Raw genomic sequence first — 454,925 nt, 5'->3', positions numbered from 1 at the left:
GTCGAGCACCCGCCTGCGGCCGACCAAGGTGACCTCCGCGCCCGCCACGCCGAGTTTGCCGCCGACGAAGTTGCCGACGCTGCCCGCGCCTACCACCAGCACACGACTGTTCATGCCGGTAGGGCCTCTTCGTCTCTCATCGAGCCCCCAAGAATCCGGCTTCCTCGTAGGCGGCCAGCGCGGCGTTGGACCGCTCGCGCACCGCCGCGACCAGCTCCGGTGGCCCGAGGACGGTGACGCCCGCCCCGAAACCGAGCAGCAGGCGGGCCATCCAGTCCAGCGTGGCGAACCGCATGGTCGCCTCCGAGCTGCCGTCGGGATGCACCGCCAGCCGGTGCATCGGGTACTGATCGAGCACCCAGGCGTAGTCGGCGTGGATTCGTAAACGCGCTGAGGGAACCGCCGGATCGTCCTGGAACAGGTCCAGCCCGGCCGTCGCCTCGGTGGCATGCTTCGGCGGCCTGGCGAGTTCGTCCAACTCGGTCGCGGCCTCGATCCGGTCGAAGCGGAACAGCCGCACTCCCTCGGCCTGCCTGCACCAGGCTTGCAGGTAGCTGTTGTCGTCCACGAGAACGATGCGAATCGGGTCGACGACGCGTTCGGACACCACGTCCCGGCTGGCGGAGTAGTACACCAGCCGCAGCGCCCGGCCGAGCGCCAGCGCCGATCGCACGGCCGCCACCGTGGGCGCCTCCTGCGGCGGCGTCGGGAATCGCCCGTCGGCGTCGGTGGACGCGCCACCCGCGATCGCCGATTCGATCTTCGCGATGGCCGCGTGCGCCGCGGTGGGGTCCACCATGCCGGGCATGTCGACGATCGAGCGCAGCGCGACCAGCAGCGCGGTCGCTTCGGTGGAGGTCAGCCGCAACGGCCGATCGATACCTGCGGAGAAGGTGACCTCGATGCTCTCCTCGGAGAACGACAGGTCGATCAGGTCACCCGGACCGTAGCCGGGCAGGCCGCACATCCAGAGCTGGTTGAGGTCGCTCATCAGTTGCTTGGTGGTGACGCCCAGGTCGGCGGCGGCCTCGGCGGCGCTGATGCCGGGGTGGGCGATGAAGTACGGGATCATGTTCAGCAGCCGGGAAAGCCGCACCGAGAGCCGCGAGCTCATGCCCGCACCTCCGTCCGGTCGAACACCGAACGCAACCGCGCGATGACATCGGCGCGGAGCGACTCGGGAGCCAGCACCACCGCGTCCGGGCCAAGGCCGGTGATGAGCCGGGCCAGCCAGTCGCGCGATCGCACCGGCAGCTCCACCACCGAACCCGCGCGGCCGCCCACGGTGCGCTCGCCGACGACCTGCCCGATCCTGCGCAGCTCACGTCCCCGGCCCTCGGCGACCCATACCGTGGCCGACCCGCTGACCGGCGAGGTGCTGGTGACCTGGTCGACGATGGCCCGCAGATCCACGCCCGCGGGCTTGCGGACCACATTGCGCGCACCGTACGCGGTCACCTCGTCGCCGATGCGCGAGAGCCGGAAACTGCGCACCGCGTCCCGATCGCGGTCGTGCCCGACCAAGTACCAGCGGCCGCGATGGGTGACGACGCCCCACGGCTCCACATCGCGCATCAGATAGGGAGCGTTGATCGCGCCGCGGTGCTCGAACCGCACCGCCTGACCGGCATCGATCGCGGCCAGGAGTTTCCCGAGCACCGGTTCCGAGCCTCGGGTGCGAGCGGGAACGGCGGGCACCGAGGCCACCGCGACGTCGGTCTCCACGTGAATGCCCGCGGCGCGCAGCTTGAGCAGCGCGCCCTCCGCGGCGGCGGCCAGCTCGGGCGATTCCCACATCTGCACGGCCACAGCGACCGCGGCGGCCTCCTGGTCGGTCAGGTCGATGTCGGGTAGCTCGTAGGCGTCCCGATTGATCCGGTAGCCCTCGATCGTCGAGTACCGGCTCACCGGGCCGACTTCCAGCGGAATGCCCAGATCGCGCAGTTCGTTCTTGTCCCGCTCGAACATCCGGCTGAACGCTTCGTCACTGGCGGAGTCCTCGTATCCGGCCACACTGTCCCGGATCCGCTCAGCGGTCAGGAACTGCCGGGTCGACAGCAGCGCGATGACCAGATTCATCAGCCGCTCGACCTTGGATATCGCCACCCGATAGAGGGTAATCTGCGCACCCGCGCCACCGCGCGGCGGCGCGCGATTCGGCGTTGTTTCGGCCGCGACGTCGACAGTTCGCAGCGTCAGGGACAGTGTGCCGGCCGAAAACGCTGCCAGCCCTCGGCCAGGTATCGCTCGACCTTCTCCACCTTGGCGCTGATCGCATCGGTCACGCCGGGCCGGATATCGCCCTTCAGCACCAGGCTGCATCGTGGCGCTACGGCGAGGATGGCATCGGTCGCCTGTTTCACCACGGCCATCACCTCGTCCCACTCGCCCTCGACGGTGGTGAACATGGCATCGGTGTGGTTGGGCAGTCCGCTGGCGCGCACCACGCGGACCGCTTCCGCGACCGCGCGCCCGACATCGACGCCGGTCCCGTGCGGTGTGACGGAGAAGGCGATGATCATGCTTCGATCATGCCCGCCCGGTCACATGGACGCGATCAGGCGATCGACGCGCTCGTCCACCGAGCGGAACGGGTCCTTGCACAGCACGGTGCGCTGCGCCTGGTCGTTCAGCTTGAGGTGCACCCAGTCGACGGTGAAGTCGCGGCCCGCCTCCTGCGCGGCGGTGATGAAGTCACCGCGCAACTTGGCCCTCGTGGTCTGCGGCGGGGTGTCCACCGCCGCGTCCACGGCCTCGTCCTCGGTGACGCGCTTGGCCAGACCCTTGCGCTGCAGCAGGTCGAAGACGCCGCGCCCGCGCTTGATGTCGTGGTAGGCCAGATCCAGCTGGGCGATCTTGGGATCGGACAGCTCCATGCCATACCGGTCCTGGTAGCGCTGGAACAGCTTGCGCTTGATCACCCAATCGATCTCGGTGTCCACCTTCGCGAAGTCCTGCGCCTCGACCGCGTCCAGGGTGCGGCCCCACAGGTCGACCACCTGGTCGATCTGTGGATCGCGGTCCCGATTGCGCAGATGCTCCACGGCGCGGGCGTAGTACTCGCGCTGGATGTCCAGGGCGCTGGCCTGCCGTCCACCGGCCAGGCGCACCGGACGGCGACCGGTCAGGTCGTGGCTGACCTCGCGGATCGCGCGGATCGGATTGTCCAGGGCGAAGTCGCGGAACGAGACGCCCGCCTCGATCATCTCCAGCACCAGGGCGGCCGTGCCGACCTTGAGCATGGTGGTGGTCTCGGACATGTTGGAGTCGCCCACGATCACGTGCAGGCGGCGGTACTTCTCCGCGTCGGCATGCGGCTCGTCGCGGGTGTTGATGATCGGCCGCGAGCGGGTGGTCGCCGAGGAGACGCCCTCCCAGATGTGCTCGGCGCGCTGCGACAGGCAGAACGTCGCCGCCTTCGGCGTCTGCAGCACCTTGCCCGCGCCGCAGATCAGCTGGCGGGTGACCAGGAACGGCAGCAGCACGTCCGAGATCCGGGAGAATTCGCCGGCGCGAACCACCAGGAAGTTCTCGTGGCAGCCGTAGGAGTTGCCCGCGGAGTCGGTGTTGTTCTTGAACAAGTAGATGTCGCCGCCGATGCCTTCTTCGGCCAGCCGTTGCTCGGCGTCGATCAGCAACTCTTCGAGGACCCGCTCGCCCGCACGGTCGTGGGTCACCAGTTGCGCCAGGTTGTCGCACTCCGCGGTCGCGTACTCCGGGTGGGACCCGACATCGAGGTAGAGCCGAGCACCGTTGCGGAGGAACACGTTCGAGCTACGGCCCCAGGACACCACCCGGCGGAACAGATACCGGGCCACCTCGTCGGGGGACAGTCGACGGTGACCGTGGAAGGTGCATGTCACACCGAACTCGGTCTCGATCCCCATAATTCGTCGCTGCACACCATCGACACTACAGCCATGTGCGGGACTTGCGGGGTGCACCGAACAACCCGTATGCATACGTCTTCACAACGATTTGGCCCGCTTTGTCGGAATTTGCCCGGACGAAACGCCGCTTCGACCGAAGGATGCCCACCTCGACACCGGCTGCGGACATGCCGACGCGGCCCGCGAACGAGGTGTCGTTCGCGGGCCGCCGAGCTCGTCGGCCCGGGCGGATCACTCCGCCGGCGGGGTGTCCTTCGCCGAGGGCTCCGCTTCCTTCTCGGACGCATCGGTTGCCTCGGCCGGGCTGAGCAGCCGCTCCAGCGCGGCATCCGCGACCCGCCGGAACGCCCGGCGCGGACGCGCCTGCTCCAGGGTCGCGACCTCGAGCGTGTTCACGCCCAGGACCCGCTTCTCCTTCTCCGTGCCCTCCGGCACGCCCGCCTGCAGCGCGCGCACCGCGACGCCGACCGCGGAGGCCAGGTCCAGACCCGGCTGGTAGGACGACTTCAAGGCGGTGACGATCGGCTCGGTCGTGCCGCCCATCACCACGAACTCCCGCTCGTCCACGATCGACCCGTCGAAGGTGATCCGGTACAGCACCGAATGGGGGGCCTGCTCCGGGTAGCCCACCTCCGCCACACAGATCTCCACCTCGTAGGGCTTGAGCTGATCGGTGAAGATCGTGCCGAGGGTCTGCGCGTAGGCGTTGGCCAGTGCCCGGCCGGTGACATCGCGCCGGTCGTACTGATACCCGCGGATGTCGGCCTGCAAGATGCCGCCCCGGCGCAGATTCTCGAATTCGTTGTACTTGCCGACCGCGGCGAACCCGATCCGGTCGTAGAGCTCACTCACCTTGTGCAGCGTCGCGGACGGATTCTCCGCGACGAACAGCACACCCTTGTCATACGTCAGCACCACGACGCTGCGCCCCCGACCGATGCCCTTGCGGGCGAGTTCGGTCTTGTCGCGCATGATCTGCTCGGCCGACGCGTAGTACGGCAACGTCATGCTCAGGCGATCCCTTCTTCGGCGGCCTCGCGGTCGGCGACGATTCCGCGAGTGATCTCCGCGAGCCGCGACTCGGTCACCTCGACCGCACCCTCCTCATCGATCACGATCGCCGTCGGGAAGATGCCGCGCACCAGATCCGGACCGCCCGTCGCGGTGTCGTCGTCGGCCGCGTCGAACAGCGACTCGACGGCGATGCGCAGCGCGCGTTCCTGATCGATTCCCTTGGCGTACAACTTCTTCAGCGCGGACTTCGCGAACACCGAGCCGGAACCGACCGCGGCATACCCGAAACGCTCCTCGCTGCGTCCACCCACCACATCGAACGACACGATGCGACCCGCCTTGTCCGGATCGGTGGCGTCCAGGTCGTAGCCGACCAGCATCGGCACCACCGCCAGACCCTGCAGGGCCGCGGGCAAATTCTCGCGCACCATCTTCGACAGCTTGTTGGCCTTGCCGTCGAAGGTCAGCGATACACCCTCCAACTTCTCGTAGTGCTCCAGCTCCACCGCGAAGATTCGCACCATCTCCACCGCCATGCCCGCCGTACCCGCGATGCCTGCCGCGGAATAGCTGTCGGTGATGAAGACCTTTTCGATATCCCGGCTGGCCAGCAGATTCCCCTGCGTGGCACGCCGGTCACCGGCGATCAGCACTCCGCCGCGGTAACTCACCGCGACGATGGTGGTGCCGTGCGGGGCGATCTCCTTCGCGGAAGTGCCGCCGGAGAATCCGGCGGCACCCTGTCCGAACCTGGTGGAAGGCAACAGATCCGGAGCATGCATGCGGAGATATTCGGAGAAGGAAGAGAGGGCGTACCCCAGGTGGAGACGCGAGGGGTCACCGACTGTCACTGGCCACCTTTCTGCACATACGCACGGACGAAGTCCTCGGCGTTCTCCTCGAGTACGTCATCGATCTCGTCGAGCAGGTCGTCGGTTTCCTCCGCCAGCTTCTCGCGGCGCTCCTGACCGGCGGCATCCACACCGTCCGGGCCCTCGTCCTCGTCGCCACCCCCGGCGCGCTTGGTCTGCTCTTGTGCCATGGCAGCCGACCTCCTCTGTCCTCACCATGACCGGGACCCATCCTGAGCACGATCCCGATCATGAGCATTGTCCGTGCTCGTTCCTCAACACTACCTACCAGCACCGACAGTGTGCCTATTTTGCTGTCTCCTCAGCCGCGCGGGCGCGGCGGGTTCACGGCCTGTATTCGTTTTGCAGCACCTGCGGCGCTGCGTGTTCACGGCGCCCTCATGGCGCGCCCGAGCGACCACCGCTTGCTCCTTCGTCGCCTACGCGGCGGCCACTCGGACCCCGGGACTTCACCTGGCTGTTCCGGCCGATCGAGTCCGATACGGCCGGGAAACGTGCGCTGCCGGAAGCTACGTCGTGAGCTGTTCGACCAGGTCGGCGGCCGTGGTCACGCCGTCGAGGAGCTTGCCGACGTGGGCTTTGGTGCCGCGGCGGGGTTCCAGGGTGGGGATGCGGACCAGGGAGTCGCCGCCCAGGTCGAAGATCACCGAGTCCCAGCTGGCCGCCGCGATGTCGGCGCCGAAGCGGCGCAGGCATTCGCCGCGGAAGTAGGCGCGGGTGTCGGTGGGCGGGTTGGTCATGGCGTCGAGGACCTGTTGCTCGTTGATCAGGCGCTTCATCGAGCCGCGGGCGACCAGACGGTTGTAGAGACCCTTGTCCAGGCGCACGTCGGAGTACTGCAGGTCCATCAGGTGCAGCTTGGGGGCCGCCCAGCCGAGACCCTCCCGGCTGCGCATGCCCTCGAGCAGGCGCAGCTTGGCGGGCCAGTCGAGCAGGTTGGCGCACTCCATCGGATCGCGTTCGAGCAGGTCGAGCACCATCGCCCAGTTCTCGATAATGTCCTGGACGCGCTTGTCGTCGTTGCCGGTGCGATCGACGAATTTCACCACCCGGTCCAGGTAGACGCGCTGCAACGCGAGGCCGGTCAGCTCGCGGCCGTCGGCGAGCGCGACGGTCGCCCGCAGCGTGGGGTCGTGACTGATCGTGTGCACCGCGGTGACCGGGCGCGCCAATTGCAGGTCCGACAGGTCCTCGCCCGCCTCGATCAGGTCGAGGACCAGGGCGGTGGTGCCGACCTTGAGGTAGGTCGACATCTCGGCCAGGTTGGCGTCCCCGATGATGACGTGCAGTCTGCGGTACTTGTCGGCATCGGCGTGTGGTTCGTCGCGGGTGTTGATGATGCCCCGCTTGAGCGTGGTCTCCAGGCCGACCTCGACCTCGATGTAGTCCGAGCGCTGGGACAGCTGAAAGCCCGCGTGGTCGCCGGATTGGCCGATGCCGACCCGGCCGGAGCCGCACACCACCTGCCGGGACACGAAGAACGGGGTGAGCCCGACGATGATCTGGTTGAACGGGGTGTCCCGGCTCATCAGGTAGTTCTCGTGGGTGCCGTAGGAGGCGCCCTTGCCGTCGACGTTGTTCTTGTACAGCTGCAGCCGTGGGGCCCCCGGTACGCTCGAGGCGTGCCGCGCGGCGGCCTCCATCACCCGCTCGCCCGCCTTGTCCCAGATCACCGCGTCGAGCGGGTCGGTGACCTCGGGCGCGGAGTATTCCGGGTGGGCGTGGTCGACGTAGAGCCGGGCGCCGTTGGTGAGGATCATGTTGGCGGCGCCCACCTCGTCGGCGTCGATCACCGGCGCGGGCCCGTTCATCCGGCTCAGGTCGAATCCGCGCGCGTCGCGCAGCGGCGACTCCACCTCGTAGTCCCAGCGGGTGCGCTTCGCGCGCGGCACGCCCTCCGCCGCGGCGTAGGCCAAGACCGCCTGGGTCGAGGTGAGGATCGGGTTGGCCGACGGCTCGGTCGGGGTCGAGATGCCGTATTCGACCTCTATTCCGATGATGCGCTGCATGCTGTCGAGCCTATGCGACGCAACCGGCGCAACCGGTCGCGACCGGCGGAGTCCAATGTCATACCGCAGGTGGTACTTCCGGAGGACTCGTCCCGGTGCAGGTCGGCGCGATAGTCGGAACATGCCCGAATCGATCGCCGACCGCCGCGCGGAGGCCACCGAACAGCGCCGATCGGCGCCCGCGCGCACCCGGCTCGTCGCATTGGACGTGCTCCGCGGGATCGCGATTCTGGGCACCCTCGGCACCAACATCTGGATCATGACCAACCCGCAGGGGTTGGTCGGCTACCTGCACGACCTGGGCGGGCAGGCCGGCGGATGGACGTGGACCGAGCGCGTGCTCCAACAGGCGGCGCAGGGCAAGTTCCTCGGGCTGCTCACCGTCATGTTCGGCGTCGGCCTGGCCATCCAGCAGCGCTCCGCGACGACGGCCGGGCGCCGCTGGCCGGGCAAGTACCCCTGGCGCGCGGGACTACTGCTGCTGGACGGTCTGCTCAATTTCGTCTTCGTCGCCGAGTTCGACGTCCTGACGGGTTACGCGGTGACCGGCCTCGTCGTCGCGTTCGTGCTCGCCACCGGCGAGCGTGCGCAGCGGCGCTGGCTGGTCGGCGCGGCGGCCGTGCACGCGTCGCTGTTGACGCTGATCGCGCTCGCTCTGGTGTTCGCACCGCGCCGGGATGCGGCCGCACGTCCCACGCTGGACCCGAATCCATACGCGGAGGGCTCGTTCTGGGATCTCGCGATGTTCCGGCTCGGCCACGCCGGGCTGTTCCGGGTGGAGGCGGTCTTCGTCTTCGCGATGTCGGTCGCGCTGTTCCTGACCGGCGCCCGGCTGTTTCGGGCCGGGGTGTTCGGCCCGGAAGGCGGGCGGATCCGGAAGCGGCTGATGATCCTCGGGTTCGGCGTGGCGGCGCCGATCGACTCGGCCGTCGGCCTCATCGCCGGCGGCGACCTCATCCTGTTCACTCGTTACGGCAGCGCCCCGTTCGTCGGTCTCGGCATTCTGGCGGCGGTCGCCGAGTGGTACCTGCGGCGTCCCGCGGCCGGGTTCGCCGGGCGGCGCCTCACCGAGATCGGCCGCACCGCGCTCAGTTGCTACATCCTGCAGAACCTGGTGGCATCGATGATCTGCTACGGCTGGGGCTTCGGACTCGCCGCCCGCGTCTCACCCGGCGACCGCGTCCCGTTCACCATCGGTGTCTACCTGCTGGTGGCGGTGATCATCGCGAGTGGAGCGCACCTGTGGTTACGCCACTTCGAGCGAGGGCCGGTGGAGTGGTTCTGGAACGTGAGCTACCGGACGCTGGCCCGGGAACGCCGAGTTCGCCGCGAACGCCCGCGAGCCTGACCAGGCCGACCGGCTCGACGCCGAACTCGGCTGCGCCGCTGGGCTTGTCGCACCGAGGCCGCGGACGAAAGGGCCGGACACGGCGCTCGGCTGTCGTTACCGTCTTACTGTGACGCTCGCCGATCGCTACCCCTTGCTGCACACCCCGGCCCACTGGGCATGGGGTGATCTGGATGTGCGGTTCTCCACCACGCTCCCGTCCGACGAACTGGTCACCAACATCCACGTGGTCTGCTTTGTCGGCGACGAGATCGTCCTGTGCCGCGACGATCGCGACGTCTGGCTGATTCCCGGCGGTACCAGGGAACGCGGCGAGTCGGTCGACGCGTGTGTACGCCGCGAACTGCTCGAGGAGGCGGGAGCGCGGCCGGTCGGACCGATCGAATGGTTCGGCGCCCACCACGCGACGAGCAACAGCGCCGCGCCGCATCGCGAGTGGCAGCCCCATCCGCACAAGGCGTGGCTCTGGTGCGCCGCCGACGTGGTGCTCGATTCCGCGCCGACCAATCCCGACGACGCCGAGCAGATCCTCGAGGTGCGCACTTTCCCGGTCGCCGAGGCGATGCGGCGGGCCGAATCCGACGGCGAGCACCTGAGCGAACTCGTGGCGCTGGCCGTCGAGCTGCACCGGCCCGCGTTGCGGCCAGATCGTCCGGTGTGACCGCCCGGAAGCGGCCCGGCCTGTTCGGACGCCGCACCACACACGGGATCGGGGCAGAATCGAAGGATGGCAACGGCAACTTGGCACGGCCGCGTCCTGGCGACCAGCAACGACACCATCCTCATCGAGGGAAACCACTACTTCCCGCCGGACTCCATCCGGCCGGAGTTCTTCCAGCCCTCCGATACGCACACCTACTGCCCGTGGAAGGGCACCGCCAGCTACTACACGGTGGTGGTCGACGGAGACTCCAATACCGATGCCGCCTGGTACTACGCGGAGCCGAAGACCAAGGCGGCGCAGATCAAGGACTATGTCGCGTTCTGGCGCGGCGTCGAGGTGACCGAGAACTGACCGGCGGACTTTCGCTGCGAGCAATCGAGTAGCGAACTCATGATCGATGCCGGAATCCGGTCGTGCGGCCGTCCGGGCGGTGATCGATGGGCCGGGTCGGCGGCACCGCAGGCCCCATCCCGGCGACGGGCGGTAATCGGAGGAATCGGGAATACCGCCCGCGCGAAACCGATACGCTCATCCCAGGATTCAGCGCGAGTGTCTCAGCCGGGAGCATCCCATGATGAAGGCTCTGGTCACCAACGGCTTCTCGATGTCGCCTGTGGGCGCAGCGGACGAACCACCGCAGGCGGGTGTCGCGCTGCTGCGGCCCGGGGTCCTGGCTTTCGCCGGATCGATCGGTCCGACGGAGTTGCACGCGCACCACGCGGTGCAGATTGTCGCCGCGAGCACTCCGATCGTAGTGGTTGACGGCAGCGGCGTCCGCAGGCAGGGCACCCACGTCATCGTGCCGACCGACGCACCCCACCGCATCGACGTGGGCGCCGCACACGGCACGGCCGTCTACCTCGATCCCGAGACCGCCGCCGGTGCGGCGGCGGACCGCAGGGCCCATCTCAACGGCTGGGCCGACAGCACCGACACCCTGGGCATCACGGCCGGTAGCGGCGATCTGACCGCGCAGGTCACCGCCGTCGTCGACGAACTGCTGCCGCAGGACGGAGCGTCCGGCGCGGGCGAGCGGCACGCGGTGATCACGGCGGCCCTGCAACTGCTGCCCGCTCTGGTGCGCACGGGCTCGGTGCGCGGCGCGGACGTCGCTCGCCAACTCGGCATTCCGGCGCCCCGGCTCTCCCATCTGTTCACCGAGCAGATGGGAATCCCGTTGCGCCGCTACATCGTCTGGCTGCGACTGCACATCGCGCGGACCCGCGCACTGGCCGGGGACGACCTCACGACCGCCGCGCACGCCGCGGGTTTCTCCGACGGCGCGGACCTCACCCGCACCTGCCGCCGGACTTTCGGGCTGCCGCCCTCGGTACTGAGCCGCATCGACGAACCGGCCCCGGACGCGTAACTCTTCCGCCCGGCGATCGGCTCGCGCTCGCCCTACTCGCCTATCGTTCTTCCCCGTTGCGTCGGCCGATGCGACGATCCAGCAGCCGCCGCCTCGACACCGGCCCCCGACCAGCTGCTGCCGTCACCGGAGATGAGGCGGAGTGGCCCCCCGTGGGGTGCCGCCGGCGTGGTGCTGCGACGTGGCCGAGGGCAACAGGCTCGCAATAGGGGATGCCCGAGGTGGCCGGGCCGGTCGCGGGCAGGCCGCCGGTGCGTGAGGTCGGCGCGCATATCTGATCCAGGTCCTGGCAGATCACCGTCGAGCGTCTTACGAGAACCCGGATCGATCGAGGAACGGTATCGGTTGTGCGGCGGATCGGTGGAGATGCTGGGCGTCGGTGTCCCTGGCGACGCTCAGCTGCCGCATGCTGGCGGACAGAGGTCGGCCCAGCACCCCGGAGAAGGGAGATAGACGGTGGCATTGGGACGTCGTCGGCTGCTGATCGGCTTCGCCGGTGCGGGTGGCCTCGCCTTGGCCGGATGGGGGTGGACGCGAGAACTCGCGCCACCTCCCGTACCCGCCACAATCCGGTTCGATCCCGCACCCGGTGCCCACGATGTCGAAGCACGCAGTCCCGGCACGATCACCGTCACCGACGGGACGCTGCGGTCGGTCGAATGGATCGATGAAACGGGCAGATCGCTGCCGGGCGTACCGGCACCCGATCATCGCTCGTGGAGTACCGCCGAACCACTCGGCTACGGACACACCTACACCGCGAAAGCCGTGGCTCACGGTGAAACCGGCGACGTCACCGCGACCGCAACCTGCACCACGGTGGCACCGCGACAGCTCATCGATGTCTCCCTGCGCTCTGCCAATCTCGTCGATCTGGCCGAAGACGACAGCTACGGAGTAGGTTTCGTGCTCGTCGCCCACTTCGACGAACCCGTGGACCGAGCCGCCGTGGAACGCCACCTGAAGGTCATCACCCAGCCGGCCGTCGCCGGTGCGTGGTACTGGCTCGACGATCAGAACGCACACTGGCGGCCGGAGCACTATCACGCACCGGGCACCAGGATCACGATCGCGGCCGAACTCTTCGGCCGCGCGCTGGGCGATGGCCGCTACGGCGCGCGCGATCAAAGGGTTTCGGTGAATATCGGGCCCGCGCACGTCGCGATCGCCGACGACGACACCAAACAGATCGAGGTCTTCGACAACGGAAACCTGGTGCGCACCATGCCCACCTCGATGGGCATGGGCGGCACCGCGGTCGTCGGCGGCAGAGTCATGTCGTTCTGGACTCGTCCGGGCGTCTACACCGTGCTGGACCAGAATGATCCGGTGATCATGGACTCCGCCAGCTACGGCCTGCCCACCGGCTCCGCGCTCGGCTACCGCACGAGCATCAACCACGCGGTCCGCATCAGCCACGACGGAATCTTCGTGCACGAATTGGCCGCGAGCATGTGGGCCCAAGGCAACACCAACGTCTCACACGGCTGCCTGAACATCTCCCCTGCCGACGCCGCGTGGTTCTACGACTTCGTCATCCCGGGCGATGTCGTCGAGGTCCGCAACACCGGCGGCGACCCCCTCGACATCTGGCACAACGGCGATTGGAGCATCCCGTGGACCGACTGGCTCCGCGGTGGCGCCCCCGCCTGACGGCGGCCTTCACGCCACCGGACGGGACTCGACGTAATAGTCCGCCGAGATCGTCTTCAGCACCTGCCGGACCCCCACCGGCGCCCATGCCGCGGAGGGGTCGCGCCGCACCACCGGATCGGTCAGTTCGACAACGTGACCGCGGGTTTCCAGCGCGAATGTGCCCGCCGCGCTGATGTTCTTGACCCAGTCGACATTCCGGCCGTACGTCAGCGCGATCCGGTACGCGCCGTCCTGCTCGAAAACCATGACCGGGGTGCGATAGGACCGTCCCGATTTCCGGCCCTTGTGCAGCACGATGCCGAAGCCGGGGGCGCGGCCCGCGACCAGGCCCGCGGTCGGATTGGTGACATGCCGGTTGAAATTCGCCAGTGCGTGCGGAAGCACCATGGGCGGCGATCCTCTCTCCCTGTGGCGTGCGGTGTTCACGTTACCCTCGACCCCATGTCCGCTCCGCCGCATCCTGCGTCGCCCCACGCCGGAGATCCGAGGGCCGAGTCGATCGCGATCTACGACCGGGCGGGTAACCCGGTCGGCGAGGCCGAGCGGGCCACGGTCTATCGCGAGGGATTGTGGCACGCCAGCGCCGGTGTACTCCTGCGGTCCGGTGACGGCGCGCGCGTCTACGTGCACCGTCGCACCGACACCAAGCTCGTTTTCGCGGGCATGCACGATTGCCTGGCCGGTGGTGTGGTCGCGCCGGGCGAAGCGCCGCGCGAGACCGCCCTGCGCGAATTGGCCGAGGAATTGGGTGTGACGCCGGACCCCGCCGAGCTGTCCCCGGAGCCGCTGACGCGGGTCTCCTGGGACGGCGAATGGGACGGCCGGCCGATGCGATGCCACCTGTACGCGTACGAACTGCGCTACGACGGCCCCGTCCGTCACCAACCCGACGAGATCGCCGATGGATGGTGGTGGACCGACGCCGAGTTGCGCGCGCGTCTGGCCGATCCGGACTGGCCGTTCGTCCCCGACACCCGCCTGCTGATCGAGGACCTGCTGGTGAGCGCCGGGTAGCGGCAGCACGACGCCGTGATCAGCTGGGCGACGCGGCCGACCCGGCCCAAGCGGCGAACGCGCCGGGATTACGTGTCTGCAGCAGCACCCGGCCGGGGCCGGTGAAGTCGAAGACGAAGCCCTCGCCGGACTTCAACGACTGGATCGATCGACCCGAAACCGCCCGCCGGATGGTGAAGTTCATCGCCAGGTCGTAGGCGACCACATGCCCGGTGTCGATCGTGATCGGCTCGCCCGGCTGCAAGTCGATCACATCGATCGCACCGAACACGCCCACCACGATCTCGCCTTCGCCGTGCGCGCGCAGGCCGAACCCGCCTTCGCCGCCGAACAGGTTGGCGAAACCGCCCCACTTGCTCTCCACCTGCACGCCGTGCGAGTTGGCGATCCAGCCCCCGCGGCTGATGAAGAACGGCCGGTCCGGAGCGATCTGCAGATTGAGCACGTCACCGGGAAGCGCGGGCGCCACGTCGACCCAGCCGCCCTGCGGCGGCGCGGTGAACGTCGAGACGAAGAACGATTCCCCGGCCAGCACCGACCGCTTCAACCCGGCCAGGATGCCGCCCTCGGCCTTGGCCTGCAACGTGACTCCCGCCGAATGGGCCACCATGGCGCCGCTCTCGACCCGCATCGGCTCGCCACCCGCGAGGAAGCAGCGCGCGATGGCGGCGGCCGGGCTGTGGCGCAGTTGTACCTTCATGCCCGCCGACCCTACCGCTGGGGCCTGCCCCGCCGGCACGGCCGTCAGAGCAGGTCGCGCAGCGCGGCGTCGTCGCGGGCCACGGCCGCCCCGCCGTCGGCGGTCAGCACGATCGGTCGCTGGATCAGGCCCGGGTGTTCCACCAGTGCTTCGATCCAGCGGTCGCGGTCGGCCGCGGTCCGCGCCCAGCTCGCCATGCCGAGATCCTTGGCTGTCTGCTCGCCGGTGCGGGTGATGTCCCACGGCTCGGCGTCCAGCCGCCGCAGCACCTCACGCAACTCGGCGGCAGTCGGCGGCTGGTCCAGATACTTCCGCACGGTGTAGTCGACACCGGCCTCGTCCAGGAACGCGGTGGCGTTGCGGCTCTTGCTGCACCGCGGGTTGTGCCAGATCTCTGTTTGCCCGGAAGTCATACACGGAGGGTACCGAGCGCGCCCACCGCCGCCATCCGGTGCCCATTCGCGGATCTCGGACGTCGTCCCGCGAAGTGCGGCGCGTACTCCGATACTTGGAGCATGAGTGAGCACGCATCGTCCGAAAACCCTTATGGCACACCGACCACGTCCGGTCCCGAACCCATCCCGTCGTACCAGGTCCTGATGAATCGGGTCGTGCGGACGCTGCTGCGTGTGCCGGGCATATCCGGCGTCGTCGGCAAACGGCTGATGGTCCTGCACGTCGTCGGACGCAAGTCCGGGAAGGTCTACGATGTGCCGCTGGCCTACACCCGGCACGGTGACAACCTGCTGATCGGCACCGCCCTGCGTCCGTGGGTGAAGAACCTGCGGGCGGGTGATCCCGTGCGGGGTTCCTTCGGCGGCGAACCGCGCACCTTCGTCCCGGTCGTCCACACCGCCGAGGCCGACGTGCTCCGGCTCTACGAGATCGTCGCACGGGACAACAAGCAGAACGCGAAATACAACGGCATCGGCTTCAACGCCGACGGTTCCCCCTCCAAGGCCGACATCTACCAGACCTGGCAGCACGGCGGCGTGGTGGTGGAACTGACGCCGCACTGAGCGGGCGGGTCAGTTCCGGACGTAGCCGTCGGCGACGTCGAGCACTTCGTCGACGATCTCCAGGCCGGTGCGCAGTTCGTCGGCCGTCGTGGTGAGCGGCGGCGCGATCTGGAAACGGTTGCCCGCGTTGAACGGCCACAGCCCACGCGCCTTGGCCGCCGCGGTGACCGCGAGCATCGGTTCGGCGTCCGCACCCGTCGCCGCGAACGGGATCAGCGGTTCCCCACTGCGCTGATCCCGAACCAGCTCGAGCGCCCAGAAGAACCCCAGTCCACGGACCTCGCCGACGCTCGGATGGCGAGCCGCCAGCTCACGCAGGCCTTTTCCGAGCACATCGGCGCCCACCGAACGCACGTGATCCAGAATTCCCTCACGCTCGAACACCGCGATCGAAGCGACGCCGGCCGCGCAGGCCAAGGGGTGCCCCGCGTAGGTGAGGCCGCCCGGATACGTCACATGGTCGTAGCGCTGCGCGATGCGTTCGGCCATGAGTACGCCCCCGAGCGGGACATAGCCGGAGTTCACCCCTTTGGCGAAGGTGATGATGTCCGGCTCGACACCGAACGCCTGCACCGCGAACCATTCACCCACCCGGCCGAACCCGACCATCACCTCGTCGGCGATGTAGACGATGCCGAACTCGTCGCACAGTGCTCGCACGCCCGCGAGGTAACCGGGCGGCGGGACGAGTACACCGTTGGTGCCCACCACCGTCTCCAGGATCAGCCCGGCGATGTGCTGCGGACCCTCCAGCTCGATCACCTGCCGCAGGTGCGCCAGCGCGGCGGCCGTCTCCTCCTCGGGACCGGCCGTGCCCCAGGGCGATCGGTACGGGTAGGGCCCGAAGAATCGCACCACGTCGACGTTGGTCGGCTCCGCGCCCCAGCGCCGCGGTTCCCCGGTGAGGCCGATCGCCACCCCCGTACCGCCGTGGTAGGAGCGGTAGGCCGCGAGCATCTTCGTGCGCCCGGTGTAGCTTCGCGCCAGGCGCACCGCGTGTTCGACGGCCTCCGCGCCGCCCGTGGTGAACAGGATCCGGTTCAGCTCACCCGGAGCCCGCTCGACGATCAGCCGGGCCAGTTCACTGCGTACGTCGTTGGCGACGGTCGGCGAGATGGTCGCCAACCGCTGTGCCTGGGCGACGATCGCGGCGACGATGTCCGGGTGCTGGTGACCGATGTTCACGTTGACCAGCTGTGAGGAGAAGTCCAGGTAGCGCTTGCCCGTGTCGTCCCAGAAGTAGGAGCCGAACGCCCCGGTGATGGGGGCCGGGTTCAACTCGGCCTGTGCGCTCCAGGGATAGAAGACGTGATCTGACACGCTCATGGGGCGAATTCCCCCTTCGAACCTGGATAGAACAGCACATTGGCACCATAGCCCTATCGGGGCGCCTGCGCGGCTGGAGGCGCGGCATATGACGAGAACTGTCCCGCCTGTGATTCCCCACGGGTCAGGAAGCCTTCGGCCACGCCGTCCCGCATCCCGGAGCGACGGCAGGAGACATGGTCGAGCTGCCGCTCGCCCCTATGCGCCGCCATCGCCCGAACGCGGCCGGGTACTCGTTGCGTCCGGCCGAGGTTTCAGGCACACGGGAGGCGGGGCGTCTACGCTGCGGCGGTCCAAATACCTGGGCGGGTGCGATTGTTCGGCCACCTCCGGTGGCCGGTGCCCTGTCTCGGATAGGCGCGCTGCCGCCGAACCCAGCACACGAATTCCCCTTGCCTGCGGCGGCGCCACCGGCCGCGCCTGCCACCTCCGCGAGGCGGGTTCGCCGAGGATGGGACCCGGTTCCACGAGGACCTCGACGAGCTCGCCGCCGGTCCGCAGGCGCTGTGCCTGCGTGATCGCAGCGCCATCACCGCTCCCGCCGCCACCGCGTCCCCGAATACCCGCTGGCCTGCGCCGTGAGCCGGTCTTCGACCGGATGCCAGGCGCTGAGCCGGGCAGGGTCGGTGCCGGAAAACCCAGCGACACGGTAGGCGTGTCTGCTGGGGTATCGCAAGGCGGGCTGCGAGCATGAGCGCCCATGTCCGGTGCGAAGAAACCAGCCCGCCGCCGCGCCGGGCGATCTGGCGGTGACGCGGCCTGGAGCTCCCCGCGCGGTGAGGCGGCGTGGGTCGCGGCGATGCGCGCGCACATCTGGCATCGCCGATACCCCCCGTCCTCGGTGATGCAGGCGCTGGGCACACCCTGCGGTCACCCGGTACCCGCGGCGGACCTGCGGGTGTTCGCCGGGCTGGATGTCATGATGCGAGTACGCGGCTGGACCTTCCTCGGGGAATGCTCCGGCCCGGAACTCCTCACCTGGATCTACGGACCGTCCGACACCGACGAAGGCTATCTCGACCGCGGCCTGGAACCGGTCACAACGATCGCGGCCACCCTCGACCGCTCACTACCGACCGACACCGTGCACGACTGCGAAGTCGAAGTCCTGCTCGTCGGCACCCACTACAGCCAAGCCCGCCTCACCGGCCTGACCGGCCTCACCCCCCATCTCACACTCATCGAGGCCCACCGCCCCGGCGACCCCATCACCCTCCCGTTCCCCCTCGGCCGCGCCCGCACCACCGACCGCGCCGACCAACCACCTCCCATCAGTGTCGATCGATGATGCGGCAAGGCTGTGACCAGCGATAAAATCATCTACAGGTCGGGGAACCGCAGAAGATTCGATCTCGGAAGGAGATGAGATCGATGGACTACTTCGGCCTCGATCTCGGCGTCGGCCTCCACGCATTCCTCAGATGGCTGGCCGTCACGTTCGGACTCGGATACGGCCTCAGCTGAGCGATGCGCCCGCATCCTCCCCACCGGCGGCAGCAGCAGCGCTACTCCTCACCGGCGGTGGCTGCGCGTCGCCAGACACCACAAGCCCCCTCCCCGACCGCGCCCGCCACCACCAACGCGGTCGTCTTCGTGGCCGCGGCGGCGCCACAGGATTGGCCACCCGCTGTCACAACAGCCTCGTAGCCGCACCGCGCGGGTGTTGAGAATCGTTCAGTTCTCCGACACTCCCGCGTCTCGGCGCGGTGTGGTCTGTGGTCCCAGATCACCCGAGTCGGCCGTGTGCGATGAAACGTATCGAAAAGTATTGGTGTCCAACAATTCTCGTCGGATCTTTCTCCCACGGTCCACGGCATGGCCACGCCGACACACGATCTCGACAGCCCCGCACCGCTCACCCTCGACGGCAACGCCCTCGATCCGATCCCGCTCCACGATCTACAAGTACCTGCCGGAACACTCCGGCAACGCTGCCGCGGCTGAATCCGCCCTGCTGCCCAGCGCGGGTCGAGGCATGGAAACCGGCGGGACACACGCGCGAGAGGCCCCGCACTTCACAGTATGGAAATTCGGTTCGGAATGCGTTAGCGGCTCGGATGACGAGACTTGCGGACCGGGGCCCAGCCTGTCTGCGAGGGCCTCGGTTCGCCTCGACGGCCGGCTGGTCGAGAGGATCTTATGCAACGCCGAGGACTCGGCGGCATGGACTACCGCGTATGAGACTTGCCCTACGCGAGGAGATCATGAAGTGGATTCGGTTCGTTGGGGTGAATCCGTGATCGGCGTGTTCTGGGCCCCCGCAAGCCACCATCTGCCATCCTTCTCGACCAGTACGTACATGGCAATCTCGGAGAATCCGCCCGCTTCGGCGGCGAGCCTGCGGATCTGGGTCAGCACGACCCCTGGCGCGGGCGAAGTCGCGCCAACAACTTCGAAGTGTGACGGCGGCGCAACCCGGGCGTTCATCAACCGACGGTGAATGGCGTTCAATTCGGAGTAGCCGGTTACTGACGCACCATATGGACTACCCCACACCACATCTGCCGCGAAGGCAGCGTCGTAGCCGTCCGCGTCGCCTGCTGCGCCTGACTGTTGCAGCCCTTCGGCGAACCGTGAGGCCACCTCGTGAGCCGTGGTTGCTCGCGAGGAATCACCGAGAGTAGGTCGGGTTTGCATTCTGCCTTGCTCCAATCCTTCGATTATCGTCACCAAAAGATCGGTGGATCCGCGCTCAGCGGAGACTGCTGAGGAGGCCACCGTGGAAGGGGGTGAGTTCGTCGATGCGGCCGGTGAGGACCTTCGCCAGCCACTCAGGATCTCCCAGCAGGGCTCTGCCGACCGCCACGAGGTCGAACTCGTCGCGCTCCATGCGGTCGAGCAGCTCGCCGATGTTCGTGGCTTCGCCTGGTGACATCTGGGGGAACTCGTTGCTGAGGCCCACCGAGCCGACGCTGATGGCGGGTTTTCCGGAAAGCTTCTTGGCCCAGCCCGCCAAGTTCAGGTCGGAGCCCTCGAACTCGGGAAGTGGCAACCGCCGGGTGGAGCAGTGGAAGGCGTCGGCGCCGGCGTCGACCAGCAGGCCGAGCATGGTCTCCAGTTCCTGCGGCGTGTGGGCTATCCGCGCCTGGTAGTGGTTCACCTTCCACTGAGACAAACGGAAGGAGATCGGGAAGTCGCCGGAGACGCTGTCCCGGCAGGCGGCCACGATCCGGGCGGCGAAACGGGTACGGCCCACGATGTCGCCCCCGTAGGCGTCGGCGCGCCGGTTGGTGTGGGCCCACAGGAACTGGTCGATCAGATAGCCGTGGCCACCGTGGATCTCGACGCCGTCGAAGCCCAGTGCCTCGGCGGTCGCCGCTGCCGTGGCGTACGCGGCGACCACATTGTCGATATCCGCCTGGGTCATTTCTCGGCCGGAGTTCGTGCCGTCCAGGGCGATGCCGGAGGGGCCGATCCGCGGGGCGTCGGGGATCGGCGGATTGCCGACGGTGCGATCCATTCCGACGTGCCACAACTGCGGCATTATCCGGCCTCCCGCCTGATGGACCTTCTCGGCCACGGTTGACCAGCCCGCCAGAGCCTCGTCGCCGTAGAAGTGCGGGACCCGGGCGCTGTCGCCCGCCGAGTCGTGGCCGATATAGGTGCCCTCGGTGATGATCAGACCGATACCGGCGGCCGCCCGTCGGGCGTAGTACTGCGCCACGTCGTGGCCCGGCACACCTCCGGGGGAAAACTCGCGCGTCATCGGCGCCATCACGACGCGGTTGGGCAGCGTGAGGCTGCCCAAGGAGAAAGGACGGACCAGGATGTCCCTGGCACGTTCGAGGGGATTCGTGGGCATCGGTGTTCGCTTTCGATAGAGGCCGACCGTGCTGCGACGAGGGATTCCGGCCATGCGGTCGGCGGCTTGGGCGTATGGGCCGGAGTTCCGCCTCGGTCGCTGATAGGAGTCCGGGGCAGTAGTGCTCGAGGTCGCCCCAGGTCGGGGAAACCTACTGTGAGGATCTGTCGTCCGTCTTGCGCCGCGAAAGGAGCGCGGGAGTGACGGTCGTTCATCGCTGACGCGATGTCAGACGGCGTACGGGCGGACGCGTCTGGCCTCGCGCAGGGACTGCCCCCACCAGCTGAGCTGATCGAGCATTGCTTCGGCTGCGACGTCACACCCGGGGTCGGACGGCTTGCCGTCGACACCGAAGACCTCACCGTAGTTGTGGAAGCTGACGGTGTTGCGGATCGTGACCGCGTGGAGTTCGGCGAGCACGACACGAAGATGCTCAACGGCGCGCAGCCCGCCGGCTAAGCCGCCATAGGAGACGAAGCCGACGGGCTTGGCGTGCCACTGCTCGTTGTGCCAGTCGAGGGCGTTCTTGAGCGATGCGGGGAAGCTGTGGTTGTACTCGGGCGTGACGATCACGAAGGCATCAGCCTGGGCCAGCCGCGGCGACACGGCGCCCAACTGTGCCATGACCTCGTCGGAAGGAGCTTGCCCGAACGCCGGGAAAACAGTCGGCAGGGGCGTCTCGACGAGGTCGATGAGGTCGGCCGTCACGTCCTCGCGCTGGGCGATATGTCCGGCGATCCAGTCGGCGGCGACCGGACCGAACCGTCCGTCCCGGGTGCTGCCGATGATCACTGCGATGCGCAGGATTCCGGTAGTCGATTCAGCCACGAAAACCCCTCAACCATGTGTACGTTGTATCCATGAAATACAACGTACACATCGGCGTGTACCGTGTCCACACCAGTTACGATGTACACGACATCATCCGGCGGAAGGAACCCAAGCGATGGCCTCCCAGGAAAGACGGTCGGCGAGCGAGGAGAAGAACCCCGTCTCGGTGTGGGAGCGCATCGAACGGCCGACGCCTGCTCCCCGCGTGACCCTCACTCCCCCACGGATCGCCGAGGTCGCTGTCGCCATCGCAGACGCTGAGGGACTCGACGCAGTCACCATGCGCCGCCTGGCCACCGAACTCGGTGTCGCCCCCATGGCCGCCTACCGTTACGTCACCGGCAAGGACGAGCTACTCGAGCTGATGGTCGACTTCGTCTACGGGGAGCTGGCTCTGCCCGACAACAAGGACGGCTGGCGCGCGACCATACGGTCCGTCGCCCTGCGCATAAGGGAGGTCCTGCTGGCACACTCCTGGGTGACGCGGGTGGCGTGCGGCGCGCCGACCCCGAACCAGTTGGCCGTGACGGAGGCGGCCCTCGTCGCGCTCGACGGCCTGGGGTTCGATGTGGACACCGCCATGGCGGTCTACAGCACCGTCACCGCCTATGTACACGGCGCGGTCGACTCGGAGGTCAGGCTGAGTCAGATGCTCCACGTGCGCGGATGGTCCACCCGTGAGGAGGCCCGCGCGGGATTGGCCACACAGATGACCTGGCTCCTGAACACGGGCCGTTACCCGATGTACGCACGCTATATCCACGACGCCGACCGCAAGGACGACGTGCAGTGGCAGTTCGAGATCGGTCTGGACTCTGTCCTCGATGGCATCGCAGCGCGCCTGGCCATCTGAGGACCACCCGAGGATCGGTCGGCGCAGAATAGACCGAAGGCCCGCTACAGAGACACCCCCGCGGCGCCCGCAGCGCACTGGTCGGGATTTGCGGCCGGCGAAGCCAGCCACTGATAAGAAACCGACTGCCGCACATGGCATCTCAGATTGGGACGGTGCGCTGAGGGGCCAAGCGCGACTTTCGCGCCACTGGCCCAGTCTCATGGGCCGTAATACTCTGCGGTCCCCAGCGATCACCGCGTCTCGTGACCGGGGTCAGGCACCGCGCCTGTTCGATCCGGGTCTCGCGGCGCAGGCGCGGGATCATGCCTTCGCGCATGGGTCGCGCGGCGCGAGTGGTGGGTCACGTCTGAGCCTCGGCGGGCAGCGCCGCTCCTGGGTTTTCGGACACCGGGGAGGGCCCAAGCCCGAGGTGGCTTGCGAGGATGGCTATCTGGTCGGCGAATCGTTCGAGGAATTCGGGTGAGCGCGGGTCGGTGTTGCAGACGCCTTCGATGATATGCGGCAGCGTGGTGGGTGCCATCGCCGCGGCCATCAGCATGATCACCAGGCAAGCGGGGTCGACATCGCCGGGCAGACGACCGGCATGCTGCAGGTTGCGCAGCTCGTCGATGCTGTCGGCGAACAGTCCGGCGTCCGAGGGTGATTCGGCTCCGGTATCGCGGTTCCCGCGGTATTCGAGCCCGTTCCAGGCCAACAGGCGCACCCCGTCCGGATTGTGCAACGCCTCCAGCGCATAGCGGCGCAACTGCTCGGGCAACGGCGCATCCGGCGCGACCAGCACCCCGCGACGCTGCTGCCACCGTTGCGAAATCGCTTGATACAGGCCCTGTTTGCCGTCGAAGTAGTACGAGATCAGCTGCACGTTCACCCCGGCGCGAGCGGCGATCGCTCCGATCCGGGCACCGGCATACCCGTGTGCACCGAACTCGGCCATCGCCGCGTCCAGAATCAGCGCGCGCGTGCGTTCGGGATCGCGCTGCCGCTCCTGCGGCGCGGGCGACCGGCGGGGCTTGGACGCAGACATGCCACCGATCATACAACCATCGAGCACTATCAAATAACTCCTTGTCAGTTTCAAATGAATGATTGACAACAGCGGGACGCCCGGCACAATATGAAGCCACGATCCCGGTCGACAGGCGGCCGCACTCAACTAGGGAGATCGAAATGTCGGACAGCACAAGAGTTCTCATCGCAGGCGGTGGTGTCGGAGGCCTGACGCTGGCGCAGGCGCTGCACCACGGCGGAGTCGACGTGGCCGTCTACGAGCAGGACCCGACGCCGCATACGCGTAACCAGGGCTATCGCATCCACATCGACCCGTCCGGCAATGCCGCCCTGGTCGACTGCCTCACACCGCAGGTGCTGGATCTGCTGCGCCGCACCAGTGGACGCAACGGCGACCTGGTGACCTCGTTCACCACCGGGCTGCAGCGAGTGTTCGCGCAGGAATTCCCCGACATCTCCGACGCTCAGCTCACCGCGGTCGATCGCAACACCTTCCGCCGGGGGCTGCTCACCGGCCTCGACGAGATCATCGAGTTCGGGCGCACGGTATCGGGCTATCAGGTGCTCGACACCGGCCGGGTGAGGGTCGAGTTCGCCGATGGCAGCAGCGACGAGGGCGATCTACTGATCGGCGCCGACGGTGCCGGATCAGCCATCCGCCACCAACTGCTGCCCGACGCCGTGGTCGACGACTTCGGGCTGCGCTGCATCTACGGCCGGATGACCCTCACCGGCCGGTTGTCGCCCGAGGAATTCGAGCGCGGACTGTGCTGGGTATCCGCCGACAGCACCTGCGGTGCCGGATTCGGCACCGTCCGGTTCCGCACCCCCACCGACGAACGGCCCGACTACCTGATGGTCACCCTCATCGCGACCCCGCACCGTCTCGGCGTCACCGACGATGTGTTGTTCGGCATGTCGTCGGAACAGCTGTGGAAACTCTCGGCCGACACCATCGCCGACTGGCACCCCGTGATCGGCGAGATCTACGCCCGCTCCGATACCGATACGTTCTTCCCGATCACCTTCCGCATCAGCGGGCGGATACCGGCCTGGGAGCCCGGCCCGGTCACCCTGCTCGGCGACGCGATCCACACCATGCCGCCGACCGCTGGCGCGGGCGCGAACACCGCCCTGGCCGACGCCGCCACTCTGGCCGGCGAAATCCTCTCCGCCGCACGGGGTGAAAAAACACTGATCGAAGCCGTCGCCGCATACCAGGCGGTCATGCTGCCCCGCGGCCGCCAGGCCATCGACAACTCCCGGCACATGGCCGCCCGCATGTTCACCGACTGACCACAATCACGGCCAGCCGGTGAGCGTCTGTACGGCGCTCCCCTGCCCGCCGCGGTCCGGATCGCGCCGGGGATTCGACTGCGGGGTCAGAACAGGGTGGCGCGGACGCGTAGGCGAAGGAAGGGCCGGCCCCTATGACATCAGTCCCGCCCGCCACTTACGCTGAGCTGTAGTTCAGTCCGAACATGGGACCGGAAGCAGCGGTAGAGCGGCGGCGATCCCGGGTCGAAAGGCGCGGGGGGACCAAGAGCTCGCCTCGGATCACCGGCGGCCGAGTTCGGATGGCGTCGCGTACCGCCGAAGTCGGAACCCCAGCGGAGGACAACTCGCTAGTTTAATTAGCGCTAATGTATTCTCGGCCTGTGATCGTGAGACCCACGCCCGGACTCGGTGAACTCTTGCGCTACGTCGGCGAATTGGTCGATAAGGGTGCCGGGGAAGCGTATGACTCGCTGGGGATGTCGTATCGGCCCCGGTACACCCCGGTCTTGCGGGCAATGAGCCTCGGCGCGAAGACAGTTACGGAGATCACCGCGTTCAGCCATGTCACACAGGGGGCTATCAGTCAGACCATCGGACTGATGGTCGCCGACGGGCTGGTAGCACGCGAGCAACTCGCCGACGCCCGCAAGAGTGGCATACAGCTGACCCCCGGTGGTCGCGAGCTGGTGGAACTGCTGAAGCCGCACTGGGAGAACACTTTTGCCGCGATCGCCGAACTGGAGTCCGAAATCGGATTCCCGCTGCGGCAGGTCCTCGGGGACGCCGCGGCCGCGCTCGAACGCACAGGTTTCGCGACCAGGCTCGAGCGGGCGCGGCGGCGGCGCACCGAGCGGGACGATCCGCTCTCGACGGGTGCGACGCCGGAACGGAATTGGTTCGATCGCGACGGCCGGGCCTACGCGCGGTTTCGCCCCGAGTACCCCGCTCGGCTGCCGATGTTTCTCGCCTCGATGGCGCCGTCCACAGACCTCGCCGTCGACGTCGGTTGCGGCAGTGGACAATTGACCTCGCAACTCGCCGCCTACTTCGCCACCACGATCGGGGTCGACCCCAGCGCCGAACAAATCGAGCACGCACCGCCGCGGGAACGAGTTCGCTATCTCCACGCACCCGCGGAGCGCCTACCGATCCCCGGTCGCAGCGCGTCCCTGATCACCGCAGCCCAAGCGGCGCACTGGTTCGACCGGCCGGCGTTCTACGCCGAAGTCCGGCGCATCGCGATCGAAGGTGCGGTGATCGCGTTGATCAGCTACGGGGTGGTGCGACTCGAGCCCGAGCTCGAGGAACGGTTCACGCGCTTCTACCACAAGGAAATCGGGCCATTCTGGCCACCGGAACGCGCACTCGTCGACAGCGGGTACGCCGATATCGACTTCCCCTTCGACGAGTATCCCGCGCCGGCCATGCGGATCGAAAAGCATTGGACCCTCGATGAGTTCATGGGCTACCTGTCGACGTGGTCCGCGGTCCGCCGGGCACAGGACGCCGATAGAACCGAAGTCCTGCACGCGTTCGCGGCCGATCTGACCGAACTGTGGGGCGAACCCACGACAACGCGACGAATCACCTGGCCGCTCAACATGCGAGTAGGAATCCTATGACAACATCACAGCGGCAACCTTGTTGCAGCCTGGGCTGACCACCGCGAAAGCATGGTCGTCACCACAAGGCACACCGTCCCCGGCGTAGCGCCCGACTGGCCCGGCTTCGCCGATTTTCGCCACCGCGATGATGATCGGATTCATCGAGCAGACGTGTATCACGCGGTCCGGCCGCGCCGGTGGAGGACAGACTCGGCCTGCAGGCGCTGATAATTCCGACACCGCGTCGGGTTCGTGCGAAGTGAGTCGTGACGGTGAAATTCGACATCACAGGCGCACGGTCACGGACGGCCGCAGATCGTCGTGAGCCACGATCTAAGCTCCGATCATGCTCGGTGATCTCGGATTCCTCTGCTCGTGCTGTTCGGCCTGCGCTATCGGCTCATGAGGGACGCGCGAGCGCCGTTGCCGCCTCGAACGCCGGAAGGACTGAGCCGCCGGGCCCAGTGCTTCGTCGAAACGCACGGAATGCGTCTTCCCTGCCTGGATATCCGCCCCTATCGGGATGTGTGGCTCGAGCACGGGATACCTGCTGCCGAGATCGACCGGGCCGTGGCCTTCCAAGAGATGTGGGGCGGCCTCGTCCTGCCCCCTGCTCCCGCATACGAGGGCGGCCCGCGTGTTCTCGAAGCCGACGTCCCGGAGGGCCCGGCCGCGGACGGGTGGCGCTTTCCAGCCGGCGACTGCCGCGTATCCATGGCCTACGGATTCATGATCGGGCCCCGAGGTGAATTCGGAATCGACGCCGACCATTGGGTACCTCTGCACGCCGGCACGCAGGGATGGGTAGAAGCCCTGGCACTGGCCCACCACGCCGGCCGCTGGGCCCGGACCGTCACGAGAATCAAGGGCGACGCTGTCGAAGAGGTGGATCTCGACGGATTCGAGCCCGTACCCGAGGTCCAGGGACTCACCGACACCTGGTGGCGGGGCAAGGACTCACTCGTCGCCATCTACCGCGGTGAAGCCGTCGGCTACACCGCCCCCCGCTGCCAGGAGGCCCATATCTACAGCGGACTCGACGCATGGGGCCTCTGCGGCCAGTAGCCGTTTTGCGGGGGACCTGGAACCCCGACGCCGGAATTCGCCGATACAAAGATCTCCCGTCGCCGAGCGACGTCGATATTCACCGATGAGTGACGCCACAGATGACCGATAGAACCACTTCACTGATGGCGGTGCCCCGCCGTAGATGTGCGGTGATCCGGCGCTCGGTGACGACCTGTCGGAGGTAGTCGAGAATCTGCGGCTGCCCGGGATAGCGAGCGTGTCGGTTGCGGCCCGCGCTCTCCGCCGAATCCACCGCCACGCTTCCGACCTCTCTCTCCCTTTCCGAGGCCCACACCGAAATAGCCCGACAAGATGTCGAGCTCCTCGTGTGCTATTTCACCCCGTGGGGCCGACTACCGCGGCACCGATCTCAGGTGTTGGCGGCTCGACGGTGGCAATAACTTGGTTATATTTGTGGTAGCTTAACAGTGGCATGACGCGGGCTTACCCGCTGCTACAAGGACACATTTCCGCGCAGTGCCGTCGGCAACGCGCAATGCCATCGGCAAGTGGCCAAGGCGCTCCGAGGCCACCACGCTGCGCATCATCACCCGAGAGAAGAAGAAGGCAGGTGACATGAAGGCGTTCATTGTCGAGTCCTACGGCAAGGACGGACTCCGAGCCGCGGACGTTCCCGAGCCCAGCGTGGGCCGTCGTGACGTTCTGGTCCAGGTCCGCGGGGCCAGCATCAACCCGCTGGACAAGATGGTTCGCAACGGCGAGTTCAAGCAGCTGCTGAAGTACAAGCGGCCGTTCATTCTGGGGCACGACGTCTCTGGTGTCGTGACGGAGGTCGGCGCGGACGTGCGTGCCTTCAGGGTCGGCGATGAGGTATATGCCAGGCCGCGAGACCTTCGGATCGGCACCTTCGCCGAGTTCATCGCGATCGACGAGGGTGATGTGGCGCTCAAGCCTCGGTCCTTGTCGTTCGATGAGGCCGCAGCCGTACCTCTCGTCGCACTGGCGGCTTGGCAGACGCTGGTCGACGTCGCCCACCTCGAGCCAGGCCAAAAGGTCCTCATCCACGCCGGTGCAGGCGGCCTCGGCTCGACCGTCATCCAGGTCGCCAAACATCTGGGCGCCTACGTCGCCACCACAGCCCACACCAACGACGTCGAGAAGGTCCGCGCCTTGGGCGCCGACGAAGTCGTCGACTTCACCAAGAAGGATTTCTCCGAGGTACTCGCCGGATATGACGTCGTGCTGGACTCACTCGGGGGCACCAATCTGGAGAAGTCGTTGACCGTACTCAGGCCGGGCGGACTCGCCATCAGCGTAGTCGGCCCGCCCGACCCCTCCTTCGCAGCACAAGTCGGTCAACCGCTCCTCGCGCCGGTCATGGCACTGTTGAGCCGCAAGATCCGCAAGCAGGCCAAGAAACACGGAGTGCGGTATTCGTTCTTCTTCATGAAGGCCAATGGCGCACAACTCAACGAACTGGCTGCGCTATATGACAACGGCACCCTGCGTCCGGTGCTCGATCGCACCTTCCCCTTCGATCAGACACTCGAGGCGATGGCGTACGTCGAACAGGGCCGCGCCAGCGGCAAGATCGTCGTAACGCGATGAGCGAGGCCACAACCCCCGAGGTGCAAGCACTGCCCCGACGTTGAGCATCGATGTCGCTGGGACATGGTTCGCCGACCGCAAGTTCGGGACGGGCGCCGGAGTGCTCGTTGTGTTCCGCATCACTTCACCGCATCTATCGATTCGTGTGCGCTGGCAGCGGAAACGCCTGTGGTCGAAGGGATTCCGTTCGCACGGAGATCACCTGATCTTCGATCCGTTCTTGCTGCGGTCGACAGGGCTGAGCCCGGTCAGCTGTGGTGAGTGCCGTCTCCATCCTCGATTTCCAGAAGGTTGCCGGCGGCCATCAATCGCAGGTCGCAGGCCCACGAGATCTCGGCGCCCACACCGAGCACCGACCCGTTGAGTGCCGCGACGAAGATCGTGGAGCTCGTGCTCATCCGGAGCAGGGTCTCGTGCATGAGGTCGAGCTGGACCGCCCCGGTCAGCGGTGTCTTGCGCGCCACCCATCGGGTGAGCTTGTTCCGGCCGAACTGATGGGCGATCCGCGCCACCGCATTGGTGACACCACGGCCGACCTGTGGGATGACCGAACCGTCTTCCCGCAGCCACGCCAGATCGGCATGGCTGATGAATCGGCCCGGATGCGAACCGGTGAACACCACCACGCGAACGTCGGGATCACGGTCGGCACGCTCGACGAGATCGAACAGTCCGGGAGCATCCGCGCGGCCGAACAAACCCAGCTGATCGCCGATGAAACGCGCGACGAGCACGCCGCCGTCGAGTCACAGCAGCTCGAACCTGGAGGTACGCGGCTCCGATGCCGAAACCGAGCAAGGAAGCCGCCGCTCGATTGACGCCCGATCAGATCGTCGAACGGCTGGTCGAGGCGGCCACGAGACTGCTAGCCGAGAAGGGACCGTCGCAGATCAAGGCACGGTCGGTGGCCGAGGCCGCGCAGGTATCGACGATGGCGGTGTACTACCACCTCGGTGGCGTGCCCGAGCTACTCCGAGCCGTCATCGAGCAAGGATCCCGCGACCGCGGCCGAACCCTAGTCGCCGTACCACCGAGTGAGGATCCGGTCACCGATCTGTTTGCGATGGCGCTGGCCTACCGTGGGTTCGCCCAAGACAATCCCCACCTCTACGACGCGATGTTCGGCCTGTCGACCCGTGGCAGCTATCGGCCACGGGAAACCTCGAACTCCGGCGCCATCAGACGCTCCAAGGAATTCCAGGCCGACTACGCACATCTGGTCGAGACATGCGCTCGACTCGTACGCAGCGGCCGCGTACGCAGCGACGAGGACCCCGACGCCATCGCCACCCAACTCTGGAGCTGCGTCCACGGATTCATCACGCTGGAACTGGGAGGTTCCTTCACCCACGTCCCCGACACCGTCCGCCAGATACTGCAACCGATGACAGTGAACCTGCTGGTCGGCTTGGGCGACACCGCCGAATCGGCGAACGCCTCCGAGACCGCCGCATCGCGCTCGCCGAGCGCCGGCTCGAAGTAGGCGGATAGCCACCGGACGACGGCGGCACCGACATCGAACCGGCACGGCAATCCCCATGGCTATTGCCTTCTATCTATAACGAAGTTATTCTCCGCTGATGCAACGAAGCTTGGCAGGTCGACGACTGGTAGTTACCGGGGCAGCACGTGGCATCGGGGAAAAGGTGGCACGTCTGGCCGCCGCCCGAGGCGCGCGAGTGGCCCTGATCGGACTCGAGCCCGATAAATTGCGCGCGCTAGCCGCAGATCTGGGTCCCACCGCATGTTGGCGGGAGGCCGACGTGCGCGATGGCGCCGCGCTGCGGTCGGCGATCGATGACTGCGCGGAGATCATGGGTGGCGTCGACTTCCTTGTCGCCAATGCCGGAGTCGCGGCCTACGGGACCGTGCGGCAGATGGACGAGGCATCGTTCGATCGAGTTCTGGACATCAACCTCAACGGCGTCTTCCGCACCCTCAAGCACGCGACACCGCATCTCGAGCGCACCCGAGGTCACGTGCTGGTCATCGCGTCCGCGCTGTCGTTCATGCCCCTGGCCGGATTGGCCTCCTACGGTGCGAGCAAAGCCGGAGTCGAAATGCTCACCCTGGCCTACCGCCAGGAGGTGGCGCACCTCGGTATCACAGTCGGTGTGGTCCATCCCTCATGGATCGACACCGATCTCGTCCGGGGCGCGGAAGCGGACCTGCCCTCATTCCAGGGCATGCGCGAAAGGCTGCCCTATCCGGGCAATGTCACCACGAGCGTCGACGAGGCGGCTGCCGCGATCGTCGATGGAACCGCGCGCCGACGTGCCCGCGTGTACGTACCGCGCGCGGTCTCCGTGGCCAACTGGACGAAAGGTGCCGTGAACTCGCCGCTGACCTGGCGTTGGGCGAGGCGCTTCGCGGCCCAACTGGTTCCCACCCTGGAGCGTGAGGTCGAGGCACTGGGGCGACATGACCAGCTCACGCCTGGCGCCGACAAAAAGCCTTCCGCCACAACACCCGTGACGATCAGGAGACAGCCATGAGCCAGACGATGCAGGCCATCAGCCAGAACGAGCTCGGCGGACCGGAGGTTCTCCAGCGCGTCACCCTGCCGGTCCCCGCGCTCGGCGAGGTTGTCGTCCGGGTACACACCGCCGCCGTCGATCCGGTCGACGCGCCTGCTCGGCAGAGCGGCCTGTTCGTCAGCGAACTGCCGCCGATGTCGGCAGCGCCGCCCGGCTCGTCGCAGGAGGATCGAGGAGTCGTGAGGCGGTCTGGATCCATTCGCAGAAAGGCTACGGCGATACCGGCGCTACACCGCGGCATTCGAAGCGGCGGTGCTCGCCGAAAGCGCGCGGCTCGGGCTGACAGTGCCGGTGACAGTGCGGATCAGCACCGATCCCGAGATGGCACCGCGGGCCGCTGCCGGCGCCATTGCCGCCCCACCATGGGACTATGCGATCGAGGCCACGCCAATGACCCGGCTCACCGAGGATGGACCGGCCGTGGATTGATCGAGTCGTAAAAGCGCAGGGCCGCCTCGTGCGAAGCCTGAGCCCGTTCCCGCTCGTCACCGAGTCCGACCGAGAAGTTGACCCCCATGGGCAGCATCACCTGCACAACCGCGTCGCTGAAATCGACGAAGTGCTCGGCCAGCTCGAGGGTGATATAACCGTGCACCTGGCTCCACAACTGGGCGGCGACCACCTCGGGTTCCTGCTGCTCGATCCGGCCGGAGTCGACGAGCCGTTGGCACGCTTCGACCATGTGCGCGTAAGCGTCCCGGAAGGCCGGCGAACGCCCGCTGAAACGAATGTCGGAATCCCCCATCGGCCGGTATGTCGCGCGCGTGGACAGACCGAACATCAGGTCATAGAGGTGAGGGTTGTCCCGGGCGACGCGCCGACACATCAGCGCCATCGTGAACAGATCCGCGATCGGATCGGCGGTCACCGGCATACGGGAGAACGCTTGGCCGAGTTCCTTGAAACCCTGATCGACGACGGCACGAACGAGCTCGGGGATCCCACCGAAGTGGCTGTAGACCACCATCGTCGACAGCCCGGTCGCCGAGGCCACCGTCCGCGCCTTGATGGCCGAAGGCCCCTGCTCGGCCAGCAGACCGATGGTCGCCTTGACCAGCCGCTCCGGCACGCTTTCGGTGGTCGAATCCTCTGACACGTTCCTCATATTTCCACCTGACTCCACAACCCGCCCCGGCCCGCGTCGGTCCGGCTATTGCCACACGTCCTGTAACCTCGTTATATTAACTCTGTAACTTCGTTATTTGCAGCGTGGCCAGGCACCCGCTCGGCTCGCCGATCCCTATCAACTTTCATCACGGAGGCAGAGTCGATGAGACAACACAGCAAAGGGCACCTCGATATCGAGGACCGCGGCGCAGTTTTGATCGTGCGCGTCGACGGCGGTCCGCACGGATTGTTCGGCCTCGAGATCGCCAACCAGCTCGAGGCGTTGGTGGATCGCGTCGACCGCGACCCGAGCGTGCACGCGGTCGTCTTCACCGGGGCACATCCCGAGCGGTTCGTCAGCCATGCCGATGTCCGCTGGCTGCAGGAGGGTGGCGCCGCGGTGCCCCCGGTCAACCGACTCGGCGCCTCCGTCCTCGCACGTACCGCCAAGAATGTGGACCGGGCCCGTCTGGGCCCGTTGGTGAACCGCACCCCGATGGGGCCCGCGGTAGAGCTCGAGCGCCTGCACACGACATTTCTGAAGATGAACCGCAGCGGCGTCATCTTCATCGCCGCGCTCAACGGTTCGGCCCTCGGCCTCGGAGCGGAGTTCGCCTGGGCAAACGATCTTCGGGTGATGGCCGACGGCGACTTCTTCATCGGCCAACCGGAGGTCCTGCTCGGCATCATGCCGGGCGGTGGCGGCAGCCAGCGACTGACTCGCCTGATCGGCACCCACAAGTCCTTGGTCGCGATCCTCGAAGGCAAGCCGTTCACACCCGCGCAGGCACTCGCCAACGGGGCCGTCGACGCCGTGGTCCCGCAGGACGAAGTCGTCACGAGGGCAGTCGAACTCGCAGCACACTTCGGCGCACGAACGAAGGGATCGGTCGAGGCCATCAAGCGAGCGGTGTATTTCGGGGGCTCGATGTCGCTGACGGACGGCCTGCACGTCGAGCGCACCGAGTTCCTCGGCACCGCGCTGTCGAAACAAGGCCAGGAACTGATGCTCGACTACGTGCAGAGCACTGAATCCACCGGTGAACTCCCCCTCTACAACCCGGACATCTACAAGCAAGCGCTCGAACTGGGCACTGTGCCCAGGCGTCGCTCGACGAACGGACGATGAGACAAGCCATGGCCGCTGGAAAGCCCTTCACCCGCCAAGACGTCTATTTCTCTTCCGGCACCAGCACCTGCTCCGCGTGGCTCTACCTGCCCACCGGTGTCACCTCGCCGCCCGTCGTTGTGCTCGGGCACGGCCTCGGCGCGACCCGCGAGATGCGCCTGGACGCCTTCGCCGAGCGTTTCGCGAAGGCCGGGCTCGCCTGCTTGGCCTTCACCTATCGGCACTTCGGCGACAGCGGCGGCCAACCTCGCCAGCTGCTGTCGATCAAGAGGCAACTGGCCGACTGGGATGCCGCCATCGACTACGTGCGTGCCCGTCGAGACGTCGACGGCGCACGCATCGCGGTATGGGGCAGCTCCTTCGGCGGTGGCCACGCGATCACCGTCGCTTCCCGCCATCCCGAACTCAGAGCGGCCGTGGCCCAGTGCCCATTCACCGACGGTTTGGCCTCCGCGCTCGCGCTGGGCCCGGTCGCGTCACTCAAACTTGCTCCGGTACTGGCCCGGGACCTGACGGCCATGGTTCTCGGCCGCGCGCCGGTGACGATTCCGCTCGCCGCACCCCCCGGTTCATTGGCTCTGATGAACGCCCCCGACGCGCTGCCCGGCTACGAGGCGCTGATCCCCGAGAGGTCGACGTTCGTGAACGAGGCGGCGGCGCGGGTCATTCCGACCATTGCCGCATACCGGCCCGGGCGGGTGGCGAAAGACGTCACCGTCCCGATCCTCTTCTGCGTCAGCAACACCGACACCGTCACGCCTCCCGCACAGACCCTCCGATACGCGCGCACTGCGCCCCGAGGGGAGATCAAAACGTATGCCGCGGGCCACTTCGACTTCTATCTCGGCGATGCCTTCGAGGCGTTGGTCCGTGACCAGGTCGAGTTTCTGACCCGCCAGTTCGCCCCGGCGCCCGCCCCCTCGATTCCGGAACCAGATCGCGTCACATCAAGATAGGTACGCTCGCGATGAATTTTGCTTCTCTGCCAGACCGCCGCGCCGAGCTGGACCCGCATGGGCCCGCGGTCACCGACGGGTCTCAGTCGCTCACCAATGTCCAGCTGCTGGATCGTGTCCGAGCGGCATCTCATCACCTTCGAGAACTCGGGATCGGCCCCGGTGATGTCGTGGCTCTCCAGTTGACGAACCGCGTCGAATTCGTGCTGCTGTTGTTCGGAGCCTGGCGGCTGGGTGCCACCATCACGCCGGTCAATCCGAGCCTGACCGACAACGAAGTCATTCGACAACTCGACGACTCCGGCGCCCGCGTGCTGGTGGTCGAGAACGACGTGGCTCCGGTAGACGGCATCACCACCCTCGCAGTGGGCGATCTGCACACCGAAGCGGCGAATTCGCGTCTCGCACCGGAGCAGTCGTCTGCATTGGACCTCCTGCATCGAACGGCGGTGGAGCGGATTCGACAGCCGCGGGTGGACTCGTCGGCGCTGGCCCTGCTCATCTACACCAGCGGCACCACCGGCGTGCCGAAGGGCGTAATGCTCGACCACGCCAATATCGACGCCATGGCGGCCATGGGAGTCGAATCGCTGGGAGTAGGCCCAACCGACCGGTGTTTGTTGGTCCTGCCGCTGTTCCACGTCAACGGCATCGTGGTCAGCATCCTCACCCCGCTGCTGGCCGGTGCGAGTGTCGTCATCGCGGGCCGGTTCGATCCCCGATCCTTCTTCGACCTCGTCGAATCCGAGCGCCCCACCTTCTTCAGCGGGGTGCCGACGATCTACAGCATCCTTGCCGCGCTCCCGGACAGCGTCCGGCCCGACACGTCGTCATTGCGTTTCGGAATCTGCGGTGCGGCACCGGCCTCGGCCGAGTTGCTGACCCGGTTCGAGGACAGGTATGGGTTCCCCCTCATCGAGGGCTACGGACTGTCCGAAGGAACATGCGGCACCACCATCAACCCTGTCGCGGGTCCCCGACGCGTCGGGACAGTGGGACTCCCCTTCCCGGGGCAGGAGATTCGGATCGTCGACGACTCCGGCACCGAGGTAGCTCCTGGTGTCGACGGTGAGCTCGTTGTGCGCGGGCCCAACGTCATGCGGGGCTACCTCGGCCGTCCGGGCGAAACAGCGCGCGTCATCGTCGATGGCTGGTTGCACACCGGCGACATCGGCCATATCGACGCCGAGGGTTATCTGACATTGGTCGGGCGATCGAAAGACATGATCATTCGCGGCGGCGAGAACATCTACCCCAAGGAGATCGAGGACGTCCTGGTCGGCGACCCGTCCGTCCTCGAGGCCGCCGTGATCGGGGTCCCCGACGAGAAATGGGGGGAGATCGTCGTCGCCTATGTGCAACCACGGCCGGACTCGGCGATCGATTCCGCCGCGCTGAAAGCACTGTGCGCCGAGCAACTCACGCCCTACAAGCGGCCGACCTCGTTCATCGTGGTGGAGGCCATTCCGAAGAACGCGGTCGGCAAGATCGACAAGGTCTCGCTACGAACAGCCCATGCTCGAGCCGCGGGGTCGTGACGCCGTCGCGCACGAATTGCTGCGACGATGACCCGCCACAGTATCCTGCGGCGGGTCATTCCTTTTGCGCGATGGCCAACAGCGCGAGGACATTCCTGATGCCCTCATCCAGAATGTCGTCGGCGAGCTTTCGGTCGGAGAGGGCACGGGAAAGCTGCAAGGTCCCGGTCATCATGGCAAAAACACTGAGCACCCGCGCACGCGCCGATTGCGGATCATCCGGCCACAGCAGGGCGGCGATGTCGTCGATGACCCTCAACACACCGTCGGTATACGCCCGCCTCGTCGCATCCGGACAACGCCCGATCTCATCGAGGAGCGCCGCCGAGGGACATCCGTCCTCGCGGCTGTCACGATGTTCCGCCGACAGATACCAACGCACGAACTGTTCCAGTCCGACAAGGTCTCGCACCTGCGCGCCGACGCTGTCACCCTGCGCACGCAGCTGATCGGCGACCGCGTTCGCGACCAGATCCTCTTTGGACCCGAAGTGGGCATAGAAGGCGCCGTTGGTGAGCCCCGCATCCTTCATCAACGTGGCGACCCCCGAGCCATCGATGCCGCTGCGCTTGAACCGACGACCGGCCGCCTCGATGATCCGGCGCCTCGTCGCGTCCTTGTGCTCACTCTTGTAACGCATCCCATACTCCTTCGACACCAGAACAGCCATTTTGCCCCTGGTCGCTCGCGCTCGATTATATTATGATCGTAATTCAATGCAGCTCGAATCGGCGCCGGCCAGGCCTCAGCGCTTATCCGCAACAGAGGCCATGTGGCCGCGCCTCTCCGCACACACGAATCCGGCTCGAGGCCGACCAGTCGAAAGGACTATCTCTTGACCTCCCTGCACGACCCGCTGACACTGCCCTGTGGCCAGGTGCTCCCCAACCGGATCATGAAGGCCGCGTTGAGCGAAGCGCTGGGCAACAAGACGAACTCCCCTGACGGCCGCCTGGAACAGCTCTACACAACCTGGAGCCGAGGCGGCTACGGCCTGCTCATCACCGGCAACGTCATGATCGATCGCACACAACTCGGCGAGCCGGGCAATATCGTCATCGAGGATGAGCGTGACCTCGACGCGCTGACCCGGTGGGCCAAGACGACGAAGGATGCGGGCGTCCCGATCTGGGTTCAGCTCAACCATCCCGGACGCCAGTCGAATCCGCTCGCGCTCGGGCACACCCCGGTCGCCCCCAGCCCCATCGCCCTGAATATGCCCGGCGCGACCACGCCTCGTGAGCTGACACCCGCCGAGATCGAGGACATCATCGAACGCTTCGCGGCCGCGGCAGCCGTGTGCGAGACCGCGGGTTTCGACGGCGTCCAGGTGCACGGCGCGCACGGATACCTTGTGGCGCAGTTTCTTTCGCCGTTGTCGAACCAGCGCGACGATGACTGGGGCGGCGATCCCGAACGACGCATGCGCTTCGCGCTCGAGGTCGTCCGCCGCATCCGCGCCCGGGTGTCACCCGGCTTCGCGGTGGGCATCAAGCTCAACTCGGCCGACTTCCAGCGCGGCGGGTTCACCGAGGAAGAGTCCCGCGGTGTCGTGGCCGCATTGGCGCGCGAGGGCCTCGACCTGATCGAGGTCAGCGGCGGAAGCTACGAGTCGCCGGCCATGATGGGCACGGCCGCGTCCAGTACGCGGGCACGGGAGGCCTACTTCCTGGAATACGCCCGTACAGTCCGCGCCCAAGTCGGCGACATTCCGCTGGCGGTCACGGGCGGTTTCCGGTCCCGCGCCGCGATGGACGATGCCGTCCGTTCCGGTGAGTGCGATGTCGTCGGCATCGGCCGACCAACCGCGACGACGACAGACGCCGCCGACGTGATCCTCGCCGGACGCGCGCAGGCCCTCACCGCGCACCAGGTGCGAGCCGGCATGCGCGGCGTCCTGGGCAGGGTCACCGACCTCAAGGGGCTCGACGGGGTACTCGACCTCGGCTGGCACACCGACCAATTGCACCGTGTAAGCGCCGGTCTCGAGCCGGACCTGAATCGGGGTCGCGTCGCCACGGTCCTCGCGCTGCTGCGCCGCAACGGCCGGACATCTTTCGCACCCAAGCGTGGCCTGTAGGTATCGCGCACACCAACGGAGTTAGGAGTCAGCGATGACTGCGATCAAAAACGCCGTCGTCTTCGTCACCGGCGGCAGCCGTGGCATCGGCAAGGCGATGGTCGAGGAGCTGTACGCCCGCGGCGCCGGCAAGGTATACGCCACGGCCCGCAACCCGCGCAATGTCACACACCCGGACGCTGTACCGGTGGCATTGGAGGTCACCGACCTCGATGCCGTCTCGTCCGCCGCCGAACTTGCCGGTGACGTCACGATCCTGATCAATAACGCGGGTGCCGCGGTCGGCGCGCCCTTCCTCGGCTCCCCGCTCGACGACGTGCGCCGGGAGTTCGAGACGAACTTCTACGGACCGCTGTTCCTCACCCGCGCCTTCGCACCGATCATCGAAGGCAACGGCGGCGGACACATCCTCAATGTCCACTCCGTACTTTCCTGGCTGGGCATCGCCGGGTCCTACAGCGCGTCCAAGGCCGCCCTGTGGTCACAGACCAACTCCCTGCGACTGGAACTGCGACCACGCGGTATCGCGGTTACCGGACTGCATGTCGGCTACGTGGACACCGACCTGACCGCTGGCGTCACCGCGCCCAAGTCCAGCGCCGACGACGTCGCCGCGCTCGCGCTCGACGGCATCGAGTCCGGAGCATACGAAGTACTGGCCGATGACATCTCGCGGCAGGTCAAGGCAGGGCTGGCCGCGGATATCGCGGCGCAGTACCCGCAGCTGGCGAGCTGAACCACCGAACGAGTCAAACCCTGGCTGCGACAAGGGAGTTGCCGTGCTCGGTATGGAGAGCAAGTCGTCACTGGTCGGGAAAGTCGCCGTCATCACCGGCGGCGCGAAGGGCGTGGGCGCCGCGACCGCGCAGCGCTTGATCGACGACGGCGCGAACTCGAGCCAGCGCTGCCGGATCTCGTGGCGTGCCGCGTCTGCTTGCGACCATCCCGGTGCACAAGAGCAAAAGTGGACTCCCCATCGGTCTCCAGGCAATGGGCCCTAGCGGTGGCGACCTCACCACCATCGAGTTCGCCGCACTTCTGGGCCTGGAGCTGGAAGGGTACGTGCCGCTACCCGCATTCGTCTAACCTGCCCCGCACTGTCGACCCATTTCCTCGGAGGACCGGCTGAACTCGACCGATTTCGCGCGCAGATTCAGCGCAAGCCGCGGCCACCCGCCGAACACCACCACGAGCCAGTCCTTGATCCACCACAGCGGCGCCGCACCGAACTTTCGACGAAACCGCTGTGCACCAGTAGATTTCGTCGCACGGTCAGACCTGCGCCGCTCCATCGCAGGTTACTCGCATCCGCGTCGGCCAACCGAATCTCACCTTCTCGATCGGTGACGCGGACAGCCACAGCGGGATATCACACACCCGGTGCGGCTGACCGAACCTGGGCCGTGCGGTCGAGCGCCCCCGACGCGGAGGTAAACCCTTGGCCCACACAGAAGTCGACTACTCGCAGCCTGAACACCCGGGTACTGGCGAAGGGCGGTGGCCCTCGTGCTGATCGCACCGATCATCCCACCACAGACTCCACTGCACGAACTCATCCAAGCCATCACCGCCGATAAGTGGGCGAAACCGGCGGGATAGGGGTTCCGGTAGTACCCGCCGGAAATCCAACGAAGTTCGTGTCGGCGAGCGCGACCTACAGATCGGCTTTCGCGACGTCCACGTAGGACGTGGCCACCCGATCCGAACTGCTGTAGCGCACGGCGGTCCGGGGCGCCCATCCCAACCCGTTGTGGACGACGGCCAATGCCTCGATCCGCACGTCGTCGATCAGGTGCCAGACGGCGATCCTTCTGTAGTACCCCGTGCGGTTGTTGGACAGTTGGATAGTCGTCTCGACCTCCCGGCTTTGCTCGAGCCTGGTGGCGCTGCCGAGCTTGCGGGTCAACTCAGGACCAAGAGAGGAGATCTGGGGTAGGCACAAGTTCACCGTCAGCTCCCGGGATTGCTCCTCTGTGACTCCCATCCGGATGCGCGAGGTCCGGACCGAACTGGTGCCGGGAGCAAGCTGTTCGATGTGCGCCTCACGTTCCCAGAACTGGCTGACCTGCACCCGGCGGATCTCCCTCGGGGAGTCGGAAGCCTTGTGATGTTTGTTTCCCCAGTTGCCCTGGCGGTGGGAGACGTCGAGCACATGGACGGCTAGGGCGATCAGAGCCACGCCACAAGTCAGGACGATGGCGCAAACCCACGCGACGGCGCGCACCGCCCCCTGCTTGCCGCGGAACATATCATCCCAGCTCCCCGACGACTCGCGGTCGCCGGCGGGGACCTCGAGCGAGTAGTCCCTACGCAGCATGTCGATCTGCCGGCGTAGGCCGGGATCCTGACCGGCCAGGTCCAGCGCCGCCTGACAGCTCGCCGGGAGGCCGAGGATCACACGGGCGTCGGACTCCGCCGCCGCCGCCGGCGAGACGAAAAAATCGCGATGAACCAGGGCCACGGGGGAGCGCAACGGCGGGTCCTCCCCCTGGGATCCGAACTCCGGTGGCGTTGACAAACCGGGCACAGATCAAACATACGATCACCCTTCGCGTGACGGAAGGGGGCGCGAGCAGGGACCGCGCTCGGCTCACCGGGGGTTCCGGTAGTAGCGGCGCAGACAACGGAAAAATGCTGGTCAGCGGCCTACTTGCGGCGCCGTCAGAATCGGTGTTCGGGTCTATTGTTCCGCAACCGATCGGTCACCAGAGCACCGATCCACCGACTGTGTCAGCGATGTTCTGGTGGGATGTGACCCGAATACGCCAGAAAGGGGCGAGGGTGTCCTGTAGTCGCTGGTCACGGGCATCGGTCGCGGTGGTCGGCCAACCCCACCCTTTGGCCCGCATTGTGCGCCACCCCCTCGCGCCCAGATGCCCCGACAGATGATGTACCCCCTGACCCCATGAACACGCACCCGAGGCGAGTTCACCCCGATCAGCGAGTCAGAAGACGTGATCGACCACGCTAGTCGCTCCCTTCGGTGGACCGGGTAGCGGTCACGAGGGGAGCGAGACGGGGCAGCACCGATTCACCGTACGCCTGGAGGGTCGCGTTCTTCGCGTCGTGCTGGAGATAGACGGCGAATTGGTCCACGCCGAGCTCCGCGAGGCCGCGCAACCGGGACAGCTGGTCGTCGGGCGTGCCCAGCAGGCAGAAGCGGTCCACAATGGCGTCGGGGACGAACTCGGCGTGCACGTTGTCCGCGCGTCCGTGCTGGTTGTAGTCATAGCCTCGCCTGCCTTCGACGTAGTCGGTGAGGGCGGCCGGAATATCGCCCGTCGTCCCGTATCTCGCGACGATCTCCGCTACGTGGTTGCCGACCATCCCCCCGAACCATCGGCACTGTCGGCGCGCGTGCGCCAGCGCCGCGTCCGTCCCGTCGGTGACGTAAGCCGGCGCGGCGACGCAGATCCGCACCGTCGCCGGGTCCCGGCCCGCGCGCTCGGCCGCCGCGCGCACCCGCGCGATGGTCCAGGCGGTGATGTCCGGGTCGGCCAGTTGCAGGATGAATCCGTCCGCGACCGCGCCGGTCAAGTCGAGAGCACGTGGCCCGTAGCCCGCTATCCATACCTCCAGCCGCGAGTCGGCCGCCCACGGCAGCCGGACCACCGTGTCATCGATTCGCGCGCTGCGCCCGTTGCCCAGCTCCCGGATCACCTCCACCGCTTGCCGCAGCGTTGCCAGGGTGGCGGGTTTCCCGCCTTGCGTGCGCACCGCCGAGTCGCCGCGGCCGATCCCGCACAGTGTGCGGTTGCCGAACATCTCGTTGAGCGTGGCGAAGGTCGACGCGGTCACCGTCCAATCCCGGGTGGCCGGGTTGGTCACCATCGGACCGACCATCACCTTGCGGGTGGCGGCCAAGATCTGGCTGTAGATGACGTACGGCTCCTGCCAGAGCAGATGCGAGTCGAAGGTCCAGACGTGGGAGAACCCGTAGGTCTCCGCGAGCCTGGCCAGTTCGATCACCCGCGAGGCCGGGGGCGTGCATTGCAGCACCAGACCGATGTCCATGCGGCACTCTCCGTTTCGAGGATCGAAAGGCGCGTCAGATCAGGTTCTGCGAGAGTTCACGCTTGACGAACCGGCCGTGTCCCGCGCGACCGAGATAGCCGCCGCCGTCCACGACCACCCGGCCCCGGGACAGCACCGTGTCGACGTGACCGTCGATCTCGAATCCCTCGTAGGCCGAGTAGTCCATGTTCATGTGGTGGGTCTTGCCGAGACCGATGCTGGTGTGGCCGTCCGGGTCGTAGATGACGATGTCGGCGTCCGCCCCCGGGCTGATCACTCCTTTGCGCGGATACATGCCGAACATCCGGGCCGGCGCGGTGCAGCAGACCTCGACCCAGCGTTCCAGCGAGATCCGCCCGCTCCGGACGCCCTGGAACATCAGGTCCATCCGATGCTCGACGCCGCCGATGCCGTTGGGGATCTTGCTGAAGTCGCCGAGACCCAGCTGCTTCTGGTCCTTCATGCAGAACGGGCAGTGGTCGGTGCCCACGGTGGTGACGTCACCGGTGCGCAGATAGCGCCACAGCTCGTCCTGATGCCCCTCGGCCTTCGATCGCAGCGGTGTCGAGCACACCCACTTCGCGCCCTCGAAACCCGCTGCGCCCAGCTGGTCTTCGAGCGAGAGGTACAGGTACTGCGGGCAGGTCTCGCCGAAGACATTGCATCCGGCGTCGCGGGCGGCGGCGATCCGGGCCAGCGCCTGCTTGGCCGACACATGCACCACATACAGCGGCACGCCCGTCAGCTCGGCCAGCATGATCGCGCGGTGGGTGGCCTCCTCCTCCAGCTGCCACGGTCTGGTCGTGCCGTGGAAGTACGGCGCGGTCTGCCCGCGCGCGAGCGCCTGCTCGACCAGCACATCGATGGCGATCCCGTTCTCGGCGTGCATCATCAGCAGCGCACCCAACTCGGCGGCGGACTGCATCGCGCGCAGTATCTGGCCGTCGGTGGAGTAGAAGACACCCGGGTAGGCCATGAAGAGTTTGAAGCTGGTGACACCCTCGGCCACCAATTCGCTCATCCCCTTCAAGGACTCGTCGTCGACCTGACCGATGATCTGATGGAAGCCGTAGTCGATCGCGCACTGTCCGGCGGCCTTCGCATGCCAGGCGGCCAAGGTGTCCTGCACCCGCTCCCCCGGCTTCTGCACGACGAAGTCGACGATGGTGGTGGTGCCGCCCCACGCGGCGGCGCGGGTGCCGGTCTCGAAGGTGTCGGAGGCTTGGGTCCCGCCGAAAGGCATCTGCATGTGGGTGTGGCCGTCCACACCGCCGGGGATGACGTATCTGCCGGTCGCGTCGAGCACCCGATCGGCGGAGGCGGCCAGGTCCGCGCCCAGCGCGGCGGAGCCCGGCTGCAGGACGGCGACGATGGTCTCGCCCTCTACGAGCACGTCGAGCGGCTGCGATCCGGTGGCGGAGACGACCGTGCCGCCGTGGATGAAAGTGCGCGCCATGTCGTTCCCCGGTCTCAGGGGGCCACCAGCGGCCCGTAGGCGTCGGGGCGGCGGTCGCGGTAGAAGGCCCAGCGATCGCGCACCACCTTGATCAGGTCCATGTCCAGATCGCGGACGACCAGTTCGGGGTCGGTGTCGGAGGCGACCTCACCGACGAACTTGCCTTCCGGGTCGACGAAGTAGCTGGTTCCGTAGAAGTCGTCGTCGCCGTACTCCTCGACGCCGACGCGGTTGATGGCGCCGATGAAATACTCGTTGGCCACCGCTGCCGCCGGTTGTTCCAGTTTCCAGAGGTAGCCGGACAGACCCCGCGAGGTGGCCGACGGGTTGAACACGATCTCCGCCCCGGACAGGGCCAGGGCGCGCCAGCCCTCCGGGAAGTGCCGGTCGTAGCAGATGTACACGCCGACTCTGCCGACCGCGGTGTCGAACACCGGCCAGCCGAGGTTGCCCGGGCGGAAGTAGAACTTCTCCCAGAACCCGTGCACGTGCGGCAGGTGGTGTTTGCGGTACTTACCGAGATAGCTGCCGTCGGCGTCGAGCACCGCGGCCGTGTTGTACAGCAGGCCCGGCTGTTCCTGCTCGTACACCGGCAGGATCATCACCAGGCGCAATTCCTTCGCCAGCGCGGCGAATCGCTCCGTGGTCGGCCCCGGGACGGATTCGGCGTAGTCGTAGAACCCCGTGTCCTGCCGCTGGCAGAAATAAGGCCCGTAGAACAGCTCTTGGAAGCAGATCACCGCGGCCCCCTCCGCGGCCGCGCGGCGCGCGTACGCCTCGTGCGCCTTCAGCATCGACTCTTTGTCGCCGGTCCAGTTCGTTTGGACCAGCGCCGCTCGAACGATTCCCATGCTTTGTTATACGTCACCGGGAACTAATTCTGTTGTCCAACAAGTTGCCGGAAACATTTTGTGGCCGATCTGCGGCCATCGCAGGCCCTGTCATCGGACCGCGCGGGCGGAAATCGAGCCGTACTCCCCCACCACTGCGGGGGAGATGGAATGATTCGCGCTGCATCGTCCGGTGCGCAACCCCGAGTGAAGGAGCTTTTCAGCGGTGAGCAGCGAAGTGCAAGCGCGAGAACTCGTCAACGGCAGGCGCGCGGGGCGCCGGAGCCTACCGTGGCGATCGCTGCGGATCCTCGGGGTACTCGCCGTCGGCGTGACGCTGGTGGCGTCCGCGACGGGTGTCGTCTCGGCGACCCCCGCGCCGGCTCGGGAGCAGGGCCCGGCCGGCTGCCGCGCACCGGCCGCCGGTCAGCCGAACGGCAAGCAGTGGCCCGCCGAACCCGGCATGACCATCGATGCCAACGCCGGGTACACGGCGACGCTGACCACCAGCTGTGGCACCGTGACCATCGCCCTGGACGCGGCACACGCGCCGCGCACGGTCAACTCGTTCGTGTTCCTGGCCGGTGAGCAGTTCTTCGACCACACGAAGTGCCACCGGATGACCACCGAAGGCATCTACGTCCTGCAGTGCGGCGACCCGACCGCGACCGGCATGGGCGGCCCCGGTTACTTCTTCCCCGACGAGAACCTGGCGGGGGCCACCTACCCGGCCGGTACGGTTGCCATGGCGAACGCCGGACCCGGTACCAACGGCAGCCAGTTCTTCCTGGTCTACCGTGACGCGCCGCTGCCGCCGAGCTACACCCCGTTCGGGCGGGTCACCGCGGGCATGGAGGTTCTGTCGTCCATCGCCGCCGCGGGCGTCAAGGACGGCTCCTCCGACGGCGAGCCTGCCGTCGAGGTCGTGCTGAATTCCGTCGCCGCCGGACGGAACTGAATCCCGCCGCGGTGGCGGTGCGCTCCGGCGTCCCCACCGCGGGTTCAGCCCGCTGTCGGTCAGGACACGCCGGCACGCCGCCGCAGCACCAGCGCCATGACCGGCTCGACGAAGCGGCTGGCGATCGGACCTAGAACGGCCATCAGCAGCACGTAGGTGGTGGCCAGGGCGGCGAATTCGGCGGGGACCGCGCCCGCGGCGACGGCGAGTCCCGCGATGACGATGGAGAACTCGCCGTGGGCGACCAGCGCGGTGCCCGCGCGCGCCCGGCCCAGGCGGCCCGCACCGGCCCGCTTGGCCGCCCACCAGCCGGTGGCGATCTTGCTGGCCGTGGTGACGAGCGCCAGCAGGCAAGCCCAGCCCAGCACCGGCGGAATGCTCGCCGGGTCGGTGCTCAAGCCGAACAGCACGAAGAACAGCGCGGCGAACAGATCGCGCAGGGGTTCCAGCAGTTTGGTCGCGTTGTGCGCGGTCGAGTCCGAGATCGCGATGCCCAGCAGGAAGGCGCCCACCGCCGCGGATACCTGGACCGCGGAGGCCGCTCCCGCCACCAGAAGCGCGGATCCGAGCAGCTTCAACAGGAAGATCTCGCGGTCGGCGCTGTCGACGATCGCGGAGACGTAGCGGCCGTAGCGCAGCGCGACGATCAGCACGACGGTGACCGCCGCCAAGGCGATGCCCAGCGTCTTCAGTCCGGCGACGAAGCCCACACCGGCCAGTACCGCCGTCAGCACCGGCAGGTATCCGGCCATCACCAGGTCCTCGAACACCAGGATGGACAGGACCACCGGCGTTTCGCGGTTACCGAGCCTGCCCAGATCGTTGAGCACCTTCGCGACGATGCCCGAGGACGAGATGTAGGTGACGCCGGCCATGGCGATGGCGCCGGTGAACCCCCAGCCCAGTCCGAACGCGACGAGCACACCCGGCGTCGCGTTGAGCACGAGGTCCAGCACGCCCGCGGCCCACGATCGGCGCATGCCGGTGACCAGTTCGGGCGCGCTGTATTCCAGGCCGAGCAGCAACAGCAGCAGGACGACGCCGATCTCACTGGCGAGGTGGATGAAGTCGTCCACCTGCCGCAGCTCGACCAGGCCGCCGGTGCCGAACACCAACCCGCCGATCAGGTACAGCGGGATGGGCGACATGCCGATGCGCGCGGCGATCCGCCCGAGCAGGCCGAGGCCGAAAAATACCGCGCCCAGCTGGATCAGCGCGAGCGCGGTCTCGTGTGCCACCATGCGCTCAGCCGTCTAACAGGATCTTGGCGGCGGCCTCCAGGCCCTCCGCGGTGCCGACGACGACCAGCACGTCCCCCGCGGTGAAGGTGAAGTCCGGTCCCGGGGAGGGAATGGGCTGCCCGCTGCGCACCACCGCGACGATGGACGCCTTGGTCCGGGTACGTATCTGGGTCTCGCCCAGCCTGCGACCGTCGAAGCGGGACCGGTCCGGGATGGACAGCTGGCGGGTGGTCAGCCCGGTGAACTCCCGGTGTTCCTCGCGCAGCTGCTCGACCAGTTGCGGCGCACCGAGCAGGCTCGCCAGCACCGCCGCCTCCTTCGCCGTCAGCGGTACCTGTTCGGTCTCATCGGGGTCGTCCGGCTTGCTCACGATGAGGTCCATCGTGCCGTCGCGATGGTCGATCACTCCTATCCGGCGTCGTGTATCGGCCAGCGGAAAATCCTTACGCACACCGATACCCGGCAGGGGTGTCACCTCAACGTTCACGACTCCACCCTAACGACCAGCCGAGGGCGGCCGGTCGACGGGTGACCGAATTGTCCGGATTCAGCGACTGTTTCCGCACCATAGGCCGGCCCCGCGAGTTGGACCGTGGTTCACCGGCCGTGGTAAGAGAGATGACGTGTCCCGTACATCGTCCCGTTGCCGAGCCGTCGCATTCCGTTGCCGCGGCGACCGCGCCGTGCGAGTCCGGTGACGGTCGCCCGAGCGGTGAACCGGCTCCTCCGGCCGGGTGCGGTCGCCCCGGCGGGGCCGCACGGGGGCGCCGGCGGATACCGGCACGATCTGGACGGGTTGCGCGGCGTGGCGATAGCGCTGGTCGTGGCGTTCCACATCTGGTTCGGGCGGGTCTCGGGCGGCGTGGACGTGTTCTTGGTGCTGTCCGGCTTCTTCTTCACCGGTTCGCTGTTGCGCGGGGCGGAATCCACCGGCACCGTTCGCGTCCTCCACACCGCGGGCAGGCTCGCCCGTAGATTGCTGCCGGCGCTGGTGACGCTTCTGGCAGCCGTGGTCGCGGCGACCGTGCTGCTGCGTCCCTTCACTCAGTGGGGCGAGATGGCGGCGCAGACGCTGGCGTCGCTGCTGTACTACCAGAATTGGTATCTGGCGCTGTCCTGGTCGGACTATCTGGCCGCCGATCCGTCGGTGAGCCCGCTCCAGCACCTGTGGTCGATGGCCGTGCAAATGCAGTTCTACCTGCTCGCCATCCTCGTCGTGGCGTCGGCGGCGGCCCTGTGCCTGCGTTTCGCCCGCCCCGGGGCGCTGCGCCCCGTCTTGGCCGTCCTGCTCGCCGCGGGCACGGTGGCCTCGTTCGCCTATGCCGCGCATGGCACCGCGGTGCAACAGGGCTGGAATTATTACGACAGCTTCGCCCGGGCCTGGGAGTTGTCGGCCGGCGGCCTGCTGGCGACCGTGGCGCCCCGGCTGGCACCACCGCGCCTGGTGCGGGTCGCGGCGGCCGTCCTCGGCGCGGTCACGGTGCTCGCCTGCGGATGGCTGATCGACGGCGCCGATCGGTTTCCCGGTCCCGCCGCGCTGGTGCCGGTCGGCGCCACGCTGGCGCTCATCCTCGCGGGCGGCGGCCTGACCGCCGCCGAGCAACCGCTGCCCAACCGGCTGCTCGGCGCGGCTGCCGCGGTCCGTCTCGGCGAACTGTCCTACGCGCTGTACCTGTGGCATTGGCCGATCCTGATCTTCGTGCTGGCACGGACCGGAGCCGCGACCGCGGGACTCGGCGTCGGCCTGGGGGTCATCGGCGCGTCGCTGGTGCTCGCCTACCTGACGAACCGGTTCGTCGAGGAGCCGCTACGGATGCGGTCCGGCCGCTCGGCGCGCGAGACACCCGTCCGCCCCCGCCACACCGGCCGGCTGGTCGCGGCGCTGGGCATCGCGGTGCTCGCGGTGTCGGTCGGCGAACAGGTGGCGACCAGAGCCAATCCGCCGCGGGCGGTGACGGCGCTGGAACCGGTGCACTATCCCGGCGCGGAGGCGCTGGTCGACGGCGCGAGCACACCCGAGGCCCCGATGCGTCCGACCATGTACGAAGCGCCGGCGGACGCCGCCTACCCGTCTCGCGACGGCTGCATCGCGGACTGGGACACCCGCGACGTCATCACCTGCACCTACGGGGATGCCCACGCGGAGCGGACCCTCGCGGTGGTGGGCAGCTCGCACGCCGAGCACTGGGTGCCGGCCCTCGATCTGCTCGCTCGCGAGCACGCCTTCCGGGTCGAGGTGTATCTGAAGATGGGCTGCCCGCTGACGGTGGCGGCGGAACCGATGTACAAGGGCGAAGCGAATCCGGATTGCCGCGACTGGTCGGTCGAGGTGATCGACCGCTTGGCCGTCGAACGCCCGGAGTGGGTCTTCACGACGGCGACCCGGCCGCGAGACGGCGACGGCGACGAGACTCCGGGCGACTACCTGGACGTCTGGGCCCGGCTGGCCGACCGTGGACTCAACGTGCTCGCCATCCGCGACACACCATGGCTGCGCCGCGACGGGGTGCGGTATCGAGCCATCGACTGCCTCGCCCAGCAGGGCGACCGGATCAGCTGCGGCATGCCGCGCGCGGCCGCGCTGAATGCCGTCAACCCGGCGCTGGAGTTCGCCGCCTCGTTCCCCAACGTGTTCCCGGTGGATCTGTCCGACGCGCTGTGTGAACGCGACGTCTGCGCGGTCGCCGAGGGCAACATCCTCATCTATCACGACGAGCACCACCTCACCGCGAGCTATTCGCGCTCGCTCGCACCGGAACTCGGCAGGCGCTTGTCGCCGATCCTCGGCTGGTGGTGAACCGCGGCGATCAGTTCAGCCGCAACATGTCCGGCCAGGCACGCGACCACGGCGCACGCGGTTGCGCACAGTGCCAGATGGTGACGCCCCGGGTGACACCGGGATACCCGAGCCGGGCCTCGATCTGCCCCGCGGCGGTGACCTCGGCACAGTGCGCGCGCACGTCGGCCTCGGCGCCGCCCACCCACAGCACTGTCGTGGCCGTGTCCGGCGGGGTGCCGAAGTAACCGAAGCCACGATTCGGGCTGTAGACGGCGGGCAGGCCGTACACGGCGCGATCGATGTCCAAAGCGCTTGCCTGCCAATACGAATCGGTGATCACCACGGCCGACGCTCGTTCCGGCTCGGGCAGCGCGCGGTAGGCCGCCGCGGTCCCGGCTGCGAGTTCCGACCAGCCGAATCGTCCGTAGAGCGCGATTTCCAGGCCCGCCTGGGCTTGCGTGTCGACCGGTTCGATATCGCTCTCCGCTCGCAGCGGAAGGGAGAACACCACCAGGGCGACGGACAGTGCGAGCAACGGCACGGTGACGATCGTGCGCGCGCGGCGCCGGTTCTCGGTCCACCGCACCGCCCCCGCCGCGATCAGCACTCCATAGCAGCCCGCCGCGTAATACGGACGGCCGTTCGTCGCGACGAAGGCCACGCTCAGCACTATCGACAGCAGTCCGAGGAACCGATAGGGACGCCAGGCCTCCGTCCGCAGCAGCGTCCACATTCCGTAGACCAGCAACAGGCCGCCGAGCAGACCGGCGGCGGCGAGTGCCACCGGCAGCCAGGCGTAGCGCCCGCCGATCGTGGCCTGCTCCGCGGCGACCGCCCCACCCATACGCAACTGCGGCCACCCGTGCGCCGCCTGCCACACCAGGCTCGGCGCCGCGGTCAGCACGACGACGACGGCGCCGCACCACAGCGCGGGGCGGCGCAGCAGCTCACGTGGTCCGTAGATCACCACCCCGGTCGCGAGTGCGATCCAGAAGAACGGAATCAGCCACTTGACCTGCATGTCCACCGCGGTGACCAGTGCCGCGGCGACCAGCAGGCCGTCGCGGCGGGTGCGGACCCAACGGACCACCAGCCAGCTCACCACCACCCACAGCGCCGTGTCGATCGTGTTGGTGGCCAGTTGATCTCCCTGTACCAGCAGGAACGGCGAGGTGGCGTAGGCGGCCGCGGCCAGCACCTGCGCAGCGCGGCCGCCTCCGAACTCCCTGGCGATCTGGGCCGTGACCACCACCGCTGCCACGGTGACGAATACGGCCGGAAGACGCAGCGCCGTCAGGGAATCCGGGGCGAGCAGATCCATCGTCCGAGCGATCGCGGGCAGCAAGGGCCCCTGATCGGCATAGCTGACTACGAGCCTGCGGCCCGCGGCGACGAAATACAGCTCGTCGCCGAAGAATCCATACCGTCCGATCGAGGCCAGCAGTGCCAGTGTGCCGAGCGCCGTCACAGCGCCCACTCCGCCGAAGGCGAACGGTGGCAGCGGTTCGCCGGAATCCGCCTGTCGCCGTGGCAGATCCAGCACTTCAGTCATGCCCGCCCGCCTTCCGCGTCGCCGTGTCGAACAACCTGCACAGATGCGCCGAGTAGGGGTCCATCGCGAAATCCGGCTCTCGCACGGCGCGCCCGGCCGCACCGTCGATGGCGTCGCGGATCGACTTGGCCATCAACAGCGGATCGAACTCGCCGAACTCTCCGGTGCGCTGCCCTTCGGTCATGATGTCGACCAGCGGTGCGATGATGTCGCGTTCCCCGTCGGCGGAGGCGAACTTCGGTCTGCCCTCCGCGTCGCGCAAATTCGTCACGACCTCCACCAGCGCGGCCACGTAGGTCGTGTTCGCTTCGATGAAGCCGAGGTTCGCCGCGAGGTAGGCCAGCAGGCTCTCGCGCGCGCCCGTCGCCGCGCCCACCCGTGGCGCGATGTACTCCGCGGCCGAGACGTACAGCTGGATCACCAGCTGCGTCATCAGCTCATCCTTGCCCGCGAAGTGGTAGGAGATGACGCCTTTGGAGATGCCCGCGTGCTCGGCGATCCGCGCCAGCGAGGCGTTGGCGTACCCGAGGTCGGAGATCACCTCCACCGCCGCGGCGATGATCTGCCTGCGCCGCGCCTCCTCGATGAACGACTTGCGTTGGCCGCCCGTATCAATTTCTGGCCGCATGGCCAAATTTTAGCACGAGCGGCCTACCCCCTCCGGGCTAGCGCGCGGCGGCCCGAACCGCGTCGAACGGCGCCCGGTCGAAGATGATCCGGACATAGGTGATCCGTCCATCGACCACCGTGTGCCACTCCGCGCCGGGCGCGTTCGGAACCGGAACGGTCACGGTGTCGTACATCAGCAGCGCGGTGCGGTCATCGCCGAACGACGCGAGCAAGGTCGAGTCGGTGAGGATCCGGCTGAACGGTTCGAGGAAATCGCGGAACGCCGCGGCGCCCGCGATCCGCCCGGCCGGTGCGTCACAGATGATGTCGTCGGCGACGTAGGTCATGGCGTTGCCGAAATCGTGTCCGGTCCAGGCGCGATAGAACGCCAGCGAGGTCCGCAGAGCGATGGGTTCCGACATTGTGTCTCCTTCCGGTGAGCATCGGCGCTTCGCCGTGCTGTAGGTAGTGACACCGGAAACCGGCCCGATGGAACGTCCGACGACGAACTGGCACCATCGACGGCGTGCAGCAGACGACCCTGGAGCGGGCATGCGCGGGCGACGAGTCGGCGTTTCGGATCCTCACCGACCCGTACCGGCGCGAACTGGAACTGCACTGCTACCGCCTGCTCGGCTCGTTGACCGATGCCGAGGACATGGTGCAAGAGACCTTATTGGCGGCTTGGCGCGGCCTGCCGGGGTTCCAGCAGCGGTCATCGCTGCGCTCGTGGCTGTATCGCATCGCCACCAACCGGTGCCTCAACGCGCTGCGCGACGCCCGTCGCCGAGTGCCGCCCGAGCCGGTGCCACCGTTCTCGCCGCCCGAACCCACGCGCCGGGACGAGGTGCGCTGGTTGCAGCCGTACCCCGACAGCAAGCTGGACATCGCCGACCCCGCGCCCGGTCCGGAGGCCCGCTACACGGCCACCGAAGCGGTCGAGCTGGCCTTCGTCATGGGGTTGCAGCGACTCTCGCCGCGCCAAGCCGCGATCCTGGTGCTGCGCGATGTTCTCGGCTTCCCCGTCGCCGAGGTAGCCGACCTCCTCGGCGTCACGCCTACCGTGGTCAAGGGACAGCTGCAACGCGCACGGGCGTCGCTCGACCGGCATCGGGGTCGAACAATTCCGCGCCGAGCCGCTCCCGACGAACACGATCTCGCACGCCGCTTCGCCTCGGCATACCTCTCGGGCGACGTCGACGGCGTGATCGCGCTGCTCACCGACGACGCGTGGCTTTCGATGCCGCCCGCGCCGCACGAGTATCACGGCACGGCCGCTATCGCGGAATTCCTGTCCGCTTCCTTCGCCTACAGTGGCGAGCGCCGCGTCCACCTGGTGTCGACGGGCGCCAACGGCCTGCCCGCGTTCGGCGCATACCTCGACGACGCACTGCGACCGGTCGCGACTCCGGCCGGCCTGATCGTGCTCACCCCCGCGGGCAACCGCATCGGCAGGATCACCCGTTTCCACCTCGACGCTCTCTATCCGCGGTTCGGCCTGCCCGACCACTTGCCCGCGGGCCCGCCGCCCGCGTGACCGGCGCGATTGCGCTCCGGCACGAACGGCGAAAGGACCGCGCCTCCGGAGAGACGCGGCCCTTCGTGGTCCGGCGGAACCCTTACAAGTACTGACCGGTGTTCGACTCGGTGTCGATGGCGCGGCTGGCGCTGGCGTTCTTGCCGGTGACCAGCGTGCGGATGTAGACGATCCGCTCACCCTTCTTGCCCGAGATGCGGGCCCAGTCATCCGGATTCGTGGTGTTGGGCAGGTCCTCGTTCTCGGAGAACTCGTCCACGATCGAATCGTAGAGATGCTGGATGCGCAGGCCGGGGTTGCCGGTGTCGAGCACCGCCTTGATGGCGTACTTCTTGGAGCGGTCCACGATGTTCTGGATCATGGCGCCGGAGTTGAAGTCCTTGAAGTACAGGACCTCTTTGTCACCGTTGGCGTAGGTGACCTCCAAGAAGCGGTTGTCCTCGCTTTCGGCGTACATCCGGTCGACGACCCGTTCGATCATCGCGCGGATGCACAGGTTCTTGTCGCCGCCGAACTCGGCCAAGTCGTCGTCGTGCAGCGGCAGGTGCTCGGTGAGGTACTTCGAGAAGATGTCCTGCGCCGACTCCGCGTCGGGACGCTCGATCTTGATCTTCACGTCCAGGCGGCCCGGCCGCAAGATCGCCGGATCGATCATGTCCTCACGGTTGGAGGCGCCGATCACGATGACGTTCTCCAAGCCCTCGACACCATCGATCTCCGACAGCAGCTGAGGCACCACCGTGGTCTCGACGTCCGAGGAGACGCCCGAGCCGCGGGTGCGGAAGATCGAGTCCATCTCGTCGAAGAACACGATCACCGGCGTGCCCTCGGACGCCTTCTCGCGAGCCCGCTGGAAGATGATCCGGATGTGGCGCTCGGTCTCGCCCACGAACTTGTTCAGCAGCTCGGGGCCCTTGATGTTCAGGAAGTAGGACTTGGCTTCCTTGGCATCCTCACCGCGCGCCTCGGCGATCTTCTTGGCCAGCGAGTTGGCCACCGCCTTGGCGATGAGCGTCTTGCCGCAACCGGGGGGACCGTAGAGCAGCACGCCCTTCGGCGGACGCAGCGCGTACTCGCGGAAGAGGTCCTTGTGCAGGAAGGGCAGCTCCACCGCGTCGCGGATCTGCTCGATCTGCCTGCCGAGACCACCGATGTCGCCGTAGTCGACGTCGGGCACCTCTTCCAGCACGAGGTCCTCGACCTCGGCCTTGGGGATGCGCTCGAAGGCGAATCCGGCTTTCGTGTCCACCAGGAGCGAGTCGCCCGGCCGCAGCTTGCGAATGGGGGAATCGGGGTCGTCCAGGTCGTCCATCTCGGCGACCTTCGCCAGCGGGCCGGCCAGCCACACCACGCGCTCCTCGTCGGCATGGCCGACGACCAAGGCGCGACGTCCGTCGTCGAGGATCTCCCGGAGGGTGCCGATCTCGCCGACCGCGTCGTAGTGCCCGGCCTCGACGACCGTGAGCGCCTCGTTGAGGCGGACGGTCTGACCGTATTCGAGCGTCGAGGTCTCGATGTTCGGTGAACACGTCAACCGCATCTTGCGACCCGAAGTGAACACGTCGACCGTCTGATCGTCGTACACGCCGATCAGAATGCCGTATCCGCTCGGCGGCTGACCCAGCCGATCGACCTCCTCGCGAAGCGCCACCAACTGCTGGCGTGCTTCCTTGAGGGTGTCCATCAGCTTCGTGTTGCGAATGGTCAGCGAATCGATGCGGGCTTCCAATTCCCGTGTGCGATCCGGCGAGTCGGCGAGTTGCCTTCGGAGTGCAGCCGCTTCGGCGCGTACCGCCTCGAGCTCTCTCCAGGCCGCCGAATCCGAATTCTCGATGGGGCTCATGTGCTGCTCCTCCCAGTCCCGGTCTATCAACGCTACCGGGCGCGACCCGTTCTCGCTTTCCGACATGGTTTCGTGGTGATCACATCTGGGCCGCGATCGGCGGCCGAACCACCATGTTAGCCTGCCCTAACCCGACCCTGGCGAGCCTGCTCGCCGCCCGAGCCGAAAGGTTGCCACCATGCTCCTTCCCGCGAGAACCCTGCGTGTTTCCCTTGCCACCGCCGCCGCGGCGCTGGCGATCTCCGGCGCGTTGACGGCGTGCGGCTCCGACGACGACTCTTCCACCAGCGCGGCGACCTCCGCCACCATCAGCGCCGCCGCGTCGGGTACCCATGATCACGGCGACCATGCGACCGGCGCGCCGACCGCCGAGACCTTGCAGGCGATGCTGGTCAGGCTCGCCGATCCGAATGTACCCACCGCGGAGAAGTCCAAGCTGATCGTCAACGGTGACAAGCGCACCGCGAACATCGACCAGATGAACGCCGGCCTGCAGGGCTACACGCTGACCTTCGCCGTCGCCGACCTCACCACCCAGGGCAGCACCGCGAACGCGCAGGTGACCATCAGCTCGCCGCACGGCGCCGCCCCGGCCGTACCGCTGACCTGGGAAAACGTCGACGGCACCTGGAAGCTGTCGGACGCGAGCGGCTGTCTGCTGCTCGGCTTCGCGCAGGCGCCCTGCGTCCCGGCCTGAGGCCGGCGCGCCGGTCACCGCCGTCGCCGCCCTGCCGCGCTCAGCCCTTCGACGGCCTGCGCTGCGGCTTGGGCGTGACGGTGCCCTCGGCGAGCCTGCGGGCGCTGACCAGGAAGGCGGTGTGACCCTGCATGCGATGTTCGGGCCGCACGGCCAGGCCGACCACGTGCCACGGGCGCACCAGCGACTCCCAGGAGCGCGGCTCGGTCCAGCACTCCTGCTCGCGCAGCGCTTCGACCACCTTGGACAACTGCGTCACGGTGGCCACGTAGACGATCAGCACGCCGCCGGGCACCAGCGCCTTCGACACCGCCGGTAGCGCGTCCCACGGCGCGAGCATGTCCAGCACGGCGCGGTCGACCGGCTCTCCGGTGTAGTCGGCCACGTCGCCGACGGTCAGCGACCAGTTCGCCGGGCGCTCGCCGAAGAACGTCTCCACGTTGCGGACCGCGTGCTCGGCGTGGTCGGCGCGGATCTCGTAGGACACCACCTGCCCCTGCGGCCCGACCGCCCGCAGCAGCGAGCAGGTCAGCGCACCGGACCCCGCGCCTGCCTCGAGCACGCGGGCCCCGGGGAACACGTCGCCCTCGTGCACGATCTGCGCGGCATCCTTGGGGTAGATCACCGCGGCCCCGCGCGGCATGGACAGCACGTAGTCGATCAGCAGCGGACGCAGCGCGAGGTAGGGCGTGCCGTTGGTGGAGTGCACCACGCTGCCCTCGTCGGCGCCGATCAGGCTGTCGTGCTTGATCCCGCCGCGATGGGTGTGGAACTCCTTGCCCGGCTCCAAGACCACCGTGTACAGGCGCCCCTTGGCATCGGTCAGCTGCACCCGGTCACCGATGGTGAATGGCCCGGTCCGTCTGGCCGTCATGAATCTCCGTTTCGCTGGTTGGAATCCGTGCTGTCCGGCACCGGCGTGTCGGTACCGCCGGATAGCCTGCCAGGTATGTGCTCGCCCGTGTCCACGCCCCCTGCCGACGACGCGCGGACCTCCGAGCCCGACGCGACGGCGAGCCGCGCCCGGCCCGCGCTGTCGCCTTCCCGGGCAATGGATTTCAAGCAGTGTCCGCTGAAATACCGGTTCCGGGCGATCGATCGGATACCGGAGCAGCCGTCGGTGCACGCGGTGCGCGGCACGGTGGTCCACGCGGTGCTGGAGGATCTCTACGGACTGCCCGCGACCGAGCGCGTGCCCGAGCGCGCCGAGGCCCTGGTCCCCGCGGCGTGGGCGCGGGTGCTCGCCGAGCAGCCGGAGGTCGCGGAGCTGATCGCCGGCGAGCGGCTCGACGTCTTCCTCGGCGAGGTGCGCGCACTGGTGCGCCGCTACTACCGGCTGGAGGATCCGACGCGTTTCGACCCGGAATCGCGTGAGGCGCGGGTGGAGGTCGAACTCGCCGACGGCGCGCTGCTGCGCGGCTTCGTCGACCGGATCGACATCGCGCCGAGCGGCGCCCTGCGCGTCGTCGATTACAAGACCGGTCGCGTACCGGGGCCGACGCACGAGACCAAGGCGCTGTTCCAGCTGAAGTTCTACGCGCTGGTGGTCCTGCGCACCCGCGGCGTGGTGCCCGCCCAGCTACGGCTGATCTACCTGGCCGACGAGCAGATCCTCACCTACGCCCCCGATGAGCAGGAGTTGCTGCGCTTCGAGCGCACGCTCTCCGCGCTGTGGGCGGCCATCCTGGAGGCGGGCCGCACCGGAGACTTCCCGCCGAACACCGGCCGGATGTGCTCGTACTGCGACTACAAGCCCTTGTGCCCGGCGTTCGGCGGCACGCCACCCCCCTACCCCGGCTGGCCGAGCGGCGGCGCGACCGAGTCCCCGGACGAGACCCTCGCCGAAGCCGTCTCGGACTGATCCCGCGGCGCGGCCCGGGGCCGGGCACGCGGCGGCGGCTCGGATACCTGCGAGTCGCCTCAGGCGGTGAAGTCGTGGAACAACAGCACCGAAAGGCCCAGCCCCACCGCGAGATTCACGACCGCCGCCGATCCGAACACCACGACCGGCCGCCAGCCCGCTTCGCGCAGTCCGCGCAGCGAGAACTCCAAGCCGATGGAGACGAACGCGAAGATCAGGAACCAGGTGCGCAGATCGTTGACGATCGCGATGTGCGCCGCGCCCGACTTCTTGTCCGCCGATTGCAGGTACAGCGTGCCGATGATCGAGGCGGCGATGAAGCCGAGGACGAACTTCGGGAACCGCTCCCAGAACTGGCTCGCCGAGGGCCGCACCGCGCCGGGCACGCGCTCGACGCGCAGCGTGAAGTACGCGGTCAGCGCGATCGCGACGACGCCGATCAATGCGTTCTGCGTGGTCTTGACGATCGTGGCGATCTGCAGTGCCTGCTCCCCCGCGATCGCGCCCGAGGCCGCGACCGCCGCGGTGGTGTCGATGTTGCCGCCGATCCAGGCGCCCGCGACCGCGTCCGGCAACCCGAGCACTTCCGCCAGCCAGGGCAGCAGGAAGATCGAGGGCAGGGCGAAGACGATCACCAGCGACGCCGCGTAGGCGATCTGCTCACGCCGCGCCTGCACCGCGCCCGCCGCGGCGATGGCCGCACTGACACCACAGATCGACACCGCCGAGGACAGCAGCGCGCGCAGTTTGTCGTCCAGGCCGAGCCGCCCGCCCAGCCACCATGTGAACCCGAACACGGCCGTGATCAGCAGCAGCGCTTGCACGATCGACGGGCCCGCGGCGGTGACGAGGATCTTCAGGTTGATCGACGCGCCGAGCAGCACCACGCCGGTCTTGATGAAGAACTCGGTGCGGAAGCCCGCCGAAAGCCGACCGCGCAGGGCGAGTTTCGTCAATACGAGGTTGCCGATCAGGCCGAGTGCGATGGCGTACACCGGGTATTCGATCGACTTGGCGACCCGCTGGAACGGAGTGTTTACCGCCCACGGCGGAACGTGCGTCTCGAAGTATCGGGTGAGGGCACCCAACCCGACGACAACCGCGACACCGGCCGCGATGGCCGCGGCCGACGGACGGGACACCTCCTGCACCGCTTCGGTTTCCGAGGACGGGACCTCGGCCCGCGCCGGGTCCGGGCCGGGCCCGGCGCCGGTCGGGGCTTTCGGATCCTTCGCCGCTTCGGCGCCGGTCGCGGCCATCACGGCACCAACCGATCCGGAATCACGCCGAGCAGGACCAGTGCGATCAGCACCAGCCCGGCGATGGCCGCCAGCCAATCCTCGTTCCAGGTGAAGGTGCTGCCCGACTGCTCCTCGGGTGGTGACTGTGACACGGGGACTCCTTGCGTTTCCTCATCGAGAGGCCGCACGGTAGCAACACGCGGTCACAGCGCACACCGATTGCGCTCAGGCTGAGCGGATCAGGCGTATCGACGCATCCGACGTTCAGAATGCGCGGCAGGAGCGAATGTCGGTGGCCAGGATGGCTTTGGCGCCCAGATCGGCCAGCTGGTCCATCAACTCGTTGCTCTGTTTGCGCGGAACGAGCGCCCGCACGGCCATCCAGCCGGTATCGGCCAGCGGCGCGACGGTGGGCGACTCCAACCCGGGGGTGATGACGAACGCCTCGTCGAGCAGTTCCTTCGGGCAGTCGTAGTCCAGCATGACGTACTGCTGGGCGAAGACCACGCCCTGGATCCGGGCGACGAGCTGGTTGCGCGCCCGGTCGCCCTGGTCGGCGTCCTTGCGTTCGACCAGCACACCCTCCGAATCGCACAGCGATTCACCGAAGGCCACCAGATTGTGCTGGCGCAGCGTGCGCCCCGAGCCGACGACATCGGCGATCGCGTCGGCGACGCCGAGCTGGATGGAGATCTCCACCGCGCCGTCGAGGCGGATCACCTCGGCCTCGATGCCCCGGCGGCGCAGATCGCTCAGCACCAGGTTCGGGTAGGAGGTGGCGATCCGCTTGTCGTAGAGGTCCTCGACCTTCCACTCCCGCCCGGCGGGGGCGGCGTAGCGGAAGGTGGAGCGGCCGAACCCGAGGGCGAGTCGTTCCTGCACCGGCGCGCCGGAATCCAGCGCGAGGTCACGTCCGGTGATCCCGAGATCGAGTTCTCCGGACCCGACGTAGATGGCGATGTCCTTGGGCCGCAGGAAGAAGAACTCGACCTGGTTGGCCGGGTCGAGAACGGTCAGATCACGCGAATCGGTGCGCTTGCGGTAGCCCGCTTCCGCGAGGATCGAGACGGCGGATTCGGACAGGGCGCCTTTGTTGGGAACTGCGACGCGCAGCATGGGAGGAGTCCTTTCGGGAGGAGAAACGGGGGTGTCGGACGGCCGTCACAGATGTCGGTACACGTCCTCGAGCTTCAGCCCGCGGCCCACCATCAGCACCTGCACCCAATACAGCAGCTGGGAGATCTCCTCGGCGAGCGACTCGTCGCTCTCGTGTTCGGCGGCCAGCCATACCTCACCGGCCTCCTCGAGCACCTTCTTACCCTGGGTATGCACGCCGGCGTCCAGCGCGGCAACGGTTCCGGACCCCTCGGGGCGGTTGACCGCACGATCCTGCAGCTCGGCGAACAGGGATTCGAAGTTCTTCACGATGAGCCATTGTTTCAGACCCGGATGCGGGCCCGTTGCTCCGGCCCACGATGGCCGGGAACTGCGACCGCCCGGCTCCTCCGCACCCCGCGCGGGGTGCGGAGGAGCCGGGCGGAGGGCGCCTAGTTCGCGGCGAGCAACGCCCGCAGATCGGCGACCGCAGTGCGGAGGTGGTCGGCGAAGGCGTACATCTGGTCGGCGACCGGCTTCGGGGTGGCCAGATAGAGATTCCAGCGGTCCGGCAGCAGGACGTACGCGATGCCGATGCACCGGGAGCTGGTGGAGCCGAAACCGAAGTAGCGGATGTTGACCGACGGCGCCGAGCTGGTGCTCAGGTAGTCGTCGCGCATGATCGTCCAGCCCGGGCTGTCGTAGAGCGGGATCGGGTCGGTGACGCCCAGCTCCGCGCCGCGACGGCGCTGGATCCATTGCAGCTCCCACAGGTGCTGCTCGGGGGCGGCCCCGGTCTGGCACTGCTTGGCCCGTTCCACGTGCGCGGCCGCCGCCGTCCGCGCCGCGGCGAGCCGGGCCTCGGCGCCCGCGTCCGGGTCCTGCATCGCGTCCACGAAGGCGATCATCTCCGGGGTGACCACCCGCATGGCCTCGGTGCGGCCGTTGCGGTACTGCCTGGTCGCGATGGACTCGTAGGTGGCGCCGGTGAGCCCCTTGCTGCGCCGATGGGCCAGCTGGTAGCTCAGTTGCGCGAACGCGTCCGGTGAGATGCCCAACGCTTTGGCCGCGGTGGTGCCGAAGTCCGGGAACGACAGCGTCTGGGTGGCGTTCTCCGCGGCGTACCGGGCGAAGGCGGCGCCCGCGGCCGCGATATCGCCGCGCTGCGCCTCGTCCAGCACGAACTCGATCGGCTCCACCGCGGGCAGTCCCTGCGCTTGCGCGCCGGAGCGCGTGGCGTGTTCCTGCACCGGAGTCTCCAGCAGGGCGTCCACGAACGAGAGGATCGTGGTGCCGTCGAGTCCGCAGTGTTCGACGTTGATGCCCGCCTGGCCGTCATCGAAGACGATGAAGGACACCGATTTGTCGAACCACCGGTTCGCACTGTCACCGTGCAGCAGCTCGTCGCAGGCGTGCAGTTCGTCGCGCGGGGCGAAGTCCTCGAGGCAGACGGCGAACAGCGCGGTCTCGATGGTGTCCAGTGCCGCGGCGTTCGCCGGTTCGGCCAGCAGCCGCTGCCTGCTCTGCGCCCACTCCGCGCGGGCCTTGGTGGTGAGCTGCCCGACGGCGGTGTCGGTGCGGGCCGGGCGGGCGCCCGCTTTCAGCACCGCGCGCAACCCGTCGGCGAGATCCTCCGGCGAGTACGGCGCTCCGTCCGGTCCGATCACGTCCATCCGGAACGGGCTGCCGTGGAAGAACACCACGATGTGCCGGGCCTGGGAGGGGCCCGGCCATTCCTCGCTGTAGGGGACCCGCACGGTGTCCTGCTCGACGCCGGGGATCCTGGTCTCGGAGAACAGGTACTTGTTCTGCCACATGGACAGCTGCTGTCCGCGCTGGGTCACCGGAGGGACGGTCTCCTGGTCCAGCGCCAGCTTGTAGTCCACGGCGGCGGAGATGATGCCCGCCGCGCGGTCCACCTGGGTGGCTGCGGTGGAGGCGGCCAGGGCGGTGTCGTCCCGGAACAGGAAGAAGAAGTTCGCGTTGAGGGCGATCCGGTCCCGCCTGCCCAGGTACCGCGACGGCCAGAACAGGTCCAGCCAGCTGCCGACCCCGGGCGTCGCGTCGTACTCCGCGAGCGCCGCGTGCAGCGTGCGCCCCGGCCCGTCGGATCGCAGCAGGTCGTCGACCGCCGCCCGGGTGGCGGCGAGTTCGTCGGCGGTCAGCAGCGGTTCGCACCACTGCAGGAACCGCCCACAGCTGTCCTCCAGCGTCGGCAGGGGCACCCGGGGCAGGTGGTCGTCGGCGGCGAAGGTGCGTTCGGTCAATGCGAGTCCTCGGTGTCGGCGTGATGTTTCGGCAGCGGCCTGGACACGTACAGGTTGGCATACAACCATCCCTGGTCTTCCCGGCCGGTGGTGTCGATTCCGTTGGCGGACAGGGTGTTCAGCACCTGCGCCTGCTCGGCCGGTGAGGCGAACCTGCGTTGCTCGTACAACCCCGGCGCCTGCTCGGTCCGGTAGCCGAGCGCGGCGAGTTCCGCCTCGATCGGTCCGAAGTCGAACATGCGCAATACGAAGTGTGCCATCCACGGCCGCCTGCGCGGATGCGCGGTGGCCACGCGAGTCAAGGTCTTCTCGGTGACGTAGCCGATACAGCCGGTGGAGACGACCAGATCGGCGGTCGCCAGCAGGACGCGCTGTTGGTCGGTCGGTTCGCCGGACTCCAGGTCGGCGTGCACCACGTCGTGCAGGAGCCCGGCCTCCCGCGCGTAGTCGAGGGCGGGGCGGGAGGCGTCCATGCCGAGGAAACGCACGTCGTCCGCCACGGCCCGCGCCGCGACGCGGGCCAGGTCGCGCCGGATCAGACCGGCCCGATCGATGTCGGCCACGGCGTAGTGCTCGGCCAGTTCGCCGATCGTGGTGTCGAAACGCAACAGCGCCGCGTTCACGCCGTAGGAGCAGCCGATGTCGAGCACGGTCGGCACGGCGACCCGCGCGGAGGCGCGAAACTCTCGAATCTGCTGCTGGAAGAACGGTTTCGCCAGTTCCGGAATGCGGTAGTCCAGATCGGACATACGCGCGTAGTACGCGCGCGGATCGGGGCGGTCGTAGATGTCGTCGAAAGACGCTTTCCCGGTCGTGTGTAACGGCACTGGCACTGTCGGTCCTCTCGGGTCGAGCTCGGTCAGTCGAGCCGTTCGGCTCAGTCGAGCAGTCGATCGCCCCGCACGGCAGCGGCCGCGGCGGCTAGGTGGTCGGGAAGCACGCGGCCGAACAACTGCCGGGTACGTTCCACCGTGCCGACCATTCCGGGACGATCGGTGTAGGCGAAAATGGCCGAATGGCGCTGGCGCGCACCGCCCACGGGTGAGACGCGGTGCAACGAGAAGCGACCCTGGAACAGCTGCAGGTCGCCCGGGCGCAGTTCGAGCCGCTGGACGAAACGCTCGCCGTCGCCGGTCAGCACGGCGCGTACGTCGTCGAGGTTTTCCGCCTCGGGTGTGCGGATATCGGGGCAGTACTCGAAGACGCCACCGTCCTCGGCGGGCTGGGTCAGCATCGAGACGGTGAATTCGTTCGTGTCGAAATGCCAGGGATGCGACATACCCGGCGCGACGACGTTGAGGCACAGTCCGGCGAGCGGATCGGCGAACTCGTGCAATTCGGCCAATCCGAAGCAGTCGGCGACGAACCGCTGGAACAGCTCGTCGGTGTAGAGCCGGTGGATCAGCGCGTCGGCGGGGATGCGGTCGCGCGGTACGAACGCGTTACCCCGCTCCAGCACGATCCGGCCCGGATGATTCTCCGGCAGTTCGGTGTCCAGGGGAATGTTGTAGGCGTTGACCCGCTCGACCTCGTAGTGCGCGTGCGGAGCCATCAGCTCACCCTGCGTCCGCAGGGTCTCGGTGAGTTCAGGGCGGACGAACCCGCGCAACACGGTGCAGCCGGTGTCGGCCAGTTCCGCACGGGCGCGCCGGACCGCTTCCCGCAGCGTGGGCCCGTCCGGATCCGCCAGGGGATACTGTGCGATATCTACGATCTCGTCGAGTACGCCCAACGCTGCCATGGCGTCATTTTGGTGGACCCGTCGCCGACACGCCCGGGATTCGGCGAGATTGCCGGTGATCACGGTCACACCTACTATCTGCGCGCACTCCCGTTGCGGCACAGTAACTCTCGGTCCACGTCGGCCCGCGGCGGCGCGGCGGGCGATCGCGGGAACAGCTCAACGGCGTACGCGCAGAGCGTGTTCGAGATCCGCGACGGTCAGCCCGATCAGCGATTCCCGGAACACCCGCCCCGGCGTGTGCGGCACCGGGATCTCGCACGGGACCACCATCAGCGCACAGCCCGCGGCCTGTGCCGCACGGGCGCCGGTGGGCGAGTCCTCCACCGCCACACAGTGTTCCGGATCGAGTCCGAGCAGTTCGGCGGCGCGCAGGTAGACATCGGGCTCCGGCTTGCCGTGCGCCACCTCGTCGCCGCAGACCGAGACGTCGAAGAAGTCGCGCCCCAGGGTGTCGAGACCGAATTCCGTGAGCGACCGCTTGGTATTGGTGACGAGCGCACTGGACAACCCCGCCGCGCGAACCATGGCCAGTGCGTCCTTCGCACCCGGCCGCCACGGGATGGGGCCGGTCATCAATTCGGTCACCCGCCGTTCCAGGAACTCCCCCGCCGCCCGCAGTGAGTCGGGCGTGGGCGCGATGCCGAGGCCGGTGAACATGATCCGCAGAGCGTTCGGGCCCGACGCCCCGATCAGCGCGTGCCGGATCGCGTCGGTCATCTCGCGCCCGTGCTCGCGCGCCAGTTCACGCACCGCGACGTCCCAGAGTTTCTCCGAGTCCAGCAGCGTGCCGTCCATGTCCCAGAGCACTCCGGCCAGTCGCGCTGTCACGTTCGGTCCTTCTCCTAGATCTCGTCCATGTCATCGGCACGGCTCGGCGGCCGCCCCCACCCCATCGCCAAGTGGGCCCACGAACCGTACCGTCGGGCCAAGCCCCGCACCCGTGCAGCTATGGACCGGGTACTGCCCAGCGTTCGTCCATCGTGCCGCGCGGCGGAGGCAGCCGCCCGAAGCGCACCGTCGGGCGCACCTCCACACCGAGCCCGAGCAAGGGCCGCGGCAGCGCCCGATCGGCGCGGTCACGCCGAAGTCGCACACAGCGGGCGCCGACGCGCAGAGGAACCGGTCTAGGTGCCCGACGCGGCGATCTGCAGCTTGGCACTGTCCCCGACGACCTCGATCCATCGGTTCTCGGAGGTCGTCGTGCCGTTCTTCAGGGTATAGGTCAGCGCGACCACCGCCCGGTTCGCACCGTTCTGCGTGACCGAGCCCACGCTCACCGAGCGGATGGAGCCCCAGAAGTTCACGTAGGAGTCGTAACCGGTCTTCGACTGGTATCCAGGGGCGAGCTGTGTCCAGGCGCCGGACACGTTGGCGGGCAGCATGCCGTAATAGCCCTGGATGAACGAGGCGATCCGGTCGGGCGTCGGCGGCCCGGACGGGGCGGTCGTCGCGGTGGCGGTCGGGCCGGTGGTGGTCGGGGCAGGGCTCGACGTGGTGGGCTGGGGTGTGGTGCCGGGCGGCGGGGTGGTGCTCGGTGCGGGATTCGTCGTCTGCGCGGGCGGGGGGGTTCCCGGTGCGGGCGGGGGCGGCGGCGCTCCCGCGGAAGTGGGCGCCGGCCCGGGCACGGGGGCGGGCGCCGGGGAGGAGGACGCCTGAGCCGGTGGTTGGGCGGGAGCTTGCGCCGGGGCCTGTCGCGGCTCCGGTCCGGCCGCGTCGGCCGTCGACGGCGCGTTCTCGGGCGCCCCGGCGGCCGGAGGCACTGCCGACGACGTCGCCGCGTCGCCGCCCTCGCTGTCGACGGTGGTCAGCGTCGCGATGATGGCGACCAGGATCAGCACCCCGACCACTGCGGCGACTTCCACGGCGATCAGCCGGCCGCGCTGCCTGCCCCGCAGAACGCCCGGCAACGTCGCCGCCCGCCCGGGCCGCCTCGGCGCCGGCGGCGGCGTGACCGATTGCGGCGGGAACGGACTCGGCCCGGCGAAGGGCACGACAGCGGTGACCCCGTTGTCCACCGGCTGCTCCGGCGATACGGCAGCGGCTTGGCCGGGCAGGACGGTCGTCGCCGTGGCGGGGGCGGGAATCACCTTGGTCGCCGGGGCGGGCAATTGCGGATCCCGGCCCGCCGCAACGGCTTCGAGGACCGCTTTCGCCTCCCGCATGGTCGGGCGGTCGGCGACGGACGGAGCGAGCAGATACATCAGCACCGGCCCCAGCGGGCCCGCGGACTCGGGTGGCGGGATCTCCGCCCGCGCGACCGCGTGCAGCAGGGCGAGCGGGTTGTCACCCTCGCCGAAGGGCGGGGTGCCCTGCACCGCCGCGTACAGCGTCGAACCGAGGGCGAAGACGTCGGAAGCCGGTTCCGGATCCTCGCCGCGCGCCACCTCCGGCGACAGATAGGCCGGCGTCCCGGCGAGGAAGCCGGTGGCCGTGACCGTCACGTCGCCGACCGCGCGGGATATGCCGAAATCGGTGATCTTGACCGTGCCGTTGTCGGCGACCAGCAGGTTCGCCGGCTTCACGTCCCGATGCATGATCCCCGCGTCGTGCGCGGCGGCCAGGGCGCTCGCCGCTTGCGCGCCGATCTCGGCGACCTCGATCGGCGGCAGCGTGCGATTGCCCGACAGTTTGGTCGCCAGGCTCGGCGCGTCCATGTACTCCATGACCAACCAGGGCTGGCCGTCCTCCTCGGCCACGTCGAACACGGTGATGGCATTCGGATGGTGCAGCCGGGCGGCGATCCGCCCCTCCCGCATGGCACGTCGCTTCGCCTCCAGCGCCGCCGACCCGGACAGCCCGGGCCCGAGCAACACCTGTTTGACCGCGACGGCGCGCTGCAACCGGATATCGGTCGCTCGCCAGACCACACCCATGGCGCCGGTGCCGATCGGATCCGTGAGCCGGTACCGTCCCGCGATCAATCGATCCGCCGTCATGGTGGTGTGCCTCTCCTACTCACGCGCCTAGCCGTTTCGCACTCCGCGCGTGAGCCCGCCAAGAACTCCGAAGGCGTACGCGCCGAGGTGCTTCGCACCACTGAGCAGGGAAGCGAACGCATCCGCCGACTGCTCCGGATGCAGTTACAACGCCTTCGACAATGGCACATCCACCCGACAGACATCCACCTCCCGGCGCGGGCCTGGGCGATCGCCCAGGTCAACACCGCGCGCCCGCGCGCCATGACGCGCCGACGTGCACCCGATTCGCGCGAGAATCGACATCCGGCCAGGTAACAAAGGCCCTTGGCGCGAGAGCATTTCGCTATGACTCGCGGTGCGTCGCACGCCTACGCGTTGAAGTACTTCGCCTCCGGATGCAGCAGCACGAACGCGTCGGTGGACTGCTCCGGATGCAGCTGCAGCTCCTCCGACAGCACCACGCCGATACGATCGGCCTCGAGCAGGTCGACCAGCTTGGCGCGGTCCTCCAGGTCGGGGCAGGCGCCGTAGCCGAAGGAGTAACGCGCGCCGCGGTAACCGAGCTTGAAGTACTCCAGCACGTCCGCCGGGTCGGACTCGGCGACCGCGTGGCCGTCGAGCACCAGTTCCTCGCGGATGCGCCGGTGCCAGTACTCGGCGAGCGCCTCGGTGAGCTGGACGCCGATGCCGTGCACCTCCAGGTAGTCGCGGTAACTGTCGCCCGCGAACAGCTCGTTGGCGAAGTCGGCGATCGGCTGACCCATGGTGACCAGCTGGAACGGCAGGACGTCGACCTGACCGGTCGTGCGGGCGTAGTCCCGGGAACGGATGAAGTCGGCGATGCACAGGAAACGGTCGCGCTGCTGACGCGGGAAGGTGAACCGGTACCGTTCCGGCGCGTCGGGCTCCGGTTCGGTGAGCACGATGACGTCGTCGCCTTCGGACACCGCGGGGAAGTAGCCGTACACCACCGCGGCGTGCTGCAACACACCTTCGGTGCTCAACCGGTCCAGCCAGGCGCGCAGGCGCGGCCTGCCCTCGGTTTCCACCAGTTCCTCGTAGCTCGGTCCGTCGCCGCTCCGCTGCCCGCGCAGGCCCCATTGGCCCAGGAACAGCGCCCGCTCGTCCAGCAGACCCGAGTACTCGTGCAGGGCAAGACCTTTCACCAGCCGCGTGCCCCAGAACGGCGGCACCGGCACCGGCAGGTCGGCCGCGACGTCGGAGCGTTCGGGCACCACGACGGGCGCCTCGGCCGCCCGGCGCTCCGCGGCGATCCGCTTGGAGCGCTCGTGGCGCGCTTTGCGCTCGGCGGCCCGCTCGCGCTCGGCGACGGCTTCCGGGCTGTCCGGGTCCGCTTCGCCGCCGCGCTTGCGGGTCATGATGTCGTCCATCAGCCGCAGGCCCTCGAACGCGTCGCGCGCGTAGTGCACGTCGCCCTCGTACACCGCGGTGAGATCGTTCTCCACGTACGACCGGGTGAGGGCCGCGCCGCCGAGCAGCACGGGGAACTGCTCGGCCACGCCCTTGGCGTTGAGTTCCTCGAGGTTCTCCTTCATCACCACCGTCGACTTCACCAGCAGGCCGGACATGCCGATGACGTCGGCCTTCTTGTCCACCGCCGCGTCCAGGATGGTGGCGATCGGCTGCTTGATGCCGAGATTGACCACCTCGTAGCCGTTGTTCGACAGGATGATGTCCACCAGGTTCTTGCCGATGTCGTGCACGTCGCCCTTGACGGTGGCCAGCACGATGCGGCCCTTGCCGCTGTCGTCGGTGGCCTCCATATGCGGCTCCAGGTACGCGACGGCGGCCTTCATCACCTCGGCGGACTGCAACACGAACGGCAGCTGCATCTGACCGGAGCCGAACAGCTCACCGACCGTCTTCATCCCGGCGAGCAGGGTCTCGTTGATGATCTGCAGCGGCGGCACCTCGGTCATGGCCGCGTCGAGGTCGGCCTCCATCCCCGCTCGTTCACCGTCGACGATCCGCCGCTCCAGCCGCTCGAACAGCGGCAGCGCGGCCAGTTCCTCCGCCCGCGACGCCTTCGACGAGGAGGTGGAGACGCCTTCGAACAGCGCCATCAGTTTCTGTAGCGGGTCGTAGTCCTCGGCGCGGCGGTCGTACACCAGATCCAGCGCGGTTTCGCGCTGCTCGTCCGGGATCCGGCTGATCGGGATGATCTTCGAGGCGTGCACGATCGCGGAGTCCAGACCGGCCTCGACGCATTCGTGCATGAAGACCGAGTTGAGCACCTGCCGGGCCGCCGGGTTGAGACCGAAGGAGATATTGGACAGACCCAGGGTGGTCTGCACCCGGGGATGGCGGCGCTTGAGCTCGCGGATGGCCTCGATGGTCTCCAGCCCGTCGCGGCGCGACTCCTCCTGGCCGGTGCCGAGGGTGAAGGTGAGCGTGTCGATGATGATGTCGCTCTCCGACAGCCCCCAGTTGCCGGTGATGTCGGCGATCAACCGCTCGGCGATTTCCACCTTCTTCGCCGCGGTGCGGGCCTGGCCCTCCTCGTCGATGGTCAGCGCCACCACCGCGGCGCCGTGCTCGGCGACCAGTCGCATGGTCTGCTGGAAACGCGAATCGGGGCCGGCGCCGTCCTCGTAGTTCACCGAGTTGACCGCGCAACGGCCGCCGAGATGTTCCAGCCCGGCCTGCAAAACGGGGGCCTCGGTGGAATCGAGCATGATCGGCAGCGTCGAGGCGGTGGCCAGCCGGGCGGCCAGCTCCCTCATGTCGCGGGTGCCGTCCCTGCCGACGTAGTCGACGCACAGATCGAGCATGTGCGCGCCGTCGCGGGTCTGATCCTTGGCGATGTCCAGGCACTTCTGCCAGTCCTCGGCAAGCATGGCGTCGCGGAAGGCCTTGGAGCCGTTGGCGTTCGTGCGCTCGCCGATCATCAGGACCGAGGCGTCCTGTTCGAACGGCACCGCGGTGTACATGCTGGACACGCTCGGCTCGTGCACCGGCGCGCGCCGCTCGGCGATCGGCGGCAGGGCCTGCTCGACCTCGCGCACCGCGGCGGTGACCTGACGGATGTGCTCGGGCGTCGTCCCGCAGCAGCCGCCGACCAGGGCAAGCCCGAACTCGGTGACGAACCCGCGCAGCGCGACCGCGAGCTCCTCGGGCGTGAGCGGATACTCCGCCCCGTGGGCGCCGAGCACCGGCAGCCCGGCGTTCGGCATCACCGAGACCGGCACCTGCGCGTGGCGGGAAAGGTGGCGCAGATGTTCGCTCATCTCGTCCGGGCCGGTCGCGCAGTTCAGGCCGATCATGTCGATGCCGAGCGGCTCCAGCGCCGTCAGCGCCGCGCCGATCTCGCTGCCCACCAGCATCGTGCCGGTGGTCTCCACCGTGACGTGGGTGATGATCGGGATCCGGCGGCCCAGCTTCGCCATCGCGCGCCTGCTGCCGGTCACCGCCGCCTTCACCTGGAGCAGGTCCTGGCAGGTCTCGATGAGGATGGCGTCGGCGCCGCCGTCCAGCATGCCGAGGGCTGCCTCGGTGTAGGCGTCGCGCAGCGCGGCGAACGGGGCGTGACCGAGGGTGGGCAGCTTGGTGCCCGGCCCCATCGAACCGAGCACGTACCGTGGCGTACCGTCGGCGGACGGACCCATCTCGTCGGCGACCTCGCGGGCCAGCCTGGTGCCGCGCTCGGACAGGTCGCGGATCCGGTCGGCGATGTCGTAGTCGGCGAGGTTGGGCAGATTGCAGCCGAAGGTGTTGGTCTCGACCGCGTCGGCGCCCGCCTCGAAATAGGCGCGGTGGATGTCGCGCAGGACGTCGGGGCGGGTGTCGTTGAGGATCTCGTTACAGCCCTCCAACCCGCGGAAATCGTCCAGGGTCAGATCAGCCGCTTGCAGCATGGTGCCCATCGCACCGTCGCCGATGACGACACGGCGGCGCAGCGTGTCGAGTAGCGTGGTGTCGAACTCGGCGGGGATGGACGCAGACATGCGCTCCAGCGTAGTGGGCAGGGGGGACGTTCCAGGCCACCGCGTCGAGGCTCGGTGGCCTGGACCACACGCCCGGCGCGACGCCGCCGCATCCGCTCGCGGAAACACGCCACCCGGTCCGGCCGTCATACGACACGCCATATCGCCGCACGCCGTAGGCTGACCGAGTGAACGCCAGTGAAACTCCCGATCCGGAACTGCCGACGTTGCGGGATCCGGTACTGGTCGCCGCCTTCGAGGGGTGGAACGACGCCGGTGACGCGGCCAGCGGCGCCGTCGAGCATCTGGAACTGATCTGGGACGCCGAACCGTTGGCCGAACTCGACTCCGAGGACTACTACGACTATCAGGTCAACCGGCCGACCGTGCGTCAAGTGGACGGGGTGACCAGGGAAATCCAGTGGCCGTCGACGATGCTGTCGGTCTGCTCGCCGCCCGGAAGCGACCGCGACGTGGTGCTGCTGCGCGGCATCGAACCGAACATGCGCTGGCGCAGCTTCTGCGGCGACCTGCTGGAGTTCATCGAGCAGCTCGGGGTGCAGACGGTGGTCATTCTCGGCGCGTTGCTGGCGGACACTCCGCATACCAGACCGGTGCCGGTGACCGGCTCGGCCTACAGCAAGGAGGCGGCCGAGCGGTTCAACCTGGAACAGACCCGCTACGAGGGCCCCACCGGGATCACCGGCGTGCTGCAGGACCAGTGCGTGAAGGCGGGCGTCCCGGCGGTGTCGTTCTGGGCCGCCGTACCGCACTACGTCTCCCAGCCGCCCAATCCGAAGGCGACCATCGCGCTGCTGCACCGGGTGGAGGACGTGCTCGACATCGAGGTGCCCCTGGGTGAGCTGCCCAAGCAGGCGGAGGACTGGGAGACCGCGGTCAACGAGATGACCGTGGGCGACGAGGAGATCAGCGAGTACGTGCGCTCGCTGGAGGAGCGCGGGGACGCGGCGGTCGACGTGAACGAGGCGATGGCCAAGATCGACGGCGACGCCATCGCGGCGGAATTCGAGAAGTACCTGCGCAGACGAGGTCCGGGCAGCTTCGGTCTCTGATCGGCGGCGCGGCGGCGCGTTTGGGACGGACGACCGTTCACCGGAAGTTCGCCAGGGGGCCACCTTCGGGCCGGGGAACGGCCGCCTCCTACACTTTCGCCGGTGACCGTCCATCCGATCGTCGAGCGTCTGCGCACCTTCGACGAGCGGATCGCCGTCCGGTGCCCCGAACGCGCGGACACGGACGGCGCCATGCCCGAATCCGAGCGGCAGGTCACTTACGCTCGGCTTGCGGCGCTGGTCGAGGGTTACGCGGCCGAGCTGGGCCCGGCCCGCCGCCTCGTCGCGCTCGCCGCGCGCAATGACCTCGCCTCGCTGGTCGCGTATCTCGGAGCGCTCAGCGCCGGCTGCGTCGTATTGCTCACCGAGCAGATCACTGCGGAGTTGCGGGACGCCTACGATCCGGACGTCCTCATCGAAGGAGGCCGCGCCCGCGTGGTGCGGGAGCGCTCGGCGCATCGACTGCATCCGGATCTCGCGCTGCTGCTGAGCACCTCGGGGTCCACCGGGTCACCCAAGCTCGTCCGGCTCTCGGCGAGAAACCTGCGCGCCAACGCCGCGGCCATCGCCGAGTACCTGGCCATCGGCCCGGAGGACTGCGCGGCCACCACCCTGCCGATGTTCTACTGCTACGGCCTGTCGGTGGTGCACAGTCATCTGTTACGCGGGGCGAGCCTCCTACTCACCGACCGGTCGGTACTGGATACGGAATTCTGGCGCGCGTTCGGGGAGTGTCGCGCAACGTCTTTCGCGGCGGTTCCCTACACCATCGATCTACTCGACCGCATCGGTTTCGCTCGCATGACCCTGCCGCACCTGCGCTACGTCACCCAGGCGGGCGGCAGGCTGGCGCCGCGGCGAGTGCGCGAATACGCCGAACTCGGCCGGGCGAACGGCTGGGACTTCGTCGTCATGTACGGCCAGACCGAGGCCACCGCCCGAATGGCGTACCTGCCCGCGCCTCTGGCGAGCGCGCATCCCGACTGCATCGGGATCCCGATCCCCGGCGGCGAGTTCACCCTCGAGCCGATCGAGGAAGCCGACGAGGGGGACGAACCGCGCGAACTGGTCTATCACGGCGCCAATGTGATGATGGGCTACGCGAAGTCGGCCGCAGACCTCGCACTCGGCCGCACGCTCGACGCCCTGCGCACCGGCGACCTGGCCCGGCGCACACCGGAGGGCTTGTATCAGGTGGTCGGCAGGCGCAGCCGCTTCGCCAAGATCTTCGGATTGCGCATCGATCTGGAACGGCTCGAATCCGGGCTGGCGGCGGCCGGTTTCACGGCGTGTTGCGCCGACGACGACACGGTTTTGGTCGTCGCGGTGGAGACTCCTCGGTCCGATCCGACCGAAATCGCCGCGCGCCTGTCCGGCCTGCCCGCCGCCGCCATCCGGATCCGCCCGGTCGAGCGAATGCCACGGCTACCGAATGGCAAACCCGACTATCCCGCGATCCGGCGGCTGGCCGGATCCGTGCCGCAGGTGCGTGACATCCGCACCCTCTACGCCACCACCCTGGGCATCGACCCCGCGCTGATCCACGCGGACAGCACGTTCGTCGATCTCGGCGGAAATTCGCTGACCTACGTGACCACCGCGGCACGACTGGAGCGAACACTCGGCAGCCTGCCGACCGACTGGCCGAACACCTCCGTGGCGGACTTGGAGCGGATACCGGAGGGCCGCAGCAGGTTCGGACGGGCGCTCGACACCGGAACGCTGCTGCGCGCGATCGGCATCGTGCTGATCGTGAGCGCGCACGCCGGAGTGTTCGTGCGATGGGGCGCGGCGCACGTGCTGCTCGGTGTTGCCGGATTCAACTTCGCACGGTTCGCCGCGACCGCGGCGCCACCCGCCACCCGCTTGCGGCACACGCTGCGCGCCGCGGTCTCCATCGCGGCGCCCACGGCGCTCTGGGTCGCGCTGACGCTGCCCTTCAGTGACTATTACGGGTGGCAGAATGTCCTGTTGCTGAACAAGATTCTCGGCCCGCACGACAGCGCCACCGCCGGGCACCTGTGGTTTCTCGAGGTGCTCGTGTACTTCATGCTGGCCGCCGCGCTGCTGATCCGGATTCCCGTGGCTGACCGATGGCAACGCGCCGAGCCGTTCTGGTTCGCGATGGCGCTGGTCGCGATATGTCTCGTGTTCCGATACCAGGCGTTCGGTCTGTATTCGCCGGAGGACATCCCGTTCTCCCCGCTGGCGGTGTGGCTCTTCGCGCTCGGCTGGGCGGCGGCGAAGGCGACGTCGATGTGGCAGCGGATGACGGTGAGTGCCGTCGTACTGATGGCGGTGCCCGGATATTTCGGCGTTCCTGAGCGAGAGCGACTGATCATGGCGGGCTTGCTCGCACTGGTGTGGTTGTCCGCGGTCCGGGTTCCCGCCGTCGTCGCCGTCTGCGCGGCGGTGCTGGCCGACGGATCGCTGTTCGTCTATCTGCTGCACTGGCAGGTGTACCCGCTGTTCGAACAGCACCGGCTCGCGGGGCTGCTCGCTTCCCTGGCAGCGGGTGTGGTAGCGACGGGGACGGTTACCTGGCTGCGACGCTGGGGATCGGTGCGGTATCGGTCAATTCGGTCGCGGCGGTCAGCTCTCCACGGTCCACACCCGCGCCGCCGCCTCCTGGGCCAGTTTGGCGATCAGGATGTCGCGCGGAATCGTCTGACCGGCAAAGTGATCGAGTGAGGGAACCACCACATGATGCGCGTCCGCGCGCTTGAGTTCCGCCGTGAGTTCGGCGAAAGCCGTCCCGTCGCCGCCGGTCGATTCATGGAATGTTGCGGCGAAGCACAGCCCTTCCTCGCGGGCGAGGCTGCTCATCGCGGCCTCGAGCTCCTTGCTATGGCCATCGGCCAGATCGTCACGCAAGTATCCATAGATCAACGCTTCCACCCGAACCTCCGTTGGATTGGGATCGCTGTTCTCTTATGTGGATCCACCCGTTTTACGGGGTATTTGCGCTTCGTGCAAGAGCAGATGTACTTGCAGTTGCTCTTACAGGAGGGGCTGGCTAACTTCTGGCGCCATGACCAGCATGCACAATGCGGCGGCGCGAATGTAGCTGTCAACACACGGACATCTGCCTGCCCTCTTGGGGCCACCAAACGTTAACTGGTGCGATACTACAGACGTGGCCGCTACCGACGATCGACCCGTCTGGGCTGTCCGAATGCGCTCCGAGCGTGACGCGAGGGGGTGGTCGCAAGCCGACGCTGTTCGCGTAATGCGTGGAAAGTCTTCGCACAACCTGCCGACCGACAGTACTCTCCTACGCAATTGGCGCCGTTGGGAATCGGGCGAATCACGCCCCGACGACTTCTACGCGCCCATCATCGCCGCCACCTTCGACACGGTGCCGGCGGCGTTCTTCCCCAAGACCAGACCGAACCGGGACGACGAATTGCTCTCGGCGACGGGCATGGACACGCTCGAGTTCATCGGACGACTGCGCATGTCCGATGTGTCCTCGGTGACGCTGGAGGCCATCCGCATCACCGCCGAACGCCTGTGCTGCGAATACTCCTACGCCGACCCGCACGACCTGCACGCCGAGGGCACGGCGTGGCTGCGCAGGATCACCTCGTTGCTGGACGGTCGCCTGACCCTGGCCCAGCACCGCGAAATCCTCGTTCTCGCCGGATGGGTCGCGCTGCTGGTCGGCTGCGTGGACTACGACCTCGGCCGGCGCACCGCCGCCGAGGCGACCCGCCGCGCCGCTCAATCGCTGGCGCAGGAGGCGGAGAACGTCGAGATCGCCGCGTGGACGGCGGAAATGACCGCGTGGTTCGCGCTGACCCAGGGTAACTACCGCGGCGTCATCGAGGCCGTTCAGCCGACGCTGGAAGTAAGCCAGCACCTGCGCGTCGGCGTCCAGCTCGCCGCCCAGCGCGCCAAAGCCTGGGCCAGGCTCGGCAATACGCGCGAGGTGGAGACCGCGCTGGACGAGGGCCGAGCTATCTTGGAGCGACTGGAACATCCGGCGAATCTGGACAACCACTTCGTGATCGATGCGAACAAGTTCGATTTCTACGCGATGGACTGCTGCCGCGTCGCAGGCGAGGATCGGCTCGCCGAAAGCTACGCGCGCGAAGTGATTCGCAACGCCACCCGTCCCGACGGCACGGTGCGCAACCCGATGCGGGTCTCCGAGGCACACCTGACGCTGGCCGTGGTCGCGGTGCGCGACCGCGACCTGGAGCTGGCGGTGGCCGAGGGCATGCGCGCGTTCACAGGCAGCAGGCGCTCCCTGCCCTCGCTGATGTGGATCGCGGGCGAAGTCGCGCGCGAGATCATCGAGCGTTTCCCCGGCGACCCGCGCACGCGCGCGTATCTGGACCAGATGCGTTCGATGTCCGTCGAATGAGCCGGCCCGCTCCGCGACCGCGGCGAACGGTGCCGAACCGGACGCGGCCACGCCGGACACCGGAACGTCGTGCGGGCGGCGATCGGCCCGCTACTACCCTGTTCCCGGTGACCGACTCCGCTGACAGCTGTGCCGATACCCGCTGGGACGACCGGCTGCGGCTGTTCTCCTTCGCCACCGCCGAGCGGCGCGCCGACTACCTGCGGGTGCTGCGCGCGTTCGACAGTGCGCGCGCGGCGTACGTGGTGCTGCTGCATGCCGACGACGTCGCGGAGTGGATCGGACGCAACGGAAATTCGCTGCGCACGCCCGATCTGGTGGCTACGAACCAACCGGTCGCGACGGCCGGTGCCGAGGAGCACGCCGGGGAATCGCGCAGGTCCGCAGGCCCGCGCGAAGGTCGCCGGCCGGAACCGGAGAGCGACGCGCCGGACCGATCCCCGGAGACCAGCGGCCCGGCGCGCCAACGCCTGACGGCCACCGAGATCGGTCCGCTGCTCGACCAGCTGCACCAGTGGGGCGTGCTGGAGCGCAGTTACGACGGAACCCGCGCCGCGACACTGGCCGAATACCGCAACCGGCACTACGTATACCAGTTCTCCCAGGCGGGATTCCAGGCATACCGGGCGGTCGCCGGTGTGCTCAGCGCGCGCCTCGACGAGGCCTCGCTGTCGCGCTTGGTCCTGCCGGAATTGCTGGCCGATCTGCACACCTTGGCCGAGGCCAACCGGGCGGGCGACGCCGAACGCGTGTACCGCACGCTGCGCCGCCTCGACACCGCGCTGTCCGACCTGGCCGCCCGCGCGGCGCACTTCTATCTGGGGCTCGGCGACCTGGTGCGCACCACCGAGATCACCCCCGAATCGTTTCTCGCGCACAAGGACGCGCTGCTGGCGCACATGCGTGAGTTCAGCCTCGACCTGGCCCGGTTCACCCCGCGGCTGGCGGCCGCGATCGCCGAGATCGAGGAGACCGGCGTCGAGGACCTGATCGGCCGCGCGGCCCGTTGCGACGAACGAGTGCTGCTGGGCATCGAGGAACGCCGGTCGGATTGGCAGGCCAGGTGGGACGGACTGCGGACCTGGTTCGTCGCGTCCGGCGGCGCAGAGCCTGCGGGCACCACGGAGGCCGAGCGGCTGCGCGAGGCCACCATGAGCGCCATCGCCGCGGTGCTGTCGTTGCTGCGCCGGGTCACCGAGACGCGGCGCGGCGGGGTCAGCCGGGAGTCGGCGCTACGGCATCTGGCGGGCTGGTTCACCGCGGCGCCGAGCGCGGACAGCGCCCACGCGCTGTTCGACGCGGTGTTCGGGCTGGGCAAGCCGCGGCACCTGGCGATGGAACACCCGGACGCCGACGTGATTCCGGCGATCCGGTCCTGGTGGGACGCACCGCCGTTGGAGATCTCACGCACGCTCGCCGAGACCGGGCGCCCGCCCTCGGCGGGTGCGCCCGCCCGCATCCACCGCAACGACGCCGGTATCCGGCGCCTGCGCGAGGCGCAATTGGACGCGCAGCGGGCCCGCGCCGAGGCCGCCCGGTCACTGGCTTCCGGCGACGTGCACGAACGGGTGCTGGACGAACGGGAAACCGAAGTGCTGCTGCGGCTACTGGACGCCGCGTCGACCGCGTGGGTTCCGGTGCGCGGCCGGGTGGCGGGCACCACCGGTTCCGACAGCGGCGTCACCCTGACGGTGTCCGAGCACGACGGCCCGACCGTCGTGCGCACCACCCGCGGGCTGCTGCGGTTGAACAACCGGGCGCTGAGGATCGAGCAGACGACCGGAGCACGGTCGCGCCCGCGCGGGGAGCGCCGCTGATGCACGGACGCACCATCGATGCACTCGCGCTGGACAATTATCAACGCGCGGCCCGGGTCATCCTGGCCAACCACCTGGTCACCCGCACCTATCCGGACCGGATCGCGCTGCCGCTGATCCGGCGCTGGGCCACCGAGCTGCGCGAGGACCTCGCCGAATTGTTCGGCTATCGGCTCGAAGTCACCGAGACGACGGCACGCGTCTTCCCGATACTGGACCGCCTCGACGCGGGCAGGCCCGCGCGCACGCCCGCCGAGCGCGTCTTCGACCGCCGCCGATACGCCTACCTGGCGCTCGCGCTCGCCGCACTGGGGCGGGCCGGGGACCAGATCACGTTGTCGGAGCTGGCCGATCAGGTCGCGGCCTACGCGAGCCGGGTGGACGGCCTGGAGCTGGCCACCGACAGGGCCGCCGACCGCGACGCGTTCGTCGACGCGGCGGGCTGGCTGACCGCGCGCGGCGCGCTCGCCTTGGCCGACGGTGACGCGGGCGGGTGGGCCAGCGATCCGGATGCCGGTGAGGCGCTCTACGACATCGACCGGCCGGTGGTCTTCGCGTTGTTCCGGCCGCCGCGGGCATTGCAGCATCTGCACAGCGTGCGTGGGCTGCTCGGCGAGGAGGCTACGGGCACCACCGTTTCCGCCCCCGGGACGGCCGGCGCCGAGATCGCGCGCCGGGTACGCAGGGCGCTGGTCGAACAGCCGGTGGTGTACGCCGAGGACCTCGCGCCCGAAGAGCGCCCCGCCCTCGCCCAGGAGCGGCTGGTCGCGGAGGTCGAGCTGTTCACCGGGCTGCGTGCCGAACGCCGCGCCGAGGGGGTCGCGCTGATCGACACCTCGGGGCGACTGTCGGATGTCCGTTTCCCGGGGACCGGTACGCTCGCGCAGGTCGCTTTGCTGCTGGCCGGTGAGATCGCCGACCGGGTATTGGATATCGACCACCCGTTGCCGCGACGCCACGCCGTCGCGGAGCCGGATGCGGCCCTGGCCGACCAGCTCGATGAAGCCATCCCCGAATCCACGGTGTTCGCACCGCTGGCCGAGACCCGTGCACCGGCGGCGCCCGCCGACGATCTCGATCCCCCGGATGACTTCCAGGGAGAGGACCGGCCCACGCCCGGCTATCCGCTGATCGAGCGGACCTGGTTGCGCGAGACGGTGCAGGCACTGGCCGACCGGTACGGCACGACCTTCGCAGCGCAGTGGCAGGCCGACGTCGGGCGCCTCACCACCGAGGTGGTGGCCCTGCTGGAACGACTACGGCTGGTCCGGATGATCGAGGAGGGACTGCTCGTGCTGCCTGCCCTGGCCCGCTACCGTGGCGCGGTCGTGACGGTCCGCACCAAGCGGGCCGCGGAACTGTTCGTCACCGCGGCCGACACCTACGGGCCCGACGGTACCGGCACGGAAGGGAACTGAGGGATGTCGCTCATTCACGGCGGAGTGCGGTTCACCCCGACCCGCGCCGGGATCGTCAACCTGTGGGACTACCGCGACCAGGAGTTCTGTTTCGCCGACGGCAGATTGGTGCTGCGCGGGCCGAACGGGTCGGGCAAGACCAAAGCGCTGGAGGTGCTGTTCCCGTTCGTGCTGGACGGCCGGATCGAGCCGCGCAGGCTCAATCCGTTCGCCGGCGAGGAACGCACGATGAAGTCGAATCTGCTCTACCGCAAGCAGGACTCGGCCTATTCCTATGTCTGGATGGAATTCGCGCGCGGTCGCTGGGAGGACCCCGAGGCGGTCACCGTCGGCATCGGCATGCGCGCCACCCGTTCCTCGGACAAGGTGACCCGCTGGTATTTCGTCGCCGACGGCCGGGTCGGCGTCGATTTCTCCCTGATCGGCCCGGACGACCGGCCGTTCACCCGTAAACAACTCGCCGAGCAGATCGGCACCGACTCGATCGTCGACCGGCCGGTGGACTATCGCAACGCCATCGACGCGCGCATGTTCGGTCTCGGCACGCAGCGCTACGACCAGCTGATCAATCTGATCCTCACACTCCGCCGCCCGCAACTGGCCAAGAACCTGGACCCGCGGGGGCTGTCGCAGGCGCTCACCGACGGCCTGCGCCCGCTCGACGAGCAACTGATCCTGGACGCCGCCCGGTCGTTCAGCGATATGGAGGAGGTCGGGCGCACCCTGGAGGGGTTGGTGCACGCCGACACCGCGACGCGGGCCTTCGTCGAGGTGTACCGCAAATATCTTGCCGTCCAAGCGAAGACCGACGTCGACCAGGTACGCGTGCGGCTGGACGCGGTGACCCACGCCAGTACGGCGCTGTTCGCCGCCACGGCCCTGCGTGAGCGCAGGGACACCGAGCGCGCCGCCGCCGAGGCCCGCGCCGAGGATGCCGACCGCGCCTACGAGCAGGCCCTCGCCGATCGGGAGAACCTCCAGCGCTCCAGCGCCTACGAGGGCAAACAGCAGCTCGACGACCTGGCCGACGCGGTGCGGCGCCTGGAGACCTCGGCGGGTGTGCACGCCGACAAGGCGCTCAAGGCCAGCCAGACCCTGGACCAGCGGACCGTGGAGGCCGAGCGCGCGCGAACCGCGGTGCGCACCGCCGCGGCCGCGCTCGCCCGCGGCGAGGACGACTTGCGCGCCGCCGCCCAGGAGGCGGGGATCGCGTGGGCGTCGCTGCCGGAATCGATCCGGGCCGAGCAGCTCACCGCGGCGGTGCGCGGGCACGCCGAGGAACGCGACGCCGACGTGCGTGCGGTCCGCAAGGCGGTGGGGGCGATGGAGACCGCCGCCGCCGAACGCGCCAGGGCCGAGCGGCTGTCCGAGCGCGCGAACGAGCTGCGTGACGCGGCCGCGGCGGAGGTCGCGCACGCCGAAGCGAAGGTCGCGTTGACCCGCTCCGAGGCCGCGGCCGCGTTGCGCGCCTGGTGGGACGAGCACAACGAGGTCTACACCCCGGTGCGCGCCGGCCTTTTCGAGGCGCTGAACTCGGCTCTGGCCGAGGCCGGTTCGGATGCGCCGACCATCGGCGAGGTGCTGACCGAGCGCACCGAGCCGCTGCTCGAGGAGATTCGCGGCCGCCGCCAGGACGCACGCGCCCGCGTGGCCGCGGCGGCGGCGCGCGGCAGTGAGCTGAGCGCCGAACACGAACGGGTGACGGCCCGGCGAGACGACGCGCCACCGGCATTCGCGGGCCGCCGCGGCCGGACCGGCGACCGGCCCGGCGCCCCGCTGTGGCGGCTGGTGCGCTTCGCGGAGGGCATGACGCCCGAGTCCGCGGCGGGCATCGAGGCCGCACTGCACGCCGCGAATCTGCTGGACGCCTGGGTCTGCCCGGAGGGCGAGCTGCCGCCGGACTACGACTCCGATCAGTTCCTGGTACCGCTGCCCGAGCCGGAGCGCCCGAACGGTCGCACACTCGCCGACGTGCTGGTCATAGAGGACGATTCCGACACCCTGGCGGTGCCGCGGCAGGTCGTCGCCGACGTGCTCGCCTCCATCGCCCTGCACGAGGGCGCGGTCGAGCCGAGCGGGCCGGTGACGATCGGAGCGGACGGCGCGTTCCGACAAGGCGTGCAGATCGGCAGGCACCGCAAGACCGACGCCGAATTCATCGGCGCCACCGCGCGGGCCAGGCGCCGCGAGCTCCGCTCGGCCGAGTTGGCCGCGGCTGTCACGGCCGCGGACGAGGACCGGCTCGCCGCCGAACAGCAGGAGGCCGCCGCCACCGCCGAACTCGCGCGAATCTCCGCCGCCGCCAAGACGCTTCCGCGCCCGACCACGGTAACCACGGCCTTGCGCGCGGTGTCCGAGGCCGCAGGCGTGCTGCGATCGCGGGCGGAGGCCGCCGCCCACGCCGAGCGCGATCTCGACCGAGCGGTCGCGGAATTGTCCGCCGCGGACAAGAAGCTGCGCGCCGCCGCCACCACCCACCGCACGCCGCGCACGGCCCAGGAGATCGACGCCCTCGCCGCCGCCATCCGGCACTTCGAGAACACCGGCACGGCACTGCTGCGGCTGCGCGGCGACCACGAACGGGAACGGGAGCGCGAACGCGAGGCCGCCGACCGCTTGACCGAGGCCGCCGACCTGGCAGAGGCGTTCACCGAAGAGGCCGAGGCCGCGCGCACCGGCTACCAGGAACAACTGCGCAAGCTGGAGACCCTGCGCGATGCCCTCGGCGCGGGCGCGGCCGATATCGACCGCGAACTGGAACAGGCCCGGCAGCGGATCGAGGCGACCAAGTCCGAGCAGAAAGCCGCCCGTAAGGCCGCCAACCAGGCCATCGAGGCGGTCGGCGACGCCGAGGCCGCCTACCGGACCGCGCACGAGTCCCTCGCCACCGCGCTCACCGAGGTGCTGGCGGAGGTTCGGGCTCTCGCGCCCTACGCTCAGCCGGATCTGCTGAGGTTGCTCGGCGCGGCGCCCGAGGGCCGCTGGCCCAGCAGCGACGCGGCGTGGTCGACGCCCGAACAACTGCTGTACCGGATCTCGACGGCAGGACCGGAGGCGGCACCGCGCATCCTGCCCGACGAAGTCCACGCGCTGTTCGACAGTCTCACCGCGGCGACGGCCTCGGTGCGCGTGGGCGAGGCGACGCGCAAGTCCACGCGCACGGCGGTGACCGCGGCGTTGCAGGAATTCGACGCCGCGCTGGCCGGTTCGGGCCGCGATTACCGGCTGCAATGGGACGCCGCCGACGGCCTCACCGTCGTCCAGGTGCACGACGAGCACGGGGTCTCCGCGCTGGCCGACTTCGCCACCCGTATCGACGCCGCGCGCCGTGACCAGGAACTTCTGCTGACCGACGCCGAGCGCCGCATCCTGGAGGATGCTCTGCTGACCGGCCTGGCCCAGCAGATTCACGAACGCACGAGCGACGCACGCGATCTCATCGCCCGAATGGGCGCGGAGATGAAGCAGCGGCGGATGTCCTCGGGCAACACCATAGGCGTGCACTGGGTGCTCGCCGACAGCCTGTCCGACGCGGCGCGGGCGATGTGCAAGCTGCTGGACCGGGATGCCTCGGCGCTGACGGCGGAGGACCTGGCGGCGATCCGGGCGCACTTCGCCGCCGAGATCCGGGCCGCACGGGCCGCGCACCCGGAACGCTCCTATCCCGAGATCTTGGCCGCGACGCTGGATTACCGCACCTGGCGGGTGTTCTCGTTCACGTTGATCTCCGCCGACGGCAGCGAGGACAAGCTCACCGTGGCCAGGCACAGCGCGCTCTCGGGCGGGGAGCAGTCGGTGTCGCTGCACCTGCCGCTGTTCGCCGCGGCGCACGTCATGCTCGATTCGGCCGACCCGCAGGCCCCGCGCCTACTGGCGCTGGACGAGGCGTTCGCGGGCGTCGACGACAACGGCCGCAGTGAATTGCTCGGGTTGAGCGTGCAATTCGACCTCGACCTCTTCATGACCGGCTACGACCTGTGGATCACCTATCCGCACGTCCCGGCGTGCGCGCACTACGACTTGGCGCACGCGGCGGCCGAGAACACCGTCAGCGCGACCTTGCTGGTATGGGACAGCGGCGACCTGCTCGCCGAACACGACGGAACCGACCTCACCGCCGCGCTCGGCTCGCCCGATCGCCGCCGGGTGCCCACCACGATCGAAGGCGGCCTGGAACTCACGCCGGTGACTTAGCCGTCCGGGATCACCGAGCGGCGGCGATCAGGCCGTAGTTTCGCGGCGCGCGGCGTCGAGCAAGGTGTCCAGCAGGCCGGGAAAGCGGGCGTCCAGGTCATCGCGACGCAGGGACAGCAGCAGTTCCCGGCCGGAGGGCCGCTGCCAGATCACTCCGGCATCGCGCAGCACCCGCCAGTGGTGGGTCAGGTTCGACTTGGCGACGTCCGGCAGTACCGAGCCGCAGGTGTGCTCGCCGCCGTCGGCCAGTATCCCCACCACCCGCAGCCGCAGCGGGTTGCCCAGGGCGGTGAGCACATTCGTCAGCTGGATCTGCGCTCGCTCGGGATGTGCCGCGATCACGCGAACCAGGTTAGCGCGACAGTTGACATACAGTCGAACTGTACGTAAGTATTCGTACAATTAGATGATCTCTGGGAGGTTCTCATGGGCGCCGGTATCGATCGCTTCGACGGCAAGATCGCCTTGATCACCGGTGGATCGAGCGGCATGGGCCTGGCCACCGCACGACGCCTGCTCACCGAAGGCGCGCACGTGGTCATCACCGGCCGCGACAAGGGCCGCCTCGACGGCGCGGCCGCGGAGCTCGGTGGCGCCGACCGCGTTCTCGCGGTGGCCGGCGACGCGGCCGACCTCGGCGATCTCGACACGCTCGTCTCGGCCGTGGCGCAACGGTACGGACGGCTGGACGTCGTCTTCGCGAACGCGGGCATCGCGGCGTTCCAGCCGACCGAGACCATCACCGAAGCCGAGTTCGACCGCGTGGTGGACACCAACTTCAAAGGGGTGTTCTTCACCATCCAGAAGACCCTCCCCCTGGTGGCGGAGCACGGGGCGATCGTCGTCAACGCCTCCTGGGCGCTACATCGCGGGGTACCGGGCGCGTCCCTCTACTCGGCGACCAAGGCTGCCGTACACAATTTGGCGCGCAGCCTCGCCGCCGAACTGGCGCCCCGAGGCATCCGGGTGAACTCCGTCAGTCCCGGCTACATCGCGACGCCGTCGTTTCGCGCGAACGTCTCCGCCGAGGCGCAGGCCGCGATCAGCGCCACGGTGGCGGCGGGGCGCGTCGGCACCGCCGAGAACGTGGCCGACGCCGTCGCCTTCCTGGCGTCGGGCGAGGCGTCGTATATCAACGGGCAGGACCTGCTCGTCGACGGAGGCCTGATCACCGCCGCTCCCGACCCGATGGTCTAGCGCGCTCGGCCGGCCGGGCGGTGTCGGCGCGCCCTCGCGTCCGGCGTCATCGGCGGGCAGCCCAGGCCGGCACGGTGCCGACGTGACCCTCGCCGGTTACCGCACGCTGGCGTCGGGCAGCATGGGCGGGCACGGCGCGCCGGGCACCGTCTGCAACTCGAAGTGCCAATACTCGTTCTCGAACGTTCGGCACAGCCCCCATCGGTAGCCGTTCGCCTCGAGCCAGCGCGCGCCCTGCTGCGGACCGACATCGATCGCCTGTCCGGAGACGTGGGTGGACTCCTCCGGCGGCAGCACCCACCGGCGCGCGGCGTCCGGACCATAGGTCGCCACACCGTCCTCCCACAGTGCCTGCTGCTCGGCGGGCGTCCGGTATCCGGACGTGATGGACAGGGGCACACCCTGCGCGTGCGCCTCGCGTTCGGCGAGGGTGTACGCGAGCGCCAGCGGGGGATCGAGCCCGTCGGTCCCGGCCGCCGACCCGACCGACCCCCGCTGCTCGATGACCGCGGCGGCGTCGGCCTGCGCCTGCCCCGCCTGCGCACCGGTCACGACCAGCGCGGGTAGCGCCACCGATAGACCGACCAACATCCGACTCCGACCAGCGATCCCAAGCACCATGCGCCGATGCTATCGCCTGCGGTCGCCTATGCCGGGTATGCCCTGATCGCCAGGACGGCTTCGTGCGGCACGGGCGAGGACCGCATCGAGCGCCGCGACTCGAAGGTGGGTCAGCGGTATTTCCCGCGGCGGGCAAGGACGTCTCTTCGCGGCGGTCAGCGTGCGTCTGCGAGTACGCGGCCCAACGTGACGCGCCCCCGCGAGTCCGCTCCACAGGACGCGGCCACCATGTGGACAACTCTCAGCGAATTCCACAGATAACTCCACACCTTGGGATAATAGGGATCTGGTATGTCCGTTATGCGCCCAATTCCCCTCGGTGAGCAAACATTTCGCCCGGCTTGGAAGACGCACTGTCCACAATCTATTCCAGTGCTGTGGATCACATCCGCTCCAGCAGGGCTACCACACCCGAAATGCCGGAATCCGTGGGAGTTTCGAGTGATTTGCGCCGTCTCGTGGTCGGCGGGTCGTCGAGTTCCTGCCGTTGAAAGGAACTTTCGCGAAGCGATGTGTCCCTTTCGGCCCGTATGTCGCGCCTCCCCCCGGCGCTGAACTCGGCCACACGACAACGCACTCCGCGCGGTCGCCGACAGCCCCGCGCGCGGCGAACACCACTGCGTTGCAAACACAGTGCGGGCGGCTGTCGACTCCTGTCGTCAGCCGCCCGCGAATCGGTGGGTTATATCCAGATGTCGGGAATTTCACATTCCATCCCCAGCTATGTGGAGACCGAGTGCCTCGGACAATCCGGCCGAATCACGCGTATGGCGGACTGTTCAGCGCGCTCGAACGCCACGGCGGCGCGCCCATCCACACTCGTTCTCGGCGAATCGATTCCGCCGCTTGCTTGTTGCGCGCGATCCGTTCCAGGATCTCGCCGTCGTGCGCCCTGGCGTACGCGAGCGCGAGCCTGATCTTGCTCGTGTTCAGGTTGGACTTCGCGCTGAGCACGGCGATCCGGCGTTCCGCGGGGCCGCCCAATTCGCGCAGGCGCGCAACGACTTCCCAGATCTCCGGGCCGGCGGCGAGCGCGGCGCGGCGATCGTCGAGCGGACCGCGGAAGACGATCCCGGGGTGTTCGAGTTGGTCGACGCCCTCACGGATCAGCCGGTCGAGCAGTGCGGTACAGCTGGTTCCCTCTCGGGCAGCGCGATCGGCCAACCGGAGGGCGGCCGACTCGGTGATACACAACGCCGTCGGTACTGGTCTGGACGTGCTCATAGCTCTCCTCGACCTGCATCGGTGCCGGAATCAACGGTGTACTTCGCTAAGCGTGCCCGCTGCGGCGATGCCGAGAACCCGGTGATCGGCAGGACATCGGCGTGTCCGCGGCCTGCCGCATGCGGGTCGAGGGAGAAGTCAGACGCGCTCTTTCGAGCGGGTACGCACGCGCAGCGCGATCGGCTTCTGCGTCTCGGCGAAGAAGTCGTTGCCCTTGTCGTCGACGACGATGAACGCCGGGAAGTCTTCGACCTCGATCTTCCAGACGGCTTCCATGCCCAGTTCGGGGTACTCGAGCACCTCGACCGACTTGATGCAGTCCAGTGCCAGCCGGGCGGCCGGCCCGCCGATCGAACCGAGGTAGAAGCCGCCGTGCTCCTTGCACGCCTTGGTGACCTGCGCGGACCGGTTGCCTTTGGCCAGCATGACGAACGAGCCGCCCGCGGCCTGGAACTGGTCGACGTAGGAGTCCATCCGGCCCGCGGTGGTCGGGCCGAAGGAACCGGACGCGTAACCCTCCGGCGTCTTGGCCGGGCCCGCGTAGTAGACGGCCATGTCGCGCAGGTAGTCCGGCATCCGCTCGCCCGCGTCGAGCCGCTCCTTGATCTTGGCATGCGCGATGTCGCGGGCGACGACCAGCGGACCACTCAGCGAAAGCCGGGTCTTGACCGGGTATTTGGACAATTCGGCGCGGATCTCGTCCATCGGCCGGTTCAGGTCGATGCGCACCACGTCGCCGCCCAGGATGGCATCGGTCTGTTCGGGCAGGTACTGCGCGGGCTCGCGCTCGAGCTGTTCCAGGAACACGCCCTCGGCGGTGATCTTGGCCAGCGCCTGCCGGTCCGCCGAGCAGGACACCGCGATGGCGACCGGGCAGCTGGCGCCGTGCCGGGGCAGGCGAACGACGCGCACGTCGTGGCAGAAGTACTTGCCGCCGAACTGCGCGCCGATCCCGAAGGACTGGGTCAGCTTGAAGACCTCCTCCTCCAGTTCCAGATCGCGGAAGGCGTGCGCGGACAGCGACCCCTCGGTGGGCAGGCTGTCCAGGTAGTGCGCGGAGGCGTATTTCGCGGTCTTCAAGGCGAACTCGGCGCTGGTGCCGCCGATCACGACCGCGAGGTGGTACGGCGGGCAGGCCGCGGTGCCCAACGAGCGGATCTTCTCGTCCAGGAACTCCAGCATCCGCGTGGGGTTCAGGATGGCCTTGGTCTCCTGGTACAGGAACGACTTGTTCGCCGACCCGCCGCCCTTGGCCATGAACAGGAACTTGTAGGCCGGGTTCGCCGGATCGCCCGCGGTGGAGTACAGCTCGACCTGCGCGGGCAGGTTGGAACCGGTGTTCTTCTCGTCCCACATGGTGATCGGCGCCAGCTGCGAGTAACGCAGGTTCAGCTTGGTGTAGGCGTCGAAGACGCCCCGGCTGATCCATTCCGCGTCGTCGGCGCCGGTCAGCACGCCCTCGGACTTCTTGCCCATCACGATCGCGGTGCCGGTGTCCTGGCACATGGGCAGGATGCCGCCCGCGGAGATGTTGACGTTCTTGAGCAGATCGAGCGCGACGAAGCGGTCGTTGCCGCTCGACTCGGGATCGTCGATGATCTTGCGCAACTGACCCAGATGCGCCGGGCGCAGGAAATGACTGATGTCGTGCATCGCGGTCTCGGTGAGCAGCCGCAGCGCCTCCGGTTCCACTTGCAGGAAGGTGCGCCCGTTGTGCTCGAACGTGCTGACGCCTTCGGTGGTGAGCAGCCGGTAGGGGGTGTCGTCCGCGCCGATGGGCAGCAGGTCTGAATAACGGAAGTCCGGCGCGGTCACCAGTCGCACTCCTTTGCATGGGCCCGGATGCCATGAACGGCCGGGCTGGTCACGAGCACAGCGAGCCTAGCCACCACCACGCACCCCACTGCTGGTTAGGCAACCCTATCTCGGACAGTTGCCCGAAAAGGTTGCACGTTCAACCCCGGTGATGCTACCTCTCGTCTGGTGAGAAAGCGCCCGGGCGCCCGAGTCCGGACGCGCGCAGACCGTTCGCGCGCCGCATGTCGCGACGCGCCACGATCTCGGGACACAGCAGAGTTTGGAGCGCTATCGTGACCGATCCCCATTGGCTCGATGACGTCGAGATGCGCGCCTGGTTGGGTTTCGTGCGCACCCGCGACCTCATCGCCGCGGCGGTCGGGCGGGATTCCACCAAGGAGTCCGACCTCACCTACGTCGAGTACTCGGTACTGGCCTATCTGGCCGAGTCGCCGGACCATCGGCTCACCTTCGCCGACCTCGCGGCCGCACTCGAATGGTCGCAGAGCAGGCTCTCCCACCAGATCACCCGGATGGAGAAGCGGGAGCTGGTCGTGCGCGAGCCGATCCCCGACGACGCCCGCCGCACCGCCGCCAAGCTCACTCCGCGCGGCGCCGAAGTGCTGACCGGCGCGGCGCCCGCGCACGTACAGAGCGTGCGCAGGCACATGATCGACATCCTCGACCGCCAGCAGCTGACCGCCTTGGCCGATATCTACGACACCTTGCTCGCGCATCACCGCCGATCGGCGGCAGAGAGCTGACCGCTCAGGCGGGTGTGCCCGCCGTCTCCGCGTGATCGGCCGGAGCGCTTGCCGCGGCGGTGGTTTCGGGCAGCCCGAGCGCGCGCTCGAAACCGGCGGGCACCACCACGTCGGAGCGATCCAGTTCGGTGACGCGCGTCTTGCGCAGACCCAGCAGCGCCGAATCGATGCCGCCGCGCAGGATGTCCAGCACGTTCTCCACACCGGCCTGCCCGTTGGCGGCCAGCCCCCACAGGTAGGCGCGCCCGATCAGCACCGCCCGCGCACCCAGCGCAACGGCCTTCACCACGTCGCTGCCCCGCCGGATGCCGCCGTCGAGCAGCACCTCGACCTGCGAGCCCACCGCGTCCGCCAGCACCGGCAGCGCGCGGATCGCGGCCGGGGTGCCGTCGAGATTGTTGCCGCCGTGGTTGGACACCGAGATCGCCGCCACACCCGCGTCGACCGCGCGCAGCGCGTCGTCGACCCGCATGACGCCCTTGAGCAGCACCGGGCCCTCCCACTGCTCGCAGATCCACCGCACATCGGACCAATCCGGCGCGGGTGTGCCCATCCACTCACCGTAGGCGCCGAAGAAGCCCGGCGCCGCGGCGCCACCGATGGCCATGTTCGGCGCGGTCAGGTCCGGAATGCTGCCCGACCGCGCATAGGTCGCCAGCCAGCGGGGACGCGCCAGGGTCTGCGGCGCGAACTTCAGCATCGTGCGCAAATCCAGCTTCTCCGGGATGACCGGGCTGCCCCAGTCCCGCCCGTGCGAGAACGACCAGTCCAGCGTCAGGATCAACCCGACCGCCCCGGCCCGCTTCGCCCGGTCCATCCGCTGCAGGATCTCGTCCTTGCCGCCGCACCAGTACAACTGGAAGAACGTGGCCGGATTGGCCGCGATCACCTCTTCGATCGGCTTGCTGGCGAACGAGCTCAAGCCCATCGCGATGCCCCGCGCCGCGGCCGCCCTGGCGACGGCGACCTCACCGTCGGGGTGCACCGCCTGCACGCCCGTCGGCGAGATCAGCACCGGCATCGAAATCTGCTGCCCAAGCACCGTCGTCGACTGATCGCGCTCGCCGATCGGCCCGGCCACGTGCGGCGCGAAACCCAGTTCGGCGAAGGCCCGCTGATTGTCCTCGATGGTCTGGCCGCGCTCGGAGCCTGCGATCAACGCGCCGTACACCGACTTCGGCAGGCGCTTCTTCGCCCGCCGCTGCGCTTCGGCGACGGTCTCGAACCACGGATTCATGTTCCGGTCCTTTCCGGGGAGTTCTCCGGCCACCAGAGCCGGGTTCGATCGAGCAGATCGGTGCTCAGGTGCTCGAGCAGGGCCGCGCCCTCGGCGGCGGTCGCACCCGCCGGGTCACCGAGCACACCGTTGGCGCTCACCGCGCGCACTCCGCCGGTGCGCAGCAGCGGCAGCAGTTCGGTCAGCGGACGGGTGTCCCCCGCCACAGCGCGGTCACCGCGCACGCGCTCGGGCGCCAGGGCCAGTTGCAGCGCCGTCTCCGACCGGCCCGCGTGCGGGTCGCCGTCGAAGCGCGGCAAATATACGCGCACGTCGCGGGACTCGGTGCGCAGCAAATCCTTCGCCCGGTGCAGCGGTTCGATGTTGCCGCCGTGCCAATTGACCAGCAGGATCCGGTCGAAGGTGTCGGTCGCCGAGCGGCACAGCTCGACGACCAGCAGTTCCAGTGCCGCCTGCCCGATCGACAGCGTGCCGGGAAAACCCGCGTGCTCGCCGCTGGCGCCGTACGGGATCGCCGGTCCGACGAGCACGTCGGTCCGCGCCGCGGCCAGCCGCGCGCACAACGCGGCGGCGACGTCGGTGTCGGTGGACAGCGGCAGATGCGGGCCGTGCTGCTCGGTCGCGCCGACCGCGACGGCCAGGATCGCACCCGCCGAGGCGCGCGCGCCCGCCTCGGGCCAAGTGAGATCCGCCAACATGCCGCGAGATTATCGTCAGTCACTGACATAATCAAGGGGCCGAGGCGGCCGAGCACAATCAGACGATGCTGGAGAACCGGGCCGCGCGCGGCCGCCCACGGGGCACCACCAAACGCGAACTCGAAGTGATCGCCATGCGGCTGTTCACCGAACAGGGCTTCGACGAGACCACCGTCGAACAGATCGCCGCAGCGGCGGGCATCAGCGGACGCACCTTCTTCCGCTACTTCCCCACCAAGGCGGAGGTGCTCTGGTGGCAGTTCGACGACGAGGTCGCCGCGCTGCGCGCCGCCTTCGCGACGGTGCCGGACGACATTCCGATGATGACCGCCGTGCGCCGAGTCGTGGTGAGCGCCAACCAATATCGCGCCGAGGACGTCCCCGAACTGCGCACCCGCATGCATCTGGCGGCCACCGTCCCCGCTCTGTCGGCCACCGCCGGAGCGCACTACGACACCTGGGAGCGCACCGTCAGCGCCTTCGCCGCTCGGCGACTGGGCGAACCGGAGGACGGGCTCATCCCGCTCGCCGTGGGACGCACCACACTCGCGGCGGCGCGCGCCGCCTTCGACGCGTGGCTCGCCCGCGCGGACGCCGACCTCACGGTGTATTTGGACGAGGCGCTCGCAGCGCTGGAACGCGGATTCGCTACGGTGCCGTAAGGTCCGCCGCGCTCGAACATCAGGCGAACAACCGGCAGGTTTCGCGGGTGACTCGGGTGGGGTATGACTAGGCTCGGAATCGGCTAGCGCCGAACGCACGAACTTCCCGACTCAACCGTCGAAAGGGGCAGGAGTTTCCATGTCCGAGGTGTCAATGAGCCTTTCGGCGGATTCCCTGACCGCGGGACCGATCGACCAATTGCTGCCGCAGCTCGTCGAGCACCTGCGACAGAACCGCACCGCGCTGCGTGAAGAGTGGGCCCGCCGCATCGCCGACGCCCAGCTGCTCACCGCCATGACCCCGGAGGAGATCTTCTCCGAGGCGACATCGATCTACGACGGCTACGTCGACGTGCTCGAGACCGGTAGCGTGGAAGCGCTGCAGGCCTACGCGCGCGACCTGTCCGAACGCATCATCCCGAGAGGCGTCGAGACCGACGAGGTCATCGGCATCGTGCTGCTGCTGCGCGACGTGCTCGCACGCAGCCTGTTCGAGAAGTACCAGTCGGACTTCGAACTGCTGAACAAGGTGCTCGACGCCTACGAACCGGCCGCCAACCGCATCGCCAACACCGTGACCGTGTCCTTCGTGCAGGAGCGCGAGCGCGTCATCCGTCAGCAGCAGGAAGCCATCCGCGAGCTGTCGACGCCGGTGCTGCAGGTGCGTGAGCAGCTGTTGATCCTTCCCATCATCGGCGTGCTGGACAGCCAGCGAGCCCGCCAGCTCACCGAGCAGCTGCTGCGCGCCATCCGCGCCAACCGGGCGAAAGTGGTCGTCATCGATATCACCGGTGTGCCCCAGATCGACTCCACCGTGGCCAACCACTTGGTGCAGACCGTCGACGCGTCCGGCCTGATGGGCGCGAACGTGATCATCACCGGTTTGTCCTCGGAGATCGCGCTCACCCTGGTCACCATCGGTCTGGACCTGTCGAAGATGAACGCGGTCGGCGACCTGCAGGGAGGCATCGAAGAAGCGGAACGGCTGCTGGGCTACGAGGTTTCCCGCGTCACCGAACGGGTTACCGAACGCGACGGCCGCTGATCAGGCGCCCCCATGCCGGTTCCGATTCTCAAACAGGGTACGTACCTCATCGCGTCGGTTCAGTCCGCACTGACCGATGCCGATACCGAGCGCCTGCAGGACGACCTGATGAAACAGGTCAGCAAATATCGGGCACACGGCATCATCGTCGACGTCACCGCCATCGACGTCATGGATTCGTTCGCCGCGAGATCGTTGCGTACCATCGCGCACATGACGCAGCTGCGCGGCGCCGAAACGGTGATCGTCGGTCTGCAACCCGAAGTCGCGTTCGCCATGGTGCAACTCGGCCTCACCTTCGAGGACATGCACACCGCCCTCGATCTGGAAGAGGGACTCGCCTGGTTGGACCGAAAGATCCCAGCCCGTCGCCAGCGAGACGGTCGTGACAGTGGCCGCTGAGAACGTGGTGATCGCGGTCAGGGTGTCCGGGGACATCGTGACCGCACGTCAAGCCGGACGCGAACTGGCAGCAAAGCTCGGATTCACCCTGACCGACCGCACGATGATCTCCACGGCGATCTCCGAGATCGCCCGCAACATCACCAGTTACGCGGGCAGCGGGGAGATCCGCTTGCTCGTCGACGACCGGGAGGGACGTCAAGCCCTCGTGGTGCAGGCCGAGGATCAGGGGCCCGGAATCATCGACATCGCCCGGGCTCTGGAGGACGGCTACTCCACCGGACGCGGGCTCGGGCTCGGCCTTCCCGGCGCCCGGCGGTTGATGGACCGGCTGACCGTGGATTCGGCGCCGGGTCGCGGCACGCTGGTGGAAATGTGGAAGTGGGTACCGAACGGTGCATGACGACGGGTTCATCGGCCGGATCGAGTGGGCGGTGGCCGGTCGCGCACTGCCCGGTCAACAGGTCTCCGGTGACCGCGGCGTCGTCCTCGACACCGGCGGCGGCACCGTCCTGTTCGCGGTCCTCGACGGACTCGGGCACGGCGCCGCCGCGGCGGACGCGGCCGATCGCGCCATCCGAGTGCTGTCGGAGAACCGCGCCGAACCGTTGGACGTGCTGATGGTGCTGTGCCACCGGGCGATGGCCGACACTCGGGGGGCGGCGATCTCGCTGGCCCTGTTCGACGAGGGTGACCGGGTGCGCTGGCTCGGCGTCGGCAATGTCGAATCCCAGGTGCTGACCGCGGGTCCGGCGGGTCTGCGGGTGCACGCGACCGTCCTGCTGACCGCGGGCATCGTCGGCTATCGCCTTCCGGCGACCCTCCAACCGCAGACCGTCGCGGTCCGCCCCGGTGACCTGCTGCTGATGTCCACCGACGGCATCGTCACCGAAGCCGCCGACATCGACCTTTCCAAGTCCACCGCCGACATCACCGCCGACATGCTCGCCCGGCACGCCAAGGACACCGACGACGCGCTGGTCCTCGCGGCGCGGCACCGCGGTGCGGCAGGGGCGGCCAGATGAGCGCCCTGCTGGCCGACTTTCTGGACGCCTACGCCGACGCGCTACGGCGGCACATGGATTCGCAAACCCAAGCCGGCCTCGCCGAGGGGTACGAACTGGGCAGGCGCGCCCTGGTCGAAGGCATCAGCCTGCTCGATCTCACCGAGAACCACTTCCGGGTGGTCCAGGACGTGGAGGAACAGCGGCAGAAGGACAGTTCCGCCCAGGGGGGCGAATCCGGGGCCCGCCTGCCGGAGACCGCACTGGAATTCCTCTTGCAGACCCTCGTTCCGCTGGACATCGCCACCCGCGGCTACCTCGACGGCACCCGCCGCTACGAGCAGCAGCGTTCCCGCGCCGACGATCTCGCCGGACGCGACGCGTTCCGCACCGCCTTGGTGGAATCGCTGCAGGACGGCTTCTTCGTCGCCGACGCGCAGGGCACCATCATCGAGGTCAACACCGCTTTCGGCGCCTTGACCGGCTACGGCGCCGCGGGCCTCCCCTACGCGCTGCCGCATCCGTGGTCGAGCCCGGAAGGCCCGCGCTACCCCGACCTCGGTACCGAGGCGCAGCGCTTTGTCATCCCGATCCGCCACCGCGACGGCCGGAATGTGTGGCTCGCGGTGAGCACCAGCGCGCTGATCAAGCCGGAGGACCACGAACGGATCTTCGTCGGCACGTTGCGCGACATCACCGCCGAACACGATGCGCAGGCGCGCGACCAGGCCGCATCCCGGCTCGCCACCGCCGTCGGCGCGGCCACCAGTGTGGTCGAGGTGCTCGCCGTCGGGCTCGACGAGGTGCGCCGGACGGTGGGCGCGGAGACCGCCGTGGTGGCCGTGTGGCCGAGCCGCAACGCCGTGCCGGAGGTGTACGTCTCCGGGGTGGGCGCCGACGGCGCGTCGCACGACGGCGCCGCCTCCCTCGACGACCGGTCGCGCGCACTGCTGGATCGGGCCAGGCGCAGGCCGCCGCGCAGCCTGCTGGCCATTCCGGAAGGGGCGGAGAGTTCCGAGGGCATCGTCGCGCCGCTGGGCGAGACCGGCGACGCGGCGATGTGGTTGCGCTTCGCCGCGCCCCGGGCGATCAGCGCCGCGGACTGGACGCTGTTCTCGCTGTTGATCGGCCATCTCAGTCTCGCGGTCCAGCGGGCGCGCAACTTCGACCAGGCCCGTGCCACCTCGCTGACCCTGCAGCGCGCCATGCTCGGCCCGATCGATCTGCCGCCGCGGTTCTCGGTGCACTACGAGCCCGCTCTGCCGCCGCTGGAGATCGGCGGCGACTGGTACGACGTGGTGCCGCTGCGCGACGGCACCATCGGCGTGGTGGTCGGCGACTGCGTCGGGCGTGGCCTGTCGGCCGCGGTCGTGATGGGCCAATTGCGGACCGCTGCCCGTGCGCTGCTGCTGCGCGGCGCGGGACCGGCGCAGTTGCTCGCCGAACTCGACACCGTCGCCGCGCGCATCCCCGGCGCCATGTGCACCACGGTGTGCGCCGCCGTGCTGGACCCGGTGCGCGGACTGGTCCGCTACAGTAACGCCGGTCACATGCCACCGATCCTCGCCGACGTGGGCAAGACCGGCCGGATGCTGGAAGGCGGGCGCGCGGTGCCGCTGGCGACGTTCGATACGCCGCGCAGGCCGGAGGCCACCACGGCGCTGACGCCCGGTTCCACCTTGGTGTTGTTCACCGATGGCTTGGTCGAACAGCGCGGCGTGGACATCGACGAGGGATTCGCCAAGATCGCCGCGGTGCTCGCCGACACCTCGGGACGCCTACCCCGTGAGGTGGCCGACGCCGTGCTCTCTCGCCTGCGGCCCGCCGCGGGTTACGACGACGACGTCGCCATGGTGGTCTACCGCCAGCCCCCCGCGCCGCTGCGGCTGGACGTGCCCGCGCGCGCGGACGAACTCGCTGTGCTGCGGCGCACACTGAAGGGGTGGCTTGCCGCCGCGGCGGTGCCGCACGACCTGGCCGCCGACCTGGTCGCCGCGGCGAACGAGGCGTGCAGCAACAGCATCGAGCACGCCTATCGCAACAACAACGACGCCGGTCGGGTACGGATGTCGGCCACCTGCGATATCGACACCGTCGTCATCGTGGTCACCGACACCGGCAGTTGGAAGCCGCGGGCGTCCGATCCCGGCTATCGTGGCCGCGGCATCGACATGATGCGCGCGCTCACCGAGGAACTCGATATCGACCATTCGGAATCGGGCACGACCGTGCGGATGTCGGTGACGCTGCCCGCGATCACGTTCCCGGTGGCCAATCCGCTGCGCGGGACGAACCGCCGAGTTCCCGGCTGACGGTGCGCGCCACGAATTGGATGGGAACGGCGGGCCGCACTCCGTATATCCGGTATTGCATGCCCCGGTACGGGATACCGGATTCCGCCCATTCGCTCACGATCATCCCGAACGCGCCGTCGAATCTGCTGTCCGGATGGACATAGCATCCGTAGAGACGCGGCACGATATCCGGCCCGCCCGGCGCCCAGAAGGACCCTTTCACCGGACGATAGGTCAAGGCGGTGCGCCAATTGTCGGTGATCCTCGCGGCGACCTTGACGAACGCGCCGTAGGCCCCGGCGTCGAACCCGGACATCACCCAATTCCCCTGGATGCGCCGTAATCCGATCTCGCCGAGCTTCGTGCCGTCGGCCAGGATCCCGAAACGCGGGTCGCTGCCCGGATCCCGGCCCCAGCCCCAGTCCTGCCCGTTCCAGCCCCATCCCTGCCAGGCCGCCGGGTCGACCAGCGCGGCATGGGTTTCGCGAACTCGCCACAACAGCATGTTCTTGTTCCGCGCGAGCCCACCGGTGGAGATGATGTAGACGTAGCCGTCGCCGCCGCGTTCCCAGGAGATCATGGTGCGTTTGCCGCCGTAGGCGCTGGTCGACCACCGGACCCCGGTATCGGTCCAGCTCTCCGCGTTGTCGTCGGAATAACGGATCTCGCACCATCGCTCGTTCGCCAATCCCTGGGTGACCATCACCCACAGATAGATTCGGCCGCCGATCGTTATCGCGTCGCAGGGCAGGATCGTGGAGTATTGCGGATTGTCGTGCACGTAATCCCAGAGTTGCCGGGCGTCCCGCGCCGCCGACCGGAATTCGATCGGCCAGGACATATCGTGCGTATCGCTGCGCAACAGCATCGGTGAACGCCAATTCGGGCCTCCGACTCGCGGTTCGGTGCCGGAGAAGGTGTCGCCGAGGACGTATCCGATCTCGCCACTCGGCATGCGGAAGGGGATGAAGAGATCCGAGCCGCCGATATCTGCCATCGGGAGCGGATTCAAATTCTTGATCTTGGGCATCGCCGGATCCTGTCGATTCTCGGAGCGTCGCTTACCAGATCGGCTCGTAGGAATCACCACGAGGTGTGGAGGGGCTACCTCCCCAGTATCGGCCGTTGATGGCTGCGAGGTTGCTGCTCCGATAGGTTGAGGCCGAAAGGAAATGGGGAAACCGACTGCGCAGCTTGTGTTTCGGCAGTTCCACCCCTCATCGCGCCTGGTGCCGCCGTGGCACGAGATCCGTTGGCGATCGCGGCATCGGAGATGCACGGTGTTCGCCGGTTACGCCGACCGTTACCCCGTCATCCAAAACCCTCGCCGAGCGAGTCCACCTGCGACAGCGGGTGTGACCAACGCTCGAACCGGACTCCTCCGGATCGGTCACCGGGGTGCTGGACGCGGGGCCCGCGGTGTACGAGCCGCGCCTGCGCGATTCTGATCGGGCGACAAGATCTTCGACGAGGTCGGCGGCTACCGGGCTCGGTGTCACCGCATCCGACGGAGCATGCGAATGACGGCGCTGTCGATGATCGCCCGCTGCGCATCGGCGGAATCGGCGCGGTTCGCGCGCCGCAGTGCCGCGGCGACTGTCGTGCCGTTCTCGAAGGCAGTCACGACCCGTGGATCGACATAGGACGCCTGGGCCACCGCGGGCGTGTTACCGAGCGCGGCGGCCACCTCGTCCATGACCTCCCGTACCGCGCGTTTGCGCGCCCGGCCGCCGTCCGGCGGGTCGATCGAACCGAACGCTGCCGCGGCCAGCACGGTGGCTTGCCAGGTGCGCAGGTCTTTGACGCTGCATTCGCACGCGGCGAGTTCCCGGAAACGCGCGTTGATGTCGTCGGCGCGCAATTCGCCGTATCGGCCGCCCTCCCGATACACCAACAGCCGGTCGGAGTCCGACCCGCTGCGCAGCAGGGACCGAACGGCCTTGGCGAGCAGCGGATCCCGGACACTCACTCGTCGCCGGATTCCCCCCTTGGCGACGTAATCGAAAAGCATCCGCTCTCCGGATACCCGGACCTGTTCACGTAGTAGCGTCGCGACTCCCCGGGTGCCGTTCTCTTCGGCGTACTCCTCGCCGCCGACCCGGAACACTCCGCGATCCACCAGATCGATGGCCACCGCCTCGACCCGCCGCCGGACCGTGCCACGCAGCGCGAGATCCTCCCCTACCTGTGCGCGGATCTCCGGCAACCGCCCGGCCAGCGCCAAAACCCGGTCGAACTTCTCCTCGTCGCGCTCTTTGCGCCACTGCTCGTGGTAGAGGTACTGGCGCCGGCCCGCCGCATCGACACCGACGGCCTGGATGTGCCCGTTCTCGTGCGGGCAGATCCACACCTTCCGCCAGGCCGGCGGGATCACCAGCCCGCGAATGCGCTCCAGTGTCGCGTCGTCGACGGGTTCACCTTGCGCGGTGCGGTAGCCGAACCCGCGTCCGCGCCGGACACGTTCGACTCCGCCGTCATACGGTCGGCTACGGCGCAATCGCATTCAGTCACCGTGGTGCTCGGGGCCGCGTGTAGCGCGTTGTGTGCTCATATCTCATAGCTGCCCTGTCTCCGGGCGGCGAAACAGCCCGAGGCGCCAGGTCCCGGCAGTTCGACCTGGCACGGCACGATATTCAAGGGGTGCGTCCAGCCGGAGACCTACTTGGCCGGGGGGACGAAGGGCTGGTTGACCGTGGTGAAGTACTGGACGAGGGCGGCGACGGCGACGGGCGCGGTGATGAACAGTTGTCCGGCGAGCGTGCCCAGGGCGCCGACTGCCAGGATGCCGCCCAAGCAGCCGACGGCGGCGGCCGGAATGAACGGACCGAACATACCCACGATCGTCGCGGCCGCGACCGTGGCACCCGCGATGCCACCGAGCACACATCCGACGAGGCCGCCGCCCAGGCCGCCGACGACGGTGCCGACCGCGGCACCCGTCGCGATGGTGTCCTTCAGCCGGGTGAAGGCCGCGACTTCGCGCTCGTACGGCGTCCTCCAGTGTGCCGAGTCCTCGAATGGAAGGGCGACGGGCCGGTATTTCGCGTGCTCGAGGTCGAACAGTGGTGTGAGCGTTGCGGTCCGGCCGCTGATGTCGGCCGCGATCGGGAAGACGAAATCGTCGACACGGAACTCCAGGGGCGTGCCCGCCAATAGTGTGCCGTCGGTAGCCTCGATCGCGAAGACCCCGTTCTCGGCCTGCAAGGAGCCCGAGTCGATCTGGACGACCACGCCATCGGCGGAGGTGGTGGCGGTGTAGTTGACGACTTCCGAACCGGCATCCGGAGCCGCGGCGACGGCATGTCCGGCCGAGACGCTCGCAATCGCGACTGCGAGCGTCGATACCGTGGCGATCTTGCGCAAAACCATGTCTGGGGATCCTCGTCCTTCGCTGTGCTGCCGTCAGTCCTGTTTCACCGTGCCGAGGACGGCACCGCTGGTCGCGTCGATCGTCACCTCGTGCTCGATGCCGTCGGCCGTGCGGAGCTCGACCTCCCACACCGTCGTCGGCCCCTCGGCGTCGAGTTCGGCGGAAACCACGGTGCTACCGGGCACCGCTTGGAGCGCCTTGTCGACGGCTTGCTGCCTGCCGATCGCGGGAGCCGCGGTGAGTTCCCAGTCGTGATCGGACAGATAGGCGGCGACGCGGTGCCCGCCGGGCGCCTGATCATCGGTGGCGGCGTACAGCGCCACGGGCCCACCGACGAGGACAGCGGCGACAATGGCGCCTGTGAGGAGTCCGCGCCGACCGGACAGTGCCCGGCGAACAGTGGCCTTCATCCTGAAACCTCCTATGCGAGTTGTGATCCGAAGATGTGGATCACCTTCGCAGGCAGCGGCTTAAGGCAGCCTGAAGTCACCTGAAATCCGTTTCAGGAACGGCGAATTGCGGTTTTTCACGCCATTGCCGGACCGGCGGCGTTAAGGTCGGTCTCGGGTCGGGGTTTCCGGGGGTTTTCGCATTCGTCTCCGTCGGTCAGTCCCGGCGCAGCCCGCGTCGGCCGTGCCCGCTGCTCAGCCGACGCCGAGGCGCGAGGGTGGGTGCGCTCGATCCCCTCCGACTGCACCCACCTTCCCGAGTCGCCTTCGCGCGAGGTACCGGGCGGCCGCAACATCGTGTTCCGCGTGGTGACAGCCCCGGATTCAGGTGGCGTCGAGCCCGATATGCCGGGCGCGTGTTCGGCGATGCCGACTGAGCGGGCCGCCGAACCGTCCCCGGGGACGCGGTCCGGCACTCATTCGGCGACGAACTCCGCCTCCCGCTCGACCGCTTCGATGGTCCGGCGCGGCACCTGGATCGGGCCCGGGATGTACGTGATCGCGCGCAATGCGCCGGTGTAGCGGAAGGTGCCGCGACGTTCGCGCAGATCCCAGGCGACCGGTCCGCGCGCGTCGACGCCGACGGAGATTCCGGTCCACGGCGACATGCCGACCAACTGGACCTGATCGAGCAGCCGTGCGACCTGGACACCGTCGATCTCGACGGTGAAATCCCACCGCAGCCGTGGTCGCACCGTGGCGCGCACCGTGATGTGCCGCGCCCCGGCGGCGAGAGGTCGCGTGGTGACGCTGTCGTAACGGCCGTAGCTGTTGAGCCCGAACGTCACCCGGCCGTCCTCGAGGTAGAGCACATAACCGCCCAGCGGATCACCGTGCGCGACGAGGACCCCTTCGTCACCGGACGCGTAGCCGGCGAGTTCCGCCTCGATGACGAAGTCTCGGTAGGCGATCAGTCGCTGTGCGCGATACCGTTCCAGGGTCGGCGTGCCCGGCAGCAGCCGGACGGGGGCCGAGAAGCTCTCCTCCTCCGGCCGCCGCCGGGCCAGATCCTGGCGCGTGACCAGCGGGAACACCGTATTCGCCCAGGCGGATTCGTCCCATGCGGCGGCCAGCTCCGCGACCTTCTCCGGGAATCGCCCGGACAGATCATGCAGTTCCGTCGGATCGGTGCGGACGTCGAACAGCTGCCACTGCGGCTCGTCGATATCGGTTCCCGGCTCGTACAGCGACAGCAGTTTCCACCCGTCCCGATAGAACCCGCGGTTCCCGACCATCTCCGAGTACTGCTCGGTGTGTTCGGACACTGCCCGTGGGTCACGCAGCGTCGCCACGGCCGACACGCCGTCGAACTGTTTCGCGGGCAGACCGTTGCGCACGCTCGGCCGCCGCAACCCGGCCAGCGCCAGCAATGTCGGCGCGAGGTCGGTGACGTAGGTGTACTCGTGCCGGATACCGTTGTCGTCGTCGCCGCGCGGCAGTCCCTTCGGCCAGGAGATCAGGAACGGCACGCGCACACCGCCCGCGAAGGTCTGGCCCTTGTAGAAGCGGAACGGCGTATTGGACGCCTGCCCCCAGCCACGCGGGTAGTGGACGCCCAGCTTCGCGGTGCCGATCAGCTCCTCGTCGTGCGGCACATCGCCGACCCAGTCCGGATCGGTGATGTGGGCGAACTCCGCGAAGTAGGTCCGGGTGCCCTCCGGCCCGCCCTCGGCGGTGCCGCCGTTGTCCGAGGTGAAGACCACGATGGTGTTGTCGAGTTCGCCGAGTTCCTCGAGCGTGCCGACGATGCGCCCGAGGCTCTGATCGATGCTGTCGACCATGCCCGCGTACACCTCCATGTACCGGGCGAATCGCCGCTGCTGCGCGGGAGTCAGCGAATCCCATTCCGCCGCCTCGTATCCCGGTTCGGTGTTGCGCGGTTTCTGCTGCGTCCCGGCGGGGAAGAGGCCCTGGGCGAGTTGTGCGGCGAACCGGCTCCGGCGTAGTTCGTCCCATCCCTTCGCGTAGCGGCCGCGATATTTGGCCAGATCCGCGGGCTTGGCCTGGAGCGGACCATGCATGGCGACGTGGGCGAAGTACAGGAAGAACGGTTTGGCGGCGTCGTGCGCGCGCAGGTCCTTGATGTAGGCGATGGCCTTCTCGGTCAGGTCGTCGGTGAGGTAATACCCCTTCGGGTACTCCTCGATATCGACGACCGAGGAGTCCGAGACCAGCTGATTCGGGTAGTAGAAGGAGTTGAGCCCCTCGAGCGAGCCGTAGTACCGGTCGAAGCCGCGCTGCGTCGGCCAGGAATCCCGGTGGGCGGCGGGATTCATCGTGGCGTCGCGCACCAGATGCCATTTGCCGACCGCGTAGGTGGCGTAGCCGTTGCTACGCAGGATCTCCGGCAGCGTCGGTACGTCGTCCGCCAGTTCCAGGCGAAGACCCGGGTAGCCGGGGTCGGCATTGGCGACGAAGCCGAACCCGGCGCGGTGGGCGTTGATGCCGGTGAGCAGCGACGCGCGCGACGGCGAGCACAGCGGGGTGGTGTGATAGTTGGTCAACCGAAGACCGTTCGCCGCCAACCGGTCCAGTGTCGGCGTCTCGATCTCGGAGCCGAACGGGCCGATATCGCTGTATCCCATGTCATCGATCAGCACCACGACGATGTTCGGAGCGCCCTCGGGGGCGGTGGGCGGATAGCGCCAATCCGGCGTCGAATCGGTCGTGGTGCGACCGACCGAGCCGCCGAAGTCTTCGTAGCCGCGAGCATGGGGTGGAACAGGCATCTGTGCAGTCAAAGCGACCCGGCGCCCGGCTCACCACGCTTTCGCGCACCGTGCGCCGAACAGGTGACCGCGATGGTCCGGTGTTGCTAACTTCGCTCCTCGACCCTTACGGGCGCGCGTCAGTCCTCCCGGTCGTGCAAGGCTTCGACCAGATCGGCCACGTCCGCCGCGTTCGGCGCGTATCCCGGGAAATAGCAGCACACCTCCTCGATTTCGGCGCCGAAGCGGGTGCGGATCTGCGCGGCGCACTCTTCCGGTGTGCCCGCCACCCCGATCGTGCGCACCATCTCTTCGGTCACCAGCGCCCGCATCTCGGCGAAACCGCCTGTCTTGGACAGTGCGTTGAGCGTGAAGTGCAACTGTTCCCAGCCCTCGACCTCGAGCACGGGACGATAGGCGGGGGTGGAACCGTAGAACGCGATCAGGGAGCTCACCCCGCCCATCGCGGCGGTCAGCGCCTCCTCCGTACGTCCGAGTGCGACCATCACCTGCGCGATCACCGGGAACCCGTCCGGCGTCCGACCGGACCGGCGCAGGCCCTCGGCGACGGCGGGCAGGGTGCGCTCGGTGAAGTGCCGTTCACTGTTGAACGGCATCACCAGCAGTCCGTCGGCGACCTCGGCGGCCTTGCGGGTCATCACCGGTCCGAGCGCGCCCATCAGCACCGGCGGAGGACCGAAGGGGTTCGGTCCGGGATCGAACGTGGGCGGCAGCAAAGTGTGCGTGTAGTACTTGCCGCGGAAGTTCAACCGCGCCCGGCCTTCCCACGCGTCGAAGATGGCCCGCACCGCCGCCACGCTCTCCGCGGTACGTTCCGCGGGCGCGCCCCACGTGCTGCCGTAGCGCTTTTCGATGTGGGCGCGGATCTGTGAGCCCAACCCCAGCCGGAACCGTCCCTCGCTGTAGACCTGAAGGTCGTAGGCCGCGTGCGCCAGGTGCATCGGGCTGCGCGGCCCGGCGATCGCCACGTTCGTCATCAATTCCAGCGACGTCGCGCCGGCCGCGACGACGAGGGGGAAGAACACGTCGTGTGGGCCCTCGAAGGTGAACAGGCCGTCGGCCCCGGTCTCGGCCAGCTCCCGCGCGTCGGTCGTGATCTGCCGTGGCGCTCCGGTGACCTGTAGATGGACCTTCACTTCGACCTCCGTCGGTCATCGGCGCGCCACGCCTTCCGCGACACGACGACCCCATCGTATGGACAGCACTCCGTGCATGTGTCCAGTCCGACGGGAATCTGCCGCGCGGGCGCCACGGACCGGGCTACGGACCGACCGGCGCCGTGCTCCCGGGACTCCCCTGCCGCGGAGTCCTCGCCGCCCTCGGCGGTGGTGATCCAGCGCCGAGGGCGAGCCCGGTATACCGCGATGCCACGGCGGGTTCGAGCGCGGTCACAGACCGGGGAGCCGGTTCTCGCGCGGCGTGACCACGACCACGATGTCTCCGTAGGGAGCCGCGCCCATGGCCAGTCTGTGCGCGAGGCGCGCCAAGCCGACCCGTCTTCCGTATTTGGTGTCCATGCCGGTCCGCACCTGGTCGACCAGCGGTCCGAGCCGCAGCAGTTCGGCCATACCTTGGTGCTGGCGCGACCCGAGAGCCGGCCCGCCGTGCCAGTCCCCCGCCTGCACGATGACCCGGCGGTCGCGTGCCAGGTGCTCGGCCTCGCTCGAATGCGAGGAGATCCGGAAGGCCAGACGTCCGTGGTCGACCGGTAACACCAGGTGCGGCACGGTATTCCAGTGTCCGGATGCCTCCGGCCGCGGGTAGGTCACCAGCACTGTGCTCGCATCCCACCAGAGCATTCCCGGCTGCCATTCGCTGGGACGGTCCGGTGCGGCGAGAACGCGATGCGCCGCCGGGACCGGGTTGTCTCGCCGTGTGGTGTATCCGTGGACTCCGCTGCCGAGCAAGGAGCCGCCGTGCGCTGAAGGGGTCATGCGTGGGAACCTCCGGGATGGGTGCGGGTGGGGATTTCCGATCAGATCTCCGTACTGCGATCGGCGCCCACGGCGCCGTGGCGATGGCGTCCAGGCCCTACGCCTGGCCACCGATGGTGATGGTAAGAAAATCTACCTAGGTACTCACAGATTTTGTGTACCACCGGCCTCATGGAGCGTGCAAGGACACGGCCGTGTCGCCGCGAATCATCATGCTCCGCGCGGGGCCGGGAAGGCCTCACGACCATCCGGTTCGGAGCGGCGGGCCCGGATCGCGTTCACGGCCGCGAAGAGCACTCCGATACCGATCAGGAGGCAACCGCGCAACCACACCTCCCCGTCGATCCGGGTGAACAGGAACAGACATGAGGCCAACCCGAGCCAAGGCACGACGACGGGCACCCGAAAGTGCTCTGCTTCGTCGCCTTCGCGCCGCAGGATCAGCACCGACACGTTGACCGCCGCGAAAACGACGAGCAGCAACAACACCAGCGTCTCCGCGAGCGAGGCCACCTCCCCGGTCAGCGCGAGCAGCAACGACACCGCCGCCGTGACGCCGATCGCCACCCACGGCGTCCGGCGGCCCGGCAGGATCCGGCCCAGCGCCCGCGGAAGCAGGCCCTCGCGAGCCATGCCGTAGGCCAGTCGTGAGGACATGATCCCGGTCAGCAGGGCGCCGTTCGCCACGGCCACCAAGGCGACCACCGCGAACACCTTGTCCGGTACGCCTCCGGCCAGGCGCACCACCTCGAGCAGCGGACCGCTCGAGTTCGCCAGCCGGTCGGTGGGCACCGCGGCACCGGCCACCACCCCGATCAGCAAGTACACGCCACCGGCGGTGAGCAACGCCCCGAAGAGCGCGCGCGGATAGGATCTGCGCGGGTCGGCGACTTCCTCCGCCAGATTCACCGACGTCTCGAACCCGACGAACGAGTAGAAGGCCAGGACGGCGCCCGCGAGAGTCGCGCCGACAGCACCCTGCTCCGCTGTCCCCACCTCGGTGAGCCGGCCCGGATCGGCGTCGCCCCGAACCATCACCCACGCGCCGAGCCCGATGACCAGCACGAGGCCGCCGAGTTCGACCAGCGTAGCGGCGACGTTGGCGCCGAGTGACTCTTTGATCCCGGAGATGTTGAGCAGCGCCAACGCGGTGAGGAACACCACCACGACGAGCGCGGTGGGCAGGCTCACCAAGGCGCGCAGATAATCTGCGGCAAACGCCCTGCTCAGCGCCGCCACCGACACGACACCAGCCGCGAGCATGCAGAACCCGACGAGCGACCCGGCCGCCGGCCCGAGGGCACGGCCCGCGTAATGGGCCGAGCCGCCCGCCTTCGGATACTTGGTCGCCAACTCGGCATAGGAACCGGCGGTGAGGCAGGCGAGACCGAGCGCCACCAGCAGCGGCAACCAGATCGCGCCGCCGGACTCCTGTGCGATTGCCCCGACCAGCACATAGACCCCCGCACCCAGGATGTCACCGAGGATGAAGAAGAACAGCAGGCGCGTGCTGACCGCCCGTCGCAAAGAATCCACCACAGAGCGGCGGATACCCGCGTTACCGGTGCTGAAGCTCCCGGCGGCGGCGCCCTGTCGCGATGATGCTCACACCGGCGTCGCGCCGGGGCAGATCGAACAGGCCCCTCCCGCCGCTACACCGCGACCGCCGTGGTGAGCGCCACCGCACTCGACCCGTCCACGCCGGCATCGACCGCGCCTGTGCCCGCGATGCCTGGCTGCGCCAGAACACCGCACGATCCGAATCGGGGAGCGCCGCCCGCGGCCTGCGCGAGGAGCGCGGGGTATCGGCGATTTGCCGCGCGACACCGCGTTACGCGGTCGCTCCGCCGAAGAGCAGTGTCGCCGCCGCAATCGAATCGGCATGGCTCCACCATGATTCCGCGACGAGCACCATGCCGGATGCGCGTGATCGACGCGCGAGTGTGGCTCGTGAGGCGGTTCACGCGCTGCCGTGCCGGTCGTGGCGCATACCGATTCCGCAGCGGGGAAAACTGGTTCGGTGACGAACAACGCGCCATCGGGATCGGCGCCGACGGTCCCGATCTCGAAGAGAACGGGCAGTTTCCAATTCTGGTTCGCCGACCAACGCTGGACTTGGTCGGACGAGGTCGCGGCCCTGCATGGTTACGCGCCCGGTGAGGTGACGCCGACCACGGAGCTGCTCTTGGCACACAAACATCCCGACGATCGAGCCGAGGTCGCCGACACCCTGGCGACCGCGGTGCAAACCGGGCTGCCGTTCAGCGGCCGCCACCGCATCATCGATACCGCGGGAATCGTGCACCACGTGCTGGTGGTGGGAGATCAGATGCGTGATTCCACCGGTGCGGTGGTCGGTACGGCGGGGTTCTATATCGATGTCACCGACACCGTCGACGAGGAACGCCAGGAAGTCATCGACGGGACCCTGCCGGAAATGGTGGCCGCTCGTGATGTGATCGAGCAGGCCAAGGGCGCCTTGATGCTGGTGTACGGCATCTCGGCCGATCAGGCGTTCCGCGTGCTGACCTGGCGATCGCAGGAGACGAATACGAAATTGCGTGTGGTGGCCGAACAACTGGTTGCCGCGCTGATCGAATTCGGTGGCGCCGGGGTGCAGACGCGTACCCGCTTCGACCACGTCCTGCTCACCGTGCATGAGCGCCCGATCCGAGACCACCGTCGACATGATCGCGCCGGTCATAACCACCCCGACCGATTGAAGCGAACCGGGGCGGGTAGATCGAAGCAACACGGAAAGGGATTTGTCATGGCACGCGAGAAAGACAAGGACGACCAGAACAGCGGCGAGCCCAAAGGAGGCAGGCCGGGCCCGACCGATCAGGACCGCCACGGTGGAATGGCGACCCGGGAGATAGCCCCGGAACTGACCACCGATGAGGCGCAAGAACCGCCGGACTGATTTGCTCGACCTCGGACAGCGGTACCGGAGCAGGCCGGTACGAAAGCGTGCGCCGACCCGAATTACCCGAAGCCTGTGTGACCAACAGTCCGCGTCGACCAACCGAGCCCCGCACCGGTCTGCATCGGTTCGGGGCTCGCTCGGGGGTATTCGTGCCTATCCACCGATCGCTCGGTAGCTTGACCACACGAATGTACCGGGTAGCACGCGATATCGCCAAATCCGAGTCCCGCAGCGGCCGAATGGTTTAGCTACACGATCTCAGATGAGGTTCTTCTGCTTGCGGATGCGCCGTCGCAGGTCGACCATCAGCCCGTGCGATCCGCCGTGGCGGATGAAGCGCGGAATGAAGCGGTTGACGAAGGACACGAACACGAACAAGTTCTCGAAGCGCCGCTGGTCGGCGGCGGTCCATTCCACCCGCAGTTGTTCCCGGAAGATCGGGGCCAGGAATCCGATGGTGAGAAACCGGAGCAGGTTGCGGAAAGGCAGCCGTAGATACCAGTGGATCATGCGCAGCTCGAGCAAGTTCCCGAGGTAGTCCCGGACATAGTCGTCCAGCGCGACCTGCTCGCACGCGGTGTTCCAGTATTCGTCGAATTCGGCTCTGGTGGCGGGCCACATGTCCTCCGTCACCTGCAGGGTGGTGCCAAGGGCGGAGGATGAGGCATAGAACGCTTCGGCCTGCTCGTCGTTCATTCTTCCGTGCAACAGCTGGTAGGTGTCCTCGAAGCCGATGTAAAGACAAGCGGCCACCCACAATTGAAGGTTGCGGTCGAAGGCGTTGTACTTGACCGGCGCTCCCGGCGCCGATTGCACTTGCCGGTGCGCCACATTCACCGCTTCGCGATAGGCCCTACGCTCTTCCTCGGTGCCGAGGATGGCGACCGCGAGATATTGCGTCGTCGTACGCGCGCGTTTCCACGGATGCTTCATCAGCGATCCGGATTCCACTTTGCTCTCGGCCACACCGTAACCCACACCCGGCCGGGCCATCTGCATGACGACGTTCGCCGCGGCGCCAGCGAAGGACCAGAAGTCCAGAGCGTCGGTGAGTTCGAGCGGCCGCTTGGTGAACGGTCGATGCGTGACGCTGATACCGATCCGGGTGCGATCCTTGGTCAGCGGTACACCGTGGTCGCGATCGGATCGAGAAGCCACTGCGGTCATCGGGATGTCCTTCCATCTGCGTTGACACGTCGCGCGACCAGGTGAATCAGTCGCACCGATCCCCGTCGAACATCGGACCTTGCATTTATGTTACTGATCATTCTACTGATTCAGTGGCAAGTATCAACAGTAAAGAGCCAGGTTGTACGGCTATTTGCCTGGCGTATCCCTGAATGCATGTAGTTGATCATTCTTTTGCAGTCGGATCGAGCGACGGTCCGGGTCCCTTCTGCGGTCACATCATGAAGCCGGGTTCCCCGCGGTCAGGGCTGCGGCGGCAAGGCCAACGGCGAGTTGACCTTGTTCACCAACCACCGGTCACCGACCTTCTCCAGGCGCATCACCATCGACAGCTGTCCCGGGGCGGGCTTGCCCTTGGTGCCGAGACTGGTGATGGTCTGGCCGATGATCACGATCGCTTCCGCGGAGTGCTCGTCACCGGCGCGGATCGCGCACTGCACGTCGCGCGTGGCCGAGGTGACCTGGCCTTGGCCGAGTACCTCACGTAGTTCGGCGCTGGTGGACTCGAACTGTTTCTTCCAGTCACCGGTGGCGCCGTCACCGACAGCGGCGAAGTAGGCGTCGAGGTTCTTCGAGTCGTAGTTGGCCAGGATGGGCGCGTAACGGCAGGCCGCGGCGCGCGCGTCCTCCTGCGCCGCCAGCAGGTCCTTGCTGTTGTCGTTCTGGATGTACCAATAGCAGGCGCAGGCCACCGACACGCCCACGAGGATCGCGGCAGCCGAGCGCAGCGCGATCGGCCCCGGACGCCCGAGCGGTAGACGGCGCAGTCGATTCCAGCGACCGGCGGATGCCACGGCGCCCGTGTCGGACTCCACGCCGCCGTCCACCCGCTCAGCGGTCGTGTCCTCGGAGCCGGCTTTCACCGGCTCGACAGCGCGCTCCTCCGATCGGCTCGGGCGCGACTCGGCTTCGGTGGTCGGCTCGGCGTCTTCACTCTTCATCGGAATCTCCTAGTTGCCGGGGACGGGGCGGGACAGCTCGTCGCCGGTGACGCCGGGCGGTCGGGTCGACCCGTTGTCCGGGATGTCGGGACGTGGCGCATTCGCCGAACCGCGTACCTGCAGGGCGGGATCGCTGGTGACGCAGTAGTTGTAGAGCCGGATCCGGGTGTCGGTCATCTTGTCCGTGGGCACGACGGGGATGGTGTCGTACTCGCAGGTGGGGCGCGGCCAGATGTCGACCAGCGTGTAGAAGGCGTTGTCGTGGGCGGGTATGCCCAGCGCCTCCGAGCCGACCCGCAACGCCGGGAACAGGGCCGAGATGGCCGGTGCGCGCAGCTTGGCGGCCTTGGTGATCGCGACGAAGTTCGTGACCAGGTCGGTGAGGGGGTCCTGGGTGCGGGAGACGAAACCGCCGAGGGTACGGAGCTGGACCGGCCCTTCGTCCAGGAGGTGACGCACTTCCTGGTCGGCCGCGGTCAGCTGCTCGAACAGCACACCACCCGTGCGAGTGAGTGTCGCGAGGTCCGGCTGCGCATGCGAGGTCGTCTCCGCGATCACCTCGAGGTTCTCGATCAACTGCCGTGTCTGCGGAAGCAGCTCGGTCAACCCGGCCATGGCACGGCTGATGCCCGACACCATGTTCCGCAACTGGTCGGGACCGCCGGCCAAGGCCTTGTCGAGTTCATCGACGATGATGTTCAGCCGGTCCGGGTTCATGCCGCCGATGAGGCCGCTGAGGTTGGTGAGCACCGACTGCACCGTCACCGGGACGGTGGTCTGGGAGCGTTCCACCAACGCCCCGTCGGTGAGATAGGGACCGGTATCGGAGTCCGGGCGGAAGTCCAGGTACTGCTCGCCCGCCGCCGACAACCGGCCGACGGCGACCGTGCCGCCCACCGGAATCTTCGCTGAAGAGTCGATCTCGGCGACGGCCGCGACGCCGCTACCCGCGACTTTCACCTCGCGGACCTTTCCCACCCTGGTGCCGCGGAAGGTGACATCGTTGCCTGCCGACAATCCGCCCGAGGACTGGAGTTCCACCGTCACCGAATAGTTGCTCGGCAGCGGATTGATCCGCAGGACTTCCGCGCCGAGATAGACCGCGCCGAGAACAAGCACCACGACCAATCCCAGGTTGGCGAGCGCGACGCGGTGCCGTACGAGCCACTGCCACAGAGGAGGATTCATCGTTCTCCCCCTTGCCGCGGCTGTTGCGGAGGACTGGTGACCCGCCCGATCACCTTCTCGATGACCTGCGCCAAGCTGCCGATGAACGCGGGCACGTCGCCGATCTCGGGCAACCTGCTTCCGCTGGGATCGGTCAAGGCGCCGACACTGAGATAGGACACCGTCGCGGCGACAGCCAACGCGGGGCCGTCCAGGCTCGCCATCAACGACGGGTACAGGGTGTGCAGGCCGTCCAAGGTTCCACCCAAGTCGTCACCCATCTGGGTGAAGCCCGACATCAATCGCTGGATGCTGTCGAAGAGGCTGACCGCTTGCGGCCCGGTGGTCTCGGTGAAATCGCCGAGCGCGGTCATCGTCGTCGACACTTTGTCGAGCAGGTCGACGATGGACTGGTTGTTCTCGGCGAACAGCGCCAACAACGCCGGAAACGTGTCGGCGGCGGCGCCCAGTTCGGCTTTCCGACCGGCCAACTCCCCGGTCAGCACGTTGAGGCCGGTCAGGGTGTTGTCGATGTCCCCGGTTCGCTGGTTCAGCGCGGCGATGACGGCGGTCATCTCGCTGATCAGGTGCGCCAGCTGCGTGGCGCGACCGGCGAACATCGAATCCATCTCGGAGGTGATCTTCGCGGCCTGATTGATGCCGCCGCCGTTGATGAGCATCGAGACCGACATCATCAGCTGCTCGACGGACGCGGCAGCCGAGGTGTGCTCCGTGCCGATGACGTCACCGGCGCGCAGATTCGCGCCATCCGCCGCCGCGGGCAAGGTCATCGCGACGAAGATGTCGCCGAGCGGCGTCGCCTGACGCAGTTCGGCGGTGGTGCCCCGTGGGAGCTCGATATCCTCCCTGATCAGCATTTCCACCTCCGCGATGAAGTTGGTCGTGCTGATCGCGGTGACGACTCCGATGTCGGTCCCGCCGATCTTCACGTGCGCGTGATCGGGCAGGTTGAGCGCGTCACGGAATGCCGCGCGAATCGTGTAGCCCGGGGCGCCGATACCGGGTTTGGGCATCGGCAGACTGGACACCGTCACGGTGCAGCCGGTCACCGTGCTCACCGCCGCGACCAGCGCTGCCGCCATCGCGGTGCGTCGAAGCCCATGCGTACCGATCATTTCGTGATCCCCAGAAGTGCCGCGGTGAGGCCGAAGTCGGGCCCGAAGTCCTGGATCTTCCCGGTACGGCAGCCGTCGAGGCGCATCTGGATCCGCTCGCAGAACTGCGACACGACTTCGTTGTCGAGCAGGACCTTGTCGGTCAGCGCGTGCAGGCGCAGCGCTTGGTGCTCCCGGCTGACGGAGTTGGACAGGTTCTCGAACAGCAGTGGTCCGATGTCGACGATCTCGGTGAGTCCGCGGGCGTTGGCGCGCATCTGCTCGGTGATCGTCGTGAATCGCTCCAGCGCACCGGCGAGCTGATCGGAGTTCTCGCCCACCAGGCTGCCGGTGTTGGTGACGAACTGGTCCAGCTGTTGCAGTACCGCCTGCAGGCCGGGCGCCTGGTCACCCATCAGCTGCACCAGCTCGGTGATCCGGCCGCTGAAATCGCGCACGGTCTGGTCGTTCTGGGCGATGATCTGGGTGATCTCGTTGAGTTTGATGATGGTGTTCGAAATCTGGTCCTTGTTGGCGAAGGTCACCTCGAAGGCCGAGGACAGCGCGTCCAATGTCTCGCGCAGTCGGTCGCCGCTGCCGTCCAGGAGCGGGAACAGGACCCGGCTTGCCATGGGTCCGTTCTCGTTGTCACCCCTCAGGGCCGCGCCGAGCTGGTCGAAGTTCTGCAGGATGCGGTCGAGTTCGACCGGTGTCCGCGTCCTGGCCAGCGGGATGTGCGCGCCGTCGGCCAGGATCGGTCCGTCGCCGCCGTAGGCGGGCGCGAGCTCGACATGGCGGTTGGTGATCAGCTGCGGCGACACCAGGGCGGCGATGGCATCGGCCGGGATCTTCGTTCCCTTCTCCAAGCTCATGGTGACCTGGACGTAGCTGCCCTTGGCCGCCACGGTGTCGACCCGGCCGACCGGAACGCCCAGCACCGCGACCTCGTTGCCCGCGTAGAGCCCGGCGACATTCTCGAAGTCGGCGCTGATGCGCACGTGCTCGCCGAGGTACTGCCTGGGCAGCGAGGTCAGGCTGTCCGGTACCAGCGCGCAACTCGCGGTGACCAGCGCGGCCACGATCAGCCCACCGATCTGGGCGAATCGTCGTGTTCTCATCAGTTGCACCCCTGTACGGCTCGAGCGAAACACAGCCAGTTGTCCGGGAAGAACCATGGCGCCCACACGTCGCCGTACGGGCCGTTGCCGACGGCGTTGTTGAACTGCCGCAGGGCGATGGGCATGTTCTCGTAGAGGCGGTCCAGGTTGTCGCGGTTCTTCTCCAGGCCCTCCGACATGGTGTTCAGATCGTGGATCAGTGGCGCGAGCTGTCCGTTGTTCTCCAGACCCATCTGCTGCAGCAATCTCGACAGGGCCGCGACATTGTCGAGCAATTGCCTCAGTAGATCCTGCCGTTGCCGCACGGCATTGCCGATCGCTTCTCCGCGGGTCAGCAACAGCAGCACGCTGTTCTGGTTGTCGGAGACGAGCTGGGACACCTGGTCCATGCTCTTCAGCAGGGAATCCACCTCGTCCCGGCGATCGGTGACGACCTTGGCGAGCGCACCGATACTGTCGAGCGCCTGGACTGCCAGCTGCGGGGAATCCCCCATCTGCTGGTCGACCAGATCCAGCGCCTGACGGAGCTTCTGCGGATCGATGCGCTCGATGCGCTCGAACGAGTTCTTGTATTTCGGATCCTGGATGACCTTGCTCAGGTTGTAGGGCACCGAGGTGTTCTCGATCCGAATGCGGTTGCCGGGAAGTCCTTTTCCATCGCCCGGCACCAGGTCCACGTGCAACCGGCCGAGGATCGTCGACATCTTGATGGCCGCGCGCGCGTCCGGCCCCAAGCGAAGATCGCGGCGGATCTTCAGATCCACCAGGACCTTGGTGCCCTCGAGGCGAACGGAGTGCACCTGGCCGACCTCTATTCCGGATACGTCGACGGTCGCGCCGGGACGGAGACCGGCAGCCTGGGCGAATTCGGCGTGGATGGTCTTGTCTCCCAGCCGGGCCTGAGTCAAGACACTCGATCCGACCAGCAGCGCCGCCACCGTGGCCGCCGCGATCAGGCCGAGCCGCAGATATCGATTCCGCAGGAATCCCGGCACTGGAATGCTTTTGATCATCGGCACACCTCCGAATGCGAGTTGCCGCCCACCTGGGAGAACAGTCCGGGAGGCAACAGCACACCCCACAGGGACACGTCGAGGCTGCACAGGTAGGCGTTTCCGTAGGCGCCGTTGCTGGTGAAGCGGGCGACGCCGTTGAGGACGGCGGGCAGTTCGACCGCGGCGCGGTCCAGCGAGGCGCCGTTGAGCAGCAGCAGCGCGACACCCGTTGTGGCGTCGTTCTGCGCCTTCGCCAGGCCGGGCTTGACCTGCATGATGAGCCCGGTCAGTGCGTCGGTCGTGTCGGCTACCCGGTCGACCGAGTGCTTCAGACTCTCTCCTTGCGAGTAGAGGGCCTCCACCAGCGCCCTGGCCTGCGTGAGCAGGGTCTCGAGCTCGCCGCTGCGATGGGCGAGACCGCCGATCACCGAGCTCAGATTGCCCAGGACCTCCCCCAGGATCTTGTCGCGCTGTCCGAAGGTGCCCGCGAGCTGGGATGCTTGCACGATCAGGTTGCCGAGCGACATCTGATTGCCCTGGAGGGCCTGGATCAACGTTTCGGACAGGGAGTTGACCTGGTCCGGTTGCAGCACGCTGAACAGCGGTTCGAATCCGGACAGGAGCGCGGACACGTCGAACGACGGCTCGGTTCGCTCCAAGGGAATCCGTGTCCCCGGCGCCATCACGGTGCCCGCTTCCCTGCCCGGCGCCAGGGCGATATAGCGCTGCCCGATCAGGTTCTGGTAGCGCACCAGCGCCTTGGTCGTGGTGGTGAGATGCTGGCGTTCATCGATCCGGAAATCGACCTGGGCGCGGTAGCCGTCGGTGAAATCGATCTTGTCCACGCGGCCGACCCGCACGCCTGCCACGCGTACGTCGTCGCCGACGCGCAGCCCCAGCACATCGGAGAAGATCGCCGAGTAGCGATGGGTGTCGCCGTCGACCGACCGCTGCAACGTGGACCAGATGGTGAAGGTGAGCGCGACGGCGACCACCGCGAACACACTGAATCCCGCGAGGGCCTTGGCTGATTTCATTTACCCGGCCCTTCGTCGTCGGCGGCTACGGTGACCGATCCGCCGGCCAGCACCGGACTCAGCAGCAGGTACTGCGCCACGGTCGGCCGTGCTCCGACGATCGCCGCCACGGCATCGGATCCGCGCAGCGCGATCGGCTTCGCGGTGGTGCCGGGATCCTGCGTGCCGGGCTCCGTCGGTGCGACGGCACTCGGCGTCGGCGAGAGACCCGGAATGGACGGCAGACCCGGAATGAAGGGAAGACCGGGAATCGCGGGCAGGCTCGGAAGCACCAGCCCCATGGCACCCAGTGGTGCGGGCGCAGCCGGTACCGGTGCGGGCCCTGCCGCATCGAGCCACTTCGGTATCAATTGCGGCGGGTAGTTCTGCTCCGGCGCCACCTCCGGGACGGAGGCTCCACCGCAGCGGGGACCGTACTGGTCGCCGTAGTGCGGGCAGTCCTTCGCCGTGTACTGCTGGAAGGGCGTGAACGAGACATCCATCTTCCACACCATCTGTCTGGCCGGGCCGAAGTGGAACGTGGTGGCCAGCCGTTGCAGTGCCACGTTGAGGTTCGCGGCGGTGTAGGGAATGGCTTCCGGATCCTTGGCCAAACCACCGAACAGATCGTCCAGTCCGGAGACGAGGAACTTGCCCGCGTCGGGATTACGCGCGAACAGCGCGTTGACCGTTTCGACCGTCGCGTTTCCGGTGGCCAGCAGGTCGATGAGTTTCGCTCGCCGTTCGGCCAGCGTCCGCGCGGTGGTCACCGACTCCGACAGCACGCCGACCAGTTCGGGAGCCGACTGGCTCAACGCGATCGACGCTCGCCCGAGATCTCCGAACAGCGCGTCGACGCCTGGAGTCGCCCTGATCTCGGTCAGCCAGTTGTCCAGGCGCTCTATCGTCGAGCCGGGCACCCGCGCCGAGGGATCCAGCGCCGCCGAGAGGGTGGCCAGCACGCGGCCCAGCTTCTCGGGCTGGATGTTGTCGAGCACGTTGCGCAGCACGTTCAACGTGGTCTGCAACGCCACCGTCTCGCTGCCGGTGTCCTCCGGAATCGTCGCGCCGGCGCGCAGCGTCTTCGGTTCCGGCCCGTTGTCGACGAGTTCGATCGCCGTGACGCCGAACAGATTGTTCGGAATCACCCGGGCGGTCACATTCACCGGGATGGTCTCGGCCACACCGGGCTTCAGATCCACGCTCGCCTGCTGCCGGGCGCCACGGGCCACCACGTCCACCGCGGCCACCCGGCCCACGACCATGCCGCGGAACTTGACGTCCGCTCGGCCCGGCAAGCCGTCGCCGGTACTGGTGAGCACGATGGTCACCGGCACCTTGTCCTCGAAGTAGCCGGTGTAGCGCAGCGCCAGCAGGTACAGCAGAACCGCGACCGTGGTCAGCACCGCCAGCCCGGCGAGGGTCAACTGCTTTGCGCTCGGTCCGCGGCCACTGGGGTCCAGAATCATTGTCCGCCTTACCCCGAGATCCGGAATCCGGGATCGATACCCCAGATGGTCAATGTCAGGAAGAGATTGGCGAACACCATCACGACGATCACCATTTTGATGGCACGTCCGGCCGCGACCCCGACACCTTCCGGGCCACCGGTGGCGACATAGCCGTAGTAGCACTGGATGAACGTCGACAGCATCACGAACACCACCACTTTGAGCAGTGAGAAGAAGACGTCCGTGCCGATCAGGAACTGGAAGAAGTAGTGATCGTAGGTACCGGCCGCCGTTCCGCCCAGGAACAGCACCGTGATCTTGGTGGCCAGATAGGCGGTCGCGAGGCCGATGCTGTAGAGCGGGATGATGGTCAGGGTGGAGGCGATCATGCGCGTGCTGATCAGGTAGGGAAGAGGGCGGATGGCGATGGACTCCAGCGCATCGATTTCCTCGGAGATCCGCATGGAGCCGAGTTGGGCGGTGAATCTGCATCCCGCTTGAATCGCGAAGGCCAAGGTCGCCAGAATGGGCGCGAGTTCCCTGGTGGTGGCGAAGCCGGAGATCGCGCCGGTGAGCGGCGACATCGTGAGGAGGTTCAGCGCCGTGAACGACTCCATGCCGACGATGATCCCGCCGAACGCGCACAAGATGACGACGACGCCGATCGTGCCGCCGCCCACGATGAGCGAGCCGTTGCCCCAGCCGATATCGGCCGTCAGCCGCGTCACCTCACGGCGGTAGTGCCGCAGGACGAACGGGATGGCGGCGAGCGCCTGGAAGAATGTGATGGCCTGGTGCCCCAGGCGCTGATTGGCGTGCACCGGCGCCAGCGCGGCTCGTCCGACGGTGCGCAGCGGTTTCAGCGCCGGGGGTGTGTAGCTGCTCGCCACCCTCACACCACCTTCGCCGGAAACAACGTGTTGTACAGCTGGGTGAGAATGATGTTGGTGGCGAACAGCATCAGCGCGGAACTGACCACCGCCGAGTTCACCGCGTTGGCGACACCGCCTGGGCCGCCGTGCGCGTGCAAACCGATGTCACAGGCGATCACCGCGGTCAGCACCCCGAAGATCGCGGCCTTCACCAGGGCGATGATCAGGTCGTCGGCCACCGCGAAGGAGGCGAACGAGCTGATGAACGAACCCGGCGTGCCGGATTGGGCGTACACATTGAACATGTAGGCGGTCGCGAAGCCGACGAAGACGACGAACCCGCAGAGCAAGACGCTCACCAGTACCGCCGCGGCGAGCCGGGGCGCGACCAGGCGGCGTACCGGGTCGACCCCCATCACCATCATCGCGTCGATCTCTTCCCGGATGGTGCGCGATCCCAGATCGGCACAGATAGCCGAGCCGACCGCACCGGCGACCATCAATGCCGACACCAATGGCGCGCCTTGGCGGATGATGCCCAATCCCGCGACCGCGCCGATGAATGTCGTGGCGCCCACTTGATTCACCAGAGCGCCGACCTGGATGGAGACCACGACGGCGATCGGAATGGCCACGAACACCGTCGGCGCCGCCGACACCCCGGCCATGAACGCGCACTGCTTGATGAATTCCTGGTAGGGAAATCGTCCTCGGACCAGCGAAACGAACAGTTGGACAATCGCTTCGCGGCCCAGAGTGACTTGACGGCCCAGCGTTTCCAGCGAGCGTTGAGGGTGGCGTCGCCACAATCCCGAAGCGCCGGCAACCAACTTCTCGATTTCGCCCGGTTCCAGTGGCGGTTGCTTGTCGGCAGGCGATCGCAGCGAGGCAGTCACTGGTGGCCGTTCCTTTCGATTTCTCGTCCGCCGCACCAGCGGCCGCCCCTTCGATGGCGCGGAGCGTGTGAAGTGTTGCACACCGCACAGACGTCATACAAGGGATAAGTGATTGACTATTTCTTACACGACCGACTACCGCATCAGGTCTCCGCCGGGCCGGCGTTCAGCCGAATCACATCGGCTTGAACTGCGCATATGCCTTATTCGTAGGCAGGTGCCCACTCCATAGCGCGCCTCCACGAGACAGTAAGTAATCGGACATTCCTCGCCGCATGCAGGATGGACCAGGCGGGTGACGCGCTACGCGAGGCCCTCCAACCACCGCTGCAGTAGCACCACCAGTGCGACGAGCACCGCACAGCCGGCCAGGAAGAGGCTGAGCACAGCCACCCACATCCCGGCGCGAAGGACCGGATTCACCTTCATCCGCCCACCGAGGATCTTCACCACGATCACGAGAACGTCGATGAGCCACACCACAGCCATCATCAGGTCATGCACACATTCGAGAAGGTGAGCACCGGCCAGCACACGATGGATCCCAGGAACGACATCACCAGGTCGATGCCGTGCATATCGCGAAGATGGCCGGTATGGGTGAGCGTCCAGATCACCCCCGCCACCCCGTAGGGAACGCCGATGATGATGAGGGTGCCGAGGAACTCGGAGACCTTCATCTCGTAACCGAGTATCCGGTCGAGTCTCTTGAGCATGCGTCGATGCATCCTTTCGCTTCGATCCGCAGCTATGTTAGTCACAATTCTCATTGGAACGGAAGGGCTACCGGCAATCAGGCGCTGAAGTGCCGAATTCGAGCAGGAAATAGGACCTTGGCGTCGGTCGATCGCGGCCATCATGTTGATGGCGATTCTCCCTAGCACCCGCGCGAGCCAGGCCTCGCGACAGGCGGCCGAAGGGCCTCACCACAGGTGCGGCGTCATCGGTTCCGATGGTTCGAGCCGGACTTCACCTCCCGGCCTTGACCTTGCCCCGGGGTCAAGGTTGGACGGTGGTCGGCATGAACAGCAACGCACTGCGCACCGTCGAAACCCGGATCCGCGAACAGGCCGCGGACTCCGCGCGTCGAACCATGTACCCGGATTCGCCGTCGGCGTCTACCACGCGGGCGAGCAGATCGTCGTCGCCCACGGCACCGCGAACATCGCCACCGGCGCACCGATGCTCGAAGACACGGGCTTCCTCTTCGGCTCGGTGACCAAGGTCATGACCACCACGCTGGTCCTCCAGCAGCTCGAGCGCGGACTTCTCGACCTCGGCACGCCGGTGGTGTGGTATCTACCCGAATTCGCCGCCTCGCCCAGCTCATGAAAGACGAGCCCGGGGGCCGAGGCGGCGCATTCGCCCCTCGAGACCGCTGAGGCGGCGGTACCCGTGCCGAGCGATCGGAGGTCCCGCCGCGTGCGATCGCCGCTAGGCTGACGCCGACGAGAGCGCCGAAACACCGGTCGCGGTGTCGCGGACCGGCGCTCGTGGTCGGGCGCGGAAGCAGTGAGGTGTGCGGGATGCGGGACAGTCGGTGGCAGCGGGCGGTCGCGGCCGTCGTGTGCGGAGTCGGACTGGCGGCGGGGTCATCGGTGAGCGCGGCGGCGGACACCGTCGATGACGCCGGTGTCGTGTGGTTGTGCAGGCCGGATCGGGTGGATGATCCCTGCGCGGGGAGTACGGCGACGACCGTGCGCCAGGCGGGCCGACCCGATGTGCGCGAGGACCCGGCGCTTGCCGAGGATCCGGGGGTGGACTGCTTCTATGTGTACCCGACGGTGTCATCGGAGCCGACGCCCAACTCCGATACCGTCGTGACGCCGGAGGTACGGGCAGTCGCCGAGCAGCAGGCGGCCCGATTCTCCCAGGTCTGTGAGGTATTCGCGCCGGTGTACCGGCAGCGGACCCTGACCGCGTTGGCGACGGAGCGGACCTACACCCCTGAGCAGCGCGCGCAGATGTCGCGGATCGCCTACGAAGACGTCCTGCGGGCATGGCGGCAGTTCCTCGCGGAGCGCGAGAGCGGACGGCCGGTCGTGCTGATCGGGCATTCGCAGGGCGCGCGCATGCTGCGCCAACTGATCCGCGAGGAGATCGAACCGCAGCAGGCGGTACGAGACCGGATCCTGTCGGCGATCCTGCTGGGTGGCAACGTGGTGGTGCCCGAGCACGGTGACGTGGGCGGCGACTTCCGGTATTTGCCGCTGTGCCGCAGCGAGGAGCAGACGCGATGCGTGCTCGCCTGGCAGACCTTCGGCGCGACCCCGCCGCCGGACAGCCGATTCGGCCGCAACCCGATGACCCCGGAGCCGCTGCCACGACCGTACGGCCCCGGCTACGAGATCGCCTGCACCAATCCGGCCTCGTTGAGCCGCAACGAATCTCGCACCGCGGCGACCGTGCTCCGCAGCAATCCGGTGCCCAGCCCGCTCGGCGTCGAAGTGGCGCTTCGCCACGGGCCGTCCGCCGTCGTCGCGCCGACGCCGTGGCTGGTCCCCGCCGAGAAGTACCGGCTCCAGTGCGTGCGCGGCGACGACGCGACGGCGCTGATGGCGACTCCCGACCCGGGCAGCCCCGAGCTGTATCCCGTCCCGGACGCGACCTGGGGCCTGCACCTCACCGACGTGGAGATCGCCCTCGGCGATCTGGTTCGCATCGTGGCGTCCCAGAGCAGCGCCCATCGCGCCGGGCATCGCTGAACATACGAGCTGCGACCGCCGGCGAACCTCGGAAGAGCGCGAAAAGCCGTTGCGGGTCGGCGGGGAAGCCGCTCTGGTGCACACCGTCCGGAGCGACGCCGGTCGCCCACCGGCCCTGGTCGGACCGGGCGCCGTCGGACAGGTGCCACGGGCTCGTCGACTCGCAGGTCCTATTCGGGGATTGTCGCTATCGCGTCGATTTCGACGAGTGCGCCGGGGCGGGCGTGTCCCGCGGTGGAGACGACCGTGATGGCGGTGCGGTGATCGCCCCACACCGATCGCGACGCCGCGTATCCCACCTGGGCATCGACTCCGTCGACCAGGTAGATGGTGAGTTTGACGACGTGCTCGGGACCGGTGTTCGCGGCGGCGAGCACGGTCAGTACGTTGCGCATCGCCTGGACGGTTTGCGCTTCGATGCCGTCGAGCAGTTCTCCGGTGCTGTCGGTGCCGAGCTGGCCGCCGACATACAGCGTCCGGGCGGCGGGTGCGATCACGCCCTGCGTGAAGGCCGGGTTCCGGTGCAGTTCCTCGGGGTCGAGATGCGTCGTGGTCACGGGACTCCTCATGGTGGCCGGGCCGGTGTGCGTGTAGAGGTCGCGCAGCAGGCAGACCTCGGACAGGTGGTGGATCAGCTCGCGGTGGATGTGCAGCACCAGGTCTGCCATGGGCAACTCGGGAAAGGGCTCCTTCGCGCCGATCGGCACCCGGAGTGCGGCCTGTCCGAGACCGCTCACCCCGGCCAGCCAGGTGTCGATCTGGGCCTCGAGCTGGTCGAGCGCGGTCGCCGCGTCGCCGGCGTACTCCCATGTCTCGTACGACGCCGCCGGCGCGCCGAAGTGGGCCGCGTTGCGCGCGGCGAGCACGCCGACGATGACGTGACCGAGTCGCCAGGCGATGGTGGTGAACGGTGCGGGAACCGGCTCGGGAAGGGCGAAGTCGATCGTGAAATCGCCCGCACCGGCCTGCACGGGCGCCGTCGAAGTGCCGCGCGGCCGCACGCTCCAGGCGTCCGGCACCGGCGACCAGAAATACTCGTCGTCGGTGAGGCCGTCGAGCCGGGGCCGGAGCTGCCGGGTCCAGTGGAACTCCCACTGTTCGCGCAACGTCTTGTTCCAGTCGAGTTCGTCTGCGTCCATGCCGCCACCCTGACATGCCCAGCGGACAGAATCGGTCCGCTATTTCTGGCAGGCTGAGCGACATGGAGGCGGCGAGCGGTGACGAGCGGGGCACGACCGAGCGGGTGCTGACGCTGCTCGGGTTGCTCCAGCAACGCGAGGTCTGGACCGGGCCCGAACTCGCCGACCGGCTCGGCGTCACAGCGCGCACGATCCGGCGCGATGTCGAGCGCTTGCGCACGCTCGGCTACCTGGTGCATGCCGACCAAGGTGTCGGCGGCGGTTACCGGCTCGGCCGGGGGCAGGACCTCCCGCCGCTGCTTCTCGACGACGAGGAAGCGATCGTCACGGCGGTGTCGCTGCTGGTCGGCGCGGGTGGCGCGGTCGCGGGCGCCGGTGCCGCCGCACTCCGAGCGCTGGCCAAGCTCGACCGGGTCCTGCCCACCCGGTTGCGGCACGAGGTGCGCGCGCTCTCCGGTGCGGTGGAGTCCTTCGGCGGAGGCCGCGCCCCGGTCGACCCCGGCGTGCTCATGACCCTGGCCAGAGCCTGTCGCGACGAGGTGGAGGCGGGCTTCGACTACCCCGCCGGGAGCGAGGTGCGACGGCGGCGGGTGGAGCCCTACCGCCTGGTCGCCTCCGACCGCCGCTGGTACCTGCTGGCCTTCGACCTCGATCGCGACGACTGGCGCAGCTTCCGCGTGGACCGGATGAGCGATGTGTCCGCGCGGACGTGGCGTTTCCGCCCCCGCACTGCGCCCGAGGCGGCGGCGTACGTGCAGGAAGGGGTGGCGAGCCGGGTCTACCCGCATCGCGCCCGCTTCCTGGTGCACGCCTGCGCCGACACGGTGCGCGCGCAGATCCCCGCGTCGGCGGCGGTGGTGCGACCACGCGGCAGCGAGCTCTGTGAAGTGCTCAGCGGCGCCGATGGCAGCCTCGACATCGTGCTCGTGCACATGCTGTTGCTGGGGCACGACTTCGAGATCCTCGACCCTCCCGAACTCGGGCGGCGCAGTCGCGCGCTGGCGCAGCGGCTGCTCTCGGCCGGGGCGGCGATCGCACCGCCGCCGGAGGTCGAGGAGTCGTGAACCGGCTCGCGGGATCGCGGCGCCGCGCGCGCTCCGGTCGAACGAGCGACCTGAGCGGGATTCCGAGCGCCACGTCCCGGCCCCGTCACGGCAGTCGGGCGACCCCGCCGCCGTTAGCTGCCGACGCCCGGTGGGCGAGGTGCGCGTTGAGCGCCTTCCACGCGCGCCAGGCCTTGGTCACGCCGAACTGGGCGTTGAAACGGAGGACCGCGCGCACGTCCTCGGCGGAGGCCCCGCCACCCAGCGCCCGGTCGACGTGCGCCTGGAACGTCTCCTCCAGGGTCTGATAGTGCACGTCGACGCTCATCGTCGCGAAGGCCCGTTCCCTGATGGTCAAAGTGCCCGGCCCGGAACCGGACCGCATCCGCGACTGGAGTTCGAAGTGTTCGGTGAAGTGCGGATCGAGTTCGCGCAGCTGAGCCCGGATCGGTTCCGGCAGCGGGCTGGGCGCGGCGTCCGGTCCGATGTCGAGCAAGGCGCCCCGCAACGGTTCAGCGGTGGGGCCGGGCAGCCCCGCCGCCGCCTCGATCTCGGCGAGCCGCTCCAGGGCCATCAGCGCGGCCGCGTACCCGCTGTCATAGGCGACCAGCCGCAACAAGGCCCGGATGTCGCCGGTGGACACGCCGCGGTCCAGCCCGGCACGGATGTGCATCTCGAACGGCAGCCCGAGGCCGGCCTGGCAGACATCGGCCACCACGCAGAGGAACACCTTCTCCCGGTCGGTGAGTTGCGGGACCGCCCAGCAGTGCGCCGTGGTCGCCCTGGCCATCTGGGAGAACACCGGGTCGAGATCGGCATCGGGACGAATGGTCGTGGTCATGTCACTCCTTGAGAAACACCCGTAGCGCTACAGGTGTGCAGTTAGACAGGACGACCGTAGCACTACAGGTGTTCAGTTACAATCGCCGATCATGGACCCGACCGCCGCTCCGGCGACCCGCCGTAAGCCCAACGCCCGTGGCCAGGGGGAACGGCTACGGGCGGAGATCATCGCGGCCGCGCTGCGGATGCTCGAGGAGTTGGCGGACGACGAGGCGCTGTCCCTGCGGGCGGTGGCACGGGCGGTCTCGATCGCCGCCACATCGGTGTACCTGCACTTCCCGGACCGGGACACCCTGGTGCTCGCGGCCATGCGGCGCTGTCACGAGGAACTGGTCGAGGCGGGCGACGCGGCCGAGGCGGCGGCCGAGGACCCGGCAGCCGGGCTGCGTGGCCGCATCCTGGCCCAGGTGGCGTGGGCCGAGGAACACCCCGGCCTCTACAAGGTGCTGCACGAGAGCAAGGTCCACCGGCGCCTCGGCATGCCCTTCAAGGAGGTGCTGGTCGCCCGCACGAACTCGGCCGTGCAGCGCTGCATGGCCGAGGGCCTCGCCCCGCCGGACGATCCGGCGACGGTCACCCTCGACCTTCGCACGGCCGTGAACGGGATGCTGTCGCAACGCATCAACGAGCCCGACCTGCCCTGGCCGCCGGCGGCCGAACAGGTCGACCGCTTCCTCGTCAAACTGGTCGGGCTGCAGCCGAGCCACCGCGGGTGAATCGCGCCGGAGTTCATCCGGACGGATTCAGTCGGGTCGTTCGTGGACGGTCAGCAGCAGATGATCGAACCGGGTGCGCTGCTGAACCGGCCCGCCGCCCTGCGCGACGACCGCGGCGACGAGTTTGGCCGCCAGATCGCGCAGTTTGGTGTTGGTCTCCTGGGAGCGCCACTGCAACACCCCGAACGCCTGCTCGGCGTTGATGCCGTAGATGAACATCAGGACGCCTTTGGCCTGCTCGATGACCTCCCGTGCGGCCACGACCTCCGGCAGCGTCTCCTTCAGCACTTCCTGCCGGTTCTCGTCCAGCCGGCCGGTCAGATCCACGTAATAGCCGGTGGTTCCCACGGTCGCGCCGGTCGAGTCGTGCAATCGATCCCCCACCACCAGCACGTGATGCACCCGGCCGGCCACATCGATGATGCGGTGCCTGCTGCAGAACGGCTCACCGGTCCGCACCGCCGTGGCCAGCGTCTCCGCGACCGTGGCGCGGTCGTCCGGGTGCTTGTGCGCCAGCAGCAGTTCCGTAGTCGGCTCCACCGTCCCCGGCGCGTACCCGTGCAACCTCGCGACCTGATCCGACCACTCCCAACGGTGGTCGGCGAACCAGAATCGGAAGCTTCCGATGGTCTCCAGCTCCTGCCGCTCGCCGTCGGCGGTCTCCGCCTGGCTTCCGCTGCCAGGATGCGCCGTCTTCGTCACCACTCGATCATTCCCTCCCTGGGGCACCAGGGAGGGAAATCTCGCGCGCCGGCCGGGACGAAGCTCAGGCACGTCTACCTCGCCCCAGCGTCCAGCACGCGAACGGTGTCGCGGGCGGCGAGGGGTTCATAGTGGTCGGTGAAGAGTTTGGCGACGAGTTCGCCGCGGCTGGCGACGCCCACCTTCTCGAAGACGGCCTTCACGTGGTCGCGGACGGTGTGCGCGGAAAGGAAGAGCTGGGCGGCGATATCGCTGGTGGCCAGGCCACGGGCGATGAGTTCGGTGACCTCCAGTTCGCGTGGGGTCAACTCGTAGGCGGCGACCACCAGGGACATGACCTCGGAGGGTTTGGCCGGTGCGATCACCATCGCGGTCATCCCGGGACGCCCGTCGGCGTCGTGCAGGCAGGAGGCGTGGCAGACCAGCCAGCGGCCGGTGCTGGAGCGGATGCGGATGCGGGAGTTCTCACCGGTCGATCGGGCCCGGCCCGCGGTGCTGAGGATCCAGACCGGCAGCGGTAGCGCGATGCCGGTGGCGGTCGGCGTCATCGGCCCGGGCGGCATCTGGGCGAGCAGGTGACGAGCCTCGTCATTCAGTGACACCAGCCCGCCGGTCTGGTCGAACAGCAGCATGCCGGGCGCGTCGGCGAGGGGCGCGGCCGACAGCTCCGACGACCGCGCGAAGCTGCGCAGCCGCCGGGCCATCGGTGTCGACAGCGCGTTGACCACCTCGATATCGGCGGCCCGGAACGGCTTGCGGCCGCGCTCCCGGAACAGGCTCAGTTGCCCCCACGGCTGCCCGTCGACTCGCAACACGGCACGCAGTTCGTCCTCGAAACCGCGCGGGCACATGAAGCTTCGATACAGCGGGCTGAGAGTGGGCCGGTCACCGGTCACCTCCCGCAACCCCGCCACCGGTACCGAGGCCACCGCCAGATCGCGGAAGAGGTTCACATGCTCGGCGAAAAGCTCTGATTCCCAATAGGTTCCGCAGCCGCCCTCGTGCAGGTTCTCCACCCGCACCGGCGCGGTGGTCAGCCCGTTGATCGGATCGGTGGCGACCCATACAGCGGCATCGAACGGTGTGATCCGACGCAACCGGTCGGAGGTCTCGGCGAACAGCGCGTGCGCGTCGGGCGCTTGCGCGATGCCGGTGCGCAGCGCGTCGACGGCGCGCCGAGTCGGCGTGGTCATCTTCGTCATCCTGCTGTCCCGCCCGTTCACCCGCCATCCCGCATATGAGGGATAAGCCGCAGGCTCGAGGCGAAATTCCCTCGATCGTGGGATGCCGGTACGGGCCGGGGCCGCCGAGGCTGGTCAGCGCACGGCAAGGCGGCAGGGAAGGCCACGAGGCCGCAGCCGTGCGCACTACGCACCTCGACGAAAGAAGGCACAACCATGCGTATCGGCATCATCGGCGCGGGCGCCGCGGCGGTCGCGTTGCTCGACGCGCTCGCCGCCGCCGACCGGGCGCCCGGCAGCATCACCGTGTTCGACGGCTCCCCCGCCGTATGGCGCGGCCGCCCGTACCAGCCGGACCTGGAGGCGGTACGGGTGAACGCCCCGCCCGCCCTGATGTCGGTACGCGCCGACGACCGCGCCCACTACGAGCGCTGGCTGCGCGACCGCGGCAACGGAGCAGGGCGCCTCGAGGAGCGTCCCGGCGCGCCCCTCGTCGGGGAGGAGCCGCCCCGCGAACACCCGGTACGGACCGAGCGCACCGGCCCCTCGCGGGTCGACCCGAACGAGGACACCGCGCGACACGTCGGCGACGGCCTGGTCGGGGCATCCTCTGCGCGCGTCGTCGAGCGGAGGTGGCGCGGTGACGATCTGGAGCAGTACCTCGATGAAGGTCTCGGCGTTCCCCTCGTCCCGCGTGGTGTCTACGGCGCGTATCTGGAGCAGACCGCGCATGCCGCGATCTCGCGATTGCGCGCCCGCGGCGGGCGAGTGAGCGTGGTGAACGCCCGGGTTACCGGCTTCACCCGCGAGAGCGACGCTGTGCTGCACACCGACGACGGCGGCAGCCATCCGGTGGACCGCGCCGTCCTGTGTGTCGGAAGCGGCCGTCCCCGCGACCATTACGGATTGGCCGGCGCACCCGGATATGTGAATGAGCCCTACCCTCTGGCGACCACAACGGCCGATGTGGCGTCCAGCGCGCACGTCGCGATCGTCGGCAGCGGACTGACCGCGGTCGACATCGCCGCGGCACTGACGGCCCACGGCCATACCGGGCCGATCAGCTTCCTTTCCCGCAGCGGCGTGCTGCCGTACGTCCAGCAGCGGCCGTTGCCCCTGGCGCCGCAGCACCTCACGCCACCCCGCGCGCTGGAACTGGCCGGGCGGGGCACGGTCCCCGTCACCCGGCTGGTCGAACTCATGCGCGCCGAACTGGCGGATCTGGGGCAGGATTTCGAATCCTTCGCCACCGAGATCCTGGAAACCGAGACCGAGGAACCGGCCACCCGCCTGCGCCGCCAATTGGACGCGGTCGATTCACCGCACCAGGGCCGCCGCCTGCTGACCATGGCGATCCGGACCATGGGTCCGATCCTCTGGCCAGTGCTCGCCGAGCACGACCGGACGATGCTGCGCGAGAGGTATTTCCGGACCATCAGCAGTCTCAGCTCCCCGATGGTGCCGCACAACGCGCGAATCATCCTGCGCCTGCTGGATTCCGGGCAGTTACGGCTGCGACCCGGTGTCACGAAGCTGGCGGCCCGGCCCGGCGGTGGTTTCACGGTGTTCGACGGCACCGACTGGCCCGCCGACATGGTCTTCAACGCCGTCAACCCACCCGCCTACACCACACCGCAGGAGACCGAACCGCTCCTCGGCGCACTGATCGCCACCGGCGCAGCGGAACTCGCGCCGACCGGCGGTCTGCGCATCGAGTCCGGCACCCGCCGTCTCCTCGTCGGCGACCACCCCGACCCCACCTGGCACGCCCTCGGCAACCTGGCCGCGGACTCGATGTTCATCGCCACCAATCCCCCCGGCCTCGCCGCCGAAGCCTCGATCCTCGCAGGCCACCTCGCGATTGCCCCGGTCAGGTGATCCAACGCGCCGAAAAGCGTTCAGCCATCGCACAACCCCCTGTGACAGACCAGCTGCGCGGCAAGGGGCGGCCACACCGGGGGTCGCGGACTCGCGCGCAAGAGCCGCCACCCTGCCGGACCTCGCGGCGATTTCGACCATTTGCGATTCGGTCTGGCCTCGGTTGCTACTTCGAGGACGGACCCAGGGGCGCGACCCCGCGGCCGCGCGACGCCGGTGCTGTCGACGTCAGCCCTTGCCTCGCCGCGGCCTGCGGGCGGCTTCGATGCCGACGATGCTGATGACGCTGCGGGGAACCTTCTCGATGATGTCCTCGCGAGTGGTGAGCACCAGTTTCTGGAGTATCGAGGCGACTTGCGCGTCGACGGTGCGAACCGAACTTCCGCGCCGGGCGGCGATCGCGGGGTTCGTCCACCCCGCAGCGGCCAACGTCGCCACTTGCTGCTCGGTGGCGGTCAGTTGCAGCCAATCTCCGGTCGGCTCCGCTTCGCGGATTTTCTCCCGAGGCGCTGCTTCGATGACGAGCGTGCCCAGCGCCAGCCGCTGAACGTCGCCGTCTTCGGGCCGCAGCCGCGCCCCCCGGGCTTTTGCCTCGATGAACCTGTCCGGTCCGAGTATCCGGCGCGCTACTTCGACGGCCTTCGCGGATTCGTCGGCATAGGGGCCCAGCTTGCCGATGTCGACGCCCAACTTGGTGCGGAGCGCTTCGACTCCCCCGGCCAAGTGCGCGATCTCGATGGCAGGCGCGACGAGCCGATCACGATCGGAGACCTCGAGAGTGGTGAGCGCGTCGGCGATGACGCGCGCCAACGACCAGGTCCGGCACTCCACAACCCACATAGCGCCCCACAGATCACCGGAAGCGAACTTGTAGGCCAGCGAGGATCGTTCCAGACGCATTGCTTCGCCGGGATCACCGTGCTTTGTCAGAGCGATCGCTCGGGCGTGTTCGGCCCAGGATTCGGCGCGGGGCGCAGCGGAAGCACGCGCCGACTCGAGGAACCGTTCCGTGAGTTCCAGGGCCTGTTGGCCGGTGCCCAACAGACCCGCGGCCATCGCCGCGTACAGTTCGCTCAGTGCCGCACTGCCGGCATTGCCCGCAGCATCGAACGCGGCTCGGGCGCGGGTGAATACGGTGATGGCCCGGGCATCGCGACGCACGAACAGCAGCTCCATCGCCCAGGTGAATTCGACGGCGGCGGGCAAGCCGATGTCCCGCTCGGGCATCTGCCGCCAGTTCTGTCGCTCGGTCTCGTCCGCGAGGCAGGCGGCGACGCAGTCGTCCAGAACGCGCGCGGCGTATTCGTGATCACCCTGCGTGAGGGCCAGCCATGCGATAGCGGCCATTGCTTCGATCTGGCGTTCGGTGGGCTTCGTGGTCGGCGCACGGGCGGCGTCGAGGCACCGTTGGGTCCATTGGCGCATCTCTCGCAGTGAGCCTCGAATGAAGGGCATCCGCAGGCTGATCAGGCCGAGGCAGATCTCCAGACCGATGTCGGCCCGGCCGTCGGCCAGGCTGTTCTCGATCGCGGTCAGGGTATCGGCCCACGCCGACCGTGCCCAGCTCACGTGGCCGTGCTGTCCGTCGGAATGAAACCAATGCGCGGCCGCATAGGCGATCTTGTCTCGGTAGTAACGAAGATGGCGCTGCGCCAGCCGGGCGGGTTCGTCGATCTCGGCGGACGAGCGTTCCCGCAATCGCTGCTGCGCATAGACCCGCAGAGTCTCCACCAGGGAATACCGCACGGTTGTCGGGGTGATGTGCGCGGTCACGAGCGAGTGATCGACCAGAGACTCGAGCAACTCCTCGATCTCCTCGACCGCCGATCGCGCGTCCGAACCGGGTGATGCCGGTTCGCCGGGGCCGCTGGGGTCGCCGTCACCGCATACAACCTCGATGGCTTCCAGGTCCACGCCCACCTCTACCGAGGCACCGCTGCCGTCTTCGTCGGCGTCGGTGTCATAGCCCGCCGCGAACACCGACATCCGATCGAAGAGCACACGTTCCTCCTCGGTGCACAACTCATACGACCAGGTGATGACATCGCTGACCCCGCGGTGCCGCGCGTCGGCCCCGAACCGCGGACCGTGCGACCAGCGCAACCGCGCGTCATCGGCTCGACCGGTGAGCCCGCGCAAGAGCACCACGAGCGGTTGATGACGCAGTCGCGCGGCCGCCAACTGGATGTAGAGAGGATGATTGTCCACGCGGCGGCAGATCTCGGCCGCCGTGGTCATCTGCTCCCTTCCGGTGATCGGGTGACCGGTGAGTTCGGCCTGCTGACGGAACAGAGCCACCGCATGCCGTGGGGCCAGCGGCTGCACCGCGATCAGATGTTCGTCGACCCAGCCGATCGGTTCACGGCTGGTCGTCACGACGGTCAGCTCGGGCAAGGCATCGAGCAATCGCGATATCACGACGGCGGCGCTGACGAGTACGTGCTCGCAATTGTCGAGCACCAGCAAGATTCGTCGCTGCCGCCCGGCCGTGGACACTCGAGTGAACGTATCGATGAGCAGTTCCCATGCCGATCTTCCGGAAAAGTCGGTCTCGACCACCGACCGCGCGATCTCCTCCTCGACCGCGGCGGTGTCACTGTCTCTCGCCAACCGCGCCAGCCGCACCCAATAGACCGGCGCGCTCTTGGCTCTGCTGAATCCGCGCACAGCCTCCACGGCCAAACGGGTCTTACCGATACCTCCGGGCCCGGTCAACGTGACCAGCCGAGCCTGCTCCAGCAGGAGGAGACTGATCTTCTCCAACTCACCTGCGCGACCGACGAAGTTCGCGGCGGTTGCGGGCAAGCCACCGACGCGATCCCGCCTCCTGATCGTCACACGATGTCATCGTAGTCTTCGCGCATTTTCGGCGCCGATGGAAGTGGAGGCGGGCAAACTTCCCGTGATCCGGGCCGCGGGTCCGGACGAATGCGACGACAAAGCCGACGTCCTGCCACGATGCCGCCTGTCCGACATCAGCGATCAGCCACGCTGCGAACTACCCTTCTCGCGAGCGCTTCGGCGAGGAACCAGCAGAAGACAGCGACCGGTGTCGCCCTCGGCGGTAGCGAAGGTGCCCAGCGCCCGGCTACCGGGCCCGGGAACTGGTGGTGCCGGAATACGTAGGTAATCGCAGGCTCGCCACCGGCATCGATCGAGGCCTACCGATGCGCGACATCGCCCTATGCCAGCAGGCTGGAGAGTCGAGGAGGTGAGCGATGCATTCGAACGGATGTGCATCTACGATCGATCGGTCCGACGCCGGGTGGCCGGCGACATCGATGGTGCCCTTGTTGCGGCCCGAGCACTTGTTCCGAGCGATTTCCGGCCACGTCACCAGCCGGATGTCCCTGGTGACATGGGCACGAGAACTCGGCGACCTGCATGCCGAGCTCATACCATTCCACCGCGTCGGAACCCCGAGGCGAAACGGCTTCGACGGCGAGCAGATCCGCGCGGAAGTCGACCGGGTCGTCGCCGCGGTCGACGACTGGGCCATCCGCAACGTGCCGTGCCCGAACGGCGCTCGGATGCATACTCACTCACTCGGCGAAGTGATGAGTCACATGGCCGAAGTGTATGCCGAGGCATGGTGGACGGTTCTGCATACGAAGGACGTCGAGACGCGGCACAGGGTGTGGTTTCACCTGGGCGAGGTGCGCGAAGGGTATGCGGAATTGGTGGACGAAGTATGCCACCGGCGGCTGCGATTTCCGTCGACGGCGGGTTTGGTGCGGCGACGTCGAGTCGGTTGAGGTCTGCGGCGAACGCGGCAGGCCATTACCGACCGAGCCGCCAGGCGCTCCGCGTACCGATGACGTCGCTCCACGGACGAACGAATGGTTGAAACATGATGGAGATTAATTGCTCACGATGCGGAAGACGCTTGCGGTCGAATAACGACCGCCGTCGACGCATGCATACCGGTTGCGCCGCGCCGATGAAAAGCCCGGTATCGCATCTCACCTGGGACGACTGGAAAGCGGTCGCAGGCTGGCTCGATCCGAGCGGAAGTAACCGCCCCGGGCAGATCGGATCGGAATAACGTCGCCGAGGCCCGCCGCGAATCGACTCGGATACGGCGGCGCTTGCCGAGATTCCCTCGGCAAGCGCCGTTTCTCGTCCGTTTCACAGCGTCGCGTCAAGTAGTTCTGATCGACGTTTCCTCTCGCGATTCACGAGACTGCGTTTCGAGTGCGCCTGCCCTCGTTCCCCGAATGCTACGCAGCCCCGGACTCGCGCCCGACGCCCGCAGGGCCCGTGCCACGACTGGCGGCCCTGGCCTGCGAAATGCCACGCTCCGGGTACCGACCACGGCGGGATTGAATACTTCGTGCACCAGCACGCTCTGCTGCGTCGAGAACATTATCTCGTACACGCGTGCAGCCGCGGCGGCGGGAAAAAGACCGAATGGCCCGCATGTCACGCCGGTGAGGAAGATCCGCCGCCGTTCGAAGGCGCCGAGACGTCGGAGATGGATGCCGAATGGAATACCGTCCGGCGGGATCAAGGTCGCTTCGTCCGCACCCCGATACGTGATCAGGTTTTCACTGATGATATTGCCCGCGGCATCCCGCAACCTCGTGTGCCGCACTCTGAGCGGACCGCCGACCGAGTCGCGGAAAACATCCTGGAATATTCCGAGATCCCTTGTTTCGATGGTGCGCGAGGGCAATACATCGGCCACGATATTCGATCCGGCGATCTGCTGGAGCAGAAGCGTCGTGGAGCCATCGCCATACAGCAGCATTCGCGTGACCAATGGCAAATGGATTTGCGGTGCGAGCTCAGGGTATACGCCCGATTCGGCGGTGGGCGGGAACGCTGCCGTTCCTGCTCGATGTCCGAGAACAGAAGCGGTGGAGAACGGGGAGAAGTGGCTTCCCAGCCATGCTGCGGTTCGAGTCATGCTGACCATCGGCGAGTCTTTCTCAACGGTGCGAAGTGGTCGCAAGGTTATGAGCTCTAGGTAGATTCGCCACATCGGTAGCCGCCCGGCGACCCACTCCGCAGGTCACTCCCTCCGCATACGTAGGACCGTCGGCACGAACTCGCGCCGGACCGATTCGGGCTCCACGGATCTTCCTGCATCGACGATGCCGGGCGCACGCGGCCACCCCTTGGTTACCGATGTGGCGACTACCCCTCTGCGCCGAAGCTTCTCGACGTAAGGGCGGTGTACGGGTGATGAGGGGTCACCCGTACACCGCAGCCGCCGACGACGGTGTACACCGATACAGCAACAGTCGCCCTCACCGACTGCGCCGCGGGTTCTCGCGCCCATCGACGAACTCGTACGCATCACCGAGGCGGCGATATCGGCCGCCGCGACGACCAGGCCGCAGCCGGACCAGGCCGGTCGGCGAACGAGGTAGGGTTAGCTCCATGAACACTCAAAGGTTGCGAATCTGCCGCGATTTGTGTGTTGTGATGTTGTGACCAACACTTCCGGAGACGCGTATCCCCTCGCGGACACGATGACCACCACGGTCTCGGCGCACGACGGCGCGACGGTGCTGACGGTGGCCGGCGAGGTCGATCTGGCGACAGCCCCCGCGCTGGAGAACGCGATCGATGCCATTCTCAGCGGCAAGCCCGCGGCCCTGATCATCGACCTCACCTCGGTCAGCTTCCTCGCCTCGGCGGGCATGGCGACGCTCGTGGCAGCCCACCAGCGCGCGGGCTCGACCACCTCGATCGCGGTCGTCGCGGAGGGCCCGGCGACCAGCAGGCAGCTGAAGATGACCAGCCTGGATCAGGTGTTCGCGCTGCATTCGACGCTGGACGCCGCGCTGGCGGCGCTCCGCCAGAGATGACCCCCGGCCGCTGCCGCCGTCGCACCCGTCGACGGCGGCAGCGCCTTGTCTCAGACCAGTTCGCGCAACTGTTCGATCAGCTTGACGCGCTCGGCGGCGGTGGCCGCCATCGGCACCACGTTGAGGACCGTGACGCCCGCCTCCCTGAAGGCCGCGACCCGCTCCTTGACGTAGCCGGCCGGACCGACCAGGGAGACGTCCCGGACCAGCTGGTCCGGCACGGCCTTGGTCGCGGCCTCCTTCTCCCCCGCCAGGTACAGCTCCTGGATGCGGTCGGCCTCGGCGCCGTAGCCGTATTTCGTGGCCAAGGTGTGGTAGAAGTTCTTGCCCTTGGCGCCCATGCCGCCGATGTAGAGCGCCAGATGCGGCTTCACGAACTCCAGCAGCGGGTCGACGTTGTCCCCGATGGCCAGCGCCGGGCCCGCGTAGACGTCCAAATCACCGAGGACCGGATCGCGCTTGGCGAGACCGGCGGTGAGCGAGTCCGCCCACACCTCCTTCGCCTTTTCCGGCAGGAAGAAGATCGGCTGCCACCCCTCGGCGATCTCGGCGGCCAGTTCCACGTTCTTCGGGCCGAGCGCGGCCAGCAGCACCGGAATGCGCTCGCGCACCGGGTGGTTGATCAGCTTGAGCGGCTTACCGAGGCCGGTGCCCCGGTCGGCGGGCAGCGGGATCTGATAGTACTTGCCCTGATATTCCAGGCGCTCGCGCCGCCAGACCTTCCGGCAGATCTCCACCAGTTCGCGGGTGCGACCGATCGGCGCGTCGTAGGGCACGCCGTGGAAGCCCTCGATCACCTGCGGACCCGACGCGCCCAGCCCGAGCACGTAGCGCCCGTCGGAGACGAAGTCCAGGCCCGCCGCGGTCATGGCGGTCAGGCTCGGTGTGCGCGTGTAGAGCTGCAGGATGCCGGAGGCCAGCTGCAGGGTGGTGGTCTTGGCGGCCAGGTAACCGAGCGCGCTCACCGCGTCGAACGAGTACGCCTCGGGCACGAACACGATGTCCAGGCCCGCCCGCTCGAGGTCGGCGACTTCGGCCGCCGCCTCTTTGAAGCCCCCCGAGTAGTTGATGCTCAATCCGATCCGCATAGCACTCAACATAACGGCGGGTACGTCCCGGCCGCGCACCGGCCGGGTGCGAGCCCGGCAAGGCGTGGTCACGCCCGAGGCGGCGGCGCCACGGGGTAGCGTCTACTCGTAGTCCTTCCTCGCCGTAGAACGAAAGGCAATACGCACGTGTCGCAGCCCAGCTCGTCGTCCACGGAAACTGCGCCGTCCTCCGGCGAGGTCACCCTCGCGCAGTACCTGGGCGATCTGGCCGCCAAGATTCCCGCACCGGGCGGCGGCGCGGTGGCGGCGTTGCACGCCGCGCAGGGCGCCGCGCTCGTCGCGATGGTCGCGCGCTACACCACTCGCGCCAAGGACGCCGAGAACCGGCCGGTGATCGACCGGATCATCGAAGCCGCCGACGCCGCCCGCGAGCGCGCGCTCGCGCTGGCCGCCGCCGACGCCGCCGCGTTCACGGCCGTCGGCGCCGCCTACAAGCTGGCCAAGGACACCCCGGAGGACCTCGCCGCTCGCACCGCGGCGATCAATGCCGCGCTGATCGAGGCCGCCCGCGTGCCCGCCGACGTCGTCGACGAGGCCGACGAGGTGCTGTCGCTGGCCGCGGAGCTGTTCCCGATCGGGAATCCGAACGTCGTCACCGATATCGGCGCGGCCGCCGACGCCTGCCGCGCCGCCGCGACCACCTCGCAGCTCAACATCGAGATCAACGTGGCATCGCTGCCCGCCGCCGACGGTGACCGGTTCGCCGCGGTACTGGTGCGGATCGAGGAGCTGACCGCGCGGGCGGACGCCCTGCACGCCGACGTCGTGCACGCCGTCCGCCGATAGCCGCGCGATCGCACAGGGCCGCCCGTTCAGGCGGGCGGATCCCAGGCGACCAGTACGACCTTGCCGCGTACCCGTCCGGACTCGCCGAGTTCGTGCGCCTTCGCGGCGTCCGAGAGCGGCAGCACCTGGTCGATCGTCGCACGCAGGTGACCGCGCTCGACCATCGTGGTGATCTCGCGCAGTGATACCGCGGAGGGTTCGACATAGAACCGCTCGTAACGCGGGTCTGCTTCCGCGTCCGAACCCTGGGTGTCGATCAACCTGCCGTCGGGACGCAGCACCGGAAGGGAGCGGGACCCGTACGCACCGCCGACCAGATCCAGAACGAAGTCGACGTCGCGCACCGCGGCGCCGAAATCGATCGCGGTGTAGTCGATCACCTCGTCGGCGCCGAGACCGCGCAGGTACTCGTGGTTGACCGCACGCGCGGTGCCGATCACATGCGCTCCGCGATGCCTGGCGATCTGCACCGCCAGATGCCCGACGCCTCCCGCGGCCGCGTGCACCAGCACGCGCTCCCCGGCACCGAGCGCCGCCAGCGCCTGCCAGGCGGTCAGCGCCGCCGTCGGTAGTGCCGCCGCGTGTACCAGATCGATGTTCCTCGGCGCCGCCGCCAGCGTGTGTGCCTGCGCCACCACGTATTCCGCGTTCGCTCCGCCGAACACCATTCCGTACACGGGAGCGCCGATCGCGAACCTGTCCACTCCGGCACCGAGTTCCTCGACGACACCCGCCACATCGAGTCCCAGCGTCAGCGGTGGATCGCCGAGCTTCGCGATCAGTCCGGCGCGCACCTTCCAGTCGGCTGCGTTGACGCTGGTCGCGGCGACCCGTACCAGCACCTCCCCCGGGCCGGGCCGCGGCCGATCCACCTCGACCACCTCGAGGACTTCCGGGCCACCGAACGAGTACTGCGTGATTGCGAGCATGTACCGATTCTGCGGCCACATGGTACCTTTCGGGAAGAAGGCACCTTCTTGATACTGAGGTTCCCCATGGATACCGCCAGTGACCAGCCGGAGACCGGCAGCCTGGTCGAGAGCTACCTGCATCACTGTCCCGCGCGGGAAGTGCTGGCCGTCCTCGCCGACAAATGGGTGATGCTGGTGCTGAGCGTCCTGCGCTCCCATGCCGGGCCGATCCGCTTCAACGAACTGCGCCGCCGCCTCGACGGCATCACGCAGAAGATGCTCACCCGAACCCTGCGCAACTTGGAGCGGGAGGGCCTCGTGCGCCGGGCGGTCTACCCCACGGTGCCGCCCCGGGTGGAGTATTCGCTCACCGAACTCGGTGCGAGCATCGGTGCGATCAGTCACGCCATGGGCGTCTGGGCCGTCGAGCATCAGGACCGAATCCTGGCCGCGCGAGCGGAATTCGACGCGCGAGCCGCAGTCGAACCGCAACCGCTGCCGCTCGGGCTCACGCGCTGACCGGATCGTCGGACTCCGCGCCCGCGGCACCCCGAGCGACTCGCTGCCGTTTCGAACGGGCGGCTTGGGGTACGCGATCATTGGTGGGCCTGCCCCCCGATCACAACCGGACCATGGACCGGTTCTATCCGTGGCCGAGTTGATCATGGGGTCTTAGAATGTTCCTTGCCTACCACACCAGCTCGAAGGGGTGGACGCCATGAGGAGCGCCATTCGGTACCTGTTCCTCGCGACCGTGATCGTGGCACTGGCCGCGTTCGGGTCGGGTGCGGCGGCCGCGACGATGATCGTCCGGCCGACGCCTCCGGTGGCAGCGATCGGACCCTCGAACGGCCAGGTGGTGGGCGTGGCTCATCCCGTGACCATTCGGTTCGCCGCACCTGTCACGGATCGCGCGAAGACGGAACAATCCATCGACATCAGAACGACCCGGCCGTTGCCGGGCACATTCGCGTGGACCGACGATCGCGAAGCCGTGTGGACGCCGAGCGGGTTCCTGCCCGCCGACGCCACCGTCCTCGTCTCGGTCGGTGGCGCGCGCACGGAATTCCGCACCAACGCAGGTGTTTTCGGCGAGGCGAACATGTCGGCGCATACCTTCACGGTCACCGTCGGCGGCACCGTCGTCCGCACGATGCCGGCCTCGATGGGCAAGCCGGGGTACGAAACACCGGCCGGCACCTGGCCGGTGCTGGAGAAGTTCCGATCCGTGGTGTTCGACTCCCGCACCATCGGCATCCCGCTGAGTTCGCCGGAGGGCTACGTCATCAACGGCGAGTTCGCCGAGAGGCTCACGTGGGGAGGCGTTTTCATCCACTCGGCGCCGTGGTCGGTGGACCAGCAGGGTTATGCGAACGTCAGCCACGGCTGCATCAACCTCTCCCGCGACGACGCCGAATGGGTCTATCGCACGATCGGCGTCGGCGATCCGGTCGTCACGCACTGGTGAGCGGCGCCCTCCGCCGGGTAGCGTCCAGCGACATACCCGAGGGGAGGGTCATCCTTGCGCGAGTTTCCGATCCCACCACCGCGTGACGCGAAGGAAGCCGAGTTCCAAGACCTCTGGGGCCCATGGGCTCTCGTCACGCCGCGCGATGTGGGCGAGGTCCTCGGCGACATCGACGCCCCGTGGTGGATCGCGGGCGGATGGGCGATCGACGCATGGACCGGAACGCGGCGCGAGCACAGTGATGTCGACGCGTCGATGTTCCGTGCCGATCTGCCCGCTCTGCGCACCGCGGCACGGGGCCGCTTGCACATCTGGTCTGCGGGCCCGGACGGCATTCGCCCCGTCGATGACCGCTTCCCTTCCTTGCCCGACAGCGCCGACCAGGTCTGGCTGCGGGCGAACGCACGGTCTCCGTGGCTGATCGACCTCCTGCTGAATCCCGGACAGCGGGGCGCCTGGGTCAACCGGCGCGATCGGACCATGGTCGCACCCCTCGACGAGGTGACCTGGATCGCGGACGACGGCATCCGCTACCTCAATCCCGAGTTCGTGCTGATCTTCAAAGTGAAACAGGCCCGGCCGAAAGACCGCGTCGACCTCGAACGGACCTGGCCGCAGTTGAGCGCCGCCCAGCGCACCGTGGTGCGGACCTACGTGTCCGACCACTATCCCGAACACGAATGGCTGGCTCTGCTGAAGTGACACCCGCCCACCGGCCACCTCGAGGCCGCGTGGGAGACCCGCCGGTATCCTCCGGTTGGCGGACGGCTCAATTGTGAACGCGGCAGGGCGTTCCCGCGTCGTGGCGATGCGGTTAATCTGACGGGGACCTGATGAAGGGCGGGGCGATGGATCGACCGGAGATGAGCGCGCGACCCGGCTACGACCGGGGAAATCCGTATGGCACCGGGGTGCCCGGGCAGGCGCCGGCCGGCGAGGAGTACCGCGGCGAGTGGGCCACGTGGGTGGATCGGCCGCAGGACCAGGCGCAGCCCACCGAACCCGTGCACACACAGGCGCCCGCTCCGGACGAGTACGAAGATCAATTCGCGGGACTGATCGACCGCTCTCCCGCGCCGCGTAAGACGCGACGATGGGCGGTACCACTGCTCGGCACGCTCGGCGTCGCCGCGCTCGGCTTCGCGGCCTTCCTACAGTTCGGGACCGGCTCCGATCGGCAGGCCGCGGCGCCGGTCCCGCCCGCGCAGGCCACCGCTCCGGCGGCGCCGGTCGCTCAGTGCCCCGCCGAGCGGGTCGGCAACCGGATCCAGGGCAACGGCGTGGGCGGCTTCGATTCCGGTCCCGCGGTGATCTTCGCCTTCCAGCACGCCTATTACGTGGACCGGTCCGGCGAGCAGGTCCGCGCCACCACCACCGCGGACGCCGCGGTACAGGCCGCCGACGCCATCCAGCGCGGCATCGACAGCATCCCCGCGGGCACCACCCACTGCGTGGCGATCACTCCCGGCGCGTTCGCGGGCCAGTACACCGTGGTGGTCACCGAACATCGCCCCGGGCAGCAGCCGGTCACCTACAACCCGCAGGTCGTCACCACCACCAAGGACGGCAGCCGCACGCTCATCAGCGCCATCGCCCGGGGGTGAGGCGGACCCTCACGCAGAGCCGCTCGGTCGGTCGGATTCGGCGGCGGTGACGACGTGGCGCATCAGCAGGGCCGTGGTGACCGGGCCCACGCCGCCGGGGACGGGGCTGAGCCCGGCTGCCTTGCCGCGCACCGACTCGGCGTCGACATCGCCGACGATCTTGCCGTCCGGAGCCTCGTTGGTGCCGACATCGATGACCACCGCACCCTCCCTGACGTGCTCGCCTGCGATCAGGCCGATGCGGCCCGCCGCGGCGACGACGACGTCGGCGGTGGCGGTGACGGCGGCGAGGTCGGCGGTGCGGGAATGGCACACCGTGACGGTCGCGTCTTTCGCCAGCAGCAGCTGCGCCAGCGGCTTCCCGACGACGTTCGAGCGGCCGACGACCGCGACGTGCCGGCCGGTCAGCGGGATCTCGTGGTGTTGGAGCAGTTCGACAACGGCCTCGGAGGTGGCGGGGACGAAACCGTCCAGCCCGGCCGCGAGCAGACCGAGCGACAGGGGGCTGACGCCGTCGACGTCCTTGGACGCGACGATCGCGGAACTCACGTCGTCGAGCGTGACACCCGCCGGGAGGGGCGTCTGCAGCATGATCGCGTCGGTCGCCGAATCCGCACCGCGCGCGGTGAGCTCGGCGCGGATCTCCGCAGCGCTCGCCTCGGGACCGAGATCGACCGTGTCGCAGGCTATTCCGAGTCGCTCGGCCGCCTTGCGGAGCGAGTTCACATACCAGGTGCTCGCCGGATCGTCGTTCGCCACCACCAGGGCGAGGCGCGGGGCGGCGCCGCCGTCGGTGAGCGCGGCGGCGCGGGCCTTGGTGTCGGCGTTGATGGCGGCGGCGAGTTCCTTGCCGGACAGCGAAACGGTATCCACGTTGACACAGCCTAACGGGCGCGGCCGGGCGTGTTCCTTCCCCGCCCGCGTCCGGCAGTGCAAACTCGGGGCAATCGAACGGCGAGCCTGACTTGATCAGGTCGTGCGACCACAGCGAGGCCGAACGGCGCACGCAGCCGGACGGCAGTCGCCGACCACGGCACACCGGTCGCAGGCGCGGCGGCACAGCCGCGCCGCCGACGACGCCAGTGGACAGCAGCCCCGGCATTTCCCCAGTGCGCGACTGTGATTCAAGTAGTTTCGAATGCCTTCGGATCCGAAAGAGGCCGCCGCGATCCTGCCTTGAAAACGAACCAACGCCCCGGTTTCACCCCCGGCACGCGCGCCGTGGGCGACATCGCGGGAACCCGTTCGCAAATTGCCGGTTGGACGAAGAGTTCGCCCGTATGGTATTTCGTGTTTGCCCCAGCTAACTGCTAGCACGTGCCAACCCGTTCCACAGCGGAAAGGTGACGACTGTAGTGATGATCTCGAGGCAGTGGAAACTTCTCGTCGCGGCGTCGTTCGCCGCGTTCTCGCTCACCGGTCTGGCCGGTGTCCCCGCGCACGCCGCGCCGGAGACCGACGCCCTGTACAACTCCGCCCAGCGCCACTTCACCAACGGCGACGACGCCGCGGGCCGGGCCGACCTGCGCAATCTGATCGGCGCCGACCCCGCCGACGCCGAAGCGCTCGCCCTGCAGGCGATCTGGTCCGATTACGCCGGTGACCTGCCCGCGTTCGTGGACGCCATGGCACGGCTGCACGTGGTCGATCCGGGCTTGGCACAGGGCACCGACAACGTGCTCGGCGCCGTGCGCGCGGCGGTGGGCACGCTGCCGAACCCGCTGCCCGCGCTGGCGGGGCCGCAAACCGGCATCGTCGTGCTCGGCTACGGCCTTTTGCCGGATGGTGCGTTGCGCCCCGAACTGGTGAACCGGCTCACCGCGGCGTGGTTGCAGTCCATCGCCGCTCCGCTGTCGCCGATCGTCGTCACCGGCGGGAATCCGCAGAACGGCATCACCGAGGCCGAGGCCATGCGCGACTGGCTGGTCGCCCACGGCGTAGCGCCCGCGCGCATCCACGTGGAGAGCCGCGCGGGCTCGACCGTGCAGAACGCGCTGTTCAGCACGAGGCTGCTGCGGGATGTCGGTGCGACGAGCGCGATCGTGGTCACCTCGCCGAACCACATCCGCCGTGCCGTCGCCGATTTCGTCGTCGCGGGCACCCGGGTCGTCGGCGCGACGACCTCGCTCGAACAATTGGTCTCGCAGCTGCCGCCGCCCGGCAAGCCGGGCCAGCGCGGCATCTATCTCGACGCCACGCGTACCTTCCAGCTCAGCACGGCACGCTGATCACCGGCAGATCGGGATTCGCGCCGAGCGCGCCGGTCCCGATCGCCGGGGAAATTCGTTGGCGGCGTCCCGCGTGGGCGCGGCAGGATGGCCCGGTGACGTCAGCCGGAAATTCCGATGTGGTCGCCCGGCTCCGGGCGGCGGGCTGCGTGTTCGCCGAGGACGAGGCGCGACTGCTCACGTCCGCCGCCGCGGAGACCGGCGTTGCGCTGGAATCGCTCGTCGCCCAGCGCGTCGCCGGTAGTCCGCTGGAGCACCTGCTCGGCTGGGCGGAGTTCCACGGGCTGCGGGTGGCGGTGTCTCCCGGCGTCTTCGTGCCCCGGCAGCGCACCGCGTTCCTCGTCGACCGCGCGGTCGAGCTGATCCACACCCGGACGGGTCATCCGGTGGTGGTCGATCTGTGCTGCGGCTCCGGCGCACTCGGGCTGGCGGCGGCTCGGACCGCCGCCGACGAAGGTCGTCCGGTCACGCTGGCGGCCGCCGACATCGATCCGATCGCGGTCGAGTGCGCCCGCCGGAATCTCACCCCGCTCGGCGCACCGGTCTACGAAGGGGATCTCTTCGAGCCCTTGCCCGGGGAATTGCGCGGTTGTATCGACATCCTGCTCTGCAACACCCCGTACGTGCCCTCGGAGATGATCGCGCGGATGCCGCCGGAGGCCCGCGACCACGAACCACGTACCGCCCTCGACGGCGGCCCGGACGGCTTGGACGTCTTGCGCCGGGTCGCGGCCGAGGCCGCCGATTGGCTGTCTCCGGGCGGGCATCTGCTCGTGGAGTCCAGCGAGGACCAAGCGCCGACCGCGCTCGCCGTGCTGGCGGAGAACGGCCTCGCGGGCCGGGTCGCGGCATCCGAAGAGCACTACGCGACCGTGGTCATCGGCACCCGTCCACGCTGACCACCGCGGCCACCCGTCGAGGAAGCGCCGTATCCCATTCCAGCGGTGCGGCCTGGGAGTTCACCGCGCCGCTCGGCGGCCGCGACCTCTATGCCCCGCACGCCCCGCTGTGGAGCCGCACCGGACGCCGGGACGAACGCGCCGCGCTCTACTTCTCGCGGCCGGTGAACTCGTCCATGGAGTGGTAGACGCCGACCGTGTCGAGGAACAGGTCACGCAGCTTGATCGGCAGCAGGCCGGAGATCGCCTTGTTCAGTCGCGAGGTCCACGGCAGCACGACCAGCGGGGCGCCGTTCTTCATGTCCCGCCACGAGGTGTCGACCACCTTGTCCTGGTCCAGGATCGGGGTGAACAGGAAGCCCTTGGCGCCCTCGAACATTCCGGTGTTGATGTAGGTCGGGCAGACCGTGGTGATCTTGACGTGCTCGTGGCCGGCCTGTTCCAGTTCGATGCGCACCGAGTCCGACCAGCCCAGCGCCGCCCACTTGGAGGCGGCGTACACGCTCATGCGCGGGTTGGACACCAGGCCCGCCGAGGAGGCGATGGTCAGCACCCGCGCCTCGCCGGTTCCGGCGACCATGGCGGGCAGGAACTCGAGCGTGACGTACATCGGGGCGAGCGAGTTGATCGCCATGGTCTTGTCGATGTCGGCGCGGTTGCGCGTTTCCCAGAAGTAGCTGTTGCCGCGCACGATGCCGGCGTTGTTGACCAGGATGTCGATGCCGCCGACCTGCTCGCGCACGCCGGCCGCCGCCTCGGTGATCGCCTCGGGCGAGGCCACGTCCACCACGAAGTGATGAACGGCGCTGCCGAGGCCGGTCAGCTCGGCGGCGGTGTCCTTCAGCGCGGCCTCGTTGATGTCCCACAGCACCACCGCCGCGGCGCCTTCGCGCACCGCCCGCTCGGCGAACAGCTTGCCCAGGCCCATCGCGGCCCCCGTGACCAGGACCCTCTTGCCCGCAACCGTGTCCAGTTTCATCCGTACCGCTTCCTGATCCGTGAGTCGTGCGAGTTACTTCTGCCGAAGCGCTTTCATGACGCCGAAATACAGCGTCATCGTCTTGGCCCAGAGCGCTTCGGACATGCCGGGCAGCGGAGCGATCGGCACTACCCGCTGCACCGCGATGGTCTGGGTGTCGATGTACTTGAGCAGGCCCTCCGGACCGTGCCTGCGGCCGGTGCCGGAGATGCCGAGTCCGCCGGACGGCGCGTCGGCGCTGCCCCATGCGGCGATGAAGCCCTCGTTGACGTTCACCGAGCCCGCCTCGATCCGCGCCGCCACCGCGCGACCGCGGGCGGTGTCCTTGGTCCAGACACTGGCGTTGAGGCCGTAGGCGGTGTCGTTGGCCTGCTCGACGGCTTCCTCGTCACTGCTCACGCGGTAGATCGAGACCACGGGGCCGAAGGTCTCCTCGCGGTGAACCGTCATGCCCGGCCGCACGCCTGCCAGCACGGTGGGCTCGTAGAAATACGGTCCGAGGTCCGGACGCGCGCGACCGCCCGCCAGGACGGTGGCGCCTTTGGCGACCGCGTCGTTCACGTGGGCGACGACCGTGTCGAGCTGGCGCTGGAAGGTCAGCGATCCCATGTCGCTGTCGTAGTTCAGACCGCCGCCGAGCCGGATGGCCTCGACGTGCCCGACGAATTCGGCGACGAAGCGGTCGTAGACGCTGTCGTGCACGTAGATGCGTTCCATCGACTCGCACAGCTGTCCCGCCGAGGCGAAGCAGGCCCGGATGGCGATCTTGGCGGCGCGTGAGACGTCCGCGTCGGCGAGCACCAGCAGCGGGTTCTTGCCGCCGAGTTCGAGCGAGTAGCCGATCAGGCGCTCACCGGCCTGCCGGGCGATGGTCCGTCCGGTCGCGCTGGAGCCGGTGTAGTCGACGTAGTCGGCGCGGGCGATCACCTCGCCGCCGATCACCGATCCGCGGCCGAGCACCGCCTGCCAGAGCCCGCGCGGCAATCCGGCGCGCACGGCGGCATCGATGGCCCACAGCGCGGTGAGCGCGGTCTGGTTGTCCGGACGCGCCACCACCGCGTTGCCCGCGACGAGGGCGGGCAGCGCGTCGGAGGCGGCCAGCGCCAGCGGGTAGTTCCACGGCGAGATGACCGCGACCACGCCCTTGGGCCGATGCCGCACGTCGACCTGGGTGAGCACGGGAAGCACCCCGCGCGGTTTGCGCGTGGCCAGCAGCCGGGCCGCCACCGAGGCGTAGTACCTGGCGTTCACGGCCACGTCGCCGACCTCGTCGAAGGCGTGGGCCCGCGCCTTGCCGGTCTCGGTCTGCACGATGTCGAGGATGGCGTCCTGCTCGGCCAGCACGATGTCGTGGAATCGGCGCAGCACCGCGATCCGTTCCCGCACCGGACGTCGCGCCCACTGGCGTTGGGCTTCGCGGGCGGTGGCGAACGCGGTCTCGATGTCCTCGGCGGAGGACTGCGGCAGATCGACGATCTTCGCGCCGGTCGCGGGTGCGAACACTTCGACGGCGGGCGCGCCCCCGGCGACGGCGTGCGCGAGCAGCGGCTGCACCAGTGCCGTGGACAGCGCGTCGGCGGTGGCCGGTTGGGAGGCGGTCGTCATGGTCGGCCCTCTCGAGGACGGTGGACCGCGCCGCGGACGCGCCCCATTAAATGAACAGTGGTGTTAGATTAATAACTATGTCACACCTCGTGTCAAGCTGTTCGTCGTGGCGCACAGGGATCCCGGGGGCCGCGTTGTGAGGCGGCACTATGCAGGCTGAGCCGACGGCCGCGCGGCGCGGCAGGCCGCCGCAGACTCAGGAGCAGGCCGAGGAGGTCCGCGCCCGGATCGTGCTCGCGACGGCGGAGGTGTTCACCCGCACGGGTTCCCGTGGGCTGAGCGTCGCGCAGATCATCGAGCAGGCGGGACTGGCCAGGCCGACCTTCTACCGCTACTTCGGCAACGCGAACGAACCGCTGCTCGCGGTGCTCGACAGCTCCAACGAGGGGTTGGTCGGCGGCATCCGCGCGGCGCTGGCGGGCACCGACGAGCCGGTCGAGCTGGGTATTCGGCTGATCGACGCCTACCTGGACTGGGCGCGCGGGCACGGCCCCATGCTGCGGCCGCTGTTCGCCGAGCTGCACGACCCGGGCTCGCCGGTGTCGGCGTACCGCGAGCGCGCGCTCGACGACATCCGCGATCTGGTGCGCGAGACGTTCGCCGAGCTGGGCAGGCCGGTGCCGAGCCCGCTCGACCTGGACGCGGCGCTGCACCTGTGCGAGTACGTGGTCTACCGGATCTCCGCGGGCGCCGCGCCCGGCGCCGAACCGGACGCGGACACCGTCGCGGCGGCGCGCCTGACGATGATCCGCGTGCTGCTCACAACGCTCGGTACACGCGTCGATGTGGAGTACGCGCTGACGCTGCCTGCGATTTTCCCCCCCGCGTCGTAGTCCGGCCCGCGCGCGTCAGCGCGGGACCGGGGTGACGGGATGATCGACATCGATGACGCGCTGTTCGACCCGGTGGATCAGGTCGTGCACGCGCGGGTCTCGCGCCAGCCTGCTGTCCAGCACCACATTGATCACGCCGCGGAACAACGCGTAGGGCTCCCATTGCGGCGGCGCGATGGTGCGCGCCGCGCGCCGGGCGATGCCGTCGGCGATGGATTCCGCCGCGTCGCGCACGGTGATGCGCAGGTTGAGCGGCCACGGCAGCAATGCGCCCAGGTCGGCGCCCAGCTCGTCCTCGTCCAGCGTGCCGTGCGTCATCGCGGTGTCGACGATGCCGAAGTACGCCACGCCCGCCGTCGCGCCGACCGCGGCGAGCTCGACCCGCAGCGCCCGCCCGAACTGCTCGACCGCGGCTTTGCTGACCATGTAGGGCGAACCGGCCATGCCGGGCGCGAACGCCGCGGCGGAGGAGACCACGACGACGTGCCCTTTCGCGGCGACGATGTCCTCCAGCGCGGGATGCACGGTGTTGAACACCCCGGTCACATTGATGCCGATGACCCGATCGAAGTCGCCGGGGTTCATCGTCCGGATCGTGGCGGGCTCGGGCACTACCCCCGCGTTGGCCACCACCACGTCGATCCGGCCGAACCGCTCGCGCACCCGGGAGATGGCTTCGCGCATCCCGATTCGATCGGAGACGTCCGCGCGCACGACCAGCGCGCGCTCCCCCATCGAGCGCCCGACGGCAGCGGCGGCGGCCTGATCGATGTCGATCAGCGCCACCGAAGCGCCCGAGGCGTAGAGCTTTTCGGCGAGCGCGCGGCCGATTCCGGTGCCCGCACCGGTGATCACCACCACCCGGTCGCGCACATCGAGCCGATGCTCGGCAGGTGGGGACAGCAGCTGACGCAGCAGGTCGACGACCACGATGCTCACCCGGCCTGCAACTGGTAGGACTGCGGATCGAAACGACTTGTGCGCCGCCGGTATTCGAAACTCCAGTTCGGGTACAGACCGGCGTTGCCGCCCTCGGCGGTCTGGTAGTAGCTGCGGCAACCGCCGGTCAGCCAGGCGGTGTCGCGACTGCGCTCGGTCACCTCGTCGAGGAAGGCTCGCTGCACCTCCTCGCGCACATCGATCCGCTGGATGTTCCGCGCACGCATGGTGGTCACGGCATCGACGATATAGCGCACCTGCGCCTCGATCATATAGATCGCGGACTGATTGCCCGCCGCCCCGAACGGCCCCAGCGTGCAGAAGAAGTTCGGGAAGCCCGCCATGGCCGCTCCGAGGTAGCTGCTCGGACGCTCCCGGTAGCGGTCCCCGATGCAGCGACCGTCGAGCCCGTGGATCCGATCGAAAACCGCGGGGGGAACGCCGAAACCGGTGCCCCAGATGATCGTGTCCACCGCGCGCTCCGCGCCGTCGGCGGTGACGATCGACCTGGCGCGGATCTCCCGGATGCCCTCGGTCACCACTTCGACGTTCGGCCGGGTCAGGGCCGGGTAGTAGGCGTCGGAGAAGATCGCCCGCTTACAACCGATCACGTAGTCGGGGGTGAGTTTGCGACGCAGCCGCGGATCGCGCACCTGGCGCAGCAGCTGGAGTCTGCCCAGCGCCTCGTACGGATGCCGGAACCGCTTGTCCACGAAGCCGACCAGACCGAAGCCTTCGATGCCGGTGTAGAACAGACCGCGGATCGCTTTGCCGAGCGCGGGGACCCGGCGCAGCAGCGCGCGTTCGGCGGGCAGCGTTCGGCGATCCAGTCGCGAGACGATCCACGGCGCCGAACGCTGGAACACGGTCAGCTCGCCCACCAGCGGCTGGATCTCCGGGATGAACTGCACGGCCGACGCGCCTGTGCCAATCACCGCGACGCGCTCGCCGGTGAGATCGTGTTCGTGATCCCAGTGCAGCGAGTGGAATTGCGTCCCTTCGAAGGTGTCCGCGCCCGGCACCCGCGGGATCCGCGCCTCGCTGAACGGCCCGACGGCGGAAACCAGCACCGCCGCGGTCAGGTCGCCGCGACCGGTACGCAGCCGCCACAGCGTGGCCGCGTCGTCCCAGCGCGCCTCGAGCAACTCGACGCCGAACCGCATGTGCCGCACCACGTCGTGGCGCGTCGCGACCGACCGGAGGTAGGCGAGGATCTCCCGCTGCGTGCCGTAGGTGCGCGACCAGTTCGGATTGGGCGCGAAGGAGTACGAGTACAGCTGGGAGGGCACGTCGCAGGCGCAACCGGGATAGGTGTTCGCCCGCCAGGTGCCACCCAGGTCATCCGCGCGCTCGAGCAGCGCGAAATCATCGACGCCCGCTTCGCGCAGCGCGACCGCCAGACCGATCCCGGCGATCCCGGCCCCGATCACCGCGATCGGCACGTGTTCCGGATGCGCAGCCATATCTTCCTTCCGCCGCGGGCGCGTGGCCCGCCGAACTCACAGATCCAGTTCGAGTTCGCCGCCGCGCGCCCGGGAGACGCAGGTCAGCATCGTCTCCGCGCGCTCGGATTCGAGCAGCGACCGGTCCCGGTGGTCCACCGCGCCCGCGAGCACCCGCGTCTTGCAGGTGCCGCAGAATCCCTGCTGACAGGAGTAGGCCACGCCGGGCAGCACACGACGGATCGCGCTGAGCACGGACTCGTCGGCCGCGACCTCCACGTCGAACCCGCTGCGATGCAACCTGATCCGGAACGGCTCGCCGTCGCGCACGGGTAGCGGCGAGAAGCGCTCGGTGTGCAGCGAGGCCGTCGGATCGTGCAGTGCGAGCACCACACGCGCGGCCTCGGCCAACGGCGGCGGCCCGCACACGTATACCGCGGCGCCGGGCGGCGTCTGCTCGAAGATCATCCGCGCGTCGGGCGCGCCGTACTCGTCGTCCGGCCGCACCACCACGTCGCCGCCGGTGTAGCGGGCCAGGTCGTACAGGAACGGCATGCGCGAGCGGGACCGGCCCAGGTACATCAACCGCCAGGGCACCGCCGCGCGTTCAGCCGCGGCGACCATGGGCAGGATCGGCGTGATCCCGATGCCGCCCGCGACGAACAGATAACACGGCGCCTCGACGAGTGGGAACGCGTTGCGCGGACCGCGCACGCACAACCGGTCACCGGCCCGCAGATCCCGGTGGATCTCCGCGGAACCGCCCTCGCCGTCGGCGATGCGGCGCACCGCGATGCGGTAGAACCCGCGGTCGGCGGGGTCGTTGGTGAGTGAATACTGCCGCTGCCGGCCGGACGGCAAGAAGACGTCCAGATGCGCGCCCGGCGTCCACGCGGGCAGTGGACCGCCCTCGGGGTGGCGCAGCCACAAGCTCACCACCCCGTCGGCCTCGTGCCCGATCCGGTCGACGACCACCTCGAATTCGTAGCCGGTGCGGCGGACCGGATCAGGGCGCGAAAGCAATTGCGCGGCGTCGCTTTCGACGAACAGGCGCTTGTAGGCGTCGGCCGCCGAGCCGATCAGCCGCAGCGCGGCCCCGGGCTGGAACCGCTCCCCCACGGCGGTCACGCGTTCGCCGCCCGTGCCGCGGGCGACTGCGCGAGGTAACGCAGCGCGTTGTCCATCGGGCCGAGTTGCGACGGGTGGAAGCCCGGCCGCAGGTAACGCGGAATCTCGGTGAAGAACGTCGTGAAGCTGGGCACCACGCCGCGCACCGACGCACCGGCCAGCTGGAGCGGCCAGAATCGTCCTTTGTGCTGCGACGGGTCCTTGTGGAACAGGTAGCCCCCGGAGACGACGAACAGGACGAGCAATCCCGCGCTCGCGATGAGCGCCTGCCGCGCCTTGCGCGCGTATCCGCCGTCGACGTGCATGTACGCGTCGTAGACGACGCTGCGGTGCTCGACCTCCTCGGCACCGTGCCAGCGGATCAGATCCAGCATCGCCGGGTGCATACCCTTGGCTTCGAGGGTGTCGTTGGTGAGCAGCCACTCCCCGATGACCGCGGTGTAGTGCTCCATGCCCGCGAACAACGCCAGCCGCTCGCACAGCCACTCCCGCTTGGCCCGGCCGGTCAATCCGTGGTCGCCGAGGATGCGGTCGACCAGCCAGCTCACGCGATCGACCATCGGGCCGACGTCCAGGCCGAGCCGCTCCAATTGCTCGCGCGCCTTCTCGTGCGAACTGGCATGCATGGATTCCTGGCCGATGAAGCCGCGGACTTCCTCGCGTAACCGCTCGTCGTCGATCAGGGGTAACGCCTCGGCCAGCGCCTGCGCCATCGCGCGCTCACCCTCGGGGAGCACCAGGTGCATCACGTTGATGATGTGGGTGGCCATCGCCTCGCCGGGGATGTAATGCATCGGCACCGTGGCGAAGTCGAATTCCACCGCCCGCGCGTTGATGGCGTGTGTCTGGTCGGCGTATACGGCAGAACCCATCTCGCACCCCTCGTCATCGATCGGTGTCTTCGCAATGTATTGGTGACATCAGGTGCTGTCAACATCACATGATGTCAATTCGGCCCTATGAGAGGATGACGCTATGGACCAAGCCGACGGGTCGATTCCGGGCATGCGCCGCTGGCGCGGGCAATCGCCCGCCGATCGCGTCGCCGCGCGCCGGGAACAGCTGGTCGAGGCGTGCACGGAGCTGATGGCGACCGTGGGCGCGGCCGAGACATCGATGCGCGGCGTGTGCAGGCAGGCCGGACTCACCGAGCGCTACTTCTACGAGAGCTTCCCGAACCTGGACGCGTTGCTGACCACCGTGCTGGACACCGTCGTCCTCGGCGCGCGCGACCGGCTGCTCGACGAGCTGCCCAACGCGCCCATCGAACGCGACGCGATGTTCCGCCACATGGTCGGCGTCTTCACCGATTATCTGCTGGCCGACCGCCGCCGCGGCCGGATCATGTTCATCGAATCGCAGGCCACCCCCGTGCTCATGCCGCGCGCCAACGAACTCATCGGCTTGTTCACCGCGCCGATCGCGCTGACCATCAGCGCGGGCGACTACAGCCAGCCGGTGCCCGACGAGCACGACTACGCGCTCAACGCCAGCGCCATCTTCGGCGCACTCGCCTACCTCTACCGGCCCTGGCTCGACGGCGAAATCCCCGTCTCCCGTGAACGTTTCGACGCGCACGCCGCCGACGTCATCGAGCGGATCGCCACCGCGCGCTCCGCATTGAGCACCGAAGCCTGATCCCGGCTCGCGCCGGTCCCCGAGCCGCCCGACTTCCCTTCCGCCACAACTTGTTCGGCGCGAAGTCAAATCGAGCGACAGGCGATCCGCACCGAATGCGCGACGCACAGTGAAGTCACTCACATCCGGCGAGGGATACCCCGTGCCGACGACTCACGAACCGCCACCATCCGGCAATAGCCGTTCGATAGCCATTCCGAAAGCGGCACCGTCGCGCGCGTCGCGCCACGCGCGCGGTGTCGAACGCGAAATGCGGTGACGAACCGAAGCAGCAGGTCGGATGGCAATACTGGCAAGCCATAGCCAGTCGGTCACCGGTTGGTGATACCTCACGAAACATGTACTCCTGGTCGTGATTTCCGTCTCAGACGGCGGCGGGAAATGGCTGTGGTCATTCGTTGTTACTGTCGGGTAGTGTTCATCGCACCGACGATCAGAGTCGATCCGGAACCGTATATCTCGACGATTTCAGGAGCGCTCGTGTCTCCCCATTCTCGCTTCGAATCCATCGGCGCCTATCTGCCTTCCCGAGTTGTCACCACCACGGAATTGCTTTCCGGCCTGGAAGAACCGCCTTCGTTCGATCTGGAGAAAATCACCGGCGTACGCGAACGCCGGGTACGCGATACCCGGCCGGAAAGTCACGAGGACTCGTTCACGCTGGCCGTCAAGGCGGTAGAGGACTGTTTATCCAGGTCAAAGTACGCTCCGGAGGAGATCGACGTAGTCATCTCCGCCTCGATCACCCGAAGCAAGCACGCGACCCGGGTATACATGGAGCCGTCGTTCGCGGGTTCGATAAGTCGCCTTATCGGAGCCAAGAACGCCATTACGTTCGACATAACGAATGCCTGCGCCGGAATGCTCACCGGCACCTACATCCTGGACCGTATGATTCGGTCCGGCGCCGTTGGAAACGGCCTGGTGGTCAGCGGCGAGGCAATTACTCCGATCGCCGAGACCGCGGTCGCGGAGATTTCCCAGAAATACGATCCACAATTCGCTTCGCTGTCCGTCGGCGATTCCGGCTGTGCGATCGTGCTGGACCAGGCGGTCGACGAAAACGACATGATCCACTACATCGAGATGATGACCGCGGCGGAATACGCGCAGCTGTGTCTGGGCATGCCGAGCGGCAAGACGCAGGGCATCGCGATGTACACCGACAACCGCCGGATGCACAACGAGGACCGCTTCCTGCTCGGTACCAATACCCAGCGGAAATTCCTCGAGGCGCAGGGCAAGACCTTCGCCGACGAGAAGTTCGACTACGTGATCCACCACCAGTTCGGCGCCGCGGCCATCCCGTGGATGAACGCGATCGCCGAGCGCGAGTTCGGCAGCCCGATGCCGCCGGATCTGCGAGTCATCGAGAAGTACGGGAACACCTCCACCACTTCGCATTTCATCGTGCTGCACGATCAGCTCGGCGAGCAGAACATCCCCCCGGGATCGAAGTTGCTGCTGGTGCCCGCGGCCTCCGGCATCGTCACCGGGTTCCTGTCCACCACCATCTCGTCGCTGAAGGTCTGAGGTAGGTCATGAGCGTACGCATCAAGTCCACCGGCGTCAGCCGGGGCGGCGATACCAACAGCATCGTCGAGCACAGTGCCCGCGCGGCGAAGCGGAGCCTCGAGCGTGCCGGGATCCTTCCCGAACAGGTCGGGCTGCTGATCAACGCGGGCATCTTCCGGGATTCCAACACCGTCGAACCGGCGGTGTCGGCGCTGATCCAGAAGGCCGCGGGCATCGGGCTCGAATACGCCAAGGACGACCCGCGCACCTTCTCGTTCGACCTGATGAACGGGGCGGTCAGCGTGCTCAACGCGGTCCAGGTGGCCACCTCCGTCCTGGAGACCGGCAGTGCCGAGCACGTGCTGATCGTCTCGGGGGACACCCACCCGTCGCTGCTGCGCTCGGTCGGCGACGAACGGTTCCCGTACGCCACCTGCGGCGCGGCGCTACTGCTCGAGCGCACCGACGAGCCGACCGGCTTCGGCCGGGTGCACACCGTCGCCGGGGAAGGCACGCCCGCCGTTGAGGCCTACGTCGACGTCTCGACCATGGGCAACACGGGGCGCGGCGCCATGACCGTGGAACGGGAGCCCGGCTTCGAGGACCGCCTGCTCGAGGTGGCCGTCGACGCCGCGCGGCAAGCGCTCGCCGAACTCGGGCACGCCTCGCTCGAGCGGATCGCGTTGATCGCGTCGACGCCGAGCCCGGAGTTCCCGAAGAGGCTGGCCGCCGCCCTCGGCATCGATCAGCGCGCGGTGCGCACTCCGGACCTGCGCGACGGCGATCCGCACACCGCGGCACTCACCGCGGCCTACGACCTGGCGGTCGCGGACGACGCCCTCGCCGAGCACCGCCAGGTGCTGTTCGTCGCGGCGGGGGCCGGTCCTTCGGCGGCGGCGGTGCTCTACCGGTTGCCCGTCTTCGCCGGGGCGCCCGCGTGACGACGGGAACCTACTGGCAGGCCATCGATCGGTTCCGTGCGGTCGTCCGCACCGACCCCACCCGGGTGGCCGTGCGCTACGCGGACGGGGTCGGCCCCGATGGCCTGCCGGCCTACCGGCACCTGACCTATCGCGAACTGGACGCGTGGTCGGACACCATCGCCCAGCGGCTCGCGGCGTCGGGTGTCGGCACCGGGACACGCACCATCGTGCTGGTGCTGCCGAGCCCGGAGCTGTACGCGATCATGTTCGGGCTGCTCAAGATCGGCGCGGTGGCCGTGGTGATCGACCCGGGGATGGGCGTGCGAAAGATGTTGCGCTGCTTGTGCGCCGTGGACGCCGGGGCGTTCATCGGTATCCCGCGGGCGCACGCGCTGCGCGTGCTGTTCCGGCGCGGCTTCCGTGACGTCCACACCGCCGTCACCGTCGGCAGGCGGTGGTTCTGGCGCGGCGAGTCGCTGCGGGACTGGGGCCGCACGCCCACCGGCTCGGTCACCGCGAGCCGACCGGCCACCGAGGACGACCTGCTGTTCATCGCGTTCACCACCGGCAGCACCGGACCGGCCAAGGCCGTGCAGCTCACGCACGGCAACCTGGCCGCGATGGTGGAGCAGGTGCACGTGGCGCGCGGGGAGGTGGCGCCGGAGGCATCGCTGATCACTCTCCCGCTGGTCGGTGTGCTGGATCTGCTACTGGGTTCGCGCTGCGTATTGCCGCCACTGATTCCGAGCAAGGTCGGCGCGACCGATCCCGCACATGTCGTCGACGCGATCCAGAAGTTCGGCGTGCGGACCATGTTCGCCTCCCCGGCGGTGCTGATCCCGCTGCTGGAGCACCTGCGGAGCCGACCGGCCGAGCTGAACACACTCGACAGCATCTATTCCGGCGGCGCGCCGGTGCCGGACTGGTGCATCGCCGGACTGCGCGCGGTGCTCGGCGAGGAGGCGAAGGTCGTCGCCGGATACGGGTCCACCGAGGCACTGCCGATGTCCACCATCGAGTCCAGGGAACTGCTGGACGGGTTGGTCGAACGGGCGCACCGCGGGGCGGGAACCTGCCTCGGCAGGCCCTCCCACCAGCTGCAGGCGCGCATCGTCGCCATCACCGACGACGCCATCCCGACGTGGAGCCGGGCCGAAGAGCTCGCGGGCGGGCTCCAGGACACCGGCGGGATCGGTGAACTCGTGGTCGCCGGGCCGAATGTCAGCGCCAGGTATTACTGGCCGGAACAGGCGAACGCGCTGGGCAAGATCGTCGACGGCGACCGGATCTGGCACCGTACCGGCGATCTCGCGTGGATCGACGATCGAGGGCGGATCTGGTTCTGCGGACGCAAGAGTCAGCGGGTGGTCACGGCGCACGGTCCGATGTTCACCGTCCAGGTCGAACAAGTCTTCAACACCGTGGCGGGCGTGGCCCGCACGGCGCTGGTCGGGGTCGGGGCGCGCGGAGCGCAGCGACCGGTGCTCTGCGTGGAACCGAAGCCGGGCGCGGACGCGCAGGTCGTCGAGGCCGCACTGCGGGTCCACGGGGCGCGGTTCGACCTCACCAGGACCATCGACGACTTCCTGATTCACCCGTCGTTCCCGGTGGACATCCGGCACAACGCGAAGATCGGGCGCGAACAGCTCACGATCTGGGCGGCCGAGCGGCTCGGAACGGACAACCGACGATGAAAACGACGGCATTGCGGGCGGTTCCCGTCCTGGGGTGGCTGTATCTGGCCTGCGGCGCCCTCGCCGCCGCGACCGGCCGCGTCCCCGACAGCCGGATCCTGCGCGCCGCCTGGTGGATCGACGCGTTCCTGAGCGTCGTCGTGCACGCGGCGCAGATCCCGGTGGCCCTGCGCGCCGCCGAGGGTACCGGACGCGGCCGGTTCGAGACGGCGGTCCTGACACAGATCTTCGGCTTGACCTGGTGGCGAACCCAGCCCGGCAAGGAGGAACGGCAATGAGCAAAGTTCTGGTGACCGGTGCGTCCGGATTCCTGGGCGGCGCGTTGGTACGCAGGCTGGTGCGCGACGGCGAGCATCACGTGTCGATCCTGGTGCGGCGCACCAGCGATCTGACCGACCTCGGCGCCGACGTCGACAAGATCCAGCTGGTCTACGGCGACCTGACCGATTTCGCCTCGCTCGAACGAGCGACCCGTGGGGTCGACATCGTGTTCCACAGCGCTGCCCGGGTGGACGAGCGCGGTACCCGGCAGCAGTTCTGGAACGAGAACGTCCGCGCCACCGAGCGATTGCTCGAAGCGGCCCGGCGCGGCGGGGCGGCGCGGTTCGTGTTCATCTCGAGCCCGAGCGCTCTGATGGACTACCACGGCGGCGACCAGATCGACGTCGACGAATCGGTGCCCTATCCCCGGCGCTACCTGAACCTGTACTCGGAGACCAAAGCCGCGGCCGAGCGGGCGGTGCTGGCCGCCGACACCGAAGGGTTCCGCACCTGTGCGCTGCGCCCCCGCGCGATCTGGGGAGCCGGCGACCGGTCCGGTCCCATCGTGCGGCTGCTCGGCCGGGCCGGTGCGGGAACGCTGCCGGACCTGTCCTTCGGCCGCACCGTCTACGCCTCGCTGTGTCACGTCGACAACATCGTCGACGCCTGTGTGAAGGCGGCCGCGTCGGACGCGGTCGGCGGCAAGGCGTATTTCGTCGCCGACGCCGAGCGGACCGACGTGTGGGGATTCCTCGGCGAGGTCGCCGTTCGGCTGGGGTACCAGCCGCCGACCAGGAAACCCCATCCGAGGGTGATCGCAGCGGCGGTGCGCGTCATCGAGACGATCTGGCGCGTCCCGGCCGTCGCGACGCGCTGGTCGCCGCCGCTCTCGCGCTACGCCGTCGCCCTGATGACCCGCAGCGCCACCTACGACACCACCGCCGCCGCACGCGATTTCGGCTACCGGCCGGTGGTGGACCGCGACAGCGGACTGGCCGCATTCCTCGCCTGGCTGCCCGCCCAGGGCGGAGCGGTCGAACTCACCCGCAATCTGCGCTGAGCACCACCTCGGTACCGGAGATCAGCATGAGCAACGCCCCCTCCTTCCGGCGGAAGATCACACCCACCGAACGCCTCTACTTCGCCACACGGCGGGTGACTCCGCCATTCGTCATGCATCTCGCCGTACACGGTGACGGCAGCCTCGACCCGGCCGCCCTGCAACGGGCCGTCGACGTGGCCTCGGCGGCCGACCCCGGCGCCCGCCTGGTCCGCGACGGCGGCGACTGGGTGGACAGTGGTCTGGCCGCCACCGTGCGCGTCGTGCCGGGATGGTCGCTGAACTACGACGCGCTCGAACACGACGCGGTACTCGACAGCCCGATCGGTCCCACGCCGGAGCGGACCACCGAGGTGCTGCTGCTGACCGGTGACCGGACCACCGTCGTGTTCCGCGCCTTCCACGGCGTGATGGACGGCATGGGCTTGCGGATGTGGGTGGACGACGTCTTCCGCGCACTGCGCGGCCTGCCGCCCGTCGGCGCTGCCGACCCGGTCGCCGACGCCGAACTGGTGGCGCGGGTGGGCGCGCCGGGCAAACCGACCCGGGTGCTGCCCACGTTCCGGGCGCCGACCGGCCACGGCCGCCAGGATCCGGCCGCCCCGCGCTGGCTGCTGCGCCACCGCACGATCGAGGCGACCGGCAAAGGCGTCGTCGCACGCGTGGCGGCGGTCCTGGCCGCGGAGTCGGGGGCCCGGTCGCGCTTCATGATTCCGGTCGACCTGCGCAGGCACGATCCCGAGCTGCGCTCGACCGGAAACCTGGCATTGCCCCTGTTTCTCGACGTGGCGCCCGGCGAGGACTGGGCGACGATCAGCGGCCGGATGCGCACCGGGTTGCGGGAGAGAAGCGAACTGAACCAGTTGGACAACGGCAAGCTGTCGAAGTTCCCGGCCCCCGTCATCCGCGGCGTGCTGCGCGGCAGCAACTGGCTCGGGGCGCGGCTGAACCGGAACATGGTGTCGGCCACCGTCTCCCACATGGGCAGCGTCGATCTCGACGAGATGGCCGTGCCCGGCTGGACGCCGACGACCATGCGGGTGCTGCCCCAGCACAGCGGCGCGATGCCGCTGCTGTTCGCCATGGTCGAGTCACGCGGAAAGCTGGAGCTGACCGTGTCCTGCCGCAACGGCGCGGGCATCGAGCCCCGGCTGGAGGCACTGCTGGACAAGATCGCCGCGCGGTTGGAAGCCGAGTCGGCCCCGCACGATGCGGCCGTGCGATGACCGCCCTCGCCCGACTCGTGCTCGCCCGGCCGCGGCGGGTGCTCGCGGTCGTGACCGGGGTGATGCTGCTGGCCGGTCTGCTCGGCATCGGAGCGTCCGAGAAGGTGACGGCGGCCGGGTTCATCGATCCCGGCAGCGAGTCCGCGCACGTGGATCAGCTCGTGAGCGAGCACTTCGGACCGCAGAATCCGGACGTGGTGGTGCGGTACACCGCGCCGCAGGGCCAGACGCTCGACGACATCGGCCCCCGGGTGCGGGAATCGCTGGCGCGGATCGACCCGGCGCTGCTGCAACGGCCGATCGAAACCTATTGGAACGCCGGAATCGCACGCAAGCAGTTCCTGCGCTCCGCGGACGACCGCCACGCACTGGCCGTCGTCTATCTCGCCGGTGACGCCAACCAGCGTGTCAGCGTGTATCCGGACATCGAACCGCAACTGCGCGTACCGGGTGTCGCGACCGATCTGTCCGGCTACAGCGCGGTCTCCACGGAGATCAACGCGCAGTCCCAGCACGATCTGCTGCGGGCGGAATCGATCTCGCTGCCGCTGACGCTGCTCATCCTGGTGCTGGTGTTCGGCGGGCTCGTCGCCGCGTCCTTCCCGGTCGTGGTCGGGGGCCTGACCGTGCTGGGCGCGATGGGCGCCATCCGCGTGCTCGCCGAACTCACCGAGGTGAGCACGTTCGCGATGAACATCGCCTCGCTGCTGGGTCTCGGAATGGCCATCGACTACGGGCTGTTCCTGGTCACCCGGTTACGCGAGGAGGTCGCGGACGGGCAGGACGTGCCCGCCGCGATCACGCGCACCTACGCGACCGCCGGGCGCACGATCGCGTTCTCGGCGCTGCTGCTGGTCTGCGCGTTCGCGGGGACGTTCGTCTTCCCGCAGGCGGTGCTGCGGTCGCTGGGCGTCGGCGCGATCACGGCGGTGGCGCTGGCCGCCGCGCTCTCGCTCACCGTGCTGCCGGCACTGCTGGCCCTGTTCGGCGCGCGTATCGGCGCCGGGCGAGCGATCGATCGCAACGACCGGTTCTGGGGCGGCCTGGTCGACCGCGTGCTGCGGCGGCCCGCTCTCGTGACCATGGCCGTCGGCGCCGTCCTACTGGTTTTCGCGGCGCCGCTGGCCGGGCTGCGGCTGGGCGACATCGACCATCGGGCGCTGCCCGCGGACAACCCCATGCGCGTCACCGTCGAGGAACTCACCGCGCAGTTTCCCGCGGCGGGCAGCGGGGCCACCGCCGTGCTGCACGGCACGGACGGGCCGCCGCAGTCGGCCGCGGTGGACACGGCCGCGGCGGCGCTGAGCGAGATCGACGGTGTGCGGCAGGTCGTCCAGGTGGGTCGCGCCGAGGACTTCGTCGTCTTCCACGCGTTCCTGCGCGACACCGACCGCACCGAAGCGGCGAGTGCCTCGGTCCGCGCCCTGCGCGCGGTGACTCCCCCGGACGGCACCGTGCTGTGGATCGGCGGCGACACCGCTGCCACCGTGGACAGCGTGCGCTCCATCGTCGCCGCGATGCCGTGGATGATCCTCGTCATGGTCGGCGCGACGATGGTGCTGCTGTCGGCCGCCTTCCGCTCGATCGTGCTGCCGCTCAAGGCGGTCGCCCTGGCGTTCCTGAGCCTCGCCGCCACCTTCGGCGTGCTCACCTGGATCTTCTGCGGCGGGCATCTGTCCGGCGTGCTCGGCGTGAGCACCGGCCCGATCACCGCGGGCATGCTGGTGCTGATCATCGCGGTCGTCTTCGGGCTCTCCACCGACTACGAGGTGTTCCTGCTGTCGCGCATGGTCGAAGCGCACGACGCGGGCGCCGACACCGCCGCGTCGGTGCGGGCGGGCACGGTCAAGACCGCTCGCGTGATCACCGCCGCCGCGACCCTGCTGGTGATCGTCACCGGAGCGTTCACCCTGTCCCCCTTGACCCCCATGCGCTTCCTGGGCCTCGGCATGATCATCGCCCTGGTCGTGGACGCCACCCTCGTCCGCATGCTCCTGGTGCCCGCCTTGGTCCAGCTGATGGGACCCGCCAACTGGTGGTCGCCCGGCCGCCCACGCATCATCCCGGCCACCCTCACCCGCGTCCGAGAACGCGCGCCCACGCCGCGTCTCGACAGGTCGCTAGGCAACGAGTTCCAGTAGGCCGCGGGGATCCCACGGCATCGGGCCCGTCGGGAAGCCGAGGCGGACCAGGCGGTGGGGCGGGGCCGCGTCGAAATGCGCCACCGCGGGTGGCAGGAATCCGGCGAGCACCTTCTCCAGCATCATGTTCAGTCCGGACAACCGCGGCCGCAGCCGGACCTGCCAGCAACTGATGCGCCCGGCCGGTACCTCGACGACGGTGCGCTGCTCCACTTTGGCGCCGAGCGGGATGTGCACCGAGAACGCCAGCCACAGAGCCACGCACTCCTCGGCGCCCTCGGCGAAGTCCAGGCCGCGCAGCAGGGTCAGGCCACCGGCGAGCGGCATCACATCGGCCGGGAAGGGCGCGATCCCGCCGCCGAACTGCAGATGGACGGTGTCGAGGAAGTTCGCCTCCTCGCGACTGACCACCGTTGTGCCCGAGCGTGTTTCGGCGCGATAGCGCTCGGCGCGGAGCCGGTCTCCCGAGCGCAGGAACCGCTGCTCGATGGTCATCGCGAAATTCCCGTGTCCCAGGCCGGCCTCGACGATCGAGCGGTAGCCGTCGCCGTCGTGGGCGACCACGCTGACCAGGTCGAGCTTCGGCGCCCGGTCGGCGATGGTGGCGATGTAGACGGACTTCTCTCCGTCGGGAATTCCGGGGTCACGAAATGCGCTGTGCACCTGTTCTCCTCACAGTGTGTCCTCGGCCGCCGCCGCGAACACGCGCCGAAGGGTTGCGACGTAGCGTTCGACGGAGCCGTGCGCCACCGGGGTGTCCGGGTAGATGACGCTCAGCGTGGTCTCCGACGCGAACCGGTTGATCCAGATCAGCACCTGTTCGGAGGCGGCGCGATTGGCGTACAGGCCGCACGAGCCCAGGTCGAACAACTCGTTGCCGAGCAGCTCCCGGGTGTCCACATACGAGATCATCGGCGTGGACCAGCCCGGTTCCAGGTCCAGGTCGGAGTCGGCGGGCAGCAGTTCCACCACGCGCTGGAACGAGGTGGGGGCCAGGCGCAGGCCGTTCTCGTAGGCGTGCTGCGCGATGGTCGCTGCGCGCGCGAAGGTGGTGGTGGCGCCGATCGGAAAGGCTACGGGCAGCAGCGTCACGTACCACCCGACCGACGCGCGTTCCGTGGCGCTGCTGCGGGTACTGACCGGCGTCATGCCGAAGTAATAGTCGCTGTCGATGAGTTCGCGCTCGGCCAGCGCCGCCGCGGCGAAGATGCCACCGACGAATTCCGCGCCGTTGGCGCGGCAGACCCGCTCGAACCGCAGCGCGGTGTGCTCGTCGAACAGGGTGATCGTGCGGTGCGCGCTGCGGTTGTACACATCGGTGCGCTTGCCCAGATCCAAGGGAAAGGATGGCAGTTCGCCGTCGTTGCCGCGGATGAGCTCCAGCCACTTGCGTACGCCGGGCGAGGCGAGCGTCATCCGGCTCGTGTACTCCCGCTCGGCGGTGCAGTAGTCGAGGTAGCTGGCCGCGGGGGCCAGCATGCCCACGTCTTCCCACGCTTCGCGCACATACAGCAGCGCGAGGTCGAATCCGGACAGGTACTGGCCGAATCCGTCGGTGTGCAGATGATCGACCGCCAGGTAGACCGTGGTCGATTCCTCGCGCTCGATCGCGCCGAAGGTGAAGCAGTCCCAGTCGAAGGGTCCCGGCGTCGTCTTCTGGACGTGATCGCGGATGGCGCGGGCCTCGTCGACGCGGCCGTAGTCGATCGGTACGAACTCGACGTCCTGCGCGGGCACGAGGTGGCGCTCGATCGTGCCCGCGGAGTCGATCCGGAACCAGGTCCGGAAGGTGTCGTGACGCAACAGGAACGCGTTGACCGCCCGCGTCATCGCGGCCAGGTCGAGGCCGCCGGCCGGTATCTCCGCCGTCACCAGGCACAGCCCCGAGTACCGGAAGTCCGCCTGGGCGTGCCGATCAGCCAGCCGCAGATACTGCTCCTGCTGGTGCGAGGGCGGCGCCGGGTGCACCGGCGCCCGCCGGGCGCGCGCCACCGACTCCGGTGACGCCGCCCAGCTGACCAGCCTGCCGGGCCCCGGCTCCCATTCATCGATCAGCCCGAAACCGACCACGATGCCACCTCGTTTCGACGACGGTCGGTCACGGCCTGGCCTCGGCCGCCGCCAGCACAGGCACCCGTTCGGCCGCGGCGCCGTCGGACGGCGCGGGTCCTGCCATCGGCGGGGCGAGATCCGCAACCGGCTGCGACTGACCGGAATCCGCGGCCAGGATCAGCTCCGCCACCTTCGGGCCTGCCTGCTCCAGGCTGAACGATCGGCCCATCTGCAGCGACATCAGGTCGATGCCGAGGGTCTTGGTGACCCGCGCGCCGAGTTCCACCGCCATCAGCGAATCCAACCCGAGTTCGGGCACCGGAACGGTCATGTCGATGGACTCGACCGGCACGCCCATGACGACGGCGAGTTCCTCGGCCATCTTGCGGGCGACGAAGGCCCCGCGTTTGTTCTCCTCGATCGCGGCCACCTCGGCCCGCAACCGGGCCAGTTCGGAGGTGTCCTTGGCGGAGGACTGAGCGAGCGCGATCGTGCGGCCGGTCCGGGCCAGCTGCGGGAAGGTACCGGTCAGCTTGGCCCAATCGGTCGGGATGATCGCCGCACGAGCGCCGCCCAGGCGCAGCGTCTGCTCCAGATAGGCGGTCGCGTCGGCCATGTCGATCGGATCGAAGCCCACCAGATCGAGGTACTTGAGGGCCGTCTCGTCGGCGGCCATGCCGCCCGTCGCACCCGACAGGTGGCCCCAGCCGACGCACAGCGCCCGCTCGCCCGCCCGGGACCATTCCTCGGCCAGCGACTCCACCGCCACATTGGCCGCGCAGTAGTTGTACTGGCCGTAGATGCCGTACATCGAACCGCCCGAGGAGCACAGCACGAACATGTCCAACCGGATCCCGGCATCGGCCACGGCCCGATGCAGCACCCGGGCGCCGTGCACCTTCGGGCGGTACACCTTGGCCAGCTCCTCGAATCGCATCGCCGCCAAACGGTTGTCGGCCACGGCTCCCGCGGCGTGGAAGACTCCGCGCAGCGGATGCTCGACGCTGTGGGCCCGTGCGACGATCGTGGCGACAGCCTCCGGGTCGGTCACGTCGGCACGCTCCTCGACCACGTCGACGCCGACGGTGCGCCACGCCTCGAGCTGCCTTCGTGCTTCCTCGGTGCTCGCGCCGCCGCGGCCGAGCAGGACCAGCCGCCGCGCCCCGCGCAGCACCAGCCAGCGCCCGATGGCCATCCCGAATCCACCGAACCCGCCGGTGACGAGATAGGTCGCGGTGCTATCGATCTCGATTTCGGGCAGGTAGGGCCGCACCGCCGGCGTGGGCGAATCCATGCGCAACGCGATCCGGGCCAGGCCGGTCGAGCGAATGGTCTCCTCGAAGGCTTTGCCCACCTCGTCGGTTTCCAGCAGCTTGTAGGGCAGCGGCCGATAGGTGCCCGCGAGCACCTTCTCGTAGACCCGCTGGAGCAGCCGGGTCAGCCGCTGCGCGTCGACGGCGACCAGGCGGTCCAGATCCATCGAGAAGTACGCCACGTTCTTGTCGAAGTTGGCCATCTCGAGCAGTCCGCCGGTGTAGATGTCGGCCTTGCCGACCTCGACGATGCGCCCGAATTCCGCGACGGCGTTGAAGTTCTGGCGCAGGATCTCCCCCGGCGCGCTGCTGAGCACGACCTCGACGCCCTTGCCACCGGTCAGCTCCAGGACGTCGTCGACGAAGTTCAGCGAGCGCGAGTCGATCGCGTGATCGGCGCCGAGGGCGAGCACGTGGGCGCGGCGCTCATCCGTGCTCGCGGTGCCGATGATGCGTGCCCCGCGGTCCTTGGCCACCTGGATCGCGGCCGTGCCGACACCGCCCGCGGCGCCGTGGATCAGCACCGTCTCGCCCGGCTCCAGCCGGGCCAGATCCAGCAGCGCGTACTCGGCCGTGCCGAAGGCGATGGTGCTGGTGCAGTATCCGGGATCGGCGTCGGGCGGCAGCGGAATGGTCAGCTGCCGGTCGACGACGACGTAGCGCTGCATCATGCCCTTTGCGGCGACCGCGACCAGCTCGCCCACGGCGAGATCGGTGATCCCGTCGCCTACGCGCACCACCTCGCCGACGCCTTCCATGCCGGGCACGGTGCCGAAATAGGTGGGCGCGAGTTCGCGCTCGCCGAGCAGGCCGATGACCTTGAGCGGATCTTTGTAGTTCAGACCGATGATCTTCATCCTGACCTCGACCTGGCCCGGCCCCGGTTCACGCCGCGGGCACTGCCGCCAGGCCAACGCCGACAGCATCCGGGTCCGGGGCAGCTCCAGCGCGAAGTTGGCCTCCGGGTCGGTCAGCGGTTCGGCGGTGTCGAGGGTGTCGAGGCGCTCCTGCAGCGGCTTGGTCACCAACGGAGCCCAGCGCTCGCCCGCGCGCAGTACGACCTCGTCGAGGTTGTCGTTCCAGAACGCGCCCGGTACGGCCAGTTCCCCGATCAGATCGGTGATCTCGGTGTCGGGTTCCACGTCGATCAGCCGCCAGCGCAGCGCCGACTGCTCGTTGAGCAGCACGCGGCGAGCGCCGGCCAGCGCGGCGTGATTCGAATTCGGCGGGATCGGGCTGCCGGGCAGCGCGAACGCCCGTTCGGTCACCAGGGTGGCATGACACCATCCCTCACCGAAGACGCTCTTGGGCCCCTCGTCGGCGATCTCGGGGTGGACGAACTCGTCGAGGGCCACCGCGATCCGCTCCAGGGTCCACAAATCGGCGACATCGTCCTCGACGGTCCCCGCGACCACGCAGACGTGCAGTCGGTCGGTGCCCTCCGCCTTGGCGGCCGCCAGCGTCGCGGCCAGGTCGGCGGCGAGTTCGCGGCCCGCGACGCCTGCCACGTAGAGCCGGGAACCGGGGAGGGCGGCGGCCAGTTGCCCCGCACGGCGGCAGTTGCCGCCCAGCGCGACGATCACGGTGGTCACCGAATCCTTCGGCAGCGCCTCGGGATCGAGCGGATCGCGTCGTTCCAGCGTCTCGGCGTAGTAGAAGTCGACCATCCGATGCAGCGGATCCTGGCCCGGCGCGAGCGCACCGATCTGCAGGCCGCTCAGTCGCATCACGAGGTTGCGTTCGTCGTCGAGCAGATCCACGTCGGCGCGCAGCCGGGCGCGCGGATCGCGGCGCGCGACCACGGTGATCCGCTCGGGTAGCGGGGCGACCAGCCGCACCGCCGCGACACCGACCGGCACCAGCGTGCCTTCATCGATCCTGGCGTCGGCGAACAGCAGGGCCGCGGACTGCATCGCGGCGTCGACCACCGCGGGGTGGGCCAGGTGTCCGGAGTCCGCGGCGATGGTGCCGTCGACAGTGGCGACCACCGCGTCCGCGCCGACGCGTACGGAGGTGACGCGGCGGAAGGCCGGACCGTACTGCAGCCCCGCCGCGGCCAGGCCGGTGTAGAACATCTGCGGGTCGACGTCGAGCCCGACGTCCAAGGTGGGAACCGTGACCTTCGTCGGCTTGTGGCTGCCGGTCAGCGTGCGGCCGAAAGCGTGCACCGTCCAGGCCGTCCCCGTCGCCGAACGCGATCGGATCAGGAAGCGGCCGCTGGCCTCCTCCACGGTCAGCGCCACCAGCGGCACGTCCGGCGCGCCCATGATGAGCGGGGCCACGAACCGAACCTGTTCCAGCGCCACGCGTTCGACACCGAGACGGGAGGCCGTGGCGCTCAGCGCGGCGTCCAGGTACGCGGCGCCCGGCATGATCTTGATGCCGTTGACGACGTGGTCGGCCAGCCACGGCAGCAGCTCGGTGCCGACCTGCAGCAACCAGTCCGGCCTGCCCTCGACATCCGGATCGCCGAGCATGGCGTAGGTGCCGGGGCTGCCCAGGCGCGCCTGCTCGAACAGCGGCAGCGCCGAATGCAGCCGGGTCCGCTGCCAGGGATAACGCGGCAGTGGCACGTGCGGTGTGGCGGGGTCCCGGGCGGGGAACAGCTCGTCGAGGTCGAGCACGCCCGCGGCGTAGAGGCCGATGAGGGTGCGGCGGAGGCTCTCCGAATCCGGCTGCTTGCGATCCAGTGTCGGCACCGTCGTGCCGTTGACGTCCGCGCCCAGCAGAGTCTCGCGGATGTTGCCCGACAGCACCGGGTGCGGGCCGACCTCCAGGAAGACCCGGCTGTCCGCAGCGATCAGCTCGGTGACCGCGTCGGCGAACCGGACGGGCTCTCGCACGTTCGCGCACCAGTACTCGGCGGTCCAGTCGGGACCGGTCACCCGTTCGCCGGTGACCGACGAGTACAGCGGCACGGTCGGCGCCTTCGGCTCCAGCCCGGCCAGCGCCGCGCGCAGCTCGTCGAGGATGGGGTCCATCAACCGGCTGTGGTACGGCACCTCGACGCGCAACCGGCGGGCGAAGATACCGTCCTCGGTAAGCTTTTCGGCGATCTCGTCCAAGCGGTCGATCTCGCCGGACAAGGTCAGCGAGCTCGCGCTGTTGATCGCGGCGATGTCCACCCGCGGGTCGTCGCCGACGAGTCCGCGGGCCTGCTCGGGCGACATTCCGACCGCGAGCATCCCACCAGAGCCCGCGGTGGTCGCCTGCAACCGGGCGCGGTGATAAGCCACCAGGACCGCGTCGCGCAGCGACAGCATGCCGCTCACGTAGGCCGCCGACACCTCACCGACGCTGTGCCCCACCACGGCCGCCGGACGGATGCCGTACTCCGCCAGCTCCCGCACCAGCGCCACCTGGACGAGGAAGTTGGCCGGTTGCGCCACCTCGGTCCTGGCGACCCGGGACTGCTCCTCGGGTCGGAACAGTTCCTCGATGATCGACCAGCCGGCGATCTCGCGGAACTCCGCGTCGATCGCCGCGGCGGCATCGGCGAAAACGCTCTCACCGCTCAGCAATTCGCGGGCCATCCCCCACCACTGCGGACCCATGCCCGAGAACACGAACACCGGTTCCGCGGTCCGCGCCGCGATCGTCCGCGCGGCGTCGCGCCCCTCTCCCGCGGCGAACAGGTGAAGATCCCGTACCAGGTCGGCGGTCTCACCGACGAGCATGCCCGTGCGGTACTGATGGTGCGCCATGCGGGTCCATGCGGCCTCTGCCAGCCGGCCGGGATCGGCGCCCGCGGTGATCAGATCGGCGAACCGGCCTGCCAGCGCACGTGCCGCGCCGGTACTGCGAGCCGAGATCGGCAGCACACCGAGATGCCGTGCGGGCGCGTTGGTTTCGCTGGGTTCCCGGCGGAACTCCTGCAGGATGGTGTGGGCGTTGGTGCCGCCGTAGCCGAAGCCGTTGACCGCGATCGTCATCGGCTCGGCGTCGTCGGGCAGCGCCTCCGCTTCCAGCTGGACGTGCAGTCCGAGCTCGTCGAACGGGATGTCGGGATTGGGTTTGTCGAGCCAGCCCTGCGGCGGGATGGTGCGATGGTGGATGGCCAGCGCCGCTTTGATCACGCTCGCGACGCCGGCCGCGGCCTCGGTGTGACCGAGTGTCGACTTGACCGAGCCGACGCCCAGCGAGCGCGTGCGCCCGGCAGGCGCGCCGAACACCCGCCCCAGCGCGCGCAACTCGACCGGATCGCCCACCAATGTGCCGGTGCCGTGCGCCTCGACGTAGGTGATCTCGTTCGGCGCCAGTCCCGCGCGCACGCACACCGAACGGGCCAGGTTCTCCTGGGATTCGGCGTTGGGCACGGTGATCGCCGTGGTGCGACCGTCCTGATTGGAGCCGGTCGCCTTGACCACCGCGTAGATCCGGTCGCCGTCGCGGACCGCGTCGTCGAGTTTCTTCAGCGCCACCATGCCCGCGCCCTCGCCGCGTCCGTAGCCGTCGGCCGAGGCGTCGAAGGATTTGCAGCGGCCGTCCGCGGCCAGGAAGCCGCCCTTGCACATCAGGACGAAGGTCTCCGGCTGCAGCATGACGTTCACGCCACCCGCGAGCGCCACCTCGCAGTCGCCGTTCTCCAGCGCCTGACAGGCGAGATGAAAGGCGACCAGTGACGACGAGCACGCGGTGTCGACCGTGAGCGCGGGACCGACCAGATTGAGGGCGTAGGCGATCCGGTTGGACAGCATCGTGTAGGACGCGCTGGCCGGGGTGTGCATGTCGGTGTGGAACAGGGCAGGGCCGACCACGCCGATCACCGACTGGTCCACCACGAACCCGCCGACGTAGACGCCGATCGAGCGGCCCGCCGCGTGCCGCGCGATCCCGGCGTCGTCGAGCGCCTCCCAGGTCACCTCGAGCATCAGCCGCTGCTGCGGATCCAGCACGGTCGCCTCGCGAGCGGAGATGCCGAAGAAGTCCGGGTCGAACTCCCACGGATCGATCGTCATGAATGCCGCGCGCTTGGTGTAACTGCGTCCCGGCGTGCGTGGCTCCGGGTCGTAGTAGCGGCGGTAATCCCAGCGATCGGCCGGCATCTCGACCACACCGTCGCGTTTGTCCAGGACGAATTCCCAAAAGGTGTCGGGCGAGTCGATTCCGCCCGCAAACCTGCAGCCGATGCCGACGATTGCGATATCCGACATGCATATCCTCCGGGTCGGATCAAGTTGACCGCCATATTTTTCGGCGATTCACGAATTAGCGAGTGCGCAGCTGGCGACGGCCTCAGCGTAACGGCCACCACACCGACCGTCGCGGACTCAGGGACAGTTCACAATTCACCCGCCGAACCATTTGTGGCATCTCGAAACTATGTCTTCCGCGCTGGCGAAAGACATTGCTATTGCTAGGTTTTCACCCGTTCGAACCCGCGTCGAAATGCGATGTCATCGATTAGGAGGCGGCATTGTTCGCCGAGTTCACGCGCTGGACCGATACGCTCGTCCGGCGGCGATTCACGGTCATCGGGGTCATGGTCGCCGGGCTGCTCGCCCTCGGGGTGTACGGCCTCGGCCTCGGCGATCACCTCAGCGTCAGCGGGTGGGACGATCCGACCTCGGAATCGGCGCACGCGGCTCGGCTCAAAGACGAGGCATTCGGCCACGACCACATCGCCGACGTGCTCTTGCTGTTTCACGCCCCGGCGGGCAAGACCATCGATGACCCCGATTTCACCGCCACGGTCGTCGGCCACTTGAACAGCCTGCCGCAACGCTTCCCGGACCAGATCACCAAGATCAATGCCAGCTACTGGCCCACCGACACCGGACTCGACCTACCGGATGTCTTCGGCTCCCCCGACCGCGACTACGCCTTCGCCTCCGTCGCCATTCGCGGCGGCAACGACACGGTGGTGATGCGCAACTATCGAACGGTCGCCGACGAGTTCCCGATACCGGGCATCGAGATGGAGGTCGCCGGCGGGCAGCCGGTCGCTGCCGCGCTCAACGACACCATGGCCCACGATCAGCGGCGGATGGAGCTGTTCGCCGTTCCCGCCGTGGCGGTGCTGTTGTTCTTCCTGTTCGGCGGCGTCGTGGCGGCCGCGCTCCCGCTCGTCGTCGGTGGGCTGACGGTGCTGGGGGCGTGGGGGATCATCCGCGCGCTGACCACCGTGACCGAGGTGAACTCCTTCGTCTCGCCGGTGGTCTCGATGATCGGTCTCGGCCTGGCCATCGACTACGGCCTGTTCATCGTGAGCCGATTCCGCGAGGAGCTGGCCGACGGTCACGAGGTGCCCGCGGCGGTACAGCGCACGGTCGCGACCGCCGGACGAACCGTCGTGTTCTCCGCGATCATCGTGGTCGTCGCGGCGGGCGCCATTCTGCTGTTCCCGCAGGGCTTCCTGCGCTCGTTCGCCTTCGGCGCGATGGTGACGGTCACCTTGGCGGCCCTGATCTCGATCACGGTGCTGCCCGCCATGCTGGCGGTGCTCGGCAGGCGCGTGGATCGGCTGGGCTTCAACCGTTTTCACGCACGCCGGGCGAGCGACCGCGAGCGGGACAATCCGTGGGGCCGTGTCGCCGGGTGGGTCATGCGCAGGCCGCTGGCGGTGGCGGTTCCGCTGGTGGCCGTCCTGGTGGTGCTCATCGCCCCGGTGCGCGACGTGGCCTTCGGCGGCATCTCCGAGCGCTTCCTGCCGCCGCAGCATCCGGCCCGCACGGCGCAGCAGCACTTCGATCAGGTCTTCCCGCTGCGCCAGATGAACCCGGTCGACCTGGTGCTGATCACCCACGACACCACCGACGTCGACGGGGTGGTGGCCCAGGCGGGCCGGGCCCCTGGCCTCATCGCGCCGTTCCCGCGCGCGGTGCAGGGACCGGGGCATCCGAACGTCTTCACCACCTCGACGGTGCTGCGTGACGCGCACGACGCGAACGCGACCATCGACTATCTGCGCTCCATGCCGGTGCCGAAGGGCACGACAGTGCTGATCGGCGGGCAGCCCGCGAAGCAGCACGACAGCGTCGACGCGCTGCTGCGCCGGATGCCGCTGATGATCGCGCTCGTCTTCCTGGTCACCACCGTGCTGATGGTGCTGGCCTTCGGCTCGGTGGTGCTGCCGCTCAAAGCCGCGGTGCTGAATCTGCTCGGGCTCGGCTCCACGCTCGGCATACTCACCTGGATCTTCGTCGAGGGCCACGGCGCGGGTCTGCTCGACTTCACCCCGCAGCCGATCATGGCGCTGGTGCTGGTGCTGATCGTCGCGGTGATCTACGGCTTGTCGACCGACTACGAGGTCTTCCTGCTCGCCCGCATCGTGGAGGCGCGGGGGGCGGGCGCGACCACCACCGAGGCGGTACGCGCCGGCATCGCCCGCACGGGCTGGATCATCACCGCCGCCGCCCTGATCCTGCTGGTGGTGACGGGAGCCTTCGCGCTGTCGGATCTGGTCATGATGCAGTACATCGCCTTCGGCATGGTCGCGGCGCTGTTCATCGACGCGACGATCCTGCGCATGCTGCTGGTGCCCGCGATCATGCGCCTGCTCGGCGACGCCTGCTGGTGGGCTCCGTCCTGGCTGCGACGCGGCGTGCGGCGCAGCGCGCCCGCGGCCGAGGAAGCCCGCGCCGAAGCCGTCCAGGGCTCCGAACGCCCCTAGTGTCCCGGGAGGGTGTCCCTCCGCGAAGCGCGGCGCGGAGAACAAATCGTCGCCCGGTGGTGTCGGAAAGCGTGCTGCGCGGGGGAAGCGGTCAGCTCGCGGTCGACCAGCTCCACGGCCTCGCGGCCGCCCGCGCGCGGTCCGGCAGCGCCAGCGTGAGCACGGCGAGGCCGAGGGCCGCGGCGGCGATGGCCGAGAGCATGATCATGCTGCCCGACAGCGTGTGCGCGCGGAAGAACAGCGCGCTGAGCACCGCCAGTCCGACCGAGTTACCGATCTGTTCGATGGTGGGAAGCAAACCCGACGCCTCACCCATGGCCCGATCGTCCAGATTCGCCAGCATCAGCGGCTGAAGCGGCACCCCGAACACCCCGACCCCGAAGCCCGCGAGGAATACCGGTCCGGCCACCAGGGGCAAGTTCACCACCCCTGATTCCACGTACAGGTATCCCACCCCCACCACGACGCACGTGCCGAAGACGGCGATTCCGGTGGCCAGCGCCCGGATCCCCCAGCGGCTCACCAATATCGGCGACAGCACCGCGCCCGCCCCCGCGCCGATGGCGAACGGTGTCATCGCCAGACCGGTTCGCAGCGCGGAGAACCGCAGCACGTCCTGCAGCAGGATCGAGACGGTGAACACGAACGCGGTGAACAGGCCGAAGAAGATCGTCACCAGCGCCGATCCGACCGCGAACCCCCGGTCGGAGAACAGGTCCAGCCGCACCAGCGCGCGGCCGCCGCGGCGGCGCGTCGCGCGCTCGTGGGCCACGAACACCGCGCCGAGCACCAGCGCGCCCGCGATGTACATCCCGTGCGACGGACGCCAGCCCGCCTGTTGACTGTCCGACAGCGCGAACAGCAGCGCGAACAGCGCCGCGGTGGCCACCACGGTCCCGCGCAGATCCAGCGGGTCCCGATCCGTCGCCGGACCCAACCGCAGGTACCCCGCGGCCAGCGCCATCGCCACCACGCCCAGCGGCAGATTCATCAGGAAGATCGCGTGCCAGCCGAGCCCGAACGGATCCAGGGTGATCAGCGCACCCCCCAGGATCGGGCCGAGCATGCCGGCGAAACCGGCTGTCGCGCCGTACACCGCGAAGGCGTACTGATGGTGCTCGCGCCGGAAGCTCGCGGTGATGATGGCGATGGTCTGCGCCGCCATTCCCGCCCCCGCCACACCCTGGACGATCCGGGCGATCACCAGTTCCGTCGCGCTGGAGGACATCCCGCACCACACCGAGGCCGCCGTGAAGGCCGCCGCCGACCACAGGAACATCCGGCGGCGCCCGGCGATCGCGCCGACGCGCGCGGCGGTGAGCAGCACGCAGGCGAAGGCCAGCGAGTAACCGGCCACCACCCACAGCTGTTCGGACCGCGTCGCCCGCAGCTCCGCGGTGACGACCGGAAGGGCGGTGTTGACGATCGTCACATCGATCATCTGCATGAAGACGGAGATCAGGCACGCCCCGAACGAGCCGAGCGCCACCGCTGCCTCTTTGCGGGTCATCGGATCGCCGCTTCGATCATCGGCCACGAATTGTGCAGGTCCTGTTGCCAGTAGCCCCAGGAGTGCGTGCCGTTCGGCCGGAAATCGAAGGTCGCCGCGACGCCCAGCTGGCGCAGCCGGTCCCGCAACTGATGCGTGCACAGATTCGCCACCGCCTCCAGCGGGGCCCCGAACATCAGCTGATAGAGCAGGTGCGCGATGTCGCCGTGCACGCCGTCGAGAGTGTCCATCGACCCGGGCTGCCCGGTTCCCGTGGAGACGTAGATGGCGAGGCCGCGCAGCCGGTCCGCGTGCAGGTACGGATCATTCGCGCGCCAGGCGGGATCGCTCGGCGGCCCCCACATGTTGACGACGTTGCCGCGCTGCTGGGTGACCACCGCTTGGACCATCGCCTGGCCCGCGGGATCGCTGGTGCGCACGCAGCCGCTGTAGGAACCGATCGCGCGGTACAGACCCGGTGCGGTCATGGCCAATTGGAACACCGAGGTCCCGCCCATCGAGATGCCGGCGATGGCGTTCGCTCCGGAGCCGTTGAACGTGGCGTCGACGAGCGGCGGCAGCTCCTTGGTCAGGAAGGTGGACCAGCGCTGCCTGCCCAGGACCGGGTCGTCGCTGCGCCAGTCGGTGAAGTAGCTGCCCGCGCCGCCGAAGGGGATCACGACGTTCACCTGCTTGTCGCGAAAGAAATCGACGAGATCCGTGCCCTCCAGCCAATTCTTGTCCGCGCCGCCGTCGGCGCCGTTGAGGAGATAGAACGTCGGCGCGGGCTCATCCGGATCGGCCGCGCGCAGCAGACGAATCCGCGTGGTGTTGTTCATCGCGGCCGAATACACCTCGAGTTCCGATTGCCGACCGGATTCGGAACGCGTTGCCACTATTCGCGAGGCGTCTGCCGCCACGACGCTCTGCGGCGGTTCGGCACGGACCGGCCGCGCGCCCGCGATCAACGCGCCGGCCAAAGTGAGGACCGCGGCGAGCGCCGCGCCTGTTCGCTGCAAATATTCGGGCATGTCGGACTCCTGGCCCCGAGTAGGAGGGCTCGAAGTCGCAGTCAATAACATCGCCCGGCCGGGCCGCCAGATGTTCGAGCGATCCTGTGTCTCTTACCAATTCCGCTCGGCGGCCAGTTCCGAATATTCCCAAATTCGGGCGCGCGGCCATTGCCGTCCTGCGCTACCACCCTCATCGAGACGAGTGCGGTGCTTTCCACACGGCGTATCGCTCGGGGAGACAAACGGCGCAGGGGCGATAACCCGCGGCCAGCGCGTCGAGCTCGGTGGCGAAGAAGACGCGGTGCCTCCGGTAGCCCCCACGACCGAGGGCCCGCAGGGCGGACGGGCAGTCGAGGCGACCGTAGATCCGGCCGCGGCGATGACCGCCGTACCGTCCCGGCACTGCGCTGGGATACGCCAGGCCGTCGTCGCCGAGCAACATGTACACCGGCGGCTACTGCGCGTCGTGCAGCACGAGGCCCAATGTGTGCCGCAGGCCGCCGCGCACACGGCTGACGCCGTGGCGCATCGGGGCCCGGGACCACCCTCGGCTGGATCGCGTCGGCCGATCACGAGTGGTGAAGATCAGCGCGTGTCCCTGGTCCAGCACGGAGACGGTCGCTTTCGACTGTGCGCGCGGCCGCTGTTCCACGAGCACGAATTCCCCACCGCTGTAGTCGATCCCCGGTCGATCCAAGCCGATGACGACCTGTAGCGGGAAGACCAGTTCGCCGTAGAGATCCCGGTGCAAGGCGTTCCAGTCACCGCGGCGGTAGCGCAACAGGATCGGGGTCGGTTTCGTCTGGCCCGCGGCGTGGCAGGTATCGAGCCAGTCCGCGAAGTCGTCCGGCCACGGAGCCGGGTCGCCGAACCGCTCGGCCCAGGATCGCGCCGACGGCAGCAGTCTTCGGTAGAAGGCCGCTCGCAGGGCCATGATCGGCTCGGGCATCGGATTCGCGAAGTACCGGTAGGTGCCTTCGCCGAATCGGTAGCGTGCCATGTCGACGGTGGAGCGGAAGCGGGCGAGGTCGTCCCACATGGTGGTGAACTCGGCACACTCGGCCGGGGTGAGGATCGGTCCGGTCGCCGCGCAGCCGTGGGCGTCGATTTCTTCGAACAGCGCCCGCCACGGCTGGGCCTCGACGCGATCGGTGAGGGAAGCACCGGATTCCGCGAACTCCGCGGATGGTGTCGGGTCCGCGGGATGGTGACCGTCCCGGTTCGCGCCGCTGCGGCGCGCGCTCACGCCGCCTCCATGCTCAGCAGCGCGTGCTTGGCGGTGATGCCGCCGATGTACTGTCCGATGGACCCGTCGCCGCGCACCACCCGGTGGCACGGGATCACCACCGGCAGCGGATTGCGGGCGCAGGCGGAGCCGACCGCGCGCACCGCACGCGGGTTGCCGACCGCGGCGGCCACCGCGCCGTAGCTCGCGCGCTGTCCGTAGCCGATGGCGGGCAGGTGCTCGATCACCTGACGACGGAATCCCGCGGCCAGCCGCAGATCCAGCGGCAGGTCGAAATGCGTTCGGCTGCCCGCGAAGTACTCCTCGATCTGCCGCGCCGCGGCGTCCAGCCGGGCGGGCGCCGCGAGAATCCGGGGGCTGATCCGGGCGGCCAGTGTGGCGAGCACCGTGTCGTGGTCTTCGGTGGGGTAGGCGACACGGACGAGTCCGGCGGGCGTCGCGGCCAGCAGCAACGTCCCGACGGGGGTGTCCAGCAGGCGGTAGGCGACATCGAGCAGGCCCTCCGCTTCGGCGTCGGCGGTCAGTCGCGCGTGCAGGGTGGCGAGCAGGTCGGCGTCGGGGGTCAGGGCGCGCGACAACCCGTCGCCGCGGTCGAGGGTGGCCATCATGCTTCATCCTTCGGGTAGAGCTTGCGCAGGGTCTTCAGGCCGTCCGCGGCGGCGCGGCGGGCGGCGTCGGGCGAGTTGCCGAGCAGTTCGGCGATCTCCGCGTGCGGAAGCCCGGCCAGGTAGTGGTAGGCGACCGCCTGGCGCTGCTTGGTGGGCAGCGCGCGCAGGGCGGCCCAGAGGTCGGGGTCGTAGTCGGCGGGTCCCGGGGCGGTGGCGGGACGTTCCGGCAACGACTCGGCCGGGACGGGCGCACGGGTGAGCGCTCGTCCGACGTCGATCGCGCGGCGATGCGCGATGGTCACCAGCCACGCCTCGATGTTCGTCTCCGAGGGGAGACCGGGAAACGCGCGCAGCGCCGAGAGAAACGTTTCCGACCAGGCGTCGGCCGCGTCGGACGGGCCGAGCACCGCCCGGCAGACGCGCAACACCATGGGGCCGTATTCGGCCACTATTTCCTCGAACGGGGGCAGGCTCACACCGGGTAGACGCCGCGGGCGCCGGGAACGTGAGATTCCGTCATCGGCGCCCGGATTCTCCCTCCCGGCGCGACAGCCCGCTGGCGCGCAGCACCCGCCGCGCGATACCCGCGCGGATGGACTCGTCGGTGCCGATGATCCGGACGTGCCTGCGCGCCCTGGTGATCGCGGTGTACAGCAATTCCCGGGTCAGCAGGGTCGATTCGGGCTCTGGCAGGACGACGGACACGGTGTCGTACTGGCTGCCCTGACTGCGGTGGATCGTCATGGCGAACACGGTGACCACCGCGGGGAACTGCGTGGGATGCACCAGATACGGTTCGCTGCCGCGTTGCAGCGCCGCGCGCAGCGAACCGTCGGACATGCGCACGACGACGCCGGTGTCACCGTTGTAGATCCGCGCCTCGTGGTCGTTCGCGGTGACCAGCAGCGGTTGTCCTGGGTACCACGGCGCCTGGTGGGCATCGGGGCCCACTCCCCCGGCGGCGGCCCACTCCGCGGCCATCCGGTCCCAGCGCTCGACGCCGAACGGCCCTTGCCGGTGCGCGCACAGCACGCGATGCGATTCGAGCGCGCTCAACGCGCCCGCCGCGTCGCCGCCGAGCGCGGCGGCGGTGACCGCGCCCGCGGCGCGCACCACGTCGGCGCGCACCGCGGTCAGCTCGTCGGGCGCGCCGAGCGACAATTCGTCGCCGCCCGCCCGCAACAGTTCGAGCGCGGTGTCCGCGTCCCCCGCGCGCACGGCAACCGCCAGGTCGGCGATCCGGCCGCCGAACCTGCGGCCCCTGGTCAGCCGGACGATGCCGCCGCGCAGGCGGGTGCGCTCCAGCGTGGTCAACGCCTCGGGATGATCGGCGGCCGTCTCCGGTCCGAGGATCTCGTCGAGGACGGGGTTCGGGGTGGCGGCGACCGGTCCGGCGACCAGGTCGGCCAGTACCGCGCCGGCGTCGACCGAGGCGAGCTGGTCCGGATCGCCCACCAGGATCAGGCGGGTGTCCGGGCGCAGCGCGGCGAGCAACCTGCTCATCATGGTCAAGGAGACCATCGAGGTCTCGTCGACCACGATCACGTCGTAGGGCAGCCGGTTGAACTCGTGGTGCTTGAACCGGGTGCTGCGTCCCCGCTGCCAGCCGAGCAGCCGGTGCAGGGTGGCGGCGGTGAGTTCGGGCAGTCCGAGCGAGACGGCTTGCTCGCGCACGGCTTCCTGTAGGCGCGCGGCCGCTTTGCCGGTCGGGGCGGCCAGCGCGATGCGCAGGGCGGGCAGCTTCGGCTCGGCGGCGCGGTGCGCGGACAGCAAGGCGATGATCCGCGCGATGGTGTGGGTCTTGCCGGTGCCCGGCCCGCCGGCCACCACGGTGGTCCAGTGCGTCGCGGCGAGCGCGGCGGCCAGCCGCTGGCGGTCCGGCGCGGTACCGGCCTGCGCGTCGAACAACCGGTCCAGCTCGCGTCGCACGATGTGCGGATCGACCACCGGATGGTGCGCGGAGCGCTCGGTGAGCACCCGCCGGATCGTCTGCTCCTGCCGGTAGTACCGGTCGAGGTAGAGCAGCGGGCCGGAATCGCCCGCCCCCTGGGATTCGACCAGCCGCAGCGGACGCAACGGGCCCGCGGGCCCACCGAGCACCAGCGGGCTCACCCGCAGCGCGGCGACCACCGCCGGGATGTCCGGCCACGGCAGCGTCGCCGGATCGACGCCCGCGTCCCAGGTCTCGTCGGCGTCGACGCCGATCTCCCGCATCCGGTGCAATTCCAGGCACACCGAGCCGGAACGCACCGCGCGCACGGCCAGCGCGGCGGCGAACAGCACCGGCTCCGACGATTCCCGGCCCAGCCGGCCCAACCGCAGCGCCACGTGCACGTCGGCCGCCGACAGCACGCCCGCCTCGTTGAAGGTGCGCAGCAGCCCGGTTCCCCGCTGCGCCACCTGGATCGAGGTCACTGCGCCGCCTCCCCGGCCAGCAGCGCCGACAGCGCGACGACGAGAGCGGCGGGTGGGTGCCAGTCGAAGACACCGCACCCGGCGGGGGTCTCCGGTCCGATCATGCCGCGCACGAACAGGTACCGAACCCCGCCGAGGTGCCGGGCGGGGTCGTAGCCGGGCAACCGCCAGCGCAGATACCGGTGCAACGCCACCGAATACAGCAGCGCCTGCAGTGGATAGTGGGAACGCAGCATCTCGGCGGCCATGCGGTCGCGGGTGTAGTGCGCGACGGTGAGATCACCGGTGCCCAGCCGGTTGGTCTTGTAGTCGACGACGACGAATCGCGGCTCCGCGCCGCTCGCGACGCGCAGCACGGCGTCGATGCTGCCGGTCAGGTAACCGCGCAGCGGGATGTCCTCCAGCGCCGCCGCCAGGTCGGCGTACGGGAGCATGTCGTCGTCCGCCGGGAGATGCTCACGCAGCAAGCCCGCGATATGCCGCAGGGTCGCCGAGCCTGCGCCGACGCGATCCCCGCCCGCCAGTGGCAATTCGAACTCGAGTTCGCTGAGGCGGTCGCGGGGGGCGATGTCGGCCAGGCAGCCGCCGTCGAGTGGGGTGCGCAGCACCGCCAGCAGTGCGGTGGCCAGGACCTCCGGATCCATCTCGGCCATCAGCTCGCCCACCGCCTCGCGGCACCGGTCGCGCACCTCGGCCGCCAGATCCGGGCGGCCGGTGTCGATCCGTTCCAGGACGCCGTGCACCAACGTGCCGAACTCCGCGCCGTAAGGTAGCGCGTTCATCAGCGACGCCGCGCCCGCCGGTTCCGGCTCCGTGCCGAGCAGGGAGGTGCCCGCGGGCTCGTCGCCCGGCCCGCGCGGATCCTCCGGTTCGCTGTCGGGTTCCATCGCCGCGGGCCCGTGCGCGGAGGCGGTCAACGCCGAGTACGAGGTGCGCCGCCACTGCTGGTCCAGCACCCGGTCGAAGCGCGCGGCGGCCAGTGCGCCCTGCCCGGGTGCGGTGCGCGCCCGCCGGATCTCGACGTCGCCGGTCCCGGCGACCGCCGTCACCGAGATCGCCGCTCCCGCGGTCTGCGCCCATGCCGAAAGAGACTGCGCGGCAACGGAATCCGCGGGCACCGCGGCGCGGTTGGCGACGACGGCGTCCCGATCGGCGCGCCCGAAGACCATCCGGTGCAGCGGCGACGCCGCGGTGGAGATCGCGGGTGCCCACCACGCGACGATCTGGCACATGGCCCGCGTCAGCGCGACGTACAGCAGCCGCAGTTCCTCTCCGGCCTCCTCGGCCTCGCTGCGTGCCTTGCGTTCGGCGTATCCCGGGGCATCCGGACCGCCGACGTCCAGCACGCGGGTGCCGTCGTCGGCGTGGAACAGCAACGTCGCCGGATAGGGATTCTTGGCGCTGTCCCAGGCGAACGGCAGGTAGACGACGGGGAATTCGAGTCCCTTGCTCGCGTGCACGGTGGCGATCTGGACGGCGGCGGCGTCCCGGTCGAGCCTGCGGCTGCGGTCGGCGACGGCGCCGGAGGCGGGATCGCGCACCCGGTCGGCCAGCCACCGCGTCAGCGCGGTCAGCCCGAGGCCATCGCTGAGCGCGACCTGATCGAGCAGTTGCGCGATATGGCGCAGGTCGGTGAGCTGCCGCTCCCCGTTCTCGACGGCCAGCAGCCGCTGCGCAAGGCCCGCTTCGGTGGAGATCTTCTCGAACACGGCCGCGAATCCCGCGCGGGCGAACAATCGCCCCGCCTCGCGCAACTGGGCGCTGACCCGGCCGACCAGATCCGCTCCGCCGCTATCGATCTCGGCCGCTGTCACGCCGAACAGCGGCGTGCACGCGGCAAGCCGCACCCGGTCGCCGCGATGCGGCTGTTCCAGCGCCCGCAGCACCCACAGCCAGTCGGTGGCGCTGCTGGTGGCGAAGACGCTGATGCCGCCGGCCAGCACGGAGGCGACGCCCGCGCGGTCCAGCGCGGCGCGCACCACGTCGATCTGCGAGCGGGTGCGCACCAGCACCGCGATGTCGCCGGGTCCGACCGGCCTGCGCGCCGTCTCCCCCGGAGCGGCCGGCTCTTCGCTGGGAGAGGCGATTTCCGCTTTGGCATCCAGGGATACGCCGGATTCGAGCAGACGGACGATATCCGCGGCGAGATCGGCGGCGACCTCGGCGCGCATCCGCCCGACGGCCGGGAAGCCGGATTTGTTCAGCGGTCCCGCGCCGGTGCGCGGCAGGCACCGCACGCGCATCGGCGTGGTGAGTTCCCCGGGTCCGGACAGCCGCGACCACCCCCTGGCCGGGGCGACCGGATACACGCGGATCTCCTCGTGCCCGAGCGCCGCACCGCCGTGCAGATGGTCCAGGGCGGCGAGCAGTCCCGCGTCGCTGCGCCAGTTCGTGGTGAGCTCACGACGGATGTCGGCGTGCGCGACCGCGTCCAGGTAACTGAGCACCTCCGCGCCGCGGAAGGCGTAGATCGCCTGTTTGGGATCGCCGACCAGCACCAGGGTGGCGTGCCCGTGGAACGACCTGCGCAGAATGTCCCATTGCAGGGGGTCGGTGTCCTGGAACTCGTCGACCAAGGCGACCCGGTAGCGCGCGCGGATACGGCGGCACGCGCGCGGGCCGTGCTCCGGATCGGCGAGCACCTCGTGCAGCAGCACCAGCAGGTCGTCGAAGTCGCGCAGCCCGGCCAGCCGCTTGCGGCGCTCGGTCTCGGCGCGCACGGCCCGCGCGAACGCCACGCGCTCACCGGCCGCGCCGTCGGGCACCAGCGCGGCGTGCCGGTCCCGCACCGCGGCCAGCGCCAGCGTGCGGCCCTCCTTGACCGAGAACGGTGGTTCGGCGCGGGCATAGCGGTGCAGATACAGATCGTCGACGACGGTGCCGACGAGGTCGTCGACGGTCTCCACCAGCCTGGTGCCCGGGTCGTGCTCGCCCGCGAGCCCGAGTTCGTCGAGCATGCGCTGGCAGAAGCTGTGTGTGGTGGCGATGGTGCCGGCGTCGAAATCCGACAGGGCGGTCAGCAACCGCCGCTGCCGCAGCCGGACCTCCTCTTCCCCGGCCTGCGCGAGATGGCGGACCAGCTCGTCGGCGTGCGCGCGGGCCGCTGCCGGGTCGGCCAATCCGGCGGCCACGGCGACGAATCGGTCGCGCGTGCGTTCCCGCAGCTCCTGGGTCGCCGCACGGCTGAATGTCACCAGCAGCAACTGGGATATGCCGACCCCGGCCTCGGCGACGTAGCGCACCGCCAGACCGACGATGGCGTGCGTCTTGCCGGTGCCCGCGCTGGCCTCCAGCACGGTCGTCCCGGTGGGCAGCGGCCCGTACGGCTCGAACGCGTCGGCGTCGAAAGCGGCCGCGTCGAAGGAGGTTTCCTGCACGGTCATGCGTGCCTCCCTCCTGCGCGGCCGGTGGTCACGCGGTTCGCGGCCTCGGCGCTCGCCCCGGTGGCCTGCCACGCCGCACGGTCCCGAAGCGATTGTCCGAGCTGACATTCTGCCGCGCGCCCGTCCGTCCACCGGCGACCGACACGCGCCGGGGCGGTGTATTCCGGCGTTCGGCACCGCATGGCGCCGAACGGTCGCGGGCGCCCGGCCGCCGCGTGTTCGGTCACGGCTGGCCCTGGTTTTCCGCGGCCAGCAGCGGGGCCCACATCCGCCGGGCCAGCGCACCGAAGCGGGTGCTCTCCCCCGGCTCGCCCGCCGCGGCGGGCGCGGCCATGAGGTCCTCCAGCCGGGGCGCCGGACCCCAGACGTAGCGCAGGTGACGGTCGGTGTGATCGCCGAACGGCCCTGGACCGTTGGGGCCGCCGTTGAATTCGCGCTCCGCGGCGGCGATCGCGTCGTCGGTGCTCGCGCCACGGAGACGGCGCTCGGCGTAGACCGCGGACGCGGCGGGCGCGACCGGCAGCGGTTCGGTCAGGCCCGCGTCGCGCAGCGCGACGAGCTGACGCAAGATCTCCCCGGCCACCGGCACGTCGGGCGCGGTGAGCTCGCAGCGCCAGGCAGGACGGCCGAACTGGCCGCGGCCGGTGCTCACGGCCCGCCAGGACCGATCCTCCGTGACGGTCAGCGCGAGCAGCGAAACCCACGCCGCGATCCGGTGTTTGGGAGCCAAGCGGGAGAAGGTGGTGCGGACCAGGGTGTCGCCGCGCACTTCGGGCACGGTGCCGGTGAGCCGTCGTCCGTTGCCCAGATCCACCGCGATGTCCACCGCGCGCGCCTGGCCCGCGTAGTCCGCCTGCGCGGCGCGCACCAGCCGGTCCACGGTGTGCTCGACCTCGTCGAGCACGGCGGCGCCGAATCCGAAGGGCGGCAGGGTGCCGCGCCGCCACTCCGCCGCCCGCAACCCGGCCGGGTCCGCGCCGGTCAGGCGGGCCGCGAGCAGGCGCTCTCCCAGCTCCCACTTGGCCAGGCCGTCGAGTTCGATGGGCAGCCGGTCGGCGATGTCCTCCTCGTGCTCGGGCACCCGCAGGCCGAGACGCTGCCACAGGAAGGCACGCACCGGGTGCTCGGCGAACGAGATCAGATCGGCCAGCGCGACATCCGCCGCGTCGGCGGCGGGCAGCGGCGCGGGCAGGAACGCGGGCCGCGGTTGTGGGGGTTCGTCGGCCGCGCACGCGCCGGCCAAGGCCGCGGTGTCGAAGCTGAACGGCTGATCGGCCCGGAAATTCCGGCGATCGAAGGACTGCAGTGGATGCCGCGTCACCACCCTCGGCATCGCCGCCGCGCCGGCATGAGCGCGCAGCGCGTCCAGCAACTCGGCGACCGGAATGGCGGGCGGGCGGTGCGCCCCGCTGACCGGATCGGCGCCGGTGTGGAACACCAGCAGTGCGTCCCGGGCCGCGAGTATCGCGTCCAGCAGCAACTGCCGATCCTCGCTGCGCGGATCCCGTTCGCCGAGCAGCGGTTCGCGGGCCAGCACGTCGTCACCGTCCGCCGCGCTCGCGCGGGGGAACATCTCGTCGTCGAGGCCGAGCAGCACCACCACCCGGTGCGGCACCGACCGCATCGGCACCATCGTGCAGACGGTCAGCTCACCGGTGCGGAAATTGGCCCTGGTGGGACGCGCGGCCAGCCGCGAACGCAGCAGCACACCGACATCGGCCAGCCGCAACGACACCTCGCCCGCGTGGTCGGTGGCGGCGGCGAGTTCTTGCCTGGCCTCGGCGCGCACCCATGCCTGCGCGTCCGGTACGTCGGTCAGCAGATCCAGCGCACGCCCCAGCGCCGCCGCCCATTCGTGCGCGGGCCGGGGGCCGCGCAGGTCACGCAGGCACACCGCGAGCCGGTCGATGAACTCCGCGAAGCGCCCGGCCAGGTCGACGTCGTTGCTGTCCACGTCGTCCAAGGGCAGTGCGAGATCCAGCCAATCATCCGAGGTCTCGCCCGCTGTGACGCCGAGCAGGATCCGGTCCACCGCGCTGTTGAGCGTGTTCTGCGCGAAATCGGCGAGACCGAACGCTTGGCGCTGCCGCTGCCCGATGCCCCACCGCGCCCCGGATTCGGCCGCCCACTCGCGCAGTCGTTCGATATCGTCGTCGTCGAATCCGCAACGGCGCCGGACGGTCTCGGCGGCCGCGAGGTCGAGCACCTGGGTCACCGTCACCCGGCCGTCGGCCAGCTCGAGCAGCGCTGCGATCACCGCGAGCAGCGGATTGGTCACACCGCGTCCCCGATCGGCCAGGCGCACCCGCAGCCGGTGCGCCGGATGTTCCGAGTCGGCATGCGCCTCCGGCGTCCCCGAGGTGCGCTGCCCGAACGCCGCGCGCACCAGCGGCGCGTACGCCTCCACCTCCGGGCACATGATCAGCACGTCCCGCGGCTCCAGGGTCTCGTCGGCCGCGAACAGCCCGAGCAGGCATTCCCGCAGCACCTCGACCTGCCGTGCGGGGCCGTGACACGCGTGTACCTGCACGGTGCCGTCGGCCGCGACTTTCCCCGGCACCGGCGGCCACCGGTCGTCCCGGATGCCCCGTTGCAGCGCACGCAGCAGTGTCGTGGGCGAATCGTTCTCCGCGACACCGTCTTCGGATCGAGCAGAGATGCTCGGGTGATAGGTGTCGGAGCCGGTGGCGGCGAGTACGGCCAGCCGCTGCTGCAACTCCCGCACGTCGCGGGCCAGTCCGGCCGACAGCGGGTGGGCGACCGCCGTGACGCTGCGGTCCTCGGCCCGGGTGCGGGCGGTCGGCAGCTCGCTCAGCGCCGACCAGAGGACCGGGCTGGGATGCACCAGCCACAGGTGGACGTCGCGGCCCGCGGCCAGCGCCGCCAGGACGGCGAGCTGGTCGCTGGGCAACCGGGTCACGCCGAACAACGACAGCCGCGGCGGCAGCGCGACCAGATCCGGCCGGGCGCGCAGCCGCGCGCAGGCGGCGTCGAGCCGCTCGGCCGGACTCGGCGTCCCGATCTCGGCGCGCAACCCGCGCCACAGCATCGGCTGCCAGAGCAGATCGTCGGGCATCGGGGCGCCCGTCCCGTCGGTGTCCGCACCCGCCGCCCACTCGGTGATCAACGCGGGCCGCTGGGCGGCATAGCTGTCGAACAACGCGGCGATCCGGGCCGCGGTCGCATAGCGCCGACCGGCCCGGTGCTCACCGCCCGCGGTGCCGCGTGCGCCGAGGTGCCTGGCCAGAACCGCGCACCACGGCTCGGACAGCGACGCATCGATCACGCGCAGCAGTGACCACACCGCCCGCTCCTGCGCCCACGGGTCCTCCGTGGGCGCGACCTCGCTCGCCGCGGCCAGCACTTCGGCGACCAGCGCCGCGGGCGAGGGAAACGCGACGTTCGCGCACACGCCGTCGCCCGAGCCGTCCGCGCCGAGCACCCCCGAGAGCGTCTGCGTCAGCCAGCGCTCCACGCCTTTCGCGGGTACCGCGACCACCTCGGCCGCGAAGGGATCCGCCTGCGGCGAGGCCAGCACCCCCGCGAGCACCCGGGCGAGCACGTCGGCGCGCTCGGCACGGTGGATGTGCAGCGGCATCTGCGCCCTCTCGATCGATGGTGTCCGGCTGCGCTGGCCTCGGACTTCGTGCACGTTTATACGCCCAGCGACCGACGCGCAACTGCACCGCCCCCATCCGGACGCCAGTGAAATAGACCACACGAGAACGGATTACTCCGCCGTGTCACGAGGGGACCGCCGCGGCGATGTGCGACAGTGCTGCACCGGGGAGGTAAGAGTTGCACCGGGGCGGAACGAGAGAGCTGCACCGAAAGGCTGGTTCGCGTTCATGGATGCGATGGTGATTCCCCTGGTCCCGAGAGGCGGATTCACGGTCCGCCGGATCGGTGACCGCTGGGAGCTCGTCAACTCCCGCCACTACGGGCGCACCGTCGTCCTACACTCCTGGCCCCGGGATCGGCACACCGAGGCGTTCGAACACTGCTACCGGCTCAACGGACGCACCGTCGAAGAACTGCGCGCCGCCTTCCGCTGACGTGCCCTGGCCAGCGGTGATGAGCGAATTACACTGCGGCGCAAGCACCCGGACCGGGCGATAGCACACCCTGGACCCCAGCTCAAGACGTGCGTCCGGACCCGCGATGTGCGATCGTGGTCCCTCGTGCGTTACCCGTCCCCCGCCACCCGAACCGTTCCCCGCGTGGCCGCCTCCGCCTGTCTCCTCGCCGCCGCGGCGATCATCGCCCCGAGCCTGCCCGCCGCGCTCCCGATCGCGGGCGCGACGCCGCTCGCGCACACGCAGGGCTGCCTGCCCGGCTTCGACTGCGATCTGAGCAGCCGCATCGCCAAGGCCGACGCCTACCTCAACAGCAGGCCCGGTGTCACCGGCTACGTCCTGCGCGACCGGGTCTCCGGCGGCGTCTACGCCAACGCCAACGCCGAGAACGCGGTCTGGACCGCGTCCACCATCAAGCTCGCGATCGCCGCCGACCTGCTCAACCGGGCGCGTGTCGGCGCCATCAACCTGACCCCCGAGGATCGCGGGCTGATGGAGGGAATGCTCGCCACCTCCAACGACGGCGCCGCCGACCTGCTCTGGACCAAGTACTCGGGGATCGACCGGATGGCGTTCAACAACGCCTTCCGCGCCAACGGGATGAGCTCGCTGGTTCCGCAGCCCACCAACACCGCGCTGTTCCCGGACTGGTCGTTCCAGAAGTGCACCGCCGCCGACCTCGACCGGCTGATGGATCACATCCTCAACCACATGCACCCCGACGACCGCAACTACCTGGTCGACCGGATGCGCGCGGTGGACTCCAACCAGCACTGGGGCGTGTGGGGCGCGGGCGCGAGCATGCGTCCCGGGCTCAAGAACGGCTGGTCGGCCGAACAAGGCGGCTGGGTGGTCAACTCGGTCGGCTTCGCGGGACCGGGCGAGCGCTACACGCTGGCCATCATGAGCTCGCTGGGTGACGCGGGCGGCTACACCGAGGGCGCCGAGACCGACACCAAGCTCGCGGAGATCCTGCTCGCCGGCCGCTGACCCGGGCGGGCCGGTCGCTCAGGTGGCCGCGCGCCTGCGCAACGTCATCGGCGCACCGTCCCTGGGGAAGGGAATCGTGGTGAATCCCCAGGGCATGCGGTATTCGTCGGGGATCCGCCACTCGTATTCGCGCACCAGGGCGGCGGTCACCGTCTTCACCTCGAAGGTGCCGAAGTGCATCCCGATGCACTTGTGCGCGCCCGCTCCGAACGGCATCCAGGCCAGGCGGTGCGACTTGTCCTCGCGCCGCTGTTCGCCGAACCGCTCCGGATCGAAGCGCTCGGGCCGGGTCCACAGTTCGGGCAGCAGGTGATTCACCTGGTAGGCGAGGTCGATGGGGGCGCCCGCCGGGATGTAGTGGCCCGCGATCTCGGTGTCGCGCACGGCGCGCCGCGACAATCCGGGAACCGGCGGCATCAGCCGCAGGCTCTCCCGGACCACCAGATCCAGGTCGCGCAGCGCCTCCAAGTCCGCGATGGCGGGCGCCGCGTCGCCGAGGCGCGCGTCCATGTCCAGCACTTCGGCGCGCACCCGCTGCTGCCAGTCGGGGTGCTTGCCCAGGTAGTAGGCCACGGCGGTGGCGGTCGTCGTGGTGGTGTCGTGCGCCGCCATGATCAAGAAGATCATGTGGTTGACCACGTCCGCGTCACCGAAGACGCCGCCGTCTTCGCTGCGGGCGTGGCACAGGCCCGAGAAGAAGTCCGCCGATTCCGCGCGGCGCTTCTGCGGCAGCATCGCGGTGAAGTAGTCCTCGAGCACTCTCCTGCCGCGCAATCCGGCCCGCCAGTGGCCGCCGGGTACCGAGTGCCGGATGATGGAGAGTCCCGCGTGGGTGCAGTCGACGAACGCGTCGATCAACTGCCTGCGCTGCGGCCCGACGTCGGCGGCCATGAAGCTCTCGCCCGCGATGTCGAGGGTCAGCTCCTTGATTGTCGGGTACAGCCGCACCGTGCGTTCGGCGTCGCGCTCGCGTGGCACCCAGCGTGCGATGCTCGCCCGCACCACCGGGGTCAGCGCGGCCAGGTGCGCCTCGAGCCGGTCCCTGGTGAACGCCTGCTGCATGATCCGGCGGTGGAATTTGTGCTCGTCGAATTCCAGCAGCAGCAGGCCCCGGCGGAAGAACGGGCCGATGAAGTAGTCCCAGCCCTGGCCGAAGTCGCGGCGGCGGTGGCCGAGCACTTCGTCCAGCGCGTCGGGTCCCGCGACCAGCACCCGGTCCACGCCGAGCGAGCTGTTCAGGGACACGGGTCCGTACCGCCGGTAGCGCTCCATCATCTCGGCCGGACCCCAGCGCATGTAGTGCAATGCCCGGCCCAGGTAGGGCAGTCCGGCATCGCCGCGCACCGGCTGGGCGTCGCTGCCCTGCGGCGGGGTGGCCAGCACGTGGCGTCGTTCCGGCAGCAGTCCGAGCGCCCGGTCGATCAGATGGCCGTGCGGGACCTCGATCAGCGCGATGTTCTCCGAATCGGCCTGCACGCTGCGTTTTCGGCCGACCGCACGGTCACCGGCGACCATGGCAATCCTCCCTGGACGACAGCTCCCATCGTAGGCTCTCGACCTCGTCCGCTCGGCCGATTCGCCTCGCGTCGATCCTCCCCGCCCCGGCCCGGCGGCGGGGAGCAACACGCCAGGAACGGGGATCTCGCCGTGACGCTTCCCGGCGCGGCGGCTACGGTTTAGCTGTCAGGAATCGCCGCCGGGGACGACCCCCAAGGTCCATCGAGGAGCAGGACGATGAGCACTCAGACTGTCGAGAACGGCCGGCACCGGGTGGTGGTGATCGGCTCGGGCTTCGGCGGCCTGTTCGGCACCAAGCACCTCAAGCGCGCCGACGTCGACATCACGCTGATCTCGAAGACCTCGACCCACCTGTTCCAGCCCCTGCTCTACCAGGTCGCCACCGGCATCCTTTCGGTCGGCGAGATCGCGCCCGCCACCCGGCTGGTGCTGCGCAAGCAGAAGAACGCACAGGTGCTCCTCGGCGAGGTCACCGATATCGACCTGACCCACAACACGGTGACCTCGCGCCTGCTCGACCAGGACACGGTCACGCCGTTCGACAGCTTGATCGTCGCGACCGGCGCCCAGCAGTCCTACTTCGGCAACGACCGGTTCGCCACCTATGCACCGGGCATGAAGACCATCGACGACGCGCTGGAGCTACGCGGCCGGATCCTCGGCGCGTTCGAACAGGCCGAGCTCGCGACCACCCAGGAGGAGCGCGACCGGCTGCTGACCTTCGTCATCGTCGGCGCCGGACCGACCGGCGTCGAACTGGCCGGGCAGATCGCCGAGCTGTCCGACCGCACTTTGGAGGGCACCTTCCACAACATCGATCCACGCGACGCGCGGGTCGTGCTCATCGAGGGCGCCGGCGCGGTGCTCGGGCCGATGGGGCCGAAACTCGGCGGCAAGGCCGAACGACGACTGGAGAAGATGGGCGTCGAGATCCAGCTCAACGCCATGGTGATCGATGTCGACGCGTTCGGTGTCACGGTGAAGGACTCCGACGGCACGATCCGCCGCATCGAGTCGGCGTGCAAGGTCTGGTCGGCGGGTGTGCAGGCAAGCCCGCTGGGCAAGATGATCGCCGACCAGTCCGACGGCACGGAGGTCGATCGGGCGGGCCGCGTCGTGGTGGAACCGGACCTGACCGTCAAAGGCCACCCGAACGTCTTCGTGGTCGGCGATCTGATGTCGGTGCCGAATGTCCCCGGCCAGGCGCAGGGCGCCATCCAGGGCGCGACCTACGCCGCCAAGCAGATCAAAGCGGGGCTGAAGGGCCAGGCGCCGCAGGAGCGCAAGCCGTTCAAGTACTTCAACAAGGGCAGCATGGCCACCATCTCGCGGTTCAGCGCCGTCTGCCAGGTGGGCAAGCTCGAGTTCGGCGGGTTCATCGCGTGGCTGGCCTGGCTGGCGCTGCACCTGTACTACCTGGTCGGCTACCGCAGCAGGATCATCACCGTCATCCAGTGGTTCGTCACCTTCCTCGGCCGCAGTCGCGGTCAGATGGCGGCCACCGAACAGTGGGTCTTCGCCCGGCTGGCCTTGGAGGCGATCAGCAACGGCGACGACGAGGACGCCGAACAATTGGCCGCCGCCCTCGGCACCTCCACCAACAGCCGGGTCGCCGTGGACAAGGCGCACACCGACGCCAAGGCAGGCTGACCGGTGTAGTAGCGCGTTCGACCAATCCAGGTCGCCGACAGATCCGAATGTGAGGCGTCGACGTCTCCTTCGGATGAAAGGTGATCTATGGGCACAGGCAAGCACCGAGCACCCGCGCCGCATCGGCCGAAGCTCGGCTCCATCGTCGCCGCGGGGACGGTTCCTCTCGTTCTCGCGCTGGTGGGAACCGGTACGGCGAACGCCGAGCCCGATCACCCCGCTCCGGTGACCAGAACGGATTCGACCGAGCAGGCCCAGTGGCCCGGGGCCGAGGCGCCCAACGTGCGCCCGTACGAGGGTCTGCGAATCCCGGACGACGTGCTGAGTTCGTTGCAGTGGGCACGTCCGTTGCCGGATCACCAGTACCTGGCTCCGGTGGAAGGGCTGCACGCTCCTGTTCCGGTCGCCCCCGTGCCGCCGATCGCACCGCCTTCGGGCAAATTGCGCTTCGGTGACGTGCAGGTCGACGCACCGGAGTGGCTCTACCGGGAGCAGGCGATCCAGATCAACGACAGCTCCGCGATGGCCGAGGCCAATATGGCGACGTTCCTCGATTCGATCGGGATGGAGCGCACGAGGTCCGACCGTGTCGCCGGGCAGACCATGGGCGCCGCCGCGATCGGCGCGGCGGCGGGCTTCGTGTTCGCCAGCCCGTTCGCGTTGTTCGGGGCGGCCATGGGCGGGGGTCTCGGCTTGGCCATCGGTCTGCCGTTCGCGCCGATCGGCCTCGCCGCGGGCCCGGTCGGCGCCGCTTATGGTGCGGCTCTGATGGCCGCCCCGCTGTCCGCCATCGGCGCGGGCATCGGCGCGGGTCTCGGGGCGGTACACGCACTCAGCGCGCCTCCGCGGGCGCTCAGCGCGCCGGCGCCGGGGGCGGAGGCCACCGAGCCGGCTCCGGAGGTCGCCGAGCCGGCTCCGGAGACCGCGGATACGGCCAACGGCTGATCGGATGACAGTCCGAGGAGCGAGCCGAAAGGGTGGGAACCCGACGACGCTGTCGGGCTCCCACCCTTTCTTTCTCCATGTCTCGGGAGGCCTACACCTGTCCGAGACGAAATCGACAGACTGCACGGTCTGTTCATCAGACGTTCAGCAGCACCCCGGTACGGGTGAACAAGCTGCCACCCGCCGCCAGCGGCAGCCGGGTCTGCGTCAAACCGGTCGTCGCCGCGGGGCGTTCGTCCGGATAGACGAGTTCACTCTCCAGAGCCCGAGGCGCGGACAGCGCGTCGTCGGCCGGTGTGCCCGCGCCCAGCGCCAACCGGTGGCGCAGTAGCGGCACGTCGTCCACGTCGGCGATCAGGTCTCCTTGCCACTCGCCGCCGTCCTCGCCCGCGCGGCCGACCTGGACACGTTCGCGCATGCGCAGCCGGGCGCCGGAGGCCAACCGAATCGTGGTGACCGTATGGTGCCGCGCGCCACCGGCGACGATCATCGGCTCGGGATCGAAATCCAGCGCTCCCCCGCTACCGACCTCCAGGTGCCAGCGTCCGGACGACAGAAGCGTCGCCGCGCCCGGCAGCGCGAGAGTCGCCGCGACCGAGCGCACCACCAGTTCGGCGCCGGGCGCGACCACGATCGCGATGTCGAGTTCGTCCCCGCCCAGCGGTGTGGCGGCGGTGCCGATCAGATGGACCGTTCGCGGGCCCGTGCGGCGGGCCGACAACCCGCCGCTCGCGTGGATCTCCGGAAGGGCCGCCGGGCGGGCGACTATTCGTAATTCGGTGCGCACCAGCGGCGCTCAGTGCGCGGCGGCGGATTCGTCCGCGCGGTCCCGCTCGGCGACCGCGCGCAGCTGCTCGCGCACCCAGGCCAGCACCGGTGTCGCCGCCGGATCCTCGGTGAGCGAGACGAGCACCGTCGGCCGGTCCGCGCGCACCCGCGCCGCGTCGCGCTCCATCACGCCGAGATCAGCGCCGACCAGCGGCGCCAGATCGGTCTTGTTGACCACCAGCAGGTCCGAGAAGGTCACGCCGGGGCCGCCCTTGCGCGGGACCTTGTCGCCGCCCGCCACGTCCACCACGAAGATCTGCACGTCGATCAGGCCGGAGGAGAAGGTCGCGGTCAGGTTGTCGCCGCCGGATTCGACCAGGATCAGATCCAGCGGCGGGTTGGCGGCGACCAGGTCCTCGATCGCGTCGAGGTTGGCGGTGATGTCGTCGCGAATGGCGGTGTGCGGGCAACCGCCGGTCTGCACGGCGGTGATCCGCTCGTCCGGCAGGACCGCGTGCCTGCGCAGGAAATCGGCGTCCTCGGTGGTGTAGATGTCGTTGGTCAGCACGGCCAGCGACAGTTCGTCGCGCAACTGCCTGCACAGCGCGGCCACCAGCGCGGTCTTGCCCGAACCGACCGGGCCGCCGATGCCGATGCGCAGCGCCTCTCCGGGCGTGCGGGTCCGTTTCGGCCGATCGTGACCGTGGTCGTGCGGCTCACCGTCGATCAGATGCGGGGGCATGGCGCGGTCTCCTTCTTCCTGGGCTTCAGCTCGCGAACAGGGGCATGTCGCGTTGCCGATGGCGCTCGGCGAGCACATCCTGCAGCGGATCGGACATCGCGGCGAGACCGGTCACGGCCTCGGCGGCGACGCGGTCGCACAGGCCGGCCAGCCGGATCGTGCACGCGGCGATCGCGGCGGGATCCAATGCCAGCAGCCGCTGAGCGGCGGTGGCGGCGCCGGTCAGGGTCGTGTAGACGACCACGCTCGCGATTTCCCTTGGCGGCACCGAGGCAGCCGCGCCGGCCATGCCGAAGACCGTGGACAAATGCGGTGTGGTGCCCAACGGCGACCAATCGTGCCGGGGCCAGAGCTGTTTCGCCAGGCGCAACAGGCCACGGCCCTGCGCGCGCGATGCGGCCCGCGCAGCGGGGGCCGGTGTGCGCGCGTCGGCTTCCGCCTCGGCGCGCGCCGGATCCAGTTCGCCCGCGCACACCGCCGCGGCAAGCGAAGCGGCCACCAGTCCCGCCGTCCGGATCCGGCGGCGCAGATACAGCTCCACTGTCACGGCGTCGCGGACCGAGCCGGACGCGACGGCTTCTTCCACGCCGCCGGAGTGCACGTGACCGCCGATCGGCAGCCGAGAGTCGGCGAGCGCGAGCACCATCGTCAGGCCGGACGCGGCCGGACCGGTCGCAGTGGATGCACGCACCGGTCGATCCTATGTCCCGGCGGGCCGAGCGGACGTCCCGGTCGTCGCGGGTCAACGGCGGAAGGCGCGCTCCATGAATCGCTGGGCGCGGCCGCGGGTCAGGTCGGTCCACGCCTGCACCGGAGCCGACCACCACGGGGCGATCTCCCGCGGCTTGGCGGTCACCGCGTGGCAAACCAGGTCGGCGGCCTCGTCCACGGTCAGGCCGGGGACACGGCTGAAGTCGGTGGGCGCGCTCATCCTGGTGTGCACGAGCGGCAGATAGATCGAGGTGGTGGTGACGCCGTCGCGGGCCACCTCGGCCGCGACACTGCGCAACCAGACGTCGAAGGCGGATTTGGACGCACCGTAGGCCGCCCAGCGCGGCGCGGGCGGCATGCGCACACCCCAGGTGGACACGTTGACGATGTGGCCTGCTCCGCGATCGCGCATGGCGGGCAGCAGCGTGAGCAGCAGGCGCACCGGGCCGAGATAGTTCACATCGATGGTGCGGGTGAAATCGTGGAAACGGTCGTAGGACTCGGCGATCGGGCGGCGGATCGACTTGCCCGCGTTGTTGATCACCACGTCGAGGCGCCCGTGCTCGTCGAGGAGCCTGCGGCCCAGCCGTTCGACGGCGTCCATGTCCGTCAGATCGGTGGGGTAGGTGTGCGCGACACCGCCCGCGGCGGTGATCTCCGCGGCCAGCCGGTCGAGTTCGTCACCGGAGCGGGCCACGAGCAGGACGATCGCGCCCGCCGCGGCCAGCTTGCGCGCACTGGCCTTGCCTATGCCGTGCGAGGAACCGGTGACCAGCACGATCTCGCCGCTCACCGCGGCGCGCAACGCCTGCTCGCGCGGCCGCGACGTGGGGTACAGCAGCCGCGTCGCCACTCGTTCGGCGATCGGCCTGCCGTTGCTCGAGGCCCGGGCGTGGTTCACGAATCCGACTGTAGGCGTCGATCTGGGCGGCCACCCGCCGTTCGGGCGATCAGTCCGTGCGGGACCTGTCCCGTATGAGCTGCGGCAAGTCCTGGCGGGTGAGGTAGGCGGCGATGCTCAGGCCGCCATCGGTACGCCGGACCAGGAAATCGCTGGAGAGCTCGAGGGCGGCGGCGTCGTCGAGGGTCATCCTCCAGTGCGCCGAGGTGAGCCAGTAGTGGCCGCCGAGTTCGACGGTGGACTGGGTGACCAGTGTGGCGCGTGAAGCCGTCAGCCCGCGGACACGGGCGCGGGCGCGGGCGGCGGCGAGGAATTCCTCGCGGGTGACGCACCGGCTCGTCGAGGGTGTGACGACCAGGATCTGCGGGTCGAAAAAGCCGGGCAGCGCGTCGAAGTCGGATGCGGAGACACAGTCGTCATAGCGGCGCAAGAATGCCTGGATTATCTCGATGTCGAGCTCGGAGGGGCGACTGCCGAGGGCGGGATCATGCGAAAACATGACATTTGATTTTATCACGGGCGACGTGTGGCTCCCGGGCGGCGCGCCGGTGCGCTCGAGCATTTCTACTCACGCGCCCGGTAGCAGCAGTGTGCTCGAATGTAGGTTTCATGGAGAATGTTTCGCCGGGGTCGAGCTCCGGCATATCAGCCGAGGGGGGAACGTCGTGTCGACGCCGGACACGCAGGTCTCGATCGCACAGTGGATCGCACGCGGACTCGCGATCGCGGTGCTGGTCCCGATCCGCCTGCTGTGGGAGGGTATTCGCCTGCTGGGCCGCGTCACCGGAGCGGCGCTCGTGTACGTCGCGCGGCATCTGCTGGTTCCGGTAGCCGAACTGATCTGGCACTGGGTGCTGCGGCCCGCGTGGATCTTCGCGAAGGACTTCTTGTGGGGCTGGATGCTCCAGCATCTGCTGTGGGGCTTGGTGCTCACGCCGTTGGCCTCCCTCCTGCTGGAGTACCTGTTGCGACCGCTGCGGCGAGCGGTGGAGGTTTTCCTGTGGCGCAGAGTGATTCGTCCCGCCGGTGTTTGGCTGCTGCGCTGGATCGTGTCACCGATCGTCTATGCCATCGCCTGGGTATGCCACCACACAGTCAAGTGGCTGATCGTCTGGCCTCTGTCGCAATTGTGGCGCTGGGTGCTCCGCCCGCTGTGGAATGTGCTGCGCGCGACCGCGCGGTATGGGTGGCGGGTGGCCGCTCGCATCGTGGGTGTGCTCGTGGTGATGCCGTGCCTGGCGGTGTACCGCTTTGTGCTGCGCCCGGTGTTCGCCGCCTTCGCGGTCGTCTGGCACGCGCTGGTGGTGCGTCCGGTCCGATGGGCGCACGGCGCGATCGTCCGGCCGATGAACCGCTGGGCGGCCGAGGTCGTGGCGGCGGTGTTCGGCCGCTGATCCCGGCAGCGCGGCTCAGCGCGGTCCGGGCGAGGCGAACCGCGCGATCAGCGCCATCGCGGTGAGCGCCGTCGCACCGACGGCCACCGCGACGTGCATGCCGTCGACGAAGGAGCCGCGCGCCGCCTCCACCAGCGCCGCGTCACCGGCGGCCCGCTGGATGGTCTCGCCGAGCGTCCCCGCGTAGTCGCCCCCGGACCGGAAGATCAGCGCCGCGAGCGACCCGAGCAGTGCCAAGCCCAGCGCGTTGCCCAGCTCGAAACTGGTCTCCGAGATGCCGACGGCCGACCCGGCCCGCTCCGGCGGCACCGAGGACACCGACACCTCGGACACCAAGGTGAACGCCAGACCGTAGCCGACTCCGGCGATCGTGGACCCGACCAGATACCACCCCAGCCCGTCGTGCGCGCCGACACCGAGCAGCATCAAGTTGCCCGCCGCGGAGGCCAGCAAGGCGAACACGAAGGTGGCACGAGCGCCGAAGCGATGTCCGACCCGGGCGCCACCCACCGAGCAGACGAAAACGGCGATCGCCATCGGAATGCCGAGCACCGCCGCGGCCAGCGGCGTCCGCCCGGTCACCGACTGCAGGTAGACGCTGGTCAGATAACTCAGCCCGGCCAGCGACATCATCCCCGTCAGACTGGCGCCGATGGCCACCGAGAACTGGGGCCGGGCGAACAATCGCAGGTCGAGCAGAGGTTCGTCGAGCCGGCGCTGCCTGCGCACGAACACCGTCAGGATCACCACGCCGACCAGCGCGACGACGATCGCCCGCGCGTCGATGCCTTCGGTCGCGGCGTGTTTGATGCCGTACACCACCGGCAGGATGCCGCCGATCGACAGGGCGACGCTCGGTAGGTCCAGCGGGCCCCGCACGCCCGCCCGGTGTTCGGGCAGGACGAACGGACCGAAGGCGAGCAGCACCAGCAGCACCGGGATGTTGATGAGGAACACCGAACCCCACCAGAAGTGGTGCAGCAGTATGCCGCCGATGATCGGCCCGACGGCAGAGCCTCCGGCGAAGAACGCCGTCCAGACGCCGATCGCGGCGGCTCGCTCCCGCGCATCCGGGAACAGGCCCGAGATCAGCGCCAGGCTGGACGGCAGCAGTGTCGCGCCGCCGATGCCCATCAGTGCTCGCGCCGCGATCAGCACGCCCGCGCTGGGCGCGAACGCGGCGATCACCGACGCGATGCCGAAGACCGCGGCGCCCACCAGCAAGATGTTGCGCCGCCCGATCCGGTCACCGAGATTGCCCATGGTGATGAGCAATCCCGCGATCAGGAAGCCGTAGATGTCCAGGATCCACAGCTGCTGGTCCGCCGACGGGTCCAGGTCGAGCGTCAGGGTCGGCATCGCGAGGAACAGCACCGAGATGTCCATCGACACCAGCAGCACCGGCAGCAGCAGGACCGCGAGGCCCAGCCAGGCGCGGCGCGAGCCGGTCGTGGACGGCGCGGTCCGCACCGGCTGCACGTCTGTCATCGCCGAACATCCTCTCGCTGGCGCGTACGTCGTACGCATGAGTCCGGGTACAGTGTACGCATGCTGCACCGCGCCGCCATAGTCGATACCGCGATCGAGCTCGCCGACGCCGAAGGCTTGGACGCGCTGTCCATGCGGCGCATCGCCGAGCGGCTCGGGGTCGGCGCCATGTCGCTGTATCGCCACGTCGCGAACAAAGACGAACTGCTCGCGCTGATGACCGACGAAGTGGCCCGGCGCAATCCTTACCCCTCCCCCGAAGGACAGCGGTGGACCTGGCGCGACCGGGTTCGCATCGCCGCCGAGATCGACTGGGCCCTGTACCGGCGGCATCCGTGGGTGCTGCTCACCTTCGCCACTCCGCGCTACAGCTTCGGGCCGCAGAGCCTGGCCTGCCTGGCCTGGTTGGTGGACGGCTTCCTGGAACTCGGCGTGTCCACCCGCGAGGCGACCGGCATGTCCTTCTCGGTGTGGAATCACATCTCCGGCGCCACGCTGCCGGAGATCAGCGCGGATTTGATGGCACGCAAAGGCATGGATCCCGGCGGGGACAACGGGCTGCGGACGCTGTTGAACGGCACGGCACGGGATTCGGTCCCACCCACCCTGACCGATCTGGCCGGCAGCGGTGTGCGCGACCTGACGCAGGAGGAACTGCTCTACGACGGACTCGACGCACTCTGCGACGGATTCGAGGCCAGGGCCGCCCGGCGCGATCGGTTGACCTCGACCTGAGTTGAGGTTGCAGGCTGGGCGGCGACCGCCTCACGACCAAGGAGCCACCGTGCACGCCATCCGCCTCCATGCCTTCGGCCCGGCCGAGAATTTGCGCTACGAACCCGTACCCGATCCCGTACCGGGCCCCGGCCAGGTCCGCATCGCGGTGGCCGCCGCCGGTGTGCATCTGGTCGATACAACGCTGCGCAGGGGCGAGGCCGGGCCGTTTCCCGCGCCCGAGCTGCCGACCATCCCGGGGCGCGAAGTCGCGGGCACGGTGGACCGCGTGGGCTCGGGCGTGGCCGCGAGCCTGCTGGGCGCGCAGGTGGTGGCCCATCTCGGCGCGGTGCCCGGCGGATACGCCGAACTGGCCGTCACCGACGCCGCCCGGCTGCACGAGATCCCGGCGAACCTGGACGCGGCGGAGGCGGTGGCGATGATCGGCACCGGCCGGACCACCATGGGAATCCTCCAGTTCACCGAACTGAAGCCCGGCAGCGTCGTGCTGGTGACGGCAGCGGCGGGCGGCATCGGCACGCTGCTCGTGCAATACGCGAAGAACGCCGGAGCCACGGTGATCGGCTTGGCCGGCGGCCCCGCGAAAGTGGACCAGGTGCGGCGCAACGGCGCCGACCTAGCGGTGGACTATCTGTCGCCGGACTGGCCCGAGCGGGTCCGCGCGCGCGTCGGCGACCACGGGACGAACGTGCTGTTCGATTCCGTGGGCGGCGACGTCGCCCGCACCGGCATCGATCTGCTCGCACCGGGCGGGCAGCATCTGGTCTACGGCTGGTCGGGCAAGTCGGCCGCCGAGGGACCGGTGCGGCTATCCACCGAGGAACTGGCCGAACGCGGCATCACCTCGGAGATGGTGATCGGCCCGCCGATGTCGGCGCGTGCAGGCGGCGATCTGCGCGTGCTCGAGGACCGCGCCATGGCCGAGGCGGCCGCAGGCCGGCTGCGCCCCGCGATCCATCGCTTCGCGCTCGCCGACGCGGCCGCCGCGCACCGTGCGCTGGAGACTCGCGCGACGACCGGCAAGGTGGTGCTGGAGCCCTAGCCGAGCGGGTTCACTCGGCGCTGTCGCCGTTCACCACGGCAAAGGCGAAGCCGTCCCAGCCCTTGCCGCCGACGGTCTGGACCACGGTCGCGTCCAGGCTCGGTTCGGCGGAAAGCAACTCCACCAGCTCGCGACTGGCCTGTGCGTTCGGATCCTCGGAATGCTCCTCGGCGATCGCGCCGCCGCGCACGACGTTGTCGACGATGATCACCGAACCGGGCCGGGTCAGCCGCAGCGCCCACAGCACGTAATTCGAGTTGTTCACCTTGTCGGCGTCGATGAACACCAGATCGAACGGGTCCGGGTCCTCCTCCGCGAGCACGGGCAGGCTGTCCAGCGCGGCGCCGACCCGGATCTCCACCCGGTCGCCCACACCCGCCCGCTCCAGGTTCGCCCGCGCCACATCGGCGTGCGGGGCGGCGAACTCCAGCGTGACCACCCGGCCCTTGGGCCCGACCGCGCGAGCGAGCCAGATCGTGCTGTATCCGCCGAGCGTGCCGATCTCCAGCACCCGCCGTGCCCCCACCGTCCTGGCCAGCAGATGCAGGAATTTCCCCTGCGGCGGTGACACGTCGATCGGGGGCAGGCCGGCCGCCTTGTTCGCCGCCAGCGCCGCGTCGGAATCGGGATCCGCCACCAGCGTCTCCACGAGATAGCGGTCCACGTCGGCCCATCCAGGTGTCGTCATACCTGGAAGTCTGCCACCCGATTCCGCCCGCGTGCCCACCTTGCCGGGTAGCGTTCGGCACAGAGACGTACATGTCCCGGGAGCGCGCCGACGAACGGAACGGACAGGATCCGACATGACGAATCTTGCGCGGGCCGTCGCGGTCATCGCTTGCTCGATCGCCTTCGGCGCCACCGCCTCCGCCGAGGCCGCCCCCCTCGGCGGCGGGGCCGAGTACGTCGCGCTGGGCGATTCCGGGGCGGCCACCACGGGCGTGCGGAACTTCGACATCACCGCCCCGCCGCGCTGCCTCCGCTCGACCGCGAACACACCGAAGCTCATCGCCCGGGAGCTCGATCTGCGCCTCGACGACCGCACCTGCAACTCCGCGCGCATCCCGGATCTCGCCGCCGCGCAGCAGCCGGGCATTCCACCGCAGTTCGAGGCCCTCGGTCCCGGCACCAGGTTGGTCACGGTGCACATCGGCGCCAACGACGCCTTGATGGCCGAGCACATCGTCGCCTGCCATGTCTACGGCCTCTCCGGCGCAGGTGGTTGCGCCGGTCCGGACTGGGATGCCGCCATCGACGCGATCGCCGCGCCCTATGCGGCCGCGTTGCAACAGGTTTCGGATCTGGCGCCGAAGGCGATGATCGTCGTCGACGGCTGGCCGACCTATGTGCGCGACGGTGGCTGCCCGGAGCTGGTCGGTCTTCGACCGTCCGATGCCGCGCCCATCCAAGCGGCCTTCGATCGTCTCGACACCGTGGTCGCCCGCGTCGCCACCGCGCACGGCGCGACCTACGTCGACACCCGCGCCGCGTCGGCGGGCCGTGACGCGTGCGCACCCGCCGGTGTCCGCTGGATCGATCCCGTCATCGCCACCGAAACACTCATCCCCTACCACCTCACCCCGCAGGGCATGCGTGGCGTCGCCGACGCCATCCTCCCCGCGATCCGTGCCACCGGCCTGCCCCGCTGAACGATTCGGCCGCACCGAGACGACCGCCCCGGACTCGGGGAAGTCCGGGGCGGGTCGGGTGGTGTTATTTCGAGAAGTTCTCCGGCGGCTGCCAAGGACGGCCGTGCGGGTCGTCCGGGCGCTGGGCCGGCGGCTGCTGCGGCGGCTGCTGTTGTTGTTGCGGCGGCTGCTGCTGCTGGGGCGGGAAAGCCTCCTGCGGCGGGATGACCGGCTGGTGCGGCGACGGTTCGAAACTCTGCGGAGGCGGTGTCGGTGTCGGTGTCAGCCCCTCGACCGGAGTCCGCGCCGTCGCCTCGGCGGCCCGCACGGCTCGCTCGATGGTCGGGTCGGGTGCGGTGTCGAACCAGTCCGCGACATCGGAGTCGTCCTCCGGCTTGGCTTCCGCGCCGTCCGAGGCGGGCGGTTCGTACCGGAACACACCGTCCTCGCCTTGGGTGCCGAAGCTCTTGGCGAACCCTTCCAGCGCTTTGCCGAAATCGCTGGGCACCAGCCACACCTTGTTGGCGTCACCGCGCGCGACCATGGGCAGCGTCTGCAGGTACTGGTAGGCAAGCAGTTCCGGCGTCGGCTTGCCGGATTTGATGGCGGCGAAGACTTTTTCGATGGCCTTGGCCTGGCCTTGCGCCTGCAGGAAGGCGGCGGCGCGCTCACCCTGCGCCCGCAGGATGCGGCTCTGCCGTTCGCCTTCGGCGGCGAGGATCGACGACTGCTTGGCGCCCTCGGCGGACAGGATCTGCGCCTGCTTCGAGCCCTCGGCCGTCTTGATCTGCGATTCGCGCTGGCCCTCCGCGGTGAGGATCATGGCGCGCTTCTCCCGGTCGGCCTTCATCTGCTTCTCCATCGACTCCTGAATCGACGGAGGCGGATCGATGCTCTTCAGCTCGACCCGCGCGACGCGCAGCCCCCAGCGCCCGGTCGCCTCGTCCAGCACGCCGCGCAGCTGGCCGTTGATCGAGTCGCGGGAGGTGAGGGTCTGCTCGAGCGTCATACCACCGACGACGTTGCGCAGCGTGGTGACGGTCAGCTGCTCGACGGCGGCGATGTAGTTGCTGATCTCGTAGACCGCCGCCTGCGGGCTGGTCACCTGGAAATAGACCACGGTGTCGATGTGCAGGGTCAGGTTGTCCTCGGTGATCACCGGCTGCGGCGGGAACGACACCACCCGCTCCCGCAGGTCCACCTTGGCGCGCACCCGGTCGGCGAACGGCACCAGGAACGTGAGCTGGCCGGACACGGTACGCGAATACCGGCCCAGTCGCTCGATCACCGCGGCCTCGGCCTGCGGCACCAGCGCGATCGACTTGAAGACCACCACCACGACCAAAAACACGAGGACGGCGGCAACGATCAGTACAGGCATCAAGGCCCTTTCCAGACGACGGCGGTCGCGCCGTCGATCTTCATGACATACACGGTCGTACCCGGTTCGTAGACTTCGGTCGTATCCATCGGCCGCGCGGTCCACACTTCACCGCCCAGTTTCACCTGGCCGGAGTGCGCTGCGACCTGTTCGAGCACCAGGGCGGTCTTCCCCGGCAGCGCGTCGACGTTCGTCGGCGTTGGCGGCGGAGTTCCGAAGCGACGCCGGATGATCGGCCGCACGCCAAGGAACAGCACCGCCGAGACCACCGCGAAGACGATGGCATCCACCACGAGCGAGGTGTCCGCCGCCGCGCTGACACCCGCCGTGCCCAGCGCGGCGACGCCGAGCATCAGCAGGGTGAAATCGCCGGTGAGCATCTCCGCCGCCGCGAGCAGAACGCCCGCGACCAGCCAAAAAATTGCGGCCACACGACCACTGTAGTGCGCCGATCATGATATCGGGCGCGACCTTCGCGAGTACTCCCGATGAATTCCGGCCGCGAACGCGCGGTGACCCGAGTGCATCGAAAGCCACAGCGGCGGTGCTAGCTTCAAGCGGGTGAGCGGGCTTGACAGGTATGGCGACATCTACTCCGGACATCCTCGATCGAAGAAGAGGGTGGTGCCGACGGTCACCGCGGATCGCGACCTGGTCGTCGAGGACGCCGCCACCGGATTCTGCGGCGCTGTGGTCGGATTCGATCGCAGCTACGACGGCGAGTTCGTCAAGTTGGAGGACGCGCGCGGCGCGGTGCGCCTGTTCGCGCTGCGCGAGGCCGCGTTCCTCATCGACGGCGAGCCCGTGACGCTGGTGCGGCCGACGGCCGCCCCGCCGAAGACGCCGAGCCGTTCCGCCTCCGGCTCCACCAGGGTCGATGGTTTGCGCGCCCGGATCGCCCGCGGCAGCCGGATCTGGGTGGAGGGCGTCCACGACGCCGCGCTCGTCGAGCGGGTGTGGGGCCACGATCTGCGCGTCGAGGGCGTCGTCGTGGAGCAGCTGGAAGGCCTGGACAATCTGGCCGCGCGCTTGGCCGAATTCCGGCCCGGCCCGGGCAGGCGGGTCGGCGTGCTGGTCGACCACTTGGTGACCGGATCGAAGGAGACCCAGCTGACCACCGGACTCGGGCCGCACGTCCTGGTGACCGGTCACCCGTTCGTCGACGTCTGGCAGGCCGTGCGCCCTTCCACCCTCGGCATCGCGCAGTGGCCCCGGGTGCCGCGCGACGAGGACTGGAAGACCGGCGTCTGCGAACGGCTGCGCTGGGGCACTCCGCAGGACGGCTGGCGGCGGGTGTACGACGCGGTGAGCTCCTTCCGCGATCTGGAGGCGCCGCTCATCGGCGCGGTCGAGCGCCTCATCGATTTCGTCACCGAACCGGACTAGCGCGTTCCGGAGCAGGGCCCGAGCCAGATGCCGGGCGGTATCCGCGCGGACCCGCTCGTCGCGGGCAGCGCGGCGACCCCGGTTTCCGCGCTGCTCACGAATGCCCTCGCGCATGGATGCCCACCGGTAGCGCCCACCCTTTATGCTCGATAATTATGTGCTCTCCAAGTGCGACGCTGACGGTGTGGGCGAGCTCCTGGCTGGCCGGCCGCAGCGCGCCCGACGACGTTTTGGCCGCCTTGCACGCGTGGGCGCCCAAGCACACGATCGCGGCGGGCGACCCGCTCACCGGCGGCCGCACCGATCTACCCTGGTCCGCACACGGCAACCTGCCGGGAAGCGGAGTCATGGCGCTGCTCAAGGTGATTCGCGAGACGATGGCCCAGTCCGGGGCGCAACTGCGGCTGGTGCTGCCCGTCCCGGGGGACGTGCGCGGAGTTCCCAGCGGCACGGCGTTCGCCGCCGACGCCGTCGAGGCCGAGGAGGGCATTCTGATCGGCGTACCGGGCGCCGAAGGCACCGGCCTCATCCCGCAGTGGTCCGACGACGACACGCTGCAGTGGACCGTCTACAGTACCCCCATCCCCGCCGCTCCCGGCCCCGACATGTCACTCGGTGAGGCCGAATACGCGATGCGCGAAGCGGTCCGCGACGCCGCCGACGCGCTGATGAAACTGCACACCACGTCGCTCGGCACGGTCGACTCCGATCCGCGCGAACTCATCGAAGCCGAACTCGCCGACTACTCGCGCCACGACTACCCCGAGTCGATCCCGCTGCGTGCCAGGCGCATTCTCGACACCGCCGATCATGTGGCGGCCATCCTCACGGTGGCGCAGCGGGAGCCCGCTTCCGCGCCCACGTCCGCCAGCGCGATCGGCGCGCAGGAATCGCTGCTGCGACCGCTGTGGGACGCGATCCGCGCCGCACGCTTGGTCGCCGTGCACGCCTCCGCGCGCGAGAGCCGCTGAGATCATGACGCGGGCGGTGTGACATGCGAATTTCCCGCCGTGGCCGCACCGCTGCCCTCACCGTGCTGATCGGTCTCGCGCTACATGCCCCGGCCGCGGCGATCGTGGGCGGCACCGATGCGACGACGGCGGAGTACCCGTGGCTGGCCGCCATCGGCACGCCCTTGTTCCTCACCCGCGCTTCCGGCCAGTTCTGCGGCGGCGCACTCGTCGCTCCGGACGAGGTGATCACCACGGCGCACTGCGTGGCCCTGACCAGTCCGCTTGCGCAGACGCTCACCGTCACCTTCGGCCGCGACGACCTCCGCGAGCACACCGGAAACACGGTGCACGTGAAGGATATTCGCATTCATCCGGACTTCCGTGCCACCGTTCTCGACACGACGACCGCCTATCAGAACGATGTGGCGATCCTTACCCTGGACGAGCCGCAGTCCGGTCCGACGATCACCGTCGCCGCACCCGCCCCCGGCAGCACCGCAACCATCCTGGGCTGGGGCGCGACCTTCGAAACCGATGAGGCCAACACCCGGTTGCACGCCGCGAACATTCCTCTGTCCATCGACGCGGAGTGCGCCACCGCCTATGGTCCGGCCTTCGACCCGCTCACGATGCTCTGCGCGGGCAGCCCGACCGCCGACACCGCACAATACGACAGCGGTGGACCGATTCTCGTCGACGGGCGTCTCGCCGGTCTCACCTCCTGGGGCACCGGCGCGGCCCGCCCCGGCTTCCCCACCGTCTACACCCGCCTGGCCGCCCCGAACTTCTGACCGTTCGGGTCGGGGATGCTACCGCTGCGGCGGTTGCGGCGGCTGGTACGGCTGCTGCGGCGGATAGGGCTGCTGCTGCGGGTACTGCTGATACTGCTGTTGCGGTTGCGACGGATAGGGCTGCTGATACTGCTGCGGCGGCGTGTACTGCTGTTGCCCCGAGAAATCCTGCGGAGGATACGGCTGCGGGTACTGCTGCCCCTGCGGATGCTGCTGTTGCTGGAACTGCTGCTGTTGTGGGTACTGCTGCTGGGACTGGTTCGCTTTGCCTCGCTTACTCAGCCAGATGATGAGTCCGATGACCACGGCGACGACCCCGATGCACAGCAGCAGCCCACCGATGGAGAAACCACCACCGCCACTGCTGCGGCCGCGGCGCCTGGCCTCCGTGGCGTCGAGCGCCACAGTCCACACGTTCGCATCGGACCAGGCGTGCGGATCGAGCAGCGCGGCATTGGTCAATACGTCGGCATAGGTCATCGAGAGATACCCCCCAGGAAGTCGGATCGGCGATCGGTCGCTGGCGATGCTATCGCGCCCGCGACGCCTCAATTCCCAGTCGTGGGACGGCGCGCGACCGCGCAACAGCCGACGGCACACGGTTCGCCGTCGCGTGTGCAGCCGTAGCCCGGGACCGACCCGAGCCGCCGGGGTTCGATGCCGCGCAACTGCTCGGAGACCAGCTCGACGATCAGCTTCGCGAAGCGCGGGTCGGTTCCCGGCGTCGCGGCCCTGGCGAAGCCCATGCCGAGCTCGGCGGCTTTCTGCGCGGCCTCGTTGTCCAGGTCCCAGATGACTTCGAGATGATCGGAGACGAAGCCCACCGGGCAGACGACCACGGCTTCGTCCCCCTTGGCCGCGAGATCGTCCAGGTGGTCGACGATATCCGGATCCAGCCAGGGCACCTGCGGCGGACCGGAGCGAGACTGCCAGACGACGTCGTAGTCGGTGAAACCCGTTGCCGCGGCGCACAACCGGGCCGCGTCGGCGACCTGACGACTGTAGAGTCGCCCACCGTCGGCCGGCGGCCCCGCGGCGGCATCGGCCGATACCGGGATCGAGTGCGCGGTGAACACCAGCCGCGCCGCGGCGCGCTGCCCGGCCGTGAGCTGATCGCGCGCCGCGCGGATGGCGTCGGCGAACGCCTCGATCAACAGCGGGTGATCGAAGTACTGGCGCAGCTTCAGCAGTTCCGGCGCGCCCGCGCCGAATGCCGCACGCGCACGGACGATGTCCTCGTGGTACTGCAGGCAGCCGGAGTAGCCGCCCCAGGCGGAAGTCGGGAAGACCAGCGCGGAGCCAACGCCGTCGGCGGCCATCCGGGCCACGGTGTCCTCCACCATGGGGTGCCAGTTCCGGTTACCGAAGTACACCGGCAGCTCCAGGCCGGCGGCGGACAGTTCGCCCTCGACCGCCGCGATGATGTCGCGATTGAGCGCGTTGATCGGCGAGACACCGCCGAAGTGCAGGTAGTGCTCGGCGACCGCCTCGAGGCGCTCACGTGGCACTCCCCTGCCCCGGGTGACGTTCTCCAGGAACGGCATCACGTCTTCGGGACGCTCCGGACCGCCGAAGGACAGCAGCAGCAGCGCGTCGGCGGTCCGAACCACGGTGTCTCCCCTCGAATCCGGCTCAGTTGATGGACATGTCCTCGGGGAACCAGGTGTTGTGGCTGGCTCCACCGTCGACGTAGATGATCGAGCCGGTGGTACCCGGCAGCCAGTCCGACAGCAGCGCCACGATCGACTTCGCCACCACCGTGGGGTCGTCGACGTCCCAGCCGATTGGCGATGCGCCGTCCCAGTAGGTGTTGAGCTGGTTGAGCTTGGCCGCGTCGTCGGTCGCGGTGCCCGCGATCGCCTTGGCGGCCAGCGTCTTGATCGGACCGGCGGCGATGAGGTTGGAGCGGATCTTCTTGGCGGCGCCCACCTCCCGCGCGACGTACCGGTTCACCGACTCCAGCGCCGCCTTCGCCACACCCATCCAGTTGTAGAAGGGCATCGCCGTACGCGGGTCGAAGTCCATGCCGACGATCGAGCCGCCCTCGTTCATCACCGGCAGCACCGCGCGTGACAGCGAGGCGTAGCTCCACGCCGAGATCTCGAACGCCTTGGCGGCGTCCGGACCGGGACCCTCCAGGAACGGCCGCGCCTCCGGCCCCATCAGGGTGCGGGGTGCGAACGCGATCGAGTGCAGCACTCCGTCGATGCCCTGCGGAGCCAGTTCACGCAGCTTGTCGGCCAGGCCTGCGAGATCCTCTTCGCTGGTGACGTCGAGCCCGATGGCCGGCGGGACCTCCTGGGGCAGGCGCTTGGCGATCCGGTCGATCAGCCGCAGCCGCTCCGGGATGCCGGTGATGACCACCTTCGCGCCCTGCTCCTGCGCGACAGCCGCCGCGTGGAACGCGATCGACGAATCGGTGATGATGCCCGTGACCAGGATGGTCTTGCCTTCGAGCAGTCCGCCCATGAGTTCTCGGTTCTCCTGAAATTCGTATGTGGGATTGGCTGCGGGCGGCCGCGCTCGGCCGCGCTACGCGTTCGGTGTGGTCAGTGACCCATGCCCATGCCGCCATCGACGGGAATCACCGCGCCGGAGACGTAGGCGGAATCCTCGGAAGCCAGGAAGCTGACGACGGCCGCGATGTCCTCGGGCTGGCCGAGCCGCTGCAGGGGAATGAACTTCTTGGCCATGTCGCGCATGTCTTCGGGAAGGTCAGCGGTCATGTCGGTCTCGATGAAGCCCGGGGCGACGACATTCGCGGTGATCGACCGCGAGCCGAGTTCGCGGGTGATCGAGCGGGCCAGGCCGATCACACCCGCCTTGGACGAGGCGTAGTTGATCTGTCCTGCTTGGCCGCTCATGCCGACCACCGAGCCGAGGAAGATCATCCGGCCCCAGCGCCCGCGCAACATCGCGCGGTTCGCCCGCTTGGCGCACCGGAACGCACCGGTCAGATTGGCGTCGAGCACACGGGTGAACTGCTCCTCGTTCATCCGCATGAGCAGCGTGTCGTCGGTGATACCCGCGTTGGCCACGAGCACCTCGACCGGCCCTTGGTGCGCCTCCACCTCAGCGAAGGCGCGGTCCACCGACTCACTGTCGGTCACATCGCATTTCACACCGAACAGGCCGTCGGGCACCCCCGACCCACGATGCGTGACGGCCACCTTGTGACCGTCGGCAAGCAGACGCTGCGCGACCGCGAGTCCGATGCCGCGGTTACCGCCGGTCACCAGGACCGAACGTGACGTTGTGTTCGACATGGGCTAAACCTACCTGGTCGAGGTGATCACGCATGAGCGGGCACCGATGCTCGAGGTGATGACACATGCTCCGGCATCGGCGCTCGTGCGATGTCACCCGTTCGAGACGCCGGCGGACGACACATCCGCGCCCGGCGCTGGTCGGGCCCCGATCCGATCCTCCGACGTCGTCGCGCTCCGCCGCGGGTTCACACACGAAAATCGGGCCGTGCGCGCACGGAACGCACGCACACGGCCCGATCGTGGACTCGGTCGATCACCGAATCAGCACTGCCTGCACCAGTGCACCGAGTAGGCGTCGAATCCGAGATCGGAAAACGACGTGGCGCCGTTCGTGTGGCGACCGTTGCAGTTCGAACTTTCCCAGAAGGTCAACGACTGACCGCTGCGATTGACCACCGAACGGGCGGCGCCGCCCTTCGGGTAGGTCAGTACACACGAGGTCGAGTCGACCACCGGAATCCACTCGAGCATCCTGCCGGTGTAGTTCGCCCCCGTCCACATACAGACGCTCCCGTTCGGACACGACGGCGCGGCGGCCGCTTCGGGCGCCCCCACGAGAAACATCGCAGTGAAAATGGCTGCCGCAGACGCGATTACAGTACGCATCGAAACTCCCTCCCCAGACTGATACGAGCCTGAGCGTACCGAAGCTTCACTTGGCGGACAACGTCTTTCCGCCGCTCCGATTACGGAAGCCGTTGCCGATACAGCAGACCTGTGATGATTCCCGTCGCGATGAGCAAGAGGCCGAGCAACAGCCAGGGCCGGCTCGCGTCGCCCCGAGTCAGCTCGAATCCGATCTGCTCCTCGAGCGTGTTGTACACCTTCGTCAACTCGTCCAAGGAAGCCGCCGTGTAGAACTCTCCACCACTCAAACGCGCGATCTCCCGCATCGCGTCGTCGTCCACCTTGACTTCCACGCGATCGCGCGAACCGTCCTCGCGCGGAATCTCGACGACACCCCAGGCGGTGCCGAAGGAAATGGTGGAGATCGGGATGTTCTTGCTCTTGGCGAGCCGGGCCGCGACGTACTCGTGCCGCGGGTTGTCGAAGTCGGTGAAATTAGGAACGGTTTGTTTGCCGTCCGACATGAGCACGATCCGGGCGGGCGGCGGCTGCTGGCCGCCACCGAGCACCGTGGCGAGCGTCTGGATCGCCTGCAGCGCGGTATGGATTCCTTCGCCGGTTGCGGTGCGCTCGGCGAGGCGGACATTGTCGATCGCGGCCTTGACCGATTCGTGGTTGGTCGTCGGCGAGACCATCACCGAGGCGGTGCCCGCGAAGGTGACGAAGCCGATGTTCACGCCCTCGGGCAATCCGTCGACGAACTCCTTGCCCGCCTGCTTGGCGACCTGGATGCGGCTGGGGGCGACGTCGGTCGCCTCCATCGACAGCGACACATCCATCACGAGCATGACGGTCGCGCGGTTGCGCGGCACCTTCTTGACCGCGGTCGGTCCCGCGGCGGCGACGGTGAGGAACACCAGGCCGACGAGCAACAGCGCTACGGCCACATGGCGGAACGGGCTCGGCCGCGAGGGAGCGACCTTCTCCAGCAGCTCCATGTTGGTGAACTTCAACATGTGCTTGCGCCGGGTGCGCTGCACCAGGACGTAGCCCAGCGCGATCAGCGCGATGACGGCGAGAAATCCGAGCCAGATCTGTGCGGTGAAATGCGAAATACTCACTGACGTGGCACCCGCCCGGTCGGGGCGCCGAAGCTGTGGCGCCGGGTGGACACGAACCGGACCACATCGGCGATCCAGTCCCGGTCGGTTCGCAGGGTGAGCACCGGGGCGCCACAGCTGCGCAGCGCCTGTTCGACCTGCTCACGGTGGCGCTGCGCGGCAGCCGCGAAATCGGCGCGCAGCGTGGAGGTCACGCTGAACTCGCGGGTGCGCCCGGTCTCCGGGTCGTGCAGCACGACGTCGCCCATATCGGGCAGCGACAGGTCGCGCGGGTCGAGCACCTCGACCGCGAGCAGATCGTGCCTGGCCGAGATCGCGCGCAGCGAGCGCTGCCAATCGATGTCGCCCAGGAAATCGCTGATGATCACCGCGAGCCCGCGCTTGCGCTGCGGGCGGCGCAGCGATTCGATGCCGCCGCGCAGGTCGCCGCGCACACCGTCGCGCGCGTGCGGGGTGGTCGCGATGCTGCGCAGCAGTGACTGGGCGTGCACCCGCCCGCCGCGCGCCGGGATGCGGGTCAACCGTTCGCCGGTGGCGACGACCGCGCCGATCCGGTTGCCGCCACCACTGGTCAGATGGGTGATCGCGGCCGCGGCGGCGATGGCGAGGTCACGCTTCTGGCAGGCGGCGGTGCCGAAGTCGAGGCTGGCCGACAGATCGACCACCATCCAGGTCTCCAGCTCCCGGTCGGCGATCATCTGCCGCACGTGCGGGTGGGTGGTGCGGGCGGTGACCGACCAATCCATCTGGCGCACGTCGTCACCGGGCTGATAGGCGCGCGCCTCGCCCGGCTCGGAGCCGGGTCCGGGGATCAGACCGAGGTGATCGCCGTGCAGCACGCCGTCGAGCCTGCGGCGCACGGTGAGTTCGAGGGTCTTGAGCGCGACCGTGAGCCTCGGGTCGGTCAGCTCGCCCGCATGGAAGGACGGCGGTGCGTGGGACGGCGACATCGGCACTGGCGCAACCGGATCCGATGCCGAGGTCACTTCGGCGGGAGGGTGCCCGCGGGCTGCGACTGCTGCCCGTTAGGCGGCTGGGGAACGGCCTGCTGCGGCTGCGGAATCTGCTGCTGCGGGGCGCCCTGCGCCGGGGCGGCGGGCGCGCCCGGCGCGACGGCCTGCGGGGCGACCTGCGGCAGGCCGACCGTCTGCAGAACGCGCTTGATGACGTCCTCCGGGCTGACCTCGTCGGCGAGCGCGTCGTAGGACAGCACCAGGCGATGGCGCAGCACGTCCGGGATCACCTCGACGACGTCCTGCGGCACCACGTAATCGCGGCCGCGGATCAGCGCGACCGCACGGGCCGCGGCGATGATGCCGAGGCTGGCGCGCGGGGAGGCGCCGTAGGAGATCCAACTGGCTACGTCCTGCATGCCGAATTCGGCCGGTTTGCGGGTCGCCGCGATCACCCGGACCACGTAGTCGACCAGAGCGTGGTGCACGAAGGTATTGGCCGCGACCTTCTGCAGGCGGATCAGGTCCTCCGGCGCCAGGATGCGGCTCGCCTCCGGCGGGGTGACGCCCATCCGGTAGATGATCTCGCGCTCCTCCTCCACCGAGGGGTAGTCGACGACGACCTTGAACAGGAAGCGGTCGCGCTGCGCCTCGGGCAGCGGGTACACGCCCTCGCTCTCGATCGGGTTCTGCGTCGCCATGACCAGGAACGGATCCGGCATCGGGTAGGTCTTGCCGCCGATCGACACGTGCCGCTCGGCCATCACCTCGAGCAGCGCCGACTGCACCTTGGCGGGCGCGCGGTTGATCTCGTCGGCGAGCACGAAGTTCGCGACGACCGGGCCGAGCTCGGTGTCGAACTGCTCGCGGCCCTGCCGGTAGATGCGGGTACCGATGAGATCGGTGGGCACCAGGTCGGGCGTGAACTGCACCCGGGCGAACGAACCGCCGACCACCTTGGCGAAGGTCTCCACGGCGAGGGTCTTCGCGATACCGGGAACGCCTTCGAGCAGGACGTGACCGCGCGCGAGCACACCGACGAGCAGTCGTTCGACCAGGCGGTCCTGGCCCACGATCACCCGCTTGACCTCGTAGATCGCCTTCTCCAGGGTCTGGACGTCACGCTCGAGGGTGCTGGGCGTGGAAGCCGGCGTGTCCTTCGCCGAGTTCACTCCGCTCACACCGTCCGTCGAAGTCACCAACATCCCCGCTTTCGCCTTGGTCCTGTGCGTGCTGCCACAACTATTCCAGGTAATCACCGCCTGTGCCGCAACCGGACCCGACAGAATGGGAATTCGGCGGCCCCGCGGCCACGCACAGTACCCGGAATGTCCGATATCAGGAGACTATGCGCACCGCGAACGGCATGATGCCGCCCTCCCGGACCGGGGACACCTTGACCACGTCGCCGGATTCCGGCGCCTCCACCATCTTCCCGTCGCCCAGATACAGGGCCACGTGCTGACTGCCGTTCGGCCCCCAGAACAGCATGTCGCCGCGTTCGCGGTCATCGACCGGCACCCGGGTGCCCGCGTTGTACTGGTAGCCGCTGTAGTGCGGCAGCGAGACCCCGATGCCCGCGAACGCGTAGACCATCAACCCGGAGCAGTCGAAGCCCACCTTGTCGTAGTCACCGTGGCGGTCGGCCACACCGCCGTCGCGGATGCCCAGCGTGGGCCCGTCCTCGTCGCCACCACCCCAGGCGTAGGTGACGCCCAGCTGGGACATGGCCCGATCGACCACGATCTCGATCGCCGACGAACCCCCGACCGACGGCGCGTCCGGCCGGGGCGCGCTGCGCCGCGCCGGTGGCGAATCCTCCAACTGGGTGTGCGGGCGCTTGCCCGCGCCCAGTTCGGCCGCGCGATCTTGGGCGGCTCGGTCGGCGGCCGCGCGGGCGGCGGCGGCCGCCGCGGCCGCGCGGACCGCGGCCTCCTCCGCTTTGCGCAGTGCGTCCCAGGCCAGGTATGCCTCGCGCTGGTCCTGTAGCCCCGCCACGTTGTGACGCGCCTGATCCAGCCGGCCCTGGGCGTCCTGGCGCTGCCGCAGCAGGTCGTCGCGCTGGGCGGTCTGGCGGTCGAGTTCGGCCTTGGCCGCGGCGACCGCGTGCTCGGCGTCGGTCTTGCGCGCCGCGGCGACGGCGGCGGCCGCGTCGGCGTCCGACTTCGCCCGCCGGGCGCTGGAGTTCTTGTTGCCCTGATCGATCTGTGCGCGGCGCAGGCCGTCGAGCACCTGCTGGCGGTTCTTGGAGACGAGGTCGAGCAGCTGGGCCCGGTCCAGCGCGACCGCGGGCGTGGCCGCGGCGAGGTAGGTGACCATCGAGTCGGAGCCCGGCCGGGTATAGACCTGGGTGGCGAACTGGTCGAAGTTGCGTCGCGCCTGGCCGACCCTGGCCCCGGCGTCGGCCAAGGCGACTTGGGTGTCCACCACCACGACGGCGGCCGCGTCGGCGGCGTCGCGCGCGGCCTGCAGGTCCACCAGCGCCTTGTTGACGGCTTCGCGGCGCCGCGCGACGGCGTCGTCGAGCTGCCCCAGCTGGTGATCGACCACGGCGACCTGGTTGACCAGGGTGCCGACCTCGGCGACCCCCGCGTCGACCTGTGCGCCCGCCTGCGCGATCTGGCCGTCGCTGGGATTTGGCGGAGGAGGCGGCACAGCGACGACCGGCCCGGCCGTGACCACTACAGCGACCGAGAACAGCAACCCCGCAGCGATCGTTATTCGGCGCCGGTAGGTCAGCGCGCCGTTGTTGCGCATCACACCTCCAAGGACCGGATTCCGGTAATCCTCGAGGGCATCAGGCGAACCATGACGCACCGTGGTCGACGGATGGCCTCTGGGAACACTTATTCCCCATCAGGGATCATTCGAACCGTAAGACACTTGCGTCACCGACGAAACAACATTCACACAACTATGCGGCTCAGCTTCTCAATTGCTGAAAGTTTGCTAGATGCGGTCGTTGGTTCATTCAGGTAGAACGAACCAACTGTTCCGAAAATTAGCTGAATAAAAACTGGAAGCGCTGGTAATCCCCGTAGACCCACCTGCGACAGCCTTCGCATCCAGCGAAGAATCAGGCGAGGGAGACAGCAGGCGACGGCGACATCGCGCAGCCGAAACGGCGAGCCTAGGGCTACTCGCCCTCCGGGGCCCGCCGATCGCTCGCCACTCGCACCGGCTCGGCGTCGTTCGCCGCGCGCCGGACCTTGAGCCAGTACAGCCCTGCGATGGCCGCCGCAGTCCCCACCAGCAGCGTCCCGGTGATCGCGGTCCAGGACATCGACTCCGGCGTCTCCAGGCGGGCGACGAAGATGCTCGCGGCCTCCCCGCTCTTGCCCTGGGTGCCCTTCGCCGCGTCCTCGGCCCATTCCAGCCGCACCCGGCTGATCGCGTCGCTGTAGGTGCCGATCCAGTCGTCGCTGAAAACGACGACAGTGCCGTGCTGCGTCTTGCCCACCTCGGTGGCCAGGTCCCGTAGGCTCGAGTCGTGTCCTGGATTGCCGGGGACGACCACGATGCTCAGCGGAATTCCCTGCGATCGCGCCTCCGCGGCGATGGTGGCCAATTCCGCCTTGTCCTTTCCGGTCAGCGTCGCGACGTGATCGTCGGCCAGGTCGGCGTTGAGCGAGCGCACGGTGTCGGTGGTGACATTCGGCGGCAATTCGGCGGCCATAGGGGTGAAAACCGAGTTGAGCGGGGCGGTCATCTTCCATCCGGTCTGTCGAGCCGCATCGGCAACCGAAGCGACGGGCATCCAACACTGCAGGTCGAGCAAGATCCCCCTTGCTGGCTCGAAAGCACAGTACGCGACGGAGTGTCGCATTCCGCGCGCACGGCACGCGGAACCGCCCCCTGGTGTTTCACAGGACAAGCGTACTGTTAAGGTCGTAGGCGCGAGGAACCGGCGCTCCAGCGGCACCGGAGCACCTCCGAAGACTCGGCCGCCGGCACAGCCCCGTCGGCGGCCGCCCTCACAGACGAGTGGAGCTGACGTGACGACAAGTATCGATACTTTCGGCGCCAAGGGCACCCTCGAGGTGGGAAGCAACTCCTACGAGATCTTCCGCCTCTCCGCCGTGCCCGGCACCGAGAAACTCCCCTACGCACTCAAGGTCCTCGCGGAGAATCTCCTCCGCACCGAAGACGGCGTCAACATCACCGCCGATCACATTCGCGCCATCGCGAGCTGGGATCCCTCGGCGCAGCCGAACACCGAGATCCAGTTCACGCCCGCCCGCGTCATCATGCAGGACTTCACCGGCGTGCCCTGCATCGTCGACCTGGCCACGATGCGCGAGGCCGTGGCCACCCTCGGCGGCGACCCGGACAAGGTGAACCCGCTCGCCCCCGCCGAGATGGTCATCGACCACTCCGTCATCATCGACGTCTTCGGTCGCGCCGACGCCTTCGAGCGCAACGTCGACATCGAGTACCAGCGCAACGGTGAGCGCTACCAGTTCCTGCGCTGGGGTCAGACCGCGTTCGACGACTTCAAGGTCGTCCCGCCCAGCACCGGCATCGTGCACCAGGTCAACATCGAGCACCTGGCCCGCGTCGTCATGGTCCGCAACGGCCAGGCCTACCCCGACACCTGCGTCGGCACCGACTCGCACACCACCATGGTCAACGGCCTCGGCGTGCTCGGCTGGGGCGTCGGCGGCATCGAGGCCGAGGCGGCCATGCTCGGCCAGCCCGTCTCGATGCTGATCCCGCGCGTCGTCGGCTTCAAGCTGACCGGCGAGATCAAGCCCGGCGTGACCGCGACCGACGTCGTGCTCACCGTCACCGACATGCTGCGCAAGCACGGCGTGGTCGGCAAGTTCGTCGAGTTCTACGGCAAGGGTGTGGCCGAGGTGCCGCTGGCCAACCGCGCCACCCTCGGCAACATGAGCCCCGAATTCGGTTCCACCGCGGCGATCTTCCCGATCGATGAGGTGACCGTCGAGTACCTGCGCCTGACCGGCCGCTCCGACGAGCAGGTCGCGCTGGTCGAGGCCTACGCCAAGGAGCAGGGCCTCTGGCACGATCCCGACACCGAGCCCGCCTACTCCGAGTACCTCGAACTGGATCTGAGCACCGTGGTGCCGTCCATCGCGGGCCCGAAGCGGCCGCAGGACCGGATCCTGTTGTCGGAGTCGAAGATCGCGTTCCGCAAGGACATCCACAACTACACCAGCGACGCGGAGAGCGGCCCCGCCGCCGACACCCCGCACAGCAAGCTGGACGAGGCCGTCGAGGAGTCCTTCCCGGCCAGCGACCCAGCCGTGCTGTCCTTCGCCGACGACGGCTCCGATTTCACGCCGTCGGCCGCGAACGGCGCGGAGGGCCGCCCGAGCAAGCCGGTCAAGGTCTCCACCGCGGAGTACGGCGACTTCGTGCTCGATCACGGCGCGGTGGTGGTCGCCTCGATCACCTCCTGCACCAACACCTCGAACCCGTCGGTCATGATCGGCGCGGCCCTGCTGGCGCGCAACGCGGTCGAGAAGGGCCTGGCCCGCAAGCCGTGGGTGAAGACCTCCATGGCGCCGGGTTCGCAGGTCGTCAACGGCTACTACGAGAAGGCCGGCCTGTGGCCGTACCTGGACAAGCTGGGCTTCAACCTGGTCGCCTTCGGTTGCGCCACCTGCATCGGCAACACCGGCCCGCTGCCGGAGGAGATCTCCAAGGCGGTCAACGACAACGACCTCACCGTCACCGCGGTGCTGTCGGGTAACCGCAACTTCGAAGGCCGCATCTCCCCCGACGTGAAGATGAACTACCTGGCCTCCCCGCCGCTGGTCATCGCCTACGCGCTCGCGGGAACCATGGACTTCGACTTCGAGAACGACCCGCTGGGCAAGGACACCGAGGGCAACGACGTCTTCCTGAGGGACATCTGGCCCTCGCCGCAGGAGATCCAGGACACCATCGACCGGGTCATCAGCCGCGACATGTTCCTCGAGGACTACAAGGACGTGTTCCGGGGTGACGAGCGCTGGCGCGGCCTGCCCACGCCGGAGGGCAAGACCTTCGAGTGGGACGCCGAGTCGACCTACGTGCGCAAGCCTCCGTACTTCGAGGGCATGCCGCAGACCCCGCAGCCGGTCACCGACATCAAGGGCGCCCGGGTGCTCGCGCTGCTCGGCGACTCGGTCACCACCGACCACATCTCCCCGGCGGGCAACATCAAGCCCGGCACCCCGGCCGCCCAGTACCTGGAGGCCAACGGCGTCGAGCGCAAGGACTACAACTCCTACGGCTCGCGCCGCGGTAACCACGAGGTGATGATCCGCGGCACCTTCGCCAACATCCGGCTGCGCAACCAGCTGCTCGACGACGTCTCGGGCGGTTACACCCGCGACTTCACCCAGGAGGGCGGCCCGCAGGCGTTCATCTACGACGCGTCGCAGAACTACCAGGCCGCGGGCATTCCGCTGGTCGTGCTCGGTGGCAAGGAGTACGGTTCGGGCTCCTCGCGTGACTGGGCCGCCAAGGGCACCAGCCTGCTGGGCGTGAAGGCCGTCATCACCGAGTCGTTCGAGCGCATCCACCGCTCCAACCTCATCGGCATGGGCGTCATCCCGCTGCAGTTCCCCGCGGGCGAGTCGGCCGCGTCGCTGAAGCTCGACGGCACCGAGACCTTCGACATCGAGGGCATCACCCAGCTGAACGAGGGTGCCACCCCGAAGACCCTGAAGGTCACCGCCACCAAGGAGAACGGTGACAAGATCACCTTCGACGCGGTGGTGCGGATCGACACCCCCGGTGAGGCGGACTACTACCGCAACGGTGGCATCCTGCAGTACGTGCTGCGGAACATGATCAGGGCCTGATCGCGCCGCCTTCGGCGGCGCGTGTTCGCGCCCCTGAAGTCTCGTGTTTGCGCGCCCGAGACTCGCGCCTGCGGCGCATACGCTTCGGGCACGCAAACACGAGACGGGCGCGAACGTCGCTCGTAAGACTCGCTCCCGCGGAGTTGCGTCAGCGCAAGCGGCGGCGGGTCCGCGAGCACCGGTTGTCAGTGCTCTCGGCACCGCCGTCCCGGTCGCTCGGATCACCGCTCGCCTCGCTCGTACTGTGAGAACCCCCGCATCGGTGGACCGTCGATGCGGGGGTCCGTGTTTCCCCACTGGAGGATTCCGTGCCCAAGGTCAGTGACGATCACCTCGCCGCCCGGCGCAGCCAGATTCTCGACGGAGCACGCCGCTGCTTCGCCGAATACGGCTACGACGGCGCCACCGTGCGCCGCCTCGAGGAGGAGATCGGGCTATCCAGGGGCGCCATCTTCCACCACTTCCGCGACAAGGACGCGCTGTTCTTCGCCCTCGCCCAGGAGGACGCCGAACGCATGGCCGACGTCGCGGCCAACCAGGGCATCGTGCAGGTGATGCGCGACATGCTCGCCCATCCCGAGCAGTTCAACTGGCTCGGAACGCGGTTGGAGATCGCGCGGCGGCTGCGCACCGATCCCGAATTCCGCGCGGGCTGGACTCAGCGTTCGGCCGAGCTCACCGCCGCCACCCTGGCCCGGCTGGAACGCCGCAAGGCCGCGGGCGCACTGCGCGACGACGTGCCCACCGACGTCCTGCTCGGCTACCTCGATCTGGTCCTCGACGGGCTGATCGCCCGGATCGCCTCCGGGCACACCAACGAGAACCTCTCCGCCGTCCTGGATCTCGTCGAGGCGTCGGTCCGCTCCCCCGCCTCTCCGGGTCTTTAGGCCGGTACGAATCCTCGGGCGCGGGCAGCGACGACGAGCGCGGACCGATGGGACCGTCCGCGCTCGCGACAAGGGCTCAGTACGTCGTATTGATGTACTCTGCGGCGTGCGTGGTCCACGGGACGTTCGTCCCGGGCATGTGCTGGTGGTTGTAGAGGACGTGCTGGCCGTAGGGCCACGGGGTGAGGTAGCCGACGACGCCGCGGACCGCCGCGGTGTAGCGGTCGAGGTTGCCGATCGGGTCGTGCAGCAGGATCTCGAGCAGTTCGGCGAAGATCAGCGGTGCGACGTCGCCGATGCGGGCGCCCTCCACGAAGGAGAACGGCGAGATGCCCACGTCGATCACACGCAACGGCGAATTGCCCGGTGAGGCGGTGATGATGTCGCCGGGGTTGGCGTACTCGCGGACCGCGACGGATGCGGGCCACGCGCCACGCTGCCCGTGCAGGCCGAATGTGTTCGCGGGGCAGAGATTCCCGACCGACTGCCCGGCACGGCGCAGGGGGTTGGCGATGTTCACCACGAAAGCGATCTCCAGCGGCGTGCCGTTCGTGTTCTCGTACTTCCCCGCGTGCACGCCCTCCAGTATCCGGCTGGCGCAGATACCGCCGAGCGAATAGCTCAGCAGGCCGCAGACATTCGGCGAGTCCTGGATCGCCTTCACCCCGGCGGCGACGCCGAGCCGCACCGACGTCTCCAGCGAAGGGCCCCACGCCTCGGGCACCGGACCCACCGACGCGGGCCAATCCGGTTCGAAGCAGCTGAACTTCCCGGTGTCGAGTAGTTTCGTGACGTCGTGCAGCATGCCCGCGGGCGTTCCGTCGGAGTTGCGCGGCTCGCCGGTGCCGCGGAGAGTGATGATGTCGATCATCGTGGCCTCCTTGCACAACCGCACCGACCCCTTCGGCACGGAATCTCAAGGTAGACCCGCGGCGCCCTGCGGACACGAGTATCGGGCTACCTCATCGCAGCCCGAGTTCTCCCATGTAGAGCGCGATTCGGCGAATCGAGGGGTGCACGAGCTACCGCGACTACGCGCCCGGTTCCATACTGGTCAGCAGGATTCGCGCGATTCGGTCCAGTTCTGTCCGTTCCCCCGCGGTGAGTACCGACAGCATCCTGGTCTCGTTCGCGGTGTGCTCGGTGACCACGGTGTCGACCAGTTCCCGCCCCGCCGCGGTGAGGGCGACGCGCACTGCCCTGCGGTCCTGGGCGTCGGCGACGCGCCGTACCAGCCCCGCCGATTCCAGCCGGTCCAGCCGTCCGGTCATACCCGCCCGGGACAGCATCAGCGTGTCGGCGAGCACCGACGGGTTGAGTTCGAACGGCTCGCCCGAACGACGCAGCGCGGCAAGCACATCGAACTCGCCGCGTTGCAGTCCGTGCCTGCCGAACACCGCCTCGATCTCACGCTGGGCCACCACCAGCAGCCTGCCCAGGCGCCCCACCACGCCCATCGCCTCGAGATCGAGGTCCGGCCGTTCGCGCTCCCACTGCGCCACGATGGCGTCCACGGCGTCCGTTCTTTGCTCGGTCATGGACAGGATCTTATTCGGCAGGTTATAGTTCGGTAGCGAATTATCAATCACCGAACTAATTGGAGCCTCCGATGACCATCCCCGCTCCCCGCAAGGACGTCGCGATCCGGCAGCCGCAGGACGCGGAAGTCCTGCGCACCACGTCGGTTACTTTGCGCCTGCTGATCGACGCCGAGGAGGCCGGCGGCGGGCTGAGCACGCTCGAGGTGAACATGGATCGTGGCGCGGACGGCGCGGCGCCGCACTATCACACGCGTTCCGACGAGCTGTTCTACGTCGCCGACGGCGAACTGCAACTGCTGGCCGGCGACCGCATCGTCACCGTCGGCGCGGGCGGTTCCATCGTGGTCCCGAAATTCATGCCGCACGCCTTCGGCGCCACACCGGACAGCACGGCGCGGATCCTGATCGCGCTCACCCCCGGCGTGCAGCGTTTCGAGTACTTCCGGCTACTGGAACGGATCGCCGCGGGCGAGTCCACGATGACCGATCTCGCTGCCGCCCAAGACGAGTTCGACAACCACTTCATCGACGCGCCCGCCTGGTGGGCGGAGCGCAACGCGAATCGGGACCGATAGCAGACAGGGGCCCTGGATCCGACTGCGCGCGAGCGGATTCGCGTGAATCGCTCACGAAGCGGTCGCACCCGGCCGGGCCAGGGGCGCGAAAGTACAAATGCACAACCGCCACCATCGGGCTATGGACACCGGCCGTGCGGCATCGGAGAACAGCTCCATGATTGCGCTGTAAGTATTTCCAGCCTACCGGAAAACTTTCGGCACTCGGCCGTTATGGATCGGAATTCGGTTTGTCACAGGCCGGGAAATCTCGCGATACGAGCCGACAGCGCCCCTCATCGCGATATGATCGCTCACACGCTTGGGGGTCGTGGCAAATCGTGAGCAGATCGGAGAACCGGCTATGACCGACGCAATCCACCTTCCCGGGACGATGCCGAAGGATGACCGTGTTCCTCCGCTCCAGGGCTTGCTGGTCGCGGAATCGGACCGGCAGATCAGCGTGCGCGTCGCCGAGGGAACGTGGACGTTCAGTCGGTCCGATGTCCTGCGCGTGGTCGATTCCGCGGCACCCCGGACCGAGCAGGACGGCCGTCCGGTGCTGGTCGACATCCGCGCGGGCGCCACCGCCGATTTCACCCGCAGGCTGCGCATCGACCTGGTCGATCGGCCGATGACCATTCCGGAGTCGCCGTCGGAGGCGCTCGGTGACGAGCAGCTGCGTCAGCTCACCGAAACCTGGGCCGACCGGCTGCAACTCGTGGACTGCCCGGGCTCGGGCGGGGCGACGTTCACCTACTGCCAGACCAAATCGATCAACGGCAGCGACGACGGCATCAACTGCGACAGTCTCGACTGAGCGGCAGGCGGATGGCCGCACGCCGGCGCGGTTCGGTCCTGATCGTGTCCGAATCCGATGATCTACACGCCACCGCGATGGCGGCGACGCTGCGAGACCACCACGGGCTCGGCCCGATCCAGCTCGACCTGCGTGATTTCCCCCGCGAGTCCGGCAGCTTCCGGCTGGACCGGCTCGGCACCGCACGCTCGCTGTCGCACGTCATCGGCCTCGACGACGTTCGGTCGGTGTGGTGGCGGCGCCCGCACCCCGCGCGGGTGCCCGCGGGTGTCCGCGCCTCGGACAACGATTTTCGCCAGGCCGAGTGCGACGGGTTCATCCAGGGACTGCTCTGGTCCATCCCTGCCTACTGGGTCAACGACCCGGGGGCCGACCGGACCGCGGGACGCAAGATCGTGCAACTGGAAACGGCGCTGCGGGCCGGGTTCGCGGTGCCGGAAACGCTGATCACCAACGATCCGGACGAGGCGCGCAGCTTCGTCGAATCCAGGCCCGGCCCGGTCGTTTACAAACGCACCGGCACCAGCCGGGCGGAGTTCGCCGAGACCAGGATCATCTCCGAGGACGATTTCGCCAGGCTGGACGCGATCCGTTCGGCGCCGACCACCTTCCAGGACTACATCGACGCCACCTGCGACCTGCGGGTGGTCTGGGTCGACGGCGTCGAATGGACGGTGCGCATCGACTCGCAAGCGGGCGTCGGCAAGGTCGACTCCCGGCTGGACACGTCGGTCGATTTCGTGCCCGACCACCTGCCCGCCTCGGTGAGCAAGTCACTGGCCACGCTGATGGGCGCGCTCGGATTGTCCTTCGGTGTGCTCGACATTCGGCTCGGCCGCGACGGCGAGTACTACTTCCTCGAGGTCAACCCGCAGGGCCAGTTCGCCTACCTGGAGATCAAGACCGGTCTGCCGATCTTCCGCAGCCTGGCCAACCTGCTGGTGGACGGCGACGGCATGGTGGCAGGCTACTGAGTTCGCCCCCCGCGCCGGGCGCGGACACTCGCACAGACCCCGTGCCGGTCCAGCGGGGAACCAGCCATGGCGGGCCGGTACTACGCCAGATCACCGCGGCGCCGGATTGTGTTGCGCTTGCGACCGATACCGGCCGAAAGGCCGTCACCTGGCGAACCGACGATCCGGGTATCGGCGCCGCCGAACAGCTCGGCGAGACAGCATCCGGTTCGGAGGCGTCGACGTCGATCCGGTCGAGCGCTCCGAGCGCGTCTGATCCGTGGCCGGGCAAGCTGACCAGGTCCGCGGCAGCGGGGCTCCGCACCGCGCGGTTGCTTCCGTCGGCAACGTGTCCCCACGTGCGGACGGCCCTCGCGGCGCGAATCCCTCGCGCCGTTACGGCGCTATTGGCCCTTGCGGCGATTGGCTCCGCCCCGGCTGCGGAGCTGCACATGCGACTCCACCAGCACATTGTGGATGAAGCCGTAGGAGCGGCCGGTGGACCGCGCCAGTGACCGGATGCTCGCACCCGCCTCGTATTGTTTCTTCAGCTGGGTTTGTAGGCGATCGCGGGACTTCCCGGTGACGCGTGTGCCCTTACCCAATGTGGCCTTGCTTTGTGGCCTGTCGCTCATGGCTTCCTCCGAGTCGCCGAGCAGCGTCTTTCCAGGCTAAGCACTCAGGAGGCCATGATCAACGGGTTCCTGTGATGAAACTCACGCGAGCTGAATAAGTTCCAGATATTCGGCCGACCAATGGTCTTCTGTCCCGTCCGGGAGCAGGATCACACGTTCCGGAGACAGCGCCTCCGCTGCGCCCGGGTCGTGGGTCACCAGCACCACAGCGCCCGCGTAGGTGCGCAGGGCGTCGAGCACCTGCTCGCGCGACACCGGGTCGAGGTTGTTCGTCGGCTCGTCCAGCAGCAGCACGTTCGCCGCCGAGGAGACCAGACCGGCCAGCGCGAGACGGGTCTTCTCACCGCCAGAAAGGGTGCCCGCGGGCTGGTCGAGCTGCGGACCGGAGAACATGAACGCGCCGAGCAGGCCACGCAGATCCTGCTCGCCCGCGTCGGGGGCGGCGTGGCGGATGTTCTCCCACACGGTGGCGTTGTCGTCCAGGGTGTCGTGCTCCTGGGCGAAATATCCGATCTTCAGCCCGTGCCCGGGCACCAAACCGCCCGCCGTGGGCTGCTCGACTCCGGCCAGCAGACGCAGCAGCGTCGTCTTACCCGCGCCGTTGAGCCCGAGGACCACCACCCGGCTGCCGCGGTCGATCGCCAGGTCGACGCCGGTGAAGATCTCCAGCGAGCCGTAGACCTTGGTCAGGTTCTCGGCCATCAGCGGCGTCTTGCCGCACGCCGCGGGCTCGGGGAACTTGATCCGGGCGACCTTGTCGGCGACGCGTACGTCGTCGAGTTCGGCCAGCAGGCGATCGGCGCGCTTGGCCATGTTCTGCGCCGCAGTCGCTTTCGTGGCCTTGGCGCCGAGCTTGGCCGCCTGGGCGCGCAGCGCGCTCGCCTTCTTCTCGGCGTTCGCGCGTTCGCGGCGCCTGCGCTGCTCGTCGGTGGCGCGTGCGTCCAGGTACTTCTTCCAGCCCATGTTGTAGACGTCGGCCTCGCCGCGCACCGCGTCCAGGAACCACACCTTGTTCACCACGTCGGCGAGCAGTTCCACGTCGTGACTGATGACGATCAGGCCACCGTCGTGATTCTGCAGGAAGCCACGCAGCCAGGTGATCGAGTCGGCGTCGAGGTGGTTGGTCGGCTCGTCCAGCAGCAGGATGGTGTCCGAACGCCCGCCGCTGCCGTCGGAAGCGGCGAACAAGATGCGCGCCAATTCGATTCGACGCCGCTGACCACCGGACAGGGTGCGCAACGACTGACCGAGCACCCGGTCGGGCAGACCGAGGCTGTGGCAGATGCGCGCCGCCTCGCTCTCGGCGACGTAGCCGCCGAGCGCCGAGAAACGTTCCTCGAGCCGCCCGTACTTGCGGACCGCCTTCTCGCGTTCCTTGTCGTCGGCGACCTCGGCCATCAGCGCCTGCTGCTTCTCCATCTCACGGATCAGCGTGTCCAGGCCGCGTGCGGACAGCACCCGGTCGCGGGCCAGCACGTCCAGGTTGCCCTCGCGCGGGTCCTGCGGCAGGTAACCGATGTCGCTGGAGCGAAGAATCTTCCCGGCGTACGGCTCGCCCTCGCCGGCCAGGATGCGCAGCGTGGTGGTCTTGCCCGCGCCGTTGCGTCCGACCAGCCCGATCCGGTCGCCCGCCTGTACCCGTAGCGCCGGTCCGGGAGCGGACAGCAGGGTGCGGACTCCGGCCCGGACCTCCAGGTCGGTCGCGGTGATCACAAACTTCTCCTTGCGGATCGTGGGGCTGGGCGCGTGCTCGATTGTGCGACTCGACGCGCACAAGAACCACCGATTTTACCCGGGCCGCGGGGTGCTCCCCCATACCAGCACCCCGCATGTGACGGCGGTAACGGCTCATGCGATCGGCTGCGCTACCGTGCGATGCCATGAGTACCGATCTGTTGGGCAAGAGCGCTCTGGTCACGGGGGCCAGCCGGGGCATCGGCAAGGCGGTCGCGGCGGAGCTGCTCGGCCGCGGCGCGAACGTGCTGATCACCGCGCGGAAGAAGGAACCGCTGGAGGAGGCCGCCGCGGAGCTGCGCGAGCTGGGCCACCAGGGCCAGGTCGTGGCCTTGGCGGGCAACTCGGGCGTCGCCGAGGATCGGGCGGCCGCGGTCGAGCGCGCGGTCACGGAGTTCGGTTCGCTGGACGTCCTGATCAACAACACCGGCATCAACCCGGTCTTCGGCTCGCTGATGGATGCCGACCTGGACGCCGTGCGCAAGATCTTCGACGTGAACGTGGTCGCGGCGCTCGGCTACATCCAGGAGGCGTACCGGGCGTGGATGCGCGATCACGGCGGCGCCGTGGTCAACGTGGCCAGTGTCGCGGGCATCCGCTCGACCGGTGTGATCGCCGCCTACGGTGCGTCCAAGTCCGCGCTGATCCATCTCACCGGGGAACTCGCCTGGCAGCTCGGGCCGAAGATCCGGGTGAACGCGGTCGCGCCGGGCGTGATCAAGACGAAATTCGCCGACGCGCTGTACTCGTCGGACGAAGAGCGCGCCGCGAGCGTGTACCCGATGAAGCGACTGGGCAGTCCGGAGGACGTGGCGCGCTTGATCGGCTTCCTGGTCTCCGACGAGGCGGCCTGGATCACCGGCGAGACGGTGCGCGTGGACGGCGGACTGCTCTCCACCGGCGGGATCTGACCCGAGGCGGGACGGCCGTCCGCATCGGGGCCGACCTGCGCTACCGGAAGGCCAATGCGCCGATCGTGTCGGCGTGCCGGTAGCGCAGGTACTTCTCGACGGTCGCGGGGTCGACCGCGCCGGTGGCCGTCGCCAGCGTCACCACCACGAATTCCTTCTCGCTGCCGTCCTTCCACTTGCCGGTGGCGTAGCCCTTGATGTAGGTGCCGGGACGCAGGGTGAGGTCCGCGTCGGTGAACCGATCCTTCGCCGCGGCGGCCCGGCTCCGGTCGGCCATGCCGAGGACGAATTGGGTGAGCATGAGCGCGCCGCCTTCGGCGCGGTACACCAGCTCCGCCGCGTAGCCGCAGCCGAGGCTCGTGAGCTTGCCCGCCACCTCGATGGGGTGGCAGTCGGCGTGGTCACGGCCGTCGACCCAGTCGGCGTGCAACTCGACGCGATCGAATCGGAAGTCCCAGTCCTTCGCGAATTCGGTGTAGCTCAGCCTGCCCGACGAAGGATGCGTACCGCCCGGGGCGGGAACCGCGGGCAGCGTGCTGGTGACGCCACCCGCGCGCGTGGTCGCCTCGGCGGACGCGGCGGCCTGCGCGTGCCCTTGCACGCGTGAATTCGCCGATACGCCGACACCGACCGCCACCAGCACGGCGACCACGCCGACCGCCAGCGCGACGATCACGCCGGTTCGGCGCTCGGGCGCGGGCGGCCGCGGCGGCGTCTCCCATGCTTGCATCGGGTACGCGCTCGGCGGGGACATGCTTCCCCAGTCCGGCGCTTGCCGCGCCTGGTCCGATTTCCCGTAGTCCCCTTGGCTGCCGCCGCCGAATCCGGAACCGGACGGGTAGGTCATCGGGTCGCCCTCCACACTCCCGGCAGCCGTCCCACCCCGTGTGGGCCTCCCCGGAGCTGCCGGAGAGACCCTACCCGATCGGGCTCGTACGGTCGCCGTGGCTCAGAGGCGCGCGGGCTGGAGCCAGTCCTCCCGTCCCGCGACCGCCGCGGCGGCAGGCCCCTCTTCGATGCCGAACCGCCGGTGCAGTTTGCCCAGCGGGCCGGGCGCGTACCAGTTCCAGTGGCCGAGCAGTTCCATCGCGGCGGGCAGCAGGAAGCCGCGCACCAGGGTCGCGTCCACCAGGACGGCCAGCGGAAGGCCGATGCCGAACGCCTTCATGAAGGTGATGTCGGAGGCGAGAAAACCGAGGAAGACCAGCGAGATCAGCACCGCGGCAGCGGTGACGATCCGGCCGATCCGCTCCAGGCCGGAAGTGACGGCCAGCGCGTTGGACCTGGTGCGCTGGTATTCCTCCCGGATGCGCGCCAGCAGGAACACCTGGTAGTCCATGGCGAGACCGAACGCCACGCCGAACAGCATGACCGGAACCGTGGGCGGCAGATCGCCGGTGACGGTGAATCCGAGCAGACCCGACAGGTGCCCGTCCTGGAAGATCCAGACCAGCGCGCCGAAAGTGGCCGTCAGGCTCAGGAAGCTGAGCACCACCGCCAGCAACGGCAGCACGACGCTTCCGGTCAGCAGGAACAGCACCACCACCATGATCAGCACGACGAAGGCCAGCGCGTACGGCAGCGCCGAGACCACCGCGCCGATCGCGTCCGCGTTGGCCGCGGCAACGCCGCCGACCAGCACCTCCGAGGCGGCGGGCGTCGCGCGCACGTCGTCGGCGATCCGGTCGAGCACCGTGGGGTCGGTGGTGCCCGGGATCACCGAGAGATAGGCGGCGTTCTCGGCGCGGAAACCGTCGTGGGCGGCGGTGGGCGCGGCGAGCAGACCGCCGTGGCTGTAGCTGCCGGTGGCCGTGTCGACCCGGCGGACGTTCTCGATCTCCGACAGCTCCCGGGCGTAGGCATCCAATCCGGCGGCGCTGTAGGCGCTTTCGGGCAGCACCGCGAACAGCCCGTTCTGTTCGGTGGCCGCGAAGTCCCGCTGGATGATCTCGGTGACCTGACGGTTGTTCATCGACTCCGGCAGGGAGCGTTCGTCGGGGAAGCCGAGCTGCACACCGAGGAACGGCGCGCCCAGCACGAGCAGCAGGGCGGTCACCGCGAGCCCGATGGGCACGGGTCGCATCATCACGAACCGCGCCAGGCGGTGCCAGGCTCCCTCGCCGGGCGCGGGACGGGCGGCGCGCAGGAACCACCACAGCCGGCCGCTGTCGATCTTGGCGCCGAGCAGGAACAGGATCGCGGGCAGCACGGTCAGCGACACGGTCGCGGCGATCACCGCGACGGCCAGACCCGCGTAACCCATCGACCGCACGGCCAGCAACGGGAAGAACAGCAGGCCCGACAAGGCGACGGCGACGGTGACGGCCGAGAACAAGACGGTCCGGCCGGCCGAGCGCATGGTCGCGGCCACCGCGGCACCGGGCTGCTGACCGGCCACCAGTTCGTCGCGGTAGCGGCTGATCATCAGCAGGCTGTAGTCGATCGCCAGGCCGAGCCCCAGCAGCGTGGCGACGTTGGTCGCGGTCGCCGCGAGGTCGGTGACGCTCGCGATCAGCCACAGCGCGCCCATGGTGATCATCACCGTGATCATCGCGACCACCAGCGGCAGACTGGCCGCGACCAGACCGCCGAACACCAGCAGCAGTGCGATCAGCGTGATCGGGAAAGCGATCGATTCGCCGAGCACGACGTCTTTCTCACTCTGCTGCACCGTCTCGTGCAGCAGCATCGCGTAGCCGCCGACCCGCACCTCGAGCGGGCCGTGGGCGCCGCCGAACCGGTCGGCGAGGTCACCCACCCGCTGGTCGACCTCGGCCTCCTCGCCGAGGATGCTGGCCACGATCAGCCCTTTGGTGCCGTCGGTGCTGCGCAGCGCGGGCGATTTGTCGGTCCAGTACGACGTGACGCCCGCGACGCCGGACACCGACTTCAGCTCGGTGACCAGGTTGGTCGCCGCGGTGGCCGCGGCGTCGTCGTCCACCGACCGGCGAGTCTGCACCAGCAGCACGAAATTCGGGGTGGCCTGGCCGAAGGTATCGCGCAGCACCGCGGTCGCCCGGCTCGACTCGCTGCCGGGGTCGATGTAGCCGCCGCCCTGCACCTTGTCGAACAGCGTCGCGCTCAGCGTGCCCATCGCCAGTGCGAGCACCACGAACACGGCGAGGATCCACCGGCTGCGCCGCCTGGTCAGTTCGAACACTGCGTCTACCCCTAACTCGTTCCGGTCGAACCGCTTTCGCTCTGCGAGCTCCAGCGGTCGCCGGTCGGCAACCTGCCGGCGCGCCATCCGCGGCGCACCGGTGCGCCGACACCGCGCACTCGGCACCGGGGCCGGGTGCGTGCGCCAGCGCCCCGGCATCCTAGCAACGTGCGACAAACTACGGTGAGCGCGAACACATTCCGTCGGCGCGAGTCGCTGCTGTGCGCTGCGCCGCCTCCGCTCGGCTCCCACGACCGGAAAGGCCGTCGCGCTCGCCGGTACCCGTGCCCACATCTCGGCGGGTGACTCAGCCGCCACCACGTTTCGGCGGTCGATCCGGGCCGGTCACGTTTCCACGCGCGGGCTGCGCAGCCGGATCACCGCGACGGTGTTCGCGAAGAATTCCGTCTCGCGAGATCCCGGCTCACGGCCGACGCGGTGGCCGCACCCTTGTCGAGCGAGCGGATGAGAGGCTCGGACCATGCATCGCATCGCAGCCCCGCGAATCCGAACGGCCGGGAAGTGAGGCCCGACTTGGTCGTGTGCGGCCTCGGCCCCGCCGGTCGTGCCCTCGCACACCGCGCCGTAGCGCGCGGGCTCACCGTCACCGTGCTGGATCCCGCGCCGGAGCGCAGGTGGACCGCCACGTACGCGGCGTGGGCCGACGAACTGCCGGATTGGCTGGCGCCGGAGGTCGTCGCGGCGACGGTGTCCCAGCCGCTGGCCTGGGGAACGCGCGCGCACCGGCTGGACCGCTTGTACGTCGTGCTGGACACCGCGCGATTGCAGACCTCGCTGCACCTGTCCGATGCACACGTCGTCGCCGATCGCGCGGTCGACATCGCTCCCGAACACGTCACCACGGCCTCCGGCGCGACTATCACCGGCGGCAGAGTGATCGACGCGCGCGGACTCGCCCGCTCCCCCGCCCGGGCCGAGCAGACCGCCTACGGCGTGATCGTGGACGCGGGACGCTGCGCTGGTCTCGACCCGCTGTTCATGGACTGGCGGCCGGACAACGGCGCCGCCCCCGGCACGCCGCCTTCGTTCCTCTACGCCGTCCCGCTCGGCGACGAGCGGATGCTGCTCGAGGAGACCTGCCTGGCCGGCCGCCCCGCGTTGACGGGCGCGCAACTGCGCGCCCGCTTGCGCCACCGGCTCGGCGCGCGGGGCATCCGGCTCACCGGTGACGAGCCCGTGGAGCACGTCCGGTTTCCCGTCCAGGGAGGCCGTCCGGGGCCGCGCGGATTCGGGGCGGCGGGCGGCTTCCTGCACCCGGCGACCGGTTACAGCGTCGGCGCCACGCTGGCCGCGGCCGACGCGATGGCGGCGGGGCAGAACGTGTGGCCGGCCACGGCGCGCGTCGTCCACCGGTTGCGCAGCGCCGGTCTGCGGGCGCTGCTCGCGCTGCCGCCGGAAGACCTCCCGCTGTTCTTCGACACGTTCTTCACGCTGCCCCCGGCCGCACAGCGCGCGTATCTGTCCGGCCGCACGGACCTGGCAGGCACGGTCACGGCGATGAGTTCGCTCTTCGCGGCTCTGCCGGGACGGCTGCGTCGGCGTGTCGCGGTTGCGACACTCGGTTTCCGGTTCGCTCGCGAGGTCGAAGGGCTTCGGCCATGATGGGAACATGAGATCGATCTGGAAGGGCTCGATCGCATTCGGGCTGGTGAATGTTCCGGTGAAGGTGTACACCGCCACCGAGGACCACGACATCCGATTCCATCAGGTGCACGCCAAGGATGGAGGCCGGATCAAATACGACCGCGTCTGCACCGTGTGCGGCCAATCCGTCCAGTACACCGAGATCGACAAGGCCTACGAGTCCCCGGACGGCGACAAGGTCGTCCTGAGTGACGAGGACTTCGCGAAACTGCCCGTGGCGGAGAAGCACGAGATCCCGGTGCTGCAGTTCGTGCCGTCCGAGCAGATCGACCCGATCCTGTTCGAGAAGAGTTATTACCTGGAACCGGACTCCAGCACGCCGAAGGCCTATGTCCTACTGGCGCGGACGCTGGAGAAGGTCGAACGCACCGCCCTGGTGAACTTCACGCTGCGGCAGAAGACCAGGCTGGCCGCGCTGCGCGTGCGCGACGGCATTCTGGTGCTGCAGACGCTGCTGTGGCCCGATGAGGTCCGCTCCGTCGACTTCGAATCCCTCGACGGGGTGGCCGACCCGCGCCCGCAGGAGATCAAGATGGCCGAGACGCTCGTCGAGGCGATGTCCGACGACTTCGATCAAGAGCAGTTCACCGACGAGTATCAGATCGAACTGAAGCGCCTGCTCGACGAGGCGATCGCCAGCGGCACCGGCAAGGTGCCCGAGCAGCCGGAGCTCGCGCCGGCCGGAATGGACGCCGAGGTGGTCGATCTGGTCGCCGCACTGCAACGCAGCCTGGAGGCCAGTGGACGCCGGACTGCCGGCGGCGACGGGGCGGAGGCCGAGCCGAAGAAGACCGCGAAGAAGGCCGCGGCCAAGAGCGCAGGAGCCAAGAGCAGCGCGGGCAAGAGCAGCGCATCGAAGAGCACGGCCTCCAAGAGCGCGGCGAAGAAGACGCCCGCGAAGAAGGCGGCCAAGAAGGCTCCGGCGCGCAAAGGCGCCTGAGTCTCGGAGCGAGCCGCGACCGAGGGGCCGAGTCAGTCCTGCGCCGCGCGCCGCCTGCCTTCTTCGAAGAACTCCAGGAGTGCCGCGACGGTGTTCACCGCGCCGCGTGGCCTGACTGCGCCGAACGGCGCGTTCCAGAAATCGCCGGTTCGCGGGGTCCACGGTCCGATGTAGGCGTACGGGCCGGGATGGGCGTCGTCTCCCGGCGAGATCCCGTAGTTCACCTCATCGATCGTGCTCGCCAGGTCGAAATGCTCCGGCCACAGCACCGGTGTCACATCCGGCGCCAGGCAGCGCAACGCCTTGTCGCCCAGCGCCAGCCAGTCTTCGATCAGCCCGGCTGCCGAGGGATCCACCTCGATCGCCGCATCGGGATCGACGCCCGCGGTGGCCGCGTACACCCCTTCCGGCGGTCCGGGTTCGAAACCCGCGGCCCTGGCGACCTCCCGAAAGGTCCCCGCCAGCCGGGCACGCCCTTCCGGCCACACCAGCTCGTCCCCGACCACGGATACCGGCCACCGCACTCCCCCGAAGCCTCCCCGCACGACCCCCAACCGGATGGTGCCGAACTCTCGGAACTGCGGCCCGGCGATCAACAACTCCGCGACCGCGTGCAACCCGACTCGCGATCGCCGGTACGTCACCTCGTCCACCTCCGCATCATCTCCGCTGTGCACGGTCTCGCGCACGCGTTTGATCCGAGCAACGCGACGGGCGCGCAGGGCAGGAAGCCCGGGCGTGATAGCGGAGACACTCTCAGGCGCCTCCCGCTGCTCACGAAGGCCCGGTGATGCCCTCACTGCTGCCGAAGCTCGCTTCCTCGTGGCTCACCAGTCCGAGCAAGGCGAGGGGCCGCGGTGTCACCGCGATGGTCAGGTAGGAGACCGTGATCGCCCAGCGGTTCACCGCTCTCGGCACGGCGAAGGTGTGATAGGCGCGGGTCACCGCCTTCGCGGGCAAACCGGAGAGCCGCAGGCCCATCGGGTTCGCGACCGCGAAGCGCGGCCCGAGGTCGACGACCAGTCCCAGGTCGCGATGCTTGTAGTCGGCGGCCGTGCCGATACCAAGGCTGGCGGCGACGTTCCTGGCGAGTGCCTTGCCCTGCCGCGTGGCGTGCTGGGCCGTGGGCGGGGTGATCCGGCCGGGCTTGGTCAGATCCGGCACCGCGGCCGCGTCACCGCCCGCGAACACGTCCGGATGGCCGGGCACGCCCAGCTTCGCGTCGACGACCAAGCGGCCCTTCTCCAGCGGCAGGCCGAGCGTGCCGAGCACCGGCGCGCCGGTCACCCCCGTCACCCAGGCGACCGTGTGGGTGGGGACGACCGTTCCGTCGGTGAGCACGACCGAGTTCTCGTCGAGTTTCGACAGGGAGGTCTCCAGCCGGATCTCGATGCCTCGTTTACGCAGTACTTGCAGCACCTTGTCGCTGAGCCGCTCGCCGACCTCCGGCATCACCCTCGAGGCCGTATCGAGCAGAAGGAATCGCACTTCGGCGGGGTCGAAGCCGCGGCGCGCGGCGTAGGTGTCGGCGAGGGCGCGCAACTGCGCGATCAGTTCGGTGCCCGCGTAGGACGCCCCCACCACGACCACCGTGCGGCGCGCCCGCCGTACCTCGGGGTCCTCTTCGTCGTCGGCGAGCTCGAGCTGGCGCAGCAACTGCTCGCGCAGGTACAGCGCTTCGGCGACGGTCTTGAGCCCGCGCGCGTGCTCCGCCAGGCCCGGGATGTCGAACAGGCGGGTGACCGACCCCGGCGTGAGCACCAGCCGGTCCCAGGACAGCTGCCGCGGCGGATGATGCTCGCCAGCCACCGTGATCGTCTTGTTCTGCAGATCGACCGACCGAGCGTTCGCGACCACCAGTCGGACCCGTGGCAGCGAATCGGCCAGCGAGATGGCGACGAACCGGGGATCGAGCAGTCCACCCGCCACATCCGGAAGCAAGGGCGTATAGAGCAGGTAGTCATTGGGTGTGACGAGGACGATTTCGACGTCCCGTTTCGCTTTCGCCGCTATGCGGCAAAGCTTTTGGGCGCAGGTGAACCCCGCGAACCCGCTTCCGACGATCACGACCCGCTGCGGGCCCGCTGTGTTCCCATCCGGCACGAAGACCTCCTCGGCGTCAGCTCCCCGACGCGATTCCCGCCCGGAGTGATCCGAAACCGCGAGATCCGGCCCTCGGCCCGCGAAGGACGGCTCAGGCCGGCCGATGGCACGGTTCGTCCGTCGCTTCCGGGCGCTCCACCGGCGGGGTATGCACGCAGCGGAACCGGGTGGGCGACCGGTGGAGGAAGCGAGCCCGTGATGCGAAGGCTTCGAGGGACGAAACAGCTGGTCAGCGCGCTACAGCGGCGGTATTCGACTCGCAGGTCACGCTTGTCACGACGCTGATCCTCGCGAATGGGCGGGCCGGGCTTTCAGCCGTCACCCGGGCCGGAAAAGTCTGCGCCGGTGAGCTATCCGGCTGTCGACGTGCAAGCGGTCAATCGGACGCTCGCGGGCCGAGGAATCGCGCTGCCGAGACTCGGGAAGGGCGGAGCGCTGGGACCGAGAACCTCGATGGCCCGGCGTTCGGCTTCGGCGCGGGTGGGGCCCCATGCCCATCCGTGCTTCCCGTCGGCGCCGCGCACGACCGACCCGCAGGCATTCCAGAACTGCACGACCGTCTGGCAGTCGGTCACACCGCATTGGGCGCGGGCCGCGGTGTCGGCGGCAGCGGCGCTCGCGTAGTCCACCGCCGAAACGACGGCACCGGTACTGGGCGAAAGCGCCAGCGCTCCATAGTAGGTCGCCGCGCGCGCTTCACCCGCCGGTGCGCCGACGACGGCGCAGGTGGCGGCCGATACCGCCGCGAGCCCGAGGGCAGCCTTGTGCGGCAGCGACATGTGATGATCCTCCCCGTTTCGGACGACTCAGCGCTCAGATCATCGTCGGGCACAGGTGGTTTGTCGAAGTGCGGACTTCCCACCCCGGGCGGGTGTGCGGCACCGACGCCCGGCGCATCGGACGGCTCCCCATCCCGGCGTACGTCTCCACCCCGAACGGAGCGCCGGTCGATCCGACCGAGTGCGGCAAGGGCTGACGATGCACCGGGAACGCATCGGCGGGCACAGCCGAAGCCCGCGCGGCGGATACGACTCAGCCGCCGGAGCGCCCTGTCGGGGCACTGCTCGGCGGCTGCGACCAGTCCTGGCGATTACACCGTGAACCCGAGGGCGCGCAACTGCTCGCGGCCGTCCTCGGTGATCTTGTCCGGACCCCACGGCGGCATCCAGACCCAGTTGATCTTCAGGTCTTCCACCAGGCCGCTGCGCACCAGCGCATTGCGGGACTGGTCTTCGATGACGTCGGTCAGCGGGCAGGCCGCCGAGGTCAGCGTCATGTCGAGGACCGCGATGTTGTCCTCCTCGACGCGCAACCCGTAGACCAGGCCGAGATCGACGACGTTGATGCCCAGTTCCGGGTCGACGACGTCACGCATCGCCTCTTCGATGTCCTCGAGCAACTTGATGTCCTCCGAGGACAGCTCGGCCAGCTCGGACAGTTCGGCGGCAGGCGCGGCCTGCTCGGTCGTGTCGGTAACCGGTGTGTCAGTCATGACGCTTCCCCGTTTCGCATCGGACGGTCAGTTCTCTTCCGCGGCGCTGGCGGGCTGCTCGGGGCCGATCCTGAGGACGGCGTCCTTGAACGCCATCCACCCGAGCAGCGCGCACTTCACCCGCGCGGGGTACTTCGAGACTCCCGCCAAGGCGATGCCGTCGCCGATCACGTCCTCGTCGCCCTCGATGGTGCCGCGGCTGGAGATCATCTCACTGTAGGAGTCGACCACCTTCAGCGCCTGTTGCACCGGCAGCCCGATGACCTGGTCGGTGAGGATCGAGGTGGCGGCCTGGCTGATCGAGCAGCCCTGGCCGTCGTAGGAGACGTCGGCGATGTCACCGTCGTCGCCGAGCTGCACGCGCAGCGTCACCTCGTCGCCACAGGTCGGGTTCACGTGGTGTACTTCGGCCCCGAACGGCTCGCGCAGCCCCCGGTGGTGCGGGTGCTTGTAGTGGTCCAGGATCACTTCCTGGTACATCTGCTCCATGCGCATGTCTTATGCAACTCCGAAGAAGCTCTGGGCCTTCCGCACGGCGGCGACCAGCGCGTCCACCTCGGCGACGGTGTTGTAGACCGCGAACGAGGCGCGCGCGGTGGCGGCGACCCCGAAACGCCGGTGCAGTGGCCACGCGCAATGGTGGCCCACCCGGATCGCGACGCCCTCGTCGTCCAGGATCTGCCCGACGTCGTGCGCGTGGATGCCGTCTACCACGAACGCCACGGCGCCGCCGCGGTCGACGTTCTCGGTGGGTCCGATGACGCGCACGCCGTCGATCCCGGCCAGCCCTTCCAGCGCCGCGCCGACGAGCGTATGCTCGTGCGCCGCGACGGCGTCCATGCCGATGCGTTCGAGATATCGCACGGCCGCGCCCAATCCGACCACCTGCGAGGTCATCGGCACCCCGGCCTCGAACCGCTGCGGCGGCGGAGCGTAGGTGCTGTGGTCCATGAAGACCGTCTCGATCATGGACCCGCCGGTGATGAACGGCGGCATCTCCTCGAGCAGCGCGCGGCGGCCGAAGAGCACGCCGACGCCGGACGGACCGAGCATCTTGTGACCGGAGAACGCGGCGAAATCCACACCCAGCATGCGGAAGTCCACCGGCATGTGCGGCACCGACTGGCAGGCGTCGAGCACGACCAGCGCGCCCACCGCCTTCGCGCGGCGCACCAGGTCCTCGACCGGCGCCACCGCACCGGTGACGTTGGACTGGTGGGTGAACGCGACCACCTTGGTGGCGGGCGACAGTTCCAGCGAGTCGAGGTCGATCCGGCCGTCCTCGGTCACGCCGTACCACTTCAGCGTGGCGCCGGTGCGGCGGGCCAGTTCCTGCCAGGGCACCAGATTCGCGTGGTGTTCCAGCTCGGTGATGACGATCTCGTCGCCGGGACCCACGTGGTGCGGGAACCGGTCGTCGGCGAGCGCGTAGGTCACCAGGTTCAGCGACTCGGTGGCGTTCTTGGTGAAGACGATCTCGCCCACGTCCACGCCGACGAACCGCGCGATGTCGGCCCGCGCGCCCTCGTAGGCGTCGGTCGCCTCCTCGGCCAGCTGGTGCGCCCCGCGGTGCACCGCGGAGTTGCTGGTGATGAGGAACTCGCGTTCGGCTTCGAGCACCTCGATCGGCCGCTGCGCGGTCGCGCCGGAGTCCAGGTACACCAACGGTTTCCCGTCCCGGACCGTGCGGTTCAGGATCGGGAAGTCGGCCCGGATGCGGGCGACGTCGAGGGTGTGGACCGTAGCGGTCATGTCAGGCTCCAGCGGTTGCAGTCTGAGTGAAACGAACGTAGCCGTTGGCGTCGAGTTCCTCGGCGAGTTCGGCGCCGCCCTCGGCGACGATGCGGCCGCCGACGAACACGTGCACGAACTCCGGCTGGATGTAGCGCAGGATGCGGGTGTAGTGCGTGATCAGCAGGACACCGCCGTTCTCGCGCTCCTTGTAGCGGTTGACGCCCTCGGAGACGATGCGCAGCGCGTCGACGTCCAGGCCGGAGTCGGTCTCGTCCAGGATGGCGATCTTCGGCTTGAGCAGGCCCAGCTGGAGGATCTCGTGGCGCTTCTTCTCACCGCCGGAGAAGCCCTCGTTCACGCTGCGCTCGGCGAAGGCGGCGTCGATCTCCAGTTCGCTCATCGACTCCTTCACCTCCTTGACCCAGTGCCGCAACTTCGGCGCTTCGCCGCGCACGGCGGTGGCGGCGGTGCGCAGGAAGTTCGACATCGAGACGCCGGGAACCTCGACCGGGTACTGCATGGCGAGGAACAGGCCCGCACGCGCGCGCTCGTCCACCGACATCGTCAGCACGTCCTCGCCGTCGAGGGTGATCGAGCCGGAGGTCACGGTGTACTTCGGGTGACCGGCGATCGCGTAGGACAGCGTGGACTTGCCGGAGCCGTTCGGGCCCATGATGGCGTGCGTCTCACCGGACTTCACCGTGAGGTTCACGCCCTTGAGGATCTTGATGGGCTCGCCGGACTCGTCGGGGTTGGCGACCTCGGCGTGCAGGTCCTTGATTTCCAGGGTGGTCATCGAATTCGAATTCCTTTGCCAGGTATGGGGTCGTTGATCAGGCGCCGATGGCGGCGAGTTCGGCCTCGATGGCCGCCTCCAGCCGCTCCCGGATCTCGGGCACCGCGATCTTCTGGATGATCTCGTGGAAGAAACCACGCACCACCAGGCGGCGGGCGGCGTCCTCCGGGATGCCGCGGGCGCGCAGGTAGAACAGCTGCTCGTCGTCGAACCTGCCGGTCGCGGAGGCGTGTCCGGCGCCGACGATCTCGCCGGTCTCGATCTCCAGGTTCGGCACCGAGTCGGCCCGCGCCCCGTCGGTGAGCACCAGGTTGCGGTTCACCTCGAAGGTGTCGGTGCCCTCGGCGGCGGCACGGATGAGCACGTCGCCCACCCACACCGTGCGTGCGTCGCCCTTCGGCGAGTGCGGATCGCCTTGCAGCGCACCCTTGTACAGCACGTTCGACTTGCAGTTCGGCACCGCGTGGTCGACCAGCAGCCGCTGCTCGAAATGCTGGCCAGCGTCGGCGAAGTAGAGGCCGAGCAGTTCGGCGTCACCGCCGGGGCCGTCGTAGCGGACGTTGCCGGTCAGGCGCACCAGGTCGCCGCCGAGGGTGACCGAGATGTGCCGCAGGGTGGCGTCGCGGCCGAGCTTGGCGTGGTGCGCGGTGGCGTGCACCGCGTCGTCGGCCCAGTCCTGCACCGCGACCACGGTCAGCTTGGCCGAATCGCCGAGCACGAATTCGATGTTCTCCGCGTAGGTTCCGCTGCCGCGCTGGTCGATGACCACGGTGGCCTTGGCGAAGGGTTCCAGGCGGATCTGCAGGTGGCCGTAGGCGGTCTTGCCCTCGCCGGGACCGGTGATCGTGACGATCACCGGCTCGCCGACCTCGATCTCCTTGCCGACCGACACCACGGTGGCCTGCTCGAAGCCCGAGTAGGCCTGAGCGGCAACGCGATCGGACGGCACGCCGCCCGCGCCCAACCGGGCGTCGGCGCGGTCGACGGTCTCCACGGTCACGCCCTCGGCCGCCGCGACCTCGACGGTCGCGTGGCCGTCGCGAACCGCGGTGCCGTCCTGCAATCCGCGCAAGCGGCGCAGCGGCGTGAACCGCCACGCCTCGTCCTTGGCGGAAGGCACCTCGAAGGCGTTGACGTCGAACGAGGTGAAGACTTCACCCTTGTTGACCGCGGGGGTGCGAGCTTCGGCGGCTTCGGCAATGTTCTCCACGGCCATCAGCCGACGGCTCCTTCCATCTGCAGTTCGATCAGGCGGTTCAGTTCGAGGGCGTACTCCATCGGCAGTTCCTTGGCGATCGGCTCGACGAAGCCGCGCACCACCATCGCCATCGCCTCGTCCTCGGTGAGGCCGCGGCTCATCAGGTAGAACAGCTGGTCCTCGGAGACCTTCGAGACGGTCGCCTCGTGGCCCATGGTCACGTCGTCCTCACGGATGTCGACGTAGGGGTAGGTGTCCGAGCGGCTGATCGTGTCGACCAGCAGCGCGTCGCACTTCACCGTCGACTTCGAGCCGTGCGCCCCCTTGTTCACCTGGACCAGGCCGCGGTAGGAAGCCCGGCCGCCGCCGCGCGCCACCGACTTCGACACGATGGTCGAGGAGGTGTGCGGCGCGAGATGGAGCATCTTCGCACCGGTGTCCTGGTGCTGGCCCTCGCCTGCGAACGCCACCGAGAGCACCTCACCCTTGGCGTACTCGCCGGTCATCCAGACCGCCGGGTACTTCATGGTGACCTTGGAACCGATGTTGCCGTCGATCCACTCCATGGTCGCGCCCGCCTCGGCCTTGGCCCGCTTGGTGACCAGGTTGTAGACGTTGTTCGACCAGTTCTGGATGGTGGTGTAGCGGCAGCGGCCGCCCTTCTTCACGATGATCTCCACCACCGCGGAGTGCAGCGAGTCGGACTTGTAGATCGGCGCGGTGCAGCCCTCGACGTAGTGCACGTAGGCGCCCTCGTCGACGATGATCAGGGTCCGCTCGAACTGGCCCATGTTCTCGGTGTTGATCCGGAAGTAGGCCTGCAGCGGGATGTCGACGTGCACGCCCGGCGGCACGTAGATGAACGACCCACCCGACCAGACGGCGGTGTTCAGCGCGGAGAACTTGTTGTCGCCCGCGGGGATCACCGTGCCGAAGTACTGCCGGAAGATCTCCGGGTGCTCCTTCAACGCCGTGTCGGTGTCGAGGAAGATGACGCCCTGCTGCTCCAGGTCCTCACGGATCTGGTGGTAGACGACCTCGGACTCGTACTGCGCGGCGACACCGGAGACCAGCCGCTGCTTCTCGGCCTCGGGGATGCCCAGCTTGTCGTAGGTGTTCTTGATGTCCTCGGGCAGCTCGTCCCAGGACGCGGCCTGCTTCTCGGTGGAGCGCACGAAGTACTTGATGTTGTCGAAATCAATGCCGTCGAGGTTCGATCCCCACAGCGGCATCGGCTTGCGATCGAAGATGCGCAGCGCCTTCAGCCGCTGCTCGAGCATCCACTCGGGCTCGCTCTTCTTCGCCGAGATGTCGCGGACAACCGCGTCGGACAGACCTCGTTGCGCGCTGGCGCCGGCCACATCCGAATCGGCCCAGCCGTAACCGTATTTGCCCAGCGAGGCGATGGCCTCTTCCTGGGTGAGCGGTTGCACCTGGTCGGTGGTCGTCGTCATTCGGCACTCCTTCCGGAGTCGTTCGTTCGTACCGCTGCGGGCTGTGCAGCGGTTGGTGCTGAAGTTCCGGTCCGGTCGGCAGGCAGGACCAGCAGCGGCACGTGCGTGGTGCACGCGCAGTCGCCGTTGGCGATCGTGGCCAGCCGCTGCACGTGCGTGCCGAGCAGCTCCCGGAACGCCTCGAGTTCCGCCGCGCACAGCTGAGGAAACTCCTCGGCGACGTGTGCCACGGGGCAGTGGTGCTGGCAGATCTGCACGCCCGCGCCCACCTTGCGGGTGGTGGCGGCGAACCCGGCGTCGGTGAACGCCTCGGCGATCTCCTCGGCCTTGGCCTCGGTTTGTTCGGTGGTGTGCTCACCGACCGGTTCGATCCCGGCCACGATAGTGCGTGCTCGTTTGCGGGCGAACTCGGTGATGGCCTGTTCGCCGCCGATCTCCCCGAGCTGCCGGATCGCGGCCCCCGCCAAATCGTCGTAGGCGTGGCCGAGGTCGCCTCGTCCGGCCGCGGTGAGCTGGTACTGCTTGGCCGGGCGGCCCCGGCCCTTCTGCTGCCAGGGCGCCGATCGAGTCGCTCGCGCTCGGCCGGAGTCGATCAAGGCGTCCAGATGCCTGCGCACGCCCGCCGGGGCGAGGCCGAGCCTGTTCCCGATGGCGGTGGCGGTGATCGGTCCTTCCTCCAGCAGCAGCTGGACGATGGCCGCTCGGGTATGCCCTTCGCCGCCGACCGCCGCGGGCGCAGCAACCGACCCGGCACCGGTCCGGCGACCAGTCCCTTCGTCGTTCCTCCGCAAACCCACGGTTTTCACAACATCAGTGTGGCGGAATTCGTTCCGGAAATCTAATAAGGGTGCCCTGAGTCAGCGGCGCGATCGACCTGCGGGGATTCCGGTCCGGCGGAGGGTCACGCCCCGATCATCCGGACAGGTGTCCACCGGCGCGCGCTGGGCCCGAAGCCGTCTTTCCCGCCTGACCTGCGCAGAGAAAACGCTGATCCAACCGACTCGCGCGGGTTCGCGCGAACTCGGAACCGCCGCGACCGCCTCCGCGGCGTGATCGTCGCCACCGGACACCGGGTCACGACGGGTCCGCAGTGCGATTCGTCACAGACGTTCAGCGCACGGCCACCAGTTTCATCGGCGTCTCCAGCAGCGCCTCCATCGAGTCCTCCCACGGGACCGTCACGGTGGTGACCAGCGACGGATCGAAGCGACCGGCCGCCACGAGATCGAGGACCTCGGGAATGACCGGGCGCACGTGCGCGCGGCCGGTGTGCAAGGTGCAGCAGCGGGTGTACATGCCGAAGAGCGGCAGCGCGACGTCCTGCGCCTGGACGCTGACACTCGTGCACCAGCCGTCGTACGCCGTCGCGTCGATCGCCCCGCGCAACGCTTTCGCCCCGCCCGCCGCCTCCACGACGATTGGGAACCGCCCCACCCGCGCGTCCCCGGGCCCTTCGATCGCCTCCGCGCCGAGCGACTTCGCGATGTCCAGTCGCCGGCCGGAGTCGTCGAGATAGACCACCCTGGCGGAGCCGAGGGCGACGGCGAGCCCGGCGGCGTACAGACCGATCGACGGCGCGGCGGGGCCGCCGATGACCAGCACTTCGGCGGCGGGATCGTCGGCCAGCTGCGGGCCGACCGAGCGATAGGCGTCCGGGATGTTGTCACTCGCGCTGGCCACCGCGGCCGGGTCGACGCCGGAGGGCAGCCGCACCAGCATGGCGTCCGCGTGCGGCACCAGCGTCAGGTCGGCCCACAGCCCGCCCCAGTCCAGCCCGCCCATGGCGCCGAGGCCGAACGACGACAGCCGCGGATGGCCCACGCAGTTCCCGGTCCGCCCGCGTGCGCACGCCCGGCAGGCGCCGCAGGAGATCTGGAACGGCACCACCACCAGGTCGCCGGGGGCGACGCCGCGTACCTCCGGACCGATCTCGACGACTTCCGCCACTCCCTCGTGCCCGAACGGATACGGACCGGGCAGCGGGAAGTCTCCGCGCAGAACGGCCGGGTCGATGTCACAGGTGGCCAGCGCGACGGGCCGCACCAGCGCCTGACCGGGCCCGCTCAGCACGGGTTCGGGATGTTCTTCCCAGCGCATCGCACCAGGACCGGTCAGCATCAGACGCTTCATCGTCCGAGTGTCGCTAGAACGTTCTTTCTAGTCAAGCGTTCTCTGGCGTATCGCCTTGCTGAGCAGGAGTTTCCGTAAATTTTCCGGGACGCGCGGCAGCGCCGGACTCGCCGGTGGCCGCCGCTCGGCGCGGCGCGGGCGCGGGGCCGCCGATCCCCTCCGCCGCGAACGTCGCCCGGATCAGCCGCTCCATCGACTTCGCCACTGTGCGTAGCGGGGCGTCCGTCTGCCGGATCCGGGCCAGGATCGTGGCGCCCTCATAGGCGGCGACCACCGTCGTGGCCAGCGCTGCCGCCTCCTCGCCGCCGAGCCCCAGTTCGGCGAGCAGTCCGGCGAAGGCCTGCTCCATCGCCTCGAAGGCGTGCACACAGGCCGAGCGCACCGCCTCGACGTCACTGCCGCCGTCCAGCGCGGGCGTCCCGACCGGGCACCCGTCGGTCCACTCCGAGTCCGCGAGCTTGCCGACCATGAATTCGAACAGCGTGGCCAAGGTGGCGAACACATCGGTGGGCGCCTGCCGGATCATCCGGCCGGTCAGCACGCCGGTCCCGGTGATCGCCGCGACCGCGATCTCCTCCTTGCCCCCCGGAAAGTGGTGGTAGATCGAGCCGTACGGCAGTTCGGCCGCCTCGCTCAACGCCTTCAGACCGAACCCGTGATACCCGTGCCGCGCCAGCAGCCCGGACGCGGCCACCTCGATCCGCCGCCTGGACTCCGAAACCATCTGTCGATTGTGCCCCGCGAGCGGAGCAGGCCCGGTCGGAACGACCAGGGTCCGTTCGCGGTACGGGATCGTCGCTCGAACCAGGTCGAAGAATTCGGAACTCCCCGCGATGCCGCACATTCGCGGGCGCCTGAAGCGCCTTGTCCCCGAGGAGTGCAATTGATCGTGTGCGGTCCAGGCCACGCGTAGGTCGCGCTCAGCGAGTGGTGGCCGCCGACAGAATCGAACGGACCGGCATGGCGGGGCGCTGGAGAAGGCTTGCGAGTTCGCCTGTGGCAGTGGCGAACTCCCCGCGGCGGGCGGCCCGGAACATGCCGAGGAGCATGGCGGCCCGCTCCTCGGGGACGCCGTGCGCGACCAGGGAAGCGGCCCATTCGGAGTCCGCGACGACGACGCGGCGGATCGTTCGTCCGGTCAGTTCGGTGAGGATGGCGGCGATGTCGGCGAGGTCGAGGGCCTCCGGTGCGGTCAGGGGCGGGGTCGGCCCGTCGAACCGGTCCTCGTCGGCGAGGATGATCGCCGCCGCTTCGGCGAGGTCGGCATGGGCGGTCCACGAGACGGGGCCATCGGCCGGTGCGATCAGTTCACCGGTGTCCAGCGCCGAGCCCAGCAAGAGCGGGACCGTGCCGGCGTAGAACCCGTTGCGCAGTGCGGTGAACGGTATGCCCGTCGCCGCGAGGTAGCGCTCGGTCGCGGCGTGGTCCGGCATGGGCGCGAACACCGAATCATCGGCGGCGGCCTGATGGCTGGTGTAAAGGATGCGCCCGGCCCCGGCCGCGCGTGCGGCGTCGATCGCCGCGACATGCGCGGCGACGGCCGCATCCCCGGTCAGGTTCGCCGAGACGATCAGCACTTGGGTTGCGCCTTCGAATGCCTCGGCCAGGGATGACGGGTCGGTGAAGTCGCCGCGCCGCACCCGCACGCCGCGGTCGGCCAACTCGCCTGCCCGGCCGATATCGCGGACGCTGACGCCCACCCGCGCGGCTGGTACCCGCTCCAGCAGCCGATCGACGATCTGAGAGCCGAGCAGTCCCGTGCCTCCGGTGACGATGATCATTCACCCTCCTTAACGCTGATAATATCGCTGTTAGCAACGCCGATATTAGCACCGATTAAGATGGCCGCATGGCAGAGTCGAGGTCGAGCAGCGCGAGCAGGCACGAGACCAGGGAGCGCATCGTCGAGGTGGCTGGGCGACTGTTGCGCGAACAGGGCCCGCACGCAGTCACCACCCGCGCGGTCGCGCATGCGGCGGGCATGCAGGCACCGACCATCTACCGTTTCTTCGACGACAAGGACGCGTTGCTCGATGCCGTCGCCGAGCACGTCTTCGCGACCTACGTGGCGGGCAAGGCCCGCGCCGACGAGCAGGACGACCCGGTGGCCGAGCTACGCGCCGGATGGGACATGCACATCGACTTCGCACTGACGAATCCGGCGGTCTTCTCGATGCTCACCGACCCCCGCCGCGGGACCGCCTCACCCGCCGCGGCCGCCGGGCTGCAGGTGTTGCGCGCCCGGGTGCATCGCGTCGCGGCGGCCGGTCGGCTCCGGGTAGGCGAACGCCGCGCCGTCGAACTCGTCCACGCCGCCGGGACGGGGGCCGCCCTGGCCCTGTTGTCCGTCCCGCCACAGGACCGTGACCTCGGGCTGGCCGAGGCGATGTACGAGGCGGTGACCCATGCGATCCTGACCGACGTCCCACCACTTTCCGCCCGCGACGCCACCGCGGCCGCACTCCGAGCCGCCGCACCGGAATTGCCGATGCTCACCGACGCCGAACGCGCCCTGCTGTCGGAATGGCTGAGACGAACCGACGAGAACCCCACCGGCAACACCCCCCGTCCCCGCTGACATCGGCCCGACAGACCGGGATGCGCGCACCAACTAGGCTGCGTTGCGTGGCGGTACTGGACGGCGCGCGGCGCAGGACACTGGCGGTCGGGCGCCGGGCACTCGGACTCGACGTGCCCGCGGCCGATCACACCATCGCGGTGCTGCACAGCGACGAGTCGGAGGTGCCCGGTCTCGACCGCAAGGAGCTGGCGCAGCTCGACCGGATCCGCCTGATGGGCGCGACGGGCACGGTGCTGATGGCGATCAGCGCGCTCGGCATCGGTGCGCAGCCGGTGCACCAGAACCCGACCTCCGGCGTCCGCGTGCTGGGCATCTTCGCCCGCGCCCATACCGGCTCGCTGGCCATGTGCATGACCGGCACCGTCGTGGTCGTGCTGGCCTGGCTGCTGCTGGGCCGATTCGCGATCGGCGGCATCGGCGGCTCCCCGATCCACCGGCTGACCCGCTCGCAGCTGGACCGCACGCTGTTGCTGTGGCTGATCCCGCTCAGCGTCGCTCCCCCGCTGTTCAGCAACGACGTCTACTCCTATCTGGCACAGAGCGAGATCGCCGCGCGCGGCATCGACCCGTATCAGGAAGGCCCGGTCGCGGGCCTCGGGATCGACAACGTCCTCACCAACAACGTGCCGACCATCTGGCGCGACACCCCCGCGCCCTACGGTCCGCTGTTCCTCTGGATCGGCCGTGGCATCGCCGAACTCACCGGTGACAACATCATCGCGGGCGTGTGGGTGCACCGGATCCTCGCGCTCGGCGGCGTCGCGCTGATCGTCTGGGCGCTGCCCCGGCTCTCGGTGCGCTGCGGCGTCGCGCCGGTGAGCGCGCTGTGGCTCGGCGCGGCCAACCCGCTGGTGCTGTTCCATCTGGTCGGCGGCGTGCACAACGACGCGCTGATGCTCGGCCTGATGCTGGCGGGCCTGGAGTTCTGTCTGCGCGCCATCGAGGACACCCACCCGTTCGACGGCCGGGCCTACGCGTGGCTGATCAGCGGGGCGATCATCATCACGCTGTCGTCCTCGATCAAGTTCACCTCGATCATCGTGCTCGGGTTCGTCGGGATGGCGCTGGCGCGGCGCTGGGGCGCCTCGCTGCGCACGGTCGCCATCGCGGCCGCCATGCTCGGCGCGATCGCCATCGGCACAACGCTTTTCATCAGTTCGGTCAGCGGGCTCGGATTCGGCTGGATCTACACGCTGAACACCGCGAGCGTGGTGCGCAGCTGGATGTCGTTGCCGACCGTGCTCGGCATCATCACCGGGTTCGGCGGTGTGCTGCTGGGACTCGGCGATCACACCACCGCCCTGCTGAGCATCACCCGCCCGATCGCGGCGGTGGTCGCGGGCTTCTTCACCGTCCGGATGCTGGTCGCCACCGGCACCGGGCGGCTGCATCCGGTCGGCGCGCTCGGCGTGGCGCTCGGCGCGATCGTGCTGCTGTTCCCGGTGGTGCAGCCTTGGTATCTGCTGTGGGCGATCGTGCCGATGGCGGCTTGGGCGACCCGCCCGGTGTTCCGCGTACCTGCGGTGGCGTTCTCGGCGATCGTGAGCGTCATCCTGATGCCGCGCGGCGCCGATCTGGAGGTGTTCCAGATCGTGGGCGCCGCGATCGCCACCGTGATCGTCGGAGTGCTGTTCATCGTGATCACGCGCAACTCGCTGCCCTGGCGCGGGCAGACGGGGGTGTCGGCTCCGTCACAGGTGCCCACCTCCTACGGTGTGACATCGTGACCGAGCGTGGCGAGGGAGCCATCTACACAGCATCACCGGGTGCGCCGAAACCGAGCGCCGGCGAGGCTGAGTCGTGACCACGACCTGCGGACCGGCCGTCAGCGTCGACGCCGTCGTCAAGCGGTACGGCGAGACCACGGCCGTGGACGGCCTGACGTTCGAAGTCGAACCGGCGCGGGTGCTCGCGCTGCTCGGCCCGAACGGCGCGGGCAAGACCACGACGGTGGAGATGTGCGAGGGATTCGCCGCGCCGGACGCGGGCACGGTGCGCGTACTCGGCCTGGACCCCGTCGCCGATTCCGAACGGCTGCGCCCCCGCATCGGCGTCATGCTCCAAGGCGGCGGCGCGTATCCCGGTGCGCGAGCGGGGGAAATGCTCGACTTGGTGGCCGCCTACTCCGCGGATCCGCTCGACCCGGACTGGCTGCTGCGCACGCTCGGCCTCCAGGACAACCGCCGCACCCCCTACCGCCGCCTCTCCGGCGGCCAGCAGCAGCGGCTCGCCCTCGCCTGCGCGCTGGTGGGCAAACCGGAGATCGTGTTCCTGGACGAACCGACCGCGGGCCTGGACGCCCAGGCCCGGCTGATAGTCTGGGAACTGATCGACGCCCTGCGCCGCGACGGGGTGACCGTCGTGCTGACCACGCACATGATGGACGAGGCCGAGCAACTCGCCGACCAGCTGGTGATCATCGACCACGGCCGCATCGTCGCCTCCGGCACCCCCGCCGAGGTCACCGCGCACGGAGCGGCGGGGCAGCTGCGGTTCAGCGCGCCGCCCAAGCTGGACCTGGAACTGCTGGCGAACGCCCTGCCCGAAGGGTTCGCGCCCCGGGAGACCACCCCCGGCACCTATCTGGTGGAGGGCGAGATCAATCCGCAGGTGCTCGCGACCGTCACCGCGTGGTGCGCGCGAATGAACGTGCTGGCCACCGACATCCGGATCGATCAGCGCCGCCTCGAAGACGTCTTCCTCGAACTGACCGGACGGGACCTGCGCGGATGAGCGAGCACGACGCGACCGCCAACCGATTCACGCCGGGCACCTTCGCCCCCGGCCCGCGCCCGAGCAGCCGCGCCGCGATGCTGTTCGCGCAGACCAGGCTCGAGCTGATCCTGTTGCTGCGCAACGGCGAACAACTCCTGCTGACCATGTTCATTCCGATCACCCTGCTGGTCGGCCTGAGCCTGCTGCCGTTCGGCGAGCTCGGCGCGCACCGGGTGGACAAGATCGTGCCCGCGGTGATGATGGTGGCCGTCATGTCCACCGCGTTCACCGGTCAGGCCATCGCCGTCGGCTTCGACCGCCGCTACGGCGCGCTCAAGCGGCTCGGCGCGACGGCGCTGCCGCGCTGGGGCGTCATCGCGGGCAAGAGCGCGGCCGTGCTCATCGTGGTCGTGCTGCAAGCCGTCCTGCTCGGCCTCATCGGCTTCGCACTGGGCTGGCGGCCGCAACCCGTCGGGCTGCTGCTTGGCGCGGCGGTGATCGCGCTCGGCACCGCGACCTTCGCGGCGATGGGCCTGCTGCTGGGCGGCACCCTGAAAGCCGAGGTCGTACTCGCGCTGGCCAACATCCTGTGGTTCGTCATGCTCGGCGTCGCCAGCATCGTGTTCGCCGCCGACGACCTGCCCGCCGTGGTGAGCGTGCTCGCCCGGCTGGTGCCGTCCGGCGCGCTGGCCGAAGCGCTGGAAACCGCGATGCACACCGGTGTCGATTGGTTCGGGATCGCCGTTCTCGCGGTATGGGGCGTGGTGTCGGGCGTCGCGGCCACCCGTCTGTTCCGCTTCCACTGAGTCTCAACGACGAAATGTAGTAGACCGGGTGGAGCCGCCGGATCCGGCCCGGCTACCATTTTCGACGTGCTGTATCGCGCGTTCTTGCGACTCGTCGACAAGCTGCCACTGCCCTCGCTGCGAGTGCAGCGCCTGATCGCGCTCGCGGTCGTCGTCTCGCAAGCGGGCATCTCGGTGACCGGCGCCGTCGTGCGGGTCACCGCGTCCGGTCTGGGTTGCCCGACCTGGCCGCAGTGTTTCCCCGGCAGCTTCACCCCGGTCGCGGTGTCGGAGGTTCCGGCGATCCATCAGGCGGTCGAGTTCTCCAACCGGCTGCTCACCTTCCTGGTCACCCTGTGCGCCGCCGCGGTCGTGCTGGCGGTGACCAGGGCGCGCCGCCGCCGCGAGGTGCTGGTGTACGCGTGGCTGATGCCCGGCGGCACCGTCGTGCAGGCGATCATCGGCGGCATCACCGTGCGCACCGGATTGCTGTGGTGGACCGTGGCGACCCACCTGCTCGCATCCATGGTGATGGTGTGGCTCGCGATGGTGCTGTACGCGAAGATCGGCGAGCCCGACGACGGCATCGAGGCCGTGCGCGCGCCCGCGCCGCTGCGCTGGCTCACCGCGCTCGCCGGGGTCGCGCTCAGCGCCGTCCTGGTCGCGGGCACCTTGGTGACCGCCGCCGGTCCGCACGCGGGCGACAAGAGCATCGAGCGTCAAGTGGAGCGGTTGCAGGTCGAGATCGTCACCCTGGTGCATCTGCACTCGCAGTTGCTGGTCGGGTATCTCGCGCTCCTGGTGGGCCTGTCGTTCGGCCTGTTCGCGGTCGGCATCGCACCCGCCGTGCGCACCCGCCTGTTCGTGCTGCTCGCGCTGGTGTGCTCGCAGGCGCTGGTCGGTGTCGTGCAGTACTTCACCGATGTCCCCGCGGCGCTGGTCGTCGTGCACGTGGGCGGGGCCGCGGCGTGCACCGCCGCCACCGCCGCACTGTGGGCTTCGCTGCGCACGCGCGAGCGGGTCACCGCCCCGAAGCCGGACCCGGCGACCCAGGCCGCCGCCTGAGTGAGCCCCGCGCTTACGGTGGTCGTCCAGACCGCCGCAGGGGAACGAGCGGATCGGGAGGCGGTGAGCGGTTCGGACAGCGATCACGACACGGGCTTCGGCACATCCACGTCGCGCCCCGCAGTGGTCGGCGCCACCGCACACATAGCCACAGGTGTCCGAAGCCCACGATTTCGCGACGCCGGGCGGTGATCCACGCTCGGCGGTAGCGTGATCGGTCGTGTCCACGCCCGATCCGCGATCCGATGCGCCGCAGCCCTTTCCCGAAATCGAGCCCTATGCCCACGGGCTGCTCGACGTCGGAAACGGCCAACGGATCTACTGGGAGACCAGCGGTAACCCGAACGGCAAACCCGCGCTGGTGGTGCACGGCGGGCCGGGCGGCGGTGGACGGCGCGGAGCGCGGAAGAGCTTCGACCCGGCGGCCTACCGGATCGTCCTGTTCGATCAACGCGGCTGCGGGGAGAGTCTGCCGCACGCCTCCGACCCCGCGGTCGACCTCGCGCACAACACCACGCATCACCTGATCGCGGACATGGAACGGCTGCGCGAACACCTCGGGATCGACCGGTGGCTGCTCTACGGCGGTTCCTGGGGGGCGACGCTGATCCTCGCCTACGCGCAGCGCTTTCCCGAGCGAGTCGGCGAGATCGTGCTGGCAGGCGTCACCATGACCCGGCAAGAGGAGATCGACTGGCTCTACCGCGACGTCGCCCGGCTGCTGCCCGAGCAGTGGGAGACCTTCCGCACCGGCGTCCCGCTCGCCGACCGCTACGGCGATCTCGTCGAGGCCTACCGGCGGCTGGTGGAAAGTCCCGACGCCGCCACCCGCGAGGCGGCGGCGCAGCGGTGGTGCGCTTGGGAGGACGCCGTGATTGCGCACGAAAACCTCGGCAGCACCGGGCAGTACAGCGCGAAGCCGGACGCCGCGCGCATGGCGTTCGTGCGGATCTGCACGCATTACTTCGCCAACGCGGCCTGGCTGGAGGACGGGCAGTTGCTGCGCGATGTGCACCGGCTGACGGGCATTCCCGGCGTGCTGATCCACGGCCGACTCGACCTGAGTGCCCCGCTGTACACCGCCTGGCAGCTGGCCCAGGCGTGGCCCGACGCGGAACTCGAGGTCATCGATGACTCCGGGCACACCGGCAGCCCCGCCATGGGTGCGGCCATCCGGCGGGCGATCGCCCGGTTCGCCGGACAGGGTTAGCCGCGCGGCCGATCAGCCGACGCTCGCCGCCGGTCTCCTGACCACCCGCTGAAGCGCGCGCAGGTCCGCGTCGAGCGTCCGGTACAACCAGTACACGGCGACGAACGCGAGACCGCCGACCGCGCACAAGCCCAGGACCGAATCGCGCACCAGCGGGAGTTCCTCGGGTTCGAGAAGGCTGAATCCGGCCAGCACTCCCACCAGCGGCACGGAGGCCGTGACCGCGAGATAGACCGTGGTTCTTCGACGCAGCGCGCGAATATAGCCGGAGTCGTCCCCCGTCGTGCGGGTGTAGCGCAAATAGATCGGATAGACGCAGCGGACGATGTAGAACGTCGACAGGAAGAACGTGTAAGCCACGGAGATGACGCCCGCCATGAATACGGTCATCGCCGCGTGGATCACCAACCGCGCCGGAAGGTCGGTCAACCACAGGCACAGGAACACCCCGGTCACGGTCGCCGTCATCCCGGTCTGGAAGGTGTTCAGCGCGCACATATCGCCCCAGAACAGGGTTCGCGACCGCACCCGCGCGAGCAGTGCCTCGTCATAGCGTCTGCCCTCGCGCAAGCCGCGAGGCACCGCGAGCAAATGACGGGACATGGAGGCGTAGATGAGGATGGACAGCGGGCCCGCGATGAGAACGAAGACGTAGACACCCATGTTGAGCTGCCAATTGGTGGCATCGGACAGACGCTCCCTGATCAATTCCTGCACGTGCACAGCCATATAGACCGTGGCGAGGCCGACACCGACCAGCGAAGACAGCCACAAGACAGGGGTGGGCCAGCGGGAAAGTCGCACGCGCCAGCTGTCCGGCGGCGGATAGACGAGATCGCGGGCCCGCTGCTCCAGGCACAGGTCGAGCTGCTGCGCCAATTCCGAACCGGACGAATAGCGGTCCGCACGGTCGGGCGACAGGCACTTCAGCAGCACGCTGCGCAGCGCCATGGGGCAATCCGGCGGCAGCTCCGACAGGAACGCCGGCTCGACGGGGCTGTGCCGCAGTTCGATCATGCGGGCCAGCGACGTCTGCGAATCACCGGCGGACGTTTCGTCCGCGAAGGGGCGACGCCCGGTGAGCAACTCCCACAGCATGACGGCCAGCGCGAAGATGTCACTGCGCGTGTCCAGTTCCCCCGCGGTCACCGGGAGGCCGGGATGACAGGCTTCGAGCTGCTCGGGCGACATGTACGCCAGCGATCCGCCGAAGTACGCCAGCGGACTGGTGCCCTTGACGCGTTTGCTGAAGCTGACGTTGAAGTCGGCCAGCTTCGGGCTTCCCTCGGCGCTCAGCAGCACGTTCGCGGGTTTGATATCGCGATGCAGCACCCCTCGTTCGGACGCGTGCTGTAGGGCGTCCGCGAGCCGGCGGCCCAGCCAGGCGACCGTCTCCGGCCAGGTCAGTGCGGCGATCCGCGCCCGAACGGCGGATTCGGTGGGCCGGACCTCGCCCTTCTCGGCGAGCACCTTGTCGATGGCGTCGAGCAGCAGTTGCCCGCCCCGTCGCTGCGGCGGCGTCGCGCGCGCCAAGCGCAGCACATCGAGCAGTGTCCCGCCGGGGAGGTACTGCATGTAGAGCAGCTTCAGCTCGTCGTCGGCGATGAGCCGCTGGTCGAAGATGCGCACGATGTATTCGTGGTCCAGCTGGGCGAGGGTCTGCGGCTCGTTGCCGTGGTTGTGCGAGATCTTGACCGCGACCAGTCGCTGCATCGATTGCTGGCGAGCGAGATACACCTGGGCGAACGCGCCCACCCCGATCCGCATCAGAAGGTCGAAATCGTCGACCTGGTCGCCGACGTCGATGGCGTCGAGCGCGACCTGGGCACTCGGGCGAGCGATCATCGTGCTGCGGTAGTCGCTGGTGAGCCGGTCGAGTTCCGCGGCGGTGGCGGTGGCGGTCAGGTCGGTGGTGTCGCCGCCCTGCTCGCCGCGGCGCATGGCGTGGTATTCCTCATAGACCAGATCGGCCGGGAAAGGGCCATTGCGCAGTTCGGGAAACTCCGCGCGGTAGTCGATGAGCCGCTTGGGAAAGTGGTAGCGCAGCCAGCGGTACTCGAGGTCGACCTTGATCAGTTCGATCAAGATCGTCCGCCGCTCGGCTTGCTCGGCGGGCAGGTAAGCGGACAGGTCGGGCGGGGAGCCGGCCGCCCATGCCTCCGAGAACTGCGCCACGACGGCGGCGAGCGCCGCGCGGGTTCGTTCGGCTGAATCGACCAGGTCGATCGGCTCACGCATCGGTAGCTCGGAATCAGCCAGGATCGTTCATGCGGCGGCTACGCACGGTGCGTCCCGCCTCGTAGGTCTCCCACAGCAGCTCCTCGAGTTGAAGGGCCCTGTTCAAGGGTATCGCCCAGCCAGGGGTGGGCGCTGCGTCTGCGCGAGATGCGGCAAACCGGTCATATTGCCGACGATTCGCCGATCACTCGCTTCAGACATCCCGCCCACCGCCACAGTGTCCGATCAGCGCACCGGACGCTTCCGGAAGGCGGCAGCCCTAGGACTTCGGCGCTGTCCATCGCGCTCCCCGCACGGCGAACGGACTCAGCCGACGGAGGCGTTCGGCCCGATCCACTGCTCGAACAACCGGTCCACCGCGCCGGTCGCGAGCCGGGTCGCCAGGTAGGCGTCCACCAGCGCCGCAAGGACCGGATCGTTCTTGCGCACCAGCAGCACCTTCCCGAACGAGTCGAACGGCGCTTCGGGATGCAGCACTTGCAGGTCCGGGTGCTGACGCACGCGGTAGCGGCCCTCGACCGAATCGGTGACGAACACATCGGCACGGCCCTGTTCGACTTCGCCGAAGATCGTCAGATTGTCCGGCCACAAAGTGAGCTGCGCCTCGGGGAAGTTCTTGCGCGCGAATTCCTCGTTCGTCCCACCGCGATTGGCGATCACGCGCACACCGGGACGGTTGATCTCCGCGATGGTCGAGTACGCCGCGCCGTTCGCGCGATGGGTGATCGGGGCCTTGCCGTCGGTCCCGTAGGTGATCGAGAAGTCGGCGAACTCCCGGCGCGACGGCAGGTCGGAGATGCCCCCGACCGCGAGATCGCAGTTCCGTTCGGCGAAGTCCGTCTTCAGCGTCGCCCAGGTCACGGGCACGAACTCGAGCGGGCGGCCGAGCAGGGCGGCGAACCCCCGCGCGAGGTCGACGTCGACACCCCGGTAGCCGCCCGCGTCATCTCTGATCGAGTAGGGCGGATAGTCGCCGGGAGTGCAGGCGCGCAGCACGTTCGAAGTCTCCGATGGCTGCGCGGCCGCCGGAATCGCCGCTGCGACAAGAGCTGTCCACCCGGCGACGAGCACCGCGCCGATGCGGCCGGGCAGCGTCACTCGGCTACGCACCGATCACTTCTCGTTGCGCGCCTTGGGAAAGCGAGACTGCTTGGCGACCCAGCCCGCCATCTTGGCCCAGTGGCCCTTGCGCGGAGTGACGATCGAGGTGAGTTCGCGATCCCATTCGTCCGCCTCGGTGAGGCCGTCGATGGTGTCGACCAACGCATTGGCGGTGTCCAGGTCCGCGACCACCCGGTCGCCGAGAACGCCGTCCGAGCCGACCAAGGTGACGCGGACGCCCGCGCGGCCGATGGGCTGGAGCACGGCCGTGGCGGATCCGCCGTGGTCGGCGACGAATCCCTTGACGGATTCCACGAGAGCGCCCGGCAGCTTCGCCGGCGCCGTGGCGGTTTCGGTACTCATGACAGGCAGTTTACCGACCGGTAGGCAGCATGCTCGCCGCTCGGGTGTAGAACTGGAACTCATGCGCGCCATTCAGGTTTCCGAACACGGTGGTCCCGAGGTCCTGAAGTACGTCGACGTGCCCGATCCGCGGATCGGAGCGGACCAGCTGCTGGTCGAGACGCAGGCGATCGGCGTCAATTTCATCGACACCTACATCCGCACCGGACGCTACCCCCAGGACGTCCCCTACATCCCGGGCGCCGAGGGCACCGGCATCGTCGCCGAGGTCGGCTCGAATGTGACCGACTTCGCGGTCGGTGACCGGGTGGCGTGGTCCGCCGCGCCGGGCAGCTACGCCCCGAAGGTCGCGGTGCCCGCCGCCGTCGCCATCCCGGTGCCGGACGGCGTCGACCCGCCGGTGGCCGCGTCGGCGCTGTTGCAGGGCATGACCGCGCACTACCTCATCGAGTCGATCTACCGGCCCGAGCCCGGCGAGACGGTGCTGGTGCACGCGGGCGCGGGCGGCGTCGGGCTCATCCTGACCCAGCTCTTGACCGCGCGCGGTATCCGAGTGATCACGACGGTGTCCACCGACGAGAAGGAGACGCTGTCGAGCGCGGCGGGAGCCGCCGAGGTGCTGCGTTACGGCGACGACCTCGCCCAGCGGGTGCGCGAACTCACCGACGGCGTCGGCGTGGCCGCGGTCTACGACGGCGTCGGTGCGGCGACCTTCGAGGCGAGCCTCGCCGCGTTGCGCGTGCGCGGCACGCTCGCCCTGTTCGGCGGCGCGAGCGGCCCGGTGCCTCCGTTCGACCTGCAACGGCTCAGCACGGCCGGTTCGCTGTTCGTCACCCGTCCCACGCTGGCGCATTACACCCGCGACCGCGCCGAGCTCACCTGGCGCGCGGGTGACATCCTCGACGCCATCGCCAAGGGCACGCTGAACGTCCGGATCGGCGCCACCTACCCGCTCGCCGACGCCGAGCGGGCACACCGCGACCTGGAAGGCCGCAAGACCACCGGTTCCATCGTCCTGCTGCCGTGAGCTCCCGGCCGGTGGGCGATCCGACGGGTCGCCCATCGGTCCATCAGTAGTCGCGGCCGGTGAGACCGCGATAGACGAAGCGGGTCAGGCCTTCCACGGCCTGCTCGTCGGTCAGTTCGACGTTTCCTTCCTCGACCGCCGCCAGCAGGCTCTGGGTGAGCAGGAACATCATCGCCAGGCTGGCATCGGCGGTGCTCGGCAGCCGCAATCCCTGGTCGGCGAAGCCCGCCACGTGATCGGCGATGTCCGCGCGCTGCTGTATGCCGAAGCGCGCGACCATCCGCGCGAATTCCTCGTTGACCAGGGCGGCCTGATTCACCGCGCGCAGCACGGGCGCGTGCTCCCGCGCGAAGGTCCAGTACCCGGCGACGTGATACCGCACCGACTCCGGATCGCTGAAATCCGGGTTGTGATCCGGCCCCTCCGCGCGCTCGTCCCCCGCCGCGGCCAAGTCGTTCAGCAGTGCCTGAAGCAGTTCTTCCTTGCTCGCGAAGTGGTTGTAGAACGACCCGGCCGCCCGGCCCGCGGTCGCCGTGATATCGGTGATCTTGGTGTTCAGGTAGCCGCGCTCGGCGAACAAGCGCAACGCCGCGGCCTTCAACGCCTGCTCGGTCTCGGCCGACTTCTCCTTGCGACTCAGCGACACCCACCTCACCTCCTTGACAAGGCAACGTACCAAGAGTCACACTGAATCCACATTCAGTGAATTCAGATTCATCAGGAGTAGTTCATGGCACAGCTCGTTCTCGTCGTCGGCGCCGGACCCACCGGTCTCACCCTCGCCCTCGATCTCGCTCGCCGGGGCATCCCGGTCCGGATCGTCGACAGGGCGGCCGCCTTCTTCGCGGGCTCCCGTGGCGACGGCATCCAGCCGCGCACCCTGGAAGTCTTCGATGACCTGGGGGTCTTGGACGCGGTGCTGGCAGCAGGGATGCCGACACCGGTGATGCGCGTGCACCTCGGCGGCGAGTTCGTCACCGAGCGCAGGATGAGCGAGCCGGTCGAGCCGACCCCCGCCGTCCCCTACCCGAACCTGTGGGTGCTCGGTCAATCCCACACCGAGGCCATCCTGCGCGACCGGCTCGCCGAATTCGGCGTGCAGGTGGAACTCGGCACCGCGCTGACCGGCTTCACGCAGGACGATCACGGCGTCACCGCGACGCTGGACCGCGACGGCACGCGGGAGACCGTGCGCGCCGCGTACCTGGTGGGCGCGGACGGCGGCAAGAGCACCGTGCGCAAGACAGCCGGCATCCCGTTCGAAGGCAGCACCGACGAATCGCTGCGGATGCTGCTGGGCGACGTGCGCGCCGACGCGCTCGATCACGAGTTCGGCTACTGGTTCGCCGCCGCCGACGAGCCGATGCGGGGCATCGCGTTGTCCCCGCTGCCCGGTGGGCGACAGTTCCAGTTCGCCGCCCCGCTGACCGGCGACGCGCAGCCGAGCCTCGAGCTGCTCCAGGAGTACGTGGACCGCTACTGCGGACGCGACGACGTCACCCTCACCGACCTGACCTGGGTCACTGTGTGGCGGCCGAACATCCGCCTCGCGCAGCGTTTCCGCGACGGCCGGGTGTTCCTCGCGGGCGACGCGGCGCACGCGCATCCGCCCACCGGCGGCCAGGGCATGAACACCGGCATCCAGGACGCCTACAACCTCGGCTGGAAACTGGCCGCCGCGCTCGCCGGTGACGACACGCTCCTGGACAGCTACGAGGCCGAGCGCAGGACCGTCGCCGCCGAGGTACTGGGGCTGAGCTCCGAACTGCTGGACAAGCTGGTCGACGGCGAGGAAGACGCGATGGAGCGCGGGCCCGAGACCCAGCAGCTCGACATCAGCTACCGCGACCCGGCCGCGCGCGACGCGCTGGCGGTCGGCGATCGGGCGCCGGACGCGCCGCTGAAAGACGAGGCGGGGCGGCCGGTCCGATTGTTCGACCTGTTCCGCGGGCCGCACGCGACGGTCCTGTCATTCGGCACATCGCCGGAGGCGGGGCCGGACGCGTACGCGGTGGTACGCCCCGGCACGTCGGTGACCGGACCACACGTGGTGGACGTCGACGGGCACGCTCACGCGGCCTACGCCGCGGTCGAGGGCACCCGGGTACTCGTGCGTCCGGACGGCTACATCGGCGCGATCAGCTGAAGAAGCTGCCGATGGTGTCCCAGCCGAGCACCGAGTCCACCGCGAGGCCGCAGAACACCACGGCCAGGTAATTGTTCGACTGGAGGAACAGCCGCAGCGGCTTCACCGATTCGCCGCGCCGCACGCCCGCGTACAGCTGGTGCGCCATGAGCAGGAACCACGCTCCGGCCACCAGCGCCACGGCCGTGTAGATCACGCCGGTGGCGGGCGCCAGGGCGAGGGTGGTGAGCACGGTCAGCCAGGTGTAGACGACGATCTGCTTGGTGACCGTCCGCTCGGTGGCGACCACCGGCAGCATCGGCACCCCCGCCGCGCGGTAGTCCTCCTTGTAGCGCATGGCCAGCGCCCAGGTGTGCGGCGGCGTCCAGAAGAAGATGACACCGAACAGCGCGAGCGCGGGCCAGCCGATGCCGCCGGTCACCGCCGACCAGCCGACCAGCGCGGGCATGCAGCCCGCCGCGCCGCCCCACACCACGTTCTGCGAGGTGCGGCGCTTGAGGCCCAGCGTGTAGACGAAGACGTAGAACAGGATCGTCGCGACGACGAGCAGGCCGCTGAGCAGGTTGGCCTGCCACCACAGCCAGGCGAAGGAGCCGAGGCCGAGCACGACGCCGAAGACGAAGGCGTTGCGGGTGGGCACCGCATCCCGGGCCAGCGGCCGCTTGGCGGTGCGCTTCATGACCTTGTCGATGTCGGCGTCGGCGACACAGTTGAGCGTGTTCGCGCTCGCCGCGCCCATCCAGCCGCCGAACAGGGTCGCGAGGATCAGTCGGATGTCGACGGTGCCGCGGTCGGCGAGCAGCATGGTCGGGATCGTGGCGACCAGCAGCAGCTCGATCACCCTGGGCTTGGTCAGCGCGATGTAGGCCAGCGCCCGCCGCATCAGCCGGGACGGTAGGCCGGGACCCGTGAACCGGTCGGCCAGCGCCGTCGCGGAGGAGCCGTGCGCACCATCGCCACCCGGCCGTTGCCCAATCCGCACTGTCTCTCCTCGCACGCTGTGCATCGCATCCGGCATGGACCAGCAGTGCGCTGGTTCCGGTGGTACGGACGAAACCGCGCCGGACTTTTCCGTCCGCCCCGGCGCCCCTGCCGACCGGTGCGGCGCGACTACTACTACAAAGGATGGTAGACCCCCGCCGTCCCCGCCCCTTTCCTCGCCCCCGCGCAACGTCGCCCGTATGTGACGGGCCGTACCGCCGGTGCCGCGCCCGCAGGACGGCCTTCACCAGGGGCGTGCGACCCGCCGGTAGGACTCCCGTCCGCGGTGCCCAGCCGCGCCTTCCCTCGAATCACGTCCGAGCGGCCGGGCTCGCCCGGCGGTACGGCGCGGAAATCGTTTCCGCAGGCGCGGGAGAAATCCGCGGCCCCGGAACCGGGCGGGCGAATGCGCCGCGCCCGGACCGGCCATTTCCAGCAACTCATTCCGCCGTCACGGCGAATGCCACAAAGCAGTCGCTTGCTCGATACTTCCCTCACCGCCGGTCGCGGGCCCCACCAGCAGGTTCACGGCTCGCCTCGTACTCCACCTGGGCGAAACGCGTTCGCCGCACCGGCGGGTGTCCTCCGCTCGCATATCGGCCCTGTAAGGCCGCGAACACACCGCCGACGACGAAACACCCACCTGCGAACACGCAGCGCGGTGGGCCCCGCGAAACCAAGACAGGGTTAATGGTGTGCCGGTCACCGGGCACATCTAGGGTAGTTGGGTATACCCGGTGAGCATGCCGTAGCTGCCGCGCGATCATCGCCGTCAGAACCCACCCGCCGTCGACGAACCAATGTCAGGAGAACCTCGGTCGTGTCGATCACAGACGACATCCGCGCCCTCACTCAGCCGAACCACCCGGACGACTGGACGGATCTGGACACCAAGGCTGTCGACACCATCCGGGTCCTGGCCGCCGAGGCGGTGCAGAACGCCGGAAACGGCCATCCCGGTACCGCGATGAGCCTGGCACCGCTGGCGTACACGCTCTACCAGCGCACCATGCGCATCGACCCGAGCGATCCGAGCTGGGTCGGCCGGGACCGGTTCGTGCTGTCCTGCGGTCATTCCAGCCTCACCCAGTACATCCAGCTCTACCTGGCGGGTTACGGCCTGGAACTGGACGACCTGAGGAACCTGCGCAAGTGGGGCTCGCTCACCCCGGGCCACCCCGAGTTCCGGCACACCGACGGCGTCGAGATCACCACCGGCCCGCTCGGCCAGGGCCTGGCCTCGGCGGTCGGCATGGCGATGGCGGCGCGGCGCGAGCGCGGCCTGTTCGACCCGGACGCCGCGCCCGGCGCGAGCCCGTTCGATCACTTCGTCTACGTCATCGCCTCCGACGGTGACCTGGAGGAAGGCGTCACCTCCGAGGCGTCGTCGCTGGCGGGCACCCAGCAGCTGGGCAACCTCGTCGTGGTCTACGACGACAACAAGATCTCCATCGAGGACGACACCACCATCGCCTTCACCGAGGACGTCGCGAAGCGTTACGAGGCCTACGGCTGGCACGTGCAGGTGGTCGAGGGCGGCGAGGACGTCGTCGCGATCGAGGCCGCGCTGGAGGCCGCCAAGGCCGAGACCGGCAAGCCCTCGATCATCGTGCTGCGCACCATCATCGGCTACCCCGCCCCCAGCAAGATGAACACCGGTACCGCGCACGGCGCGGCGCTGGGCGCCGACGAGGTGGCCGCCACCAAGAAGATTCTCGGCTTCGACCCGGACAAGAGCTTCGACGTGGATCCCGCGGTCATCGAGCACACCCGCAAGGTCGTCGAACGCGGGCGCGCGGCGCATGCGCAGTGGCAGAAGTCCTTCGACGCGTGGGCCGCGGCCAATCCGGAGAACAAGGCGCTGTTCGACCGCCTGATCGAGCGGCGGCTGCCGGACAACTGGATCGCGAATCTGCCCAGCTACGAACCGGATCCGAAGGGCATGGCCACCCGCAAGGCGTCCGGCAAGGTGCTCGCCGCGCTGGCGCCGGTACTGCCCGAGCTGTGGGGCGGCTCGGCCGACCTGGCCGAGTCCAACAACACCACCATGCCCGACCAGCCCAGCTTCGGACCGGAGTCGATCTCCACCGGCATGTGGAAGGCCGACCCGTACGGCCGGACCCTGCACTTCGGCGTACGCGAGCACGCGATGGGCGCGATCCTCAACGGCATCGCGCTGCACGGCCCGACCCGTCCGTACGGCGGCACCTTCCTGGTGTTCAGCGACTACATGCGTCCGGCGGTCCGCCTGGCGGCGGTGATGCGGGTGCCCGCGATCTACGTCTGGACCCACGACTCCATCGGCCTCGGCGAGGACGGACCGACGCACCAGCCGATCGAGCATCTCGCCGCGCTGCGCGCCATCCCGGGGCTGAACGTGGTCCGTCCGGGCGACGCCAATGAGACCACCTACGCCTGGCGCACCATCCTCGAACGCGACAGCAGCGAGCACCGGTCGCACTTCTCGGTGTCCGAGCCGCCGCACCAGGACGGCCCGTCCGGGCTGGCGCTGACCCGCCAGGATCTGCCGATCCTGGAGGGCACCAGTTTCGAGGGTGTGTCGAAGGGCGGTTACGTGCTGGCCGAGGCGTCCACGGGCACACCGCAAGTGATCCTGATCGCCACCGGCTCGGAGCTGCAGCTCGCGGTCGCCGCTCGCACTACGCTGGAGGAGCAGGGCATCGCCACCCGCGTGGTGTCGATGCCGTGCGTGGAGTGGTTCGACGCGCAGGACAAGGCTTACCGGGACGAGGTGCTCCCGCCCGCGGTCGCCGCTCGCGTCGTCGTCGAAGCCGGTATCGCGATGCCGTGGCACCGGTTCGCCGGTGACGCGGGCGAGATCGTGTCGATCGAGCACTTCGGCGCCTCCGCCGACTACAAGACCCTGTTCCGCGAATTCGGCTTCACTCCGGAAGCCGTCGTTGCCGCCGCGCAGCGCACGCTCGAGAACGTGAAGGGATAAGCGCTCATGGCTCAGAACGAGAATCTCGCCGCTCTGTCGGCGGCGGGAGTGTCCGTATGGCTCGACGATCTGTCCAGGGACCGGATCCGGTCCGGCAACCTGCTCGAGCTGATCGAGACCCGGTCGGTCGTCGGGGTCACCACCAACCCGACGATCTTCCAGGGTGCGCTCAGCCAAGGTCACGCCTACGACGGCCAGCTGAAAGAGCTTGCCGCGCAAGACGCGGACGCCGACGCCGCGATCCGCACCATCACCACCGACGACGTCCGCGCCGCCTGTGACGTGTTCGCTCCGGTCTTCGAGGCGACCAACGGCGTGGACGGCCGGGTCTCCATCGAGGTCGACCCCCGCCTGGCGTTCGACGCCGACCGGACCGTCGCGCAGGCGGTCGAACTGTGGAAGATCGTCGACCGGCCCAACCTGTTCATCAAGATCCCCGCCACCGAGGAGGGACTGTCCGCGATCACCGCGGTGATCGCGGAGGGCATCAGCGTGAACGTCACGCTGATCTTCTCGGTCCAGCGCTACCGCGCGGTGATGGGCGCGTACCTGGAAGGCGTGAAGAAGGCCAAGGTCGCCGGCCACGATCCGGCCAAGATCCATTCCGTCGCCTCGTTCTTCGTCTCCCGGGTGGATACCGAGATCGACAAGCGGCTGGAGGCCATCGGCACCGAGGAAGCGCTCGCGCTGCGTGGCAAGGCCGGCATCGCCAACGCCCACCTGGCCTACGCCGAATACCAGGACGTGTTCGACGGCGGCAAGCACACCTCGACCTTCCTGAACCTGGCCGCGTCCGGGGCGAATCGGCAGCGTCCGCTGTGGGCGTCGACCGGTGTCAAGAACCCCGACTACGCCGACACGATGTACGTCACCGAACTGGTCGCGCCGAACACGGTGAACACGCTGCCGGAGAAGACGCTCCAGGCGGCGGCCGATCACGGCACGATCCGCGGTGACGCCGTCAGCGGCAAGGCCGCCGCGGCCAAGGAGGTCTTCGACCGGCTCGAAGCGGTCGGCGTCGATCTCGACGACGTGTTCGCGGTGCTCGAGCGCGAGGGCGTGGACAAGTTCGAGAAATCCTGGGAGGAGTTGCTTTCCGCCACCGCCGACGAGCTGAAGTCGGCGTCGACCGGGAACGGCTGATCGATGGCCGGAGCAGCTCCCACGGATCGGCCGGAGCCGGTCGAATGGCAGAACCCGCTGCGTGAGAAACGGGATAAACGGCTGCCGCGCATCGCCGGACCGTGCAGCATGGTCATCTTCGGCGTCACGGGTGACCTGTCTCGAAAGAAGCTGATGCCGGCCATCTACGACTTGGCGAACCGGGGGCTGCTGCCCCCGGCCTTCGGCCTGGTCGGCTTCGCGCGCCGCGACTACGCCGACGAGGATTTCGCCCAGGTGGTTCTGGAGGCGGTGAAGGCGCACGCGCGCACCCCCTTCCGCCAGGAGGTCTGGGATCAGCTCTCGGAGGGCATCCGGTTCGTCCAGGGCAGCTTCGACGACAACGCGGCGTTCGACCGGCTCGCCGACACCTTGGCCACGCTGGACAAGGAGCGCGGCACCGGCGGCAATCACGCGTTCTACCTGTCCATCCCGCCGAACATGTTCCCGGTCGTGCTCGATCAGCTCTGCGCGCACGGCCTGGCGCAGACGACCGGGCCGGACGCGGCGCGCAAACCCTGGCGACGGGTGGTGATCGAGAAGCCGTTCGGGCACGACCTGCACAGCGCGCAGGAGCTCAACACACTGGTCAACGGGGTTTTCCCCGAGGAGCGGGTGTTCCGCATCGACCATTACCTGGGCAAGGAGACGGTGCAGAACATCCTGGCACTGCGCTTCGCCAACCAGCTCTACGAGCCGATCTGGAACGCCAACTTCGTCGACCACGTGCAGATCACGATGGCCGAGGACATCGGCCTCGGCGGTCGCGCGGGTTACTACGACGGCATCGGCGCCGCCCGGGACGTGATCCAGAACCACCTGCTGCAATTGCTGGCGCTCACCGCCATGGAGGAGCCGATCAGCTTCGAGCCCAAGCAGTTGCAGGCCGAGAAGATCAAGGTGCTCTCCGCGACCAAGCTCGTCGAACCACTGGACGAAACCACCGCGCGCGGCCAGTACACCGAGGGGTGGCAGGGCAGCGAGCACGTGGTCGGCTTGGCGGAGGAGGAGGGCTTCGATCCGAATTCGAAGACCGAGACCTACGCCGCGATCAGGCTGCAGATCGACACCCGCCGCTGGGCGGGTGTCCCGTTCTTCTTGCGCACCGGCAAACGGCTGGGCCGCAGGGTCACCGAGATCGCGGTGATCTTCAAGCGGGCGCCGCACCTGCCGTTCGACCAGACCATGACCGAGGAACTCGGGCAGAACGCGCTGGTCATCCGGGTCCAGCCGGACGAGGGCATCACCACCCGGTTCGGCTCGAAGGTCCCCGGCTCCAGCATGGAGGTGCGCGACGTCAACATGGACTTCACCTACGGCGAGGCGTTCACCGAATCCTCTCCCGAGGCCTACGAACGCCTGATCCTCGATGTGCTGCTCGGGGTGCCGTCGCTGTTCCCGGTGAACGCGGAGGTCGAATTGTCCTGGCGGATCCTGGATCCGGCGCTCGAGCACTGGGCCGCCGAAGGCAGGCCGGAGCCGTATGAGGCGGGCACCTGGGGTCCGCCCTCGGCCGACGAGATGATCGCCCGCACCGGGCGGGAATGGCGGCGCCCGTGATCGTCGACATGCCCGAGACCAAGACCAGCGAGGTCACCAAGCGCATCGTCAAGTTGCGCGAGAGCAACGGCGTGATCACCGTTGGTCGCGTGCTCACCCTGGTGGTGTGCACGCTCGACAGCTCCGAGGCCGAGGACGCGATCGACGCGGCGAACGAAGCCAGCCGCGAGCATCCCTGTCGCGTCGTGGTGCTGGCGCGCGGTGACCGGGAGGCCGCCACCCGGCTGGACGCGCAGATCCGCGTGGGCGGCGACGCGGGGGCGGCCGAGGTCATCGTGCTGCGGCTGCAAGGCGAACTGGTCAACCACGAGAGCAGCGTCGTCACCCCGTTCCTGCTGCCGGACACGCCGGTGGTCGCCTGGTGGCCACGCGGAGCGCCGGAGTTCCCGTCCAAGGACTCGGTGGGCCGCCTGGCGGGCCGCCGCATCACCGACGCCACGTTCGCGCCCGATCCGCAGGCGGCGATCAAGAAGCGGCTGCAGTCCTACGCCAGCGGTGACACCGACCTGGCCTGGAGCCGGATCACCTACTGGCGTGCCCTGCTGGCCGCGGCGATGGACGAGCCGCCGTTCGAAACGGTGGATTCGGTGACGGTGTCCGGGCTGCGCGACGAGCCCGCCCTGGACATCCTGGCCGGCTGGCTGGCCGCCCGGCTGGACTGCCCCGTGCGCCGCCGCACCGGCCCGCTGCAGGTGGAATTGCACCGCCCCACCGTCTCCATCGCGATCGAACGCCCGCAGACCGGCCGCACCGCGACGCTGACCCGCACCGGTGAGCCGATGCAACGGATCGCCCTGGCGCGCAGGGAGACGCGTGACTGCCTCGCCGAAGACCTACGCAGGCTGGACGCCGACGAGACCTATGCGGAAGCGCTGGCCGGAATCGAGAAGGTGATCTATGAGTGAGCACACCGATTCGCCGTTCCCCAGCGACACCGTCGAGGTGCACCTCGACACCGAGTCGCTGGTGGCCGCAGCCGCGGCCCGCTTCGTCTCGGTCGTCGTCGCGGCGCAGGCCGAGCGGGGTTCGGCGTCGGTCGTCCTGACCGGCGGCGGAACCGGCATCGCCCTGCTGGAGCTGGTGCGCAAGTCCCCCGGCGACATCGACTGGTCCCGGGTCGAGGTGTTCTGGGGTGACGAGCGTTTCGTGCCGGCGAACGACGCGGAGCGCAACGACCTGCAAGCCAGGCGGGCGCTGCTCGACCACGTGCCGGTCGACCCGGCGCGGGTGCATCCGGTGGCAGTCTCCGACGGCGAGTACCCCGATCCGGTGGAGGCGGCCGCCGAGTACTCCGCGACGGTGCACGCCTATCTCGCCGAACACGGCGCGTTCGATCTGCACCTGCTCGGCATGGGCGGCGAGGGCCACGTCAATTCGCTGTTCCCGCACACCGACGCGGTGCGGGAAGAGCACGAGCTCGTCGTCGCCGTGACGAATTCGCCGAAGCCGCCGCCGGTGCGGGTGACGCTCACCCTGCCCGCGATCCGCCGCAGCCGCCACGTCGTGCTGGTGGTCGGCGGCGCCGCCAAGGCCGAGGCGGTCGCCGCGGCCATCGGCGGCGCGGAGCCGGTGGAGGTGCCCGCGGCCGGCGCGATCGGTCTGGACTCCACCACCTGGCTGCTCGATCAAGAGGCCGCGTCCGCACTGCGCTGAGCAGGCCACACCCGGCCGTCGGCGTGGCCGCGTCCGCGCGGGCTGCCTCGCCCCAGGAGCTGGAGCGCCGTGGCTTGATCCCGGCCCTCGCCGGGCAGCGGCGTCACTGCTGCCGAGCCCAGGAGATCTCGTAAATTTGTCCGCCCCCATACCAAGCGGCCGAAAGAACACCGCCGGATAACGCAGCCGAACAGCGAAGTTTACGAGATGATCGGTCGGTGACCGATCAGGCAGTGGATCTGGACGAGCGGTGGCGCACCGCCGTCGCCGCACTCCGCCCGCGACCCGGGCGTCCGGCGGATCAGCCGGTCGCACCCGGCGTCGCGGTCACGGGCGCGGCGTGCCTGGAATTGTTCGACGCGCAAGCGACGAGCAGGCATCTCGATCTCGCGGCACGCCGCCTCGGCAGCGCCCGGCGCGGTTTCTACAGCATCGGATCGTCCGGTCACGAGGGCAATGCCGCCCTGTCGGCTGCCCTGCGGATCACCGACCCCGCCCTGCTGCACTACCGCTCGGGAGCGTTCTTCGTGCATCGGGCCCGGCGCGTGCCCGGGCTCGACCCGATCCGGGACGTGCTGCTCGGCGTGGTCGCCGCGGCGGCGGACCCGATTTCCGGTGGGCGGCACAAGGTATTCGGCAGCGCTGCCGCTCACGTCATCCCGCAGACCTCGACCATCGCGTCACATCTGCCCCGCGCGGTAGGTCTGGCGTTCGCGATCGATCGCGCGGCACGGCTCGGCGTCGCCGGTCCCTGGCCCGCCGCCGCGGTGGTGCTGTGCAGTTTCGGCGACGCGTCGGCCAACCACTCCACCGCGGCGGGAGCGATCAATGCCGCGATTCACACGGCCGGGCAAGGGATTCCGATGCCGGTCCTGTTCGTCTGTGAGGACAACGGCATCGGGATCAGCGTCCCCACTCCCCCGGATTGGATCGAGCAGGCGTACGGCCACCGCCCTGGTCTGGCCTACTTCCACGCGGACGGCTGCGCCGCACTCGACGCGCTGACCACCGCCGACGCTGCCGTCCGGTGGGTGCGGAGTAGCCGCGCGCCCGCGTTCTTGCATCTGCGGACGGTCCGGCTGCTCGGTCACGCGGGCTCGGACGTCGAAACCGCCTACCGCCGTCCCGCCGACATCACCGCCGATCTCGCTCGCGATCCGGTCCTGGCGACCGCACGGCTGCTGATCGAGTATGGCGTCGCCACCCCCGCCGACCTGCTCGACCGATACGCCGACCTGGGCCGCCGCGTGGCCGCGACCGCCGAACTCGTTTCCACGGAGCCGAGACTCGCCTCGGCGGCGGCCGTGACCGCCCCGATCGGCCCCTACCGTCCGGCACTCGTGCGCGCCGATGTACTCCGGCGCGACAGCCGCGGAAATGCGGAGGCCGGTCACGCGATCGCCGACATCGATGCGCCGCATCGTCGCAACGGCGCCGCGCAGGGTGATCCGGTGACCCTGGCGCAGGCGATCAACGACACGCTCGCGAGCCTGCTGGCGCGCGACCGCGACGTGCTCGTCTTCGGGGAGGACGTCGGCCGCAAGGGTGGCGTATACGGCGTGACCAAGGGTTTGCGGAGGAGATTCGGCGCCCGCCGCGTGTTCGACACCCTGCTGGACGAGCAGAGCGTCCTCGGGACCGCGCTGGGCTCGGCGCTGGCCGGATTCGTGCCGATCCCGGAGATCCAGTACCTGGCCTACCTGCACAACGCCGCCGACCAGATCCGCGGCGAAGCGGCCACGCTGTCCTTCTTCTCCGACGGCCGCTACCGGAATCCGATGGTGGTGCGGATCGCCGGATACGCCTACCAGAAGGGCTTCGGCGGCCATTTCCACAACGACAACTCGGTGGCCGCGCTGCGCGACATCCCCGGCGTCGTGCTTGCCTCCCCGTCCCGCGCCGACGACGCGGCCGCGATGCTGCGCACGTGCGTGTCGGCCGCACGGGTGGACGGCAGAGTGTGCCTGTACCTCGAACCCATCGCCCTGTATCACACCCGCGACCTGCACCATCCGGGCGATGACGGCTGGCTGGGCCGCCCGTCGCCTGACGAACACGTCGAGATCGGCCGTGCTCGGGTCTACGGCGACGGGGCCGACCTGACCCTGGTCGGCTTCGCCAACAGCGTGCCGATGAGCCTGCGCGCGGCACAGCGCTTGGCCCGGCTCGGCATCGGCGCGCGCGTGCTCGATATGCGCTGGCTCGCTCCCCTTCCGGTGCACGATCTGCTGCGGCACGCACGCGCGACCGGGCGGGTCCTCGTCGCGGACGAGACCCGGCGCAGCGGCGGTGTGTCGGAGGCGGTGTGCGCGGCGCTGATCGACGCCGGTTTCACCGGCAGGCTCGCGCGTGTGACCAGCGAGGACAGTTTCGTGCCGCTCGGTCCGGCCGCCGCGACGGTGCTACTCGACGAGGACCGCATCGAAGCCGCCGCCCTCCGGCTTCTACGCGACGCGACCGGCGTGGAACCGCGGCGCGCCGGGGCCCGGCATTCCCCGGAATTCGATTCGGCCGGGGAATAGTGGAAATACAGTGAGGTGACGGTGACCAGCAGCGGAAAGGACTCGCGATGACCACGATGTCCATGCTCGGCGAGGTGCGGCCGGAGCACGAGCACACGACCGACGGCGATCTGGTGCTCCTGCACTACCTGCGGTCGTTCCACAAGCCCGTACTGGACGTGTGGTCGGCGGCCACCGAGCGCGGCCAGCTCGCCCGCTGGCTCGGGGCCGTCTCCGGCGGCAACGGCAACCTCACCATCGAGTTGTTCGACGGTCCGGTCCCCGGCCCGGTCGCGGTCCGCGTCGACCACTGCCAGGCGCCGCACGAATTGGTCGTGCACATCGACGGCTGCCTGCTCGAAGTCCGGATGACCCAGGTCGGCGTGGTCACCACTGTGGAACTGACCCGCCGCCACGTGTGCCCCGCCGACGCGGGCGCGATCGGCCCGCGCTGGCAATACCTGCTCGACCGCCTCACCGCCTACCTCGATTTCCAACCGTTGCCCCGGTGGTCGGACTACCCGAAGCTGGCGAAGGAATACCGCTAGACCACCGAGCCTCCCGCCGGGCGGGGTTCAGTAGAAGAACCCGACGATGCCCCAGCCGGGACGCGCCTGCGCCTCCCGGATCCACTCGACGCAGGACTCGATCGCGGCGAGAACCTCGTGGTCGACCTCCTCACGCTGCGGCGGCGTGGTCGACTCCCACTGCACGAGCGCTTCGGCGCACTGCTCGGGCGTCCATTCGCCGTAGCCGGGCAATTCATCCGGCTGCGGCAGCGAAGGCGGCAGCGAGTGGTACATGAACGCGCGGACGCTCACCGCTTTGATGCCGAGTGTGGCCAGGCCGTCGTCGATGTGGTCGAGCCAGCGACCCCGGAACGCCGAGAAGTAGCGGTTGTCCACGAAGCGACCGTAGAACTGGCAGATCGTCTGGTAGGCGTAGCCGTACTGGAAACCGTAGGCCGGGTCGAACGGACCGCCGTCCACAACGGCGCGCACCGCCTCGTAACGGGTGGGCGCGCCGGCCGCGATCTCGTCGGCGAACCAGTCGTCGTCGTGGGTCAGCTGGGCTTTGAACCGGCCGCCGATCATCCGCCGGAGCTTGTCGTCCCGGGACCCGATGGCGCCCTTGACCCTGTCCAGTTCGACGACGTAGATGCTCAGGCTATAACTCATTCACCGAACATTAGCGGTGCCCACCGACAACGAACATCGCTGAGCCCGAAGGCGTTTCACCTCACGCCGGAAGCCGGGCCGGATGCGCGGCCAAGTGGGCGAGATGAGCGGTGAGCAACGCGTTCACCTGCTCGGTCCGCTCCAGCTGTACGAGGTGGCCCGCGTCCCTGATCTCGGTGACCACCCGCAGGTCGGTGACGTGCTCACGCAGCGTGGCCAGCGGGTCGCGGCCACTGAAGCCCTCCATGTCGGGATCGCGGTCGCCGTACAGGAAATAGGCGGGCACAGCGACTTTCGCGTCCGCGTACTCGGCGGTGAGTTCCCAGTTGCGGTCCAGGCTGCGATACCAGTTCAATCCGCCGGTGAACCCGGTGCGTTCGAAATCTCGGGCGAGCACGTCCAGCTCGTCCGCGCCGAGCCAGCTCCACGGCAGCGCGGGCGCCTCCGGCAGCACATCGAGATAGCCGGTGCCCTCGGCCGGGAAGCGCCAGGTGTCCAGGTAGTGATAGTCGGCGCTGAGCGCGTAGTAGACGCGGGCCAGGAACTCCCGGGGACGCGCGCCCAGTTCCGCATCCGCCACGCCCGGAGTCTGGAAGTAGTGCAGGTGCAGGAAGTGCCGAGCCGCGGCCTTCGCCCACAGCTGCGACGGAGCTCGCGGCGGACGTGGCGCGAACGGATTGTTCAAGACGATTACGCCGCGCACCCGCTCCGGCGCGCGCAATGCCAGTTCCCACACCAGTGCCGCGCCGAAGTCCAAGCCGACGAACACCGCCTGCTCCGCGCCGATGTCGTCGAGCAGAGCGAGCAGATCGCCGCAGACCGCGCGATTGGTGTACGCCTCGGGGTCGGCCGGGACGTCGGTGCGACCGTAGCCGCGCAGGTCCGGCGCGAGAGCTCGATACCCGGCGGCGGCGACCGCGGGAAGCTGGCGGTGCCAGATGTACCAGGTGTGCGGAAAGCCGTGGCAGAAGACCACCGGCTGCCCGGTTCCCTGCTCGGCGACGTGCATACGGACCCCGCCGGTCGTCACGAACCGATGCGTCAGCTCCACTCGGGCCTCCAAAACCTAGAACACGTTATCGTTTCACGGTAATGTTCCGGTTTCGTGAGCGGAATACCCGAGAGGCTCGAAGGCAAGATCGCGGTCGTCACCGGCGCCAGCCGCGGCATCGGCAAAGGGATCGCGCTGGAACTCGGCGCGGCGGGTGCCACGGTGTTCGTCACCGGACGCTCGGCGGCGCAGGGACGACTACCCGGCACCGTACACGCCACGGCCGCGGAAATCGATGCGGCGGGCGGGGTCGGCATCCCGTTCGTGTGCGACCACCGCGACGACGACGCGGTGGAGCGGCTGTTCGAGCTGATCCGCACCGAGCACGGCAGGCTGGACGTGCTGGTGAACAACGTCTACAACTCCCCCGCCGCGGCCCGATGGCTGGGCAAGCCGTTCTGGGAGGTGCCACCCGCGGCGTGGGACGAGTCGTTCGACGTCGGCGTCCGGTCGCATTACGTGGCAAGCTATTTCGCCGCGCCGCTGTTGATCGAATCGGGCGGGCTGATCGCCAACATCTCCTCGCCAGGGGCGCGCAGGTACATGCACAACGCGGTGTACGGCGTCGCGAAATCCGCCCTGGACCGGCTCACCGCCGACATGGCCCACAACCTCGCGGGCACCGAGGTCACCGTGGTCTCGCTCTGGCCGGGCATCGTCGACACCGAACTGCTGCAACTGGTTCCGGCAGGCGCCGACGGCCGCAGGCTGGTCACGCTGCCCGGTGAGGGCACCTTCGACCTCGGCGACGCGCAGACGCCGCGCTTCACCGGCCGCGCCGTCGTCGCGCTCGCCGCCGACGCGGGGCGTCGCTCCCGCACCGGGTTGCCCTGGCCGGTAGCCGATCTCGCCGAGTACTACGGGTTCACCGACATCGACGGGCGCATCCCGCGCGTCGACTGACTCCGTTCACAGCGCGCCGAGGAAGCGCTGCACCGAGCGCGACGGGACCGGCCTGGCGCGCCACGCCACGTACACGTGCGAGGGCGGGGCGTCGGGGATGTCCAGATAGACGACGCCGGGATGCGGCGCCCTGGTGCGCGCCAGATCGGGTACGACACCGATGCCGCGATCGGCCGCGACCAGTTCGATCCATTCGTCGAAGTTCGTGCAGGTGATGACGGCGCGGTCCGGGTCGACCGGCTGCCAGGACGCCGCATCGGTGGTGCCGGACACGGTGTTGACCACCAGCGGCCGATCGGCCAGATCGGACCAGGACAGGTGGTGCGCGTTCGCCAGCGGCGAATGGGTGGCCACCGCGAGCACCCGCCGTTCCGTCGCGATGATCCGCGACGCCAGGTGGCGCGGCAGCCGAGTCTCCTTGCGGTAGATGGCGATATCGACCGTGCGCTCGCCGAGCGCGGCGAGCGGATCGTCCACGCGCCGCAGGGTGATCCGGCCACCGTGTTCTTCGAAACGGCGGCGGGTCGCGGCGAACCACGCGTCGGGCAGCAGCCACGAGAAGCCGATCTCCAGCGTGGCGCGCGAGCGCAGTTCCGCGGCGACGCCGTCGACATCGGCCAGGATGCGGCGGGCGTGGGCCAGCAGTTCGGCGCCCTCGGCGGTGAGCGCGAATCGCCGCGACGTGCGCTCCACCAACCGGCAGTCGACCAACCGCTCCAGCTGCTGGATCGTCCTGGTCAACGCGGGTTGGCTCAGGTGCAGCCGGGTCGCGGCGCGGGTGTAGTTCGCCTCCTCGCACAAGGCCAGATACGCCCGCAGGTGCCGCAGCTCGATATCCATGCGTCGAGCGTATACATCGTGCGTGGAAAGCATTTCCGCACGCTGCCCCCGGCCTCGTACGGTCGAGCGGTGACCACTGTTGTCCTCGCCGGGCCCCCGAGCCGTGGCCTCGCACCCGCGGTGGCCGCGGCATCCGGCCTGGCCGCCGCGATGGGCGTCGGGCGCTTCGTCTACACCCCCTTGCTGCCGCTCATGGTCGACGCGCAGCGCATCACCGCGCACGACGGCGCCCTGATCGCGACCGCGAACTACGCCGGTTATCTGCTCGGCGCGCTGCTGCTGACCTGGCGCCCCCAGCTCGGCCGCCGCACGATCTTCCTGGCGTCGGCAGGACTGTTGATCGCGAGCGAAGCACTCATGGCGGCACCGGGGCCGATCCTGCTGCTCGCCCTCCTGCGCCTGGTCGCGGGCGTCGCCAGTGCGGTGATCTTCGTTGCCTGCGCGAGTTTCGCGAGCCGACCCGGCAGCGGCAGACAGTCCGCGGGAATCGTCTTCGGCGGCATCGGATTCGGCATCGCGTGGACCGGCCTGCTGGTGCCGGCGTTGCGGCCGGTGGTGTCGTGGCAGACTCTATGGCTGATCTCCGCGGCGCTCACCGCGGTCCTTCTGATTCCCGTCCGGCACCTCGACATCCGTCCGGGGCAGCGCGTGCCAGTCGGAGCGGCACGGGTCCTGCGCGCTTGGCGTGCGCTGCTCGTCGCCTACTTCCTCGAAGGCCTCGGGTACATCGTGATCGGCACCTTCCTGGTAGCGGCGGTGAGCGCGGAACGCGGGCCGGTGACCGGTTCGGCGATGTGGATCGTCGTCGGCGCGGCGGCGGCGGTCTCGACCGTGCTCTGGGCCGGGGCCGCGCGGCGCTGGCCTCCGGCACTCCTGTTACCCGTCGCGCTGGGGGCGCAGTGTGTCTCGGCGGCGCTCCCGGCCGTATCCGGTGCGATCTGGGCCGCGGTGACGGCCGCGGCGCTGTTCGGGGGGACGTTCGTCGGAATCGTCATGCTCGCGATGCGAGTCGGCGCCGAGTTGACCGACGGGGCCGCGGCGGCGACGCTCACCGCGGGGTACGGGGCGGGACAGATCCTCGGGCCGGTGGCGGTGGCCCCGGTGCTCGGGACGTCCTATCCCGCCGCGTTCGTCATCGCCGCGGTCGTGCTCGGCGCGGCGACGCTCACGGCGGGCGTGGTGACCGCCGGGATCAGGCGAACTTGATCTCGAGGCCGATGCCGAGAATGGCGATCAACCAGATGACGCCGGTGAAGATGGTGACGCGGTCGAGGTTCTTCTCCACGACGGTGGATCCGGACAGGCTGGACTGCACGCCGCCGCCGAACAAGCTGGACAGACCTCCACCCTTGGCGCGGTGCAGCAGCACCAGCAGCACCAGCAGCACGCTGGTGATGATCAGGAGGATATCCAGGAACATCCGCATGCCGGACAGTGTATGCGGTCGAGGCGACCGCACCGAATCAGGCACTCGGCAGCCGCGCGCAGGGCACCGCCCTAGCGCCGGTCGACCGCCACGAGGTGGGTGACCTGCTCCCCCTCGACGGCGCCGAACTTCGCGACGGCCTCTTCCCGCAGCTGATCCTGCGCGGTGAGCCGGACCTGATGCTGGTGCATGTGCTCGGCCCAGGACCGCACGACGAACGCCTCGACATAACGATCGATCACCCCGACGTCGCGATACAGGCGCCATTCCATCGCGCCGGTGCGCTGCCGGGACCGGCCGACGAAGGCCATGGCGGCGAGGAATTCCTCGACGTCTTCCGGCGGCACGTCGTAGCTGCGCAGGATCAGCACCGGACCGTCGTCGGGCTCGGGTTCCACCGCCAGTTGCGGCTCCGGCCAGAACGCCGAGGGCGTCAGGTCGAGCACCTCGGGATCGTTCCGGATGGGCAGCCACACCGTGCTCACCGCGCAGAACGCGAGCAGCGCCGTGGCCCACAGCAGCGCGGGCACCGAGCCGATCGCGCCGGCCACCAGGCCCCAGACCAGCGAGCCGATCGCCTGGCCGCCCATGAAGACCAGCAGATACACCGACAACCCGCGTGCACGCACCCAGGCGGGCAGCAGCAGCTGCATGGTCGCGTTCATCGTGGACATCGCCAGCAGCCACGCCAGTCCCGCGAAGACCAGCAGCACCAATACCACCGGCACCACGCGCAGCAGCGCGGTGCCCGCCGTCGCCGACCCGAACAGGATCGCGGCGATGGTGAGCCGCTGCGTCGGGGTGAGCCATGCCCGCAACCGGGACAGCATCGCCGCGCCGAGCACCGCGCCGACGCCGAGCGCCCCGAGCATCAGGCCGTACCCGGACGACGACAGCGCGAGCCGGTCGCGCGCGATCACCGGCAGCAGCGCCCAGACCGCGCTCGCGGGCGCGATGAACAGAATCGACCGCAGCAGCACCCGGCGGATCGCGGGCGCCGCGCGGATGAACCGGGTGCCCGCCTGCAATGCCGCCAGCGGGCGCTCGGTGGGCAGGCGCCGGTCGATCGCCGGCCTGCGCCAGACCGTCAGGACGGCGACGATCCCGACGAACGACACGGCGTTCAGCGCGAACACCAGCGTCGGCCCGGACAACGAGACCAGCGCGCCGGCCAGCGCGGGACCGACCGCCCTGCCGATATTGATGTTCATGCTGCCCAGCGCGGAGGCCGCCGGGATCTGCTCGCGCGAGACCAGTTCGGGCTGGATCGCCTGCCAGGCCGGCGCGGTCAGCGCCTGCCCGCAACCGAGCAGGAACAACAGGGTGAGCAGCACGCCGGGGGTGGTGTGACCCGTCGCCGTCGACACGGTGAGCAGCGCGGCCAGCGCCGCCATCGCGGACTGGGCGCCGAGCAGCAGCCTGCGCCGGTCCACGAGGTCGGCGATCACCCCGGACGGGATGGCCAGCAGCATCACCGGCAGCGTGATGGCGGTCTGCACGAACGACACCAGCGCCGCCGCGTTGGGCTGGTCGACCATGATCCACTGCGCGCCGACGGTCTGCATCCAGGTGCCGAGATTCGACACCAGCTGCGCCACCCACAGCGCGCGGTACACCGGTGAACGCAGCGGCGCCCAAGTGGAAATCGGGGTCGTCGCGGCTATCGTCACTCGCCGAAGCTTAGTCGCGGCGGTGCCCCCGCCCCGACGCCGCGTCGGGCCCCCGGACCGCCGGACGCGCCGCTGTCGCGGCCAGCAGCAACGCCACGATCAGCAGCGCGGCTCCCGCCAGGCCCGCCGCGGTGAGGCGTTCGCCGAGGATCACCGCCGCAAGCGCCGCTCCCGTGAGCGGTTCCAGCAGGGCCAGTACCGCGGCGATCCCCGGACCGGTGGCCGAGAGGCCGCGGAAGTACAACGTGTAGGCGACCGCGGTGGGCGCGAGCCCCAGCACCAGGACCAGCACGATGCTGCCGGGCGTCGGGTCGAACGCCAGCCCGCTCGTGGCCGCGAGTGGCGCCAGCAGCAACGCGCCTCCGGTGAACCCGAGGCCGGTGGTGGTCATCGCGTCGAGCCCGGGCACCGGCACGGCGTTGAGGACGGTGACCGTCGCGAACGCCGCGGCGGCCACCGCCGCGAACGCCGCGCCCACCAGCAACCCGTGCACACCGCCCGCACCGCTCGGCGTACCGACCAGCAAGGCCAGTCCGCACACCGCGATGCCGATCGTCGCCGCGCGACGACGGTCCACCGCGTGTCGTCCGGTGACATGCTCCAACCCGGCGACGACCACCGGCGACATACCGATCGTGATCAACGTCGCGAGGCTGACCGAGGAGGCGGCGACCGCGCCGAAGTAGGCCGCCTGGAAGGCCGCCGCGAGCACGGCGACCGCGCCGATCCGACGCCAGGCCAGCGGGCCTCGCGGCCACGGCCGCCGCGTGCCCGCGAGCAGAACCACCAGGAGCAGCCCGCCGACGGCGAGCCGGCAAGTGGCCACCGAGACGGGCGACAAGCCGGTGGCCCGGTGCACCAACGTGCCGAGCAGACCGCCGGTGCCCCACAGGAGGCCGGCGCCGGCGAGGTAGACCAGCCCGGGACGGGCGGCAGTGGACACAGTGAAGGACATGAGAGATCGCGCTCCTGCGACAAGAGGGATGGGGTCGCGGAAGCGAGGTGCACAGTGCTGCCGAAAGGAGCGCGCCCACCCGTGCGGCGGCGCGCTGGATGCCCTACACCTCGCTCAGGAAGCGGGCGGCGGAGTGATCGGGAAGCACCGGTGCACGGCACAGATACTAATACGGGGCCGAGTGAGTCATCCCATGAGTCTTGATTCCGGCGGCGGGCGAGTTCACCGGCAGGCCGTGACGACCGACGCGACCTCGGTGGCGCGGCCGGTCGTCGGTAACATCGCCGCATGGCGGCACTCTTCGCGCGATCAGGACCGCTCGTCTTGCTCGCCCTCTGCACGGTGGCGGCGTGTTCGAGCGGTGAGCCCGACCGCGGCGCCGACGAGCCGACCCCGATGGGCCGCACATTTCTCTCCACCGGCGTCGAAGGCACCCCGATTCCCGGCGGCGGGCCGCTGACCATCAGCTTCACCGAGGGCCGGGTAGCGGCCGACGCGGGATGCAACAAGTTCACCGGCGCGGCCTCCCTGGACGATCAGGTGCTGCACGTCTCCGGTCTGGCCACCACCCTGATGGCCTGCGAGGACGATCGGCGCGGCGCCGACGAGTGGCTCAGCGGCCTGCTGAACTCGCAGCCCACCTGGCGGCTGGACGACTCGCGGCTCACCCTGCACAGCCCCGACCGCACGGTGAGTTTGATCGACAAGAAGGTCGCCCAGCCGGACAAACCGATCGTGGGCACGCCTTGGCTGGTCACCGCGCTCATCGCGGACAACAGCCAGATCCGTTCGCGTGCCCTCGACGAGGCGCAGCCGACGCTCACGATCGCCGAGGACGACAGCGTCTCCGGCGGCGCCGGGTGCAATCGCATGACCGGTAGCGCCGAGGTGTCCGGCACCCGGATCACCTTCCGGATCGCCACCACGAAGATGCTGTGCTCGCCGGAGGTGATGGAGGTCGAGCAAGCCGTGTTGAAAACCCTGGACGGCACGGCGACCGCCACAGTGGACGCCGACACGCTGACCCTGCGCAACGACAACGGCGCGGGTCTGGTCCTGCACGCGCAGTGACGCCTGCTACTTCTGCCGGGTGAGCACGACGCGGTCGGCGACCAACTCCGCCGCTCCGGGCGGGGTGAAGTAGATCTCCATGATCACCCGGTCGGCCGACTCCAGCCGGATCACCGTGCGCATCGGGATCGTCTTGCCCGCGAACTGCGCGCCGAGCACGCCCGGATCGGTGAATTCACCGGCCATGACGATGTCGGGGTCACCGCCGCTCCCCTTGGCGCCCTTGTAGCTCATGGTCATCGGCGTGACGCTGTCGACGGTCGTCCATTCGTAGCGGTTGTCGGTCGGTCCGAATCCGAGGAGCCCGAGCCGGTAGTACGCGCTGCTGCCGTGGACGTCCTCGGCTTCCTCCCGCAGGAAGTTGTTGCCGGTCTCGGCGATCCATTCCCAGTGCGAGACGATCTCCCGTCGGACCGGGTTGTCCGCCGTGCCACCCGCGACGAAGGTCGATTTGTCGCCCTTCCACGTCCCGACGAGCTGATTCAGTCTGCGATGCCCCGCGTCCTGCCGCTCTGGGTCGACCGCCGCCGCAACAGTGCTCGATGCCGCGTCGTGCCCCGCGTGCTCGTGAGACGAGTCGTCGGAACAACCGACGAGAGCGGCCAGCGCGAGCAACGCGACCGGAAGTGCGGTGTACATCTTGCGAAGAGTCACGAGAATCCTTGCGGTGCCGTGGGATCGAGCTGCGACATCATCGCACGATTCCCGCTCGCGCGGCATCCGTGATCGCTCTCGGCGTATACGGCACAGCCCGGTACCGCGGGAAGCGATACCGGGCTGTCGCGCGTCGGACCCGGGTCAGGGCAGGGGGCCGCCCGCGGCGATCGCGGAGAGGGTGGCGAATTCGTCACCCTTGAGCGAAGCGCCGCCCACCAATGCGCCGTCGATGTCGCTCTGGGCGACCAGTTCTCCGACGTTCTTGGCGTTCACCGATCCGCCGTAGAGCACGCGCACCTGCGCCGCGACTTCCGGCGAGGCGAGCTTCTCCAGCTCCCCGCGAATCGCGCCGCAGACCTCTTGCGCGTCGGCGGGGGTGGCGACCTTGCCGGTGCCGATCGCCCACACCGGCTCGTAGGCGATGACGATCTTCGAGATCTCCTCCGCCGACAGGCCTTTCAGCGATCCGCGCAGTTGCTCGAGGTTGTACTCGACGTGCGTTCCCGCCTCGCGGACGTTCAAGCCTTCGCCGATGCACACGATCGGGGTGATCCCGTGCTTCAACGCCTGCTTGGCCTTGGCCAGCACGGTGGCGTCGTCCTCGTTGTGGTACTGCCGCCGCTCGGAGTGCCCGACCACGACGAAGGTGCAGCCCAGCTTGGCGAGCATGCTCGCGCTGATCTCACCGGTGTAGGCGCCCGCCTCGTGCACCGAGACGTCCTGGCCGCCGTAGGTGAGCAGGAGTTTGTCGCCTTCGACCAGCGTCTGCACGCTGCGCAGGTCGACGAACGGCGGGATCACCGCGACGTCCACCTTGTCGAAGTACTTCTCCGGCAGCGCGAACGCGATCTTCTGCACCAGGGCGATGGCCTCGAGGTGATTGAGGTTCATCTTCCAGTTGCCCGCGATGAGCGGTTTGCGTGCCATCCTCAGTCCTCCAACACCGCGATGCCGGGGAGCTCTTTGCCCTCCAGGTACTCCAGCGACGCGCCGCCACCGGTGGAGATGTGCGAGAAGCCGTCCTCCGGCAGGCCGAGCGCCCGCACGGCCGCGGCCGAATCGCCGCCGCCGACCACGGTGAACGCGCCCTTGCCGGTGGCGGTCACGATCGCCTCGGCGACCCCGCGGGTGCCCGCGGCGAACTTCTCGAACTCGAACACGCCCATCGGCCCGTTCCAGAAGACGGTCCGCGCCTCGGTGAGCAGGACCGCGAAGCGGTGCACCGAGTCCGGGCCCACGTCCAGACCCAGCCAGCCGTCCGGGATCTCGTGCGCGGGTACCACCTTCGACTCCGCGTCGGCGGCGAACTTGTCGGCCACCACGATGTCGCGAGGCAGGTGGATGACGTCGGCGTACTGCTCGAGCAGCTGCTTGCAGGTGTCCACCATCTCCTCCTGCAGAAGCGAGTCGCCCACCGAAAGGCCCTGTGCGGCAAGGAAGGTGAAGCACATGCCGCCGCCGATCACCAGGGTGTCGACCTTCGGCGCGAGCGCCTCGATGACCGCCAGCTTGTCGGAGACCTTGGAACCGCCGAGCACCACCGCGTACGGCCGGTCCGGGTTCTCGGTCAGCTTGGCCAGCACCTCGACCTCGGCCGCGACCAGCGTGCCCGCGTAGTGCGGCAGCAGCTCGGCGACGTCATACACCGACGCCTGCTTGCGGTGCACCACGCCGAAACCGTCGGAGACGAACGCACCGTCGTCGCCGACCAGCTCGACGAGCGCCGCGGCCAGCTTGGCCCGGTCGGCGTCGTCCTTGCTGGTCTCGCGCGCGTCGAACCGGATGTTCTCCAGCAGCAGCACGTCGCCGTCGGTGAGGCCCTCCGACCGCGCGAGCGCGTCCTGGCCCACCACGTCACCGGCGAGCTGGACATTGCGGCCCAGTTCCTCGGCGAGGCGGGCGGCCACCGGCGCCAACGAGAGCTTCGGGTCCGGTTCACCCTTCGGGCGGCCGAGGTGCGCGGTGACGACGACCTTGGCGCCTGCCTCGGCGAGTGCCTTGATGGTCGGCGCCGAGGCGATGATGCGACCGGGATCGGTGATCTGTCCCTGGTCGTCGAGGGGGACGTTCAGGTCGGAGCGCACCAGCACGCCCCGGCCCTCGACGCCCTCGCCGAGCAGATCCGCGAGTGTCTTGACAGCCATGCGCGTCAGAGCGACTTGCCGACGAGGCCGATGAGATCGGCGAGACGGTTCGAGTAGCCCCACTCGTTGTCGTACCAGGACACGACCTTGACCTGGTTGTCGATCACCTTGGTCAGCGGCGCGTCGTAGATCGACGAGGCCGGGTCGGTGACGATGTCGCTGGAGACGATCGGGTCGGTGTTGTACTTCAGGATGCCCTTCAGCGGGCCCTCCGCGGCGGCCTTGTAGGCGGCGTTGATCTCCTCGACCGAGGCCGACTTGCGCAGCGTCGCGGTCAGGTCGGTGACCGAGCCCGTCGGGACCGGCACGCGCAGCGCGTAGCCGTCCAGCTTGCCCTGCAGCTCGGGCAGCACCAGGCCGATGGCCTTCGCGGCGCCGGTGCCGGTGGGCACGATGTTCAGCGCGGCGGCGCGGGCGCGACGCAAGTCGCTGTGCGGGCCGTCCTGCAGGTTCTGGTCCTGGGTGTAGGCATGGATGGTGGTCATCAGGCCGTGCTCGATGCCGAACTCGTCGTTGAGCACCTTGGCCAGCGGGCCCAGGCAGTTGGTGGTGCAGGACGCGTTGGAGATGATGTTCTGGCTGCCGTCGTACTTGTCGTCGTTGACGCCCATGACGATGGTGATGTCCTCGCCCTTGGCCGGGGCGGAGATGATGACCTTCTTGGCGCCCGCGGCGAGGTGGCCCTTGGCCTTGGTGGCATCGGTGAAGATGCCGGTGGACTCGACCACCACGTCGACACCCAGGTCGCCCCAGGGCAGCGCGGCGGGGCCTTCCTTGATCGCCAGCGCCTTGATCCGCTGGTCGCCCACCACGATGGTGTCGTCGCCGTCGAGCGAGACGTCCTGGGGCAGACGGCCCAGGATCGAGTCGTACTTGAGCAGGGTCGCGAGGGTCGCGTTGTCGGTGAGGTCGTTGACCGCGACGATCTCGATGTCGGTGGTGCCGAGCGCCTTCTGCGCCTCCACCGCCCGGAAGAAGTTACGTCCGATACGACCGAAGCCGTTGATGCCTACCCGGACAGTCACGTTATCGCTCCTCAACTTTCCAGCGGATCATTCCGATGCCCACTCACACTAACGTCCTGCGGCGACCTCGCCGACACGCACCTGGCATTCGCCAGGACGGGATGCCTGGTCAGACGCCCGACCAACACGGTTTCCGCAGTCGAAACGCCGCGATCCCCGCGACCGGCCCAGTCGCGGGGATCGCGGCGAACGCCCGGAGCGCGGGCTCAGGCTTCGTCGAGCAGTTCTGCCGTGACGGCCGATTCGGTGTCCGGAACGCCCAGTTCCTTGGCGCGCCGGTCGGCCATCGACAGCAGCCGCCGGATGCGGCCCGCGACAGCGTCTTTCGTCATCGGCGGGTCGGCGAGCTGGCCGAGTTCCTCCAGTGACGCCTGCCGGTGCTGCACGCGCAGCCGGCCCGCGGCGGCGAGATGGTCGGGCACGTCGTCGCTGAGGATCTCCAGCGCGCGTTCCACCCGCGCCGCCGCGGCGACCGCGGCGCGCGCCGAGCGGCGCAGATTGGCGTCGTCGAAATTGGCCAGGCGATTCGCGGTCGCGCGCACTTCGCGGCGCAGCCTGCGTTCCTCCCAGACCATCCGGGTGCCGTGCGCGCCCATCCTGGTCAGCAGCGCGCCGATCGCCTCACCGTCGCGCACCACCACTCGGTCGGTGCCGCGCACCTCGCGGGCCTTGGCCGTGATGCCCAGCCGCCGGGCCGCGCCGACCAGCGCCAGCGCCGCCTCGGGTCCGGGGCAGCTGACCTCGAGCGCCGAGGAGCGTCCGGGTTCGGTGAGCGAGCCGTGCGCGAGAAACGCGCCGCGCCATGCGGCTTCGGCATCGGCGATGCTGCCGCCGACCACCTGCGCGGGCAGGCCGCGCACCGGACGGCCCCGCACGTCGAGCAAACCGGTCTGCCGAGCCAGGGCCTCCCCCTCCTTGGAGACGCGCACCACGTACCGGGAGGTTTTGCGCAGTCCGCCCGCGCCGAGCACGTGCACGTCGGAGCCGTAACCGTAGAGCTCGAAGATCTCCCGGCGCAGCCTGCGCGCGATGGACCCCATGTCCACCTCGGCCTCGACGATCACCCGGCCGCCGACGATGTGCAGGCCGCCCGCGAAACGCAGCAGAGCGGACAGTTCCGCCTTGCGGGAACTCACCTGCGACACCGTGAGCCTGCTCAGCTCGTCTTTCACATCGGCTGTCATCGCCACGGGACGCGCTCCTTTCCACCCAACCCGGAACGCACATCCTGGCCCATGTGCCGTCCCTCGACTCGAAGCCCTGCCATTTGCGGCCGAGGTTGCCGGATCAGTTGATCCAGTGCGGCGGCAAGCTTTCCGGGGTGATGCCGGTCCGTTCCCGCTTCGGCGACATCGGAGAACGTTACTCGTGCCCGCAACTGTTCGGCAGCCCTGGCCACATGTTCCCGCTCACGACCCTCCGGCACCGAGCCGGAGTCGACCAGCACCTCATCGACGACGAATTCCGGTGCGTGCTGGGACAATACATGCAAATGCCGCTCCGCGGAGAACCCGGCGGTCTCCCCCGGCTCCGCGGCGAGATTGAGCACGAGGACTTTCCGGGCCCTGGTGTACACCAGGGCTTCCCGTAGCTCCGGGACGAGGACGTGCGGAATCACGCTGGTGAACCACGATCCCGGCCCGAGCACCACGACATCCGCGTGTTCGATCGCCGAGGTCGCCTCCGGACTGGCCGGTGGGTCGGACGGAATCAGCCGCACCCGCCGCACCTTACCCGGCGTGGTCGCGATGGCAACTTGGCCGCGAATGCAACGGCTCACCCGTGGATCCGCCTCCAGCCCAGACACATCCGCCTCGATGTCCAGCGCGATCGGCGACATGGGGAGCACTCGTCCGGTGATGCGCAACATGCGGGCGACTTCGTCGAGCGCGGCGACCGGATCACCGAGCACCTCGGTGAGCCCGGCAAGGATCAGATTGCCCACCGAGTGCCCGGCCAGCGCGCCGGTGCCGCCGAAACGATGCTGGACGGTCTGCGTCCAGACGCCGTCGGCGTCCGCGGCCAGGGCCGCAAGCGCCATCCGGAGATCCCCCGGCGGCAGCACCCCCAGCTCGGCGCGTAGCCGGCCCGAGGAGCCGCCGTCGTCGGCGACGGTGACCACCGCGCAGATCTTCCTGGTCAGCCGCCGCACCGCGGTCAGTGTCGCGTACAGCCCATGTCCACCACCCAGCGCGACGATGCTGGGATTGGATTCCCAACCGGTCATTCGCGCCCCAGGTCTCGATGGACGACCCGGACCACGTCGGCGGACTCCTCCGGCCCACCGGTGACCTCACTCATCAACTCGCCCAGTGCCTCGGCAATCGCGACGCTCCGGTGCTTGCCTCCGGTGCAGCCCACTGCGACCGTCATGTATCGCTTCCCCTCTTGGCGGTAACCGTTCGTGGTCAGCTCGACCAGGTGGTGGCAGGTACGCAGATAATCGTCCGCTCCGGGACGCGACAACACGTACTCGCTGACCACCGTCTCCTGACCGGTGTGTTCCCGCAACTCCGGTATCCAATGCGGATTGGGTAGAAAACGCACATCCAACACCATGTCGGCGTCCAGCGGAACCCCGTACTTGAAGCCGAACGACTGCACGGTGAGTTGCAACGCGCTGGGCGCGCCGCCGCCGTAGGCCTCCTCCATCTTGCGGTGCAACTGATGGATGGACAGCTCGGTGGTGTCGATCACCAGGTCGGCGGCGGCCTTCACGGCGGACAGCCGCACCCGCTCGGCGGCGATCCCCGCCGACAACGTGCCGTCCTTGCTCTCGCTCTGTAGCGGATGCCTGCGCCGGGCGAAGCCGAAGCGGCGGATCAACACGTCGTCGGAGGCCTCGAGGAACAGGACCCTGGTGCGCACGCCGAGGATCCGCAGCTGCTCGGTGACCACCGAGAGATCGCCGGTGAAGAACCGGCTGCGCACGTCCATGACCAGCGCGAGACGGCGGATCGGCGGCTTCGCGGACGCACCGAGCTCCACCATCCGCCCGAACAGCTCGGGCGGCAGGTTGTCGGTCACGTACCAGCCGAGGTCCTCGAGTACGCGGGCGGCCGTGCCGCGGCCCGCGCCCGAGAGCCCGGTCACGATCACGACCTCGACCTGCGGATTCGCTCCGCCGACGGTGCCGGACGAAGCCACTCGTCCCGCACTCGTCGCCGGACTGCCCGCACTGCTGTTCGATTCGACGCGTGTCATGTCCTACCGGATCCGTGTCTGGGGTGCCTTCCGATCATCGCGCACCGGTTTCGGTATCGGCCGCAGACACACAACGTACGCGATACCGAAATTTCCGGTGCACTGTCGACTGTCTATTCGGACTCGAGCGCCGCAAGGACCGCTTTCGCGGTCGCCATCCCGATTCCGGGCACCTCGGTGATCTCCTCGACCGTGGCCTGCTTCAGCTTGGCGACCGATCCGAAATGGGTGACCAGCGCGGTCCGGCGCGCCGTGCCGAGCCCCGGCACCGAGTCCAGGGCCGAGGCGGTCATCCGGCGTGAGCGCTTGCTGCGATGGAAGGTGATGGCGAAGCGGTGCGCCTCGTCGCGCACCCGTTGCAGCAGGTAGAGCGCCTCGCTGTTGCGCGGCAGGATCACCGGGTCGCTCTCGCCGGGCACCCACACCTCCTCGAGCCGTTTGGCCAGGCCGATCACCGCGACATCGGTGATGCCCAGCTCGTCGAGCACCTCGGCGGCCGCGGCGACCTGGGGCGCGCCGCCGTCGACGACGAACAGGTTGGGAGGATAGGAGAACTTGCGCGGGCGCCCCGTGCGGGGATCGATACCCGGACGGGAGGTGAGGTCGAGCGCGTCGTCGTCGCTTCCGGTCGCGGCGAGATCGTCCTGCTCCATCATGTCGCGCTCACGGCGCAGCTTGAGGAACCGGCGGCGGGTCACCTCGGCGATGCTGCCGACGTCATCGGAACGGCCGTCGCCCGCCGCTTCCCGGATCGTGTAGTGGCGGTAATCGGACTTGCGGGCCAGACCGTCCTCGAAGACCACCAGCGAGGCGACCACGTCGGTCCCCTGCACGTGACTGACGTCGACGCACTCGATACGCAGCGGCGCGGTGTCGAGTTCCAAGGCGTCCTGGATCTCTTGCAGCGCTTGCGATCTCGAGGTCAGATCGCCCGCCCGCTTGAGCTTGTGCTGGGCCAGCGCCTCCATCGCGTTGCGCTGCACGGTCTCGGCGAGCGCCTTCTTGTCCCCGCGCTGGGGCACCCGCACCTTCACCGCCGAGCCGCGCAGGCCGGACAGCCACTGCTGGACCTGCTCGATATCGGCGGGCAGCTCGGGCACGAGCACTTCGCGGGGCACCACGGTGGCGAGCAACTCGTCGGCGGACTGCTCGGCCACCGTGACCTGCTCGCCGTAGAACTGGGTGAGGAACTGCTCGACCAGCGCGGCGAGCTCACCGCCCGCCTCCGGGACGTCGACCGCGTCACCCGACTTGTCGACCACCCACCCGCGCTGGCCGCGCACCCGGCCGTCCCGCACATGGAAGACCTGCACCGCCACCTCCAGTTCGTCGGCGGCGAAGGCGATGACGTCGGCGTCGGTGCCCGTGCCGAGCACCACCGCCTGCTTCTCCAGCGCGCGGCGCAGCGCTTGCACGTCGTCGCGCAGCCGGGCGGCGGCCTCGAAATCCAGGTCTTCCGCGGCGTCGTGCATGCGGCGCTCCAGTTCGCGGACCAACCGATCGGTGCGGCCTGCGAGGAAGTCGCAGAAGTCCTCGACGATGGCGCGGTGCTCCTCGGCACTCACCCGCCCGACGCACGGCGCCGAGCACTTGTCGATATAGCCGAGCAGGCAGGGACGCCCGATCTGGTGGTGCCGCCGGAAGACCCCGTTGGAGCAGGTGCGCGCGGGAAACACCCGCAGCAGCAGATCGAGCGTCTCGCGGATGGCCCAGGCGTGCGCGAACGGGCCGAAGTAACGCACCCCTTTGCGGCGCGCGCCGCGATAGACGAACAGCCGCGGGTAGTCCTCGTTCAAGGTGACCGCGAGCACCGGGTAGGACTTGTCGTCGCGGTAGCGGACGTTGAAGCGGGGATCGAATTCCTTGATCCAGTTGTATTCCAGCTGCAGCGCCTCCACCTCGGTGGAGACGACCGTCCATTCGACGCTCGCGGCCGTGGTGACCATCTGCCTGGTGCGCGGATGCAGGCCGGCGACGTCGGCGAAATACGAGTTCAGTCTGCTGCGCAGGCTCTTTGCCTTGCCGACGTAGATGACCTGCCGATGGGCGTCCCGGAATTTGTAGACACCTGGTTCGACGGGAATCGTGCCCGGCGCGGGCCGGTACGTCGCTGGATCTGCCACCCATCCAGCGTATCGACCGCGACCGACAGCCCGGCCGACGGCGGCCGCGCGTGACTATCCGGACCCCGGGACCCCGAACCACGCCTTGGCTTCCGGGCGGCACAGCAGGTACACGACGGCAGCCGAGGTAGCGAGCGAATACGCCGCCGCGACGATGGCGACGACGGGCGGGACGGTCGCCGAGTCCCTGATCGCCCAGCATCCGACGACCGCCTGCAGGAGTGCCAGCCCGATCGTCAGCTTGCGCACGGCGGGCGCGCCCTCCGCGAAGCCGAGCACGAGCAGACCCAGTGCCCACGCCACGCAGAACTGGGTGGACGCCGTGGCGGCCGCCTCGCCACCGCGCGTCAGATTCATCAGGACGGGATAAGCGAGTCCGAATCCCGCCATCCCGGCGACGGCTTCCCGCACATCCCGAACCGCCTCCGGCATGGCGGTTTCCACGCCGACGGACGGCTCCTCACCGGAGAACGCCAAGCTCACAGCCGTACCTCCGTTGGTACCGAACCTTCCGGCACATCCTGCGAATACGCCGGAATCGCACCGTAACACGGTGACATCCCGCGCAACTCGGAGTTCGGCAAATGAACCAGACGGTGACGGCGCGGACCGACCGCGAGGGTCAGTCCACGAGACCGTGCCGCCGCAGCGCGGCCAGCAGCGCGTCCGGGCGCTCCCCGGTGGGCAGGGCCTCCACCAGAGCGAATCGGCTGCCCACCGCCTCGGCGCCGCCGTCGGCCTCGGCGCTGTCACCGATCATCAGCGCCGCCTCGGCGGGCACGCCCAGATCGCGCAGCGCGACATGGAAGATCTCCGGGTCGGGCTTCATGGCGCCGACCTCGAAGGAGAGGGTGAACGCGGCGACCAGCCGATCCCAGCCGCGCGCGGCGAACGACGGACGGATGTCGAACGGGATGTTGCTCACCACCGCGACCGGAACGCCTTGTGCGGCCAACAGATCGAGGACGGCCTCGCTGTCCGGGTACGGCGTCCACTCCAACGGGTCGAGCAACCGGGCGTACAGCCGTTCGGCGTCCTCGTCGGTGGGCACACCCGACGTGCGCAGCACCTTCATCATCACCTTGCGATGCAGTGCCGGGTCCAGGTCACGGTGGTCCCACGCGTATTGCGTCTCTTCGTCGAATTCCGCGATGTGGTCGACCGGCGCCGTCATCCGCCGCATGATCTCGGCCTTCTCGTCCACGTCGAACGCTCGTCCATCCGGCCGGGTCAGATCCGCGTACCAGGATTCGTCGGCCTCCAGGCGGAACAAGGTCCCGGAGAAGTCGAACAGCACCGCCTCGATCGCCACTGGGCCAGCCTACCGACCGCTCGCATCGCGCCGCCGGTTCGCGCGGGACGGTCGCGCCGGCCCGACCTCGACACACGCTGCGGCCACGGCGATTTCGTCCGTGGGAAGGAAACCGGCGCGGCTGCCGGTGCCTGGGGTTAGAGTCCGGGCATGGGGCACAAGCGAGGAAGTCGGGTCGCCGCCGCGGCGGCGTTCGCACTCACCGTCGGAATGGCCACCGCGTGTTCGTCCGGCGAAAGCCAGGCGGGCGGGGTGTGCGAGACGGTTCCGAACGGCACGCCGGTGACGGCCACCGCGGCGGGACCGGCGGGCGGTGGCACCAAGGATCTCAGCACCAACCCAGAAATAGCGAGCGGCTATCGCACGAACATGACGCCGGTGCGCACGCATACCTTCGCGGTGTCGACGGCGAATCCGGTGTCGACCAAGGCCGCCTGCGAAGTCCTCCGCGACGGCGGCACCGCGGCGGACGCGCTGATCGCGGCACAGACGGTGCTCGGTTTGGTCGAACCGCAGGCCTCCGGTATCGGCGGCGGCGCGTTCCTGCTCTACTACGACGCGAACACCAAGACCGTGGACGCCTACGACGGGCGCGAGGTGGCCCCCGCGGCGGCCACCGAGAACTATCTGCGCTGGATCAGCGACACCGACCGCACCGAGCCCAAACCGAACGCGCGGGCCAGTGGCCGATCCATCGGCGTCCCCGGTGTGCTGCGGATGCTCGAGCTGGCGCACCGCGACCACGGCAAGACCGCGTGGCGCGAGCTGTTCGACCCGGCCATCGGACTGGCCGATCAGGGTTTCCCGATCAGTCCCCGCCTCGCGGGGCAGATCGCGGAATCGGCCAAGGACCTCGCCGCGGACGAGGACGCCAAGGCGTATTTCCTCGAGCAGGGCGGCAGTCCGAAGACCGCGGGCACCGTCCTCACCAACCCCGCCATGGCGAAGACGCTCGGCGCAGTCGCCACCGAGGGCGCGCAGGCCTTCTATACGGGCGCCATCGCCCGGGACATCGCCGCGGCCGCGGGCCGATCCTCCGGCGGGCGCACCCCCGGCCTGATCACGACCGAGGACTTGGCCGGTTACCAGGCGAAGAAGCGCACCGCGCTGTGCACGGGCTATCGCGAACACGAGATCTGCGGCATGCCCAGCCCCTCGTCGGGCGGCATCGCCGTCGCCGCGACCCTGGGCATCCTGGAGAACTTCGACCTGGCCACCATGCGGCCGGACAACATCGACCGCAACGGCGGCAAGCCGAGCCCGCAGGCCGTGCACCTCATCTCCGAGGCCGAACGCCTCGCCTACGCCGATCGCAACAAGTACGTGGCCGACACGGATTTCGTGCCGCTGCCCGGCAATTCGGCGCAAACCCTGCTGAATCGCGACTATCTGCGGCAGCGCGCCGGGCTCATCGACCCGAACCGCAGCATGGGCACCGCGCAGCCGGGTGACTTCGGCCCCGTGCCGCTCGGTGTGGGTCCGCAACCGCCCGAGCACGGCACCAGCCACATCTCGGTGGTCGACAAGTACGGCAACGCCGCGGCGATGACCACCACCGTGGAGTCGGCGTTCGGTTCGTTCCATCTGGTCGACGGCTTCGTGCTGAACAATCAGCTCACCGACTTCAACGCCGATCCGCTGGGCGCCGACGGCGTGCCGATGGCCAACCGGGTGCAGCCGGGCAAGCGCCCGCGCAGCTCGATGAGCCCGACGCTGGTCTTCGGCAAGGCCCCCGACGGCTCGCGCGGTGAGCTGACCCATGTCGCGGGCTCGCCAGGCGGCTCGGTGATCATCCAATTCGTGGTGAAGACGCTGGTCAACATGTTCGACTGGGGTTTGGATCCGCAGCAGGCGGTCTCCGCGGTCGCGTTCGGCGCCGGGAACGGCCCGTCCACCGGTGTCGGCGGTGAGCATCCGGCGATCAACGCCACCGACAACGGCGACCACGACCCGCTCGTGGTGCGGCTGCGGGAGCTGGGCCATCAGGTCTCGGTCGCACCGCAGTCCAGCGGCCTGAGCGCCCTCAAACGCAACAGCGCGGACGGCTGGATCGGCGGTGCGGACCCGCGCCGCGAAGGCGCGGTCCTCGGCGACACCCACTGAATCGACCCGGTCCCGGGCTCGCTGGGGAGAGGCCCAGCACCGCCCGGTCGGCTGACGGCTGACGGCTGACGGCTGACGGCTGACGGCTGACGGCTGACGGCTGACGAGGATCGACATGCCCGCCGGAATAGGGCGGTTACTTCCTCCGGATCATCGGATACACCACCGGACCCCGACCGATCGGCAGCTCACCCTGCGGCTCGAAACCGAATCGCTCGTAGAAGGGCACCGTGCCGCGGGTATTCGAGATGAGGAAGCCGTCCTGCCCGGCCGCCGACAGCCGTCGCTCGAGCAACGCGCTCGCCAATCCCCTGCCCTGCGCGCCGGGCAGCGTCCCGATGGCGGCCAGGTACAGATGCGGCGTGGCCGGGCGTGCGCGCTCCATCCGCCGCCCGGCGGCCAGCGCCCGTGCCGCGCTCGTCCCCAAGGCCCGCAGCAAGGTCACCGGCTTCGCCGTCGGCGCCACCATGTCCGCCGGTTCCCACAGCGCCACACAGGCGAGATTGCCTTCCGCGTCGTGCGCGAGATCGACCAGGCCGTTCTTCCGGCGCGAAGCGATGCGCGAATCCCAGAACAGCGGCAGGGCTTTGCGCCGCCGCGGCGACCCCGGCCAGAAATAGGTCATCAGCGGGTCGTCGGCGAAAGCCGCCGCGAGGACGAACGCACCCGGCTCCATACCGGCGAGGCTAGACCAGCTTCCGAACCCGTGCGAGCGCTGAATGCCGCACCAGCTCACTTGCTCCCGGAATACTTCGCGCCGAGTTCACGCAGCCGAGCCATGGCTCGGGCCGCGTGCTCCTTGTCGTTCGAGCGGATCGCCAGCATCGGGACGTAGTCGTCATCGACCAATTCCAGGCGCGCCCAGGCCTTCCGGTCCGGGAACGACACGCCGCGGATGTAGTCCCAGGGGAAATCGTTGTCGCCCAAGATGTTTCGTACCGATACGCCGCGAGCGCCGACGCGAACCCGCGGCCTTGTCAACAGCAGTACCGCGGCGGCGCCGAGTACGCCGATCCCGATCATCGCGATCTGATCGGCCACCCGGAAGTTGACGCCGGTCGACCCGCTGCGCAGCCAGACGCCACCCACGGTGAAAGTGGCCGCGATCAGCACCGCCGCGATCCAGGCCGTCCGCACCGCACGGCGGGGACGCACCTCGAACTCCCACTCGGCCCCGTCGCCGGCCGCCGAGCCCGCGTTCCTGCGGAAGATACGGACGACCGGCATCGTCAGGCGGACTGTCGCAGGGCGCGCAGGGTCAGCGCGGCGTCCAGCGCCGCGGCAGCCGCCTGCTCGCCCTTGTTCTCTTGGGATTCCGGCAGCCCGGCCCGGTCCAGGGCCTGCCGCTCGTTGTTGGTGGTGAGGACCCCGTTCGCGACCGGCGTTCCCTCGTCCAGCGAAACCCGGGTGAGCCCCGCGGTCACCGCGTCGCAGACGTACTCGAAATGCGGTGTGTCACCGCGGATCACCACCCCGAGCGCCACCACCGCGTCGTGCGACCTGGCCAGCTCCTGAGCCACCACCGGCAGCTCCATCGCGCCGGCGCAGCGCACCACCGTGACTTGCTGGACACCCGCCTCTTTGGCCACCCGCTCGGCGTTCGCCACCAGGGTGTCGCAGATCTGGGTGTGCCAGCGCGAGGCGACGATACCCAAGGAGAGGTCCTTGGCGTCCGCCAGCGCGAAGGTCGGTACCCCGGTACCGCTCATCGATGTCCGCCTTTCCGGTCTGCTCGCAGTTCAGTGCGCCGTCTCGCCGAGATCGAGTTCGTCGAGGCCGATCAGGTCATGCCCCATCCGGTCCCGCTTGGTGCGCAGGTAGCGCAGGTTTTCCGCGTTCGCGCGCAACGGCATCGGCACCCGATCGGTGATCCGCAGGCCGTAGCCGTCCAAGCCGACCCGCTTGGCCGGGTTGTTGGTGAGCAATCGCATCGAGCGAAGACCCAGATCCACCAGGATCTGCGCGCCGGTGCCGTAATCGCGCGCATCCGCGGGCAGCCCCAGCTCCAGATTCGCGTCGACCGTATCGTGGCCGGAATCCTGCAACTGGTAGGCCTGCAACTTGTGCATCAGGCCGATGCCGCGGCCTTCGTGACCGCGCATGTACAGCACCACGCCGCGCCCCTCGGCCGCGACCATCTCCAACGCGGCATCCAGTTGCGGACCGCAGTCGCAGCGCAACGACCCGAACACGTCGCCGGTCAGGCACTCCGAGTGCACCCGCACCAGGACGTCCTCACCGTCGCTGATATCGCCGCGCACCAGCGCGACGTGCTCGACCTCGTCGTAGATGCTCTGATAGCCGACGGCCATGAACTCGCCGTGCGCGGTGGGGATGCGCGCCTCGGCGACGCGCACCACGTGCTTCTCGTGCCTGCGCCGCCACGCGATCATGTCGGCGATCGAGATCAGCGCCAGCTCGTGCTCGTCGGCGAAGACGCGCAACTCCTCGGTGCGGGCCATGTGGCCCTCGTCCTTCTGACTGACGATCTCGCAGATCACACCCGCCGGACGCAAACCGGCCATGCGCGCCAGATCCACCGCCGCCTCGGTGTGGCCGGGCCTGCGCAGCACGCCACCGTCCTTGGCGCGCAACGGCACCACGTGGCCGGGGCGGGTGAAATCGTCGGCCTTGGCGTCCGCGTCGGCCAGCAGCCGCATGGTGGTGGCGCGGTCGGCGCCGGAGATACCGGTCGTGACGCCCTCGCGCGCGTCCACCGAGACGGTGTAGGCGGTGCCGTGCTTGTCCTGGTTCATCGCGTACATCGGCGGCAGGCCCAGCCGATCGCAATCGTCACCCGTGAGCGGCACACAGATGTAACCGGAGGTGTAGCGGATCATGAAGGCGACCAGCTCCGGGGTGGCCTTCTCCGCCGCGAAGATGAGGTCGCCCTCGTTCTCGCGGTCCTCGTCGTCGACGACGACGACCGCCTTACCGGCGGCGATATCGGCGACTGCGCGCTCGATGCTGTCGAACCTGGTCACGTCTGTTGTGCTCCATCTCGAAATAGGTGCCTCACCACAGTACTGTGCTTGATTTGCCGCGACTGCGTCGCGGCGTGTTCGCGGCCCCTGTGTGGCTCGCGTCCGAGTGGCCGCCGCTGGCGACTGCGTCGCGGACGCGGCGGCCACTCGGACGCGAGCCGGGCCGCGAACGGAACATGCTCGTTCTCGCTTCGCGATGCGAACCATGCCCGATCGGTTTCGGTGCGCTCGGGGACCGGAGCGAAGCCGCCCCGACGGCACCGGACGGTGATCACCGATCCCGCACGCACAGCGTTTCCCGGCACGTCGCGCGGTGGGAGCGTCCTCGTCGCCGCGCGCCCTCGTCCGGCGTGGGCGGGGACGAGCGGGGCGGTCACGGTCAGCCGCGCTGCTGGAGGCGTTCGACGTACTTGGCGATCACGTCGACCTCCAAGTTCACGGTGGTGCCGACGGTGGCGAAGCCCAGGTTGGTCAGCGAGAGGGTGGTGGGGATGAGAGAGACCTCGAACCAGTCCCGGCTGCCGGTTTCGGCGGGGTCGTCGGAGACGCCGAGTCCGGAGACGGTGAGCGAGATGCCGTCGACGGTGATCGAACCCTTCTGCACGACGTAGCGGGCGATGTTCTCGGGCAGCGAGATCCGCACCACGTCCCAGTTCTCCGAGGGAGTGCGCGAGAGCACGGTGCCGGTGCCGTCGACATGGCCTTGGACCAGATGACCACCGAGCCTGCTGTTCAACGCCGCGGCGCGCTCGAGATTCACCTTGGCACCGACGTCCAGTTTGCCGATGCTCGAGCGGTTGAGCGTCTCGGCCATGACGTCGACGGTGAACGAGTCGCCGCCGACCACCTCCACGACGGTCAGGCACACCCCGTTCACGGCGATCGAATCACCGTGCCCGGCATCGGAGGTCACCAGCTTGCCCTTGATCGTCAGCCGCGCGGCGTCGGTCAGCTGCTCGCTGGCGACGATCTCGCCGAGTTCCTCGACGATGCCTGTGAACATGTGCCCTGACTCCCTGTCGCGTCGTTGTCGTCCGGTTGCGGAACAGCGCGGGGCCCGGCCGATATTCCCGCGCCCACTCAGCCTAATGACGCGGGGCAGGCGGAGACAGCGGCGCTCCGGAGCGGAACGGCGTACCGCCGACCGCATCGTAAGCAGACCGACGGGCGGCCCGAGGCGCCCCGGAACCGGCCGGTCCCATCGAAAAGGGAAAGAAATATGCCTGCGCACGCCGCGAACACCGCACAGCACAGGATCCGATAACTATTCGAAGTCACTGGGCATACCGCGCGAATCTATTTTTCCCACGGGGTTGCCGATTCATGCTCGATACCCGAAAGAAACACGGTTATAACCCAGATTTCGCGCTCCGAGGAGACGGGAAGCGATATCGTTACGCGGCCGACTTCTCGCGTTCAACTATTCCGCCCAGCAGTTCGATGGGGTGCTCTACCAGGTCATACGGCGGACGACCGGGAAGCCTGTCGCACGATGTCCACTCCTCGAGAAAGCCGGAGAACACAGTGGAACAAATTGGGTCGGACACAGCCGGGGGCGCGGTGTGACCACATTTCTCGATTCGACGCCGGAAGTTCGCTGCTCACGGTATCGGCGCGAATTCCAGTTGCCCGCATCGATGGATCCCGGTTCGCATCGCATTCTCCTGCACATCGGCGTCGACTACGGCGCCGTCACCATGCCCGCCGAACTCGGCGAGCAGGTACTGCGACAACTCGTCCAGGACGGAATCGCGGGCCCGGTCGTCGACCATCCGCGGGCCAGGCACTGGACCTTCCTCACCGGACCCGCCGGGCCCGACGCGATCAGCCCGGCGGTCTCGGCCGAACTGTTCCGCCTGTACGCGGCGGTGGCCTGCGCGGGCAGCCAGGTTGTGCTGCCCTCACCGGAGGACGAGCGCACCGGCTACCGCGTGTGGATCCGGTCGCCCGAGGCCGGGCCGCGCCGCCCGTCGATCAGCGCGATGATCGAGACGATCCGCGCGGTCGCCGCACGGCGGACCCGGGCCGGATAGACCCGATCAGCGCGCCCACGCCGAGGCCGCCTGATCGCGCAACTTCTGCACGGTGGCCCCGGGGTCGGCGGTGCTGTAGACCGCGGAACCGGCGACGAAGCAGTCCACTCCCGCCTCCGCGGCCGCCTCGATGGTGTCGGCGTTGATGCCGCCATCGATCTCGACCAGCAGCCGCAGCTCACCGGAGTCGACCAGGTTCCGCACGATGCGCGCCTTCTGCAACACCTCCGGGATGAACGACTGCCCGCCGAAGCCCGGTTCCACGCTCATCACCAGCAGGGTGTCGAATTCGCGCAGGATCTCCAGGTACGGCTCGATCGGCGTGCCGGGCTTCACCGAGAGCCCCGCCTTGGCGCCCGCGGCGCGGATGTCGCGCGCCACCGCGATCGGATCGTCGGTCGCCTCGGCGTGGAAGGTCACGTTGTGCGCGCCCGCCTCGGCGTACGGCGGCGCCCAGCGGCCCGGATCCTCGATCATCAGATGGCAGTCCAGCGGGATCTCGGTCGCCTTCAGCAGGCTCTCGACCACCGGAAGGCCGAGGGTGAGGTTCGGCACGAAGTGCGCGTCCATCACATCCACGTGCAGCCAGTCGGCGCCTGTGACGGCCTTCGCTTCGTCCGCGAGATGCGCGAAGTCGGCGGACAGAATGGACGGGGCGATCATCGGAACGGCCGGACGCGGGTAAGTCGGGTTGGACACAACGCCGGAGTCTAACGGTCGCCGGGGTTGCCCAGGGCGGGAGTGGGTAGCCTCCATAGGGTGATCAATATTTCGGCGGAACAGGGGCTCTACAGCACCCCGGTGGAGATTCGGGTGGCGGCGTCGGTGACACAACTGCCCATCGTGCGTGGGCTCGCCGAAACCCTCGTCCTACTCAGCGAATTCACGCTGGACGAGGTGGCCGACATCCGGCTGGCCGTCGACGAGGTCTGCTCGACGCTGATCGCGGTCGCCGCCCCGGAAACGAGCCTGAACTGCCGGTTCACCGTCGGTGACACCGAGTTGCTCGTCCGGGTCGAGGGCATCGCGGAGAAGCCGGGACTGCCCGACCAGCGCAGCTTCGGCTGGCATGTGCTACGCACCCTCACCGACGCGGTGGACGCGACCCAGGATTCGTACGACGCGGCGATCTCCGGATATCCGACAACGGTCGAGTTCCGTCGGGTCCGGGGGAAGGCGTAGTGGCGGACGAAGAAACCGTGTTCGATGCACAGCGCGACGAGGACGCAGACACGCTGACCACCGAGGACGCCGTCGACGCCGAAGAAACCCTGGAAGCGGCGGGAACGGTCCCCGGCTATGACGACGTCGGATTGCTCTTCGAGCAGCTCGCGGCCAGCGAGAAGGGGACGGCGCGGCACGCCGCGCTCCGCGCGGAGCTGATCAGCCGCTGCATTCCGCTCGCCGACCACATCGCCCGCAAGTTCAGCGGGCGCGGTGAGCCGTTCGATGATCTGACCCAGGTGGCGCGGGTCGGCTTGGTGCACGCGGTGGATCGTTTCGACGTGGAGCGCGGCTCGAATTTCCTGTCTTTCGCGGTGCCGACCATCATGGGCGAGGTCCGCCGGTATTTCCGCGACAACACCTGGGCGATGCGAGTGCCGAGACGGGTCAAGGAGACTCACCTACGCATCGGCGCGGCGATCGACAGTCTCTCCCAGACCCTCGGCCGCTCCCCGACGGCGAAGGAGATCGCCGCGGAGCTGGACGTCGATCCGGACGAAGTGACCCAGGCGGTCATCGCGGGCAACGCCTACCAGCCGAGCTCGATCGACGCGGCCACCCTCGGCCGTGACACCGACGCCTCGCTGCTGGACACCCTCGGCGAGGAGGAGTCCCAGTTCGACCGGGTCGAGGAGTACGTCGCGATCCGGCCGCTGCTGGCCGGGCTGCCCGAGCGGGAACGGCGCATCCTGACGATGCGGTTCTTCGAATCGATGACCCAGACCCAGATCGCGCAGCAGATGGGCATCTCCCAGATGCACGTGTCGCGCATCCTGGCGAAAACCCTTGCCCGTCTACGGGAACAGTCCAGCCGGGAATGAGCGCGTTCAGCGGCTCTCGGGTTCGCGCACCTTCGCCGGAGCGGTGAGGAGCCACGCGTCGTCGAGCGGTTCCCGCAATCGGCCGGGCGCGACGCGGGCGAAGTCGATCACGACCAGGTAGCCACCTCCGGGAGTTAGGCAGCCATGGCCCCCACGTGCCGCCCGATCATCGTCATGGTCCGAATGCGCGGCCAGGTTCCGCGCGTCCGGTGCGAACGAATGGCATGCCGCTCAGCGCGGCTTGCGCAGCGCGGCCAGGAACATGGCGTCGGTGCCGTGCCGGTGTGGCCACAGCTGCGCCCCCGGTCCGTCCCCGACATCGGTGACGCCGGGCAGCAGCTCGCGGGTGTCGAGTTGCTCGGCGCCGAGACGGCGCACCGCGTCGGCGACGATCGACACCGTCTCCGGCAGATGCGGCGAGCACGTCGAGTACACCACGACACCGCCCGGGCGCAGCAAATCCCATGCGGTGGAGAGTAATTCGCGCTGCAAGACGACCAGTTCGCGGACGTCCGCGGGGGTGCGCCGCCAGCGCGCCTCCGGCCTGCGGCGCAGCGCGCCGAGCCCGGTGCACGGGGCATCCACCAGGATGCGGTCATAGCCCGGGGTCAGTCCGCTGGCGCGGCCGTCGGCGACGTGGATGTCCACCGGCAGGTCGCGCACGGCCTTGCGCACCAGTTCGGCACGGTGCGCGGCGGGCTCGACCGCGTCCACCCTGAACCCGTCGATCGCGGCGATCGCCCCCAGCAGCGCGGCCTTGCCGCCCGGTCCGGCACACAGGTCCAGCCAGCGACCGGTGTCCGGACCGTGGAGTTCGGCCCTGGTCAGCGCCAGCGCCACCAGCTGGCTGCCTTCGTCCTGTACGGCCGCCATGCCCTCGCGCACCGGCTCGAGCTTGCCCGGGTCACCGCCGTCCAGGTAGACCGCGTACGGCGACCAGCGGCCCTCCTCGCCGCCGGTCACCAGCGCGAGTTCCTCCGCGGTGATGTCGCCCGGGCGGGCCACGAGATGCACCAGTGGCCGAGCGTCGTCGGCGGCGAGCACCTCGCGCAACTCCCCCGCTCGCGCGCCCAGCGCGTCGGCGAACGCCTGCGCGATCCAGGCCGGGTGCGCGTACTCGAACGCCAGCCGGCCGACCGGATCGGCGGGCGCGAGCGCCTCCACCCACTGTTCAGGGGTCTTCTCCCCTGCCCGCCGGAGCACGGCGTTGACGAATCCCGCCTTGCCCGCGCCGAATTCGGAGCGCGCCAATGCCACCGAGGTGTCCACCGCGGCGTGCGCACCGATCCTGGTGCGCAGCAGCTGGTAGACGCCGAGCCGGAGCACGTCCAGCAGCGGTCCGTCGATCTCCTCGATCGGCCGGCCCGCCCCCTCGGCGATCACCGCGTCGAGCAGACCCAGCGACCGGCACGCGCCGTAGGCGAGTTCGGTCGCCAACGCCGCGTCCCGGCCCGACAACCCCAGGTCCCGCAGCAGCGCGGGCAGAACGAGGTTGGCGTAGGCGTCGCGCTCCCGGACCGCTCGCAGCACATCCCTCGCGGCCGCCCGCGGCAGATCGGTGGGCTCTTTACGCTGCGGTCGCCTGCCTGCGGCGGCTTTGGCCCCCGAGGACGGACGCCCGGCGGTGGAACGATCCGACCGGCCCGTCGCCGCGCGTTGTCCCGCGGCGCCCCGCCGTTCGTCGCGACCGCGCGCCTCGGCTCGCCCGCCGCCTGCCCGCGGATCGGCCGCTCGTGACCGTCCCGCGCCGGTGCGGTCCTGTCGCGGGCCACCCTGCGCACGAGGTCGCCCGGCCTCGCCGGAACGGTTCGGCGCGGACTCACGGTCCTCGCGCCGCCGGTCGCGGGCGTTGTCGTCACCGGGCCGATTGCCGCGCGGCGTCATTCGACCACCGCGCCGGGCTGCAGGCGGGCGCCGCGCGCCCAGTCGAGCGCGGCCATCATGCGCTTGCCCTGCGGCTGCACCTGATCCAGCCGCACCGCGGTGGTGGCGGTGCCGACGAACACGCCGGACTTGCGCACCTCGATGACGCGTTCCGGCAACTCCTCCTCGACCAGCTCGACCGGTCCCAGCTTCAGCCGCGTGCCGCCCACCTCGGTCCAGGCGCCGGGAGCCGGGGTGACCGCGCGAATCCGCCTGCTGATGGCCAGGGCGGGTTGGTCCCAGCGCACATGCCCGGCTTCGACACCGACCTTGGGCGCGTACGAGACGCCGTCGGTGGACTGCGGGACGGGCTGCAAGGTCCCGTCCTCCACTCCGTCGAGCGTCGCTTCCAGCAGGCGGGAGCCGCTGTCGGCCAATCGCTGCAGCAGGGCGCCCGCGGTATCGGTGACGGCGATCTTCTCGGTCACCATGCCGAAGACCGGACCGGTGTCCAACCCGGCCTCGATCTGGAAGGTGGAGGCGCCGGTGATCTCGTCGCCCGCGTCGATCGCCGCCTGCACCGGCGCCGCGCCCCGCCAGGCGGGCAGCAGCGAGAAATGCAGGTTGATCCAACCGAAGCGCGGGATCTCGAGCACCGGCTCGGGCAGTAGAGCGCCATAGGCGACGACGGGACAGCAGTCCGGCGCCAAGTCGGTGAGCTGCGCCAGGAATTCCGGCTCCGACGGACGCCGCGGAGTGAGCACCGGGATGCCGTGTTCGTCGGCCAGCTGACCGACCGGCGACCTGGTCACTTTCCGGCCGCGCCCTGCGACCGCGTCCGGCCGCGTCAGCACGGCGATCACCTCGTGACGCGCCGATTCCAGCAAACGCCGCAGCGACGGAACCGCCGGTTCCGGGGTGCCCGCGAAGACGACGCGCATCAGCGGCCGGCCCCGAACGGGTTGGGCCGGCCCGAGCCGCTCATCGAGCGCGCGGGGCGCACCGTCAATCCCGCTGTGAACCAATCGGATTCGCGGATCACCCGCATCGCCTCCTTGCGCTGGGCCGGGTCGAGACGGTCGATGAACAGCACCCCGTCGAGATGATCGGTCTCGTGCTGCACGCACCGCGCGAGCAGGCCTTCCGCCTCGAAAGCGACGGGCGCGCCGTCGACGTCCACACCGGACGCTCGCACACGCGAGGCCCGGCGCGTGTCGTAGCGCACGCCGGGGATCGACAGGCAGCCTTCCGGCCCGACCTGCTCTTCGTCGCCGACGACCTCCCACTGCGGGTTCACCAGATGCCCCGAAGCGTCGCCGGTGTCGTAGACGAACACGCGCAACCCGACCCCGATCTGCGGCGCGGCCATCCCGACCCCGCCGTCGTCGTGCATGGTCTCGGTCAGGTCGGCCACCAGCTGCCGCAGATCGCGGTCGAACGCGGTGACCTCCGCGGCGCGGGCACGCAGAATGGGATCGCCGAACAGGCGAACGGGCTGGATGGTCACGGCTGGCTCCCGGAAGCGGACGAATACGGTCGCCCCATTCTAGTGAGACACCCGGAAATCCCCGATTCGCCGGCCGGAAGCTGGTAGAACTCCTATGCGGTCCGGGCGGGGTGTCGATCCCTCCGCCCGGCCGCCCGGAAACACGCTGGTCAGCGGCCTGGCGCAGGCCCGCCGTCGACTGGTTCCACGACGGCGCGTGAGAATGCACCGCGACCGACGACCCGGCCTCCACCGCTGCCGCCCGAACCTTCCTCGGCTACGTCAGGTGAACCACTGTCCCCGCCCACACTTGGCTCGGACCACATCCGACCGGCGCCCGTGCGCCCGTGCGCCCGGCAACTGCGAGACACTCGACCACTCGGGCCTGACGCGATGCGGTGGGATCCGAGTCGTACTCGACGAGCAGTAGGGCCACGCCGCCCGGCCGGGTCGAAACCGGGCGGTCGGGCGGCGCCGCCCCGGGGGGGTCACAGCGTCCGGCCGAAGTGCGCCGCCACCGTGTCGACGGCGACCGTCACCTGGGGTTCCTGATCGTAGAAGTCGAACTGGGTGCCCTGCGTCCAGAAGAAGTCCTTCGGACCGGCCAGCCCGGCGTGGAACCGGCGAGCGCCCTCGGGTATCGCGGCGTCCTCACTGTGCACGAGGACGGTGGGCTGGGTGATCTTCGAGGCGGTGGCGATCGAGTCGTAGGTGAGCCAGTCGATCCACGACATGACGGCGAACCGATTGGGCCAGGCCGGAATCCCACCGCGAGCCGGGTCGAGATAGAAGTCGATCCGGTAGGGCATGGCGGCGCCGTCCTCGGCGCTGCCGACCACCGGCACGTACTCGATAGCACCGGAGGCCTCGAACCGCGTCCGTGCCGCGCGGCCCGCCGCGATCTTGGCCGCGACCTCGTCCGCGCCACCGTAGGCCTGCTCACAGACGGCGGCGTCGTGCAGCCACGGCGCGACCAGCGCCAGCGATCGTACGCGGGGGTCGTGGGCGGCGGTGCCGGACATATACATCGCCGCCGCGCAGATCCCGAGTGCGCCGATCCGGTCCGCGTCGACCGCGGGGTGCTCGGCCAGGAAGTCCACCGCGTGACCGATATCGGCGATCTTGCGGTCCGGCGATTCGACGTCGCGCGGGTTCCCGCCGGATTCACCGAACCCGGTGAAATCGAAAGACAGTGCGGCATAGCCGCGTTCGGCCAGCCTCCGGGCGTAGCGGTCGGCCATCATCTCCTTCACGCTGGTCCACGTTCCGGCGACCACCACGCCGGGCACCGGCCCCGGTGTGTCCGGCAGAAAGAGGTTGCCGACGAGTTTCACACCGGCGCTGTCGAATTCGACCTTCATCAGTTCGTCTTCCTTTCCGTACGACGAGATCAGGCGGTCAGGGCAGGAGTCCGCGGTTGCCGTCGCCCCACACGGCGGTCATCGCCACCCCGCGGATGCGCCATGCGCCCTCCACCCGGACGAGGTCGAACCGGTAACTGCCACCCAGGGTCCACAGCGACGCACCGAACGCCTCGGCCTTGCGGTGGGTCGCCTGGAACGACGCGGTGCAGATCGCACTGTCTGCGTCGATGTCGACCAGATGGTTGGCCAGCAGGTGCTGGGTCGAAGCGAAACCGCCCAGGGTGTCGCGCCAAGCGGCGACGATCCGGTCGGGTGTCAGGGTGACCGCTTCTCCGCCGTTGAGGCTGGTGTAGTCGAGCGTCACCTCGTCGGCGAATACGCCTGCGAGGGCGTCCCATTCGCGGTGGTCGGTGTACCAGGCCATGCGGGTGCAGGTGTCGATGACATCGAGACGATCCATGCGCTCAGCTTCTCCGTCCGGCCGGCCCGGCTGGTAGAGCACCGGCTGCACAGAGTGCTGCAGGAAGCTGCAGGCGGGGCGGCGCTGCTCGACCACCTTCGCCGGCCTGACGCGGAGGGCCGCGGTGCCGCTACCGGCGAATTGTTTGGATGGCCCCGTCCGACACCCTTCCCTCAGTCAGTAGCGAACGCGGCGGTGTGCGCGACAGCCCAGTCGGCGAATGTGCGCGGTTCGTGTCCGGTTACCTCCCGGACGGTCGGGTAGACCTGTGACTCGTCGAGCGAGCCGTCGAGATAGAAGTCGGCGAAGGCCGCGGCGTACGCCGGGGGCAGGGTGGCCGCGAGTTCGGCGCGGGTCTCGTCGTCGGTCAGTTCGCGGCAGACCAGGGGACGGTCGAGTACTTCGGCGAGGATGGCGATCTGGTCGGCGGGGCGCAGGGCCGCTGGGCCGGTCAGATCCAGGATCCGGCCGGTGAACGCATCATCGGTGAGCGCCCGCGCGGCGACGGCGGCGATGTCGGCCGGGTCGATCGCCGCGACCGGCACCCGGGGGAACCGCACGCGGACGACGTCACCGGCGGCGAGCTGGGGCAGCCAGCGGAACGCGTTCGACATGAACGAGCGCGGCCGCAGGAACGTCCACGCCAGGCCCGACTCCCGCACCGCCTGCTCGGACCGGGCCATGGAGCGCGCGACCACATTGGCCGAATCCACCAGCTCGGCCGATCCGCTCGACAGCAACACAACGTGGTGCAGCCCGGCCGATTTCGCTCGTTCCAGGAGTGCCGGCAGGTTCGCGTGGCCGGGCAGCAGGAACATCGCCCGCGCGCCGTCGATGGCCTCGGACATGGTGTCGGGCACGTCGAGGTCGCCGGATACCGCCGTCACTCCGGGCGGCAGCGCGACGCCGTCGATGTCGCGCACCAGCGCCCGCACCGGCTGCCCGGCCCGGCGCACCGCCGCCACCACTTCCGAGCCGACATTTCCGGTCGCACCGGTCACCAGGATCACTGCTCCTCCTTCATTCCACCCACAGCCCGTCTCACGCGGGCCCACCACGGGACAGCCCCCGCGAACCCAGCTTCACCCGGCGCACCGTCGCAATTGAAGAGCAGTCGCTGCACCGCGGGGTGCAGGAAGCTGCACAGCCTCAGATCCAGCCTTTCTCCTTGACGAGCAGGGCAGCCTGGAACCGGGTTCGGGCGCTGAGCCTGTCCATCACCGCCGCGACATGCGCGCGGAACTTGCGGACCGAGATGTTGATCGATCGCGCGGCCGATTCATCGGTGTCGTGGCAGGTCAGCGCGTGCAGGACACGCAATTCCGTCGGTGAGAAAGGTGGTTCGGCGACGTCGTGCGCGAGCGCCCACATCCGGTCGAAGACGCCGACGAGCAACCGCGCCAAGCTGGTATGGCGGATCTGTATCACGTCCTCGCCCGGCCCGGCCGCGACGAAGACCACCGAGCGATTGACGATCGCGAGCGGACCGATCTGCTGGGTGGTCACCCGGTGGAGATCGCCGAGGGAGTGGCGGCGCCGGGCGTGCGCCACCTGGGCAGGATCTTCCATGGCATCGATCGGGAAGATCACCCGGCTGCGCAGACCGGCCGCGAGCTGACGCTCGTATCCAGCTCGTACACGCCAGAAGGGGCTGTGGCGTGGATCGGCCTGGATCGACAGCAACTCATCCGGTTGCCGGGCCAGCAGTTGCTGGATGCGCCGCCCGGATTCCGCACCGCCGGGCAGGAATTCGACGGTCCCCGCCGGCTTGCCGGTGCGGTGTTCCTCGCCCCATTCCCGCAGGGCGTCCCAGGCGGCGCCGAGCTCGGCGAATTGTCGCTGCGCCTCGCTCAGCCGCCTGCGGACCAGTACGTCCACCGCCGTGACGGGAGACACCGCGGACAGGTCGTCGTTCAACAGGCCCAGCTGCCGCAGTTCACCGAGCACGAGGCGATCGGCCGGTGCGAGCGCCGCCGTGCGGTGACGCTCTTGGAGCAGCCACCGGTACACCCGCTCCTGGTCGGGGGTCAGCCCCAACCGGTCCAGGGTCATCGCGGCTGACTCACCGGTCGGGGCCGCCGCTCCAGCCACCACTGTGCGATCAGCAGCGACAGCGTCCATCCCAGCCAGGTGCCGATGCCTGCGATGGTCTGGACGAGCAGTGTCTCGTCACCGTGGAAGGTCGTGTCGAGGCGGGGATCCAACACGAGGAACAGAATCGCCCCCAGGACGCGGTTGAGCACGATCGACAGGGTCAGCGCGAAGCTACGGATCATCCACCGGCGGTGGTCGCCGAATCGACGGCGGCGGGCCATCCGCCAGCCCGCGATCGTAGTGAGCAGCCACAGGACCGACAGCATCACGTTGCTGACCCGGGCGACGAGTCCGAACGGGCTCGTCGCCCCGATCACCAGACCGAGAAGCCCGGCGGGCAGTACCCCGGCGACGACATAGACGCGGCCCAGGCCGCGGTGCAGCCCCGGATACGTCCGGCGAAACCACGGCCACACCTGGAAGCCACAGACCAGGATCGCCACCGAACCGCAGACGACATGAGCTACCAGCAGGGGGTAGTGCAGCGCGAAGCCAGGATCGGGGACTCGGGACTGCGACCGGTCGAAGGTGAGATAGGGCGGCAAGGAGAACGCGACGAAGGCGAAGACCAGAACCAGCAGCGGTCCCGTCCACGGTCGTTGCCACCAGGTTCTGCGGCGCGGCGCGGGAACGGGGGGAGGCGATTGGCGGGTCGGAATACTCATGGTGGACCATCCGGGAAGCCGAGACGACAAGTACTGCGTACAAGCTACGCGTAGCGTATGACATACGCAATAAGGAGGGACTGTGACCGATGAACTGCCACCCGTGGCACAGCTGCTGTGGTCGGGCCACCGGCCGACCGGCCGCGGGCCGAAACCGGCTCTCACCCTCGAACGCATCGTCGCCGCGGCCGTGGAAGTGGCGGACGCGGATGGGATCGGGGCGCTGTCGATGCAGCGCGTCGCCAAGCAGTTGGGCGCGGCGACCATGTCGCTGTACCGGCATGTGCCCAGCAAGGACGACCTGGTCTCGCTGATGTTCGACGCGGTGATGGGTGATCCGCCCCGGTTACCCGCCGACGACTGGCGAGCGGCGCTGCGACAATGGGCAGGCGCGACCAGGGAGCTGTACCTGCGCCATCCGTGGGTGCTGGTGGTCGGCACCGGCAATCGGTTCATGGGACCGAATGAAGCCGCCTGGGGCGAGGCCGCCATGCGCGCCCTCCTGGACGGCGGGTTGCCCCTTGCGGTCGTCACCGAGGCGCTGTTATCGGTCAGCGCGTTTACCAGTGGGGCAACCCGGCTCGAGATCGATCCCGGCCTCGGCCGCGACACGGCCGACCACACCGGGCCGGTGCTCGATCCGGCCGTGTTCATCGAATTCGGCGGGCCGGATCGGTTTCCCGCCTTGGCGGCGGTCGCCGCCGCGGGCTCGCCGGACGACCGTGTCGCGGAGGCCGGGACCGGATCAGTGTTCACATTCGGGCTAGCGGCGCTGCTCGACGGCATCGCCGCCCTCCTGCGCGAGTGACCCCGCACGCTCTCCTTCCGCGGAACCGGAGGCTTGGCCGGCTTCGCCCGATGGGCTACGCTGTGCGGCGATGACTACCGGGACGGCACTGCGCCACACACGGATTGGTTACCCGGCGCTCTTCTGAGCGCCGTTCGGGCCGTCCACGGCCCCGACCAGCTGTTCGATCGAGGACCTCGCGCCGGCGCGCGGGCCCCACCTCCGTCGTGATGATCACACGCTGCACAGATCGCTCACGACAGGAGGAATCATGCCCGCACGCTTCAACCACACCATCATCGCGGCGAAGGATCGCCACGAGTCCGCGGCCTTCTTCCGCGACCTCTTCGAGTTCGCCGAAGCCCCTTCGTGGGGAGTGTTCACCAACCTGCTCTGCGAGGACGGGGTGCTGCTGCAGTTCGCCGAACCACCGGTCGAGGACATCCAGATGCAGCACTACGCCTTCCTCGTCGACGACGAGCTGTTCGAACGGGCCTACGGCAAGCTGCGTGAGCGGGGTATCGAGCACGCGGCCGACCCGTTCTTCCAGCGGCCGGGTACCACCAACACCGAACACGGCGGACGCGGGGTCTACTTCCGCGACCCCGCCGGGCACGGGATCGAGATGATCACCCGGCCATATCTGTGACCTGCCGCCGATATCGTTGCGACCCCGCGCTTTGCGTTTCACCCGGCCGGGGTCACGACGCGGCTCGATCGGATTCTGCGCGGCATCACGGAGATCGGGAATCCACCTCGTCGTTACGCCGACGGCGGCGCTGACGCTCAGTAACATGAGCGTTGCTCATTTTCCATGATCAGCAGGAGGGCGTGATGCCGCCTAAGGCTGTCGGGCAGCGCCGTCGTCCGACGCAGGAGCGTGCGAAGGCGACCAGGGAGCACATTCTCGATACGGCCGCGCGGTTGTTCGGTGAGCGCGGTATCGCCAACACCTCGACCAACCGGATCGCGGTGGAGGCCGGTGTCAGCATCGGGACGGTCTACCGCTACTTCGCCGATCGCGCCGTCCTGGTCGAGGAGTTGCTCGAGCGGCTGCTCCAGACCATCGAGCGGCGCTTCACGCAGCAGGTGTTCAATCTGTCGGAGAAATCGATCCCGCAGATCGTCAGCGATGTCCTGCAGGTGATCACCGCGGAACTGGTCGCGAACGCGCAGTTGGTTCGCGCGCTGGTCGGCGGAGTGCAGTTCTACAGCAGTGGCATCCCGGAATTCGAGCCACGACTGCGTCTGCTGGTCAAGGTGATGTTGATCCAGATCCTCGGCCCGGGAGACGATCACGAGTACGACGTGATGACCTTCGTCATGATCAACACCGGATTCGCGGCGGTCCTGCGCGCGTCGGCTCTGGATGTGGACAGCCGGGCTCGCGCGGAGGCGATCGATATGACCGGGCGGATGATCGGCGCGTGGATGGAGGCCGAGGCCGCCGCCGCCGTCTGATCGATGCGGCATCCCTTGGCACGGTGACGATTCCGTCTGCCGTCGTGTCTGTGCAGCGCGTGGCCCCCATCACACACGCCGATCGGACGACTGTCCACGTGCGGGGCGAGGAAAGTGAGCGGGTCACCAGGTTCTGTCTCCGGAACGCTCCCCCAGGCTACGGCTGCGGTCCCTCTTCCTCCTGGTCAGTAGCTGTTTTTGCGGTCGTCGGCCGACCGGCCGAAAGCGGAGTAGTAGCTGATCTAGGACTCGGATTACCGTTTGATGACGAGGTGAACAACCGGTAACGCCGAGGCGCAGCACGATTGCTCCTGCGGGGACGGTTCGAGCTTGGACGTGGCCGCGCATGTGCGGTGGCAAGGAGGTCACACGTGATGATCGAAGACATCGCTCACCCTGCGGTGGATCCGGAAGGGCAGCCGGTCATCCGGCCGCTGCGCGATGTGCACCGACTCGCCCGCGAAGTGGTCGCACACGTCGCCGAGACGGCGGCGCCCTGTCGCACGCGGCCGGGGGGCGCGGTCGGCGCCGACGTCGCCGAGGTGGTCCGTGCGTGCATACAGTGGGCCATCCAGCGATTGGACGGGCAGGCGGTGCAGGACCGCATCGACTGTTTGCAGGTCGCGGCAGCGGGATGGGCGCGCGAGGGGATTCCGGTCGACGCCGTCCTGCACGCGGTTCACGTGGGGTTCAAGTTCGGGCTCGGCCTGCTGTTGGGCGACCGTGGATCCACGCATCGCATCGACATCTCCACCGGCACCGCGACCGTAGTGGAGCTGTTGAATCTCCTGACGTCGACGGTCAGCAAAGCCTACGTCCGCGAATACAAGGCCATCGCCGCCGAACACCACACCGCGGTGCACACCCTGACCTCGGCGCTGCTGGGCGGGCACGCGACATCCGCGATGGCCCGTGAATGCGGAATACCCCTCGCCGACCGATATTTCGTGCTCGCCCTCGCCGTGCCCGCGCATCCCGACGAAACCCACCCCCGGCTCGACAGCCAGGTCGTCGCGCGGCGCAAACTCCGCCGCCTCCAGGCCGCGCTCGCGGGCCTGTTCGATGACCGAGCACTGTCGCTGTTGTCGGTCGACGGGGGAACCATCCTCATTCCTTGTACCCGGCCCGGCGATCCCGGCGGCGACATAGACCTCGACAAGGTCGTCGCGACACTTTCCGGCGCCGCGCAGGTGCCGGTCACCGCCGGCGTCGTGTGCGCCGGTCCCGACGAGGTCTCCGCCGCGGCTGTCCAAGCGCACGAACTGCTGGACACGGTGCAACAACTGGGACGTGCACCAGGACTGTACAGGTTCCCCGAGCTGGCGCTGCACTATCAACTGACCCGCCCCGGAGTCGGTCGAGACCAGCTCCGCACACACCTCGCCCCACTGATGGACCATCCGGAGCTGTTGCAGACCCTGCGGACTCATCTCGACACGGGCATGCACCGCTTGCGCACCGCGCGGCGACTGCATGTTCATCCGAACACCGTCGATTACCGGCTGCGGCGCATCGCCCAGCTCACCGGCTTCGACCCCGCCGACGGCAGAGGCCTGTGGTATCTGCGGTCGGCGCTCATCGCCTCGGCCGTCAGCGACCTTCCGAGCGAGGTACCGGCCGGCACCCGCCGCCCGGCCTGAAGAAGCACCCGCCACCGGTCGACAAGCGGCGGTCGGGCTGCGAAGAATACGGACGTGCGGCATCGGCGGCACGAATGCTCATGGAGGTGCGTGCGGTGGCCGGACGGGTACCGAAAGGTCGCCTGGCGAGAAGTGGCCGCCTCGGCGGCCTGGCCGCCGGCCAGGCGGTACGCGGGGTCGGGACCCGGCTATCGATGATCGGCAGAACCGAGGAAGCCCGGCGGGTTCTCGCCGAGCGCTCGACGTTGCAGACGGCGCAGCAACTCGTCACGGTGCTCGGCGCCATGAAGGGCGCGGCGATGAAGCTGGGGCAGATGCTGTCGGTTCTCGAGGTCGACCTCGTGCCCGAATCGCACCGTGAACTGTTTCGCACCAAGCTCGCCGAACTGCGGGATCGCGCGCCGGTCGTGCCGTTCGCCGCGATGAAGCAGGTGATCGAGGACGACCTCGGGCCGTTGGCGCGCGTGTTCGCCGACTTCGACGAGACACCGATCGCCGCGGCGTCGATCGGGCAGGTGTATCGAGCCCGGTTACACGACGGACGCACCGTGGCGGTCAAGGTGCAATACCCGGGGGTGGACGCGGCGATCCACGCGGACATGCGCAATCTGGAAGTGCTCGGCAAGCTGTGGAAAACCGTCCTGCCGAGCGCGGCCGACACCGCCGTGCTGGACGAGATCGCCCGCAACATCGGCAACGAACTCGACTACCCCCGCGAAGCCCGGACCCAGCACCGGGTAGCGATGCGCTACCGCGACCACCCCTTCATCACCGTGCCCGACAGCATCGAAGAGCACTGCACGCGAAGCGTTCTCGTCTCCGAGTACGTCGAAGGCGGTGACTTCCAGCAGATTCGATCACTGCCCGCCGCCGAACGCGATCGCATCGGCGAGTTGATCTACCGCTTCTACATCAGTGCGCTGTTCCGCGACAACGAGTTCTGCGGCGACCCGCATCCGGGCAACATCCTGCTCGCCGCCGACGGCCGGCTGGCGTTCGTCGATTTCGGGCTCTACGACCACATGGACCCCGTGCACGTGGACTTCGAGCGCGCGTGTCTGCGGGCCGCCGGTGAACACCGCGCACGAGACCTGTACGACGCCTGGGTCGGACGCGGCATCATCGACCCGGACGCGGGAGTCACCACACAGGAATGCCTGGATTATGTGTGGGCCGCCGCGGGATGGCATCTGCTCGACGAACCGATCACCATCACACCCGAGGTCGCCACCGGCGCGGTCATCCTCGCCATCGACCCGCGAGCCGCCGAGTTCAAAGGTATGCGCCACCAACTACTCCCGGCCGAGCACGTCTTCTCCCGCCGCGCGGACCTGTTCACCTTCGCCGCGCTCGGCCAACTCCACGTCACCAACAATTGGCATCGCCTCGCACGGGAGTGGCTCTACCACGAGCCCGCCACCACCGACATCGGCCAGGCGATCGAGCAGTGGCAACGCGACCGGGAACACCGAGCGTGACCCCCACGTCACCGGACCCGCGCCTCGTACGGCACCCAACGGAATGCGCGCGCACTCCGCGTGAAGTCCACGCCGATGGGTAGCCCACGGGCGTGACCGAACCCGGAAACAGGAACGCACCCGAACTGGGCGACCAGACCGACACTTCCCACCCTGACGACCTGGACCTCGAGACCCGCGAAACCCCCGACAACGAGGACGTGAACGAAGAGGCGGGCACCGTCGAACCACCCGACTGAGCACGGTTTCACCCACGGCGGCCGGGGAATTCCGACCGCATGGGTATCACTGTCGCCGTCACCGGGCCGACCGGCGAGATCGGCATCTCCGCCGTCTCCGCACTCGAACTCGACCCGGCGGTCGACCGGATCGTCGGAATGGCCCGCCGGCCGTTCGACCCCGCGGCACACGGCTGGACCAAGACCGAGTACCGGCGGGGCGACATCCTCGACCGAGCCGCCGTGGATGCCTTGGTCGCGGATGCCGACGTGGTGATCCATCTGGCGTTCGTGATCATGGGCTCGCGGGAGGAGAGCGCGCGGGTGAATCTCGCGGGCACTCGCAATGTCTTCGAGGCGACGGTGGCCGCCGAGCGGGTCCGCCGCCTGGTCTACACGTCCTCGGTCGCCGCCTACGGCTACCACCCGCGTAATCCCTCCCCCATCACCGAAGACGTACCGCCCGATGGCTCGCCCGAGCACTACTACTCCGAGCAGAAGGCCGCGTGCGAGGCGGCGCTCGCCGAGATCACCGCCGGCTCCGGTCTCGAGGTGTTCGTGCTGCGGCCGTGCATCGTGGCCGGGCCGAAAGCGCCGGCTCTGCACGACCTGCCATGGGAGAAACTTCCCGGCCCGCTGCGCACTCTGGCCCGCTCGAACCCGCTGTTCAAACCGGTTATTCCCGACCCGGGCCACCCACTGCAACTCGTCCACCACGACGACGTGGCCGCCGCCATCGCGCTGGCCGCCACCGCGCCGGCGCCGCCCGGCGCCTACAACATCGCGGGCGATGGCACCCTCACGCTGTCCGAGGTCGTCGCCGCGCTCGGCGGCAGGCCGGTGCGCGTTCCCGCGGTCGCCGCCACCGCCGCGTCCGCCGCCCTCGCCCGCCTCCCGTTCATGCCCGCCACGCTCGAATGGCTGCACATCGTCCGCACTCCCGTGGTCATGGACACCAGCCGCGCGAAGCGGCAACTCGGCTGGGCGCCCGCGCATACCTCCGCGGAGACCCTCGCGGCACTCGCCGCCGCCCGCTGAGCCGCGCGGTCCGGCGTCCGGACGTCGTCGCGGATCGCTACGCGTGCGCGGCCATCCGCCGGTCGATCACCAACAGGGCGAACTCCGCCCAGCGGACGTTCTCTTGTTCGAAGGAGATGCCACGCAGCAAGGTGAGATACGGGCCGACTCGTTCGGCCTCGGCGAGATACGCCTGTTCGCTGCGGCCGTTCAGCAGCCGGGTGCGCAGCCGTTCGTATCGCGCCAGCTTCGCCTTCGACCAGTCCAGGCGCTCGGCCACCGTGGCGCGCACCGCCGCGGCGTCCTGGACGTCCATGCCCTGGACCTTCACCATCATCTCGTCGCGGATGGCGGTGGGTTTGGCGGGCTCGGCGACGAACTCGTGCAGCGCCGCCCGTCCGGCGGGGGTGATGGAGTGCAGGCGCTTGTTGGGGCGGCGCTCCTGGTGAACGATCCGGGTCTCGATGAGACCGTCGGCCGCCATGCGTTCCAATTCCTTGTACAGCTGTTGGGGCGTGGCCATCCAGAAGTTCGCCACCGAAGCGTCGAACCCCTTGGCCAGGTCGTAGCCGGACGCCTCGCCTTCCAACAGGGCGGCCAACACCGCGTTACGTAGCGCCATCTACCCAGGCTAGCACCGGATGAGAATAATCAATTAGTTGTCCCCCGAACCCTAGACATCCCGCGTGAGCCGCCACTACTGTTCAGTTCACCTAGTCAACTTATTGAGTATGCGAGGTGCACATGCATCCCTTCCGGGCAGCCGTGGAGGCCCGCGACGAGGCCGCCATCGAGGCACTACTGGCCGACGACGTCGTGTTCACCAGTCCGGTGGCGTTCAAGCCCTATCCGGGCAAGGCCGTCACCGCCGCGATCCTGCGCGCGGTGATCCGGGTCTTCGAAGACTTCCGCTACGTGCGCGAGATCGCCGATGCCGACGGCCGCGATCACGCGTTCGTCTTCGAGGCCACCGTCGACGGGAAGCAGCTGACCGGCTGCGACTTCCTGCATTTCGACGATAACGGCAAGATCGACGACTTCACCGTCATGGTGCGCCCGCTTTCGGCCGCACAGGCCCTGGCCGCGCGGATGGGCGAGCAGTTCGAGCGCATCAAGGCCGAAGCCACCGCGCAGCTCGAGGGTGAGGCGAGCGGAGCATGAGCGACTACGACGCCGTGGTGGTCGGCGCGGGCAGTGCCGAGCCGACCGCCGCGGCGTTACAGCGTGCCGGCGCTCGCACACCTGCGATCCGCGGCGGTTACTCGCGGTATGTCGCTCTCGGCGACAGCCAGACCGAAGGCGTCGGCGACGGCGACGACCGGATCGGAGTGCGCGGCTTGGCCGACCGCCTCGCCGAACGGCTCGCCCAGGACAATCCCGATCTGCACTACGCCAATCTCGCGGTCCGCGGCAAACTCGCCCGGCAGGTCCACGCCGAACAACTCGATGCCGCACTCGCGCTGCGACCGGACATCGCCACCGTCATCGCCGGGGTCAACGACCTCCTGCGACCGGGATTCGACGCCGACGAGGTCGCAGGCCACCTGGACACCATCTTCGCCGCGCTCACCGCGCAGGGCGCGGTCGTGGCCACGGTGACCTTCCCCGACATCGCGCGCATCACCCCCCTCGCCCGGCCGATCAGCACCCGCGTCACCGCGCTCAACCTGCGCATCCGCGACTCGGCCGCGAACCACGGCGTCATCGTCGCCGAAACGGCACGGCACGCCGTGGTCACCGACCCCCGTCTCTGGAGCCCCGATCGGCTGCACGCCAGTCCGCTCGGGCATCAGCGCATAGCCGACGCTCTGGCGCACGCGCTGCGGCTGCCCGGCGCCGACGACGGCTGGACCAGCCCCGTGCGGCCACCACTGGTGGCACGAGGCCCGGTCTCCGCGGCCGCGTACGAACTGCGCTGGGCGGCAACCTTTCTCGGCCCATGGCTGCGACGCCGGGTCACCGGACGGTCCTCCGGTGACGGCCGCACCGCCAAACGCCCCCGGCTACGCCCGGTTCGCGACCACCGGAACTCGACGGAATAGCCGCGATCGGCGCGGCGAAACCGCGCCGATCATACTTTTCTGAATATCCACTTCTCCCGTTCGCTTTCTCGATTGATCAGCAACTGCGGTTGATTGTTCTGGATGACGCCGATGACGAATTCGTCGTCACTGGTGGCGATCGGGGATATCTCGGGGAACTCGGGCATATCCCAGCCACAATGCTCGTCGGCGCACAGCAACCGCCCATTCACACGATTCGCCGCGAGATGCCCGCCGGTTTTCTTGTTGACGATGTCGAAGTCGCCCTCTTCGGGATTGGCCGGGCACGTCCACAGTTGGGCCTCGTCGTCGGCGGCACGCTGTCGCATGGTCACACTGTCCGCGCCGCCGTCGACCGCGAGTGCTTGGCCGGTTTCATAGTTGATGATTTGATATGTGGTGGCAGTCTTCTCAGCCATGGTCTCGTCCTCACTGTGTGAGCGCACCGCTACCGAGCTCGACACCGCCGGTGACGCTGCGCTGATCTCGTAGTCGTCGTCCGAGGCGAATCGCCGGGAGCAAGTACAGCAGAATCGGCGCCGCGCCGGAGCGAATTCCATCAGCCGTGACCTGATCGCCGTCGTCTCCCGCCACTCGATCCGGAATCGCGCGCTATTTCATCCGAAAAAGGTGAGGGAAGCCCCGTTGCGCGTTCATATGCTGCGAAGCGGCGCGAGAATCACTGCCATCCACCGACGTTCGCGCCGAATTCTCGGACTCCGCGTGCACGATCCGAAGGGAGACGACCGATGACCGGAACCGGCATGGACGCCAAGCGAAAGACCGTACCTCTGTCATCGCTGACCGAGGGGACGCCTGCCGAGCGAAGCTCGCCCGGCTGGTACAAGCTGTACAACGACACGGATATGTATGTCTCGGTCTACCGGCAAGAATGGGACAAGCCCAAATCGCTGTTCATTCTCGCTCCCGGCCAGACCAGCTCGGAATACGAGGCCGGGCACGAGATCTGCATCCTCTGGATAACGAACGTCGGCACCGAGTCGACGCCCATCACCTGGGACAGTTCCGGCGGGTTCAGCTGCGAGTACGTGCAGAGCGGCTACACGCAATCGAACCAGGTGAACAACGTGAGTTCCTTCCTGTAGGTGACGGCCGCAAGATCACCGGGTGCGCGGTGATCCTGCCCAACGGATGAGCCGAAGGGCGGGATCAGCCGACGACGTGGCCGAAAGTGTGGATTTTCTGACCTCAGGTGTTTGGCATAGGTCTTTGTCGAGGTCATAGCGTTGTCGCCATGAGCACACCTTCGATCGTCATCATCGGCACCGGATTCGGCGGGCTCGGCATGGCGATGGAACTGCAGCGTGCTGGCCTGCACGATTTCACGATCCTGGAGCGGGCCGAGGACGTCGGCGGCGTCTGGCGAGAGAACACCTACCCGGGCGCGGGCTGCGACATCCCCTCGCCGCTGTATTCCTATTCCTACGCGCCGCGCACCGACTGGCCGAAGCGGTTCTCCCAGCAGCCCGACATCCTCGCCTATCTGCGCGGCATCGCCCGCGATCACGACCTGCTGCCCAAGATCCGCTTCCACAGCGAGGTCACCGAGGCCGAGTTCGACGACGCCACGGGCCGATGGACCGTGCGCACCGCCGACGGCGCCCAGCTGACCTGCGATGTGCTGATCTCCGCGGTCGGGCAGCTCTCGCGGCCCGCGCTGCCGAACATTCCCGGTGTGGAGAGCTTCCGCGGCACGGCCTTCCATTCCGCCGAATGGGATCACGAGGCCGACTTGACCGGCAAGCGGGTGGCGGTGATCGGCACGGGCGCCAGCGCGGTGCAGTTCGTACCCGCGATCGCGCCCTCGGTAGCGCATCTGACGCTGTTCCAGCGCTCGGCGGCGTGGATCATGCCGAAGCCGGACGTCGAGTACAAAGGGTGGCATCATCGCGCCTTCCGGCTGCTGCCGGTCACCCGCCTCACCGAGCGCTTCGCGTTCTGGCTGTTCTGCGAGTTCCTCTCCCTGGGCATCGTCGACGTGCCGGTCATCCGCAAGCTGGTGACGCGGATCGGCCTGCGGCATCTGCGGCGTCAGGTGGCGGACCCGGGTCTGCGGGCCCAGCTGACCCCGGATTATCCGGCCGGCTGCAAGCGGGCGCTGTTCTCCAACGACTACCTACCCGCGCTCACCCGGCCCAACGTGACGGTGGAGACCACCGCGATCACCGAGATCACCCCGGAGGGCGTTCGCACCGCCGACGGTGCGCTGCACGAGGTGGACGCCGTCATCTACGGCACCGGGTTCAAGGGCACCGAATTCCTCTGGCCCATGCGGATCTCGGGCCGGGGCGGGCGCAAGCTGGCCGACGAGTGGTCGCAGGGCGCTCGGGCGTATCAGGGCATCACGATGCCCGGCTATCCGAACTTGTTCCTGATCTACGGCCCGAACACCAACCTCGGTGTCGGCTCGATCGTCTACATGATCGAATCGCAGGCCCGCTACATCCGCCAGGGCGTCCAGCGTCTCGCCGAACGCCCCGGCCACGTGCTCGAGGTTCGTCCCGAAGTCGAGGCCCGCTTCGATCGCCTGCTGCAGCAGCGTCTCGACCGCACGCCGTGGAACTTCTGCTCGAGCTGGTACCGCAACGCGGCCGGGCGGATCACCAACAACTGGCCGGGCACCGTCACCAGCTACCGGTGGCGCACTCGCAAGCTCGACGCCGCGGACTTCGAAACGAGGAAAGTCGCTTGACCCGGCCTACCTCTTCCGCGGCAACAACTTCGACAACTGGTGGAGATCAGATGACGTTCGACTACGACGTGGTGGTCGTCGGTTCCGGCTTCGGCGGCAGCGTGACCGCACTGCGACTGACCGAGAAGGGTTACCGGGTCGGCGTGCTCGAGGCGGGAAGGCGCTTCGCCGACGACGAGTTCGCCGAAACCTCCTGGGACGCGCGCAAGTACCTGTGGGCCCCTGGACTCGGTTGCTTCGGCATCCAGCGGCTGACGCTGCTGAAGGACACCTTCATCATGGCGGGCGCGGGCGTCGGCGGCGGCTCGCTGGTCTACGCGAACACGCTCTACGAGCCGCCGGACAAGTTCTATCAGGACCGCCAGTGGGCGCACATCACCGACTGGAAGGACGAGCTCGCTCCGCACTACGACCAGGCCAAGCGGATGCTGGGCGTCACGGCCAACCCGGCGACCACGCCGTCGGACCGCGTGCTTGCCGAGATCGCCGAGGAGATGGGCGTCGGCTCGACCTACCGCAGCACGCCCGTCGGCGTCCTGTTCGGCGGCAACGGCGTGCGGCCCGGTCAGGATGTGCCCGACCCGTACTTCGGCGGCGTCGGCCCCGCGCGCAGCACCTGCACGCACTGCGGCGAATGCATGACCGGCTGCCGCCACAACGCCAAGAACACCTTGGTCAAGAACTACCTCTATCTCGCCGAGCAGGCCGGGGCGACGGTACACGCGCTCACCACGGTGACCGATGTGCGTCCGCTGTCCGGCGGCGGCTACGAAATCGCCACTGTCCGCACCGGACGCTGGGTCCGTAAGGCGCGCCGCAAGTTCACCGCCGAGCAAGTCGTCTTCGCCGCAGCCGCCCTCGGCACCCAGAAACTGCTGCACCGGCTGCGCGACCGCGGTTCGCTGCCGGACATCTCCCCGCGGCTGGGCGAGCTCTCGCGCACCAATTCCGAGGAACTGCTCTCGGTGCGCAGCCGCCGCAAGGACTCCGACTTCACCAAAGGGGTGGCGATCACCTCCTCGATCCACCCGGACGACGACACCCACATCGAGCCGGTGCGCTACGGCAAGGGCAGCAACGCCATCGGCCTCATCGGCACCGCCATGATCGATCCGGACGGGCACACCCCGAAGCTGCGCCTGTGGGCGCGCACGATGCGCAAGCTCGGCCGCGACGCTCTGCACCTGCAGAACCCGCGCGGCTGGTCGGAACAGATGATCGGGCTGCTGGTGATGCAATCGGTCGACAACTCCATCACCACCTACACCAAACGCGGTCTGTTCGGTCGCAAGATGACCACCAAACAGGGTGTGGGCGAACCGAATCCGACCTGGCTCCCGGCCGGGCACGAGGTGGCCCACCGGGTCGCCGACAAGATCGACGGCATCGCGGGCGCCGGCTGGAGCGCCCTCTTCGACATCCCGATGACCGGGCATTTCATCGGCGGCTGCGTCATCGGCGACTCCCCCGAATCCGGTGTCGTGGATCCGTACCATCGGATGCACGGATATCCGGGGCTGCACGTCATCGATGGCTCGACCATCTCGGCCAACCTCGGTGTGAACCCTTCGCTCACCATCACCGCGCAGGCCGAACGGGCCGCCGCTCTGTGGCCGAACAAGGGTGAGCCGGATGCCCGTCCGCGGCTCGGCGCGCCCTACCGGCGCATCGACCCGGTGCCGCCGCGCAACCCGGTGGTCCCGACCGATGCGCCTGCCGCACTACGGCTGCCGATCGTCGAGATCAAAGGGTCGGTCGACCGGTCCGAACCGGCCGCCGACCAACGCGGCTGAGCACCGGAATCGTGGACGGGTGATCGGTCCCGGGTCAGGCGCTGACGAGGCGTTCGGTCAACGGCGCCAGACCCGCACCGGCCAGGTCCCGCAGCCGCGCGGTACGTCCCGTGACCGCCAACAGCAATGCCGTGACCGGGCCGTGGACCTCGGGCCCGGTGCCGTGCGACCAATCGATATCGGTGGCGCGCAGGCGGATCCCGCGCAACCGCCGGTGGTCGAAGACCGGCCGGCCGAGAGTGACCGCCCGCGCGATAGCCGCGGCGGCGGCCGCCGGCGGAAGCTCGAGAGTACGTCCGAGCGGGATGGCGATGTCCTGCCCGTGGACCACGGTGTCCATCAGGACGTTGCGGTAGTTGGTCAGCACCGGCATGCGGCGTGCGGCCGCCTGGTCCCGTATGTCCGAGACCAGCTGAGCCACGGGCACGTCCGCGTAGCGCCTGGCGAGCAGATCGACCAGACGATTGTAGTCGCCTCCGGCGCGCAGACCGGTCGCGATCATGACGCCGACCGGCGGCGGCGACGGTGTCATCGCCAGGTGGGCGGCTACGTGCCGGACTCGCCAACCGGCGCACAGCGAGGGATGATCCCACTCCTCCGGAGACAGTTCGGCCAGCAGGCCCGCGATCGCGCGGCGCTGCTGCTCGATGATCTGCCAGCTGCTCTCACGGTCGAGGACGGTCGATCGGGCGGGCATGACGGCACCTCCGATATAATTGGTCAGTCTCTCTGACTAATATTGTCAGTGTCTCGTACCAATGTCAAGGAGTGGGATGGCGGAGGAGCCCAACGTCGGCCTGTTGATGCAGATCGCCTTTCGGGCGATGGAGCAACGGGTGCTCACAGCCCTGACCGACTCGGGATTCGGCGACATCACCGTCGCGCAGGCGAGGATAGTCGCCCAGATCGACGCCGCGGGCACCCGTCTGACCGAACTGGCCGAACGAGCGCAGATCACGAAACAGACCGCCGGATTCCTCATCGACCAGGTCGAACGTGCCGGTTATGTGGAGCGGGTCCCCGATCCGAGCGACCGCAGGGCCCGCCTCGTGTGCCTGACCGAACGCGGCGAGCAAGCGGCCGGTTTCGCCAATTCGGTGGCCGAACGCGTCGAGCGGGAATGGGCGGCGCATCTGGGCGCCCAGGGAATGCGGCAGCTACGGCAAGCGCTGAATCGCCTGCGCGAGATCACCGACCCCTACCCTGCCGCCGCAAGCGGCGACCGGTAGCGATCAGAATCGGGAGCGATCATCACATGAGCGAAGATCAGGGTCCTACGCCACTGCGCTACAACCAGACGGGCCTGCGCGGAAGGCTCGCCCGGTTGCTCGTCGAGGAGGCCACCGACGAGATCGATTGGCCCGCGGACCTTCCGTCCGGTACCGGCACCGTGGTGATCATCGATGACCAGCCGAACCCCCATCACACCTTGCGCGTGCACCCGCCGGATGACCCCACGCGCGTCGCCTTGGTCGTGTACGACCAGTTGGCGCTCTGCGACGACCGGCCGCGCATGGATCCGCGACGAATCGAGCTCAATCGCAGGCACAGCCGGGAGATGGGTTCGCTGTTCGCCCGGTTCCTCGATGCCCACCCCGATGTCGAATCCGAAGTGCACGCAGCACAACCGACTCCGGAGCAAGAGGACGCGTGGACTGCCTTCAGCGCTGAACTCTTCGCCCGGCAACAGGCCGAGCGATCCGCCCTTGCCGCGGAGATCGAAGCCGAGCGGCGGTAGGCGACGACGCCGCCTACCTTCGCCCGATTCACACCGGAACCCCTCCGTAGGTCCGCCGGTATTTCGCTTGCAGGAACGACAGGACCCCGAACGCCATCAAGCCGAGGGATACCAGGATGAGCAGCCAAGGACCGAGGGTACTGCCGGCGAAATCGTGCAGTACCGCATCGACGCCTTTGACGTTCGCCGGCTCGTAGTTCGCGGCCGCCACCACCGCGGCGAGCCCGATCCCCATGATGATCAATCCCCGCGCCAGATAACCGAACCGGCCCAGCCAGATCACGCTCTCACGGGACGCCTGGGTCATCCAGCCCATCCGCAGGTCGTCGACGAAAGCCAGACGAAGCCCGCGCAGGGTGGTCAGGACACCCAAGGCGAGGATGACCAAGCCGATCAACAGGACGACCACTTGCCCACCGTCCCAGGCCAGGATCCGGGCGGTCACGTCGCGTGCGACGGCCTCACCGGGCTGCGGCGTCCGGCCGTCCACCACGAACCGCAGGATGACGAAGAACGCGATGGCGTAGACCAGCCCGATGGCCAGCGCGCGCAGGCGAAGTCCGCTCGGGCTCCCCGCGGGCGCGCCGGCAGCCTGCGCCAGCCGCCAGGCGGCCAGGGCGGCGAATCCGAGGGCAAGGATCCACAGCAGGAGATATCCCAACGGTTTACCGGCGAGCGCGGCGAGCGCCCCGCCCGCGGTCGGCTCATGTTGTGCGGTGCCGACCGCCAGCATGAAGGCGAGAATACCGATGACAATGTAGGCGATTCCGCGTGCGATGAAGCCGAATCGCGCGGCCCCCGCCAATCCCCCGGATCCCGCGTGCCTGCGCGGACCCCTGCTGTCACGCCGCCAGCGGCCGCCATACCGGCTGCGCCAGCCGCTTCCGTAACCGCTGCGCCGCCGACCGTATCCCCCGCCGCGGGTGCGACGCCGTCGATATCTGTCAGCACTTCGGAACAAGCTCATGATTCTCACCTCTCCATGGACCGTATTGCCCACTTCGGGTGGAATAACCGGACGAACATCGTCGAAAAGCGGGAAACCGCCGCGCAGCTCAGGGCGCGGCGGTCACTTCGGGACAGCCAGATAATCGTGGACGGCGTCGACGGATCGCGAAAGGCGGTGCGTCCCAGCGCAGCCGATCTCCGGTGCCGATCGTGCCGACATACTCGAGCAGCGCGCCTCAACAGCAGATGCTGACCGCTGTCGGCCATGCCCGCGACGCCGGGGACGTCGAAGGAGGAGATACGTCCACCCAGCCGCCCCCTCTTCTCGACCAAGCTCACCCGATACCCCTGCTCCGCCAGCCGGACCGCGGCGGCCAGCCCGGCCGAACCTGCTCCCACCACGACGTGCCGCGTGCCCGCAACGTCAACTCATCGCCTCTCCGGACCGAAATCGACCGGTCGATCCGCTCGACATGTCCCGACCTTTCCGGCGCTACCGCCGCCCCACCCCGGAGCGCACGCCTGGAATTGTGACGAATAAACCAGAACCGCCGTTTACTTTCAGCTATCGTACGGTGGCAGAGCAACCGCTCTGCGGGACACCAGGGATGCCGGCGCGGCCGAGGATCCGGGGAGCCCGCGCAGGCCGGGCGGTCGGGCACCGACCGCTCCGTTCCACCGAGGAGCCGCATGTACCCCGGCGCACACGTCGACCGATTCCCTGACAAACCGGCTGTTGTCCGCGCCGAGAGCGGTGAAGTGCTTACCTATCGGGAACTCGAGGAGAACTCGGTCCGGCTGGCCCGCCACCTGTACGACGCGGGGTTGCGCAAAGGTGATCATGTCGCGCTGCTGTCCGGGAACGACCCGAAGGTCTACGAGGTCTACTGGGCGGCATTGCGAACCGGGCTTTACATCACCGCCGTCAACCGGCATCTGTCGCCGAGCGAGATCAGCTACATCGTCAACGACTGCGGAGCCAGGGCGCTGATCGTGTCGGCTGGTCTCGCCGGCGCCGCCGAGCAGATCGTGGCGCAGACCCCCTCGGTCGACATCCGCCTCGCCTTCGGCGGCCCGGTGCAGGGGTACAAGTCCTATGAGGACGCCCTGGCGGCGGCCTCGCCCGAACCCCTGCCGGGCCAGCCGCGCGGCGCGGACATGCTCTATTCCTCGGGTACCACCGGACGGCCCAAGGGCATCAAGCAGCCCCTGCCGGACCGGCAGGTCGGCGACGCGCCCGGCGACACCTATACCGCGATCTTCGGCCCGCTCTACGGATTCGACACCGAGACGGTCTACCTCTCCCCCGCCCCGCTCTATCACGCCGCGCCGCTGCGGTTCGGTGGCGTGGTCCACGCGCTCGGCGGAACTTTGGTGATCATGGAGAAATTCGACGCCGAGCAGGCGCTGGCCGCCATCGAGCGCTACCGCGTGACGCACAGCCAGTGGGTGCCGACCATGTTCGTCCGGATGCTGAAGCTCGACGAGGCGGTCCGCGCCCGCTACGACGTGTCCAGCCTGCGGGTCGCCGTGCACGCGGCGGCACCGTGTCCGGTCGACGTGAAGCGGGCGATGATCGATTGGTGGGGCCCGATCCTGCACGAGTACTACGCCTCGACCGAGGCCAATGGCGCCACCTTCATCGACAGCGAGCAGTGGTTGCGCAAGCCGGGCTCGGTCGGCAGGGCCGGTCTGGGGACGATCCGGGTGTGCGGCGACGACGGCGCGGAACTGCCCACCGGTGAGATCGGCACAGTCTATTTCGAACGCGACGAGATCCCCTTCGCCTATCACAACGACCCCGCCAAGACGGCGGAGGCGGTCCACCCCGAACACCCGACCTGGACCACCACCGGCGATATCGGCTACGTGGACGAGGAGGGCTATCTGTTCCTCACCGACCGCAAGGCCTTCATGATCATCTCCGGTGGCGTGAACATCTACCCGCAGGAGATCGAGGACGCGCTCGCCCTGCACCCCCGGGTACTCGACGTGGCGGTGATCGGCGTGCCCGACGAGGAGATGGGCGAATCCGTCAAGGCGGTCGTCCAGCCGGCGCCGGGCGTCGAAGCGGGCCCGGAACTCGCCGCGGAGCTGCGCGACTACCTGCGCGAGCGCATCGCCCACTACAAGGTGCCGAAGAGTTTCGACTTCGCCGACGACCTGCCCCGGACCCCCACGGGGAAGCTGGTCAAGGGCAAACTCCGCCAGCGGTACGTGTGAGTGTCGGTCAGGCGGCGTAGGTGAGGCCGGCGGCACCGACCTCACCGGCCCGCGCCATCAGGCGTGCGACGGCCTCGGCCACCTTGCCGGGCTGCTCCAGGATCACGGAGTGACCCGCGCCATCGATCATCACGAAGTCCGAGTACTCGACGGCGGCGGCCATCGCGACGGAATGCGACGGCGGCGTCATCAGGTCGGCGGAGCCGCACAGCACCAACGTGGGAATCCGGGAGAGAACCGGGAGCGCGTCGGTTCGGTCATAGACCATGAAGTCGCTCAAGAAGCTCGCCATCGTGACGATCGGTGTCTCGTTGCGCATCGCGTTGGCCAGGGTGAGCACCCGGGAACTCACCTCGCCATCACCGAATTCCGCGGTGCGGATGATCGGGGCGAAGAGCTTGCAGGCCGCGAGCTTCGCGTGGTGCATCAGGCGCGGGGCACGGCGGACGGCCGCCTGGAAGACGGAGACGACCGGGTTGCGCAGCAGCCGGCCGAAGCCTGCGTCGGCGAGCCCGTCGGCAGCGGTCGCGAGGAGCGCGACGCCGACGATGCGGGTGCCGATCTCATGCGGGTTGCGGCGGGCGTAGGTCAGCGCGGTCATGCCGCCCATCGAGTGACCGACGAGGACGACCGGTCCGGTGGGGGCCACGGCATCGAGAACCACCCGCAGGTCGCGGCCGAGCTGCTCGAGGTTGTAGGTCTGCCGGGGCGCCGAGGCGGACTCGCCGTGACCGCGGTGGTCGTAGCAGACGACCCGCGCGCCGGGGTGCCTGCGTAGCAGAGCGTCGCGAACGTAGGTCCATGACTCGGTGCGCAGGCAATGTCCGTGCAGCAACACGAGGGTGAGGTCCGCCTCGCGCGGACCGTATTCGCGAACCGCGAGGGCCACGCCGTCTTCGGTCCGGACCGTGGCACGCCGCTCCGCCGCGGTGGGGATTGTGCTGGGGATCGACATGGGATGCTCCGGTTCGCCGGCGGTGACACGTCTTACTGTCCGCCGTCCCAGCCGCCGGCATCAGGCCCCCGAGTGGTGGTGTCCGGTCCCCGAGGGTGTGGTCGATCGCCACCTAGGTGAGGCGGGAGCGATGCGGCTGGTTCGCAGGATGGATCCCGAGCACGCCCAGGGCGAAATCGCCGTACCGTGCGGCCACTTCCTCCGGCGTCGCCGGGCCGGACTCGCGAAACCACTGCGGGATGGCGGTGCACATGGTGGCGATGGCTCGACCCGCCGCCCGGATATCGGGAGTGGCGATGCGGCCCTCGCCATGGGCCTCGGTGATCGCGTCGTCCAGGATGGCCTGGATGTCACGGCGGGAACGGGCGATGCGCACGCGTTCGCCCGGAGACAGACTGCGCATCTCGCTGGCGCCGATGAACCCGAGGTCGCGGCGGTGGGTGTGGAACAGGGCCAAGGCTTCGACGATCAGGCGCACCCGGTGAACGCTGTCGCGGCCCTCCGCGCGGGCGGCACGCACGCGCCAGTGCAGTTCGTCCATGGTCAGTTCGAGGATGCGCACCAGTAGCTCGTGCTTGTCGCGGTAGTGGTGGTAGAGGCCGGGAACGCTGGTGCCCGCCCGCCGGGCCAGGGCGCGCACGGTCGTGCCGTGATAGCCGATCTCGACGAACGAGGCGAGGGCGGCGGCCAGCACCGGGTCGACGTCCAACGGAGCGAAGTCACGCCAGCCGCCGTGTGCCCCCGGCTCGGTGTCGGGCCGGTCGCAGCTCGGCCGGGACACGGAGGCCATGGCACCGAGCAAATGCGTGACCGGCACACCGAGCACATCGGACAACCGGGTCAGGCGTGCAACCGAGATTCCGGTCTTTCCCGTCTCCATGGCGCTGAGCGTCGCGGGACTCACCTCGAGCCTGCGGGCCACCTCGCGCAGCGACAAGCCCGCGGCGCGGCGCGCACGACGGATCGCCTCGTGTGGCGACGTTCCCTCATCGTCCATAATGTTCAGAATAACTGAACTCAATCTTTGACCACTCCCCCGCCGATAACACTCGAACAAGGCGCTTTGACACCGATCGCACCCAGTGAGACAGTGTTCAGATGGAGCGATCGTTCGGTCCGATGACGAGGCTCCGGATGTCGAGGAGGAATGCGCGATGCCGATCGATCTGACCTATTCCGACGAAGTACGGGCGCTGACCGCACGCACCCGCGCGTTCGTGCGGGAGACGGTGCTGCCGATCGAGGACGAACACCACGGCGACATCACCGCCGCCGGTGGTGACGAGCTGCGCGGCACGCTGAACGAGCAGGCGCGCCGAGCCGGCGTCTTCGCGCCGCACGCGCCCGTCGAGTACGGCGGTCACGGGCTGTCGATGTCGGATCGCGCCCCGGTGTTCGAAGAGGCGGGCTACTCGCTGTTCGGTCCGACCGCGCTCAACATCGCGGCGCCGGACGAGGGCAATGTGCACATGCTCGCCCACATCGCCGACCCGGAGCAGAAGTCGCGCTACCTCGAGCCGCTCGCCCGCGGGGCGGTGCGCTCCGCCTTCGCGATGACGGAACCCGCACCCGGCGCGGGCTCCGATCCGGCGGCGCTGGCCACCCGGGCCGTCCGCGCCGACGGCGGCTGGCGCATCAACGGCCACAAGTACTTCATCACCGGCGCGGACGGCGCGGCCTTTTTCATCGTGATGGCTCGCACCTCCGGCGAACCGGGCCAGCGCGGCGGGGCGACCATGTTCCTGGCCCCTGCCGACACCCCCGGCCTGCGTGTGGGCAGGCATATCACCACGCTCGACCGGGCCATGATCGGCGGCCACTGCGAGGTCTTCTTCGAGGACATGTTCGTTCCCGACGAAGCGGTGCTCGGCGCTGTCGACCGCGGCTTCGAATACGCCCAGGTGCGGCTGGGTCCCGCTCGCATGACGCATGTGATGCGGTGGCTCGGCGCTGCGCGGCGCGGTCACGACATCGCCGTCGCGCGCGTCGCTCAGCGCGAAGGATTCGGTGCGCGCATCGGCGATCTCGGCCTGGCGCAACAGATGATCGCCGACAACGAGATCGACATCGCCGCCACCCGTGCGCTGCTGGTGCGCGCCTGCTGGGAACTCGACAGCGGGGAGCACGCGGGCAACGCCACCTCGATAGCGAAGACGTTCGCCGCCGAGGCGATCTTCCGCATCGTCGACCGGAGCATCCAGCTGTGCGGCGGTCTCGGCGTCTCCGACGACCTGCCGCTGGCGCGCCTGTCCCGCGAAGTGCGGCCCTTCCGCATCTACGACGGACCCTCCGAAGTGCACCGATGGGCTATCGCCAAGCGGGCGGTCGGTGCCGCCCGGCGGGCGTCGGCCGACGGGTCCAGCCCTTCCCACTGATCCGCAGAGCCGCCGGACGAGGCCCGAAGTCCGCCCGTCGGCCGCCGACGCGGAGGGCAGGCGGATCCACCGTCTGTCAGCCCCACGCCAGACCGGACACGTTTCGGAGCAGCAGCCGGTCCGATCGGCGGCGCGTGCCATCACAGCCACAGCTCACCGCGTAACATGCGGACCTCATGGTTGCGCCGAAACGGAGTTCCTCGCCGCCACGAGCGGCGAACACACCGATCCGACCACGTCTCGGGATGTTCGAACGGAGAGCCGTATGCCAGCGCAAGACCGCCGATACCTCATCTCGCTGAATACGGGAGAACCCGGCGACGACGCGACGCTGATGACGATCCGGTCGGCGTTCTTCGACTGGCTGAAGAAGGCCGGCGCCGAAATCATCGAAGACGGCGGCGCCAACCGGGTAGTCATCGCGGCGGCGCCGGAAACAGCCGAGCGGGCCTGCGGCCTCGCGTACGTGCGCACCGTCGAGCCATACGCCTGACAGCGCTGCTCGGTCACGAGCGCGAGCCGGCGTGTTCCGCCCTCGGTGAGGCGTGCCGACTCGATGACCGACCCACACCCCAACACCCCGCCGCCGCCAGCTCGGCTGACGGCGGCGGGGTGTGTCTACGGTCGGACGAACCGGCGGGTGATCACCGTCCGTGCTGATGCGCGGACTGGCGGGCCTCGTCGACGTCCGCCTCGGCCCTGGCCTTCTCGGCGGCGGCTTCCTTGCCTGCCGCCTCGCGCTGCGAGGCCGCCTTGTCCTGCTGCGCGCGGCCCTCGTCCTTCAGATCCTCGTGACCGGTGACGGTACCGGCCGCTTCCTTCACCTTGCCCTTGACATCTTCGACGACGCCTTCGACGCCTTCACGAGGACCGCTTCCATGTTCAGCCACAACAACCTCCTGGAATATCGGAACAAGCTGACATCTCGCGCATACCCGGGAGACCGGCCTCGAACCGTCTTCGCCGAGAAAGACCGACGCCGCGCGTGTCGTGCCTGGTCGCGGGCGGGCGGCGTCAGCGAAGCGGGGTGGTCTCGCTCGGGCCTTGCCGATACCGGGTCATCGTGAGCCGCTGTTCGCGGTCGTTGTACTCCGGAATCGGCAGCGGGAACCGGTAGCGCCGTTGTACATGAACCAGGCGATCTCGAGCCCGAGCGGATCGATGGAGCGGTTCGAGACGCCCCAGCCCGCGGTGCCGTTGTGGGTCGGTAACCGGCAAGGAGGCAGCACGGCATCGGACTATGCACCTCGCGATGGACATCGCGATGACGGCGATGCTGGTCGCCGCGCTGACAGCGGCCGGTCCGGGGCGGCGGCTGATCCGTCATGACCGCCGGGCTCTGAAACACCGGAACCGAGAAAGGCCGCGTCGTCACGTGGCCGCCGGGAGCGCGCGCCGCCCGCCCGGCGCCGTGTGGATCGACCGCTGACCGCTACACCTGTGCTTCGGTGCCGCCGATGCCGGACATCGTCAGCTCGACGGGTTCGCGCGGCTGGTCGGGACGGAACACACAGCGCGTGCACGTGTAGATCGTGGGCATGCACTCGTTGCAGTGCACGCAGGCCGACCGGGTCGTCGCGTCCGATCGGATGCGCTGCAACAGGTTCGGCTCCCGGAGCAGAGCACGGCCCATGGCGACGAACTCGAAGCCTTCCGCCATCGCGAGCCGCATGGTGTCCAGATTCGTGATGCCGCCGAGCAGGACCAGGGGCATGGTCAACTCTCGCCGGAAGTGCCGCGCCCGCTCGAGCAGATACGCCTCCTGATAGGGGTACTCCTTCAAGAACGCCTTGCCGACCATCCGGAAACCCCAGCGCGCGGGCACCGGGAGAACATCGCCGAACGACCGCCGCGGGGCGGCACCGTGGAACAGCAGCATCGGGTTCAGCAGCGAACTGCCCGCCGTCAGCTCCAGCGCGTCCAGGGTGCCGTCGGCTTCCAGCCACGCGGCGACCTGCACCGACTCCGGCACGGTGAGCCCGCCCCGCACTCCGTCTTCCATATTCAGCTTCGCCGTCACCGCGAGCCGGCCGCCCACGGCTTGCCGTACCGCGGCGGCGATCTCGCGCGCCAACCGCGCCCGGTTGGCCAAGCTTCCGCCATAACGATCGGTGCGGCGGTTCAGCTTCGGGCTCAGGAACGAGCTGACCAGGTAGTTGTGCCCGAAGTGGATCTCCACCGCATCGAAGCCGGACGCTTCGGCCAGCTTCGCCGCGCCGGCATGAGCCGCCACGAGTTCACGGATCCCGTTCTCGTCGGGACTGCGCATCATGCGCATCGAGAGGGGGCTGAGCATCCGGCTCGGCGCCAGCGCCGGAGCCCGGTTGGAGGCCGCGTTGGCCACCGGACCCGCATGGCCGATCTGCGCACTCACCGCGGCGCCTTCACCGTGGACGGCTTCGGTGAGCCTCCGCAATCCCGGTACCGCTTCCGGACGCATCCAGATCTGGTGCCGATCGGTCCGGCCACCGGGAGCGACAGCGCAATACGCCACCGTCGTCATCCCGACGCCCCCGGCGGCGACCTCGCGATGGAACTCGATCAATTCATCGGTCACCAGAGCGTCCGGAGTGCGGCCCTCGAAGGTCGCGGCCTTGATCACCCGATTGCGCAGGGCGATCGGTCCGAGCCGGGCCGGTGCGAATACGTCGTTCATCGTTGTTTCTCTCCTGTCGGCGCGGTCAATCCGGCCACTACGAATTCCCGGAGGGTGGCCACCGCCTCCCGCGACATCTCCCGATGCTCCGCACTGCCGAATCGCATGATGAGCAGGTCGAACGCCAACATCCATCGGCGACGGCTCTCACGCTCGCTCACGCCGGGCAACAGGCTCACCCACGCATCGATCCGGAACCATGGCTGCCGCCATTCGGTCACCTGCCTGCCGAGGACGAACTGCGCCAGCAATCTCAGGTGCAACCGCCCCACGGGATCGGCGGCCAACGCGACGAACGGCTCGATCACCGCATCGACCACCTCGGCGACCGACCCGCGCCCGCTGGTGACAGCGGCCAAGCGGCCCTCCCACACCGGCCCCAGTCGCTCCTCGAGTAACGCGGCGACGAGGGCGTCCTTCGAACCGAAGTGGTAGTGCACCGCCGCCGGGTTGGCCCCGGCCTGCGCGCAGATCCCGCGAACCGACACCTCGTCGTAGCGGCCCTCCAGCAGCAGTCGTTCGGCGGCTGTCAGCAGGCGATCGCGGGTGGTCGCGGCCTCGGAGACCTGTTTCGGCATGCGCCAAGTCAAGCACGTCTCCATCGCCGTTTCAATCACTGATTGAAACAATGTTTGACCGGCTTCTCGCGCCCCTTCGATACCAGGAGACGACAGCGCCCACGGCCCTCGATGACGCGACCCGTGCGGTCAGGAGGCACACCGCAGCCGTCCGGGTCGATCCGGCTGCGAGGCGGCGCGGAGGGGCGGCCGACTCGATCGGTCTCTCATCGCCCTCGGCCGGTTCGGCCACCGTTGATGGCGAGGACATTCACTGCGGCCGAAACGGGCACACCGAAACGGCCCGCGCCGATTCCTCAGGAATTGCCCGCGATGATCACCTCGGGAATGCCGGTGCCGAGCGGGACCGGCCGGCACACCGGCGCCGGACTGCCCGGAGCCAGCACGGTGAGCAGCAACTCCTGCACGAACGGGTCGTACACCATGTGGAAGTGCCCGGTGAGATCGGCGGGACACAGGTCCTGCAGGGCGATGTTCCGCGCGCCGGGCCCGCGCAGCGCGATGTTCTCGAACGGCTGGATCATCTCGTCGACCCGGCTGCCGATGGTCACGTATCGCACCCCGGGCACCGTGTCGCCGCCCGCGTTGAGATCGAGCATGATCGGCGACCCCTCGGCCTGCTGCACGGCGGCCAGCGAAGTCACCTGGGCGAACGCCTGCAACGCGCCCGGGATCGCCTGGGCCACCGGCACCAGCCCGTACATCACACCGCCGTAGGTGGGCGAAGCGAGGCCGACCCACTGACCGACTCTGGGCGCACCACCCAGCTTGTTGACGTAGTACCGAGTGACATTGGCGCCCTGGGAGAATCCGATCAGATCGACCTTGCCCGCGCCGGTGGCCGCGAGCACCTGATCGACGAACGCGCCGATCTGATAGGCGCTGAGCACCAGATCCTCGGTGCCGTAACTGTCCGCGCCGGGCTTGCCGCCGTAGTTCAGCGCGAACACGCAGAATCCGGCCGCGGTCAGGCGCGGCGCTATCCCCGACCAATCGGAATATGCTGTGGAGTCGGTTCCGTGCGCGAGCACCAACGGATGGGGATGCCGGGCGCTGGGAACGCATCCGAAGTCGTTGGTGCCGCTCGGGACCGCATTCGGATGGCTTTTCTGATACCACGCGGCGGCGAGGTGGTCGGACTGCGGCGGAGCGGGGTACGTCGGCACGTCGGGCGGGCGGAGGCCGGGCGGCTCGGCCGACGCCACGCCCGGGCCCAGCGCGGCCGCGCCGGCGACCACCAGGGCCAGCACGGCGCGACGCAAGTGTGAACTACCCCAAGCTTTCGCTCGACTCGACTGTCGCATCTCACAATGATCGCTCCGATCGGCTCGAAATGCGCGCGGTATCGGGGTGTTTCGCCTCCCCTACTTCTCGGGGGTCTCGTCCTCGGCGAGGATGCGGTAGAGGGACTTGCGGGTCTCGGTGAGCAACTCCGCCGCACGCGCCGCCTGCTGCGGGGTACCCGCCGCCGCGACCTGCGCGACCGCCCCCATCAGCTGCCCGGCGAGTCCGCGCAGGTCCATCGCCTGGGCTCCGACGTCCTGCTGCACGTCCGCCCACGGATCACCCAGCTCGTCCCGGTGCGCGGCGACGTACTCGTTACCGGTCTCGGTGAGCTTGGCGGTCTTGCGCCCGGCGACCTTCTCGATGAGGACCAGGCCCTCGTCCTCCAACTGCGCGAGCGCGGGGTAGATCGAACCGGGGCTCGGCCTCCAGATGTCGTTGCTGCGCTCGCGGATCTGCTGGATGAGTTCGTAGCCGTGCATGGGCTGCTCGGCGAGCAGCAGCAGCACGGCGGCGCGTACGTCACCGCGCCTGCCACGGCCGCCACGGCCACGTCCGCGACCGAATTGCGGGCCGAAGCCAGGGCCGAAACCGGGACCGAATCCCGGCCCGAACTCGGGGCCGAAACCGTGGCGTCCCCCGCGGCGGAAGCGCAGCCGGTGTTCGAAGCCCTCGGGTCCGGGCAGCGGCCCACGGCCACGTCGGCCGAATTCTCGATCTTCTCGGTATTCCATGTCAGCCTCCCAAGGCTCTCGTGTTTGTTTCATGCTATCGACGATATATCGGCAATGCATCGAACGCAAGGCCCGATTTCGGAACCGGGCCGACAGGGAGGTCAGCTCACCAGTGAGTCGATCCAGCGCGACAGCCGCGCGCCCTCGGTGACCATGAGCTCTGGATCACGAAAAGTGTTGGTGAGCAACGAGATTCCTTGATATGCCGCGACATAGGCGATCGCGAGCCCCCTCGCGTCGGTGCGGCCCATCGCGGCGAACTGCCGTTCGGCCCAATCCACCAGCACGCGCATCACATCGGCGGCCGCGGTATTCAACCCGTCGCCACGCTTGTCCAACTCCGAGGACAAGGTGCCGAACGGGCAGCCGTACCGGACGGTCTGCTCACGATCGGCGACCCAGCCCGCGATCAGGGCCTTCAGCCTCTCCGACGGCGTCTCGTGACGGTCGCTCGCGGCGATCACGGCATCGAGAATATGCGCGTGCGAGCCGATCGCCGCCTCGATGAGCTGGTCTTTCGTCTTGAAGTAGTAGTAGACGTTGCCGACCGGAACATCGGCGGCGCGGGCGATGTCGGCGATGGTCGTCTTCTCCACGCCCTGCTGGTAGAACACCCGCACGGCCGCCTCGACCAGCCGTTGCCGCTTACTCGGCCTGGTTTCCGTCACTGAGTCAGTCACACAACTAACTGTAGACAACGCGCCCGCGACCGGCTACGTTGTACTTAGTCAGTCAACTAACTAACTAACTAGGAGTAACGATGATCGTGGTCACCGGAGCCACCGGGAATATCGGCGCGCCCCTCGTGCGCTCGCTGTCGGACGCAGGCGAGGAGGTCACAGCGGTCGCCCGCCATGCGGACCTCTCGCTGCCCGACGGCGTCCGGTCGGTTCGGGCCGACCTCGGCGAGCCGGAAAGCCTCTCCCCCGCCCTCTCGGGAGCCGACACCCTGTTCCTCCTGATCACCGGTGAGCAGTTGGTGGCAGGCCCCGAGCCCGAACAGGTGCTGAAAGTCGCCGCTGCCGGAGGCGTGCGGCGCGTCGTCTTCGTGTCCTCGCAGGGGGTAGCCACCCGCCCCGGCGCGGCGGGCTATGCCCGGCTCGTCGCCTACGAGCAGGCGATCAGGGACTCCGGCCTGGCCTGGACCTTCCTGCGACCGGGCGGGTTCTTCTCCAATACCTACGCGTGGGCGGATTCGGTGCGCACGCGGCGTATGGTCGCCGCGCCGTTCGGCGATATCGGCCTGCCCTCGATCGATCCGGCCGATATCGCCGCCGTCGCGGCGGCGGCATTGCGCGACGAACGGCACGCCGGACAGGTCTACACCCTGACCGGACCCGAACTCGTCACACCGCGAGCCCAGGCCGAGGCACTCGGTGCGGCGCTGGGCGAGCCGCTCGGATTCATGGAGCTGACTCGGGCGCAGGCCCATTCGGCGATGCTCGACTTCATGCCAGAACCGGTGGTCGAGCACACGCTGACGATCCTCGGCGAACCGACGCCCGACGAACAGCTGATCAGCCCCGATGTGCCGCGTGTGCTGGGGCGGCCCGCCGTGAAGTACGCCGAGTGGGCGGTTCGCAATCGGGCGGCCTTCGCCTGACGCGCACGGCGGGGCGGATGACCGGTGGCTTCGTCAGCCGATGTCGACCGGGTCGATCTGCACGCGAAGGGGGGCGTCGGAGCGGTGCGTGCTGCGGATCGCCTGGGCCGCGCGCAACGCACCCGCGAGCGCCGCTCCGGAGCGGCGCTCGACCCGCAGCAGCAAACGTTCGACTTCGGCGGGCGAATCCTCGGCGGAGAAGGGCTTGCGAGCGCCGTCCGGCAGCGGCACCGGGCCGAGGCGGTCGACCGTCGCGGGCAGATCCGCCGCCGAGAGCAGTTCGGCGATGCTCTCGGCGGTGCCGTCGATCGCGGCGAGCCGGACCGCGGGCGGGAAGCCGACCTCGGCCCGGGCCGCGACCTCCGCGCGCGCCGCGCCCACCGGGTCCCACCGGACCAGCGCCTGCACGGTGGGGATCGAAGGTTCGGCCACGACGATGACCTGGCCGTGCGCGCGGACCAACGTCGCGGCGGCCATCCAGCGGCGCAGTGCGTCCTCGGCGGCCCGCAGGTCGGCGCGCCCGAGCAAGGCCCAGCCGTCGAGCAACAGTGCGACGCCATACCCGCCGGGGACCAAGGGTTCGGCGCCGACCGTGGCGACGACCACTTGCGGGCCCGGCTCCACGGTATCGAGCACGGCGCCGCCCCCGGAGCCACGGATCGGCACGCCAGGAAAGGCGCGGCCGAGTTCCTCCGCCGTACGCGCCGCCCCGATCACCACGGCCCGCAGCGCGCGCGAGCCGCAAGTGGCGCAACGGAACGCGGCCTCGGTGATCCCGCACCAACGGCACGCGGGGCTGTGCGCGGCGGCGCTTTCCGCTGCCGACCCGCGGGTCTCCGGCAGCGCGAGCGGTCCGTTGCAGTGCCTGCATCGGGCCGGGGTGCGGCACTTCCCGCAGGCCAGCGCGGGAATGTACCCGCGCCGTGGCACTTGCACCAGCACCGGCGCCCCCTCCTTCAGCGCGGAACGGGCGGCTGCGAAGGCGACGCCGGGAATCCGGACGGCACGGGCGACCGGATCGCGCTCCAGGGCGACGTCGCTGTCACCGGGGGCGCTGATCCGCGGCGCGGCCTTGCGCAGCACCGCGCGATCGGCGACCAGATCGTGCGCCCAGCCGGAATCGACCACCGCTTGGATCTCCGCGGTCCGCGCGAAACCCGCCGCGACGAATGCCGCACCGGTCTCGTGCGCTCGCAACATCGCCACCTCACGCGTGTGCGGATACGGTGCGCGTGGTTCGGCGTAGGTGTCGTCGCCGTCGTCCCACAGCGCGATCAGCCCGAGGTTCGCCGCCGGTGCGAACACCGCGCTGCGCGTGCCGACCACGACCCGCGCCGAACCGCGCAGCACCGCCAGCCAACGCCGGTAGCGTGCCGCGGGACCGAGACCGGCCGCCAGCCCAACGGCCGAATCCCCCACCAGCTCAGCACATTCCGCCAACACCCGGTCGAGGTCGCGTTGGTCCGGGACCATGAGGATCGCGCTGCGCCCCTGCCGGGCCACCAAGGCGGCGAGCTCCGCCAGCCGACGCGGCCAGTCCTCACCGGGCAGCGCCTGCCAAGCCGCCCGGGCCCCTTTTCCTTGCGCGAGCGCACCGACGAATGCCGGGCCGTGCACATAACGCTCCCAGGCAGCGAGGTCGACGGCCGAAAGTTCCGGCGATACCGCCTCCTGGTTCGTGGCGCCGCCGCGAGGCTCCGCGCCCCGCCCGACACCGATTCGCTCCTCGCCCGAAGGCGGTGCCTGCGGCTTCGAAGAGTGGCCGGTGCCTACCTCCGATGACGGCGCCTGTCGCACGGCCACTGCGCTCTGCCCGACACCGATTCGTCCCTCACCCGAAGGCGGTTCAAGCGGCTTCGAGGACCCGCCGGCGCCCGCCTCTGGCCGGTGCTCCTGTTGCGCGGTCCCCATGCTCACGCTGCCGGGATCATCATCCGATCCGGTCGCGGTGACCGGTTCGGTGTCCGGCCCCGGGGCTGCGCGGCCCGCCGCTGCCGAATCGGCTTGCGGTACTGCGGGATCCGAGGAGAGCGAACCGAGGAGCGTCTCTGCGGGCGCGGAGTTCACTATGGCTGACTGCCCGGAATCTGTTGCAGTGCAGGGTTCTCCGTCTTCGACGGCACTCGCGGACGCACCGGAGTCCGCCGCGGCAGCAGGAGCCGCGGACCCGACGGAATCGATCTGAGCCCCAGCGGACTTCTTCGCACCACCGGTCTCGGTGCGGGCGTGGCGCGGTGGAATGGCCAGACGCAGGACGTCGGCGCGCGTGCCCGCGTAACGGGCCGCCACTTTGCCGGCCAGTTCCAGGATCTCCGGCGTCAGCACGCGTTCGCCGGAGACGACGCGTTCGAGTTCGACCAGTTTGCCGCCGTGATCGCTGTGCGCGGAGCGTGCGAGAAGGTAACCGTCGACCAACCGGCCGGCGAAACGGACGCGTACCCGAACCCCCGGCTGGGCGATTTCGTCCAGCTCGGGGGGCACCAGGTAGTCGAAGTCGCGGTCGAGATGCGCGGGCGACAGCAGTGGGAGCACCCGGGCGATCGGCAGCTCCGCGCCCGCGGGACCCGCGGCCGGACGGTCCGCCTCGGTGGCGGGGGTGCCCGCCGCGGGTGCGTTCACTCGGACCTGATCGAGGTCAGAGTCCGACGGCCGCGCGCAGCTTGTCCGCGCGGTCGGTGTGCTCCCACGGCAGGTCGACGTCGGTGCGGCCGAAGTGGCCGTACGCGGCGGTCGGCGCGTAGATCGGGCGCAGCAGGTCGAGGTCGCGGATGATCGCGCCGGGGCGCAGGTCGAAGACCTCGGTGATCGCGGTGGAGATGCGCGCCGGGTCGACCTTCTCGGTACCGAAGGTCTCGACGAACAAGCCGACCGGAGCCGCCTTGCCGATCGCGTAGGCCACCTGGACCTCGACCCGATCGGCCAGATCGGCCGCCACCACGTTCTTCGCGACCCAGCGCATGGCGTAGGCGGCCGAGCGGTCGACCTTGGACGGGTCCTTGCCGGAGAAGGCGCCACCACCGTGGCGGGCCATGCCGCCGTAGGTGTCGACGATGATCTTGCGGCCGGTCAGGCCCGCGTCGCCCATCGGACCACCGAGCACGAACTTGCCGGTGGGGTTGACCAGCAGGCGGACGTTCGAGGTGTCCAGCGAGGGCACCTCCAGGTCGGCGAGCACCGCTTCGAGGACCTTCTCGCGGATGTCGGGCGCGAGCAGGTTGTCCAGGTCGATGTCGGCGGCGTGCTGGGTGGAGACGACCACCGTGTCCAGGCGGACCGGGCGATCACCGTCGTACTCGATGGTGACCTGGGTCTTGCCGTCCGGACGCAGGTAGGGCAGCACGCCGGACTTGCGCACCTCGGTCAAGCGGCGCGACAACCGGTGCGCGAGCGCGATCGGCAGCGGCATCAGCTCGGGGGTGTCCTTGGTGGCGTAACCGAACATCAAGCCCTGATCGCCCGCGCCCTGCCGCTCGATCTCGTCGTCGGAGCCGCCGACCCGGGCCTCGTGCGAGGTGTCCACACCTTGGGCGATATCCGGCGACTGCGCGCCGATCGCGATATTCACACCGCAGGAATTCCCGTCGAATCCCTTCGCGGACGAGTCATATCCGATTTCCAGAACCTTTTCCCGGACAATACGGGGAATATCGGCGTACGCCGACGTGGTGACCTCACCCGCGACATGGACCTGGCCGGTCGTCACGAGGGTTTCCACCGCGACCCGGCTGCGCGGATCCTCCGCGAGCAACGCGTCGAGAATGGAATCGCTGATGGCATCACAGATTTTGTCCGGATGACCTTCGGTCACGGACTCACTGGTGAAAAGCCGGCTCCCGGACGTGCGCACAGTTGTTCCCTCTCCCTCAACGGGTTACTCGTATCGGCTTGCGACAGTAACGCCATGCCGCGCCTGCGCAACCCTTACATTCCAGACTATTCCAAATCACCGACAGGGCGGACCTCAACTACAAAGCCGCCCCGGACTGCTGAATTCCCGGTGTCCAGGCGATGCCGAAAGAATGACGACGCCGCGAACGAACGACGGATCGGACGGCAATCCCGGCAGGCCCGGCCACCCGGCTCAGCGCAGCAACCCACTCAGCGCGTCGAGCACACGGCTGGCCAGCAATGCCTTCGAACCGTGGTCGAGCGCCTGCTCGGTGCCGTCCGCGCCGAGCAGCCAGCCGTCGTTGGTGTCCACCTCGAACGCTTTGCCCTCACCGACCGCGTTGACCACGAGCAGGTCGCAGCCCTTGCGGGCGAGCTTGGCCCGCGCGTGGGTGAGGACGTCGCCGTGCTCGTCACCGGTCTCGGCGGCGAAGCCGACGATCGCGGTACCGGGCAACTGCCCGTCGCGGCGCGCCTGCACCAGTCCGGCGAGGATGTCGTCGGTCTTGGTCAGCGGAATGACGTCGGGCTCGCCCGCGCCCTTCTTGATCTTGGCGGCGGCGACGTTGGTCGGCCGGAAATCGGCGACCGCCGCGGCCATGATCACCGCGTCGGCGCCGGCGGCGTGCTTGTCGACGGCGGTTTTCAGCTGTTCGGCGGTGGTGATGTGCACCAGGTCGACGGCGGCCGGTGCCGCCATCTCGATCGTGTTGCCCGCGATCAGGGTGACGTGGGCGCCGCGCTGGGCCGCGACCCTCGCGAGCGCGTAACCCTGCTTGCCGGAGCTGCGATTGCCGAGGAAACGCACCGGATCAAGCGGTTCCCTGGTGCCGCCCGCCGTGATGACGACCCGGCGGCCCTCCAGATCCCGCGGGATCGCGTCGGCGCGCTCCATGAGCAGCGACGCGAGGCCGAAGATCTCCTCGGGCTCGGGCAGCCGTCCGGGACCGGTGTCGGCGCCGGTGAGCCGCCCCGCAGCGGGCTCCATGACGATCGCACCGTGGGCGCGCAGCGTCGCGACGTTGGCGACGGTCGCCGGATGCTCCCACATCTCGGTGTGCATCGCGGGCGCGAACAAGATCGGACATCGAGCCGTCAGCAACGTGGCGGTGAGCAGGTCGTCGGCGCGGCCGGAGGCGGCGCGGGCCATGAGGTCGGCGGTCGCCGGGGCGATGACCACCAGGTCCGCCTCCTGGCCCAGCCGAACATGCGGGACCTCGGGCACGTCGGAGAACACACCGGTGTGCACCGGGTTCCCGGACAGTGCTTCGAAGGTCGCCTTGCCAACGAACTCCAGCGCCGAGTGGGTGGGGATCACCCGGACGTCGTGTCCGGTCTCGGTGAACCGCCGGACCAGAGAGCACGCCTTGTAGGCGGCGATCCCTCCGGCTACGCCGACGACGATCCTTGTGGTCACTACGCCTCCGGCCTAGTCGTGGTCACGGGCGAACGCGGTTCGCCTCACTCGCCTTCGGAGTGCTCGAGCAGGTCGGAGTGGATCTCGCGCAGCGCGACCGACAGCGGCTTCTCCTGCAGACCCGGCTCGACCAGCGGGCCGACGTACTCGAGGATGCCGTCGCCGAGCTGGTTGTAGTAGTCGTTGATCTGCCGGGCCCGCTTGGCCGCGTAGATGACCAGGGCGTACTTGGACGACGTGCGCTCCAGCAACTCGTCGATCGGCGGGTTGGTCAGGCCGATCGGGGTGTCGTAGGCGGGCGCGGTCTTGGTGTCCGTACTGCTCACTAGGGGGACTCCTGGTGTTTGGGAGGTCACGAACTCGAATTTGTGCTAACGAACAACGATACCAACTGCTCACAGGCGCTGGTCACCTCGTCGTTCACGATAACGATGTCGAACTCGTCACAGGCGGCCAGCTCGATCCTGGCCGTTTCCAGGCGGCGCTCGATCACCTCGGGCGACTCGGTGCCGCGCGAGGTCAGCCGCGCCACCAGCTCGTCCCAGCTCGGCGGGGCCAGGAAGACCAGGATCGCTTCCGGGATGGCCCGGCGCACCGACCGCGCGCCCTCGAGATCCACTTCGACCAGGACCGGAAGGCCTTCGGCCAGAGCGGCGCGCACCGGCCCGGCGGGGGTGCCCGACCGCTGCAACCCGCCGTGGATGTCAGCCCACTCGAGCAGCTCATCCGCCTCGATCATCGCGTCGAACTCCGCACGGGAGACGAAGCGGTAGTCGAGGCCGTCGACCTCCCCGGGCCGCGGGGCCCGGGTCGTTGCCGACACGCTGAAGACCAGGTCGGGCAGTCGTTCGCGGACACAGCGGACCACGGTGGACTTGCCCACGGCCGAGGGGCCGACCAGTACTACCAGTCGACCCTTCCGCGTGTGTTCGATCACCCTCGTCGTCAGGCGTCGAAGTCGAACCGGGCGAGCAGCGCCTTACGCTGCCGGTCGCCGAGTCCGCGCAGCCGCCGGGTGGGGGCGATCTCCAGCTCGCTCATGATTTCCGCCGCCTTGACCTTGCCCACCTTCGGCAGGGCCTCCAGCAGCGCCGACACCTTCATCTTGCCGAGGATCTCATCGGTCTCGGCATCGGTGAGGACCTGCTTCAGGTTGGTGCCGCCACGCTTCAAGCGCTCCTTGAGCTCCGCCCGAGCGCGGCGAGCGGCAGCCGCCTTCTCCAAAGCAGCGGCGCGCTGCTCGTCAGTCAGCTGGGGAAGGGCCACGGTTCCTCCGTCTCATCGTTCATTGCATCAACTCCTGCCGGTAACCCAGCAGTCTCAGCGACCGTACCCACGACGTCCGCCGATTGCGAACCCACCCCCCAGGTCAGCGCATGATTCCGGATACCGACGCCACCAGGGGGGTGCGTCGCCCGACCCGCCCGCGCCACCGCGCGGAGCGCGCTGCGGGATTCGCGAAACACGCCGCCAGCAGGGCGTTTTCGGCAAACCGAGTGGTTTGCGGGAGGGTTGCGGTAGCGCGGCGCATCGTTCCAGCAACCCCTCACGCGCCCTACCAGGAACTTTCTCGAAATTTTCCGCGTGTCGCGAGTTCTTCCCGCGTGTCGGGCGTCACATCAGAGATATTCGGCCCGCTCGGCGCGGCATCCGGTGCCGGTTCGCGGCCCTGTACGCCGGTCCAGCAGGCAGGTGCCCAGCCGAGCACCGATGAGCGCCGAAATCGGCGCAGGAGAGCGCACAGGCACCGGTAAGGGCGCGTGTGTGAGTGCAGCTGCACGCGCACGGGCCCCGGAAACGCCGAAGGCCGGCGCGGGTGCGCCGGCCTTCGTGGTCATTTCTGCAGAAACGCGAACGCGTCCTGGAGCTCGTGCACCCTGGCACGCAGTGCCGGGACGTCGGGGCCCGCTCGCAGCAGCTCACGCGAGACGTTCGGGAGGACGGCCCCGAGCATCGGCTCGGGGACCAGCTCGCGGATCGTGTCCGGGCCGCCGCCCTGAGCGCCCACCCCGGGCATCAGGATCGGACCGTTGAGCGCGGACAGGTCCGGCGCCTCGCGCAGCGTGGCGCCGACCACCACGCCCACCGAACCGAACTCGCTGCCCGCGTTGCGGGCCGCGGCTTCGTCGACCATCGTCTGCGCGACCGCGCGGCCGTCCGCCCCGACCGCCCGCTGTACCTGCGCTCCCTCGGGATTCGACGTCGCCGCGAGCACGAAGACGCCGCGGTGGTTGGCCTCGGCGAGGGTCAGCGCGGGCGCCAGCGAACCGAATCCGAGGAACGGCGAGACCGTCACCGCGTCGGACGCGAGCGGACCGTCGGCCAGCCAGGTCCGGGCATAGGCGTCCATGGTGGACCCGATGTCGCCGCGCTTGGCGTCGGCGAGCACCAACGTGCCCGAGGCGCGCAACACCTCGATGGCACGCTCCAGCACGGCGATACCGCCGGAGCCGTAGGCCTCGAAGAACGCGACCTGCGGCTTGACCAGCGCGACCAGACCGTCGAAGGCCTCGACGCAGATCTCGGCGAAGCGCTCGAGGCCCTCGACGTCCTCGGGGAGGTCCCAGGACCGCAGCAGTTGCGGGTGCGGGTCGATCCCGACGCAGACGGGCCCGAACTCCCGCATCGCCTGCCGCAAGCGCTCGCCGAAGGTCTTCATCTCGCCCACTCCGTCCGGTCGCGGCTCACCCACGCAGCACCGAGTGCAGTTCCTGCAGGGACCGCACACCGATGCCGCCGTTGATGCTGGCCTCGATGCCCTGCACCGCGGCTGCCGCACCCTGCACGGTGGTGATGCACGGGATGTTCACCCCGACCGCCGCGCTGCGGATCTCGTAGCCGTCCACGCGGGGCCCGGAGTTGCCGTAAGGCGTGTTGAACACCATGTCGACCTCACCGTCGCGGATCTGCTCCACGATCGTAGGCTGGTCGTCCGGACCCACCTCGGAGTGCTTGCGCACCTGCTCGCACGGAATCCCGTTGCGGCGCAGCATCTCCGCCGTGCCCTCGGTGGCGAGGATGCGGAAACCGAGATCGTGCAGGCGCTTCACCGGGAAGACCATCGCGCGCTTGTCCCGGTTGGCGATCGAGACGAACACCGTGCCCTCGGTGGGCAGCGACCCGTAAGCGGCGGTCTGGCTCTTGGCGAAGGCGGTGCCGAAATCGGCGTCGATGCCCATCACCTCGCCGGTGGATTTCATCTCCGGCGACAGCAGCGAATCCACGCCGCTGCCGTCGGCGCGCCGGAAGCGGTGGAACGGCAGCACGGCCTCCTTGACCGCGACCGGAGCGTCCAGCGCGACGTGCCCACCGTCGCCCTCGCTCGGCAGCATGCCCTCCTTGCGGAGTTCGGCGATGGTGGCGCCGAGCATGATCCGTGCGGCGGCCTTGGCCAGCGGCACCGCGGTCGCCTTGGACACGAACGGGACGGTCCGGCTCGCCCGCGGATTGGCCTCCAGGACGTAGAGCACGTCGTCCTTGAGCGCGTACTGCACGTTGAGCAGGCCGCGGACGCCGATGCCCTTGGCCAGCGCGATCGTGGAGCGGCGCACCGCCTCGATGTCGCTGCGGCCCAGCGTGATCGGGGGCAGCGCGCAGGCCGAGTCGCCGGAGTGGATGCCCGCCTCCTCGATGTGCTCCATCACACCGCCGAGGTAGACCTCCTCGCCGTCGCACAGCGCGTCGACGTCGATCTCGATCGCGTCCTCCAGGAAGCGGTCGACCAGCACCGGGTGCTCCGGGCTGAGCGCGGTCGCGCGGGAGATGTAGCCCTCCAGGGACTTCTCGTCGTACACGATCTCCATGCCGCGGCCGCCGAGCACGTAGGACGGACGCACCAGCACCGGGTATCCGATCTCCGCGGCGATCTTGCTGGCCTGCGCGAACGTGGTGGCGGTGCCGTACTTCGGCGCGGGCAGCCCGGCCGCGACCAGCACGTCGCCGAACTCGCCGCGGTCCTCGGCCAGGTCGATGGCGGCCGCGCTGGTGCCGACCACCGGCACGCCCGCCTCGGTGAGGCGCTGCGCCAGTCCGAGCGGCGTCTGGCCGCCCAGCTGCACGATGACGCCCGCGACGGTGCCCGACTCACACTCGGCGTGGTAGATCTCGAGCACGTCCTCGAAGGTCAGCGGCTCGAAGTAGAGACGATCGGCGGTGTCGTAGTCGGTGGAGACGGTCTCGGGGTTGCAGTTGACCATCACCGTCTCGTATCCGGCCTGCGACAGCGTCTGCGCCGCGTGCACGCACGAGTAGTCGAACTCGATGCCCTGGCCGATCCGGTTCGGTCCGGAACCGAGGATGATCACCTTCTCGCGCTCGGGCTGCGGCGCCACCTCGGATTCGGCGGCGGGATCGAGTTCGTAGGCCGAGTAGTGGTAGGGCGTCTTGGCCTCGAACTCGGCGGCGCAGGTGTCGACGGTCTTGAAGACCGGGCGGACACCGAGCCGGTGCCGCAGGGCGCGCACGCCGGTCTCCCCCGCCAGCTCGGGCCGCAGCGCGGCCAGCTGACGATCGGACAGGCCGTAGTGCTTGGCCCGGCGCAGCAGCGGCTCGTCCAGCACGGGCGCGTCGAGGATCTCCCGGCGCAGCTCGACCAAGCCCGCCACTTCCGCGACGAACCACGGGTCGATGCCCGAGGCGGCGGCGACGTCCTCGATGCTCGCGCCCAGGCGCAGCGCCCGCTCGACCTGGTAGATGCGCCCCTCGGTGGGCGTGCGCAGATCCTCCAGGATCGCTTCGACGTCGGTCCACGCGCCGTCGTCCTGGGTCCAGAAGCCCGCGGCCTTGGTCTCCAGCGAACGCAGCACCTTGCCCAGCGCCTCGGCGAAGTTGCGGCCCAGCGACATCGCCTCGCCGACGGACTTCATCGTGGTGGTCAGCGTGCCGTCGGCGCCGGGGAACTTCTCGAACGCGAACCGCGGCGCCTTGACGACCACGTAGTCGAGGGTCGGCTCGAAACAGGCCGGCGTCTCCTTGGTGATGTCGTTGACGATCTCGTCGAGCGTGTACCCGATGGCCAGTTTGGCGGCGATCTTCGCGATCGGGAAGCCCGTCGCCTTCGACGCCAGCGCGGACGAGCGCGAGACGCGCGGGTTCATCTCGATGACGATCAGGCGGCCGTCGCTCGGGTTCACCGCGAACTGGATGTTGCAGCCGCCGGTGTCGACGCCGACCTCACGCAGGATCGCGATACCGAGATCGCGCAGCTTCTGGTACTCGCGGTCGGTGAGCGTCATCGCGGGGGCGACGGTCATCGAGTCGCCGGTGTGCACGCCCATCGGGTCGACGTTCTCGATCGAGCAGACGATCACGACGTTGTCGCGGCCGTCGCGCATCAGCTCGAGTTCGTATTCCTTCCAGCCGAGGATGGACTCCTCGATGAGGACGTTCGCGGTGGGCGAGGCGGCCAAGCCGCCGCCCGCGATGCGATCGAGGTCCTCGTCGTTGTAGGCCATGCCCGACCCGAGACCGCCCATGGTGAACGACGGGCGCACCACGACCGGGAAGCCGAGTTCGGCCACCGTCTCGCGGACCTCGTCCATGGTGAAGCAGACCCGCGAGCGGGCGCTCTCGCCGCCCACCTTCGCCACGATGTCCTTGAACTTCTGCCGGTCCTCACCGCGCTGGATGGCGTCGAAGTCGGCGCCGATCAGCTCCACGCCGTACTTCTCCAGCACCCCGCGCTCGTGCAGTGCGACCGCGGTGTTCAGCGCGGTCTGGCCGCCCAGGGTGGCCAGGATGGCGTCGGGGCGCTCCTTCTCGATGACCTTTTCCACGAACTCCGGCGTGATCGGCTCCACGTAGGTGGCGTCGGCGAACTCCGGGTCGGTCATGATCGTCGCCGGGTTCGAGTTGACCAGCGACACCCGCAGGCCCTCGGCCCGCAGCACCCGGCACGCTTGCGTGCCGGAGTAGTCGAATTCGCACGCCTGGCCGATGACGATCGGGCCAGAACCGATCACCAGGATGTGCTCGAGATCCTCGCGGCGAGGCATCAGGCTCCTTCCATGAGACCGGCGAAACGGTCGAACAGATATGCGGCGTCGTGGGGTCCGGCGGCGGCCTCCGGGTGGTACTGCACGGAGAAGGCGCGGCCGTCGACCAGCCGGACGCCTTCGACCGTTCCGTCGTTGGCGCAGACGTGACTCACCTCGGCCGTGCCGAAGGGGGTGTCGAACCGCTCGCCCCGCTCGCCCTCCAGCGCGAACCCGTGGTTCTGCGCCGTGATCGAGATCCGGCCGGTCTCGTGCTCCACCACCGGGATGTTGATGCCGCGGTGACCGAACTTCATCTTGTAGGTGCCCCGGCCGAGCGCGCGGCCGAGGATCTGGTTGCCGAAGCAGATGCCGAACAGCGGCAGGCCCGCGCCCAGTACGCCGCGGGTCAGCTCGACCGCGGCGTCGGCGGTGGCCGGGTCGCCCGGACCGTTGGACAGGAAGACCCCGTCGGGCTTCAGTTCGAGGATCTGATCCAGCGTGGTGGACGAGGACACCACGTGCACCCGCATGCCGCGCTGCGCGAACATGCGCGGGGTATTGGTCTTGATCCCGAGGTCGACCGCCACGACCGTGCGCCGGTGCTCGCCCTCGGGCTCGATCGTGTAGAGCGCGTCGGTGGTCACCTCACCCGCGAGGTCGGCGCCCAGCATGGACGGCTGCCCGGTCACCCGGGCCACCAGCTCGTCGGGGGCGGCGAGCGCGTCACCGGAGAAGATGCCCGCCTTCATCGAACCGCGGGTGCGCAGGTGCCGTACCAGCGCGCGGGTGTCGATGCCCGCGATGCCGACGATCCGCTGCCGCTCCAGTTCGTCCGGCAGCGTCGTGGTGGCGCGCCAGTTGGACGCGCGCCGCGCGGGGTCGCGCACCGCGTACCCGGCGACCCAGATCTTGGTGGACTCGTCGTCCTCGTCGTTCCAGCCGGTGTTGCCGATCTGCGGCGCGGTGGCCACCACGATCTGCCGGTGGTAGGACGGGTCGGTGAGGGTCTCCTGGTACCCGGTCATCGCGGTGCAGAACACCGCCTCACCGAGCGTCTGGCCCACGGCGCCGTAGGCCCGGCCACGAAACACCCGGCCGTCCTCCAGCACGAATGCCGCTTCTCCTGTCATCCCTCGTCATCTCCCGTCATCGTCCCGCTCTGATCCGCCGCAGGAAGCCGGCGCCAAGCCGGGTAGACCGACTTGTCGTCGCCGCGGAAACCCGTATCGATCTCGGTTCCGGTCGGCAGCTTCCAGCGAATGACCAGCACACCATCTTCCGTCATCACTTTGCCCGCATGGCCGCGTTCGGTGCGCACCGCAGTGATGGATTCCTGCGGAATCCAGATCACCGTCGCGCCGTCGCGCTCGAGCAGAATCCCCCGTTCGAACCGCGTGAGTTCCGCGGTGGCCCGGAAACCGAGGTCACCCACCGTGATCCGGTCCTGCCAGCTGGGCGCGATCGTGCTGCCCAGGTACAGGCCGGTGGTCGGCTCCAGCACCTGCGCGCCGAGTTCGGCGGGCACGGCGGGCAGCGCGCCGATGCGCTCCGCCTGACGTGCCGCGCGGTTACGCCACCCCCGGTACATCAGCCAGAGGCAGACCGCGAACAGGACCAGCAGCCCGGCAACCCAGAGTGTTCTCTCCACTACGAACCTCCTCGAAGGGCTGCGCCCAGCGCCTTGCCGTCGCGGGCGGTGAGCCGGCCGCGCAGCAGCGTCGCCGTCACCCGCGCCGGGAAGGTCATCGCCTCGAACGGCGTGTTGTTCGAGATGCTGGCCAGTTCCTTCCCGCGCACCGTCCAGCTCGCCCTCGGGTCGACCAGCGTCAAGTTCGCCGGCTCACCGACCTCGAGCGGCCTGCCGTGCTCGTCCAGACCCACGATCGCGGCCGGGCGCTCGCTCATCACGCGGGCGACGCCGCGCCAGTCCAGCAGCCCCGGCTCGACCATGGTCTGCACGATGATCGACAGCGCCGTCTCCAGTCCCAGCATGCCGGGCCGGGCAGCGGCGAACTCGCAGCACTTGTCCTGCTCGGCGTGCGGAGCGTGGTCGGTGGCGACGCAGTCGATGATGCCCTCGGCCAGCGCCTGCCGCAGTGCCGCGGCGTCGGACGCCTCGCGCAGCGGCGGGTTGACCTTGTTGACCGCGTCGTAGGTCTCCAGCCGGGAGTCGTCCAGCAGCAAGTGGTGCGGGGTGACCTCGGCGGTGATGGAGATGCCCTGGGACTTCGCCCACCGCACCAGTTCCACGGTGCCCGCGGTGGAGGCGTGGCAGATGTGCACCCTGGCGTCGGCGTCCCGTGCCAGCAGGGCGTCGCGCGCGACGATGGACTCCTCCGCCGCACGCGGCCAGCCCGCCAGCCCGAGCCGGGCCGCGGTCGGTCCCTCGTGCGCGATGGCGCCCTGCGTCAGCCTCGGCTCCTCCGCGTGCTGGGCGATCAGCACCCCGAGCGAATTCGCGTACTCCAGGGCCCGGCGCATGATCAGCGGGTCGTGGACACAGTGGCCGTCGTCGGAGAACATGCGCACCGCGCCGACGCCCCCGGCCATCGTCCCCATCTCGGCGAGCTGCTTGCCCTCCAGACCGACGGTGACCGCGCCGACCGGATACACGTCGACCAGGCCCACCTCCCGGCCGCGCCGCCATACGTGGTCGGTCACGACCACCGAGTCGGCGACCGGAGCGGTATTGGCCATCGCGAACACCGCGGTGTAGCCGCCGAGCGCGGCGGCGGCGGATCCGGACTCGATGGTCTCCGTGTCCTCGCGCCCCGGCTCGCGCAGATGGGTGTGCAGGTCGACGAAGCCGGGCAGCAGAACCTGCCCCCGCGCGTCGATGATCTCGGCGTCGATCGCGTCCAGATCGGTGCCGATCCGGCGGATCTCCCCATCGGCGACGAGCACGTCGACCGGTTCGCCTTCGCCGTACAGCAGCGCACCCTTGATCAAGACGGCGGTGTCGTTGTTTCCGCTCATGCTGCGTCCTCTCCGGCACGAGCGGGGCCCTGCGTGGTCACGCTGCGCTGCCTCCTCCGGTCCTGACCGCTCATGCGGTACCCGATTCCGGCATGAGCGGGGCCCTGCGTGGTCACGCTGCGCTGCCTCCTCCGGGCCTGACCGCTCATGCGGTACCCGATTCCGGCATGAGCGGGGCCCTGCGTGGTCACGCTGCGCTGCCTCCTCCGGGCCTGACCGCTCATGCCACTACCTCCTGTGTCCCGACGAGCAGGCGGAACAAGACCGCCATCCGCAGGTGCACGCCGTTGGTGACCTGTTGCAGCACCGCGGCTTTCGGCGAGTCCGCGACCGAGGACGCGATCTCCATGCCGCGCAGCATCGGTCCGGGGTGCAGCACGACGGCGTGGTCCTCCAGCAGGGCAAGTCTGCGTTCGGACAACCCGTAGGTGATCGAGTACTCGCGCGCCGACGGGAAGAACCCGCCGTTCATCCGCTCGGCCTGCACGCGCAGCATCAGCACCGCGTCGGCGCCGATCAGCTCGGCGTCCAAATGGTGCGAGACGCGGGCGGGCCAGGTCTCGACGCCGACCGGAAGCAGCGTGCGCGGGGCGACCAGCACGACCTCCGCGCCGAGCGTGGCCAGCAGGAAGACGTTGGACCGCGCGACCCGGCTGTGCAGGATGTCGCCGACGATGACGACCCGCTTGCCCTCGATGTCGCCCAGCCGCTGTCGCAGCGTCAACGCGTCCAGCAGGGCCTGGGTCGGGTGCTCGTGTGTTCCGTCACCCGCGTTGACGACCGCCGGGCCGGAGGCGCGTCCTGCCGAGACGGCCCAGTCGTCCATCCAGCGGGCGATCTGGTGCGCGGCGCCGGACGCCGGGTGTCGCACGATCAACGCGTCGGCGCCCGCGGCGTGCAAGGTCAGCGCGGTGTCGCGCAGCGATTCACCCTTGGCGACCGAGGAACTGCTCGCGCTGACGTTGATCACGTCCGCGCTCATCCACTTGCCCGCCACCTCGAACGAGACCCGGGTCCGGGTGGAGTTCTCGAAGAAGACCGTCATCACGGTGCGCCCACGCAGCGTGGGCAGTTTGTGCACCTCGCGTCCGAGCAGGGCCTGTTCGAACCGCTCGGCCTCGTCGAGCAGTTCGGTCGCGGCGGTGCGATCCAGCGCGGCGACCGACAGCAGATGCCTCACGCGGATGCCTCCTGCCGCGAGCCGGCGTGTGGCAGTTCCATCACGCCTCCTCTTGGTGCAGGTAGACGCCGTCGCGGCCGTCGTGTTCGGACAGCAGGACCGAGATGTCCTCGGACCGGCTGGTCGGTACGTTCTTGCCCACGTAATCGGCGCGGATCGGCAGTTCCCGGTGACCGCGGTCGATCAGCACCGCCAGCTGCACCGCGCGCGGGCGGCCCAGGTCGCGCAGGCCGTCGAGCGCGGAGCGGACGGTGCGACCGGAGAACAGGACGTCGTCGACCAGAACCACCAGCGCGTCCTCGATGCCGCCTTCCGGAACGGAGGTGCGTTCCAGCGGCCGGTGCGGACGGCTGCGCAGATCGTCGCGGTAGAGGGTGATGTCGAGCGAGCCAAGAGCCGGGCGGACGCCGGAGAATTCCTCGATCTTCTCGGCGAGCCGCGCCGCCAGGGTGGTTCCCCGGGTGGGGATGCCGATCAGCACCAGCCGCGGCGCGTCCGGCTCACCCGCGTCCAGCGCGGTCTTCTCGATGATCTGATGCGCGATGCGCGCGACGGTCCGCCCGACATCCGAAGCCGACAACAGCTCTCGCCCCGCCGCCACCCACTCCGGGGTATGTCGCTGCGATGTCTCGGCAGCGCCGGACTTGGCGACCCGCTCTTCGGGCACGGCCATGCCGACCTCCTTCCCCGCCTCACCGGACGGTCCGTTAAAGGATGTCTTACGGCAAGCAGCGTATCAGCGCCGTCAGCCCCGCTTTCACCAGGCATATCACGCTGTGAGCGGGGCCACTGACCGCCGCAGGGGACGCGGTCGCGCGCTACGGCGGACCGCGAGAATCAGTCCGAGATCCCGGCCGCCCAGAGCCGCAGGGCGATCGAGCGGCGCCACCGGATCGTCCCAGGCCCGGAGAGTGTTCCGCCATCCACACCCGGCGAGCCGGGGCCAGATCCGCACCACGATATCCGGCAATCATGGCCGAAAACCGCTAGCACATATGTTCGATCAGCGGTACGCTCGGCCGCATGTCCACACCGCTGCAGGGATCGCTGCTCGACGGATTCGGCGACACCGAATTCGCGCCGCTGCGCGATACGCGCCGTACCGTGCTCGACCACGGGGCGTGGGTGGATCTGCTGCCAGGATGGCTCTCGGGCGCGGACGCGCTGTTCGACCGGCTCGTCGACCGCGTGCCGTGGAGAGCCGAGCGCAGGCCGATGTACGACCGCGTGGTCGACGTGCCCCGGCTGCTGCGGTTCTATTCCGAGCACGAACCGCTGCCGGACCCGGCATTGGCCGACGCCCGCACGGCATTGAGCGAGCACTATCGGCACGAACTCGGCGAGCCGTTCCGCACCGCGGGCCTGTGCTACTACCGGGACGGGCGCGACAGCGTCGCCTGGCACGGCGACGACATCGGCCGCGGGGCCACACACGACACCATGGTCGCGATCGTGTCGATCGGGGCGCCGCGGGCGCTGCTGCTGCGGCCGCGCGGCGGCGGCGCGAGCATCAAATACGCTGTCGGCCACGGCGATCTACTGGTGATGGGAGGCTCGTGCCAGCGCACCTGGGAGCACGCGGTGCCGAAGACACGCAAACCCACCGGTCCGCGGATCAGCATTCAGTACCGCCCACGCGGCGTCCGTTGAGCGGGCCCCGGGCGCTCCGTCGCCCGTCACGTGTCGCCATGTCCGGTTAGCCTGGCAACATGAGCAATCCAGGGGCGGAGGTCTTGGCCGTGATGCCGCTGCACACGATCAGCGAGGTCTACGGCGAAGCCGGGCTGCGGGAACGACTACTACTGGAAATCGCCGAACTTCCGGACACGCAGCGCCTGGCCGCGGCGCTCGATCTCGCGGCCGACCTGCACCGTGACGACCGGTACGGCCGCGAGCCGTACCTCAGTCACCTACTGCGCGTGACGATTCGGATCATCAGCCACTACGAGGTCCGGGATCCCGATGTGGTCGCGGCGGGGTTGTTGCACGACTCGGTCGAGGACCACGCCGCCGAACTGGCCGCCGACCGCCCCGGACCGGCCGTCGACGCCGCGCTGGACGCACTCACCGATCGCTTCGGTGCGCGAGTGGCCGATCTCGTCGCCGCGGTGACCAATCCCGAACCGGATCCGGCGCGCGACCGGCAGGCGCAGTACCGCGAACACGTCGCGGCCAACCTGGACCGGGACCCGTGGGCCCGCGTCATCAAACTCTCCGATTTCACCGACAACGGCGTCGGCATCCTCTACGCCACCGGTCCCGCGATGACGAAGCTCGCCGCCAAATACCGCCCGCTCACCGACGTCTATCGCGACCTGGTCACCCGCCCGGACACACCGCTGGCCGACCACGTCCGGCAGCACATCCTCGACCAACTCGACCGCGCGGACGAACGCTTCGAGGCCATCCTGTCGCGGGACTGATCGCCGCGCGGACCCCGGACGAAGACAGTGCGGCACAACGGGATCCAACACCGGGTATCCCGAGAACAGCCTTTGCGACCAGAACCCGTACCGATCCGGCGCGGACGAACTCTTGTCGTCGCGCCGACGCGGTGCACGGCCGCCGCCCCGGGCGCACGGGGCGATCAACGCGCGGGGGGTTGAGCGGTCAGGGCGTGCGCAGCACCGACTCGATCAACTCCCGCACCGCCGCCAGCAACCGATCGGTCTCACCGGCTCGGACCATGGCAGGCACCAACTCGGCGCTCAACGCGCCGAGCAGCAGCCGCCCGACCACTTCCGCGTCCAGGTCCGGACGCGCTTCGCGCAGCAACGTGGTGATGTGGTTGTCCCAGAACGCGTGGAACTCGGCGGTCCGCGGATGCGGCGGCTCGGTGCGATAGGCGACCATCAGCTCGGAATTGTCGACCACCAACCGCGCCATCGCGTCGAAGTAGGCGATCAAGCGGGCATCGGCGGGCGCACCGGGACCCAGCGGCGGTGGGCCGTCGGTGATCGCGTCCATGAGCGTGAGCGCGCTCTCGGCGACCATCTCGTGCAAGAGCCCGGCACGGTTGCCGAAGCGATGGAAGATGGTGCCCTTGCCCACTCCGGCGGCCGCCGCGACACGCTCCATGGTGATCGCCTCGGCGCCGTGCTCCGCGAGCAGCGCGCTGGTGGCCTCCAGGATCGCCCGTCGATTCCGCGCCGCGTCCGCCCGTTCTCTGGGCCGTCCGTCGCCCATCGCACCCACCTTCTAGACAAGTTGACCGATGGTCCATATGATCGAGTAATCAATTGGACCGCCAGTCAACTTATGGAGTTCGTGATGCAGGCAATCGTAATGACGGCAGTAGGAGACCCCGACGTGCTGGTGGCCGAGGAGGTCCCCGCGCCGCGACCGGCCGAGGACGAGGTGGTGATCCGAGCCGAGGCGATACCGGTGCTGTTCCCGGAGACAAAGCTGCGCTCCGGCGAGTTCCCGCTCGCCGCGCCACTGCCGCTGATCTTCGGTTTCCAGGCCGCGGGCATCGTCACGGAGGTCGGCGCCCAGGTCGATTCCGCGCTGCTCGGACAGCGAGTCGTAGTGGCGACCAGAGGTTTCGGTGCCTACGCCGAATTCGTGGCCGCGCCCGCTGATTCCGTGGCGCCCATTCCGGACGGCCTGTCCTTCGTCGACGCCGCCGCGGTGCTGATGAACGGATCGGTGGCGATTCCACTGCTGGAGACCGCCGCGCTGACGGGCGGCGAAACCGTCCTGATCGAGGCGGCCGCCACGGGCGTCGGCAGCGCCCTGACCCAACTGGCCGGAGAATTCGGGGCGGCTCGTGTCATCGGCACCGCGGGCAGTCCCGAGAAAGCGGCCCGGGCGCGCGAGCTGGGCGCCGACGAAGTGATCGACCACAACGATCCCGCGTGGACCACCCGGCTGCGTGAAACGCTCGGTGGCGCAACGGTGGACGTGGTGTTCGATTCGATCGGCGGTGCGAGCGCTTCCGGCCTCCTCGATCTCATGACTCCGCTGCGCGGACGGATGCTGGGCTACGGCTGGCTGTCCGGCGCACCCGCGCACGTGACGGCGACCGACCTGATCATGCGCGGGTTGACCTTCACCGGCTGCGCGGGGCCGGACTGGCTGAACCGAGTCGCGCAGGCGCGCGGAGCCGTGCTGGCCCGCGCGGCGGCGGGTGGGCTCGATCCGCTGGTCGAGACGGTCCTGCCGCTCGGCCGGGCGAGTCACGCGCATCGGCTGCTGGAGAACCGGGCTCCGCTGGGCAAAATCGTGCTGCGCCCTGAAGCCGCCACGTCCTGAGAGCGGCGCGAAGCCCGCGCCGCCGTGGCTAGGGTGGGTTCCGTGCGGACTTCTCTGGAATCCCATGTCGGCGCCGCCAACGCCCTCACGGCACGCTGGTGCGCGGCGGCGGGCGAGCGAGACTTCGTGGTGTCCGGCGCGGGCGTCTGGCCGCTGCTGGCCTTGCTGGCCTCCGCGGCGGACGGTCCGGCACGGGGCGAGCTGTCGACGGCGATCGGCGTACCCGCGGCGAACGCCCGGGAAGAAGCGCTCCGGTTGCTGCACGACCTCCAGCGCGCGGACGCGGTGTCGGCGGCACTGGGCGTGTGGGTGCGCCATGATCTTCCGCTGCACGAAGCCTGGTCGCAGGCGCTGCCCGAGGGAGTTCTCGCCCGGCTGGCCGGCCAGTCCGAGTTAGACAGCTGGGCGGCCCGGCATACCGACGGGCTCATCGAGCGGTTCCCCCTCTCGGTCGATCCCGGCACGCTGCTGGTGCTCGCGACCGCGCTGGTCGCGAAGACCCGGTGGCAGGTGCCCTTCGAGGTCGCGACGCTGACCCCGAAAGACGGTCCGTGGCAGGGGCATCGCGGCCCCGGGTTGTCCCGCGCGAGCACAGACCTGACGAACGCCGCGATCCTGGACGCGCCGGAGCCGGTCACGCGCGTCGTCGTCGAAGGTGTGGCCGACCTCGACGTCCATCTGCTGCTCGGCACGGGCCGATCCGGGGCCGTGCTCGGAACCGGCCTGGCGGCGCTGGCCGGCGCCGTGCCGGTCCGCTCCGACCTGCCGGTCGGCACCGAGGGGCCGGGCCTCGCCGTGCGCACCGAACAGGTGCTGACCGGCACCGGTCAACTGCGAATCCGGCTGCCGCCCTTCGAGGTCCGATCCACCCATGACCTGCTCACCGGGTCCGGCTTGTTCGGCCTGACCGCCGCGACCGACCGCACCCAGGGCCATTTCCCGGCGATCTCGCCTTTCCCACTCTGCGTCGGTGCAGGAGCGCAGGAGGTCCTCGCCCGGTTCAGCCATGAAGGCTTCGAGGCCGCCGCCGTGACGTCCTTCGCGTTACGCGCGGCAGCGGCGGCGCTACGGCACCACTACGCACCCGTCGTCTCGGTGAACTTCGACCGTCCCTTCGGCTTCCTCGCCGTACACCGCCCGACCGGTCTCGTGACCGTCGCGGGCTGGATCGCGACCCCGCCCGCCTCATCCCCCGACGTTCCGGCCTGAGCACCCGCCCGGACCGCTACCGCCGGGCGAAGTGCGGAGCGTGCTCCGGCAAGACGCCGCGAGCGAGCAAGTACGGTGGCACGCTGCGTATCACGGGGACGCGGCGCAGGATCCGGACCGGCAGCGGTGCGCGGGAAGCGCTCGCGATGTCGATTCGCCCGTCGAGGGCCGGAACGATCGCGATGGCGTGCAGGAGCCGCTGCATGCCCTGCGTCACGACGGTCGGAAATCTGCGCCGTCGCTGCACCTTCGCCAGATCCCTGATCCGCAGCGCGCCCGAGAGCAGCGGCGGGGCGAGGATTCTTGCCGCGGCGACGGCGTCCTGAACAGCCAGGTTGATGCCGACGCCACCGGCGGGTGACATGGCGTGGGCGGCATCGCCGAGGCAGAGCAGGCCGTGGGTGTACCACTGGGTCAGCCGGTCGAGTTTCACTTCCAGCAGCTTGACCTCGTCCCAGCCGGACAAGGCGTCGACCCGGTCGTGGAGCCAGGGCGCGGCCTCGGCCAGGCCGCGCATGATGTCCTCGACCGGTCCGCGGCGGGCGGATTCGTCAGCGCCCTTGGCGATCAACGTCGCGCACTGCCAGTAGTCGCCGCGGTCGAGCAGAACCGCCACCCGCCGGGCGCTGACGATCGGCAGCGCGCCGGCGGGGTCGATCTCGGTGCGCGGCAGGCGGAACCACCAGACGTCCATCGGCGTCGACCAGGTGTGTGCCGACAGTCCCGCCGCCGACCGCAACAGGGAGCCGCGGCCGTCGCAGGCGACGGTGAGATCGGCTTCGATCGAGCCGGTGGCGCCGTCGGCGGTGCGGTAGACGACGCCACCGACCCGTCCGTCGATCCAGACCAGGTCGGTGGCCTCGGTATTCATCCGCAGGCGGAAGGTGGGCTCGGCCGCCGCGGCACGCGCGAGCAGATCCAGCAGATCCCATTGCGGCACCATGGCGACGTATTTGTGCTTGCCCGGCAGATTTTTCAGCGTCGCCAAGGTCTGCAGGCCGCCCGCGATCGGCAACTGCACCTGATCCACCTTGCGCGCGGGTAGTTTCGCGAATTCGGCGCCGAGACCCAGTTCGTCGATCAGGTCGAGAGTGGTGGGATGCACGGTGTCGCCACGGAAGTCGCGGAGGAAATCCGCGTGCTTTTCCAGCACCGTGACCTCGACACCCGCCCTGGCCAGCAGCAGCCCGAGGAACATTCCGGCCGGTCCCCCGCCGACCACCAGGCATGTCGTGCGTTCCATCGACTGTGCCTCCTCGGTCGCCGCATCCCGCAAGGTCTCGCCTGTCGCGCAAATCCTAGTGCGGTGGGCGCGGCGCCGGATCCGGATCGGCTGGGGCCGACCGGATCCGCGGCCGCCTAGCCGATGTCCCTGTGCAGGACGAAGAAGTACGGTTCGGCCATACCGCGCAAATCCATCACGCCGAGCAGGGTGTGCTCGTCGGCGCGCCGGAAGTGATCGATGATCGGCAGGTGGTCGTAGACCATCGCGGCACTCGTCACGCCGCGGTATTCCACCGCACGCAGACGCGCGGTGGGTTTGCGCGTACGCAGCGCGGGAGCGAGGGCAGGCAGCAGTTTGCGCAGGGCCCGCACCCCGGACAGCGGCACCCGCCCGGCCAGGCCGAGCGGCACGCGGCGCGGATCGATCGGGAAAACTTCGCCGCCCGAGATGAACAGCAGCGGATGCACGTGATCGGGGCCGTCGAACTGCTTGCCGTACCAGCCCGAAGCCACCAGCACACCATCCATCGGATGGCCCGTGTGCAGTTCCTCTCCCCGCCAGCGCCCCGTCGTGATCTCCTCGACCGGCGCCGCGGGGAGGCGGTCGAACAGCGCCCACGCCTCCTGCGTGGTGCGGACGTCCGTCACGGTCAGCTCGTTCGTGGCCATGTCTCCTACTTCCCTCGGCGAGGCAACGTTGCGAGAGATACCCTATCGGTCTCTCAGAACGCGACAGACCAGTAGGCCCCGCGCGTGCCTCGCGCGAGTGGTCAGTAAGTCGCCATGAGATAGATCCCGGCGATGATCATGACACAGGCGACGATGCGCTTGGAGCTCACCGCCCGCCGCGGGAACCCCATCAGCCCGAAGTGATCGATCGCGAGCGCACCGAACATCTGCCCCGCGATGATCAGGGCATTGAAGGTGCCCGCGCCCACATCGGAAGCCACCGAGATCATCGCCAGGATCGCGGCCCCGCCGAGGAGACCTCCGAACGGCGCCCACCGGGGCATGCTTCGGATGTCGAGCCGCGTCGGCCATGGCCGACGGGAGGAAACCAGCAGCGCCACGGTGAGAAAGATCGCGAAGCCGGTGAATGCCACGGCGTAGGAGATCACGCCGCACAGCCAGACATTCTTCAATGCGAGCTTGAGGGAGTTCTGACATCCGGCTTCCACGGAGCGCAGCGCACCTCCCACCAGGATGAATGCGAAGATGAGTGCCATCGTGGCGCGGGGCAGGGCGGCACGGGTCTTTTCGGCGGTCTGAACCGTCATCGAGAATCCTCGGGAGGGCGCGAAGGTTGGATGGTTGGACCGGCAGCGGTGCGTGTTCTCGGGTCAGGTGACGCTGACCCTGGGCTCGCCGGCCGCGGGCTCGTCGGCCATCAGGTAGATCGCGAGCGTGATCAGCCCGCATGCCAGCAGACGGGGCAGACTGGCGGATCGCTCGTCGAATCCCATCAGTCCGAAGTGGTCCATGATCACGGCGACCACCATCTCGCCGACGATCACCAGCGCGCTGAAGGTCGCCACACCGACATATCGGGCGACGGCGATCATTCCCATAACGGCCGCGCCGCCCAGCAAGCCGCCGAACGGCGCCCACCACGGCATGTTCCGCAGGTCGTCGAGCGTCGGCCACGGCGACTTCGACGACAATGCGAGGAAAATCGAAAAGCCGGTAAGTGCTACGGCATAGGAGATCACGGCGCAGAGCCACATGTTCTTCATGTGGTTCATCAACGTGTTCTGACAGCCGGCTTCGGCCGACCGTAGGCTGCCTCCGACCAAGATGAACAGAAAGACCAGTCCGATGGCGATGCTCATGGGCAATACATCCTTGATTCGGCGCGGACGAGAACCGAAGCCGGCTCGGACACACCCCGGCCCCTGAAACGGCCTGATGTTCGAGCCGACATCCGGCCGACCTGTGACTTGGATAACGTACCATCGGATAACGGCTCGTTCAATGGGTAATCCATGGGGAGTCGACTACCTGAGCCGCCCCGACCGATAGTGGCGCGAACGAAGGGCTGCGATCATGGCACTCGTGCCCGACCTGGTCGATTCCTCTTCACGTAACTCACCCTCCGCCCCGGCCACGCCGGCATCGAAGCCGCGGCTGAGCGTCCTGGACCGGGTCCGGCTCGGCTTGCTGGGGGCAGGTCTGCTGTGTGTGCTCACCGGTCTCCTGCCCCGCGCCGAGGCCGTCGCGAACATGCGTCGCGTCGGCCCGTTGCTGCTGTTCCTCGCCAGCGTGATCGTGCTGGCCGAACTGACCAGGCAGGCCAAGGTCTTCGACGTCATCGCCCATCGGCTCGCGATCCTCGGTCGCGGTCACTATCCCGCGCTGTTCGGACTCTGTGTCCTGTTCGCCTCCGCCACGACCATCGTGCTGAATCTCGACACCACGGCAGTGCTGATCGCCCCGGTCATGCTGGCCCTCGCGGCGCCCGCCCGCATTCCGCCGCTTCCGCTGGCCATGACCACGCTCTGGCTGGCCAACACCGCGAGTCTGCTGTTGCCGGTCTCCAATCTCACCAATCTGCTCGCCGCCGATCGCGTGGCACTGACCGCGACCGGCTTCGCGGCGAAGATGTGGGCGCCGCAACTGGTTTCGATCGCGGCGACGATGGTGTGCCTGTGGCTGTGGTACTGGCGGCGGGGACGACGGGACACCGATCGCTATGTGCCGCCCGAGCCGATCCGCCTCGCGAACTTCCGGGAGCGCTCGCTGCTGCTGGCCACCGCGGGCGCCTGTTCGCTGTTCGTCATCGCGATCCCCCTCGTCGGCGACCGGATCGGAATCGCCGCGACGCTCGCGGCGCTCATCGCCGTGGCGGCGTTCGCCGTCTTCGACCGCGCCGCCCTGCGGCTGTCGCTCATCCCGTGGCGGCTGCTCGTCTTCGTAGTCGGCCTGTTCCTGGTAGTGCCCACCCTGAGCCGGTTCGGCCTCGCCGACGCGATGCACGCCTTGATCGGGACCGATCCCGGTGCGTCCGGCGCGTTCCGGGCCGCCGCGGCAGGCGCCGGCCTCTCGAACATCGCGAACAACTTGCCGGCCTACACCGCGGGCGAGGCGGTGATTCCCCGGCAGAACGGCGATCAGCTTCTCGGGCTGTTGATCGGTACCAATATCGGCTCGATCGTCACGCCGTGGGCCTCGCTCGCGACGCTGCTGTGCTTGGAGTTCTGCCGCATGCACGATGTGCGCGTTCCGCTGAAACGCTTCGTCCTGACCGGCCTCGTCCTCGCGGTGACCGCCACCGCCGGCGCGGTCGCGGCGCTGTTGATCACGGGTTAGCCGCCGAGGCAGCGGTCGCCGATCGGCGCCTGCGACGCCCGCTTGACCTCGAGTGCGGTCGAGGTACGAGGATCGGTCGTGCTCCCGCTGGTCATCCGTACACCCACCAGCGGGAGTTCCACGTTCGAAACCGGGCGAGGCGCTGGGCCGCGTCGGAACGACCGCGGTGAGAACGGGCATCGCCTTTGCTTCGGGCGGTGAGCCGAACTGGACCTGCGAGCGCCTATACCGGGACCGAAACGAGGATGCGGGTGCCGCGGCGCCCTCAGTTCGGTGTGGTGATTTCCCACTCGTAGACGGTCAGTTCCGAGGCGCCGGTGGTGTGCACGGGATCGGTGAACGCTATTTCCCGTGCAGCGTCGAGATTCTCGGCGAGAATCACGTACGCGCCACCGGTGCCGTCGGTGAAGCGGCCGCTCTCCTGCAACTGCCCACGGTCGTGCAGCGACCGCAGGAACTGCCGGTGCGGCTCGGTCACGGCGGCGTCGAAGCGCGGAGTGCGCATCACCAGCACGAGGTACTTGTTCACGGCTCGGGCTCCGGGCGCGGCGCCCTTGTCGCGGCCGCCGCGGCGCGCACCTGCGGCGCCACCAGGACGACCTGCCCCAGCACGCCGTTGAGGAAGGACGGGGAATCGTCGGTGGACAGCTCCTTGGCCAGCTCCACCGCCTCGTCCACGGCGACTACCGGCGGGACGTCGCTCGCGTGGAACAGCTCCCAGACCGCGATGCGCAGGATCGCGCGGTCCACGGCGGGGAGACGCGCGAGAGTCCAGTCCTGCAGGTACGACTCGATGGTGCCGTCCACCCGGTCGAGGTCGTCGGCTACGCCGCCGACCAAGGTGCGGGTGTAGGGGTGCACCGGCGCGACCGACTGGTCGCGGGTGGCGAGTTCGGCGCGCTCGTCGAGGAGGTCGGCGGCGTCGACGTCTCTGGCCTCCGCCTCGAACAGCAGGTCGACCGCCCGGCGGCGGGCCTTGTGCCGTGCGCCGAGCTTCTTGTACGCGGACTTCTTGTCCACGGGCTGTTCAGCCACGGTCACATCATCCCGGATTCGCAGGCCCGGGCGCTCAGGCGTTGACCCGGCCGAGGTAGCTGCCGTCGCGCGAGTCGATGCGCAGCTTGTCGCCCGTGTTGATGAACAGCGGGACCTGCACCTCGGCGCCGGTCTCCAGGGTGGCGGGCTTGGTGCCGCCGGTGGAGCGGTCACCTTGCAGGCCGATGTCGGTGTGCTGGACCACGAGCTCGATCGAGACCGGGAGCTCGACGTACAGCGGCGCGCCCTCGTGCATCGCGACCTGGACGTTCATGTTCTCCAGCAGGAAGCGGGCGCCGTCGCCGATGGTGGCCTCGGAGATGGAGATCTGGTCGAAGGTCTCACCGTCCATGAAGACGTAGTCCGAGCCGTCGTGGTAGAGGTAGGTCATGTCGCGGCGGTCGACGGTGGCGGTCTCCACCTTCACACCGGCGTTGAAGGTTTTGTCGACGACCTTGCCGGACACGACGTTCTTCAGCTTGGTCCGCACGAACGCGGGGCCCTTGCCCGGCTTGACGTGCTGGAACTCGATGATCTGCTGGAGCTGACCGTCGATCTTCAGCACAAGGCCGTTCTTGAAGTCGCTGGTGTCCGCCACTGTCTTCGGATCTCCTCGTTCTACCGCTTGGTCTCGGGCAGACCGGCGTCAGGCGACGACGGTCAGGTCTTTGCTGGTGTGGGTGAGCAGCTCAGGGCCCCCTTCGCGCACCACGAGCGTGTCCTCGATCCGGACCCCGCCGCGGCCGGGAAAGTACACACCTGGTTCGACGGTCACCGCCACGCCAGACAGAAGTGTACCGGTTCCGGTTTTCGCGATTCCGGGCGCTTCGTGGATCTGCAGACCGACCCCGTGGCCGAGTCCGTGCACGAACAACTTCCCGTGCCCGGCAGCCTCGATCACCGCCCGCGACGCCGCGTCCACGTCGGCCACCGGAATCCCCGGCCGCAACGCCTCCCGCCCGGCCCGCTGCGCCGCGGCGACCAGCGCGTATACCTCGCGCTGCCAATCGCTCGGCGTCCCGAGCACAAAAGTACGGGTCATGTCGGAGTGGTAGCCGCCGACCACCGCCCCGAAGTCCAGCTTGACGAAATCGCCCGCCGCCAGCACGGCGTCGGTCGGACGATGGTGTGGGACAGCCGAGTTCGGGCCGGTGGCCACGATGGTCTCGAACGACACCGCTTCGGCGCCGTGCTCGAACATGGCCCATTCCAGATCCCGGGCCACCTGGCGCTCGGTGCGACCGGGCCGCATTCCGCCCCGCTCCAGCAGCGCGGCCAGACCGGCGTCGCCCGCCGCGCACGCCGCGCGCAACTGCTCCACTTCGTAGGCGTCCTTCACCATGCGCAACTGCTCCACCAGCCCGGGCGAGGCGACGAACTGCAGGCCGGTGCGCTGTTCGAGGAAACCGCGATGCTGCTCGACGGTGACGACATGGCTTTCGAAGCCCACCCGGCCGACCTGCCACTCCCCCGCCAATTGCACGATCCGCCGGGAGGTGGCCCGCGCGATCTCCGCCCGCAGGTCGGGAACCTGCTCGGCGACCTGGGTCCGGTACCGGCCGTCGGTGCCGATCACCGTGCGTTCCTCGGCGGTGCGCGTGTCCCAGGAGTGCACGAGCAACGCCGCGTTGGAGCCGGTGAACCCCGTCAGATATCTGATGTTCACCAGATCGGTGACCAGCAGGGCGTCCACCCCGTTCTCCACCAGTAGGCTGCGCAGCGCGCCACGCCGCCCCGCGTAGTCCGGCACATGACCCTGGTGATCTGCACACATACCTCAAAACTACCGCCGACCCACCGCACGCCGACAGTCAACACGTGCTCGCCCGCCGTCCGCCGCGTTCGCTGCGTGAGTAGTTTCGCGAAAACCGCTGGCAGGCACTGTTTCTCACGATCGAGAGCGACTGCTGAACAACGGCCTGTTCACATCCGACCATGTTGTGCACATTCCGGGTCGGCCCAGCCTTCCCGCGCGTGTGCCGGGTGAAGGTGGAGGCATGACCCTTCTCGCATGCGCCGTCCTCACCGTGTGGTGCGCGGTCCTGACAGTGTTCGACCTGCGCGAACGCCGCCTACCGAACGGTCTGACCGGTACGGGCGCGCTGACGGTCCTCGGATACGCCGTGCACACAGGGCAATTCACCGTCGCACTGCTGGGCGCACTGCTTCTGTCCGCGCCGTACCTGCTGGTACATCTCGCCGCACCCGCCGCGCTGGGCGCGGGTGACGTCAAGCTCGCGGTGATGCTGGGCGGGGCTGCCGCACTCGGCGGTGCGCGGCCGTGGGTGTGGGCGGCACTCGCAGCACCGATGCTCACCGCGTGTGCCGCGCTCGGTGCATCGGCCTGCCGGGGCGTATTCACCGCTCGTGCGGCCGGGCCGGGCAACCGCGCGGTCACCGTGCCGCACGGTCCCGCGATGTGCCTGGCGACTTTGCTGGCTTTGCTGTCGTCGGCCCTGGGCTCGACCTGAGTTCCTCCACCACTGCGCAGGCGCGTCTCCACAGCACACCCCGCGATCACGAAGTCAGCAAATCCACCGCAACTCATCGGTAGCATCAGTCGCGGGCAACGACTTTCCGAGCGGCCACCGCGGCGGCACTCGCCGGGGGCGGCGGTTCGGCGAGTCGTCCGGTCGAGTGGCCAGGACAGCGGAAACGGCGTCGGGAAGGAGCCACCCAGTGCATCCGAGGCACTCGTCGCGGAGACCGATCGTGGTGGGGACCGACGGTTCGGACCCATCGATCGTCGCGGTCCGCTGGGCGGCGCAGACCGCCGCGCTGCACGACGCGCCCCTGCACATCGCGCTGGTCGTCGAGTCGCCGCTCGCCTCCGACGACGACGATCCGCCGCGCCCGGCGGCGTTGCTGCGGGTGCGCGAAGCGGACGAGGCGATCGAGCGCGCCGCGAACGCCGCGGTAGCTGCCGCGCGAACCGTGCGCGACATCGCCATCGGCACCGAGATCCGCACCGCGCACATCGCCACCGCCCTGATCGAGCGTTCGCGCAGCGCGGCGATGCTCGTGGTCGGCACCCGCGGTATCGGCCGCGTCCAGCGAGTCCTGCTCGGCTCGGTCAGCACCGCCGTCGCCCGGGACGCCGATTGCCCCGTGGCGGTGGTACCTGCCGAGACGGCGCTGTGGGACCGGGCCGGCACCGGGCCGGTGATCGTCGGGGTGGACGGATCCGCCGCCGAGCAAGCCGCCATCGAGGTCGCGGCCACCGAAGCCTCGCTGCGCGGGGTCGAACTGGTGGCCGTGCACACCTGGGGCGAGGTCGAGCCGCTTGCCGCGATCGGCACCGACTGGACCGCGCTGCGCCGGACCGAGGAAGCGTTGCTCGCCACGAGCCTGGCCGGTTGGCAGGAGCAGTATCCGGAACTCACCATCCGGCGGGAGGTCGTCCGCGACCGGCCGGAGCGGCAGTTGCTCGAACGCTCCCGCGACGGACAACTGCTGGTGGTGGGCAACCGTGGCCGCGGAGCCCTTGGACGGCTGCTGTTCGGTTCGGTGGGTGAGGTGCTGCTGCGTTCGGTGGATCGCCCCATCGTCATAGCCCGCTGAGGCGTCGGCGGGTGGTATCGCCCTCCTCCGCCGTGCGCGTCGTCACGGGCGGGCCACGTTCCCGAGCACCGGCGTCGACATGGGAAGATGAACGACGTGCTGCGTTGGATAACTGCTGGAGAATCCCATGGTCCCGCTCTCGTCGCCATCCTCGAGGGGATGGTGGCAGGCGTCGAGGTGACGTCCGACGAGATCTCCACGCAGCTCGCGCGCCGCAGGCTGGGCTACGGCCGCGGCGCGCGGATGAAGTTCGAGGCCGACAAGGTCACCGTCGTCGGCGGTGTGCGGCACGGGCGCACGATGGGCGGCCCGGTCGCCATCGAGGTGGCCAACTCCGAGTGGCCGAAGTGGACCACCGTGATGTCCGCCGACCCGGTGGATCCGGCCGAACTCGCCGAGCTGGCCCGCAACGCACCGCTGACCCGCCCCCGGCCGGGGCACGCCGATTACTCCGGCATGCTCAAGTACAACTTCGACGACGCCCGTAACGTGCTCGAGCGCGCCAGTGCCAGGGAGACCGCCGCGCGCGTCGCGGCGGGCACCGTCGCCCGCAACTTCCTGCGCCAGGCGTTCGGCGCGGAGGTCGTCTCGCACGTCGTGTCGATCGGCACGGCGCAGAACACCTCCGGCATCGTGCCGACCGCCGCCGATCTCGCCGCGGTGGACGAGAGCCCGGTGCGGGCGTTCGACAAGGACGCCGAAGCCGCGATGATCGCCGAGATCGAGGCGGCCAAGAAGGAAGGCGACACCCTCGGCGGCGTGGTCGAGGTGGTCGTGGAGGGACTTCCGGTCGGCCTCGGCTCGTTCACCAGCGGCGAGAACCGGCTGGACGCGCGGCTCGCGGCCGCCCTCATGGGCATCCAGGCCATCAAGGGCGTCGAGGTCGGTGACGGTTTCGAGACCGCGCGCCGCCGCGGCAGCCAGGCACACGACGAGATGCGGCCCGGCCCCGACGGCGTGCTGCGCTCCACCAATCGCGCCGGCGGCCTGGAGGGCGGCATGACCAACGGCGAGGCGCTGCGCGTGCGTGCGGCCATGAAGCCGATCTCGACGGTGCCGCGCGCGCTGTCCACCGTCGACATGACCACCGGAGACGAGGCCGTCGCCATCCACCAGCGTTCGGACGTGTGCGCCGTTCCCGCGGCGGGCGTGGTGGCCGAATCCATGGTGGCGCTGGTCGTCGCGCAGGCGGCGCTGGAGAAGTTCGGCGGCGATTCGCTCACCGAGACGCTCGAGAACATCACCAGCTACATCAAGCGCATCAGCACTCGCCCCCACGTGCCCGCGGACAGTCGGTCACAATGATCGTGCAGACCGATCCGCGCGCCCCGCGCGTGGTGCTGGTCGGACCGCCGGGGGCGGGCAAGTCCACGATCGGCCGCAAGCTCGCCAGGGAACTCGGCGTCGAGCTGTACGACACCGATGCGGGTATCGAGCGGGAGACCGGTCGCACCATCCCGGAGATCTTCGCCGAAGACGGTGAGCCCGAATTCCGCAGGATCGAGGAGCGGGTGGTGCGCCGCGCCGTCCTCGCCGAGCGCGGTGTGGTCTCGCTGGGCGGCGGCGCCGTGCTGTCCGCCGACACCAGGGCCCTTCTGCGCGGCCGCACCGTGGTCTACCTGGAGATCAGTGTGGCCGAGGGCCTTCGGCGCACCGGCGCGAGCACCCAGCGGCCGCTGCTCAACGGCGCCGATCCCGGCGCGAAGTACCGGGAGCTGATGCGCGCCCGCAGGCCGCTCTACCGGGAGGTGGCCACCGTCCGGGTCCGCACCGACGGTCGCAGTCCGGGCCGGGTGGTACGGATGATCATGACCAAGCTCGGGATGGAGCCGGTCGAGCACGCCGAAGCGGATCTCCGGCCGCCACCGAGCGGAATTCCGCAGGGCAGCAGCCGATCCCGGTCCCGGCGTCGCGCCAGGGCCAAGGCCGCGGCCCGGCGTACGACCGCCGATCACGGCGAGAGCACCGCCACCGAAACCGGCGCCACGAAGGAATCGGCGGCGCCCACCACCGCTCGATCCCGCCGTACGCGCAGGGGCCGCACGAGCGAACCCGACGCCGCCAGCGGAGCGGGCGACGGCGAGACCGCGGCCGGCAACCGATCCAGGCGTGCCCGTGCACGCCGTGCCCGCGCCCGGGCGCGTCAGCAGTCGACAACAGCAACAACAGAATCGGAGCAAGCCACGTGACAGAGCCGAGTCGTCTCGAAGTCCGGACCGCCGACCCGTACCCGGTGATCATCGGTCGCGGGTTGCTCGGCGAACTCGTCGAGTCGGTCAGCGGCGCGACCAAAGGCGTGCGCACCGTGGCCATCTTCCATCAGCCGCCACTCGCCGAGACCGCCGAAGCGGTGCGGAAGGCGCTGGCCGACACCGGCATCGACGCACATCGTGTCGAGATCCCGGACGCCGAGGCGGGCAAGGACCTGGCCGTCGCCGGGTTCTGCTGGGAGGTGCTCGGGCGCATCGGCCTGACCCGCAACGACGTCGTGGTCAGCCTCGGCGGTGGCGCGGCGACCGACCTGGCCGGATTCGTCGCCGCCACCTGGATGCGCGGGGTGCGCATCGTGCACGTGCCGACCACACTGCTGGCCATGGTCGACGCGGCGGTCGGCGGCAAGACCGGCATCAACACCGAGGCAGGCAAGAACCTGGTCGGCTGCTTCCACGAGCCCGCCGCCGTGCTGGTCGACCTGGCCACGCTGGAGACGGTTCCGCGTAACGAGATCGTCGCGGGCATGGCCGAGATCATCAAGGCCGGTTTCATCGCCGACCCGGTGATCCTCGATCTGGTGGAGCGCGACCCCGAGGCCGCCCTCGACCCGTCCGGCGAGGTGCTGCCGGAGCTGATCCGCCGCGCGATCCAGGTGAAAGCCGACGTCGTCGCCGCAGATCTGAAGGAGTCCAGCCTCCGCGAGATCCTCAACTACGGTCACACCCTCGGGCACGCGATCGAGCGGCGGGAGCGCTACCGGTGGCGGCACGGCGCGGCGGTCTCCGTCGGGCTGGTGTTCGCCGCCGAACTCGGCCGTCTCGCGGGCCGTCTCGACGACGACACCGCCGACCGTCATCGCGCGATCCTGACCGCCGTCGGGCTGCCGACCAGCTACGACGCCGACGCACTTCCGCAACTGCTGGACGCCATGCAGACCGACAAGAAGACTCGCTCCGGCGTGCTGCGCTTCGTCGTGCTCGACGGCCTCGCCAAGCCGGGCCGACTCGAAGGACCCGACCCCACGTTGCTGGCCGCCGCCTACTCCGCCGTGGCGCGCGAAGGCAAGCCCGACACCGGCGGCATCCTGCTGTAGAGCCAGGACACCTCCGGTGCCGGACGGTGGTGTTCGACCGAACGAGGAACGGCGCACCCTCCAGGAGGGTCCGCCTTTTCTCGTCTCAGTGGGACGGAACCCAGAGGTCGTACCTACCACTGCCGTCGTTTCGCGGAACGCACTCCGCGTGATCGTTCCAGAGCGGCGCGTCCTTCATGCAGCTCGCCAGCGAGACGTTCGACGCCGACGACACGCATTGGAACCCCCACTTGGGCTGCGCCGAGGCGCAACCATCGGCTTTCGCCGCCGCCTGACCACCGAACACGAACGCGGACGCGGCGATCGCCATCGCCGCGGTGACCCCGAATCGAATCAGCACAACGCTTCCCCTCCCGTTGAAATGCATTGCACAGCAGCATAACCAGCGGCATCGGCAGCGGAAAGGGGAGGCACGCACCGGCGCTGCCGGTTGGCCGCATCGCCATCTACGCAATGCGTCAGCAAATGACGCGGACGAGCAACTTCATTCGCGGATCACCGGCCGTGTATCCGATTGCGTCGATGCGCGAGCCGGGGTGTCAAGCGGGGGTGGACTGTTTGCCTGCGGCGCGGTCGGCGAGCGCGCGGCCGATGCCAACGCCGATGAGGGCGAAGATGAAGATCAGCAGGACGATGAACGCCGCGGCCGCGGTGAGTTCGAAGAGCAGGCCGTTGTCTCCCAGGTCGAACTTGGGCAACCAGTCGAGCAGCCAGGCGGCGAGACCGCTGCCGACGCCGGCCACCACCGCGGCCTTCAGCCACAGCAGTGTCAGGTCGGTGCCGCGGTCGGGATCGGGCTGGGCCGCCCTGTCCTTACGTCCGTCCAGGAAACCCCAGTACAGGGCGGCCCCGACCAGCACGATCAGTGCGAGAGCACGCATCCACGCCCCGTGGGTCGGCCAGTACACCATCGCGAACCCCAGCGCGGCGCGCAGCAAGACGACCAGCGCACCGAGCACGATCGCCCGCAACACCCAAGCATTCATGCGCACCACCCTAACCCCGCGTCGCGCTCAACCAAACTAGAACCGGTATCAATTCCGGGGCCGGTGCCCCTCGTTCAGCGCCGCCGCCATCTCCGCGCGCGGCGCGGGCCGCCCGGTGAACAGCTCGACCTGCCCGTAGGCCTGGTTCAGCAGCATCTCCAAACCGCTGACCACCGTGTGCCCGGCCCTCGAAACCGCCTCGGCCAGCGGTGTCGGCCATGGGTCGTAGATCGCGTCGAGCACCACCGGAGCCTCCGCCACCGCGGGGGCGACTACCGCGGCCGCTGTGGCGGGAACGGTACTGATCACGGCGCCTGCCGCCGCGCAGATCCCCTGGAGCGGCCCGGCCTCGAATGCGGCCAACGCGGCAACCATTCCGAGCCGCTCGGCGAGTTCGAGCGCACCGCGCGCCCGGTTCGCGTCCCGCGCGACCACGGTGACCGACTTCGCGCCCAGCTCCGACAGCGCCAGCAGAGCGGGCCGTGCGGTACCGCCCGCGCCCAACACCACGCCTTCGGCCAGTTCTCCGGCCCCTGCGCCGCGCAGCGCACCGAGCACGCCGTCGACGTCGGTGCAGTCGGCCAGCCAGCCTGCGCCGGTGCGGACCAAGGTGTTGGCCGATCCGACCAGCACGGCACGCTCGGTGCGCTCGTGCGCGTAGGCCAGTGCCGCTTCCTTGCCGGGCATGGTCACCGAGAGCCCGACCCATTCCGAGCCCAGCCCGTCGACGAACCCGGGCAGTTGCTCGGCCGAGCATTCGATGCGCTCGTAGCTCCAGTCCAGCCCGAGCGCGCGATACGCGGCCAGGTGCAGCTGGGGCGATCGCGAGTGCGCGATCGGCTTACCCAGCACCGCCGCCTTGCGACTACCGGCCACCGCTGTCCTTGGAACTGTCGAGAATGCCGCTGCGCTGCGCCCGCGCGATCAGGCGCAGATGCTCCTGGTAGTCGTCGGTGAACAAGGTGGTGCCCTGCTTGTCGACGGTGACGAAGTACAGCCAGGGCCCCGCCTCCGGATTCTCCATCGCACGCAACGCGTTCAACGACGGCGCGGCGATCGGGGTCTTGGGCAGGCCCTGCATCGCGTAGGTGTTCCAGGCGGTTTCCTGAGCGCGGTCGGCGTCGGTGGTCGCCACCTCGGTGCGATCCAGGGTGTAGTTCACCGTCGAGTCGAACTGCAGCATCTGATCGACCCGCAGCCGGTTCACGATCACCCTTGCCACTTTGCCCATGTCCTGCGGTTTCGCCTCACGTTCCACCAGCGAGGCGGCGACCAGCGTCTCATAGGGCGTCAGTTTCGTGTCGGCTCCGGACTGCAGCAATCCGGTGGATTCATAGCTCTTCGCGCTCGCGGACACCAGTTGCCGCAGGATCTGTTCCGGTGTGCCGCTGGGATCGAAATCCCATGTGCCCGCGGCGATCAGGCCTTCCAGCTGTCTCGCCCGGTCCGGGCAGTCCTTGACACCCTGCATCGCCCACGCCGGCACCCCGAGCGCGGCCAGGTCCAGGCTCGCGCCCGCGGCATCGAGCTGTTCGTAGGTCACGCACTTCTGGTTCGCGCCGGTGCCGATGCAGCTGGCCTCGGCGATCTTGCGGTAGATGCCGTCGTACCGCCCGCCGGTGCTCATGTCGTGCTGGTCGTGCAGCAGACGTCCTTCGGAGACGACCAGGTTGCCGACCCGGGAGTCCTTGCCGACCAGCGCGGCGACCGCCTGCGCGGCGGGACTGCGGCTCGCGATCGCGTAGAAGCCCGGCTGCACCGAGTTCATGTTGGAATTCCGCACGGCCGCTTCGATGAACGCGCCGGTGCTGGCGACGACGCCCTTGTCGTGCATGGTCGCCGCGATCTGCGTCGAGGTGTCGCCGTCGTGCACTTGCACGATCACCAAGGGTCCGGGCGGACCCGCATAGTCCTCCGGCGGGCCGAAACTGGCGACCAGCTTCATGCCCGCGAAGACGACAGCGCCGGCGAACATCAGCGCGAAGACGCCGCCGACGATCCATATGGTCCGGCGGCGCCGCTTGCGCTCGGCGGCTTTGCGTGAGGCCACCCGGGATCGCTTGCCACGTTTACCAGGGCGCCCGGAACGCTCCGGCTGCACGCGCTTCGCGCGGCGCGGCGCCTGTTCGCGGGTAGCGCTCGCGCGCTGCCCGCCACGCCGCGGAGCGGGCGGAGCCGGCGTGGGCGGCTCCTCCTCCTCGTCATCGACGTAGCGGGGGATGACGGTCGTATCGTCGTCGTAGTAGTCGTCGCCGTCGTCGTGTTCGCCCCAGGCCCGGTCGTCTCTCCGATACCGCCGATCAGCTTCGCGCTGTCGGAACAGTTCCTCGGCCCGCGCCCACCGATCCGTCATGCATCGTCCCCGGGCGACGCGGGACGTCCCGCTTCCACCGACCTCAACACCGCACTCCGTTCGTCCAACCATCCTTGCAGGATCGACACGGCCGCCGCCTGATCGATCACCTGCCGCTGGCCACGCGCGCGAACTCCACTGTCCCGCAATGCACGTGCAGCTGACACCGTAGTCAAACGTTCGTCGGAAAGCCGGACCGGCACCGGCCCGACGGCAGCCCGCAATCGCTCAGCGAATGCGCTGGCCAGCGTAGCCGCAGTCCCCTTCTCCCCGCGTAATGTTCGCGGCAATCCGACGATTACCTCAACTGCCTCGTACTCCCGCACAATTTCGGCAATTCTTTCGATATCGGGTGCGGGAGCCGAACGCCGTGACGATTTCGCGCGCGGTACGGTCTCCACCGGCGTGGCGAGAATGCCGTCGGGATCGCACGCGGCGACCCCGATCCGGACACTGCCGACGTCGACGCCGATCCGCCTGCCCCGGCCGGGGTCGGTGGCGGGATCCGGCCGGTCGGCGCCGCGCTGCGCCGACCTCTCCGATTCCGCGGGCTCGCCCATCACCCGGCGAGTTCGGCCACCCGCGCGCGGACCGCGGCCAGGCCCGCCGGAATGCCGGACGGATCCGACCCCGCGCCCTGGGCCATCTCCGGCTTACCGCCGCCGCGTCCGGCGATACTCGGGCCGAAGCTGCCGACCAGATCACCCGCCTTGATGCCGAGTTCCTGCGCGGGCTTGTTCACGGCGACCACGAACGGCACCTTGCCGTCGGCGTTGCCGAGCAGCACCACCACGGCGGGCTCGCTGCCGAACCGGCCGCGGATGTCGGTGGCGAGGGTGCGCAGATCACCCGCGGGCACGCCCTCCGGCGCGGCCACGGCGACCAGCAGCAGGCGGCCGATCCGCTCGGCTTCCTCCACGAATGTGGCCGCCGACGACAGCACGGCCGCCATCTTCGTGCGCTCGAGTTCTTTCTCGGCCACCTTGAGCCGCTCCACGAGCTGCTCGACGCGACCCGGCACCTCTTCGGAGGGCACCTTCAGCGCGGAGGCGACACCGGCCAGCAGCGCGCGCTCCTTGGCCAGGTACTTGTAGGAGTCCAGGCCGACGAACGCTTCGACGCGCCGCACACCGGAGCCGACCGACGACTCGCCGAGCACCGTGATCGGGCCGATCTGCGAGGAATGCTGCACGTGCGTACCGCCGCACAGCTCCATGGAGAACGGGCCGCCGATCTCCACGACGCGGACCTCGTTGCCGTAGTTCTCTCCGAACAGCGCCAGCGCGCCCATCTGCTTGGCCTTCGGCAGATCGGTGAGGAAAGTGTTGACCGGGAAGTCGGCGCCTACCGCGTCGTTGGACACGGCCTCGATGTCGGCCTTCTGCTGCTCGGACAGCTGGCCCTGCCAGTTGAAGTCGAAGCGCAGGTAGCCCGGCTTGTTCAGGGAACCGGCCTGCACGGCGTTCGGGCCGAGCACCTGCCGGAGGGCAGCGTGCACCATGTGCGTGCCGGAATGGCCCTGCGTGGCGCCGCGCCGCCACGCGGGATCGGCTTGGGCGAGCACGATATCGCCCTCGGTGACCTGGCCGTGCTCCACGGTGGTCTTGTGCACCCACAGCTTCTTGGCGATCTTCTGCACGTCGTTGACGCGCAGCTTCAGGCCCGAGGAGGCGGTGATGGAGCCGCGGTCGGCGATCTGGCCGCCGGACTCGGCGTAGAGCGGGCTGCGGTCCAGGATCACCTCGACGTCCTGTCCGACGGTCGCGGCGGGCACCCGGACGCCGTCGGCGATCAGGGCGAGCACGGTGGCCTCGGAGGTGAGCTCGTCGAAGCCGGTGAACTCGGTGGCGCCCCGGTCGACCAGCTCCTTGTAGATCGTCAGGTCGGCGTGGGCGTGCTTACGGGACTGCGCGTCCTCCTTGGCGCGCTTGCGCTGCTCGGCCATGAGCGAGCGGAAGCCCTCCTCGTCGACCGACAGCCCGGCCTCGGCGGCCATCTCCAGCGTCAGATCGATCGGGAAACCGTAGGTGTCGTGCAGGGTGAACGCGTCCGATCCGGCGATCGTGCTGCCGCCCCCGGCCTTCACCGCGGCGGCGGTGTTGTCGAACAAGGTGGAGCCGGTGTTCAGCGTCTTCAGGAACGCCGTCTCCTCGCCGACGGCGACGGTCTCGATCCGGCGGAAGTCGGTGGCCAGCTCCGGGTAGGACGGGGCCATCAGGTCGCTGACGACCTTCATGAACTCGCTCATCACCGGCTTCTCGGCGCCGAGCAGGCGCGCCGAGCGCACGATGCGGCGCAGCAGGCGGCGCAGCACGTAGCCGCGGCCGTCGTTGCCCGGGTTCACGCCGTCGGCGATGAGCATGGCGGCGGTGCGGGCGTGGTCGGCGATCACGCGGAAGCGGACGTCGTCCTCGTGCTGGACGCCGTAGGAACGTCCGGTCAGCTCCTCGGCCTTATCGATGATGGGGCGCAGCAGGTCGGTCTCGTAGACGTTGTCCACGCCCTGCAGCAGCAGCGCGATCCGCTCGACGCCCATACCGGTGTCGATGTTCTTCTTCGGCAGCGACCCGACCGGCGGATGCCCCTGCTTCGGGCTCAACTCACCGCGGACGTCCTGCATGAATACGAGATTCCAGATCTCGAGGTAGCGATCCTCGTCGGCGACCGGTCCCCCGTCGCGGCCGTGCTCGGGCCCGCGGTCGTAGTAGATCTCCGAGCAGGGTCCACCGGGGCCGGGCACGCCCATGTCCCAGTAGTTGTCCTTGCCGTCGCGGAACTGGATGCGCTCCTCGGGCATGCCCGCGACCCGCTTCCAGATCTCGGCGGCCTCCGGGTCGTCCTGGTAGACGGTCACCCAGATCCGCTCGGGGTCGAAGCCGTAACCGCCTTCGTCCTGCGGCTTGGAGATCAGCTCCCAGGCGAGCGTGATCGCCCCCTCCTTGAAATAGTCACCGAAGGAGAAGTTCCCCGCCATCTGGAAGAACGTGTTGTGCCGCGTGGTGACGCCGACCTCTTCGATGTCGCCGGTCCGCACGCATTTCTGCACGCTGGTCGCCCGCGGGTACGGCGGCGCCTCCTGACCCAGGAAGTACGGCTTGAACTGGACCATGCCTGCGTTGACGAACAGCAGGTTCGGGTCGGCCAGGATCAGCGAGGCACTCGGCACCTCGGTATGGCCGGCACGGAGAAAGTGGTCCAGGAAACGCCGTCGAATCTCGTGGGTCTGCACGAATACCCAGCCTACCGGTGCCGCGCACGCGAATTTTCATCGACCGGGCACCCGTCGCGTCCCCGCGACCGCTCAGCCAACCCGGCCCCGCAGCGGCTCGCTGTCCGACATCATGCACACCGGAGCGGGCAGTTGGACAGGCTTCCCGAACACCCGTCGGACGGTCTTGCTGTAGACACCGTCTTCCGGGGCGCTGAACACGACTACTGTGGCCTGTCCGCCGGCGCCGGATGCACCATACCGGTGCCGTACGCCCGGCACGAGCGGTCAGCCTCGGACGATGCGGCGCAGCTTGTCGACCCGTGGACCGATTTCGCGTTCGTGCCCGTGGTCGGTGGGACGGTAGTAGTCGACGCCGACCAGTTCGTCGGGCGGGTACTGCTGAGCGAGCACGCCGTCTTTGTCGTCGTGGGGGTACCGGTAGCCCTGCGCGTTGCCGAGTGCCGCCGCACCCGCGTAGTGACCATCACGCAAGTGCGGCGGGACCGGGCCCGCCTTACCCGCCGCGACATCGGCCATGGCCGCTCCGATCGCGGCCACCACGGCGCCGGACTTCGGGGCGGTCGCCAGATGAATCGTCGCCTGCGCGAGCGCGAGGCGGCCCTCCGGCAGGCCGACCAGCTGCACCACCTGCGCGGCGGCGGTCGCCGTCTGCAACGCCATCGGATCGGCCATGCCGATGTCCTCGCTGGCGTGGATCATCAGCCTGCGGGCGATGAAGCGAGGGTCCTCGCCAGCGCTGAGCATGCGTGCCAGGTAGTGCAGGGCGGCATCGACGTCCGAGCCGCGGATGGACTTGATGAACGCGCTGATCACGTCGTAGTGCTGGTCGCCTGCGCGGTCGTAGCGGACGGCGGCCTTGTCCACGCTGGCCTCGACCAGGTCCACGTCGACGGTGCCGTCGAGCGAGGATTCGGCCGACGCTTCCAGCGCGGTCAGCGCACGGCGAGCGTCGCCGCCCGCGATCCGGACGATGTGCTCGAGCGCGGCGTCGGTGACGGTGTACTCGCCCGCGAGCCCACGCGGGTCGGCGATCGCGCGGCCGAGCACCTGGCGGATGTCGGCTTCGGTCAGCGACCGCAGTTGCAGCACCAGCGAGCGCGACAGCAGCGGCGACACCACCGAGAACGACGGGTTCTCGGTGGTCGCGCCGACCAGCAGGACGATGCGGTTCTCCACCGCGGCCAGCAGCGCGTCCTGCTGGGTCTTGGAGAAACGGTGCACCTCATCGATGAACAGCACGGTCTGCTCGCCCGCCGACAGCCTGCGCCGCGCCATGTCGATGACCGCGCGCACTTCCTTGACGCCGGCCGAGAGGGCCGACAGCGCCTCGAACCGCCGTCCGGTGGCCTGCGAGATGAGCGAGGCGAGGGTGGTCTTGCCCGTTCCGGGCGGCCCGTACAGCAGCACCGAGGCGGCGCCCGATCCCTCGATCAGCCTGCGCAGCGGCGAGCCGGGGCCGAGCAGATGCTGCTGGCCGACCACTTCCTCCAGCGTGGCCGGACGCACGCGCACGGCCAGCGGCGCACCCGCGTCCCTGCGCACCACGGTGTCGATCGAATGCTCCGGGGGCACCGCGGCACCGGGCACGTCGAACAAACCATCGCTCACCAGACGAACGTTACCCAGCCGCACCGACAGCGCGACATGCCGTTCCCCCGTACCCATTGCGCCGCGGAGGACAGCGGGACCGGCGCGGCGGCGAACCGAGTTGCGCGTCGCCGGTACTTCGGATGGGATCGGTACCCGTGCCTGAAAACGCATTCGTTTCAGATCCATCGTCCGCCACCCGCTTCGCTCGGCGCACCCTGCTGAAGGGCAGCGCGGCCGCCGCCACCGCCACCGCGGTGGCGGGCGCCGGACGCGCGCAAGCCGCGACACCGGCATTCCGGCACGGCGTCGCCTCGGGCGACCCGCTTCCCGACGGCGTCATCCTCTGGACCCGCGTCACCGTCTCCGACGAGGCGACGCCCGGTTCGGGCGTGGGCGACCCGGCGACCGTGCGGTGGGAGATCGCCGCGGACGAGCAATTCCTCTCGATCGCCGCCTCCGGAACCGTGACGGCCGCGGCGGAGTCCGACCACACCGTCAAGATCGACGTTTCCGGCCTCGCGCCGAACGTCGAGTACTTCTATCGCTTCAGCGCCCTCGGCCAGACCTCCCCCGTCGGCCGCACCAAAACCGCGCCCGCCACGGCGGACACACCGGACCGCCTTCGATTCGGCGTGGTCTCGTGCTCGAACTGGGAGGCGGGCTGGTTCGGCGCCTACCGTCACCTGGCCGGTCGCACCGACCTGGACGCGATCGTGCACCTGGGCGATTACATCTACGAATACGGTCGCGGCAAGTACGGCGGCCGCAACGGCACCGTGCGTGCGCACGAACCGGCGAACGAGATCGTCAGCCTGACCGATTACCGAATCCGCCACGCCCAGTACAAGACCGACCCGGATCTGCTCGGTCTGCACGCCACGCTGCCGTTCATCTGCACCTGGGACGACCACGAATCCGCGGACAACTCCTGGTCCGGCGGCGCGCACAACCACGATCCCGCCACCGAGGGCAGCTGGATCGACCGGCGCGCCGCCTCCGCGCAGGCCTACTTGGAATGGATGCCGGTCCGCGCGTCCGGGTCCGGCGCCGACGCGCGGATCTACCGCAGACTGCGCTTCGGCACCCTCGCCGAGCTCAGCATGCTCGATCTGCGCAGCTACCGCGACGAGGAGGCGAAACCGGGAGCGAACTGGCGGGAGGCCGACAACCCGGCGCGCACCATCACCGGTAAGGCGCAGATGGAGTGGCTTATCGCGGGATTGGCGTCCGCGCCGGTGCGGTGGAAGCTGGTCGGCAACTCGGTCATGATCGCTCCGCTGGTCTTCCCGCCGCTGGAGCCTGCCACCACGGCGGCGATCACCAGCACCTTGGGCGTCCCGGAGTCCGGCCCGTCACTGAACGGCGACCAGTGGGACGGCTATACCGCCGACCGCACCCGCCTCTTCCGCGCCATCATCGACCAGCAGATCTCCGATGTGCTGTTCCTGACCGGGGACATCCACTCCTCGTGGGCCGCGGATCTCCCGGTGGACGCGGCGAGCTACCCGGGCGGGGCGACGGCGGGCGCCGAGTTCGTGGTGCCGTCGGTGACCTCGTCCAGCATCGGCGACCTGCTGCGGACGAATTCCGCGCCGATCGCGGAATCGCTCGGGGCGATCAACCGTCATCTGCGGTACGTGGAATTGGATTCGCACGGCTACGGCGTGCTGGAGGTCACCGCGGAGCAGGCACAGATGGACTGGTACTACCTGCTGAACGTCACCGACCCGAATTCCGGTGTGCGCTACGGCGCTTCGTTCGCCGTGCGTTCCAGGGGCCGGGTCGAGCCGCGGCCGGGGCCGCTCGGCTGATCGTCGGGCGGAGCTCACTCTCCGCCCGCGCATCCGCCACCGCATCCACCGCCACCACTGCTGCTGTTGTTGTTGTCCGACTTGCCATGCGGTCGGTTCCGCCATTGATAGGCGCGAACCTCTTTGCTGAGCTGCGCTCCGGCCGCGCGGGCACGCGTCGCCGGGTCGCCTTCGATCCGGCTCCGGCCTCTGTTTCTTCGCAGGATCACGACGCCGAACGGCACGGCGACGAGAACGATCGCAAGCAATACCAGCAGTAGGTGACCCATTCGGCACTCCCTCTTCCCCGCGCCCGTGCCCCTGGAACCGAGCGCTCCCGACCTCTCATCATGCGGGTCCCGCAGGCCGATTCGCATCCGTACGCATTCGGCTCTGCGACGGCCGCGAGACGAGCAACGCTATGGGCTTCCCCAGGGCCGATCCATCCCGGTGGCGATCGACCACCGGCACCGGATCGCCTCGGCGAGATCGCGGGCAGCGGCGGCGGGGTCGTTGTATCGGTCAGAATCGCTCGTCGTCCCAGTCGATCGCCTCGCGGCGGCGGGCCGGCACAGTGAGTCCCGCACCGCGTCCAGCAGGTCGCATCAAATGGGTGCCACGCAAGTGCACCCAGCGCGGGAGCGCGCAAAGACACCGGCGAAGGACGGCAACCTCTTCGGCTTCCTGCCTGCGATGCGGTCCAGGAGCCCGGCTGCGTGAAACCGCTTCGTAACCCGGTAGAAGACCGCCGGAACGACGACAACAGAGCCGGCGGCCGAATTCACATCGCTGAGGTCCAGCACAGCCACGTCCAATTCTTCGGACGCGAAGCCCTACTCCGACCAGCGCTCTTCCAGCATCGCCGACACGTCCTCGGCGAAATCACCTACGATGTCGTCCCCCGTGCACCGCGCGTCTTCGGCGAGCGCGGCCCAGCGGTTGATCAGGGCCGCCGAGCGCGGCACCGACAGCCCGTGCTCCCTGGCAGCCGCGATACGCGTGTGGTCGGCGGGCAGGAACCAGTAGGTGGACAGCCACACCCAGATCAGCCGGGCTTCCAAGATGCGTTCGGCCAGCTGGTCGTCGTCGGCCAGCGCGGGCCACACGCCCACGACTTCCGCGCGCCACGCCTCGACCATCTGGTTGGCGCGTTCGCGCGAGAGCTCGAGGTCGCACAGGCAGCCCGGGAAGGACACCAGCGCGTAGGCGATGTCCAGGGTGGCGTCGCGGAATCCGCCCCACTCGTAGTCGAGGAAGCGGGCGCCCTCCTCGTTCAAGATCACATTGTCCGGGCAGAGGTCCGACGGGCTGAACGCCCGGAAGCGCCCGGCGGAGTACAGGCGGTTGCCGCGCACGATCCGCTCGGCGATCTCGCCGGGCACCTCGATGCCCAGTTCGCGCTGGAGCATGCCGGGCACCTCGGCGATCGCCGACTCGGCCTGCTGGGCGATGCCGTCCACCCGGTGCACCACGTCCACCCGGCGCAGCAACGCGACGAAGTCCGCCTCGCGCCCGACGGTGGCGGCGTGCATCCGGCCCAGCGCCTGGGCGAAGGCCATGAGGGCATTGCGGGTGGCAGGCTCGGCGCCGGAGCGCAGCACGGCGGTGAGCAGTGAGTTCTCACCGAGGTCGCTGAGGATCAACAGCCGGTCGGGGAGGCTGTGCGCGATCAGGTACGCGCCCGGCCGGTGTTCCCGGCTCAGTGCGGTGGTGAACTGGTAGGACACCGTCTCGCGGAGGAACGCGGAATCGATGCTGGCCACCCCGGGCGCCAGTCCGCCGGTCCGGCGATCCTGGGCGGCGCCACGGACCTGCTTGATTATCAGGGTTCGTGGCAACGAGAAGGCGTTCTCCGCTACTCGCACACGTAGGACGGTCGTCCTACCACTACCGCTGAGTTCGATCGGATCGCTCAGCTTTACCGGAGCACCCATTCGCTTTGTGAGCAACTGTTGCGCTGCGGACACGACTTCGGCGGCGCGTTCGGCCAATAGTGCGGTCATCGCCTCTCAAAGTACTCGCATGGGGTCACTTCTAGCGAGCGGTTACACAACCTTTCCGCGTCGCCCGGCGTGTCTCCGGCCAGGCCGGAGGGTGGCCGCCGGTCGCTTGACACCTGTGCACCCGTCGGGTTTTCTCATCGTGAACTGCCGTGCGCCACACCGCAAACCAGTTGAGTGGAAAGGTCCACGCATGACCGAAACACCGCCCCCCGCACCCAAACAATCACCTGGTGGCGCTTCCTCCCCGAACGACGAGGAACGCTTCGCGGCACGGCCGGGGCAGCACGAGAACCCCGATCCGCGAGGCGGCACCCCCGGAACCGGCCAATCCCGCCACGAGATGGGCGGTTCGCCAGCATACCCGCAGTTCGAAGGTCCCGGCGCGGCGCACTACGGCAGCGAACCAGTGCAGCCACCCCCGCCCGGGGACGCGCCGCACCCCAGCTACGGCCCACAGGGCACCGGCCCGGGGTGGGCGCCACCGCCCGGCCCGGCGCCTACCCAGGAGCCGGTCTACGGCTACCAGCAGGTCACCACGGGACCGCGCACGCTGGACGTGGGCCAGGCGCTCAGCTACGGCTGGGCCCGTTTCCGGGACAATCCGGGCCCGTGGGTCGGGGTGACCGCGGTGGGCATGGTCATATACCTGGCGTTCGTGCTCGTCGTCCAGCTCGCCGACCCGACGACGATGCTGCCGCTGCTGCTCGTCTTCCTGGCGGTCATGGCCGGGATATGGCTGCTGCAGGCGGCGATGGTGCGCGGCGCCCTGTACGAAACCGACGGCACCCCGCCACCTTTCGGCGCCTACTTCCGATTCGTGAACGCGGGCAATGTGCTGCTCACCGCGCTGCTGGCGTTCACGCTGACCTTCCTCGGCGCGGCGATCTGCCTGATCCCCGGGCTGATCGCCGGCTGGCTGTGCATGTTCTCGCTGCATTTCGTCGTCGATCAGGATCAGGGTCCGTTCGAGGCGCTGAAGTCCAGCTTCACCCTGGTGGTCGCCAACGCCGGGCAGGTGCTGCTGCTCGCGCTGGCGGTGCTGGTGGTCACCTTTCTGGGACTACTGCTGTGTGGTTTCGGCCTCCTGATCGCGGGCCCGGTCGCCGTCATCGCCGTGACCTACGCCTACCGCGCCCTCACCGGCGGTACCGTCGCCCCGCTGTGAAACCCGCCTCACTTCTCGACCGGTGAGCGCATCCCGATCAAGCGTTTGAACCGTTCCACCGGACCGGCCTCGCCGCCCGCGCGAGGCCGGAGCGCGAGCACGATGATCCCGGCCACGATGATGCCCCCCATGTTCACCGCGAGCTGACCCGCGGACAGGAACGCCACCCGCCACTCCCCCAAAGTCGCCGCCACCACGGCGAATCCGGCCGCGGGCACGGTGGTCACCGAGATGAACACGCCGACGAGCGCGGCCGATTTCGCGGTCACCAGCGACAACATGCCCGCCGCGCCCGCGAGCAGCGCGACGACCAGCGAGAACGGGCCGACCTGGTAAATGAAGTCGACCTGTTCGATACTGCCCACCCCGTCGATGGTGATCCAGCCGACCTGCTCCCACACCACCGTCGCCAGCAGCGTGACCACCATCGCCACCGGAAAGCCGACCGCGAGCGCGACGGCCGAGCGGCGGGCGAGCCGGAAATCCCTGCGCACCAACGCCACCGCGAACGCGGCCAACGGACCGAACTCCGGACCGACGACCATCGCTCCGACGATCGTCACCGGCGAATCGGTTGTGACGCCCACGGCGGCGAGCAGGCAGGCGATCGTCAGGAACGCGAGGAACGTCGCGTTGAGGCTCGACTCCTCGTGCGTCTGCGCTACCAGTTCCTCCCACACCACGGCGTCGCTCGGATCACCGGGCGCCTCGTGCACAGCGCGTTCGCCCGCGTCCGACAGGACCGTCTCGACCGGTGTGAGCGTCAAGCCGCCGGAACGGCAGATCCCTAACGCCGTGAGGTCCTCGAGCACGGTGTTGGCGGCCTCGCGAGCCACGTCCGCCTGGACGAGGTCGCCCTTAGGCTCCAGCGCCGCACCGCGTGCCAGGGTCACGTGCGTGACCCCGGGATCGGCGGCGAGTACCGCGAGCACCTCGTCGGTGCTCTCCGGCGGGCTGATCATGCGCAAGTGCAGCAACGGGTTTCCTCGTGGTCGGCGTCAGCCGGCACGGACGCGGCTGACCAGAAGATACCGTTCGCGGCAGCGGCCGCTACGAGGCGGGCGCGTCCTTCTTCTGCTCCGGCTTGACGTCCAGTCCCGCCTCTTTGCGCTGCTGCGCGGTGATCGGCGCGGGCGCGTCGGTCAGCGGGTCGACGCCGCCACCGGTCTTCGGGAAGGCGATGACCTCGCGGATCGAATCCTCCCCCGCCAGCAGCGCGGTGACCCGGTCCCAGCCGAAGGCGATGCCGCCGTGCGGCGGAGCGCCGAAGGCGAAGGCGTCGAGCAGGAAGCCGAACTTCTCCTGGGCCTCCTCGTGCGTGATGCCCATCACCTCGAACACCCGTTCCTGCACGTCGCGGCGGTGGATACGAATCGACCCGCCACCGATCTCGTTGCCGTTGCAGACGATGTCGTAGGCGTAGGCCAGCGCAGAGCCCGGGTCGGTGTCGAAAGTGTCCAGCGACTCCGGCTTCGGCGAGGTGAACGCGTGGTGCACCGCGGTCCAGGCGGAATGGCCCACCGCCACGTCACCGCTCGCGGTCGCCTCGACGGTCGGCTCGAACAGCGGCGCGTCCACGATCCACACGAACGACCAGGCGTCCTCATCGATGAGGCCGACCTTGCGGGCGATCTCGACGCGCGCCGCACCGAGCAGCGCGCGCTGCGCCTTCGGTGCGCCTGCGGCGAAGAACACACAGTCCCCGGGCACCGCGCCGACGTGCTTGGCCAGGCCCTCGCGCTCGGCTTCGCTGAGGTTCTTGGCGACCGGGCCACCCAGCGTGCCGTCCTCGTTCACCAGGATGTACGCCAGCCCCTTCGCGCCGCGCTGCTTGGCCCACTCCTGCCAGGCGTCGAGCTGACGCCGCGGCTGGCTCGCGCCGCCCGGCATGACCACCGCGCCGACGTAGGGCGCCTGGAACACCCGGAACGGGGTGTCCTTGAAATAGTCCGTGCACTCGGTGATCTCCACGCCGAAGCGCAGATCGGGCTTGTCGCTGCCGAAGCGGCGCATGGCCTCGGCGTAGGTCATGTGCGGGATGGGGGTCTGGATCTCGTAGCCCACCAGCTTCCACAGCGCGACCAGGATCTCCTCGGCCAGCAGGATCACGTCCTCCTGGCGCACGAAGCTCATCTCGATGTCGAGCTGGGTGAACTCCGGCTGCCGGTCGGCGCGGAAGTCCTCGTCCCGGTAGCAGCGCGCGATCTGGTAGTAGCGTTCGATGCCGCCGACCATGAGCAGCTGCTTGAACAGCTGCGGGCTCTGCGGCAGGGCGTAGAAGCTGCCCGGCTGCAAGCGGGCGGGCACCAGGAAGTCGCGAGCGCCCTCGGGCGTGGACCGGGTCAGCGTCGGAGTCTCGACCTCGACGAACTCGTGGTGGGCGAGCACCTCGCGGGCGGCCGCATTGATCTTGGAGCGCAGCCGGATGGCGTGCGCCGGGCCTTCCCGGCGCAGATCCAGGTAGCGGTGCTTCAGGCGCGCTTCCTCACCGGGCTGCTCGTCCAGCTGGAAGGGCAGCGGCGCGCTCTCGTTCAGCACCTCGAGCTCGGTGACGTTCACCTCGATCGCGCCGGTCGGCAGTTCCGGGTTCTCGTTGCCGCTCGGACGCGGTTCCACGGTGCCGGTGACGCGCACGCAGTACTCCGCGCGCAGCCGGTGCGCCTGTTCGGCGGGTTCGCCCTCGCGGAACACCGCTTGGGACACGCCGGACGCGTCGCGCAGATCGATGAAGATCACCCCACCGTGGTCACGCCGCCGGGCCACCCAACCGGTGAGAGTGACGGTCTGACCGGCATGCTCGCTTCGCAGCGAACCAGCCAAGTGGGTGCGCAGCACGGGGTTCCTTTCGACGACGCTGACACCGGGCGCGGGGTGACCAGGTGCGAGTCCATCGTAGTGAGACACATTCCCCGAGAGGAAACCGATATCGACCCGCCCATGCCAAGCTGTATCCGAGGGAGAGCGAACCGGGGCCGTACGACCGAGGGCTGTGTGTACCCCGGGGACGAGCGAGAAAGCGACGACGATGACCTTCAACGAGGGCATGCAGATCGACCCGGACCGGGTTTCCTCCGGCGGTCCCGGCATGGGCGGCAAGCTCGCGCTGGGCGGTGGAGCGGGTGGACTCATCGTGCTGGTGCTGGCGCTGCTGCTGGGCGGCGACCCCGGCTCCATCCTCGGCAACTTCACCGGTACGCCGGAGGAGAGCCAGACGCAGCCGGGCACGGAGGGCACGCCGAGCCACTGCAGGACCGGCGCGGACGCCAACAAATACGTCGACTGCCGGGTGGCGCTCACCGCGCAGAGCCTGGACGCCGTGTGGTCGGCCGAACTGCCGAAGCAGGCGGGCAAGCGCTACTCGCAGCCGAAGGTCGTGCTCTTCTCCGGGGCCACCTCCACCGGATGCGGCAACGCCACCAGCGACGTCGGGCCGTTCTACTGCCCGGCCGACCGGACCGCCTACTTCGACACCAGCTTCTTCCAGGAGCTGGTGGATCGCTTCGGTTCCAGCGGCGGTCCGCTCGCGCAGGAATACGTGGTGGCGCACGAGATCGGCCATCACATCCAGAACATGCTCGGTGACCTCGGCCGCGCGCAGCGCGATCCGCGCGGGCCGGAGTCCGGCGCGGTACGCACCGAACTGCAGGCCGACTGCTACGCGGGCATCTGGGCCCACTTCGCGGACAAGCAGCCTGCGCCCGGCGGCGACCAGCCGTTTCTGAAGCCGCTGTCGGACAAGGATGTCGACGACGCGCTGTCGGCGGCCGCGGCGGTCGGCGACGACCGTATCCAGCGCGCCGCGCAGGGCCGGGTGAATCCCGAAGCATGGACGCACGGTTCGTCCGAGCAGCGACAGAAGTGGTTCCTCACCGGCTACAAGACCGGTCAGGTCCGGGCCTGCGACACGTATTCGGCGCAAGACCTGAACACTCCGCCCGGCCTGCGATAGACCCGGATCCGATCGATCCAGCGCGCCGGTTCCTCCCGAAGGCCGGCGCGCTGTCATGATCTACGGCAGTTCACCTGTGTTGCGGGTGGACACGGACAGCACCGGAAGATGGGATCGATGCGAGTAACGAAAGCTGTTGTGCTGGTTGTGCTGCTGGTCGTCGCGGCGGGCTCGGGCGCCGCCACGGCCGACCCGGCCCTGGATCGCCCCAGCGCGCTACCGCCGATCGCCGCGCCGCTGGCGTTGTTCACGCTGACCACCATTCCGGACGGGTGGCAGGCCCGCACGGACCTGCGTCCGCAGTTGGAGATCTTCGCCGACGGCCGTGCGGTCAGCAGCCCCGACGCCGTGGCCGCCGAGCGCAGGCCGGAGACCCCGCCCAAGCGGATCGACGGCCACATCCCGCCCGACGTGCTGAGCGCGGCGCTGGCGGAGACCAAAGCGCTCGCCACGGTGGACCTCGGCGTGCCGGCCGCCACGGATCAGAGCAGCCGGATCATCGACTTCATGCCGCAGTCGCCGTCGGAGGACGTACATCTCGTGGTGTATTCGCCCGACACCACCGAAGGGCTCGGCGCCGAGCAGCAGGCCGCACGCAAGCGCTTCGCCGACCTGTACCGGAAACTGCTCGACGCGTTCGCGCAGGACAACTGACCATCGCTCGTCACCCGGCCCGAACGGCGACGATCCCCGTTCGGGCCGGGTGCCGTGCGTGCCTCCCCCGCGACGCGTCAGAACTGGTCTTGCTCGTAGTCCGAACTGATGATCTCGTCCGAGTGCGTGGCACCGATGACGTCCGGCGTGGACTCGCCCAGTGGGCCGGTGAGGTCGTCGTTGCCGGCGGGACTCAGATACGGCTGCACCGAGCGCGAGTGTTCGTCGTCATTGCCGCGCTGCCCCGCCGCGCCTGCCGGGCCACCCATGAAACCGTTCGACCCGGCAGATGTGGTGCTCGCGGGCGAGCCGGTACCGAATGACGTGCCCGGGACGCCGGCGACCGAGCGGATCGGGGGAACCGTGGTGCCGGGCAGGCCGGTGGCTTTCGGGACCGATGGCGTGCTCGGACTTCCGGGCCTGCCGGGACTGCTGCCGAGCAGTCCGCTCGGCGTGCCGTGGCTGGTACTCGGGCTGTGCGTGGTGTGCACCGACGACGGCGTTGTCGAGGGGGTCGAGGTCCCGGGCGTGGCGGAGTCCAGGCCGGCCGCCTTGGTCGCGGTATCCGAGGCGGTCGACTGCGCCTGCTCCAAGATCGGCTGGCCGACGTTCTCCGCCAGCGCCTGCGCGACCTCCTGCGGCGCCGGACCGCCGCCCGGCGCGACCAGTTGCTGCACCATGCCGCTGAGTTCGGCGGTCTTGCCCGCCAGATCACCGCGGGTGGCGTTGACCACGCCGACGGCGTTGCCCAGGTGTTCGGTGGCCGAGGCGATCAGCGTCGCCTGGGCCGGCGGGGTGAGGATCACCGGCGCGAGCGCGGTCGCCTGGGTGGCGAACGACGACGCGATGCCGAGCAGCTGCGCGTTGCCCTGCTGTACCACCGTTGCGGCACGCTGGGTGAGCTCGGAGATGTCGATACCCCGCTGGCTGGTCTGCTGCCCCTCCACGTTCGCCTGCTGGCTCGCGGCCTGGGCGTTGCGCGCGGCCTGGCTCTGCCACAACTGCTCGACCGTGCTCATGCTGCCCTTGCCCACCTGCATGGCCATCTCGATGACCTTGGAGGACTGGCTCAGGATCGCGGTCGGGTCGAACGCGCCGATGACGCCGGTGCCGAAGCTGCTCAGCAGATCCAGGATCGGCTTCATCAGCAGGTCGACGCCGGGGAGCGCGGGCACCGCGACACCCTGCATCAGCGCGGCGACCGGGTCGGCGGGCAACGGGGGCAACGCCGCGGCGGCGGCCGCCGCCTGGTTCACCGTGCCCGCGACCGCGCTCGACGCGTCGGCGAGTGCCCCGTTCAGCACGCCGGGGGCCTGATCGAGCGCCGCTTGGACAGCGGGCGCCGCGACGTGGTCGACCGCCGAGTTCATGTCACCGAGCAGCGCCGACGACTCGTGCGGCCCGCCGAGTACGTTCTCGGCGCCCGGTGCGCCGTTCAGACCCGGCAGACCGGAGGGCATGGCGCCGACCGACTGCTGATCCTCGGCGATCTTGCGCGACAGCACGAAAGCCGGCGGCTCGATGGGCGGCAGATCGTCTGGCAGCTGCGGCAACGGCAGGTCCAGCACCGCCTGCTCGGGCGCGTTCTGCAGTGTGTCCAGTACGGACTGCTGGCCGATCGCGACATTCTGCTCGGCCGCGTGCGCGACGGCGTGGTCCTCCGGCGCGATGACGCCACTGTCGAGCGGCCTCATACCGCGCCCCCGATCTGGCCCGCGATCGATCCGAGCGCGCCCGCGTTGGACCAGTCGACCGCGTCGTAGGCCGCGGCGGCGCTGAACGCCGAGTCCGAGAGCTTGGCGTACTTGGCCGACAGATCGTTGATGTCCTTGGCCTGCAACACCTGTGCCGCCGCGAACATCGCCAGGTAGTCGGCCCCGATCAAGCCGAACACCGGAACGAGCGCGGAAACGTTCTTCACCGCGTCGAAATTGCCCGCCCCCGCGAGATCACCGGCGATACCGGCGTTCGTGGCGGCGAACGCCCGGACCGCTTCGGTCTCTACCGAGAGATCACTCATCGAGTTGCCCCCCAAATCGTCGTACAGATCTGCGTCATGAAGTTGTCGTGATCCGCCGGCTCCCTGCCGAATCGGCAAGGGCCGCTACGGTTGCGCTCAATATAGCCGACCCGACCGGCAAGTTTCGAGCCCGAACGCGCCGCACGGCAGGGCGAAAGGGGCAGAATTGGAACGTGTTGCAAATTAGAACAAGTTCTATATTCTCTGTCCCATGAAGGTCGCAGTGACCGGCGCAGCCGGCTACCTTGGCACGAATCTGCTCCGCCTCCTCACCGAGCGCGGCCATCAGATCACGGCCATCGATCGGGCGATTCCCGCCGAGCAGGCCGCGCCCGGTATCACCTGGGTGCAGGGCGATGTGCTCGACCCGGCGTCCATGCGTGCCGCACTGGACGGCGCGGAGGTGGTCTACCACCTGGTCGCGGTGATCACCCTGGCCGAGAAGAACGACCTCGCCTGGCGGGTGAACACCGAGGGCGTACGCGTGGTCGCCGAGGCGGCGCTGGCCGTCGGCGCGCGCAGGATGGTGCACGCCAGCTCGATCCACGCGTTCGACCAGTACAGCTGCGGTGGCCGGATCGACGAGAACGCGCCACGGTCGACCGACCCCGGGCTGCCGGTCTACGACCGCTCGAAGTGGGCGGGCGAGGTGGCGCTGCGCAAGGTGATCGACCAGGGCCTTGACGCGGTGCTGTGCAACCCGACCGGCGTCTTCGGCCCGCTGGACTTCGGCAAGCCGCTCTCGCGCATCAACCGGACGCTCAGGGACGCGGCGCTCGGGCGCGTGCCCGCCATGATCGGCGGGGGATTCGACCTCGTGGACGTGCGCGATGTGGCCGAGGGCCTGGTACTGGCCGGAGAGCACGGCCGCACGGGTGAGAACTACCTGCTCGGCGGATCGATGATCTCGATGCTCGAATTGTGCCGCGTCGCCGCGACCCACGGCGGCAAGCGGGGGCCGAGGTTCGCCATCCCCGCCAAGCTCGTGTCCGGCGTCATCCCGGTGCTCGCGCCGATCGGCAAGCTGTTCAACTCCGACATCGTCTCCAAGGCGGCGCTCGGCGCGCTCATCTCCGCACCCGTCGTCGACCACGGCAAGGCGGAACTGGAGCTCGGCTACCAGCCGCGTCCACTCGACGACACGGTGCGCGATCTGGTCGCCTTCTTCACCGACCCGGCCCGGCTCACTCCGCCGGACACCCGGCAGATCGCTTGACAGCTTCTAGAACACATGTTCGACTGAGGGGGTGCGGTGGCAAAGCCAGACCCTGGACGCCGAGGACGGCTCCTTGCCCGGGCTGTCCCGGGCGGGTCTGGTGCGCACCGTGCGGACGCCGGAGTTCGAGGGCATCACCTTCCACGAAGTGCTGTGCAAGAGCGCGCTGAACAGGGTGCCCGAGGGCGCGAACGTGCCGTTCCAGTGGACTGTCAATCCGATGCGCGGTTGTTCGCACGCGTGCCGCTACTGTTTCGCGCGCGGCACGCACGAGTATCTGGACCTGGACGCGGGCCGCGACTTCGACTCGCAGATCGTGGTGAAGACCAATGTCGCCGCGGTGCTGCGCAAGGAACTCGGCAGGCGGTCCTGGCGCCGCGAGCCGGTCGCGCTCGGCACCAACACCGATCCCTATCAGCGTGCCGAGGGACGGTATCGCCTGATGCCGGGCATCATCCGCGCGCTGGCCGAGTCCGGCACCCCCTTCTCCATCCTCACCAAAGGCACCTTGCTGCGCCGGGATCTGCCGCTGCTCACCTCGGCCGCGCGCGAGGTGCCGGTCAGCCTCGCGGTGTCCATCGCGATCCTCGATCAGGAGCTGCACCAGAGCCTGGAACCCGGCACGCCGTCGCCACGGGCCCGGCTGGACCTGGTTCGCGCGCTCACCGACGCGGGCTTCGCGGTGAACGTGCTGGTCGCGCCGGTCATCCCCTGTCTCACGGACGGACAGGCACATCTGGACGCGATCTTCGGCGCCATCGCCGAGGCCGGGGCGGCATCGGCCGTCGCGTTCCCCATGCATCTGCGCGGCAGCACCAGGGGCTGGTTCCTGTCCTGGCTGGCCGAGCACCATCCGGCGTTGCTGCGCCGGTACCGTCAGCTCTACCGCCGCGGCGCCTACGTGACGCCGGAGTACTCCGCCTGGCTGCGCGCGCGGGTCGCTCCGCTGCTGGCCGAGCACGGTTTGACGGCGCGCAGGCATGCCGAACCGGAGACACGACCCGAAACCGCGCACACGACCGCCGCGCAACTGGCATTGTTCGCCTGACGCCACCATCGCCGGATCTCGCCGGTCCGCGCGCTTCGGGGGCGCGCACCGCACTCGACGGAGTAGTTTGGCGATGGCACCTCTCAGCGACGAGGAAGTGAAGCAGGCATATGGTTTCACACCAAAACGATGTCGGCACAGCGAAGTTGGAAAAGGTCGTCATTCGGTTCGCCGGGGACTCCGGCGACGGAATGCAGCTGACCGGCGATCGCTTCACCCACGAGGCCGCCGCGTTCGGCAACGACCTGGCCACCCAGCCCAGCTTTCCCGCCGAGATCCGGGCGCCGCAGGGCACCCTGCCGGGCGTCTCGTCCTTCCAGATCCAGATCGCCGACTACGACATCCTCACCGCTGGTGACCAGCCCGACGTCCTGGTCGCGATGAACCCCGCCGCGCTCAAGGCGAACCTGGAGGATCTCCCGCGCGGCGCCACCGTCATCGTGAACACCGACGAGTTCACCAAACGGGCCCTCGCCAAGGTCGGCTACGCCGCCGATCCGCTGGCCGACGAGACGCTGTCGGACTTCGTGGTCCACCGCGTCCCGATGACGTCGCTCACGCTGGGCGCGACCGAATCGACCGGGGTCGGCAAAAAAGATGCCCAGCGTGCGAAGAACATGTTCGCCCTCGGCCTGCTCTCCTGGATGTACGGACGCCCGATCGGCGGCACCGAGCAGTTCATGCGCGAGAAGTTCGCCACCAAGCCGGACATCGCCGAGGCCAATATCCTGGCGTTCCGGGCGGGCTGGAACTACGGCGAGACCACCGAGAGCTTCGCCACCACCTACGAGATCGCGCCCGCGAAACTGCCGCCGGGCACCTACCGCCAGATCACCGGCAACACCGCGCTCGCCTACGGCCTGATCACCGCGGGCCGGCTCGCGAAGCTGCCGGTCTTCCTGGGCACCTACCCCATCACGCCCGCCTCGGACATCCTGCACGAACTGAGCAAGCACAAGAACTTCGACGTCACCACCTTCCAGGCCGAGGACGAGATCGCCGGAATCGGTGCCGCGCTCGGCGCTTCGCTCGGCGGCGCCCTCGGTGTCACCAGCACTTCCGGCCCCGGACTCGCGCTCAAGAGCGAGACCATCGGCCTGGCGGTGATGACGGAGCTGCCGCTGATCGTGATCGATGTGCAGCGCGGCGGACCGTCGACCGGACTGCCGACCAAGACCGAACAGGCCGACCTGTTGCAGGCGCTCTACGGCCGCAACGGCGAATCACCGGTAGCGGTGCTCGCGCCGCGCTCCCCGGCGGACTGCTTCGCCACCGCGGTGGAGGCCGCGCGGATCGCCCTGACCTACCGCACCCCGGTGCTGCTGCTGTCCGACGGCGCGATCGCCAACGGCTCCGAACCGTGGTCCATCCCGCAGGTGACGGAACTGGAGCCGATCGACCCGGGATTCGAACCGGACGGCGACGACGCCGACCCGTTCCAGCCGTACGCGCGCGATCCCGACACACTCGCCCGACCGCTGGCCGTCCCCGGCACGAAGGGCCGCGCCCACCGCATCGGCGGTCTCGAGAAGGCCGACGGCAGCGGCAACATCTCCTACGATCCGACCAATCACGAACTCATGGTCCGCCTGCGCCAAGCGAAGATCGACGGCATCGGCGTCCCCGAACTCGCGGTCGATGATCCGGACGGCACCGCCGATCTGCTGCTGATCGGCTGGGGCAGTTCCTACGGCCCGATCGGCGAGGCGTGCCGGCGCGCGCGGCGGCGCGGAGTCCCGGTGGCCCAAGCGCATCTACGCCATCTGAATCCGTTGCCCGCCAATCTCGGTGACGTGCTGCGCCGCTATCGCCTCGTGGTCGCGCCGGAGATGAACGGCGGCCAGCTGGCCACGCTGCTGCGGGCGAAGTACCTGGTCGACGTACGGCCGTGGACGAAGATCGCGGGCACCGCGTTCTCCGCCCAGGAACTGGTCGGGGTGATCGACGCGGCGCTGGACGGGTCGATCGAGGAGATGGAACAGAACAAGATCTTCGCCGCACGGGCGCGGGCCACTTATCGAGCGCTGCCGGACGAAGTCCGACCACAACCCTGCGCCGGGCCGAGCGCAGGCGAGGCAGCCACGTACCGCATCGCTGGGGGTAACGCATGACCATCGTGGAGACCTCGCTGGTCGGTACCGATCTGGGACTGACCGGTGTGTCCGGGGTGCCGACCGCGGACGGACCGCAGAAGGTCAAGGAGTTCACCTCCGATCAAGAGGTGCGCTGGTGCCCGGGCTGTGGCGACTACGTGATCCTGGCGACGGTGCGCGGCTTCCTCGCCGAACTCGGATTGCGCAGGGAGAATCTGATGTTCGTGTCCGGGATCGGCTGCTCGAGCCGCTTCCCGTACTACTTGGAGGCCTACGGTATCCACTCCATCCACGGTCGTGCGCCCGCCATCGCGACCGGATTGGCGGTCAGCAGGCCCGACCTCTCGGTCTGGGTGGTGACCGGGGACGGCGACGCGCTGTCCATCGGCGGCAATCACCTCATCCACGCGTTGCGCCGCAACGTGAACATGACGATCCTGCTGTTCAACAACCGGATCTACGGCTTGACCAAGGGGCAGTACTCACCGACCTCGGAGCAGGGCAAGGTCACCAAGTCGACCCCGATGGGCTCGGTGGACCACCCGTTCAACACCCTGTCGGTGGCGCTGGGAGCGGAAGCGACCTTCGCCGCGCGCGCGCTCGACTCCGATCGCGCGGGGCTCACCGAGGTGCTGCGCGCCGCCGCCGAGCACCGCGGCACGTCGTTCGTGGAGATCCTGCAGGACTGCCCGATCTTCAACGACGGCTCGTTCGACGTGCTGCGCCGGGAGAACGCCGCGGACCATCTCATCCCGTTGCGGCACGCCGAACCGATCCGGTTCGGGGCCGAGGGCGAATTAGCCGTCGTCCGCAGGGGTTTCGGGCTCACGGTGGCTCGCACCGACAGCGTCGCGGAGTCCGACATCGTGGTGCACGACGCCTACGCAGACGACCCGGAGTACGCCTACGCGCTGTCGCGGTTGTCCGATCAGGGACTCGAGCATGTGGTCACCGGCATCTTCCGCAGCGTCTCGCGGCCGACCTACGACGATGGGGTGCGCTACCAGACCGAGACCGCGCGCGAGAAGAAACCCGTCGGTCCCGAATCGCTCCAGTCCCTGCTCACCGGGCCGGAGACCTGGACAGTCGGATAGAGCGACCGGGCGGACGTCCGCGAGCCGGTCAGGCGCGCTTGGCGAAACCGAGGTCGATGACGGCGTCGCGCTCCTGCTCGAGTTCGGCGACCGAGGCGTCGATCCGGGGACGGGCCAATTCGTCGACCGTCAGATCGGGCACGATCGTGTACTCACCGTTCGCGCAGGTGACCGGGAACGAGCTGATCAGCCCTTCGGGCACGCCGTAGGAGCCGTCCGAGGGAACGGCCATCGAAACCCAGTCACCGTCCCGTGTGCCGTGTACCCAGTCGTGGATGTGGTCGATCGCGGCGCTGGCCGCGCTCGCCGCCGATGACGCGCCACGGGCCTGGATGATGGCCGTGCCGCGCTGCTGCACGGTGGGCACGAACTGCTCGGTCAGCCACGCCGGATCGCCGATCAGATCGAGGGCGGGACGTCCCGCGATGGTGGCGTGCGCGATATCCGGGTACTGCGTCGCCGAGTGATTGCCCCAGATGGCGACCCGCGCGATGGCCACGGCGGGCGCGCCGGTCTTCTTCGCCAGTTGCGCGATGGCGCGGTTGTGGTCCAGGCGGGTCATGGCGGTGAAACGCTCGGCGGGCACGTCCGGCGCGTTGCTCATGGCGATGAAGGCGTTGGTGTTGGCAGGGTTGCCGATCACGAGCACTTTCACGTCGTCAGCGGCGCTGGCGTTGATCGCGGCGCCCTGCTCGGTGAAGATCGCGCCGTTGGCGGCGAGCAGATCCGAGCGTTCCATCCCGGCCGTGCGCGGCCGCGCGCCGACGAGCAGGGCGATGCCCGCGCCGGCGAAGCCGATCCACGGGTCGTCGCTGATGTCGATGGAATCCAGCAGCGGGAACGCGCCGTCCTCCAGTTCCATCGCGACGCCCTCCAGCGACGCCACCGCGGCGGGAACCTCCAGCAGCCGCAGGCGCACGCGCGTGTCCGGGCCGAGCATCGCACCGGAGGCGATCCGGAACAGCATGCCGTAGGCGATCTGGCCCGCGGCTCCGGTCACGGTGACGGTCACGGTCCCAGCGGGGGTGCTCACGGCGAACTCCTTGCGATCGGCGAATTCCTGTAGCCCACCCTAGCCACTCTCACCGCCGCCGAAGGCGCACGGTGAGCTACGCGACAGTGACCGCCCCGGCTCCCGGGAAACAGTGGGTCAGGCCAGCGCGGCGACCTCGGTGTCGGTCAGCACGATCGGCGACACCACGTCTTTGGCCCGCGCCAGCCGCACGGCGCGATACAGCGGCCGTTCCTCCAGCCCGGCATCGCGTGCCTCGGCTCGCAATTGGTGCACCAGCATCTCGGAAACCGCTACGGCCGCGGCCAATTCACTGGCGGCGAGCGCGTCAGCGAGTTTGCGCAAACCCAGCAGATGCAATTCGCGGCCGCTGCCGGCGTCGGTGTACATGGCCAGCGGAACGACCTGCGAGATCTCCCCGGCGGTGACCCGCAGGGCGATCCGGCTCAACCGGGCCGGGAACACCAAGACCTCGACCCCGGTGACCGCCGACATCTCCACCTGCCGTTCACCGAACAGCCTGCGGGCGTGAATCGTCGTGCCCGTCACCCACATTCGCCGCCGGCGCAGCGCGACGGCGTACACCACGGTGGGCGCGCCGACGACGACGCCGATGGCCGCCGCGATCGGCCAGCTCACCACGGTCGCGGCCAGCAGCGCCGCGCCGATCCCGATGCCCGACGCGGCCAGCGCGAGGCGGCGCAGCATCGGCGCGTACAGCTCGGGCGCGACCAGATCGAGCCCCACCGGCGCGAGCGCCTGCTGGTCATCAGAATTCGTGGACACTACTCCGCCTTCTCGCGACTCCGGCGCCGCTGATGTGCGCGCCGGTCACGCTACCGCCCCCGCACCCCGCCCGCGACGGGTTCGGCGCACAGTATCGCGCGCCCGGCGGCCGCGCGCGGAACCCGACAGCACCGGCCACCGCGCTACCCGGCCAGCGACTCCCGGATCACGCCGACCACCTCGGGCAGCGGAATCTGCCGCTGATCACCGGTCGCCATGTCCTTGAGACCGACGGTGTTCTCCGCGAGGTCACGATCGCCGAGCACGAGGGTGAACCTGGCCCCGGAGCGGTCGGCCGCCTTCATCGCGCCCTTCACTCCGCGCCCGCCGTAGGCCAGATCGACCCGGACGCCCGCCGCCCGCAACTGAGCGGCCACCACCACCAGCCGCTGTTTGGCGGCGTCACCCAGCGGCACGCCGAAGACCTCGCAGCGCGCCGGGCTGCCCGCCGACTTGCCCTCGGCCGCCAGCGCCAGCATGGTGCGGTCGACACCGAGGCCGAACCCGATACCCGACAGCGGCTGGCCGCCGAGTTCGGCCATGAGACCGTCGTAGCGACCGCCGCCGCCGATGCCGGATTGCGCGCCGAGACCGTCGTGCACGAACTCGAACGTGGTCTTGGTGTAGTAGTCCAGGCCGCGCACCATGCGCGGGTTCACCACATACGGCACACCGAGCGCCTCCAGGTGGCCGAGCACCTGCTCGAAGTGCGCCTTGGCCGACTCCGACAGGTGATCGATCATCAGCGGCGCGTCCGCGGTCATCGCGCGCACTTCGGGCCGCTTGTCGTCCAGCACACGCAGCGGGTTGAGCTGGGCGCGCCGCTTCGTCTCCTCGTCCAACGGGAGCCCGAAGAGGAATTCCTGCAGCAGTTCGCGGTACTGCGGGCGGCAGGTCTCGTCACCCAGCGAGGTGACCTCGAGCCGGAATCCGTCCAGCCCCAGGCCGCGGAATCCGGCATCGGCGATGGCGATGACCTCGGCGTCCAACGCCGGATCGTCGACGCCGATCGCCTCGATGCCCACCTGCTGCAACTGCCGGTACCGTCCGGCCTGCGGGCGCTCGTAGCGGAAGAAGGGACCCGCGTAGCACAGTTTCACCGGCAGCTGGCCCCGGTCGAGACCGTGTTCGATGACCGCGCGCATCACACCCGCGGTCCCCTCGGGGCGCAGCGTGACGCTGCGATCGCCACGGTCGGGGAAGGTGTACATCTCCTTGGTGACCACGTCGGTGGACTCGCCGACACCGCGGGCGAACAGGCCCGTGTCCTCGAAGACCGGCAGCTCGATATGCCCGTACCCGGCCAGTCGGGCGGCGCGGAGCAGGCCGTCGCGCACCGCGACGAACTCGGCCGAGCCGGGTGGCACGTAGTCCGGTACCCCCTTCGGGGCGGAAAAGCTGCTGGTCTTGGTCACGATGCTCCAGTTTCCACCACTACGGCCCCGCAAGTCCAACCGATTCGCCGAACCGCCTCTCAGGAAGGTTGCGGAGCAGTCTCAGAAAGAAATGGCACACTCTTATCCCGATGTAACCGGATACGGGAGGAACGTGGTAGTGCCGACCAACGAACAGCGACGAGCAGCGGCGAAACGCAAGCTGGAACGTCAGCTCGCCAATCGGGCCGAGCGGGCGCGCAAGCGCAAGCAACTCACGATCGCCGGATCGGTGATCGGTGTCGTCCTCGTGGTCGCCGCCGTGACCGGGGTGTACTTCTTGACCCGCGGCGACGACAGCAGCAGCAACTCCGACGCCGCGGACGCCTCGCTGTCGAGTACCCCCGCCGCGGCCGCGCCGCCCTCCGCGAAGGCCAAGCCCGCGACGGTCGACTGCTCCTACCGCGACAGCGCCAAGCCCGCGGACAAGCCGGTCGGCAAGCCGAAGGCCGACGGCATCCCCACCACCGGCGTCGACGCGAAGGTCAGCGTCAGCGTGGAGACCACCCAGGGCCCGATCGGGCTGACCCTGAACAACGCCGAGTCGCCGTGCACGGTGAACAGCTTCGTCAGTCTGGCGGCACAGAACTACTTCGACGGCACCAGCTGCCACCGCATGACCGCGGGCGAGGGCCTGAAGGTCCTGCAGTGCGGCGATCCCACCGGCACCGGAATGGGCGGGCCCGGTTACGAATTCGACAACGAGTACCCCACCGATCAGTACGCCCCGAACGATCCCGCGGCGACCTCCGAACCGATCGCGTACAAGCGCGGCGTGCTGGCCATGGCCAACGCAGGCCCCGGAACCAACGGCAGTCAGTTCTTCATCGTGTACTCGGATTCGATGCTCCCGCCGCAGTACACGATCTTCGGCACCGTGGACGACAACAGCCTCGGCACGCTCGACAAGATCGCCGAGCTGGGCCAGGACGACTCCAACGGCCCAGGTGACGGGAAGCCCAAGCAGCCGGTCACGATCCAGTCGGTGCGTATCGACCGCTGAGCGTGCACTCCGGGCCCGCCGCCGCGCTCCGGCCGCGGGCCCGAGTCACGTCCACCCCCATCCGGCCGACGCGAGGATAGTCGAACCTTTCTTCGGTTAGGGTGCCCTCAGTTCGAAGATCATCCGGCGCGCCCGGAGACACGCCGGAAATGTGCGATATATGCTGATAAACCGGCACGCTCGTTCGATTGTGCCGACCTTTGTCGGGTAATCTCGATACAAGGAGTTCTTGCGGCGTAGTACGGCCTCGGCCGGGCGATCCCCCGGACAGGAAGTGCCGCACCACAAGTTCTCCGGGTGTCCACGTTTGCAGGCGGGACCCGCTGCACGGGACTACAGTTCGCGTGGCGGCGTCCGTAACGAAGCACCACATCATCCATAGTGATCACTGCAGCATCGGGGAGCAGCCATGTCCGAGGAACTGGACGACATCGGCCGGGAAACCGCGGCCATGATGAGGACAATGTTGCAGCTTGCGACGCTCGTCGCCTTGCGGACCCGCGAGCGTGGTCAGAAGGAAGCCGAAGCGCGCGTCAAGCTCACCGAGGCCCGGCTCAAAGAGGCCAAGGAATTGCAGCTGCGTGAGGCGCGCGACGCGAAGGCCAAGGATCCGCGCAACACCGAGCTGGCCCGGCTGATCGAGAAGCCGATCGCGGACAAGGGCGTGTCGCTGGAGAAGGACCGCTTCTCCGCGCAAGCCGAGGCATCCCGGATGGCGGCCAACGCCGCCGCCAAGCCGGCTTTGCAATACGACTCCCAGGAACGCCGCATGGCGATCGCGGCCCACCTGGCCAAAATGGGTGTCGCACCGGAGCTTGCCGCGGTACGGATGCTGATCGAAGTAGGGCAGGCACAACCGCCGGGCGAGGCCGTACGCTCCCGCCCGGGCGAGGCCCCGTCGGTCACCAGGGGCGGGCGGGAACAGGAATCCCGCGGCTTGGAGCGCACGCGATAGCAGGAAAAGGACGAAATGCCCGCTGGATCATTCAGCGGGCATTCGTCTTTCCGGCCGATACCGCGAGATCACGCGTGCGGTCGACTAGGTGGAGAAGTCCCCCATCGTGGGATCGCCGAACATCCCATGCTGCGGCGATTTCGTCGGGAGCGGGCTGAGCATGTCCTTGTGGCCGTTGCGCACGCTGCAATATTTGAACGGGCCTTTGGGGTCGAACAATTTCGCCATGTGCGGATCGGCATGATCCAGGAACCAGACGCTCAACCCTGTCGACGGGTTTTGGCGGTAGTGCTCCCAGGCGCGCCACAGCGCGTCCAGCCGGGCGACCGCCTCGGCGTGCTGCCACCACTCGGGGCACCACACCGTGTCACTGAGATCGGTGACCTGCCGCCGATAGACCACGCTCAGGTATTCCTCGACGAACGCCACCACACTCGCGTAGATCATGTTCTGCTGCTGTTCGGTCACAGCGGCCGGACCTCCTCGACTTGGCCATACTCCGGCGGTGGCGTCGACTTGCTCAGCGACGGCGAACCGATCACGTCCGCGATCTGCGTCTTGCGCTGTGGATCATGGTGCGAGATGGACTGTTTCACGTCCGCAGCGTACTCACCGTCCCACCAAGGCACCGTACGGATGAGCACCGGCGGCGCACCGGAGGGGAACAGGATGGCCCGGCCACGCGGCAGCGTCGCGAGGGCGTTGACCGAGAACGTCTTGGACGAGCCCAGCGAGCGCGAATAGCTCTTGCCGCCCTTGGATTCGGAGACCGACTGCGAGATCGCGTCGTATTCGCCGAGCACGTCCGAACGCTCCTGCAGGAACTTGGTGTCGTCCACGCCGCTGCCGAGCACTTTGATGTTCGCCGCCGACCACAACGCGTTCATGCCGCTCTCGCCCCAGCAGCGGGCCCCCTGCGCCCAGGATTGCAGCACCGTCATCACGACGATGCCGCGTGAGCCGAAGTGGCTGTACTGCTTGGGCAGGTCCTTCCAGCGCACCACGTTGGCGGCCTCGTCGAGCACCGCGAGCATCGGAATCGCCAAGCGCCCACCGGCCGACTGCGACGCCTTGCGCATTGCCACGTCGACCACCGCCTCGGTGAGCGCGCTCACCAAGGGCGCCGCCGAACCGCGGCCTTCCAGCGACAAGCTGTAGAGCGTGCCGTTGTTCTCCAGGAACTCCAGCTCGTCGAACTCCCTGCGATCGCCACCACGGGTGATCCACGGGTGCACGTTCGACAATTTCAGGCACCGGATCATCTTCTTGGCGGTGCCGAAAATGCCGCTGCGGGTGCGTGGATCGGCGTTGTACTGCGAGGACAGGCCCGAGGCCGTGTAGTGATGGCGCGCGGCGCGCAGGAGCTCGATGGGCTCGGTGTCCTGCGGATTGGTCACCCACTCCCACACCTGCACGATCGGCCTGCTGCCGTTGCGATCGCCGACCGCGGCGGCGAGGAACAGTCCGGCCAGCAGGTCCTCGGCCTCGGGATCGAAGAACGCGTCGTGGTTGCTGTCGCTGCCGTCGTCGCCGTCGGCGAAGTGCCCCGCCAACCGCGCCGCGCGCATCTCGCACCCTTCACGCTTGGCATCCACCCAGGACAGCGGATCCCAGAACCAGGTCGGCTCTTCACCCGCGACACCTTGCGGATCGAAGACGAAGGTAGGACTTCCCTTCGACTCACGGACATCCCGGGTCGCGTCCACCACGTCGCGCTTGTTCGAGGTGGCCAGTACGGGGCCGATCGCGGTGAGGATCGCGGGAATCACCCGGGACGTCGACTTGCCCTGGCGCGGACCCCAGATGTCCAGGTGCAGATCCTCATACGAGCCGTAGAGCATCACGCCGTCGGCCACACCGACACCGATCGGCACACCGGGAGCGTCGTCGTAGCCGAGTCTCACGCCCAGCTGCTGGGCCTTCTCCCGGACGCCTGCCTCGGTGAGCATCGAGATCGCGCCGCCGTTGCCCATCACGTCGGCCTTGTCGTCCACCGGCAGCCTGCCCTTGGACCGGCGCTTCTGCAACTCCTTGCGGATCACCAGGTACGCGACCACGCTCAGAATCACCAGCAACACGATCGCCGTGGCCGCACCGGGCCATTGGAGCTTGCCCCGCGCCAGATCGGCCGCGATGGCGATCGGATTGAACGGGACTTTCTGCGGGCTGCCTGCGAGCAGGTTGCCCAGATGCAGCGCGAGCCAGAGGGTTCCGAAGATCGCGAAGCCGGCGTAGGTCAGTAGCAGGCTGACGTCGGGTCCGGGTACGGCCGGATCCGTCACCTTTTTCTTCTTCGCCATATGTGCCTCCTGGGTCGGCCGTCCGGTACGGAAAGCGGGTGGTCAGCGGAATGCGTCGAGCCGCCAGCCGTCGGGTGTGCGCACGACGGTGGCGATCACCGTCGCGGGCGGCAGCGGCTCCTTGCGTCCGTTCGGATAGACGACGGTCTGCTCGATCCCGATCTTGAACTGCTGGACGTTCGGGTCGCTGAGGGCGGGCGCCTTCTCACCGGACGCGAACGTGAAAGCCTCCACGCGTGCCCCCTCCCTCGCCCAATCCGCCCACTGCAGCGTCGACTTCGGCGTCTCCACCGCGGTCGGCGCCACATCCAGCATACGAATCAGGCTGGGGCCGAGAAACTTCCGTGCCCGGCCCAGGGAAGCGCCCTCGGTCTCGGAAGCGGGTTGCCAGCTGTAGATCTCCCGCAGCGCCGCGACCGCGACACCGTCGGGCGTCACCGGGTCGGGGGCGGGCACGCCCTCCAGCAACCGAGGTGTGGACGTAGCGGGGTGCGCCGCATCGGATCCCGTGTCCGCGCGGTCCGCACGGCCACAGGCCGCACCCAGCACCGCGACGCTCACCACCAGCATCACCACCAGTTTCGCGCGTGCATTCGCTCTATCCATCCAGGCTAGCCGCACTGCAGGGTGTCGCGGCAGTCCCGCGGCCGCGTGTTCGGATCCGTCACCGCTCACAGCACCCTCCTCGCCCGTCCGTCCCCCGGCACCGCGACTTCCGAAACGCCGCCCGCCGAGCGGGCGTTCGCACCTGGCACGGACTGGATCATCCGACCGTTGCCGACGTAGATGCCGACCTGCGCAGGGCCGCGGGGACCGAACGAGCTGAACACCAGATCGCCCGGCTGCGCTTTCCGCATCGGCACTTCCGCACCCGCCTCCCACTGCTGTTCGGCTGTGCGCGGCAGCGTCACCGCGCCGGAGGACGCCGCGAAGACCGCCGCCGCGGTCAACCCCGGGCCGTCCAGTCCCCCGCCGCTCGGCCCCTGTGGCCCGCCACCGCCCCAGACGTACGGGGTGCCGAGCCACTCGTTCGCGGCCTCGACGATCTGGTCACCGGCCGAACCCTGTCCGGGAGTGAACCGGCCGAGCGAACCCGGCGCTCGGTATTGCGCTTCCATCGTGAGGATATTGCGCACATACGGCTGGGTCTCGGCGTAATGCGCGGCAACCTGGTTCGGCATGCCGCCGGACGTCAGGACCGCGCCCTCGCCCGCGTTGTAGGCCGCCAGCGTCAGCGCGACGATGTCGCCCTGCACCCTGCCCTCGGCCTGCCACTGCTGGATCTTGTGCGCGATCGCGCACATATAGCGCCCTTGGCCGATGATCGCGTCACCGTCGTCCCACACACTGGCCACGCCGTTGCCGTCGGCGTCGATCACATATGGCCTGCCGTCGTCGGGATCGATGCTCACCGCGGTGGTCGGCAGGAACTGCGCCAGGCCCTGGGCCCCGGCGGGCGAAGTCGCACCGCGCCGGAAACCGGACTCCTGCCTGCCCTGCGCGGCCAGCAGCGAGGGCGTGATCTGCGGACAGAGGGAACCCGCACGGCGGTACCAGATCTCCAGTTCTTGTGGCACCTTGCCCGCGGCCAGCGCACCACCGACGGTGCCGAAGCCGAGGCTGCAGCGTGGATCGCTGGAATAGGCGCGCGCACCGCCGACGTCCGGGGTCGGCGCGCCGTCCAGCCAGGGCAACGGGTCGATCTGACGACCGCCGGTGAACCGGCCGCCCGGAACGATCTCGAAATGCAGATGGGGGCCGCTGGATTCACCCGCCGAGCCGACCGCGCCGATGTGCTGCCCCGCGGTCACCGTGTCGCCCGGCCGGACCAGCACGCCGGAGTCCCACATGTGGCCGTAGACCGCCGAGTACGAGCGGCCGTTGGTGTCCACCGAATCGACGACGATCCAGTTGCCGAATCCCGACGCCGGACCGGCGGCGACGACGCGGCCGTCGGAGACCGAGAAGATGGGCGTACCGTCCGGCGCGGCCAAGTCGACGCCCTTGTGCGCGCCGCCCCGCGCGCCGAAGGTGTCCGAGACGGTGAAGGTTCCGCTGGCCATCGGCAACGTGCGGCGCAGCGGGCCTGCCCCCGCGGCGAGTGAGGGCGTGGCGGTCGCGGCCGAGTTGGTCTGTGTCGCGCCGGGACCGGTGGTCGCGGCGGCGCGCCGATCGCCCGGCGCGTAGCTACCCAGCGGCGGAAGCGCCGACTGCGAACCGAGCACCGAGCCGCCCTCGCAGGCGTCGTCCACGGAGGGCATGACGATGACCAGCACGATGGTCATCAGGCCGAGCACCGCGCCCAGCGCCGTCCACAACGCCGTTTTGCCGCTCATCGCCGCACTCCGGCATCGTGCCGCGCGCAGCCCGGGTTCACGTCCGGCGCCGGGCTTCGTTGAGAGTGTCGGCCAACGTGCGGTTCATCTCGGCGGCGGCCGCCAATTGCTGTTGCAGCAGCGCCACTTTGCGCCGCAGCGCGGTCGCGTCCATCCGCTCCAGACCGGGGCCTTCGGCCGCGCGCACCCAGTTCCGCACCGAGTTGGTGTGCACACCGATCTGTTCGGCGACCACGCGGCAGGCCTCCGATTCACTGCGCAGCTTGCCGGTCAGGGCGATGACCTGTTCGACCGCCGCTTGGCGGACCTCCGGCGAAACGCGACGGTAGGACCGGTGCGGCATCATGCGGCACTCCCCGGTGAATCCGTTCCGCGCGAGGTCGACTCGGTGAACTCGCTGAAGCGCTGGTTCGTGTCGTGGATCCCGCTTTCTTTCTCCGACAGTGTGAACTCCATATGGAACGGGATGCCGGGCCTGCGGTCCTCACCGATCTTCAGCAGGAATTTACCGGTGCCGGGCGGGGACGGCCGCTGCTGTCCCGGTTTGAGCGCCTCGCCGGTCAGCGCTTGCGGTGCGGACCATCCGGTCACCATCTCCTCCTCGGCCGATGTGAACGGAACCGTGCTGTCCAGCCGTTTGATCTCCTCGGCAGGAAGCGCGCCGAAGATCTTGGCGCGCGCCCGCTCGAGGAAACCGAGCGCTTTCGCGATGGCGGCTTCCGAGCCGAGCGCTTGCAGGTCCTTGATGGTGTGGCTGATCATGATCAGCGCGGTGGCGATGCCGCGCTGCAATCGGGTGAGCTCGTCGACGCGGTCGACCATGAAGTCGCCGAGGCCGAGCACCTGCCACAGCTCGTCCATCACCACCTGGAAATAGCGCTGCGGGCCGAGCTTCGCGTCGGCGAGCACGTGCGCGGCCTCGACCGAGGCGAACCCGTCGGCCCAGCAGGCCAGCATGACGGCGGCTTTGAGCTTCTTGTCGCCGGTCGGGATGTGCGAGACGTCCATGCACACCGCGACCGCGCTGGTGTCGATCGGCACGGTGGTCTGACCGTTGAAGACGGCGCCGAACGGCCCCTGGGTGAGCGCGCGTAGCGAGCGGCGCAGCCCCTTGATCGCTTCCATGTACTCCGCGAGGTCGTCGGCCCCCGCGTCCAGCATCAATTCCTCGCCGCCGCCGACGATCACCTCGAGCAGGTTCTCCATGATCGGCGGCTTGTCCGGCGTGTATCCGCTACCCGGCCGGTAGAGGATGCGCAGCGCGGTGGAGATCAGCGTTTCCTCGTAGTCGCGCACCCGGTCGCCGCGCACCAGTTCGACCAGGCCGGCGATCAACGTCACCTGCCGGGCCCGCAGGTCCTGCAACACCTGCAGTTGCAGGGCCGGGAACTCTTCCAGCCGTGGAACGACCGCACCGAGAACGCCCGCCGCCAACGGGTTGAGCTTGCCGTGCCCGTAACCCAGGTCGATCACCTGGCCGCCGACGAGCTCGACCATCTTGCGGTAGTCCGGTTTCACGTCGGCGAGGATCAACGGGGTGATCCCTTGCGCGATGCCGCCGAGCACGATCCGGCGAACCAGCGAGGATTTGCCGAAACCGTTGAGGCCGAGCACGAAGAGGCTGGGCGCGGTGATGAAACTGCCGCGCATGAACCAGTTCATCGGGTCGAAGCACACCGGTGCCCCGGTGTGCAGATGCGAACCGAGGGGCGTGCCGATCAGCGGCGCACCCGCGCCGACCGACCAGGGCCACAGGCCGGCGACCTGAGCGGTGGTGGCGCGGTACTCGACCGGGCGGCCGACCACGTTCATCCGGCCGCCGCCCGCGCCCGCGTAACCACGATCGGTGAGTTGCGCTGTGCTGCGGTCGAAACCGTCCTCGATCGTCTGCTCCGCGCGCGCGGCGTAGTTGCGGCGGCGGATGTCGTCGGTGCGGACCCGGAACTGCGCGAACGCCGCCCGCAGGCCACTGCCCTCCCGGGCGATCATCTCCAGCTTGGCGCGGGTGGCGTCATCGAGCAGCGGCGGCCCGGACTGCTTGCGCCGATCCGCCTTCGCCTTCGCGCGGCGGGCCGCCTTGTCCGTGTTCGGTGCGCCCATGGCGCGGTCGGCGGTGTAGTCGACCTTCGCGGGCCGTGCCACGCGGCCGTTCCTGGCGCCGTTGCGATCCGGACGCGCGGCGATGCGCTCGGTGACCGCGTCACGGGACATGCGCGGGTTCCGCTCGCCGCGAGACCGTTCGGCGTTCGCCCGGTCCGTGCGCGCGCCGTCGGGCCTGCCGGCGCCCGATCGCCCGCGCCGCTCGGCCGCCCGCCGGTCGGACGTGTCCACGCCCGGCCGGTCCTCGCCGTTCACCCGCGCCGAATCCCGTGCGGGACGCCGCCGCTCGGGCCGCTGTCCCCACTCGTCCCGGCCGGATTGCTCGAGCCGCCTGCGGCGTGCGTCCTCGTCCCGTTCCCGTACGGGTGGCTCGTAGTCCCGTGCCATGAATCGCTCACCCCGCCAGTGCCTTCGGAATAGTCGCGTGTTCCGGCAGGATCACTCCGCACCCGAGGGAGGCCGCGAAGGCCGCCGCCTGGTAGCGGTAGCACCGCCGAATCTTCAGGCGCGCCTGGGTCGACAGGTCGCGCGTGATGGCTTCGATGCGCGGCAGGTCACCGCGCAAGGGCTCGGTGATGGTCACCAGCGCCCCGAAGCGGGTCACACCGTGACCCCTGGCCTGCTCTTCGCGGGCCTGCTGAGTCGCGCCCACGCGCAGCGTCGCCGCCGCGGACACGACCCCGCGTTCGCTCTGTTGGGCCACCAACGCGTTCTTGAAATCGTCGTCGACGATTTCGGCGGCGTCGGCGGCTGAGTGCGGACGGTACACGATCGCGATACGTTTGCGCGGGACTTCGGGATTCGGCGCGAGCAGCCGCTGCAGCACCCGCTCGTCGACCGCGCCCTCCGGCGCCGCGTCCATCTCCCAGGTGACAGAGCGGCCACCGTCGTGCACCAGGTGATCCCACTTCTCGTCATGGGACACCGGACCCGCGTCCGCCCAGTCCAGGCCGTGCCCCTCGGGTTCGCCCGCGGCCACTTCCAGGTCGGCCTGCGAAGCGGGGTCGTAACTGCGGCGGATGAAGGAGATCACCTCGTCGGCCGACATCGGCTGGGCGCGCACACCGGCTTCCGCGAGCGCGGCGCAGATGCCGGGCAGGCGACGGCCGATCTCGACGGCCTCCTCCGCCGGGTTCTTGCGGCGCTCGGCGGTGGTGGCCTTGAACGTGATCGCCACCCGCGGCAGCAACTGCACCCGTTCCTGCGGCAACTCGGTGGCCAGCTCGTACATCACCTGCTGGGCCAGCTCCGGCGCCTCCGGCCTGGTGATCGTGGAAACCTCGGTGAGCAAACGGTTTCCGGTCTCCGGCACGGTATCGATGACCGGCACCACCGCCACGATGTCGCTGGTCTGGCCCACCGAGGCGAGGAAGGTGCCCCACGCCGAGACCCAGCGGTCGATCACCGGCTGGTCCACCGCCTCGTGGCCTTGCGGCCACGCGCGCAGCACCACCGTGTACTGGGCGAACTGCGGGAGGTGGATCATGCCGAAGCTGTAACCGCCCGCGTCGATGCCCTCGTACAACTTCGACGGCGCCAGCAGTCCGGGCAGGCGGGTGACGCCGCCGGGGATCCGGGAGAAGCGGCCGCCGCGGTACACGTGCTCGCCGCGACTGCGCGAGCGCATCCAGTTGAACATCATCAATCCCGTCTCGTAGCCCGAACGACCTCCGGTCCGCCACACCAGCGGGACCATCACGACGACACCGATGCCGCCGACGATCACACCCCACTGGAAGCCGCCGACCATCGCGGTGATCAGCGCCGTGATCACGACCGCGAAGCCGAGCACGGTTTCCTCCCAGCGCAGGCCGAAAAGGCCCGCGCTGCGCGGCTTCTGCCAGAGCCCGTACGAGCGCCGCTCGTAGGTGTCGGTGAGTGTCATCGCGGAATGGTGCTCCTCCCGAGGTCGGGTGAACGGTTCGTCCAGCGGTCGCCCGCGACGTCACCCATGGCTTGGTCGGCCCGGTTCAGCCCGCCGCTCGCGGCGCGCGCCGCGCCGATCCGGCCCGCCGTCCTGGCCGCTCCGGACGCTACCCCGGCCGCGCCCGCGGGTCCGGAGGCGCGCGGAGCCGCACCGCCCTGTGGGCCGCCGCCGCCACGCGGCGGGGTCGGCCTGGGCGCGCCGCCGCCGCGCGGGCCGCCCGCACCGCCCGGACGCGGGCCGGTGCCGCTGCCGCTCACGTAACCGGCCCTCCCCGGAGCCGCGGCGCTCTTGACGCCGACCGCCTTGGTACCCATGGCGCCCAAGGCCGCCACACCGACCAGGGTGCCGCCCGCCGCGGTGAAACCGGAACCGCCGCTGCCGACGATCGCGACGGCCGGAGTGGCCAGTCGCATGAGCGCGGGCAGCACGAACGCCACGCTGCACAGCAGCACGATCGCGACCAGCATGCGCTGGGCCTGCTCACCGTCGGGCAGGCCGCCCGTCGGGGTGAGCGAGTCGACGTGGCCCGCCGTCGTGAACGCGATCATGTAGACGATCGCGGCCACCGGTTTCCACAGCATGAAGGCGATGATCCAGCCGATCAGCTTCTGATAGGACTGCTTGCCGATGTTCATCCCGGAGGCCGCCGCCGCCAGCGGCAGCACTCCGGCCGCGATCACCAGCAGGCCCTGCCGCACGATGGCGAGCACGATCTGCGCCAGCGCGCCGAGCAGGCCGACGATCGCGATGATCAGCACGAGGCCCGGCGAAAATGCTTGCAGCTTGCTGGTTTTCACCATCAGCTCGGCGAGGTCTTTGGCGTTGCCGTTGGTCGAGTCGTCGATGATCCACTCCGCGAAGCGGTCCGACGCCTGCGTACCCGCGACGATCACCGCGCCGAGCATCCAGGAGCTGAATATGACGCGGGTGAACATCCGGAACGATTCGGCCGCCTCGTTCATCGCCGCCCCGCGTCTGGCTTCGGCCAATCGCGCCCCGGAGAGGATCACCGACGCTATCAACAGCAGGATCTGCGCTTGATAGGTGTAGTCGTTGATCTTGGTGAACAGCGAACCGGAGTCGCTGGCAGCCTCGTTGGGCACCTTCATCCAGAAGGTCAATGCCAGGATGATGGCCTCACCGAGACCGTTCATCAGCGAATCGACCACCTTGCCGAAGGTGGAATCCCAGGCCTTGTCCTTCACCGCCGTCGCCGCCTGGCCGGGATGCGAGGCGGCATTACCCGCCTTGCAGGCGGCGGACGCGGCGTCGCCGAGGGAAATGCCGGGCAGGCCGACGTTGTCGAGCGTGTCGTGAATCTCGTTGCACGTCTCGTCGAAACCGTAGGTCTGGCCGTAGGCCACGGTCGGCGTCGCGATCATCACCGTGAAGATGACCGCGAGTATCGTGACTAGGCGCCTCACCATTGTGTCCACCCCTCGATGTTCAGCAGGGACTCGATCTGCACTCGCTCGTCGCCTGTCACCGTGGTGAGCTTCCAATCTCCGTCTCGCCACCGGACCGCCAGGCGCATGCCCACCCATGTTGGTTGGCCATCAACTGTTTCTCGAGCCTTTCTCGCAAACTGCACTTTCGCGAAATCATCTGCATAGCTTTCGATTCGGAACGCATCCGAAGCGAACAACAGGGGCCTCAGCTTGTCTGGCAGGCGGTCGGACACCTTGCCCTCGGCGACCAGCCGGTCGTACTCGGCCAAGTACTGGGGCGTCACGTCGACCAGCCGGGTGAGCAGGGAGCGATCCTTGGGATTGGCGTTGGTCCGCCAGTAGATCTGCTCGGCGGCCAGCGCGGCGCCCTGCGGCGTGTGCGCGAATCCCAGCGCGGCGGAGCCGTCGATCCGGGAGGGGCCGTCGGAGGCGGAGAATCGCACGACCGGACCACCGAACAGGCGCTGCCACACGCCCTCGCCGTTCGCGGGCGTCGGCGCGGCCGCGGTCCATCCGGGCGTGCCCGGTTGCTGCCGCTTATCCGGATGCTGTGGCAGGACGACACCGGTCGCGCGGACGGGGACGTCTACGCGACGGCCGAACAGGTCGGTCTCCGGGTTGCCGAATTCCGCCGTCGCGGTGCCGGGTTCAGGATTGCTTTCCGAGGTCGTGCCGGGCCCCGCGTCGCGCTCGTCGGCGGAGGCGTTGTCCCGCAGGGCGGCGACCGTCAGGGCAGCTGCCAGCGCGACGCTGATCACCGCGCCCGCGCCCATCAGCGCCAAGGGCATCCGACCGGAACCGCGCCGGCTCACCACTGCGTCCACCCCGTCAGCGACTCGAGATACTCCATCTGGGTGTTGTTGGTGGTCGACGGCTTCAGGCGCCAGTCGCCCGCATCCCACACCATGACCAGGCGCGTGGCCACCCACAGCCGTTTGCCGTCCACCACCGGTCCCCTGGTGGCCAGCCGGACGATGGCGAGATCGTCGGCGTAGTCGTCCACTTTGAACGCGTCCGAGGCGACGAAGTAGCGGGTCACTTTTTCCGGCTGCTGCTCGGGCAGGCGGTCGTCGGCCAGCGCCTTGTCGTAGGCGGCGATCTGCTGGGCGGAGACGCGGACCTGGCGCACGTACAGGTCGCGGTCGGCGGGACGGGCATTGAGCCGGTAGGTGATCTGCGCCGCGGCCAGTACCGCGCCCTGCGGGGTGTGCGCGTACCCGACGGCCAGGTCGTCCTCGATCCGCGTCGGCCCGTCGGAGGTGGAGAACGGGACGGAGGCGCCGTACACCCGCTGCCAGCCGTGCGGTTCGGCGGTGCCCTGCGGCGCCGCGGTCAGCCAGTCCGGGTCGGTGGGCTTGCGCTGCCGGGAGGGATCCTGCGGAAGCGGTTGTCCGGCAGGGTTGTTCGGGATGTCCACGCGCCTGCCGAGGATGTCCACCTCGGGGCTCGCGAAGCCGGTGCCGCCGGAACCCTCGGCGACGGCGGGGGCACCGCCAGCCTGCTCCTCGTCGCGGCTGACGAAGACGCAGATGCCGACCACCACGATGAGCGCCAGCACGGCGGCGGAGGCGACGATGCCGAAGGAGACACGGTCGCGCGCGTACGACTCCCTGTCGCTCACGTCGGTGCCTCCACTTTCACGATGTCGGTAGGAACTGCGTCGATCGGATCGATGGGTCTGGCGGTCGAATCCGGATCGGGCAGCCGTAATCTCCAGTCCTCGCCGAACCACTCGACGGCCGTGTGGTGCACCGCCTTCGATCGGTCGGAGTACTCGGTGTACACGTCGACGGTGGAGTGCCGGTCGGTGTAACCGGTGATCTTGTAGCCGAGCAAACGGGGCGCGAACTCCGGGGCCGCCGGGCCCGTGATCGACAGCTGCACCCGGTTGATCGCCCACTCGTCCTTGGCCGCGCCCGGAACGACCTCTCCAGCAGCCACTTTCGGCCATTGCGTGTCGGCGGCTACCGCCAGCCGCACCGAATGGGTCAGCGCGGCGATGGCCGCGCCGCGCGGCGAGTGCTCGAAGCCGGTCGCCGCGCCGTCGGCCGTCGATCGCGGCCCTTGGGCGGTGTGCGGCAGCGGCACGCCTTGGAACGGCTGCCACCGCACATCGGTGGGTGCGGCCGAGAGGTCCGGCCCCGCCGGGTCCGCGTTACCGCCGCAGCCGACCGCCGCGAACAGCAGCGCGGCGCCCACGACTCCGGCCGCGGGGCGGCGGATGTCGCGCCGCCACGCCGCGGAATCCGCCGGCCGCAGTACTGTCGAAGTCATTCCCGTGTCGTCCCCGTCCCGCTCCGGCGGCTCACGCGGGCAGGAACGCCAGGGCGATCCCCGACGCCGTGCTCGCCACCACAGCACCCAGCAGGCTCATCAGCACGCCGTGCGAGGCGTCGTTCATGGCCAGGTCGCTGCGGAAGGTCAACCACAGCTTCCCCGCGGACACGATCATCCAGGCGAGGCAGACCAGAAGGACGAACCACAGCAGCCAGTTCAGCAGCTGCATCAGCGGTGCGAGGACGTCGGCGGGCATCTGCTTGTAGGCCAGCAACTCGGCCGCGGGCATGCGCACGGTACTCATCGCGACCTCAGGTCCCGATGACGGCGTTCATGATGGTGCCCGCGCTGGTGGCGACCACGCCGCCGATCATCGCGCCCGCCACCATCTTCGGCGACTCCAGACCACCGCCGGTCCACTTCTCCCAGGCGAACTTGCCACCCGCGTAGACGATGCCGCAGATTCCGGACAACAGCACGAACCAGGTGAGATACCGCACCAGCTGCAGGATCTTCTCCGAGCCCGGCGGCGCCTCCGGCGTCGGATTACCGACTTGCGCGAGGACGGTGCCGTACGTGTCCTGCACGGCGAGGAGGAGCGTGCTCATCGGATGCCTTTCTCGAATAGTGGGTGGTTGTCGCCGTTTCGATGCGGACGATCACTCATCGGGCGGCTTACGGAGATCCGGTGACCGGCGGTCGTAGCTGGCCTCCTCCAGTGCCGTCCGAGCGGCCGCCACGATGTCGGCGCCGAGCTCCCGGACATCGAGCGGGACTTCCTCCAGCAGATCGAGCTTGCGTTTCCTGGATGGCATCGGATCACCGGGCGACCACACCGGCAGCTGCTCCGGTTCGACCAGCGTCCACTCCTCGTACCACGGCACCTGCCACACCTGTCCGGCCAGGGAACCGACCACGTCGCGGTAGCGGCGGATCTCGGGAGCCATCCGGCCGGGCCGCGCAGCGACGGTGATCAGGCCGAGCACGTCGGAGGGACCGGCGAAACCCGAAAGATGTTGGCGCAGAAGGTCGTGCGCGCGGGACAGACCGGCGATGGTCTCTCTGGCGACGAGGACGACGAACGGACTTTCGCGGTCGAAGACGCCGGGCCAGCGGCGGCCCGAATCCGCCGCGGGCGCAAGCACATGCGCGAGGGTACTGGCTCCGGCGCCCCCGTGCACACCCAGCAGCCAGACCAGCGGCGCACGGCCGACACCCGGTACGGGGCGGTCCCAGATGGCGGCACGGCGGGACTCCGGCGGGGCGATCACACCGGCGGGCGCGGGGTCGGGCTGACGCGGAAAAATCATGGCGGCGGTCATGATGCCACCCCGGCGAGCAAGCGCCCATACGCCCGGCGCGTCTCGGCGGCCAGCGAGGCGTGCCGCACGAGTTCGCCCCGGGCCAGGTGCGGATCGTAGGGAATCTCCTTGATATCGCGGACCCAGCCGGACAAGTGCTCGCGCAAATGTTCGGCTACCCGGGAGTCGTCGCCGGGGTACTGGTGGGAGACGACGATTGTCGTGTCGCCGACGACACCGCCGCCGTGTCCTTCCCCGGTATCGCCGAACTGGTCGTCGAGCCATTCCAGCGCGACCCGCAGGCGGTTGGCCGCATCCGTGCGCGCCGGAATGGCAAGCACCAGAGCCACATCCGCGTCATCGAGCAGGGGAAGCAGTTGCCGGGCGGCAATCGGATGTCCCCCGTCGTAGACGGCGGTGTATCCGGCGTCGCGCACCGCCCGGGCAACCGTGAGATAGGTCGCACGCCTGCGCAGCGGCGTGGCGTCGCGCCAGAGCAGGCCGATGCCCGAAGTCGCGCGCGACAGGCATTCCTTCAGCGGGGCGGGTTCGTCGTCACCGCGTCCGTACAACCAGGATTGCAGGCTGATCGGGTGCAGATGCTCGTCCGCGCCACGCAGCGCGAGATCGCTGCCCGCCGTCGTGGCGTCCACCGCGACCGTCGGGGTACCGCCCGTGCCGAGTTCGCCCGCCAAGCCCAACGCCGTCGTGGTGGTGCCCGCACCACCGCACCCCCCGACCACCAGGATCGGCCGCTGTGCCGGATGATCCGCCTCGGAGCCGTCATCCTTGCCGCGCCGCAACCGCACCACCGGAGCCTTGGAACGCACCGGCCGGCTCGGCGCAGCGCCCTCGCCGGGCGCTTCGTCGAGCCAGCGGCTCCAGTCCTCTCCCATCGCTTCTGCTCTCCTTTATCCGGCCGCGATACCCGTGATCAGGGTGCGGCCGTCGATCACCGCGGTGGTGACCGTCTGCCTGTTGTACGTGGCGGGCGCGCCGCCGGGCCGGTATTCGGTGACCTCCACCGAGTACCGGTTGTCACCCACCGTCACGATCCGCACGCAATGTGTCGTGCCCGCCGGGACGGAGTCGATGCCCCGCTGGATGACCCAGGCGGGCTGGACGTTGGCATCCGGTGCGACGACCGCGCGGGCTCGCTCCCCGGAGCGTTCCACGTAGTACGCGTACTGGAACGACAGCACCACCTCCGGCCCGGAGCTCGTGCCGCCCGCCTCCGCGCTGCGCACGATCGCGTCACTGCGCTCGGTCGGGCAGGCACCGGAACCCACCGCGCGCGGATTGCCGACCGCCTGGGCGCCGCCGACGGTGAGCTGCACCGACGCGGACACATGCGAGTCCCTCGGCAGCGCGGCGCGATCGGCGGCAGCGCGCAGCAGGAGCAGCACACCCACGGCCGCGACGGCGATGATCAGCACCGCCGCGATCACGATGAGCAACAGCCGGGCCCGGCGCACGGCGGGGTGGTCGCGGGCGGCCTTCCGCAGCGCACGCGACTCCGCGGGACGCGGCTGCTCGACCGGCTCGTGCTCGTCGTCGCCGGCCCACGGGAACGGCACCGGATCCACCGGCCGGGGTGCGACGTAGTCGTCGTCCGGACCGGGCGCATGGCCGGTCACCACCCAGTCCGACCACCCGCCGGTGAACTCGCTGCGCTGGGCGGGCAGGTCCGCGGGGACCTCCTCGGGCTTGCGCGGCCACGGCTCGGCGTCGCCGCGGATGTAGTCCGGGAAGCGCGCGGGTCCCTCGTCGTCCGCGGGGATGATGACATCCGCCTCATCGGGCTTGTCTTTCTCCGGTGCACCGGTCTCCGGCTCCAATGCGCCGTACCAGCGGGAAAGCTGTTTGTACGACTTCAACATTCCCCCATTCCCGCAGAGCAGGGCACGCAGTATCGCATCGTCGGACCCTCTCGGCGATCAGTTCGTGGAGAACGGGTAGGCGTTGGGTATGCCGGTTCGGTCGGTGGGCGGAATCGATGTCACGCCGCTGGATGAGGCGCCATCGGCTCCTGTCCCGAACGGAAATTGTCCCGTACCGGACGAAGTCGGCGTGGAAGACGCGCCGGAGCCGTCCCCGAAGAATCCGGTCGGTTGCTTCTCCAGCACCGGCCGTGGCTGGGCCTTGCCGCCGAAAGCGTCGGCGATGTCGCGGGCCAGCGCCGCGAGCCAGTCGGCGACGAACTGCGTGGGCGCGGCCCCGCCGGCCGAGACGGTCGCGCCGGCGTAGGCGGTGTGACGCTGCACGGTGTCCCAGTAGCGCACCCACGTCGTCGTGTTCAGCAGCTCGCTGTTGTCGGTGATGTTCTGCACCACCGCGTCGAATGCCTGGTTGATCAGCCGGACCCCGGTGGTCGGCGGAATCAGCTGAGGAACAGCGCCGACCAGCTCGGCGCCGAGCCTGACCAGGGCGGCGGGCGGATTCGCCAGTCCCGCGGTGGCCAGCTCGGAGATGTTCGCGGCGTCGATCACCGTCCGCACCACCGCGATCACCGAGTTCAAGCCGATCATGCCGATTTTCAGCAGCGCCTGCAGCGCGCCGGGCAGATTCAGCGGCGTACGCGGGTCCGAGGCGTCCGCGAGGCGCTGCGAGATCGACTTCTCCGGCGAGATCGACAGGGTGGCCAGCGAATTGCCCTGAACGTCCTCATCGAGCACCCGGGTCGCGGTCTTGATCGAGGTGAACGACAGCGCCTGTGCGATCGATACCAGCGAGCCGATCGGGTCGCCGCCGCTGAGCTTGGACTGACCGGCCACGTTGGCGACCGCCCGCAGGATCGGCGCGCCGTCCGGAGCGTCGCAGGCGAGATCGCCCGCCGCGCAGAAACTCGCCACCCGGCCGGTGAGCGCCCCGAAGTTCGCGGCCTTGTCCCGTTCCGGGCCGATGCCGCCGCCGGTGGCGGGAGCCTGCGGCAGCGCGGCGATGGATTCCAGCCGGTCGCCCGAGGTTCCCGGTGCGGGGTCCGGTGTCGCCTTGCCCGGCGCGCCGGGGAACAGCGGTGCCCCGGGATTGCGGGTCGGGTCGGCGAACAACGCGACCGCGGCGACCCGCTCGGCGGGCAGCACGCCGCGGCCCTGGCCGATCTCCTGCGCGAACATCGACGCGACATGCGCGCCCTGCGAGTAGCCGACCACCGCGAAACGACTGTTCGGGCACGCGTCGGCGACGGTCTCGGCCATGCTCCGCAAACGGGTGAGGCCGCCGGACACCGAATCCCAATAAGGCACCACGCCACCGGCTGTCGCCCCGCCGAAGCCGGATTCGTATGGCACGTAAGCCCGGTCGACCAGACCGGCGTCGGGAGCTTTCGCCATCATCGGCCGGAAAACAGTGGAGAGCATGCCCGTGTCGGTGCTCGGCGCGGCGTCCGGCGAGGACTCACCGGTGCCCTGAATCCCCAAGGCGTACAACGCGGGACAGGTCGCGAGACGGATCTGAGTGGAGGGCCCGGCGGGATCCGACGGCTCCGCCGCGGCGACACCGGCGGTCGCCACAGCCACGGCGAGTGCTACCAGCATCCCCGAGAGTCTTGCCGTGTATCCAGTCATAGCGATCCGCAATCAAGTCGTCTGCCGCAGGTACCTCAACGCCATGAAACGCAATAGACGGTAACAGATTCCGGCTATTACTGCCGCATCGGCGGAAAACTTCCACGACACACCGAAATGAACGCACCATATGCTGGCGCGTTCCCGGTTTCAGTCCGACAAGTTTCCGACAGTCCGCCCCGGATGGCAAGCCCGAAACCGGCTTTGCGGGAACCGAAACACCTTGAGCCGTCAGCTATTTGACAGCTACTCGCGGGTCGAGGCGCGGATGATCAAGCAGCGGAGGTGACGCGGTAGACGTCGTAGACGCCCTCCACGTTGCGCACCACATTCAGCAGGTGCCCCAGGTGTTTCGGATCGCCCATCTCGAAGGTGAACTTGCTGATCGCCACCCGGTCGCCGTGCGTGGCCACCGAAGCGGACAGGATGTTGACCTTCTCGTCGGCCAGCACCTTGGTCACGTCCGACAGCAGCCGCGTGCGATCGAGCGCCTCGATCTGGATGGCGACCAGGAACACCGAGGACGGCGACGGCGCCCAGGACACCTCGATGATCCGCTCGGCCTGCTCCCGCAGGGAACCGGCGTTCGTGCAGTCGGTGCGGTGCACGCTCACCGCGCCACCGCGGGTCACGAAGCCCATGATCTCGTCGCCGGGCACCGGAGTGCAGCACTTCGCCAGCTTGGCGACGGTGCCCGCAGCGCCGGGGATCAGCACGCCAGCGTCACCGGTGACCCGCTGCCTGCTCGGGGTCGTCGACGGAGTGGAGCGCTCGGCCAGCTCGTTCTCCACGTCGCCGATGCCACCGAGCTGCGCCATCAACCGCTGCACCACGTGGTGCGCGGAGACCTGGTGCTCGCCGACGGCGGTGTAGAGCGTGGAGATGTCGGTGTAGTGCAGCTCGTGGGCCACCGCGGTCATCGCGTCGACGCTCATCAACCGCTGCAGCGGCAGCCCGACGCGGCGGACCTCCTTGGAGATCTGGTCCTTGCCGCTCTCCAGCGCCTCCTCGCGCCGCTCTTTGGCGAACCATTGGCGAATCTTCGCCTTGGCGCGCGGGGACACCACGAAGTTCTGCCAGTCACGGCTGGGTCCTGCGTTCTGCGCCTTGGAGGTGAACACCTCGACGACCTCGCCGTTCTCCAGCTGACGCTCCAGCGCGACCAGCCGCCCGTTCACCCGGGCGCCGATGCAGCGGTGCCCCACCTCGGTGTGCACGGCATAGGCGAAGTCCACGGGGGTCGACTTCTGCGGCAGCGTGATCACGTCGCCCTTGGGCGTGAACACGAAGATCTCCGGCGATTTCAGGTCGAAGCGCAGCGACTCCAGGAACTCGGCCGGGTCCGCGGCCTCCCGCTGCCAGTCCAGCAGCTGGCGCATCCACGCCATGTCGTCGACCTCGGCGGTGTCGTTGGAGTGCTTGCCGCGGGTCTCCTTGTAGCGCCAGTGCGCGGCGATGCCGAACTCGGCGGTGCGGTGCATGTCCTGGGTACGGATCTGCACCTCCAGGGGCTTGCCGTCCGGTCCGACCACGGTGGTGTGCAGCGACTGGTAGACGCCGTAGCGCGGCTGGGCGATGTAGTCCTTGAACCGGCCCGCCATGGGCTGCCACAGCGAGTGCACGACGCCGACGGCGGCGTAGCAGTCGCGCACCTCGTCGCACAGGATGCGGATGCCGACCAGATCGTGGATGTCGTCGAAGTCCTTACCTTTGACGATCATCTTCTGGTAGATCGACCAGTAGTGCTTCGGGCGACCCTCGACGATCGCGTTGATCCGGGAGGCGGCCAGCGTGTTGACGATCTCGGCCCGCACCTTCGCCAGGTAGGTGTCGCGCGAGGGCGCGCGGTCGGCGACCAGCCGGACGATCTCGTCGTATTTCTTCGGGTGCAGGATCGCGAAGGCGAGGTCCTCCAGCTCCCATTTCACCGTCGCCATACCGAGGCGGTGGGCGAGCGGAGCGATGACCTCCAGCGTCTCCTTGGCCTTCTTCGCCTGCTTCTCCGGCGGCAGGAAACGCATGGTGCGCATGTTGTGCAGCCGATCGGCCACCTTGATCACCAGCACGCGCGGGTCGCGGGCCATCGCGATGATCATCTTGCGGATGGTCTCCGCCTCGGCGGCGGCGCCCAGATTGACCTTGTCCAGCTTGGTGACGCCGTCGACGAGGTGGGCGACCTCGGAGCCGAAGTCCTGGGTGAGCTGTTCGAGGCTGTATCCGGTGTCCTCCACCGTGTCGTGCAGCAGAGCGGCCACCAGCGTGGTGGTGTCCATGCCCAGTTCGGCGAGGATGTTGGCCACGGCGAGCGGATGGGTGATGTAGGGATCACCCGATTTGCGGAACTGATGCTTGTGCCGCTCGTCGGCCACGTCGAACGCGCGTTGCAGCAGCGTCAGGTTGGCCTTCGGGTACAGCTCGCGGTGCACGGTGGCAAGTGGCTCGAGCACCGGCTTGACCGCGGCGATACCGCGCTGCCCGGTCATGCGGCGGGCCAAGCGCGCCCGCACCCGGCGCGAGGCCGAGGTCGGGACCGCGGAAGAGGTGCCCGGCTGACGCGCAGGCGTCGCGTTCGCCGGCGCCTGCGGTTTCGCGGCATCGGTGGCGCCCGCACCGTTCGGCTGCGGGCCCGACGTCGATTGCTCGACCTTCGCCTCGCCCAGATGCTGAGTCATGCCACCACCTCTCCGCGCCTCGATCGGACCACCCTATCCGACCGGTGCAACCTCCCGGACCACCAACTTTAGTCCGGGCGCAGCGGCAACGTCCGCTCCGCGAACCAAGGATGCGCACGAGGGTGTCGCGACGGAGAACGCACGCGGGCACGCCGAGGTCCGGACTACTCCTGACAACCGTCCCATACCGGACGCTCATGATGCGCCGGACGCGGTAGCCATCCTGCGAACCCCCACCACTGATATGCGGTCTCACCTGCGGCAACAACCCTTCGACTGCATCCGGGCGAGTTTGCCCGGCTCGTGGAACCGGACGTATCGGACCCGCGGATCGGAGCGCCGGCCCGCAGACGAGGCCGGGCGAGGGCAGATCAGCGGATCGCGGCGGGCAGGGGTTCGGACAACGGCGTCCGCGCGGGGTCGGGGCGCAGGGAGTGACCGTCGAGGTCGGTGCCGGGGGCGACGTCGAGGAGGTCGAGCACCGTGGGGGTGATGTCGACCAGGGTCGCTCGGGTACTGGTGGCGCCGGGCCGGAAGTCCGGGCCGCGAGCGATGACGAAGTTGGTCGTCTCGTCCGCGGATCGGCCGCCGTGCCCGCCCCTGGGCAGGTGGCCGTGGTCGGCGGTGACGAGTACGGTCCACCGCTCGGCGGGATGGGCGGCGGCGCGGGCGTCGACGGCGGCGAGGATGCGGCCGACCAGAGCGTCGATGCGCGTGACGGCGTCCAGGTAGGCCCGCGAAGCGCCGCCCGCGTCGTGACCGGCGCGGTCGACTTGGTCCAGATGGGTGAACAACAGGTCGGGCGCGAATCGGCCGATCGCGGCGACCGCGGCGTCGGTGGTGGCGGCGTCGGTGCGGGACTCGTCCGGGTCGTCCGGCACGGGCGCGGTGGAGACGACGACGTCGGCGCGTGGGTCGCCGCTGCCGGTCATGGTGGCGATCTGGTCCCAGGTGGCGATGGACTGGGTCTTCAGTGCCGGTCGAGCCCGCTCGAGCCGGGTGAACACCGTCGGGTACCGCGCGAACGGGGTGGCGGTGAACCGGTTGTCGGTGATGCCGTGTTTGCGATCCCACACGCCGGTCAGCACGGTGGCCCAGGACGGACCCGAGATGGTGATGTGCGGAGCGATCGAGGACCGGCTCAGCAAGCCTTCTCCGCTCAGCCGCAGCAGATTCGGCGCCCGGACCTGCTCGACCTTGCCGTACATCAAGCCGTCCAGACCGATCACGACCACCTTGGCCGTCGGAGCCTCCCCCTCGGCGACTCCGGTCGCGGCCAGTGGAAGGAAGACGGCCGCCGCGGCGGCAACAACTTTGGACAGCAGTCGCGCTCGGCTCATACCGCGACCATGCGGGACCGGCGGGCAGACGCGATAGCCCGCCACGGCAGTGTTCATGGACGTTTCATCGAGGGCCACACTGTCGGTAGCCTCACTGAACACGCTCTGAACAAGGAATAGCGGCAAGCTATATCCGAACTTCACGGCCGGTCGCGGCCAGGTGAACGTCGAGTTCCGGATCCGTCTGCCGATCGACCGTCGCGCCCGGCTTCCGCACCATCGCTTGACACGCCTTCGCCGCTGTGGCCGACTGGCCGTCGTGACCGCAGCGCGCAGCACCGAATGCCTCCGCGTCGCCGCCGTCGGCGACCTGCATATGCGCGCGGCGGTCGCCGGACGTTTCCGTCCCGACTTCCTGCGCCTTTCCGCGAACGCCGACATCCTCTTACTGGCAGGCGATCTCACCGATGGCGGCACCCGCGCGGAGTCGGAATTGCTCTGTGCCGAACTCGACGGTCTTCCCGTACCGGTGGTCGCCGTGCTCGGCAATCACGACCATGATCAACGATCGGGTTATCTGATCGCGGCACAGCTCACCGTGTTGGGCGTCCACGTGCTGGACGGCACCGCGATCAGCCTCGACATCGGGGGAATCCGGGTGGGCATCGCCGGAGTCATGGGCGGCAGCGGCGGCTTCCCGGGCCATCCCGGCACACCGGAGGAGGGTTCCGCCGAACACCGCGCCCGCATGCGCCGCGGCCCACTCGACGCCCTTCGCCTCCACCAGGCACTCGACCAGCTCGACTGCGAAACCCGCATCGCGCTCACGCATTTCGCGCCGGTCATCGACACGTTGGCCGGTGAACCGCCCAAGATCTACGCCGGACTCGGCTGCCACGATCTGGCCGTGGCCCTCGACGCGGGCGCAGCGGTGCTGGCCGTCCACGGACATGCCCACGGTGGAACCGAATTCGGGCGCACCCAGGGCGGCGTGCCGGTGCGCAACGTCTCCTACCCCGTGCTCGGGCGCGCCTACGCCGTCTATGAGGTCGCCCCTGGCTCGCGTCCGACGGATCGCGAGCAAGTACCGTCCCCGCGATGACGGTCGCCCGCTCGCTGCTGTTGTTCGCCCTCGCCGCGCTCGCCGAGATCGGCGGCGCCTGGCTGGTGTGGCAGGGCTGGCGGGAACAGCGTGGCGTCGTCTGGATCGCCGCGGGCGTTCTCGCTCTCGGCGCCTACGGCTTCGTCGCGACCTTCCAGCCGGACCCGAACTTCGGCCGTATACTCGCCGCCTACGGCGGTGTCTTCGTCGCGGGATCGCTGGCCTGGGGCATGCTGGTGGACAAGTTCCGCCCCGATCGCTGGGACTATCTGGGCGCGGCGATCTGCCTGGTCGGGGTCGCGATCATCATGTACGCACCGCGCCGCTGACCGCAGGCCCTTCGATCGACCTCGACGCGACATCCCGCGCTGTCGTTCACTCCTGCGCGCCGAAGGCCCATACCGCCGCGGGTCGGCCGGTCGCTTTGACGCGACGCCGTTCGGTGGTGCGCGCCAGGCCCGGGATGGCCGCCAGCGTCCGGTTCAGGTTCGCGGCGTCGGGACGGGCTCCGGACAGCGCTGTGACGGCCTCCACCGCCTTGGTCGCCGGAAATTCCTCGCCGAGCAGGGCCCTGGTGAATGTCAGGTCCTTCCACAGCAACCGCGTCAGGACACCGCGGGCCACCGCGACGATGCGATTGTGGTCGAAGGCCAGTTCGGGCACCTCGTCGAAGGCGGTCCACCGCGCTGGTCCCTCGTGCGGTCCCACCACCGCCCACATCGCGATCGAGAGCGTCGGCCCGCGCGGGTCGCGGTTCGGTTCGTCGAAGGTCACCAATTGCCCCACCGACCCGATGGCGGCCTCCGGGACGTCCAATTTGGTGTGCACCGCGCGCCGTGCCGCGACGGCCAGCCGCTCCCCACGTCCGAGCAGCACGCCGGGCAAGGCGAGCTGCCCCGCGAACGGTTCCATCGCCCGGGGTGCGATCCCGAATCGGACGCCACCGTCCTCGTCCCAGAACCGCAACGCCACGACATCCACCGACACAACGGACTGCTCCACGGCCACCCATCCTGCCCGAACCGCCACGCGGCAGGCGGACCCGTCTCGCGGAATGTCTTCGCGGACGATCACGCCGCGACGAGATACGCCGTGCGGGTGCGGTGGCGGCGGCCGGGGCCGTCGGCGGTGAGGACGACCGGCACACCGAGCGTCCTGGCCAGCCACGGCACCGGGTCGTCCGGCATTTCGGCGAGGACGGGCTCGGCGCGCGAGAGCAACCGGGTCAACTCCCGCTGGTGGTCCAGGTCCTGCCCGCGTCCGGCGGGCACCCGGTCCCAGGCGATGCCGTCCACGGTGTAACCGGTTGCGGCGTAACGCCTTCCGGGCGCGTCCAAGTGGTTGACGGCGAGACCATCGACACCACCCGAGACCTCGATGGCGTAGCGCAGCAGCACCGTGTCCAAGTGCCCGAGACGGAATTCGCCTTGGTAGCGGCCTGCCGCATTGTGCGGCTCGGGCAGGGCGAGGCCCGGATCCTCGGTGGGGAAAGGGCCCGCGCCGTGGCGGGTCTGATAGGTGCGGGTGACGCCGAGCACATCACCGCGCGCGCCGATCTCGGCGAGCATCGCGCGCGCGTTGCGCGGCTCGACCGTCGACCAGGTGGTGTGCGGATGGAACCCGCGCCACTCGTCGAGCAGGACGCCTTGGGCGCCTTCGAACACCACCGTGCCGCGCCGCGCGAACCGAGCCAGCTGGTCGTCGCCGACGATCGGGACCGCTGCGGCGAACTCCCGGTACATCTCGACCAGGTCATCGATCGGCTCGTAACGATGTTCGCTCGACGCGATGAGCGGCCCGTAGCACGCCGCCAGCTCCCGCAGCTTGCGGCGCAGCACCCGGGGTCGCAGGCAATCCGACACGGTCGGTGCGGTGTGCACCAGCGCGTACCCTGCGGTCTCGCCGATCCCACGGCCGCACGAACCGTGCCGCGCGTGACCCCGCGCATCCTCGCGGGCACGGTTGGCGGCGATGTGGATCGGCGTGGTGAGCAATGCCCGCCCGTCGACCCGTAACAACGACAGCGGATCCCGGACGCCCAGCGCGGCCAACCCACGCGCCTCGGCGGCCAGCGCGATCGGTTCGACAAGCATGTGGCGCGACAGCAGTGTCGGGACGCCCGCGAACGTCCCCGATCCGAACTGCGCGAACGTGTGATGCCGTCCGTCGGCGATCACGTTGTGCGCCGCCTGCGCCCCGCCGTTGAACCGGACCACGGCGGCGACCTGGAATCCCGACTCGGGGGCGCAGAGCCAGTCGACCGTCGCGCCTTTGCCCGCGTCCCCGAAACCGAGATCCACGACGATGATGTGCGACCCGAACATCGTGCGCCCCGGCTTCACCCGCGGCCGCGCGGCAATGCCCGCGCTCGCCCGCCGTCGGCCCCGAGCGCCTTGCCCACCGACGCGGCCTCGGCCACGGACCCGATATCCCGCAAGTCCGCCAGTCCGGCGGCCAGGTCGACGCGACCTTCCGCCAATCCGATCGTCAGCGCGATGAGTTCGCACACCGCGGCCGGGTCGTCCAGGCGCAGGAAGTTCTGGCCGAGCAGCTCACGCCAGTGCTCGGCGATCTCCGGGTCGTGGAAGTAGCTGGACTGGTTGGGCAGGATGTAGTGCACGTGCCAGCGTTCGGCGAGTTCGCGGTAGATGGATTCCACTGAGATGTCCTGGCGCACACTGTCGCCGATGACGGCGCGGATGTGGCGGGAGGCCAGCCGCGGCTTGTTCAGCTCGTCGCCGATCAGGAACAGATAGCCCTTCTTGCGCCGCTTGTCCCACGCGTCGGTCGCGATGTGCGTCGCCAGGAAGTAGGCGGCCAGTTCGTAGCTTTCGGACTTCTGCCCACCGCCGCCGCCCTCCAGGAAGATGGCGCGCAACTGCTCGTCCATCCGGTTGTCGGATTCGAACTGGCCGATCTGCAACGGCACGCGGTCGGTGTCCGCGTCGCCGATCGCGCCGAACAGGATCTGCGGGTCGTCCGCATAGCCCTTGCGCCGCAACAGACCGTGCAGGGTACCCAGCTTGTCCTGCATGATCCGCGGCACCCGCCCCATCGATCCGGTGACGTCGAACAGCACCGCGATGGGCAGTGAGCTGCCGTGCTCGGCCGAATCCCGGCATTCGCGCACCGTGACGCCGAGTGGATCCAGCGTCGGGTGCACCCGCCACTCGGCGTGCGGCTCGGCCCGCATGTCGGCGGTGTAGCCGAAGTCGTCGATGCCCCGAGCGGCGCGGAAGGTCTTCGCCGCGCGGTAGGCGGAGTCGTCCCAGTTTCCGTATCCCATGTGATCACGTCCTCTCTCAGTTTTAGTGTAAGTGACTAAAACTAGGGCGGTCAAGGACCGCGGACATCGGCCGCGCACCCGAGCTACCGGGCCGGCACGCGCACCTGTCCGCATCCTCGATGCAGAAACCCGGAGCCGCTGGGACGTACGAGCGCCGGTCAGCCCTCGGCATCCCCGGCTTCGAGCAGTCCGCCGATCAGCATCGTTCCCGGGCCTTGCCGTCCACCCGGGCCGGACAGCCACCGAACATTCCCCGCGGTGAGCGGCTCGCCGCATTCCCGGCACACCACCACGCCGGACGTCGGCCGACCACACTCGCGATGGACCACGACGGCAGGCGGGCCTTCCGCGCCCGCCAGCCATTTGTCTCCCCAGGTGATCAACACGGCGAGCACCGGATACAGGTCACGGCCACATTCGGTGAGCAGGTATTCGTAGCGAACCGGATGCGATTGGTACGCGCGCTTTTCCACGATGCCGTACTCCTGCAGCGCATCCAGTCGAGCGGCGAGCACATTGGAGGCGATGCCGAGATCGCGGCGCAGATCCTCGAAGCGGGTCAGCCCGACGAACAGGTCGCGCAGGATCAGCGGTGTCCAGCGCTCGCCGATCGCGTCGACCGTGCGCGCGATCGAGCAGACGATGTCGGAGAAAGCGGCCTTGGGCATTCGATCAGTCTAGTCCATTGCTTTTTGCAAGTGACCTGCACTAGGTTCGAGCCCATCGACGAGCTGAGGGGTTGACCACTATGTCCGACACGATCGCCGAGTTCCGCAGGGCAACCGAAAGCGGCGATATCGATGCGCTGACGCGGGTGCTCGCGCCCGATGCCGAATTGATCTCGCCGCTGTCCGGTCGGCTGGTCTTCCGCGGCCGAGACGATCTGCGCGTGCTGCTCTCGGCGGCCTACGGCAGCCTGACCGGATTGCGCTGGACGGAGGAGATCGGCGACGGCGCGCGGCGCGTCCTGCTGGCCGCCGCCACGATCGGACCGTTCCGGCTGACCGAAGCGCTGGTGCTTGGGCTCGACGAGCAGGGCCGCGTCCGCACATTACAGCCACACCTGCGTCCGTGGCCGGCGCTCACCTATCTCGCGGTGCGATTGGCGCCCCGCCTGTTCAGAAATCTCGGCGCCGTCCGACGAGCGGCCCAGGCCGCGTAATCCTCCCGCTCCTGGACCCGCTCGCCGCGGCCGCGCCATCTGCCCGGAGTTGCTGGAGAATCTCGAACCAACAGCCCCGACTCCCCTCCGTCCACGTGCGCAGCGGCTTCGGGTATCACCTCGACGACGCGAATCGGAGCCGGGCGCGACGAACCGGTGGGCGTGCATCGCCGCCGAGCCCGCTCGGTTCGTCACGCCGGCCCGCTGTCGGGCACCGCTGCCGGCTCGGCCTCCGTCCGGACGCAGCGGGGGGACGGTTGCCGTGCCCGGCGGCGCCGGCGGGTCAGGTCACCAGCGTCTCCGCTAATCCCTCCGCGGTGAGCTCGAGACGACGAGTCACCCCGATGTCGTCGAGGAAACGCGGATCGTGACTGACCACGATCAGCGCGCCCTCGAAACTCGCCAGCGCCTGGGTCAGGTGCTCCAGGCTGGGCAGGTCGAGATTGTTGGTCGGCTCGTCCAGCAGCAGCAGTCGCGGCGCCGGATCGGCCAGCAGCAGCATGGCCAGCGCCGCGCGCAACCGTTCACCTCCCGACAGCGCGGCGGCCGCGACGTCGGCGTCCGCGCCACGGAACAGGAAGCGGGCCAACTGCGCCCGGATCCGCTCCGCGGACGCGTGCGGCGCCGTCGAGGCGACGTTCTCGAAGACCGATCGCCGCTCGTCGAACACGTCCAGCCGCTGCGGCAGCATCCGCCACGGCACCTTCGGCCCCTCCTGCGCGATGCGCCGCAGCAACGTCGTCTTGCCGACGCCGTTGCGGCCGGTCAGTGCGATCCGCTCCGGACCGGACACCCGCAACGTCACCGTGGGCCCGCACGCCAGCTCGACCCGGTCCAGCTCGATCACGTCCTGGCCGGGATACAACCGCGTGCCGGGTAGCTCCACCCGGATCTCCCGATCGTCGCGCAACAGCTCCTTGGCCTGCTCGAGCTGTTCCTTGGCGGTGTCCAGCTTCTCGATGTGGTTGTTGCGCAGCTTGCCTGCCGACACCTGCGCCTGCCGTTTGCGTTCGTTCATGATGATCTTCGGCTCGCGCTTCTGATCCCACATCTTCTGCCCGTATCGCTGCCTGCGGTCCAGCTTGATGCGCGCCTCGACGAGTTCGCGGGCCTGCTTGCGGACATCGCTGCGCGCGTCGCGGATCGCGGCACGAGCCGCTTCCTGCTCGGCGGCGACGATCCGCTCGTACTCGCTGAAATTCCCACCGAACAGCCGCAATTCGCCGTGGCGTAGCTCCGCGATGGAGGTCATCCGCTCGAGCAGCTCACGATCATGGCTGACCGTGAGCACCGTGCCGGAGAACTGTCCGACCACCTCATAGAGCCGTGCGCGCGCCACCCGGTCCAGGTTGTTCGTCGGTTCGTCCAGCAGCAGCACGTCCGGCTCGGCGAGCAGCTCGGCGATCAGTCCGAGCAGCACCGTCTCGCCGCCGGAGAGGGTGTCGAGCGTGCGATCGAGCTGCTCCACCGAGTCGGCGACGTAGTGCAGTCCGAGCCGGGCCAGCAACGCCAACGCCCGTTCCTCGACATCCCAGTGATTACCGACCAGATCGAAGTCGGCTTCACCGCCCGACCCGGACTCGATGCGGTGCAATGCCTTTCGCACCTCCGCGATGCCCAGCACCGCATCGACGCGCTGCCCCGCACCCAGGCCGAGATCCTGGCGCAGATACCCGAGATGCCCGGTGACGGTGACGGACCCGCGAACGGGCTTCAGCTCCCCTGCGATCAACCGCAGCAAAGTGGACTTGCCCGCACCGTTACCGCCCACCAGGCCGATGTGACCGGGACCGAGGACGGCGTCGAGGCCGTCGAAAACGGGGGTGCCGTCCGGCCAGCCGAAAGTGAGATCGGAAAAAGACAGATTGGTCATGCCTGCTCCTGGAGGTTGCGACGATTGACGGCGCGCGAATGCGGGCCGCACGAGTGGCTACCTCAAATGAGCAACGGCAGAACTCCGATCAACGGGGATAAGACCTGTCCAGATTAACCACAACTCCGGCGAATGCGCCAGTGCAATTCGGATCACACGTCCGCCTCAGGACGACGCGCCGATGATGGCGGACGCGGCCGCAGGGAGCGGATAGGGACGTTCCTCGGGGAGAGCCCGCGCCGCCGCATCCAACTCCCCCGCGGCTATCATCCGGCGCGGCGGCTCGTCAGCTCACATGCCGCGATCCTGACAGCCACCGCGGTCCCGGGCAACGGATTTCCGCTACGCGCAACCCGCTGCGAGTGGCGAGCGGATCCAGGGCATGGCTCAGAGCTGGACGATGGAGGTCAGCGGGTAGTCGCCCTGCCGTGCACGACCGCCGAGGAAGCCGAGTTCCAGCACCACCGCGGCGGCGGCCACCTCGGCGCCCGCCTGCTTGAAGATTTCGGCGGCGGCGGCGAGCGTGCCGCCGGTGGCGAGCACGTCGTCCAGCAACAGGATGCGACGGCCCGCCAATTCGATGCCGTCCGCGGGAATCTCCAACGCGGCGGTGCCGTACTCGAGGCTGTATTCGCGGCTGATCACCGGCGGCGGCAGCTTGCCCGCCTTGCGGATCGCGAGCACGCCGGTGCCGAGGGATGCGGCGACACCGGCGCCGAGCAGGAAGCCGCGGGCGTCGACACCCGCCACCAGATCGGCGTCGGGCGCGCACGCGGCCAAGCAGTCGACCACGGCGCGGAAGCCCTCGGCGTCGGCGAACACCGGGGTGAGATCCGCGAAACGCACACCGGCCGTGGGAAAGTCGTCGTGCCAACGGGTCAAACGGTCGACCACCTCGGCGGCTTTGGTGGTCCGTTCGGCGGCTACGTCCGCGGATTCGATTGCCGCGTGCTTACTCATCGACACCTCTCCATGATCCCATCACCCACACCGTCGGTCACCGCTCGAGCACCCACCGGTCCATGTTCCAGCCGGATCCGGCCTGGGTGGGGGCGGCGATCCCGTTGCGCAGCCCCTTGCCGAAGGCGATCGTGCGCGGGGTGGCGAACAACGGAATGCTCGGCAGCTCCGCCCACAGCAGATTCTCCGCCTCGGTGAGCAGATTCAGCTGTACGGCCGCGTTGTCGTCGGCCCCGAGCTGATCGGTGATCGCATCGTAACGGCCGTTGCCGAACCGTCCGAAATTGAGCCCGCTACCGGTGCGCAACGCGCTGGTCGCGGCATCGCCGCCGAGCGAGCCCGCCGGACCGGGCACCGCGGCGGTGCTGCCCAGGACGGCGTCGACCTTGCCCTCGGTGAGCCGGGTGGGAGTGAAGTCGGGCGCACCGGCGTCCACCACGGTGATGCCCGCCGGTTTGCAGGCCTCGGCGATCATGGCGACGGTCTGCGCGCGGCGATCGTCCGGACCTTGATAGCCGATCCGGACGGTGGGGTTCGGCGCACCGGAGGCCGCGACCGCCCTGGTCGCGTTCGCCACGTCGCCACCGGAGTACTTGTTCGCCGCGCCGATGACCGCCGGATAGAACAGGGAGTCCTGCTGCACGACATGCGCGTCGAGCGGGCCGGAGCCGAGACCGGTCTTCGGCGCGTCCGGCGCCTTGCCGAGCTTGTCGAACAGCGTCTGACGTGGCAGGCACAACGCGAACGCGCGGCGCGCCTCGACCGAGGCGAACACGCCGCCGGTCGCCAGCACCAGTTGCTCGGCGCCCCGGCCCGGCATGGTCTGCACCGAGAAGCCGTTCAGATTCAGGTCTTTCACCGAATGCGCACCGATGTCGAGCACGCCGACGGCGTTGTCGCCGACCTTCTGCTTCAGGTCGAAGGTCTTGGGCCAGACGACGATTCGCCCGGTCGCCGGTTTGTTGCCCCACCACCGCTCGTTGGCGACCAGCACCAAGCCGTCCTCGCTGCCGAACGACTCGATGCGGTACGGCCCCGACGAAGGGAACCGCGACAGGTCCAGCCGGCCGTCGGCCGGGATGACCCATCCGGTGTTCCAGAATTCCGCGATCCTGCCGAGCGCGTTCGGGTCACCGGTCTGCAACGCCGACACGACATTGGGCACGTTCGCGACTCGGGCCGCGACGTGCGCCGGCACCAGCTCGCCCGCCGTGAACAGAGTGCGCCACGGCAGGTAACGCCGACCGGGTCGGAACACCACCGTGGCATCCCGCGAACCGGGCTGGCAATCGACGCGCTCGATGTCGTCGTAGCCGCTGGTGCTCGCGGCGTCGAAGAGCGGAACCGCGCCGCGGTCACCAGGTTTGGTGTACCGCCCGCTGCGGGCAGCCCAGGCCAGCACCAAATCGTCACACGAGGTCGGCACACCGTCGGAATACACGCCGTCGGGGTTGAGGCGGTACTGGATGGTCTGCGACTCCCCCGGCACCTCCTTGGCGGTGCCGAAGTCGGTGTCGGCGACCTGCTGGCCGTCCGGACCGGTGTAGAAGAAGCCGGTGAGCACCCGGGAGAACACCGCCGACGACCCGGAACTCGCTCCGAGCGTGCTGCCGCCGTTATAGGTGGCGATGGTGGCATCGGTCGCGTAGCCGATGGAGGGAACCTGGTTCTTACTGGAGCAGCCGACCATCAACCCGGCGGCCAGCGTGCCCGCAGCGAGCGCTCCGATCAGTCGTACCGCACCGCGTGGCTGTCGCATGAAACCCCTGTCTGGTGTCAGTTCCGCCTTTTGTGCCGTTTACCGCTCGGGCGCGCACCGGGTCGCGGTGTCTGCCCCGCCGCGCGCTGTCCGCGTGGCTTCTCGTCGAAATCCCGGCCCGCTGCCATACTCGCCCGGCGCTCGGCCGCGACGCCTGCCCGGGCGCCTGCGGCACCGGCCCGCTTGGCCAGGACCTTCTTGGTGTGCGCCGCCACCGGCCCCCAGCGCTCCTTGATCGAGACCAGCAGCGGAGTCGCGAAGAAGATCGAGGAGTAGGTGCCGACCAGCAGACCGACCAGCTGCACCAGCGCCAAGTCCTTGAGGGTGCCCACGCCCAGCATCCACACCGCGATCACCATCAAGCCGACGATCGGCAGGATACCGATCAAGGCGGTGTTGATCGAGCGCATGAGCGTCTGGTTCACCGCGAGGTTGGCCTGCTCACCGTAGGTGCGCCTGCTCAGGTGCAGGATGCCGTGGGTGTTCTCCTCGACCTTGTCGAACACCACGACCGAGTCGTAGAGCGAGAAGCCGAGGATCGTCAGGATGCCGATCACCGTGGCCGGGGTGACCTCGAAGCCGACGAGCGAGTACACGCCCGCGGTGACCGTGACGTCGAAGGCCAGCGCCGCCAGCGCCGCGATGGCCATGTGCGGTTCGAATCGGACCGCGATGTAGACCGCCACGAGCACGAGGAACACCGCGAGCGCGATGAGCGCCTTGCGGGTGATCTGGCTGCCCCAGGTCTCGCTGACGTCGGAGGTGCTGATCGCGGCCCGGCTCGGGTTGCCGGACTTGTCCTTCGGCTGGAACTTCGCGAACAGCGCGTTGTTCAGCGCCTCCACCTGCTGCTGGTCCAGCGCCTCGGACCGGATCAGCATGGTGGCCGATCCGCCGGTGCCGACGGTCTGCACCGAGACCGGGTCGGTGCCGATGGCGCCGCGGTAGACGTCCTCCGCCGCGCTGGTGGTCGCGTTCCCCGCGGGGAACTGGATGCGGGAACCACCCTCGAAGTCGATGCCGAAGTTGAAGCCGCGGAAGAGGATGCTGCCCAGCGAGACGAGCACGATCGCGGCGGTGATGAGATACCACATCCGGCGCTTGCCGATGACGTCGATCGCGCCGGTACCGGTGTAGAGGCGGTTGAGGAAGCTGTGCTTGGGCGGCTGCGGCTCGCCGACCGCCGCGAACACGTCGGTGATCTCGGTGGCGCTCGTCTTGTCGAGCGAGGGGGTGGTGTGGCTGTTGGTCATCGCGTCCTCACGCCTTCCCGAGGGCGGCCTCGGCCGCCTTCCGCTCGCGGGCGATCTGCTGGATCGCACCCAGGCCGTTCACCGAGGGCTTGGACCAGAACGCCGTCCGTGAAGCCAGCAGCACCAGCGGCGACGTGACCAGGAACACCACGACGACGTCGAGGATCGTGGTGAGCCCGAGGGTGAACGCGAAGCCCTTCACCTGGCCGACGGCCAGGATGTACAGCACGGCCGCGGCGATGAAGCTGACGGCGTTGCCGGACAGGATGGTCCGGCGGGCGCGCTGCCAGCCACGGGGAGCCGCGGAACGGAAGCTGCGTCCTTCGCGCATCTCGTCCTTGATGCGTTCGAAGAACACCACGAACGAGTCGGCGGTCATACCGATACCGATGATCAGACCGGCGATACCGGCGAGGTCGAGTGTGAAGCCGATCCAGCGCCCGAGCAGCACCATGATGCCGTACACCGCGAATCCGGAGGCCACCAGTGACAAACCGGTGACGAAACCCAGCATCCGGTAGTAGGTCAGGCAGTAGAGCAACACCACGACCAAGCCGACCGCCCCGGCGAGCAGGCCCGCCTTCAACGAGGACAGGCCCAGCGTCGCGGAGACCGTCTCGGCCTCGGAGGTCTGGAACGACAGCGGCAGCGAGCCGTACTTCAGCGTGTTCGCCAGTTCCTTCGCCGAAGTCGCGGTGAAGTTGCCCGAGATCTGGGTGCGGCCGCCCTGCTGCGGGCCCTGCTGCACGACCGGTGCGCTGACCACCTTCGAGTCGAGCACGAAGGCGACGCGCTTGTAGACGTACTCGCCGGTCAGCGTCGCCCACGCGTCGCTGCCGCCGGACTTGAAGTCCAGATAGACCTCGTGCCTGGCCTGTTGCTGGTTCAGGCCCGATGTGGCGTCCTTGATCTCCTGGCCGTCGATGCGGCTCTTGTCCAGCAGGAAGACCTCGGTGCCGTCGGTCGAGCAGGTCACCAGCGGAAGAGCCGGGTCGTCGTTACCCGCGAGTGGATCGGCCTTTCCGCAGTCCATGGTGGCCAGCGCGGTCTGCTGCACGGACGGGTCGGAACTCTGCCGCAGCGCCCTGGCCGCCTGGATCTCCTTCGTCGCCTCTTCGGTGGGCGTCAGGCTGGGATCGGCGGGAGGCTGCGTCGGCTGCTGAGCGGGGAACACGCGCTGCTGCGGAGCCGGGGCGGGCTCGGTGGTCTCCGGTGTCGCGGGTTGCGTCGTCTCCGGCGTCGTCGGCTGCGCGGCCGGCGCGGGCTGCGTGCCAGGCGTCGGCTGCGGGGTAGCCCCGCGTCCCGCCGCGGGCACGGCCTGCAATACGGGCCGGATGTAGAGCTTGGCGGTGGTCGCCAGTGCGCGCGCCTGCTGCCCGTCGTCGCCGGGCACGGTGATCACGATGTTGTCGCCGTCGATGACGACCTCGGAGCCGCCGACGCCGAGCCCGTTGACCCGGTTCTCGATGATGTCCTGCGCCTTCTTCAGGCTGTCCTGGCTCGGCTTGCTGCCGTCCGGCGTGCGCGCGGACAGCGTGACGCGGGTGCCGCCCTGCAAATCGATACCGAGCTTGGGTGTCGGGGACTTGTCACCGGTGAAGAACACCAGCGCATAGACCACGGCCAGCAGCGCGGCATAGACACCGAGCAACCGCAGCGGGTGCGCCGATCCCTGGGAAGGTGGCACAGTACGTCATCTCCTAGGCGGGAAGTCGAGGATGGAACAGCGGGCGTGCGCCAGCGGCGCCGGGTGCGCGGACCAACGGCCGCGGCGACATCCGGCGAGCCGGGGCACAACCGGAACGATCAGTCCTTGGTCAGGCGGGTCTCGGTCTGCTCGGCGGATTCCTCGACGGCGTCGGTCGCGTCCGAGCCGCCGGTCTCCGTACCGGTCTCCTCGGCGCCCACCTCTTCGGTGCGCACCTCACGGATGGCCTGGCGCAGCCACGTGGTGACCACGTCCTCGGCGATCTCGAGATCGACCGTGGTGTCATCGAGTTCGACCACGGTGCCGTACAGACCCGACGTGGTGACGACCTGATCGCCGACCTTCAGGTTGTCCTGCATGCCTGCGACCTTCTCGGCTTCCCGCTTCTGACGGCGGACACCGAGGAACATCGGCACGAGCAGGGCTACCAGTAGCAGCGGAAACAGCAGTTCCATCGTCGAAGTCAGTCCCTAGTGTCGTGGGTGGGATGGACAAGTACCCACACAGTCTGCCAGTTCACCGCGCGAGTGCCACACCCGCACACCCGCTGGACAGCTACAACGTTCTCATCGCGCACCGCCTCGTCCGGCGAACGACACTCCGGCGGGCGAGGCGGTGCGCCGACCTCAGGCGCTCCTGCCGTAGGCGTAGTCCTCCAGCGGGAAGCCGACCGCCTCGCGATGCGCGTTGAGTGTGCTGGTGGGCCGCAGCAGAGCCGCCTCGCCGTGCTGGTTGAAGTAATAGCTGCGCGCGGTGGCGCAGTCGCCGCCGTAGAAGACCGAGGAGCCCAGCTTGGCGGTGACCCGGTCCAGGAACGCCGCGTTGGCCTGCTCGGTGACCTCGAAGGTCGTCTCGCCCCGGCGGCGCAGCTCGCCGAACAGGCGGCCCATGTGCTTCATCTGCGCTTCGATGGTGGTGAAGTAGGACAGGCCGCTGTAGGAGTACGGGCTGTTGAGGCTCAGGAAGTTGGGGAACTTCGGCACCGTGATGCCCTCGTAGGCCTGGAACCGGTTGTCCCGCCAGAACTTTCCGAGGTTCACCCCGTCGCGGCCGATGATCTCGATGGCCGGGAAGTTCACGTCCCACAGGTTGAAGCCGGTGGCCAGGATCAGCGTGTCGATCTCGGTCTTGTGCCCGTCTGCGGTGACGATGCCGTCCGGCTCGATGTGGTCGATCGAGTTCGTCTCCAGCCGCACGTGCGGCTGGTTGAACGTGGTGAAGTAGTGGTTGGAGAAGGTCGGCCGCTTGCAGCCGAAGTCGTAGTCCGGGGTCAGCCGCCTGCGGGTTTCCCTGTCCCGCACGGACGCCCGCAGATGCGCCTTTGCCAGCGCGGCCGCGCCCTTGTTCAGCAGCCTGGCCTGCTTGAAGTGCAGCACCCCGACCACCATCAGCGCCTCCAGCAGGCTGGTGTTGACCAGTCGCGCGGCCTTCTGCGTGGCGGGGACCCGCTCGAACAGCTTCCGCACCGGCGCGGGGATCGCGGTGTCGATCTTCGGGACCACCCAGATCGGGGTGCGCTGGAACACCGTGAGCGCCCGCGCCTTCTTGGCGACCTCCGGCACCAGCTGCACGGCCGTGGCGCCGGTGCCGATGATCGCGGCCCTGCGGCCGGTGAGGTCGAAGCCGTCCTCCCAGGCGGTGGTGTGAATGATCTTGCCTGCGAACGAGTCGATACCGGGGAACGGCGGCGTGTAGGGCTGGGACAGGAATCCGGTCGCCGTCAGCAGATAGCGGCCGGTGACGGTCTGCCCGCCCGCGATCGAGACCACCCAGTGCTGCTGCTCTTCGTCCCAGCGCGCGCCGTCGACGACGGTGCCGAAGCGCATGCGGCGGCGCAGGCCGTACTTGTCGGCGACGTGTTCGGCGTACTTCTTCAGCTCCTCGCCCGGCGCGAACAGCCGCGACCAGCGCGGATTCGGTTCGAAGGAGTAGGAGTAGGTGACCGACGCGATGTCGACCGCCAGACCCGGGTAGTGGTTGACGTGCCAGGTGCCACCGAGATCGTCCTCGCGTTCGAGGATGACGTAATTGCTCAGGCCGAGCCGATCGAGCTGAATCCCCGCTCCCATGCCCCCGAACCCCGCACCGACCACGACCGCGTCGTATTGAGGCGCCACACCGAACCTCCTGCTAGCTGAACCACATATCACGGAATGACACATCATTCCGTTTGTGATGACTGTATCATCGGCAAGGTGACGAAGCCATCCACGCGTGCCGAGCGACGGAAAGCCGAACTGCGTCAGGAGATCATCGACACCGCCTTCGTCTGCTTCGCGGAGAAGGGCTATCACGCCACCGGCATCGCCGACATCGCGGGACAGCTGGGCATCGGTCACGGCACCTTCTACCGATACTTCAGCAACAAGCGCGACATCATCGACCACGTCATCGACGACCTGGCCGCGCGCATCATCGCCGCCCTCGGCACCGAGAACGCCCCGGACGCCGCCGCCTCCCTCGACGAGTACCGCGCCCAGATCGACCGCATCGGCGTGGCCCTCACCGAGATCCTGCTGGCCGATCGCCGGGTGGCCCAGCTGCTGCTGTTCCACGCCACCGGCATCGACGACGAGCTCACCCAGCGGCTGTACGGGCTGCTCGACACGGCCGACGCGTTGACCGCGGGCTATCTCGACCACGGCGTCGAGCAGGGCTACCTGCGCGCCGACCTGGACACCATGAACACCGCGCGGGCGGTGACCGGCATGTTGATCGCGGGCATCGTCTACTCGCTGCGCGAACCCGACGAGGCCGCGATCGCCGGACTGACCGAGGCGATCCGCCGCCTGCTCGTGGACGGCGTTCGCAAGGACTGAGCGGCTCGGCAATCCCCCTGACACCGCCACCGGCGCTAGGGTGAGGCGCACTGATCCGACGCTTTCGCCAGGGGGACGGCCCTTGTTCGCAAAAGGCCAGGGAAACACCAAACTTCCTTTCCGATCGGCCCGGCGCGCCGCGCCTGACAGAATGTCGCCCGTGACTCCCGAGGACGTGCGCCGCACCCGTTTCGCGACCCCCACGCTCGGGCACCGGGGTTACCACGCGGACGAGGTGGATGCCTTCCTCGAACTCGTCGCCGCGACCCTGGCCGGGGAGGGCGCGCTGGCCGCCGACGATCTACGGCATGTCGGTTTCGGCGCGCCGCGGCTCGGCCAGCGTGGTTATCGCGCCGACCAGGTCGACGAATATCTCGACCAGTTGCGCGTCGAGCTGGAGTTCCGTCAGCGCGGCGTCCGGCCGGTCCCGGCCGCGAACGGCAACGGCCAGGCCATCCTCACTCCGGATGACGTGCGGCGCATGCGATTCAGCCGAGCCGCGGTGGGGCGGCGCGGATACAACGAGGAGGAGGTCGGTGCTTTCCTCGACCTCGTCGCCGCGACCCTCGTGCACGGCGGGCCGGGCAGTCTCACCATCGCCGATGTCGAGGCCGTCCGTTTCACCGAGGCCCGCCTCGGCACCCGCGGCTATCAACGCGACGAGGTCGACGCCTTCCTCGACCTGGTCGCCGCCGCCCTGCGCGATCGCCGCTGACCGCGGTCCGTCACCCGGACGGGCGATTCATTCGAAGAGATCGAGCGTGGGATGTGGCTCGCGACCGCGCACTTCGATGGAGCCGAACACGAGGTCGGGCGGCGGGACGAGACCGAGGTGCTCCCAGGCGGCCGCGGTGGCGACCCGGCCACGCGGTGTGCGCGCGACCATGCCCGCGCGCACCAGGAACGGTTCGCATACCTCCTCCACGGTCGCGGCCTCTTCTCCGACCGCGACGGCCAAGGTGGACACCCCCACCGGGCCACCGCCGAAACTACGGACGAGGGCGCCGAGGACCGCGCGGTCGAGTCGGTCGAGGCCGAGCACGTCCACGTCGTAGACCTCGAGCGCGGCGTGGGCGATCGCGCGGGTGATGCGGCCGTCGGCCCGCACCTCGGCGTAGTCGCGGACGCGGCGCAGCAGGCGATTGGCGATGCGGGGCGTGCCGCGCGAGCGCCCCGCGATCTCGGCCGCCGCCTCCTCCTCGATCACGACACCGAGGATGCGCGCCGAGCGCTTCAGGATGCGCAGCAGTTCCCCGGGCTCGTAGAAGTCCATGTGCCCGGTGAAACCGAAACGGTCGCGCAGCGGGCCGGTCAGCGCTCCGGACCTGGTGGTGGCGCCGACCAGGGTGAACGGCGCGATGTCCAGGGGAATGGAGGTCGCGCCGGGCCCCTTGCCGACGACCACGTCCACCCGGAAGTCCTCCATCGCCAGGTAGAGCATCTCCTCCGCGGGACGCGCCATCCGGTGGATCTCATCGATGAACAGCACGTCGCCCTCGACCAGGTTGCTGAGCATGGCGGCGAGATCGCCCGCCCGCTCCAGCGCGGGACCCGACGTGATCCGCAAGGCGGTGCCGAGTTCGGCGGCGATGATCATCGCCATGCTGGTCTTGCCGAGACCCGGCGGGCCGGACAGCAGGACGTGGTCCGGTGTGCCGCCGCGCTGTTTGGCTCCGCGCAATACCAGCGCGAGCTGTTCGCGCACCCGGGGCTGGCCGATGAAGTCGTCCAGCGACTGCGGGCGCAGACTCGCCTCGATCTCGCCGTCGGACCTCAGATAGCTTGCGCTCACCTGGGATTCGGTAGGTTCCTCGTGGTGGTCCATGACGCGCCTTACCGGTTCTTGCCGAGCAGGCCGAGCGCGGCCCGCAGGGCAGCGGAGGTATCCACGCCCGGCTGTTCGGCCAGCACCGCATCGATCGCCTGTTCGGCCTGCTTGGCGGCGAAACCGAGGCCGACGAGCGCCTCGGTGACCTGCTCACGCACCGGCGTGGCCGCCGCGGGTGTCGAACCGGGCGGCCCGGAGGGCACCGGAACGAGGTTCACCTTGTCCCGCAGTTCCACCACCATGCGTTCGGCGCCGCGCTTGCCGATGCCGGGCACCCTGGTCAGCGCCGCCACGTTGCTCTCGGCCAGCGCTTTGCGCAGCGCCTCGGGCTCGAGGACGGCCAGCACCGCCATGGCGAGGCGGGGTCCGACGCCGGAGACGGTTTGCAGCAGGCCGAACAGGTCGCGCGCCTCGGTGTCGGCGAACCCGTAGAGGGTCATCGAGTCCTCGCGGACGATCATCGCGGTGTAGAGCCGGGTTTCCTCGCCGCGGGTGAGCCCGGCCAGGGTGGACGGGGTGGCGTTGAGCCGGTATCCGACGCCCGCCGCCTCGATCACCGCGTGGTCGAGGGCGATTTCCAGCACCTCACCGCGTACCGACGCGATCACCCGTGCACCGCCTTCCGTTGTTCGGCCAGCCGTTCGATGTACCGGCGCTGTGCCGCGGCCGCCTTGGCCTCCGCCGCCGCCATCCGCTCCAGCAGCGGCGCCCGCCAACAATGGCAGATCGCCAGCGCCAGCGCATCCGCCGCGTCCGCCGGTTTCGGCGCTGCGGGCAGGCCGAGGATCCGGGTGACCATGGCCGTCACCTGCTTCTTGTCCGCGGTGCCGCTGCCGGTGACCGCGGCCTTCACCTCGCTGGGTGTGTGGAACGCGACCGGGATCCCCCGGCGCGCGGCGGCCAGCGCTATCACTCCGCCCGCCTGCGCGGTGCCCATGGCGGTACGGACATTGTGCTGGGCGAAGACGCGTTCGATGGCAACGGCCCCGGGCTTGTGGGTGTCCATCCAGCGTTCGGCGGCGTCTGCGACCGCCAGGAGGCGATGCGCCAAATCCATATCGCCGGGAGTGCGGACCACGTCGACGTCCACGGCGGTGACCTTCCGCCCCGACCCGCCGTCGACGATGCTGAGGCCGCATCGGGTGAGTCCGGGGTCGACGCCCATCACCCGCACGACAACCCCTCTCCCGGACACGAACAACTGTTCGAGAGTCTAGCGGAGGCTTGCTCTTTCGCCGCCCCGCGACACGGCCCGGCTATCCGCCGACGTCACCGGCTTCCCGCGACGCGCCCGGCAGGCCGAGCACCTCCGGACGACTCGCACGCACCGCCCACTGGTGCGCGGGATCGGCGACCAGGCGCCGTGCCCCCAGGTCCAGTAAGCCGCTGACGTTGGTCACCGTCGCGGCGACCACGCCGTCGGCGCGCGTCAGGGTGTGCTCGACCCGATAGGTCTTGCCCGCACCCCACTGCCAAGCGCACGACACGTCGACGGTGTCGCCGCCGCGTAGTTCGCGCCGGAAGCGCAGCACGGTCTCCAGATTGACCGGCCCGAGGCCGGAGGCGAGCAGTTCGTCGACCGAGACGCCCGCCGCTCGGACGCACGCGAATCGCGCGTGGTCGGCGAATTGGTGGTAAGCCGCGCCGGTGACATGCAATTGCGGGTCCAAGTCGGACACCCGGACTTCGATACGGGTACTGAACGACACACGCCGGACTATGCCAGCGGCCACCGACAAGCCCGGCGCGCCGAGGTGGGATCGCGGCCCGCACCGCAGAGGTCGCCCGGACACCGGCGTCGCACAACCGCGCACCCATGACACCTCGACAACGGCCGCCACTCGATACCGGCGGTCCACGCCGAGGCCGGGCACCTGGACACCGGTGTCGGGCAACAGCGCACTGTCGCTGACGTCGCGACAGCGCCTCCGCCACTCCGCACGGGCAACCGTGTGTTACACGCCAAAGGGGCGGCAGGGCCTCAAGCCCTGGCGACCTGTCTCGCGAACACAGCGTGAGCACGCTCGTCGAAGAGAACGAACCGGGCTTCCGACACGGCCGTGGGAGTCGCGCGAACCGTGTCGACCGCGATCCGGGCGCCGTCCTCCAACGGCCAGCCGTAGATGCCGGTGGAGATCGCCGGGAACGCGACCGTCCGCGCCCCCAGTTCGTCCGCGACGCGCAGAGATTCCCGATAACACGAGGCCAGCGAGGCCGAGCGGTCCTCGGTGTCCGACCACACGGGACCGACCGTGTGGATCACCCAGCGCGCGGGCAGGCGACCGGCCGTGGTCGCGACCGCGGCCCCGGTCGGCAGTCCCGAGCCGTAGCGGGACGCACGCAGCCCGCGGCATTCCGCCAGAATCTCCGGGCCGCCGCGCCGGTGGACCGCGCCGTCGACTCCCCCGCCGCCGAGCAGCGACGAATTCGCCGCGTTCACCACCGCGTCGACCTCCTGTTCGGTGATGTCACCGCGCACCAGCACCAGTTCGACCATGCTCGCATTCTGCCTCGCGCACCCTCGGCGCACCGAAGGCCAGGCCACCCAGCAGTACCGAAGCCGATTCACAGCCCGCCTCGAGGAATGACCGCGACAATGCCGGACGTGCCCATACTCGCCGCTCCCTCGACTCCGGCGCCACCGCGCCTTCCTCCGGCGAGTCCGGCGCTGAACCAGCAGCACGCGTTCCACCACGGGATCTCACTGCTGCACGGCTGGCTGCCGCCGACCGTCGAACTGCTCGCCGGGGTTGTCCTGCTGGTCGCCGTCGCTCGGCGAACCAGGCGGTGGTGGCTGCTGCGGCTGCCGGCATGCGTGGCGGTCGGCGTCGCGGCGGCGGCGGCCGCCGCCTGGTATGTCGCCGACGAGGGGCTGTCCTCCGACCCCGCGCCCACCGAACTGTGGGTGTGGATCGGTGTGGGCGCCGCGGCGGCAGCGGTCGCGATCGTCGGCTGGCCGGGCGCGCGCTGGTGGCGGCGCGGGATCGCGGTCATCGCCATCCCGTTGACGCTGCTGAGCACCGGGGTGGTGCTCAACCAGTGGGTCGGCTACTACCCGACCGTGCAAGCCGCGTGGGGCGCGGTCACCGCGGGCCCGCTCCCGCAGCAGACCGACCTCTCGGCGCTACCCGCCCTGCGCAACACCGCGGTCACCGACGGCAGACTGGTCCCGGTGCGAATTCCCGGTACCGGCAGTGGATTTCCGCACCGCACCGAATACGTCTACCTGCCACCCGCGTGGTTCGCCGGGCCGACCCCGCCCGCACTGCCGGTGGTGATGATGATCGGCGGCGAGTTCAACACCCCGGCGGACTGGATCCGCAGCGGCCAGATCATGCCCGCCCTGGACGGTTTCACGAAGGCGAACGGCGGCCTCGCCCCGATACTCGTCTTCGTCGACGCCAGCGGCAGTTTCAACAACGACACCGAATGCGTGAACGGGCCGCGCGGCAACGCCGCCGCGCATCTGACCGAGGACGTGCCCGCTTACGTCGAAGCGCAATTCGGCGCCTCCGCCGATCCCGCGCGCTGGGCGGTAGTCGGCTGGTCCATGGGCGGCACCTGCGCGGTGGACCTGGCGGTCATGCACCCCGATCTCGTGCACACGTTCGTCGACATCGCCGGCGATCTCCGGCCGTCTTCGGGCACCGAGGAGCAGACCGTCTCCCGTCTCTTCGGTGGCGACGCCGCCGCGTGGGAGGCGTTCGACCCGCTGACCGTCATGACCCGGCACGGCCCCTATCACGGCGTGGCCGGTCTCTTCGACGACCTCGTCCCCGGCCGGCGTTCGGGTGGCGCCAACCGGCGCACTCCGGCTCCCGACGACGACAGCGCGGGCCTCGGCGGTCGCGACGAGGTGCCCGACTCCGGCGAAGTCGGCGCCGCCGACAAACTCTGCACCGCCGGGCACGCGGTAGGGATCGACTGCACCGTCTACACCACCGAGGGCGGACACACCTGGCAATTCGCTTCGGCCGCGTTCGCCTCGTCCCTGCCGTGGGTGGCCGCCCGCGTGGGTCTGCCGGTTCCCGCCACCGGCTGAACCCTCGGCGACCGGCTCAGCTCGCCGCCGCGGCCGCTCGCGCATGGAATGTGCGCCGATAGGCCTGCGGTGACACCCCGATCGCCTCGGCCAGGTGCTGGCGCAGCGACGTGCCGGTGGCGAAGCCGACCTCACCCGCGATGCGATCGACGGTCAGGTCGGTGGTCTCGAGCAAATGCCTGGCACGGAACACGCGCTGCTGGATCAACCAGCGGCCCGGGCTCATGCCGACCTCGTCGCGGAAGCGGCGGGCGAAGGTGCGCTTGCTCATCCGGGCCCGGACGGCCAGCTCGTCGACGGTCAGCGGATGACGCAGGTTCTCCAGCGCCCACTGTCTGGCGGCGGCGGTTCCGGCCGAGGTCGTCGGCGGCACCGGCTGCTCGATGTACTGCGCCTGACCGCCGTCCCGCCACGGCGGAACGACGCAGCGCCGCGCGACCGCGTTCGCGACCGCACTGCCATGATCGCGCCGTACCAGGTGCAGGCACACGTCGAGCCCCGCCGCCGCGCCCGCCGAGGTGAGCACGTCCCCGTCGTCCACGTACAGCACGTCGGGGTCGAGGCGCACGCGCGGGAAGGTGCGCCGGAACAGAGCGGCCTGATTCCAATGTGTGGTGGCCGGGCGCCCGTCGAGCAGTCCCGCGGCCGCCGCGACGAAGGCGCCGGTACAGATCGCGACGACTCTGGCACCCGGACGGATCAGCGCGAACGCGTCGCGTACCAGCTGCGGCAGTGTGCCGGTGAGGGTCGTGGTGATGTCGCAGGCGGGCAGGACCACGGTGTCGGCGGTTCGCAAGGCCCGGCCGTCGTGGGCCACCGCGATGTCGAAATCGGCGGCGCTGCGCACCGGACGACCGTCGACCGAACAGGTGACCACCTCGTATCTGCCCGCGGCGCTGCCGAACACCCGATTCGGGATGCCGAGTTCGAAGGGGTAGACCCCGTCCAACGCCAGCACTACCACCCGATGGGGTGCGACCGAGTCCGCCATGGCGCGATCATATCGAAGAATGGCAATCGCGCCATTTTCTCCTCCGTCCGGTCCCGGCAAGCTGACAGCCGTGACCGACATCGACAGCACCGCGACCATGCGCGCGGTCAGCCAGCAGACCCTCGGCGGACCCGAGGTGCTCACCGAAATCGAACTCCCCCGACCGGTTCCGGGCCCCGGCCAGATTCTGGTGCGGGTCCGCGCGGCCGGACTCAACCCGACCGATTGGCGCCACCGCGCCACCCCGGGGCTATTTCTGCCGGAGCCACCGTTCGTCCTGGGCTGGGATGTCTCCGGCGAGGTCGCGGCCACCGGTATCGGCGTCACCCTGTTCCGCCCCGGCGACGAGGTGTTCGGCATGCTCCCGTATCCGCACGGCCACGGCTCCTGCGCCGAATACGTCGCGGGCCCGGCCCGCGCCTTCGCTCGCAAACCGGCCGCCCTCGACCACACGGAGGCGGCGGCCATTCCACTCGCCGCGCTCACCGCCTGGCAGGCGCTGGTCGACACCGCTCACCTGGCAGCGGGGCAACGCGTGCTGATCCACGCGGCCGCGGGCGGCGTCGGCCACTTCGCGGTGCAGATCGCCAAGGCGCGCGGAGCACACGTCATCGGCACGGCCAGCGCACCCAATCACGCGTTCCTGCGCGGGATCGGCGCCGACGAGGTGATCGACTACCGCGATACCGATGTCGCCGGTGCCGTTCACGGCGTCGACGTGGTGCTGGACTCGATCGATGATGACAACAGCATCCGGTCGCTGCGCACCCTTCGCCCCGGCGGATTGCTGGTGACGCTGCGGTCCTTCGGCGCAGTCGACCTCGCGAGCGAGGCGGAGGCGCTGGGCGTCCGCGCGATCAGGATGTTGGTGGAACACGATCACGCCGGCATGCTCGCCCTCGCCGGGCTCGCCGGGTCCGGCGCCCTTCGCCCGACGATCGCCGGGTCGTTCCCCCTCTCGAAGGCGGCAGAAGCGCACGCGTTGGGCGATACGGGGCGAACCGTCGGCAAATTGGTACTGACCGTGCCCTGAATGTGCCACGATCAGGCCGTTCCCGCTTCTACCATCCGAGGATGAGCATTGGTGCAAAAGCTGTCCTCGAAGGCGGGCCGCAAGATCTGCCCGCGCGCATCGTCCCGATCACCCCGCCCGGAGTGGAGTTGAAGGTGCCGTTCCGCGGCGGATACGAGCACTTCAAGGTCACCCAGCGGGAGCAGGACACCCCCGAAGGGCGACTGCGCGTGTACGAATGGTGCGAACGCACCAAGATCGCGGAGTAACTCCGGCTCCCCTCCCCGGCGACGGTGACGTCGGCACCCGGCGCACCGCCGGGGAGATCACCGGGCATTCCGCGATCAGCCCTGCGCCATCGACCGCTGTCGACGCTCACACAGTGGCGAGCCTGCTTCCAGCCGCCATCTGGACGCACCCGGGATCTACCGGACGCCGGCTCGCGCCGTGCTGGTGACCAGGGCGCGGCACGTGACGTCAGCGAACTCGGAGAGATCGCCCGAGTGCCGCACATCGACCGCGACGGGGCGGACTGTCCGGACATGCTTCGGGGCGGCCGTCAGTAGACCGGCCGCCCCGATTTCGCGCAGTATTACCCGCGGTAGCTCGATTCAGTCGTCGAGCTGAGCGAGCACCTCGTCCGAGATGTCGACGTTGGTATAGACGTTCTGCACGTCGTCGCTGTCCTCGAGGGCGTCCACGAGCTTGATCACCTTGCGCGCGCCGTCGGCGTCCACCGCGACCGACACCGAGGGTTGGAAACCGGACTCGGCGGAGTCGTAGTCGATACCGGCGCCCTGCAGCGCGGTGCGCACCGCGATCAGATCGCTGGGCTCGCTGATGATCTCGAACGACTCACCGAGGTCGTTGACTTCCTCGGCGCCCGCGTCCAGCACCGCCATCAACACGTCGTCCTCGGACAGGCCGTTCTTCTCCAGGGTGACGACGCCCTTGCGATGGAAGAGGTAGGCCACCGAGCCCGGGTCGGCCATGTTGCCGCCGTTGCGCGTCATCGCGACCCGGACCTCGCCCGCCGCCCGGTTGCGGTTGTCGGTGAGGCACTCGATCAGCACGGCGACGCCGTTGGGTCCGTAGCCCTCGTACATGATCGTCTGCCAGTCGGCGCCGCCGGCTTCCTCGCCGCCGCCGCGCTTGCGGGCGCGCTCGATGTTGTCGTTGGGGACCGACGACTTCTTCGCCTTCTGGATGGCGTCGAACAGCGTCGGGTTGCCATCCGGGTCACCGCCACCGGTACGGGCCGCCACCTCGATGTTCTTGATCAACTTCGCGAACAGCTTGCCGCGCTTCGCGTCGATCGCAGCCTTCTTGTGCTTGGTGGTGGCCCATTTGGAGTGGCCGCTCATTCCCTACTTCCTTCAGGTCGATGGCACGTTCGGTCGTGTGTACGGTACCGGCACGGCCGGGCGGACAGCTTCCCCAGCCTACTCGGGCGTCCACTACGGCCCTGCAAAGCGGCCCCGGCTTCGCACCCACTCGTCTTCGCGGGCTCCGTCCGAGCGCGCCCGTCAAGCCGAGCGGACCATCTCCACGAACATCCGGTGCACCCGCAGATCGCCGGTCACCTCGGGATGGAACGAGGTCGCCAGGACATTCCCCTGCCGCACCGCGACGATCCGGCCTGCGGCGGGACCGTCCGGCACGGTGGCCAGGACCTCGACGCCCTCGCCTGCCCGCTCGACCCAGGGCGCTCGGATGAACACCGCTCGCACGGGGCCACCGGGCAGGCCCGCGAACGGCAGATCGGTTTCGAACGAGTCGACCTGACGGCCGAACGCGTTGCGCCGCACAGTCATGTCGATGCCGGACAGATGCTCGGCGTCCGGACGGGTGTCGAGCACCTCCGAGGCGAGCAGGATCATGCCCGCGCAGGAACCGAACGCGGGCAGGCCGTCGCGCAGCCGCGCGCGCAGCGGCTCCAGCAATTCGAAGGCCGCCAGCAGCTTGCTGATCGCGGTCGACTCGCCGCCGGGCAGCACGAGCGCGTCCACCGCCGCGAGCTCCGACTCGCGCCGGACCAGCACGGGCTCGGCGCCGCAGCTGGCGAGCGCGGCGACGTGCTCCCGGACGTCGCCTTGCAACGCGAGCACGCCGATGACGGGACGGGACGGCGTCTGTCCGGTGTCGGCGGTGGGGGCGGTGACCGAGGAAGCGTTCACGCCGGAAAGCTTACGAGCCGTGCCGATGTGGGCGCGCTCACGGTCGGCTGCCACACGTACATCGCCGCCACCGCTCGGATCACTCTTCGCGCAGCGTGCGGATGAGGCCTTCCTGAACCACGGCCGCGACCAGCGTGCCCTCCCGGGTGAAGATTTTGCCGCCGGTCAAGCCCCGGCCGAAAGCCGCCGACGGCGAGGACTGGTCGTAGAGCAGCCATTCGTCGGCCCGGAACGGGCGCAGGAACCACATCGCGTGATCGAGCGAGGCGTTCTGGGTCGGCTCGTCGGGATGGACGACCTTCGAAGAACCCAGCAGCGTCATATCGCTCATGTAGGCGAGGGTGCACACGTGCACCAGCGGATCGTCCGGAAGCAGGTGCCGGTAGCGGAACCACACCTGCTGCTGGGAGACCACGCCGTCGCGGCGGGACACGTTCTCCGGCGGGACCATGCGGATGTCCCAGTGTTCCCACTCGCGCATCGCCCACAATCGTTCCGGACTCATCGTGGTGCTCGCGTCGGGCAGATCCTCGGGCATCGGAACACCGGGCATCACATCCTGATGCTCGGGCCCCTGGTCACCGACATGGAACGACGCCGACATGGTGAAGATCGCCGCACCGTCCTGGATGCCGGTCACCCGCCGCGTGCAGAACGACCGGCCGTCCCGGATGCGCTCGACCTGGTAGACCGTCGGTTCCTGCGGATTGCCCGGACGCAGGAAGTAGCCGTGCAGCGAGTGCACTTGGAATCGCGGTTCCACCGTCCGGACCGCGGACACGAGCGCCTGGCCGGCAACCTGGCCGCCGAACGTGCGCGGAAGCTGGGTCTTGGTGGACGCGCCACGGAAGATGTCCCGCTCCAGCCGCTCTATCTCCAGCGCCTCTTCGATTGTCGCCATGCGCAGAGATTATCCCGGCCGCTCACGATGTCGCCGCTCGGCCGCCGGTGAACGTCCGGCAACGCCCACGCCTCCTCCGGCCGTCGCGATTTGCTGAGATGGACGGGTGCCCCGCTTTCTGCCCATCACTCCGGACGGACTCATCGAGCAGGTGATCGAACCCGTGCTGATCGCGGCCTCGCACACCGTGATCGCGGTCGACGGCGCGGACGCGGCCCAGCCGGTGGCGCTCGCCCGGCGGATCGTCGAGGCGCTGCGCGAGGCAGGCCGGTCGGCCGATGTGGTCTCCCTGCACGACTACATACGTCCTGCCTCATTGCGCATGGAGTTCGGCCGCACCGACGAGATGTCCTATCGCACCGCGTGGTTCGACTACGCCGCGCTGCGCAGGGAAGTGATCGACGCGCTCCGCGGACACGGCCGGTGGCTGCCCTCGCTCTGGGACGAAGCCGCCGACCGCTCCGCGCGCGCCGCGATCCGGACGGCGCCGCCCGCGACGACGATCGTCCTCGCGGGACCGATGCTCGCCGGCCGCCACCTCGACGCCGACCTGAGCCTCCGGCTGGACCTGTCCGAACCCGCGCTCCGCCGCCGCACCGCGGCCGACGCGCAGTGGACCATCCCCGCTCTGCTGCGGCACGACGCCGAGAACCCCTACACACCAACCTTCTTCGTGCGGTGGGATCATCCCGAGCGTCCGGCGCTTCGAGTCGACGAGCACCGGGCGAACTAGCGTTCGCCTCTGCTGATGTCGGACTGCCGGCCATGCGTTCGGATCACTCATAATCAGATGCGCATAACCAGGTATCCATATGTGTTTCCTCTCGGCGGTGCGCATTTCGGTGCGCTGGTCCGCTTCCTCCGACATCACTGTCGGCGCGGTCGGCCCGATCAGCGTTTCGTCATGACAACCGGACTCGATCCCGTCGCATGGCCGGACTTGCCCAACGCTGCCCACTCATACCAACCGGTGCCCGCCGTCCACATGCAGGACGGTGCCGGTGATGAAGGGATTGCGCATCACGCCGAGCATCGCCTGCGCGATATCGGACGGACGGCCGATGCGCCCGACCGGCAGGCGCGCGGCGAGCTGCCGGTGACGTTCGGTCTTCGCGGGCCCCGCGATAGTGTCCCAGATCGGGGTGTCGACCCACCCGGGTGAGACCACGTTGACGCGGACCGGGCCGAGTTCGAGGGCCAGGGCGTAGGCCAGCGAGGCGAGGGCGCCGTTGACGGCCGCCACCATCGCGCCGCCCGGTGCGGGCCGGTCAGCGGCGACGCCGGAGGTGAAGGTCACCGATCCGCCGGGGACCACCCGCGCGTGCTTGGCCAGCAGGGTGGGGCCGATCAGTTTGGACGAGAGCAGATTCCAGGCCAGGTCGGGGTCGAACCCGGCCAGTGGCTGATAGGCGCCGGTGACGTCGGCCGCGGTGGTGACGACATGATCGACCGGCTCCAACTCGGCGAACAAACGCTCGAGATCGGCTTCGCGGGTGATGTCCGCGACGACCGAGCGCACCGTGCCCGGCCCCGCGGACAGTGTGCGCTCGGCCGCGGCGAGCCGTTCGGCGCAACGGCCCGCGATGGTCACCTCCGTGCCTTCGGCGATCAGCGCGGCCGCCAGCGCCAGTCCCATGCCGGAGCTGCCGCCCACGACGACGACACGTTCGGGTTTCGAGTTGCTTGTTGTCATGGCTTCAGCCGACCATCGCGACGGCCGGGTGTCCATGTCGCACTGCCGAATACGCCTTAGCCGGGAACTAACACCGCAGGCCGCGGACCGATTCGAGGCGGCGCACAGCGAGGGCGGCTCCGGCCGTCACGGGGTGCAGGCCGGGGATTGCTGGTTCAGGTTGGCCAGCGCCTGGCAAGCCCACGTCTTCTGCACTTTCCACTTGCCGCCGTCCAGGACGAACGGCACGTCGACCTGGCTCTCCTGCCCGTTGATGGTGAACTTGGCCTGTGCGCTCACGCTGTCACCGAAAGCGGTCACTCCGGTGACCACGGCCGTGGCGTTCGCCTGCCGGAACGCTTCGGCCAGGCGGTTGGGCAGGCCGGGGTCGGCTTCGATGCCCTGAACGGAGTCGAGCTTCTCCTCGTTCGGCACCGCGGGGTCGAGGGCCTTCTGCAACAGAGCGTTGAGCTCGTCGACGGTGGGCGCGGGGGGTATGGTCGCGGTCGCCGAGGCGCCGGCCGTGGCGCGGGTCGACGTGGGTGAGTCGCTCGAGTCGTCACTGCCGCAGGCAGCGAGGCCGAGGGCGGCCACGAGGGCCAAGCCCGCTACTGCGGTGCGTCCGGTCTTGGGAAGCTTCAACTGTTCGTCCTTTGCGTTCGGATCGTTCCGACGGTGAGAGGGCGCGAGATGGCCGAGACGGCCATCGAATGGCGAAGCTACTGAGCGTGATTGTGAGAACCATGTGGCGACTTTCTGGTCGCCGTAAGAGTTGAACCTAGCACCGGAAGCGGTCCGCGCGGTCTATTCCTCCGACGATTCGCCCTCGAGGGCGGCGATCAGCGCCGCGACGGCCGGATCGCGCACCGCCGCGCGCCAGGCGACCGCGTAGGTCACCACCAGGGGCGCGCCGCGCAGCGGCCGCCAGGCCAGACCGGGCACTCCGTTCGCGCGGGAGGAGCTGAGCCCGATCACGTCGGTCCGCGCGGGCAGCACCGCGAGCATCTGCGCGTGCCCCATGGCGCTCTCGCTCAGCCGCACCCCGGCGCCGTGATCGGCAAGTGTGCGCAACAGCGAATCGTGCAGGCCGACCGCGGCTTCGCGCGCGAACAAGATCAGCTCCTGACCGCTGAGGTCGGCCGGGTCGAGCAGTGCCGCGTCGGCGAGCGGATGCCGCTGCGACATCAGCACGCCGAGCTCCTCGTGGGCCACTGCCCGTTGCGCGAAGCGTTCGGGCAGGTCGACCGGCGTGCGGACGAGCGCGAGGTCGACCTCGTCGTCATCGAGGAAACGCACCTGATCAGCGGTGGTCCCGCCGGTGAGCACCATCCTGGCGCCGGGCACCGCGGCGGTGAGCAGGCGTTCGATGCGCATGGGCAGCCGAGGCGGGACGCCGTTGAGCAGCCCGAGGCGCAGCACCGGGGCACCGGAGACGGCAGCGCGCCTGGTCTGCCTGACCGCTTCGTCCATCGCGCGCAGCACGGTCTTGCCGGAGCGCAGCAGCACCGCGCCCGCGGGCGTCAGCTCCACCCGCGGCTCACGGATCAGCAGTGGGCCGCCCAGCTCCCGCTCCAACACCTTGATCTGCTGGCTGAGCGTGGGCGTCGAGATGAACAATCGCTCCGCGGCCCGGCGGAAGTGCAACTCCTCCGCCAGGACCACGAAGTACCGCAACTGCCGCAACTCCACGCGGCAGACGCTACCGGCCCAGGATCACCAGCCGCGCTCGGCCAGGCGGTGCGGCTGGGCGATGTCTTCGACGTTGATGCCGACCATGGCCTCACCGAGACCGCGCGACACCTTGGCCAGCACGTCCGGGTCGTCGTAGAACGTGGTGGCTTTGACGATGGCGGCGGCACGCTGGGCCGGGTTGCCGGATTTGAAGATGCCCGAACCCACGAACACACCCTCGGCGCCGAGCTGCATCATCATCGCGGCGTCGGCGGGGGTGGCGATGCCGCCCGCGGTGAACAGCACGACCGGCAGCTTCCCGGTCTCGGCGATCTCACGGACCAGCTCGTAGGGCGCCTGCAGCTCCTTGGCCGCGACGAACAACTCGTCCTCGGGCAGCGACGACAGGCGACGGATCTCTTGCCGGATCTTCCGCATGTGCGTGGTCGCGTTGGACACGTCACCGGTGCCCGCCTCGCCCTTGGAGCGAATCATGGCCGCGCCCTCGGTGATTCGGCGCAGAGCCTCGCCGAGGTTGGTGGCGCCACAGACGAACGGCACGGTGAAGTTCCACTTGTCGATGTGGTTGGCATAGTCGGCCGGGGTGAGCACCTCGGACTCATCGATGTAGTCGACGCCGAGGCTCTGCAGGATCTGTGCCTCCACGAAGTGGCCGATACGGGCCTTCGCCATGACCGGAATGGAGACCGCGGAAATGATGCCGTCGATCATGTCCGGGTCGCTCATCCGGGACACACCGCCCTGGGCACGAATGTCCGCGGGCACTCGCTCCAGCGCCATCACCGCGACCGCGCCTGCGTCCTCGGCGATCTTGGCCTGCTCCGGCGTGACGACATCCATGATCACCCCGCCCTTGAGCATCTCGGCCATGCCGCGCTTCACGCGGGCGGTGCCGACGGTCTGGGTGGTCTCGGGGGTGGTCACGGCTAATTCCTCCAGCATGTGCGCCAATCGGTCGCTCGGATGCGAACGCCACGATTCTAAGCCGGTGGCAAAAGGCCACTTGATAGCCAGTTGGAGGGCACTGGCCTGGTGTGATCTCGGTTATGCGCCCTGGGCCGGGAGGGCTCGGCGAGCGCGCCATCCCGGCTGCCCGGCCGTTGCCAGGCGCTGGCTCACAGCGGGCCGACCACCAGCAACGTCGCCCAGTACTCCGCGGCCGCGGGGCCGATCAGCGGCAACAGGAAATCGAACAGCAGGTACGACATGAACGAACTACCTCCACAACCGAGCTGGAACGGCCCCGCCGACGACAGGACCACGACACCGAACTGACATGCGTCCCTGACAGCAGTACCCTCCGGCGCGCCGAATCATCGCGACGCTATCACGATCGTGAAACACATCACATACGTTCGGGCCGGTCAGCGGATGGAGCGGACCTCCGGGTCGGCGGTGCCCGATGCCGCCTCGGCGGCTCCGCCGAGTAGTTCGTCCAAGTGGTACGGGTACACGGTTTCGCCGGAGCGGTCCAGCGCGACGATATCGGCCGCGGTGCACCATTTGTGCCCGGTGATCGAGCGACGTTCGATCAGAGCCCGATTCGCCGCGTGCGGTTCGAATCCACGCGCCCGCAGCGCGAAGAACAGTTCCTCCGACCGGATCAGCTCGCCGTCGAAGGGGAACACCGCGACCCGCCGCCAGATCGGGCCGCGCAGGTCGGCCGGATCCGCGCGGTAGCCGGTCTCCTCGTACAGTTCCCGCACGGCCGCCGCGCGCAGGCTCTCCCCCGGCTCCACACCGCCGCCGACGGTGAACCAGAACGACACCTCCGGCGTCTTCGGGTCGTTGCCGCGCATCAGCAACGTCCGGTCGTTCTCGTCGAACAGCACGACTCGCGCCGTGGTGCGGATGGTGTCGACCGCCAGGCCGGTGGACGCCGCGGGAGTGGCGCGCTCGGTGATCTCGAAGTAGGAAGGCAGCGGGGCGGTACCGCCGAGGTGCAGCATCCGGACCGGACGGCGCGTGCGCAGCGCCAGCGTGTCGCGCACGGCGTCGTTGTGGAAGCGGCGGGCGATCAGCACCCGGGCCTCGGCGTCGGCCAGTTCGGCGACCAGTTGCGGGCGCAGCGTGCCGATGTCCACCGCCGACAACGCGGAGGACAGCCGGTTCTCCACCGTCTCCCGTTCGGCGGGCCCGGCGCGCTCGGCCCGGTCGGCCAGGGCCGAGAGTTGTCTGGCCTGCTCCGCCATGGCCGGATCGGACACCGGGCCCGCGATCGCCATGGCGACCGACCGGGCCACCACCGCCCGCCGGGCCAGCGCCGCGTCCAGCGCCTGCCAGGACTGGTCGGAGCGCACGTGCAGCCGGTCGAGCCGGTTGGCGGTGGAATACGCCCACAGACCGATCGCGACGACGATCGCCGCGATCAGCGCGAGGACGAGAACGGTCGTGGCGGAGAACGTGATCATCCGGCGGCCCGCACTCGGGAGTCGCCGACGGTCACCGTCTCGTAGACGCGCAGGATCTGTTCGGCCACCACCGGCCAGTCGTACTCGCCGACCACCTGTGTCGCGGTGCGCACCAGACCCTCTCTGCGCACCTCGTCGGTGAGCACGGTGTGCAGCGCGGCGGCCAGGGCCGCCGAATCGCCGATCGGGACCAGCATGCCCGCCGTACCGTCCCGCAGTACCCGGCGGAAGGCGTCCAGCTCACTGGCCACTACCGCGGTGCCTGCCGCCATCGCCTCGATGAGGATGATGCCGAAGCTCTCCCCGCCCAGGTTGGGCGCCACGTACACGTCCGCGCTGCGCATCGCCGAAGCCTTCTCCTCGTCGGACACCTGGCCGAGGAAGCGCAGGTGGCCTGCCAGCTTGCCCGCTTCGCGGCGCAACCGGTCCTCGTCGCCGCGGCCGACGATCAGGATCTCGACGTCGGGATGCCTGCGCACCAGATCGGGCAGCGCGCCGAGCAGTACCTCCATGCCCTTACGTGGCTCGTCGTAGCGTCCAAGGAACAGCACCGTGCCGCCGGAGCGCGGATAGCCGGGAAGCATCGGCGCGCGGGCGAACGCCGGGACGTCGACCCCGTTGGGGATCTCCACCGCGTCCGAGCCCAGCGCCTCGACCTGCCAGCGGCGCGCCAGCTCGGAGACCGCGATACGGCCGGAGATCTTCTCGTGATACGGCCGCAGCACGCCCTGGAAAGTGCTCAGCACCAAGGACTTCGTCGTCGAGGTGTGGAAGGTCGCGACGATCGGCCCCTCGGCGATCTTCAACGCGAGCATGGACAGGCTCGGCGCGTTCGGTTCGTGGATGTGCAGGACGTCGAAGTCGTTGCCGTCGATCCACCGGCGAATCCTGGTGTAGGCCATGGGCCCGAACGACAGCCTGGCCACCGACCCGTTGTACGGGATGGCCACCGCCCGGCCCGCCGACACCACGAACTCCGGCAGCGGGGTGTCCTCCGACGCGGGCGCGAGCACGCTCACCTTGTGCCCCCGCTCGATGAACACCCGCGCCAGCTCGACTACATGTGCCTGCACCCCACCGGGGACGTCGAACGAATAGGGGCAGACCATGCCGATCTTCATGGCGATACGTCTCCCTGCTCGGCCCCGAGGCTGGCCTGTGCGGTGTCGATCATCGCGCGCCGCCGGGGCGAGAGATCGCTCTCCCACAATGGTTGCAGCATGTGCCAGTCCGCCGGATGCTCGGCGATATTCGCCGCGAAGCGATCCGCCAGCGCCTGCGTGGCCGCGGCTACGCCACCGGAAACGTCTACCGGCGCCTCGACCTTCAGGCCCCAGTTCTCGCGGCCGTCGGCCTCGACCTCGAACCACGCGTGCACCGGCAGCAGCGCCGCGCCGGTCTCGATGGCCAGTTTCGCCGAGCCCGCGGGCATCCAGGTGCGCTCGCCGAAGAACTGGACCGGAACGCCTTTGCCGGTGAGGTCGCGTTCGCCCATCAGGCACACGATCCTGTTCTGCCGCAGGCGGGCCGCCAACTGGGCGAACGGCGGTTGCTCGCCACCGGTCAGCGGGAACACTTCGAAGCCCAGACTCTCCCGGTAGGCAACGAACCGCTCGAACAGCGATTCCGGCTTCAACCGCTCGGCCACGGTGGATAAGCCGCCGTAGTGCTGCACCAGCCAGACGCCCGCCATGTCCCAATTGCCGGAATGCGGCAGCACGAAAATCACGCCCCGGCCCTGCTCGAGTGCGGCGTCCAGGTATTGCAGCCCCGCGACGAAGTAGTCGATCGCGGCATGATCCATCCCGGGCAGCCGGAATGCTTCCCGCCAATACCGCGCGTACGACCGCATGCTGGCGCTGATCAGCTCGTCCGGTACGTCGGCGGGCAGTACGCCGAGCACGCGCGCCAGGTTGCGCCGCAACTGGTTCGGCGCGCCGCCCGCGTGGAACTCCCGATTGGCGCGACGGGCGACCCGATCCCCGCCCCACTCGAACACGCGCCGCGCCGTCGACTCCGGCAACGCACGCACCAGCCGCCAGCCCGCCACGTATCCGGCGGCGCCGAGCTGCTCCGCTATCGTCATGCGCTCTCCCCCACCGCAGGTTCGTAGTCCATCGTCGCGAATGCCCGGACGCCGCCGATCGGCCGACGTCCCGCACGGCGTGAGATCACGACGGAAGTCCCGGGGTGTCGGCGGTTCCCGCGCTCGGGCTCTGCGGACGCCCGGCCGGAATCACGGTGCGCGCCCCCGGCGAGTTGCGCACGGCCAGCACTCGCTGAACGACGGTGACGATGCTGAGCACGGCGAGGATCCACATGGCCGCGTGCACGGCGTAGGTGAGCCACTCGATCCCCCAGTAGCCGGCGATGCCGGTGAATCCGGCGCCCACCAGCACGATGATCAGCCGGTCCGGCCGCTCGATGATGCCGCCGTCCGCGGATAACCCGCTGGCCTCCGCGCGCGCCTTGGCATAGGAGATCACCTGCGAGGTCACCAGGACGACGAGCGTCGCGGCGAACAGCGGCTTGTGCTGTTCGTGGAAGACCGCCCACCAGGCCAGCCCGGCGAAGATAGCGCCGTCGGCCAGCCGGTCACAGGTGGCGTCCAGCACCGCGCCGTATTTCGTGCCGCCGCCGCGCGCCCTGGCCATCGCCCCGTCGAGCATGTCGAACATGACGAACAACCAGATCACCATGGTTCCCCAGAACAGGTGTCCGGTGGGGAACAGCGTGACCGCGGCGACGATGGAGGCGGTGGTGCCGATCAGCGTCACGGCGTCGGGCGTGAGTCCCGTGCCGACCAGCGCCCGGCCCAGCGGAGCCGTCGCCTTGGCGAACGTCTCGCGGCCGAAGAAGCTCAGCACGGCCGATCCACCCGGTCGCTCATCTCTAGGCCTCCTTCCAGGCCGCCGACAGCAGCGCCCTGGTCTCCCGCAGCAGTTGCGGCATCACCTTCGCCCCGCCGATGACGGTGATGAAATTCGCGTCCCCGCCCCAGCGCGGCACGATGTGCTGGTGCAGGTGATCGGCCAGCGATCCACCGGCCACCCCGCCCAGATTCAGCCCGACGTTGAACCCGTGCGGCCGGGACACCTTCTTCATCACCCGGATCGCCTGCTGGGTGAAGGCCATCAGTTCGGCGCTCTCCGCCTCGGTGAGGTCCTCCAGGTTGGCCACCTTGCGGTACGGCACGACCATCATGTGCCCCGGGTTGTACGGGTACAGGTTGAGCACGGCGTACACCAGCTCACCTCGCGCGACGACCAGTCCGTCCTCATCGGACATCTTCGGGATGTCGGTGAAGGGATGGCCGGTCGAATCCTTCGGCCCGGTGGCCGCCTCCGCGATGTAGGACATGCGATACGGCGTCCACAGCCGCAGCAGCCGATCCGGTTCGCCCGCGCCGCTGTCCACGATGCTGCCCGGCTCGTCGGGGGTCGCGGTTCCGTCCAGATCCGCGAGCCCGTCCGGCACCGTCCGCTCGGTCATGCCGTGTCCCTCCGCTGCCGCCTCCGGGC

Annotated in this window: 421 protein-coding genes and 4 pseudogenes (1 of these 425 running past the window's edge); 155 read left to right on the top strand and 270 right to left on the bottom strand. The window is 69.1% G+C overall.

The genetic code is table 11. From position 1 onward, the window contains the following. The 9 genes from ACGF7Y_RS06155 to dop form a co-directional block, all read right to left on the bottom strand. Positions 1-114, bottom strand: partial view of a 2-dehydropantoate 2-reductase gene (locus tag ACGF7Y_RS06155; protein WP_393229794.1) — the 5' portion only. It extends 936 nt beyond the left edge of the window; 114 of the gene's 1,050 nt are visible here — the first part of the coding sequence; its start codon is at positions 112-114; the stop codon falls past the left edge of the window. 22 nt (positions 115-136) lie between these two features. Further along, positions 137-1,114, bottom strand: a complete 978-nt coding sequence (locus tag ACGF7Y_RS06150) for a helix-turn-helix transcriptional regulator (protein ID WP_393229791.1) — start codon at positions 1,112-1,114, stop codon at positions 137-139. Next, positions 1,111-2,106 carry a YafY family protein gene (locus ACGF7Y_RS06145; protein ID WP_357954101.1) on the bottom strand — a complete coding sequence of 332 codons (996 nt, stop codon included), beginning with the start codon at positions 2,104-2,106 and terminating at the stop codon, positions 1,111-1,113. Before ACGF7Y_RS06145 ends, ACGF7Y_RS06150 begins: the two co-directional genes overlap by 4 nt. Before the next feature lie 89 nt (positions 2,107-2,195). After that, positions 2,196-2,522 (bottom strand): MTH1187 family thiamine-binding protein, encoded by a 327-nt coding sequence (locus ACGF7Y_RS06140; RefSeq protein WP_393229788.1) that lies wholly within the window; start codon positions 2,520-2,522, stop codon positions 2,196-2,198. Positions 2,523-2,543: 21 nt separating this feature from the next. Then, positions 2,544-3,902: a Pup--protein ligase gene (gene pafA, locus ACGF7Y_RS06135; RefSeq protein WP_174186519.1), complete on the bottom strand. Its 1,359-nt coding sequence runs from the start codon at positions 3,900-3,902 to the stop codon at positions 2,544-2,546. A 219-nt stretch (positions 3,903-4,121) separates the two neighbouring features. Continuing rightward, positions 4,122-4,898, bottom strand: a complete 777-nt coding sequence (prcA, locus tag ACGF7Y_RS06130; RefSeq protein ID WP_393229784.1) for a proteasome subunit alpha — start codon at positions 4,896-4,898, stop codon at positions 4,122-4,124. A 2-nt stretch (positions 4,899-4,900) separates the two neighbouring features. Next, positions 4,901-5,686, bottom strand: coding sequence for a proteasome subunit beta (gene prcB, locus ACGF7Y_RS06125; protein WP_393229781.1), 786 nt, complete (start codon positions 5,684-5,686; stop codon positions 4,901-4,903). Between the two features lie 65 nt (positions 5,687-5,751). Then, positions 5,752-5,946: a ubiquitin-like protein Pup gene (locus ACGF7Y_RS06120; RefSeq protein ID WP_014986166.1), complete on the bottom strand. Its 195-nt coding sequence runs from the start codon at positions 5,944-5,946 to the stop codon at positions 5,752-5,754. A gap of 339 nt (positions 5,947-6,285) precedes the next feature. Then, entirely contained in the window at positions 6,286-7,785 is a 1,500-nt protein-coding gene (dop, locus tag ACGF7Y_RS06115) for a depupylase/deamidase Dop (protein ID WP_040867183.1), read from the bottom strand. A 121-nt stretch (positions 7,786-7,906) separates the two neighbouring features. On the opposite strand from dop, the gene ACGF7Y_RS06110 reads away from it, so the two are divergent. From ACGF7Y_RS06110 to ACGF7Y_RS06090, 5 genes are all read left to right on the top strand, one after another. Continuing rightward, positions 7,907-9,133 carry a DUF418 domain-containing protein gene (locus tag ACGF7Y_RS06110; protein WP_393229777.1) on the top strand — a complete coding sequence of 409 codons (1,227 nt, stop codon included), beginning with the start codon at positions 7,907-7,909 and terminating at the stop codon, positions 9,131-9,133. Positions 9,134-9,242: 109 nt separating this feature from the next. Further along, positions 9,243-9,794, top strand: coding sequence for an NUDIX domain-containing protein (locus ACGF7Y_RS06105; RefSeq protein ID WP_393229775.1), 552 nt, complete (start codon positions 9,243-9,245; stop codon positions 9,792-9,794). 66 nt (positions 9,795-9,860) lie between these two features. Continuing rightward, entirely contained in the window at positions 9,861-10,148 is a 288-nt protein-coding gene (locus ACGF7Y_RS06100; RefSeq protein ID WP_062972804.1) for a DUF427 domain-containing protein, read from the top strand. Between the two features lie 220 nt (positions 10,149-10,368). After that, positions 10,369-11,166: a helix-turn-helix domain-containing protein gene (locus tag ACGF7Y_RS06095; RefSeq protein ID WP_393229773.1), complete on the top strand. Its 798-nt coding sequence runs from the start codon at positions 10,369-10,371 to the stop codon at positions 11,164-11,166. 456 nt (positions 11,167-11,622) lie between these two features. After that, on the top strand, positions 11,623-12,819 hold the full coding sequence (locus tag ACGF7Y_RS06090) for an Ig-like domain-containing protein (protein ID WP_393229771.1): 1,197 nt from the start codon (positions 11,623-11,625) through the stop codon (positions 12,817-12,819). A gap of 9 nt (positions 12,820-12,828) precedes the next feature. Here the strand turns inward: ACGF7Y_RS06090 and ACGF7Y_RS06085 are convergent, their stop codons facing one another. Then, the gene (locus ACGF7Y_RS06085) at positions 12,829-13,209 is read right to left on the bottom strand and encodes a nitroreductase family deazaflavin-dependent oxidoreductase (protein WP_393229768.1); all 381 of its coding nucleotides are present in this window, start codon (positions 13,207-13,209) and stop codon (positions 12,829-12,831) included. A gap of 54 nt (positions 13,210-13,263) precedes the next feature. Here ACGF7Y_RS06085 and ACGF7Y_RS06080 point away from each other — a divergent pair, with 54 nt between their 5' ends. Further along, positions 13,264-13,836, top strand: coding sequence for an NUDIX domain-containing protein (locus tag ACGF7Y_RS06080; RefSeq protein WP_393229765.1), 573 nt, complete (start codon positions 13,264-13,266; stop codon positions 13,834-13,836). A gap of 19 nt (positions 13,837-13,855) precedes the next feature. Here ACGF7Y_RS06080 and ACGF7Y_RS06075 read toward each other — a convergent pair whose 3' ends face one another. Together ACGF7Y_RS06075 and ACGF7Y_RS06070 are read right to left on the bottom strand one after the other, a co-directional pair. Further along, complete coding sequence (locus tag ACGF7Y_RS06075; RefSeq protein ID WP_040867188.1) at positions 13,856-14,536, bottom strand: TIGR00266 family protein; 681 nt, start codon at positions 14,534-14,536, stop codon at positions 13,856-13,858. 44 nt (positions 14,537-14,580) lie between these two features. Beyond that, positions 14,581-14,949: an arsenate reductase family protein gene (locus tag ACGF7Y_RS06070; protein WP_393229762.1), complete on the bottom strand. Its 369-nt coding sequence runs from the start codon at positions 14,947-14,949 to the stop codon at positions 14,581-14,583. Positions 14,950-15,051: 102 nt separating this feature from the next. Here ACGF7Y_RS06070 and ACGF7Y_RS06065 point away from each other — a divergent pair, with 102 nt between their 5' ends. After that, positions 15,052-15,555 carry a nitroreductase/quinone reductase family protein gene (locus tag ACGF7Y_RS06065; RefSeq protein ID WP_393229760.1) on the top strand — a complete coding sequence of 168 codons (504 nt, stop codon included), beginning with the start codon at positions 15,052-15,054 and terminating at the stop codon, positions 15,553-15,555. A 9-nt stretch (positions 15,556-15,564) separates the two neighbouring features. Here ACGF7Y_RS06065 and ACGF7Y_RS06060 read toward each other — a convergent pair whose 3' ends face one another. After that, complete coding sequence (locus ACGF7Y_RS06060; RefSeq protein ID WP_393229758.1) at positions 15,565-16,881, bottom strand: aspartate aminotransferase family protein; 1,317 nt, start codon at positions 16,879-16,881, stop codon at positions 15,565-15,567. Between the two features lie 700 nt (positions 16,882-17,581). On the opposite strand from ACGF7Y_RS06060, the gene ACGF7Y_RS06055 reads away from it, so the two are divergent. Further along, positions 17,582-18,169 carry a hypothetical protein gene (locus ACGF7Y_RS06055; RefSeq protein ID WP_393229756.1) on the top strand — a complete coding sequence of 196 codons (588 nt, stop codon included), beginning with the start codon at positions 17,582-17,584 and terminating at the stop codon, positions 18,167-18,169. 527 nt (positions 18,170-18,696) lie between these two features. Further along, on the top strand, positions 18,697-18,825 hold the full coding sequence (locus ACGF7Y_RS06050; RefSeq protein WP_393229753.1) for a hypothetical protein: 129 nt from the start codon (positions 18,697-18,699) through the stop codon (positions 18,823-18,825). A gap of 258 nt (positions 18,826-19,083) precedes the next feature. Here ACGF7Y_RS06050 and ACGF7Y_RS06045 read toward each other — a convergent pair whose 3' ends face one another. The 3 genes from ACGF7Y_RS06045 to ACGF7Y_RS06035 form a co-directional block, all read right to left on the bottom strand. Then, positions 19,084-19,464 (bottom strand): DUF4440 domain-containing protein, encoded by a 381-nt coding sequence (locus ACGF7Y_RS06045; protein ID WP_393229752.1) that lies wholly within the window; start codon positions 19,462-19,464, stop codon positions 19,084-19,086. Between the two features lie 109 nt (positions 19,465-19,573). Continuing rightward, on the bottom strand, positions 19,574-20,683 hold the full coding sequence (locus ACGF7Y_RS06040) for an NADH:flavin oxidoreductase (protein ID WP_393229750.1): 1,110 nt from the start codon (positions 20,681-20,683) through the stop codon (positions 19,574-19,576). A gap of 228 nt (positions 20,684-20,911) precedes the next feature. Further along, on the bottom strand, positions 20,912-21,475 hold the full coding sequence (locus ACGF7Y_RS06035; protein WP_393229747.1) for an NADPH-dependent FMN reductase: 564 nt from the start codon (positions 21,473-21,475) through the stop codon (positions 20,912-20,914). A gap of 154 nt (positions 21,476-21,629) precedes the next feature. Here ACGF7Y_RS06035 and ACGF7Y_RS06030 point away from each other — a divergent pair, with 154 nt between their 5' ends. After that, positions 21,630-22,367 (top strand): TetR/AcrR family transcriptional regulator, encoded by a 738-nt coding sequence (locus ACGF7Y_RS06030; RefSeq protein WP_393229744.1) that lies wholly within the window; start codon positions 21,630-21,632, stop codon positions 22,365-22,367. Between the two features lie 343 nt (positions 22,368-22,710). Here the strand turns inward: ACGF7Y_RS06030 and ACGF7Y_RS06025 are convergent, their stop codons facing one another. Continuing rightward, positions 22,711-23,523: a TetR/AcrR family transcriptional regulator gene (locus ACGF7Y_RS06025; RefSeq protein WP_393229741.1), complete on the bottom strand. Its 813-nt coding sequence runs from the start codon at positions 23,521-23,523 to the stop codon at positions 22,711-22,713. Positions 23,524-23,537: 14 nt separating this feature from the next. Between ACGF7Y_RS06025 and ACGF7Y_RS06020 the strand changes: the two genes are divergently transcribed. After that, positions 23,538-24,674 (top strand): FAD-dependent oxidoreductase, encoded by a 1,137-nt coding sequence (locus ACGF7Y_RS06020; protein WP_393229739.1) that lies wholly within the window; start codon positions 23,538-23,540, stop codon positions 24,672-24,674. 362 nt (positions 24,675-25,036) lie between these two features. Further along, complete coding sequence (locus tag ACGF7Y_RS06015) at positions 25,037-26,278, top strand: methyltransferase domain-containing protein (protein WP_393229736.1); 1,242 nt, start codon at positions 25,037-25,039, stop codon at positions 26,276-26,278. On the opposite strand, the gene ACGF7Y_RS06010 is transcribed toward ACGF7Y_RS06015, so the two are convergent. Next, on the bottom strand, positions 26,273-26,422 hold the full coding sequence (locus ACGF7Y_RS06010) for a hypothetical protein (protein WP_393229733.1): 150 nt from the start codon (positions 26,420-26,422) through the stop codon (positions 26,273-26,275). The genes ACGF7Y_RS06015 and ACGF7Y_RS06010 overlap by 6 nt on opposite strands. A 324-nt stretch (positions 26,423-26,746) precedes the next feature. Between ACGF7Y_RS06010 and ACGF7Y_RS06005 the strand changes: the two genes are divergently transcribed. After that, entirely contained in the window at positions 26,747-27,325 is a 579-nt protein-coding gene (locus ACGF7Y_RS06005; RefSeq protein WP_393229731.1) for a hypothetical protein, read from the top strand. Between the two features lie 579 nt (positions 27,326-27,904). After that, positions 27,905-28,897: an NADP-dependent oxidoreductase gene (locus ACGF7Y_RS06000; protein WP_393230978.1), complete on the top strand. Its 993-nt coding sequence runs from the start codon at positions 27,905-27,907 to the stop codon at positions 28,895-28,897. Between the two features lie 248 nt (positions 28,898-29,145). Here the strand turns inward: ACGF7Y_RS06000 and ACGF7Y_RS05995 are convergent, their stop codons facing one another. Beyond that, positions 29,146-29,631 carry a hypothetical protein gene (locus ACGF7Y_RS05995; protein ID WP_393229729.1) on the bottom strand — a complete coding sequence of 162 codons (486 nt, stop codon included), beginning with the start codon at positions 29,629-29,631 and terminating at the stop codon, positions 29,146-29,148. A 47-nt stretch (positions 29,632-29,678) separates the two neighbouring features. On the opposite strand from ACGF7Y_RS05995, the gene ACGF7Y_RS05990 reads away from it, so the two are divergent. Together ACGF7Y_RS05990 and ACGF7Y_RS05985 are read left to right on the top strand one after the other, a co-directional pair. Then, complete coding sequence (locus tag ACGF7Y_RS05990) at positions 29,679-30,380, top strand: TetR/AcrR family transcriptional regulator (protein WP_393229727.1); 702 nt, start codon at positions 29,679-29,681, stop codon at positions 30,378-30,380. Positions 30,381-30,477: 97 nt separating this feature from the next. Next, the gene (locus ACGF7Y_RS05985; RefSeq protein WP_393229725.1) at positions 30,478-31,392 is read left to right on the top strand and encodes an SDR family oxidoreductase; all 915 of its coding nucleotides are present in this window, start codon (positions 30,478-30,480) and stop codon (positions 31,390-31,392) included. Between the two features lie 442 nt (positions 31,393-31,834). Here ACGF7Y_RS05985 and ACGF7Y_RS05980 read toward each other — a convergent pair whose 3' ends face one another. Next, positions 31,835-32,539: a TetR/AcrR family transcriptional regulator gene (locus tag ACGF7Y_RS05980; RefSeq protein WP_393229722.1), complete on the bottom strand. Its 705-nt coding sequence runs from the start codon at positions 32,537-32,539 to the stop codon at positions 31,835-31,837. Between the two features lie 165 nt (positions 32,540-32,704). Between ACGF7Y_RS05980 and ACGF7Y_RS05975 the strand changes: the two genes are divergently transcribed. The 3 genes from ACGF7Y_RS05975 to ACGF7Y_RS05965 are packed head-to-tail and all read left to right on the top strand — an operon-like array spanning position 32,705 to position 36,164. Continuing rightward, positions 32,705-33,670, top strand: coding sequence for an enoyl-CoA hydratase/isomerase family protein (locus tag ACGF7Y_RS05975; RefSeq protein WP_393229719.1), 966 nt, complete (start codon positions 32,705-32,707; stop codon positions 33,668-33,670). An 8-nt stretch (positions 33,671-33,678) separates the two neighbouring features. Next, a complete protein-coding gene (locus ACGF7Y_RS05970) occupies positions 33,679-34,626 on the top strand; it encodes an alpha/beta hydrolase (RefSeq protein ID WP_393229716.1) in 948 nt (315 codons plus the stop codon). 11 nt (positions 34,627-34,637) lie between these two features. After that, the gene (locus ACGF7Y_RS05965; RefSeq protein WP_393229714.1) at positions 34,638-36,164 is read left to right on the top strand and encodes a class I adenylate-forming enzyme family protein; all 1,527 of its coding nucleotides are present in this window, start codon (positions 34,638-34,640) and stop codon (positions 36,162-36,164) included. 55 nt (positions 36,165-36,219) lie between these two features. Here the strand turns inward: ACGF7Y_RS05965 and ACGF7Y_RS05960 are convergent, their stop codons facing one another. After that, entirely contained in the window at positions 36,220-36,804 is a 585-nt protein-coding gene (locus ACGF7Y_RS05960; RefSeq protein ID WP_393229711.1) for a TetR/AcrR family transcriptional regulator, read from the bottom strand. Positions 36,805-36,999: 195 nt separating this feature from the next. Between ACGF7Y_RS05960 and ACGF7Y_RS05955 the strand changes: the two genes are divergently transcribed. The 3 genes and pseudogenes from ACGF7Y_RS05955 to ACGF7Y_RS05945 form a co-directional block, all read left to right on the top strand. Further along, positions 37,000-38,244 carry an NADH:flavin oxidoreductase/NADH oxidase family protein gene (locus ACGF7Y_RS05955; protein WP_393229709.1) on the top strand — a complete coding sequence of 415 codons (1,245 nt, stop codon included), beginning with the start codon at positions 37,000-37,002 and terminating at the stop codon, positions 38,242-38,244. A gap of 34 nt (positions 38,245-38,278) precedes the next feature. After that, positions 38,279-38,980: an SDR family oxidoreductase gene (locus tag ACGF7Y_RS05950; RefSeq protein ID WP_393229707.1), complete on the top strand. Its 702-nt coding sequence runs from the start codon at positions 38,279-38,281 to the stop codon at positions 38,978-38,980. A 227-nt stretch (positions 38,981-39,207) separates the two neighbouring features. After that, a pseudogene (locus ACGF7Y_RS05945) lies at positions 39,208-39,330 on the top strand (hypothetical protein); the annotation flags it as partial. Between the two features lie 568 nt (positions 39,331-39,898). Here the strand turns inward: ACGF7Y_RS05945 and ACGF7Y_RS05940 are convergent. From ACGF7Y_RS05940 to ACGF7Y_RS05925, 4 genes are all read right to left on the bottom strand, one after another. Next, a complete protein-coding gene (locus ACGF7Y_RS05940; protein ID WP_393229705.1) occupies positions 39,899-40,717 on the bottom strand; it encodes a hypothetical protein in 819 nt (272 codons plus the stop codon). 494 nt (positions 40,718-41,211) lie between these two features. Beyond that, positions 41,212-42,258, bottom strand: coding sequence for a TIGR03842 family LLM class F420-dependent oxidoreductase (locus tag ACGF7Y_RS05935; RefSeq protein ID WP_393229703.1), 1,047 nt, complete (start codon positions 42,256-42,258; stop codon positions 41,212-41,214). Between the two features lie 34 nt (positions 42,259-42,292). Next, a complete protein-coding gene (gene hydA, locus ACGF7Y_RS05930; RefSeq protein ID WP_393229701.1) occupies positions 42,293-43,714 on the bottom strand; it encodes a dihydropyrimidinase in 1,422 nt (473 codons plus the stop codon). A gap of 14 nt (positions 43,715-43,728) precedes the next feature. Further along, positions 43,729-44,565 carry a nitrilase-related carbon-nitrogen hydrolase gene (locus tag ACGF7Y_RS05925; protein WP_393229698.1) on the bottom strand — a complete coding sequence of 279 codons (837 nt, stop codon included), beginning with the start codon at positions 44,563-44,565 and terminating at the stop codon, positions 43,729-43,731. Between the two features lie 205 nt (positions 44,566-44,770). On the opposite strand from ACGF7Y_RS05925, the gene ACGF7Y_RS05920 reads away from it, so the two are divergent. Continuing rightward, on the top strand, positions 44,771-45,502 hold the full coding sequence (locus tag ACGF7Y_RS05920) for a peptidylprolyl isomerase (protein ID WP_393229697.1): 732 nt from the start codon (positions 44,771-44,773) through the stop codon (positions 45,500-45,502). Positions 45,503-45,561: 59 nt separating this feature from the next. Here ACGF7Y_RS05920 and ACGF7Y_RS05915 read toward each other — a convergent pair whose 3' ends face one another. Then, complete coding sequence (locus ACGF7Y_RS05915; protein ID WP_063053513.1) at positions 45,562-46,743, bottom strand: cation:proton antiporter; 1,182 nt, start codon at positions 46,741-46,743, stop codon at positions 45,562-45,564. Positions 46,744-46,747: 4 nt separating this feature from the next. Beyond that, on the bottom strand, positions 46,748-47,230 hold the full coding sequence (locus ACGF7Y_RS05910) for a cation:proton antiporter regulatory subunit (protein WP_393229694.1): 483 nt from the start codon (positions 47,228-47,230) through the stop codon (positions 46,748-46,750). Between the two features lie 225 nt (positions 47,231-47,455). Here ACGF7Y_RS05910 and ACGF7Y_RS05905 point away from each other — a divergent pair, with 225 nt between their 5' ends. Next, entirely contained in the window at positions 47,456-49,540 is a 2,085-nt protein-coding gene (locus ACGF7Y_RS05905; protein WP_393229691.1) for an acyltransferase family protein, read from the top strand. A 10-nt stretch (positions 49,541-49,550) separates the two neighbouring features. On the opposite strand, the gene ACGF7Y_RS05900 is transcribed toward ACGF7Y_RS05905, so the two are convergent. From ACGF7Y_RS05900 to ACGF7Y_RS05890, 3 genes are read right to left on the bottom strand one after another with little or no spacing between them, the layout of a single operon-like run. Continuing rightward, entirely contained in the window at positions 49,551-51,074 is a 1,524-nt protein-coding gene (locus ACGF7Y_RS05900) for a glycosyltransferase family 39 protein (protein WP_393229689.1), read from the bottom strand. Continuing rightward, positions 51,067-51,702 carry a TetR/AcrR family transcriptional regulator gene (locus ACGF7Y_RS05895; RefSeq protein WP_393229688.1) on the bottom strand — a complete coding sequence of 212 codons (636 nt, stop codon included), beginning with the start codon at positions 51,700-51,702 and terminating at the stop codon, positions 51,067-51,069. The genes ACGF7Y_RS05900 and ACGF7Y_RS05895 overlap by 8 nt, the downstream gene beginning before the upstream one ends. A gap of 37 nt (positions 51,703-51,739) precedes the next feature. Then, positions 51,740-52,105, bottom strand: coding sequence for a nuclear transport factor 2 family protein (locus ACGF7Y_RS05890; protein WP_062972778.1), 366 nt, complete (start codon positions 52,103-52,105; stop codon positions 51,740-51,742). A 104-nt stretch (positions 52,106-52,209) separates the two neighbouring features. On the opposite strand from ACGF7Y_RS05890, the gene ACGF7Y_RS05885 reads away from it, so the two are divergent. Beyond that, a complete protein-coding gene (locus tag ACGF7Y_RS05885; protein ID WP_393229686.1) occupies positions 52,210-53,220 on the top strand; it encodes an RNA polymerase subunit sigma-70 in 1,011 nt (336 codons plus the stop codon). Positions 53,221-53,302: 82 nt separating this feature from the next. Here ACGF7Y_RS05885 and arc read toward each other — a convergent pair whose 3' ends face one another. Further along, positions 53,303-55,063, bottom strand: a complete 1,761-nt coding sequence (gene arc, locus ACGF7Y_RS05880) for a proteasome ATPase (RefSeq protein ID WP_062972891.1) — start codon at positions 55,061-55,063, stop codon at positions 53,303-53,305. 178 nt (positions 55,064-55,241) lie between these two features. Between arc and ACGF7Y_RS05875 the strand changes: the two genes are divergently transcribed. Continuing rightward, positions 55,242-55,760, top strand: a complete 519-nt coding sequence (locus ACGF7Y_RS05875) for a hypothetical protein (RefSeq protein WP_393229685.1) — start codon at positions 55,242-55,244, stop codon at positions 55,758-55,760. Positions 55,761-55,800: 40 nt separating this feature from the next. Here the strand turns inward: ACGF7Y_RS05875 and ACGF7Y_RS05870 are convergent, their stop codons facing one another. Beyond that, a complete protein-coding gene (locus ACGF7Y_RS05870; protein ID WP_040867339.1) occupies positions 55,801-56,634 on the bottom strand; it encodes a tRNA (adenine-N1)-methyltransferase in 834 nt (277 codons plus the stop codon). A 75-nt stretch (positions 56,635-56,709) separates the two neighbouring features. On the opposite strand from ACGF7Y_RS05870, the gene ACGF7Y_RS05865 reads away from it, so the two are divergent. Then, entirely contained in the window at positions 56,710-57,621 is a 912-nt protein-coding gene (locus tag ACGF7Y_RS05865; RefSeq protein ID WP_393229682.1) for a RecB family exonuclease, read from the top strand. Between the two features lie 59 nt (positions 57,622-57,680). Here ACGF7Y_RS05865 and ACGF7Y_RS05860 read toward each other — a convergent pair whose 3' ends face one another. From ACGF7Y_RS05860 to metH, 10 genes are all read right to left on the bottom strand, one after another. Continuing rightward, positions 57,681-58,880 (bottom strand): YeiH family protein, encoded by a 1,200-nt coding sequence (locus ACGF7Y_RS05860; protein ID WP_393229679.1) that lies wholly within the window; start codon positions 58,878-58,880, stop codon positions 57,681-57,683. Next, positions 58,880-59,014, bottom strand: coding sequence for a hypothetical protein (locus tag ACGF7Y_RS05855; RefSeq protein WP_393229677.1), 135 nt, complete (start codon positions 59,012-59,014; stop codon positions 58,880-58,882). Before ACGF7Y_RS05855 ends, ACGF7Y_RS05860 begins: the two co-directional genes overlap by 1 nt. Positions 59,015-59,126: 112 nt before the next feature. Next, a complete protein-coding gene (gene hisG, locus ACGF7Y_RS05850) occupies positions 59,127-59,978 on the bottom strand; it encodes an ATP phosphoribosyltransferase (protein ID WP_040867212.1) in 852 nt (283 codons plus the stop codon). A gap of 45 nt (positions 59,979-60,023) precedes the next feature. Beyond that, complete coding sequence (locus ACGF7Y_RS05845) at positions 60,024-60,287, bottom strand: phosphoribosyl-ATP diphosphatase (protein WP_039798430.1); 264 nt, start codon at positions 60,285-60,287, stop codon at positions 60,024-60,026. A 122-nt stretch (positions 60,288-60,409) separates the two neighbouring features. After that, complete coding sequence (locus ACGF7Y_RS05840; RefSeq protein WP_393229674.1) at positions 60,410-62,224, bottom strand: choline/carnitine O-acyltransferase; 1,815 nt, start codon at positions 62,222-62,224, stop codon at positions 60,410-60,412. Further along, entirely contained in the window at positions 62,221-63,057 is an 837-nt protein-coding gene (locus ACGF7Y_RS05835) for a class I SAM-dependent methyltransferase (protein ID WP_393229672.1), read from the bottom strand. The genes ACGF7Y_RS05840 and ACGF7Y_RS05835 overlap by 4 nt, the downstream gene beginning before the upstream one ends. Positions 63,058-63,101: 44 nt before the next feature. Continuing rightward, the gene (locus ACGF7Y_RS05830; RefSeq protein WP_393229669.1) at positions 63,102-63,965 is read right to left on the bottom strand and encodes an arpA protein; all 864 of its coding nucleotides are present in this window, start codon (positions 63,963-63,965) and stop codon (positions 63,102-63,104) included. Positions 63,966-64,124: 159 nt separating this feature from the next. Beyond that, entirely contained in the window at positions 64,125-64,796 is a 672-nt protein-coding gene (locus ACGF7Y_RS05825) for an HAD family hydrolase (protein ID WP_393229666.1), read from the bottom strand. 296 nt (positions 64,797-65,092) lie between these two features. Beyond that, positions 65,093-66,904: a serine/threonine-protein kinase gene (locus ACGF7Y_RS05820; RefSeq protein ID WP_393229663.1), complete on the bottom strand. Its 1,812-nt coding sequence runs from the start codon at positions 66,902-66,904 to the stop codon at positions 65,093-65,095. A gap of 350 nt (positions 66,905-67,254) precedes the next feature. Next, positions 67,255-70,851 carry a methionine synthase gene (metH, locus tag ACGF7Y_RS05815; RefSeq protein ID WP_393229660.1) on the bottom strand — a complete coding sequence of 1,199 codons (3,597 nt, stop codon included), beginning with the start codon at positions 70,849-70,851 and terminating at the stop codon, positions 67,255-67,257. Positions 70,852-71,018: 167 nt separating this feature from the next. Here metH and ACGF7Y_RS05810 point away from each other — a divergent pair, with 167 nt between their 5' ends. Both ACGF7Y_RS05810 and ACGF7Y_RS05805 read left to right on the top strand, forming a co-directional pair. Next, positions 71,019-71,903 carry a PAC2 family protein gene (locus ACGF7Y_RS05810; protein WP_039798445.1) on the top strand — a complete coding sequence of 295 codons (885 nt, stop codon included), beginning with the start codon at positions 71,019-71,021 and terminating at the stop codon, positions 71,901-71,903. Positions 71,904-72,005: 102 nt separating this feature from the next. Next, a complete protein-coding gene (locus ACGF7Y_RS05805) occupies positions 72,006-74,594 on the top strand; it encodes an AMP-binding protein (protein WP_393229657.1) in 2,589 nt (862 codons plus the stop codon). Here ACGF7Y_RS05805 and ACGF7Y_RS05800 read toward each other — a convergent pair. Continuing rightward, positions 74,496-74,801 carry a hypothetical protein gene (locus ACGF7Y_RS05800; protein WP_083887588.1) on the bottom strand — a complete coding sequence of 102 codons (306 nt, stop codon included), beginning with the start codon at positions 74,799-74,801 and terminating at the stop codon, positions 74,496-74,498. The two genes, ACGF7Y_RS05805 and ACGF7Y_RS05800, sit on opposite strands and share 99 nt — an antisense overlap. A 331-nt stretch (positions 74,802-75,132) precedes the next feature. Between ACGF7Y_RS05800 and ACGF7Y_RS05795 the strand changes: the two genes are divergently transcribed. From ACGF7Y_RS05795 to ACGF7Y_RS05780, 4 genes are all read left to right on the top strand, one after another. After that, entirely contained in the window at positions 75,133-76,272 is a 1,140-nt protein-coding gene (locus ACGF7Y_RS05795; RefSeq protein WP_393229654.1) for an XRE family transcriptional regulator, read from the top strand. 107 nt (positions 76,273-76,379) lie between these two features. Next, entirely contained in the window at positions 76,380-78,089 is a 1,710-nt protein-coding gene (locus ACGF7Y_RS05790; RefSeq protein ID WP_393229652.1) for a TIGR02677 family protein, read from the top strand. Next, complete coding sequence (locus ACGF7Y_RS05785; RefSeq protein ID WP_393229649.1) at positions 78,089-79,507, top strand: TIGR02678 family protein; 1,419 nt, start codon at positions 78,089-78,091, stop codon at positions 79,505-79,507. The genes ACGF7Y_RS05790 and ACGF7Y_RS05785 overlap by 1 nt, the downstream gene beginning before the upstream one ends. A gap of 3 nt (positions 79,508-79,510) precedes the next feature. Further along, positions 79,511-83,701: a TIGR02680 family protein gene (locus ACGF7Y_RS05780; RefSeq protein ID WP_393229646.1), complete on the top strand. Its 4,191-nt coding sequence runs from the start codon at positions 79,511-79,513 to the stop codon at positions 83,699-83,701. Positions 83,702-83,728: 27 nt separating this feature from the next. Here ACGF7Y_RS05780 and ACGF7Y_RS05775 read toward each other — a convergent pair whose 3' ends face one another. Continuing rightward, on the bottom strand, positions 83,729-84,043 hold the full coding sequence (locus tag ACGF7Y_RS05775) for an ArsR/SmtB family transcription factor (protein WP_393229644.1): 315 nt from the start codon (positions 84,041-84,043) through the stop codon (positions 83,729-83,731). Between the two features lie 84 nt (positions 84,044-84,127). Here ACGF7Y_RS05775 and ACGF7Y_RS05770 point away from each other — a divergent pair, with 84 nt between their 5' ends. After that, the gene (locus tag ACGF7Y_RS05770) at positions 84,128-84,898 is read left to right on the top strand and encodes a glucose 1-dehydrogenase (RefSeq protein WP_393229642.1); all 771 of its coding nucleotides are present in this window, start codon (positions 84,128-84,130) and stop codon (positions 84,896-84,898) included. Positions 84,899-84,994: 96 nt separating this feature from the next. On the opposite strand, the gene ACGF7Y_RS05765 is transcribed toward ACGF7Y_RS05770, so the two are convergent. The 3 genes from ACGF7Y_RS05765 to ACGF7Y_RS05755 form a co-directional block, all read right to left on the bottom strand. After that, positions 84,995-85,489, bottom strand: a complete 495-nt coding sequence (locus ACGF7Y_RS05765; protein WP_393229640.1) for a M15 family metallopeptidase — start codon at positions 85,487-85,489, stop codon at positions 84,995-84,997. Between the two features lie 789 nt (positions 85,490-86,278). Further along, positions 86,279-86,743, bottom strand: coding sequence for a hypothetical protein (locus ACGF7Y_RS05760; RefSeq protein WP_393229638.1), 465 nt, complete (start codon positions 86,741-86,743; stop codon positions 86,279-86,281). Positions 86,744-86,881: 138 nt separating this feature from the next. Next, complete coding sequence (locus ACGF7Y_RS05755; RefSeq protein ID WP_393229634.1) at positions 86,882-88,558, bottom strand: fumarate hydratase; 1,677 nt, start codon at positions 88,556-88,558, stop codon at positions 86,882-86,884. Between the two features lie 275 nt (positions 88,559-88,833). Between ACGF7Y_RS05755 and ACGF7Y_RS05750 the strand changes: the two genes are divergently transcribed. Beyond that, a complete protein-coding gene (locus ACGF7Y_RS05750) occupies positions 88,834-89,304 on the top strand; it encodes a MarR family winged helix-turn-helix transcriptional regulator (protein WP_040867239.1) in 471 nt (156 codons plus the stop codon). Positions 89,305-89,308: 4 nt separating this feature from the next. Here ACGF7Y_RS05750 and mftD read toward each other — a convergent pair whose 3' ends face one another. Together mftD and mftE are read right to left on the bottom strand one after the other, a co-directional pair. After that, entirely contained in the window at positions 89,309-90,541 is a 1,233-nt protein-coding gene (mftD, locus tag ACGF7Y_RS05745; protein WP_062972737.1) for a pre-mycofactocin synthase MftD, read from the bottom strand. Continuing rightward, positions 90,538-91,239, bottom strand: a complete 702-nt coding sequence (mftE, locus tag ACGF7Y_RS05740) for a mycofactocin biosynthesis peptidyl-dipeptidase MftE (protein ID WP_393229630.1) — start codon at positions 91,237-91,239, stop codon at positions 90,538-90,540. The genes mftD and mftE overlap by 4 nt, the downstream gene beginning before the upstream one ends. Before the next feature lie 65 nt (positions 91,240-91,304). Here mftE and mftR point away from each other — a divergent pair, with 65 nt between their 5' ends. The 6 genes from mftR to ACGF7Y_RS05710 all read left to right on the top strand — a co-directional run bounded on the left by mftR (position 91,305) and on the right by ACGF7Y_RS05710 (position 96,664). Next, positions 91,305-91,901 (top strand): mycofactocin system transcriptional regulator, encoded by a 597-nt coding sequence (gene mftR, locus ACGF7Y_RS05735; protein ID WP_393229627.1) that lies wholly within the window; start codon positions 91,305-91,307, stop codon positions 91,899-91,901. A gap of 139 nt (positions 91,902-92,040) precedes the next feature. After that, entirely contained in the window at positions 92,041-92,946 is a 906-nt protein-coding gene (locus ACGF7Y_RS05730; RefSeq protein WP_039798458.1) for an STAS domain-containing protein, read from the top strand. Positions 92,947-92,958: 12 nt separating this feature from the next. Next, entirely contained in the window at positions 92,959-93,348 is a 390-nt protein-coding gene (locus ACGF7Y_RS05725) for an STAS domain-containing protein (RefSeq protein ID WP_039798459.1), read from the top strand. Beyond that, positions 93,338-93,751 carry an ATP-binding protein gene (locus tag ACGF7Y_RS05720; RefSeq protein ID WP_051020806.1) on the top strand — a complete coding sequence of 138 codons (414 nt, stop codon included), beginning with the start codon at positions 93,338-93,340 and terminating at the stop codon, positions 93,749-93,751. Before ACGF7Y_RS05725 ends, ACGF7Y_RS05720 begins: the two co-directional genes overlap by 11 nt. Beyond that, positions 93,744-94,373 (top strand): SpoIIE family protein phosphatase, encoded by a 630-nt coding sequence (locus ACGF7Y_RS05715; RefSeq protein ID WP_393229624.1) that lies wholly within the window; start codon positions 93,744-93,746, stop codon positions 94,371-94,373. Before ACGF7Y_RS05720 ends, ACGF7Y_RS05715 begins: the two co-directional genes overlap by 8 nt. After that, positions 94,370-96,664, top strand: coding sequence for a SpoIIE family protein phosphatase (locus ACGF7Y_RS05710; protein WP_393229621.1), 2,295 nt, complete (start codon positions 94,370-94,372; stop codon positions 96,662-96,664). The genes ACGF7Y_RS05715 and ACGF7Y_RS05710 overlap by 4 nt, the downstream gene beginning before the upstream one ends. On the opposite strand, the gene ACGF7Y_RS05705 is transcribed toward ACGF7Y_RS05710, so the two are convergent. The 8 genes from ACGF7Y_RS05705 to ACGF7Y_RS05670 all read right to left on the bottom strand — a co-directional run bounded on the left by ACGF7Y_RS05705 (position 96,609) and on the right by ACGF7Y_RS05670 (position 106,667). Further along, positions 96,609-97,676: a DUF4185 domain-containing protein gene (locus tag ACGF7Y_RS05705; protein WP_393229618.1), complete on the bottom strand. Its 1,068-nt coding sequence runs from the start codon at positions 97,674-97,676 to the stop codon at positions 96,609-96,611. The genes ACGF7Y_RS05710 and ACGF7Y_RS05705 overlap by 56 nt on opposite strands. A 465-nt stretch (positions 97,677-98,141) precedes the next feature. After that, positions 98,142-99,149 (bottom strand): DNA topoisomerase IB, encoded by a 1,008-nt coding sequence (locus tag ACGF7Y_RS05700; RefSeq protein ID WP_393229615.1) that lies wholly within the window; start codon positions 99,147-99,149, stop codon positions 98,142-98,144. Positions 99,150-99,304: 155 nt separating this feature from the next. Beyond that, entirely contained in the window at positions 99,305-100,015 is a 711-nt protein-coding gene (locus ACGF7Y_RS05695; RefSeq protein ID WP_393229613.1) for a hypothetical protein, read from the bottom strand. A 33-nt stretch (positions 100,016-100,048) separates the two neighbouring features. Then, on the bottom strand, positions 100,049-100,426 hold the full coding sequence (locus ACGF7Y_RS05690; RefSeq protein WP_393229610.1) for a PepSY domain-containing protein: 378 nt from the start codon (positions 100,424-100,426) through the stop codon (positions 100,049-100,051). A gap of 455 nt (positions 100,427-100,881) precedes the next feature. Continuing rightward, positions 100,882-103,194, bottom strand: coding sequence for an arylsulfatase (locus ACGF7Y_RS05685; protein WP_393229607.1), 2,313 nt, complete (start codon positions 103,192-103,194; stop codon positions 100,882-100,884). 119 nt (positions 103,195-103,313) lie between these two features. After that, positions 103,314-104,330 carry a TIGR03617 family F420-dependent LLM class oxidoreductase gene (locus ACGF7Y_RS05680; RefSeq protein WP_393229604.1) on the bottom strand — a complete coding sequence of 339 codons (1,017 nt, stop codon included), beginning with the start codon at positions 104,328-104,330 and terminating at the stop codon, positions 103,314-103,316. A gap of 252 nt (positions 104,331-104,582) precedes the next feature. Then, complete coding sequence (locus ACGF7Y_RS05675; RefSeq protein WP_393229602.1) at positions 104,583-105,128, bottom strand: hypothetical protein; 546 nt, start codon at positions 105,126-105,128, stop codon at positions 104,583-104,585. A 210-nt stretch (positions 105,129-105,338) separates the two neighbouring features. Further along, positions 105,339-106,667 carry an APC family permease gene (locus tag ACGF7Y_RS05670; RefSeq protein ID WP_393229600.1) on the bottom strand — a complete coding sequence of 443 codons (1,329 nt, stop codon included), beginning with the start codon at positions 106,665-106,667 and terminating at the stop codon, positions 105,339-105,341. A gap of 481 nt (positions 106,668-107,148) precedes the next feature. On the opposite strand from ACGF7Y_RS05670, the pseudogene ACGF7Y_RS05665 reads away from it, so the two are divergent. Beyond that, positions 107,149-107,793 (top strand): annotated as a pseudogene (locus ACGF7Y_RS05665) (PAS and ANTAR domain-containing protein); the annotation flags it as partial. Positions 107,794-108,312: 519 nt separating this feature from the next. On the opposite strand, the gene ACGF7Y_RS05660 reads toward ACGF7Y_RS05665, so the two are convergent. The 12 genes from ACGF7Y_RS05660 to ACGF7Y_RS05605 form a co-directional block, all read right to left on the bottom strand. Beyond that, positions 108,313-109,221 (bottom strand): oxygenase MpaB family protein, encoded by a 909-nt coding sequence (locus tag ACGF7Y_RS05660; RefSeq protein WP_393229597.1) that lies wholly within the window; start codon positions 109,219-109,221, stop codon positions 108,313-108,315. Positions 109,222-109,484: 263 nt separating this feature from the next. After that, positions 109,485-110,183: a hypothetical protein gene (locus ACGF7Y_RS05655; protein WP_393229595.1), complete on the bottom strand. Its 699-nt coding sequence runs from the start codon at positions 110,181-110,183 to the stop codon at positions 109,485-109,487. 9 nt (positions 110,184-110,192) lie between these two features. Further along, positions 110,193-111,371 carry an MCE family protein gene (locus tag ACGF7Y_RS05650; RefSeq protein ID WP_393229592.1) on the bottom strand — a complete coding sequence of 393 codons (1,179 nt, stop codon included), beginning with the start codon at positions 111,369-111,371 and terminating at the stop codon, positions 110,193-110,195. Continuing rightward, positions 111,368-112,486 carry an MCE family protein gene (locus ACGF7Y_RS05645; RefSeq protein ID WP_393229590.1) on the bottom strand — a complete coding sequence of 373 codons (1,119 nt, stop codon included), beginning with the start codon at positions 112,484-112,486 and terminating at the stop codon, positions 111,368-111,370. Before ACGF7Y_RS05645 ends, ACGF7Y_RS05650 begins: the two co-directional genes overlap by 4 nt. Beyond that, the gene (locus ACGF7Y_RS05640) at positions 112,483-113,583 is read right to left on the bottom strand and encodes an MCE family protein (protein ID WP_393229587.1); all 1,101 of its coding nucleotides are present in this window, start codon (positions 113,581-113,583) and stop codon (positions 112,483-112,485) included. The genes ACGF7Y_RS05645 and ACGF7Y_RS05640 overlap by 4 nt, the downstream gene beginning before the upstream one ends. After that, positions 113,583-114,596 (bottom strand): MCE family protein, encoded by a 1,014-nt coding sequence (locus ACGF7Y_RS05635; RefSeq protein WP_393229585.1) that lies wholly within the window; start codon positions 114,594-114,596, stop codon positions 113,583-113,585. Before ACGF7Y_RS05635 ends, ACGF7Y_RS05640 begins: the two co-directional genes overlap by 1 nt. Then, on the bottom strand, positions 114,593-115,615 hold the full coding sequence (locus tag ACGF7Y_RS05630) for an MlaD family protein (RefSeq protein ID WP_393229583.1): 1,023 nt from the start codon (positions 115,613-115,615) through the stop codon (positions 114,593-114,595). Before ACGF7Y_RS05630 ends, ACGF7Y_RS05635 begins: the two co-directional genes overlap by 4 nt. After that, positions 115,612-117,063 carry an MlaD family protein gene (locus ACGF7Y_RS05625; protein WP_393229580.1) on the bottom strand — a complete coding sequence of 484 codons (1,452 nt, stop codon included), beginning with the start codon at positions 117,061-117,063 and terminating at the stop codon, positions 115,612-115,614. The genes ACGF7Y_RS05630 and ACGF7Y_RS05625 overlap by 4 nt, the downstream gene beginning before the upstream one ends. A gap of 8 nt (positions 117,064-117,071) precedes the next feature. Then, complete coding sequence (locus ACGF7Y_RS05620) at positions 117,072-117,935, bottom strand: ABC transporter permease (RefSeq protein WP_040867264.1); 864 nt, start codon at positions 117,933-117,935, stop codon at positions 117,072-117,074. Positions 117,936-117,937: 2 nt separating this feature from the next. Then, positions 117,938-118,771, bottom strand: a complete 834-nt coding sequence (locus ACGF7Y_RS05615) for an ABC transporter permease (protein ID WP_040867357.1) — start codon at positions 118,769-118,771, stop codon at positions 117,938-117,940. Positions 118,772-119,116: 345 nt separating this feature from the next. Continuing rightward, complete coding sequence (locus ACGF7Y_RS05610) at positions 119,117-119,305, bottom strand: hypothetical protein (protein WP_357123996.1); 189 nt, start codon at positions 119,303-119,305, stop codon at positions 119,117-119,119. Next, positions 119,305-119,529: a hypothetical protein gene (locus ACGF7Y_RS05605; RefSeq protein WP_040867268.1), complete on the bottom strand. Its 225-nt coding sequence runs from the start codon at positions 119,527-119,529 to the stop codon at positions 119,305-119,307. Before ACGF7Y_RS05605 ends, ACGF7Y_RS05610 begins: the two co-directional genes overlap by 1 nt. 289 nt (positions 119,530-119,818) lie before the next feature. Between ACGF7Y_RS05605 and ACGF7Y_RS05600 the strand changes: the two genes are divergently transcribed. Together ACGF7Y_RS05600 and ACGF7Y_RS05595 are read left to right on the top strand one after the other, a co-directional pair. Then, entirely contained in the window at positions 119,819-120,145 is a 327-nt protein-coding gene (locus ACGF7Y_RS05600) for a serine hydrolase (protein WP_393229577.1), read from the top strand. A gap of 194 nt (positions 120,146-120,339) precedes the next feature. Continuing rightward, the gene (locus ACGF7Y_RS05595; RefSeq protein ID WP_393229575.1) at positions 120,340-121,518 is read left to right on the top strand and encodes a DUF3089 domain-containing protein; all 1,179 of its coding nucleotides are present in this window, start codon (positions 120,340-120,342) and stop codon (positions 121,516-121,518) included. Positions 121,519-121,688: 170 nt separating this feature from the next. Here the strand turns inward: ACGF7Y_RS05595 and ACGF7Y_RS05590 are convergent, their stop codons facing one another. Further along, on the bottom strand, positions 121,689-122,087 hold the full coding sequence (locus tag ACGF7Y_RS05590) for a RidA family protein (protein ID WP_393230974.1): 399 nt from the start codon (positions 122,085-122,087) through the stop codon (positions 121,689-121,691). A 21-nt stretch (positions 122,088-122,108) separates the two neighbouring features. After that, positions 122,109-122,657 (bottom strand): annotated as a pseudogene (locus ACGF7Y_RS05585) (DinB family protein); the annotation flags it as partial. Positions 122,658-122,719: 62 nt separating this feature from the next. On the opposite strand from ACGF7Y_RS05585, the gene ACGF7Y_RS05580 reads away from it, so the two are divergent. Beyond that, positions 122,720-123,721, top strand: coding sequence for a helix-turn-helix transcriptional regulator (locus tag ACGF7Y_RS05580; protein ID WP_393229572.1), 1,002 nt, complete (start codon positions 122,720-122,722; stop codon positions 123,719-123,721). A gap of 85 nt (positions 123,722-123,806) precedes the next feature. Here the strand turns inward: ACGF7Y_RS05580 and ACGF7Y_RS05575 are convergent, their stop codons facing one another. Further along, positions 123,807-124,541, bottom strand: coding sequence for a carboxymuconolactone decarboxylase family protein (locus ACGF7Y_RS05575; protein ID WP_393229570.1), 735 nt, complete (start codon positions 124,539-124,541; stop codon positions 123,807-123,809). Between the two features lie 91 nt (positions 124,542-124,632). On the opposite strand from ACGF7Y_RS05575, the gene ACGF7Y_RS05570 reads away from it, so the two are divergent. Next, positions 124,633-125,259 carry a TetR/AcrR family transcriptional regulator gene (locus ACGF7Y_RS05570; RefSeq protein WP_393229567.1) on the top strand — a complete coding sequence of 209 codons (627 nt, stop codon included), beginning with the start codon at positions 124,633-124,635 and terminating at the stop codon, positions 125,257-125,259. 27 nt (positions 125,260-125,286) lie between these two features. Here ACGF7Y_RS05570 and ACGF7Y_RS05565 read toward each other — a convergent pair whose 3' ends face one another. Together ACGF7Y_RS05565 and ACGF7Y_RS05560 are read right to left on the bottom strand one after the other, a co-directional pair. Then, complete coding sequence (locus tag ACGF7Y_RS05565; protein WP_393229564.1) at positions 125,287-125,961, bottom strand: PAS and ANTAR domain-containing protein; 675 nt, start codon at positions 125,959-125,961, stop codon at positions 125,287-125,289. A 74-nt stretch (positions 125,962-126,035) separates the two neighbouring features. Next, complete coding sequence (locus ACGF7Y_RS05560) at positions 126,036-127,154, bottom strand: LuxR C-terminal-related transcriptional regulator (protein ID WP_393229561.1); 1,119 nt, start codon at positions 127,152-127,154, stop codon at positions 126,036-126,038. Between the two features lie 204 nt (positions 127,155-127,358). On the opposite strand from ACGF7Y_RS05560, the gene ACGF7Y_RS05555 reads away from it, so the two are divergent. Further along, positions 127,359-129,020 carry an FAD/NAD(P)-binding protein gene (locus tag ACGF7Y_RS05555; protein WP_393229558.1) on the top strand — a complete coding sequence of 554 codons (1,662 nt, stop codon included), beginning with the start codon at positions 127,359-127,361 and terminating at the stop codon, positions 129,018-129,020. Positions 129,021-129,248: 228 nt separating this feature from the next. Here ACGF7Y_RS05555 and ACGF7Y_RS05550 read toward each other — a convergent pair whose 3' ends face one another. Continuing rightward, a complete protein-coding gene (locus ACGF7Y_RS05550; protein ID WP_393229555.1) occupies positions 129,249-131,858 on the bottom strand; it encodes a LuxR C-terminal-related transcriptional regulator in 2,610 nt (869 codons plus the stop codon). Between the two features lie 443 nt (positions 131,859-132,301). Between ACGF7Y_RS05550 and ACGF7Y_RS05545 the strand changes: the two genes are divergently transcribed. Continuing rightward, on the top strand, positions 132,302-132,775 hold the full coding sequence (locus ACGF7Y_RS05545) for a hypothetical protein (protein ID WP_393229553.1): 474 nt from the start codon (positions 132,302-132,304) through the stop codon (positions 132,773-132,775). 386 nt (positions 132,776-133,161) lie between these two features. Here ACGF7Y_RS05545 and ACGF7Y_RS05540 read toward each other — a convergent pair whose 3' ends face one another. After that, entirely contained in the window at positions 133,162-133,938 is a 777-nt protein-coding gene (locus ACGF7Y_RS05540; protein WP_393229550.1) for a hypothetical protein, read from the bottom strand. 559 nt (positions 133,939-134,497) lie between these two features. On the opposite strand from ACGF7Y_RS05540, the gene ACGF7Y_RS05535 reads away from it, so the two are divergent. After that, complete coding sequence (locus tag ACGF7Y_RS05535; protein WP_393230972.1) at positions 134,498-134,836, top strand: STAS domain-containing protein; 339 nt, start codon at positions 134,498-134,500, stop codon at positions 134,834-134,836. A gap of 50 nt (positions 134,837-134,886) precedes the next feature. Here ACGF7Y_RS05535 and ACGF7Y_RS05530 read toward each other — a convergent pair whose 3' ends face one another. Next, positions 134,887-135,924: an LLM class F420-dependent oxidoreductase gene (locus tag ACGF7Y_RS05530; protein WP_393229547.1), complete on the bottom strand. Its 1,038-nt coding sequence runs from the start codon at positions 135,922-135,924 to the stop codon at positions 134,887-134,889. Between the two features lie 147 nt (positions 135,925-136,071). On the opposite strand from ACGF7Y_RS05530, the gene ACGF7Y_RS05525 reads away from it, so the two are divergent. After that, positions 136,072-136,731 (top strand): cyclodeaminase/cyclohydrolase family protein, encoded by a 660-nt coding sequence (locus tag ACGF7Y_RS05525; RefSeq protein WP_393229544.1) that lies wholly within the window; start codon positions 136,072-136,074, stop codon positions 136,729-136,731. A gap of 26 nt (positions 136,732-136,757) precedes the next feature. Here the strand turns inward: ACGF7Y_RS05525 and ACGF7Y_RS05520 are convergent, their stop codons facing one another. Then, a complete protein-coding gene (locus tag ACGF7Y_RS05520; protein WP_393229541.1) occupies positions 136,758-137,660 on the bottom strand; it encodes an NADP-dependent oxidoreductase in 903 nt (300 codons plus the stop codon). A gap of 66 nt (positions 137,661-137,726) precedes the next feature. Here ACGF7Y_RS05520 and ACGF7Y_RS05515 point away from each other — a divergent pair, with 66 nt between their 5' ends. From ACGF7Y_RS05515 to ACGF7Y_RS05500, 4 genes are all read left to right on the top strand, one after another. Then, on the top strand, positions 137,727-138,161 hold the full coding sequence (locus tag ACGF7Y_RS05515) for a winged helix-turn-helix transcriptional regulator (RefSeq protein ID WP_393229538.1): 435 nt from the start codon (positions 137,727-137,729) through the stop codon (positions 138,159-138,161). 199 nt (positions 138,162-138,360) lie between these two features. Continuing rightward, a complete protein-coding gene (locus tag ACGF7Y_RS05510) occupies positions 138,361-139,110 on the top strand; it encodes a L,D-transpeptidase family protein (protein ID WP_393229535.1) in 750 nt (249 codons plus the stop codon). Between the two features lie 54 nt (positions 139,111-139,164). Further along, entirely contained in the window at positions 139,165-139,812 is a 648-nt protein-coding gene (locus tag ACGF7Y_RS05505; RefSeq protein ID WP_393229532.1) for a nucleotidyltransferase domain-containing protein, read from the top strand. Between the two features lie 161 nt (positions 139,813-139,973). Continuing rightward, positions 139,974-140,714, top strand: a complete 741-nt coding sequence (locus ACGF7Y_RS05500; protein WP_393229530.1) for a hypothetical protein — start codon at positions 139,974-139,976, stop codon at positions 140,712-140,714. 9 nt (positions 140,715-140,723) lie between these two features. Here ACGF7Y_RS05500 and ACGF7Y_RS05495 read toward each other — a convergent pair whose 3' ends face one another. After that, positions 140,724-141,587, bottom strand: coding sequence for a bifunctional 5,10-methylenetetrahydrofolate dehydrogenase/5,10-methenyltetrahydrofolate cyclohydrolase (locus ACGF7Y_RS05495; protein WP_393229528.1), 864 nt, complete (start codon positions 141,585-141,587; stop codon positions 140,724-140,726). A 485-nt stretch (positions 141,588-142,072) separates the two neighbouring features. On the opposite strand from ACGF7Y_RS05495, the gene ACGF7Y_RS05490 reads away from it, so the two are divergent. Both ACGF7Y_RS05490 and ACGF7Y_RS05485 read left to right on the top strand, forming a co-directional pair. Next, the gene (locus ACGF7Y_RS05490; RefSeq protein WP_393230969.1) at positions 142,073-142,942 is read left to right on the top strand and encodes a YdcF family protein; all 870 of its coding nucleotides are present in this window, start codon (positions 142,073-142,075) and stop codon (positions 142,940-142,942) included. Between the two features lie 95 nt (positions 142,943-143,037). Next, positions 143,038-143,841: a putative protein N(5)-glutamine methyltransferase gene (locus tag ACGF7Y_RS05485; RefSeq protein WP_393229526.1), complete on the top strand. Its 804-nt coding sequence runs from the start codon at positions 143,038-143,040 to the stop codon at positions 143,839-143,841. Positions 143,842-143,989: 148 nt separating this feature from the next. On the opposite strand, the gene ACGF7Y_RS05480 is transcribed toward ACGF7Y_RS05485, so the two are convergent. Next, positions 143,990-144,820 (bottom strand): SDR family NAD(P)-dependent oxidoreductase, encoded by an 831-nt coding sequence (locus ACGF7Y_RS05480; protein WP_393229524.1) that lies wholly within the window; start codon positions 144,818-144,820, stop codon positions 143,990-143,992. A 33-nt stretch (positions 144,821-144,853) separates the two neighbouring features. Further along, positions 144,854-146,425: a succinic semialdehyde dehydrogenase gene (locus tag ACGF7Y_RS05475; RefSeq protein ID WP_393229522.1), complete on the bottom strand. Its 1,572-nt coding sequence runs from the start codon at positions 146,423-146,425 to the stop codon at positions 144,854-144,856. Between the two features lie 149 nt (positions 146,426-146,574). On the opposite strand from ACGF7Y_RS05475, the gene ACGF7Y_RS05470 reads away from it, so the two are divergent. After that, a complete protein-coding gene (locus ACGF7Y_RS05470) occupies positions 146,575-147,258 on the top strand; it encodes a TetR/AcrR family transcriptional regulator (RefSeq protein ID WP_393229520.1) in 684 nt (227 codons plus the stop codon). 15 nt (positions 147,259-147,273) lie between these two features. Here the strand turns inward: ACGF7Y_RS05470 and ACGF7Y_RS05465 are convergent, their stop codons facing one another. Genes ACGF7Y_RS05465 through ACGF7Y_RS05450 form a run of 4 tightly spaced genes read right to left on the bottom strand, consistent with a single transcriptional unit; the run spans position 147,274 to position 151,639 of the window. After that, on the bottom strand, positions 147,274-148,197 hold the full coding sequence (locus ACGF7Y_RS05465; protein ID WP_393229517.1) for a short-chain dehydrogenase/reductase: 924 nt from the start codon (positions 148,195-148,197) through the stop codon (positions 147,274-147,276). After that, a complete protein-coding gene (locus ACGF7Y_RS05460; RefSeq protein WP_393229514.1) occupies positions 148,194-149,660 on the bottom strand; it encodes a flavin-containing monooxygenase in 1,467 nt (488 codons plus the stop codon). Before ACGF7Y_RS05460 ends, ACGF7Y_RS05465 begins: the two co-directional genes overlap by 4 nt. Positions 149,661-149,696: 36 nt before the next feature. Next, positions 149,697-150,767, bottom strand: a complete 1,071-nt coding sequence (locus tag ACGF7Y_RS05455; protein ID WP_393229511.1) for a PDR/VanB family oxidoreductase — start codon at positions 150,765-150,767, stop codon at positions 149,697-149,699. Next, positions 150,764-151,639 carry a metal-dependent hydrolase gene (locus ACGF7Y_RS05450; protein WP_391463115.1) on the bottom strand — a complete coding sequence of 292 codons (876 nt, stop codon included), beginning with the start codon at positions 151,637-151,639 and terminating at the stop codon, positions 150,764-150,766. The genes ACGF7Y_RS05455 and ACGF7Y_RS05450 overlap by 4 nt, the downstream gene beginning before the upstream one ends. A gap of 103 nt (positions 151,640-151,742) precedes the next feature. Between ACGF7Y_RS05450 and ACGF7Y_RS05445 the strand changes: the two genes are divergently transcribed. The 8 genes from ACGF7Y_RS05445 (at position 151,743) to ACGF7Y_RS05410 (ending at position 161,225) form a co-directional block, all read left to right on the top strand. Then, complete coding sequence (locus ACGF7Y_RS05445) at positions 151,743-152,405, top strand: TetR/AcrR family transcriptional regulator (RefSeq protein WP_393229507.1); 663 nt, start codon at positions 151,743-151,745, stop codon at positions 152,403-152,405. A gap of 480 nt (positions 152,406-152,885) precedes the next feature. Continuing rightward, the gene (locus ACGF7Y_RS05440) at positions 152,886-153,938 is read left to right on the top strand and encodes a 3-oxoacyl-ACP synthase III family protein (protein ID WP_393229505.1); all 1,053 of its coding nucleotides are present in this window, start codon (positions 152,886-152,888) and stop codon (positions 153,936-153,938) included. 8 nt (positions 153,939-153,946) lie between these two features. Continuing rightward, positions 153,947-154,861 carry a hypothetical protein gene (locus tag ACGF7Y_RS05435; protein ID WP_393229502.1) on the top strand — a complete coding sequence of 305 codons (915 nt, stop codon included), beginning with the start codon at positions 153,947-153,949 and terminating at the stop codon, positions 154,859-154,861. Beyond that, complete coding sequence (locus ACGF7Y_RS05430; protein WP_393229499.1) at positions 154,858-156,537, top strand: fatty acid CoA ligase family protein; 1,680 nt, start codon at positions 154,858-154,860, stop codon at positions 156,535-156,537. Before ACGF7Y_RS05435 ends, ACGF7Y_RS05430 begins: the two co-directional genes overlap by 4 nt. Next, positions 156,534-156,815 (top strand): hypothetical protein, encoded by a 282-nt coding sequence (locus tag ACGF7Y_RS05425; protein WP_393229497.1) that lies wholly within the window; start codon positions 156,534-156,536, stop codon positions 156,813-156,815. Before ACGF7Y_RS05430 ends, ACGF7Y_RS05425 begins: the two co-directional genes overlap by 4 nt. Continuing rightward, positions 156,812-157,858 carry an NAD-dependent epimerase/dehydratase family protein gene (locus ACGF7Y_RS05420; RefSeq protein WP_393229495.1) on the top strand — a complete coding sequence of 349 codons (1,047 nt, stop codon included), beginning with the start codon at positions 156,812-156,814 and terminating at the stop codon, positions 157,856-157,858. The genes ACGF7Y_RS05425 and ACGF7Y_RS05420 overlap by 4 nt, the downstream gene beginning before the upstream one ends. A 26-nt stretch (positions 157,859-157,884) precedes the next feature. Beyond that, positions 157,885-159,084 carry a peptide synthetase gene (locus ACGF7Y_RS05415; RefSeq protein WP_393229493.1) on the top strand — a complete coding sequence of 400 codons (1,200 nt, stop codon included), beginning with the start codon at positions 157,885-157,887 and terminating at the stop codon, positions 159,082-159,084. After that, positions 159,081-161,225 (top strand): MMPL family transporter, encoded by a 2,145-nt coding sequence (locus ACGF7Y_RS05410; protein ID WP_393229491.1) that lies wholly within the window; start codon positions 159,081-159,083, stop codon positions 161,223-161,225. The genes ACGF7Y_RS05415 and ACGF7Y_RS05410 overlap by 4 nt, the downstream gene beginning before the upstream one ends. Here ACGF7Y_RS05410 and ACGF7Y_RS05405 read toward each other — a convergent pair. The 3 genes from ACGF7Y_RS05405 to ACGF7Y_RS05395 are packed head-to-tail and all read right to left on the bottom strand — an operon-like array spanning position 161,205 to position 169,743. Then, complete coding sequence (locus tag ACGF7Y_RS05405; protein ID WP_393229489.1) at positions 161,205-161,888, bottom strand: hypothetical protein; 684 nt, start codon at positions 161,886-161,888, stop codon at positions 161,205-161,207. The genes ACGF7Y_RS05410 and ACGF7Y_RS05405 overlap by 21 nt on opposite strands. Positions 161,889-161,897: 9 nt before the next feature. After that, a complete protein-coding gene (locus ACGF7Y_RS05400; RefSeq protein ID WP_393229486.1) occupies positions 161,898-163,295 on the bottom strand; it encodes a condensation domain-containing protein in 1,398 nt (465 codons plus the stop codon). A gap of 28 nt (positions 163,296-163,323) precedes the next feature. After that, positions 163,324-169,743, bottom strand: a complete 6,420-nt coding sequence (locus ACGF7Y_RS05395; protein WP_393229483.1) for a type I polyketide synthase — start codon at positions 169,741-169,743, stop codon at positions 163,324-163,326. A gap of 263 nt (positions 169,744-170,006) precedes the next feature. On the opposite strand from ACGF7Y_RS05395, the gene ACGF7Y_RS05390 reads away from it, so the two are divergent. Continuing rightward, on the top strand, positions 170,007-172,202 hold the full coding sequence (locus tag ACGF7Y_RS05390; protein WP_393229481.1) for an MMPL family transporter: 2,196 nt from the start codon (positions 170,007-170,009) through the stop codon (positions 172,200-172,202). A gap of 91 nt (positions 172,203-172,293) precedes the next feature. Here ACGF7Y_RS05390 and ACGF7Y_RS05385 read toward each other — a convergent pair whose 3' ends face one another. The 9 genes from ACGF7Y_RS05385 to recC all read right to left on the bottom strand — a co-directional run bounded on the left by ACGF7Y_RS05385 (position 172,294) and on the right by recC (position 185,954). Continuing rightward, entirely contained in the window at positions 172,294-173,739 is a 1,446-nt protein-coding gene (locus ACGF7Y_RS05385; protein ID WP_393229478.1) for an MFS transporter, read from the bottom strand. After that, a complete protein-coding gene (locus ACGF7Y_RS05380; RefSeq protein WP_393229476.1) occupies positions 173,709-174,722 on the bottom strand; it encodes an alpha/beta hydrolase in 1,014 nt (337 codons plus the stop codon). Before ACGF7Y_RS05380 ends, ACGF7Y_RS05385 begins: the two co-directional genes overlap by 31 nt. A 172-nt stretch (positions 174,723-174,894) precedes the next feature. Beyond that, positions 174,895-175,146, bottom strand: coding sequence for an Ada metal-binding domain-containing protein (locus ACGF7Y_RS05375; protein ID WP_393230967.1), 252 nt, complete (start codon positions 175,144-175,146; stop codon positions 174,895-174,897). Positions 175,147-175,158: 12 nt separating this feature from the next. Next, positions 175,159-175,824 carry a 2OG-Fe(II) oxygenase gene (locus ACGF7Y_RS05370; RefSeq protein WP_393230964.1) on the bottom strand — a complete coding sequence of 222 codons (666 nt, stop codon included), beginning with the start codon at positions 175,822-175,824 and terminating at the stop codon, positions 175,159-175,161. A gap of 122 nt (positions 175,825-175,946) precedes the next feature. After that, positions 175,947-176,555: a methylated-DNA--[protein]-cysteine S-methyltransferase gene (locus ACGF7Y_RS05365; protein WP_393230962.1), complete on the bottom strand. Its 609-nt coding sequence runs from the start codon at positions 176,553-176,555 to the stop codon at positions 175,947-175,949. After that, the gene (locus ACGF7Y_RS05360) at positions 176,555-177,028 is read right to left on the bottom strand and encodes an RNA polymerase sigma factor (protein ID WP_062976866.1); all 474 of its coding nucleotides are present in this window, start codon (positions 177,026-177,028) and stop codon (positions 176,555-176,557) included. The genes ACGF7Y_RS05365 and ACGF7Y_RS05360 overlap by 1 nt, the downstream gene beginning before the upstream one ends. A gap of 46 nt (positions 177,029-177,074) precedes the next feature. Then, positions 177,075-178,973, bottom strand: a complete 1,899-nt coding sequence (recD, locus tag ACGF7Y_RS05355) for an exodeoxyribonuclease V subunit alpha (RefSeq protein ID WP_393229474.1) — start codon at positions 178,971-178,973, stop codon at positions 177,075-177,077. After that, complete coding sequence (locus ACGF7Y_RS05350; RefSeq protein ID WP_393229471.1) at positions 178,970-182,356, bottom strand: UvrD-helicase domain-containing protein; 3,387 nt, start codon at positions 182,354-182,356, stop codon at positions 178,970-178,972. Before ACGF7Y_RS05350 ends, recD begins: the two co-directional genes overlap by 4 nt. Positions 182,357-182,579: 223 nt before the next feature. Then, positions 182,580-185,954: an exodeoxyribonuclease V subunit gamma gene (gene recC, locus ACGF7Y_RS05345; protein ID WP_393229469.1), complete on the bottom strand. Its 3,375-nt coding sequence runs from the start codon at positions 185,952-185,954 to the stop codon at positions 182,580-182,582. 259 nt (positions 185,955-186,213) lie between these two features. Between recC and ACGF7Y_RS05340 the strand changes: the two genes are divergently transcribed. Together ACGF7Y_RS05340 and ACGF7Y_RS05335 are read left to right on the top strand one after the other, a co-directional pair. Then, on the top strand, positions 186,214-186,411 hold the full coding sequence (locus ACGF7Y_RS05340; RefSeq protein ID WP_245660045.1) for a hypothetical protein: 198 nt from the start codon (positions 186,214-186,216) through the stop codon (positions 186,409-186,411). A gap of 165 nt (positions 186,412-186,576) precedes the next feature. Continuing rightward, positions 186,577-187,422: a tat pathway signal sequence gene (locus ACGF7Y_RS05335; protein WP_393229467.1), complete on the top strand. Its 846-nt coding sequence runs from the start codon at positions 186,577-186,579 to the stop codon at positions 187,420-187,422. 18 nt (positions 187,423-187,440) lie between these two features. Here the strand turns inward: ACGF7Y_RS05335 and ACGF7Y_RS05330 are convergent, their stop codons facing one another. After that, complete coding sequence (locus ACGF7Y_RS05330) at positions 187,441-188,937, bottom strand: cytochrome P450 (RefSeq protein ID WP_393229464.1); 1,497 nt, start codon at positions 188,935-188,937, stop codon at positions 187,441-187,443. 219 nt (positions 188,938-189,156) lie between these two features. On the opposite strand from ACGF7Y_RS05330, the gene ACGF7Y_RS05325 reads away from it, so the two are divergent. Continuing rightward, positions 189,157-190,590 (top strand): NAD(P)/FAD-dependent oxidoreductase, encoded by a 1,434-nt coding sequence (locus ACGF7Y_RS05325; RefSeq protein WP_393229461.1) that lies wholly within the window; start codon positions 189,157-189,159, stop codon positions 190,588-190,590. Positions 190,591-190,677: 87 nt separating this feature from the next. Further along, the gene (locus ACGF7Y_RS05320) at positions 190,678-191,535 is read left to right on the top strand and encodes a hypothetical protein (RefSeq protein ID WP_393229458.1); all 858 of its coding nucleotides are present in this window, start codon (positions 190,678-190,680) and stop codon (positions 191,533-191,535) included. 136 nt (positions 191,536-191,671) lie between these two features. On the opposite strand, the gene ACGF7Y_RS05315 is transcribed toward ACGF7Y_RS05320, so the two are convergent. The 5 genes from ACGF7Y_RS05315 to ACGF7Y_RS05295 all read right to left on the bottom strand — a co-directional run bounded on the left by ACGF7Y_RS05315 (position 191,672) and on the right by ACGF7Y_RS05295 (position 195,156). Next, entirely contained in the window at positions 191,672-192,322 is a 651-nt protein-coding gene (locus ACGF7Y_RS05315; RefSeq protein WP_393229455.1) for an urease accessory protein UreD, read from the bottom strand. A 9-nt stretch (positions 192,323-192,331) separates the two neighbouring features. Then, positions 192,332-193,045 carry an urease accessory protein UreG gene (gene ureG / locus ACGF7Y_RS05310; protein ID WP_393229452.1) on the bottom strand — a complete coding sequence of 238 codons (714 nt, stop codon included), beginning with the start codon at positions 193,043-193,045 and terminating at the stop codon, positions 192,332-192,334. 25 nt (positions 193,046-193,070) lie between these two features. Continuing rightward, positions 193,071-193,691, bottom strand: a complete 621-nt coding sequence (locus tag ACGF7Y_RS05305; protein ID WP_393230959.1) for an urease accessory protein UreF — start codon at positions 193,689-193,691, stop codon at positions 193,071-193,073. Positions 193,692-193,787: 96 nt separating this feature from the next. Beyond that, positions 193,788-194,657, bottom strand: a complete 870-nt coding sequence (locus tag ACGF7Y_RS05300; protein ID WP_393229449.1) for an SDR family NAD(P)-dependent oxidoreductase — start codon at positions 194,655-194,657, stop codon at positions 193,788-193,790. 49 nt (positions 194,658-194,706) lie between these two features. After that, the gene (locus ACGF7Y_RS05295) at positions 194,707-195,156 is read right to left on the bottom strand and encodes a DUF4440 domain-containing protein (protein WP_393229446.1); all 450 of its coding nucleotides are present in this window, start codon (positions 195,154-195,156) and stop codon (positions 194,707-194,709) included. On the opposite strand from ACGF7Y_RS05295, the gene ACGF7Y_RS05290 reads away from it, so the two are divergent. Next, complete coding sequence (locus ACGF7Y_RS05290; RefSeq protein WP_393229443.1) at positions 195,155-196,051, top strand: hypothetical protein; 897 nt, start codon at positions 195,155-195,157, stop codon at positions 196,049-196,051. The two genes, ACGF7Y_RS05295 and ACGF7Y_RS05290, sit on opposite strands and share 2 nt — an antisense overlap. A gap of 15 nt (positions 196,052-196,066) precedes the next feature. Here the strand turns inward: ACGF7Y_RS05290 and ACGF7Y_RS05285 are convergent, their stop codons facing one another. Then, positions 196,067-197,539 (bottom strand): MFS transporter, encoded by a 1,473-nt coding sequence (locus ACGF7Y_RS05285; protein ID WP_393229441.1) that lies wholly within the window; start codon positions 197,537-197,539, stop codon positions 196,067-196,069. A gap of 60 nt (positions 197,540-197,599) precedes the next feature. Between ACGF7Y_RS05285 and ACGF7Y_RS05280 the strand changes: the two genes are divergently transcribed. Together ACGF7Y_RS05280 and ACGF7Y_RS05275 are read left to right on the top strand one after the other, a co-directional pair. Then, entirely contained in the window at positions 197,600-198,274 is a 675-nt protein-coding gene (locus ACGF7Y_RS05280) for a TetR/AcrR family transcriptional regulator (protein WP_393229438.1), read from the top strand. 49 nt (positions 198,275-198,323) lie between these two features. Next, the gene (locus ACGF7Y_RS05275) at positions 198,324-199,316 is read left to right on the top strand and encodes a zinc-binding dehydrogenase (RefSeq protein ID WP_393229436.1); all 993 of its coding nucleotides are present in this window, start codon (positions 198,324-198,326) and stop codon (positions 199,314-199,316) included. 10 nt (positions 199,317-199,326) lie between these two features. On the opposite strand, the gene ACGF7Y_RS05270 is transcribed toward ACGF7Y_RS05275, so the two are convergent. Then, positions 199,327-200,004 (bottom strand): O-methyltransferase, encoded by a 678-nt coding sequence (locus ACGF7Y_RS05270; RefSeq protein ID WP_393229433.1) that lies wholly within the window; start codon positions 200,002-200,004, stop codon positions 199,327-199,329. Between the two features lie 115 nt (positions 200,005-200,119). Here ACGF7Y_RS05270 and ACGF7Y_RS05265 point away from each other — a divergent pair, with 115 nt between their 5' ends. Beyond that, positions 200,120-200,965: an SGNH/GDSL hydrolase family protein gene (locus ACGF7Y_RS05265; RefSeq protein WP_393229431.1), complete on the top strand. Its 846-nt coding sequence runs from the start codon at positions 200,120-200,122 to the stop codon at positions 200,963-200,965. 64 nt (positions 200,966-201,029) lie between these two features. Here the strand turns inward: ACGF7Y_RS05265 and ACGF7Y_RS05260 are convergent, their stop codons facing one another. Next, positions 201,030-202,325 (bottom strand): SPFH domain-containing protein, encoded by a 1,296-nt coding sequence (locus tag ACGF7Y_RS05260; protein ID WP_393229428.1) that lies wholly within the window; start codon positions 202,323-202,325, stop codon positions 201,030-201,032. Further along, a complete protein-coding gene (locus ACGF7Y_RS05255; RefSeq protein WP_062974793.1) occupies positions 202,325-202,756 on the bottom strand; it encodes an NfeD family protein in 432 nt (143 codons plus the stop codon). The genes ACGF7Y_RS05260 and ACGF7Y_RS05255 overlap by 1 nt, the downstream gene beginning before the upstream one ends. 130 nt (positions 202,757-202,886) lie before the next feature. On the opposite strand from ACGF7Y_RS05255, the gene ACGF7Y_RS05250 reads away from it, so the two are divergent. The 3 genes from ACGF7Y_RS05250 (at position 202,887) to ACGF7Y_RS05240 (ending at position 205,455) form a co-directional block, all read left to right on the top strand. Beyond that, on the top strand, positions 202,887-203,711 hold the full coding sequence (locus ACGF7Y_RS05250) for a DUF3097 domain-containing protein (RefSeq protein ID WP_393229424.1): 825 nt from the start codon (positions 202,887-202,889) through the stop codon (positions 203,709-203,711). Between the two features lie 155 nt (positions 203,712-203,866). Further along, positions 203,867-204,682, top strand: coding sequence for a hypothetical protein (locus tag ACGF7Y_RS05245; protein WP_393229421.1), 816 nt, complete (start codon positions 203,867-203,869; stop codon positions 204,680-204,682). Between the two features lie 23 nt (positions 204,683-204,705). Continuing rightward, a complete protein-coding gene (locus tag ACGF7Y_RS05240; RefSeq protein WP_393229418.1) occupies positions 204,706-205,455 on the top strand; it encodes a S1 family peptidase in 750 nt (249 codons plus the stop codon). A gap of 18 nt (positions 205,456-205,473) precedes the next feature. On the opposite strand, the gene ACGF7Y_RS05235 is transcribed toward ACGF7Y_RS05240, so the two are convergent. The 10 genes from ACGF7Y_RS05235 to ACGF7Y_RS05190 form a co-directional block, all read right to left on the bottom strand. After that, positions 205,474-205,935, bottom strand: coding sequence for a hypothetical protein (locus ACGF7Y_RS05235; RefSeq protein WP_393229415.1), 462 nt, complete (start codon positions 205,933-205,935; stop codon positions 205,474-205,476). A gap of 68 nt (positions 205,936-206,003) precedes the next feature. Further along, entirely contained in the window at positions 206,004-207,065 is a 1,062-nt protein-coding gene (locus tag ACGF7Y_RS05230; protein WP_393229412.1) for a ferrochelatase, read from the bottom strand. 22 nt (positions 207,066-207,087) lie between these two features. Next, entirely contained in the window at positions 207,088-207,924 is an 837-nt protein-coding gene (gene inhA, locus ACGF7Y_RS05225) for an NADH-dependent enoyl-ACP reductase InhA (RefSeq protein WP_040867400.1), read from the bottom strand. Between the two features lie 80 nt (positions 207,925-208,004). Next, on the bottom strand, positions 208,005-208,721 hold the full coding sequence (fabG1, locus tag ACGF7Y_RS05220) for a 3-oxoacyl-ACP reductase FabG1 (protein WP_040867402.1): 717 nt from the start codon (positions 208,719-208,721) through the stop codon (positions 208,005-208,007). Positions 208,722-208,985: 264 nt separating this feature from the next. Continuing rightward, complete coding sequence (locus ACGF7Y_RS05215) at positions 208,986-209,288, bottom strand: peptidase inhibitor family I36 protein (RefSeq protein WP_168434205.1); 303 nt, start codon at positions 209,286-209,288, stop codon at positions 208,986-208,988. A gap of 122 nt (positions 209,289-209,410) precedes the next feature. Beyond that, positions 209,411-210,412: a VWA domain-containing protein gene (locus ACGF7Y_RS05210; RefSeq protein ID WP_040867404.1), complete on the bottom strand. Its 1,002-nt coding sequence runs from the start codon at positions 210,410-210,412 to the stop codon at positions 209,411-209,413. Further along, on the bottom strand, positions 210,409-211,362 hold the full coding sequence (locus tag ACGF7Y_RS05205; RefSeq protein WP_357129410.1) for a DUF58 domain-containing protein: 954 nt from the start codon (positions 211,360-211,362) through the stop codon (positions 210,409-210,411). Before ACGF7Y_RS05205 ends, ACGF7Y_RS05210 begins: the two co-directional genes overlap by 4 nt. Positions 211,363-211,394: 32 nt before the next feature. Further along, positions 211,395-212,570, bottom strand: a complete 1,176-nt coding sequence (locus ACGF7Y_RS05200) for an AAA family ATPase (RefSeq protein ID WP_393229406.1) — start codon at positions 212,568-212,570, stop codon at positions 211,395-211,397. Between the two features lie 133 nt (positions 212,571-212,703). Continuing rightward, positions 212,704-214,122: an NlpC/P60 family protein gene (locus ACGF7Y_RS05195; protein ID WP_393229403.1), complete on the bottom strand. Its 1,419-nt coding sequence runs from the start codon at positions 214,120-214,122 to the stop codon at positions 212,704-212,706. A gap of 379 nt (positions 214,123-214,501) precedes the next feature. Further along, positions 214,502-215,074, bottom strand: a complete 573-nt coding sequence (locus ACGF7Y_RS05190) for a DUF6676 family protein (RefSeq protein ID WP_393229400.1) — start codon at positions 215,072-215,074, stop codon at positions 214,502-214,504. Positions 215,075-215,360: 286 nt separating this feature from the next. On the opposite strand from ACGF7Y_RS05190, the gene ACGF7Y_RS05185 reads away from it, so the two are divergent. Next, positions 215,361-218,180: an aconitate hydratase gene (locus ACGF7Y_RS05185; RefSeq protein WP_393229397.1), complete on the top strand. Its 2,820-nt coding sequence runs from the start codon at positions 215,361-215,363 to the stop codon at positions 218,178-218,180. A 308-nt stretch (positions 218,181-218,488) separates the two neighbouring features. Beyond that, the gene (locus ACGF7Y_RS05180) at positions 218,489-219,067 is read left to right on the top strand and encodes a TetR/AcrR family transcriptional regulator (protein WP_393229394.1); all 579 of its coding nucleotides are present in this window, start codon (positions 218,489-218,491) and stop codon (positions 219,065-219,067) included. 76 nt (positions 219,068-219,143) lie between these two features. Here ACGF7Y_RS05180 and ACGF7Y_RS05175 read toward each other — a convergent pair whose 3' ends face one another. Next, on the bottom strand, positions 219,144-219,938 hold the full coding sequence (locus ACGF7Y_RS05175; protein ID WP_393229391.1) for a hypothetical protein: 795 nt from the start codon (positions 219,936-219,938) through the stop codon (positions 219,144-219,146). Between the two features lie 160 nt (positions 219,939-220,098). After that, on the bottom strand, positions 220,099-220,605 hold the full coding sequence (locus ACGF7Y_RS05170) for a MarR family winged helix-turn-helix transcriptional regulator (RefSeq protein ID WP_393229388.1): 507 nt from the start codon (positions 220,603-220,605) through the stop codon (positions 220,099-220,101). 71 nt (positions 220,606-220,676) lie between these two features. Here ACGF7Y_RS05170 and ACGF7Y_RS05165 point away from each other — a divergent pair, with 71 nt between their 5' ends. From ACGF7Y_RS05165 to ACGF7Y_RS05155, 3 genes are all read left to right on the top strand, one after another. Next, the gene (locus ACGF7Y_RS05165; RefSeq protein ID WP_393229385.1) at positions 220,677-221,183 is read left to right on the top strand and encodes a cupin domain-containing protein; all 507 of its coding nucleotides are present in this window, start codon (positions 220,677-220,679) and stop codon (positions 221,181-221,183) included. Positions 221,184-221,526: 343 nt separating this feature from the next. Continuing rightward, positions 221,527-221,982, top strand: coding sequence for a hypothetical protein (locus ACGF7Y_RS05160; RefSeq protein ID WP_393229382.1), 456 nt, complete (start codon positions 221,527-221,529; stop codon positions 221,980-221,982). A 44-nt stretch (positions 221,983-222,026) separates the two neighbouring features. After that, positions 222,027-222,956: a hypothetical protein gene (locus tag ACGF7Y_RS05155; protein ID WP_393229379.1), complete on the top strand. Its 930-nt coding sequence runs from the start codon at positions 222,027-222,029 to the stop codon at positions 222,954-222,956. Positions 222,957-223,339: 383 nt separating this feature from the next. On the opposite strand, the gene ACGF7Y_RS05150 is transcribed toward ACGF7Y_RS05155, so the two are convergent. After that, complete coding sequence (locus ACGF7Y_RS05150; RefSeq protein ID WP_040867425.1) at positions 223,340-223,570, bottom strand: helix-turn-helix domain-containing protein; 231 nt, start codon at positions 223,568-223,570, stop codon at positions 223,340-223,342. Between the two features lie 81 nt (positions 223,571-223,651). Further along, the gene (locus ACGF7Y_RS05145; RefSeq protein ID WP_063053191.1) at positions 223,652-225,283 is read right to left on the bottom strand and encodes an ABC-F family ATP-binding cassette domain-containing protein; all 1,632 of its coding nucleotides are present in this window, start codon (positions 225,281-225,283) and stop codon (positions 223,652-223,654) included. Positions 225,284-225,450: 167 nt separating this feature from the next. Between ACGF7Y_RS05145 and ACGF7Y_RS05140 the strand changes: the two genes are divergently transcribed. Beyond that, a complete protein-coding gene (locus ACGF7Y_RS05140; protein ID WP_393229375.1) occupies positions 225,451-226,215 on the top strand; it encodes an SDR family oxidoreductase in 765 nt (254 codons plus the stop codon). A gap of 40 nt (positions 226,216-226,255) precedes the next feature. On the opposite strand, the gene ACGF7Y_RS05135 is transcribed toward ACGF7Y_RS05140, so the two are convergent. Together ACGF7Y_RS05135 and ACGF7Y_RS05130 are read right to left on the bottom strand one after the other, a co-directional pair. After that, positions 226,256-227,062 carry a hypothetical protein gene (locus ACGF7Y_RS05135; RefSeq protein WP_393229372.1) on the bottom strand — a complete coding sequence of 269 codons (807 nt, stop codon included), beginning with the start codon at positions 227,060-227,062 and terminating at the stop codon, positions 226,256-226,258. A 102-nt stretch (positions 227,063-227,164) separates the two neighbouring features. Continuing rightward, complete coding sequence (locus ACGF7Y_RS05130; protein ID WP_393229369.1) at positions 227,165-229,375, bottom strand: MMPL family transporter; 2,211 nt, start codon at positions 229,373-229,375, stop codon at positions 227,165-227,167. A gap of 522 nt (positions 229,376-229,897) precedes the next feature. On the opposite strand from ACGF7Y_RS05130, the gene ACGF7Y_RS05125 reads away from it, so the two are divergent. Further along, on the top strand, positions 229,898-230,998 hold the full coding sequence (locus ACGF7Y_RS05125) for a lycopene cyclase family protein (protein ID WP_393229366.1): 1,101 nt from the start codon (positions 229,898-229,900) through the stop codon (positions 230,996-230,998). Between the two features lie 7 nt (positions 230,999-231,005). Beyond that, on the top strand, positions 231,006-231,980 hold the full coding sequence (locus ACGF7Y_RS05120; protein WP_393229363.1) for a Ku protein: 975 nt from the start codon (positions 231,006-231,008) through the stop codon (positions 231,978-231,980). 32 nt (positions 231,981-232,012) lie between these two features. On the opposite strand, the gene ACGF7Y_RS05115 is transcribed toward ACGF7Y_RS05120, so the two are convergent. The 13 genes from ACGF7Y_RS05115 to ACGF7Y_RS05055 all read right to left on the bottom strand — a co-directional run bounded on the left by ACGF7Y_RS05115 (position 232,013) and on the right by ACGF7Y_RS05055 (position 244,668). Beyond that, positions 232,013-232,633, bottom strand: coding sequence for a hypothetical protein (locus ACGF7Y_RS05115; RefSeq protein WP_393229361.1), 621 nt, complete (start codon positions 232,631-232,633; stop codon positions 232,013-232,015). A gap of 121 nt (positions 232,634-232,754) precedes the next feature. Continuing rightward, positions 232,755-234,083, bottom strand: a complete 1,329-nt coding sequence (locus ACGF7Y_RS05110; protein WP_393229358.1) for an NAD(P)/FAD-dependent oxidoreductase — start codon at positions 234,081-234,083, stop codon at positions 232,755-232,757. Positions 234,084-234,433: 350 nt separating this feature from the next. Continuing rightward, entirely contained in the window at positions 234,434-234,862 is a 429-nt protein-coding gene (locus ACGF7Y_RS05105) for a DUF4189 domain-containing protein (RefSeq protein WP_393229356.1), read from the bottom strand. A 311-nt stretch (positions 234,863-235,173) separates the two neighbouring features. Further along, the gene (locus ACGF7Y_RS05100) at positions 235,174-235,575 is read right to left on the bottom strand and encodes a metal-sulfur cluster assembly factor (RefSeq protein ID WP_393229353.1); all 402 of its coding nucleotides are present in this window, start codon (positions 235,573-235,575) and stop codon (positions 235,174-235,176) included. 27 nt (positions 235,576-235,602) lie between these two features. Continuing rightward, positions 235,603-236,070 (bottom strand): Fe-S cluster assembly sulfur transfer protein SufU, encoded by a 468-nt coding sequence (gene sufU, locus ACGF7Y_RS05095; protein WP_393229350.1) that lies wholly within the window; start codon positions 236,068-236,070, stop codon positions 235,603-235,605. Positions 236,071-236,073: 3 nt separating this feature from the next. Then, on the bottom strand, positions 236,074-237,327 hold the full coding sequence (locus ACGF7Y_RS05090; protein WP_393229347.1) for a cysteine desulfurase: 1,254 nt from the start codon (positions 237,325-237,327) through the stop codon (positions 236,074-236,076). Between the two features lies 1 nt (position 237,328). Next, positions 237,329-238,105 carry a Fe-S cluster assembly ATPase SufC gene (gene sufC, locus ACGF7Y_RS05085; protein ID WP_393229345.1) on the bottom strand — a complete coding sequence of 259 codons (777 nt, stop codon included), beginning with the start codon at positions 238,103-238,105 and terminating at the stop codon, positions 237,329-237,331. A gap of 37 nt (positions 238,106-238,142) precedes the next feature. Then, on the bottom strand, positions 238,143-239,321 hold the full coding sequence (gene sufD, locus ACGF7Y_RS05080) for a Fe-S cluster assembly protein SufD (protein WP_393229342.1): 1,179 nt from the start codon (positions 239,319-239,321) through the stop codon (positions 238,143-238,145). Continuing rightward, positions 239,321-240,757, bottom strand: coding sequence for a Fe-S cluster assembly protein SufB (gene sufB / locus ACGF7Y_RS05075; RefSeq protein ID WP_357129326.1), 1,437 nt, complete (start codon positions 240,755-240,757; stop codon positions 239,321-239,323). The genes sufD and sufB overlap by 1 nt, the downstream gene beginning before the upstream one ends. Beyond that, positions 240,754-241,563, bottom strand: coding sequence for a helix-turn-helix transcriptional regulator (locus ACGF7Y_RS05070; RefSeq protein WP_393229338.1), 810 nt, complete (start codon positions 241,561-241,563; stop codon positions 240,754-240,756). Before ACGF7Y_RS05070 ends, sufB begins: the two co-directional genes overlap by 4 nt. A 304-nt stretch (positions 241,564-241,867) precedes the next feature. Then, on the bottom strand, positions 241,868-242,887 hold the full coding sequence (locus tag ACGF7Y_RS05065; protein ID WP_393229335.1) for a zinc-binding dehydrogenase: 1,020 nt from the start codon (positions 242,885-242,887) through the stop codon (positions 241,868-241,870). 31 nt (positions 242,888-242,918) lie between these two features. Then, positions 242,919-243,611, bottom strand: coding sequence for a TetR/AcrR family transcriptional regulator (locus ACGF7Y_RS05060; RefSeq protein WP_393229332.1), 693 nt, complete (start codon positions 243,609-243,611; stop codon positions 242,919-242,921). Between the two features lie 196 nt (positions 243,612-243,807). Next, a complete protein-coding gene (locus tag ACGF7Y_RS05055; RefSeq protein ID WP_393229329.1) occupies positions 243,808-244,668 on the bottom strand; it encodes an NmrA family NAD(P)-binding protein in 861 nt (286 codons plus the stop codon). A gap of 68 nt (positions 244,669-244,736) precedes the next feature. Here ACGF7Y_RS05055 and ACGF7Y_RS05050 point away from each other — a divergent pair, with 68 nt between their 5' ends. The 6 genes from ACGF7Y_RS05050 (at position 244,737) to pip (ending at position 251,243) form a co-directional block, all read left to right on the top strand. Beyond that, on the top strand, positions 244,737-245,465 hold the full coding sequence (locus tag ACGF7Y_RS05050; RefSeq protein WP_393229326.1) for a TetR/AcrR family transcriptional regulator: 729 nt from the start codon (positions 244,737-244,739) through the stop codon (positions 245,463-245,465). A gap of 20 nt (positions 245,466-245,485) precedes the next feature. Next, a complete protein-coding gene (gene mptB, locus ACGF7Y_RS05045; protein ID WP_210750731.1) occupies positions 245,486-247,195 on the top strand; it encodes a polyprenol phosphomannose-dependent alpha 1,6 mannosyltransferase MptB in 1,710 nt (569 codons plus the stop codon). Positions 247,196-247,268: 73 nt separating this feature from the next. Then, positions 247,269-248,201: an ABC transporter ATP-binding protein gene (locus ACGF7Y_RS05040; RefSeq protein ID WP_393229322.1), complete on the top strand. Its 933-nt coding sequence runs from the start codon at positions 247,269-247,271 to the stop codon at positions 248,199-248,201. Continuing rightward, positions 248,198-248,989, top strand: a complete 792-nt coding sequence (locus tag ACGF7Y_RS05035; RefSeq protein WP_393229319.1) for an ABC transporter permease — start codon at positions 248,198-248,200, stop codon at positions 248,987-248,989. Before ACGF7Y_RS05040 ends, ACGF7Y_RS05035 begins: the two co-directional genes overlap by 4 nt. Positions 248,990-249,055: 66 nt before the next feature. After that, the gene (locus ACGF7Y_RS05030) at positions 249,056-250,033 is read left to right on the top strand and encodes a heme A synthase (RefSeq protein ID WP_393229316.1); all 978 of its coding nucleotides are present in this window, start codon (positions 249,056-249,058) and stop codon (positions 250,031-250,033) included. Positions 250,034-250,253: 220 nt separating this feature from the next. Next, positions 250,254-251,243: a prolyl aminopeptidase gene (gene pip, locus ACGF7Y_RS05025; protein ID WP_393229313.1), complete on the top strand. Its 990-nt coding sequence runs from the start codon at positions 250,254-250,256 to the stop codon at positions 251,241-251,243. A gap of 12 nt (positions 251,244-251,255) precedes the next feature. Here the strand turns inward: pip and ACGF7Y_RS05020 are convergent, their stop codons facing one another. The 3 genes from ACGF7Y_RS05020 to ACGF7Y_RS05010 all read right to left on the bottom strand — a co-directional run bounded on the left by ACGF7Y_RS05020 (position 251,256) and on the right by ACGF7Y_RS05010 (position 254,945). Beyond that, positions 251,256-253,481 carry a serine/threonine-protein kinase gene (locus tag ACGF7Y_RS05020; RefSeq protein ID WP_393229311.1) on the bottom strand — a complete coding sequence of 742 codons (2,226 nt, stop codon included), beginning with the start codon at positions 253,479-253,481 and terminating at the stop codon, positions 251,256-251,258. A 306-nt stretch (positions 253,482-253,787) separates the two neighbouring features. Further along, positions 253,788-254,591, bottom strand: coding sequence for a transporter substrate-binding domain-containing protein (locus tag ACGF7Y_RS05015; protein ID WP_393229309.1), 804 nt, complete (start codon positions 254,589-254,591; stop codon positions 253,788-253,790). 3 nt (positions 254,592-254,594) lie between these two features. Next, positions 254,595-254,945, bottom strand: coding sequence for a hypothetical protein (locus ACGF7Y_RS05010; RefSeq protein WP_393229306.1), 351 nt, complete (start codon positions 254,943-254,945; stop codon positions 254,595-254,597). Positions 254,946-255,006: 61 nt separating this feature from the next. On the opposite strand from ACGF7Y_RS05010, the gene ACGF7Y_RS05005 reads away from it, so the two are divergent. Beyond that, a complete protein-coding gene (locus ACGF7Y_RS05005) occupies positions 255,007-255,972 on the top strand; it encodes a quinone oxidoreductase family protein (protein ID WP_393229303.1) in 966 nt (321 codons plus the stop codon). Between the two features lie 43 nt (positions 255,973-256,015). Here the strand turns inward: ACGF7Y_RS05005 and ACGF7Y_RS05000 are convergent, their stop codons facing one another. Next, positions 256,016-256,618, bottom strand: a complete 603-nt coding sequence (locus tag ACGF7Y_RS05000; RefSeq protein ID WP_393229300.1) for a TetR/AcrR family transcriptional regulator — start codon at positions 256,616-256,618, stop codon at positions 256,016-256,018. 84 nt (positions 256,619-256,702) lie between these two features. Between ACGF7Y_RS05000 and ACGF7Y_RS04995 the strand changes: the two genes are divergently transcribed. Further along, a complete protein-coding gene (locus ACGF7Y_RS04995) occupies positions 256,703-258,118 on the top strand; it encodes an FAD-dependent monooxygenase (protein ID WP_393229297.1) in 1,416 nt (471 codons plus the stop codon). Here the strand turns inward: ACGF7Y_RS04995 and ACGF7Y_RS04990 are convergent. Then, positions 258,111-259,100, bottom strand: coding sequence for a heme o synthase (locus ACGF7Y_RS04990; protein WP_391462890.1), 990 nt, complete (start codon positions 259,098-259,100; stop codon positions 258,111-258,113). The two genes, ACGF7Y_RS04995 and ACGF7Y_RS04990, sit on opposite strands and share 8 nt — an antisense overlap. A gap of 819 nt (positions 259,101-259,919) precedes the next feature. On the opposite strand from ACGF7Y_RS04990, the gene tkt reads away from it, so the two are divergent. The 7 genes from tkt (at position 259,920) to ACGF7Y_RS04955 (ending at position 269,484) form a co-directional block, all read left to right on the top strand. After that, complete coding sequence (gene tkt, locus ACGF7Y_RS04985) at positions 259,920-262,061, top strand: transketolase (protein ID WP_393229293.1); 2,142 nt, start codon at positions 259,920-259,922, stop codon at positions 262,059-262,061. Between the two features lie 6 nt (positions 262,062-262,067). After that, on the top strand, positions 262,068-263,204 hold the full coding sequence (gene tal, locus ACGF7Y_RS04980) for a transaldolase (RefSeq protein WP_393229290.1): 1,137 nt from the start codon (positions 262,068-262,070) through the stop codon (positions 263,202-263,204). A gap of 3 nt (positions 263,205-263,207) precedes the next feature. After that, complete coding sequence (gene zwf, locus ACGF7Y_RS04975) at positions 263,208-264,782, top strand: glucose-6-phosphate dehydrogenase (protein WP_393229287.1); 1,575 nt, start codon at positions 263,208-263,210, stop codon at positions 264,780-264,782. Then, positions 264,779-265,687, top strand: a complete 909-nt coding sequence (gene opcA / locus ACGF7Y_RS04970; RefSeq protein ID WP_393229284.1) for a glucose-6-phosphate dehydrogenase assembly protein OpcA — start codon at positions 264,779-264,781, stop codon at positions 265,685-265,687. The genes zwf and opcA overlap by 4 nt, the downstream gene beginning before the upstream one ends. Next, entirely contained in the window at positions 265,680-266,435 is a 756-nt protein-coding gene (gene pgl / locus ACGF7Y_RS04965; RefSeq protein WP_393229281.1) for a 6-phosphogluconolactonase, read from the top strand. Before opcA ends, pgl begins: the two co-directional genes overlap by 8 nt. Positions 266,436-266,653: 218 nt before the next feature. Further along, complete coding sequence (locus ACGF7Y_RS04960; protein ID WP_393229278.1) at positions 266,654-268,957, top strand: transketolase C-terminal domain-containing protein; 2,304 nt, start codon at positions 266,654-266,656, stop codon at positions 268,955-268,957. A 47-nt stretch (positions 268,958-269,004) separates the two neighbouring features. Further along, positions 269,005-269,484 (top strand): hypothetical protein, encoded by a 480-nt coding sequence (locus ACGF7Y_RS04955; RefSeq protein WP_393229275.1) that lies wholly within the window; start codon positions 269,005-269,007, stop codon positions 269,482-269,484. Between the two features lie 27 nt (positions 269,485-269,511). On the opposite strand, the gene ACGF7Y_RS04950 is transcribed toward ACGF7Y_RS04955, so the two are convergent. Next, positions 269,512-270,114, bottom strand: coding sequence for a hypothetical protein (locus ACGF7Y_RS04950; RefSeq protein ID WP_393229272.1), 603 nt, complete (start codon positions 270,112-270,114; stop codon positions 269,512-269,514). 61 nt (positions 270,115-270,175) lie between these two features. After that, positions 270,176-271,165 (bottom strand): alpha/beta fold hydrolase, encoded by a 990-nt coding sequence (locus ACGF7Y_RS04945; protein WP_393229269.1) that lies wholly within the window; start codon positions 271,163-271,165, stop codon positions 270,176-270,178. A gap of 54 nt (positions 271,166-271,219) precedes the next feature. On the opposite strand from ACGF7Y_RS04945, the gene ACGF7Y_RS04940 reads away from it, so the two are divergent. Continuing rightward, positions 271,220-272,068 (top strand): SDR family NAD(P)-dependent oxidoreductase, encoded by an 849-nt coding sequence (locus tag ACGF7Y_RS04940; protein ID WP_393229266.1) that lies wholly within the window; start codon positions 271,220-271,222, stop codon positions 272,066-272,068. 6 nt (positions 272,069-272,074) lie between these two features. Here ACGF7Y_RS04940 and ACGF7Y_RS04935 read toward each other — a convergent pair whose 3' ends face one another. Further along, complete coding sequence (locus ACGF7Y_RS04935) at positions 272,075-272,908, bottom strand: LysR family transcriptional regulator (RefSeq protein WP_393229263.1); 834 nt, start codon at positions 272,906-272,908, stop codon at positions 272,075-272,077. A 69-nt stretch (positions 272,909-272,977) separates the two neighbouring features. On the opposite strand from ACGF7Y_RS04935, the gene ACGF7Y_RS04930 reads away from it, so the two are divergent. Further along, positions 272,978-274,114, top strand: a complete 1,137-nt coding sequence (locus ACGF7Y_RS04930; protein WP_393229260.1) for a YbfB/YjiJ family MFS transporter — start codon at positions 272,978-272,980, stop codon at positions 274,112-274,114. On the opposite strand, the gene secG is transcribed toward ACGF7Y_RS04930, so the two are convergent. The 3 genes from secG to ACGF7Y_RS04915 all read right to left on the bottom strand — a co-directional run bounded on the left by secG (position 274,101) and on the right by ACGF7Y_RS04915 (position 276,959). Then, a complete protein-coding gene (gene secG, locus ACGF7Y_RS04925) occupies positions 274,101-274,334 on the bottom strand; it encodes a preprotein translocase subunit SecG (RefSeq protein ID WP_039798855.1) in 234 nt (77 codons plus the stop codon). The two genes, ACGF7Y_RS04930 and secG, sit on opposite strands and share 14 nt — an antisense overlap. Before the next feature lie 71 nt (positions 274,335-274,405). After that, positions 274,406-276,004 carry an MFS transporter gene (locus ACGF7Y_RS04920; RefSeq protein ID WP_393229257.1) on the bottom strand — a complete coding sequence of 533 codons (1,599 nt, stop codon included), beginning with the start codon at positions 276,002-276,004 and terminating at the stop codon, positions 274,406-274,408. 10 nt (positions 276,005-276,014) lie between these two features. Then, a complete protein-coding gene (locus ACGF7Y_RS04915; protein WP_393229254.1) occupies positions 276,015-276,959 on the bottom strand; it encodes a DMT family transporter in 945 nt (314 codons plus the stop codon). 288 nt (positions 276,960-277,247) lie between these two features. On the opposite strand from ACGF7Y_RS04915, the gene ACGF7Y_RS04910 reads away from it, so the two are divergent. Further along, positions 277,248-278,030, top strand: a complete 783-nt coding sequence (locus ACGF7Y_RS04910) for an META domain-containing protein (RefSeq protein WP_393229251.1) — start codon at positions 277,248-277,250, stop codon at positions 278,028-278,030. A 6-nt stretch (positions 278,031-278,036) separates the two neighbouring features. Here the strand turns inward: ACGF7Y_RS04910 and ACGF7Y_RS04905 are convergent, their stop codons facing one another. From ACGF7Y_RS04905 to ACGF7Y_RS04860, 10 genes are all read right to left on the bottom strand, one after another. Continuing rightward, positions 278,037-278,684 (bottom strand): DUF1579 family protein, encoded by a 648-nt coding sequence (locus ACGF7Y_RS04905; RefSeq protein ID WP_393229248.1) that lies wholly within the window; start codon positions 278,682-278,684, stop codon positions 278,037-278,039. Between the two features lie 144 nt (positions 278,685-278,828). Then, the gene (gene tpiA, locus ACGF7Y_RS04900) at positions 278,829-279,614 is read right to left on the bottom strand and encodes a triose-phosphate isomerase (protein ID WP_393229245.1); all 786 of its coding nucleotides are present in this window, start codon (positions 279,612-279,614) and stop codon (positions 278,829-278,831) included. A 2-nt stretch (positions 279,615-279,616) separates the two neighbouring features. Beyond that, the gene (locus tag ACGF7Y_RS04895) at positions 279,617-280,831 is read right to left on the bottom strand and encodes a phosphoglycerate kinase (RefSeq protein WP_357032153.1); all 1,215 of its coding nucleotides are present in this window, start codon (positions 280,829-280,831) and stop codon (positions 279,617-279,619) included. Between the two features lie 5 nt (positions 280,832-280,836). Beyond that, the gene (gap, locus tag ACGF7Y_RS04890) at positions 280,837-281,856 is read right to left on the bottom strand and encodes a type I glyceraldehyde-3-phosphate dehydrogenase (protein ID WP_393229242.1); all 1,020 of its coding nucleotides are present in this window, start codon (positions 281,854-281,856) and stop codon (positions 280,837-280,839) included. A 206-nt stretch (positions 281,857-282,062) separates the two neighbouring features. Further along, on the bottom strand, positions 282,063-283,046 hold the full coding sequence (gene whiA / locus ACGF7Y_RS04885) for a DNA-binding protein WhiA (protein WP_043693711.1): 984 nt from the start codon (positions 283,044-283,046) through the stop codon (positions 282,063-282,065). After that, positions 283,037-284,083, bottom strand: a complete 1,047-nt coding sequence (gene yvcK / locus ACGF7Y_RS04880; protein ID WP_043693713.1) for a uridine diphosphate-N-acetylglucosamine-binding protein YvcK — start codon at positions 284,081-284,083, stop codon at positions 283,037-283,039. Before yvcK ends, whiA begins: the two co-directional genes overlap by 10 nt. Further along, a complete protein-coding gene (gene rapZ / locus ACGF7Y_RS04875) occupies positions 284,080-285,060 on the bottom strand; it encodes an RNase adapter RapZ (RefSeq protein WP_393229237.1) in 981 nt (326 codons plus the stop codon). Before rapZ ends, yvcK begins: the two co-directional genes overlap by 4 nt. Before the next feature lie 113 nt (positions 285,061-285,173). After that, complete coding sequence (gene uvrC, locus ACGF7Y_RS04870; RefSeq protein WP_393229234.1) at positions 285,174-287,183, bottom strand: excinuclease ABC subunit UvrC; 2,010 nt, start codon at positions 287,181-287,183, stop codon at positions 285,174-285,176. Between the two features lie 54 nt (positions 287,184-287,237). Then, complete coding sequence (locus ACGF7Y_RS04865) at positions 287,238-287,666, bottom strand: hypothetical protein (protein WP_393229231.1); 429 nt, start codon at positions 287,664-287,666, stop codon at positions 287,238-287,240. Positions 287,667-287,805: 139 nt separating this feature from the next. Further along, positions 287,806-288,495, bottom strand: a complete 690-nt coding sequence (locus tag ACGF7Y_RS04860) for an HAD family hydrolase (RefSeq protein ID WP_393229228.1) — start codon at positions 288,493-288,495, stop codon at positions 287,806-287,808. 150 nt (positions 288,496-288,645) lie between these two features. On the opposite strand from ACGF7Y_RS04860, the gene ACGF7Y_RS04855 reads away from it, so the two are divergent. Further along, positions 288,646-290,598 carry a gamma-glutamyltransferase family protein gene (locus ACGF7Y_RS04855; RefSeq protein ID WP_393229225.1) on the top strand — a complete coding sequence of 651 codons (1,953 nt, stop codon included), beginning with the start codon at positions 288,646-288,648 and terminating at the stop codon, positions 290,596-290,598. 136 nt (positions 290,599-290,734) lie between these two features. On the opposite strand, the gene ACGF7Y_RS04850 is transcribed toward ACGF7Y_RS04855, so the two are convergent. The 5 genes from ACGF7Y_RS04850 to ACGF7Y_RS04830 form a co-directional block, all read right to left on the bottom strand. After that, positions 290,735-291,274 carry a GNAT family N-acetyltransferase gene (locus ACGF7Y_RS04850; protein ID WP_393229222.1) on the bottom strand — a complete coding sequence of 180 codons (540 nt, stop codon included), beginning with the start codon at positions 291,272-291,274 and terminating at the stop codon, positions 290,735-290,737. Positions 291,275-291,330: 56 nt separating this feature from the next. After that, positions 291,331-291,825, bottom strand: coding sequence for a PH domain-containing protein (locus ACGF7Y_RS04845; protein ID WP_393229221.1), 495 nt, complete (start codon positions 291,823-291,825; stop codon positions 291,331-291,333). A gap of 2 nt (positions 291,826-291,827) precedes the next feature. Beyond that, complete coding sequence (gene ribH, locus ACGF7Y_RS04840) at positions 291,828-292,307, bottom strand: 6,7-dimethyl-8-ribityllumazine synthase (RefSeq protein ID WP_357129235.1); 480 nt, start codon at positions 292,305-292,307, stop codon at positions 291,828-291,830. Between the two features lie 30 nt (positions 292,308-292,337). Continuing rightward, the gene (locus ACGF7Y_RS04835; protein ID WP_062973658.1) at positions 292,338-293,582 is read right to left on the bottom strand and encodes a bifunctional 3,4-dihydroxy-2-butanone-4-phosphate synthase/GTP cyclohydrolase II; all 1,245 of its coding nucleotides are present in this window, start codon (positions 293,580-293,582) and stop codon (positions 292,338-292,340) included. 379 nt (positions 293,583-293,961) lie between these two features. Next, a complete protein-coding gene (locus ACGF7Y_RS04830) occupies positions 293,962-294,585 on the bottom strand; it encodes a riboflavin synthase (protein WP_393229218.1) in 624 nt (207 codons plus the stop codon). Between the two features lie 559 nt (positions 294,586-295,144). Here ACGF7Y_RS04830 and ACGF7Y_RS04825 point away from each other — a divergent pair. After that, entirely contained in the window at positions 295,145-295,615 is a 471-nt protein-coding gene (locus ACGF7Y_RS04825) for a hypothetical protein (protein ID WP_393229216.1), read from the top strand. A 6-nt stretch (positions 295,616-295,621) separates the two neighbouring features. Here ACGF7Y_RS04825 and rpe read toward each other — a convergent pair whose 3' ends face one another. Continuing rightward, positions 295,622-296,278 carry a ribulose-phosphate 3-epimerase gene (gene rpe, locus ACGF7Y_RS04820; RefSeq protein ID WP_393230956.1) on the bottom strand — a complete coding sequence of 219 codons (657 nt, stop codon included), beginning with the start codon at positions 296,276-296,278 and terminating at the stop codon, positions 295,622-295,624. A gap of 96 nt (positions 296,279-296,374) precedes the next feature. Here rpe and ACGF7Y_RS04815 point away from each other — a divergent pair, with 96 nt between their 5' ends. Together ACGF7Y_RS04815 and ACGF7Y_RS04810 are read left to right on the top strand one after the other, a co-directional pair. After that, positions 296,375-296,797 (top strand): anti-sigma factor, encoded by a 423-nt coding sequence (locus ACGF7Y_RS04815; protein ID WP_040867498.1) that lies wholly within the window; start codon positions 296,375-296,377, stop codon positions 296,795-296,797. Beyond that, positions 296,797-297,660, top strand: a complete 864-nt coding sequence (locus ACGF7Y_RS04810) for an RNA polymerase sigma factor SigF (protein ID WP_393229214.1) — start codon at positions 296,797-296,799, stop codon at positions 297,658-297,660. Before ACGF7Y_RS04815 ends, ACGF7Y_RS04810 begins: the two co-directional genes overlap by 1 nt. Before the next feature lie 231 nt (positions 297,661-297,891). On the opposite strand, the gene ACGF7Y_RS04805 is transcribed toward ACGF7Y_RS04810, so the two are convergent. The 8 genes from ACGF7Y_RS04805 to ACGF7Y_RS04770 form a co-directional block, all read right to left on the bottom strand. Continuing rightward, positions 297,892-299,214, bottom strand: a complete 1,323-nt coding sequence (locus ACGF7Y_RS04805; protein ID WP_393230953.1) for an RsmB/NOP family class I SAM-dependent RNA methyltransferase — start codon at positions 299,212-299,214, stop codon at positions 297,892-297,894. A 326-nt stretch (positions 299,215-299,540) separates the two neighbouring features. Beyond that, positions 299,541-300,464 (bottom strand): methionyl-tRNA formyltransferase, encoded by a 924-nt coding sequence (gene fmt, locus ACGF7Y_RS04800; protein WP_393229211.1) that lies wholly within the window; start codon positions 300,462-300,464, stop codon positions 299,541-299,543. Next, the gene (gene def / locus ACGF7Y_RS04795; RefSeq protein WP_393229208.1) at positions 300,464-301,030 is read right to left on the bottom strand and encodes a peptide deformylase; all 567 of its coding nucleotides are present in this window, start codon (positions 301,028-301,030) and stop codon (positions 300,464-300,466) included. The genes fmt and def overlap by 1 nt, the downstream gene beginning before the upstream one ends. A gap of 467 nt (positions 301,031-301,497) precedes the next feature. Then, positions 301,498-302,370, bottom strand: a complete 873-nt coding sequence (locus ACGF7Y_RS04790; RefSeq protein WP_393229205.1) for an alpha/beta hydrolase — start codon at positions 302,368-302,370, stop codon at positions 301,498-301,500. A gap of 37 nt (positions 302,371-302,407) precedes the next feature. Further along, positions 302,408-302,833 carry a nuclear transport factor 2 family protein gene (locus ACGF7Y_RS04785; RefSeq protein WP_393229202.1) on the bottom strand — a complete coding sequence of 142 codons (426 nt, stop codon included), beginning with the start codon at positions 302,831-302,833 and terminating at the stop codon, positions 302,408-302,410. A 173-nt stretch (positions 302,834-303,006) separates the two neighbouring features. Further along, positions 303,007-303,843, bottom strand: coding sequence for an SDR family oxidoreductase (locus ACGF7Y_RS04780; RefSeq protein WP_393229200.1), 837 nt, complete (start codon positions 303,841-303,843; stop codon positions 303,007-303,009). Positions 303,844-303,982: 139 nt separating this feature from the next. After that, a complete protein-coding gene (locus ACGF7Y_RS04775) occupies positions 303,983-304,885 on the bottom strand; it encodes a hypothetical protein (protein ID WP_393229197.1) in 903 nt (300 codons plus the stop codon). Next, positions 304,882-305,592, bottom strand: coding sequence for a DUF2306 domain-containing protein (locus tag ACGF7Y_RS04770; protein WP_393229194.1), 711 nt, complete (start codon positions 305,590-305,592; stop codon positions 304,882-304,884). Before ACGF7Y_RS04770 ends, ACGF7Y_RS04775 begins: the two co-directional genes overlap by 4 nt. An 82-nt stretch (positions 305,593-305,674) precedes the next feature. On the opposite strand from ACGF7Y_RS04770, the gene ACGF7Y_RS04765 reads away from it, so the two are divergent. The 7 genes from ACGF7Y_RS04765 to ACGF7Y_RS04735 all read left to right on the top strand — a co-directional run bounded on the left by ACGF7Y_RS04765 (position 305,675) and on the right by ACGF7Y_RS04735 (position 312,214). Then, positions 305,675-306,400, top strand: a complete 726-nt coding sequence (locus ACGF7Y_RS04765) for a TetR/AcrR family transcriptional regulator (RefSeq protein WP_393229191.1) — start codon at positions 305,675-305,677, stop codon at positions 306,398-306,400. A gap of 250 nt (positions 306,401-306,650) precedes the next feature. Then, on the top strand, positions 306,651-307,028 hold the full coding sequence (locus ACGF7Y_RS04760; RefSeq protein WP_063052280.1) for a VOC family protein: 378 nt from the start codon (positions 306,651-306,653) through the stop codon (positions 307,026-307,028). 185 nt (positions 307,029-307,213) lie between these two features. Next, a complete protein-coding gene (locus tag ACGF7Y_RS04755) occupies positions 307,214-307,840 on the top strand; it encodes a TetR/AcrR family transcriptional regulator (RefSeq protein ID WP_393229189.1) in 627 nt (208 codons plus the stop codon). A 374-nt stretch (positions 307,841-308,214) separates the two neighbouring features. Then, positions 308,215-309,480, top strand: a complete 1,266-nt coding sequence (locus ACGF7Y_RS04750; RefSeq protein WP_393230950.1) for a PucR family transcriptional regulator — start codon at positions 308,215-308,217, stop codon at positions 309,478-309,480. 95 nt (positions 309,481-309,575) lie between these two features. Next, on the top strand, positions 309,576-310,958 hold the full coding sequence (locus ACGF7Y_RS04745) for an ABC1 kinase family protein (protein WP_393229186.1): 1,383 nt from the start codon (positions 309,576-309,578) through the stop codon (positions 310,956-310,958). Positions 310,959-311,050: 92 nt separating this feature from the next. Then, a complete protein-coding gene (locus ACGF7Y_RS04740) occupies positions 311,051-311,197 on the top strand; it encodes a hypothetical protein (RefSeq protein ID WP_393229183.1) in 147 nt (48 codons plus the stop codon). A 39-nt stretch (positions 311,198-311,236) separates the two neighbouring features. Then, positions 311,237-312,214 carry an NAD-dependent epimerase/dehydratase family protein gene (locus tag ACGF7Y_RS04735; protein ID WP_393229180.1) on the top strand — a complete coding sequence of 326 codons (978 nt, stop codon included), beginning with the start codon at positions 311,237-311,239 and terminating at the stop codon, positions 312,212-312,214. Between the two features lie 37 nt (positions 312,215-312,251). On the opposite strand, the gene ACGF7Y_RS04730 is transcribed toward ACGF7Y_RS04735, so the two are convergent. Then, entirely contained in the window at positions 312,252-312,815 is a 564-nt protein-coding gene (locus tag ACGF7Y_RS04730) for a PadR family transcriptional regulator (protein WP_393229177.1), read from the bottom strand. Between the two features lie 122 nt (positions 312,816-312,937). Here ACGF7Y_RS04730 and ACGF7Y_RS04725 point away from each other — a divergent pair, with 122 nt between their 5' ends. Together ACGF7Y_RS04725 and ACGF7Y_RS04720 are read left to right on the top strand one after the other, a co-directional pair. Next, entirely contained in the window at positions 312,938-313,354 is a 417-nt protein-coding gene (locus ACGF7Y_RS04725; protein ID WP_393230948.1) for a nuclear transport factor 2 family protein, read from the top strand. After that, positions 313,351-314,235, top strand: a complete 885-nt coding sequence (locus ACGF7Y_RS04720) for an SGNH/GDSL hydrolase family protein (RefSeq protein WP_393229174.1) — start codon at positions 313,351-313,353, stop codon at positions 314,233-314,235. Before ACGF7Y_RS04725 ends, ACGF7Y_RS04720 begins: the two co-directional genes overlap by 4 nt. A 29-nt stretch (positions 314,236-314,264) precedes the next feature. Here the strand turns inward: ACGF7Y_RS04720 and ACGF7Y_RS04715 are convergent, their stop codons facing one another. Next, complete coding sequence (locus tag ACGF7Y_RS04715; RefSeq protein WP_393229171.1) at positions 314,265-314,654, bottom strand: RICIN domain-containing protein; 390 nt, start codon at positions 314,652-314,654, stop codon at positions 314,265-314,267. A 330-nt stretch (positions 314,655-314,984) separates the two neighbouring features. Between ACGF7Y_RS04715 and ACGF7Y_RS04710 the strand changes: the two genes are divergently transcribed. The 3 genes from ACGF7Y_RS04710 (at position 314,985) to ACGF7Y_RS04700 (ending at position 318,741) form a co-directional block, all read left to right on the top strand. Then, complete coding sequence (locus ACGF7Y_RS04710; RefSeq protein WP_393229169.1) at positions 314,985-315,341, top strand: hypothetical protein; 357 nt, start codon at positions 314,985-314,987, stop codon at positions 315,339-315,341. Positions 315,342-315,490: 149 nt separating this feature from the next. Beyond that, on the top strand, positions 315,491-316,948 hold the full coding sequence (locus ACGF7Y_RS04705; RefSeq protein WP_393229167.1) for a flavin-containing monooxygenase: 1,458 nt from the start codon (positions 315,491-315,493) through the stop codon (positions 316,946-316,948). Positions 316,949-316,998: 50 nt separating this feature from the next. Beyond that, positions 316,999-318,741, top strand: a complete 1,743-nt coding sequence (locus tag ACGF7Y_RS04700; protein ID WP_393229165.1) for an FAD-dependent oxidoreductase — start codon at positions 316,999-317,001, stop codon at positions 318,739-318,741. A gap of 34 nt (positions 318,742-318,775) precedes the next feature. Here ACGF7Y_RS04700 and ACGF7Y_RS04695 read toward each other — a convergent pair whose 3' ends face one another. Continuing rightward, positions 318,776-319,438, bottom strand: coding sequence for a maleylpyruvate isomerase family mycothiol-dependent enzyme (locus tag ACGF7Y_RS04695; protein ID WP_393229162.1), 663 nt, complete (start codon positions 319,436-319,438; stop codon positions 318,776-318,778). Positions 319,439-319,514: 76 nt separating this feature from the next. Here ACGF7Y_RS04695 and ACGF7Y_RS04690 point away from each other — a divergent pair, with 76 nt between their 5' ends. Further along, a complete protein-coding gene (locus tag ACGF7Y_RS04690; RefSeq protein WP_393229160.1) occupies positions 319,515-319,970 on the top strand; it encodes a MarR family winged helix-turn-helix transcriptional regulator in 456 nt (151 codons plus the stop codon). A gap of 26 nt (positions 319,971-319,996) precedes the next feature. Then, positions 319,997-320,479 (top strand): hypothetical protein, encoded by a 483-nt coding sequence (locus ACGF7Y_RS04685; protein WP_393229157.1) that lies wholly within the window; start codon positions 319,997-319,999, stop codon positions 320,477-320,479. Positions 320,480-320,507: 28 nt separating this feature from the next. Here ACGF7Y_RS04685 and ACGF7Y_RS04680 read toward each other — a convergent pair whose 3' ends face one another. Both ACGF7Y_RS04680 and ACGF7Y_RS04675 read right to left on the bottom strand, forming a co-directional pair. Then, positions 320,508-321,446, bottom strand: coding sequence for a DUF1206 domain-containing protein (locus ACGF7Y_RS04680; RefSeq protein WP_393229154.1), 939 nt, complete (start codon positions 321,444-321,446; stop codon positions 320,508-320,510). A 5-nt stretch (positions 321,447-321,451) separates the two neighbouring features. Next, a complete protein-coding gene (locus ACGF7Y_RS04675) occupies positions 321,452-321,826 on the bottom strand; it encodes an FAD-dependent oxidoreductase (protein ID WP_393230945.1) in 375 nt (124 codons plus the stop codon). 291 nt (positions 321,827-322,117) lie between these two features. Here ACGF7Y_RS04675 and ACGF7Y_RS04670 point away from each other — a divergent pair, with 291 nt between their 5' ends. After that, positions 322,118-323,650 (top strand): acyl-CoA synthetase, encoded by a 1,533-nt coding sequence (locus ACGF7Y_RS04670; protein ID WP_393229151.1) that lies wholly within the window; start codon positions 322,118-322,120, stop codon positions 323,648-323,650. Between the two features lie 7 nt (positions 323,651-323,657). Here ACGF7Y_RS04670 and ACGF7Y_RS04665 read toward each other — a convergent pair whose 3' ends face one another. Both ACGF7Y_RS04665 and ACGF7Y_RS04660 read right to left on the bottom strand, forming a co-directional pair. Beyond that, a complete protein-coding gene (locus ACGF7Y_RS04665; protein ID WP_393229148.1) occupies positions 323,658-324,605 on the bottom strand; it encodes an alpha/beta fold hydrolase in 948 nt (315 codons plus the stop codon). A gap of 112 nt (positions 324,606-324,717) precedes the next feature. After that, complete coding sequence (locus ACGF7Y_RS04660) at positions 324,718-325,602, bottom strand: TetR family transcriptional regulator (RefSeq protein ID WP_393229145.1); 885 nt, start codon at positions 325,600-325,602, stop codon at positions 324,718-324,720. Positions 325,603-325,759: 157 nt separating this feature from the next. Here ACGF7Y_RS04660 and ACGF7Y_RS04655 point away from each other — a divergent pair, with 157 nt between their 5' ends. Together ACGF7Y_RS04655 and ACGF7Y_RS04650 are read left to right on the top strand one after the other, a co-directional pair. After that, on the top strand, positions 325,760-326,980 hold the full coding sequence (locus ACGF7Y_RS04655; protein ID WP_393229142.1) for an acyl-CoA dehydrogenase family protein: 1,221 nt from the start codon (positions 325,760-325,762) through the stop codon (positions 326,978-326,980). Positions 326,981-327,245: 265 nt separating this feature from the next. Further along, on the top strand, positions 327,246-327,473 hold the full coding sequence (locus tag ACGF7Y_RS04650) for a hypothetical protein (RefSeq protein WP_393229140.1): 228 nt from the start codon (positions 327,246-327,248) through the stop codon (positions 327,471-327,473). Between the two features lie 151 nt (positions 327,474-327,624). Here the strand turns inward: ACGF7Y_RS04650 and ACGF7Y_RS04645 are convergent, their stop codons facing one another. Continuing rightward, the gene (locus ACGF7Y_RS04645; protein ID WP_393229137.1) at positions 327,625-327,870 is read right to left on the bottom strand and encodes a CsbD family protein; all 246 of its coding nucleotides are present in this window, start codon (positions 327,868-327,870) and stop codon (positions 327,625-327,627) included. A gap of 362 nt (positions 327,871-328,232) precedes the next feature. Between ACGF7Y_RS04645 and ACGF7Y_RS04640 the strand changes: the two genes are divergently transcribed. Further along, positions 328,233-328,409 carry a hypothetical protein gene (locus ACGF7Y_RS04640; RefSeq protein WP_393229135.1) on the top strand — a complete coding sequence of 59 codons (177 nt, stop codon included), beginning with the start codon at positions 328,233-328,235 and terminating at the stop codon, positions 328,407-328,409. 3 nt (positions 328,410-328,412) lie between these two features. On the opposite strand, the gene ACGF7Y_RS04635 is transcribed toward ACGF7Y_RS04640, so the two are convergent. From ACGF7Y_RS04635 to ACGF7Y_RS04615, 5 genes are all read right to left on the bottom strand, one after another. After that, complete coding sequence (locus tag ACGF7Y_RS04635) at positions 328,413-329,636, bottom strand: NADH:flavin oxidoreductase (protein WP_393229132.1); 1,224 nt, start codon at positions 329,634-329,636, stop codon at positions 328,413-328,415. Beyond that, positions 329,633-330,214 (bottom strand): TetR/AcrR family transcriptional regulator, encoded by a 582-nt coding sequence (locus ACGF7Y_RS04630; protein WP_393229129.1) that lies wholly within the window; start codon positions 330,212-330,214, stop codon positions 329,633-329,635. The genes ACGF7Y_RS04635 and ACGF7Y_RS04630 overlap by 4 nt, the downstream gene beginning before the upstream one ends. A gap of 296 nt (positions 330,215-330,510) precedes the next feature. Next, positions 330,511-331,518: an esterase/lipase family protein gene (locus ACGF7Y_RS04625; RefSeq protein ID WP_393229127.1), complete on the bottom strand. Its 1,008-nt coding sequence runs from the start codon at positions 331,516-331,518 to the stop codon at positions 330,511-330,513. A gap of 60 nt (positions 331,519-331,578) precedes the next feature. Next, positions 331,579-332,232 carry a PadR family transcriptional regulator gene (locus ACGF7Y_RS04620; protein ID WP_393229124.1) on the bottom strand — a complete coding sequence of 218 codons (654 nt, stop codon included), beginning with the start codon at positions 332,230-332,232 and terminating at the stop codon, positions 331,579-331,581. A gap of 101 nt (positions 332,233-332,333) precedes the next feature. Continuing rightward, positions 332,334-332,912, bottom strand: a complete 579-nt coding sequence (locus ACGF7Y_RS04615) for a TetR/AcrR family transcriptional regulator (protein ID WP_393229122.1) — start codon at positions 332,910-332,912, stop codon at positions 332,334-332,336. Between the two features lie 80 nt (positions 332,913-332,992). On the opposite strand from ACGF7Y_RS04615, the gene ACGF7Y_RS04610 reads away from it, so the two are divergent. Next, positions 332,993-333,835 carry an SDR family oxidoreductase gene (locus tag ACGF7Y_RS04610; RefSeq protein ID WP_393229119.1) on the top strand — a complete coding sequence of 281 codons (843 nt, stop codon included), beginning with the start codon at positions 332,993-332,995 and terminating at the stop codon, positions 333,833-333,835. A 33-nt stretch (positions 333,836-333,868) separates the two neighbouring features. On the opposite strand, the gene ACGF7Y_RS04605 is transcribed toward ACGF7Y_RS04610, so the two are convergent. The 13 genes from ACGF7Y_RS04605 to pyrR all read right to left on the bottom strand — a co-directional run bounded on the left by ACGF7Y_RS04605 (position 333,869) and on the right by pyrR (position 349,944). Then, positions 333,869-336,382, bottom strand: coding sequence for a primosomal protein N' (locus ACGF7Y_RS04605; protein WP_393230942.1), 2,514 nt, complete (start codon positions 336,380-336,382; stop codon positions 333,869-333,871). Positions 336,383-336,470: 88 nt separating this feature from the next. After that, on the bottom strand, positions 336,471-337,682 hold the full coding sequence (gene metK, locus ACGF7Y_RS04600; protein WP_040867522.1) for a methionine adenosyltransferase: 1,212 nt from the start codon (positions 337,680-337,682) through the stop codon (positions 336,471-336,473). Positions 337,683-337,916: 234 nt separating this feature from the next. Then, positions 337,917-339,140 (bottom strand): bifunctional phosphopantothenoylcysteine decarboxylase/phosphopantothenate--cysteine ligase CoaBC, encoded by a 1,224-nt coding sequence (gene coaBC / locus ACGF7Y_RS04595; protein ID WP_062973598.1) that lies wholly within the window; start codon positions 339,138-339,140, stop codon positions 337,917-337,919. A 44-nt stretch (positions 339,141-339,184) separates the two neighbouring features. Continuing rightward, entirely contained in the window at positions 339,185-339,466 is a 282-nt protein-coding gene (rpoZ, locus tag ACGF7Y_RS04590; protein ID WP_280250368.1) for a DNA-directed RNA polymerase subunit omega, read from the bottom strand. A 26-nt stretch (positions 339,467-339,492) separates the two neighbouring features. Beyond that, the gene (gmk, locus tag ACGF7Y_RS04585) at positions 339,493-340,077 is read right to left on the bottom strand and encodes a guanylate kinase (protein WP_062973597.1); all 585 of its coding nucleotides are present in this window, start codon (positions 340,075-340,077) and stop codon (positions 339,493-339,495) included. Positions 340,078-340,085: 8 nt separating this feature from the next. Beyond that, positions 340,086-340,406, bottom strand: coding sequence for an integration host factor, actinobacterial type (gene mihF, locus ACGF7Y_RS04580; RefSeq protein ID WP_028476708.1), 321 nt, complete (start codon positions 340,404-340,406; stop codon positions 340,086-340,088). A 568-nt stretch (positions 340,407-340,974) separates the two neighbouring features. Continuing rightward, positions 340,975-341,799 carry an orotidine-5'-phosphate decarboxylase gene (pyrF, locus tag ACGF7Y_RS04575; protein ID WP_393229116.1) on the bottom strand — a complete coding sequence of 275 codons (825 nt, stop codon included), beginning with the start codon at positions 341,797-341,799 and terminating at the stop codon, positions 340,975-340,977. A gap of 25 nt (positions 341,800-341,824) precedes the next feature. Further along, positions 341,825-345,133, bottom strand: a complete 3,309-nt coding sequence (gene carB, locus ACGF7Y_RS04570; RefSeq protein ID WP_393229113.1) for a carbamoyl-phosphate synthase large subunit — start codon at positions 345,131-345,133, stop codon at positions 341,825-341,827. Then, a complete protein-coding gene (gene carA / locus ACGF7Y_RS04565; protein ID WP_393229110.1) occupies positions 345,133-346,245 on the bottom strand; it encodes a glutamine-hydrolyzing carbamoyl-phosphate synthase small subunit in 1,113 nt (370 codons plus the stop codon). The genes carB and carA overlap by 1 nt, the downstream gene beginning before the upstream one ends. After that, the gene (locus ACGF7Y_RS04560; protein ID WP_063052308.1) at positions 346,242-346,763 is read right to left on the bottom strand and encodes a hypothetical protein; all 522 of its coding nucleotides are present in this window, start codon (positions 346,761-346,763) and stop codon (positions 346,242-346,244) included. The genes carA and ACGF7Y_RS04560 overlap by 4 nt, the downstream gene beginning before the upstream one ends. Further along, a complete protein-coding gene (locus ACGF7Y_RS04555; RefSeq protein ID WP_393229107.1) occupies positions 346,763-348,091 on the bottom strand; it encodes a dihydroorotase in 1,329 nt (442 codons plus the stop codon). Before ACGF7Y_RS04555 ends, ACGF7Y_RS04560 begins: the two co-directional genes overlap by 1 nt. 220 nt (positions 348,092-348,311) lie before the next feature. Then, positions 348,312-349,271 (bottom strand): aspartate carbamoyltransferase catalytic subunit, encoded by a 960-nt coding sequence (locus tag ACGF7Y_RS04550; RefSeq protein ID WP_393229104.1) that lies wholly within the window; start codon positions 349,269-349,271, stop codon positions 348,312-348,314. A gap of 40 nt (positions 349,272-349,311) precedes the next feature. After that, the gene (pyrR, locus tag ACGF7Y_RS04545; protein WP_393229101.1) at positions 349,312-349,944 is read right to left on the bottom strand and encodes a bifunctional pyr operon transcriptional regulator/uracil phosphoribosyltransferase PyrR; all 633 of its coding nucleotides are present in this window, start codon (positions 349,942-349,944) and stop codon (positions 349,312-349,314) included. A 350-nt stretch (positions 349,945-350,294) separates the two neighbouring features. Between pyrR and ACGF7Y_RS04540 the strand changes: the two genes are divergently transcribed. Together ACGF7Y_RS04540 and ACGF7Y_RS04535 are read left to right on the top strand one after the other, a co-directional pair. After that, the gene (locus ACGF7Y_RS04540) at positions 350,295-350,921 is read left to right on the top strand and encodes an alpha-ketoglutarate-dependent dioxygenase AlkB (protein WP_393229098.1); all 627 of its coding nucleotides are present in this window, start codon (positions 350,295-350,297) and stop codon (positions 350,919-350,921) included. A gap of 59 nt (positions 350,922-350,980) precedes the next feature. Beyond that, positions 350,981-351,694 (top strand): HD domain-containing protein, encoded by a 714-nt coding sequence (locus tag ACGF7Y_RS04535; RefSeq protein WP_393229095.1) that lies wholly within the window; start codon positions 350,981-350,983, stop codon positions 351,692-351,694. A 187-nt stretch (positions 351,695-351,881) separates the two neighbouring features. Here the strand turns inward: ACGF7Y_RS04535 and ACGF7Y_RS04530 are convergent, their stop codons facing one another. Then, a complete protein-coding gene (locus ACGF7Y_RS04530) occupies positions 351,882-352,457 on the bottom strand; it encodes a TetR/AcrR family transcriptional regulator (protein WP_393229093.1) in 576 nt (191 codons plus the stop codon). A gap of 84 nt (positions 352,458-352,541) precedes the next feature. Between ACGF7Y_RS04530 and ACGF7Y_RS04525 the strand changes: the two genes are divergently transcribed. Both ACGF7Y_RS04525 and ACGF7Y_RS04520 read left to right on the top strand, forming a co-directional pair. After that, positions 352,542-353,525, top strand: a complete 984-nt coding sequence (locus ACGF7Y_RS04525; RefSeq protein ID WP_393229091.1) for a zinc-binding alcohol dehydrogenase family protein — start codon at positions 352,542-352,544, stop codon at positions 353,523-353,525. A gap of 42 nt (positions 353,526-353,567) precedes the next feature. Beyond that, positions 353,568-354,734, top strand: a complete 1,167-nt coding sequence (locus tag ACGF7Y_RS04520; protein ID WP_393229090.1) for a serpin family protein — start codon at positions 353,568-353,570, stop codon at positions 354,732-354,734. Between the two features lie 16 nt (positions 354,735-354,750). Here the strand turns inward: ACGF7Y_RS04520 and ACGF7Y_RS04515 are convergent, their stop codons facing one another. From ACGF7Y_RS04515 to ACGF7Y_RS04500, 4 genes are all read right to left on the bottom strand, one after another. Further along, complete coding sequence (locus ACGF7Y_RS04515; RefSeq protein WP_393229087.1) at positions 354,751-355,977, bottom strand: FAD-dependent oxidoreductase; 1,227 nt, start codon at positions 355,975-355,977, stop codon at positions 354,751-354,753. Between the two features lie 116 nt (positions 355,978-356,093). Next, positions 356,094-356,627, bottom strand: a complete 534-nt coding sequence (locus tag ACGF7Y_RS04510; RefSeq protein ID WP_393229084.1) for a DUF4334 domain-containing protein — start codon at positions 356,625-356,627, stop codon at positions 356,094-356,096. A gap of 101 nt (positions 356,628-356,728) precedes the next feature. After that, the gene (locus ACGF7Y_RS04505; RefSeq protein ID WP_357032344.1) at positions 356,729-357,235 is read right to left on the bottom strand and encodes a DMT family transporter; all 507 of its coding nucleotides are present in this window, start codon (positions 357,233-357,235) and stop codon (positions 356,729-356,731) included. Between the two features lie 63 nt (positions 357,236-357,298). Further along, complete coding sequence (locus ACGF7Y_RS04500; protein WP_357032347.1) at positions 357,299-357,787, bottom strand: DMT family transporter; 489 nt, start codon at positions 357,785-357,787, stop codon at positions 357,299-357,301. 214 nt (positions 357,788-358,001) lie between these two features. On the opposite strand from ACGF7Y_RS04500, the gene ACGF7Y_RS04495 reads away from it, so the two are divergent. Further along, positions 358,002-359,264 (top strand): SLC13 family permease, encoded by a 1,263-nt coding sequence (locus tag ACGF7Y_RS04495; RefSeq protein WP_393229081.1) that lies wholly within the window; start codon positions 358,002-358,004, stop codon positions 359,262-359,264. A gap of 265 nt (positions 359,265-359,529) precedes the next feature. Here the strand turns inward: ACGF7Y_RS04495 and ACGF7Y_RS04490 are convergent, their stop codons facing one another. From ACGF7Y_RS04490 to ACGF7Y_RS04475, 4 genes are read right to left on the bottom strand one after another with little or no spacing between them, the layout of a single operon-like run. Further along, positions 359,530-359,793: a YciI family protein gene (locus tag ACGF7Y_RS04490; protein WP_040867575.1), complete on the bottom strand. Its 264-nt coding sequence runs from the start codon at positions 359,791-359,793 to the stop codon at positions 359,530-359,532. Continuing rightward, complete coding sequence (gene nusB / locus ACGF7Y_RS04485; protein WP_040867601.1) at positions 359,790-360,299, bottom strand: transcription antitermination factor NusB; 510 nt, start codon at positions 360,297-360,299, stop codon at positions 359,790-359,792. Before nusB ends, ACGF7Y_RS04490 begins: the two co-directional genes overlap by 4 nt. A gap of 34 nt (positions 360,300-360,333) precedes the next feature. Beyond that, positions 360,334-360,897, bottom strand: a complete 564-nt coding sequence (gene efp, locus ACGF7Y_RS04480; protein WP_040867576.1) for an elongation factor P — start codon at positions 360,895-360,897, stop codon at positions 360,334-360,336. 48 nt (positions 360,898-360,945) lie between these two features. Continuing rightward, a complete protein-coding gene (locus ACGF7Y_RS04475; protein WP_393229077.1) occupies positions 360,946-362,073 on the bottom strand; it encodes a M24 family metallopeptidase in 1,128 nt (375 codons plus the stop codon). A gap of 223 nt (positions 362,074-362,296) precedes the next feature. Between ACGF7Y_RS04475 and ACGF7Y_RS04470 the strand changes: the two genes are divergently transcribed. From ACGF7Y_RS04470 to aroB, 5 genes and pseudogenes are all read left to right on the top strand, one after another. Continuing rightward, the gene (locus ACGF7Y_RS04470; RefSeq protein ID WP_393229074.1) at positions 362,297-362,770 is read left to right on the top strand and encodes a prepilin peptidase; all 474 of its coding nucleotides are present in this window, start codon (positions 362,297-362,299) and stop codon (positions 362,768-362,770) included. Positions 362,771-363,011: 241 nt separating this feature from the next. Beyond that, complete coding sequence (locus ACGF7Y_RS04465; protein WP_393229072.1) at positions 363,012-363,860, top strand: universal stress protein; 849 nt, start codon at positions 363,012-363,014, stop codon at positions 363,858-363,860. A 96-nt stretch (positions 363,861-363,956) separates the two neighbouring features. Beyond that, positions 363,957-365,165 (top strand): chorismate synthase, encoded by a 1,209-nt coding sequence (gene aroC, locus ACGF7Y_RS04460; protein WP_393230939.1) that lies wholly within the window; start codon positions 363,957-363,959, stop codon positions 365,163-365,165. After that, a pseudogene (locus ACGF7Y_RS04455) lies at positions 365,162-365,824 on the top strand (shikimate kinase); the annotation flags it as partial. The gene aroC and the pseudogene ACGF7Y_RS04455, both read left to right, overlap by 4 nt. 221 nt (positions 365,825-366,045) lie before the next feature. Then, positions 366,046-367,167 (top strand): 3-dehydroquinate synthase, encoded by a 1,122-nt coding sequence (gene aroB / locus ACGF7Y_RS04450; protein ID WP_040867583.1) that lies wholly within the window; start codon positions 366,046-366,048, stop codon positions 367,165-367,167. Positions 367,168-367,252: 85 nt separating this feature from the next. Here the strand turns inward: aroB and ACGF7Y_RS04445 are convergent, their stop codons facing one another. From ACGF7Y_RS04445 to ACGF7Y_RS04415, 7 genes are all read right to left on the bottom strand, one after another. Further along, the gene (locus tag ACGF7Y_RS04445; RefSeq protein ID WP_062973566.1) at positions 367,253-367,507 is read right to left on the bottom strand and encodes a hypothetical protein; all 255 of its coding nucleotides are present in this window, start codon (positions 367,505-367,507) and stop codon (positions 367,253-367,255) included. Between the two features lie 199 nt (positions 367,508-367,706). Then, complete coding sequence (locus ACGF7Y_RS04440) at positions 367,707-368,153, bottom strand: B-4DMT family transporter (protein WP_393229067.1); 447 nt, start codon at positions 368,151-368,153, stop codon at positions 367,707-367,709. Between the two features lie 48 nt (positions 368,154-368,201). Then, positions 368,202-369,029, bottom strand: coding sequence for a shikimate dehydrogenase (locus tag ACGF7Y_RS04435; RefSeq protein WP_393229064.1), 828 nt, complete (start codon positions 369,027-369,029; stop codon positions 368,202-368,204). After that, a complete protein-coding gene (mltG, locus tag ACGF7Y_RS04430) occupies positions 369,019-370,506 on the bottom strand; it encodes an endolytic transglycosylase MltG (protein WP_393229062.1) in 1,488 nt (495 codons plus the stop codon). Before mltG ends, ACGF7Y_RS04435 begins: the two co-directional genes overlap by 11 nt. After that, on the bottom strand, positions 370,503-371,066 hold the full coding sequence (ruvX, locus tag ACGF7Y_RS04425; protein WP_062973558.1) for a Holliday junction resolvase RuvX: 564 nt from the start codon (positions 371,064-371,066) through the stop codon (positions 370,503-370,505). The genes mltG and ruvX overlap by 4 nt, the downstream gene beginning before the upstream one ends. Further along, positions 371,066-373,735: an alanine--tRNA ligase gene (gene alaS / locus ACGF7Y_RS04420; protein WP_393229059.1), complete on the bottom strand. Its 2,670-nt coding sequence runs from the start codon at positions 373,733-373,735 to the stop codon at positions 371,066-371,068. The genes ruvX and alaS overlap by 1 nt, the downstream gene beginning before the upstream one ends. A 267-nt stretch (positions 373,736-374,002) precedes the next feature. After that, positions 374,003-375,403 (bottom strand): replication-associated recombination protein A, encoded by a 1,401-nt coding sequence (locus ACGF7Y_RS04415; RefSeq protein ID WP_393229056.1) that lies wholly within the window; start codon positions 375,401-375,403, stop codon positions 374,003-374,005. Positions 375,404-375,468: 65 nt separating this feature from the next. On the opposite strand from ACGF7Y_RS04415, the gene ACGF7Y_RS04410 reads away from it, so the two are divergent. After that, on the top strand, positions 375,469-377,139 hold the full coding sequence (locus ACGF7Y_RS04410) for an alkaline phosphatase D family protein (protein WP_393229054.1): 1,671 nt from the start codon (positions 375,469-375,471) through the stop codon (positions 377,137-377,139). Positions 377,140-377,153: 14 nt separating this feature from the next. Here the strand turns inward: ACGF7Y_RS04410 and ACGF7Y_RS04405 are convergent, their stop codons facing one another. Both ACGF7Y_RS04405 and ACGF7Y_RS04400 read right to left on the bottom strand, forming a co-directional pair. Then, positions 377,154-377,408 (bottom strand): hypothetical protein, encoded by a 255-nt coding sequence (locus tag ACGF7Y_RS04405; protein ID WP_393229051.1) that lies wholly within the window; start codon positions 377,406-377,408, stop codon positions 377,154-377,156. Positions 377,409-377,951: 543 nt separating this feature from the next. Beyond that, positions 377,952-379,121, bottom strand: coding sequence for a phosphotransferase family protein (locus tag ACGF7Y_RS04400; RefSeq protein WP_040867617.1), 1,170 nt, complete (start codon positions 379,119-379,121; stop codon positions 377,952-377,954). Between the two features lie 190 nt (positions 379,122-379,311). Here ACGF7Y_RS04400 and ACGF7Y_RS04395 point away from each other — a divergent pair, with 190 nt between their 5' ends. Continuing rightward, a complete protein-coding gene (locus tag ACGF7Y_RS04395; protein WP_393229048.1) occupies positions 379,312-380,286 on the top strand; it encodes a hypothetical protein in 975 nt (324 codons plus the stop codon). Positions 380,287-380,294: 8 nt separating this feature from the next. Here ACGF7Y_RS04395 and ACGF7Y_RS04390 read toward each other — a convergent pair whose 3' ends face one another. Next, a complete protein-coding gene (locus ACGF7Y_RS04390; protein WP_393229046.1) occupies positions 380,295-381,263 on the bottom strand; it encodes a DUF389 domain-containing protein in 969 nt (322 codons plus the stop codon). A gap of 73 nt (positions 381,264-381,336) precedes the next feature. Then, positions 381,337-383,121, bottom strand: a complete 1,785-nt coding sequence (gene aspS, locus ACGF7Y_RS04385) for an aspartate--tRNA ligase (protein ID WP_393229044.1) — start codon at positions 383,119-383,121, stop codon at positions 381,337-381,339. A gap of 190 nt (positions 383,122-383,311) precedes the next feature. Here aspS and ACGF7Y_RS04380 point away from each other — a divergent pair, with 190 nt between their 5' ends. After that, entirely contained in the window at positions 383,312-384,235 is a 924-nt protein-coding gene (locus ACGF7Y_RS04380) for a neutral zinc metallopeptidase (RefSeq protein WP_393229041.1), read from the top strand. Between the two features lie 117 nt (positions 384,236-384,352). Then, complete coding sequence (locus ACGF7Y_RS04375) at positions 384,353-384,889, top strand: hypothetical protein (RefSeq protein WP_393229039.1); 537 nt, start codon at positions 384,353-384,355, stop codon at positions 384,887-384,889. A gap of 77 nt (positions 384,890-384,966) precedes the next feature. Here the strand turns inward: ACGF7Y_RS04375 and ACGF7Y_RS04370 are convergent, their stop codons facing one another. Both ACGF7Y_RS04370 and ACGF7Y_RS04365 read right to left on the bottom strand, forming a co-directional pair. Continuing rightward, positions 384,967-386,583 carry a hypothetical protein gene (locus ACGF7Y_RS04370; protein ID WP_393229037.1) on the bottom strand — a complete coding sequence of 539 codons (1,617 nt, stop codon included), beginning with the start codon at positions 386,581-386,583 and terminating at the stop codon, positions 384,967-384,969. Continuing rightward, the gene (locus ACGF7Y_RS04365) at positions 386,580-386,909 is read right to left on the bottom strand and encodes a type VII secretion target (RefSeq protein ID WP_040867626.1); all 330 of its coding nucleotides are present in this window, start codon (positions 386,907-386,909) and stop codon (positions 386,580-386,582) included. Before ACGF7Y_RS04365 ends, ACGF7Y_RS04370 begins: the two co-directional genes overlap by 4 nt. 211 nt (positions 386,910-387,120) lie before the next feature. Here ACGF7Y_RS04365 and ACGF7Y_RS04360 point away from each other — a divergent pair, with 211 nt between their 5' ends. The 4 genes from ACGF7Y_RS04360 to ACGF7Y_RS04345 all read left to right on the top strand — a co-directional run bounded on the left by ACGF7Y_RS04360 (position 387,121) and on the right by ACGF7Y_RS04345 (position 392,360). Further along, positions 387,121-388,125, top strand: a complete 1,005-nt coding sequence (locus ACGF7Y_RS04360; protein ID WP_393229035.1) for an NAD-dependent epimerase/dehydratase family protein — start codon at positions 387,121-387,123, stop codon at positions 388,123-388,125. A gap of 31 nt (positions 388,126-388,156) precedes the next feature. Continuing rightward, positions 388,157-389,173 carry an Rv2578c family radical SAM protein gene (locus ACGF7Y_RS04355; RefSeq protein ID WP_393229033.1) on the top strand — a complete coding sequence of 339 codons (1,017 nt, stop codon included), beginning with the start codon at positions 388,157-388,159 and terminating at the stop codon, positions 389,171-389,173. 110 nt (positions 389,174-389,283) lie between these two features. Further along, positions 389,284-391,284, top strand: coding sequence for a 2-oxoacid:acceptor oxidoreductase subunit alpha (locus ACGF7Y_RS04350; protein WP_393229031.1), 2,001 nt, complete (start codon positions 389,284-389,286; stop codon positions 391,282-391,284). Further along, the gene (locus ACGF7Y_RS04345) at positions 391,281-392,360 is read left to right on the top strand and encodes a 2-oxoacid:ferredoxin oxidoreductase subunit beta (RefSeq protein WP_393229029.1); all 1,080 of its coding nucleotides are present in this window, start codon (positions 391,281-391,283) and stop codon (positions 392,358-392,360) included. Before ACGF7Y_RS04350 ends, ACGF7Y_RS04345 begins: the two co-directional genes overlap by 4 nt. Before the next feature lie 28 nt (positions 392,361-392,388). On the opposite strand, the gene ACGF7Y_RS04340 is transcribed toward ACGF7Y_RS04345, so the two are convergent. The 3 genes from ACGF7Y_RS04340 to hisS form a co-directional block, all read right to left on the bottom strand. Further along, positions 392,389-393,393: a malate dehydrogenase gene (locus tag ACGF7Y_RS04340; RefSeq protein WP_393229027.1), complete on the bottom strand. Its 1,005-nt coding sequence runs from the start codon at positions 393,391-393,393 to the stop codon at positions 392,389-392,391. A 117-nt stretch (positions 393,394-393,510) separates the two neighbouring features. Further along, complete coding sequence (locus ACGF7Y_RS04335) at positions 393,511-394,158, bottom strand: hypothetical protein (protein ID WP_393229025.1); 648 nt, start codon at positions 394,156-394,158, stop codon at positions 393,511-393,513. 143 nt (positions 394,159-394,301) lie between these two features. Then, positions 394,302-395,573 carry a histidine--tRNA ligase gene (gene hisS / locus ACGF7Y_RS04330; protein ID WP_393229023.1) on the bottom strand — a complete coding sequence of 424 codons (1,272 nt, stop codon included), beginning with the start codon at positions 395,571-395,573 and terminating at the stop codon, positions 394,302-394,304. A gap of 139 nt (positions 395,574-395,712) precedes the next feature. Between hisS and ACGF7Y_RS04325 the strand changes: the two genes are divergently transcribed. Both ACGF7Y_RS04325 and ACGF7Y_RS04320 read left to right on the top strand, forming a co-directional pair. Then, positions 395,713-396,594 (top strand): peptidylprolyl isomerase, encoded by an 882-nt coding sequence (locus ACGF7Y_RS04325; RefSeq protein WP_393229021.1) that lies wholly within the window; start codon positions 395,713-395,715, stop codon positions 396,592-396,594. Positions 396,595-397,003: 409 nt separating this feature from the next. Continuing rightward, complete coding sequence (locus ACGF7Y_RS04320; RefSeq protein ID WP_062973532.1) at positions 397,004-397,549, top strand: hypothetical protein; 546 nt, start codon at positions 397,004-397,006, stop codon at positions 397,547-397,549. An 84-nt stretch (positions 397,550-397,633) separates the two neighbouring features. Here the strand turns inward: ACGF7Y_RS04320 and ACGF7Y_RS04315 are convergent, their stop codons facing one another. The 19 genes from ACGF7Y_RS04315 to ACGF7Y_RS04225 all read right to left on the bottom strand — a co-directional run bounded on the left by ACGF7Y_RS04315 (position 397,634) and on the right by ACGF7Y_RS04225 (position 418,816). Next, on the bottom strand, positions 397,634-398,017 hold the full coding sequence (locus tag ACGF7Y_RS04315; protein ID WP_245659987.1) for a DUF4913 domain-containing protein: 384 nt from the start codon (positions 398,015-398,017) through the stop codon (positions 397,634-397,636). Then, a complete protein-coding gene (locus ACGF7Y_RS04310; RefSeq protein WP_393229018.1) occupies positions 398,014-399,849 on the bottom strand; it encodes a type IV secretory system conjugative DNA transfer family protein in 1,836 nt (611 codons plus the stop codon). The genes ACGF7Y_RS04315 and ACGF7Y_RS04310 overlap by 4 nt, the downstream gene beginning before the upstream one ends. Before the next feature lie 42 nt (positions 399,850-399,891). After that, positions 399,892-400,455 (bottom strand): hypothetical protein, encoded by a 564-nt coding sequence (locus ACGF7Y_RS04305; RefSeq protein WP_393229015.1) that lies wholly within the window; start codon positions 400,453-400,455, stop codon positions 399,892-399,894. Between the two features lie 65 nt (positions 400,456-400,520). Next, a complete protein-coding gene (locus tag ACGF7Y_RS04300; RefSeq protein ID WP_393229012.1) occupies positions 400,521-402,185 on the bottom strand; it encodes a peptidoglycan DD-metalloendopeptidase family protein in 1,665 nt (554 codons plus the stop codon). 37 nt (positions 402,186-402,222) lie between these two features. After that, positions 402,223-402,531 carry a transposase gene (locus ACGF7Y_RS04295; protein ID WP_040867646.1) on the bottom strand — a complete coding sequence of 103 codons (309 nt, stop codon included), beginning with the start codon at positions 402,529-402,531 and terminating at the stop codon, positions 402,223-402,225. Continuing rightward, positions 402,528-404,672 (bottom strand): hypothetical protein, encoded by a 2,145-nt coding sequence (locus tag ACGF7Y_RS04290; protein ID WP_393229009.1) that lies wholly within the window; start codon positions 404,670-404,672, stop codon positions 402,528-402,530. The genes ACGF7Y_RS04295 and ACGF7Y_RS04290 overlap by 4 nt, the downstream gene beginning before the upstream one ends. Positions 404,673-404,679: 7 nt before the next feature. After that, positions 404,680-406,170 (bottom strand): SCO6880 family protein, encoded by a 1,491-nt coding sequence (locus ACGF7Y_RS04285; RefSeq protein ID WP_062973526.1) that lies wholly within the window; start codon positions 406,168-406,170, stop codon positions 404,680-404,682. Continuing rightward, positions 406,167-407,639 (bottom strand): hypothetical protein, encoded by a 1,473-nt coding sequence (locus ACGF7Y_RS04280; protein WP_393229006.1) that lies wholly within the window; start codon positions 407,637-407,639, stop codon positions 406,167-406,169. Before ACGF7Y_RS04280 ends, ACGF7Y_RS04285 begins: the two co-directional genes overlap by 4 nt. Next, complete coding sequence (locus tag ACGF7Y_RS04275) at positions 407,633-408,448, bottom strand: hypothetical protein (RefSeq protein WP_393229005.1); 816 nt, start codon at positions 408,446-408,448, stop codon at positions 407,633-407,635. The genes ACGF7Y_RS04280 and ACGF7Y_RS04275 overlap by 7 nt, the downstream gene beginning before the upstream one ends. Before the next feature lie 20 nt (positions 408,449-408,468). Continuing rightward, complete coding sequence (locus ACGF7Y_RS04270; RefSeq protein WP_393229003.1) at positions 408,469-409,281, bottom strand: hypothetical protein; 813 nt, start codon at positions 409,279-409,281, stop codon at positions 408,469-408,471. Next, positions 409,278-409,934, bottom strand: a complete 657-nt coding sequence (locus tag ACGF7Y_RS04265) for a hypothetical protein (RefSeq protein WP_393229001.1) — start codon at positions 409,932-409,934, stop codon at positions 409,278-409,280. The genes ACGF7Y_RS04270 and ACGF7Y_RS04265 overlap by 4 nt, the downstream gene beginning before the upstream one ends. Before the next feature lie 31 nt (positions 409,935-409,965). Next, positions 409,966-410,241: a hypothetical protein gene (locus ACGF7Y_RS04260; RefSeq protein WP_040867663.1), complete on the bottom strand. Its 276-nt coding sequence runs from the start codon at positions 410,239-410,241 to the stop codon at positions 409,966-409,968. A 7-nt stretch (positions 410,242-410,248) separates the two neighbouring features. Beyond that, on the bottom strand, positions 410,249-410,545 hold the full coding sequence (locus ACGF7Y_RS04255) for a hypothetical protein (RefSeq protein ID WP_039799032.1): 297 nt from the start codon (positions 410,543-410,545) through the stop codon (positions 410,249-410,251). 51 nt (positions 410,546-410,596) lie between these two features. After that, entirely contained in the window at positions 410,597-411,259 is a 663-nt protein-coding gene (locus tag ACGF7Y_RS04250) for a DUF6668 family protein (RefSeq protein ID WP_357115641.1), read from the bottom strand. Beyond that, positions 411,256-412,134, bottom strand: a complete 879-nt coding sequence (locus ACGF7Y_RS04245; protein ID WP_393228996.1) for a MinD/ParA family protein — start codon at positions 412,132-412,134, stop codon at positions 411,256-411,258. The genes ACGF7Y_RS04250 and ACGF7Y_RS04245 overlap by 4 nt, the downstream gene beginning before the upstream one ends. 15 nt (positions 412,135-412,149) lie before the next feature. Further along, on the bottom strand, positions 412,150-413,118 hold the full coding sequence (locus ACGF7Y_RS04240; RefSeq protein WP_393228993.1) for a hypothetical protein: 969 nt from the start codon (positions 413,116-413,118) through the stop codon (positions 412,150-412,152). A gap of 57 nt (positions 413,119-413,175) precedes the next feature. After that, a complete protein-coding gene (locus ACGF7Y_RS04235) occupies positions 413,176-414,774 on the bottom strand; it encodes a cutinase family protein (protein ID WP_393228991.1) in 1,599 nt (532 codons plus the stop codon). Between the two features lie 302 nt (positions 414,775-415,076). Then, positions 415,077-417,476 (bottom strand): RelA/SpoT family protein, encoded by a 2,400-nt coding sequence (locus ACGF7Y_RS04230; protein WP_393228988.1) that lies wholly within the window; start codon positions 417,474-417,476, stop codon positions 415,077-415,079. A gap of 371 nt (positions 417,477-417,847) precedes the next feature. Further along, on the bottom strand, positions 417,848-418,816 hold the full coding sequence (locus ACGF7Y_RS04225; RefSeq protein WP_393228985.1) for an alkaline phosphatase family protein: 969 nt from the start codon (positions 418,814-418,816) through the stop codon (positions 417,848-417,850). 259 nt (positions 418,817-419,075) lie between these two features. Here ACGF7Y_RS04225 and ACGF7Y_RS04220 point away from each other — a divergent pair, with 259 nt between their 5' ends. Together ACGF7Y_RS04220 and ACGF7Y_RS04215 are read left to right on the top strand one after the other, a co-directional pair. Further along, positions 419,076-419,858 (top strand): metallophosphoesterase, encoded by a 783-nt coding sequence (locus ACGF7Y_RS04220; RefSeq protein ID WP_393228982.1) that lies wholly within the window; start codon positions 419,076-419,078, stop codon positions 419,856-419,858. Next, entirely contained in the window at positions 419,855-420,187 is a 333-nt protein-coding gene (locus ACGF7Y_RS04215) for a YnfA family protein (RefSeq protein WP_040867681.1), read from the top strand. Before ACGF7Y_RS04220 ends, ACGF7Y_RS04215 begins: the two co-directional genes overlap by 4 nt. A 46-nt stretch (positions 420,188-420,233) precedes the next feature. On the opposite strand, the gene ACGF7Y_RS04210 is transcribed toward ACGF7Y_RS04215, so the two are convergent. The 4 genes from ACGF7Y_RS04210 to ACGF7Y_RS04195 all read right to left on the bottom strand — a co-directional run bounded on the left by ACGF7Y_RS04210 (position 420,234) and on the right by ACGF7Y_RS04195 (position 423,812). Next, positions 420,234-420,860 carry an NUDIX hydrolase gene (locus tag ACGF7Y_RS04210; RefSeq protein WP_357032478.1) on the bottom strand — a complete coding sequence of 209 codons (627 nt, stop codon included), beginning with the start codon at positions 420,858-420,860 and terminating at the stop codon, positions 420,234-420,236. A 68-nt stretch (positions 420,861-420,928) separates the two neighbouring features. Beyond that, positions 420,929-422,182 carry an adenylosuccinate synthetase gene (locus ACGF7Y_RS04205; protein ID WP_393228980.1) on the bottom strand — a complete coding sequence of 418 codons (1,254 nt, stop codon included), beginning with the start codon at positions 422,180-422,182 and terminating at the stop codon, positions 420,929-420,931. 14 nt (positions 422,183-422,196) lie between these two features. Beyond that, the gene (locus ACGF7Y_RS04200; RefSeq protein ID WP_393228978.1) at positions 422,197-423,144 is read right to left on the bottom strand and encodes a hypothetical protein; all 948 of its coding nucleotides are present in this window, start codon (positions 423,142-423,144) and stop codon (positions 422,197-422,199) included. Between the two features lie 158 nt (positions 423,145-423,302). Further along, entirely contained in the window at positions 423,303-423,812 is a 510-nt protein-coding gene (locus tag ACGF7Y_RS04195; protein WP_393228976.1) for a winged helix-turn-helix transcriptional regulator, read from the bottom strand. An 80-nt stretch (positions 423,813-423,892) separates the two neighbouring features. Here ACGF7Y_RS04195 and ACGF7Y_RS04190 point away from each other — a divergent pair, with 80 nt between their 5' ends. After that, entirely contained in the window at positions 423,893-424,306 is a 414-nt protein-coding gene (locus ACGF7Y_RS04190; protein ID WP_393228974.1) for a nuclear transport factor 2 family protein, read from the top strand. A gap of 283 nt (positions 424,307-424,589) precedes the next feature. On the opposite strand, the gene ACGF7Y_RS04185 is transcribed toward ACGF7Y_RS04190, so the two are convergent. From ACGF7Y_RS04185 to ACGF7Y_RS04155, 7 genes are all read right to left on the bottom strand, one after another. Continuing rightward, complete coding sequence (locus tag ACGF7Y_RS04185; RefSeq protein ID WP_393228972.1) at positions 424,590-426,179, bottom strand: ABC-F family ATP-binding cassette domain-containing protein; 1,590 nt, start codon at positions 426,177-426,179, stop codon at positions 424,590-424,592. 387 nt (positions 426,180-426,566) lie between these two features. Further along, positions 426,567-427,139 (bottom strand): adenine phosphoribosyltransferase, encoded by a 573-nt coding sequence (locus tag ACGF7Y_RS04180; protein WP_051175335.1) that lies wholly within the window; start codon positions 427,137-427,139, stop codon positions 426,567-426,569. Positions 427,140-427,176: 37 nt separating this feature from the next. Next, positions 427,177-428,898, bottom strand: coding sequence for an ABC transporter substrate-binding protein (locus ACGF7Y_RS04175; RefSeq protein ID WP_393228969.1), 1,722 nt, complete (start codon positions 428,896-428,898; stop codon positions 427,177-427,179). Positions 428,899-428,915: 17 nt separating this feature from the next. Beyond that, complete coding sequence (gene secF / locus ACGF7Y_RS04170) at positions 428,916-430,151, bottom strand: protein translocase subunit SecF (protein ID WP_393228967.1); 1,236 nt, start codon at positions 430,149-430,151, stop codon at positions 428,916-428,918. Positions 430,152-430,158: 7 nt separating this feature from the next. Further along, on the bottom strand, positions 430,159-431,838 hold the full coding sequence (gene secD / locus ACGF7Y_RS04165; RefSeq protein WP_393228965.1) for a protein translocase subunit SecD: 1,680 nt from the start codon (positions 431,836-431,838) through the stop codon (positions 430,159-430,161). A gap of 119 nt (positions 431,839-431,957) precedes the next feature. Next, on the bottom strand, positions 431,958-432,314 hold the full coding sequence (yajC, locus tag ACGF7Y_RS04160) for a preprotein translocase subunit YajC (protein WP_357032504.1): 357 nt from the start codon (positions 432,312-432,314) through the stop codon (positions 431,958-431,960). A 171-nt stretch (positions 432,315-432,485) separates the two neighbouring features. Then, entirely contained in the window at positions 432,486-433,976 is a 1,491-nt protein-coding gene (locus ACGF7Y_RS04155; RefSeq protein ID WP_393228963.1) for a flavin-containing monooxygenase, read from the bottom strand. Between the two features lie 36 nt (positions 433,977-434,012). Between ACGF7Y_RS04155 and ACGF7Y_RS04150 the strand changes: the two genes are divergently transcribed. Further along, positions 434,013-434,678, top strand: coding sequence for a TetR/AcrR family transcriptional regulator (locus ACGF7Y_RS04150; RefSeq protein WP_393228961.1), 666 nt, complete (start codon positions 434,013-434,015; stop codon positions 434,676-434,678). Positions 434,679-434,829: 151 nt separating this feature from the next. Further along, positions 434,830-435,393: a DivIVA domain-containing protein gene (locus ACGF7Y_RS04145; RefSeq protein WP_393228958.1), complete on the top strand. Its 564-nt coding sequence runs from the start codon at positions 434,830-434,832 to the stop codon at positions 435,391-435,393. A gap of 27 nt (positions 435,394-435,420) precedes the next feature. Here ACGF7Y_RS04145 and ruvB read toward each other — a convergent pair whose 3' ends face one another. The 5 genes from ruvB to ACGF7Y_RS04120 all read right to left on the bottom strand — a co-directional run bounded on the left by ruvB (position 435,421) and on the right by ACGF7Y_RS04120 (position 439,003). Next, a complete protein-coding gene (gene ruvB / locus ACGF7Y_RS04140; RefSeq protein ID WP_391462541.1) occupies positions 435,421-436,503 on the bottom strand; it encodes a Holliday junction branch migration DNA helicase RuvB in 1,083 nt (360 codons plus the stop codon). Positions 436,504-436,511: 8 nt separating this feature from the next. Next, positions 436,512-437,114 (bottom strand): Holliday junction branch migration protein RuvA, encoded by a 603-nt coding sequence (ruvA, locus tag ACGF7Y_RS04135; protein WP_393228955.1) that lies wholly within the window; start codon positions 437,112-437,114, stop codon positions 436,512-436,514. Next, positions 437,111-437,680 (bottom strand): crossover junction endodeoxyribonuclease RuvC, encoded by a 570-nt coding sequence (gene ruvC / locus ACGF7Y_RS04130; protein ID WP_393230936.1) that lies wholly within the window; start codon positions 437,678-437,680, stop codon positions 437,111-437,113. The genes ruvA and ruvC overlap by 4 nt, the downstream gene beginning before the upstream one ends. 82 nt (positions 437,681-437,762) lie before the next feature. Further along, positions 437,763-438,215 (bottom strand): thioesterase family protein, encoded by a 453-nt coding sequence (locus ACGF7Y_RS04125; RefSeq protein ID WP_062977420.1) that lies wholly within the window; start codon positions 438,213-438,215, stop codon positions 437,763-437,765. Between the two features lie 272 nt (positions 438,216-438,487). Next, the gene (locus tag ACGF7Y_RS04120) at positions 438,488-439,003 is read right to left on the bottom strand and encodes an O-acetyl-ADP-ribose deacetylase (RefSeq protein WP_393228952.1); all 516 of its coding nucleotides are present in this window, start codon (positions 439,001-439,003) and stop codon (positions 438,488-438,490) included. A gap of 108 nt (positions 439,004-439,111) precedes the next feature. On the opposite strand from ACGF7Y_RS04120, the gene ACGF7Y_RS04115 reads away from it, so the two are divergent. Next, positions 439,112-440,548 carry an alpha/beta hydrolase gene (locus tag ACGF7Y_RS04115; RefSeq protein WP_393228950.1) on the top strand — a complete coding sequence of 479 codons (1,437 nt, stop codon included), beginning with the start codon at positions 439,112-439,114 and terminating at the stop codon, positions 440,546-440,548. 16 nt (positions 440,549-440,564) lie between these two features. Here ACGF7Y_RS04115 and ACGF7Y_RS04110 read toward each other — a convergent pair whose 3' ends face one another. After that, positions 440,565-441,539 (bottom strand): GlxA family transcriptional regulator, encoded by a 975-nt coding sequence (locus ACGF7Y_RS04110; RefSeq protein WP_393228948.1) that lies wholly within the window; start codon positions 441,537-441,539, stop codon positions 440,565-440,567. 97 nt (positions 441,540-441,636) lie between these two features. Here ACGF7Y_RS04110 and ACGF7Y_RS04105 point away from each other — a divergent pair, with 97 nt between their 5' ends. After that, entirely contained in the window at positions 441,637-442,572 is a 936-nt protein-coding gene (locus ACGF7Y_RS04105) for an NADP-dependent oxidoreductase (RefSeq protein WP_393230934.1), read from the top strand. A 41-nt stretch (positions 442,573-442,613) separates the two neighbouring features. Further along, positions 442,614-442,820: a DUF5988 family protein gene (locus ACGF7Y_RS04100; protein WP_040867713.1), complete on the top strand. Its 207-nt coding sequence runs from the start codon at positions 442,614-442,616 to the stop codon at positions 442,818-442,820. Positions 442,821-443,162: 342 nt separating this feature from the next. Here the strand turns inward: ACGF7Y_RS04100 and ACGF7Y_RS04095 are convergent, their stop codons facing one another. From ACGF7Y_RS04095 to ACGF7Y_RS04085, 3 genes are all read right to left on the bottom strand, one after another. Then, positions 443,163-443,915, bottom strand: coding sequence for a YebC/PmpR family DNA-binding transcriptional regulator (locus ACGF7Y_RS04095; protein ID WP_357032526.1), 753 nt, complete (start codon positions 443,913-443,915; stop codon positions 443,163-443,165). A gap of 162 nt (positions 443,916-444,077) precedes the next feature. Beyond that, positions 444,078-444,728, bottom strand: a complete 651-nt coding sequence (pdxT, locus tag ACGF7Y_RS04090) for a pyridoxal 5'-phosphate synthase glutaminase subunit PdxT (RefSeq protein ID WP_393228944.1) — start codon at positions 444,726-444,728, stop codon at positions 444,078-444,080. Between the two features lie 79 nt (positions 444,729-444,807). After that, positions 444,808-445,629: an acyl-CoA thioesterase II gene (locus ACGF7Y_RS04085; protein ID WP_062976122.1), complete on the bottom strand. Its 822-nt coding sequence runs from the start codon at positions 445,627-445,629 to the stop codon at positions 444,808-444,810. A gap of 106 nt (positions 445,630-445,735) precedes the next feature. Between ACGF7Y_RS04085 and ACGF7Y_RS04080 the strand changes: the two genes are divergently transcribed. Further along, positions 445,736-446,362, top strand: coding sequence for a hypothetical protein (locus tag ACGF7Y_RS04080; protein WP_393228940.1), 627 nt, complete (start codon positions 445,736-445,738; stop codon positions 446,360-446,362). Positions 446,363-446,587: 225 nt separating this feature from the next. Here the strand turns inward: ACGF7Y_RS04080 and ACGF7Y_RS04075 are convergent, their stop codons facing one another. From ACGF7Y_RS04075 to ACGF7Y_RS04035, 9 genes are all read right to left on the bottom strand, one after another. Further along, entirely contained in the window at positions 446,588-447,322 is a 735-nt protein-coding gene (locus tag ACGF7Y_RS04075) for an SDR family oxidoreductase (protein ID WP_393228937.1), read from the bottom strand. Positions 447,323-447,448: 126 nt separating this feature from the next. Further along, positions 447,449-447,943, bottom strand: coding sequence for a hypothetical protein (locus tag ACGF7Y_RS04070; protein WP_063050099.1), 495 nt, complete (start codon positions 447,941-447,943; stop codon positions 447,449-447,451). A 162-nt stretch (positions 447,944-448,105) separates the two neighbouring features. Then, the gene (locus ACGF7Y_RS04065) at positions 448,106-448,990 is read right to left on the bottom strand and encodes a LysR family transcriptional regulator (RefSeq protein ID WP_393228935.1); all 885 of its coding nucleotides are present in this window, start codon (positions 448,988-448,990) and stop codon (positions 448,106-448,108) included. Between the two features lie 24 nt (positions 448,991-449,014). Then, positions 449,015-449,935 (bottom strand): pyridoxal 5'-phosphate synthase lyase subunit PdxS, encoded by a 921-nt coding sequence (pdxS, locus tag ACGF7Y_RS04060; RefSeq protein ID WP_357032546.1) that lies wholly within the window; start codon positions 449,933-449,935, stop codon positions 449,015-449,017. 422 nt (positions 449,936-450,357) lie between these two features. Beyond that, entirely contained in the window at positions 450,358-451,401 is a 1,044-nt protein-coding gene (locus tag ACGF7Y_RS04055) for an NUDIX domain-containing protein (RefSeq protein WP_393230932.1), read from the bottom strand. Then, on the bottom strand, positions 451,401-452,525 hold the full coding sequence (locus ACGF7Y_RS04050) for a glycosyltransferase family 4 protein (RefSeq protein ID WP_393228932.1): 1,125 nt from the start codon (positions 452,523-452,525) through the stop codon (positions 451,401-451,403). The genes ACGF7Y_RS04055 and ACGF7Y_RS04050 overlap by 1 nt, the downstream gene beginning before the upstream one ends. Further along, a complete protein-coding gene (locus tag ACGF7Y_RS04045; protein WP_393228930.1) occupies positions 452,522-453,490 on the bottom strand; it encodes a phosphatidylinositol mannoside acyltransferase in 969 nt (322 codons plus the stop codon). The genes ACGF7Y_RS04050 and ACGF7Y_RS04045 overlap by 4 nt, the downstream gene beginning before the upstream one ends. An 85-nt stretch (positions 453,491-453,575) precedes the next feature. Beyond that, positions 453,576-454,271 carry a phosphatidylinositol phosphate synthase gene (gene pgsA, locus ACGF7Y_RS04040; RefSeq protein WP_063050104.1) on the bottom strand — a complete coding sequence of 232 codons (696 nt, stop codon included), beginning with the start codon at positions 454,269-454,271 and terminating at the stop codon, positions 453,576-453,578. A gap of 25 nt (positions 454,272-454,296) precedes the next feature. Further along, complete coding sequence (locus tag ACGF7Y_RS04035) at positions 454,297-454,896, bottom strand: HIT family protein (protein WP_393230929.1); 600 nt, start codon at positions 454,894-454,896, stop codon at positions 454,297-454,299. Positions 454,897-454,925 lie beyond the last annotated feature (29 nt).

The sequence above is a fragment of the Nocardia sp. NPDC047654 genome, from assembly GCF_043205035.1.
Lineage (GTDB): Bacteria > Actinomycetota > Actinomycetes > Mycobacteriales > Mycobacteriaceae > Nocardia.
The sequence above is the reverse complement of the archived record's forward strand: the minus strand, read 5'-3'. Positions and strand labels throughout refer to the sequence as shown.

Bases quoted from the DNA above. Each gene is read 5' to 3' on its own strand.
- ACGF7Y_RS06150 (WP_393229791.1), bottom strand. From the start codon at position 1,114: ATGAGCTCGCGGCTCTCGGTGCGGCTTTCCCGGCTGCTGAACATGATC.
- ACGF7Y_RS06140 (WP_393229788.1), bottom strand. From the start codon at position 2,522: ATGATCATCGCCTTCTCCGTCACACCGCACGGGACCGGCGTCGATGTC.
- prcA (WP_393229784.1), bottom strand. From the start codon at position 4,898: ATGACGTTGCCGTACTACGCGTCGGCCGAGCAGATCATGCGCGACAAG.
- prcB (WP_393229781.1), bottom strand. From the start codon at position 5,686: ATGCATGCTCCGGATCTGTTGCCTTCCACCAGGTTCGGACAGGGTGCC.
- ACGF7Y_RS06120 (WP_014986166.1), bottom strand. From the start codon at position 5,946: ATGGCACAAGAGCAGACCAAGCGCGCCGGGGGTGGCGACGAGGACGAG.
- dop (WP_040867183.1), bottom strand. From the start codon at position 7,785: ATGCAGCGCATCATCGGAATAGAGGTCGAATACGGCATCTCGACCCCG.
- ACGF7Y_RS06110 (WP_393229777.1), top strand. From the start codon at position 7,907: ATGCCCGAATCGATCGCCGACCGCCGCGCGGAGGCCACCGAACAGCGC.
- ACGF7Y_RS06100 (WP_062972804.1), top strand. From the start codon at position 9,861: ATGGCAACGGCAACTTGGCACGGCCGCGTCCTGGCGACCAGCAACGAC.
- ACGF7Y_RS06095 (WP_393229773.1), top strand. From the start codon at position 10,369: ATGATGAAGGCTCTGGTCACCAACGGCTTCTCGATGTCGCCTGTGGGC.
- ACGF7Y_RS06085 (WP_393229768.1), bottom strand. From the start codon at position 13,209: ATGGTGCTTCCGCACGCACTGGCGAATTTCAACCGGCATGTCACCAAT.
- ACGF7Y_RS06080 (WP_393229765.1), top strand. From the start codon at position 13,264: ATGTCCGCTCCGCCGCATCCTGCGTCGCCCCACGCCGGAGATCCGAGG.
- ACGF7Y_RS06075 (WP_040867188.1), bottom strand. From the start codon at position 14,536: ATGAAGGTACAACTGCGCCACAGCCCGGCCGCCGCCATCGCGCGCTGC.
- ACGF7Y_RS06070 (WP_393229762.1), bottom strand. From the start codon at position 14,949: ATGACTTCCGGGCAAACAGAGATCTGGCACAACCCGCGGTGCAGCAAG.
- ACGF7Y_RS06065 (WP_393229760.1), top strand. From the start codon at position 15,052: ATGAGTGAGCACGCATCGTCCGAAAACCCTTATGGCACACCGACCACG.
- ACGF7Y_RS06060 (WP_393229758.1), bottom strand. From the start codon at position 16,881: ATGAGCGTGTCAGATCACGTCTTCTATCCCTGGAGCGCACAGGCCGAG.
- ACGF7Y_RS06055 (WP_393229756.1), top strand. From the start codon at position 17,582: ATGTCCGGTGCGAAGAAACCAGCCCGCCGCCGCGCCGGGCGATCTGGC.
- ACGF7Y_RS06050 (WP_393229753.1), top strand. From the start codon at position 18,697: ATGGCCACGCCGACACACGATCTCGACAGCCCCGCACCGCTCACCCTC.
- ACGF7Y_RS06040 (WP_393229750.1), bottom strand. From the start codon at position 20,683: ATGCCCACGAATCCCCTCGAACGTGCCAGGGACATCCTGGTCCGTCCT.
- ACGF7Y_RS06030 (WP_393229744.1), top strand. From the start codon at position 21,630: ATGGCCTCCCAGGAAAGACGGTCGGCGAGCGAGGAGAAGAACCCCGTC.
- ACGF7Y_RS06020 (WP_393229739.1), top strand. From the start codon at position 23,538: ATGTCGGACAGCACAAGAGTTCTCATCGCAGGCGGTGGTGTCGGAGGC.
- ACGF7Y_RS06010 (WP_393229733.1), bottom strand. From the start codon at position 26,422: ATGAATCCGATCATCATCGCGGTGGCGAAAATCGGCGAAGCCGGGCCA.
- ACGF7Y_RS06005 (WP_393229731.1), top strand. From the start codon at position 26,747: ATGCGTCTTCCCTGCCTGGATATCCGCCCCTATCGGGATGTGTGGCTC.
- ACGF7Y_RS06000 (WP_393230978.1), top strand. From the start codon at position 27,905: ATGAAGGCGTTCATTGTCGAGTCCTACGGCAAGGACGGACTCCGAGCC.
- ACGF7Y_RS05990 (WP_393229727.1), top strand. From the start codon at position 29,679: ATGCCGAAACCGAGCAAGGAAGCCGCCGCTCGATTGACGCCCGATCAG.
- ACGF7Y_RS05985 (WP_393229725.1), top strand. From the start codon at position 30,478: ATGCAACGAAGCTTGGCAGGTCGACGACTGGTAGTTACCGGGGCAGCA.
- ACGF7Y_RS05980 (WP_393229722.1), bottom strand. From the start codon at position 32,539: ATGAGGAACGTGTCAGAGGATTCGACCACCGAAAGCGTGCCGGAGCGG.
- ACGF7Y_RS05975 (WP_393229719.1), top strand. From the start codon at position 32,705: ATGAGACAACACAGCAAAGGGCACCTCGATATCGAGGACCGCGGCGCA.
- ACGF7Y_RS05970 (WP_393229716.1), top strand. From the start codon at position 33,679: ATGGCCGCTGGAAAGCCCTTCACCCGCCAAGACGTCTATTTCTCTTCC.
- ACGF7Y_RS05965 (WP_393229714.1), top strand. From the start codon at position 34,638: ATGAATTTTGCTTCTCTGCCAGACCGCCGCGCCGAGCTGGACCCGCAT.
- ACGF7Y_RS05960 (WP_393229711.1), bottom strand. From the start codon at position 36,804: ATGCGTTACAAGAGTGAGCACAAGGACGCGACGAGGCGCCGGATCATC.
- ACGF7Y_RS05950 (WP_393229707.1), top strand. From the start codon at position 38,279: ATGACTGCGATCAAAAACGCCGTCGTCTTCGTCACCGGCGGCAGCCGT.
- ACGF7Y_RS05935 (WP_393229703.1), bottom strand. From the start codon at position 42,258: ATGGACATCGGTCTGGTGCTGCAATGCACGCCCCCGGCCTCGCGGGTG.
- hydA (WP_393229701.1), bottom strand. From the start codon at position 43,714: ATGGCGCGCACTTTCATCCACGGCGGCACGGTCGTCTCCGCCACCGGA.
- ACGF7Y_RS05925 (WP_393229698.1), bottom strand. From the start codon at position 44,565: ATGGGAATCGTTCGAGCGGCGCTGGTCCAAACGAACTGGACCGGCGAC.
- ACGF7Y_RS05915 (WP_063053513.1), bottom strand. From the start codon at position 46,743: ATGGTGGCACACGAGACCGCGCTCGCGCTGATCCAGCTGGGCGCGGTA.
- ACGF7Y_RS05900 (WP_393229689.1), bottom strand. From the start codon at position 51,074: ATGACTGAAGTGCTGGATCTGCCACGGCGACAGGCGGATTCCGGCGAA.
- ACGF7Y_RS05895 (WP_393229688.1), bottom strand. From the start codon at position 51,702: ATGCGGCCAGAAATTGATACGGGCGGCCAACGCAAGTCGTTCATCGAG.
- ACGF7Y_RS05890 (WP_062972778.1), bottom strand. From the start codon at position 52,105: ATGTCGGAACCCATCGCTCTGCGGACCTCGCTGGCGTTCTATCGCGCC.
- arc (WP_062972891.1), bottom strand. From the start codon at position 55,063: ATGAGCCCCATCGAGAATTCGGATTCGGCGGCCTGGAGAGAGCTCGAG.
- ACGF7Y_RS05875 (WP_393229685.1), top strand. From the start codon at position 55,242: ATGCTCCTTCCCGCGAGAACCCTGCGTGTTTCCCTTGCCACCGCCGCC.
- ACGF7Y_RS05870 (WP_040867339.1), bottom strand. From the start codon at position 56,634: ATGACGGCCAGACGGACCGGGCCATTCACCATCGGTGACCGGGTGCAG.
- ACGF7Y_RS05865 (WP_393229682.1), top strand. From the start codon at position 56,710: ATGTGCTCGCCCGTGTCCACGCCCCCTGCCGACGACGCGCGGACCTCC.
- ACGF7Y_RS05860 (WP_393229679.1), bottom strand. From the start codon at position 58,880: ATGGCCGCGACCGGCGCCGAAGCGGCGAAGGATCCGAAAGCCCCGACC.
- hisG (WP_040867212.1), bottom strand. From the start codon at position 59,978: ATGCTGCGCGTCGCAGTTCCCAACAAAGGCGCCCTGTCCGAATCCGCC.
- ACGF7Y_RS05830 (WP_393229669.1), bottom strand. From the start codon at position 63,965: ATGGCAGCGTTGGGCGTACTCGACGAGATCGTAGATATCGCACAGTAT.
- ACGF7Y_RS05820 (WP_393229663.1), bottom strand. From the start codon at position 66,904: ATGACGGCGGATCGATTGATCGCGGGACGGTACCGGCTCACGGATCCG.
- metH (WP_393229660.1), bottom strand. From the start codon at position 70,851: ATGTCTGCGTCCATCCCCGCCGAGTTCGACACCACGCTACTCGACACG.
- ACGF7Y_RS05795 (WP_393229654.1), top strand. From the start codon at position 75,133: ATGCGTGGAAAGTCTTCGCACAACCTGCCGACCGACAGTACTCTCCTA.
- ACGF7Y_RS05785 (WP_393229649.1), top strand. From the start codon at position 78,089: ATGCACGGACGCACCATCGATGCACTCGCGCTGGACAATTATCAACGC.
- ACGF7Y_RS05780 (WP_393229646.1), top strand. From the start codon at position 79,511: ATGTCGCTCATTCACGGCGGAGTGCGGTTCACCCCGACCCGCGCCGGG.
- ACGF7Y_RS05770 (WP_393229642.1), top strand. From the start codon at position 84,128: ATGGGCGCCGGTATCGATCGCTTCGACGGCAAGATCGCCTTGATCACC.
- ACGF7Y_RS05765 (WP_393229640.1), bottom strand. From the start codon at position 85,489: ATGTTGGTCGGTCTATCGGTGGCGCTACCCGCGCTGGTCGTGACCGGT.
- ACGF7Y_RS05760 (WP_393229638.1), bottom strand. From the start codon at position 86,743: ATGAGCACGTCCAGACCAGTACCGACGGCGTTGTGTATCACCGAGTCG.
- mftD (WP_062972737.1), bottom strand. From the start codon at position 90,541: ATGAATCCGTGGTTCGAGACCGTCGCCGAAGCGCAGCGGCGGGCGAAG.
- mftE (WP_393229630.1), bottom strand. From the start codon at position 91,239: ATGTTGGCGGATCTCACTTGGCCCGAGGCGGGCGCGCGCGCCTCGGCG.
- mftR (WP_393229627.1), top strand. From the start codon at position 91,305: ATGCTGGAGAACCGGGCCGCGCGCGGCCGCCCACGGGGCACCACCAAA.
- ACGF7Y_RS05730 (WP_039798458.1), top strand. From the start codon at position 92,041: ATGTCCGAGGTGTCAATGAGCCTTTCGGCGGATTCCCTGACCGCGGGA.
- ACGF7Y_RS05725 (WP_039798459.1), top strand. From the start codon at position 92,959: ATGCCGGTTCCGATTCTCAAACAGGGTACGTACCTCATCGCGTCGGTT.
- ACGF7Y_RS05710 (WP_393229621.1), top strand. From the start codon at position 94,370: ATGAGCGCCCTGCTGGCCGACTTTCTGGACGCCTACGCCGACGCGCTA.
- ACGF7Y_RS05705 (WP_393229618.1), bottom strand. From the start codon at position 97,676: ATGCCCAAGATCAAGAATTTGAATCCGCTCCCGATGGCAGATATCGGC.
- ACGF7Y_RS05700 (WP_393229615.1), bottom strand. From the start codon at position 99,149: ATGCGATTGCGCCGTAGCCGACCGTATGACGGCGGAGTCGAACGTGTC.
- ACGF7Y_RS05695 (WP_393229613.1), bottom strand. From the start codon at position 100,015: ATGGTTTTGCGCAAGATCGCCACGGTATCGACGCTCGCAGTCGCGATT.
- ACGF7Y_RS05690 (WP_393229610.1), bottom strand. From the start codon at position 100,426: ATGAAGGCCACTGTTCGCCGGGCACTGTCCGGTCGGCGCGGACTCCTC.
- ACGF7Y_RS05685 (WP_393229607.1), bottom strand. From the start codon at position 103,194: ATGCCTGTTCCACCCCATGCTCGCGGCTACGAAGACTTCGGCGGCTCG.
- ACGF7Y_RS05675 (WP_393229602.1), bottom strand. From the start codon at position 105,128: ATGACCCCTTCAGCGCACGGCGGCTCCTTGCTCGGCAGCGGAGTCCAC.
- ACGF7Y_RS05660 (WP_393229597.1), bottom strand. From the start codon at position 109,221: ATGACCGCAGTGGCTTCTCGATCCGATCGCGACCACGGTGTACCGCTG.
- ACGF7Y_RS05655 (WP_393229595.1), bottom strand. From the start codon at position 110,183: ATGAAGAGTGAAGACGCCGAGCCGACCACCGAAGCCGAGTCGCGCCCG.
- ACGF7Y_RS05650 (WP_393229592.1), bottom strand. From the start codon at position 111,371: ATGAATCCTCCTCTGTGGCAGTGGCTCGTACGGCACCGCGTCGCGCTC.
- ACGF7Y_RS05645 (WP_393229590.1), bottom strand. From the start codon at position 112,486: ATGATCGGTACGCATGGGCTTCGACGCACCGCGATGGCGGCAGCGCTG.
- ACGF7Y_RS05640 (WP_393229587.1), bottom strand. From the start codon at position 113,583: ATGAGAACACGACGATTCGCCCAGATCGGTGGGCTGATCGTGGCCGCG.
- ACGF7Y_RS05635 (WP_393229585.1), bottom strand. From the start codon at position 114,596: ATGATCAAAAGCATTCCAGTGCCGGGATTCCTGCGGAATCGATATCTG.
- ACGF7Y_RS05630 (WP_393229583.1), bottom strand. From the start codon at position 115,615: ATGAAATCAGCCAAGGCCCTCGCGGGATTCAGTGTGTTCGCGGTGGTC.
- ACGF7Y_RS05625 (WP_393229580.1), bottom strand. From the start codon at position 117,063: ATGATTCTGGACCCCAGTGGCCGCGGACCGAGCGCAAAGCAGTTGACC.
- ACGF7Y_RS05610 (WP_357123996.1), bottom strand. From the start codon at position 119,305: ATGATGGCTGTGGTGTGGCTCATCGACGTTCTCGTGATCGTGGTGAAG.
- ACGF7Y_RS05605 (WP_040867268.1), bottom strand. From the start codon at position 119,529: ATGCTCAAGAGACTCGACCGGATACTCGGTTACGAGATGAAGGTCTCC.
- ACGF7Y_RS05595 (WP_393229575.1), top strand. From the start codon at position 120,340: ATGCGGGACAGTCGGTGGCAGCGGGCGGTCGCGGCCGTCGTGTGCGGA.
- ACGF7Y_RS05590 (WP_393230974.1), bottom strand. From the start codon at position 122,087: ATGAGGAGTCCCGTGACCACGACGCATCTCGACCCCGAGGAACTGCAC.
- ACGF7Y_RS05580 (WP_393229572.1), top strand. From the start codon at position 122,720: ATGGAGGCGGCGAGCGGTGACGAGCGGGGCACGACCGAGCGGGTGCTG.
- ACGF7Y_RS05575 (WP_393229570.1), bottom strand. From the start codon at position 124,541: ATGACCACGACCATTCGTCCCGATGCCGATCTCGACCCGGTGTTCTCC.
- ACGF7Y_RS05570 (WP_393229567.1), top strand. From the start codon at position 124,633: ATGGACCCGACCGCCGCTCCGGCGACCCGCCGTAAGCCCAACGCCCGT.
- ACGF7Y_RS05560 (WP_393229561.1), bottom strand. From the start codon at position 127,154: ATGACCACGCCGACTCGGCGCGCCGTCGACGCGCTGCGCACCGGCATC.
- ACGF7Y_RS05555 (WP_393229558.1), top strand. From the start codon at position 127,359: ATGCGTATCGGCATCATCGGCGCGGGCGCCGCGGCGGTCGCGTTGCTC.
- ACGF7Y_RS05545 (WP_393229553.1), top strand. From the start codon at position 132,302: ATGGTGCCCTTGTTGCGGCCCGAGCACTTGTTCCGAGCGATTTCCGGC.
- ACGF7Y_RS05540 (WP_393229550.1), bottom strand. From the start codon at position 133,938: ATGGTCAGCATGACTCGAACCGCAGCATGGCTGGGAAGCCACTTCTCC.
- ACGF7Y_RS05535 (WP_393230972.1), top strand. From the start codon at position 134,498: ATGACCACCACGGTCTCGGCGCACGACGGCGCGACGGTGCTGACGGTG.
- ACGF7Y_RS05530 (WP_393229547.1), bottom strand. From the start codon at position 135,924: ATGCGGATCGGATTGAGCATCAACTACTCGGGGGGCTTCAAAGAGGCG.
- ACGF7Y_RS05520 (WP_393229541.1), bottom strand. From the start codon at position 137,660: ATGCTCGCAATCACGCAGTACTCGTTCGGTGGCCCGGAAGTCCTCGAG.
- ACGF7Y_RS05515 (WP_393229538.1), top strand. From the start codon at position 137,727: ATGGATACCGCCAGTGACCAGCCGGAGACCGGCAGCCTGGTCGAGAGC.
- ACGF7Y_RS05510 (WP_393229535.1), top strand. From the start codon at position 138,361: ATGAGGAGCGCCATTCGGTACCTGTTCCTCGCGACCGTGATCGTGGCA.
- ACGF7Y_RS05500 (WP_393229530.1), top strand. From the start codon at position 139,974: ATGAGCGCGCGACCCGGCTACGACCGGGGAAATCCGTATGGCACCGGG.
- ACGF7Y_RS05490 (WP_393230969.1), top strand. From the start codon at position 142,073: ATGATCTCGAGGCAGTGGAAACTTCTCGTCGCGGCGTCGTTCGCCGCG.
- ACGF7Y_RS05480 (WP_393229524.1), bottom strand. From the start codon at position 144,820: ATGAAACTGGACACGGTTGCGGGCAAGAGGGTCCTGGTCACGGGGGCC.
- ACGF7Y_RS05475 (WP_393229522.1), bottom strand. From the start codon at position 146,425: ATGACGACCGCCTCCCAACCGGCCACCGCCGACGCGCTGTCCACGGCA.
- ACGF7Y_RS05470 (WP_393229520.1), top strand. From the start codon at position 146,575: ATGCAGGCTGAGCCGACGGCCGCGCGGCGCGGCAGGCCGCCGCAGACT.
- ACGF7Y_RS05460 (WP_393229514.1), bottom strand. From the start codon at position 149,660: ATGGCTGCGCATCCGGAACACGTGCCGATCGCGGTGATCGGGGCCGGG.
- ACGF7Y_RS05450 (WP_391463115.1), bottom strand. From the start codon at position 151,639: ATGGGTTCTGCCGTATACGCCGACCAGACACACGCCATCAACGCGCGG.
- ACGF7Y_RS05445 (WP_393229507.1), top strand. From the start codon at position 151,743: ATGGACCAAGCCGACGGGTCGATTCCGGGCATGCGCCGCTGGCGCGGG.
- ACGF7Y_RS05435 (WP_393229502.1), top strand. From the start codon at position 153,947: ATGAGCGTACGCATCAAGTCCACCGGCGTCAGCCGGGGCGGCGATACC.
- ACGF7Y_RS05425 (WP_393229497.1), top strand. From the start codon at position 156,534: ATGAAAACGACGGCATTGCGGGCGGTTCCCGTCCTGGGGTGGCTGTAT.
- ACGF7Y_RS05420 (WP_393229495.1), top strand. From the start codon at position 156,812: ATGAGCAAAGTTCTGGTGACCGGTGCGTCCGGATTCCTGGGCGGCGCG.
- ACGF7Y_RS05415 (WP_393229493.1), top strand. From the start codon at position 157,885: ATGAGCAACGCCCCCTCCTTCCGGCGGAAGATCACACCCACCGAACGC.
- ACGF7Y_RS05410 (WP_393229491.1), top strand. From the start codon at position 159,081: ATGACCGCCCTCGCCCGACTCGTGCTCGCCCGGCCGCGGCGGGTGCTC.
- ACGF7Y_RS05395 (WP_393229483.1), bottom strand. From the start codon at position 169,743: ATGTCGGATATCGCAATCGTCGGCATCGGCTGCAGGTTTGCGGGCGGA.
- ACGF7Y_RS05380 (WP_393229476.1), bottom strand. From the start codon at position 174,722: ATGCCCGAATATTTGCAGCGAACAGGCGCGGCGCTCGCCGCGGTCCTC.
- ACGF7Y_RS05375 (WP_393230967.1), bottom strand. From the start codon at position 175,146: ATGTTGCTCGGCGACGACGGCCTGGCGTATCCCAGCGCAGTGCCGGGA.
- ACGF7Y_RS05365 (WP_393230962.1), bottom strand. From the start codon at position 176,555: ATGGCCACCCTCGACCGCGGCGACGGGTTGTCGCGCGCCCTGACCCCC.
- ACGF7Y_RS05350 (WP_393229471.1), bottom strand. From the start codon at position 182,356: ATGACCGTGCAGGAAACCTCCTTCGACGCGGCCGCTTTCGACGCCGAC.
- recC (WP_393229469.1), bottom strand. From the start codon at position 185,954: ATGCCGCTGCACATCCACCGTGCCGAGCGCGCCGACGTGCTCGCCCGG.
- ACGF7Y_RS05340 (WP_245660045.1), top strand. From the start codon at position 186,214: ATGGTGATTCCCCTGGTCCCGAGAGGCGGATTCACGGTCCGCCGGATC.
- ACGF7Y_RS05330 (WP_393229464.1), bottom strand. From the start codon at position 188,937: ATGGTCGCCGGTGACCGTGCGGTCGGCCGAAAACGCAGCGTGCAGGCC.
- ACGF7Y_RS05325 (WP_393229461.1), top strand. From the start codon at position 189,157: ATGAGCACTCAGACTGTCGAGAACGGCCGGCACCGGGTGGTGGTGATC.
- ACGF7Y_RS05320 (WP_393229458.1), top strand. From the start codon at position 190,678: ATGGGCACAGGCAAGCACCGAGCACCCGCGCCGCATCGGCCGAAGCTC.
- ureG (WP_393229452.1), bottom strand. From the start codon at position 193,045: ATGCCCCCGCATCTGATCGACGGTGAGCCGCACGACCACGGTCACGAT.
- ACGF7Y_RS05305 (WP_393230959.1), bottom strand. From the start codon at position 193,691: ATGGTGCTCGCGCTCGCCGACTCTCGGCTGCCGATCGGCGGTCACGTG.
- ACGF7Y_RS05290 (WP_393229443.1), top strand. From the start codon at position 195,155: ATGACATTTGATTTTATCACGGGCGACGTGTGGCTCCCGGGCGGCGCG.
- ACGF7Y_RS05295 (WP_393229446.1), bottom strand. From the start codon at position 195,156: ATGTTTTCGCATGATCCCGCCCTCGGCAGTCGCCCCTCCGAGCTCGAC.
- ACGF7Y_RS05285 (WP_393229441.1), bottom strand. From the start codon at position 197,539: ATGACAGACGTGCAGCCGGTGCGGACCGCGCCGTCCACGACCGGCTCG.
- ACGF7Y_RS05280 (WP_393229438.1), top strand. From the start codon at position 197,600: ATGCTGCACCGCGCCGCCATAGTCGATACCGCGATCGAGCTCGCCGAC.
- ACGF7Y_RS05270 (WP_393229433.1), bottom strand. From the start codon at position 200,004: ATGACGACACCTGGATGGGCCGACGTGGACCGCTATCTCGTGGAGACG.
- ACGF7Y_RS05265 (WP_393229431.1), top strand. From the start codon at position 200,120: ATGACGAATCTTGCGCGGGCCGTCGCGGTCATCGCTTGCTCGATCGCC.
- ACGF7Y_RS05260 (WP_393229428.1), bottom strand. From the start codon at position 202,325: ATGCCTGTACTGATCGTTGCCGCCGTCCTCGTGTTTTTGGTCGTGGTG.
- ACGF7Y_RS05245 (WP_393229421.1), top strand. From the start codon at position 203,867: ATGTGCTCTCCAAGTGCGACGCTGACGGTGTGGGCGAGCTCCTGGCTG.
- ACGF7Y_RS05240 (WP_393229418.1), top strand. From the start codon at position 204,706: ATGCGAATTTCCCGCCGTGGCCGCACCGCTGCCCTCACCGTGCTGATC.
- ACGF7Y_RS05235 (WP_393229415.1), bottom strand. From the start codon at position 205,935: ATGACCTATGCCGACGTATTGACCAATGCCGCGCTGCTCGATCCGCAC.
- inhA (WP_040867400.1), bottom strand. From the start codon at position 207,924: ATGGGCGGACTGCTCGAAGGCAAGACCATCCTGGTCACGGGCATCATC.
- fabG1 (WP_040867402.1), bottom strand. From the start codon at position 208,721: ATGTCGAACACAACGTCACGTTCGGTCCTGGTGACCGGCGGTAACCGC.
- ACGF7Y_RS05215 (WP_168434205.1), bottom strand. From the start codon at position 209,288: ATGTTTCTCGTGGGGGCGCCCGAAGCGGCCGCCGCGCCGTCGTGTCCG.
- ACGF7Y_RS05205 (WP_357129410.1), bottom strand. From the start codon at position 211,362: ATGTCGCCGTCCCACGCACCGCCGTCCTTCCATGCGGGCGAGCTGACC.
- ACGF7Y_RS05200 (WP_393229406.1), bottom strand. From the start codon at position 212,570: ATGTTGGTGACTTCGACGGACGGTGTGAGCGGAGTGAACTCGGCGAAG.
- ACGF7Y_RS05195 (WP_393229403.1), bottom strand. From the start codon at position 214,122: ATGCGCAACAACGGCGCGCTGACCTACCGGCGCCGAATAACGATCGCT.
- ACGF7Y_RS05190 (WP_393229400.1), bottom strand. From the start codon at position 215,074: ATGACCGCCCCGCTCAACTCGGTTTTCACCCCTATGGCCGCCGAATTG.
- ACGF7Y_RS05175 (WP_393229391.1), bottom strand. From the start codon at position 219,938: ATGATCGACATCATCACTCTCCGCGGCACCGGCGAGCCGCGCAACTCC.
- ACGF7Y_RS05170 (WP_393229388.1), bottom strand. From the start codon at position 220,605: ATGACCGAGCAAAGAACGGACGCCGTGGACGCCATCGTGGCGCAGTGG.
- ACGF7Y_RS05165 (WP_393229385.1), top strand. From the start codon at position 220,677: ATGACCATCCCCGCTCCCCGCAAGGACGTCGCGATCCGGCAGCCGCAG.
- ACGF7Y_RS05160 (WP_393229382.1), top strand. From the start codon at position 221,527: ATGACCGACGCAATCCACCTTCCCGGGACGATGCCGAAGGATGACCGT.
- ACGF7Y_RS05150 (WP_040867425.1), bottom strand. From the start codon at position 223,570: ATGAGCGACAGGCCACAAAGCAAGGCCACATTGGGTAAGGGCACACGC.
- ACGF7Y_RS05140 (WP_393229375.1), top strand. From the start codon at position 225,451: ATGAGTACCGATCTGTTGGGCAAGAGCGCTCTGGTCACGGGGGCCAGC.
- ACGF7Y_RS05135 (WP_393229372.1), bottom strand. From the start codon at position 227,062: ATGACCTACCCGTCCGGTTCCGGATTCGGCGGCGGCAGCCAAGGGGAC.
- ACGF7Y_RS05120 (WP_393229363.1), top strand. From the start codon at position 231,006: ATGAGATCGATCTGGAAGGGCTCGATCGCATTCGGGCTGGTGAATGTT.
- ACGF7Y_RS05105 (WP_393229356.1), bottom strand. From the start codon at position 234,862: ATGTCGCTGCCGCACAAGGCTGCCCTCGGGCTCGCGGCGGTATCGGCC.
- ACGF7Y_RS05100 (WP_393229353.1), bottom strand. From the start codon at position 235,575: ATGACTGACACACCGGTTACCGACACGACCGAGCAGGCCGCGCCTGCC.
- sufU (WP_393229350.1), bottom strand. From the start codon at position 236,070: ATGCGCATGGAGCAGATGTACCAGGAAGTGATCCTGGACCACTACAAG.
- ACGF7Y_RS05090 (WP_393229347.1), bottom strand. From the start codon at position 237,327: ATGACCGCTACGGTCCACACCCTCGACGTCGCCCGCATCCGGGCCGAC.
- sufC (WP_393229345.1), bottom strand. From the start codon at position 238,105: ATGACCACCCTGGAAATCAAGGACCTGCACGCCGAGGTCGCCAACCCC.
- sufD (WP_393229342.1), bottom strand. From the start codon at position 239,321: ATGGCCGTGGAGAACATTGCCGAAGCCGCCGAAGCTCGCACCCCCGCG.
- sufB (WP_357129326.1), bottom strand. From the start codon at position 240,757: ATGACGACGACCACCGACCAGGTGCAACCGCTCACCCAGGAAGAGGCC.
- ACGF7Y_RS05065 (WP_393229335.1), bottom strand. From the start codon at position 242,887: ATGAAGCGTCTGATGCTGACCGGTCCTGGTGCGATGCGCTGGGAAGAA.
- ACGF7Y_RS05060 (WP_393229332.1), bottom strand. From the start codon at position 243,611: ATGGTTTCGGAGTCCAGGCGGCGGATCGAGGTGGCCGCGTCCGGGCTG.
- ACGF7Y_RS05055 (WP_393229329.1), bottom strand. From the start codon at position 244,668: ATGATCATCGTCACCGGAGGCACGGGACTGCTCGGCTCTCAGATCGTC.
- ACGF7Y_RS05050 (WP_393229326.1), top strand. From the start codon at position 244,737: ATGGCAGAGTCGAGGTCGAGCAGCGCGAGCAGGCACGAGACCAGGGAG.
- mptB (WP_210750731.1), top strand. From the start codon at position 245,486: ATGCGCGCACCAACTAGGCTGCGTTGCGTGGCGGTACTGGACGGCGCG.
- ACGF7Y_RS05035 (WP_393229319.1), top strand. From the start codon at position 248,198: ATGAGCGAGCACGACGCGACCGCCAACCGATTCACGCCGGGCACCTTC.
- ACGF7Y_RS05020 (WP_393229311.1), bottom strand. From the start codon at position 253,481: ATGCGTGAGCCGATCGACCTGGTCGATTCAGCCGAACGAACCCGCGCG.
- ACGF7Y_RS05010 (WP_393229306.1), bottom strand. From the start codon at position 254,945: ATGAGTACCGAAACCGCCACGGCGCCGGCGAAGCTGCCGGGCGCTCTC.
- ACGF7Y_RS05005 (WP_393229303.1), top strand. From the start codon at position 255,007: ATGCGCGCCATTCAGGTTTCCGAACACGGTGGTCCCGAGGTCCTGAAG.
- ACGF7Y_RS04995 (WP_393229297.1), top strand. From the start codon at position 256,703: ATGGCACAGCTCGTTCTCGTCGTCGGCGCCGGACCCACCGGTCTCACC.
- tal (WP_393229290.1), top strand. From the start codon at position 262,068: ATGGCTCAGAACGAGAATCTCGCCGCTCTGTCGGCGGCGGGAGTGTCC.
- zwf (WP_393229287.1), top strand. From the start codon at position 263,208: ATGGCCGGAGCAGCTCCCACGGATCGGCCGGAGCCGGTCGAATGGCAG.
- pgl (WP_393229281.1), top strand. From the start codon at position 265,680: ATGAGTGAGCACACCGATTCGCCGTTCCCCAGCGACACCGTCGAGGTG.
- ACGF7Y_RS04955 (WP_393229275.1), top strand. From the start codon at position 269,005: ATGACCACGATGTCCATGCTCGGCGAGGTGCGGCCGGAGCACGAGCAC.
- ACGF7Y_RS04950 (WP_393229272.1), bottom strand. From the start codon at position 270,114: ATGAGTTATAGCCTGAGCATCTACGTCGTCGAACTGGACAGGGTCAAG.
- ACGF7Y_RS04935 (WP_393229263.1), bottom strand. From the start codon at position 272,908: ATGGATATCGAGCTGCGGCACCTGCGGGCGTATCTGGCCTTGTGCGAG.
- secG (WP_039798855.1), bottom strand. From the start codon at position 274,334: ATGCGGATGTTCCTGGATATCCTCCTGATCATCACCAGCGTGCTGCTG.
- ACGF7Y_RS04915 (WP_393229254.1), bottom strand. From the start codon at position 276,959: ATGTCCTTCACTGTGTCCACTGCCGCCCGTCCCGGGCTGGTCTACCTC.
- ACGF7Y_RS04910 (WP_393229251.1), top strand. From the start codon at position 277,248: ATGGCGGCACTCTTCGCGCGATCAGGACCGCTCGTCTTGCTCGCCCTC.
- tpiA (WP_393229245.1), bottom strand. From the start codon at position 279,614: ATGGCACGCAAACCGCTCATCGCGGGCAACTGGAAGATGAACCTCAAT.
- ACGF7Y_RS04895 (WP_357032153.1), bottom strand. From the start codon at position 280,831: ATGGCTGTCAAGACACTCGCGGATCTGCTCGGCGAGGGCGTCGAGGGC.
- yvcK (WP_043693713.1), bottom strand. From the start codon at position 284,083: ATGACCGGTTGGGAATCCAATCCCAGCATCGTCGCGCTGGGTGGTGGA.
- rapZ (WP_393229237.1), bottom strand. From the start codon at position 285,060: ATGACACGCGTCGAATCGAACAGCAGTGCGGGCAGTCCGGCGACGAGT.
- ACGF7Y_RS04855 (WP_393229225.1), top strand. From the start codon at position 288,646: ATGGGGCACAAGCGAGGAAGTCGGGTCGCCGCCGCGGCGGCGTTCGCA.
- ACGF7Y_RS04850 (WP_393229222.1), bottom strand. From the start codon at position 291,274: ATGGAGCCGGGTGCGTTCGTCCTCGCGGCGGCTTTCGCCGACGACCCG.
- ACGF7Y_RS04845 (WP_393229221.1), bottom strand. From the start codon at position 291,825: ATGCCGGTCGTCCGTATCTTCCGCAGGAACGCGGGCTCGGCGGCCGGC.
- ribH (WP_357129235.1), bottom strand. From the start codon at position 292,307: ATGAGCGGTACCGGGGTACCGACCTTCGCGCTGGCGGACGCCAAGGAC.
- ACGF7Y_RS04830 (WP_393229218.1), bottom strand. From the start codon at position 294,585: ATGTTCACAGGCATCGTCGAGGAACTCGGCGAGATCGTCGCCAGCGAG.
- rpe (WP_393230956.1), bottom strand. From the start codon at position 296,278: ATGATCGCCCCGTCCATTCTGTCCGCCGACTTCGCGCATCTCGCGGAC.
- fmt (WP_393229211.1), bottom strand. From the start codon at position 300,464: ATGCGCGTCGTCTTCGCGGGCACCCCGGAACCGGCGGTTCCGTCGCTG.
- ACGF7Y_RS04790 (WP_393229205.1), bottom strand. From the start codon at position 302,370: ATGAAGGTCGAATTCGACAGCGCCGGTGTGAAACTCGTCGGCAACCTC.
- ACGF7Y_RS04785 (WP_393229202.1), bottom strand. From the start codon at position 302,833: ATGGATCGTCTCGATGTCATCGACACCTGCACCCGCATGGCCTGGTAC.
- ACGF7Y_RS04775 (WP_393229197.1), bottom strand. From the start codon at position 304,885: ATGACCCTGGACCGGTTGGGGCTGACCCCCGACCAGGAGCGGGTGTAC.
- ACGF7Y_RS04770 (WP_393229194.1), bottom strand. From the start codon at position 305,592: ATGAGTATTCCGACCCGCCAATCGCCTCCCCCCGTTCCCGCGCCGCGC.
- ACGF7Y_RS04760 (WP_063052280.1), top strand. From the start codon at position 306,651: ATGCCCGCACGCTTCAACCACACCATCATCGCGGCGAAGGATCGCCAC.
- ACGF7Y_RS04755 (WP_393229189.1), top strand. From the start codon at position 307,214: ATGCCGCCTAAGGCTGTCGGGCAGCGCCGTCGTCCGACGCAGGAGCGT.
- ACGF7Y_RS04750 (WP_393230950.1), top strand. From the start codon at position 308,215: ATGATCGAAGACATCGCTCACCCTGCGGTGGATCCGGAAGGGCAGCCG.
- ACGF7Y_RS04735 (WP_393229180.1), top strand. From the start codon at position 311,237: ATGGGTATCACTGTCGCCGTCACCGGGCCGACCGGCGAGATCGGCATC.
- ACGF7Y_RS04730 (WP_393229177.1), bottom strand. From the start codon at position 312,815: ATGGCGCTACGTAACGCGGTGTTGGCCGCCCTGTTGGAAGGCGAGGCG.
- ACGF7Y_RS04725 (WP_393230948.1), top strand. From the start codon at position 312,938: ATGCATCCCTTCCGGGCAGCCGTGGAGGCCCGCGACGAGGCCGCCATC.
- ACGF7Y_RS04720 (WP_393229174.1), top strand. From the start codon at position 313,351: ATGAGCGACTACGACGCCGTGGTGGTCGGCGCGGGCAGTGCCGAGCCG.
- ACGF7Y_RS04715 (WP_393229171.1), bottom strand. From the start codon at position 314,654: ATGGCTGAGAAGACTGCCACCACATATCAAATCATCAACTATGAAACC.
- ACGF7Y_RS04710 (WP_393229169.1), top strand. From the start codon at position 314,985: ATGACCGGAACCGGCATGGACGCCAAGCGAAAGACCGTACCTCTGTCA.
- ACGF7Y_RS04705 (WP_393229167.1), top strand. From the start codon at position 315,491: ATGAGCACACCTTCGATCGTCATCATCGGCACCGGATTCGGCGGGCTC.
- ACGF7Y_RS04700 (WP_393229165.1), top strand. From the start codon at position 316,999: ATGACGTTCGACTACGACGTGGTGGTCGTCGGTTCCGGCTTCGGCGGC.
- ACGF7Y_RS04695 (WP_393229162.1), bottom strand. From the start codon at position 319,438: ATGCCCGCCCGATCGACCGTCCTCGACCGTGAGAGCAGCTGGCAGATC.
- ACGF7Y_RS04690 (WP_393229160.1), top strand. From the start codon at position 319,515: ATGGCGGAGGAGCCCAACGTCGGCCTGTTGATGCAGATCGCCTTTCGG.
- ACGF7Y_RS04685 (WP_393229157.1), top strand. From the start codon at position 319,997: ATGAGCGAAGATCAGGGTCCTACGCCACTGCGCTACAACCAGACGGGC.
- ACGF7Y_RS04680 (WP_393229154.1), bottom strand. From the start codon at position 321,446: ATGAGCTTGTTCCGAAGTGCTGACAGATATCGACGGCGTCGCACCCGC.
- ACGF7Y_RS04670 (WP_393229151.1), top strand. From the start codon at position 322,118: ATGTACCCCGGCGCACACGTCGACCGATTCCCTGACAAACCGGCTGTT.
- ACGF7Y_RS04665 (WP_393229148.1), bottom strand. From the start codon at position 324,605: ATGTCGATCCCCAGCACAATCCCCACCGCGGCGGAGCGGCGTGCCACG.
- ACGF7Y_RS04660 (WP_393229145.1), bottom strand. From the start codon at position 325,602: ATGGACGATGAGGGAACGTCGCCACACGAGGCGATCCGTCGTGCGCGC.
- ACGF7Y_RS04655 (WP_393229142.1), top strand. From the start codon at position 325,760: ATGCCGATCGATCTGACCTATTCCGACGAAGTACGGGCGCTGACCGCA.
- ACGF7Y_RS04650 (WP_393229140.1), top strand. From the start codon at position 327,246: ATGCCAGCGCAAGACCGCCGATACCTCATCTCGCTGAATACGGGAGAA.
- ACGF7Y_RS04640 (WP_393229135.1), top strand. From the start codon at position 328,233: ATGGACATCGCGATGACGGCGATGCTGGTCGCCGCGCTGACAGCGGCC.
- ACGF7Y_RS04635 (WP_393229132.1), bottom strand. From the start codon at position 329,636: ATGAACGACGTATTCGCACCGGCCCGGCTCGGACCGATCGCCCTGCGC.
- ACGF7Y_RS04630 (WP_393229129.1), bottom strand. From the start codon at position 330,214: ATGCCGAAACAGGTCTCCGAGGCCGCGACCACCCGCGATCGCCTGCTG.
- ACGF7Y_RS04625 (WP_393229127.1), bottom strand. From the start codon at position 331,518: ATGCGACAGTCGAGTCGAGCGAAAGCTTGGGGTAGTTCACACTTGCGT.
- ACGF7Y_RS04620 (WP_393229124.1), bottom strand. From the start codon at position 332,232: ATGGAATACCGAGAAGATCGAGAATTCGGCCGACGTGGCCGTGGGCCG.
- ACGF7Y_RS04610 (WP_393229119.1), top strand. From the start codon at position 332,993: ATGATCGTGGTCACCGGAGCCACCGGGAATATCGGCGCGCCCCTCGTG.
- pyrF (WP_393229116.1), bottom strand. From the start codon at position 341,799: ATGAAGACCTTCGGCGAGCGCTTGCGGCAGGCGATGCGGGAGTTCGGG.
- carB (WP_393229113.1), bottom strand. From the start codon at position 345,133: ATGCCTCGCCGCGAGGATCTCGAGCACATCCTGGTGATCGGTTCTGGC.
- carA (WP_393229110.1), bottom strand. From the start codon at position 346,245: ATGACAGGAGAAGCGGCATTCGTGCTGGAGGACGGCCGGGTGTTTCGT.
- ACGF7Y_RS04555 (WP_393229107.1), bottom strand. From the start codon at position 348,091: ATGAGCGGAAACAACGACACCGCCGTCTTGATCAAGGGTGCGCTGCTG.
- pyrR (WP_393229101.1), bottom strand. From the start codon at position 349,944: ATGGCCGTGCCCGAAGAGCGGGTCGCCAAGTCCGGCGCTGCCGAGACA.
- ACGF7Y_RS04540 (WP_393229098.1), top strand. From the start codon at position 350,295: ATGTCCACACCGCTGCAGGGATCGCTGCTCGACGGATTCGGCGACACC.
- ACGF7Y_RS04535 (WP_393229095.1), top strand. From the start codon at position 350,981: ATGAGCAATCCAGGGGCGGAGGTCTTGGCCGTGATGCCGCTGCACACG.
- ACGF7Y_RS04530 (WP_393229093.1), bottom strand. From the start codon at position 352,457: ATGGGCGACGGACGGCCCAGAGAACGGGCGGACGCGGCGCGGAATCGA.
- ACGF7Y_RS04525 (WP_393229091.1), top strand. From the start codon at position 352,542: ATGCAGGCAATCGTAATGACGGCAGTAGGAGACCCCGACGTGCTGGTG.
- ACGF7Y_RS04515 (WP_393229087.1), bottom strand. From the start codon at position 355,977: ATGGAACGCACGACATGCCTGGTGGTCGGCGGGGGACCGGCCGGAATG.
- ACGF7Y_RS04510 (WP_393229084.1), bottom strand. From the start codon at position 356,627: ATGGCCACGAACGAGCTGACCGTGACGGACGTCCGCACCACGCAGGAG.
- ACGF7Y_RS04505 (WP_357032344.1), bottom strand. From the start codon at position 357,235: ATGACGGTTCAGACCGCCGAAAAGACCCGTGCCGCCCTGCCCCGCGCC.
- ACGF7Y_RS04500 (WP_357032347.1), bottom strand. From the start codon at position 357,787: ATGAGCATCGCCATCGGACTGGTCTTTCTGTTCATCTTGGTCGGAGGC.
- ACGF7Y_RS04495 (WP_393229081.1), top strand. From the start codon at position 358,002: ATGGCACTCGTGCCCGACCTGGTCGATTCCTCTTCACGTAACTCACCC.
- ACGF7Y_RS04475 (WP_393229077.1), bottom strand. From the start codon at position 362,073: ATGTGTGCAGATCACCAGGGTCATGTGCCGGACTACGCGGGGCGGCGT.
- ACGF7Y_RS04470 (WP_393229074.1), top strand. From the start codon at position 362,297: ATGACCCTTCTCGCATGCGCCGTCCTCACCGTGTGGTGCGCGGTCCTG.
- ACGF7Y_RS04440 (WP_393229067.1), bottom strand. From the start codon at position 368,153: ATGAATGCTTGGGTGTTGCGGGCGATCGTGCTCGGTGCGCTGGTCGTC.
- mltG (WP_393229062.1), bottom strand. From the start codon at position 370,506: ATGACGGATCGGTGGGCGCGGGCCGAGGAACTGTTCCGACAGCGCGAA.
- ruvX (WP_062973558.1), bottom strand. From the start codon at position 371,066: ATGGGCGAGCCCGCGGAATCGGAGAGGTCGGCGCAGCGCGGCGCCGAC.
- ACGF7Y_RS04415 (WP_393229056.1), bottom strand. From the start codon at position 375,403: ATGGGTACGGGGGAACGGCATGTCGCGCTGTCGGTGCGGCTGGGTAAC.
- ACGF7Y_RS04410 (WP_393229054.1), top strand. From the start codon at position 375,469: ATGGGATCGGTACCCGTGCCTGAAAACGCATTCGTTTCAGATCCATCG.
- ACGF7Y_RS04405 (WP_393229051.1), bottom strand. From the start codon at position 377,408: ATGGGTCACCTACTGCTGGTATTGCTTGCGATCGTTCTCGTCGCCGTG.
- ACGF7Y_RS04400 (WP_040867617.1), bottom strand. From the start codon at position 379,121: ATGACCGCACTATTGGCCGAACGCGCCGCCGAAGTCGTGTCCGCAGCG.
- ACGF7Y_RS04395 (WP_393229048.1), top strand. From the start codon at position 379,312: ATGACCGAAACACCGCCCCCCGCACCCAAACAATCACCTGGTGGCGCT.
- ACGF7Y_RS04380 (WP_393229041.1), top strand. From the start codon at position 383,312: ATGACCTTCAACGAGGGCATGCAGATCGACCCGGACCGGGTTTCCTCC.
- ACGF7Y_RS04375 (WP_393229039.1), top strand. From the start codon at position 384,353: ATGCGAGTAACGAAAGCTGTTGTGCTGGTTGTGCTGCTGGTCGTCGCG.
- ACGF7Y_RS04370 (WP_393229037.1), bottom strand. From the start codon at position 386,583: ATGAGGCCGCTCGACAGTGGCGTCATCGCGCCGGAGGACCACGCCGTC.
- ACGF7Y_RS04365 (WP_040867626.1), bottom strand. From the start codon at position 386,909: ATGAGTGATCTCTCGGTAGAGACCGAAGCGGTCCGGGCGTTCGCCGCC.
- ACGF7Y_RS04360 (WP_393229035.1), top strand. From the start codon at position 387,121: ATGAAGGTCGCAGTGACCGGCGCAGCCGGCTACCTTGGCACGAATCTG.
- ACGF7Y_RS04350 (WP_393229031.1), top strand. From the start codon at position 389,284: ATGGTTTCACACCAAAACGATGTCGGCACAGCGAAGTTGGAAAAGGTC.
- ACGF7Y_RS04345 (WP_393229029.1), top strand. From the start codon at position 391,281: ATGACCATCGTGGAGACCTCGCTGGTCGGTACCGATCTGGGACTGACC.
- ACGF7Y_RS04320 (WP_062973532.1), top strand. From the start codon at position 397,004: ATGTCCGAGGAACTGGACGACATCGGCCGGGAAACCGCGGCCATGATG.
- ACGF7Y_RS04310 (WP_393229018.1), bottom strand. From the start codon at position 399,849: ATGGCGAAGAAGAAAAAGGTGACGGATCCGGCCGTACCCGGACCCGAC.
- ACGF7Y_RS04305 (WP_393229015.1), bottom strand. From the start codon at position 400,455: ATGGATAGAGCGAATGCACGCGCGAAACTGGTGGTGATGCTGGTGGTG.
- ACGF7Y_RS04300 (WP_393229012.1), bottom strand. From the start codon at position 402,185: ATGAGCGGCAAAACGGCGTTGTGGACGGCGCTGGGCGCGGTGCTCGGC.
- ACGF7Y_RS04295 (WP_040867646.1), bottom strand. From the start codon at position 402,531: ATGATGCCGCACCGGTCCTACCGTCGCGTTTCGCCGGAGGTCCGCCAA.
- ACGF7Y_RS04290 (WP_393229009.1), bottom strand. From the start codon at position 404,672: ATGGCACGGGACTACGAGCCACCCGTACGGGAACGGGACGAGGACGCA.
- ACGF7Y_RS04285 (WP_062973526.1), bottom strand. From the start codon at position 406,170: ATGACACTCACCGACACCTACGAGCGGCGCTCGTACGGGCTCTGGCAG.
- ACGF7Y_RS04280 (WP_393229006.1), bottom strand. From the start codon at position 407,639: ATGGTGAGGCGCCTAGTCACGATACTCGCGGTCATCTTCACGGTGATG.
- ACGF7Y_RS04275 (WP_393229005.1), bottom strand. From the start codon at position 408,448: ATGCCCTTGGCGCTGATGGGCGCGGGCGCGGTGATCAGCGTCGCGCTG.
- ACGF7Y_RS04265 (WP_393229001.1), bottom strand. From the start codon at position 409,934: ATGACTTCGACAGTACTGCGGCCGGCGGATTCCGCGGCGTGGCGGCGC.
- ACGF7Y_RS04260 (WP_040867663.1), bottom strand. From the start codon at position 410,241: ATGAGTACCGTGCGCATGCCCGCGGCCGAGTTGCTGGCCTACAAGCAG.
- ACGF7Y_RS04255 (WP_039799032.1), bottom strand. From the start codon at position 410,545: ATGAGCACGCTCCTCCTCGCCGTGCAGGACACGTACGGCACCGTCCTC.
- ACGF7Y_RS04250 (WP_357115641.1), bottom strand. From the start codon at position 411,259: ATGACCGCCGCCATGATTTTTCCGCGTCAGCCCGACCCCGCGCCCGCC.
- ACGF7Y_RS04245 (WP_393228996.1), bottom strand. From the start codon at position 412,134: ATGGGAGAGGACTGGAGCCGCTGGCTCGACGAAGCGCCCGGCGAGGGC.
- ACGF7Y_RS04240 (WP_393228993.1), bottom strand. From the start codon at position 413,118: ATGTTGAAGTCGTACAAACAGCTTTCCCGCTGGTACGGCGCATTGGAG.
- ACGF7Y_RS04235 (WP_393228991.1), bottom strand. From the start codon at position 414,774: ATGCTGGTAGCACTCGCCGTGGCTGTGGCGACCGCCGGTGTCGCCGCG.
- ACGF7Y_RS04230 (WP_393228988.1), bottom strand. From the start codon at position 417,476: ATGACTCAGCATCTGGGCGAGGCGAAGGTCGAGCAATCGACGTCGGGC.
- ACGF7Y_RS04225 (WP_393228985.1), bottom strand. From the start codon at position 418,816: ATGAGCCGAGCGCGACTGCTGTCCAAAGTTGTTGCCGCCGCGGCGGCC.
- ACGF7Y_RS04215 (WP_040867681.1), top strand. From the start codon at position 419,855: ATGACGGTCGCCCGCTCGCTGCTGTTGTTCGCCCTCGCCGCGCTCGCC.
- ACGF7Y_RS04205 (WP_393228980.1), bottom strand. From the start codon at position 422,182: ATGTTCGGGTCGCACATCATCGTCGTGGATCTCGGTTTCGGGGACGCG.
- ACGF7Y_RS04200 (WP_393228978.1), bottom strand. From the start codon at position 423,144: ATGGGATACGGAAACTGGGACGACTCCGCCTACCGCGCGGCGAAGACC.
- ACGF7Y_RS04195 (WP_393228976.1), bottom strand. From the start codon at position 423,812: ATGCCCAAGGCCGCTTTCTCCGACATCGTCTGCTCGATCGCGCGCACG.
- ACGF7Y_RS04190 (WP_393228974.1), top strand. From the start codon at position 423,893: ATGTCCGACACGATCGCCGAGTTCCGCAGGGCAACCGAAAGCGGCGAT.
- ACGF7Y_RS04185 (WP_393228972.1), bottom strand. From the start codon at position 426,179: ATGACCAATCTGTCTTTTTCCGATCTCACTTTCGGCTGGCCGGACGGC.
- ACGF7Y_RS04180 (WP_051175335.1), bottom strand. From the start codon at position 427,139: ATGAGTAAGCACGCGGCAATCGAATCCGCGGACGTAGCCGCCGAACGG.
- ACGF7Y_RS04175 (WP_393228969.1), bottom strand. From the start codon at position 428,898: ATGCGACAGCCACGCGGTGCGGTACGACTGATCGGAGCGCTCGCTGCG.
- secF (WP_393228967.1), bottom strand. From the start codon at position 430,151: ATGACCAACAGCCACACCACCCCCTCGCTCGACAAGACGAGCGCCACC.
- yajC (WP_357032504.1), bottom strand. From the start codon at position 432,314: ATGGAACTGCTGTTTCCGCTGCTACTGGTAGCCCTGCTCGTGCCGATG.
- ACGF7Y_RS04150 (WP_393228961.1), top strand. From the start codon at position 434,013: ATGACACATCATTCCGTTTGTGATGACTGTATCATCGGCAAGGTGACG.
- ACGF7Y_RS04145 (WP_393228958.1), top strand. From the start codon at position 434,830: ATGTCGCCCGTGACTCCCGAGGACGTGCGCCGCACCCGTTTCGCGACC.
- ruvB (WP_391462541.1), bottom strand. From the start codon at position 436,503: ATGGACCACCACGAGGAACCTACCGAATCCCAGGTGAGCGCAAGCTAT.
- ACGF7Y_RS04120 (WP_393228952.1), bottom strand. From the start codon at position 439,003: ATGGTCGAACTGGTGCTGGTGCGCGGTGACATCACCGAACAGGAGGTC.
- ACGF7Y_RS04110 (WP_393228948.1), bottom strand. From the start codon at position 441,539: ATGGCGGACTCGGTCGCACCCCATCGGGTGGTAGTGCTGGCGTTGGAC.
- ACGF7Y_RS04105 (WP_393230934.1), top strand. From the start codon at position 441,637: ATGCGCGCGGTCAGCCAGCAGACCCTCGGCGGACCCGAGGTGCTCACC.
- ACGF7Y_RS04100 (WP_040867713.1), top strand. From the start codon at position 442,614: ATGAGCATTGGTGCAAAAGCTGTCCTCGAAGGCGGGCCGCAAGATCTG.
- ACGF7Y_RS04095 (WP_357032526.1), bottom strand. From the start codon at position 443,915: ATGAGCGGCCACTCCAAATGGGCCACCACCAAGCACAAGAAGGCTGCG.
- ACGF7Y_RS04085 (WP_062976122.1), bottom strand. From the start codon at position 445,629: ATGGCGACAATCGAAGAGGCGCTGGAGATAGAGCGGCTGGAGCGGGAC.
- ACGF7Y_RS04075 (WP_393228937.1), bottom strand. From the start codon at position 447,322: ATGACAACAAGCAACTCGAAACCCGAACGTGTCGTCGTCGTGGGCGGC.
- pdxS (WP_357032546.1), bottom strand. From the start codon at position 449,935: ATGCTGGAGGAATTAGCCGTGACCACCCCCGAGACCACCCAGACCGTC.
- ACGF7Y_RS04050 (WP_393228932.1), bottom strand. From the start codon at position 452,525: ATGAAGATCGGCATGGTCTGCCCCTATTCGTTCGACGTCCCCGGTGGG.
- ACGF7Y_RS04045 (WP_393228930.1), bottom strand. From the start codon at position 453,490: ATGACGATAGCGGAGCAGCTCGGCGCCGCCGGATACGTGGCGGGCTGG.
- ACGF7Y_RS04035 (WP_393230929.1), bottom strand. From the start codon at position 454,896: ATGACCGAGCGGACGGTGCCGGACGGGCTCGCGGATCTGGACGGAACC.